This window comes from Acidithiobacillus acidisediminis (genome assembly GCF_023277115.1).
Classification (GTDB): Bacteria; Pseudomonadota; Gammaproteobacteria; order Acidithiobacillales; family Acidithiobacillaceae; genus Igneacidithiobacillus; species Igneacidithiobacillus acidisediminis.
Map to the genome: position 1 here is coordinate 1 of NZ_JALQCS010000001.1, position 456,084 is coordinate 456,084.

The window sequence follows — 456,084 nt, forward strand, 5'->3', positions numbered from 1 at the left end:
TCATGGCAATCAGTTCTGACGCCATTGCCGGCCTGCTGTTTATGATTGTCGCAGTTATCGGCTTCTATCTAGCCGCCGTCCATGTCATCAATCCCGTCATGGGCAAGGCAATTCTGCCAGTAGGCAGTCTGGCCCCGAAAAAGGCGTGAGGTGAGTTGAAATAAGTTGGGGAGGGGGCGAGAACTGCCCCCTTTCTTGTTTGAACGAATGCAGGAGCATGAAAAATGACGATCAAAGACGATGGAATGGAAAAGCAGGATGCATAACGTGCCAACGGAGGGACCATCGACGACGGCATGGAAGCAGCCTCCCTCAAGGAGAAGGCTGGTCTGACCCCTGACGGGATGGAAGCAGAGGAATCAGCCACTGTGCCAGAGAATGATGGCATGGAGGCCACCAAAAAGGGTCCTGGCCTAACTCCTGAAGGTATGGAGAAAGAAGACACCGAGCGCGCCCATGCTGGCACTGTCGACGATGGCATGGAGGGCGAAAAGTAGCTTTTCGCCGCTATTTCTTCTGCTGGTATTTTTTACGACGAAAGAGATCGGTCTTGCGCGAGACCAAGCGGTCAAGAAACAACAGACCGTCGAGATGATCCATCTCGTGCTGCACGGCTCGCGCCTCATAGCCCTCACACTCGTAGACCCGATCCCGACCCTCGGCATCCTGGGCCTGTACCTGTATTCGTTCGGCGCGAATGACGTTACCGGTAAAATCTGGCACCGACATACAGCCCTCGCGCCCGACCGCCATGCCCTCCCAGGCGATGAGTTCTGGATTGATCAGAACCATCAGTCCGTGGCAATCCTCTCCCAACTTGGGGCGTACATCGACGATGACGATGCGCTGCAGGCGATCGACCTGGGGCGCCGCGATTCCTACTCCGCCGGGGCCGGAGTACATAGTTTCAGTTAGATCCGCAACGAAGCGGCGTAGCTCTGCGTCGAACTCCTGCACCGGCAGCGATGGACGTGCCAGACGCGGGTCCGGATACGTGAGGATCTCAAGCAGGGCCATCAGAGCAACGCCGTATCGATGGCATGAACACTAATCTCGACCCCCTGTTCCGCCTTCAACGGCTCGAGGATCTCCCGTACTTGCTCCAGCCCCGCGGGGGCCGAACCCTGAATGATCATGACATAAATCGGACGCTCTGGGTTGCCCGATTTTTCGCTTTCGAGGTCAATGATATTGAAACCAATCTTGGCCAGCGACTCTGTCACACTGGCAACGATACCGGGATGGTCGGCACCGTAAACCGTCACCCGCACATTCGCCACATCCTCCTGTGCCGCGACACTGGAGATTGGATCGAGATGAACGCGCAGCGCAAGACGCCGCACGGCCGGATCGAGAGCCGACTCCACCGCGCCAAAGTCGCGGCTGTAGTCGATGACTTGCATAATGGTGAAATATCCCCCAAGCCGCATCATCGAGGCGTCACCGATGGCACAATCGGCGGCATACAATGCCTGGGTGACGGCCGCAACGATACCCGGACGATCCTCGCCGATAACGGTTAGCAGGGCTTGACTCATGACTCTCCTCCCAGTCCCAGGAGCCGCGCCTGGGTCAAATAGCGAAAACAATATTCCAGCAGTTCGAGATGATGCCGCGCCTGAGCAAAATTGTCGCCCCACGCCGTCACTCCATGCAGGTGAATCAGGGCGCCGGGTATTCGCGGCGGAGTCTGGGTAAAGCCCGCGTCCATGTCTTCGGCAATTCGTTGCACCTGCACATGATTGGCAAAGACAGGCAAATCGACTGCCGGCTCGGCCTCCGCCACTCCCAGACCCTTCAGCATCTCCACTGGCGGCAAGCGTAACTGCCCATTACGGGCAAAATGCCCACAGAGATTGGCCTCGACGGAGTGGACATGAAACACCACCTGAGCCGCAGGAAAATGGCGGTAGATCACTTGGTGGATGCTGGTTTCTGCAGAAGGACGTCGTCCCTCAGTGCCTGCCCTCACCGTACCCTGCAGATCCACCGCGACGAAATCTTCCTGTTGCAGCGCATCCTTGGGACGACCACTCGCCGTAATCCAAAAACTGTCTTCATCGCGCCGCGCCGAGAGGTTACCGGCGGTACCCAACATCCAGCCGCGCCCATAAAAATCGCTGGCAGCCTGCGCCAACGCCGCACGCAGCGCATCGTCGTTCATTGTCGATCCTCTTGCAGGGCGTGCAGGATGTCGTAGAAGTCCTGAAAGGGCGTAAAGGGCCGCCCCTCTGCACGCAAGTACTCGACCAAACGATCCCGCGCAAAGACGCGCGGACAGTCACGCGCGAGGCGCAGGTCGGTGGTGGAGTCCCCGATACAGATGGCCGCGTCAGGATGATATTGCGCATAGATGGCGCGCTTGACCACCAGTTCCTGGGCATCCTCCCAAGGCGAATAGACGCGCAGGAACGGCCCGGAGAGATCCACCTCCAAACCATGGATGGCGCGAATCTGCCCCCGCAGGGGAGCGAGAACCAGTTCAACCATCCGGGTGAAACCACCCGTCACTACCAGAAGAGACCAACCGAGCCCCGGCAGGGCCTGCAGAAATTCCTCGAAACCGGCGCGCAGATGACTATTATCGACGACAAAGCGTTCCAATTCCGGCCAGCGCGGGCTGGGAATCGTTGCGAGGATCTCACTCAAACCTTGGTGCAAGGAGATTTGTAGCGCCAGAATCTGCGGTAGGATGCGCGATGTCGCCGCGGGTGCGAAGTGCCGCAGGAGATCATGAAAGATCTCTTCCTCCAGGATGGTGCCGTCGAAATCACAAAAGATGAGTTGCTCAGCCATGCGTGCTGCCCCACTTCGCCACGGCACTGCGCAGGGGACCGGCAGGAAGCGATTCCAGAGCGAAACTCTCCCCTTCCTGCCAGCGCTGCCATGCCTCCTGAAAGGCGAATACCCCCGCCGCTGCCCCGTCAGGATGATCCATGATCCCGGTACCGGCATTGAGGATGACCTCGTTGCCGTAGTCAGCAAGAATCTGCGGCAGAATACCCGGGTGCACTCCAGCAGAGGGCACGGGTGCCACAGCGCGGGCGCGCAGCGCATCGCGAATGGCGTATTCCTCGCTGACGGGAAAGGGCAGACTGCCATAGTGTGCCGGGTAGAGCACGGCATCCGCGCCCGCATGGGTCATCAGGGTACCCAGCGTCAGCGCGTACGCGAGGCCGTGATCTGGCGCCGCCGAAAAGGCTCCGGCCAGGGCCGGGTGGGCAAAGATCGGCACCTCGATCTCTGGATCACTGGCCAAGGCCTCGAGGACGGGGTAGCCATAGGCGAGTACGTTGAGGAGCAAAGCGTTGGCGCCCTCCGTGACCAGCCGTCGCGCCAGATCCTGAACTTCACGAGCGTTACCGGAGAGGTTTACCGCATAGAGCAGATCCCGCCCCTGGCGGTCACGACGCGCCTCGACAATCGGTGCGCAGGCGCGCCAACGCTCCAGGGTGGGTGCCGATCCAAGGTTGGGCAGGATCTCATCATCCTTGATGATGTCCAAACCGGCCATGGCGACTTCTGCAAGAATTGCGGCATGATCTTCCGCCGTCAGCCCTAGTGCGGGCTTGAAGATGGCCATGAAGAGCGGACGATCGCTAACACCGAGGCGCGCCCGCATCCCCGCCAGCCCGAAGCGCGGCTGTACCCCATAATCCTTCGGTAAGCGCAGACCCACAACCTTGGCCGCCCCCCCCAGGGAATACTTGCCAAAGATCATGGTCAGCAGGCTACCGATACCCCCGTCCACATTGGCGCGAGGAAAAGCTACCGTCGCCAGCGCGCTGCCATCTTCGGCCTGCCGGATCCGCAACACCTCGCCGAGATGCGCGCGCAAGCTCTCCTCGCGATGGCGAAAGCGCTCATCCCAGGAACCCGCCGTTTGTCCGATAGCGAGGATCTGCGCCTGCCTTTCCGCATCCACCCCCGCCGGAAATCGATAATCCACCTCGATCGCAGTCATGGTCGGGGAAATTCCTCCATGGCGCGGTCCTGATACACCGGCACCCAGCCACCCCGGGCACTGAAATAGCGTACCGCCTTGATCCGCTGTTTTTCATTCAAACGGAACCAGTGCTCGACCCCGGCGGGGATATCGATGTAATCCCCCGCATCCACCGTCACCTCGAGCTGCCGCCCATCGGGCAAGACAAAGCCAAAGACGCCCTCGCCATCGACGATGTAGCGGACTTCTTCATCCTCATGGATATGAATGCGGCAAAATTTGGCATCCAGTTCGGCCAGGCTGGGGTGCTGCGGATGGAGAACAACCAGATCGCGTTCCTGGTAGCCACGTTCCTCCCGTAGCTCCTGAAACACATCATCCAGGGCCTCGAGCAGGGACGCCTGCGCATCGGCATCGAGTTCGGCAGATGCGAGCCAGGGCGCCGCCGCCGGGGCAATGGGATACTGGCGCAGGCGCACCCCCAGGGGCGCCAGTGCGGCCATCAAGGCCGGCGCATCCTGACTCTCTCCGCCATGATTTCCCCAGGTCCACGTCTTCATGGCCACTCCCTCCAGATCAAGGACGCCATTCGTCCACACTGCCCCTGGCGACGATAGGAGAAGAACAGCTGCTCGTCGCCAAAGGTGCAATGCTCGCCGCCCCAAACCTGTTTCACCCCGAGGCGTGCCAAACGCCGCCGCGCCAAGAGCGGCAAGTCGGCATAGAAGCGGTCACCTGGCCCCGGCCGAAAGCCTTCCTCATCCCCCGGATCGGCAGCCAGGAAGGCTGCCCGCAGTTCCGCTCCAACCTGGTACTGGGTCGGCCCAATCGCCGGCCCCAAGTATACCAGAATTTCCTCTGGCGCCATGTCCATGGCCGCAATTCCCGCCTCAATAACGCCCCCGACCAGTCCGCGCCAACCGGCATGCAAAGCGCCGATGGCGCGGCCATCCTGACTGGCCAGCAAGATCGGCAGACAGTCGGCCGTGAGAATCGCCAAGACCCCACCCGAGTGGCTCACCGCCCCATCGCCCCGGCGCTCCGACTCCGGGATCTCCGCCGTGCGCTGCACGATGTCACACCCGTGCACCTGCTGCAGCCAATAGGGCTCCTCAGGTAAGTGCAAGGTGCTCTGCAGCAGAGAACGGTTGCGGGCGACCACGACGGGATCATCCCCCACGTGGGTCGCCAGATTGAAACCGCTGTAGGGCCCGCTGCCATAACCGCCCTTTCGCGTCGTGACTGCCGCCCGTAAACCGGCGGGCAGCGGCCAGTCGGGGACGAGAAAGAAAGGGCCGCTGCTAGGCACGCGGAGCACGCCGCAGCAAGGCGAGCAAGGCCTCGAAGTCCTCGGGCAAGGGACTTTCCCAGGCACAATGTTCCCCATCACCTGGGTGCTCCAGTTCAAGACGCCAGGCGTGCAGGGCCTGACGCCGAAATTCGTTCCAGGTAGCCAGGGCCGCCGGATCCAGACCGGGAGGGACGATGCGGCGACCACCATAGACCGGATCACCGACCAAGGGATGACCGAGGTGCCGCATATGCACGCGGATTTGGTGCGTGCGACCGCTGGCCAAACGCAGCCGCAACAGGGTATGCCGGGAAAAACGCTCGAGCAGGCGGTAGTCGGTACGTGCCCAGCGGCCATCGTCGCGTACCGTCATGCGCAAGCGATCCTGAGGGTGGCGACCAATGGGCACCTCAACACGTCCGCCCCCGGTCATCGCCCCCTGAACCAGAGCAATGTACTCCCGGTGCACACTCCGCTCGGCCAGCTGCTCAATGAGATCCTGACGGGCATGTTCGCTCTTGGCGACCACCAGAAGGCCGCTGGTGTCTTTATCCAGGCGATGGACGATCCCTGCGCGTGGCAAGTGCGCATTAGCGGGACAGTGCGCAAGTACCGCATTGGCCAAGGTGCCCTGAGGGTGACCCGCGCCCGGGTGGGTAAGCATGCCGGCGGGCTTATCGACGACCAGAATCTCCGCATCTTCGTGTACGATGCGCAGTGGTATCGGTTCGGCCAGCCAGTGTTCCGGCTCTCGTGGCGGAACCAGCACCCGTACCGATTCCCCGCCCCGGACGCGCAGGCTGGGGCGGGCATGTTGTCCGTCGATCTCGATCTCACCGGCCTGCAACAATTCCTGGATGCGGCTACGGCTGAGCTGCGGCAACAGCTCGGCCAGGAGGCTGTCGAGACGTTCACCGCCCCTCTCCTCTGGCAAAAGTAGCGCAATTTCCGTAGTATCCCCGCTCATGGCTCGCCACTATAGATCATTGCTCGGCATGCGCAAACGCTCCCTCATCGTAATCACGGTTCTCGCACTGAGCGCAGCGGGTTGCGCCTCGGACAATCACAAGCACAACCTGATGGACTCCCATGAGGCCGCCGCGACCATGTATCAGACCGCCAAGAAGGCGCAGGACCGCGGCGATTACAGTAGCGCAGTACGCGACTACCAGGATCTTGAGGCGATGTATCCCTATGGTCCCTATGCCGAGCAGGCGCAACTGAATACCGCCTATAGCTTTTACAAGCAGGGAGATTCCAAGGCAGCAGCAGCAGCGGCAGAGCGCTTCATCAAGCTTCATCCGGTGAATCCTTACGTAGACTATGCCTGGTACCTGAAAGGCATCGCCCAATATCAGGCCATCGAAGGGGCAAACTGGAATCCGGTGCCATTGCACGAGGCCTTTGATACCTTCGAGACCCTGGTCAAGCGTTGGCCCAAGAGCGCCTATGCGGCGGATGCTCGCCTACGCATGGAAAAGATCATCGACCTCCTGGGGAAGCGCAATCTCGATATTTGTAAATTTTACTATGCGCGGGACGCCTATGTGGCCTCTGCTAACCGCTGTGCGCGGGTAGTGACCAAATACCAGCTCAGTCCGGCACGGGAAGAGGCGCTTTATTATTTATATCTTTCCTACAAACACCTGAATCTGAGCAATCTAGCGCAGAATACGGCAAAAATTCTGCGCTTCAATTATCCGCAGGGGAAATACACCCGAAAACTCGGCTGAGGCAGCATTCAGACTGCCTCGTCGCCTTCTTCTCCCGTACGGATCCGGATGATCCGTGCGACGTCACTGACAAAGACCTTGCCATCCCCAATCTTGCCCGTGCGCGCTGCCGAGACGATGGCATCCACGGCCCGATCCACCAAGGCATCGGGCAGGACGACCTCGATCTTGAGCTTGGGTAGGAAGTCCACCACATACTCTGCGCCGCGATAGAGCTCGGTGTGGCCCTTCTGCCGCCCAAAACCCTTGACCTCGGTCACGGTCATGCCGGCGATCCCCATCTCCTGCAGGGCATCACGGACATCGTCGAGCTTGAAGGGTTTGACGATCGCTTCGATCTTCTTCATGACTGTTGCTCCTTGACTGAACATTGTGGGGCCCAGGCGGGAAACCCATTGCTGATAGGGTAACGGCGGTCCTTGCCAAAAGCCAGGGGGCTGATGCGAACCCCGGGGGCAGCTTGGCGGCGCTTGTACTCCGACCGTTCGATCAGGCGCAAACTGCGCTCCACGGTAGCGGTAGGAAAGCCGCGGGCGACTATCTGGGCCACCCCTTCCCCTTGCTCGACAAAGGCGCTGATGATGGCATCGAGGATCGCGTAAGGAGGTAGACTATCCTGATCAACCTGGTCCGGGGCCAATTCCGCCGAGGGAGGGCGTTCCAGGACCCGCTGCGGGATTACTGGTGCCTGCTGGTTGCGATATTGGGCAAGTTCATAGACCAGGGTTTTGGGACAATCCTTGATCAAGGCGAAGCCACCAGCCATATCGCCATACAGCGTAGCATAACCCACGGCCATCTCACTTTTATTGCCGGTGCTCAGCAAGAGATGGCCGAATTTATTGGAGTAGGCCATGAGCAGGCCGGCGCGAATGCGTGCCTGGAGATTCTCTTCCGTCACATCGGCGGAGCGATCGCCAAAGAGCGGTGCCAGGGTCTGGAGATAGCTCTGGAAAAGCCCATCGATGGCAATGACGTCATAGCCAACACCCAACTGCTTCGCCTCCGCCTCAGCATCCTCGATACTCATGGCGGCGGTATAACGCGAGGGCAGGATCAGAGCATGGACCTGCTCTGGACCGAGGGCATCGGCCGCAATCGCCAGGGTCAAGGCGCTGTCGATACCTCCGGAGAGCCCAAGAACCACACCAGAAAAACCATTCTTGCCGACATAATCGCGCAATCCCAGCACCAGCGCTGCATAGACCTCTTCCACCCCGTTGCAACTGGGGGCGAGCGCAGGGGCCCGGAGCTGCAAATCATTCTCCTCTTGCCGATTCAGGTCGATCAGGAGCATTTCTTCGGCAAAGGCGCCAGCTCGAGCGATGAGTTGACCATGCGCATCTACCGCGCAGGAGCGCCCATCAAAGACCAGTTCATCCTGCCCACCCACCAGATTGAGGTAGAAGATCGGGGTCTCAGCCTCCCGCGCCCGCTGTGCCAGGATGGCCTCACGTTCTGCCTGCTTCCCGCGATGGAAGGGCGAGGCATTCACCACCAGTACCGCATCGGCGCTTCCGGGGCTGGCCAGGAGCGGCAGCTCGCGGCACCACAGATCCTCACAAATGCGCAGCGCCAGATGCAGTCCACCGAGGGATATGCAGAGATCATCCCGCCCTGGCTGAAAATAGCGTTTCTCGTCGAAGACCTGATAGTTGGGCAAACAGCGCTTGGCGTAGCTCTCGGCAGCGGCGCCATCGCGCAACAGGCTCAGCACATTGTAGAGGCCCGCGGCGCGTCGCTGAGGGTGCCCGACCAATATAGGGAGGGGGGCGTGGGCCGCCAATTCGGCCAGGGCCTGGTCGCAGCAATCGAGAAAATCCTGGCGCAGCAAGAGGTCTTCGGGAGGATAGCCGCACAGGGCGAGTTCTGGTGTGACCAGGAGATCCGCACCGGCTGCTGCTGCGGATCGGGCCTCATCCAAGATTCGGGCGGCATTGCCGGCCACATCCCCCACCCGAAAATTGCACTGCGCGAGCGCAACGCGCACCTTCTCAGGCCCCCAACACCCGAGCCGCTACCGCCCCGAGATCCGCGGGAGAGGAGACACAATGTACCCCGGCGGCACGCAAGATCTCGTATTTAGCCGCCGCTGTCCCAGCGCCGCCATCGATGATCGCGCCCGCGTGCCCCATCCGTTTCCCCTTGGGCGCCGTCGAACCGGCAATGAAGGCGACGACGGGCTTGCGCATCTCCAGCCGAATGTATTCCGCCGCCTCCTCTTCCAGACGCCCGCCGATCTCCCCCACCATGATGACCAGTTCGGTTTGCGGGTCCGCTTCAAACAAACGCAAAACCGACACGAAATCCATGCCGATGAGGGGATCGCCGCCGATGCCCACACAGCTGCTCTGGCCGAGTCCCAGTCGGGTGGTTTGTTCCACCGCCTCGTAGGTGAGGGTTCCGGAACGGGAAACGATCCCCACCCGCCCAGACAGATGGATCTTGCCCGGCATGATGCCGATCTTGGCCTGCCCGGGGGTAATGACCCCCGGACAGTTGGGCCCAATCAGCCGCGTATGCGGGCGACTGGCCAGATATTGCTTGACCAGCAACATATCGTAGACCGGAATACCCTCGGTGATACAAACGATTAGCTCGATGCCTGCCGCTGCCGCCTCGATGATGGCATCGGCCGCGAAGGGCGAAGGCACATAGATTACACTCGCCTCGGCGCCAGTGGCGGCGACAGCCTGCGCGACAGTGTCGAAGACCGGCAGACCGAGGTGTTTGCTGCCCCCCTTGCCCGGAGTTACACCACCCACCATGCGCGTGCCGTAGGCCATCGCCTGCTCAGAGTGAAACGTACCCTGCTTACCGGTAAAGCCTTGGCAGATGACGCGGGTTTCCTGCTGGAGAAGAATGCTCATGAACGGATTCCGAAGTACAGAACGAGGGCGATAATGATCAATTCCCCCAGAAAAAGATAGAAAAGCATGGGTCGGCGCCGGGGCAATCCCCCTTGCTCGATGAGGGTACGTAACTGGCCGACTTCCCGTTGCAGGGCACGCAACTGTTCTGCCTGGGCGAGATCCTTGAGGCGCTCTTCCAGGACCTGATCAACAATGACCGCCGTGCCGGCGAGATTCTCTGCCGTTTTTCGGTCCGCGCCACGCTTGACATAGGTTTCGGCGAGACGTGAGATCAGTGGACCGGAATGGCGCAACAGCGGCCAAAGCTTCTGCAACCAGACGACGTTGACGTCCACGTCAAGCCTGGGCAGCCTCTACCGCCTTACAGGCGGCATCCGTGAGCCCCGTAGCGGTAATCATGCGTAGACCACTGTCGCGCAGCATCGCCATCCCTTCCTCCTTGTTGGTGCCTTCCAGACGCACCACCACCGGCAGATGGATGCCAACCTCATTCGCGGCCTGAATGATGCCCTGGGCCAGGAGATCACAGCGGGTAATGCCGCCAAAGATGTTGACCAGAATCGCCTTCACCCGTTGGTCAGAAAGAATGAGCTTGAAGGCCTGGGTGACCTTGTCCGCCGCGGCCCCACCGCCTACATCGAGGAAGTTGGCTGGTTCACCGCCATGGAGCTTGATCAGATCCATGGTTGCCATAGCCAAACCAGCGCCATTCACCATACAGCCGATATTGCCATCCAGCGAGATATAATTCAGGCCAAATTGCCGCGCCGTGATCTCCCGCGGGTCCTGCTGGGTGGAATCGAAAAGCTCGTCTGACTCGGCATGGCGATACAGGGCGTTGTCATCCATCACCAGCTTGGCATCCAGGGCCAGCAGACGGCCTTCTTCGCTGAGAGCCAGGGGATTGATCTCTACCATCTGGGCATCCAGACGCTGCGCCAGGCGGACCATTCCCTGCATCACCTTGACCAGCTCTTGCACTGCTGCCGCCGGCAACTCCCAAGCAAAACCCAGGTCTCGGGCCTGATAGGGAAGAAAGCCGATGCCAGGCTCGAGGACGATGCGTTGTATCGCTTCCGGGTGCTCCGCCGCAAGGGCTTCGATGTCCATCCCTCCCTGCGCCGAGCCGATGAAGGTAAGCCGTGCCGCCGCCCGATCCACCAGCAGTGCCAGGTAAAACTCCCGCGCGATCTGGCTCGGTTCCTCGATCAGCAAGGCAGCGACGTGTTGCCCCTCGGGACCCGTCTGCGCCGTCACCAAGCGTTTTCCCAGCAGAGACTGTGCGGCGGCCTCGACGGCAGCAATGCTGTTTACCCGCTGTACCCCACCGGCCTTACCCCGCCCCCCTGCATGCACCTGCGCCTTGACGACCCAGTCCCGCCCCCCCAAGGCGCGCGCCTGATTGATGGCTTCCTTGACAGAAAAGGCCGGTATCCCTCGGGGCACTGGCACGCCTTCCTCGGCGAGCAAGCGCTTCGCCTGATATTCATGCAAATTCACCGGGTCATGCCTCGATACGCCGCAACAAAGCGGCGGTAAATTCTGGCGTCGATAGGCCAGCACGTCCCTGCAAACTGGCCAGATCGCCGGTGACCTCGCCCGCAGCAATACAGGCTTCCATGGCTTGGACAACCCGTTGTGCCGGCTCGGACCAGCCCAGATGCACCAACAGCATCACCCCAGAGAGAATCAGCGAGCTGGGGTTGGCTTTGCCTTGGCCGGCAATGTCCGGCGCGGTGCCGTGGGTGGCCTCGAAAATCGCATGGGTGTCGGAGAGATTGGCCCCTGGCGCCATGCCAATCCCCCCCACCTCCGCCGCCAGGGCATCGGAAATATAATCTCCATTCAGATTCAGGGTCGCCACCACATCGTAATCCTGCGGGCGCAAGAGGATCTGCTGCAGGAAGTTATCGGCAATCACATCCTTGATGATCAGCTTGCCGGCCTCTTGCGCCGCCTTTTCTGCCGCCGCGCCAGCGGCCTTGCCCTCAGATTTACTGATTTCGGCCTTCTGGCGCCAGGTAAAGACCCGATCGGCAAACTCCCGTTCTGCCAGGGCATAGCCCCAATCCCGAAAGCCACCCTCGGTAAACTTCATGATGTTCCCCTTGTGTACCAAGGTCACCGAGGAACGACCCTGGAGCAAGGCAAATTCGATGGCACGCCGGATGAGGCGCTCGGATCCTTCCTGAGAAACCGGCTTGATGCCAATCGCTGACGTACCGGGGAAGCGAATCTTTTTCACGCCCATCTCGTTCTGCAGGAAAGCGATGACCTTTTCTGCCTCCGCCGTTCCGGCGCTCCATTCGATGCCAGCGTAGATGTCTTCCGAATTCTCGCGGAAGATCACCATGTCCACATCCTCCGGTCGCTTCATGGGACTGGGCGTACCGGCAAAGTAACGCACCGGCCGTTGGCAGACATACAGGTCGAGATCCTGGCGCAGGGCGACGTTGAGACTGCGGATCCCGCCGCCGACGGGAGTTTCCAGGGGCCCCTTGATGGCTACATGGTAGCGCTGGATCGCGGCCATGGTCTCTTCGGGCAGATAGACTCCCGCACCAAATTTGGCAACCGCCTTTTGTCCGGCATAGAGTTCTTCCCAATGAATGCGCCGTGCCCCGGCAAAGGCCTTGGCAACGGCGGCATCGATGACCTGACGCATCGCCGGCGTGACATCGACACCGATGCCGTCGCCCTCGATGAAGGGGACGATCGGCTCGTTCGGGACGATGATCTGGCCCTGCGCATAGGAAATCGCCGCAGCGCTCATGCCGTTTTCTCCAGTTGCTCACTCGCCCAGGACAAGGCCCCACCCTTACGGATCAACTCCAGGTCGCGCTCGCTGGCCAACTGCGGCTGAACGGCGATCTCCACGCCCTGCGTTACATCGCGCAGCTGCAGCGCCTGCCCCAACGCCAGGCCGCGAATATCGAGGATCAACTCGTCGCCTGCCTGCACCTTTTCGTAATCTGCGGCGTCGACGAAGGTCAGCGGCAGAATACCAAAATTGATCAGGTTAGCCAGATGGATGCGGGCAAAGGACTGCACCAACACGGCTTTCACCCCCAAGTAGCGCGGTGCCAGGGCCGCATGCTCCCGACTGGAGCCCTGACCATAGTTGTGACCCGCGACGATGAAACCACCCCCAGAATTCTTCGCCCGACTGGGGAAGCCCTCATCCACCATATGAAAGACATATTCCGAAATGGCGGGGAGATTGGAGCGCAGCGGCAAGACCTTGGCGCCCGCCGGCATGATATGGTCCGTGGTGATGTCGTCGCCGAGACGAATCAGGACACTGCCGCGGATCTCGGCGGGGGCAGCGCTGTTCACCGGCAGCTTGGCAATATTGGGACCGCGCAAGACCTCTACCTTTTCGGGCTCGGCAGCGGGCGCGAGCACCATCCGGTCATCGACCAGGAACTGCTCGGGCAGTTCTACCTGGATGGGAGCAAGTCCCAGATCGCGAGGATCGGTAATTACCCCGGTCAGGGCGCAAGCAGCGCAGGTTTCGGGGCTGGCCAGGTAAACATTGGCGGTCTTGGTGCCGGAGCGGCCATAGAAATTGCGATTGAAGGATCGCACGGACACCCCTTCACTCGGCGGGGCAAAACCCATGCCGATACAGGGGCCGCACGCCGACTCCAGGATACGCGAACCAGCGCCGATGAACTGCAGCAAGCCGCCATCCTTCGTCACCATTTCCATGACCTGGCGCGAGCCCGGCGAGATCCCGAGGCTGACCCCGTCGGCCACAACCTTGCCCTCCAGCATCTTGGCCACGGTCATGAGATCGGTATAGGAAGAATTGGTGCAGGAACCAATGGCCACCTGTGCCACCGGCGTCCCCGCCACCTCGCGCACGGTCTTGACGTTGTCGGGGCTGTGGGGGCAGGCGATGAGGGGCTCCAAGGTGTCCAGATCGATCTCCAGGACCTCATCATAGGTCGCATCGGCGTCCGCCGCCCATTCCGACCAATCGCTTTCCCGCCCTTGCGCCGCGAGGTAGGCGCGGGTCACCGCATCGCTCGGAAAAACACTGGTGGTCGCGCCCAATTCGGCACCCATGTTGGTAATGGTAGAGCGGGCCGGCACCGACAGACTCGCCACCCCTGGGCCAAAGTATTCGAAGACCTTGCCCACTCCACCCTTGACGGTCTTGCGCCGCAGCACCTCGAGGATAATGTCCTTGGCACTGACGTAGGGCTGCAGGCGCCCAGTCAGCTTGACGCCAATCACCTGGGGCATGTTGAGGTTGAAGGCCAGACCTCCCATGGCCAAGGCAATATCGAGACCGCCGGCACCAATAGCCAACATCCCGGCGCCACCGGATGTCGGCGTGTGGGAATCAGAACCCAGCAGGGTCTTACCCGGTTTGGAGAAGCGCTCCAGATGTACCTGATGACAGATCCCATTGCCGGGGCGGGAAAAATGAATCCCGTATTTCGCCGCGAAGCTCTGCAAGAAGCGATGATCGTCGGCATTCTCAAAGCCCGACTGCAGCATGTTGTGATCCACATAGGAGACCGACAGCTCGGTACGCACCTTGGGCAAACCCAGGGCCTCAAACTGTAGGTAGGCCATGGTCCCGGTGGCGTCCTGGGTCAGGGTCTGATCAATGCGAATGGAGATGGGACTTCCCGCCTGCATCTCCCCGCTAACGAGGTGGGCAGCAATGATCTTCTGGGTGACATTCTGGGCCATGGGACTACTCCTTCGCTAAGCGGCGGACCATAAGAAAGAATAATGACAAAAGCCTCTACCCGCATGCAAGTCAGACCCAAGCTTCGGCATGCTGCAAACGACGCAAGGTTTCCTCGCGCCCCAGGACCGCCAGAGTCTGATCCAGCGGCGGCGAAACCGCGCAGCCAGCAACCGCCACCCGTAACGGCTGGGCAATCTTGCCCAGCTTACCCTCGGCATGTTCCGCCGCCAGGGCCTGCAATACGGCATGCAGATCTGCAGCGGACCAGGACGGCAGAGCCGCCAAGGCTGTCTGCGCCGCCTGTAGCAGGGCAGCACGGCCCAGCAGATGCTTTTCTCGATCCTTTTCTTCCGCCTGCTGCGGCGCGCGGTAGAACAGTACAGCCGCCGCGGCCATCTCGACCAAAGTCTTGGCCCGCTCGCGTAGCAGGGGTACCACTGCCGTCAATGCCGGCCCCGCTCCCAGCTCCCTCTCTTCGATGCCCTGCACAAATAGATAGGGACGGAGATGGTCTGCCAAACTGACGTCGTCCAGCATCTGTAGATGCTGGGCATTCAGCCAGAGGAGCTTTTCCGGATTGAAGGCGGAGGCCGCTTTATGCACGTCCGTGATCCGGAAATGCGCCAGCATCTCTGCCCGCGTGAATACCTCTTGATCGCCATGCGCCCAGCCGAGGCGCAAGAGAAAATTGAGCAGGGCATCGGGGAGAAAACCCTGCTCACGGTATTCGAGCACGCTCACCGCCCCATGCCGTTTCGACAATTTCTGCTTGTCTGGCCCAAGAATCATGGGAACATGGGCATACTGCGGCACAGCAGCACCCAGGGCCTGCAGGATCTGCATCTGCCGCGGGGTGTTGTTGAGGTGATCGTCGCCGCGGATAACCTGGGTGATTCCCATATCCCAATCATCGACAACCACGCAGAAATTATAGGTAGGTGTACCGTCCGAGCGGGCAATGATGAGATCGTCGAGCTCGCGATTCTGGAACCGTACCGTACCATGGATGAGATCTTCCACCACCGTCTCGCCATCATCGGGGCTGCGAAACCGGATAACCGGCTGCACCCCGGGGACCGGCGCCTGCCGCTTGCGGCAACGACCATCGTAACGAGGCTTCTCGCCACGGGCGCGTTGTTCTTCCCGCATGGCGTCCACTTCTTCTCGACTGCAGTAGCAATGATAGGCGGTACCAGCCGCCAGCATCTGCGCCAGGACTTCGCGATAGCGTTCCATACGCTGCATTTGGTAGAAAGGCCCTTCGTCCCAGTCGAGGCCGAGCCACTGCATACCCTCCAGGATCGCTGCCGTTGCCTCGGGCGTGGAGCGCTCAAGATCGGTATCTTCGATGCGGAGAATGAACCGCCCTTGCTGCTGGCGGGCATGCAGCCAGGAATAAAGCGCCGTGCGAACGCCGCCAATATGAAGATAACCAGTGGGGCTGGGGGCAAAGCGAGTTCGCACGGGCATCGCGTCAGAGTCCTTTTCTGCAGGGTTTGGCAGGCATCACGCCCTCATCATAGCAGGGATCACGCCCTGCTCTCTATGCGCACAGGGGAGCGCAGCCTCAGCACTCAAACCATAGGAATTTTTGATAGTGCATAATCTGCATTGACGAGCATCGGCGTTGCCCCTAGTATCGGCTGGACCAGTCTTGGGCTGCGTGCTCCAGCGTTTTGTTTATATTTGCTAAAAACCTGCAGATTTGGTCAGGGTGCATGGTCGGGGCGCCCTCACCAAAGAAGGAGAAGTATGCGAAAATCGGTGATCGCCCTGTCTACGAGCTGTGCCTTGCTTGCAACGCCACTGGCCTGGGCCAATAACAATACCTCCGCGGTACCATCCGCGAAGAATCATCCAGAAACTCTTTCGCAACTGATTGCCAGGCTGCAGCCTGGGACGGCAGCAACACCTGCTCCAGAATCCTCTGGCCAGACCAGCGACGGCTCTGGATTGCTGCAGGAATTTCACCACCTGCAACTTGCTGATGCGGGCTTACAAGAGCAGCAAGAAAGTATTTGGACGAGCCTGATATCCGGCTTTCGCATCAGTGATGTCTCCCGACCGCGGGTAGCGAAGTGGCGTGGCTGGTTTCTGCAACACCAAGGCAAACTCGAAGAAATCCTGCACAATTCTCGTCCCTTCCTCTACTATGTTGCCAATGCGGTTCACGAACGCGGCATGCCCATGGAACTGGCACTGTTGCCGGCCATTGAAAGTGGCTACAACCCGAAGGCCTTCTCTCCCGCTGCGGCTGCCGGCCTGTGGCAGTTCGTCCCCGGAACGGCGAGAAACTTTGGCTTGCAGAATACCCGCTGGGGCGACCCACGCCTGAGCCTTACGGCCTCTACCAACGCCGCCCTCGACTATCTCTCTTATCTCTACAATTATTTTGGTGGCAATTGGCTCCTCGCCATCGCCGCCTACAATGCCGGGCAAGGGACCGTCTCGGCCGCCATCCAACAGAATGTCGCTGCTGGGCAGCCAACGGATTTCTGGGATCTGAATCTTCCCAGCCAGACGGAGAATTATGTCGCTGAACTCCTCGGCTTGGCACAGGTGATCCAAAATGCGCAAGCCTATCATGTCGATCTGCCCAGCATTCCCAACACCGCTCATATTGCCCTGGTGCACACGCCAAAACGCGTGAATCTGCAAGTTGCGGCACACTTGATGGGCGTCTCCGAAACGGAGTTGCAGCGTCTCAATGCCGGCCTGAGCTATGGGGTGGTACCTGCGGGTTACTCCCTGGTGGTTCCCAAGGACAAGGCCAAGGCATTGCGCACGGCACTCCTGCAGATGCCCACCCAAGCCGTCGCAGCGCCGGTTGCGGTAGCCGCGCCGCCGCCCCAGCCGGTACCCGCCGTGCACTACACCGCGGTGCGATCCGGCGAAACCTTGTCCCAGGTTGCCCTGCGTAGTGGGGTTTCGACTCTCGATCTGGAACGGTGGAATCACATTCGCTCGCCGCGTGACCTGCAGGTGGGCCAGCGTCTGGCCATCTATGGCGGAAGGCCTACCACCATCGCCACTGGGTATCATCAGACCATTACCGTCCGTCCCGGCGAAAGCCTATGGCAGCTGGCGCAACGTGCCGGAACCAGCGTGACCGCCCTGGCCCAGGCCAATGGGATCAACACCCAAAGCATCCTCCATCCGGGACAAAAGCTGCGCTTGCCCGGTGCTCACCTGGAGACCGCCGTGTATTCCGCCCCGCAGGGCGGTGGCAGTATCCGGGTGCGACTCGGCGAAACCCTATGGCAGATCGCGCAGCGGGCCGGGGTTAGTGTGACTGCGCTAAGCTCATACAATGGACTACACGGCAACAGTATTCTGCATCCTGGCCAGGTCCTGCGCTTACCCGCGCGCGGGACGGTAGTGGCAGCCTTGAGCGCCCGTCAGGAGCGTCTCGCCACCGGGCCGCGGGCCACGACCTACGTTGTACGACCCGGCGACACCGTCTGGCAGATTGCCCAGCAATTCCACGTTTCGGCCCACGCCGTCGTACAATGGAATCGCTTAGCCTCGGCAACTGATATTCAACCGGGGAAACACCTCACCATTTTCCTGCGTTGACAGGATTTACGGAGCAGCGAAAAACATGGGATTTTTGCAGAAAAAACAGGCCCTGGTCGTCGGCGTTGCTAATGAGCGGTCGATCTGTTGGGGTATCGCCCAGGCCATGGCGCGTGAGGGTGCCGAGGTCTTGCTGACCTATCAGAGCGAGCGCACCCAGAGTCGGGTGGAAGACTTGGCGGCGCAGATTGGCGCCCCTGCTCCTCTGCCCCTCGATCTTCTGGATGAGGGCCAGGTAAACGCCGTTGTCGCCGATCTGCAGCAGCGCTGGGGCGGCCTGGACATTGCCATCCATGGCGCCGCCTTCGCGCCGAAAAGCGAGCTCTCGGGAAACTATGCTGACGTCACCTCGCGGGAGGGCTTTCGTGTTGCCCACGAAGTGTCCTCCTACAGCTTTACTGCCCTGGCGCAGGCGGTGCGACCCTTGATGCAGAATCGCCACGGCGCCCTGCTTTCGCTGAGTTACCTCGGTGCCGAGCGGGCAATGGCCAACTACAACGTCATGGGGCTCGCCAAGGCGAGCCTGGAAGCTGGCGTGCGCTACCTCGCCCATGCCCTGGGCCCGGAAGGCATTCGCGTCAATGCCATCTCGGCGGGCCCGATCCGTACCCTGGCGGCAAGCGGCATCAGTGAATTTCGCAGTATCCTCGATCACTATGCCGAACATGCCCCGCTGCGCCGTAATGTCAGCCAAGAGGAAGTGGGCAATGCGGCCGCCTTCCTCTGTTCTGATCTTGCCTCTGGCATCACTGGTGAGATTACCTACGTCGACGCCGGGTACAACATCGTCGGCTTTTAAGCGCGGCGCTTCTCGACCTCATCCAGCATCGCCTCGAAGGCCTGGGAGAAGGCATCCAGGCCCTCTTGCTGCAGTTGTGGAGCTACCTCGCCGTTGAGATCGATACCAAGGTCCGTCAACGCGGCGAGGGTGGCCTCGGCCTCCACCAAACCTTCGCTCAATCTCGCTGCCAGGCTTCCATGATCCCGCAACTTGGCCAAAGTAGCATCGGGCAGGGTGTTGATGGTTTCTGGACCGATCAACGGCTCCACATAGAGCAGATCGGAATAGGCCGCATTCTTGGTGCTGGTGCTGGCCCACAGCAAGTACTGCGGCCGTCCTCCTGCCGCCTTCAGACGGGAGAAGCTGGCGCCGTGGAAGGTCTCCTGGTAGATGGCGTAGGCCTTTTTCGCCAGCGCGACGGCAGCTTGACCACGCAGAGCCAGAGCCCTCTCGCTGCCAATTTCCTCCAGACGCGCATCGACCAGGGTATCGACGCGGGAGAGAAACAGGCTGGCCACGGCCTTCACCCGCCCCGGATCGCCCCCCCCGTCCATCCAGGCCATGAGGCCCTCCTGATAGGCAGCGAAGACCTCTCGCACATGCTCTAGACCAAACATCAGGGTGACATTGACCGAAATTCCCCGCCCGATCAGGGTGCGCAAGGCGGCAATCCCCGGCGGGGTCGCAGGCACCTTGATCAGCAGGTTGTCCCGCTGCACAATGCCGCGCAGTCGCTCCGCTTCAGCCACCGTTGCCGATTCGTCCAAGGCCAAACGCGGCGATTCCTCCCAGCTCACCCAACCATCGTCACCATGGCTACTATCATGGATTGGGCGCAACAGATCGCAGGCCATTTGCAGATCCACCTTGACCATCTGCTCGTACAGACGTTCCGCCGACTCCGCTGGACGCGCCAAATCCTCCTGATAATAGGGGCTTTCGTGGATCGCCTTCTGAAAGATGCTGGGGTTGGAGGTGACGCCAGAGACCCCATCTTCGGCAATGTAACGGGCCAGGATTCCGTCATGAATCAGGGTACGGGAAAGGTTGTCGAGCCACAGGCTCTGTCCCAGTCGCGTACGCACTTCTCGTAAATCAGCCATCAGCATTTCTCCTCAAGCAATTCCGCCTATCAGTCTAGTGCAGAAATGTGTGGAGGAGCGGATTCTGGATGGCAGCGTATCGCTTCTTGTGCGCCTTGTGCCACCGCCTCCGCCAGGCCCTCCCAGCGCTCACGGCGCGAGAGCGCACGCAGCAGCATGGGCAGGCTCAATCCATAGACCACCCGCACCCACGGGTAATCCCAGTCTCTGGGCAAGGCATTCGCCGGGCTGGCACCGCGAATATCGCAGAGAATCAAGAGCGGATGGTGCGCATGCGCAGCCTTGATCAGGGTCTCCAGTTCGCTCCGCAGCAGTGCCAAATCATCGCCCATTGGCGCCAGGACCAGCAGATCCTCTGGCGGAGTCCCATAGATTTTCTCGACCACCTCGGCCAAGGCCGCACCCAGTCCTGCATGGGTGAGCAGCAACACACGCACCAAACTCAAGAATGCTTCTCCCGAATATCGAGTTCCCGATGTTCTACCAGAATCTCCTGCCCCTCCTGGCGCAGGGACTCCGCCAGCAATTCGACCATGTAGACACTGCGGTGCTTACCACCGGTACAGCCGATGGAAATGGTGACGTAGTTCCGGTGATCGCGGGCAAAGGGTGGCAGCCACTGCCGTAGAAAGGTCTCGAGACTGGCGCGTGCAGCCTGCACCGGTTCCTGCTGATCGAGAAATTCGCACACGGCAGCATCGCGCCCCGTCAGCGCCCGCAACTCTGCCTCGTAGTGCGGATTCGGCAGCGCGCGCAAATCAAAGACAAAATCGGAATCGGCGGGTACGCCATTGCGAAAGGCAAAGGATTGCAAGAGTAGAATCAGGCCTTGGGCCCGCGGCACGCTGGCCCAGGCTTGTACCCGCAAGCGCAGGGCGTGGCTGCGCAGCTGGGAAGTATCGAGAACCCGATCCGCAAGCACCATTAACGGCTTGAGTAGCGCGCGCTCGCGCAATAGCACCTCGCGCAAGGCCGCCCCGGGCGCAGTGTCTGTATCGCTGAGGGGATGCCGGCGACGCGTCTCGCTATAACGCCGCAGCAAGGTTTCTTCATCCGCATCCAGGTACAGCATGCGCGACTGCAGCCCGCATTCCTCCGAAAGTTTGCGCAAGGCCTCCGGCAGGGCGTCGAGGAAAGTGCGGTTGCGTACGTCAATGCTGACAGCCACCCGCAAGGGATTCAGTTGATGATGGCTCAATTCCTGCAACAGGGATTGCAGGAGTGTCGCCGGGAGATTGTCGACACAAAAATAGCCGAGGTCCTCCAGTGCTTGCAGCACCGTCGATTTTCCTGACCCGGACAACCCGGTAATAATGACCACATCGCCAGCGGTGTTCATATTGTCCGGCTCGCCGCGCGCGTCTGCGCATCGAAGAGCGCCAGCATGTCGACACCGGACTCGCGCACGTAATGTCCACGCGCTGCCGCTTCGACCAGAACCGCAAGGTTACGCGCGGCACTGACCGGCAAGCGCAAGCGTGGGAAGGGAACGCCGAGAATTTCCCAATGGTCGACCTGCCCCTGCAGGCGATCGACATCCGCGAGCTCCATTTCCGCCATGTCCCGGATCTCTACGACCAGACGCAAGCGTTTGGAATCGATGACGGACGCCGCACCAAAGAGCTGCCGAATATTGACGATACCCAATCCGCGCACTTCCAGGAAATCCTGCAGGGCCGGAGGGCAGTGCCCCGTCACCACGCCGGGCGCCTCGCGTATGCAAAGAACGCTGTCGTCGGCAATAAGACGGTGATTACGGCTGACCAATTCCAGGGCTAGCTCCGACTTGCCAATCCCTGCCTCGCCCTGAATGAGGATGCCAACGCCGAGTACATCGACCAGAACGCCATGCAAGAGGCAGCGTGGCGCCAATTCCCGCTGCAAATACTGCTGCACCCGCACCAGGATCCGCCGCGCTGGTAGGGCCGAGGCGAGGATGCTGACCCCCTCCGCCAGCAGGACCGCCAACCATGTCGGCGGGGGCTCTACCCCCTCTGCCAACACGAGAACCCGCAACCTCTTGACGGAATAGACTTGCTGCGGATGGCCCAGCAAGTAATCCAACTCTGCCTGACCAAGGATCTGCACCGGATGCGAACGGATAAAGCTGAGGAACCCGACCAGGGCGGCGCCATCGCTGACATGCTGCGGATCTACCCGAAGCCCATTATTTTCGCTTCCGGCATCGCGCACGATCCAGCCGAGTTCGGGCTGCAGATCTGTGGCCAGTTGTGCAACATTCACGCTACGGTCCATGCACCCTCATCCACGCGGGAATTCCAGGTAAGGGCGTTTCAGTGCCCGTCTTCAGCAGCCCCCATTAACAGGGAACGAAACGCCTCGGCCTCCTGCACTTGCAGGAGCTGTTGTCGTACGTCTTCCCGCGCCAAACGCGCCGCGATGCGAGAAAGAATTTCGAGATGTTCCAGGGTTGCGGATTCTGGCACGAGTACTGCCACGAAAATGCGCACCTCCTCCGCATCAGGTGCGGCAAAATCCACGCCATTGCGACTGCGGAGCGCGGCAATCGCGCTGCCCTGAAGTTCCGCCAGGCGTGCATGCGGTACTGCCACAGCAGAGCCAAGCGCCGTAGAGCCTTGCAGCTCACGCGCCTGCAGCACTTGATAAATGCGTGAAGATTCGACACCCGTGCAGTTACTGAGCATGCGTGCCAGGCTGTCCAGCACCGCCGCAGCAGTACTGACCGGGCTGTCGAGAAGAATGGCCTCTGCAGGGAGCGGCAAAGCAGCCATGATCATTCGCTTTCGGTCGCCAGCACGGCAACACCGGGACTGCTGCGGTGTCGCTGCAACTTATCCTTGTATTGGCGTACCTGGCCGTCAATCTTTTCCGCCAGTTGATCGATAGCCGCATACATATCGGCGTCCCGCGCTTCGGCATGAAAATCATGACCTGGGGCACTAACCGTAATTTCTGCTACGTTGGAAAGTTTTTCGTGGGAGAGAAACTTCAGTACCACGCGTCCGTCGATTACCCGATCAAAGTAATGGTCGAGGCGCCCGAGTTTCTCGCGCACATGATTTTTGATGGCCTCGGTGAGGTCCAGGTGTTGCCCACTGATGTGTAGTTGCATGGCAAGCTCCTAGCTTTCGTTGCAGTTATGGGAGTCCGTCACTGCTCTACCGCTCCACATTCAGTGTAGCGCCTTGCCCGACATTACAAAAGCGGGGCGCGAACCGGTCTTACAAACGACGGCGCTGACTGGCCGGGGGAATATTGGCCGCCTCGCGATACTTGGCGACGGTGCGGCGCGCAATCTGAATACCCTGCGCGGCCAGGACCTTGGCGATTTCTGCGTCACTCAAGGGATGCTGATTGTCCTCTGCCTGCACCATTTTCAGAATCACCGCACGAATGGCCGTTGCCGAGGCGGCACCACCTTGGTCAGTGCCAACATGACTGGAAAAGAAATATTTGAATTCAAAAAGCCCTCGCGGAGTCGTCATGTATTTCTGATTGGTCACCCGAGAGATGGTTGATTCATGCATTTCCACGGCCTCGGCGATATCGCGCAATACCATGGGACGCATCGCCTCTGGCCCATTCACGAAAAAGTCCTTCTGCCGCTCGACAATGGCCGTGGCCACCTTGAGTATCGTTTCCTGGCGACTTTGCAGGCTCTTGATAAACCAGCGCGCCTCGTTGAGTTGATCCTGAATATAGCGATGTGCCGCATCCTTCGCCCCGGACATCTCGGCATAGTGGCGATTGATACGCAAGCGCGGCATCGCTTCGGCGTTGAGTTCCACCCGCAAGCGTTTTCCTACCCAGCGAATAATCACGTCGGGAATGACATATTCCGAGCTGCCCGCACCAATCTCCCCACCCGGTTTCGGATTCAGGGTAGCGATCAGCGCAATGGCCGCGCGCAACTCCTCCTCTCTCGCCTCGAAACACTGGGCCAAACGCGCATAATCATGCTTGGCCAACAGCTCCAGTTGCTCGCTCACGATACGTAGGGCGAGAGCGGCAGACGCATCCTCTTCCTCCACCTGTTGCAACTGCAAAGTTAGGCATTCCGCGAGATTACGCGCACCCACTCCGGGCGGATCGAAATCTTGGATTTGTACCAGGACCGCTTCGAGCTCGGCAACAGACCGTCCCGATGTCTCTGCCAACTCTTCCAGGCTGGCATCCAGATAGCCGTTATCATCAATAGCATCGATGATCAGCTCTGCCAGGCTACGCTCGTCGTTGGCGAAGGAGGTCATGTCCGCCTGCCAGCGCAGATAGTCCTGCAGGCTTTGCTCGCGACTGTTGCGCGCCTCGTAGTCCGGCAAATCTTCATCGGCAGCCGTGGCTGCCGGTCCGGCACTACCCAGGTCGAAAACGTCCTCCCATTGGCTGTCTACCGGTAGCTCCTCGGGCAGGTTGGTCTCTGCCGCCAGATCCAGCTGGCGCTCGTCCGACAGCGTCGTCAGACTCTCTGCCGGCTCGCTCGACAACTCTGGGCCCTCTTCCTCGTCGAGGAGAGGATTGCTGTCCAGCATCATCTGCACCTCTTGCTGCAGATCCAGCGTCGATAACTGCAACAGGCGAATGGCCTGCTGCAGTTGCGGCGTCATCGCTAGATGTTGCCCGAGTTTTAGCTCAAGTCCCTGTTTCATAATTTAGAATTTAAACTGCTCTCCTAGATATACGGCGCGCACGGCGGGATCATCGATAAGCTCCTGTGGGCTGCCGGAACTGAGCACCTGCCCATCATGCAGGATATACGCACGCTGACAAATCCCCAAGGTTTCACGCACGTTGTGGTCGGTGATCAACACGCCGATGCCCCGTTCACTCAAGCCTTGGATCAGTTGCTGAATTTCGATCACCGAAATCGGATCAATGCCGGCAAACGGTTCGTCGAGCAAAATGAAGCGTGGGCTCATGGACAGGGTGCGGGCAATCTCCACCCGCCGTCGCTCCCCCCCCGACAGGCTTTGCCCCCGGGTGTTCCGCAAATTTTGCAGGTGCAGTTCCGCAAGAAGCTGTTCCAGCCGCTCCTGCCGTTCCTCTTCCCGAATCGGCAATTGCTCGAGGACGGCAAGGATGTTATCGGCGGCACTGAGCTGGCGGAACACCGAGGGTTCCTGGGGCAAATAGCCCAGACCCAGGCGCGCGCGCTGATGCATGGGCAGGCTGCCAATATCCTGGTCATTGAGAAAAATGCGACCATTATCGGGCCGCACCAGACCGACCATCATATAGAATGTGGTGGTCTTGCCCGCACCGTTCGGGCCCAGCAGACCCACGACCTCACCAGCCTTGACCTCTACCGATACGCCACGCACCACCGTGCGCCGACGAAAGCGTTTGACCAGAGACTCCGCTCGCAGCCGCGCCGTCATGGTTTGCCGCTGCCATCCTTGGCCGGGTAAAAGACCGAGCGCACCCGCTGGCCAGGGGTCGCGGTGACTTCAGTCTGTTGGCTGTGCAGCAGATAAACCACTTGATTGCCAGCAACTTCATTCTTTCCCTGCCAAAGATGCGCGTCCCCCGTCAGGACAATGCGGCCACTGCCCGGTTCATAGCTCAGGCGCTGGCTGTATCCATGCCGCTCTGCACTGGACATGGTGAAGCTGACCGGACTCCCGGTCGCGACCGCTTTTTCGATCTTGCCTGCCTGAGCATGAATCGTGAGTTGTGCCGCATGGATGATCAAATTGCCCTGCTGCAAGACCACATTGCCACTATAAACGGCCTCTTGCACGGGCTTGTTCTGGCCGCGGAGTTGATCGGCAGCAATATGGATGGGGCCTTTCCCCAGCCCGGCGTCGGATGCCGCCGCTGCCCAGGCCGTGAAAGGAACACAAACGACGAGAAGGAATAGCCAGCGATTACGGTACATAGATTCCTCGCACCTGACTCAGTAAGCGAAACTGCTCCGTTTTCACCGATGCCCACAGGCCCACCCCCTGCAGCGTGCTGGGTCCATGGGTCAAAAATACCGGATCCTGACTCTCGATGACGCCGGTTTTCGGGTCATAGCGCAATTTTTCCGTGCGCAAGGTGCTATTGGGCGCCAGAGTCGCCAACACGTCTCCCCAAGCGAGCAATTCCTGATCTCCATTGCGGAGCAACCCATGCTGTGCCTGCAGGGTGAGGTTTCCCTGCGGACGAAAACGTTCCAAAGATAAGCCGCTGAGAACCGTCCGGTTGCCCTGCGGCAGATGGTAGGCACCCTTAGCTCGGGCGAGCAATTCCAGAGCCCCCTGCGCGTCATATTGGCGCAAGACGACGTCACTGGCGGCTTGGTCACCCCGCTGGATACCACCGCGCCAATCCACCGCAATGAAGGGCAGTGCTTGCTTGGGCCAGGTCCACCACAACAACCCAGCTCCGAGCAATGCCAGCAGCAGGAGCAAAGGGAGACGCAGGCTCATACCCTAGCCAGCGCCCGCGCGACGATGGCGTCCCAGTGACCCTGGGCACGCAGGATCTCCTCACTGAGCTCGCGCACTGCACCCATCCCGCCATTGTGCGCCGACACCCAGTGCGCACGGGCAAGGACCTCCGGGTGCGCGTCCGCCGGTGCCGTGGCCAGCCCCACCCGCGCGAGAATACTCAAATCAATGAGATCATCCCCCATGTAGGCAATGGCTTCTTCCGCAATTTGGGTAGCGAAAAGCAGCTCGGTATAGGCAACCATCTTGTCTACACTGCCCTGGTAGACACGCTGGATACCGAGGTCACGCGCGCGGTGGGCGAGCGCCGCAGAATAGCGCGCCGTGATCAGCGCCACTTCAATTCCAGCGTCCTGTAACAGCCGTATTCCGTGCCCGTCACGTACATGGAAGCCCTTGCTCTCGCGCCCCTCGGCATCAAAGAGCAAGCGCCCATCGGTCAACACGCCGTCCACATCGAGAATCAGCAGCCGTATGCGTGCGCCGCGTTCCTGGATTTCGCTCATGCTACCCCCGCGTGCAGAAGATCATGCATCGTGATTGCGCCTTCCAATCGCCCTGCGGCATCGACGATCAACAGCACCGTCACCCGCTCGGCATCCATGCGTGCCACCGCTTCGGCGGCCAGAGCATCGGCGGCGATTTGCAAAGGCTGAGGCCGGTAAAAATCTGCCATGGGACGACCCCAGAGGTCTTGCTGCGTCGTGAAGGCGCGGCGCAAATCCCCATCGGTAAAGATGCCCAGCAGATGATTCTCGGCATCGACCACGGTGGTCATGCCCATACCCTTGCCGCTGATCTCCAGTATGGCCTCGTGCAGCGGCGTGTCCGGCTGCACCTGAGGCAACTGCGCGCCCTTGCGCATGAGGTCTGCAACCCGAAGCAGCAAGCGGCGCCCCAGGGCACCGCCCGGATGCGACAGGGCGAAATCATCGGCGGAGAAGCCGCGTGCATTGAGCAGGGCCATGGCCAGCGCATCCCCCATCGCCAAGGTGGCGGTGGTCGAGGCCGTGGGCGCGAGATTGAGGGGGCAAGCCTCCCGTGCCACGGCACAGTCCAGATGCACCTCGGCACGCTGCGCCAGAGTGGACTGGGCATTGCCAGTCAGGGCAATGAGGGGCACCGCCATGCGCTTGACGACCGGCAGAATGGCAAGCAATTCCGCCGTTTCGCCAGAGTTCGACAGGGCCAGCAAGAGATCGTCCTGGGTCAGCATCCCCAGATCGCCATGGCTCCCCTCAGCCGGGTGCAGAAATAGGGCCGGGCTACCGGTGCTGGCTAGGGTTGCGGCAATCTTTTTGCCGATGATCCCCGATTTTCCCATGCCGCTGACCACAATCCGGCCATGACAGGCCAGCAGCAGGCGGCAGGCCTCGACAAATGCGCCATCGAGGCGCGCCTCGAGGGCCTCCAAGGCCTCGCGCTCCAGACGCAGGGTATCCCGGCCAGTGCGCAGCAGAGCCTCGTGATCCAGCGCCATCTTAGCCATCGTCTCTACTCGCCTCATAAGCGCGATGACATTCGGGATGCGCCGCCATCACCTTGTCCACATCCGCGAAGGACGCTTGTTGCAGAAGCTTCCAGCACTTGAGATTTTCCGCCGCGAGATGGTCAGGATGTTGGCGATACCACTGCGTTGACCCCGATTCTGGACTGCCCGCCAGAATCTCCGGGCGATCCGCCCAGAATAGCAAGACAAACAATGCAATAGCGCCGAGAAAAATGAGTGCATAAATGATTTTCATCGATTCTCACACCCGCAACTCGTATCTCTCACTCGATTTCTTCCCCATACTGAGCGTTCAGAAGCAGCACCAGCCGCTCCTCCCGTCGCTGGAGGTCGGCAAGCAAATTTTCGGCCAGATTATCCCATAAGCTGCGCAACGGCACGAGTGCTGCGCCCGATTCCAGCTGTCCCAGGATTTCCGCGACCTTTTCCAGGCTTTCCCGCAATTGCAGGCCACTGCTCAGGCAGTTCTTGATCTGCTCGCGCGGATGGGGAATCCAGGAACGATCAGCGGCATAGGAACGCAGCTTCTCGCCACACTCCAGCACCCGGCGCCGTAACTTGCTCAGGGCACCGAGATGAGCGCTCTTCAATTCTCCCCACAGGGCCAGATCCATCACCGCCAACCACTGCTGGCGCCACTGCTCTACCTGCTCTACTGGCGCCTGCACCCAAGCCGCCACCTCCGCTTCGTCAAAGGCCATGACCCCTCCCGCATATCTGCCGTGCCGCAGCCAAACGCTCCGGACTCCCCACATCCCACCACAACCCTTGCTGGGGATAGGCGCGTAAGCGTCCTTGCGTCGCCCATTCTCGTAACCAGGGCGCCAATGGCGCCCAACCAGGCTGCTGCTCCTGCAGCCAAGCCCCATGCAGCAGGCCAAGGCCGGAGTAGGTGTAGCGCGGACGCGCAGGGTCGGGCAGCGTCAACCTTCCCTCCGCCATGCCAAAATCTCCCTGGGGGTGGTGTGCAGGATTGGCTACGAGCACCAGTCCGGGTTCCCCCTCAAGCAGGGGCAGCAAGGGATGTTCGGTACAGATATCGCCGTTGAGCAGCAGAAATGGTGCTGTACCCAGACGTTCCCGCAAGGCAATCAAGGCACCACCGGTCTCCAGGCGCTCCGCACCTTCATCCTGATACTCCAGGGTCATTCCCCGCCACTGATGGCCGAGAAAGCGCGGCAAGAGTGCTCCCAGATGCGACAGGTTGATGAAGACACGCTCCACCCCGGCCGCCGACAAGACATCCAAATGGCGCGCTATCAATGGCTTACCACCGACGCTCAGGAGCGGCTTGGGGAGATGATCGCTACGTGGTCGCAGCCGCTCGCCACGGCCAGCCGCGAGAATTACCGCCTGGCGCACGGTGACCAGGCCTGAAACAGGGGTAGATAGGGCCGCCAGTCTGCTTGTCCGGCGAGGAGATCCTCCACATACCCCCAGAAGCGCGGCAGAAAATCGAGATATTCTCCCTTGCCATCACGATAGGCCAGACGACAAAAGATACCGAGGATCTTCAGATTGCGTTGCAAGGCCATAGCCTCGACCTGATCGCGAAAGCTCTCCGCCTCTGGCACGGCAACACCGAGCGCGCCCAAGCCTTGGCGATAGGCCTCGATCCACCCGTTGCGCCGTTCTCGCCCCCAGTCCCAGTAGCGGTCCCAAAGCAAGGAGGCTAGATCGTAGGTCCACGGACCCAGAACGGCATCCTGAAAATCGATCATGACCACGGCACCCGCGGGCCGCAGCAACAGATTGCGGGCATGAAAATCGCGATGGACCCAGACTTGCGGTTGGCTTTGTGCCGCCGCCACGAGCTGCCGAGACAGTTCGCCCAATGGATGCCAGGGGATCGCTGCGGGTGCAAGAGCGAGGTGGCGGCGCAAGTACCAGTCGGGGAAAAGTGCCAGTTCCTGCCCCAGGCGTTCGGCATCATAGGCCGGGAGGGGCGGCCGAAAATGATGTTTCCGAGCCGCCATGGCGAGCCCCTGCAATATGGGAAACACCGCCGTAAAAACAGCATCCGCAGACTCTCCAGCGTCTAGTGCCGCCTTGAGATCGCACGTACCGATGTCTTCCTGCAGCAGCAAGCCATGCCGCAAGGAAACCGCAACAATCTGTGGTACGGGCAGGGCGGCTGCCGTAAAGCGTCGTTGCACACGCAAGAAAGGCAGGAGCTCAGCGGAGTCCGGCACCTGGGCCAGGACTTGGCCGCACGGGGTTCGCCAGTAGCGGCGCGTGCTCGCATCGCCGGGGATGGCGCGGAGCAAGGCGGGCACGATGCCCTGCGCGCGCAGAAAGCGCTCGGCAGAGGGCGAAATCGCTGGCAGGTCGGAAGACGATTGCGACATGCGCGCATTCTGTGCGATTTTACGCACCTATGCCTAGCCCTGGGACGCGCACGATGGCCGTAGGCCGGTTTTGCCCGCGGCGCCGGTCCCTGACCTGCGCAGCCGCGCTGTTCTTTGCCCCGCCGACCTTTGCCCTGGCGCAAGACAGCCCGATCACCCTCTACGCCGACCAAATTCATGGTTTAGGTAGTGGCCAGTGGACGGCGACGGGAAACGTCGAGGTGCTCTACGGTGATCGCCGCCTCTATGCCAATCAAGCCCATTACGACCAGAAAAAGGACGAAATCATCGCCCAAGGGCAGGTCCACCTAGTCAGCCCGGGGATTGTCACCAATGCCCCGGAGGCGAGCCTAAAAATTCACAGTAATCAGGGCATTGTGCTGCATCCACGCTTCCTGCTTCCGCGTCAGGACGGACACGGGCATGCCCGCACGGCGCAGGAGCTGGGCAAAAACCATTATCTTCTGAACGAAGCCTGTTATACGACCTGTCACGGCCGCGTGCCGGCTTGGCAAATCTACAGTGGACAATTAGACCTCAACCAAAACAGCCAGTACATCAGCACTTACAACAGCACCCTGAACATCTTTGGTTTGCCTCTGCTGTGGTTGCCCTACCTGAGCTTTCCCTTGCAACGGCACTCGGGCTTCTTACCGCCGACCATCGGCAGCTCCACCATCAACGGCTTCACCTTAGGGGTTCCCTACTATTTCGATATCGCCAGCAATCTCGACGACACGCTGACCGTGGAGGGCCTGACCAAGCGCGGGGTCTTGCTACAGAACCAGTTCCGCTACCTGGAGCCGAGCTACAGCGGACGCCTGCTCCTCGACCTTCTCCCCCACGACAAGCTCACCGGCAGCAATGTCTGGGCAGTGTCCTGGCAACATCAGCAAGACCTCGGCGATGGCTTTTCGCTGTCGGTGAATTACAACCGCGTCAGTTACCGCAATTTCCTGGCCGATCTGGCTGGAGTCACCGGCTTCAGCGGTGGCTACATTGGCGGCGTGGGCAACGCCCCCTACCTAACCTCCACCGGCGCCGTCACCTATGGCAACCAGCATGTACAAGCCGGAGCCGTGCTGCAGGGGTATCAAGAATTGGTGCTCGGCGGTGCTGCCCCCTATGCCCAGCTACCCTATCTCTATGCCAATGGATACTGGCGCGTGGGCAACCGCGGTTACTTCGATTGGCGCAGCAATTTCAATTACTTTTATGCCAGCGCCGGCCCCATTGGACAACGACTCAATCTCACGCCGACCCTGGGCTGGAAATGGAGCCGCGCCTGGGGCTATCTGGAGCCGCAAGCCCGTCTCTATTTCAGTCACTACCAGATACAGCGCAATGGCCCCTACGCCCGCGTCAGCAATCGCAGCATGCCCGCCCTGAGTTTGCGTGGCGGCCTGAACTTCGTGCGCGATGGGCGCGATGGCAGCAGCATCGTCCTGCACCCGCTCTTCAAATATCTGTTCATCCCCCTGCAGGCGCAGAACCAGATTCCCAACTTTGACAGCAGCCTGCCTTTTCAGAATTTTAACTCCATTTTCACCGACAACTCGCTCTTTGATGGCAGCGATCGCATCAATGCCGCCAATCAGCTGAGTTATGGCCTCGAGGGTGTGGGCTATAATCGCCGCGGCCGACAGATCTGGAGCGCTGCCGCAGGGCAGATTCGCTATTTCAACCACCGGCAAATCAATCTAGCGGGTGACATCGTCGCGCAAAGCGCACGCTCCAATTATTTCTGGCAGGCACAATATGCCCCTCTGGCAGACCTCAATTTCCTTGCCAGCTCGGAAAGCAATGCCGATTGGAAACGCTTCGAGCGCCTGGATTTTCGTGCCCAATGGCTGGCCCACAATGGCACCGTGCTCAATCTGGATTATCGCTACACCCGCAACTTTGTCGATCAGGCCGGGGTCTCGGCAGCACTCCCCATTGGCAAGCAGTGGCGTATCCTGGGGAGCTATCAATATGATGTGCAGGATGACAAGCCCTTGGAGCAGTTGGTCGGGATCGGCTATGATGGCGGGTGCTGGACGGCCCAGCTGATGATGTTCCACCAGATCTTGCTGGGGGGACAGACGAACAACGCCGTCTATCTGGAAATCGTTTTGCGCGGTCTGACCAGCATCGGTAACAATTCCAACGGTTTTCTCGATCAATATGTGCCCGGCGCCAGCATGGAGTTCTGATGTCTCGATTACGCTTTAGCCTTTTTCTCGCCCTGGCAGCCAGTAGCTGCTCTGTCTGGGCAGCAGTCCCCTTCGTCAATCGGGATACCTTGCTGGCAGCGCCACCAGTGACCAGCTCGCAAGTATTTTCCGCACGCTCTACCGTTGCGCCAGAGGCGGTACCGCTGCCACAAAACCTGGATTACCTGGACAAGGTGGTAGCGGTAGTGAACGACCAGATCATCACCTCGCTACAATTGAACGAGCGGGTCGCAGCGATCAAAGCCCAACTCCAACAACAGGATCCTGGCCAACTGCCGCCGGAAGACATTCTGCGCCGGCAGGTGCTGCAGCAGATGATCCTCCAGGATATCGAAGTACAGATGGCCAAACGGATGGACATCCATGTCGACCAGGCCACTCTCGATCAAGCCATCGCCAATATCGCGCACAGCAACAATCTGACCCCCGACCAGTTACGCGAGGCCCTCGCGCAACAAGGGCAGTCCTGGTCCGCCTTCGAACGCAACCTGCGCGAGCGCATTCTCGTCGATCGCCTGCAGCAGCAGGAGGTCGAAGCGCGAGTACATCTTGGCAAGGATGAAATTCAGACCTTCGCTCGGCAACTCAAGCAGACTGCTGGTCTGAGCTTTGAGTTGCAGCAGATTTTTTTGCCCCTACCGGGCGACCCCAGCCCCGAGGCGGTCAGCAACGTGCGCCATGACGCGGAGCAGGTGCATGCGCAACTCGTCGATGGAGCAAGTTTTACGCGCCTCGCGACGGAGGTCAGCGCCGCCCGCGATGCCCTGCAGGGCGGACGGTTGGGCTGGGTGAAGGCGGCGGAACTACCGAGCGCCGTCAGCCAGACCCTGCTCAAGCTCAAACCCGGGGATATCAGCCCCATCATCCCCAGCGCTACCGGCTATCACATTTTCAAGCTCCTCAATGTCAAGCAGCAGGAGCCTTCGGTCACCGAGGTCAAGGCAGCGATGATCGTTCTTCACGCCGGCAAGGGATTGCAAGAGCAGGAGGCGGAATCGCAAGCAAAGGATATCGAATCGAGCCTGCAGTCCGGGGTGCGCTTCAGCGAACTGGCCAAGCGTTACAGCCAGGACAGCAGCACGGCAAGCAAGGGCGGCGAGTTGGGCTGGGTCGCGCCCGGGAGTCTACCCGACGAACTCGAACGTGCGTTGATGAGCCTACCGGTAGGCAATGTGAGTGCACCGGTGCAGGTAGGAAACTCGATCTACATCCTGCAATCCCAGGGACAACGCCAGGCTGCCCTGAGCGATACCCAACTCCAGTCTGTGGCGCGGATGCAGCTGTTTAACCGTACCGTGCGCGAACGGATGGAAGAATGGCAACGACGCATCCGTGATGGTGCCTATGTCGAAATTCTGGAACCCGACCTGCGTATCCGCAATGCATGAATTGAGTCAAAACGTTCCTCGCAGTGAGCAACCTGACCCCGATTCGCTGCTCGGTCATCGCGCCTTGCCGGCGTTCGCCTGGACGCCGACCTGGACGCTCTTTCGCAAGGAAGTTCTGCGCTTTGCCCGGGTCTGGCTGCAGACCATCGCTGCCCCTCTGGTCACCACCCTGCTCTACCTGCTGGTCTTCGGGCACGCCCTCGGCGGTCATATTCACATCTATCCCGGGGTGTCTTACATTGCCTTCATCGTTCCCGGCCTGATGATGATGTCTGTTCTGCAAAACGCCTTTGCCAATAGCTCCTCCAGTCTGATTCAGGCCAAGGTTACGGGCAATATCATCTTTGTTCTGCTCAGTCCGCTGCGGCCCACCGAGATCTTTCTGGCCATGACGGCAGCCTCCATTGTCCGCGGCATTGCCGTCGGACTCGCCATTTTGCTTCTAGCCCTGCTCTTTTTGCATCTCCCGCTGCAACATCCGTTCTGGGTCCTGATCTTTACCATTCTTGGTGCCGGTGGGATGGGGGCGCTGGGGATTGTTGCCGGTCTCTGGGCAGAGAAATTCGATCAGATCGCGGGTTTCCAGAATTTTTTGATCATGCCCCTGACCTTTCTTGCCGGCGTGTTCTACTCCGTGCAATCCCTGCCCGGCATCTGGCGCCAGCTGTCCATGGTCAATCCGTTTTTCTATATCGTTGATGGCTTTCGGTATGGGTTTTTTGGCGACGCCGACCTTTCGGTCTGGGCGTCTCTGGCCGTTGCCCTGGCTTTTTTCCTTGTCAGCGCCGCAGCGGCTTGGCGTTTACTCGCCAGCGGTTACAAATTACGGCCCTAGACTGGGTCACAGTTCCACTCTTTTCAGGTAAGATAGCGTTATGATGCAAGCAGAAACCATTCGTTCCCTGATCGAGGCCGGGCTTCCCGGTGCTCAGGTGCAAGTGTTTGGCGATGACGGGGCGCACTTCGAGGCCGTTGTCGTGGCCACACAATTTGACGGGCAATCCCTGATCAAACGCCACCAGCAGGTCTATGCCTGCTTGGGCGAGCGCATGCAGGAAGAGATTCACGCCCTGCAGTTACGCACCCTGAGCCCCAGTGAGGTCGCTGGCCGTTCTTGATTCTTCTTCCAGCAATTTACGAGGTGTAGCATGGCCGATATCCAGGAAATCATCCAGGATCAAGTACAAAAACATCCCATCACGCTGTATATGAAGGGCAATCCGCGGGCACCGCAGTGTGGCTTTTCCGCCCGTGCCGTACAGCTTCTGCAGCAGGCGGGCGTCAAGGAACTCTTTACCGTCGATGTATTGGCCGACCCACAGATTCGCGATGGCATCAAGAAGTTTTCCAACTGGCCGACCATTCCACAGCTCTACATCAACGGCGAATTTGTCGGCGGCGCCGACATCATGGCCGACCTCTTCCAACAGGGGGAGCTGAAGAATCTGGTCGCCAAGGCACAGGGCTGACGCAAACGCGTGGATAAACTGCTCCTGCGTGGCAATGGCCCCCTGCGTGGTGAGTTACGGATCTCCGGGGCCAAAAATGCCGCCCTGCCCTGTCTGGCGGCCAGCATTCTCGCGCAGGAGCCCGTCATCCTGCGCAACGTTCCCCATTTGCGCGATGTCACCACCACCCTGGAATTACTGAGCTGTCTGGGCGCGCGCGTCCTAATCGACGAACAGCTGGGGGTGGAGATCGATCCGCGCAGTGTACATTCCCTGGTCGCCCCCTACGAACTGGTGAAGACCATGCGCGCCTCCATCCTCGTGCTGGGCCCTTTGCTCGCCCGTCATGGCGCGGCGGAGGTCAGCCTGCCCGGTGGCTGCGCCATTGGTAGCCGGCCCGTGACGGTGCATCTGAATGGTCTGGAGGCCCTGGGGGCAGAAATCCGCCTCGAGGATGGCTTCGTCAAGGCGCGGGCAACGCGCCTGCGCGGCGCCTCCATTGTCATGGAGATGGTGTCCGTCACCGGCACCGAAAATCTGCTCATGGCCGCCACCCTCGCCGAGGGCCACACGCGCATCGAAAATGCGGCGCGGGAACCCGAAGTGGTGGATCTGGCGCGCCTGCTCAATGCCATGGGGGCGAAGATTCGCGGCGCTGGCACATCCGTGATCGAGATCGAGGGGGTGGAAGCCCTACACGGCTGCGAGCATCAAATTCTGCCCGACCGCATCGAAACCGGCACCTATCTGGTGGCTGCAGCCATGACCGGTGGCGATGTCTTCTTGCGGCGCAGCGATCCACGCCTGCTTGACAGCGTGCTGGGGAAGCTGCGCGAGGCCGGTGCAGAAATCCAGGAGGATGGGGATGGTATCCGCTTGCGCATGCAGCGCCGCCCACAGGCAGTGGACGTGCGCACCGCCCCCTACCCCGCCTTTCCCACCGATATGCAGGCGCAGTTCATGGCCCTCGACAGCATCGCGGAGGGGAGTGCCATGATCAGCGAAACCATATTCGAGAATCGCTTCATGCACGTTTCCGAACTACAGCGACTTGGAGCCCGGATCGACGGCGATGGCAAGACCGCCGTGGTACGTGGTGTGCCGCGGCTGCGGGGAGCACCCGTCATGGCCACCGATCTACGCGCCTCCGCCTGCCTGGTCTTGGCGGGCCTAGTGGCGGAAGGCGAAACCCTGATCGATCGGATCTATCATCTCGATCGCGGCTATGAAGTGATCGAAGAGAAACTGGGTGCCCTGGGGGCAGATATCCGACGGATTCGCAGTCAAAGCGGGAAAGCAGCATGAACGACAGTTTGACCATTGCCCTGTCGAAGGGACGAATCCTGGAGGAGAGCATTCCCCTCTTTGCCGCGGCCGGGATTGAACTTGCCGAGGATCCGGAAAAGTCGCGCAAGCTCATTCTGCCCAGCACCGATCCGCGCGTGCGTTTTCTCGTCATCCGTGCTAGCGACGTGCCCACCTATGTGAGCTGGGGGGCTGCGGACCTCGGCATTGCCGGCAAGGACGTACTCCTGGAACAGGAAAATCTTGCGCTCTACGAGCCTCTGGATCTGCGTATTGGCGTCTGTCGCATGTCGGTGGCGGAACCGGCGGCACTTGCGGCAGGCGACCAACCGGAAAGTTGGGAACGGGTGCGTATCGCCACCAAATACCCACACATTACCAAGCGCTTCTTTCAGGCGCGCGGAGTGCAGACCGAAATCATCAAGCTCTACGGCAGCATGGAACTCGCACCCTTGGTCGGGCTGGCAGATCGCATCGTCGACCTGGTATCCACCGGTCGGACCCTGCGCGAAAACGGATTGGTCGAGGTGGAGGAGATCATGCCCATTTCCAGCCGCCTGGTGGTCAACCCGGCAGCCATGAAACGCAAGGGTAGGGCGATCGAAGATCTGATTCGCAAACTGGAGGCGCAGATCGAGCAATGAAACGGCTCAATACGCTAGATCCCAATTTTACCTCCGCCTTTGCGGCATTGCATGGCTGGGAGGCCAGTGCCGATCCACAAATCGAAGAGCGCGTGCGCGAGATCCTGGCGGCAGTGCGCAGCCGCGGCGATGCCGCACTACTGGAAACCACTGCCCGCTTCGATCAGCTGGACTTGCCCGACAGCAACGCCTTGGAAATCCCGCTGGCAGACTGCCGGGCTGCCCTCGCGCAACTCTCCGCGGCGGAGCGCGGCGCACTGGAAGCGGCGGCGCAGCGCATTCGCAGCTACCACGAACGCCAGCGCACCGAGAGCTGGGAGATGCAGGACGCCGCTGGCAATCGCCTCGGGCAGCGCGTCCTGCCCCTGCATCGGGTGGGGATCTATGTCCCCGGCGGCAAGGCTGCCTACCCCAGTTCCGTGCTGATGAATGCCTTGCCGGCCAAGGTAGCGGGTGTAGCGGAAATCATCATGACCGTGCCCACCCCGCGCGGCGAGGTCAACCCTTGGGTCTTGGCGGCGGCGGCCGTGGCGGGGGTGGACCGCGTTTTCCGTATCGGTGGCGCACAGGCCGTTGCCGCACTCGCCTACGGTACCGCTTCGGTACCCGCCGTGGATAAGATCGTCGGCCCCGGCAATATCTATGTCGCCACCGCCAAACGGATGGTCTTCGGCAAGGTGGGCATCGACATGATCGCCGGGCCGAGTGAGATTCTCGTCCTCAGCGATGGTAGCGCCCCAGCAGAGTGGTTGGCTTGGGATCTCCTGTCCCAGGCAGAGCATGACGAAATCGCCCAGAGTATCTTCATCACCTGGGATGCTGCGCATCTGGCGGCTGTAGCCAGTGCCGTCGAACAGGCCCTTGGCGAACTCGACCGCGCCCCCATTGCCCGCGCCAGCTGGGAGAATCGTGGCGCCCTGATCCTCGCCCGTGATGCGGCCGAGGCCTGTGCCCTGGCCAATCGAGTGGCGCCCGAGCACCTGGAGTTGGCCGTGCAGGAGCCACGCGCCCTGCTCCCGCAGATCGAGAATGCTGGGGCGATTTTTCTCGGCATCCATAGCTGCGAGGCCCTCGGCGACTATGTCGCGGGCCCCAATCACGTGCTTCCCACTGGGGGGAGTGCGCGCTTCTCCTCGCCTCTGGGCGTCTATGATTTCATCAAGCGCAGTAGCTTGATCGAGGCCAGCCCTCGCGGCGCGCAGGAATTGGGGCAGTTGGCCAAGACGCTGGCGGAGGCCGAGGGGCTGACCGCGCATGCTCGTTCCGCAGCGGCGCGCACCCAGGGCAAAGTATGAGCGGCAAGAGCCTGCCGCAAGATCTTCTGCGTCCGGCGGTCCTATCCAGTCACGCCTACGCGGTTGCCGATAGCAGCGGCCTGATCAAGCTCGATGCCATGGAAAATCCCTATGGCCTGCCGGAGAGCCTGCGTGGCGCTTGGTTGGAATGTCTGCACGACGCCGAGCTGAATCGCTATCCCTATGCGCGGCCAGAGGAACTGATGCGCGCCCTGGCGCTGCACGGCGGCATTCCGGCGGACATGGAACTGATGCTGGGCAACGGTTCGGATGAGCTGATCCAGATCCTGATTTCCGCCGTTGCCGGGGCGGGGCGACCCATCCTGGGTGTCGATCCGACCTTCGTGATGTACCGCATCATCGCCGAACAGCAAGGCTTGGCCTATCACGCCGTCCCCCTGGATGGAGATTTTCAGCTGGATCTCCCGGCCTTCCTGACCGCAATGGAGCAGCATCATCCGGCCATTGTCTTCCTCGATTGGCCCAACAATCCCAGTGGCCAGATGCATCCGGTAGCCAGTCTGGAGGCCATTTGTGCGGCAGCGCCGGGGCTGGTGGTGGTCGACGAGGCCTACCATGCGTTCAGTGAGGCGAGTTTTGCCGACCAACTGGGTCGTTGGCCCAATCTGCTCCTCCTGCGCACCCTGTCCAAAGAAGGACTGGCGGGCCTGCGTCTGGGTTTTCTGGCCGGTCCCCCAGCCTGGATCCAGGAGCTGGACAAACTGCGCCTGCCCTACAATATCAATATCCTGACCCAGAAAAGTGCCAGCTTCGCGCTGCAACATGCCGAGGTCTTGGCGCTCCAAGCGAATGAGATTCGCACTCAACGCGAATTCGTCTATGAGCGCCTGCGCGATATGGGCCTTCAGGTACTGCCCAGCCGTGCCAATTTTCTCCTGTTTGCCGTACCCGGTCGCGCTGCCGCCATCCATACTGGCCTGAAAAACGCAGGAATCTTGCTCAAAGCCTTTACAGGGCATCCTCGCCTCGGCGACTATCTGCGGGTCAGTATCGGTACACCAGCCGAAAATCGTGCTTTTCTCTCTGCCCTGGAAGGGTTGCTATGAGTCGCCTTGCGGAAGTCCGCCGTGACACCCTCGAAACGCAAATTGCCGTGCGCCTGGAGCTGGATGGCTCGGGCCAGGCGCAATTGCAGACCGGCCTGCCCTTTCTCGAGCACATGCTGCACCAGATTGCCCGTCACGGCCTCTTCGACTTGGAGATCGAGGCGCATGGCGACCTGGAGATCGATGCCCATCACACCGTGGAAGACATTGGCATTACTCTGGGTCAAGCCTTTGCCCGCGCCGTGGGCGACAAGGCGGGGCTGACCCGCTATGGCCATGCCTATGTGCCTTTGGATGAGGCTCTGTCACGGGTCGTCGTCGATCTATCCGGGCGGCCAGGACTGGTGTACGCGGTCAACTTTCCGCGCGCCCAGATTGGGACCTTCGATGTCGATCTCTTGCACGAGTTCTTCCAAGGCTTTGTCAACCATGCCCAGGTCACCCTGCATCTCGATGCCCTGCGCGGCGACAATGCCCATCATATCGCCGAAACGCTGTTCAAGGCCTGTGGCCGCGCCCTGCGAATGGCCGTCAGTCAGGATCCCCGGGCAGGGAACAGCATTCCCAGTACCAAGGGGACGCTGAACCGATGAGCCGGAGCACCAGCGTTGGGATTGTCGACTACGGCATGGGGAATCTCTACTCGGTGGCCAAGGCCGTGGAACACTTGGGTGGCAAGGCGGTAGTCAGTGCCAAGCCTGCGGAACTGGCAGCCTGCGACCGCCTGATTTTTCCCGGCGTCGGCGCCTTCGGTGACTGCATGGCGGCCCTGGAACAACGTGAGCTGGACGAGTTTCTGCGCATTGCCGCACAAAACCGTCCCTTTCTCGGCATCTGCCTGGGTATGCAGGCCTTGATGGAGTCGAGTCAGGAGCATGGAGAGCATGCCGGTCTCGGTATCCTGCCAGGGCAAGTCCTGTCCTTTCCCGAGGAGACGCTGCAATCGGCATCAGGGCAACGCCTGAAGGTCCCACACATGGGCTGGAACCAGCTGCACCAACTCATTCCCCACCCTCTTTTTGCTGGAGTTCCCCAGGATGCGCATTTTTATTTTGTGCATTCCTTTTACGTCGAACCGGCACACCCTGATCTTCTGGCGGCCTTCAGTGATTATGGCATCCCGTTCTGTGCCGCCATTGCCGCCGACAACCTCTTTGCCCTGCAATGCCATCCAGAAAAGAGTGGCAAGGCCGGTCTGCAGCTCCTGGGTAATTTTTTGCACTGGTCTGGAGATTGCGCGGGCGGGTGTGAGATCGCTTAGGAGTGGAGAGAAAGACATGTTGTTGATTCCGGCCATTGACCTCAAAGGGGGTTCCTGCGTGCGTTTGCGCCAGGGGCGCATGGATGAGGACACGGTATTTTCCGAAGACCCCTTAGCCACCGCCCAGCGCTGGGTGGAGGCGGGGGCACGGCGTCTGCACATTGTCGATTTGGACGGCGCGGTGACTGGCGAGCCGGTCCATGCGCAGATCATCGGTGCCATTTCCCGCGCCTTTCCGCAGCTGGAAATCGAGGTCGGCGGCGGTATCCGCAGTGAAGAACAGATCGAAAGTTATCTTCTTGCCGGCGTACGCTATGCCATTATCGGCACCCAGGCAGTGAAGGCCCCGGGCTTCGTCGCCGAGGCAGCGGTCAGCTTTCCCGGACACATCATCGTCGGGATCGATGCCCGGGATGGCAAGGTGGCAACGGAGGGTTGGTCGAAGCTCTCCCGTCATGACCCCATCGATCTGGCCAAACATTTTGCCGACGATGGCGTCGAGGCCATCATCTACACCGACATCAGCCGTGACGGCATGATGAGTGGCCCCAACATCGAAGCCACCGTCGAACTGGCGCGCAGTATTCCGGTACCGGTTATCGCCTCGGGGGGTATCGCCAACATCGAGCAGCTTTTGGCCTTGCAGACCTATGAGGAGGAGGGAATCCTCGGCGCCATCACGGGCCGCGCCATCTACGAGGGCAGTCTCGACTTTGCCAGCGCACAGCGACAGTTGGATGAGCGCCATGCTCAGTAAACGCATCATTCCCTGTCTCGACATCGATCAAGGTCGGGTCGTCAAAGGGGTACAATTCCTTTCCCTGCGCGATGCGGGGGATCCTGTCGAAACCGCCGCCCGCTACAATGCGGAAGGGGCAGACGAAATCACCTTTCTCGACATCTCCGCCAGCCACGAGGGGCGCCAGACCATGGCCGATGTCGTGGCCGCAGTGGCGGCGGAAGTCTTCATTCCTCTCACCGTGGGCGGCGGGGTACGTAGCGTCGAAGACGTGCGCACCTTGTTATTGGCAGGCGCCGACAAGGTCAGCATCAACAGCGCCGCCGTTGCCCATCCGCAGTTGGTGCAGCAAGCTGCACAGCGCTTCGGCAATTCCTGCATTGTGGTCGCCATCGACGCCCGGCGTAGCGGCGAGCATTGGGAAGTCTTCACCCACGGCGGGCGCCGGTCTACGGGCCTGGATGCCGTCAGCTGGGCACAACGCATGGCAGAACTCGGTGCCGGAGAAATTTTGCTGACCAGTATGGACCGCGATGGTACCGGTGCGGGATTTGATCTCGAGCTTACCCGCGCCGTAGCCGACGCCGTAGCCGTGCCCGTCATCGCTTCCGGCGGGGTAGGCAAGCTCGACGACTTTGCCGCGGGGATCTTGCAGGGTCACGCCGATGCGGTTTTGGCTGCCAGCGTCTTTCACTTTGGGCAATTTCGTATTCCTGAGGTAAAGAGCGTCCTCGCCCGGCAAGGGATTCCCATGCGCATGGATGTCTGACGCATCCATGAACGCAAGAATGGCGTAAAGGAAGATATGGACGAGCAATACGCAGAGCTGGTCAGCGCGGTACGCTGGAACGAACACGGTTTGGCACCGGCCATTGCCCAGGACGTGCGCAGTGGACAGGTATTGATGCTGGCCTGGATGAATGCCGAGGCATTGCGCGCAAGCCTTGCGGAAGGGCGCGGTGTGTACTGGTCTCGCTCGCGTCAGGCGCTGTGGCGCAAAGGGGAAAGCTCCGGCCATGTGCAGTCTCTGCACAGCGTGCATCTCGACTGTGATGGCGACACCATCCTCCTGCGCGTCGTGCAAGAGGGTGCCGCCTGCCACACCGGGGCCGCTACCTGTTTTTTTCGCCAGGCCGAACGAGACGCCTGGCAGGATCGTTTTCCCCCCGGCGGCAGTGTCCTGGATGAGCTGCAGGCCACGATTCGTCAGCGACGTCAGGCCGACCCGGCACAGTCCTATGTTGCCAAACTGCTCCATGGCGGCCGTGACCGGGTGCTAAAAAAGGTCGGTGAAGAGGCAGCAGAGTTCTTGCTCGCCTGCAAGAATCCTGAGCCGCAGCCAGTCATTGCAGAGGCTGCAGACTTACTGTTCCACCTCTTGGTCGCGCTGGAGGAACGAGATTTGCATATTGATCAAGTGCTGGGCGAGTTGCAACGTCGTGAAGGAGTCTCGGGTCTGGTCGAAAAGGCATCCCGGCAGTCAGCTTGACGCTGTTCCCGGTCTTGACTATGGTCAAAAGTACAGTAGCGCATCGTCCCATTTGGGAAGGAGATCGTCATGGGCGCTTTTAGTATCTGGCATCTGATTATCATTTTGTTGATTGTGGTGGCCCTCTTTGGCACAGCGAAGCTGCGCAACGTGGGCTCTGATCTGGGTTCGGCAATCAAGGGCTTTCGCTCCGCAGTGAAGGAAGAAGAAGAAAAAAAAGAAAAGGAGGCCGCTCTGGGACATACTATTGAGGCTGAGGTCAGTCCGAAAAAAGAACAGGAAAGTGTGCACCATAGCTAAGCCATGTTTGACTTCAGCTTTGGGGAGCTTGCCCTGCTCGCGATCATCGCCCTCCTGGTAGTGGGCCCAGAAAAACTGCCGGAACTGGCGCGCACCGCCGGCAAGTGGGTGGGCTATTTTCGTCGCACGGTGAACAACGTCCGCTCGGAAGTGGAGCAGCAGTTATTGCTCGATGAGATGCGCAAGGAAGCGGAAAAGCTCAAGGGCTATGCCGATGAACCGCTGCAAGAGGTGGAAAAGTTCAAGGCCAGCATCGAAGAACCGCTCTTGCCTGCGGAAGAATCTGCTCCTGCAGCGGAGGCTGGACCTGCCTCTGCAGAGGAGGCTACGGTGAGCCTTCCTCCGGGGGTGAGTGGTCCCTCACGCCCCCAGGGTCAGACCTTGCACTGACGCTGTTGCGCCAGTGTTCCGGTGCCTCATAGTCCCTCGTTCCAGATCATGATAGCCCCGGGAAATTAATGGCAAGTGCAGACAAACTGAGCGAGTCCGCTGAGAATACCTTTATCGGTCACCTATTAGAGTTGCGGCGGAGAGTTCTGTTTTCCGTCATCGCGCTGTTTATCGGTTTTCTCATTTCCTATCCCTTCGCGCAACAAATCTATGGCATTCTCGCCCAGCCCCTCATTGCAGTATTACCCAAGGGCAGCCACCTGATCTACACCAGCCTGCCCGAGGTTTTTCTTACCTATGTGCAGCTGTCCCTCATCTCCGGATTTGTGCTCGCCCTACCGGTCATTCTCTACCAGTTTTGGGCCTTCATTGCACCAGGCCTCTACGTCCATGAGCGCAAGATCTTTTTCCCGATTCTCTTTACGTCCCTTGCCCTTTTCGTTGCAGGCATCGTCTTTGCCTATTTCGTCGTCTTTCCCAATGCGTTTCGCTTCTTCGCCAGTTTTTCCGGCGCGGACATCAGCGCCATGCCCAAGGTCAGCAATTATCTCGCGCTGATCGTCAAATTTTCCCTCGCGTTTGGCTTGGCCTTTCAGATCCCCATTCTCGTGGTGGTACTGGTGCAAATTGGCGTCCTGCAACTGGATACCCTGCGGCGGGGTCGACGTTATGCCTTCCTGGTCTGTGCCATTGCCTCTGCCATCCTCAGCCCCCCCGATGTCATGTCGATGGTGCTGCTGATGATCCCCATGTATATGCTGTTCGAAATGGGGCTCTTGTTTTCGGCCTACTTCGAGCGCAGGCGTGCTGCTGCGGCCAGCGCCAACGAAGAGCCTGATGCCGAGCAGCTCATGAAAGACGCAGAGGATAGCTTCCGCGACGAGGACAAATGACGGAAGATTTTGCGCCTGCTGTGCTATGCTGGAAACGCAGGTAAAAAGGAGGTAGCAGGTGGCCAAGACGATAACTGCAGACCCGGACCACGTCGAAGCGATTGTTAGCGCACGGCATCCCGATCCTTTTGCCTGGCTCGGCCAGCATCCCGATGATGAAGGTGGCTGGGTGCAGCGGGTCTTCCTTCCTGACGCCGACAGCGTCGAATTGCTACCCAAGAGAGGCAAGGCGCGGCCGATGCAGCGCTTGCATGAAGCGGGTGTCTTCGCTTCCCAATCGACCACTCAACTCGCCCAGCCCTACCGACTGCGCTGGCAAAACAGCGCCGGACAATGGCAGGAACGCTATGATCCGTATACCTTCCCGCCGCAGTTGGGAGAGCTCGATATCCACCTCTTCGGCGAAGGGCGCTGGCTGGATGCCTACCAGAGCCTCGGTGCCCATCCGCGCCACTGCGACGGCGTCGACGGGACCTTCTTTGCGGTCTGGGCGCCCAACGCCGCGCGCGTCAGTGTCGTGGGCGATTTCAACGCCTGGGATGGCCGCATCCATCCCCTGCGGCCACGCGGACAAAGTGGTCTCTGGGAGATTTTTCTACCCGGCGTCATGGCAGGCGCAGTCTATAAATTTGAAATCCGCCATCGCGATTCCGGCAGCGTCTTCGTCAAGACCGACCCCTATGCGCACAGCTTTGAGCTGCGTCCTGGCACCGCGGCGCGGGTAGTGCAGCAAACTCATGCATGGGGCGATGACGCCTGGATGACAGAGCGTAGTCAATGGGATTGGCAATCTTCCCCCATGAGTGTGTATGAGGTTCATCTCGGCTCGTGGCAACGGCGTGCTGACGGTAGCTTCTGCAGCTATGCCGAGCTTGCCGAGGGTCTGGTCGCCTATTGCCGGGAAATGGGCTTTACCCATCTCGAACTGCTGCCGGTGATGGAGCATCCCCTGGACGAATCCTGGGGCTATCAGGTGAGTGGCTATTTCGCGCCAACGAGTCGTTTTGGCGATCCTGATGGTTTCCGCGCCTTTGTGGATCATTGTCATCGGGAGGGAATTGGCGTTCTTCTGGATTGGGTGCCCGGGCATTTTCCCCGTGACAGTTGGGGGCTCGCTCGCTTTGACGGTACCGCCCTGTACGAGCATGCCGATCCGCGCGAGGGGGAGCATAAGGATTGGGGCACCTATATCTTCAATTTTGGCCGCAACGAGGTGCGCAACTTCCTCCTCAGCAATGCCTGCTACTGGGCCGAGGAATTCCATATCGACGGTTTTCGCGTCGATGCCGTCGCCTCGCTACTGTACCGCGACTATTCCCGCCGGGAAGGCGAGTGGATTCCCAATCGCCATGGTGGGCGGGAAAATCTCGAAGCCATTGATTTTCTGCGCGAGCTGCATGTGGCCCTGCACGAGCGTTATCCCGGCATCCTCAGCATTGCTGAGGAATCCACCGCTTGGCCCATGGTGTCTCGCCCCACCTATCTCGGCGGTCTTGGCTTTTCCATGAAATGGAATATGGGCTGGATGCACGATACCCTGAGCTATCTGCAGCTCGACCCCGTCCATCGGCGCTATCATCACGACGCCCTCACCTTCAGCCAACTCTATGCGTATACGGAGAACTTTGTGCTGCCCCTGTCGCACGACGAGGTGGTACACGGCAAGGGTTCTCTCCTCGACAAGATGTCTGGCGATACTTGGCAACGTTTTGCCAACTTGCGCCTGCTGTTTGGCTATCAATTTGCCCATCCGGGGAAAAAACTCAATTTCATGGGCAATGAATTTGGCCAGGGCCGGGAATGGAACAGTGGCGCCGCCCTCGACTGGCACTTGCTGGAGATCGACTGGCACCGCGGCGTGCAACAGATGTTCCGCGATCTGAACCGACTCCACCTCAAGGTACCGGCACTACATGCGCAGGACTTCCGGGCCGAGGGCTTTCAGTGGATCGACTGCCACGATGCCGGGCAATCCGTGCTGAGCTTCCTGCGCTGGGACCCAGCGGGCAATTTTGTCATCGTGCTATGTAACTTTACCCCCGTCCCGCGTCAGGATTACCGCATTGGCGTACCGCGCGCCGGAACCTATCGGGAAATCTTCAACAGCGACGCAGCGGCCTATGGTGGCAGCAATGTCGGCAATCCACCCAAGTCGAGCGACGACCTTCCCTGGTCTGGTCTACCGGCCAGTCTTGCCCTGACCCTGCCCCCCCTGGCTACCCTGTATTTGACTTGGGAGGGCTGAAGGGATGCTGCTGCTCTACCTGATCATCGCCGTCGTCGCGGGTCTGGCAGAGCTGTTTACCGGCACCTTTTATCTCGCCGCCGTGGCCCTGGCGGCCTTGATCACCCTCCTGGCCGGTTTCTTTCTCCCGCATCTCACCCTGCACTGGGTCTTTCTTGCCAGCGGTGTTCTGCTCATCCTCGGCAGCACTTGGCTACGCCATCGTCTCGCGCGCAAGGCGAGCGGGGTGGATGATCTGGACCTGGGCCAAGCCGTGGAGATCCTCCGGGGTCCTGATGCCCATGGGCGCTATCGCGTTAGCTATCGCGGCAGCGAGTGGCCCGCGGTACTCGAGGAGGAGGAAAGCGCCTGCCCCGGCGCTGCCGCCGTCATTGTCGCCCACGAGGGGAATCTCCTGCACATCGCCCTGCTTCCGCCGTCCGCAAAGGAGTCCTTATGCCCACCACCCTCATCAGCATCGTCGTCGTCCTGATTGTGGTCTTCTTTGTGCTGCGCGCGACCATTCGTGTCGTGCCACAGCAGCGTGCCTGGGTGATCGAACGTCTGGGTCGCTATCACCTCACCCTGCAACCGGGGCTGAATCTGATCGTGCCGTTCATCGACCGCATTGCCTACCGCTTCGATATGCGCGAGTTGCCGATGGAGGTGCCGGCGCAGATCTGTATCTCTCTCGACAATACCACCATGACCGTCGACGGGGTGCTCTATGTGCAGATTACCGATGCGGTGAAGGCCGCCTATGGCTCGAGCAACCCCTTTACCGCCGTAGTGCAGTTGGCGCAAACCAGTATGCGCTCGGAGATTGGCAAGCTGCACTTGGATGCCGCCCTGTCGTCGCGGCAGTTGCTCAATGCGGCGGTGGCCGAGGCTGTGGATGAGGCGGCATTGAACTGGGGAGTGAAGGTACTGCGCTACGAGATCAAGGATATTGCCCCACCGGCAGAGATCATTCGCGCCATGGAGCTACAGATCACCGCCGACCGGGAAAAACGGGCCACCATCGCCAAGTCCGAAGGACAACGGCAGCAACAAATCAATACCTCCGAAGGGCAGCGGCAGCAGGAAATCAATGTGGCGGATGGGCGCAAACAGGCCGAGATCCTCCGCGCCGAGGGCGAGGCCCAGGCGATTGCTCTGGTCGCCGAAGCCACCGCCAAGGCCATTGCCACCATTGGTGCCGCGGCGCGTGAACCCGGCGGACTCGAGGCCTTGCAGATGCAGTTAGCCAAGGATTACATCGAAAAGTGGGGCAACCTCGCCAAGGCCAGCACCAGCCTGGTCATTCCCGCCGATCTCGGCAATGTCGGAGCCCTGGTGTCTACCGCCCTGGCCATCGTGCAGAAGAACACCAGTGCGGTCAGTCCCGCAGGTGGAGTCGGGAAGGCCTGAGCCCTGCACAGCCTCAGGCGGATCACGACGGGCTTGGACTGCCCCAGGCAGGGGCGTCCAGCCAGACATCGGCACCAGCGCCAAGCCGTGCGGCAGGGAGATCCTCTCCGGCACGCCAGAGCTGGACAGCGGGAGCTTTGCCCGCGCCGGTAATCACAAAAAACAGTGCGCGGGTGCGTTGCAAACGGGCGGCGCTAAGGGACACCCGATCGGCGGGTGGCTTGGGGCTATGATGCACCGGCAGGGCATCGGCAACATCCGCGGCAAAGCCGATCTCCTGCCCTGGAAACAGGCTGGCACAATGGCCATCTTCGCCCATCCCCAGCAGGACCAAATCAAACCGCTGCGCCGGCAAGACTGGAGCATAGGCGGCCGCAGCGGCCTCCGCCCCCAACTCCGCCGGAATCACATGCTGCTGCCGCGATGGAATGGGAACCTGCCCAAGCCCGGAATCCCGCAGCATACGCGAATTACGTTCCGGGTCTTCTACCGGCAAACAGCGCTCATCGCCATAGTAGAGATGCCAGCGCTCCCAGGTCGCGCCGCAGTCTGGTAGCAGATCGTAGACCGCTTTGGGGGTGTGTCCACCCGCCAAGACCAGGTGGAAATCGCCGCGCGCGGCAATGGCCTCGGCAGCAAGTCGGGAAATGGCTGCCGCCAAACGCTGGGCGATGAGGTCGGCGTTGGGGTAAAGATGCCAGATAGCAGGCTTCACGCGACGGCCGTCCCCAATAAATGGCCGATCAATGTCGTCGCCCCGAGAGACAGCGCACCCCAAATCAAAACGCGCGCCGCACCACGCCAGACTGGTGCCCCACCAGCCCAGGCAGCGAGCGCGCCAAGACTGGCCAGCAGCAGCAGGGTTAAAACCACCAGCACGGGCAACAAGATACCCGCCGGTGCCAACAGCACCGCCAATACCGGAAACACCGCCCCCAGCGAAAAAGCAAGCGCAGACGCCGCCGCTGCCTGCACCGGGCGTGCGGTAGCCACTTCTGTCAACCCCAATTCATCGCGCGCATGAGCAGCCAAGGCGTCATGCTCCATGAGCTGCGTCGCAACCTGGCGCGCCAAGGGCTCATCCAAACCCCGATGCATGTAGATGCGCGTCAGCTCCAGCAACTCCAGATCGGGGTTTTTATGAATCTCCCGCGCCTCAATGGCAAGATCGGCAGCCTGCGTATCGGCCTGGGAACTGACGGAGACATACTCGCCCGCGGCCATGGAAAAAGCACCTGCCACCCACGCGGCAATTCCCGCCAAGAGCAAGGTATGCGTCGCGGCCTGCCCCGCTGCAACCCCAGTGAGCAGGGCCGCGGTCGAGAGCAGGCCATCGTTGGCGCCCAGCACACTCGCCCGGAGCCAACCAATCTGGGCGTGATGATGGTGTTCGTGATGGTGCACCGGCTGCACCGCGGCATGCGTGCTCATACGATTCCTTTTCCCCCTCTGGAAGACATCGCGCTGCATCAGCCCTTGGGTCAGGGTGACGGCAGTGATAGCCTAAGCATACCAAAACTCCGAGGTAAACGAATGACCGGTTTGGCTGATTTTGTCGGCAACACCCCTCTCTGTGAGCTACGGCGGCTGAGCCCGAATCCGCGCGTGCGCATCTTCGGCAAGCTAGAGGGCAACAATCCTGCCGGTTCGGTGAAGGATCGCCCGGCCCTGAACATGATCCGCCGCGCCTTGGAGCGGGGGGAGATTCGACCGGGGGATCGCCTGGTCGAGGCCACCAGCGGGAATACGGGCATTGCGCTGGCCATGGCGGCATCCGTCGAGGGCCTAAAAATTACCTTAATCATGCCCGAAAACATGAGCATTGAAAGGTGCCAGGTGATGCGCGCCTTTGGTGCGAACATTGAGCTCACCCCCGCCGCTGCCAGCATGGAAGGCGCAATCGACCGCGCCCGCGCCATGGTCGCGGCGGGTGAAGCCATCATGCTCGATCAGTTTTCCAACCCGGACAACCCCGCGGCACATACCCTGACGACCGGCCCAGAAATCTGGCGCGATAGCCGCGGACAGATTACCCACTTCATTTCCGCGATGGGGACGACAGGAACCATCATGGGGACCGGACGTTACCTGCGTCAGGTTCAGCCGCAGATCCAGATCGTTGGCGTGCAACCCGCCGCTGGCGCGAAGATCCCCGGTATTCGCCGCTGGCCGACGGAATATCTGCCCAAGATCTTCGACGCGCGGATGGTGGATCAGACGGTGGACATCGAACAGGAAGAGGCCGAGGAAATGACGCGCCGTTTGGCGCGGGAGGAAGGAATTCTCGCCGGAATTTCCTCCGGCGGTGCGGTGGCTGCCGCGCTCCGGTTAGCGCAGAGACTGGAGCAAGGGTTTCTGGTGGCCATCATCTGCGACCGGGGTGATCGCTATCTTTCCACCGGGGTCTTCCCCGCCTGAAAATGATGGCCTCAGCGCCTGCCACGGAGCTGGTGATCCAGGCGGCCAGCGTCACCGGGCCGCAACTCCGGGTGCAGCATCTCGAGCTTCGCCTGCGCGGTAAGAGCCCCCAAGATCTGCACTGGCACTTGCATAGTGGGGTGCTGCACGGAACGGCTGCGGCCTTGCATTGGCAAGCGCTGCAGGCGCGGGGAAAGTTGCAGGCAGAGCAGCACCGCGACGCCCTCGCGCTGGATATCGCAGTGCAGGGCAGTGGTCTGGGGAACCTGCAGCTCACCGGGCGAGGCGAGATCGGCGCCAGCGACGGGCAGCTGCGCTGGCACGCGGCAGGCAAAGAGCTGGGCTCCTGGCAAGGGTGGTGGCAGCGCACGGGCAGCAGCGGCTGGTCTGCGCAGGCCCAGGGGCGAGGCAGCGCCACCGCGCTGATGCAGCAACTCCTGCCCGCAACCTGGCATCCACAGGGCACTTTTCGCGTCTTGCTCGACGCCCAGGGCCAAGGCTGGCGAGATCTGGACGCGGCACAGCTGCACGCTCAGTTCGACAAACTGCAGTTCAGCAGTCCCAGCGGCTTGCAGGCCGCGGAGAACGGCGGCCTGCTACTCACCCTGCACTTGGAGCGCTCCGCCCAGATCTGGCACGGGGACAGCGAATTGCGCTGGCAGCATGGCGCCGTACTCTGGAGTCCGTGGTATTGGGCTGCACCAGCAGGCGGGGTAACCCTTAGCGGGCATGGGCAGTATCGCCAGCAAAACTGGCAGATACAGGCGGCGAAGATGCGCTGGCCGGGCATGGGCTGGGCCCGGCTTTCCGCACAGTGGCGCGGCGCCCGCCAGGGTCCCGACATTCACCTGCAGCAAGCCGATCTGACCCTGGGGCCCGTATGGAAGACCTGGCTGCGTCCGCTACTGCCCAGCAGTGGCCTCGCCCATCGACTGGAGGCGCAAGGACAATTGCAGCTTTCCGGGCGTTATGCCGGTGGGCTCACCGCCATCCGCTGGTACTTGCGAGACGGTGGCCTCCATGACCCCAATGGGCAGTTTGCGTTGCGTGACATCACGAGCCAAGGCGCCTGGCAACGGCAAGGCGGCGAATCACGCGCCACGCTGCAATGGCTCTATGGACGATTCTATGACATCCCCTTCGGACCGCTGGAAGCGCAGTTTCTCCTGCGTGCACACGGTGCCGAACTCGAGCGGCCGGCGCTGGTTTCTGTCCTTGGTGGTCGGCTGCGCATCGAGCACCTGCGGGCGAATTGGCAGAGCGGCTCGCCGCGCTTTGTGCTGGGCGGTGGTGTCGATCACATTCAGCTCGGATCTCTCACCCACACCTTTGGCTGGCCGCATTTTGGCGGCACCCTCGACGCGGAAATCCCGCAGCTCCGCTATCATCAAGGCGATCTGGAAACCAACAGCATACTGCATGCGCGGGCCTTTGGCGGCAGCATGGCCATCGACGGCCTGTCGCTACGTGGTCTGTTCACCCCGAGCCCCCTTCTGCACACCAGCATTCGCTTGCACAACCTGCAGCTCAAGCCGCTGACGGACGTGTTTCCCGTGGGTTATATCAGCGGTGTGCTGGATGGCAGTGTGCGCGACCTGACCCTGCTCAACTGGCAACCGGTGGCCTTTACTGCCCGTGTAGAGACCCATCGTGAGCCCACCGTTTCGCAAGAAATCAGTGCCGCCGCCATCGAAAAGCTCACCAAATTGGGGGGCGGCGGCGTCAGCAGTTTTTTTCAAAATTTCTTCTTGCAGTTTTTTCGCAAGTTTTCTTATGCCAAACTGGGTCTCGGTGTGAAATTGCAGGATGGAGTTGCCACCTTGTCTGGCGTAGCAGAGGCAGAGGACGGGGGATTTTATCTCCTCCAGGGGCAGGGGCTGCCCCGGGTGAACATCATCGGCTACAATCGCCAGAGCAATTGGCAGGAGCTACTGAGCCGGCTGCGTGCCGTGATGGAAGGAAAAGCGCAGGTTGCCACAGGAGACTAACGCGTGAAAGCTATCCGCATTCGATATGGGCTTCGTGCCCTGACCGTCCTCGCACTCTCGCTGATGCTTGCGGCTTGTGTGACCGTCAACATTTATTTCCCGGCAGCTGCAGCGCAAAGGTTGGCGGATCAAGTCGTCGATCAGGTCTATCACGCCGCACAACAAGGGAAAGTAGAGATCCACAGTGCGCCGCAGGCGCCGGGGGTAGCACCGGCTGCCTCCGCCGCGCCCAGTGCTTGGCGGCGAGAACAGCAGATCCAGCCCGGCCAGGTGCTCGGTTACCTGAGCACTGTCGTTTTTCGCTCCGTCAGTGGCACGGCGCAGGCGGCGGCAAACCTCGATGCCTCCAGCCCGGCGGTGCAAGCCGCCAAGGCCAATGTCGAGGCGCAGGCGGGGCAGCTCAGTTCCTACTTTGCCGATGGCGCCATCGGCTACACCAACAATGGGCTAGTTGCTCTGCGCGACGCCAGTGCCGTGCCCTTGGCCGAACGTGCTCGGCTCCCCGGTTTGGTCAACAGTTACAACAGCGCCCTGCAAAATCTGTATGCGCAAATTGCCGATGCCAACGGACATCCTCAATGGGCGGCGCAAATCCAGCAGAGTTTTGCCCGTGCCTGGATCGCCAAGGCGCCAGATGGCTACTGGGTGCAAGGGCCAAACGGACAGTGGCAGCGTAAGTAACCGCGCGCATTTCTCTCCCGCATGACTCGTCCCAAGCCCGTTCGCGGCACAGCGCCCATTACTCTCGACATCAACTCTCTGGATGGCGATGGTGTCGGCGTCGGACGGCACGAGGGAAAAGTTACCTTCGTTGCTGGCGCGCTTCCTGGAGAGCGGATAGAGGCGCAGGTCTATGAGGGCACACCGCGTTATGATCGCGCACGTCTCCTGCAAGTGCAGCGTGCCTCCACCCAGCGAGTCACTCCCCACTGCCCGCATGCGGGTGTCTGTGGGGGCTGCAGCCTGCAGCACCAGGAGCCCTCGGCACAGCTAGCGGTCAAGCAGCGCCATCTGGAAGAGCAGCTCTGGCAACTGGGCAAGGTGCGCCCAGAGCGCATCCTGCCACCCATTGCCGGGCCCAGTTATGCCTACCGGCGCAAGGCGCGACTTTCGGTGCGCGTGCCCGCCACGCGCGGGGTACTGGTGGGCTTCCGCGAATACCACTCCAGCTACGTCGCCGAGATGGAAAGTTGCGCCGTCCTCGATCCGCGCGTCGGGGAGCGCATTCTCGATCTGCGCGCCCTCATCGCCCGCCTGCAAAATCCTCGCTGTATCCCTCAGATCGAAGTGGCCTGCAGTGATGACGTCGCAGCGTTGGTCGTGCGCCATCTCGAAGCCCTAGCGCCGCAGGATGAAGAATTGCTGGCCCGGTTCGGACACACCCATGACCTGCAGATCTGGCTCCAAAGTGCTGGCCCCGATTCCCTGCGCTGCATTACCGAAGCCGACCCCGCGCCGCTGCACTATGCTCTACCGGAATATGGACTGCGCCTCGCCTTTAGCCCACTGGTCTTCACCCAGGTCAACGCCAGTATCAATCCCGTCCTAATTCGCCGCGCCCTCGCACTGCTGGACCCGCAGCCCGGCGAGCATGTCGCAGACCTCTTTTGTGGCCTGGGGAATTTTACTCTGCCCATCGCTCGCCTGGGCGCCAAAGTACTGGGTGTGGAGGGAGAGCGTCGTTTGACCACTCTGGCCACCGCGAATGCGGCGGCCAATGGTCTGGCGGCGCGCACGGAATTTCGTTGTGCCGACCTTACCCAGGAAAGCCTCGCTGAGGTATTAGCAGGACATCCGGTGCAGAAACTACTGATCGATCCGCCGCGCAGTGGGGCCATCGAGATCCTCAAGGGGATCGGCCCTGCCATCCGCCGCCTCGTCTATGTCTCCTGTAATCCCGATACCCTTGCCCGCGATGCGGGGTTCCTGGTCCAGCAGCTCGGTTTTCGCCTGCGCAGCGCCGGCATCGTCAATATGTTTCCCCACACCGCTCATGTGGAATCCGTTGCCCTCTTTGAGCGCTAAGGCGCCAGAGCATTGGCTCTGGGTGCAACCGGGCCGACAGCAATTGCTGGAAATGCACGCTGACGTGAGCGTGGCGCAGTACACGGTTTCCACTGGCCGCGCCGGGCTGGGAGAAGAACGAGGCAGTGGCAAGACCCCGCGCGGCTGGCACTATGTGCGCGCATGCGTTGGTGCCGGACTACCGGCAGACGCGGTGTTGCGGGGCCGCCGCTGGAGCGGGGAACATTGGCAACCCAACGCGCAGACAACGGATCCCATCCTGGCGCGCATCCTCTGGCTTTCTGGGCTGGAGCCGGGACGCAATCGCGGCGGTAGCGTCGACACCTTTCGTCGCTACATCTACCTGCATGGCACCGCCGACGTAGAGCGCCTGGGCGAAGCCGTTTCCGCTGGTTGTGTGCGCCTTGCCCCAGACGCCATCATCCAGCTTTTTCCTCGTTCTCCTGCGGGCACGCCCGTACTCATCGCCGATACCTACAAGCCCCTTCCCGAGCTGAAGAGGAGACCCTGAGTGGCACGCTTTCGCTTTCCCCATTTCCGACGCGCGGTCAACGTCTTCAATCCCCATCTCTTCGAGAACCTCTCGCTGGCGGCATTTCTTGCCTGGGTTGGGCTGGGTTCCGATGCCTTGTCCTCTTCGGCTTATGGTCCTCCGGAAATCTACTATGCCCTGAAAGGACATGAATATTTATCGGTCTTTTTAGCCATTGGCATTCCTCTCTCCGTATTCATCATCGCGGCGGGGTACAAGCAGGTCATCGCGCTCTTTCCCGAGGGGGGCGGGGGCTACCATACGGCAACCACGCTCCTTGGCCCCCTGGCAGGTTTAGTCAGCGGCGCGGCATTGATTGTCGATTACGTGCTCACAGCCGCCATCTCTGTAGCTTCTGGTACCGAGGCGGTGCTCAGCATCTTGCCAGCAAGCTGGTATCAAGAGCGCATCCTGCTCGATTTGATCATCCTGCTCTTCCTCATCTTTCTCAATTTGCGTGGCATGAAGGAGTCCATCAAGATTCTGTTGCCGATATTTGTGGGCTTCCTGATCACCAATGGGATCATTCTTGCCTGGGGTCTGCTCAACCATGCCGCAGACTTCCCCCACATTGCCCTGGCAACCATCCACGGCGCGCAACACGACAGCATGGAGTACGGCTGGATCTTCATTATCGCCCTGCTGCTGCGCGCCTTCAGTCTAGGCGGCGGTACTTATACCGGTTTGGAGGCGGTGGCCAACGGCGTACACATCATGCGCGAACCGCGTATCCAGACCGGGCAACGCACCATGACCCTGCTGGCGACGTCGCTGTCATTGGTGGCTGGCAGTCTGATTTTCCTCTACTTGCTCTACCACGCCGAGGCCCACGCTGGCGAGACCTTGAATGCCGCGTTGTTCCATAGCATTACCGCAAACTGGCAGGGCTGGGGGATCGATTGGGGAAATTGGGCAACCCTGCTGGCCCTGATTACCGAGGGTCTTCTGCTCTACATCGCTGCCAACACTGGTATCATCACGGCGCCAATCGTCATGGCCAATATGGCCGTCGACCGCTGGCTGCCGGAGCAGTTTTCTTACCTTTCCGACCAATTCGTGTCGCGGAACGGCATTTTGCTCGTGGGCTTCTCGGCCATTGCCATTCTCTTGGCTACCGATGGCCATGTGCGCATCCTGGTAGTGCTCTACAGTATCAACGTATTCATCACCTTTACCCTGACCATGGCGGGTCTGACCCGACACTGGTTCAGCCAACGGCACAGCGGTAAACCTTGGCGTGGGCGGCTGGTGATCAGCGTGCTCGGCCTCTTGGTGACGGGGTTCATTCTGATCATCACCGTTTTCGAGAAATTTGATGCCGGTGGGTGGTTTACCTTGCTCATTACCAGCATCGTGATCCTGCTCGGCTATTTCATCTATCGCCATTATCGCTCCGTGAGCAAACGCACCCGTGAGTTAGATGAAACCATGCTGGACGTGGTTCCGGAAAATCTCGAACCGGGTCCCGCCTTACCCCTGGACCCACGCGCCAGTACCGCCGTGTTTTTCGTGAACCGTTTCGATGGTGTCGGCCTGCATACCCTGCTGACCGCCCATCGCATGGTCAAAGGTTTTGTCAAGAACTACGTGTTTCTCCTTGCCGGCATTGTGGGGCAAGGCGAGTTCAAGGGCATGGAGGCGGTCGAGCAACTCAAGGTCTATACCGAAGCCGAGGCCAATCAATATGTGGCGTATTGTCGCGCCCAAGGCATGGCAGCGACCTGGTTTGCTACCTATGGCACCGATCGCATTCAAGCCATGGAAGACTTGGCCAGTGCCGCGATTCGCTACTTTCCCAACAGCATCTTCTTCGCCGGACGCGTCATCGATTCTGACCAGAACAGTACCCTGTGGAGCATCCTGCACGACGAGGTATCCTTCATCATTCAGGATCGATTGCAGAAAGATGGCTTCAGCATGATGATCGTGCCGGTGCACGTGCGCGGCATGCCCAACAAATTGCCCTCCATCTCCTTGCCGATCGATATGCCGGCGGATCTGGAGCTGGTACAACCGGAGAAGAAAGGCGACGAAAATGCCAAACCCGCGTAAGGGGCCCCTGGGCCCACTAATGATCGACATTCCTGGCCCCACGCTACAGGCCGAAGACCGGGAACGCCTGCAACACCCTGTCGTAGGAGGAATCATCCTGTTCGCGCGTAACTGCATCGATGCGCAACAGGTGCAGGAGCTCTGTCACGAAATCCATAACCTACGTCAGCCCAGTTTGATCATTGCCATTGATCAAGAGGGCGGTCGAGTGCAGCGCCTACGCGCGGGGGTCACAAACTTCCCCCCCCAGGCCGCCCTGGGGTGGCTGACCGATAGCGCGGGCCTGGATCAGGCACGCAACCTGGCCGAGATCTGGGGGGAGCTGTTGGGCTATGAGCTGCGCCAGTTGGGCATCGACCTCGATTTTACCCCATGTATTGACCTCGATGGCGGCGTCTCTTCGGTCATCGGCGATCGCGCCTTGCACCAAGAGGCCTATGTCGTCGGCGAACTGGCGAGCCACCTCTGGCAGGGGTTGGATCGCCAGGGTCTGACTGGGGTCGCCAAGCATTTTCCGGGGCACGGTAATGTGGCTGCCGATTCGCATCATGAGCTGCCCGTCGATCCCCGTCCGCGCGTCCAGATCGAGGAAGACCTCCGCCCCTTTCATCGACTCGTCGCGGCGGGGATCCCCGCCGTCATGCCCGCACACGTGTGTTATGCCGCGCTCGACCCAGCGCCAGCGGGCTATTCTCCCTACTGGCTACAGCAGGTCTTGCGCGGAGAGCTGGGCTTTAGCGGCGTCATTGTCAGTGACGACCTCAGCATGGTTGGGGCACTGGGCGTTGGCGGAATCAGCCAACGGGTTGATGCCGCCCTTGCCGCTGGCGCTGAGCTGCTCCTGGTTTGCAATGACGAGGCAGCTGCCAATCAGGCCATGGAGCATTGCCTGCACCTGGGCATCCCCGACTTCCATTTGGAACGGTTACAGGGCCAGGCGAGTCAGCTCTCAGCGCGACGTTTGCGCGAATATCGCGAACAGATCGACGGGCTCCGAGAGCAGTTTTCCAACCCCTTGTAATTCCTCTGTCAGCGCGTAGAATACGCGTTCCCCCTTTGTGGTGGTCACCTCCTTGTTCGGGCGATCGGCGTCCGGACTCTCTGATCCGTAAGGAGTCAAGCATTGCGGCATTACGAAATTGTGTTTCTGGTCCACCCTGACCAGAGTGAATTGGTACCCCAGATGATCGAGCGCTATCGCGGCATGATCGAAGGCGATGGCGGGCAGATTCATCGCTTGGAAGATTGGGGTCGCCGGCAACTCGCGTACCCAATCAAAAAGGCCCACAAGGCCCACTACGTCCTCATGAACGTGGAATGTACGGGTGCTGCCCTGGCAGAACTAGAAGATGCGTTCCGTTTCAGCGATGCGGTCCTGCGCCATCTGACCCTGGCGCGCGACGAAGCGGTCACCGACGCCTCACCACTGGCACGGGACGAAAATGATCGTCACGACCGCAGCGAGACGCACGCGGAAGCAGAAACGGAAAGCGTAGAGTAAGGAGAGACAGCATGGCATTTCATAGAGATAGAGACGGAGATGGGGACCGCGATCGTCGGGGCGGTGGTGGTGGAGGATTTTCTCGGCGGCGCAAGAGCTGCCGCTTCAAGGCCGAAGGCGTCAAGGAAATCGACTACAAGGATCTCAAGACCCTGCAGGCCTTCATTGGCGAGACCGGCAAGATCGTGCCCAGTCGGATTACCGGCACCAGCACCCTGTATCAGCGGCAATTGGCAACGGCCATCAAGCGCGCGCGCTTCCTGGCATTGCTTCCCTATGTGATCCGCTGAGCCGTTGGCTGTAAGGACAAACACCATGAAAGTCATTTTATTGGAACGTATCAACAAACTGGGGCGCCTTGGCGATGTCGTCGAAGTACGCCCGGGCTACGGACGCAATTTCCTGGTTCCTCAGGGTAAGGCCGTGGTTGCGACAGCAGAAAACCTAGCCGACTTTGCCGAGCGCAAGGCCAGTCTCGAGGCCATCGAGTCCGAGCGCCTGCAAGCGGCGCGGAAACGGGCCGAGGCCTTGGCAGATCTGATTCTCCGTATCGCCTTGCAGGCCGGTGAGGATGGCCGCCTTTTTGGCTCCGTCGGCCACCACGACGTTGCCCGTCTGCTCGAAGAGCAAGGGCACCAAGTCAGCCATGGCGAGGTACGGATGCAGGAAGGTCCGATCAAGCGCACGGGTGAGTATCCAGTGCGTTTGCACCTGCACCCCGAGGTCGAACTCGATATTCAGGTCATCGTCGAGCGGGCCTGATCGCGCACGTCCAGGGGCATAAGGATGGCCAGCCATCTGGACAGCGAAGTCAAAGCGACCCCCTACTCCCGCGAGGCCGAGCAATCGGTCCTCGGGGGTTTATTGATCGATCCAGAAACCTGGGAAGCGGTCAGCGAGATCCTGAAGGTCAGTGACTTTTACGAACGTCGTCACCAAACCATTTTTGCTGCTGCTGCCGAAATCTGTAACGCCGGCACGGAACTGGATGCCATCACCCTGGGTGAGCATCTGGAGGCCCGCGATCTGATCGAGGAAGTCGGTGGTCTGACTTACCTCATCGAACTCGCCAATCTTACCCCGAGTGCAGGAAATGTCCTTGCCTACGCGCGTATCGTGCGTGAGCGTTCGGTTTTGCGCTCGTTGCTACGCACTGGGCGGGAAATTGCCGAACTGGCGTATCGTCCAGATGGGCGGGACTCCCGAATACTGTTGGATGAGGCAGAGCGAAAGATCTTTGAACTCGCCCAGGGCGAGGATCGGGGCGGCGCCCATTTTCAGCAAATCAAAGAGGTGCTGCCCGGGGTCATCGACCGCATTGAGCAAATCGCCAAGGAACGCAAGCAGATTACCGGCCTGCCGACGGGCTTTGTGGATCTCGACGAGAAGACTTCCGGCCTGCATCCCGGACAACTGGTAATCGTTGCCGGACGCCCCAGTATGGGGAAGACCGCCTTTGCCATGAATATCGCGGAACACGTCGCCTGTGTCGAGAAGCATTCCGTGGCGGTATTCAGCATGGAGATGCCCACGGAAGAGATCGTGCTGCGCGCCCTGTCTTCCCGCGGACGAGTAGATCAACATCGGCTGCGGAACGGCAGCCTCAACCGGGACGATTGGCCCCGCATCGCCCAAGCGGTCGGTGAACTGAATGTCGCCCCGCTCTTTGCCGACGACTCGGCGGCGCTATCGCCAGCAGAGCTGCGCTCCCGGGCGCGACGCCTCAAACGCGAGCACGATATCGCCCTGATTGTCGTGGACTATCTCCAGCTCATGCAGGTCCCGGGGCGCGGCGACAACCGGGTTGCGGAAATCTCGGAAATCAGCCGCTCCCTCAAGGCGCTGGCCAAGGAACTGAGTTTGCCTATCATCGCCCTCTCACAGCTCAATCGCAGTCTGGAAAACCGCACGGAAAAGCGGCCGCAGATGTCGGACCTACGGGAATCCGGGGCCATCGAACAGGACGCCGACCTGATCCTGTTTCTCTATCGTGACGAGGTCTATCACAAGGACAAGGAAGAGGTAAAAGGCATGGCCGAGGTCATCATCGGCAAGCAACGCAACGGACCCATCGGCACCGTGCGGATGAGCTTTTTTGGGGAATACACCCGCTTCGAAAACTACGCCCCGCTGGATGGCGAGCCCTGATTCCGCCCCTTTCCTGCTTCTTTGCTATACTGAACGAATTAAGCAAGAAAAAGTGAGGCGTCGATGAGTACAGTGCTCATGGGGAGCACCGATGTCGATCCGCATTCCGAACATGGTTACCTTTGCTGTCCCGACTGCGGTCTGCTGCAGAAATTACCCAGAATCGGTATCCGCGGGCTGAATACCTACTGCGTGCGTTGCGGTGCAACCTTGGAGCGCACCCGCGGACGTAGCATCAATGCGGCGCTGGCGATGTCTCTCAGTGCCCTAGCTTTGTTGATCCCGATGAATCTGTTCCCGTTTCTGTCGGTGAATATCTTTGGCGTGCACCACACCAGCATCGTGTACTCCGGTATTGCCGGTATTGCCGCCCAAGGCTGGCCCCTGGTAGCGGCGATCCTTGCCCTGGAGCTCATCGTCCTGCCGTTTTTCCGTTTTGGTTTTCTCGCTACCGTCCTGGTCGGCGTCTATCACGGGCACCATCATCCCCATTTTGGCCGACTGTTTCGCTGGTCGGAACGCCTCGATCAATGGTCCATGCCGGATGTCTTTCTGATCGGTTGCATCATCGGTTATGGACGCGTCGCTCCCTTCCTACCCATCAGCATTGGCATCGGCGGCTATTGCGTCCTTGCCGTTTCCTTCCTGACACTACTGACCCGCGCTAGTCTCGATCGCCGCGAAATCTGGCGCCGTGTCGGGCCCTGCTGTCAGCACATCGACGCGGGCGTGGAATATGTTGGTTGTCCGTTCTGTGGCCTACCTCACCCGCAAGAGAAGGCGAACGGCCAACTTTGTCAGCGCTGTGGCGAGCGCATCTGGCGCTATCGACCCAATACCACCATGCGGGTTCTGGCACTGACCCTAGCGGGTTTTTTTTGCTATCCCTTTGCCTACCTCTACCCCATGGAAAGCAACTATCAACTGGGCAGCCTGCAGGGTTACACCATCATGACCGGTGTGCATAAGCTCATCCAGGCGAATTTTTATGTCTTTGCCGCCATTATCTTCTTTGCCAGTGTGCTGACGCCCTTCCTCAAACTCTTTGGTCTGAGTTGGTTCCTGATTTCCATACACGGCCACTCGCGGCGCTGGCTGCGTGGCAAAACGATCCTTTTCCGCGTCATCCGCCAAATTGGTCGCTGGTCCCACATCGATGTCTTCACCGTAGCAGTGTTTCTTCCCTTGATGCACCTATCGGGCCTGCTGGCGGTCTATGTGGGAAAGGCATTACCCTTCTTCCTTGCGGTCGTTATCCTTACCATGATCGCCACGGAAATTTTTGATCCCCGCCTGCTCTGGCAGCAAGTGGACCAACAGGAGCAAGATGAGCTCACCCTCACCCACACCGCAAGCGCAGAATCGTAAGCCGCGCTGGCCAGGATTGATCTGGGCGGTGCCCGTTGCGGCGCTGGCCATCGTCGGTTGGCTGGCGTTACGCAGTTATCTCGACCAGGGGCCAACGGTAACGGTGGAGTTCCCGACTACCGGTGGAATCAAGGCCGACCATACCGTGGTGAAATATCGCGGTGTCACCGTCGGTCAGGTTACCGGTACTCGCCTCGCCAAATCGCTGCAGAAGATGAGCATTACCCTACGCTTCGATCCCTATATGGCCGGCCACTTGGGCAAGGGAACACGCTACTGGATTGCCGGGAAAGAGGTCAATTTCAGTGATCTAAGCTCTCTCAAGTCGATTATTTCCGGTCCCTATATCGGTATTGACCCTCATCCCGGCGTTACCGTACATAAAGTGCTTGGGCTCAGCGAAGAGCCGGTACTGAAGAGCGAACCGAAAGGCTTGACGCTGATTTTGCACAGCAACAGCTTTGACGCCGTGCAACGGGCCGCGCCCATCTTTTACCGCGGCATGCAGATTGGCGAGGTGCGCGGTAAGGCGCAGGCGCCAAACGGCGACAGCTTCCGCATTTATGCCTTCATCTCGCAAAAATATCTGCATTTGATCAATGCCCGCAGCCGCTTCTGGAACGCCGGCAACATTCGCTTTCATCTTTTGGGCAAGGACTCCGGCCTGCATCTCCCCCCGGACAACGCCATTTTCTCGGGAGCGATCTCGGTAACTACACCGGAATCCGGTGCACCGGCAACAGAAGATATGGATTTTCCGCTGTATCCGAGTGCCGAGGCAGCGCGCTGGGCACCGAGCAAAGATGCGGTCCACTACACCGTGACCATGCCCGGTGGCAGTCAAGGCCTGGATGCAGGTGCCGCGGTATTGCTCGAGGGGAGCCGGGTGGGCAGCGTAACCCAGGTGCATATGGGCTACGATCCGCGCCACCATGTACTCGAGACCTTGGTTGATCTGGTTGTCGAGCCACAGAGCATCCCCCTCAGCGAAGGTTCCTGGAACCATCCACGCCAACAGATGGATGCGATGTTCCGTGCCCTGATTGCCCGAGGGCTGCGTGCCGAATTGAATCAGAATCCGCCGCTGGTCGGCAGCCCGGAAATCTCTCTCGTGATGCTGCACCGACCCAGTCCGGCGCAGCTGGGGGCCGGAAACCCTGCTCGCATTCCTTTTGTGGCCGGGGGGAGTCTGGCTGGCACCCTGGATCAGGTGAATGGGATTTTGCGCGAAATCCATGCCCTACCTCTGCCAGAGATCGCCAAAAACCTGCAGGTCACGACCCATCGCATTGCCGCCTTGAGCCAATCCAAAAAGACCCAGGAGACCCTGCAACACCTTGCCGCTGCTACCCGGCACCTGGATGCGATTCTTGCCGCGGGGCAAAAGCAGTTGCCCGGTACCTTGCAGCACCTGCATGCCGCAAGTGAAGAAGCGCAACACGCCCTGCAGTCCATCCATGGACTTTTGGCTGCAAATGGCAGCGCCGGCAACGCACCGGAGTCAACGACGCTGCCCCGCACCCTCTATGAGCTGAGCCGAGCTGCCGCCTCCCTGCGCTCCCTCAGCGATTACCTGGACAGCCACCCCAATGCCTTATTGATCGGGAAATGAACATGGCCTGGATTCGTACTGTCTTTCTTTGTAGCGCCGTCCTTCTGCTCAGTGCCTGCGCCGGTGCGCCCACCGAGTATTTGCGCCTGAGTGCAGAAGGCCCACCCTTGGCAACGCAAGGATTGTCCACGAGTCGCGAAATCCTGCTCGTGGATCACGTGCAAATGCCTGCCAGCATCGACCGCCTCTATCTCACGCGTGGGCAAGGTGAGCAGGGCATGCAGGTTTCGGGACATGTGCGCTGGATTGCACCCCTGGGGGGAATGGCGCAACGGATTCTGGCGGAGGATCTGCGCCGGCAACTGCCGCAGACGACGGTCTTGCTTACGGGGGCGCCATTGCCGCAGCGGGCGCGGTCGTTGCAACTGCGGGTGGAGGTGCAGGAATTTCTGCCCCTGAGTAGTGGCGCAGTGGTATTGGACGCTGATTACTTTCTGCTCGATGCGCAACAGCAACTGCGTTACGCCGGGCATTTTCATTACCGTGCCAAGGCTGACGCCAACCCACACAGCGAAGCCCAGACCATGAGTGCGGGTATTGCTGCTCTGGCGCACGATATCGCGCAACATCTGGCGGCGGCATACCGCGTACCAGTTCACTAGAGCCGATGGCGAGTCCATTACGCGCGGGGTTGGCGCAGGAAGCCCAGTCTCTGGATACGAGGATTGCGATTCCAGATCCTTATTTACGCCCGTTACAGCGAAGTGATGCCGGGGCAGTACGACAGATCTGTTGCGAAACTGGCTTTTTGGGACAGGACATCGAGCCAATCTGCACCGATCGTGAATTGTTTGCAGCCTTGATGGTCGATCCCTATCTCGACTATGCCCTGGACTGGGGCATCGTGGCCGAACACGAAGGCCAAGTTGTGGCCTATCTCCTCGGCGCGCCACCGGATTTTGACGCTTCCGTATTCCGGGTAGCGGCGCAAGCCACCCTGAAAATGCTTGGGCGCGCCGCGGCAGGTAGCTATCGCGACCAACCGCAAACCTTGCACTTTTTGCAATGGCTCTTGTTCCGTAGCTATCGCGAACGGCCCTTGCGACCGGCGAGTGCGGCCCATATGCATTTCAATGTGCGTGACAAGGAGCGTGGCCATTTCCTGGGGCTGCACCTGTGGCAGCAATTCGAGACACTATTGCGGCAACGAGGTGTACCACACTATTACGGCGAGCTCTTTTCCTGGCCTGCACATCGCCCAGAAAGACCCTACCGACGCTATGGCCTGCAGGTCTACGACCGAGTACCGACCAGCCTCTTCGACCATGCCTGCGATTGCGAGGTCGAAAACATCTGCGTCTACAAACGGCTGAACTGAGGTGGAACTGAATCTCCGCTTCTGGCTCGTCTTGTTTCTCGCGCTGGGAATCTCGTTCGTACCGATCCTCTATTTCATGAATGGCCAAGCCATTCATCTGATCAGCCAGATCACCCCGCTTCTGCTTCTGGCCTTGACTGGTCTCATGCTATCGAGCTGGTTTTTTGAAGGCCAACGCCTGCGCCTGGTCTGTGCCGGGGTCGGATTGCGCATTCCTTTGCGTAGCGCCCTGCCTCTGGCCATGGCGGCGGAGTTTGCCGGTGCCGCGACGCCCGCGGCCTCGGGAATGGGTGCCGCCTATCTGGTCTTTTTGTATCGCCGTGGCCTCAATGCCGGCACCGCTGCGGCGGTCCTCTTGGCCATCGCCATCACCGACCTGATCTTCATGATCTCCATTTTCCTGTTCTCTCTGATCTATCTCCTGCTCTTCGAGAATCGCCTGCCCGACGTGCGAATCATCTTATGGTTCGCCCTGATTACCCTGGTCACAGCTGGACTGCTCTTCGCCATTTGGCATTTCGAGCGGCGCCGCATCGTGCGCGTCATTGACCAGCGCTGCTTGCGTTTTTCTCTGTATCAGCGCTACCGACAACGTATTGTCCTATTTTTCTCCCGCTTTCTCAGGAGCCTAGAACTCTTGCGGGAGCTCAGCTGGCGCCAGCGGGGCATCATCTTTCTCAGTGCGGCAGGCTACTGGACCCCGCGTTACCTCGTGCTCTGGGCCTTGATGCGATACGTGGGTGGCCAAGTCAGTGTGCCGTATATCATCGTCAGCCAAACCCTGCTCAATCTCACCTCGCAATTGAGTTTTCTACCCGGTGGTGCGGGTAGTGTCGGAGCGGCTTATGGCCTGCTGTTCGGGAGCACACTGTCGCAGGCAGACATCGCCTTCAGCCTCCTCGGTTGGCGGCTCTTTACGTACTATTGGTATCTCTTTGTCGGCATGCCGTGGTTCTTCTATGAATGGGGCTGGGGCAAGAATCATCCCGGCAAACGGCAATCCTGATCCCCCTGCGTTGGCCAAGACGGCCCCCGTCGCCCTTGCTATCATTGCTGCCATGAGTCGCCCCAATCAAGTCGAAATCTCCCGCTCTGCGCTCGCGCACAATCTGGCTGTGGCGCGGCAGCATGCGCCCCATGCCCGTGTCATGGGTGCGATCAAGGCCAATGCCTATGGTCATGGCGCCCCTTTGGTGGCAAGTATCCTTGCCGAAGCCGGCATCGACGCCTTCGCAGTCGCCAGCATCGACGAGGCGGAGGAACTCTACCCCCTGCAACTCCAGCCCCGCTGTACGGTTTTGGCGGGGCCATTTTCGGCAGCGGAGATCCCCCTTGCCGCCGCCCATGGCCACCGCTTGGTGCTACAGAATTTTGCCCAGTTGCATTGGTTGCGCGAAAGTCGCTGGCAGCAACCCCTGGAGATTTTCCTCAAGTTCGACAGCGGGATGCATCGCCTCGGCTTTGCCCTTACAGACTTGGCTCAGGTCTTCACCCTGATGCAGGACAAGCTGGGCGGACCGGTACGGGTGCTCGGTCTGCTCAGCCACCTGGCGCGCGCCGATACTCCGGATGATCCCTACAATACGCAACAGATCAATGCCTTCCACAGCGCCTGTACAGAATTCGGCGCACACACCCTGGGCGAACACTCCTTGCCCAACTCAGCGGCTATTCTTGCCCTGCCCCAGGCCCATACGCCCTGGATTCGCCCTGGCCTGCTCCTCTATGGTCTTGCCCCCCTACAAGGGCGTCGCGCCCTGGACCTGGGCCTGCAGCCGGTGCTGCGCTGGCAGACACGGATCATTGCCGTGCGCGAGCTGGAGGCCGGAGACTGGCTCGGTTACGGCGCCAGTTGGCAAGCCCAGCGCCGTTGTCGCGTCGGGGTGATTGCCTGCGGCTATGGGGACGGCCTCGATCGCCGCCTGGGCCTGCTAGAGGCGCCGGTCTTGGTGCGGGGACAGCCAAGTCACTTGCTCGCACGGGTGAGCATGGACCTCGCCTTCGTCGCCCTCGACGGGATTCCGGCCGAGCTGGGGGATGCAGTGCAAATCCTGGGTGGACACGACCTGCCGCTGGAGGATTGCGCCCAGGCCCTCGACACGATTTCCTATGAAGTCGGCACTCGCATCGCGCGGCGGGTAGCGCGGATCGTTGTGCCATGAGCCGCGAGCGCAGTCTGTATGTCTGCCAAGCCTGTGGCGCGGCGAGCCCCAAATGGATGGGGCGCTGCGCTGAATGTGGAGCGTGGAACAGCTTGGTGGAGGAGCGTGTAGCGGCGCCAACCCCGGGCAAAGGCGCACGGGGCAGCAGCGCCTACGCCGTCGCGAGTCCACCGCAGCGATTGGCCGCCGTGCCTATTGCCGAGATTCGTCGACAGAGTAGTGGCCTGCAGGAACTCGATCGGGTGCTCGGGGGGGGCGTGGTGCCCGGCGCTGCTATTCTCCTTGGTGGTGAACCCGGCATTGGCAAGTCCACCCTGCTCCTGCAAGCCGCCGCCGGGATGGCGGCCAACGATCCTGTTCTCTACGTAACCGGCGAGGAGTCTGCCGCGCAATTGGCCCTACGCGCCCAGCGTCTGAAGATTGGCGATCCCGCCATCGAGGTGCTGGCGGAGAATCATCTGGAGAGCATCGAGGCACAGGTGGCCAAACAAACCCCTCGGGTATTACTCATCGATTCCATCCAGACCCTGTTCACGGAAAACCTGCAATCGGCGCCGGGCTCCGTCGCTCAAGTACGGGAGTGTGCGGCACGTCTGGTGCGGCTGGCCAAGGCGCAGGCGATCAGTTTGTGGATGGTGGGCCATGTCACTAAGGAGGGCGCCATCGCCGGCCCGCGGGTCCTGGAACATATGGTCGATACGGTGCTCTATTTTGAGGGTGAGGCCGGCAGCCCCTATCGCATCGTGCGCGCCATCAAAAATCGCTTTGGCGCAGCCAACGAGCTGGGCGTTTTCGAGATGCAGGAAAAAGGTCTGGAGGAAATCCGCAATCCCTCCCGCCTCTTCCTCAGTCAGCATCAAAAACCGGTCGCGGGCAGCGTCGTCTTACCCACCCAGGAGGGCAGTCGCAGCCTGCTCGTCGAAGTCCAAGCACTGGTAACGCCCAGTCCCTTGGCCAACCCGCGGCGCGTCGCCCTGGGTCTCGATCCCAATCGTCTCTCCCTGCTCCTCGCGATCCTGCACCGTCACGGCGGCAGCTTCCTCTTTGATCAGGATGTCTTCGTAAATATTGCCGGTGGCGTCCGGGTGTTGGAGCCCGCCGCGGACCTAGCCGTCGCCTTGGCGGTGCTCAGTGCCTTTCGCAACGAGCCGGTGGAAGAGGGACTGGTGGCCTTCGGCGAGTTGGGACTCGCAGGAGAATTGCGCCCTGTAGCCCATGCCGAAAGCCGCCTGCGGGAGAGTGAAAAACTGGGTTTTCGCAGCGCCATCCTACCCGCCGGCAAGGATTTAACCGGCAGAATCCACCTGCGCCCAGCGCATTCCTTGGCCGAGGCGCTGCAATCCGCATTCGGCCATTAGGCCGGCACCATCTGCACGCTACGCCCCGCATCGCGATGAAAGGCATCGAGCAGTGCCACCGAAAAACGTCGATGGCAATCCTCCAGGGCAGCCCAATCGGAACTGTGGATCTTTTCATTTTCCCTGCCGAGGGCGGCAATCAGGGTATGATATTCCCGGTGCAGCAGCATCAAAATATCATCGTGCTGCACGCCCAACTGTTTCAGACGATGATGCTCTGGGCACTTATGCGCTTCCGCCATGCCGGAAAAATTGATGATTTCCGGGTTTTGCGTGAATGCCTTTTCCAGGATCTCGAAATGCGTAATGTGTTGTGCGAAACAACCCAGATAACTCCCTGGAGTATTTTCTTCTCCCTGTAAACATTGGCCAAGAAAATCGTATAAACTTTCGACTGGCATGGGACGAGCAATTGCATAGCCCTGGAAATAACGTACCCCCATAACCGTGAGGGCATCACGAATAGCCGGACTTTCCACGCCCTCGGCTACCAATTCCACATTCAGGCCGCGGGTGAGATCCAGGATCGACTGTACAAAACGCAGATCCTGCGGGCGCTCCTCCAGACAACGCACAAAGCCTTGATCCAGCTTCGCTTTGTCCACCGGAAACTCCTTCAGACGGAGGAGCGAGGAATAGCCACTGCCGATATCATCGAGGGCAATACGTAGCCCCGTTGCCTTCAGATCCAGCAGATGATCCATAGCGATCTGATGATCGACAAAGTCGTGACTTTCGAGTATTTCGAGGGTAATACGTGCTGGATCGACACACGATTCCGCAACAACTCGCTGTATGCCGCGCACGCAAGAGGTTCCCAGGATCTGCGGATCGATGTTGATGGATATCCAATATTGTTGGCCCATACGATCGAAAGCCTGCAGATCGGCAATGCCACGTTGCAACATTCGCTCGGTCAATTGAAACAGATCCCGGTCCGTCAATTGCGGCAAAAACTCAGCCGGGCCCCACACCTTGCCTGCATCATCCACCAAACGCGCCAGGGCCTCCAGACCGACGATGCGTTGCTGCCTTTGATCCCAGATTGGCTGATACCAGCTCTGCAGCGCGCCGCTACGAAAAAGTTGGCGCAAGGGATACGGGGCCTGAGCGCTGTCTTCCCCATTGCAAAAGGCCCAAGGGTGATTGCGGCTATCCTTTCGGCGCTTCGCTTCAAACATCGCCTGATCCGCCTCGCGCAACAACAAATCCAGATTGCTGTTGACAGAAAGAGGATAAATACTCACCCCCATACTCACCTGCAGCGCAATCTGCTCCCCCGACTCCAAAAGCAGTGGCTTTTCGATAGCTAGGTTGATTTTGTGCAGTACGCTCTCTAGCTGAATAACATCGCGCAGCCCTTCCAGCAACAAGATGAATTCATCACCGCCAATACGCGCAATGCTATCGGTATGCCGTAGGGAGTCCTGCAGACGTTGGGCAACCCGTTGCAATATCGCGTCGCCAAGATCATGGCCGACACGATCATTGATGCATTTGAAATCATCCAGATCCAGAACAACTACAGCGAGAAGACGCTCATTCCGGTCCGCCCGCGCCCGCGCCCGGGGGAGTTCTTCTTCCAAGGCCCGCCGGTTCAGCAGATCTGTCAGCGGGTCATGCAGGGCCAGCCTCTCCAGACGCGCCTCGCGCGCTTTCTGATGCGTCAAATCATGGAAATACCCAATATAATTCGTTACCTTGCCCAAGTTGTCGCGCACCGCACGAATATGCAGAAACTCTGGGAACAATTCTCCATCTTTGCGGCGATTCCAGATTTCACCCTGCCACTCGCCATCGCGGCGAAGTTTTTCCCACATCACATCGTAAAAACCCGCATCCTGGATTCCCGAGTGCAGGATTTGCGGGGTCAGTCCCACTATTTCGTTTTCCTCATAGCCCGTCAGCCGGGTGAAGGCACGATTGACACGCACGATGCGCTGTTCTGCATCGGTGATCATGATGCCCTCCTGCGCCTCGAAGACCTGGGCAGACAGGCGCAACATTTCCCGATATGCATGGGCCTCGCTCACATCGCGCTGCACACTGACAAACTGGCTGATACGGCCTTGATGATCGCGCACGGGACTGATGGACAAATGATTCCAGAACGGCGTCCCGTCTTTGCGGTAATTCAGCACTTCGCCGTCAAAGGTCTCGCCGGCCTCCAGATGACGCCGTATACTGGCGATCACCCCCGCCGAGCTCTGCGGCCCCTGCAAGATGCGACAATTCTCCCCAATCAGCTCAGCAAGGCTGTAACCCGTCATCTCTGCAAAGGCGTTATTGAAAAAGAGGATTTTCTGCGCAGCGTCCGTCAGTAGCACCCCCTCATTGATGGAGCGCAGGGCGGCAGCAAAACTACGGTCGCGGCCCTCTACCTGGCTCTGAAAGAGAAACTGCGGGAGCGCAGCCGCAATCCCTTCGAGAAGGGCGACTTGCTCTTCCGTCGGCGCCGCGTCCCGAAAGCTGGTCAGGGCGAAACTCCCCACCACTTGGCCCAAAGGATCGCGAATCGGTGCCGACCAACAGGAGCGAATCTGCAAGGTCTTTGCGAGCTCTCGCAGGTGCCGCCAGCGCTCGTCATCGCTCGCGTTGCACACCAAGATGGTCTGCCCCGTCAGCACGACGCTGGCGCAAGAACCATTGCCCTCGGCTACGGGCAGCCCGTCAAACTGCTCGCGAATCTCAGCCGGGAAGCTGGGGGCGGCATAGAGACGCAATGTCTTTTCCGGGCCAAGGAGCATGACAGAAGCTAGGGCGCCTGGCACCACACGCTCGGCGATCCGGCACAATGATTCTACCAGAGCGCGCGCGGATTCCTCCGCCTCCGGAACTGTAACAGTACACGTGATACCGTGCATTTAGCTTGACCCCACTCCCCGCCACCCGTCCTATTTGCAAGGACTTGCATCATCTTCCAGCATTCTGCCAAGAGTCCCTCTCCACTTCCCTAAGTAGGAAAGCGGACAAGACTGCCTAGGATGCGGAGACTACCTCTAAATTTTTCTCATCGCAAGCTTACAAGATACTTTGCTATTAGCAGCGCTGCCGAATGGATGGCGCGCCCTCTCCTAAAAGAAGGTCAGACCCTCACTCGATCTCAATATTTTATTAGGTTAATATTCCCCCCTAACATTACCCCCTATCCTAGGGTGACTTGCATGCGCAGCAAGAAAAAACTCGCCGTCATTATTCTTATCCTGCTGTTGGCAGGCGCAGTGGCCGCTTGGTTTTTTCTGCGCAGCAAGCCCGCGACGAACACCCTGACGCTCTATGGCAACATCGACATCCGGCAGGTGCAATTGGCCTTCCATGATGCCGGCCGCATCCAGACCTTACTGGTGCAGGAAGGCGACGCGGTACACCCGGGCCAGTTGCTCGCCATCCTCGACCCGGCTCGTTTTCAGGATGCCCTGCTCCGCGCCCAGGCGACCCGGGCGGCCCAGCAAGAGACCCTGAACAAACTGCTGGCCGGTACTCGTCCGGAGGAAATCGCCCAGGCCCGTGCCCGACTCCAGGCAGCCCAAGCCGTAGTTGCCAATGCTCGTATCACCGCCCAACGCCAGACGGCCCTCGCCGCCCAGCGCTATGTTTCCCAGCAGAGCGCCGACAACGCCAGTCGGGCCTTGAAGAGTGCACTAGCGGAACTCCAGGTTGCCCAGGAGGGCTTGGCCCTAGCCCTGCGCGGGCCGCGACAGGAGGACATTGCCGCGGCCCGGCAAAAGCTGCGTGCGGATGGCGCTGCTCTGGCCCTGGCCCAACGCGAACTGGACGACACCAAGCTCTACGCCCCTGCCAGCGGCGTCATTCAGGACCGCATCCTGGAGCCCGGCGACATGACCAGTGCGGCCACGCCCGCCTTTTCCCTGGCCCTGGACAATCCCGTCTGGGTGCGGGCCTACCTTCCCGAACCGGAGCTGGGCAAGGTCCGCTTGGGGATGAGTGCCCGGATTTACAACGATTCCTTTCCGCACCAGAGCTTCGCCGGTTGGGTCGGATTCATTTCGCCCACCGCCGAATTCACCCCCAAGGCAGTGGAAACCACCGAGCTGCGCACCCAACTGGTCTATCGCGTGCGGATCTATGCCTGCAATCCACAGCATCAACTGCGCCTGGGCATGCCCGTGACCGTCCAGATTCCCCTCCAGGACAATGCGCCCAAGGAACGCGGCGCAGCTGTCTGCCAGTAGTCCGAGATGAACACCCCGGCCTTGGCCTTTCGGGAAGTACGCAAGGGCTTCCGCCGCGGCAAGGCGACGGTCTGGGCCTTGGATGGGGTCAGCCTGGAGATTCCTGCCGGCAGCATTATCGCCCTCCTCGGCCCCGATGGCGCCGGCAAGAGCACTCTGATGCGCCTGGCGGCGGGCCTGCTGCTGCCGGACCGCGGGGACATCCAGTTCCCCCAGGCAGCAGCAACCGGTGGGGAGGCGGGGACGGGCGTCAGCTATATGCCCCAGCGCTTTGGTCTCTATGAAGAACTGACGGTACAGGAAAACTTGGATCTCTATGCGGATCTGCAAGGACTGCCCAAGGCCCAACAGGGGCCGCGTCAGGAAGACCTGCTGCGCTTGGCGGCCCTGGGACCCTTTCGTCAACGCCGGGCGGGTGATCTCTCGGGAGGGATGAAACAGAAACTGGGGGTAATCTGCGCGCTCTTGCGCGTCCCCCGCCTGATGTTACTCGATGAGCCGACGGTGGGTGTCGATCCCATTGCCCGCCGGGAACTCTGGGAGATCATCAGCGGCCTGCGTGTCCAAGGCATGACGGTACTCCTCAGCACGGCCTATTTCGCAGAGGCCGAACAGTGTGACGAGATCATTATCCTGGATCGCGGCAAATTGCTGGTGCAGTGCCCTCCCTCGGCCCTGCGCCAGCGGGCCGAGGGGCGCTATTTTTTGGTACGGGAGGAAGGTACCCCGCGGCGTTCCTTGCATGAACGCCTGCAGCAGCGCACTGGCGTCCTGGACGCACGGGTCATCGCCGAGGGCATCCGCGTCCTCTGTGCAAAGCCTGTTCCTCTTCCCGCGGGGCAAGAGCAGTGGCAAGCCGTGCCAGCGCAGGTGGAAGATGCCTTTGTCGAGCTCCTTGGCCAGGAGGATCCGACCCTGATTGCCAAGGTTTCCTCCACCAAGCCCGTTTCCCCGGCATCAACCGACAAAGAGGTGATGGTAGAAGCGCAGGACCTGCATAAATTCTACGGTCACTTCGAGGCGGTGAAAGGGAGTACCTTTTCCGTCCAGCGCGGCGAGATCTTTGGCCTGCTGGGGGCCAATGGCGCTGGCAAGACCACCACTTTTCGCATGCTCTGCGGTCTGTTGCCAGCATCCTCCGGCAGTCTGCGCATTGCCGGCGTCGACATGCGCCGAGCAACGGCGGCGGCGCGCGCCCGAATCGGCTACGTAGCACAGAAATTCGCCTTGTATGATGATCTGAGCACCCTGCAGAACCTGCAGTTTTTTGCCAGCGCCTATGGTCTGCGCGGTGCCCGCCGGCGTACCCGTCTGGACTGGGCCCTGCAGACCTTCGCACTGCACGACTATACCGGCGACAATGTCAGTGCCCTGCCCCTGGGGATCAAGCAGCGCCTGGCCTTGTCCTGCGCCCTGCTGCACGAACCGGCAATACTTTTTCTGGACGAGCCGACCTCGGGGGTCGACCCCCTGACGCGCCGTGCCTTCTGGCAGCAGATCCATCAATTCGCCGAGTCCGGCGTCACCATTCTCATCACCACCCATTTCATGGACGAGGCCGAATACTGCGATCGTCTGGTCCTCATGTCCCAGGGCGAGGTGCTGGCCCAAGGCAGTCCGGCGGAGATCCGCCAACGCTGCATCAGCGCCACGCAGCCCGAGCCGAGTATGGAAGACGCTTTTATCCAGCTGATCGAAGAGCATGAACAGGCCCTGCGGAGGTCCGCATGAATCGGCAGCGTCTTTTTGCTCTGGTGCGCAAGGAATTTCTGCAGATCCTGCGTGATCCTTCGGCCATCGCCATCGCCTTCGTCCTGCCGGTGTTCTTGCTCTTCCTGTTTGGCTATGGCGTGTCGTTGAACGCAAAACACGTACCCATCGCGGTCCTGGTCGGCCAGACTGACCCCCAGACGAGTGCCTTTGTTGCGGGCCTGCAGGAATCCCCTTATTTCGCTCCCATCCCCCTGCCCGATATGCACCTTGCCGTTCAGGCAATGATGCAGCGGCGCGTCGATGGCATCGTCTGGTCACGGGGAGATTTCGGCCGGATGCTGGCGCAGGGGCAGTCGGCGCCCATTGGCGTCTATGTCAATGGCGAGGATGCCAACAACGCTCGGATCCTCGAGGGCTACCTACAAGGCGTCTGGCAGACCTGGTTGCAGCAGCAGGCCATCAGCCAAGGCCATCCACTGCTGATTCCGGTGCTGGCCCAGACCCGCATCTGGTTCAATCCCGCCGCCCGGAGCCGCGATTATCTGGTGCCAGGTCTGATTGCCGTCATCATGACCCTGATTGGTGCCCTACTCACGGCCCTGGTAGTGGCGCGGGAATGGGAACGGGGCACCATGGAGGCGCTGATGGCCAGCCCCGTGCGCATGGGGGAGGTCCTGTTGGGCAAGCTCATCCCCTATTTCGTCCTCGGCATGGGAGGCATGCTGCTCTCCGTTGCCCTGGCGGTCTGGCTCTTTGCGGTGCCCCTGCGTGGCAGTTTCTGGCTCCTGCTGGGCTGCTCCAGCCTCTTTCTTCTCGCGTCCCTGGGGATGGGCCTGCTGATTTCCAGCGCTGCCCGCAATCAATTTGTCGCCGGGCAGATCGCCATTATCGTCACCTTCCTACCGGCGTTCATTCTCTCGGGCTTCATCTTCGATATCGACTCCATGCCCACGCCCATCCAAGTCATTACCCACCTGGTGGCGGCCCGCTACTTTGTCAGTATCCTGCAAACCCTCTTTCTGGCGGGCAACATCTGGCCGGTTATCCTCTGGAACAGTCTCGCCTTGCTGCTCATGGCGCTGGCCTTCCTGGGCCTGACCCTGCGTCGCTCCCACAAGAGGCTCGACTAGAGTGTGGGTGCGTATCTGGGGGCTGATCATCAAGGAGCTGCTGGTCTTGCTGCGGGACAAGCGCAGTCGCTTCGTCCTCATCGTGCCCCCCGTGGCGCAGCTGCTGATCTTTGGCTATGCCGCCAGCTTCGATCTCAATCACATCCCCTATGCGGTCTACAATCAGGATACGGGCATTGCGTCCCGCGAATTGCTGGCGCGCTTTGCCGGCGCTCCCGCCTTCTCCCTGGTGACACAGGTCCAACGTGAGGCACAGATTGCGCCGCTCCTCAACAGCAAGCAGGCCCTCCTGGTCTTGCGGATAGGCCCCAACTTCACGGCCGACCTTCTTTCCCGGCGACCAGCGTCTGTCCAGGTCCTGGTCGATGGTCGCAATTCCAATACCGCCGCCCTTGCCCTCACCGACGCCAACAGCATCCTCCTGGCCTTCAATGAACACTGGGCCAAGGCCCATGGCTGGGGCCAGCCTCCCGCCCATCTGGTATTTCGCGCCTGGTTCAATCCCAACTTGCTGTCGCGTTGGTTCATCGTGCCCGGCATCGTCGCCTTGCTCACCCTGGTCGTCACCCTCCTGGTCACCGGTCTTTCCGTGGCCCGCGAGCGAGAGCAAGGCACTTTTGATCAGCTACTGGTGACCCCGCTCACACCCCTGGAAATCCTACTCGGCAAGTCCTTGCCTGGACTGTTCATCGGCTTCCTCGAAGGGCTGTTCATCGTCTTCGTCGCAGTCTTCTGGTTTCATATCCCCCTGCGCGGCGAGCTCCCCGCCCTGGCCCTGGGGCTGCTGCTCTTTTTGTTGGCGGCCATCGGCATCGGCCTGACCATCTCGTCTCTGGCCAGCACCCAACAGCAGGGCTTGCTCGGCGTATTCCTCTTTCTCGTGCCCGCGGTAATTCTTTCGGGCTTTGCCACCCCCATCGCCAATATGCCACCCCTGATCCAGGACCTGACCCTGCTCAACCCCATGCGCTATTTTCTCGTGATCGTGCGCGGCGTCTTTCTAGAGGGCGATGGTTTCTCCACTCTCTATTCCCAATACTGGCCCCTCGCCCTCATTGCCATCCTCTCTTTGGGCTTGGCCAGCTGGCTGTTTCGGCATCGCCTCGGCTGAGCTGCCACTTTATGGAGTGAAACTGCCCCATTCGCGCGCCTGATCTGCTCTCCACCGGCGCTGCTGATCGTTCAGCCGCTGCGCTAATTTCTAACGAATGGGAACCAGAATGCGCGCAAATTCTTCTGCCGGAATCGGCCGGGAGTACAGGTAGCCCTGCTGCCGGTCGATGCCGATGGACGCCAAGGCCTCTGCCGTTTCCTGTGTCTCCACCCCTTCCGCGACGAGATGCACGCCCAGACCCCGCGCAAGAGACGCCATTCCTTGCACCAGTTTCAGATTCTTCTCTTCTTGCAGAAGTGGCTGAATCAGGGATTTATCTAACTTGATTCCCTCACAACCCAACTCATTCAGATTCTGCAGTGCCGCATAGCCGCTACCGAAGTCATCAAAAGCAAACTGTACCCCGGTCTTGCGGCACGCCTGCAATAACTGGGCTACGCGGGGGAGTTGAACAAAATCTACCCGTTCCACAATCTCCAGTTGGAGATGTTGAGGCATCACTGCGGAATAGCGCGCAAGGAGCGAACGCAGTAGGTGCAAGAGCTCTTCCCCCTCTAATTGCACTGCCGCTAGATTGATATGGACATCAATCTGGAGACCGCGGGCGTGCCAATCCGCAGCCTGGGCAATGGCGGTCTCCAGAATCCAAGCACCCACCTGCCGCATGATCGGCAGACTCTCCAGCAATTCCAGAAACTCCCCCGGGGCGACAATCCCTTTGCAGGGTGCCAACCCTTTCTCGGGATCCTGCCAGCGAAGCAGGGCCTCCGCCCCGATGATGCGATTCTGCGCGAAGGAGACAATCGGTTGCCAGTAGAGAACAAACTCCCGTCGTTGCCAGGCCAGGAAGAGGCGGTCGCGCAAAGAGTCTACTATGGCCGGATTGTTCGTATCGGCTGCCACCAGCGAAAAGCGATCTCCACCTGCCTGTTTGGCCTGATACATGGCCTTGTCAGCCTGGTGCAAGAGTTCCTCCGGCCCTTCCGACAGAAAGGGATAGAGAACGATCCCCGCGCTTGCCGAGAGGGATAATCCCCGGCCCTGTGGGGTGGAAAAGCTCCGCCGCGCCGCATCAAGGAGCCGCTGTGCGACACGGTAGGCTTCGCTGACATGAGCAAGATCCTCGGCAAGCACCACAAACTCATCACCGGCGTAGCGGATCAAGCAGTCCTCCATCCGTAGTGCGGCACGCAGATCTTGTGCGACCGCTTGCAATACCTGATCTCCTGTCGCGTGTCCCAATTGATCATTGACCGGTTTGAATCCATCCAAATCCAGAAAGATCAGGGCAAACAGGTGTTGATATCGCATGGCTCGAGCCATGGCATGGTGAATCCGTTCGATGACTACGCGTCGATTCGGGAGTCCCGTGAGCGAGTCTCGCGTTGCATGCTCTGTCATCTCGGCCTCGAGTTGTTCTCGATAGAGGTTGGCCGCCAAGAGATCGGCGAGCAAACGCAGATGCTCCCAGTCCCACTGGGGGATCCGTTCCGGAGGCTTGGTCTGGAACCAGGACAGGACCAAGACACCGCGTACGTTCTCTGATCCGACGCGCAAGGGCAGCGCAAGACTGGCGCGCAGCCCCGCTTCTACGAATGCGGGCAGGGCCTGTGTACTGGCGGCATAGTCGGACAGATAGACCGGTGCACCCGACTGCAGCGCCGCCCCAGCGCTTCCCTGATCATCCGGAAAGTCTTCCGCAAGCAAGGACTGATAGCGCGACGAAAGTCCGTGAAAGAACCGGTAGCGTAGCCGATCTGATCCAGACGGCACGATCAATCCGGCACCATCCGCTCCGGCAATTTGGCAAGCCAGATCGGCGGCGCGCCGGAAGAAGATTTCCAGATCCGTCTGCTGCAGAAGATCACGCATCGATAATATGGAGGCATGTAACCGTTCTTCTGCAAGGGTCTGGGCAATCACAAAGTGGCAGGCCTCCAGGAGATCCCAAAAGGGTGCTGGTGGCAGAGAGGATGCGTCCGCGAGATCCCAAAAGACCCGGCGCAAGCTCGTGAACAGCCGTAAGAGATCACGATCTGGGAGCAACTGCGCCGATTGCTGCGCGAGCCTTTGTGCTATTGACCGTTGCTGTTGCCAAAAGGCTTCGTCATAGGGGCCACTGAGTAGGGCATGTAACCAGTCTGATGTGAGCTCTTTGCCGATCAGATCGCAGAGGAAGGAGAGACGGGACGTACATTGCGTTTTCCAGCACTGCAAGAGTTCCGGTATTCGCGGGATCCAGTGGATGCTCCAGGAGGCAAGGGCAGCTTCCTCTTCGGCCTCCGGGAGGAAAATCCCTCGCTCAGATAAAGCCCCCACCGCCGCATTCATTACATTTCCCGCGGCGGAATATCTACAACCCCGGTCTTGGTAGTCCTGGAAGGATCTGCTTCTGTCGAGCGACTATCGGGCTGTGCATTTTCCGCAATCATCTGGAGATAGGCCTCCAGCAGCAGGGTATCCAGAATCTGTTCCGGCGGTATTCGCCAACGCTTCGACAGCTCAGCCAGACAATGCTGACGCCAACGCCGATCCCTTGCTTCGTCGAGGGGAAAGATCCTGCGCCGGGTCATAGCACCTGCCCAGAAAAACGATCTCGGGCAGAGTTAACTACCGACCGGATCTGCTCGCCCTTCTTACACAAATACAGATGCTCGGCCTTGCGCTTCTGACTCCCCGTGAGCTCGAAATGAATCCCATAGAGGTAGGGATAGAGCGGGTGCGTGATTCGCTCCTGTCGGGCAATGGTTGCTATGGTTTCACAGGTGCCGCACTCCGGGATCTCGAACTCCACGAGGACCATTTCCCCCGACGCCAAAATATCCTTGCCCAGCAACAGAGAGGCGCCCCCAGGACTGAAGTCATGGAGCTTTCCATGAATCGTCCGACCATCCTTCTTGCGCATCAGGATATTGCCTTCGATCTGCACGCGCCGTTGTTGGCGTGCCTGTCGTGCCAGGACTCGCGTCGGGATCTCAAAATACTCTAAGCCTTGAGCGCTATGCTTCCAGTCGGCAAAGAAGCCGAGAATCTGGGGTCGTGCCAAGCAAAAGAACAAGGGCTTGCGCAATGGAGGCGCCTCTCCCAGCATAGGATTTATCGGCTCCAGGAGGAATTCGTGCCCCTCCCAACCGCGGAAGTGACAGAGCGTGCCGCTATCGCCAGACTCCGGAGTATAGAAAATCGCACTTTGCCCTTCGGCCAGTCCCAGGTCTTCCGGACTCGGACGCAGTAGCTCCTCATATCCTGACAAGAAAACCAGGGGCAGGAAGTCGACCAGCGCCAAGCCTCCCCGCTGCGGGAGCAGCAAGGCCAATTCAGTATCGTCTTCACTCAGCGACATCACTTTTTCCGGGCTCATCCCTTCCTGCGTGATCTAGCAAGGGTCGAACCTGTTTAAGCCAACATTGTAAGACATACGATACATTGTATCATAAATAAGTAACAATCGCCCTACCGCACGTTACGTTATATTAGATACACGAGGGCTTGGTCTAAAGCACAACACAAAGACCCATGTAAAAAAACCAGTAAGAACAAGGCTTACTGGAGTTTAGTTTACATCTATGGAGCACCTACATCCTAGAACGGTATGTCATCATCATCGAATTGCTCCACGGGTGCACGCGCGGCACTCTTCGGCGCAGTGGGTGCAGCGCCGTACTGATCGGACTGGCCGTCATCAAAGTTCGCCGTGCCACCACCGCGTCCGCCCACCAATTGCAGGCGATCGCCGACGATCTCGGTGGTGTACCGCTCTTGCCCCTCTTTATCGGTCCATTTGCGCGTCTGCAGCCGACCCTCCACATAGGCCATACTGCCTTTCTTGAGGTATTCGCCAGCGATCTCTGCGGTCCGCCCAAACAATACCACGCGATGCCATTCGGTGCGCTCTTGCCGATTGCCATCCCGGTCCTTGAAGGTTTCGGAAGTCGCCAGATTCAGGTTGGCAATTGCCGCACCGCTGGGCTGGTAGCGCATCTCCGGATCGCGCCCCAAATGCCCGAGTAAGATCACTTTGTTCACTCCCGCCATGTTTTCTCTCCTGACAAGCAAGGACTCCAGCCCCATTACCGCCTATACTACCCCATTCTGATCGACAATGAAGCAAACGGCATGGATCATATCGAGATTCGCGGCGCCCGCACTCACAACCTCAAAAATATCAACCTACGCCTACCCCGCGACCAGTTGATCGTCATCACCGGCCTCTCCGGTTCCGGAAAGTCTTCCCTCGCCTTTGATACCCTCTATGCCGAAGGACAGCGCCGCTATGTCGAGAGTCTCTCGGCATACGCCCGGCAGTTTCTATCGCTGATGGGCAAACCCGATGTCGATGCCATCGAGGGACTGTCTCCGGCAATTGCCATCGAACAGAAATCGACCTCCCACAATCCCCGCTCCACAGTCGGCACGGTTACCGAAATTCACGATTATCTGCGTCTTCTCTACGCGCGCGTGGGCACCCCCTGGTGCTGCGGAGAGCCCATCCAGAGCCAGAGCATTGCGCAAATATTGGAGCAGATTCTCAGTTGGGAAACGGGTACACGCCTGCTCATCCTGGCGCCGGTACTACGTGATCGCAAGGGCAGCCATGAAGAGGTTTTCCAGGGACTGCGGGCGCGTGGGCTGGTACGCGCGCGGGTCGACGGACAAATCTATGACCTGGAAGAGGTACCCACGCTGGACCCGAAACGGAAACATCGCATCGAGGCAGTGGTGGATCGTGTCGTCCTGCGGGAAGATCTGCGTGGGCGACTGGCGGAGTCCCTGGAAAGCGCCATGGCCATGGGGGAAGAGGAAGCGATTGTCGTGCGCCTGGACGAGGCCAACGAAGGAAGAGACCATTTTTTTTCGGCACGTCACGCCTGTCATCAATGCGGTCGCTCCTTTCCCGCCCTGGAACCACGGCTCTTTTCTTTCAATAATCCCGCCGGTGCCTGTCCGCGCTGTGACGGTCTGGGCGAAATCAACATCTTCGATCCCCGCCTGCTGATTCCCAATCCTGCCCTGAGCATTGCCGATGGGGCGATTGCACCCTGGCGCCAACGTCAGAATGACATCATCCTGGATCTTCTTGCTGCCCTCGCGGAGCGCCTGGGTTTTTCTCTCTCCGGCCCTTGGGAAGATCTGCCCGCAGATACCCAGCAGATCCTACTGCATGGCTATCCCGAGCCACTCCCGCTGCGAACACGGAAGGGAAAAAACGAAAGCCAACGCTACCCTGGCATCATCCCCAGTCTGGAGAGGCGGTTACGGGAGACCCAGTCGCAACTGTTACGTGAGGAAATTCTGCGCTATATGGGGCGCCTGCCCTGCCCCGATTGTGGCGGTAGCCGCCTACGTCTGGAGGCGCGCATGGTACGCGTCGGAGAACTCGCCCTCCCGGAGCTTTCTGCTCTGTCTATCGAAGCCGCAGCAGACTACATCGGCAACCTACAGTTGGCGGGAAAGGACGCCGTCATCGCCGAGCGCATTCTGCGCGAGATACGCGACCGGCTGCAGTTTCTCATGGATGTGGGTCTGGATTATCTGACCCTCGACCGTTCGGCGGAAACCCTCTCTGGCGGCGAGGCGCAGCGCATTCGCTTGGCGTCTCAGATTGGGGCGGGACTCGTGGGCGTGATGTATGTCCTCGATGAACCCTCCATTGGCCTGCATCAACGCGACAATGACCGACTTCTACAAACCCTGAAGCGCCTGCGCGACCTGGGTAACACCGTCATTGTGGTCGAGCATGATGAGGATGCGATTCGCGCTGCGGACTATGTCGTGGATATGGGACCAGCTGCCGGGGTGCATGGTGGCGAGGTCGTTGCGCATGGACATCCGGCCTTGATTGCCCGTAGCGCCGAGTCGCTGACCGGACAGTATCTGCGCGGCGACCTCTGTATCGCCACGCCGGAGCGGCGCCGTCCGCACCATCCCGATCGCCTGCTCCGACTAAGCGGCGCATGCGGGAACAATCTGCAAGGAGTGCAGCTCGAGATTCCGTTAGGGCTGTTCACGGTGATTACTGGAGTGAGTGGTTCGGGAAAGTCGACCTTGATCAATGATACCCTCTATCCCGCTTGTTCCCGCCGTCTGATGGGCAGTCACCTGACTCCAGCACCCTTCGAGCAGATCCTGGGTCTGGAGCATCTGGACAAAGTCATCGCCATTGACCAGAGCCCAATCGGGCGTACCCCGCGCAGCAATCCCGCCACATATAGCGGCTTGTTCACGGCGGTGCGAGAACTATTTGCCGGCACCACGGAAGCGCGCAGCCGAGGCTACGGTCCCGGCCGTTTCAGCTTCAACGTCAAGGGAGGACGCTGTGAGTCGTGCGAGGGAGAGGGGGTATTGCGGGTAGAAATGCACTTTCTCCCCGATGTGTATGTCGAGTGTGATGTCTGCCAGGGACGCCGTTACAAGCGCGAAACCCTGGAGATCCTCTACAAGGGCAAATCCATTCACGACGTCCTGCAAATGACTGTGGAAGAAGCCGCGGAGTTCTTCACCGCTGTGCCGAGCATCAGCCGTAAGCTCTCCACGCTACTCGACGTTGGCTTGGGCTATGTACGCCTGGGTCAGTCCGCGACCACGCTTTCCGGCGGCGAAGCACAACGGGTAAAACTCGCCCGTGAATTGTCCCGTCGCGATACCGGCCGCACCCTGTACATCCTGGATGAACCCACCACGGGCCTACACTTCCACGACATCGCCCTACTGCTGTCCGTCCTGCAAAAACTGGTGGACGCCGGCAATACCGTGATCGTCATCGAGCACAATCTTGATGTCATCAAGACGGCCGACTGGCTGGTCGATCTCGGGCCGGAGGGCGGCAGCAAGGGGGGGCAAATCATTGCACAGGGCACCCCAGAAACGGTGATGACGCAGAAATCCTCCCATACCGGCTATTATCTCGCGCGCCATGTTCTGGCAGAGGCTAAAAACAAGAAGGGCTGAGAGCATGCACTCTCAGCCCCGGAACAGTACGAACGGCGAATCAGGAAACGCCTTGATTGGCTCCGCGATCCACGAGTTCCACAATGGCCAGTGGGGCATTGTCGCCCGCCCGAAAGCCATACTTGACGATGCGTAGGTAGCCGCCCGGACGAGCCTTATAGTGCGGCCCCAGGTCATCGAACAATTTTACGACCGCAGCGCGATCACGCAGACGAGAGAAGGCAAGACGCCGCCCCGCGACCGTGGGCTCCTTCGCGAGCGTGATCATGGGCTCGGCAAAACGCCGCAACTCCTTGGCCTTGGGCAGGGTAGTAACAATCCGCTCGTGGGCGAAAAGAGAAACCATCATATTGGCGAACATCGCCCGCCGATGGCTACTATTACGATTTAGCTTTTTTCCACTATTGCCATGACGCATGACGCCATACTCCCCAGAAAGATGTGAACTTAGTCCGCTTCCACAGCACTCTTGCTGCCCAGCGGTGGCAGGTTTTCCGGCGGCCAGTTCTGCAGCCGCATCCCGAGGGAAAGCCCTTTCCCTGCCAGTATTTCTTTGATTTCATTAAGAGACTTGCGTCCCAGATTTGGTGCCTTCAGCAGCTCCTGCTCCGACTTCTGTACCAGATCGCCGATGTAGAAAATGTCTTCCGCCTTGAGGCAATTGGCCGAGCGAACCGTAAGCTCGAGATCGTCGACGGTACGCTCCAGCAGCGGCATCAGATCCTCGACCACCGCAACACTGCGGGTCTCCTCGGCTACCGGGGATTCCGCACCGACGAACACATCCAGTTGCCGCCGCAAGATTCTTGCGGCCTCCTGTACAGCCAACAAAGGCTCGATGGTGCCGTTGGTTTCCACATCCAGCACCAAGCGGTCCAGATCGGTACGCTGCTCAACCCGCGCACTCTCTACCTGAAAACTTACCCGCCGCACCGGGCTGAAGCTCGCGTCCAGGGCCAGTACGCCGATGCGCTTTTCGTGATCCCGCGGCCGCGTTGCCGCTGCTTGGTAGCCACGTCCGAAGTCCAGACGCAGATGCATGACCATCTCCACGTCGCGGGTCAGGGTAGCAATTACCTGCGCCGGATTCGCGACTTCGACGCCATGCTCTGCCACGATATCTGCCCCGGTCACCGGTCCGGGCCCGCGCTTGCGCACGGTAATCGTCTGCGCCTCATGGCGATGACTACGTATGGCGAGCTGCTTGAGGTTGAGAAGAATGTCAACGACATCCTCCTGCACCCCTTCCAGACTAGAGTACTCGTGCAAGACGCCTTCAATTTCAACCTCGGTAACCGCGACCCCTTTCAGAGACGACAAGAGAATCCGCCGCAACGCATTACCCAGGGTGTGCCCAAAACCGCGCTCGAGAGGGCCCAAGCTGATTCGTGCAGAATGCTCAGCGGTCTTCTCGATTTCATAACTCTGCGGACACAACAGCTCGCCAACTTCAGCCATAAATAATCCTCGTTGCTCCGGTTTACTTGGAGTAGAGTTCCACCACCATCTGTTCGTTCAGATCCTGCGGCATCTCATCGCGCACCGGGACGGCCTTCACAGTGGCCGTCAGTGCCTTGCTATCGACGCTCAGCCACTCCGGAAACCCACGCCCCTCGGCTGCCTCGACAGCACCCAAAATCCGCGCATGCGCTTTCGCGCCTTCCGCAACTGCAAGAACATCGCCAGCACGCACCTGATAGGACGGAATATCTACCCGCCGCCCGTTCACGGTAACATGACCATGGCGTACGACCTGCCGTGCTTCGGCACGAGAGGCACCGAAGCCCAATCGATAGGCGACATTGTCCAGCCGCAGCTCGAGCAAGCGCAGCAACAGTTCACCGGTCACGCCCTTTTTCTGCGATGCCGTGGCAAAATAGCGCCGAAACTGCCCCTCAAGAACGCCGTAGACCCGCCGTACTTTTTGCTTTTCCCGCAGCTGCGTACCGTACTCGCTAACCCGCCCACGTCGTTGCCCATGCTGGCCTGGCGCGTAAGCGCGCACGACCACCGGGCACTTATCGGAGAAACATTTTTCGCCCTTGAGAAAGAGCTTCCCACCCTCGCGCCGACACTGACGGCAACTCGGCCCGGTATATTTAGCCACTTTTGTACCTCCGGAGTATTAAACGCGCCGCTTCTTGGGCGGACGGCAGCCATTATGGGGGATAGGCGTCACATCACGGATACTGGTGATGCGAAAGCCAACGGAGTGCAGCGCGCGTACCGTACTCTCACGCCCCGGCCCTGGCCCACTCACCTCGACGTCCAGATTTTTGAGCCCATATTCCTGCGCCCGCCGGCCGGCATTTTCCGCCGCAACCTGTGCTGCAAACGGGGTGCTTTTGCGCGAGCCGCGGAAGCCGGATCCACCCGCACTGGCCCAAGCCAGCGCATTACCCTGACGATCACTAATGGTGATGATGGTATTGTTAAATGAGGCGTAGATGTGCGCGACGCCGTCAACGACATTCTTTTTGACTTTCTTGCGCACGCGAACGTTAGTTTGTGTCTTTGCCATAAGTTTGATCCTTCAACCTCAGCGAGCGATGGGCTTGGCTGGGCCCTTGCGGGTACGGGCGTTGGTCTTTGTACGCTGACCATGAACGGGAAGGCCGCGGCGATGACGAATACCGCGATAACAACCGAGATCCATGAGCCGCTTGATGCTCATGGTCACCTCACGGCGCAGATCGCCTTCAACAATATACTTGCCGACCTCAGTACGGATACGTTCCAGCTCGCCCTCGCTGATGTCTTTTACCCGGATGCCGGACTCCACCTCTGCTGCGGCCAGAATGTCCCGCGCGCGGGTCGATCCAATTCCATAGATATAGGTCAACGCGACACCGATCTGCTTATTATTCGGAATATTGACACCAGCAATGCGGGCCATTCCCTACTCCTTCCCATTCATCATGACAAAACCTGACACCCTTCTCACCCCTGCCGTTGCTTGTGCCGAGGTTCGACACAAATTACCCGCACAACCCCGTTGCGACGAATGATCTTGCAATTACGACACAACTTTTTTACCGATGCCCGGACCTTCATGGACCGCCTCCTTACTTGGCGCGATAGGTGATGCGGCCCTTACTAAGATCGTAAGGCGTCATCTCCACGGTTACCTTGTCTCCGGGCAAGATACGAATGTAGTGCATACGCATTTTGCCCGAGATATGTGCATTGACCACGAATCCATTCTCCAAGCGCACCTTGAAGGTAGCACTCGGCAGGTTCTCTATGACTTCTCCCTGCATTTCGAGAGTGTCTTCCTTGGCCATCCCTTACTCCAAAAAACAGCGAATTCTGTCCGTAACCGCAGCGGTGCTGCCGTTACCATCAACTTCCGCATAGCCCGGCTGCTGCCGATAGAACGCCACCAATGGTGCCGTTTCCTTTTCGTACACTGCCAGGCGATAGCGTATCACCTCAGGCCGATCATCGTCCCGCTGAAACAATTCTCCACCACAACGATCACAACGCCCTTCGTGTTTTGGCGGCTGGAAACGAACGTGGTAGATCGCGCCACAGTCTCGACACACTCGGCGCCCGGATAAGCGCTCAACGATCTCTTCACTATCCAGGATAATGTGGATCACATGCGCGATGCCTAACCCGCCAGACGCTTCCAGCAGCGCTTTCAAACCTTCCGCCTGGACGACCGTCCGAGGAAATCCGTCAAACACAACGCCGCGCGCAGCATCCTCTGCACGCAAGCGCTCCGCCACCACGCCAAGAACCAATTCATCATTCACCAGCGCGCCGGATTCCATTACGGCCTTAGCGCGCTTACCCAGTTCGGTACCGGCAGCAACGGAGGCGCGGAGCATATCACCAGTCGAAACGTGAGGCAAGCCTAACTCAGCGGCAATGACTTTTGCTTGCGTGCCTTTCCCGACACCGGGCGCGCCGAGCAGAATGATATGTCCCGTACCGGCCATCTCTACCGTTTGCCTTGCTGACCGCTCTTACGCAGCAAGCCCTCATAGCGGTGCGTGAGCAAATGGCTCTGAATTTGCGCCATGAGATCCATCATCACCACGACCACGATCAATAGGCTGGTCCCACCAAAGTAGAAGGGAACGTTATATTCGGTGATCAGGAACTCCGGCAGCAAACAGACCAGGGTCAGGTATATCGCCCCCCACAGTGTCAAACGGCTGAGTACCCGATCCATATATTTCGCGGTCTGTTCGCCAGGGCGCAAGCCAGGCACGAAGGCCCCCGATTTCTTCAGGTTATCTGCCGTCTCCCGCGGGTTGAAGACCATGGCCGTATAAAAGAACGCAAAGAACACAATGGCCGTGGTAAACACCACGTCGTACAGCGTGGTTCCGGGGCTCAAGGCCTGCCCAAAGCGAGCGAGCCACTCCATGCCCGGGACATGGGAAAACCAGCCAGCGAGAGTGGCTGGCAACAGCAGAATACTCATCGCAAAGATGGGGGGAATCACACCGGACATATTGACCTTCAGGGGCATATGGGTGCTCTGCCCACCATAGATCTTGCGTCCGACCTGCCGTTTTGCATATTGAATCGGGATGCGCCTCTGGGCGCTCTCCATGAATACGACAAATGCCAAAACGATCAGCGCCAAGGCAAAAATCGCCAAAGCGAAGAGTGGCTGAAACTGCCCAGTGCGCACCAACTCCAGCATCGTGGCCAAGGCCTGCGGTAAGCCTGCGACGATGCCGGCGAAAATAATCATTGAGATCCCGTTGCCGATCCCACGCTCGGTAATCTGCTCACCCAGCCACATCAAAAAAACCGTACCTGCTGACAAGGTGATGGTGGTGGTGAACAAGAATAACGGACCTGGATCGATGACCACCGGAATACTGCCGCCATGCATCTTCTCAATGGCCACAGCAATCCCCAAGCCTTGCAGCAGGGATAGCCCAACCGTGGCATAGCGAGTGTATTCGGTAATCTTCCGCCGACCCGCCTCTCCCTCCTTCTTGAGCTCCTCGAGCTGCGGCACGACCGACCCGGCGAGCTGAAAAATGATGGACGCGCTGATATAAGGCATGATCCCGAGGGCAAAGACCGTCAGACGGGACAGCGCCCCTCCGGAAAACATGTTAAACATGCCGAGAATGGTGCCCTGCTCCTGATGGAAAAAGGAGGCCATGGCGGCAGGATCAATTCCCGGCACCGGAATATGGGCGCCAATCCGAAAAACCAGCAATGCGCCGAGAAGAAAGAGTATCCGCTTGCGCAGCTCGGCGATATTGCCGGCACCTTGTGCCGCATTCCCCAGAGCGCCGAGACTGCTTGCCATGTTATTCCTCTACTTGCCCACCGGCGGCCTCGATGGCACGCCGCGCGCCAGCGCTGACCCGCAGGCCCTTTATCGTAAGTGCGGCTTCGACTTTGCCCGTGCAGATCACCTTGACGGCATCACAATCGCCCCGCACGAAGCGACGCAGCCGCAATGCCTCGAGATCGACGACGCCACTGATCGCGGCATTGTGGAGCATATCGAGGGTGACCTCGACTACCGTCGCGGCCCCAGCATTACGAAACCCACGCTTGGGGATGCGCCGCTGCAGCGGCATCTGTCCGCCTTCGAAACCCACCTTGTGATAGCCGCCAGAGCGAGCGTGCTGCCCCTTGTGGCCACGACCAGCGGTCTTGCCCAACCCACTACCGATACCGCGCCCGACGCGCACACGATCCTTTTTTGCACCAGGCGCTGGAGCGATCGTATTCAATTTCATGACAATTCTTCCCAACGCAAAAGATATGGAATCTTACGAATCATACCACGCACTTCCGGCGAATCGACCAGCTCAACACTGTGACCCGTTCGCCGCAGTCCGAGACCACGGACCGTGGCGCGATGTTTTTCGGTGATCCCAATGAGACTGCGGACCAAGGTCACCCGTAGCGTCTTACTCATCGCCAGTACTCCCTTGCCCACGAATTTCTTTCAGGGTCTTTCCCCGTTTCATGGCAATCGACTGCGGCGTTGCCAGCTTGGAGAAGGCATCAAAGGTCGCGCGCACCACATTGATGGGATTATTCGACCCGAGAGACTTGGCGACGACATTGCGCAACCCAACCGCCTCACAGACCGCGCGCATGGCGCCGCCCGCGATGACTCCACTACCCTCTGGAGCCGGGCGCAGGATGACGCGCGCCGCACCGTGGCGTCCCTCTACTGGGAAAGGAATCGTGCCGCGCATGAGGGGTACCTGGGTCAGATAGCGCCGTGCCTGATCGGTGGCCTTCTGAATACCGGCGGGTACTTCCTTCGCCTTGCCTCGTCCGAAACCAACTTTACCATCGCCGTCGCCGACCACCATCAGAGCGGCGAAGCCGAATTGACGCCCACCCTTGACGACTTTAGACACGCGATTGATGTGAATAAGCTTTTCCAACATCCCATCACTGGGTTGCTGGCTGTCGCGATTCTCTCTTGCCATGCTGATGCTCCGTCAGAAGGACAGGCCGCTTTCGCGGGCTGCCTCGGCGAGGGCCTTGACCCGGCCATGAAAACGATACCCGCTGCGGTCAAAGGCAACCTCAGTGATACCGAGACCCTTCGCCTTCTCGGCTACCCGCTTGCCAATCAGTGCAGCACTTTCGGCATTACCACCATTTTTGACGCTGCTGCGCAGATCCTTCTCCGCCGAGGAGGCCTGGGTGAGTACGCGCCCCTGGCTGTCGTCGATAATCTGGGCGTAGATATGCTTTCCAGAACGAAATACCGCAAGGCGCAGTTTGCCTTGTGCGGCGATCCGCGCGCGGGTTTTGCGAGCCCGCCGGAGACGACTGATGTTCTTGTCCATTCCTGATTCCCTCACTTCTTCTTGGCTTCTTTGCGCCGAACCTGCTCACCGGAGTAGCGAACACCTTTCCCCTTGTAGGGTTCTGGCGGACGATACGCGCGGATATCGGCAGCAACCTGGCCGACAAGTTGTTTATCCGCACCCCGGATGATAATTTCCGTCTGCGTCGGCGTCTCGATGGTGATCGATGCCGGCACCGGATACTCGACCGGATGCGAGAACCCCAGACTCAGCCCCAGGGTCGTACCCTTGGCCTGGGCGCGATATCCAACGCCAATGATTTCCAGCTTGCGTTCAAAGCCCTGGGATACGCCAAGCACCATATTCGAGAGCAGAGCACGGGTTGTTCCAGCGTGGTGAACGACCTCTGGTTGCCAAGTCAGGTTGGCACTATCCCCGTCGACGTGAATTTCGACACCGCTTTGCAGCGGCATGGTAAGCTGACCCTTTGGCCCTTTGACAATGACCTGACCGGCATCGATCCGTACTTCGACGCCCTTCGGTAGGCTCACTGGTTGTTTCGCTACGCGTGACATAGACCCTCCTTACGCAACCACGCAGAGCACTTCACCGCCGATACCCTCGGCCCGTGCTGCGCGATCGGTCATGATGCCCCGAGACGTGGATACTATGGCGATCCCGTACCCGTCGCGTACCCGCGGCAGTTCCTGCGCGCCGCGATAGATGCGAACGCCCGGCCGGCTGATCCGCCGGATCTCGCTGATCACGCCTTCACCGGCATAATACTTCAACGTAATACGCAAGCTCGGATGACCCGCCAGCGTATCGTCGGCGACCTCGGCAATGTACCCTTCTTCCAGCAGCACCCGCGCAATCGCTCGCTTCAGTTTGGAGGCTGGCACCTGGACAAAGTTCTTCCCTACTGCCTGCGCATTACGAATGCGGGTCAGCATATCTGCGATAGGATCTGTAATACTCATCTTGCCCTCACCAACTGCTCTTCACGACGCCGGGGATATTGCCAGCCGACGCATGCTTGCGTAGGCAAAGACGGCAGAGTCCAAACTTGCGATAGTAACCATGCGCACGCCCACAAAGCTGGCAGCGGTGGTATGCGCGAACCCGAAACTTAGGCGTCCGAGCCGCCTTGGCGATCATTGATTTCTTGGCCATAGCGAATCTCCTCAGGCGCGGAACGGCATTTTGAAGGCCTTCAGCAAGCCCAACGCCTCAGCGTCATTCTTGGCGCTGGTGGTAAAGGTAACGTCAAGACCGCGCAGTCGGTCGATCTTGTCGTATTCGATTTCTGGAAAGATGATCTGTTCCTTGACACCCATGGAATAGTTCCCGCGCCCGTCAAAAGACTTCGGTGACAGGCCACGAAAATCGCGAATGCGCGGGATCGCCACGCTCACCAGACGATCCAGAAATTCGTACATCCGCTCACCACGCAGGGTCACCATGCACCCGATCGGATAGCCATCTCGAATCTTGAACGCCGCAACCGATTTGCGCGCCTTGGTCACCACCGGCTTCTGACCCGCGATCCGCGTCATGTCGCCTACCGCCGCCTCGAGCACCTTCTTGTCTCCAACGGCCTCACCCACACCCATGTTGAGGGTGATCTTCTGTAGGCGCGGTACCTCCATGATGCTCTTGTAGCCAAACTCCTGCATCAGGCGCGGAACGATCTGCTCCTGATACGTTTTATGCAATCGTGCTTCATTCATTCCCTGTTACCCTCAGTGCTTGGCCAGATGTTCGCCGTTGCCCTTGAACACGCGAACCTTGCTGCCATCTTCGAGGAAGGTATAACCGACGCGATCCGCCTTGCCCGTCGTGGGGTTGTAGACCGCGAGGTTCGACAGATGAATCGGCGCTTCTTTCTCGACGATTCCGCCGCCATTACCCATACGATCAGGCCGCTGGTGCCGCTTGATCATGTTGACTTTCTCTACGATGGCGCGATTTTCCTCAGGAAGGACGCGCAGAACCTTACCCCGCTTACCCTTATCCTTCCCGGCGAGTACTACCACCTCATCGTCCTTGCGAATCTTGCTCATACGCAACTCCTACAACACTTCTGGGGCGAGCGAGATGATCTTCATAAAATTGGCGCCACGCAGCTCGCGAGTAACCGGGCCAAAGATGCGAGTGCCGATGGGCTGCAACTGATTGTTCAGTAGCACCGCGGCATTATTATCAAAGCGAATGACGGAACCGTCCTCGCGCCGCACACCCTTGCGCGTGCGTACAATCAGCGCATTGTACACGTCGCCTTTCTTCACCTTACCCCGGGGGGCAGCATCCTTGATGCTAACCTTGATGACGTCACCAATGTCGGCATAGCGGCGATGCGAACCACCGAGCACCTTGATACACATTACCTCCCGCGCGCCACTGTTATCCGCAACGGCGAGTCGACTTTGCATCTGAATCATGGGGTGACTCCTTCCGCGATCGCGTGAGTGACGACGGAAACCAAGCGCCAGGTCTTGGTTCTGGATAGGGGGCGACATTCTTCGATGCGCACCGTATCGCCAATTTGGCACTGATTTTCCTGGTCATGGGCGTGGAATTTCTTGGAACGCCGAATGTATTTCTTGTAGAGCGGATGCTGGATGCGCCGCTCCACCAGCACCACGATGGTCTTATCCATCCGGTTGCTAACGACGGTCCCGACCAGACTACGGGGATTCTGTTCCGTGCTCATTGGCTCACCTTCGCCTTCTTCGTAATCTCGGTGCGTACCCGCGCGATGTCGCGCCGAACGCCACGTAGCCGTGCGGTCTTTGCCAACTGCCCAGTGCCATGCTGCATACGCAGTTTGAATTGCTCTTCCAGCAACTCCAGAAGTCGTGCCTGGCAATCGCTCGCCGATAACGTACTCAAATCTTGTCCCTTCATCCCATCACCCGCCGTTCCACTACGATGGTCTGCACCGGCAACTTGGCGGCGCCAAGACGCAGTGCCTCGCGGGCAACTTCTTCGGTCACCCCTTCCATCTCATACAACACCTTACCGGGCTGGATCAGCGCTACCCAGTATTCCGGGTTTCCCTTTCCCTTACCCATACGAACTTCTGCTGGCTTCTTGCTGATCGGCTTGTCGGGGAAGACCCGCACCCAGATGCGGCCGCCACGACGCACGTGACGATTGATGGCACGACGAGCGGCCTCGATCTGGCGCGCCGTAACCCGTCCGCGGGTCGTCGCCTTCAGTCCATAGTCGCCGAAGCTCACCTTGTTACCCCGCGTAGCGAGGCCGCGGTTGCGCCCCTTATGCTGCTTGCGAAACTTGGTCCGTTTAGGTTGCAACATCACCGCTCTCCTTACTTCTGCCCGGCGCCAGCGCTAGCGGCGCTGCTCCACTCCAGAATCTCACCTTTGAAGATCCAGACCTTGACACCGATGATGCCGTAGGTGGTCTTCGCTTCTGCAAAGCCATAATCAATATCCGCGCGCAAGGTGTGAAGCGGCACACGACCCTCACGGTACCACTCGGTCCGAGCGATTTCCGCACCACCCAGGCGACCGGCGCAATTGATCCGCATGCCCTGTGCACCGAAGCGCATGGCATTGGTTACCGCACGCTTCATCGCGCGCCGGAACATGACGCGACGCTCCAACTGTTGCGCCACATTTTCGGCAACAAGCTGCGCATCCAGCTCTGGCTTGCGAATCTCTTCGACATTCACGTGCACCGGAATGCCCATGCGCTTCTGCACTTCAGCGCGCAGATTTTCGATGTCCTCGCCTTTCTTGCCGATCACGACACCCGGACGCGCCGTGTGCAACGTGATCCGCGCACTGCGCGCCGGCCGCTCCACCGTAATTTCGGAAATCGCAGCGCCACTCAGTCGTTTGCGAATGAAGTCACGAATACGAATATCTTCTAGCAGCTTGTCCCGGAAATCTGCCTTGCCGTACCAGCGGGAATTCCAATTCTTAATGATTCCCAGACGCAGTCCGATTGGATTGGTTTTTTGTCCCATGCTTTCCTCGTTTACTGTTCGGCGACGACGATGGTGATATGGCTGGTGCGTTTCAAGATCCGCGTTCCGCGCCCCTTGGCACGCGCTGCGAAGCGCTTCAGCACCGCACCCCCGTCGATCATGATCGACTCCACAACCAACGCGTCTACGTCTGCGCCCTCATTGTTCTCTGCATTCGCGATCGCCGATTCCAAACATTTGCGAATGGGCAGAGCCGCTTTCTTCTGCGTAAAACGAAGAATATCCAACGCCTTGTCCACCGGCTTTCCACGCACCAAATCTGCGACCAGCCGGGCCTTCTGCGGGGACATCTGCAAACCTTTCAATACCGCCGTCGATCTCATCTCACAATCCTCAACGTTTGGCTTTCTTATCAGCGACATGGCCCTTAAAGGTCCGTGTCAGCGCAAACTCGCCGAGCTTGTGGCCAACCATATTTTCGTTGACGACCACCGGAATATGTTGCTTGCCATTGTGGACGGCAAAAGTTAGCCCAATGAAATCGGGAGTAATAGTAGAACGACGCGACCAGGTCTTGATGGGCTTGCGGCTGTTGCTTGCCTGCGCCTCTTGAACCTTCTTGTCGAGATGCTGGTCCACGAAGGGACCTTTCTTGATGGAACGTGGCACGACGAATTCCTCTTCCCTGATCAAGACTTCCGGCGGCGAACAATCATGCCGCTGGTGCGTTTGTTACGGCGGGTACGGTAGCCCTTGGTCGGCTGTCCCCAGGGCGATACCGGATGACGCCCCCCGGAAGTCCGCCCTTCACCACCACCATGGGGATGGTCCACTGGGTTCATGGCGACACCCCGAACAGTAGGCCGTACACCGCGCCAACGCGTCGCACCGGCCTTACCCAACTGCCGCGAGCCGTGCTCATCGTTACCGACAACTCCGAGCGTGGCGCGGCAGGATACATGAATTTTGCGCACCTCGCCAGAGCGCAGTCGCACCTGGGCGTAGTCGCCTTCACGGGCCATCAGTTGTGCCGAAGCACCGGCAGAACGCGCAATCTGGCCGCCTTTTCCGGGGCGAAGCTCGATGTTGTGAATCACGCTACCCACCGGGATCTTACGCAATGGCATACAATTGCCCGGCTTTACCGGTGTATCATCCCCAGACAACAAGGAGTCCCCCGCCTGCACGCCCTTAGGCGCCAGGATGTAGCGCCGCTCTCCATCTGCATAGCAGAGCAGCGCGAGGTGCGCGCTACGATTGGGGTCATACTCGATGCGTTCGACCTTGGCTGGGATATCAATTTTGTTGCGACGGAAATCCACCACCCGATAATGCTGGCGATGACCACCGCCGGCGTGGCGCCGGGTGACCCGTCCGTGATGGTTCCGACCACCAGTATGCGACTGACTTCCGGTCAGCGCCTTGACTGGGGCGCCTTTGTGCAATTCTGGAGTGGTGACCTGGATGACGAAGCGCCGCCCTGCCGAGGTTGGTTTTGTGCGTACGAGAGCCATATATTTCCCCTATTCCTCTCAGCCGATGCCAAGGTCGATGCTGTTGCCTTCGGCGAGGCGCACATACGCCTTTTTCCAGGCCGAACGACGCCCCTGGTGCCGCCCCATGCGCTTTGGCTTACCGTCATAATTCAACGTCTGCACCGAGAGGACATTGACTTGAAACAGCTTTTCGACGGCGGATTTGATCTCGGCCTTGGTGGCATCACGAGCAACGCGGAAAGCATACTGATTAGCAGCCTGGGTTTGCATGGTGCTTTTCTCGCTCACCACTGGGGCCAACAGGACGAGGTACTGGCGTTCACTATTCATCCGTACACCTCAGCAAATTTATTCGCCGCAGCGGCATCCATCAGGACTCGGCCGTAGCGCAACAAGTCCGCTGGGCCAACGTCTTGCCACTCCGCCACTCCGACGTGGGGAAAGTTGCGCAAGGACAGGAAGAAATTCACCGGTGCCTCTGCCAGCACGACGAGCACGTCATCTCCACCTGCTGCCTGGAGCCACGTCCGCCCGTGCTCAGCCTTGGGTTCGGCAAAATCTTCTGCGACGATGATCTGCAAGCGATCGTGGCGCAACAACTCGGCGAGAGCGCTGCGCATTGCGCCTGCCCACATCTTTTTGTTCACTTTCTGCTTGTAGCTCTGCGTGCTACCCGGAAATGCCCGACCGCCGCCGCGCCAGATCGGACTGCGAATGCTGCCCGCGCGAGCGCGACCGCCGCCCTTTTGCTTCCACGGCTTACGGCCACCACCACGAACCGCGGCGCGATTCTTTTGCACTGCCGTTCCACTGCGCAGACCAGCCAATTGGGCAACGACGACCTGGTGCAACAACGCCTCGTTGTAGGGAGCAGCGAAGACAGCGTCTGCCAGCTCGACCTTCTCGCCCTTTCCGCTGCTCACATGAATACTGTTGACTTCCATTTAACTACTCCCTTTTAGCCGCGCACCGCGGGACGCAGCAAGACATCGCCGTCATTAGCGCCGGGAACACTGCCCTTTACCATGACCAGACGACGCTCCGCATCCACTCGCACCACTTCAAGGTTGAGGGTGGTCACCTGCTCATTTCCGAGCTGACCCGCCATCTTCTTACCCTTGAAAACCCGTCCCGGAGTTTGGCGACAACCTATGGAGCCCGGCGCCCGGTGGGACAAAGAGTTACCATGGCTGGCGCGGTTACTGCGAAAATTGTGGCGCTTGATGGCACCAGAAAAACCCTTGCCCTTGCTGATTCCGGTTACGTCGATGAGCTGACCGATAGTGAACATATCCAAGGGCAACTGCTCGCCTACTTGATAAGAACCGGACTCATTCAGACGAAATTCCCGCAGAAAGCGGCGCGGTTCCACGGCAGCCTTTCGAAAATGCCCGGCCATTGCCGAACTCAGCCGCTGCGGGCGTACCGAACCCACCCCAACCTGAACCGCCTCGTAGCCATCTGTATCCGCGCTCTTCACTTGGGTAATGGTATTTTCCGCGAGGTGAATGACGGTGACGGGAACTACCTTACCGCCCGCCTCCGCGATCCGCGTCATGCCCACTTTGCGACCTATCATACCGATCGTCATTTTTCTCTCCTTACAGCTTGATCTCTACATCAACACCCGCCGCAAGGTCGAGCTTGATGAGCGCGTCAACGGTTTTATCGTTGGGGTCCAGGATATCCAGCAAACGCTTGTGGGTGCGCTGCTCGAACTGGTCGCGGGCATTCTTATCCACATGCGGTGAGCGTAAGACCGTGAAACGCTCGATTTTGGTCGGGAGCGGAATCGGTCCGCAGACGCGAGCACCCGTGCGCCGCGCCGTCTCGACAATCTCTGCTGCAGAGATGTCCAGCATGCGATAGTCGTAGGACTTCAAGCGAATACGTATCTTGGAACCTTCCATCACTCCACCACCTTCGACACGACGCCGGCGCCGACGGTACGTCCGCCTTCGCGCACCGCAAAACGTAGGCCATCTTCCATGGCAATCGGTGCAATCAGGGTGACCTTGAACTGCACATTATCACCCGGCATCACCATCTCTACCCCTTCCGGCAACTCCACCGCTCCCGTCACGTCCGTGGTACGGAAGTAAAACTGCGGCCGGTAGCCATTGAAAAACGGTGTATGACGGCCGCCCTCTTCCTTCGAGAGGACGTACACCTCCGCCTCAAACTTGGTGTGCGGCTTGATCGTGCCCGGCTTCGCCAGCACCTGCCCGCGCTCCACATCGTCCTTCTTCGTGCCACGCAGCAAGACGCCGACGTTGTCTCCCGCTTCTCCCTGATCCAGGATCTTGCGGAACATCTCTACACCCGTCACCGTGGTCTTGCTCGTCGGGCGAATGCCAACAATCTCGACCTCCTCGCCGACCTTGACCATGCCGCGCTCAATACGTCCCGTCACCACCGTGCCACGACCGGAAATACTGAATACGTCTTCAATCGGCATCAGGAAGGTCTTGTCTACCGGGCGCTCCGGCATGGGGATGTAGCTGTCCATCGCTTCGGCCAGCTTGAAAATCGCCGGCTCGCCGATGTCGCTCTGATCCCCTTCCAGGGCCTTCAGCGCAGAGCCAATCACGACCGGAATGTCGTCACCGGGGAACTCGTACTTGGACAGCAGCTCGCGCACTTCCATCTCGACCAGCTCGAGCAACTCGGCGTCGTCGACCATGTCGGCCTTGTTCAAAAACACGACAATGAAGGGTACGCCTACCTGCCGCGCCAGCAGAATGTGCTCCCGCGTCTGCGGCATCGGACCGTCCGCCGCCGAACACACGAGAATCGCGCCATCCATCTGTGCCGCTCCGGTGATCATGTTCTTCACATAGTCGGCATGCCCCGGGCAATCCACGTGCGCATAATGCCGGTTCGCCGTCTCATACTCTACGTGCGAGGTCGCAATCGTAATGCCGCGCGCACGCTCTTCCGGCGCGTTGTCAATCTGATCGTAGGCCCGTATCTCGCCGCCAAACTTCGCCGACAATACCTTCGTCAGCGCCGCCGTCAACGTGGTCTTCCCATGATCCACGTGACCAATCGTTCCCACGTTTACGTGCGGCTTCGTCCGCTCAAACTTTCCCTTGGACATGAAACACTTCTCCCGTTACGACCTAGCGCTGACTTTTCTTGACGATAGCCTCGGCGACGTGCCCAGGCACTTCCATATACTTCTCAAACTGCATACTGTAGGTGGCTCTGCCCTGCGAGAGAGAACGCACCGTCGTGGCATAGCCAAACATCTCGGCCAATGGAACCTCCGCCTTGATGACCTTGGCCCCTGCCTCGTCGTCCATACCCTGCATGACGCCGCGGCGACTGTTGATATCACCAATGATGTCGCCCATATATTCTTCCGGGGTAACGACCTCGACGGCGAAAATCGGCTCCAGCAGCACCGGATTCGCTTTCGCGGCGCCCGCCTTGAAACCCATCGAACCGGCAATCTTGAACGCCGCCTCAGAGGAGTCGACGTCGTGATAGGAACCATCGAAGATGGTGACTTTGACATCAACCACCGGGAAGCCGGCGACTATACCACCTTCCAAAGCCTCTTGCACGCCCTTTTCCGTCGGCCCGATGTACTCTTTGGGTACAACACCACCAACGACGGCATTCTCAAACTGGAAACCGGAGCCCGGCTCCAGCGGCTCCAAGCGCAGCCAGACGTGTCCATACTGACCGCGCCCACCGGACTGCCGCACAAACTTACCCTCAGATTCGACAGACTTCCGGATCGTTTCGCGATAGGCCACCTGCGGTGCACCCACCGTCGCTTCGACGTTGAACTCCCGCTTCATCCGATCGACGATAATCTCCAGATGCAACTCACCCATACCGGAAATGATGGTCTGCCCTGACTCCTGGTCGGTGCGCACCCGAAAAGAGGGATCTTCCTGGGCCAACTTGCCCAAAGCGATACCCATTTTTTCCTGGTCGCTCTTGGTCTTGGGTTCTACGGCAACGTGAATGACCGGTTCCGGAAACTCCATCTGTTCCAGAATGATGGTCTTGTCCATATCGCAAAGGGTGTCGCCGGTATAAGCCGTCTTCAAACCTACCGCCGCGGCGATGTCCCCTGCCAGAACCTCTTTGATTTCTTGCCGCTCATTGGCGTGCATCTGCAAGATACGTCCAATACGCTCGCGCTGACCACGACCGGGGTTGTAGACCGTTGAACCAGCATTCAATACGCCAGAGTAGACGCGGAAAAAGGTGAGCTGACCGACAAAAGGATCCGTCATGATCTTGAATGCCAGGGCAGAAAACGGCTCACTGTCACTAGCAGCACGGCTCATTTCGGCACCGGTATCGGGATCCGAGCCCTTCACCGGCGGAATGTCCACCGGTGAGGGCATATAATCCAAAACAGCGTCCAGCATTGCCTGCACGCCCTTATTCTTGAACGCGCTGCCACACAATACCGGGACCAATTCACTGCCAATCGTGGCCTTGCGGAGAGCGACCTTCAGTTCCTCGACGGAGATCTCCTCTCCTTCCAGGTACTTCATCATCAGCTCTTCATCGGTGTCACAGATCGCCTCGACCATCGTATGGTGGGCAGCCTGCGCCGCTTCCTGGAGCTCTGCCGGAATTTCTTCCTCGACAAAGGTCGTACCTTGCGTCGCGTCATCCCAGTTGATCGCCTTCATCTTCATCAGGTCGATCACCCCACGGAAACGCTCCTCCTCGCCGATTGGCAACTGAATCGCTATGGCATTGCCCTTGAGCTTGCTGCGAATCTGCTCTACCACGCGCTGAAAGTTGGCGCCTTGACGATCCATCTTGTTGACGAAGGCCATGCGCGGCACGCCGTACTTATTTGCTTGGCGCCACACGGTTTCGGACTGCGGTTGCACGCCACCTACGGCACAAAAAACCGCTACCGCACCATCCAACACCCGCAGCGAACGTTCCACCTCGATCGTGAAATCGACGTGCCCGGGGGTATCGATGATGTTGATGCGGTGCTCGGCACGCTTGGCATCCATACCCTTCCAGAAGCAAGTCGTAGCCGCAGAGGTGATGGTGATCCCGCGCTCCTGTTCCTGCGCCATCCAGTCCATGACCGCAGTACCCTCGTGTACCTCACCAATCTTGTGGGAGACACCCGTGTAAAACAGGATACGCTCGGTGGTAGTGGTTTTGCCGGCATCGATGTGGGCCATGATGCCAATGTTGCGATATCGCTCAATAGGGGTTGTGCGCGCCACGAATTCGTCCTTGCAGTTGCCGTGCGAAAAGAGTTACCAGCGAAAATGCGAGAAGGCCTTATTGGCCTCGGCCATACGATGCGTTTCCTCACGCTTGCGCACTGCATTGCCACGGTTTTCCGCCGCCTCAAGAATCTCGGCCGCCAGACGGTTGCCCATGGATTTCTCATTACGCTTGCGCGCCGAATCACGCAGCCAGCGCATGGCCAACGCCATCCGTCGGTCGGAGCGAATTTCGACCGGCACCTGATAGGTGGCACCGCCGACGCGGCGACTTTTTACCTCGACCACCGGGCGGACATTGTCCAGCGCCTTGCGGAAGATCTCCATGGCATCAGCCTTGCTCTTTTCTGCCACGATATCCAGGGCACCATAGACAATTTTTTCTGCGACGCTCTTTTTCCCGTCCCGCATCAGCACATTGGCAAATTTGGCTAGCACCTCTTCCTTGTACTTGGGATCTGGCAGAACTATCCGTTTGGGCACTTCTCTACGTCTTGGCATCGATGCAACTCCTTAGAATCGGTAACCCTTACTTGGGCCGCTTGGCGCCGTACTTCGAACGCCGCTGCTTGCGATTCTTGACGCCAGCGGTATCGAGCGTGCCGCGAATGATGTGATAACGCACACCGGGAAGATCTTTCACACGACCGCCGCGAATCAGGACGACCGAGTGTTCCTGCAGGTTATGCCCTTCGCCAGGAATGTAACTGCTGACTTCGTAGCCATTCGTCAACCGCACACGAGCGACCTTACGCAACGCAGAGTTTGGCTTCTTTGGCGTCGTGGTATACACGCGGGTACAGACCCCCCGCTTCTGCGGATTCGCCTCAAGGGCCGGTACCTTGCTTTTGGCAACCGGTGCCTTGCGCGGCTTACGGACCAACTGGTTCAGTGTGGGCATAACTTCTCCAAAAACGAAGGGCGGCACGCCAGCTGCCGCCAATGAGAGCGCGCATTTTATGGATGCGCGCCAGAACTGTCAAGAAAGATCAGAGGGCTGCGTTGGCCTCACTCTGCACTAACGCTCTCCGCTTCCGCCGTTACCTCGACGTCGGTCAGGCTTTCACCACGATTACGCCGCCGCCGATGCTCGTGATAGGCAAGCCCGGTTCCCGCTGGCACCAAACGTCCAACAATGACGTTTTCCTTGAGCCCGCGCAGATCATCGACCCGGCCGGAGACGGCTGCCTCCGTCAAGACCCGCGTCGTCTCCTGGAAACTGGCGGCAGAAATGAAGGACTCGGTAGACAGACTCGCCTTCGTGATCCCGAGCAGCATGGGAGTGAAACGTGCAGGCTCTTTACCAGCGGCTTCGAGCACGGCATTTTCCTCTTCCACCCGGGCCCGGTCGACCTGGTCCCCCGTGATGAAGCTACTGTCACCAGCATGGTTGATTTCGACCTTGCGCAACATCTGCCGCAGGATGACTTCGATATGCTTGTCGTTGATGCGCACGCCTTGCAAACGATAGACGTCCTGCACTTCGTCAACGATGTAGTTGGCCAAGGCCTGCACCCCAAGGACGCGCAGAATGTCATGAGGCACTGGCTGCCCTTCCACCAGAGGTTCACCGGGGCTAACCCGCTCCCCTTCGTACACGGTCACGTGCCGGCCCTTGGGAATCAGATACTCGTGCGTCTCCCCATTTTCGTCGGTGACCAATAGACGCTGCTTACCCTTGGTGTCTTTGCCAAAGCCGACAATGCCGTGATGTTCCGCTATGATGGCATAGTCCTTCGGACGCCGCGCCTCGAACAGTTCGGCAACACGGGGTAGACCACCAGTAATGTCGCGGGTCTTACTGGTACCCACGGGCAGACGCGCGAGGGTATCGCCAGGCTGCACCTGCGCCCCGTCCTGTACCGCGATAATTGCCCGCGGGGGAAGGTAATAGCGCGCCGGGAGGTCGGTACCCGGCAACTTGAGGTCCTTACCCTTGGCGTCCTGCAACAGAACGACGGGACGCAGGTCGCGGCCGCTGGCGGGACGCTGCTTCGGATCAATGACCGCCTGAGTGCTGAGACCCGTGATTTCATCACTCTGGGAGATAACGCTCTGCCCTTCAATCGCGTCCTGCAGGGAGACCGAACCGGCGATTTCACTGACGATGGGTCGGGTGTGCGGATCCCACTCGGCAATCCGCTTGCCTGGATTCACCGCCTCGCCATCCTGCACCAATATCGTCGCGCCGTAGGGCACCTTGTAACGCTCCTTCTCGCGCCCCTGCTCGTCGGTAACCGCGATTTCGCCGTTACGCCCAACCACCACGTGACGTCCACTCGGATGTTCGACCGAGCGAAGATTGCTATGGAAACGGATCAGGCCCCCTTGCTTGATGTCAATGCTGCTCTGCGCCGCTGCTCGGCTAGCCGCACCACCAATATGGAAGGTACGCATGGTGAGCTGGGTTCCCGGCTCGCCAATAGACTGGGCGGCAATTACACCGACTGCCTCGCCCGCGTTGACCAGGTGGCCCCGGGCCAGATCACGACCATAGCAAAGGGCACAGACCCCATGGCGCGACTTACAGGTCAGAGGGGAGCGGACTTTGAGCGCATCGACACCGAGGTCATCCAACTGACCGAGCAACTGCTCGGTGAGCAGGGTGTTCCGTGCAATGGCCACCTCACCCGTATTCGGATGCAAAATATCTTCCGCGGTTACCCGGCCCAGCACACGCTCGCGCAGCGGTTCGACGACCTCGCCACCCTCGACCAGCGCCATCATGGGCAGTCCGTCTTCCGTGCCGCAGTCGTGTTCGACGACCACCAGATCCTGGGTGACGTCGACCAGACGTCGGGTCAGATACCCGGAATTCGCCGTTTTCAACGCCGTATCGGCAAGGCCCTTACGCGCACCGTGGGTGGAGATAAAGTACTGGAGAACATTCAGCCCCTCGCGGAAATTCGCGGTAATGGGCGTTTCGATGATGGAGCCATCGGGCTTGGCCATCAGTCCGCGCATACCGGCAAGCTGACGCAACTGGGCGGCGGAGCCACGGGCCCCGGAGTCGGCCATCATATAAATCGAGTTGAAGGAGACTTGCTCGGTTTCCTTGCCGTCCGCGAGGGTGACCTTCTCCTTGCTCACGCGGTCCATCATCGCCTTGGCAACCTCATCCGTTGCCCGCGACCAGATATCGACGACCTTGTTGTAGCGTTCGCCCTCGGTGACCAAGCCGGAGGTGTACTGATCCTGAATGGTCTTCACCTCATCTTCCGACCGCGCCAGGATGGTATCCTTTTCTGGTGGCGTCACCATGTCGCCGGCGCCAAAGGAAATGCCAGCCCGGGTCGCCATGCGATAGCCGGTATACATCAACTGGTCGGCAAACACGACCGTGTCCTTCACTCCCAAGGTGCGGTAACAGGTGTTAATCAGCTCGGCAATGGCCTTCTTCTTGAGCACGCGATCGATCACCGAGAAGGGGAGCCCCTCGGGCAGAATATCGCTCAAAAGCGCGCGCCCCACGGTAGTCTCCACGCGTTCACCGCGGAAGCGCATGGTGACGCGGGCGTGCAGGCCGACCTCTCCGTTGTCATAGGCGCGGCGCGCCTCGGCGCTATCCGCGAAACGCATACCCTGGCCCTTCGCATCCAGCCGCTCCTGCGTCATGTAGTACAGGCCCAGCACGATGTCCTGGGAGGGGACGATAATCGGCTCACCGTTCGCTGGACTGAGGATGTTGTTGGTAGACATCATCAGGGTGCGCGCCTCGAGCTGTGCCTCCAGGGAAAGAGGCACATGCACCGCCATCTGATCACCGTCGAAGTCGGCGTTGTACGCTGCGCAAACCAGCGGGTGCAGCTGGATGGCCTTGCCCTCGATCAGCACCGGCTCAAAGGCCTGAATACCCAAACGGTGCAAGGTCGGGGCACGGTTGAGCATCACGGGGTGCTCGCGAATGACCTCTTCGAGGATATCCCAGACCTCGGGCTTTTCCGATTCCACCAGACGCTTGGCTGCCTTGATCGTGGTCGCCAGCCCGCGCTCCTCTAACTTGTTGAAGATGTAGGGTTTGAACAGCTCCAGGGCCATTTTTTTCGGCAGCCCGCACTGATGCAGACGCAATTCTGGTCCGACGACAATCACCGAGCGACCGGAATAATCGACGCGCTTGCCGAGAAGATTTTGCCGGAAACGACCCTGTTTCCCCTTGATCATATCCGCAAGAGACTTGAGCGGACGTTTGTTCGGCCCGGCGATGGCGCGTCCACGGCGACCATTGTCGAGCAGGGCATCCACCGCTTCCTGCAACATGCGCTTTTCGTTGCGCACGATGATGTCCGGCGCCTTGAGCTCCAACAAACGCTTGAGGCGATTGTTGCGATTGATGACGCGGCGATAGAGATCGTTCAAATCGGAGGTCGCAAAGCGTCCCCCATCCAGCGGCACCAGAGGACGCAGATCGGGTGGCAGAACGGGCAGGACTTCCAGAATCATCCACTCCGGACGATTCCCGGAGCTCACGAATGACTCGAGAATTTTCAGGCGCTTCGCCAGCTTTTTTGTCTTGGTATCAGAGTTGCTGGCCAGAAGCTCCTCGCGAATCTGCTCGATTTCGCTTTCCAGGGGAATACCCTTGAGCAACTCACGGATACCCTCGGCGCCCATCATGGCCTGGAACTGATCGCCATAGGCCTCCAGGGCATCGAGATACTGGTCTTCGCTGAGAATCTGGCCGCGCTGCAGGTCCGCGACCCCGAGGTCGACATCGGTGACGACATAGGCCTCGAAGTACAGAACCCGCTCAATGTCGCGCAGCGGCATATCCAGAATCATACCCATCCGGCTGGGCAGAGATTTGAGGAACCAGATATGCGCCACCGGGCTGGCCAGTTCGATATGTCCCATCCGCTCGCGTCGCACCCGCGCCTGGGTCACCTCGACGCCACACTTCTCACAGACTACGCCGCGGTGCTTGAGCCGCTTGTACTTACCGCAAAGGCACTCGTAGTCCTTGATTGGACCAAAGATCTTGGCGCAGAACAGCCCTTCGCGCTCGGGTTTGAAGGTGCGATAGTTGATGGTTTCGGGTTTTTTGACTTCGCCGAAGGACCATGAGCGGATCTTGTCCGGTGAGGCAATGCCGATGCGAATGGCATCGAACTCTTCCTGCCGATCATTCTGCTTGAAAAGCTTGAGGAGATTATTCAAGTGACTCTTCCTTATCCGAAGCCTGCGGATATCTTAGACGGACTGTTCCAGCTCGATGTCGATGGACAGGGAGCGCAGCTCCTTCAACAGCACGTTGAAGGATTCCGGCATCCCCGCATCCATGCGGAAATCGCCTTTGACGATGGACTCATACATTTTACTGCGGCCGGAGACGTCGTCGGACTTGACCGTCAGCATCTCCTGCAAGGTGTAAGCGGCGCCATATGCTTCCAACGCCCAGACCTCCATCTCGCCAAAACGCTGACCGCCAAACTGGGCCTTACCACCGAGGGGCTGCTGCGTGACCAGACTGTACGGTCCGGTGGAGCGCGCGTGCATCTTGTCGTCCACCAAATGGTGCAGCTTCAACATATAGAGGTAACCCACGGTCACCGGACGATCGAAGGCCTCACCACTGCGCCCGTCGTAGAGGGTGACCTGCCCGCTCCGCGGCAGACCCGCGAGTTCCAGCATGTCGCGAATATCCTCCTCAGCGGCACCATCGAAGACTGGGGTTGCCATCGGCACGCCATTGCGCAGGTTGTGCGCCAAGGCGAGGACTTCCTCGTCATTGAGACTATCAATATCTTCCTTCTTGCCAGAGCGATTGTAGATCTCTGTCAGGAAGGCGCGCAGTTCCGCCATCGCTCTTTGCTGATCGAGCATTTCGCCGATACGCTTGCCAAGACCCTTGGCCGCCCAGCCCAAATGCGTCTCCAGGATCTGTCCGACGTTCATACGCGAGGGCACGCCGAGGGGATTGAGAACGATGTCGACGGGCGTTCCATCGGCGAGGTAGGGCATGTCCTCGACCGGGACGATCTTGGACACCACACCCTTATTTCCATGCCGACCGGCCATCTTGTCACCTGGCTGCAACTGACGCTTGACCGCCACGTGCACCTTGACCATCTTCAGCACACCAGGGCTAAGGTCGTCCCCTTGCGTCAATTTACGGCGCTTTTCTTCTAGCACCGCATCAAGGCGTTCCCGCTGTTGCTCGAGCTGGGCGCGGATCTGTTCCAGGGCCTCATTGCTCTCTTCACTGCGCAGACGGATATCGAACCAACGATCCCGCGCCAAGTCCTTTAGGTAGGTCTTGGTAATTTTCGCACCCGCCGCGAGTCCGGCCGGACCGCCTTCTGCGACCTTGCCCAACAGCAGGCGCTCGATCCGTTGGTAGGTGTCCGACTCGAAGATGCGGTACTCGTCCTGGACGTCCTTGCGGATCTTTTTGAGCTGCTCCTCCTCGATGGCCTTGGCGCGGGCATCCTTGTCAATGCCATCGCGGGTAAAGACCTGTACATCGATCACGGTGCCGTACATGCCCGCCGGCATGCGCAGCGAGTTATCTTTTACGTCCGACGCTTTCTCACCAAAGATGGCGCGCAGCAGTTTTTCTTCCGGCGTCAGCTGCGTCTCCCCCTTGGGGGTCACCTTGCCGACCAGAATGTCGCCGGGCGCGAGCTCGGCACCAATCACCACAATCCCCGATTCATCGAGGTGGCGCAGGGCCCCTTCCGACACGTTGGGAATATCGCGCGTGATTTCTTCCGGCCCCAGCTTGGTGTCCCGGGCATAGACCGGGAATTCCTCGATGTGAATCGTGGTATAGCGATCTTCTGCTGCCACGCGCTCGGAAATCAGGATGGAGTCCTCAAAGTTGTACCCATTCCACGGGGTAAATGCCACCAGAATGTTCTGCCCCAAGGCCAACTCGCCCAACTCCGTGCTCGGGCCATCGGCGAGAACATCACCACGGGCCACCTCATCACCCACCGTAACGATCGGCTTCTGGTTGAGCGTGGTATTCTGGTTGGAACGCGAATACTTGACCAGGTTGTAGATATCCACGCCGGGTTCACCTGGCTGGGTCTCCTCGTCATTGACCCGTACGACGATACGCGCGCCGTCGACACTATCCACTACGCCACCGCGGCGTGCGGTGATGGCCGCACCGGAGTCGATGGCCACCACACGCTCCATCCCGGTACCGACCAGGGGCGCGTCGGAACGCACCGTGGGCACCGCCTGGCGCTGCATGTTCGAGCCCATGAGGGCGCGGTTGGCATCGTCATGCTCAAGAAAAGGAATCATGCTGGCCGCCACGGACACGATCTGGCGCGGCGAGATATCCATCAATTGCACTTGATCCGGAGCCACCAGGAGCGTCTCACCCTTGTGGCGACAGGAAACCAGATCGTCCAACAGATGATTGTCAGGACTCAGAGGCGAGTTGGCCTGAGCGATCACATAGTGACCTTCATCGATGGCCGAGAGATAAATGACCTCATCCGTTGCCTGGCCGTTGATAACCTTGCGGTACGGCGTTTCGAGGAACCCATAGCTGTTGGTACGGGCAAAACAGGCGAGACTGTTGATGAGACCGATATTGGGACCTTCGGGTGTCTCAATCGGGCAGATACGGCCGTAATGGGTGGGGTGCACGTCACGCACCTCGAAACCAGCTCGCTCACGGGTCAGGCCGCCCGGCCCAAGCGCCGAGACACGCCGCTTGTGGGTCACCTCGGAGAGCGGGTTGGTCTGATCCATGAACTGGGAGAGCTGGCTGGAACCGAAGAATTCGTTGACGACCGCAGCAATCGGCTTGGCGTTGATGAGATCCTGCGGCGTCAGGCCCTCGCTCTCCGCCAAGGCAAGACGGTCCTTTACCGCCCGTTCGACGCGCACCAAGCCCAAGCGGAACTGATTTTCCATCAGCTCGCCCACAGAACGCACGCGCCGGTTACCCAAGTGATCGATATCGTCGATTTCGCCAATGCCATTGCGCAGGTCTACCAGAACCTTCATCACGGCAATGATATCTTCGTTGCTCAGGACACCGGGACCGGTAATCTCTTCGCGACCGACACGACGATTGAACTTCATCCGCCCGACCTGGGAGAGATCATAGCGATCGGCACTGAAAAACAGCCCCTGGAACAAGGTCTGTGCAGAATCCTTGGAGGGTGGCTCGCCCGGGCGCATCAAGCGATAGATCTCGATTTGCGCCTCGTGGGCATCGCGTGCCGTATCGATCCGCAGGGTCTCGGAGATGTAGGGTCCCCGATCCACTTCGTTGATGAACAACGTCTCAATTTGCAACGGCGCCATCTGCCGCAGTTTTTTCAGTGCCTCGTCGTCAATGAGGTCATTGGCCTGGAGCACCAACTCGCCGGTTGCCGTATCGAGCATATCCCGGGCAAGAACCTTCCCGAGCAGGAAGGCCTCCGGCACCTCCACTTCGATACTCTCGCCAAGTTCCTGCAGCTGGCGCACATGCCGCGCGGTAACGCGCTTGCCCTTGGCCACCAGGATCTCACCGCTCTGTGGGTGGGTAATATCGAAAACGGCGATATCTCCCTGCACCCGCGCCGGACGAAGCTGATAGAAGATCTGCGCCCCTTCGATACGGAACACTTCCGTATCAAAGAACATGCCGAGCACGTCCTCAGTACTATATCCCAACGCGCGCAACAAGGTCGTCGCTGGGAGCTTACGCCGACGGTCGATCCGCGCGTAGAGGTGATCCTTCGGATCAAACTCGAAATCCAGCCACGAACCCCGATACGGAATGATGCGCGCATTGAACAGGAGCTTGCCTGAGGAATGCGTCTTGCCTGCGTCATGCGCAAAAAATACCCCCGGAGAGCGGTGCAGCTGCGAGACGATCACCCGCTCGGTGCCATTGATGATGAACGAGCCGTGCTCCGTCATCAGGGGCAATTCCCCCATGTAGACGTCCTGCTCCTTCACATCCTTGATCCGCTTGGCCCCCGTGCTGTCATCCTTCTCGGAGAGGGCAAGGCGGAGACGAACACGAAGCCCAGCGCAATACGTCGCACCGCGCTGATGGCATTCCATCACGTCGAAGACCGGGCGCTCCAGACGATAGCTCACGTAGTCCAGACGCGCATTACCGGAATAGCTCTCCATCGGGAAGAGCGAGCGGAATACCGCCTCGAGGCCCGTATCGCTGCGCGCCGGCGCTGGTGTATCGGCTTGGAGAAACTCGCGATAGGAATCCATCTGGGTTGCCAAGAGATAAGGCACCGGAAGGATACTTTGGCTGTTACCAAAGTCTTTACGAATCCGCTTCTTTTCCGTAAAAGAGTAGGCCATGAGTGCTCCGCGCGACGATCGCTAGAATACGAACCAGAAAGACGGCATGCCGCCAATAATGAGGGGCTGACGGCCAAAGGCCGCCAGCCTATTTGTGCTCAGGAAAGAAATCTTATTTGATTTCTGCCTCGGCACCAGCTTCCACCAACTGCTTCTTGATATCCTCGGCCTCGGCCTTGGCAACACCCTCTTTGACGGGCTTCGGAGCGCCATCCACCAAATCCTTGGCTTCTTTCAGACCAAGCCCGGTAATGGCACGCACTACCTTGATGGTATTGACCTTGTTGGCACCAGCACTGGTGAGGATAACATCGAACTCTGTCTGCTCCTCTGCCGCAACAGCACCATCCGCGGCGCCACCGGCAGCGCCAGCAGGAGCGGCAACGGCAACGGCTGCCGCAGATACACCAAACTTCTCTTCCATGTCCTTGATCAGCTCGGAGAGCTCGAGGACGGTCATGCCAGCGATGGCATCCAGGATTTCTGCTTTCGATAAAGCCATGATCTTGTTACTCCTAAAGAATATTACGAATTAAGCTGCCTGATCGCGCACCGCCGCGAGGGTACGGACAAAACGTCCGGGAACCTCATTGAGGGTACGCACAAAGGTGGAAATGGGTGCCTGCATGGTGCCCATGAGCTTGGCCAGCAATTCCTCCCGCGAGGGCATCTTGCTGAGCTGCTGGATGGCTGTTGCATCCATCAACTTGGCTCCCAAGGCACCACCAGTGATGACGAGCTTGTCATTGCCTTTGGCGAAATCCGTTAGGACTTTGGCCACTGCCACCGGGTCCTCGCTTGCAGCGAAAACCAATGGGCCGGTCAACAACGATTCCATCACCGCAAAGTCAGTACCCGCCAGCGCACGCTTGAGCAGGGTATTTTTCACCACCTGCACATGCACCGACTGCTTGCGTGCCGCGACCCGCAGCGCCGTCATCTGAGCCACGCTCAGACCCCGGTACTCTGCTACGGCCATGGCCTGGGCACCAACCAACTTGGCTTGCAGGGCAGCAACCACCTGTTCTTTATCAGCGAGTTTCAGACTCACGTATTGCTACCTCCAGTTGGACAGAGGCGGCCAGAAAATCCTGGCGCGCCGTCGCCTACGCAGGGTGTAGGTTTTAAGGCCGAGGCCCCCTACGGTCTTTGAACGCCGGCTTGCGCCGACACACCCCACCGTGATGGTGGAATTCCTTATAGTCCGGCCGGATCCACGGCAACGCCGGGACCCATGGTCGGATTGACACTGATTTTACGAATGTACACGCCCTTGCTGGTCGCGGGCTTCGCCTTTTTCACGCTATCGAGGAGGGCGAGAAAATTCGCCTGCAAATCTTCGACAGAGAACGACGCCTTGCCAATGCTGCTGTGCACAATGCCGCCCTTGTCGGCGCGGTACCGCACCTGACCACCCTTGGCATTCTGTACTGCCGTGCGCACATCAGCGGTCACGGTGCCCACTTTTGGGTTGGGCATCAAGCCACGCGGCCCAAGGACCGGCCCCAAGGCACCAACGACCCGCATGGCGTCCGGTGTGGCAATGACGACATCAAAATCCATCTGCCCCGCCTTGACCTGCTCGGCTAGGTCTTCCATCCCCACCAATTCGGCGCCAGCATCCTTCGCCTCGTTCGCCTTCTCGCCCGTAGCGAAAACGGCTACGCGCATGGTTTTTCCCGTGCCCTTGGGCAACACGACGGCTCCGCGTACCACCTGATCCGACTTGCGAGGATCGATGCCCAGGCCGATGGCAACGTCTACGGACTCCGGAAACTTCGCTGTTGCGGTTTGCTTCACCAGAGCCAGAGCCTCTTCCAGCACGTAGCGCTGATTACGATCGATCAAGGCACGGGCAGCAACAACACGCTTCGATTTCTGTGCCATGTTTTAGCCCTCCACCGTCAGGCCCATACTGCGGGCCGTACCACGAATACTACGCTTGGCTGACTCGAGATCTTCGGTATTCAAGTCTGGTAGCTTGGTCTTGGCGATCTCTTCCACCTGCGCTTCGGTTACCTTACCCACCTTGTTGGTGTTCGGGCGCCCACTGCCCGACTGCAAGCCGGCTGCCTTCAGCAGCAGCACCGGCGCCGGCGGCGTTTTGACGATGAAACTGAAGCTTTTATCCGCATATACCGTAATCACCACCGGCAGCGGCAGGCCTGGCTCGATACCCTGGGTTTGCGCGTTGAATGCCTTGCAGAACTCCATGATATTCAAGCCCCGCTGACCCAGTGCCGGGCCGATAGGGGGACTGGGATTGGCCTGGGTGGCCTTAACCTGGAGCTTGATGTAGCCCGTAATTTTCTTTGCCATTACGACTCCTCGAGGTGCAAACGCCCGCAGGCTCCCTCACGCAGTGAATCAGATCTTTTCGACCTGACCGAAATCCAGTTCCACCGGGGTGGAACGTCCAAAAATGGTGACGGAGACGCGCAATTTGCTTTTTTCGAAGTTTACTTCTTCGACAACGCCGTTGAAGTCCTTGAAAGGGCCTTCGATCACCCGCACCTGCTCTCCCGCCTCGAAGGTAAACTTGGGGCGTGGCTTCTCCACGCCTTCCTTGATGCGCTCCAGGATTGCATCGGCCTCGGCCTCGGTGAGAGGGTGCGGTTTGCCCACGCTCCCCCCCACAAAACCCGTTACCCGCGGAGTATTTTTGACCAAGTGCCAGGTCTGGTCGTTCATTTCCATCTGCACCAGCACATAGCCGGGGTAGAACATACGCTGCGATGTGGCTCGCTGGCCATTGCGCATCTCCACGACTTCCTCTACCGGAACCAAGATCTCACCAAACTGATCGGCAAGCCCTTCGCGCCGGGCGCGCTCTCGGATCTCCCCCTGCACCCGCTTTTCAAAACTGGAAAATGCATGCACCACATACCAACGCATTGCCATGACTAGGCGCCTCCCAACGCAAAACGGACGACCGCCAGCAAGGCCAGATCCACCAACCACAAAAACAAGGCAATAACGATGATCAACCCAAGGATCACCGCAGTGCTGCGCAACAACTCTGGGCGACTCGGCCAGACCACCTTGCGCAGTTCGACGTAGGACTCACGAAAAAACTGTACCAGCGCTGGCGCGCCCTCGCTCCAGGCAAAGAACAGAAGTGCCAGCAGGAGACCAAGGATCAACGCAATGCTGGGTACGTACGCGCCGAAACGAAGCGGTACCAGAAAATAGGCGAGCACCCCCAAGGCGGCGAATGAGGCCGCTACATAGAGTTTCACTTTCTCTGACATGAATGCCGCTTCCTAAAAATGGCAGGGCAGGAGGGGCTCGAACCCCCAACCTGCGGTTTTGGAGACCGCTGCTCTACCAGTTGAGCTACTGCCCTGCAGAAACATAGGGCGGCCGATCCTGGCCGCCGTCACCAGTGGCCACCCGCAGGCAGCCAAAGCTTCCCAACTTACTCGACGATCTTCGACACGACGCCGGCGCCGACGGTACGTCCGCCTTCGCGCACCGCAAAACGTAGGCCATCTTCCATGGCAATCGGCGCAATCAGAGTGACCTTGAACTGCACATTGTCACCCGGCATCACCATCTCTACCCCTTCCGGCAACTCTACCGCTCCCGTCACGTCCGTGGTACGGAAGTAAAACTGTGGCCGGTAGCCGTTGAAAAACGGTGTGTGACGACCGCCCTCTTCCTTCGAGAGGACGTACACCTCTGCCTCGAACTTGGTGTGCGGCTTGATCGTGCCCGGCTTCGCCAGCACCTGACCGCGCTCCACATCGTCCTTCTTCGTGCCACGCAGCAATACGCCGACGTTGTCTCCCGCTTCCCCCTGATCCAGGATCTTGCGGAACATCTCTACACCCGTCACCGTGGTCTTGCTCGTCGGGCGAATGCCAACAATCTCGACCTCCTCGCCGACCTTGACCATGCCGCGCTCAATACGTCCCGTCACCACCGTGCCACGACCGGAAATACTGAATACGTCTTCAATCGGCATCAGGAAGGTCTTGTCTACCGGGCGCTCCGGCATGGGGATGTAGCTGTCCATCGCTTCGGCCAGCTTGAAAATCGCCGGCTCGCCGATGTCGCTCTGATCCCCTTCCAGGGCCTTCAGCGCAGAGCCAATCACGACCGGAATGTCGTCACCGGGGAACTCGTACTTGGACAGCAGCTCGCGCACTTCCATCTCGACCAGCTCGAGCAACTCGGCGTCGTCGACCATGTCGGCCTTGTTCAAAAACACGACAATGAAGGGTACGCCTACCTGCCGCGCCAGCAGAATGTGCTCCCGCGTCTGCGGCATCGGACCGTCCGCCGCCGAACACACGAGAATCGCGCCATCCATCTGTGCCGCTCCGGTGATCATGTTCTTCACATAGTCGGCATGCCCCGGGCAATCCACGTGCGCATAATGCCGGTTCGCCGTCTCATACTCTACGTGCGAGGTCGCAATCGTAATGCCGCGCGCACGCTCTTCCGGCGCGTTGTCAATCTGATCGTAGGCCCGTATCTCGCCGCCAAACTTCGCCGACAATACCTTCGTCAGCGCCGCCGTCAACGTGGTCTTCCCATGATCCACGTGACCAATCGTTCCCACGTTTACGTGCGGCTTCGTCCGCTCAAACTTTCCCTTGGACATTCAGAAGACCCTCTTCAATCAAAAGCGACCCTAAACAAAATGGAGCCCACAACCGGATTCGAACCGGTGACCTCTTCCTTACCAAGGAAGTGCTCTACCGACTGAGCTATGTGGGCCGAACTTGGAGCGGGTGATGGGAATCGAACCCACACCATCAGCTTGGAAGGCTGAGGTTCTACCATTGAACTACACCCGCACGACCGAAGTCGGCAATCTGGTGGAGGGGGGAGGATTCGAACCTCCGAAGGCAGAGCCGTCAGATTTACAGTCTGATCCCTTTGACCGCTCGGGAACCCCTCCAGCGGTAGCGGCGAATTATCCCTGCGTCGCCCGGGGCTGTCAAGGCTTCTGCTCGGCTAAAAGATCAACGATAAAGGTAATTTTCTCAACCCTCCGTGCCTCCACCGGGAGGAACCGAGATAGGGGGCAAAAACCTTGACAGCGTTGTCGAATTACAACATTCTTGCCGTTGTTGTAAAAATACCGCTGCCCTGATTACGCTGCGGCTCTAAATTTGGTATTGAGGAGGGTATTGCAATGTCGAACAATCTGCGTCTAACGCTGGCCGTGTCTTTGGCAGCGTTTGTCAGTTCCGGGGTGGCACTGGCCAGCACCAACCCCTATGAAGGCTACGCCGTCACTGCCCAGGGTGCTCCCATAGTCACCGCCAAGGGCCAATGCGTGCGTGGCGGACGTCCAGAGTCGGATGGCCCTGCCCCAGCGTACTGCGTACCGCCGAAGCCGGTAGCAGTCGCGCCAGCCCCTGCACCAGCGCCAGCTCCGGCACCCATCGCCCCAGTGGAGCAGACCGTATTGGTGAGTAAGCCCATCACCATCACCGGCATCAACTTCAAGTTCAATTCCTACAAGCTTCTGGACCATGATATCCGCGTTCTGGACGAGGTCGCAGATTTTGCCAACAAACATCCGGATGCCGTTCTCGATGTCAATGGCTACTGCAGTAAGGTTGGCACCTATGCCTATAACCTGAAGTTGTCGCAGCAGCGTGCCAATAGTGTGGCGCAATATCTTGAGCAGCACGGCGTCAGCCGCAGCCGGATGGTACTCAAGGGCCATTCCTACAATGATCCAGTGGCCAGCAACGCCACCGCGCAGGGGCGTTTCTTGAACCAGCGTGTGGAGATCAACAGTAGTATCAAGGTGGAAAAAACGATTACCAAATAACGTTCGCTTTTTCCGTCTCCGGGCCCCAATGGGGCCCTTTTTTGGTCCTATTCCGCACTAGCCATGCTAGAATCCGGCCATGCGCCAATCCTACCTCCGTTCCCTGCGTATTTTCGAGATCACTCGTGTTCTGGTCCGCTATCGGCTGGACGAACTACTCTACTATCTTCCTCTTCTCAAACCCTATCAGGCGCTGCTCAAGCTGAACCCCGCGCGCTGGGTCATGCCAAAACCGGAGGGAAGCTTTGGTGCTCGTCTGCGTCTAGCCCTGGAAAGCCTCGGTCCGACCTTTATCAAGCTCGGTCAAATGCTCTCGACCCGACGCGATCTGTTGCCGGAAGAAATCACTCGGGAATTGGCCAAGCTGCAGGATGCCGTGCCGCCATTTCCATCGGAACAAGCCTGGCAGATCATTGCAGCGTCATTAAAGAAGCCGGCGACGGAGCTCTTCGCGGAGCTGGAGGCGGAACCCGCAGCGGCTGCCTCGATCGCCCAAGTACATTTCGGTCGGCTACTGGATGGCCGCGAAGTTGCCATCAAGATCCGGCGGCCGGGCCTGCGCCGTATCATTGATCAGGATCTCGGCATCCTTGCGTGGCTGGCCGATCTGGCAGAGCGTTACTCTCAGGAAGGGCGGCGCCTGCGCGTGCGTGCAGTGGTGTCCGAGTATGCGAAGACCCTGCGTGGTGAACTGGATTTTTTACAGGAGGCGGCCAACGCCAGCCAGTTGCGGCGAAATTTTGCGGCGGAACCGGAGCTGCTCTATATCCCGGAAATCTTCTGGGACTATTGCAGCGAGGAGGTGCTGGTGATGGAGCGCATCCGCGGCATTCAGATTGGTCAACTTGATGCCCTGCGCGCTGCCGGGATCAATTTCGATCAGCTGTCGCGCCGTGCTGCAGAAATCTTTTTTCGCCAGGTTTTTCGCGATTCGTTCTTTCATGCCGACATGCACCCGGGCAATATCTTCATCGACCCGAGCAATGGTCGCTTCATTGCCGTTGATTTTGGCATCATGGGTAGCCTGGACGAAGCCAGTCAACACTATCTGGCGGAAAACATGGTTGCCTTCTTCAACCGCGACTATCGGCGAGTGGCCGAGGCGCACATTGAAGCCGGTTGGGTGCCCCCAGAAACCAATGTGCAGGATTTCGAGACCGCCATTCGCGCCATCGCCGAGCCCGTTTTCCAAAAGCCGTTACACGAAATCTCGGTAGCCCAACTGTTATTGCGGCTTTTCCAGACCACGCGACGCTTTCAAATGCAAACCCAGCCACAGCTGCTACTCTTGCAAAAGACCCTGGTCAATGTCGAGGGGATTGCGCGGGAGTTCAATCCCACATTGAATATCTGGGAGGTGGCAACCCCACTGCTCCGTACTTGGCTGAATCGACAACGCGGGCCGCAGGCGTGGTGGAGCCAAATTCAACGCCATGCGCCGCAGTGGGGCCTGGTACTACCCGAACTGCCGGAACTGGTGCACAGTCTGCTCCAGCAAGCGCAACGGGGGGAACTCGAAGTACCGGTACGGAATGAGGAATTGGAAGGTATACGGCGCGAACTGCGGCACGGTCTGCGACGTTTGGCCTGGCTAACCAGCTCCGTCATCGTACTCATGGGACTGGCGCTGATCGCGGCCGTGGAGGGAGATCTGAGCGCGATGATTCTGGATATTCCCGTGTGGCTGTGGTTGTTGTTTCTGCCGCCGTTGGGCTGGGCAGTCAGTCGCTGGTTTCAGGCAGTATTCATTCGCTCCCACCCGTAATCAGGAGAAGCTGAGACATGTGGATGATTTTTTCTTTGCTGATCGCCGCCCTGGCCGTAGTCTTTGCGGTGCAAAATAATACCCCCAGCACCGTGCGTTTCTTCGCTTGGGAATTTCAGCAGTCGGCAGGAGTGATTGTGCTGATCGCTTTTGTTGCTGGGGTCATTGCCAGTGCGATTTTCTACTTCCCCACCCACTTGCGTAACCGTTGGCGCATTCGTAAGCACGGCAGGCATATCAGTGATCTAGAGGCGAAGCTTGCCAATGAACAAGGCCGCCGACAGACGCTGGAACAGGAACTGGCCAAGGGTACAGAGATCAGGAAAGAGGAAGCGCCGGACAGCCCTTCCTCGGGACAGGAACCCTGATTCAGGGCGTGACGGCGGTTTTGTCCGCTACGGCGTGGAGGTTTTTCTGCTGCCACTTCTCGAGCACGCCGAGATTGGTCTTTGCCTGCGCAACACCCCGTTCCGCCGCCATTTTCCACCAGTAGGCCGCTTTCTGGAAATCCTGCTTTACCCCGATGCCTTGGTAATAGAGATTGCCCAAATTATATTGGGCCGAGGCAACATTCTGATCCGCCGCCCGCTGCCACCAGTAGGCCGCTTGGGCGTAGTCCTGCTTCAATCCTTGGCCAAAATAATACTGCATGCCCAGATTGTATTCCGCCTTACCATAGCCATGCGCCGCAGCCTTCTCAAACCATTGCGCTGCCAAGGCATAATCTTGCGGCACGCCATCTCCCAGGGCACAACGCGTACCAATACTATTTTCCAGCTTGGCAGTAGTCAGCACGGCTGGTGACGTAGTGGCCGAGTCCTCGAGGGACGACTGACTGAGGGTGCCTGCCCACGCGGATACTGACACTGCTGCACTGAAGCCCAAAAATACCGGAGCCGCAACGATAAATTTCGTCCAATTTCCCATAATTGCCTCGACAGAAAACCCTGATAGTCAGAAGGTTACAATAAAAACCTCATGCATGGCTATAGGTGAAATCGACAAGCCCTACGTATCGGCGGGATTTTGCTCCGCCATCCGCCAACGCCGCGCGAGTTGATCCAATACCCCATTGATAAAGCGGTGCCCCTGCTCCGCGCCGAAGGCTTTGTCGAGTTCGATCGCCTCATTGATGATCACGCGATAGGGCGTCTCCGGCAGCGAATGTAATTCGAAGGCGGCCAGGCGCAGGATCGCACGCTCCACTTCGTTGACCTCGCTCTCCCAGAGCCGTTCCTGCAGGGCCGCGGCGATGGCGGGATCCAGCGCCTCAATTTGCCCACAGAGCGCCGTCCAGACTCGGTCGAAAAACGCGGTATCGGCGTTCGCCAGCCGCTCCGGCTCAGCGTGGAATTGCGCCGCCAGTTCGGCACAGGGGGTCGGGTTCATTTGCCATTGATACAATGCTTGTACCAAAGCAATACGAGCCAAACGCCGCCGGCTGGGAGTACGTGCTGGCTCCATCACAGACGTTTGAGGAGTTGGACCATCTCCATTGCCGTCAGGGCTGCATCAAAGCCCTTGTTGCCGGCTTTGGTGCCCGCCCGTTCGATGGCTTGCTCGATACTGTCCGTGGTGAGGATGCCGAAAATGACGGGCACGCCGGTATCCAGACCGACTTGCGCGATACCTTTCGCCGCCTCACCAGCAACGTAGTCGAAGTGTGGCGTACCTCCACGGATCACTGCGCCGAGACAGAGCACAGCCGAGAACTTGCCCGAACGTGCGATCTTTTGTGCGAGAAGGGGAATTTCGTAGGCGCCAGGGCTGTAGATCACCTGGATTTGCTCTTCCGTCGCGCCGTGGCGTTTCAGACCGTCGATGGCCCCTTGCTCCAGCTGCTGGGTAATAAAACTATTGAACCGCGATACCAGTAGGGCATAACGCTCGCCAGCACCAACCTGGAGGGTACCTTCAATATGCTCGATCATGGGTGTTTTCCTGTTTCGAGAAAGGGAAGTTGACCGACGATTTCGAGCCCGAAACCGCCAATACCACGATACTGAAACTGACTGTCACTGAGCACCACCGCTTGATGCACGCCGAGATCCGTAAGGATCTGCGCACCGATACCGAAGGTCCGCAAGATGCGGTGGGAGTCGCCGCTTTGACCCGGCCCCTTGGGACGCGCTGGTAACTCGGCAATTTGCGCGCGCAAGGTTTCCGCGTCCTCTGCGTGCTGCAGGTACACCAAGACGCCTGCCTCTTCCTGTGCCAAACGCGCCAGCGCCTGGGAAACGGGGCCTTGCGCACCGAGAAAGAGATCCGTGAGGGCTTTTCCCACCTGCACCCGCACCAGGACCGGCTCTTCGCGGGCCGCAGGATTTCCCTTGACGAGGGCAAAGTGGGTCTCTCCCGAGATCCAGTCCCGATACAGATGCAAGGTAAATTCGCCCCACGGGGTCTGCCAAGGACCACTCCCTTCGTGCCGCACAATACGCTCGCGCTCGAGCCGATAGCGAATGAGATCGGCAATCGTCCCCAACTTCAGCGCATGGCGCGCCGCATAGGGCAAGAGGTCTGGGAGACGCGCCATCTCGCCGTTTTCGTTGAGGATCTCACAGATGACGCCGGCCGGCTTGCAGCCCGCCAGGCGCGCCAAATCCACTGCCGCCTCCGTATGGCCGGCACGTACCAATACCCCACCCGGCTGCGCTGCCAACGGAAAGATGTGGCCGGGCATGACGATGTCCTGGGGGCCGGCATCGTCGGCAATGGCCGCTTGGATCGTCGTGGCTCGGTCGGCAGCGGAGATGCCGGTGCTCACTCCCCGTGCCGCCTCGATCGAGACGGTGAAGGCGGTACCCAGTTGCGCGGTATTGTGGCGGACCATCTGCGGCAGTTGCAGCTGCTCACAGCGTTCTTGCGTCAAGGGTAAGCAGACGAGGCCACGCGCCTCGCGCACCATGAAATTGATGGCATCGGGTGTGGCGTGCTCTGCTGCCAAAATCAAATCGCCCTCGTTTTCGCGATCCTCGTCATCCATCAAGATGACCATCCGGCCGGCGCGAATCTCTGCCAAGATTTCTTCTGTGGAGCTGATCCTGCGTTCTTCCGTCATCAACGGTATCCTTTCGCTGCCAAGCTTGCAGCATCGAGACGCGATTCTACCTTGCTTCGCCCCCCGTCGACCATGAGGCGCTCGAGGTAGCGCGCCAGAAGGTCCACTTCCAGGTTCAGGCGTTGCCCGGGCTTCCAGTAGCGTGCGGTGGTCTGGGCCAGACTGTGGGGGATCAGATTGAGATCGAAGCCATCTTCCTGCAACGCATTGACGGTGAGGCTGATGCCATCCACACAGATACTGCCCTTGCCGGCGATATAACGCCGCAACTCCGCTGGCACCTGCACTCGATAGACTTGGGAGCGGCCCGCCGGACGCGCCTGCAGCAGCGTTCCCACACCATCGACATGGCCAGCAACCAGATGCCCTCCCAAGCGATCCGCCAGGCGCAGGGCCTTTTCCAGATTGACTGGAGCGCCAGGACTCAGGTCACCGAGAATGCTGCGCTGGAGGGTTTCCAAAGAGACATCGACAGCGAAACGTTCTTTTTCCAGCGCCACTGCCGTCAGGCACACCCCGGAAACGGCAATGCTGTCGCCCAACTGCAGATCCGCCAAATCGAGGGCGCCAGCGGCAATCCAAAAGCGCTGATCGCCGCCTACATGCTCCCGCTTCTGCAGCGTGCCCACCGCCTGGATGATCCCAGTAAACATCAGATTGCCTCCCGACAGAGATAGCGCAACTTTACGTCCGCGCCCAGTGCGAGATTTTCCAGCAAGCGCCAGCGCGGAACCTCGCTGAGTCGCGCAACCGGGCCAAGCTCGGCAAAGGGACGGGCATCCCGCCCCAGAAGTAATGGGGCATAATACAGCAGATATTCGTCCACCAGATCAGCGGCCAAGAGACTACTGGCCAAACGCCCTCCCGCCTCCACCAGAACCTCATTGATTTCTTCTTGCACCAGAAGCTGCAGCAAAGCCGGGAAATCGACGCCGATTCCAGAATCTGCCGCAGGAAGAGCGAACAAGCGCGCGCCAGCAGCCAAAAGTTGATTTGCGTTGGCGCTATCATCCAGATCCTGGCGATGCACGACCCAAGTAACGCCTGGGCTGCGCAAGACCGCTGCCGTGGGAGGGGTGCGCAATCGACCATCAAGAATGATTTTGACTGGATAGCGCAGGAGCTTCTCCTCCATGCGTGGCGCAAGGCGGGGGTCATCGGCCAGCACCGTCCCCACCCCAACCAGGATCGCACTGGCCTGCGCCCGTTCCCGCTGCACATCGGCCCGCGCCGTTTCGCCGGTCAACCATTGACTCTCGCCGTTGGCCAATGCCACCTTGCCATCCAGACTGCTGGCCTGTTTGATTCGTATCCATGGGCGCTGGGCGCGCATCCGTTGGAAGAAACCGCGGTTCAGCCAAATGGCCTGCTCCTCCAGGCAGGACTGCACCACGCTGATACCAGCGGCACGCAGACGCGCGATCCCTGCACCACGCACCAGGGGATTGGGATCGACGGTGGCGACCACCACGCGCGAGATACCAGCGGCAATCACCGCGTCATTGCAGGGCGGCGTGCGACCCTGATGACTGCAGGGCTCAAGGGTTACATACAAAGTCGCCCCCCGTGCTCGCGCCCCTGCCTCCTGCAAGGCAAAGACTTCAGCATGGGCGCCGCCCGCCTGATGGTGTGCCCCTCGCCCGATCACCTCGCCGTCACGCACGACCAATGCGCCGACCCGGGGATTCGGATGCGTGCTGAATAGCCCCTGCTGCGCCAGCGCAAGGGCCGCGCGCATAAAATCGCGATCGCTTTGATCCGTGTCACTCATCATCAACGCGTTCGTCTTTTCGTTCTGGATCCAGCAGGGCCTGGATTTCGCTATTGAAGGCATGCAGATCATCGAAACGGCGATACACCGAGGCAAAGCGCACATAGGCAACCGGATCTAGATCGCGCAGGGCCGCCATCACCAAATCACCAATATGGCGTGCTGGAATTTCTCGCTCTGCCTGACTACGAATCTGTTTCTCGATCTCGCGCAGGGCGAGATCGATCTTCGCCATCGGTACTGGGCGCTTGCTCAGTGCCCGTTGCAAACCCGCCAGGAGCTTCTCTTGCCGATAGGGTTCCCGCCGACCATCCGCCTTGACCACCATGGGAAAGGCCAAGTCCGCCCGCTCGAAGGTGGTAAAGCGCTGGCCGCAGGCAGGGCACTCCCGTCGTCGACGCACGGATTCGCCATCATCGGCGATACGCGAGTCGACGACGCGGGTATCCTCATGCGCGCAAAAAGGGCAGTGCACCTTTAGCCATAGACCGGAAAACGCCGGCAGAGATCCACGATACGGCTCTGAACATTGTTCACCGCCGCCGCATCCGCATGGGCGTCCAGAACATCGGCGATGGCTGTGCCGAGGATCTCCATCTCTGGCTCGGCAAAGCCGCGAGTGGTAGCCGCAGGGGTACCAATACGAATGCCACTGGTGACCGCCGGCGGGCGGACATCGAAGGGCACCGCATTTTTGTTTACCGTGATGTTGGCATTGCCCAGGGCTTCCTCCGCCTCCTTTCCCGTCACCTTCTCGCCCAGATCAAGGAGAAAGAGATGATTATCGGTGCCACCAGAAACGGCCTGATACCCTCGCCCCCCCAGAACCGACGCCAGTCTTTGCGCATTGCGAATCACCTGCGCCTGGTAGCTCTTGAACTCCGGCTGCAGGGCTTCCTGAAATGCCACCGCCTTGCCCGCAATGACGTGCATCAATGGCCCGCCCTGAATACCGGGGAAAATGAGGGAATTGACCTTCTTCGCGTATTCTTCCCGGCAGAGAATCAAGCCACCGCGTGGGCCACGCAGGGTTTTGTGGGTGGTGGTGGTGACAAAATCGGCGTGCGGTACCGGACTGGGATGCAGCCCTGCCGCCACGAGCCCGGCAATATGCGCCATGTCCACCAGCAAATAAGCGTCGATGCTGCGTGCGATCTCGCCGATCCGCGCAAAATCAATGATCCGCGAATAGGCGCTGGCCCCCGCCACAATCATTTTGGGACGCTCCTGCTCCGCCTGCGCCGCCATGGCGTCGTAATCGATGCGCCCATCTTCGCGCCGCACACCGTAGGCCACGACATCGAAGACCTTACCCGACAGATTCACCTTGGCGCCATGCGTCAGATGTCCACCATGGGCCAGACTCATACCCATGATCTTGTCGCCCGGCTTGAGCACGGAGAAATAGACTGCCTGATTGGCCTGGGAGCCGGAATGCGGCTGTACATTCGCATGTTCGGCACCAAACAATTCCTTGGCACGATCAATGGCGAGCTGTTCGACGATGTCGACATACTCACAGCCACCATAGTAGCGCTTACCGGGGTAACCCTCCGCATATTTATTGGTAAGCACAGAACCTTGTGCCGCCATCACCATGGGGCTGGTGTAGTTTTCCGAAGCAATCAATTCAACATGGTCTTCTTGCCGAACCCGCTCCTTTTCCATGGCTTGCGCCAGGGCAGGGTCGAAATCGGCAAGGCGCTGGGAGGAAGAGAACATGGGGACTCCTGAGTCTAGAATTTTTCCTGGCCGAACAGTAGCAAGTCGCTGCCGTCAGGCTCAAGCGCAAAATCTGCAGTCTTCGCATGAAGGAGATTCAACTGGTTCGCACCTTCTGCGGCTGCACCTGCAACACCGGTAACTGCAGCGCCTTGCTTTCCCGCTTGCGCCGTGGCCGCTGTTTGTTGGCAAAAATGTCTTCGTAGGCCACATAAACGATCGGCGGCCCCAAGACCCAGACGAAGAGTGCAAGCCAGACCTGCGCAGGCAAAGGCAGAATCACACTGGCGATGAGGAGAATTGCCCAGAGGGCAATCAACGGATCGCGCAACTCCTGGCGAAACAGCAATGCCAAGGTGGTCTCCACTTCGGCTTCGATCCAGCCATGCCCTTTATGTAACGCCAAGGCCACGCCAAAAAATGCCGGGGAGAACCAAAAGTACGGCGTCATAGCGAGATCTGTGAGGCGCTCACTGAAACCCATCCACCAGCCCCAGAAGCCCGGTTCCTGCCCAATCTGCCAATTCCCCTGCACCCCACTGAGAAGGGCACCGAGCAGCACCGTTTCGCGCCCAAACTCAAAAAGCAATCCAAAGAGGGTAAGGATCATACCCCACAAAATTGCCACCCCCAAGGCATGACGCAGCTGCTCCCAGGAGTAGTCCTGACCATCACAGCGACCGGCGAGATAGAGCCCACCCAAGAGCCCCAGCGGGGCCAGACCATACATCAGCCAGAATGGCAACGGTAGAGCGGTGAGGGCCAAGGGCAGAAGCAGAAAGCGCGCCCAACGCCCCGGATGATCGCGCACGATCTCGGCGCCACCTCGCACCCAGCTTTCCATACGCTGCAGCCATTGCTTGGCCAAACCATAGCCCTCCATCGCCGTTCTCTTTTGACATTCTAGTGAAGGCAAGCTACAAACTCAAAGAAATATGGGATCTTGAGAATGACGCCGTGCAAGAAATGCCAGCCTTTCGTGAGCAGGTGCGACGCGCCCACGCCCAACTCATTCACCAAGTCGTATCTGCCTGTCACAATGCAGATCTCCGCCCGGCGCTGCAAGAAAGCCTGCGCGTCGCTCGGGCCAATGGTTGGGGTAGCCTGGCCGAACGGCTGGAACGGCTATTGGCGGGCGAGCGCGACGAAGCGATCTTGCTCGGCCTGGATGATGAGGATCGTATCGTCGTGGAAACCGTGCTGCAGGGCTTGCAGGACCCTGGCTCGTTGCCCAACCCTCAAAGCCGCCCGGACCCGAGCCTTGCTGCGCCCGGCATCGCGGGTGTTGTCGTTGCTGCCCAGAGAGGCGATACCCAGGCACTGCAATGGCTCGGGCAAATGGCCAGCCAGATGCAGCGCGCCGGAGGCGAAATGGCGCGACTGGGTGCTTGCCTTGCCCCGCTGTCGCAAGGCAAGACCGACGTCGAGCGCCTGAGCAAAGGACTGGGGGCAAGCACCCGCAGTCTGCTGCTGCAAATCGTCGAGGAAATACACAAGCTGCAGGCACAGTGACAGGCTTGAGCATCACCATCATCCTCCCTACCATGAGCGGAAATTTTGCAGCAGGAGAGTAGTATATGGCGACTGGCCCGCAGGTTGTGGAAGTAAACCTCGGCAATTTTGCTGAGGCAGTCGAAAAGGAATCGTTTCAGCGCCCGGTCCTGGTGGATTTCTGGGCACCCTGGTGTGGGCCCTGTCGCGCCCTCGGCCCGGTGTTGGAGCGCCTTGCCGAGGAAATGCAAGGAGCCTTCTTGCTGGCCAAAATCAACTCCGATGAAAATCCAGAGCTATCGCGCCAGTATTCCGTGCGTGGCATTCCCGCAGTCAAGGCCTTCCGCGATGGGCGGGTGGTGGATGAATTCACCGGCGCTCTGCCGGAATCTGCCCTGCGCCAGTTTCTCGACAAGATTTTGCCCAAGGCCGGCGATGAGCAGCGCAGGGCCGGCATGGAGGCATTGGCGCGGGGTGATACCGCCGCAGCAGAACAGGCCTTTCGCGCGGCGCTTGCGCAGGATGCACGGAATGACGAAGCACGCCTCGAACTTGCGCGCCTGTTGATGGGTCGCGGCGACCATAGCGCGGCGGAGACAGAGATCGCGGCCTTGAGTCCAGCCTTCCAGGCCAGCGAGGGTGTCGAAGCCCTGCGGGCTCTGGTGGAGTTTTCGACGGCGCTACGCGATGCGCCTCCGAGCGAGGAAATTGCCCGGCGGATGCGCGAGAGCAGCGGCGACGAGCAGGCGGAAGCCATGTACCAGCATGCCTTGCGTGAGCTGCTGCAGGGTCGGGAACAAGCCGCTTTGGAGCAACTCATCGAAATGGTGCAGCAGCATCGAAAATATGGTGACGATCTGGCACGCAAGACCCTGCTGAAAATATTCCTGCTCCTTGGCAAGGAGCATCCGTTGGTCAACGAATATCGCAGCAAACTAGCGCGGGCGCTATATTGAGCCTGTTTCCCTGACGGATCCGCTTTCGTCGCCCAGCCTCGCAAAGGCACATAAGGAGTATGACTTGATGGCAAGCCCCCTTCCTACCCTCCGTTTTTCCCAGCGTCGCGCGGTCATGACGGCGGCTGCCGTAGCCTACCTCCTTTCTGGCTGCGCACAAGGACAAGTGGCTGCGCCAGCGCCGATTGCCAGCGCCGCGCCAGTGGCCGCTGTCCCCCAAAGCACGCCATTGAAACCTTTGGTTGCCCTGCCGGATTTCACCCCGCTGATCGAGCGCTATGGGCCAACAGTGGTCAATATCAGCACCACCTCGGAGCAGGATATCCCCGGCGCCAGTAATCCCTTCCCGCCCGACTCGCCCTTCTATCGCTTCTTCCAACATTTTGGCGCTCCCAATGCACAAGGGAAAAGGCCACCGCAGGAAAAAGTCGAGTCTCTCGGTTCGGGCTTTATCATCAGCGGTGATGGCTACATCGTCACTGCGGCCCATGTCGTTCGCCATGCCAAACACATTATCGTGACTCTGGCGGATCATCACGCCTATCCGGCCAAGCTCATTGGCCTATCGGTACGCTACGACACCGCTCTCCTCAAGATCCAGGCTACTGGTCTGCCGACGGCGCCTATCGGCGATTCCAGTAATCTGAAGGTGGGACAATGGGTTCTGGCAGTAGGCACCCCCTTCGGTTTTTCCAATTCCGTCACCCAAGGGGTAGTCAGCGCTCTCGACCGTCCCCTGCCCGATGACGAATATATTCCCTTCATCCAAAGTGATGTGCCCATCAACCCCGGCAATTCGGGTGGCCCACTCTTCAACATGTTTGGGCAGGTGGTCGGCATCAACGACCAGATCTACACCAATAGCGGCGGCTATATGGGCTTGTCGTTCTCGATTCCCATCAACACGGTGATGTCGGTGGTGGACGATCTCAAGGCGCATCGCGCCATCCAGTTTGGCTATCTCGGGGTCGAAGTACAAAGTGTGACGCCAGATATGGCCGAGGCCCTGCACCTGAATGAGCCGGTGGGCGCCTTGGTGGCCTCTATCGAACCAGATAGCCCCGCTGCTCGCGCCGGGCTGCACGCTGGCGATGTCATCGTCACCTTCGCCGGCAAACCTGTCTATAGTGTTGGGCAACTTCCTTTACTGGTCGGCACGAAAAAACCGGGAACCCAAGTAGAAATCGGGATCCTGCGCAACGGCAAGGCGGTCAACCTGCCCATTACCGTTGGCGCCTTGCCAAGCCCAGAGAAAGCTGCGGAGATGGAGAGCAATCAAAGCGCAAAGACTTCCGTTCTCCAGATTCATCGCCTGGGGGTTTCGGCACGGCCCGCCCCTGCCAAGCTGATGCAAGAACTGGGGATCACGCGCGGAGTGGAGGTAGTCGACGTGCATCAGGGTGCAGCGGCAGAGGCCGGCATTCAACCGGGCATGATCATCGAACAGTTTGATCAAAAGCCCGTGCAGAACCCACAGCAGTTGCAAGCCTTGGTCAACGCCCTACCGGCCGACAGACCCATACCGGTCCTCATTCGCCAGGGCAAATCGAGCATCTTTATTGTCCTACGCTTACCGAAAAAAGGTGATTGACCGTTCAGCCGCGCGGGTGGTGCGCGGCATGTAACGCCTGCAAGCGCGCCTGGGCGATGTGGGTGTAGATCTCGGTGGTACTGAGCCGAGCATGCCCGAGCATCAGTTGCACACTGCGCAGATCGGCACCATGGTCAAGCAAGTGGGTGGCGAAGGCATGGCGCAAACTATGGGGAGAAAGCGAGCAGTGGATACTGGCGAGCTCAGCGTAGCGGCGAATGATCTGCCAAAAGCGCTGCCGAGTCATGGGTTCGGCCCGCTGGCTCAAGAATACCGCCGTCTGCGCCTGATTACGCAGGAGTAGAGGGCGCGCTTGACTCAGGTAGGCGCGGAGTAAGTCCTGCGCCCGTGCGCCCATCGGCACCAAGCGCTCTTTTCGGCCTTTGCCAAAGGTCTTCACCACGCCAGCCGAGACATCGACCTGGAACAATTCCAAACTCACCAACTCGGATACCCGTAACCCGGTGGCGTAGAGTAGCTCCAGCATGGTTGCGTCGCGCAGGCCCATAGGCTGCGATTGGTCGGGTATGGCAAGCAAGGCCTCAACTTCAGCTTCGGAGGGCACCTCCGGTAGGTGGCGCCCCAGACGGGGAGATTGCAGATCTCGGCTGGGATCCTGAGCAATCCATCCTTCGCGCAAGGCATGAGCATAAAAGCTACGCAGGCTGGAGAGTTGTCGCCGTAGACTGCGCAGTGCCGCACCAGCAGCAAGGCGCGCTGCAAGGAAGTTTGCCAGATCCGCATTACTCGCCTCGCACAGGCTTCGACTGCGCTCCTGCAGATATCCTCGCAGAGCCTCCAGATCTTGACCGTAGGCGCGCAAGGTCAGCGCCGTCAGGTTGCGCTCCAACCATAACGCATCAAGAAACTGCGCTATATCTGCGTCTGGGCTGGACGACCGCGCTTCAGTCAAGCGCATGGAAAACGCCTTCATGGCGGAGGAGGAATGCCTTATAGGCGAGCTCGGGACCCCTTCGTTTGCCCGCGTAGCCGCCGAGACCCTGTTTTGCGACGATGCGATGGCACGGGATGAGAATGGCAATAGGATTTTTGCGGCAGGCCTGGCCAACGGCTCGTGGCGCACTGTGCAAAGTATCGGCAAGCTCACCATAGCTGCGCACAATCCCTACAGGAATCTCTTGCAGGGCACGCCAGACACGCTGCTGAAAAGGAGTTCCCACTGCCTGCAGGGGGAGTTGCAAAAGCAAGCGCTCATACACGGCAAAATCCCCTGCGGCATAGGCTCCAAGGGCTTGCGCGACAGCGTGTTGCGCCGGGAGGAAGGGCAGATCCATTGCCACGTCTGGCGCAGGGCTTAGTCCAGTGAGCACGACACCGTGAAATTCAAGCACCAGCGTGCCCAAGCCAGCGACGGCGTAGAGCCAGCGACGGCTCACTCCGGATACAAGCGGAGGAAAACCAGGGGGTGAATCCATAACAGAGGTCCAGAGAGTTCTTGAGTCGCAACCTGCGTTTCTTGCCAATGCGCCCAAAACGAGACTGCGGGATCGGGATGCATATCAAGCTGCTGTTCCGCGCGCCGCTGATACCAGGCACGCAAAGCCTCCTCTCCCAAGGCTTGAACCTGCAGCACCCGTTGCCAATCTTCCCGGTACGTCTGCGCCACATGCGCTTCGGACAAGGCATGCCGGAAGGCGGCGAGCTCGGTGTATCCCGGCCAATTTTGCTGCGCTTCCCAGCCGGCGAAGCGAAATAGATCGGCAGCGGCGCTGAACAAGATGCGGCGACAGCGACGCAAACTCCGGTGCGGCATTTGTAGCACCGCAGCCAGCCACAGATAGAGTTGCCCCAAAGCCTCCAGCTGAGCACCTGCCGGATATTCCAGAATCATCAAACCCAAGGCCAGAAACAGCTGCCGCAGGGCGGCTATGGGTTGATCTCCCATCCCTCGCAGATGCTCCATATAAGCGCTGAGGTCCCGTTCCCGCAAGCTCTGCAGCAATGCCTTCCCACTATCCGTGCGGCGCTCCGCACGCGCCTCGGGGACAACGACTGCACAGGCCTCGGGGAGATGCCAGTGCTGTTCCAATGCAGCAAGGGTGAAGGGCACGAAATCCGTGCTGGACACGGTGGCGCCCAATTGCCCCCAGACGTGCAAGAGGGTACTGCGCAAGCCATGGGCATAGCCATCCTCCGCCACGCGCAGGCGCAAACGATCAATGATCAGGTGCCGGGCCTTGACATCGTCCGCCATGCTGCGTAGTCGCGGCAGAAGGCGCTGTATGTCCTTTTTTTCCACGGCCTCGGCAAGAATGTCGAGTTCCATGTCGATGGGTAATGGGTTGTCCGGGACGACGTGCAACCAGTTTTCGGGGATGCTCTGCTCTGCCTGCTCGGCCGCCGTCGGCAACTGCTTTGCTGCCACCCTTCCCGGCAGGGCATTGGCCGCCAACACGAAACTGAGTTGGGCGAGCCAGCGACGACAAGATTGATCGCTCACCTGCCCCTGGGATAAGGGCAGGCCTTCCTGCAGCAAAAGGGATTGAAGGGCCCGACGCGAAGATGCGTCAGCCCAGATGCGGTCCTGTTCCGCCGCCGCAGCCATCCGCCACTGCGTAAGCAAGGCGGTAGACTGCACTGCGCTCATCAACCGAGCTTTTCGCGAATACGGGCTGCCTTGCCAGAGAGTTCGCGCAGGTAGTAGAGCTTGGCGCGCCGTACGTCACCGCGACGCTTCACTTCCACCTTGGAGACCAGCGGAGAATGCACGGGAAATACCCGTTCCACGCCCTCACCACTGGAGATTTTGCGCACCGTGAAGGAAGAATGAACCCCCCGGTTGCGGCGCGCGATGCATAGGCCCTCAAAGACCTGAATACGCTCCCGCTCGCCTTCCTTCACACGCACGTGTACGGCGACGGTATCGCCCGCGATAAAATCGGGGATTTCGCTTTGGGCCTGTTCCTGATTGATTTCGTCGATGATGTTCACAGCACTTCTCCTTCACACCCTGCCACTTTCGTCCAAGCCCTCTGCTTCTTGCAGACAGCGTATATCCTCTGCCGACAGCTGGCGCTGCCCCCACAGATCCGGGCGCCGCGCCCGCGTGCGCAACAAAGACTGCCCATGCCGCCAGCGCGCGATGCGTGCGTGATCGCCAGACAACAACACCGACGGTACAGCAACCCCCGCCCAGGACTCTGGCCGGGTGTAATGGGGGCAATCCAACAACTCCGCGGCGGCGAAACTGTCTTCCTGTGCTGATGCCTCGTGCCCCAAAAAACCGGGCAACAAACGCGCCGTTGCCTCGATCAGGACCAGCGCTGGCAACTCCCCCCCGGCAAGCACGTAGTCCCCCAGCGACCACTCCTCGTCGACCTGCGCCATGACCCGCTCATCGATACCCTCGTAGCGGCCAGCCAAGAGAATCATCCCCCGGCGCGCACTGAAGCGCTGGCAATCTTCCTGGCGCAGAGGACGCCCCTGCGGCGACAGGTAGGCAACTGGCGCCGCGACGTTCTCTTTCCGCGCCGCCGCAATGGCGGCCAAGAGTGGCGGTGCCATCATCAGCATTCCCGGACCACCCCCAAAGGGTCGATCATCCACCCGCTGATGCGGCAACGTGCTGAAATCGCGCGGATTCCACACCCGCAGATCCAACAGACCACGCTGCCGTCCCCGTGCCAGGACCCCAGCCTGGAAATAACTCTCGATCAGCTCCGGAAAAATACTGATGACATCGAAACGCATCACCAGTCCTTTTCCCAGTCCAGTTCGATCCGGCGCCTTTCACTATCGACCTGAACCTCGGCAGTCCAGGGAATCAGGCGTTCTGCGCCTTCCACATCCTGTACCACGAGGACATCGTTGGCACCGGTTTCCAGCAAATCCTTCACTTCCCCGAGCAACACTGCAGCGCGGTTGAACACCTGCATGCCGATCAGATCGCGCCAGTAATACTCACCCTGCGGCAGAGGCGGCAGAGCCGACGCTGGAACGGCAATCTCTTGCCCGATCAGTGCCCGGGCGCCCTCACGATCATCCACCCCCTGCAACTGCGCGATGACAGCACCAGCCTGCAGGCCACCGGACAGGACGGAATAGGGTCGGTGCGCAGATCCCACATACCAAAGCGGATGCGCAAGGATCCCATCACGTTCTTCCGTGTAAGAAAAGACTTTGACCGCACCACGGATACCATACAGGCCAGAAATGCGGCCCAATGGTACCCACGCCTCCGTCTCAGCCGGCGCTGACACCCGCTTTGCTCACGCCTTCTGCCTTGAGGAAGCGCGCCACGGTATCGGACGGCTGGGCCCCCTGCGCCAGCCAGTATGCTGCGCGTTCCTTGTCGATGCGCAGCTCCGAAGGATTGCTGACAGGATTGTAGAAACCAAGACGCTCAATAAAACGTCCGTCACGCCGCGCCCGACTATCGGCCACCACAATGTGGTAGAAGGGCCGCTTCTTGGCGCCACCCCGAGCCATCCGAATCACCACCATATCCGATCCTCACGAAAGTACTCTGCCGCAACCGGCGCGGCGGGAAAGGCGCGAATCATAACCAAAAATTCTGCTCATTGAAAGGGCAGACCACCTTTCATCAGATTGCGCGGATTCATCCCCAGCAAGCGTCCAAGTCCCTTGCCGCCCTTGCCCATCTTTTTGAACATTTTCTGCATCATCTCAAATTGCTTGAGCAACTTGTTGACCTCAGCCACAGTGGTGCCGGAGCCTGCGGCGATGCGCCGACGACGCGACGCCTTGATAATTTCCGGGTGATGCCGTTCGTCCATGGTCATGGAGTTGATGATCGCCTCCAGGCGGCGCATGGGTTTCTTGTCCTGCAGCGCGCCCTGGGCCTCGCTGGATAATTCGCCCATTCCCGGCAGCTTGTCGAGGATGCTGCCCAAGCCCCCCATGCGCTCGACCTGCCGCAGCTGCTCACGAAAATCCTCGAGATCAAAGCCCTTACCCTTGCGGAGTTTGTCGGTCATGCGCTGCGCTTGTTCCAGGTCGACATCCTGCTGCACCTGCTCGACCAAACTGACGATATCGCCCATGCCGAGAATCCGCGACGCCATCCGTTCGGGGTGAAAGGCCTCGAGGCCCTTGCGCACTTTTTCCCCGACCCCCAGGAACTTGATGGGCTTGCCGGTGATGGCGCGAATCGATAGGGCAGCACCACCGCGCGCGTCACCATCAGCCTTGGTCAAAATCACCCCCGTCAGCGGCAGGGCGCTATCAAACGCCTTGGCAGTATTGACGGCGTCCTGGCCCGTCATGGCATCGACCACAAACAGCAGCTCCGTTGGCTGTACCGTCGCTGTCAGGGCCTTGGCTTCCGCCATCATCTCTTCGTCGACGTGTAAGCGGCCGGCGGTGTCGACGATCAACACGTCGACCACCTGCTTGCGCGCAGCGTCCAGGGCATCCCGCGCGATTTGTACCGGCGCCTGACTTGGATGACTGGGGAATACTTCGACTTCAATGTCGCGTCCGAGGCTGGCCAGCTGTTCCATGGCGGCAGGCCGGTAGACGTCAGTACTGACGAGGAGGACACGCTTCTTCTCCCGCTCCTTGAGCCAGAGCGCGAGCTTGGCGCTAGTCGTGGTTTTTCCCGACCCCTGCAATCCCGCCATCAGAATGACCACCGGGGGTCGAGCCTGGAGATCCAGCCGATCATTGTGGGTGCCCATCAGATGGGTGAGCTCGTCGTTCACAATCTTGATGAAGACCTGACCGGGACTGAGGCTGCGCAGCACTTCTTCGCCCAACGCTTTCTGGCGGACTTGCGCAATGAAGTCCTTGACCACGGGCAGGGCAACGTCCGCCTCCAGCAATGCCATGCGTACATCGCGCAGGGCGTCGCGAATATTGTCCTCGCTGAGCCGCGCCTGACCACGCAAGGCCTTGAAACTCTGATTGAGACGTTGACTAAGGGATTCGAACATGGGCACCTCGGTAAAGCGGTGCTTCATTTTGCGCGCTCAGTCCAGAGGGTGCAACGGAAGGGGAAAAGAGATGCATCTTGCACAGACCAACGCCTCCCCGTAGCATCATGAAGATAACGCATAAGGGGAATCAACATGGCGAGTCGCCTGGGGTCCTGGTTTTATTCGCTAACGCAATTCATCATTACCATTCTGACCCTGGCACTGTTGTTCGTTGGCGCCATTGAGGTCTTTCATCTGTTGGAATACGGGGATTTCGTCGACCCCATCACATGGCTCTGGCATGGTTTTCGCGTCTATGTCCTCAAACACCCCTTCCTGAATTGGCTCTAGCACTGAGTCTGGCCTTCCTTCTCTTGGAGAGCGGGGGCAGGCATGGCAGAATGCGAGGCAAGAATCACTCACGGGCAAGGCTTTCATGGCGGTCGTTCAGCGTCACCACGATGTCCTCATTCAGCGTTTGAGTCGTCACAGTGCCAACTATCGGGATCCTTTGGAAGAAATCCCCTGGGATACCCTGGATCCAGAGCAGGCTTGGTTGCCGGATGCATTGCTCTCTTTGTATGGTCTCCCAGAATTTGAGGCGCTGACGGCAGAAGAACGAATCCGTTTGTCGCAGGTCGAATTCGTCTCCTTCTGTGAGCTCGGGCTCTGGCTGGAGGCGCTCTTCATCCAACGTCTGGGAAGCCACTCCCTGCAGCATCTGTACGGCGACGTTCACAGCTACCATTATCAGCTGCATGAGTTGCGCGAAGAGGTAGGACACAGTCTCATGTTCCTGGAGTTGCAGCAGCGCGCCCAGCTGCCGCTCATGACCCCCCCGGCGCAACGACCCCGGCTAGCCAGCTGGTTTGCGCGTCTCGCACCAGAAGGGTCGGCGGCTTTCTGGGCAACGATTCTGATTGGTGAGAATGTTCCCGACCAGATGAACCGTTCCATTTTGAGCGAGAAAAGTCTGCCCGCGGCGGTCCTGGGTATTACCCAGCTACACCGCCGCGAGGAGGCGCGGCACATGGCCTTTGCACGGATCACCGTACAGCGTCGCAGCCGCGGCTTGAGCCGCCTGCAACGACGCCTGCTCAGCCCTTTGCTGCGGGAAGTGATGCGGCAATTTCTGCACACTACCTTTTTCCCCGTCCCAGCAGTCTATGCCGCGGCAGGCCTGGATTCCGCGCAGCGCCTGGCCCGTAGGGCCCGCCAGAATCCGCATCGCATGCAATTGATGCACGCCTGTGCAGAACCCAGCCGCGAGTTTCTGAGAAGCCAAGGATTTATCGTATGAGTGAACGCTCCAGCAAAATGCTCTTTCCCCTCGGCACCATCCTGCTCTCTCCGGATGCGCAGAGCATTTTTGCAGCCGGAGAGATCGATCCCCAGGAATTGCTCCGCCGCCACGTCACCGGCGACTGGGAGGACAGTATGGACGACGATCTGCGCCGCGCGAGTCTGCTCGCCATCGACAACGGGGGCATCATCGTCAGCACCTGGCAGATCGGTGGCTATACTTTATGGGTACGCACGGATGCATCGCGCAGTTCTACCGTGATGGATATTCCCTTGGATCACTGAGGTCTTGAGCATGGACATCATCACCGTCGCTACCCAGGCTTTCCCCGACCAACGGCCGGGCACCTCCGGTTTGCGCAAAAAGGTTACGGTGTTCCAGCAAGCGCATTACCTGGAAAATTTTGTGCAGGCCATATTCGACGCGATTCCTGACCGTAGTGGCAAAACACTGGTCCTTGGCGGCGACGGGCGCTATTACAATCGCGAGGCGATCCAGACGATCATCAAAATGGCTGTCGCCAATGATTGGGGAGAGCTGATCATTGGCTGCCAAGGGCTTTTCTCCACCCCCGCCGTGTCCCACGCGATCCGCCACTATCATGCTCGCGGCGGCATCATTCTGAGCGCCTCCCACAATCCTGCCGGGCCGGACCACGATTTTGGCATCAAATTCAATGGCGAAAACGGCGGGCCAGCAAGCGAAACCCTGACCGAGCAGATCTGGGCCGGCAGCAAGACCATCAGTGCCTACCGAATCGCGCAGATAGAAGATATCGACATCGACCGCAAACAGGAACTGCAGCTCGGCACCACTCGCGTGCGGATCATCGATCCGGTTTCCGACTACGCGGATCTCATGGAGCGGATCTTTGACTTCCCGGCCTTGACACAGCTGCTGCAAGGTTCCTTCCGCATGCGCTTCGATGCCTTGCATGCCATCACCGGACCCTACGCGCGGGAAATCTTTGAGCGCCGGCTTGGCGCGCCGGAGGGAACCGTGCAAAATGCCATTCCCCTCCCGGATTTCGGCGGTGGCCATCCCGACCCCAATCTGGTCTACGCCAAGCCTCTCGCTGATCTGATGTTTTCGGATCAGGCACCGGACTTTGGCGCCGCTTCCGATGGCGATGGCGATCGCAACATGATCCTGGGCCGCAATACCTTCGTGACGCCCAGCGATTCCCTCGCTGTTCTTACCGCCCAAGCAGCTTGTATCCCCGCCTACAGCACTGGCTTGCATGGGGTGGCACGTTCCATGCCGACCAGTCAGGCTGCTGACGTGGTGGCGGAAGCCTTGGGAATCGAACACTTCGAAACCCCCACCGGGTGGAAATTCTTTGGCAACCTCCTCGATGCGGGGCGCATCACCTTCTGCGGCGAAGAGAGTTTTGGTACGGGATCCGACCATGTGCGCGAAAAGGATGGGCTCTGGGCAGTTCTCGCCTGGCTCTCGGTACTCGCCCACAGCGGAAAGTCCGTGCAAGAAATTCTCACCGCACATTGGCAGCGTTTTGGTCGCCATTACTACACGCGGCATGATTATGAGGAATTGCCCAGCGCGGTCGCCGAGGAGATGCTGGGTGGTCTGCGAGCGCAGCTGCCTGTCCTGCCAGGCCAACTGCTGGCGGGCCGCGAGGTGCAAACGGCCGATGACTTTTCCTATACCGACCCCATTGATGGCAGCATCAGTACGCAGCAGGGATTACGCATTCTGTTCAGCGATGGAGCCCGCCTGATCTTTCGCCTGTCCGGTACCGGTACCGCTGGTGCAACGCTGCGGATCTATCACGAGGCCTTTGAACGCGACCCGGCGCTGTTGCAACGCGATCCACAGCGTTACCTCGCTGCGCTCATCCAACTAGGCAAAGACTTGACGCGATTGGAACCCCTTTCTGGCCGCAAGGCCCCCACCGTGATCACCTAACGGAGGTAACGCATGGATTACGATACAGACAATGGTTTGAGTTATGGTGCCCTGGGCGCGGCCCTCGCGGCTGGCGCCCTGGCAGGGGCAGTTGCCGCTCTGTTATTCGCACCACAAAGTGGCGAGCGCACCCGCGAGCAACTGCGCCATCAGGCGAATCGCGCCTGGGATCGCGTCGCCGCGTCGCGCGAGCGCATCAATGAACGGGTCGAGGAGTTACTCGACACGATTGCCATCTACAGCGAAGAGTTGGTAGAAAAAGGCAAGGATATCAGCGAGAAGGAACGTCAACGCCTGAACGATGGCATCGCGCTCGCGCGCCACGAGCTGGATCGTTTGCGTCGCAAGCTCTCGCGCCTCGATTGACCATTGCCACTCCGCGCAGCTATTCTACCGGCTTCGGGGAGTGGCGCAGCCTGGTAGCGCGCCTGCTTTGGGAGCAGGATGTCGCAGGTTCGAATCCTGTCTCCCCGACCAAATCCCCTGAGAACGAAAGGAGCTGATCCATGCGCCGCCTTCTCATGCCGTTTCTGTGGCTTGGCAAGGTATTGCATTGGCTCCGGGTGAGCGTCCTCAACCTGCTCACCTTGGCGATTCTCGTCATCATCATTGTTGGGCTGATTGCGCATTTTTCGCCGCGGCACGTTGCTGTGCCCAAGGGTGCAGTCCTTTGGGTCGAGCCCCAAGGCAGCCTGGTATACAGCCAGAGCAAGTCCTGGGAAAGCCAGCTCCTACAAAAAATCCAACCATCACAAGAACATATTCTGTTACGCCACCTGGTTGCCAGCATCGACCATGCGGCAACCGATCCGCGGATTCACGTCATGGCGTTGGACCTGCGTGGCTTCGGCGGCGGCAGCCTCACCCAGTTGCTCACGGTTGCCCACGCACTGCAGCGCTTTCGCGCCCAGGGCAAAACCATCTATGCCTATGCGCCAGACTACTCCACCGGCAACTATCTGCTTGCCGCCCAGGCCAATGAGGTCTTTCTGCCCGAACTAGGGATGGCATTGGTCACCCCCTTTTCCGATCATCAGCTCTATTTCAAAGGGCTCCTGGACAAACTTGGGGTTACCGTCTCGGCCTTTCGCCAAGGCAAATACAAGTCTGCAGTAGAGCCCCTGACGCGCAACGACATGTCCCCAGCGGCAGAGGAGGAGAACCGCGCATGGCTGGCAACCTGGTGGCAGGCCTATGTCCAGGCCGTGGATCAGGGGCGAGGGCTATCGGCGCCGGTCCTGCAAAATTATGCCGTTCAGCTTCCCCAGCTCTTGCAGAAAGCCCAGGGCAATGCCGCACAACTCGCCCTGCAGACCAAGCTGATCAACCAGATTGGCGATGCCGAGGACTTTCGCGATACCGTTGCCAAGGCCGTTGGGGAAAAGCCCGAAAAATTGCGGCGGATTGGCTGGCAGCGTTATTTTGCGAGTTTTGCAGCGCAACGCCCAGAAGCTGGGCCGGAAATAGCCGTAGTCCCCATCGACGGCATGCTGGTGCCGGGGGATATGGAGGAGCAAGGGGTGGTGGCGGCAGAACCGACCGTGCGCCAGCTGGACCACTTGCGCCATGAGAAGGACGTCAAAGCGGTCATCCTGCAGGTCAACAGCCCCGGCGGGGATGTGAATGCCGCCAATGTCATTCGCCGCGCCATTCTGCGACTCCGCGCGGCGGGCAAGCCGGTGGTAGTCAGTATGGGGACCCTTGGCGCCTCGGGGGCGTACTGGCTCTCTACCGCGGCTGAACGCATCTATGCCGAACCGACGACGATTGCTGCCGACATCGGTGTCTTCGTGCTGTTTCCGGATTACTCGGGTTTGTTGCACAAGTTGGGGGTAGGCTACTCCGGTGTCGGCAGTGTAGCGCACAGCCCCAGCTTGTCACCCTATGCGCCACTGGGAAAACCCGAGCAGCAGGCCATGCAGGCCGTGGTCAATCACATTTACGCCCATTTCGTGGGACTGGTGGCCAAAGCTCGTCACCTGCCCTTTGCCCAAGCAGAAAAGGACGCCCAGGGACGTGCCTGGAGCGGGGTAGACGCGTACCACCTGGGCTTGGTGGACGGCCTGGGGGGGATGGCAGAAGCGGAAAAGGCCGCGGCGCAGCTCGCCCACCTCAAAAGCGGGCACTACCATCTCGATTATCTGCCGCGCCCGGAAGGCAGATCCTCCTTGGCAGAACTGCGCTCCTGGGCCTTGGCGAGCCTGGGCCCCTCTTTGCCCGGGGGGATGGGCAAGGAAGCCCTGAACGATGCAGATTTGCTCCTGTATTTTTCTCGTCCTTATGGGATCTTTGCCTACCTTCCCATCGACCCGCAGCTATCCTAGAAAACCTTCAGCCCGCGAAGCGGTAACCATCGGCATCCTTACCCCGGATCCGTCGCCAGAGTACCTGTCCGCTCAGACGATTGGCGACCACGATAAAGACCTTGCGATACTGACCTGGGGGACAGTTCAACGCCTGCACGGCGTGCCAGGAGCGATCCGTCTGGGCAAAAAGAAAACTTTGATTCCCCAGGACTTGTGAGGCGCCCACCGCGCGCAGGTCAGCGTAATCCGGCGCCGAGTGGCGCGGCCAACGACCTGCATCATCCGCCAGGACCAGGGTCTGCCCACCCCAGGACTCCTCCCAATCCGCCGGCGTATTGCAGTAAAAGATGTGAGAGCCGATCTTGCGCCGGGCATCGGTATGGGGCGATACCGAGGCGCCGGCAGGGGCATAGTGCCAATGCATGGTGAGAATCACGGGGCTGCGCGGGCGCAACCCCAGCATCTTGCGCCAGAAATCCAGGTAGGCGGGTGAATGCAGCTCGGCAATGAACTGCCGCCAGAGGGGCGAAAGTTGGGGATCAAGGCCAGGGCGATACTGCAAGGCCAAACGATCGTGATTTTTTTGCCCGTGGGCGCGGGTCTTGCCGATGTGGTTTTCAAAGAGCTCCAAAGCCGGCAGTTGTGCACAGAGCTGGGGGAAAAGTTCCGGTCGGATGAAATTGCTGATCCGCAACCATGGGTAGGGCTCCGTCCGCTGAAAATCCCTCGCCCCCGCCAGGCACTGCTGAACCACCATATCCTCTATGACTTCCATCATCCCCTGTCTCACCATGCTTGCTGTTTACAGTACAATATACATTATCCCCGTTGTGATGATGGGCCGTAAACCGGTACCCTGCGTCGATGCATATTGCTCCTTTACGCTTTGGCGCACTGGAGGTCCCCTTGTGGATTCCGGTGACCCTCTTTGCTGCCGTTATGCAGACCTGGCGGACAGGTCTACAGGCACGCCTCAAGGGCACCTTGAGTGTCGATGCCGCAAGTTTTGTTCGCTATCTCTATGCCCTGCCCCTGGAATTTTTCGCGCTGCTGGTCTTGCTACTCCATTTTGGCAGCGAAGCTTTTTGTCGTACCCAACTCGAATTCCTGCTCTACTGCCTAGCGGGTGGCATTGCGCAGATCCTCGGCACGCTCTTTCTAGTCCGGTCCTTCCACAGCCGTGGCCTGGTAGCCGGTACCGCCTATGCCAAGACGGAAGCGGCGCAGCTGCTGGTCCTGACTACGCTCTTTCTCGGCGCCGAATTACATGCCGTGGCAATCCTCGGCATCATCTTCGCGTTTGTAGGGGTTCTGCTTCTTTCGGGGCAGGGTTTCGCGTTGCTCGGTCGCGATTTCTGGCGCGGCCTGGGGCAGCCGGCAGCGCGCAACGGCTTGGCAGCCGCCCTGTCTTTCGCCCTGGCCGCCATCGCACTGCGAGCGGCCAGCGAGCATGGCAATCCGCAATTACCCATATTGGCCTTGGGGCTGTGGATCCTGGTGGTCACCAACACCTTGCAGACATTTTTACAAGGCTCCTGGTTGCTGCTGCGCAAGCCAGTGGAGCTGCGGGCAAGTCTTCACCATTGGCGCATTGCCTGGCCGATCGGTGTAATTTCGGCCCTCGGTTCCTGGGCCTGGTTCAGCGGCTTTGCCTTGACCCAAGTGGCGTTGGTGCGCGGCCTGGGGCAAATCGATACGCTGCTGGTTTTCTTCTTCGGCCACAAGATCCTGAAAGAACGCTTGGGACGTAGGGAAATCCTGGCCACCTTGCTCATCGTGCTGGGCGCACTGTGTATTGTGGCGCCGGATATTCATTGGCACGGCTGAGTCTCAGCTCTCCCGCGCCTTGCGCCCACGCAACAAGGCCCAAATCAGCAGAAGCAGACTGATAGCGAGGTAGGGCTCGTTGCCATAGCGGGCGAACGGGGTCTCCCCAGCCATGGGCTGAATGCGGGCATTGAGGGCGGCGTAGCTGAACTGCGGGAGTTGCGCCAGCACCTGCCCTGTCGGCAGGATGACCGAGGTAATCCCGGTATTGGTGGCGCGAATATCGGGCTTTTGTTCCTGCAGGGATTGCATCTGCGCCATCTGCAAGGTCTGGGCCGAGGCTGTACTGTGGCCATACCAAGCATAATCGCTACTATTCACCAGAAATGTGGCCCCCTGTACTACGCCCTTGCGCACATCGCGGGAGAAAGACTCCTCATAGCAAATGGTCATTCCCGCCTCTTGCCCATCTACAGGCAGCACCGATGCTCCCTGCCCCGGCGTGAAACTGCCGAGGCCGGGCAAGAAGTGATGGACCAAGGGACCCAGGATATGAGGAAAGGGGATATATTCGCCAAAGGGGACGAGGTGCTCTTTGCGATACCAGCGAATCGGCTTCTGGCCATCGATTTCCATGGTGGCATTGTAATAGCGACCCTGAGCATCTTCCGGAATGCCAATCATCAGGGTGCTGTGATGCTTGGCCGACCACTCCTGTAATTGCTGAATGAGCAACGGAATTTCCGTCTGAAAAATGGGGAACGCCGTCTCCGGCAACACCACAAGCTCAGTGCCTGCAGGGCTAGCGACAATCAGGCGCACATAGCGATCGAGAATGTCATTGATGCGAGAGGCGTTCCATTTTTGGGAGATCGGGATATTCCCCTGCAGCAAGCGCACCTGCAGCGGTGCGCCTGCAGGGTGGGTAAACCGGACCGTGGCGGCAAACAGGCTCACGGCAAAGATCAGCAGGATCGCTGAAGCACCCATGGACCAGACTGCCGCCTCGCGCCGACGGCTGAGGATCCACGCGCCAATACCCGCCACGCCTGCGGTGGCCAAACCAACGCCGTACTGACCGAGCCAGGGGGCGATGCCAGACAGGAAGTCTCCGGTCTGGGTGTAGCCGACCGCCAACCACGGAAACCCCGTCGCGATCCGGGCGCGGAGAAACTCGGCAAAGACCCAGAACAGGGGCATCAACCACCACCGGCTCCGCGATCTGAAGCGCCGGGCGATGCCCATCGCCAGGGCAGGATACAGCGCGCAATACGCCGCCAGGAGCGCCACCGCAGCGCCGGCCAGGGGCCAGCCCATGTGCGCAAAATTGTGTAGGGTGATGGACAGCCAGTACACCCCGGAACTGAAGGCGCCAAAACCAAAGAGAAAGCCCAACCCCGCGGCGCGACGCGGGGAGGCGCTGTACTGCACCAGAAAAAACAGGAGCCCCAATAACACAAAGGCGAGCCAGGCCTGATCAAACGGAGCAAAAGCCAAGGGCCAAAGCCCCCCCAAAAATAGGGCAAGGAGAAGTTGCCAAAGTCGGCGTGAGGAAGAAGAAGGCATGCCGGTTAGAGGCTCGAATCGGCTTCGCGTTCCACCGGCATGACCCCGGACGCCGGAGTGGGTGCGGCCAGACGGAAGGTCTGCACACGCCGTCGGTCGGCACGCAACACCTCCAGATGCAGGCCCTGAACGGTCAGTTTTTCCCCCATCCGCGGAACATGGCCCAGTTCACGACTGACCCAACCCCCCAAGGTGTCCGCATCCCCATCATCTAGCTGCACCTGAAATGCCGCATTAAAATCTTCCAGCGGAATCAGCGCATTGACCAGATAGTCCCCATCTTCCCGGGGAACGATCATCACGTCTTCATCGATGTCATATTCATCCTCGATCTCGCCGACAATGATCTCCAACACGTCTTCAATGGTAACCAATCCCGCAACCCCACCATACTCGTCCACCACCAAGGCCATATGATGCCGGCCCGTACGGAATTCATAGAGCAACTGATTGAGATGCTTACTGTCCGGGATATAGGTGGCGGGACGCAGCAGGTCGGTCAGATTCGGTGCGGCACTACCCTGTTGACAGGCACGCAGCAGATCCTTGGCGAGCAGAATGCCACGGACATCATCGCGATCGTCATCCACCACAGGGAAGCGGGAATGTCCCAGCTCCACGACCCGCGCGATGATCTCCGGCATCGGACTGTCCATCTCGATGACTTCCATCTGCGCCCGGGGGATCATCACGTCGCGCACGGTCAGTTCGCCGATACGGAAGATGCCGTCGATCATCTGTGCCGCTTCAGCGTCGATGATCTCCCGCTCACTCGCCTCGCGAATCAGTTCCAGCAGACCTTCCTGATCCTCGACATTACCCCGCAGAGACTGGGTAAAACGCTCCCACCAACTGCGGGAGCGCTCGGTACTTCGGTCTTCACTCATTGCTCTGGATTCGATACGGGTCGGCCACACCCAATTGGGCCAAGAAACGGATTTCCAAGGATTCCATCTGCTCCGCGTCCTGCTTTTCTTCATGGTCGTAACCAAGCAGGTGCAGGGTGCTATGAATGACCAGATGTCGATAATGATCGCGCAGGGGCTTACCCTGCTCCTTTGCCTCGCGCGCAATGACTGCTGGACAGAGCAATATTTCCCCCAGCGGACGGCGGCGACCGGGCCAGACTTGCTCCGGCGCCGGAAAGGAGAGGCAGTTGGTGGGCTGCGCCCGCTGGCGAAACTGGCCGTTGATCGCGGCAATTTCTGCGTCACTCAGGCAGTGCAGGGAGATCTCCAGGGTCTGGCCGTCGTCCACCGTATCCGTCAAAGCGAGGGCGATGGCGGCACGCAGGAGACGCCGTGCCGGGATCCCCGCTAGCTCGGCAACGCTCAATTCCGGGCTACACTGCATCTGCAAAACGAAACTCGGGCGGCTCATGGCTCGGCGTTGCGACGATCATAAGCCTGGACGATGCGCGCCACCAGCGGGTGGCGGACTACATCGGCACTCTGAAAAAAACTCATGGACACCCCTTCGACATCATTGAGGATATCAATGGCCTGGACCAGCCCGGAGGGCTGGCCACGCGGCAGATCCACCTGCGTAACATCGCCGGTAATCACCACCTTGGCACCAAAACCCATCCGCGTCAGGAACATCTTCATTTGCTCCGGCGTTGTATTCTGCGCCTCGTCCAGGATGATGAACGATTCGTTGAGGGTACGGCCACGCATATAGGCCAAAGGTGCCACCTCGATGATCTGTCGCTCCATCAATTTCGCCACCTTCTCGAAACCGAGCATTTCATACAACGCATCATAGAGAGGGCGTAAATAGGGATCGACCTTGTCCGCGAGACTCCCCGGGAGAAAGCCCAGACGTTCGCCCGCCTCCACGGCCGGACGCACCAGGACCAGGCGCTGCACCTGCTGCTTATCGAGCTGCTCGACGGCAGCAGCGACAGCGAGATAGGTCTTGCCGGTGCCTGCCGGACCGACACCAAAACTCAGATCATGCTCGCGAATGGCTTGTAGATATCGTCGCTGCCTGGGGCCGCGCCCATGAATCCAGCCCTTGCGGGTCAGGATCCCGGCGATCTGCGCCGAATCAGCGTCATTCTCCGCCTCGACGGACACCGATTGTATGCACTGATGAACCCACTGCCGGGTCAGCGCCCGGCCTTGCCGGACCTGCCTATAGAGCTGCTGCAAGACATCCGCGGCGGCCTGCACGGCCGCCGTTTCACCACTGAGGTGATAACGTTCGCCGCGCTGAGAAATCACCACACCTAGGCGGCGCTCGATCTGCTTCAGATGCGCATCGAGCTCGCCGCCCAGTTCCGCCAGCTGCGGCGCACTGGCATTTTCTGCGATGAACTCGGCATGTTCTGTCTGCGCGAGGGCGGAGGGGGGCTCCATCCGGTCTACTCAGGAAACGGCGCGCATGGGGATCAGGCGCCCGCGCAGACTGTTGGGCAGGGCCTCTGTGATCTCCACCGCCAGCATCTGTCCGGCCAGACCCGCCGGCCCGGGGAAATTCACCGAGCGATTGCAGCCCGTCTTGCCCGTCCATTCGGCCGCATTGCGCCGGGAAGGCCCCGTGACCAAGATCTCTTGCACCGACCCCACCAGGGCCCGACTGTAGTCTTGCGCCAGCTGGTTGACCCGCCCTTGCAGGATGGCCAGACGCTCCTCCTTGACGGGCTCGGGTACGCTGTCCTTCAACTTCAGGGCCGGCGTATTGGGACGCGGGCTGTATTTGAAGGAGAAGGACTGATCAAAGCGCACCTGCTCGATAAGGTCCATGGTGGCCTGGAAATCGGCATCGGTCTCGCCGGGAAAGCCGACGATGAAATCCGAGGAAAAATGGATCTCTGGCCGTGCCTCCCGCAGGGCCGCTACCTTGTCCAGGTACTCGGCGATGCTGTGCTTGCGATGCATGCGCCGCAGGATACGATCCGATCCACTTTGGACCGGCAGATGCAGGTGCGGCGCTAACACCGGCAGATCGCGATGGGTGGCAATCAGGCGCTCATCCAGGTTGTTGGGGTGGGAGGTGGTATAGCGCAGACGCCGCAGCCCTGGTAAGGCAGCCAAACGTCGCAGGAGTTCCGCGAAATCCGCATCACCGATGAGCCCCGAAGGCGCCCGATAGGCGTTGACGTTCTGGCCCAACAGGGTGATTTCCGCCACCCCCTGCTCGAGCAACTGCCGCACCTCGCGCACGATCTCCGGCAGTGGCCGGCTGTATTCCCGCCCACGGGTGTGGGGCACCACACAGAAGGTGCAGAACTTGTCACAACCTTCCTGTACCGTCACGAAAGCCGTTGCCCCCTCCCGCCCCGGGCGTTCGGGCAGGCGATCAAACTTTTCCAATTCTGGAAAACTCAGGTCGACCTGGGGCTGCTGCTCCGCCAGTCGGGCGTCGAGCAGGTCGGGCAAGCGGTGCAAGGTCTGGGGTCCAAACACGATGTCCACGAAAGGTGCGCGGCGGCGCAGCTTTTCCCTCTCTTGGCTCGCCACACAGCCGCCCACGGCAATGAGGGGCTGGGGCTCACGCTCTTTCAGGGGGCGCCAGAAACCCAACTGGGTGTAGACCTTGTCTTCCGCCTTTTCGCGGATGGAGCAGGTGTTGAGGATGAGGAGATCCGCCGCTTCCGGGGTATCCACCAGTTCGAGGCCGTGGCTGCGCGCCAGCAGATCTGCCATGCGCTCCGAGTCGTACTCGTTCATTTGGCAGCCAAAGGTTTTGATGTAGAGGTGCTGCAAGTTCGCTTCCAAGACTCCCTTTCAAAACGCCATGATACGAGGGGGACGGGGGGCTGGCAAGGCAAATGCACCTTTTGGCGCAGCGAATATTTCAAGGACAGGCCAAGAATGCCCGCCACTCACTCTCAGGTACCGCAAAAGGTGCGAAACGGCCCCAAATTTGCCGGCATGGGCGCGCTGTAGGAACGCCACTCTGGACGCGCCACGTAGGGTGCGGCCAAGACCGCGAGCAATGCTTCCAGGGGTTGGCGATCTTGCTCCTCCACCGCCGCCACAAGGGCAATTTCGACCTGATGATTGCGGGGGATGTAGATGGGATTGATGGCGTCCATGGCGGCACCCACGGCTGCCAGCGGCCGCACAGTTCCCACCCGCGCCAACCAGCGTTCGCGCCAAGGCGCCCAGCTTTCCGGAACGGGTGGAATCCCCAGGCGGTCCTGCTCCGCCGCAGGCAAACCCTGTAACTCGGCACTCAGACTGCGGAAGGCCAAGGTAAAATCCGCCTGCTCGGCATCCAACAGTTGCAAGAGGTCCTCGAACAGGGGATCATCGCCCTCGCCCACCTCTGTAATCCCCAGTTTTTGCGCAAAAATCTCGCGCCAGGCCTCTTGGTAGAGGGCCGGGAAGCGCTGCAAGACCGTCGTGAGCTGGGCAATGGCCTGATCCACATCATCGTTCACCAAGGGCACCAGGCACTCGCCCAGCCGCACCAGATTCCACTGGCCGATGCGCGGCTGTTCACCGTAGGCATAGCGACCATTCTGATCAATGGAACTGAACACGGTCCCCGCATCGTAGGCGTCCATGAAGGCACAGGGGCCAAAGTCGATACTCTCCCCGGCAATGCTCATGTTGTCCGTATTCATGACGCCGTGAATGAAGCCCACCCCCATCCATCGGGCAATGAGCCGGGCCTGACGCTGCATCACCGCCTCGAGAAAGGCGAGATAGCGCTCCCCGCCAGAAAGTGCCAAGAGATCCGGGTAGTGCCGCGCGATAGCGTAGTCGGCCAAGCGCCGGAGTAGCTCATCCTGCTCGCGCACGGCGACGAACTGAAAGGTACCCACCCGCAAGTGACTCGCCGCCACCCGCGCCAAGATCGCGCCGGGCAAGGGCCGCTCTCGCTGTACCGCCTCGCCGGTCGCCAGCACGGCCAGGGCACGGGTGCTGGGGATCCCCAGCGCGTAAAAGGCCTCTCCGATCAGGTACTCACGCAGCATGGGGCCGAGGGCGGCCTTACCATCACCACCACGAGAGAAGGGGGTACGGCCCGAACCTTTGAGATGCAGATCCCAGAGCTGACCTCGGGGATCACGAATTTCACCCAGCAGCAATGCTCGTCCATCGCCGAGCTGGGGGTTGAAGACGCCAAACTGATGTCCAGCATAGCCTTGCGCTACCGGTCGACTGCCAGAGGCCAGACGCTGCCCGGAAAGCAGGGCCGCCCCCTCCTTGCGCAACGCCTCTGGCGACAGACCCAGACGCGTAGCCAGCCCTTCGTTGAGGAGCAGAAGTCGCGGATTGGGAATGACAGCGGCCTGCCACTCGACGTAAAGACCTTCGAGTTCCTTGGCAAAATTGCTTTCCAGATGCAGTTCCGTGTCCATAGCAGGTTCTCCTATCGCACGCCCACAATGACAGAATGCGCAGTGCGCAAGCAAGGCGTGCCGGTGCTATGCTTGCGCCATGCAGAATGGAATGCCCGCCTCTCGCTTACGCCGCAATCGGCGCTGGGCGATCGCCCTCCTCCTGTTGGCCTTTGCGCTCTTTGTTGGCTCGGCGCTGCAGCAGGGTCAAGGCGTTTATGCCTGGACCCTGGCTGCCAGCGAGGCGGCGATGGTAGGTGCCCTGGCCGACTGGTTTGCGGTGGTCGCGCTATTCCGCCACCCGCTTGGCCTACCCTTTCCTCACACTGCCATTCTCCCCCGGCGCCGCGATCAACTGGCGCAACGCCTGGCCGAATTCATCCGCACACACTTTCTCCAGGAAGACGCCATTCTGCGCCTGCTCGGACGCTACTCTATGGCGACAGGCTTGAGCAACTGGCTCCAGCGTCCCAAAAATCGCGACCTGCTCGCGGAACAAGGGCAGCAGCTCCTCTATCGAACGCTGCAACTGGCGCAACTCGAACCCTTCCGGCAGAGCTTGGCGACGAGCCTGGCGGCGCAACTGCGACGTCTGGACCTTTCGCATTGGACAGCACAAGTACTACAGCTCTTGACCGAAGACGGGCGGCACCAAGCCTTACTTAGCGACGCCATCGCGCAGCTCGATGGGTGGCTCAGCCAAGATTCGGTCCAGGAGGAACTCGCGCAGCAAATCGAAAGACTGTTGCAACGCGCCTACCCCAAGCTCTTCTCTTGGCTGGGAGCGGTCATCGATCCCGCTAGCCTCAGCCAAAATCTGGCGCGTAATTTCGTGCGGGCAGCGCAGGAAACCCTGCATGACATTCACCAAGATCCGGAACACCCCAAGCGCCTGGCTTTCGATCAATGGCTGCGCCGCAATCTGCAGCGCCTGCAGCAGGATCCAGCGCTGCAGCAACGTATTCGGGGCTGGCAGGAAGGGCTGCTGGAGCACCCCGCAGCGCGAGACTACGTCTACCGCGTAGTAGCGGATCTACATCGCTGGTTGCTGCGCGACCTGCAGGCGCCGCACTCCCGCAGTCGGCGCCTCTTGCGCCAAGGCGCGGGGTGGTTCGGCGGCCTGCTCGCGACCCAGCCAGAACTGCGTCAGGCCATCGATGGCTACGTAGAGGACAGCGTGCGTCGCCTCTTTCCGACCCTGCAAGACAGCTTCACCCAGCATATCGAGGATACCATCCGTGCCTGGCCCATGGCGGATATGATCCGCGTCCTGGAAGAAGGCATTGGCAGTGATTTACAGTACATTCGCATTAACGGCACCGCCGTTGGCTTTTTCCTTGGATTAGTCATCCATGGCTTGTTTTTGCTGCTGGGATGGCTCTGACTGGCTTGTTCTGGCCCTGGCACCAAAGTGCATCGTGCCAAATGGAGCAGGAAAATGTCGCCGATGTACGTAACCACTGGTTCATGGAGGACTAAGGCACGGAACACTTTTTGCAAGGCGATTCACTCCAAAGGTCATTACCCAAATGAGGAGTTCATCATGAAGCCGTTGCTCATCAGCACCCTCGCTTGCGCCGCCCTCCTGTGCAGCAGCGTCGCCTTTGCCGCCAACGCCAACGAGGCGCAGCAGGCCATCAGCGCCGCGAAAACGGCAATGGCGAAAGCCGAGAGCATTCATTACCAGTGGTTAGCCACCCCCAAATTGCTCAAGGAAGCGGAAGCCGCAGAGAAGAGTGGGAAATATGATGAGGCAGTCAGCAAAGCCCAGCATGCGGAGGAGTTGGCCAAGCTATCCTACGCCCAAGGCGAAGCACAGGCGAAGAAATACGGGGTAAGCCTGGGCCAGAACGGGATTACGCTGAACTAAGGGGAAGCAGACGAAGCTCCACCCCTGCATTGCGCAGTAACTCCGCGGCGGCAGCCTGCTTGCGCGCCGCCGCAGCTGTAGCCGTGAAATGCAAGCTCAGCGGTGCCCGCGCTGTGCTGATGGAATCGGGCTCCCGCTGCAGCAACAAGCGGTAGAGCTGGCGAGCAACACCGTCATTGCCGTCGTATACCGCCATTCCGCCAGACCACGCAGATATTTCCTCGCGCAACCAGCAATAGTGCGTACAACCCAAGACCAACGCTTGGGCTGCTCCCAGCGCCGGCTCGATGTGTTCGCACCAGTATGCTTGCGCACGCACGCGCCAGTCCGGCGCCTGCTCCTCAATGATTTCCATCCAGCCGGGGCAGGCCAGGGCTCGCACGCGCCCCCCACCATCCCGGTCCCGCAATAGTTGTGCGAGCTTGCTACCGCGCACGGTAAGCTCCGTCGCCAACAACAGAATTTCCCCTTCGCTCTCCTGCAGCGCCACCTTGATTGCTGGCTCGATGCCGATCACCGGCATTCGCGCCTGTTGGCGCAAGGGCAAAACAGCAGCACTGGTGGCGGTATTACAGGCAATCACCAGGGCATCGACGCCCAGTTCGAGAAAATGCGCGTAGGCGGCCCGGGTATACTGACAGACCTCCTCCGCCGTGCGATCGCCGTAGGGCGCATGCGCGGTGTCGGCAAAGAAAAAATACTCTGCTGTGGGCAGATAGCGCGTACAGGCGAGCCAGGTGGTCAACCCCCCCAGGCCGGAATCAAAGACACCAACGCGCATCAATCGAACAAGACTTCTCGTGCCAGGAGGGCCGCGCCGCGCATACCCGCTTCGTCACCCGCATTTCCGGGAGCGATTTCGACCGTATCGCGTAACGCTGGAATCATGCTGTCGCGCAGAGACGTCTCCAGTGCCGCTCCAAAGCAGTTCCAGGCACCACTCAAGCCACCACCGATTCGGATTTGCCGACAGTCGAGCACTTTGACCACGTGTGCCAAGGCCTGCCCCAGATGCTCGGCCAAGGTTTGAAACGCACGCTGCGCCCCAGGGACCCCATCCTGCGCGAGCTGGGCAATGATTTTGGGATCAGCATTCATCCCCGTGTATTCCAGGTAGCTGGAGATCAGTCCCTGGGCGGAGGCATATTGCTCCAGGCAGCCTTGATTGCCGCAACCGCAACGACGTCCGCCGGGCACCACCGTCAGATGGCCGATCTCCATGGCGGCCCCGCCTTCCCCACGCCAAGGCCGCCCAGATTGGATCCAGCCGCCGCCAACCCCAGTTCCCAAGCCCACATAGATCAAGGATTGGGCTGCATGATTCTGCTGCCGCAATGCCCAAAATTCCCCAAAGGCCGCAGCATTCGCATCATTCTCCAATAACACGGGCAGCTGCAGGGTATCGGCCAGTGCGGATTCGAGAGCAAATTTCTCTAAGTGCGGGATGTTGGGAGATTGTCGCAACACACCCTCTGCAGTAACGAAACCGGGAAAAGCGACACCCACAGACGCAATTTCTGGGCACTGCTCCCGCAAACGATGGTAACCACCCGCGAGAGCCTCCAATACCAATTTTTGCGCCGCTTCTGCGGTACCTGCCTGGGCACAGCGCTCGCGCAGATTCATTTCGGTGCGATAACTGGCTACACACTCCACGTCAGCAAAGACCCCAAAGCGCAGGTTGGTACCACCGACATCCACACCAAGGTGTAAAGTAGTCATGAGCGTATCACCTGGACCGTTACCGATTCTGCAAAGCTCTTGCCGGCCCACTCCCAGATCCATTCCAAGACCCATGCTTGCATGATCTTTTCAAAGCCCGCCTCCGATTGGGACACGGTGCGCTGTGGCCAAGCCTGCCATTGCACCGGGGTGGAGAAATGAATTTCTACCCGGCCGCCAAGCACGGCATCGTCCAGGCAAAATCGTTGTGCCAGCCCCGACAACTCTGCCGCAAAACCGCCCACGACGCGATCATCAACGGATAAGCAGCCAGCAGGCCCGTCACAGCTCGGCATCGCCAGATACAGACGGGTGCGCAATTCAGGAGCCACCTCATCCCCGGCCCGGGTGCCAGCATACCGAACGGAAAGCTGGCCGCGCTGCAGGGCAAAAGCTTTGTCGATTTGCCCGCTGCCAAGCTGTCCGCGGAACTGGGGGTTTTTCGCTGTTCCGGTTACGGCCTGATAGCCGATCGCCTTGCCATCTACCGTATCGATGAAACTCTGACAAGGCAGCTCATCGAAAACCAGATCCTCACTGTGGATGGCTGTCTTGAAACTGATTCGATCATGTGCGGAGGCAATGCCCCCCTCGTGCTCCGCCGCCTCCGCGCTTTCCCCCTGGCGAATCTTGTCGTAGTAGGCCTCATCACGGCGCGCCAGGGTGTCGCCAAAGTCATGGGCGCTGGGATAGTGATTCCACTCCTGGATACTGGCGTAGGGGAGATGTAGGATGATCTGCGTCTCCGCATCGTGATAGAAGCACTCCTCTCGGCCGTCGAGATCGACGTCCTCCCAACACAGCGGCGGCCGCTTGCGCAACTGATCCAGCCCTGCTTCCAAACGGGTAAGGTGATGGTGGATCGCACGCCGCAGGTGGGGCAAATAAATCCCACCAAAAAGTCCGTGCCAGTAGGCATCATTGGCCTGCGCCGCATGCAGGTCAGCGCGCAAAGTGTCGGACTGCAGCCGTTTGGGTAGGGCATGAAAGCGCGCCGACAACTGCAGCATCCGCTTGTGCATCCAGTTAGATTCCGGATAGCGATGCAAGAACCCCTTCCAGATCCCCCCGCGGATCAACGCTTTGCGCGTATCCAGGCGGCCAGCGTCGCGTTCCTGCTGAAGAAACTGATCATAAACCCGCGCCACGTTGGGACTCAGGGTCCATTCATTCATTTCGCTGTAGGACACGGTCGGTAGGTAGATCATGCCGCGCGGACGCTGTGCCTGCCGATAGGCCTGGAAATGAAGCGGCTGGATTTGCTCGGCAGCAAGGACCGCCTCGATGAACTGGGCTAACCAGCCGCGCTCGTAGACCCAGTCGTAGGTTTCTGGCCAGAGGCCAAATTTTTCGATGTCGTCGAAGTAAATGGCCGCACTGCCTGGTTGCCGCGCAGCTTGCTCCTGGAGAAAAGCGATGGCATCCGTCACCTGGGAAAAGGGCAGGCGATAGCGCAGCGCTTCGGAAATGGGGAAGACATCAATCGCCTGACCATTCTCCTCGGTGCGGTAGAACCCGCCCAGTTCCTGGCTTTCCAGTCCCGCACAAAGGAAATGGTAATCATCGACCACCACATAGCGAATTTCTGCATCGACCAGAGCGGGTACGACCGCAGGATCCCAGACTCGTTCCGTTAGCCAGGCGCCAACGGGGCGTTGGCCAAAATATGCCTGCAGACGCGCACTCATCGACTGCAACTGCTCGAGGCGATCGATTTGCGGAATGGCTGCCAAGACCGGCTCCTTGTCTCCCGCACCAACCAATTCCACCTGGCCCCGCGCCACCATATTGCGCAGAAGTTCGAAGGTTGCCGGATGAAATTCGGCAATGTGGGCCAGCAACCAGCCGCTGCTGTGGAAGGCAAAAACGAATTCAGGGTAACGCTCCAGCACCTCCAGAAATGGGTGATAGCAGCGCAGTACGGCGTCATCGACTACCGCAGGAAAGTTTCCAATCGGCTGGTGGGCGTGAACCCCAAAGAGGAAAGGCAGGGCATCGGACATCTGTCAGCTTCCTTCTGCTTGACCACGGCGCATGGTACCACCAGACTCGGCACTGCCACCGCCAGCGCTGATGGGATGATCGAGTTCGGCCGGCGCGGGTCGCTGCAACAGCGCATAAAGCTGGCGCAAATGATCGCGATACAAGTGATCGAAATCCCGCACGGCCTCGCCTGGATTGTAGTCACCGAACCACCAGAACCAGTCCGACCCTTCACAGCGGGCAAGCTGCTGACGGATTTGCTCCTGATGCTGCGCGTCGAAGCTGGCGATTTCCTGATCGACTGCCGTCTTGGCATGACAGAGCAGATCCCAGGCACGGTTCTTGGCCGGATCACCGATCCAGGTGCTGAAATTGCCATAGACCCAACTGCCGGAGGCAAGGACCGGCAGGGCTTGTGCCGCGTCCCCATGCTCCCGCACATAGTCTGCAAAGGTACAGAGCTGAAGGTGGGGGTGATTGCTCAGGGCACGATAGAGCTCCCCCAGAAAGTAAAAGCCATTGTAGGGATAATATTCCCAGGCATTTTCACCATCGAGAATAACGCTCACGATCGGTGCCTGCTGCCCCTCCGTCGCTCGCCAGATCCCCTCCAGGCGCTGGACGAAATCCGTCGCTGCATCATGTCCAGACCAGGTCTTGTAATCAAAGCCAATGCGATCGGAAAGGGCATCATCACGAAAAAACAAATGCGGCCCTTGCCCCTGCAAGCGATAAGCACGATAGAGATAGTCAGCTCGCCCTTGCGCCGCGCTGGAGTCGGGATAGGAATGGGCCAGGCTGCGACCCAACACTCCCTCTCCTGAGGCCGTCCACTGCAACCCTTCCGCGCCAAGCAAAGCGACAAAATCGGCAGAAATACCCCCTTCTGCAGGCCAAATCCCCTGCGGGGCGCCGCCAAAATGCTCGGCATGACTGGTCAACGCATCCTGCAACTGTGCTTTAACCCGCTCCGCCCCGCCTGGATACTGCGCGCAATCGGGTAACGGCGCAGCGGGCAGACCATCTCGCGCCGCATGGAAGTCCAACAACAGGGGGGCGATGGGATGTTGATAGGGGGTACTGGAGATTTCGATCTGCCCCGTCTGGGCTAGCGCGCGATAGCGTGGCAAAAGACCGGTAATCGTCTCTCCCAAACACTGCAGGAGGGCACTACGGTCGGCAAAGTCGAAGCCACTGCCCTTGGCCATGAGCCGCTGTATGAGCGAGCTGCGCCGACGCAAGGTCTCCCCCGTCCAGGCCAAGTGGTACCAGACCACAAGATCGGCAAGATATTGTACGGACAGATAATCGCCCATCTCCGCAGCATCCTGGCGAATGAATTGCCAGAGATCATACAGTCGCCGATACGCGGGAAAGGGATTGAGCATGTGCTCGGGATCCAAGCGAAAACACTGTTCGAGCAGTGCATGGCGCAGCGTGACGTCGAGGGTTTTCAGGTTCGGCGTGGCCAAGGCCAGCAGCAACGGATCGCGGAACTCCTGGCGCTGAAATTGGGCACTGTAATCGTCCAGTTGCTCCACAAGAACTGGAACAAAATTGAACACCGCCCGCGCCAGAGGGTTGTCCTCCAGATGCGCAAGCATATCCACGTAATCCTTACAGGCATGCAAATAGGTCCAGGGGAAGCGATACACGCCCTGGGCATCACGATAGTCAGGTTGATGCATGTGCCAGCAGAACACCACGTGCAACGATCGCGCCGGTGTCATGAGGCTATCTCACGAAGTGGAGTTGCTGACCGAGAGACTCCGGGGTAATCAGGGTCACCCCATTGGGCGTCCGATGGAAGCGCCGCGCATCCTCTTCCGGATCTTCTCCCACGACGAGGCCAGCGGGAATGATCGCACCCTTGTCGACGACCACCTTGCGCAGTCGCGTGCCTTCTCCCAAACGCACATTCGGCAGGATGACGGAATCCTCAACCAAGGTATGGCCATCATTGACCCGCACGTTGGAGAACAGCAGGGAGCGACGCACGGTAGCACCACTGATAATGCAACCGCCGGAGACGATGCTGTCGAGGGCCATGCCGCGCCGACCATCGTCATCAAAGACGAATTTGGCCGGCGGCAGTTGCTCCTGATAGGTCCAGATCGGCCAGCGGCTATCGTAGAGATCGAGATCCGGGGTCACATGGACGAGATCGATGTTCGCCGCCCAATAGGCATCTATGGTGCCCACATCGCGCCAGTAACAGCGATGGCTGTCGGAACCCCCCAGCCCGCTGGTCACACAACTGTGGCGGAAGCGATGCGCCATGACGCGATAGCGGGAGACCATATAAGGAATCAGGTCCTTGCCAAAATCATGCTCGGAGTGGCGATCATCGGCGTCACGGATGAGCTGTTCATAGAGAAAATCCGTATTAAAGACGTAAATGCCCATGCTCGCCAGCGCCTTCTCCGGGTGCCCCGGCAAGGGGCTGGGATCGGCGGGCTTTTCCGCAAAGCCGACGATCCGATCCTCATGGTTTACGGTCATCACACCAAAGGCGCGGGCCTCATGCAGCGGTACCTCAATGCAGGCGACACTCATATCCGCCTGGCTCTGCACATGTTCGGCAAGCATCTGGCCGTAATCCATGCGGTAAATATGGTCGCCCGCCAAGACAATGACATAGCGCGGCCGATGGGCGCGCAAGATATCGATGTTCTGAAAGATGGCGTCGGCGGTACCTTTGTACCAACCGGTGTTCATCCGCTGCTGCGCGGGGAGGATTTCGATAAATTCACTGAATTCACCGCGCAAGAAACCCCACCCCAACTGTAAGTGGCGAATCAAGCTGTGCGCCTTGTACTGGGTAAGGACACCGACGCGGCGGATACCCGAATTGATGCAGTTGGAGAGACAGAAATCGATGATGCGGAACTTGCCACCAAAAGGGACCGCTGGCTTGGCCCGCCAATCCGTCAAGGGCCCGAGGCGACTGCCACGTCCGCCCGCCAAGACCAGAGCCAAGGTATTTTTGGTGAGGTTGCTGACAAAACGCGGCGAATTGGCAACGCTAGCACTGACGGCTTCGGGCATAGAGGCAACTCCGGAGGCTGATGGCTCAAATGACTTCTCGAGTACAAGTACAGTATAGCGGTTCTGCCGAGGCTTCCTTCTTCCTGCTACTCTATAGAGGAAAGTACTCCATACGGGGTGAACGGGGCAAGCGGTCTGGAGCAGAAGGAAAAGGAAAGGCGCAACATGACAAACCATCGCAGTCCAGTGGGATTCTGGCAATTTACCCGCGAGTTTTTCCGCGATCCGCGCGGTATCGGTGCGCTATTTCCCAGCTCGCCCTTTCTTGCCCAGCGCATGGCTGGGTTGGTTCCAGCAGGCCCAGGGGCGGTGATTGAACTCGGTCCCGGCCTCGGGCCCGTCACCCGTGCCCTTCTGGAAGGCGGCATCAGCGCGGCAGACCTCGTTCTCGTTGAACGTTCGGCCAACATGGTCAGCCATTTGCAGCAGCAATTCCCCAAGGTAGAAGTCATCCACGGTGACGCTGCAGAACTGTCGACCCTGGTTGCGGGCCGCCTGCCTGCCCGCGCGATTGTCTCCAGCCTGCCACTGCGCACTATCCCGCCCCAGATCGTACAGCGTATATTGGCGGAATTTCCCAAATGTGCCCGCCCGGGGACCGCGTTCATCCAATTCACCTATCATCCCCTCAGCTCCTGTTCGGGCTTGAGCGCCCGCTTCGCACACAATCGGGCCAGCTACGTCTGGCGCAACCTGCCGCCGGCGCGGGTCGATCGCTTCCTCTTTGGCGATTGACCACCCAAACAAAAGCCCGGATCATGGCGGTTCATGAGAATTTCCCGTCGCCGCCGTTTCCATGCGAGCCGAACCCTTTGGCCGTGGCTCCGTCTTCCCGCCTCCCTCACTGCCGCATTGCGGCGCGCGTATGGCGCACCCCAGTGGCCGCGGGCCCACGTATTGGCTTGTGGACGTGGGCGCCCACGACGGGAAGAACGACAGGCCTTGGGGCTGGCGCGGGGCGCGTGGGTATTTTGGCGGGAGGTGGAGTTACATGGGACTGACCCGCAAAAGCCTGCAGTATGGGCACGTTCCAGCTTTCCCTTGCGCGCCATCAGTCAGGGTTTGCAGCCGCTGACACGACATGGCAGTCGACCCATCGGGAATACGCTGTTTCGCCACCGGCGCTTGCGACGCAGCCCAATTCAGATAAAGGTCAGCCCCGTCTTTGGTGGCAATCGCCGCTACCGCCGGAGCTCGGTCCTGCAACGGGGGGCACGGCGCATCTGGGTAGAAGAACATCTTTTACCCGACCTTCCGCGCTGGCGCGGACGCGGACGATGAGCTATCCTTGGCAGGAGGGCCTCTCTGCCTACGCTGCGTTGATGCGTATCGATCGCCCCATCGGCACCCTGCTCTTATTGTGGCCAACCTATTGGGGACTCTGGCTCGCCGCACAGGGAACACCGTCTCTCCAGCTGTTTCTGATTTTCACTCTAGGCACCTGGCTGATGCGCTCGGCGGGCTGCGTGATCAACGATTATTTCGATCGCGACTTCGACCGCCAGGTGGCCCGCACCCGCAATCGCCCCCTGGCCAGTGGGCGCATCCGTGCCCGCGAAGCGCTGCTGTTCTTCGTCATTCTCTGCCTGCTGGCGGCGGCATTGCTCCCCTTCCTCAATCGCCTGGTGTTCTATCTGGCCCTAGTGGCGGTCGTCATCAGCGCCAGCTATCCACTCTTCAAACGCTTTACCCATTTGCCGCAGGCCTTTCTCGGCCTCGCTTTTTCCTTCGGTATTCCCATGGCTTTTGCCGCCGTACAGGACCGCATCCCCGCTATGGCGTGGTGGCTGATGTTGGCCAATGCCTGTTGGGTGATTGCCTACGATACCGCCTATGCCATGGCCGACCGACCCGACGATCTGCGTGCCGGTATCCGCTCCACCGCCATTCTTTTCGGGCGCTTCGACTGGCTCGCCATTGCCGTGTTGGAAATCGTCATGCTGGCCATTTTGCTCGGCATTGGTCTGAGCTTGCGCTTGGGGTGGCCCTACTGGTTCAGCCTCCTTGGCGCAGGGGCGCTGTTCCTCTATCAACAGACGCTATTGGACGGTGACCGAGACAAGGCCTTTCGCGCCTTTCTGCACAATAATTGGGTGGGTCTCTGGATTTTCTGGGGCCTGGTGGCATCCCTGGGACATGCTTGAACGAAGAATCGTCAGATACTTATACACAGTCCAAACATTCCCCAGCGACTGCAGGCACAAATCAAGAGCTTAGAGATGATTTTGAAAAATATCATTATAAACAATGAATTAACGATGCCTATTTTGTAGGCATGAGGAAAAAGCGTAGATGACTCAGGGTCTTTGCCCCATTGAACCCATTTCACTCACAGACTTATCCACAGAAATTGTGGGCAACTGATGACGGATGATACAAACTGTATCGAAGTCGTGACGCTAACGCCCCTCGCGCAGCGTTTCAGCTATCGCTGCAGGACCCCGCTCCCCGAGCCGGGATGCCGTGTCCACGTACCTTTCGGGCGGGGCGAGCGCATCGCCATCGTCACCGGCAGCAGTCCCTGCCCTGAAGGTGTCCAGATCAAGGATGTCCGCACCGTCCTGGACCAGCAGCCACTGCTTCCCAAGGCCCTGCAAGCACTGCTCGAGTTCGGCAGCAACTACTACCATTATCCCCTGGGCGGCGCCTGGGCCACCGCCTTGCCGGCACGCCTCTGCCAAGGAGAACCCCTACCCACCCCGAAGCCAGAGCTGTGGAAACTGCGCAGCGATGCCACCCTCCCGCAGAGCGGTTGGGGACTGCGGCAAAGCGAACTGCTGCAACGCCTGCGGCGTGGCAATCTGCGCATGACAGAGCTTGGCAGTGGCGACCGACAGCGTATCCGCCAATTTCTCGCCGCGGGGTGGATAGAGGCAGCACGGGAATCGCCGCGCCTCCATGAAACTCCCCTGACTCTGCGTCCGGAACAACAGCAGGCGGTGGCGGCCATTCGCGCGGCGTGCGGTTTTCAACCCTTCTTGCTCGATGGCGTCACCAGTAGCGGGAAAACGGAAGTCTACCTCCAGTCCATGGAACCCCTGCTATTGGCCGGGAAACAGGTGCTGCTCCTGGTGCCGGAGATTGCCTTGATCGGCCAGACCTATGAACGGTGCGTCCAGCGCTTCGGCGCGACGGCGGTGGCTGTCTACCATTCCGGACAGGGTGATGCCGAGCGCCTGCGGGTCTGGGAGCGAGCGCGCAGCGGCAGCCTCTCCATCCTCCTCGGTACCCGCTCCGCCCTGTTTGTGCCGCTTGCTCGCCCTGGCCTGCTGATCGTCGATGAGGAACATGACCCCTCCTACAAACAGCAAAGTGGCTGGCTCTACTCTGCCCGCGATCTGGGCCTACGGCGCGCCCAACTAGAGGAGCTGCCCATCGTTCTAGCCTCCGCCACGCCGGCGCTGGAAAGCCTCTACAATCGCCAGTGCGGACGCTATGCGGATCTGCGCCTGCGTGAACGCGCGAGCGCCCAGAACATTCCGCAGATCGAGATCCTGCCCCTGCGCAAAAAACGTCTTCTGGGAGGGCTGGATCCATCCCTATTGAGCGCCTGCGCCGAAACCCTCGCCAGCGGCCAACAAGCCTTGTTTTTTCTCAATCGACGCGGCTATGCGCCTGCCCTGCTCTGCCACGATTGTGGCCATGTACCGCACTGCCGCCGGTGTAGCGCCCCCCTAACCTGGCACCGTCGCCAGGCGCGCCTGCGCTGCCATCATTGCGGGTGGGAAGCTCCAGTACCCCAGCGCTGTCCGAGCTGTGGCGGTGACGGGATGAATGGTATCGGGATGGGTACCGAAGGGCTGGAACAATTTCTCCAGGAGCGCTTTCCCAATATCCCGATCCTGCGCGTTGACCGCGATGAGGTCCACACCCCACGTCAGCTCGCCGAACGCCTGCAGGCAATCCGCTCCACCCGTCCCGCCATCCTGCTCGGCACGCAGATGCTGAGCAAGGGGCATCATTTCCCCGACGTTACCCTAGTGGGGATTGTCGATGTCGACCAGGGCCTTTACAGCGCCGATTTTCGCGCTGGCGAGCGCCTGGCGCAGACGGTGATTCAGGTTGCCGGTCGATCCGGGCGTGGAGACGCTCCCGGACGGGTGCTGCTACAGAGCCACCTGCCCGAGCATCCCCTCTTGCTTGCCCTGCAGAGTGGCGATTACGGCACGGCCGCGGCCCAGTTACTGCGCGAGCGGCAGCAGGCCGGTCTGCCCCCGCTACGGGCGCTGGCCCTGCTCCAGGCCGAAGCCCAACGGGTGGAACCAGTCTATGCCTTCCTGCACGCAGCCCAGGAGTACTTCCAAGGGTCGTTGGACTGTAGTGGTCCGGTTCCAGCACTTCTCGAGCGCCGCGCGGGTTTTCATCGCGCCTATCTCTGGCTGGAATCGACTAGTCGCCCCCTGCTGCAACAGGTTCTCGGCGCCAGCATGCCGCAAATCCCATCCCTGCCCGGCGCGCGGCGCGTGCGCTGGAGCCTGGATGTCGACCCACAGAACTTCTAGTTGTCAGGTTCAGCCATTCTACTGTTTGTATCCAGTGCAAGCTCAGGCTACTCTAAAGAAAACATCAGGGAATGGGAAAGGCATGACGGCAGAATCATCGGAACTAGTACATTCCAGCCACCTTGATCGTGTAGCTCTGTATCTTGGTCCCGATCAGATCATCGCCCCGGCCCGACAGTTGCTTAGCGCCAGTGAATGGCAAGTGCTGCAATTTCGCCATATCGATGAAATTTCTGCGGCGCTGCGCAAACAGCAGCCCGCCGTAGGAATCCTGGTGTTTCAGGAGCCGGACACCAGCAAGTGGCAGAAGCAGGTATTACGGATCATTGCCCAAAATGACAGTGTCCGATGGCTGGCCCTGGTGGACAAGGAACTGCTTAGCCAACTCACCGTTCGCCAACTCATTGGTAGTGCGTTCTACGATTATCATACCACCCCCGTTGACCCTGAGCGCCTGCTGGTGATGTTGGGACATGCGGCAGGAATGGCCGAGATCTCTCGTGAGGCCCTGTTTACCAAAGATCCCGAGGCCGAATCCCCGCTTGCGGAAGAACAGATGGTGGGCGCCAGCAAGCAGATGCAAAAGGTCTATCAAGACATCCGCAAGGTCGCCGCAACCGATGCCCCGGTATTGATCACCGGCGAGAGCGGCACCGGCAAGGAGCTCTGTGCCCGCGCCATTCATGAGCGCTCCTTTCGCAAGGACGGCCCCTTCATCGCCGTCAATTGCGGTGCGTTACCCAGCAATTTGATTCAGTCCGAACTATTTGGCCACGAAAAAGGTGCCTTCACCGGTGCCACAGAAAGAAAAATCGGTCGCGTCGAGGCGGCCAACGGCGGAACCCTGTTCCTGGACGAAATTGGCGACTTACCCCTGGAATTGCAGGTCAATCTGCTCCGCTTCCTCCAGGAACAGACCATCCACCGCGTCGGCGGCAAGGAAGAAATTCGCGTGGACGTGCGCGTCCTGGCGGCTACCCACGTCAATCTGGAAGAGGCCATCAAAAGTGGGCAATTCCGGCAAGATCTCTTCTATCGTCTGAATGTCTTGCAAATCCACATGCCCCCCCTGCGGGCACGACAAGGAGATATCCCGTTGCTGGCCAATTACGTTTTTCATCGTTTCGCCGATGAGCGCGGGCAGCGCGTCAAGGGTTTCAGTGAAGATGCTCTGCAAATCATGAACGGCTATACCTGGCCAGGAAACATTCGCGAACTGATCAACCGCGTTCGCCGCGCCATGGTGATGTGCGACAAGATCCTCATTACTGCCGACGATCTCGGTCTGGAACGACGGCAGAATCAGCGTGCCCAGATCAGCCTACTGGAGGCCCGCGATGCGGCGGAGCGCGACGCTATCAAGGCCGCCATCGCCCAGAGTCTCGGCAGCATCACCCGTGCCGCAGAGCTGCTGCAGATTTCACGGGTTTCCTTATACCGATTGATGGACAAGCACGGCATCATTCCCCCAGGGCAGAAGGATCATTGACGAATCAATCCCGTGTTACATCCATAAACGATCGATCGATCAAGCAGTTACGCGTAGCATCTCCGCGCTGTTACAAACCCGGTACAAATACCCGATTCTTCTTTTTATTTCCATAATAACAATGAGTTGCATACCTTTCCGGAGAACCGGCGGCCTTCACCTGCCCCCCAATATGTAACAAGCACAATACAATCAAACGCAGCGTACAACTGCGAGATTTATCATTACTTACCTGTTTTTTATTGATAATTATATCCTGGCACGACGATTGCTTACTGGTAGGCAACACAACAGTTCGAGGATGTTGACCATGATCAGGAAAGCAGATTGCGCCAGAACCAGCAAAGCACGGTCCACGCTCCTCGCGGGTGCACTGCTCGCCCTGCTCAGCGGACCAGCATTTGCCAATGGCGCACCCAATCTTGGTCAGCCCGTGCAGGCGAAGGCGCTCGCCCAGGTCTGTGGCAAAGGAGAGCCCATCAATCTCCCGAAAATGCATTCTAGTTCCCCGGGCGTAGTGCTCTGGGATGAACTCCCTGGCAAGGGTGGGAAAGGGAACGATATTCAGATCGGTTCCCTCAACCTGCAAAACAACACCATGACGAGCGCGCGCTGAGGGGCAATGACCATGTCACGCATCCTGCTTACCGGAATATTTGGGATTGGCGCCCTGTTGGTACTGGAAACGGCTGTCGCCCTGCCCCTTCCCAACAGCGCACAAAGCATCATTTCCGATAATGCGATGGGCAATGTTCGCGGCACGATTCAGAACAATCTGGCCGCCGGCAACAACAATCTTCAGGCCAATATCGCCAACATCATCATGAACCCGAATGGTCAGGGCGTTGCAACCCCGTCGGCCCCCGTCGAGCAGCAGGCCAATGGCAAGCAGGCCAAGAATTTCGCCACGCAACAGGCAAAGATCCTCGGCAACGCCTTCCAGGGCGCGACGGGCCTGATCTCCATCAACCAGGCGGCCGGCGCCAGTAACGTCGAGGCCAATCGTATCGAGATTGTCATAGGCGCGGCCAAGCCGGTATCCAATCAGATACTTGCCCAGAGTTTACCCAGTGTCCAGAGAGGCACGAACAGCAGTACCCAAGGAGGAAGCAACAGTCAGGTCGCGGTCGCAGCCACTGCCTTCCACAACGCCGGCGGCATTGCCCAGGTCAATCAGACTTCCGGCTCCGGCAATGCCTCGGCAAACAGTTTCGCTCTCGGGGTGGCTCCCGGAGTGATGCAGTAACGTGTAGGTTCCGTAACACTTTTTTCCGTGTCACTAAAGGAGAATACCATGAATACCATCCGTAAAGTAAGCCCCATCGCCCTTGCCATCGCTGCGCTCTGTGCAGCTCCTCTGGCCTTCGCTAGCGCTGGCGTCAGCAACAGTCAGACCAGCGGGATGAACCATCAGGTCTCCTCATTGAACGCCACCGGGAATGCAGTTCTGAGTGGCAATGCCGGCGCAAATGCCGGTGGCAACATTGGCTTCAATATCGCCACCGGCTCCCAGAACCAACAGGCCAATGCCGGCAGCTTGGCTTCGAACACCAATATTGATGATAACGCGTCCTCCAATGCCAGCGTGAATGCCGGCCAAGCCGAGGTGCTGGACTACGCCTGGCAGGTCATGAATGGCGCCAATGCTGTAGATTTCATTGGTAATGCCCTGCAGGGCGCCTACGGTAATATCGGCGTGAACATGACCTCGGGCATCTTCAATCAGCAAGGCAACAACATGGCGGCTTCCCATGCCCAATATTCGGACTACGCCAACGCGTATATCGGTGCCAACCAGACTAGCTTCATGAACATGAGCTATAGCAGCGAGAACTATGGTGACGATGTTCGTGCCAGCAATGAGACAGGCCTGTACGGCAACGTCCTGCAGAGTGCCTCCGGTAACATTGGCGTCAACGAAGCAGCGGGTATCAGCAACCAGCAGAGCAACAGCTTGGCCATCGCCATGGCGGCTAACAAGGATAGCGAAGGCTATCCCATTGGCGCCACAGCCAATATCAACGCGACCCAGACGATGGCTTGGGATAGCGGCAACGTTCCTAGCGAAGACATGATGTATTTCGAGTCCTATGTGAACAATACTACCGGCCTGGGTACCAATGCTCTGGAAGGTGCAAATGGTAACATTGGCGCTAATATGGCCTCTGGCAACAGCAACCAGCAGAGCAACAATACTGCGCTGAGCGCCGGCAAGAACACCTATGCCCACCAGACGAGCACGGACTACGCGGATGCTACCGCGGGCGCGACGCAGTTTTCGGCGGGCAATGACACGATCGACACCAACGTTCAGGATAGCGCCACCGTCGATGGCAACGCTGGCGCAAACGCCTCTGGCAACATCGGCATCAATGTCGTGGCAGGTGCCCAGAACCAGCAGGAAAATGGCTTGGCCATTGCGAGCATGGCTTCACCCCAGGCCATGGCCAATGCCTCTGCCCCGGTAGAGCAGGTTGCCTACTACAATGGTGGCTCGGCCTCTTGCTCCATGTATAACAGCAACGTCAGTGGCAGCGCCCTTGCGGGAGCTTCGGGCAACATCGGTCTGAATGTGGCTAGTGGCAACGGGAACCAACAGGTCAATACCCTGGCCATCGCCAGCGCCAAGTAATCCACTTGGCTTTTGCCACCCCCCTTCTGGGGTGGCAACCTTCTGAATTCTTGACCCGGAGGCCTTATGCGTACGCCATCGATCTTGCGCAACTGGATGATCATCGGCAGCTTGGCGTCCGGGCTTTTTTGCAGTCCAGCTTCCTTTGCCGCACCCTTTGGGAACATCATTCCCGGAGCAGGTGTAGTGCACGTCCCCGTACGCAGCATGGTGGGCATGCATTTCATCCATGTCGTGCGTCAACATACGGACTTTTCCTGCGGCGCAGCCTCCCTGGCAACCATCCTGAAATATGGCTTCAATCGGGACGTGACAGAAGAATCTGTCATGAAAGGGCTGTTTACCGTCAGCAATCCGGCAGAGGTGGAAAAGGTCGGTTTTTCCATGCTCAACCTGAAAAACTATGTAGACAAAATTGGCCTGCAGGCACAAGGGTACGTTGTCACACCAGCCGAGCTGGAAAAGATCCATATCCCGGTAATCGTCCTGCTTGATCTAAAAGGATACAAACACTTCGTTGTGCTGGAGAAAACCACCGCCAACAAAGTCTATTTGGCCGATCCAGCGTTGGGAAATCGCATCATGGCGAAGGATATTTTTTTGAAAGATTGGAACAAGATTGTCTTTGCCGTATTTGGTAAAGGCTTCGATCCACATTCTGTGTTGTTGACTCCTCCGGAAGCCCCAAGCGCTTTACGCCTGCTCCATGGCGTTCTGCCCAAGGCCCCGCTGGATTCTGCACATTTTGGTTATGATAACGTAAACTATTTTTGACGGAGAATGGCCATGAAGATCAAGCATACCCTTCATTCGATCATCATCGGAACACTATTAGGATACACCGGCATTGCTGGGCAAGCGATCGCCGCTCCCTTGGGTCTCACTGCTCCGGTTGTACCAGATTCGGTCCTGGCAAAATTGGTCGGCAAGGGAGTGATTGGTGGTCGCATTGTCTATTTTGGCGTACAGATGCAGACCAATTGGACGGCACCAGGAGACAATGGCACGTTACAGGGAAATCTGAATATTGCCCTCAACAGTAGCAATAATGTCTTCGTGCCGACCATCACCTATTCGGTACAACATGATCGACTTCCGTCGACCAACGGCAATACTGGAGCAACTTTTGATGGCGCGGGTCTGGCAAACATCAAGGGGGTTTCCCAGGGAATTCAGATTGCCGGGCAAGGCAATGGGGTACAAAACGGGATGTCCTTGAATGTGGTGAAAGGTACGCCCAGCAGTTCCGGCGCCGGCAGTACCCCTACCCTGACGCCAGGAACAACCCAGCAGGGCGACATCACCATGACCGTACAGCCTGGACAATTATCCATGCTCATCAGCAATGGTGCGAATACCGTCCAACAGGGCATTGGCGCCAATGGTGCCTATCAGCTTGCCCAGATTGCCAGTAACGGGAATGTGATCAGCAATGAAATGCACATGACCCTTGGTATGGAACCCGGTAGCGTTCATAACATTTCCCAGCAACAGCTCCAGTCCGTACTGCAGAATGTTATGCCCCCGAACATGCCGTAACGCTTTTTCAGTGTACAGAATAAAAACATCAAAGGAATGGCCATGAAACCTACTACTAAAACTCATATCAGCCTCGGCCATGGCCAAGAAATGAGAGCCATACCATTAGCTTCTGGTGTGGCGACGTCTTTGCATCCCGGGGCTGCTGAGAAAGGCACAAGGGGCCCGCGTCATGGGCTATACTGGTTCCGGTATATCCCAGTATTTGCCAAATTTCTCCTGGCACAGACCGGCGCCATCCTGTGGGTGCTGTTCAGTTTTTGGATTGCCCTGCCGTGGATCCACAATTTGGACACTGTCATTGGCCCTATTCTTACTGTTTTGATTATCTTGGGTGTAGCGATACTTCCCGGCTATATTTCCGGCTTCGTTCTGTTCAGTACCCTGCTGGATCGCCGGCCAAAAATCGTCGAGATTACCGATTATCCTGCGGTGTCGGTCCTGATTGCCGCATACAATGAAGAATCCGCCATCACCGATACGTTGAAGTCCGTTTTTGGGCAACACTACCCCGGGGACTTGGAAGTCATCGTCATTGACGATGGTTCGAAGGACACAACAGTAGCGAAGGTAGAGGGCTTTGCAGATCCGGCGTTGCGACTCATTCGCCAACCCGTGAATGGTGGCAAGGCAAGCGCTTTGAATGCTGGGCTGCAGCAGGCCACCCATGACCTGATCATCACCATCGATGCCGACACCTATCTCTACCACAATGCCATTAAATTCATTGTCGGCCGTTATCTGAGCGACCCCAGCAATACGGCTGCGGTGGCCGGAGCCCTTGCTGTGCGCAATTCGCGGAAAAACTGGATCACGCGCTTGCAGGAATGGGATTATTTTCACGGAATTGCCATTGTCAAGCGGGTACAAAGCCTGTATCAGGGAACCCTGGTTGCCCACGGTGCCTTTTCTCTGTACGAGAAATCCGTTTTACTGGAACTCGGTGGCTGGGCGCCGGTCGTGGGAGAGGATATCGTACTTTCCTGGGGCATGCTGACAAAAGGCTATCGCATTGGCTACGCCGAAAACGCCGTGGTATTCACCAATGTGCCCGAGAGCTATCGCCAGTTGTTTCGCCAGAGAAGACGTTGGGCGCGGGGCATGTTCGAGGCGCTTCGTGTCCACCCTCGTATCCTGTTTCAGGCGCGCTTGACCCTGCAATTTGTGTTCATCAATCTTCTTTTTCCGTTTATCGACCTGAGCTACATGCTGTTTTTTGTACCCGGCATCATCGCTGCGTTCTTTGGTTTCCTATTGATCGCGGGGCCGATCACCCTCTTGCTCATCCCTCTGGCCGCCTTGAATAATATGGTGATTTATTCGGTGCAACGACGCATGTTCAAGGCAAGAGGGTTACGTATCCGCCGGAATTTGCGCGGCATGTTCCTTTACGTCTTTTTTTCCCAACTTCTCATGAGTCCTGCATCCATTGCCGGTTACGCATCTGAGGTCTTGCGCCTGAGCAAAAGCTGGGGCACCAAATGAAGAGCGGATCGCTGGCCCTGGCAGGGGGGCTCTGCGCGCTCGCCGTCAGTCAGCTCGCCCTCGCCGAGCACGACACTACGCCGGCGCGCGACATCCGCGCGGGACGTCTCGCGTTGCAGCAGAATCACCCGCAGGCTGCCCTAAATGCATTCAACTCTGCCCTGGAGGGGATCCAGATGGCGCCCGAACGATATTCCTCCGATCTTCTCGCTGCCCTCTCCGGAAAAGGCTATGCAGCGCTTTGGCTCGGAAACGATCATCAGGCCTATAGCGCTTACGCGCGCGCCCTTCCCTTGGCGCGAAAACCCAAAGATCGCAAGGTGGTCAGCACGGGCCTAGCCCGCGCCTTGATTGCCAATGGCAGGCCCATCGCGGCCTACAACCAGGTAAAGCCGTACCTGCAGGATGCACCCGCGGCGCTACAGAGCGCCATTGCCGCCAATCTCCTGAACTGGAACAATACCGCGGCACAAGATCTGGCGTCGGCGGCACCCACAGGGGTGTATGAAGGGCCCGACTGGCAGGCGCGTCTGTTTCGAATTACGCGCAATTATGTCGATTTTGCATTGCGTCCCAAGCTGCGCCTGGGATTTCACTACAGCAGCGACAGTGACAGCAACATCAATCAGGTCTACTCAGCGGACGCCCTATGGCCTGGACAATGGCTCAGCGCCGCCAAGCTCAATCCCACCTTCTGGCAGGCTGGCTTGCAGCAGACGCAGGTTTCCGACCCCACCGGCCAGGTAGGCCTCAGCGCCATTCGCGCGGGCTGGACGGCCGTACCAAACCGCAATTGGCAATACACGGTGCTGGGCGGACTGGGGACCAGTCGCAACTGGACCTACGCCACTGTTCACGCGCTTGCCCTCTATCAACCCAGTGACAGCTGGGGTCTGGACGCCAGCGCCGATCGCGAACCGATTCGCACCTATGCTGCGGTGCAAAATCACATCCTCGTCAACACCTTGAGTTTTGGTGGATTTGGGCGCTTGCGGGACATCGGCACCCTCAGCGCCACGTATTTTCACCAATCCTTTTCCGATAACAACCAACGGAACGGGTTGGTGATTCGCGCAACCCCGGAGTTTCTGAGTCTCGGTCGCTGGCCAATCAGCCTGGGGGTTCAGGGATACTATCGGCAGTATCACAGCAGTACCGTACCGTACAGCGGCTATTTCAATCCGCGGAACTATCGTGAGGCATTAGGCTACCTCATCTATGTGCAAAAGTTCTCGCCCTATTGGACGCTGCGCTTTTACTCCGGCTTCGGCTCCCAAACCATCGATGGCGCTACCTCTGGTGTCCAGGATTATTTTGGTACGTTAACCGGCCTGATCGCACCCTACTGCGCGATTTCCCTGACTGGCGGCTACAGCACGATTGCCAATGCTTACGGTGGTGGACCTGGGTACCATCGCAGTTATTTTGGTGGGGAGATTTCCATTCCCTTCTGATACTCGTGATGCGGACTGCGCTCCCGCGCAGCCGCAACCTGCCAATTCGCGTTAGAGGTTATAAGGAATGGTCGCCGTCAGTTGGAAATTCGGCGCGCTGGAAGTCAACCCAATCCCAAGATTCATGATGAGCGAACTCGTCGGAGTAAAGGCATAGGTCAGCCCCAGATTCGCCACCCCTACGTTTGCCCCGCTGCCAACGATAGGCGTCCACGCCCCGCCTTCCGTACGGATACTGGTTTGCTGCTGCAGTCGGTCGGCAAAGGAGGTGCTTACGCTCAGACGATCGTTGAGGGCATACGCGACGCCCATACTGAACTGAAAGGCGTTGCCCAAGCGAACCTGTCCCGGCTGGACAACCCCCTCCGTAGTACTGATGTCCGGGAAATTGTGCTGCAAGTTATAGTAGTAGTTGGCGCTACCGAAAAATATCGCCGGATCGGACGTGGACACAAAGGAAATCCCAGGGGTAATGGTCCAGACTCCATTACCCGTCGGTAGTTTGGTGGGCACCTGGAGATTGGTATTGTTGGGGTCCGGCTGATAGACCTTGATCCCATACGGGTTGATGCCTGAGGGCGTGGTCAGCAGGAGACTTGCCGTCAGGGTTGGCCAGTTTTTATCTTCCTGCAGCAGGTTGTAATAGGCACCAAAACTGATGTCTCCCAGGCGTGGGCCGCCGGAGGTCACGGTGGCCTCGCCATACTGGTTGCTAGCATAGTTTACCCCGCCAATCTCGTAGGTACTTTGCCGATAGACCATGGGGACATTCAGCACGAGCTGCAAGCGCCGCCCTAAGGGCACATAGGCGGATTCCGTAAAGGTGAAGATGCTCGACTTGACCTTGCTGACGTTGATATTACCGAGAAAGATAGCGCCCAGGGCGAGAAAGCCATTCAAGTTGATGGTGTTCTGGTCCGAGTAGGCGTAAGACATACTCGATTGCAGCGTAATATGGTCATAAAAAAAATCGGTATTCTGTTGCAGGATCGCCTTCTTGCTGGCCGATTCCGGAGGCGCCTTGAGGTTCTGTTGCGCCGTATCCTGCGCCATGGCGAAACTTGAACTGCCCAGGAGGGAGAACAACAAGGTTGTTGCCAGGACCGACTGTATGCGCCGTTTCATTTTTTCACTCCGTCATGTATCTTTCCGCGTGCGAGCGTAGCACAAGACAAGCCTAAGCTCCTACACCCTCGCCTTTGCATTTCTTCCGGAAAGCCCTATACTTAGGTCAGCCAGTTCGGCTGTTTTTTTTGATTTGGGGTGTAACATGGCGGTTGGTACGGTAAAGTGGTTCAACGACAGCAAGGGGTTTGGTTTCATTACGCCGGAAGATGGCAAGGAAGATGTGTTCGTGCATCACTCCGCCATTGAGGGCAGCGGCTTCAAGACCCTGGCAGAAGGCGAGCGCGTCAATTTTGAAGTGACTCGTGGTCCCAAGGGTCTGCAGGCCGAAAAGGTCCGTCGGGCGTAATTCGTCCGCGCAGGGTGGCGCAAGCCACCCTCCCCCTTGCGGGGAAGACACTAACCGGCCCGAAGTTTTGAGCCGGTATTTTTATGTCCGTCGTTCGCGCTTGCGCGTACTCTGCCGCATCGGGCGCTGCTCTTCACCGGTTGCCGCTTTCCGTTTCACTGTGGGCCGAGCGGGTCTTGCCTGCTGACCCGATTCCCCCGACGATAGCGGGCGAAGTTGCAGAGGACGGCCACAGACCCAGGTCTTTTTCAGATGCTCCAAAACGGAGCTGTGCAAATCGGCGGGCAACTCTACCATACTGTAATCACTTGCGATCTGCACCTTACGAATCAAACGGCTAGGCAGACCAGACTCATTGGCGATCGCGCCCACGATGTTTTTCACCTGCGCGCCATGCTCCTCACCAACGTCCAGGCGGTACATTCGCATCGCTGCAGGGGTATCTGCCGCCGGGGAATAGCCCGCCGGCGCTCGATCCCGTTTTTTCCCCTCACTGTCGCTACGCCGCTCACGCCGTTGTCGCGCCATGGGGCTCGCAGCGGCGCTATCCAGTGCTGACGAGGGTCGCGTTTCCGGCGCCGGCAATAAGGGTTTGTCCTTCTGAACCAGAAAAGCCAGGGCAGCGGCGATCTCGCCCAGCCCGATGTCATGCTCTTCCTGATACTCCGCAATCAAAGACTCAAAGGGTGCCAGATCTTCGCCTTCGATGACTGCCAGCAGCTGTTCCTTGAACTGAGCAACGCGGCGATCCGCCACATCGGCCAGACTCGGCAAATGCATGGGCTCGATGCTCTGCCCGGTGGCACGCTCGATGGCCTTGAGCAGGTAGCGTTCGCGCGGCGCCACAAAGAGGATCGCCTCCCCCTTGCGCCCCGCTCGTCCGGTGCGCCCAATGCGATGCACATAGGCCTCAGTGTCGTTGGGAATATCATAATTGATGACATGGGTTATCCGCTCAACGTCGAGACCACGGGCGGCAACATCGGTGGCAATGACAATATCGAGAGTACCCGATTTCAGGCGCTCAACGGTCTGTTCGCGCAACGCCTGACTCATGTCACCGTTGAGGGCACCGCAGGCATATCCGCGCGCCTCCAAACGCTCTGCCAGCTCAACCGTAGCCGTCTTGGTGCGCACAAAAATGATCCAGGCGTTGCTGTCCTCAACCTCCAGAATACGGGTCAGGGCATCGAGCTTGTGCGTGCCGCTTACCTGCCAATAGCGCTGGCGAATCGCGGAAACCGTCTTGGTAGCACTCTTGATTTTGATTTCCACCGGCTCGCGCAAATAGGTGCGCGCAATGCGGTGGATGGCTTCGGGCATGGTCGCGGAAAACAGGGCCACCTGCCGTTTCTCGGGCGTATGCTGCAGGATGTCTTCCACGGCATCGATGAAACCCATGCGCAACATCTCGTCGGCCTCGTCGAGGACCACCGCCTGGAGGCGATCGAGCTGCAGGGTACGGCGCCGCAAATGGTCCTGGATCCGTCCTGGGGTCCCCACCACCACCTGCACGCCACGCGCCAACTGCTTCAGTTGCAGACCCATCGACTGCCCGCCGTAGATAGGCAAGACATGAAAGCCCGGCAGGAATTTGGCATAACTCTGCATGGCCTCGGCCACCTGAATCGCGAGTTCGCGCGTCGGTGCCAGGACCAAAATCTGCGGAAAGCGCTGACTGCAATCCACCCGGCTCAGCAATGGCAGCGCAAAGGCGGCGGTCTTGCCCGTACCCGTTTGGGCGAGACCAATCACGTCCTGGCCCGCCAGCAAGGGGGGGATACTCTGGGCCTGGATGGGCGATGGCTGCTCGTAGCCAATCTCCGCTACCGCCCGCTGTAGCGGCTCAGCGAGCGCAAAATCGCCAAAACGCAGTACCTGTTCCTGTCCCATTCCTATCCCCTCCGCGAGCGAGTGCGCACTATACGCTAATTCTCGCGCCCATGCATGACTCAATCGTCCTGCAACAGCAACTGCAAAGCCGCAGCAATACCAGCATCCGCCCCCGGTCCGTAGGGCGTGACGCCGGGCGTGAAACGGTCACAAAAGGCATAGGCAAAGGCCACATCCTGCAGACCCAGGCTGCCAAACAGGCGGTTCTCCCAGGACTGATCGTCAGCGTGGGGGACCAGGCTCGGCCAGGATGCTGCGCTGACGGGTTCAAGAATGGGTCCAAAAAATATGACGCCAGGCTTGTTGCGCAGGCGCAGGGCGCAAGAGCCTGCCGTGCGGCCAGACATGGGCAGAAAGTCGATGGTGCGGGTCAGCCGCAATTTGCTGTCCAGGGCCACATCGAGATCCATGCCAAGGGCTTTGCCTTCGATGGGTTGTGCCACCAGGCGCAGCCCTTTCTCCCGCCACTGCGCCAGGTCCTGGGCGCCGAAGCGACTCGGCAGAAAGAGGATGATTGGTGGTGCCAGCTCCGCCAGTTGCTGCCAAGTGTCCTCATCATAACGGGGGGCATTGATCAGAATGCCGCCCGCATCCTTGTCAGCAATGTAGAAGACGGCTGGCGTCGCATCACCGCCTTCTACATAGTGAATGCTGCGGTCAAAGAAATGACAAAGCTCCTGCATATTACCCCCGTGCGTTAGCGTTTCACCTTGGCGTAAAAATCGGATGCGCGCAAGGACTAGGCGCTTGCCCATCGGGCCATTATCCTAGCACTTTCTCTTCCCCGAGATCCCGACCATGGATATCGTCCAGCTTCTTCTCGCCCTCGTACTGATCCTTGTCGCGGCCGAGCTATTCACCAATTCTCTGGAGCATCTGGGCGATCGGCTGGGGCTATCGGAAGGTGTCACCGGTTCGATATTTGCCGCGGTGGGAACCGCCCTGCCCGAAACCATGGTTCCTTTGGTCGCCGTCTTTGCATCAAGCAGCCTGGCGAGCCCGAAGGTCGGAGAGGAGGTTGGCGTTGGCGCAATACTGGGGGCGCCGATGATGCTCTCCACCCTCACCCTGTTTCTGATGTCGATATTTGCCGCGGCGCAGCGCGGCTGGCGGGGCACATTGCTGCCTGAACGAACGGGACTGCGTCGCGACCTGTCCTGGTTCCTTGCCGCCTTTTCGCTGGCCACGCTCGCCTTGTTCATTCCCCATCAGGAAGCCGTCATTCGCAGCTCCATCGCTGTTCTCCTGGTGCTGTTCTATTTTTTCTACCTTCTGCTCACCATTCGCGCCTCTGCGGCACTCGTCGCCGACGGCCACGCCACGGAGGCGGAGGCAGCGCTCTACCTTTCTCGCCTAGGCCTGCCGACCATGCTGCTCACCATTTTCCTACAACTCGGCCTGGGTCTGGCGGGCATCATTTTTGGCGCCGAGCTGTTTGTGCATGGTGTAGAACATCTTTCCGCCTGGTTAGGGGTTTCTGCCCTGATTCTGTCGCTGCTGATCGTGCCCGTGGCAACGGAGCTGCCAGAGAAAATCAATAGCATCCTCTGGATCCGGCGCAAGAAAGACACCCTGGCCTTTGGCAACATCACCGGCGCCCTGGTCTTTCAGGGCTCCCTCCTGCCCGCCATCGGCGTTTCCCTGACCCCTTGGACCCCCAGCCCACCGGTCCTGCTCGGTGCCGTTTTGACCCTGATCGCGGGCAGCTACACGTTACTGCTGGTCTGGCGCGGCGTGCAGTTGCGTCCAATTTATTTTTTGCTCAATGGCCTCCTCTACGCCACCTACTTTGCCGTTCTCAGCTAGGCCCAAGGGGCACGAGCTGCTACCATTCCCTTGCTGCCTCAGTAGCTCAGTGGATAGAGCAACCGCCTCCTAAGCGGTAGGTCGACCGTTCGATTCGGTTCTGGGGCACCATCTCCACCTCAGAGTGCCGCGCCTGAGCGTCCCCACATAGCTTGTACTATCCTATAGTCGTATCCAAATATAGCTTTGCGGGTCTCAGCGTCAGCTCATATCGCGGGGAGGTGAATGGTGTTGCAAGAACACAACGCAAAAGATTGGGAGCAGATGGATCCTGCTGCCATTTTTCAGGCCCTGGAGAGTAGCGAGCAGGGGCTGAGCGCTGCGGAAGTGCAGCGGCGCCTGCAACACTATGGCAGCAATGCCCTACAGGAAAAGGAAACCCCCCTGTGGCGTCGCCTCCTCTCCTATTTCTGGGGACCGATCCCGTGGATGATCGAGGCGGCCGCCGTGCTCTCCGCCATCAATGGCGATTGGAAGAGCTTTTTCGTCATCTTCGCCATGCTGCTAGTCAATGGCGGCATTGGCTTTTGGGAGGAAAAAGGCGCCGCCGATGCCCTAAAGGCACTGAAAAATCAATTGGCCTTGAAGGCCCGTGCCCTACGCGACGGGCAGTGGCAGGAGATCGACGCTACGACCTTAGTGCCTGGCGACGTGATCCGCATACGCCTGGGCGACGTGCTCCCTGCGGACGTGAAGCTCTTCTCTGGGGACTATCTCTCTGTCGACCAGTCGGCGCTCACGGGCGAGTCTCTGCCGGTCAATAAGAAGGTCGGGGCCGTGGCCTACTCCGGTACCATCGCCAAGCAAGGGGAGATGCTGGCGCTGGTCTACGCCACCGGCAGTCAGACCTTTTTTGGTCACACGGCAAGCCTGGTGCAGAAGGCAGCGCCCGTCTCCCATTTCCAGAAGGCGGTCCTCGGTATTGGCAATTTTCTGATCGTCCTCGCCCTGGTGCTGTCGACCATACTGATCATCGTCGAACTCGTACGCGGCCTGTCTTTCCTTCAGTTGCTTGCCTTTGTCCTGGTGGTGGTGGTGGCCTCTATTCCCGTCGCCATGCCTGCGGTACTCTCGGTCACCATGGCCTTGGGTGCCCTGGCCCTGTCGCGGATGAAGGCGATCGTCTCGCGCCTGACCTCCATCGAGGAAATGGCGGGGGTGGATATTCTCTGCTCCGACAAAACCGGCACCCTCACCCAGAACAAGATCACCCTGGGCGATAGCGTGCGTTTTCACGCCCAGGACGACCAGGAATTGATCGTCGCAGCGGCCCTCGCCTCGCGCGAGGAGGACGCCGACGCCATTGATCTCGCCGTACTGGCGGGGCTACAGGATCGCGCGCAGCAGTTGCAAGGCTTACAGCAGAGCAAATTCATCCCCTTCGATCCTGTCTCCAAACGCACCGAGGGACAAATCCAGGCCAGCGATGGCAAACATTTTCGGACCTCCAAGGGTGCTCCCCAGGTCCTCATGGACATGGCCAAGCTCAGCGGGGATGAGCGCGCCAAGGCAGAAAAGACGGTGGAGGATTTTGCCGCCAAGGGCTTCCGTACCTTGGGGGTGGCGCGTTCCGATGACGACGGGGCGAGCTGGCAGTTTCTCGGCATCCTCTCCCTCTTCGATCCACCGCGGGTGGACTCCAAGGACACCATCATCGAGGCCCAGAATCACGGCATCGAAGTGAAGATGGTTACCGGCGATCATCAGGCCATCGCCAGTGAAATCGCCGGACAACTGAATCTGGGCACCCACATCCTGACCGTCGACGAGCGCTTGTCCAAATATGCCGAAACAGGCCAGCTCGCTGACGGGTTGGGCGCGGAAATCGAACGGTCCGATGGCTTCGCCCAGGTCTTTCCCGAACATAAGTACGCCATCGTCAAAATCCTGCAAGAGCGGGGCCATATCGTTGCCATGACCGGCGATGGGGTCAATGACGCCCCGGCCCTCAAGCAGGCAGATGTGGGTATCGCCGTTTCCGGTGCCACCGACGCGGCCCGAGCGGCGGCGGCGCTGATCCTGACGGCACCGGGCCTGAATGTGATCGTCCAGGCGGTAGAGGAAGCGCGACGGATCTTCGAGCGGATGATGAGTTACACCGTCTACCGCATTGCCATGACCCTCGACATCCTGTTCTTTGTCGTGCTCACCATGCTGAGCTTCAATTCCTATCCGTTGACGGCGATCATGGTGGTGCTGCTGTCCCTGCTCGATGACATTCCCATCATGAGCATCGCCTGGGATCGCACGGCGGTGCAGAAAAGCCCAGTACACTGGGAGATGGGACGGGTCCTGAGCCTGGCCTCGATGATGGGCCTGCTGGCCTTGGGCGGAACATTGGCGCTGTATCTGATTAGCCGCTTTGCCTTCGATTTGCCCTTGGCACAATTGCAGACGGTAATGTTTTTGCAACTCATCGCCGGCGGGCACCTCATGCTCTTTCTGACCCGTACTCGAGGGCCATTTTGGAAGCCTCCCTATCCCGCACCCATTCTGCTGATGGCGATTTTGGGAACGCAAATCGTCGGCATCGCCATTGTCGCCTTCGGCTGGCTGATGCCGGCGATTTCCTGGACCATCATCGGCTTGGTCTGGGCCTACAATATCCTGTGGATGCTGGGCGCTGATCTGGCCAAACTGGCCATCCATCGCTTGATGGACCGGCAGGCCCAACACCAACTGCGTTTCCTCAACACCCTCAACCAGTCCTTGCATCCCGCCATGAACGTCCTGGAGGCCGACGGAGCCGCCATGCGGCGCGAACTCCAAAGCCTGCTGCACCGCAAACAGGAGAACCCTCATGAGTGAATTGACTACGGATGTGCTGATCGTTGGCGGTGGCCCCGCTGGCATGATGTGTGGCATCACGGCGGCGCAATTTTCGCCCCACAAGCAGGTGCTGGTAGTACGACCCGAGAGTGATGCCGTAATCCCTTGTGGCATCCCTTATATCTTTGGGACCCTGGGCGGTACGGACGAGGACATGGCCGGGCGGGCCCCCCTCCTGGCGGCTGGGGGAAAGTTACAGATCGGTCGGGTCCAGGACGTCGATCGACAAGCACGCGTCGCTACCCTGGAAACTGGCGATCGCATTCATTGGGAACGCTTGGTCCTTGCCACCGGCGCCGACAACTTCATTCCCCCCATTCCCGGACTGGATCTGGAAGGCGTCTTCAGCATCCACAAGGACTACAGCTATCTGGACGAGCTCTTCACCACCCTGATCCCCAAGGTGCAAACCCTGGCCATCATCGGCGGAGGGTTTATTGGGGTCGAATTTGCCGATGAGATCCGCAAACGGGGTATTACGGTGCATATCATCGAGATGCTGCCGCATTTGATGCAAGCGGCCTTTGATCTCTATGCCTGCGAGGCCGTGGAGAAGCAACTGAAAAAGCACGGAGTACAGATCCACACCGGCTGCAAGGTGGAGGACGTCGTCGCCGACAGCAGCGGCAAACGGGCGGCTGCGGTGCAGATTGCCGGACAGACAGCTCTACCCGTCGACGCGGTCCTTGTCGCCATCGGCACCCGCCCGCGCACCCAACTGGCGCAAGCCATGGGCCTGACTCTGAGTCGTTCGGATGGGGTGTGGGTAGACGCCTTTCAGCGTAGCCGCGAAGACCCGGCCATCTTCGCCGTCGGCGACTGTGCCCACAAGCAGGATTTTTTCACCCGCAAGGCCAACCATGCCCTGATTGCCTCCCAGGCGGCGGCCGAGGGCCGGATTGCCGGAATGAACCTCTATGGTTTGCGTGAGTTGCGTTTCAATGCCGGCTCGGTGAGTGTCTATGCCAGCGAGATCGATGGGCTGGCCTTTGGCGTTGCCGGCATGACCGAACACCAAGCAGAGCAGGAAGGTTTCCCGATCCTGGTCGGCGAGGCGCGCCTGCCGGACCATCATCCTGCCGCTATGCCCAATACCACCGAAATCTACTGCCGCGTCATCTTTGCCCGGGATTCCCTGCAACTGCTGGGCGGGCAAATTCTGGGTGGGCCCACAACGGGAGAGTTGATCAACACCATTGGCCTGGCAGTGCAGATGCGTGCCACTGCGCCAGACCTGGCGAGCATGCAATTTGGCAGTCAGCCCCGTCTGACGCCCTCGCTACATCCCCTCGTCGCCGCTACGGGGGACGCCCTGCACCAGCATTATCAGAGCCTGCATCCCTGCGTGGAGGCTCCGGCCTTGGCGTGAAGGGGAGCGGCCTGGCGCAACAAGTCCAGGCCGTGCAGCAATTGCCGCCTGGGGGTCCCATAATTCAGACGGACAAAACCGGAACCACCGCTGCCGAAGGAAGGACCCCAATTCAACCCTAGGCCAGCGTCCAAAATTCGAGCTTCCAGTTCTGCATCGGTCAGGCCCCAAGTGTGCAAATCCAGCCAGGCCAGGTAGCCAAAATCCGGAATGCGAAATCCCAGATCCGGCAGATGATCTTTCAGGTACGACTGTAGAAACTGGGCATTGCTGGCCAGGTAGTTCTGCAGCGCCTGCAGCCACACGGCTCCCTCCTGCCAAGCAGCGGTCATGGCCGCCTTGGCAAAGGTGTGGGTCCCCAAATTGCCGCTACGCCGCAGCTCTGTAACCAAGGTCTGCTTGCGGGCAGCGCCACGCAGCCACACGACGCCCCCCCCCAGACCGGCGATATTGAAACTCTTGCTGGCCGCAGCCAATACCACGGCCTCGCTATCCAGTTGCCCCAGGGGGGTATGGGGATGATTGGGCTGCGCGAGGTCCGCATGAATTTCATCACTGACAATTTGTACGCCATGCTGGGCGCAGAGAGAGATCAACTGTTGCAACTCGTCCCGCGTCCACACGCGTCCGACGGGATTGTGAGGTGAACAAAGGAACAACATGCGCGCATGCGGCAACTGGGTCTCCAGCGCCGCAAAATCCATCGAGTAGCGTCCAGTCGCATCTAGTCGCAATGGCACCGAGATCAGATTCCGTCCTTGTGCCTCGACCGCCGCAAAAAATGGTGGATAGATGGGCGGCATGATGATGACCCCATCGTCCGGCCGAGAAAACGCCCGTACTGCGGCGTAGAGTACAGGAACGACCCCCTGCACGAGAATGACCTCCTCCGGATGGACCTCCCAGGAATAGCGCCCACGCCACCAGCCGCACGCCGCCTCCTGTACCATTTCATCATGATCCGGGTAACCCAGGACGGGCTCACCCAAGCGCCGCTCCAGTGCCCGCATAACGCAAGGCGCGGCGGGGAAGTCCATGTCGGCCACCCACATAGGGAACACTGCCTTACCAAATTTGTGTTCTGCCCCCGCCCATTTCACGCTATCCGTATGCCGACGATCGACAAGGGCATCGAAATCGAACACCGCATCCAGCATGGTTTTTCCCCGGCAATGGATTCAAGACGTCGCGTTTGCGGACCAACTGGGATGAACATTCCCGTGGACCCCAAAGCGATAGGCGTGAGCGTACCATCCCAAGGCAAAGAGGGCGAGATTTTGGTTGTAATAATGTATGGGCGGATGGCCATACAGGCCAGTATCCGGATCTTTCTCTAGTTCCAGACGATGCAGCTGTATGGAAAGAGATTTTTGCATTTGAAAGCGTGCCAAAAAAGGAATGAGAGCAGCCGAAAAACCGCTCGGTCCGATACCCTCCGACTCCCCGGTCATGACATTTACTTTTAACGGCGGGAGATCATTGGACTGCATATACAGCGCCATGCCCCACAACGCATCGAGCACCGTTTTTGCTCCGGGCGTCTGCGGATTTGTCATCCCCGCCCAGAGATAGACGCGGATGGCATTATAACTTCCATACACCCCCTGCGGCGCAGAAAAAAATCCTCGACTGGGATCGTAGGCAACCCAACCGGGTGAGAAGCCATGCGGAGCGGTTTTTTGTAGGATGCTCGGCAGATTCTTGAGCATCGTCGCCCACGGACCATCGGGCAGGCTTTGCGCCAAGGCGGCCAGCAAGAATGGCGGTAGGTAACTCGGATTAATGATCAATGTCGAGCCAAAATGAAAATATTTTTCCCCTGGAATCAACATTGGTCCGACACCTTCCATGGGCAGGATCTCTTTCTGCGCAATGCGCTGTGCCAAGGCCTGCCCTAACTGCGTGTAAGTCGGTTTATTCCATAAACGACCTGCCTCGACGAGGTCATAGGCAATCCAGAGATCTGAATCGGCCGCATGATTGTGGCTCAATATTCCCCATTTCCCGTCTTTATCCTTGCCCCAGCGCCAAGCTGGTAAATTCTTTGCCAAATCACCATCGGCAAGATTACTCTGCGTCCACGCCAGTATCTTTGCAAAAACCTTTGGTTCATTCGCAACCAAAGCAAAGAACAACGCATAGGATTGACCCTCCGATGTGGTGATACCACCTTCGTACCAATCAATAACTCGTCCCTGCTGGTCCACGAAACCTCGCTGGTAGTCCGCCCAGAACTGGCGCCAATCATTCACGGTATTGGCCTGGGCGCAAGGTACGAACCATAGCAGGGCAAGTCCGAAACAGATCAGCGATCGCCACACGGAATACCCTCTGCGGGCCCGGTACATCGATAGCATTATGGATTCAAGCGCCACATATTCCCCAGAAGAGCAGCCGGCGACAGCGTTCTCTGCATCTGACCAGAAAACACGTAACGAATTCCCACTCCGATGTTTGTTTGTGCAAACGCCGGGTTAGCCTGATAGGCGGCACTGCCATCAAAATACCAGTGCTGCCCGAGTTTCTGCGTAAGTTCCAAATCGACGCTGCCGGAAATATTGCTATTCTCTGCTGCGGCAAATTCGGCGATGGGCTGATTTATCTCGCCCGTCGAGAGGATATTGGGCAGCTGAGACACGGGGATCACTGATGCCGCCGCAGTACGCGCCCACTGGTAGCCGACCGATGCCGCGAGAGACAACGATCCCCCTTGCCACCAGTGGCTAACTACCGCAGCAAGTTGTGGCTGCAACAACCATTGCGGGCTGTAGTAATCGCCATATCCCGGACTGCCAAAATTTTCATTGCGTGCATACCCTTCAGCGTACAACGCCGGGCCCAGCGCCGACCACCAACCGTCATTCACAAAGATCGGCTTCATCGCCGACAGATAACTGGTCCAGCCATAGTTGTTGCGAATGTTACGCCCCGTAATCGCGTTGAGATGAAGCGTGGCAAGATAATTCCACGACATCGTCTTGGGACCGGCAAGGTAGCCTGCGAACCCCAACTGATTGCGCATGGCCGCGCCCCACTGATAAGGCAAGACCAGTGCATTTTTTCCTGGCTGGTCTAGCGTCAACAATCCCTTGGTACCGTTATAGGAAATCCAACTCTGCCGTACCGCATCGCGTAGCGCCTCCACCGTCCAATAGGAACCCTTGGTACTGGTGTTACGGCGATACTGCAAGAGGGCCTGTGGTGAACCGCCACCGAGGCTGCTCGGCGACGTCCAGCCCAACGCCGCACGCCATTCCTGCCCCGGCAATCGGTCATCTACACCAAGCAAAATACTGGGAGCCCGCCAGGTGGAAAGACCATTGGATGGCGCAAACTGGAGAGTTTGCGTTGACCCCAGAAAGGTCGTCGACTGCACGGAACCAATATTGGAATTCAGCAAATCACTATGCAATTGCGCAAAGGCAGACCAATGCCAGTTCAACCCCCACTGCGCCCAGATACCGGGCGCAAGCGCTTGCAGACGACTGCTACCTGCACCCAGCCCCCCACGTTGTAGCCAGCTCGTTCCCAGCAAGAGAAAACTGGCTCGCGTCGGTGGCAAGATTACCCGTCCTTTTGCACTCAAACCCCACGGAATTTCGTCGATGTGGTCCACATTGGCGGCCATGGTCTGCATGGGCAAGAATGTCGATAGGGCCCCAGGGACCTGTTGCGCCAACTGATATGCCGTAGCGAGGGAATGGCTATTATAGTCCGTGAGGGCCACCCCAGACGCATTGCTGGAACTCGGATCGTGGCGATACAAGACGTGAAAAATTTTCCCCGCATGGGAATATTCGTGCAAGTGGATCAGAGACCATGCCGCAATGCTTTGCATGCCCGCCGACAGAGGCTGCTTTTCCTGAATAGCGTGGAGATAATGCAGCGTCTGCCGATACTTTCCTTGCCGATAGGCGGCCAGTGCGCGCTGCTGAAAATACCAGACAAACACCGATCGTCCAGCAGCTGAATCCGGCGAAAGATGGGCCAGGGCCTGTCCTGCCTGCTCCGTGGAGCCCGTAGCAACGGCCAAGGTCGCGGCCGTCTGCCAATCCTTCTGTTTTCCCGACCACTGGGCGGCGAGAAACCACCAGTGCAACGCCGCATGGCTACGGTCCAGCGCGCCGAGGATGCTGGCGATCAGCCGCGCGTTGCTGGCATGCTCGCCCCGCTCAATGGTCGCAAGATGCGGCTGGAGCAGCAGCCAAGCGCGCTGATTCTGTCCCTTCCCATGCAAGCGCGCAGCAACACCCAGTAGGTAATCAAGATGCCATTGCTCCAATTGCGGCGCTGCATCCGGATATTTTTCCCTAGCGGTCTGATAGAGGAGGTTCACCACATTTTCCGGGAGTACATCGCTCGCGTTACCGAGTAGGGCTTGCGCATGGGCGACATTACTTGCTCGCCTGTATCTGCTGCAGATAATAGCGACTCGCTTCCAAATCATTTCCCGTCAGTGCCTGGGCATGGGCGAGCAATAGGGCATTTTCCGGAAATGTCGCCGACGAAAAGGCGCCTGGATAGCGGCGCTGCAACGAAATGATCGCGCGCCAATCGTTCTGCTTGGCCAAAATCGGGGCTTGGGCAGCAGCCTGATCCAAGTGCAAAATTTTCAGCATTGCCAAAGGTGGATGATAAGCAGGATTATGGAGTTCTGCCTCTTTGATTTTGGCCTGCATTTCTTGCGCGGTTGCGCCATTTTCCAGGGCTTCCCACAGTCTGCGATCCATCACCACCGACTGCATACTGGCCTCAACTGCATGCTCTTGCGCTGCCTCCGGTCCGTTGGCATAGCGGGCAATGAAATCCTGCAGAGCTCGTCTTGCCTGCCCTACGCTACCATGATTTATTTGCTTCCAGGTCTTTACTTCAGCAAGTACAAAGGTCATCTCCTCGTCTGGATGCCAGCCATGAAACTTCTTTTGCGTGGATTGTATTTCAGCCATTGCCGCCGCAATATTTTTTTGATTGATTTCCTCCCAGATATGTTTTACCGCAGCATCCAACTCCGGTGAGTTCGCCCCTTTCTCGCCGCTCACTTGTTCCACGATATTGCTCGATTCCTGGCGATTCACTACCGTTGCGACGGCCGGCCGGCTTGTCATGCCAATCAGGAGCACGAGAAGCAGTGCGATGGCATTGCCGTTACCAAGATCCGTGGGGAGATAGCGTCGGTCATGTTGATTGTTCATGCGTTTCCTCCATGCGCCAGCGGCGACGTTTTTTTTGTATAATCACCCAGCCAGAGGCGGTTCCGCCAGCAACCAGCAAGAGGGCAATCAATATCCACCAGTATGGCCGGATAGAAAACAGATAAATCCAGTACCAGGGGCTGTTTCGCCTACCATAGATTTGCTGCCTACCAAACAGGGTCGATTGATATCGGCCTTGCTGATCGATCCAAGCAAAATCTCCACGGAGACCATCCCAGTTTTTCTCCTTTACGAGCTGGTAGCTTGCAGTCTCGAAATCCGCTGCATCGCCCGCGGTGAAGATCAATTTCCACCAATGATCACTCGCTCCATTGCGGCTTTCCATCAGAAAGGCCGCGGGCTGCAGCCCCTGTTCGCCACTCCACGGCGATTTGTCCGAACCGGCGAGTTGCCAGCGCAAGCCATTGGCAAGAAGCTGAACCGGGGCGCCCGCCAATGCAGACTGGGAGAGATGGGATTGGGTAGCGAAGATGATCTCGTTGGTGCCCGCATGAACGCCATCAATTTGTGCGATGGCATCGGGCAGATTGCTTCTGGCAGCCTGGGCGAGCCGCGCAAAAAGAGTCAGGCCGGCGCTCTCCTCCTGTGGCGATGGGTCTAAATAAATCAGACTCAACTTCTCCCCACCTGTCCGCACCAGTGGAAAACCGGTACGGGCGAAGAGGCGGAGATCTGGAAGCATGGCATAGTCGTGGGTAGGCGGAATACGCAGTGTCGATCCCGCCAACAAACTGGCCGTGGCTCCAGTAATCTCCAGGTTGATGTGGTTCATTCCTGCCGCCAAGGTGGAAAAGGGCACCCGGGTTTCGTAGTGGGCCGCACCAAGACCCAGGTGCCACTGGGAGATCCATTGCCCATTGGCCAAAATCGTGATCAGGGGGCGGCGCGTTGTTTTTTTGTCTGGTGTCACATCCAGATTCAATTTCATGACCATTTGTGCCTGGCGATCCGCAAATTGCCCACCTGGCATCCAAAAAGAAAAGTGAATCATCTTGCCAGCCAATATCTCGCCATCCACATCCTGCGAATGGGCGCTGCGAATCGGCACTTCCATGCCGGGCTGTAAGGCGGGAGGATTTTGAACCCGATCAAAATGTGCTTGTGTCGGAGCCAAACTCTTGGGTACCTGCCATACATTGCCAACGGGCACAGCCTCTCGGTTACTCGCGAAGGTGCGCGCCGCCTGCAAGACGTCTGCAGGCGTAGGCCCGGTAATCACGAGATCCACCCCTCCGTCGCCAGCAGCGGAGCGTTGCAGCAGCATTACTGGGCCATTGAACTGCCCTAGTTTGCCATAGCTACCGGACAGTTCTTCTTCGGTTCCGATCACCACCGTCATGGGGGCATGGGAATTTTGCAGCGCGGTCTTTCCTGCGCCAGAAGCAGTCGTCTGTTGCACATGCACAAGGACTGGCGCCTGCGCTCGCAAGGCAATTCCGGCAACCACCTGTTGCGCTGCAGTCAAGATTTGCGGCGTCGGAGCGCCATCCAGCTCTAGAGGTAACGTCCATGCACCACTCTGGCTGGCATCACGAAGCATATCGTCGAAATCTGCAAAATCGACCTTCTGCCAAGGGAGATGATGCGCTTGGTAGCCGAGCGACGAGCGGTAGAGATCAAGCTGAGTCCAAGCGTTGGACTTCGCGGCATCAGGATGGGCAAGCTTCAGTTGGATTTCCACCTCATGCCCACCGGCCGCGATGGCGTGATTGGCGAGACGAATAACCGCCTGTCCTTCCGGATACTTTGGGCTTTCCTGTACCGCACCCACATCGCGGCCATCCAAAGATACCACCAGTTCCGTGCCCGGCGCCGTTCCAGGACTCACGAAGTAGAATAAATGGAGTAAAGCCTGATCGGCTTCTTGCTGTTTGGGGACTGTCCACGGAATTTCCAGGCGCGGGCTTTGCGCAGAAATCTGCGCATACTGCGATCCCTGAATCAGTTCCGCGAGCGAATGCCGCACCGGCGTATCCGCATGTACAACGCCGGGCAACAGCAAAGAAAAACAAAAGATCAGGCCTAGCCAACGCCAGAGAAAACCAGCATTGCGTCCAGCGCTTTCGCAATCTGTCATCGGGATCTTCCAACCGAACGTGGCATGCGGCGCATCATTGCCGTTGATCTGCCGAGAAGATGCATCCCGCTCGCGACCTTGGCCCGCCCCTGCGTGGCCCACAGAAATTTACCCCAATAACCCAGACCTGCCGCCGTTTTGCTGCAGAAATAACTGTAGGAATAGATGAAGCCAACGCGCTTTTTGCGGTGCGCGGAATACCTCGCGACCTGTTCACTATCCGCGTACAAAAGAGCAACGACCTCCTGCTTTTGTGCCACATCGGCATACTGAAACGCTAGTCCTACATTTCCATCCCAGCTGGGCACCAGGACGACGGGCAACGAACTGGTGGAACAAGCGCGAGGGCCTTCCATAATCAGTCGCACCGACAAGATGCTCGCCGATATTTGTTCTACGCTGGCGGGCCAATGCGCATGCCGAAAGCCCACCCCACCCACAGACAAATCACTCACCGGCAGACGAATCACGGTCCCCGATTTGAGCGTGATTTCACCAAGCACGCGCGCATCAGCATCCCCGGTCACAGCGCGATAACTTCCACGCACTTGGCGCCGCTCCAACATGACTACTATGGTGGCGGTAATGATCAGAAAATTCAGCAGCTCCCAAATCATCGTAAACACTAGCTGTGGACGCTCTCCGGGCGAACTGATCCAACGCCATGCACCAACGACCAGCGAGGTAAATATGATCATAAAAAACAGTGCCTGTACGCGAATGGCAGACGATACGAAATCTTGATCCAACTGCTCACCCTTGGGGGTGACCTTAAAGGCAATACTGTTTAGATAGATTCATATGATTATCTGCGGTGTGCAAGGGATCCCCAGAGGGTCTCCTCGATCTCGGATGGGGTACCGGCTCATTTTTCTTCGTACGCCTCTGGGGTTGCGCTTTCCCCGACTGGTGACGGCTTTGCCGGTGGCAATTTCCTGCAAGAGGCTCTGGAGCCATCTGGACCTAGCCTGAGGGGGGAATGGCGCCGACAGCAGGGAGACGTCGGTGCAACACGCGAACGGCGTGAAGGAAGGATAAATCCTGGGCAGCCTGCTGTGTTTGCGCCGCCGCTTCGGTCATCAGATGGCGGATGGCGGCATGGACCAACAGCAAGGCATAGAACTCCTGTTCGACGAGTTCGGGGCGTTTACTGCGCAGGACGACACGGCGATCAGCCAAATGGGTCTTGAGTTCATCGAAGCTGGTTTCGATGGTCCAGCGCTGCTGATACAGGGCGGCCAATTCTGCGGCCGGAGCCTCTTGCGGATCCAGGATGGTGGTCAGGAGTCGATAAGTCGCTTCGGCGTTGGGGATGCCTTCCAGCTGGTATTCAATGACCCGTACACGTACCCCCTGCCGCTGCTTTTTTCGATCCGCGTCATTGGGATAGAGGGTGCTGAGATAGGACCCGTCGGACAGGGGCTGCTCAATGGGGAGTTTCAGGATGCTACTGAGACGAAAGAGCAACTGCGCTCCCGTTGCGCTAGCCTGCTGCCAGAAGTCGTAGCCGTAGAAGCCTCGATCTGCCATGACCAGCATGCTGGCATCGGCATGGGCGATCACGGGCAAAGCCAGTTCCCGCTCACTCTGACCATAGGATCCCGGCTGAGCGTAACACAGGGTATGGGTGCCACATTCGGCCAGCGCTACGAAACGTAATCGGGGAAAGGCGGTGGCGCCGCGGGATGAGGGCGGATATCCATAATGCGCAGCGTTGGGCGCTTCATCGGGCATCTCCAGAGACGAGCCATCCAGCGCCATGAGTCGTTTCCCTCGATACCATACCCCTGCCATCCCCGCCGGACCATGGGGATGAACCTGCTCCTGATACAAAGACCGCAACGGCCCGGCACCGACCCGGCTGCGTGCCTGGGAAATGGCGCCCTTGCTGACCGTGCCCGCCGCCAATCCCTCATCTCCGAGCACCGGGCGCAGCCCTTCCAACACGAGTTGCAACACCTCCTCGTAGGCCACCTGGGCATACAAAACCATGGCCAGGACGAAGTAGACCAACACCTCATGAGGCAAGCCTCTGCGACGCTGACTCTCCACATCATGGTGCGCCAAACTCTCCCGGACCTTGGGCAAAGGACAACGCAAGGCCAGATATCCCACCGTCAGGTAATCCGCCAGCCGCGCCCCGCTGGATAAACGTGCTTTGGTACGGGCCATCGCCATGTCTCCGCAGAAAAACATGGGTGGCATTTTGACAGAAAACTAGCTATCTAAACAGTATTGACCTTAAAGGGACGTTTTCCCGGACGCAGCAGTGTACTAAACAACATTATCGATGCCATTGGTGTCTGCACCATCTCATAGACGTCTGACGTTAAAGGCCAGCGGATTTTCCCATAAATGAAATCGGAATAAATCCACGTCGCCAAGAAGTAGGGCGCACCATAGATCAGATATTGCCCAATGGTTGCGTTATATACCATGATCCCAAACAACAGAAACATGGACGGCGCGAGCATATTGATCATGCGCGCATAGGGGAACAACCAATAGGAAAAACTGGTAATGTAGGTGATCTTTTGCGCGAAACTCAGTCCACGCACGAAAAGAGGATTTTTCATCTGCAGAATCTGGATAGCCCCTTGTGCCCAGCGCACACGTTGGCCGATAAAGCTGGTTACCGTCTCCGGCTGCAGCCCGAGAACCTGGGAGCGGTTCAAGAAGACGCTATGGTAACCCCGTGCGTGCAACATCATCGCGGTCTCGACATCTTCCGTGAGGGTATCGGTTTGAATGCCACCAATCTTCATCAACATGGAGCGGCGGATGATGGCGGCTGAGCCTACAAAAAAACTGGCATCCCATCCATCCAGACCCAACTGTATATATTGTTGAAACAAATCCGTTTCTGGGGGGGAATCTTGGTGAATATCGAGATTCTTCTCAATCGGATCGGGGTTAATGAAACTGTGGGGGGTCTGCACCACGGCGCACAGCGGGTCAACAACAAAAAAGCCTACAGTATTCTCGAGAAAGTCGCGCGTGGGAACATGGTCTGCGTCAAGCACCACCATCAAATCCCCTGGCAAGGATGGTAGGGCGGCGTTGATATTCCCGGCCTTGGCATGGTTATTGTGGACGCGAGTGTGATAGGTCACCTCAAGGCGCTCACAAAGTGCCTGCAGCTCGGTTCGTCGAGCCTGAGCGGCCAGACTGGTCTTTGGATTCTGGCAGCGATCATCCGTGCCGCCATCATCAAGCAGATGGACCCGCAATTTCTCCGCCGGATATGCTACATTCAAGGCACCCAGCAAAGTGATTTCCAAGACATCCACAGACTCATTGTAAGTCGGTACGACGATGTCCACTGCCGGTCAAGCAGAAATGTCCTGGGGCAGCGGAATTGGCTGCCGAGTGCGCGGAGAAAAATTGACAAAAAATCCTAATACTGCATAGATCGCCGCATAAACCTCAGCCGCGAACAATAACGACCCAAATATCGTACTGATTACGCCATAGCCACCAATGGTAAACTCGGCCCGCCACACCAGATAGCGAAAAATCAAATACAAGGCAATAAATATGTTCAGAACCCGCAGCGCATCAACGATCTCCGAGGAGAGACTTAGACGCTTAACGGTGAAGAGCCCCAGCATCATGATGGCGAGCAATGACAGACTCATATAGATCTGCGCCTGATTCTGTATGGGCAACACCGCCAGCATCAGTAGGAGAAGGATAACGATAGCAAAAAAAATTCCGGTGAAGAGGTTGGACCATGACCGGGATGCTTTCCTCATTCGATGATGCATCTTGTCTAGCGACATGAGCTACCCCGCCTTGCGCAATTGCTGCCAATGTTTCTGGTACCACTCCAACGTCCTCTCCAAGCCCTGATCCAAAGCAGTCCCGGGTGTCCAGCCGAGCCGTTCTCGCGCCTTATCGACGTTGAGATACTTGATCGCTGGCCGCTCTCTGTGCGCCCCTGAAAAACTGGGAGTCCGCTCTTCTTTGTCATACAGAATGGAGATTTTTTTGACCACCTCGGCGATGGATGCAGGCGCACCGCTGCCAAAATTAAACGGCTCAGCGCGACACGCGGGCAAGGCCTCTGCAGCACGCATATAGGCCTCGGCCATATCGCCAACATAAAGGAAATCCAGCCGCGAACTGCCATCGTCGCGCGCACCAAAATCATAGGGCATAGCGTTCAGCAGGTTGCGTATCGCGCGCGGTACCAGTCGACTGAAGTTGATATCTCCTGGACCATAGGTGTTCATGAAACGACAGACCACAACCGATAGACCGTAGGCTTCGCCATAACTCCGCGTCACGGCATCTGCCGCAACCTTGGATGATGCATAGATATTGCTAGCGGTACGCGGCGGATCGTCTTCCAGCAACGCACGATCCGTTGTGGTGGCACCATAATAGGCGCCGCTGGACGCCACCACCATACGTTGGACGAATGCACTCTGGCGCATGGCTTCCAGGAGTACAAAGGTACCCATGGCATTCACCTGCAGCGTATCCATGGGCAAGACATTACTGATAGGGACAATGGGTTGTGCTGCCAGATGAAAGATGGTGTCGATCTCGAAGCGCTCGAGTAACAAGCGCACCAAGCCACTATCAGTAATGTCACCAAAGATCATCTGCACCCGGGATTCGAGTCCCTGTAGGCGAAAGTAAGAGAGATCGTGAACCAGCCTATCGAGGACGTATACCTGCGCACCCGACGCGAGCAGTTTTTCACAGAGATGGGCGCCACCAAAGCCCGCACCACCGGTCACCAGGCACTTCTTATCCTGCCAGACGTTGCTCATTTTTTGTCTCCACACTGCTGGCCAGAAAATAATCCCGGTAGAAATTGATGGTTTCCTTCAGTGTTTCCACAAAATTGTCAGCGGGATGAAAGCCGGTGTCATTCATCAGCTTTTCACCATTCAGGTGTTGTTTGGTGATGGCATGCACGGTAGAGGCATTCGCACTGACGCGGACGGCGATGCCGTTGGCAAGGATGCGAGCAGCGCGCTCCTGGTCATAGCCACCTTCCACCTCTGCGCAAGCCTCTACAATCGTGCGCAACATGGTGGGGGTACTCAAATACGTACCGCCAGCCAAGTTGTACACTTCACCACGACACACATTGCAGTGCGCCAGCAAGAGGATGGCCTGCACCAGATCCTCCACATACAGATAATCGCGATGGTGCTCAATTGCATCGAAGTACAGTTCAGGGGCTACCGGCTCCGGCCCGCCATAGATGCTCTGCATCGCCTTGGGTAGCAAACGATACGCACTATTGAAGTCATAGGGGCCATAGATGTTGCACATACGCAGCGTTACCGTGGGTAGACCGAATGCCTCGTGATAAGTGCGCGAAAACACGTCCGCGGCAAGTTTCGCCGAATCATATACGCCAATTCCCCGTAACGGTGTGGTATGTTCAAAATACGAGTCACCATCCATCTCGCCATAAACCTTGTCGGTCGACGATAGGAAGATCATGTTGGGCTTATGCTGGGTCATTCGGCAGGCTTCCAGGATATTGATCCAGCCCATCGTGTTCGCCATGATCGTATCGTACGGTGCAGTCAACGCCTTCTCGATCACCGAGGCGTAGGCAGCAAAATGAAAGATATAATGAAAACGCCCCGCCTCGATGACCTCCTGCATGGCCTGCTTGTCCGTAACGTCGGCTTCCACAACCTGTACTTGGTCACGCATACCCTGCTGTCCGCAATTGATCATCGACGGGCGGCTGGGAGAAGTATCGATGTCCAGCACTGTTACCTCTGCACCGCAGTCCAGCAAGCGGCGGGCCATATGCCCGCCCACGAAGCCAAACCCCCCGGTGATCAACACCCGTTTGGCATGGAAATACTCCAAAATCTGACGCGCCTTCGCGGCATTGTATTGATTGATGTCTTGCAGCATGTTGCCCCCCAAGGGTTAATGTTCTGTTACCCAATTTCTAATGCACTTTCAAATTGCGAAAAAGCAAAAGAGACCCTCGCTGCGAACAGCAGGATGCGTGCCAGAGGACAATTCTTTGAAATATATTGTATATTAGATTATAACTATATTTTGTATTGTATCACGCGCGTTACACAACCGCCGCTCATTTCCATCGATTGCTTATGGAACAAGCACCTACTTATTGCTACGGAGATGTTACGATGCGCTAATTTGGGGGGAAGAATGCACTACCGCTGCGCCCCTTCCGACGGTCAAACCCATTGTCCCCAAAAACTGCCGGAGACCGTCGGAGAAGCTGACTTGCGCCGCCCCCAAGCGAGAGTTCATGACGCGCACATCGGCCTGGGAATGCCGGATATCACCGGGCAGCGCTGGGACCCAGGAAAAATCACCAGAGCCATGCAACGCACACATTGTCGTCGCCAGCTGGCGAATGCTCGTAGCGATTCCCGAACCAATGTTTATCACTCCGTTATCGCCAGCGAACAAGGCGGCAACATTGACCCGGGCCACATCAAACACATGGATAAAATCCCGTTCCTGCAGCCCGTCCCCGCGGATAGTCAGGGGTTCGCGCAAACGCAACTGCTCAACGAAGCGAGAGATGACGCCGCTATAGGGCGATCTGGGGTCCTGGCGTGGCCCATAAACATTGAAATAGCGCAGGCCCATATGCGACAGGTCATACATCTGCTCATACAAGCGCGCGTAGAGTTCATTACTGTATTTTTCCAGGCCGTAGGGAGAAATCGGCGCCACTGGGTCGCTTTCCCGTAGAGGAAGGATTTGCGGATCCCCATACACGGCTGCCGAGGAGGCATACACCACACGCACCCCCCGCTTCCGCGCCAACTCCAGAACAACCACAAAATTCTGAATGTTTTCTGCGCAGGAACGCACCGGGTTTTCAATACTTTTCTGCACGGACACCTGCGCCGCGAAATGGAGGATGCCATCGACATCATCCATCACCGGCTCCCAGAGGAGAGGATTCGCGATATCGCCGGTTACAACCTCCAGACCGGGATGGGATGCTGGCAGATTTTCTCGGCAACCCGTCGAAAAATTGTCCAGCACTCGCACCCGATATCCTTCTTGTAATAGCAGATCAACTGTGTGAGATCCGATAAACCCCGCACCGCCTATCACTAAAATACGCTCTTTTATCATTCTTCCCTCTAATGAATACGAATAAATGTCAAATAATCGATTCGCCGGAAATCCCGGGACAGAAGAAATATGCCAAGGGTATCAACCAGAAACAGGGCCAAAGAAAATCCCATCCCATAGAAGAAAGGACCCGCCCAGAGCGTGAGATAGGTAAAAGCAAAATTCCCCAAAACGAAAAGCATGCTTAACAGCACGGCGCGTGCACGCAAGTCCAGATAAAAATAAACATTCAACAGACTCATAAGCAGGAGTTGCAAGCTCACTCCGATCACGTCGAACTGAAAGATGCGTGCATAACTCTCGGAATAGCCCAACACATGTAATAATTTTGAAGTAAAGGCGAAGGCGAGCAGCACCGTTACGCCTTGTACTTTGGCAATATCCCAGAGACCTGCCCGCGTAGCCAAGATCATCCCGCTCTTGGCGGCGTGCAATTCCTGCAGTGTTCCACCATCCACGATCGCCCGATTATAGGCATCGTAAGCTTCGACAAAATCTGTCTCCAGGCGGAAAAGAAAAACCGCCAGCCCTGGAACGATCAGGAGATAGCTGAGAAAGATGGGTACATCATAAATTGGCGAGGCATGCAGTGGTCCAATGACCTGGGCGCCGGTAGCCGGATTGAACCAAAACAGAAATTTGTCCATCCAGACCCCAGCGTTGAAGGTCAAGCCCACCAGGGATAGTGACCAGAACAGCCGACTTGCGCGACTATTTGGCCATTGTAAGTAGCCAGGGAACTCACGAATTACGGTAACGCCCAAACCGAGAAGAAGAACCCATTGCCCCAGGGCAAACGCAGCGAGATACCCGGTCAATCCCCAGTGGCGACCACAAAACATCCCCAGCAAAACGATTGTTGCATACGCCAGGAAATACCAACTCACCAGCGTCTTATAGTCTTTCAGGCTGGTGCCCATGATCGTCAGCACCCAGACGCCACAGAGCTCGACAAAGCTGACGCCCATCAATATCTGGTAGTGAATCGGGGTATCTTGGAACAATAAAAATAAGACCAAACCGGCAAATACGGCACCTGGTACAATGGTCGTCACCAGCATCGTCACCAATACCGTCACCACGGACCGGGCCTGACGGGCGAAGAGCATATCGGCGATATAGCGGGTAAACAGTAATTGCGGGGGTCCCGTGAAAATAAGCGATACCGCGATGAGATAGGTTACCGAGACCTGAAATTGAATGATCGGCAGAGCGGCAGAGCGATCGCTCAGGGCCAGAAACCCAAGCAACAGAATCCCAAAAATCGACAGCAACCAGGGGCCGGAGGAGACAATGCCGGCGTAGCCGTAGGCCTCGATCAGCGCCAGATACGTGCGCCGGCGCAGGATACGGCGTAGTTCAAACCCAATACCAGCCATGCTCAGCTCTCCCGCAGCGCCGCGCGCTCAAATAGTTGCCGGTAGGCGGAAAACATCTGTTCCTCGCGGTATTCGCCCTCGACTCGTAGTACCGCCTGCGTGCTACAGGCCTGCCACATCTCCGGATTGTCGAGCAATTCGCCGATGGCCAGGGCCAATGCCTCCGGTTCCGCAATGGGCACCACTCTTCCCGCCGCACGGGGTTGGTCAGGATCTGCGCCAAGGATCAGTTCTCGGCAGGAGCCCACGTCCGTGCTGACTACGGGTACCCCTGCGGCAAAGCTCTCCAACACCGAGAGGGGTAGCCCTTCACTGATCGAGCTCAACACCGTCAGGCGAATCTCTGACAATATTTCTGCCACACTACGAAATCCCAGGAACTCTACCTGTTTTTCTAACTGCAGATGGCGCAGCAATATCGAGCACTCGGCGAAATATTCCTCATCCTCCTCCGTCGGGCCAACAATCCAAAAACGGGTGTTTCGGCCCTGATTCCGCGCCACTGCGGCACTGCGGATAAAGGTCTTGATATCTTTGATTGGCACCACCCGGCCAATCAATGCCACGACATCCTGACGCTGCTCATAGGTTCTGCGGCAGGCGACAAAATTTTCCACGGCGATGCCATTGGGAATGGTTTGTAGCTTTGCCGGGCTGGCACCATCGGCTACCTGCAGTGGAATAACGCCAGCATACAGGTTCACAATGGCATATGCTTGGTCGTAACTGATCTTTCCCAATAGGGCAAAAAAATTGATCCAGAGTTGTCGCAGATAATGGATATGTCCCGCACGTTGCAGAAACTCTTCATCTTCCTGAATCCAACGGGCCAACATCAAATCAATGCGCCGCTCCTTGGTATAGATACCATGTTCGGAGATGATCAGTGGACACTCCTGCAGTTGGCTGAGCAAGGCACCAAGGTAGCCGGCATAGCCCGTAGATGGGCATTGTATGATTTTCGCCTGCGGGGCTTTTTCCAGTGCCTGCTGTATCGCCCAGAGGGGGGCGTGCATGCCACGAATGGTCCAGAAATAATCCACAAAAGGCGGCTGATCGGCAATTTCGGCATAGCGTGACAGAAAGCATTGCCAAATCCTCTCTGCATAGAGAAAGTCTAACTGACTAACGGAGAAATTGTTCGCATAGGCATTCAGATCCAATTTTTCTGGCCCGCCAGCGATGCATTTTTTCATTTGTTCATGCGCAGCGGAAACCGTTTCCAGGTTGGAGACGCGATGTCTTGACAACAGCCGATCACGTGGAAAATCCTGGCTATCATGGAGAAAATATTCAGCAAAATAATCGACATTTTCAGGTAGTTCATAAGGTTTTGCCGTATAGTCATCACGCGCACTGCCCAGAAAAATTACGCCAAAACGCTTATCGGAGAAACCTTGAATCATCCGCCTGACCCACGAGGAGACTCCACCGCGGACGTAAGGGAAGGTACCCTCCAGGACCAGCAGAATATCTACGGGTTGGGCGGTCTTTTGCGTCATGCAGCAGACCCCGACCAATAACGATAGGATGGACCATAGCGCGAGGAGAGCGCCAGCTCGGGATGCTGCGCGTACAGTTTCCGCAGACCATCGAGATCGCGCTGCAGATACAGTGCAGCAGCATAATGGGGAGCGAGTACGGCGGGGGCAACGCGATCGCGCTCCGCTTGCTGCAGAAACGTCATGGCCAGATCGGCCTGTCCGGCTTCCAGTGCCGCCAATCCCGCCAACATGGCGGGCAACGCTGCCGCTTTGTCTTCTGCAAGTTCCGCTCCTGGCGGCGTTACCTCGCGCCGCGTTTCCGGTTCGGCAAGCTCACGGGAAACCGCATGTTCGATGTTCCAGCGCAACCACGCCAAATAATCTCGTAAGCGCCGCTGCATACGGGGATTAGAACAATCCTTGATGTCTTCTTGTAGCTGCAAGAGCAGCTCCGTGTTTTCTTGTTCACGCTGATCCAGCGCTGCGTAGGCGAGCAAACGAACTTCCTCCGCCTTATCGCGTAGTGCACTGCGCAGTAGACGGGTCGGCTCCGCAAAACGCGCACTGACGATTTGTGACAGGGCTTCCACCCGCTGGCTGGAGTTTCTAGCGCCGCGCAAGCGCCCAGCTATGGCACCAGGAGTTACACTAGAGGCACGCAGACGAAAGTCTCGCGCCGGCAGGGGCACGATAATCGGCTCTGCAGATGCTGCATGAATGCGCCCGCTCACCGAACGCAGGGCCGTCGCGTAAGCCAATGCCAGAATGGCGCCGAAAAAAGGTAAAAACACAGAGAGCAAAAAAAACAGGATCCATGCCGCAGACCCGTTGCGGCCGGGCTGTTCCCGCGGGACGATCAGGCTGGCCGCTAACGACGCTACCAGGGACACCACCACCCAGAGAAGGATCAGGAAGGTCATGCCTCCTGACCCTCTGCCAAAAGATCTTGCACCTGGACCACCGCATCCCGTTGGTCCACTCTGACGGAATCCCGCCGCTGCAGAATCTGCTCCCAGTCCTCTGGGCAACATTGCCGAATCTGCGCGTCAATACGCTGTAAATAACCATCAACTGCACTGGGCCCCGCAAATGGCAGAAGGACCAACAAAATCGTATGCTGTTCCGAGCGATGCACCCAAAGGACATCGAGTCCACGGCGCAGAGCCTCGATCTTGTTCACAACCAGTTCCGTTACTGCGGTCTCGGCCAATACATAGCGAATACAGAAACCTACTTGCGAGACGACCCTCGCAAGCCGCTGCAGCTGCAAAAGATCCGTGGCGAACTCCGGTGGACAATCTGGCCAGCGCCGCAGAAGGTTTTGCGAAAATTGAGTAGCGCCGGCGTAATTACACAAATATTGAAATAACACTTCAATGATCTGCAGATTTTCCTGACTGATGGCATAAAATGACATATCCTCAACGCCAAGATAATGGCGAATTTCGGTATTATTTTTGTGCACATGGACGCTCAGGTACTGATGAATTTCTCCCAGATCCAAACCGGCAATGTTTTGACTCTGAGCATCCGTTTGGGCGCGGCGCCACACCGGATCCGTTACATCCAGGGGAGACACATTACCAAAAGACGCGATCAACTTGAGACCGGCAGCAGGATCCTGCGTCGAGTACCAGGCCGCAATCTGCACTCCCGCAAGCTGATTGAGAAAGTACAAGGTACGAGAAACAATTTCCGGATTCAGCTCGCCCCGGCTCGCTACCAAGCCTTGGCGCAATTCCTCCACAGCACTGCGAATCGAGATGGGTTGATACAGCAGACTTTGTTCCAAACGGTCCAGGGAGACGCGTGTTACGTAGAGGTCATCCGCGAGTTGGCGCAAACGCGTTGCGGTAATTTCTTCCTCAAGAGCACGCCCCAGCTCCCGCCGCGACCAATAAGAGCTGAACTCCGCGGCGATCAGGATAACCAGTACGGTACCGGCCGCGATCGCCAATCCCTGTGCAACGGGGTAGGGATGCCAGAGAAATGTGGTCGCCAAGATCAATGCCGAACCCAAGGCGGGAAGAAACGCGTAGCGTAGGGCAATCAACAAGGGAATCAGCAATAACCAAGGGAAATCCTCCGTCAGCAGGAGGGGATCCCTGGGATCGAGGAGGCTGCTCAGCAGCAGGGCAAGTGCCGGAAACAGAATTGCCTCCAGCCAGCCCTCGCCTCGCCGTTGAGGCACCGTAAAGAATCCCATCTGGATCAGGAGAATGCGCGACCGAGAAGCCGTTGAATCAGACGTTGTGCGACACCGCCGGTGCCACCCCGCCCCAGACTCCCGCCGTGCGCACTCCCCACCCCGCTCCAGATCACCTTACCGCTCGCCACGTCCACGACCCAGAGCGTCATCGCAACTTCCGGCTCGGCATTGATGCCGGCACGGTAGTCCCATTCATCGACGCTGCCGGCAACGGCATAGCGCGCTCCCTCGTCCCGTGCAGTGCGCAGGGCGCTGGCATATTCCTGCTTCCAATCGCCCCCAAGCAAGGCCTCTGTGCGGGTGCTGATCGGCAGTTCACCCCGCACTTGCCGGCCTTCACTTTGCAAGACTCCTGCCGCCATCGCCGCGGCACGCGCGTTGGCCATCGGGGTCTCGGTATTGTTCACAAAGGGCAGGACGGCCCAGGCAGCGTCGCGATTGGCAGCGACCGGCTTGGCACTTTGGATGTTCATGCCGGCACAACCAGACAGTAAGAGGGCAAGCCCCGCAAAAAACAGGATGTTGCGCCAGTTCATATCATTTCCTCCTGAAGCACTCAAAAATAATAGCGATAACCAATCCGAACAATCCGTTGGTTGAGGGCGAGGCCGTTTCCTCCCTGCCCCTGGGCAAAACCAATCCGCAGCCGATCGGGTCCGAATACTGCCGTGCTCAACCCCGCATCCAGTTGATATTGCGGTCCAAAACGGGTGTTTTCATAGACGCTTAGGGAGAGATACGGGCTCCAGTTGCTCGCCAGGGCATCTTGCCAGGCTCCCCATTGTAGGCGCAGCCCGAGATCCCCATAGCTCCCTGGCAACACCGTATTGATGCTGCGGGCATCGGGTTGCAGCGCATCTGCAATCACCCCCTGTAACTGATCAACGCGAGTCAGATGATGATAATCGGCGAAAGGCCCTAGCTGTAGCTCCCACGGACCGAGAGGGTGGCGCCAGAGCAAGGAGATCTCTCCATAGCCGTCGCTTCCCAGCGCTTTGCCGTCCTGCCCCTGATATTGCCGCCAACCCGCGCCGATATTGCCTAGCCAGGACCCCAATCGTTGCGCCCACTGGAAATCTGCGCGATCGACCATCCCCGCCACAGCCAGGGCCGGGCTTTGCAGGCTCCGATCATGATAGGCGAAAGTGGCGGCAAGCTCGCCACTATCTGACGCCTGCCAAACGAGAGTGGCATTGGCACTGAGATTATCCCGCGTTCTGCGATAGCTCCCCACCAAGGCCTCTATCTGCCAGCGCGGATCCTGCCAACGCACACCCACAAGACTGCGGCTGCTCCAGGCGGGCGTGTGCAACAACTGTGAACTCGCATTCGCGGACTGCCGCAACGCATCGCCATCAAAAACCAGACTCCAGCGATCATCCCACGCAATCCGTCCGCGCAAACGAGGGCCATACAAGCTCAAGCCATTAAAGCTTTGCCAATGCCCAGCCAAATCGACATAGCTGGCCGACTCCCGAACCGCCTGCAGATACTGCCGTCGCAGTTGGCGATCATAGGGATTGTGCTGCATCGCCGCCAAAGCATCCTGGCGCGCTTGCCGGTACCGCCCGAGGTCCATTTCTGCCTGCATCCGATCACGCACGGGCAGACCCTGCGGGTGGCGGAGGATACGAGCCAGCGTAGCAGAATCATGCGCGTGCAGGGCAAGGCTCAAACGCGCCCAGCGCGGCGTCGGCTTTGGATTGTCGGCAATCAGCACTTGCGCTAAGCCCCAATACCCTCGGGACAAGGCCCAGGAAATTGCGGGCAGATAATCTCCGCGGCGTGCCGCCGCAAGTAAGACGGAGCGCGTGGTATTGCCATCAAGCGGCGCTGAAGCGAGGGAATCGGCCAAGGTATGCAGAGGATCGTCACGCAGAACACCTTGCGTACCTTCCCCCCACGCAATGACAGTGTAAAAAGAGAGGCCTGCAACTATGAACAGCGAAAGGTTTTTTGCTTTCATGGCCGGGCATCACCCTGCTGCAGGGCCAGAAAACTTTGTTGTGCCGCCTGCCGACGAAGCGTCCAGGCCAAGCCCGGCTGACCAACGCTATCCCAAAGAGATGCCGCGTTGAGCAACCGTCTCTCCGGCTGTCCATCCGCATGGGGGGGCATGGTTGCTGCCAAGTGCAGGGCTTCACGATGGCGCCCCAGACGCTCCAGGGCGTTCAGCACCACATCGCGCATACCTGGAGATGGTCGGGCGATGTTATCCACCAAGAGGGCCCGCAGGGTTCGCACCTGACCACTATCGATGAGCATCCACAAGAGATTATTTGCCGCTACACTATCCTCTGGATTGCGGTGCAGCGCCTGCGCATAGGCAAAGCCAGCGAGGGCATAATGGCTCCGCGCATTGGCCCACTGCCCCATGGCCAGCCAGTAGGCGGGATAGTTTTTTACCCCATCGGGATCCTTTTTCTCGACAGCATGCAAGAGATCGCCCAGGGTATCCCAATGTTTGGCCTCTGCCGCGTAGTACAGACCCTCAAAATAGAATAGCGGCAGACGATAGCGTTGCCAGCCACGAAGCGCGACCGCGAGAGCGGCTTCGGGATTTTCCTTCCCACTCAGGACGACCAGGCGCTGTAAATCATATTGGCTGGCGGCACCAAGCAGATACAGGGTCTTTTCGGCCTGGAAGGCAACGGCATTGTCGTGCAGCTCCCAGGCCAGTACGGCGTAAAGCCGCCAAAACGGAACATCCTCCAGGGTTGCTTGCTGCCGAACCCGCTCCAACGCAGCAAAGGCCAAGCGATAGTTCCCCTGCATGGACAGGAGATGCGCCTCATCGATAGCCACGGACGGATTCGAGCCATACAGGGCAGCACTGCGCTGTAGGGCATGCAGACTGGTCTCGATATCCCCCATCTGGTAACTGAGATAGGCCTTTTGGGTGAGCAAATAGTGACGCCGCCCAAAATGCTGGAGCGCAAAGTCCAGAGCCTGGAGCGCGCGCCCCGGTTCGCCAAGCTCGCCGTAGGCGAAGATCAGCGCCTTCCACTGTTCATCGCTAAGTGGCTGTGCATGCGCCAAGGGTGCGAGCATGGCAATGACCACATCCGGCCTGGACAGGGTGAGCGCCAAAGATACTGCTTTCTTTTGTGCGCTCGCATCTCCATGTTCTGCCAGCCAGTGCAGTTGCCGCAGCACTTCCTCGCGCTGCCCCAGCCATCCTGCAACTTCGATCAGTCGTTGCCGCCATACCAGATCATCAGGTCGCTGTTGCACCGCGGTGTACGCCAGTCGGTAGGCCTCTGCCAAATCATGGCTCTGCAGAAAAACACGGTAAGCGAGTTCATACACCTTGGTCGAGTATCTGCCAGGGTAAGGTTCTACCTGCAAGGGCGGACTGTACCAGGACGGTGATACCCCTCCTTGATCCAGATAACTCATCCCCTTGCCACTTTTTTGGCTAGCCATGAGATCGGCAGCAAAGGTGTTTGCATCCTCTTTTTCCGCCAGATATTTTTGGCGCCACTGCGCATCATCAGACGCCAGACTGCCCGGCGCCTTCCACCACTCGTTGGGCAACCCGCTAGCGCGGGCAGATAGTGTCGACGAGATGAGCAGGAGCCCAAGGAATATCCAGCCGGCCCGTGCCCTCATGGTGTCTGCTCCGCCGGCGCAGCGCGCAGTAGCTCCCGATGCAACCACCGCGCGGCAAGCTGCGGATGATCATTCGCCAAGGCCAGCTTGGACATCACCAGCACGACCTGCGAGTCCTGCCACAGGGCGGGTAACTTCTGTAAGGTTGCCTGTCCAGAGCGTAGTGCGACACGCGCGCCTGCGCCCCCCTCTAGCCAAACAATGCCACGCAGAAAAAAAGTCTTCTGTTGCGCTTCCTCTGCGCTTTCCTCGGCCAGTTGCAGGAGGATCTGCCCACCCTGTGCCGCCTTGTCGCCCGCCGCATACGCGCGCGCGGCAGCCAGGAGATCTGATGCTCGCTGCGACGGTTGCCTTTTTGCCGCTTCTGACCAGGCCTCGGCGCTCAGTTCATAGGCACCCAAGGCAAAGGCATCTTGTGCGAAACCACGCCACTGCTGCGCCGACCAAGAGCCCAAAGCGAACAATGCTGCTAGCTGCGGGCGCAAGGCCAACATTGCCGTCCGGCGCGCCGATGAATGGGGGGGAAAGGCTAGTGTTCGGGTTTTGGCGATCTGCCACTGCAGCAGGCACGCCCGACGATACAAGGGCCCTTGCGGATCCCCCAAGATTGGCGCAATTTGCCGTTCTGCCGCCGCATACTGACCACTACGTAACATCAGCTCGGCACTCTCCAGTTGTGCCCGGGCATCCGCAGAAGACTCCTGAAAGGCAATGCGCCCGTGCCAGCCATACTGCCAAGCGACACCCGCCAACACCGCCAACACAATCAGCACAAAAAGCAGCAGGCTAGCCGGACGCAAGAGCCGCGTCTGGCCACCAGCAGCGTCACGCTCCGGGACAGCGGACATCGACGCGAAGATGCTCTGCACTACTCTGCACCTGCGAGGAGGCAGACACTGGCCTTCCGTTTAGCTGCAGTTGGCAACCTTGGATGTTGGCCAAGTGCATCTGGACCGGCACAAAACCATCCAACTGCGCGGTGAAACCGTCGGCATTCTCCTGAAAAGCGCTAATTGGTGCATTTGCGCTGACGATATAGGGTTTTTGCGGAATTTTGGGCTGCAAAGCCAAATATACGGAGTTTTTTCCGTCCATGTGTACATAATAGGCACCGTTCGGCGTATCGTTGTATCCAGCAATGCCAGAACTGGCTGCCAGGTCTGGATAACCCAATTTTTTTGGCATCCGCAATTCCCGCAAACTCGTCGCACCGCCAATCCAGAAACCGTCGCCTTGCCGTGCCACATGAACGGTAAAGAAGTTATTGGCAATGTGGCCATAGTCTGCCACGTAAATTGGCGTAATCGATTGTTTCAACACCCAATCATAGACCTTTTCCAAGGCGGAGAGGGAGGCCTGCTTGGTCGCCGAATACCAGTGCGTATAGATGTCGATGGGCTTCAAACGATGTGGCTTGTCGGTCATCTCGAAGGTCTGAATGACATTGACGAAGCCCCAGAATGGCCCATGCCACTGATTGGTAAAATAATCTTCGTTCGCGTCCGGGGCGAAGACCTGCAGCCACTTGCCGCGGAAAATACCAATCGGGGGTACCGCGGTGATACTGGAATCTTTCTTGCTGATATAGCTGTCACCACCGTTGATATTCATCAGGCCTGCACTGTAGGCCAGCCCGACCACCTCTGCATCGGGATCGCAATCCCCCGACCATTGGTCGATCACGACTTTTTTGTCTGCGGGAGCCAAGTGCTTGTCGATCCATTCGGCGGCACCTACGGCCTCCATATAGGGGCTGAATTTGTATCCGGGAACTGGGAGATTGATCCCTGGAAAATCCTTCCCCGCCTCTATCGCGGGCCAATTGAAGGGATGCGACCACATGTGCGAGCCAATCTCGACATAGGGCAAGCGAAAAATTTCCCGCGCCACCTTGGTGCCCAAGGGGGCGAGTGCCGGATACAGGCCCCGATCCCCCTGTAACAAATCTCCAACGATGACGGAGCCGGTAAACGGTAAGCGATATTTTTCCAGGATCCGGTGCATGTAGACTTCACCGGCAATATGGTAGGGCGGGAATTGCGCCCGGCTGACGAAACCATCGCCGTCGGTATGGGCCATGAACAGGCGACGTCCGCTCTCGGTCGTGGTATCGGGCACCGGCATCGACGGCAGGCGCAGGGCCTCCCGGTACAACGCAAAAGGGTCCACCAGCCAGCGCGTGTCTTTGTTCGGCAAGGTCGTGAGCACATAGGGAGACAAAACATAGCCGCCCCAAGGGGTAATGGCCGCTGCCGCTTCCTGCGCACCTGCAGCTCCTCGCACCTGTAACCAGACTTTGCTTCCCGACGGGGCATCAGTCGTCAGGAAATCGCGCGTACTCGCCTGAATAGGCATCTCATAATTCATTTCCTTGCTGGCATTCTCGATTTGGGCAGAAGCCTCCGTTGCCGAGCGTGGCCGAGACATGTCTAACGCCTGATACAGGCCGGCATCGAGATCATCCTGAAAATCGCCCAGCAATAGGATGGGGATTCCCGCCTTTTTGGCCTCGCGCAACCAGTGCGAGAGGCCGGCGACATCATCGATGGGGTCCCCGTCACTCCAGAAGACAACGCCGGCATATTCCCCTGCATGCACCGCTTTGGGAAGGCCCTCCGAGAGGCGACGAAACTCCGGAATATAGCCCAGGTACTCGAGGGGCATCGCGCCATTGGCAAACGCCGTGCTGTATTCCTCTGGTCCCGCACTGTTGTACAGGATCAACACATGCCGCGGCATGGGCTCGCGCGCGCCGGCGCCCACCGCAGTGAGTTCGGCATTGGTCACATAAGGGATGAAGCCCAGCGCGCGAATCTTCTGCGCGTCTTCCCACCAGCCCTGACGATTGAGTTGTGTTGGCATATAGTCAATGACCATGGCGGGCAGACCATAGGACTGGGCTTGGTGCAACTGGGCGATCAGCGCCTGACGATTTGCCTCCGACACCTGTCGATAGCTGTGGGTAGCCTGATCCCACTCGCGAAACAACGATTCCGCCAGCACTGCCACCAGGTCCTGGTGAATCTTGGGCAGCACAGAAAATCCGCGATTGGCGATAAGTTCGGCCTGCGGGTGTGCTGCCTTGATGGCGGCAATGAGGTCCACCAGACCACACTCCTGCGCTTGGCGCGCGGCCCCTTGGGTCACCGCCTCGTAGGAGTCCAGGGTATCCAGAAAGAAGCCGTGGTAGCCTTCCGCCCAGATGGGATCGATGACCTTGTGGAGCAGATAATCACGACACTGCGGCTGCGCCAGATCGATGATCTTTCCGCCCCAGGCCGAATTGCGTCCGAGCACACAGGAAGCCGGGAGATCCGCGTACGCACTATTGCCGGGCGTGCTTTCCCCGATACTGACATAGGAAAAGACCTTCTGTTGCGGAGCAAAATCCCTCGGCAAACGCTGCGCACCGGGGTTAACGACGACCCAATCAAAATCTTGGAAACCAGAAGGCGCGGCACCATCGCCATAGTAAAAACCGACACTGGGCGACAAGGCAGCCTGTGCTGATGCTCCACAAGCAAAAATAAGCAGCAGAGCTGCGGCTACAAGCGCATGCACGGCCTGCCAAAAATAGTTCAAGCGCATTCCTTTCCCTTTGTATTAGCGAAAACTAGCACAAGCGACAATTCTCTCGCAACCATTTTGATCCGCCTATAAAAAAGCCGAGGACTAGGCCTCGGCTCGAATGCGCAAAGCAGGCACGCAGCGGTTTCAGCGCTCCGACAACATGCGCTCGATGCGGGGTCCGAGGATCAATTCCATGGCGTATCCCATCTTGACGCCAGGCACGACGATACTGTTTTTCCGCGACATGAAACTTCCAGGAATCATTTGCAGCAGATAGGGAAAGTTCTCCTCCCGATGATCGCTGAAGCGGATCACCACCATACTTTCGTCTGGAGTCGGAATATCCCGCGCAATAAAGGGATTGGAGGTATCCACCATCGGTACGCGCTGGAAGTTGATGTGGGTGCGACTGAACTGTGGCGTGATGTGGTGGATGTAATCGGGCATCCGTCGCAGGATGGTATCGACGATTGCCTCTGCCGAATAGCCGCGCTGGGCATTGTCACGATGGATCTTCTGGATCCACTCCAAATTGACCACCGGTACCACACCCACCAGCAAATCTACGTAATTGGCAACGTCATGCTCTTCCGTCTTTACGCCACCATGCAGACCCTCGTAAAAGAGCAGGTCGGTGCCCGACGGAATCTCCTGCCACGGGGTGAACGTGCCGGGCGCACTGCCACGCAGTTCGGCCTCGGCCTCATCATGCACGTAATAGCGCATCTTGCCGGTACCGGTCTCACCGTATTGACGAAATAAGGCCTCCAAGGCGCCAAAATCATTCCCTTCCGGGCCAAAGTGGCTGATGGTCTTCCCTTCTGCTGCAGCCTTGGCAATAGCTTCCCGCATCTCCACCCGGTTGTAGCGATGAAAGCTATCCCCCTCAATCACTACCGGGTTGACGTCCAGGCGGTGAAAGACATCGTGAAAGGCGTGCTTAACAGTAGTGGTGCCGGCACCGGATGACCCGGTCACCGCAATGACGGGATGCTTCTTGGACATGGAAGTAACTCCTTAAAGGACAAAAAAAGATCAGGCGCCGCCGCAGCCCACCGAATTTAGTGGGGAGTGTATATCAGCGCGCCGGAATCGCTCAAATACCCAAGCCCTGCGCAATGGCAAGGGTGGCATCCGCCTGATTCAGGGTATAGAAATGCAAACCGGGCGCCCCTTCCCGGAGTAAGAGCTTGCATTGCCGCGTAAGAAACTCGGCAGCCAATGCCTGTTGTGAGCGCGGATCATCCGCATAGGCCTCGAACTGCATGCGCAGATAGCGTGGAATCTCCGCTCCACACTGCGCAGAAAAACGCGCAATTTGCTCATAATTATGGATGGGCATGACACCGACCACGATCGGCACCGTGATCCCCCGCCGCGCCAAGGCATCACGCAGCTGCAGGTATGCATCAGGATTATAGAAATATTGAGTGATGAGGGTATCGACGCCAGCCTCGACCTTGGCCACCAGATAGTCGAGGTCACGACGCGCATCCTGCGCCTGCGGATGGACTTCGGGGTAGGCCGAGGCCACGATCTCAAAGCCGCCGAAGTCGCGAATAAAGGCGACCAGGTCGCTGGCATGGCGAAAAAAGCCGGGGTTTTCCATGCCAGCGGGGAGATCACCGCGCAGCGCCACGATACGGCGCACGCCCCAGTCGCGATAGCGCTGCAGCAGCTCGCGAATCCCCGCCTCGGTGGAACCAATGCAGGTGAGGTGAGGAACCGCCTCATATCCCACTTGCTGCTGTATCAGGCGCACCGTGGCCAGGGTACGCTCCTGCGTCGAGCCCCCGGCTCCATAGGTAACCGAGGCGTAGGCAGGGCGGAGGGCAGCCAGAGCAGCCATCGCTTCCTGCAGACGCTCCTCCCCGGCGGGATTCTTCGGTGGAAAAAATTCCACCGAGATCTCAGGCGTGTTCATCAGTAGCGATAGGCGTCGTTCTTGAACGGACCATCAACCGCCACGCCCAAGTACTCCGCTTGCTCCGTGGTCAGCTGGGTGATTACCCCGGCGAACCCTTCCACCATATAACGCGCTACCTCTTCATCCAATTGCTTGGGCAGTACGTCAACACGAATGGCCTGAGCCTTATCCGCCGCCGGCAGCTTAGCGAACTGCTCTCGGTACAGGTGGATCTGCGCCAGGACCTGATTGGCAAAGGAGCCATCCATGATACGGCTGGGGTGACCCGTCGCATTGCCCAGATTCACCAGACGCCCCTCGGAGAGCAGGATCAGATAGTCATTACTGGCCGGATCGATCTTGCCACCGGCACGCGTGTCTCGGTACACCTTGTGCACCTGCGCTTTCACCTCTTCCCAGGCCCAGTTCGCACGCAGGTAAGCGGTATCGATTTCGTTATCGAAATGGCCGATATTGCATACCACTGCCCCCGGCTTCAGAGCTGCGAGCATGCGGCTGTTACAGACATTGTAATTGCCCGTGGCCGTTACCAGCAGATCCGTCTGCGCCAGCAGATCGCGGTGGATACAGGCCTCTGTGCCATCGTCGATGCCGTTGATGTAGGGCGAGACCACTTCATAACCGTCCATGCACGCCTGCATCGCGCAGATCGGGTCGATCTCGGTAACCCGCACGATCATGCCTTCCTGGCGTAGGGAGGCAGCCGAACCCTTGCCCACATCCCCGTAACCCAGGACCAAGGCCCGTTTGCCCGACAGCAAATGATCCGTAGCCCGTTTGATGGCATCATTGAGGGAGTGGCGGCAACCGTACTTGTTGTCGTTCTTGCTCTTGGTCACCGAGTCGTTGACGTTGATGGCCGGGATCTTGAGGCTGCCGTCCTTGAGCATTTCCCAGAGACGATGCACGCCGGTGGTGGTCTCCTCCGACACGCCATGGATATCGCTCAGCAACTGCGGATACTTTTCGTGCAAGAGGCCGGTGAGATCTCCGCCATCATCCAGGATCATGTTGGGTTTCCAGCCTCCCGGCCCGGAGATGGTCTGTTCCACACACCACCAATACTCCTCTTCCGTCTCGCCCTTCCAAGCAAAGACCGGAATGCCCGCCGCCGCAATCGCCGCGGCTGCCTGGTCCTGGGTCGAGAAGATATTGCAAGACGACCAACGCACCTGCGCCCCCAGGGCAATCAGGGTCTCGATGAGCACGGCGGTCTGGATGGTCATGTGGATACAGCCGGCGATACGCGCACCCTGGAGTGGTTGCTCGGCGCGATATTTTTCCCGGATGCGCATCAAGGCCGGCATCTCGGTTTCGGCAATCCGAATTTCCTGTCGGCCCCAATTGGCTAGGGACAGGTCGGCAACTTTGTAATCAGCTTGATCTTGCAACACGGCATTCATCGGGGTTCGACTCCTGTGAAAGTCGAGCGCGGTTGAAGCGACAACCCAGGCCCGAGCCTGACCGCCAGACCGCGACGGCTGCAGCGCCCCTCGGGCTGGGTCAAAGACTCAATTCAAGCCAGCGGCGGCACGCAGGGCAGCAGCGCGATCGGTACGTTCCCAGGTAAACTCGGGCTCTTCCCGACCAAAATGGCCATAGGCTGCGGTCTTGCCATAGATGGGCCGCAACAGATCGAGCATCTGGATGATGCCCTTGGGGCGCAGATCAAACTGCTCGCGCACGATCGCGGCAATTCGATCATCGGCGATGGTGCCTGTGCCGAAGGTATCGACCATCAGACTCACCGGCTGCGAGACCCCAATGGCGTAGGCCACCTGCACCTCGCAGCGTTTAGCCAGACCTGCGGCCACAATGTTTTTGGCGACATAGCGTCCCGCGTAGGAAGAAGAGCGATCAACCTTGGAAGGATCCTTGCCCGAGAAAGCGCCGCCACCATGACTGCCTTGACCGCCGTAGGTATCGACGATGATCTTGCGCCCGGTCAGACCGCAATCGCCCACCGGCCCCCCAATCACGAAACGGCCCGTCGGATTGATGAAATAATTCGTCCCCTTGTGCAACATTTCCGGCGGCAGGACTGGCTTGATGATTTCTTCCCGCACGGCCTCCACGAGATCGGCATGACGCACGTCCGGGCTATGCTGCGTCGACAGCACCACGGCATCGATTGCCACCGGGCGGCCATCCTCGTAGCGCACCGTAACCTGACTCTTGGCGTCGGGGCGCAACCAGGGCAAACGTCCATCTTTCCGCACCAGGGCCTGCCGTTCGGTCAGGCGATGGGCAAAGTAGATCGGTGTGGGCATCAACACGTCGGTTTCATCGCAGGCGAAGCCAAACATCAGCCCCTGATCCCCCGCGCCCTGATCGAGATCCAACCCCTTCCCTTCATCCACCCCCTGGGCAATATCCGGCGACTGCTTGTCGAGGGTCTGGACCACGGCACAGGATGCCCAGTCAAAACCCATTTCCGAGGAGTCATAGCCGATCCGACGTACCGTCTGCCGCGCCACGTCGGCATAGTCGACCTGCGCCGTGGTGGTGATTTCGCCGGCGAGCACGATCAGGCCCGTGGTGATCAAGGTCTCCGCCGCTACGCGGCCATGTGGGTCCTGCGCCAGAATCGCGTCGAGTATGGCATCAGAGATCTGGTCTGCGACCTTGTCCGGATGGCCTTCGGAAACAGATTCAGAGGTGAACAAATGGGTATGGGACATGCGGAGGGCTCCTCGGCTGCATGAGCGATAGGATCGCGAAAATCCCAATCAATATAGCAGAGGGAAAAGCACTACGAAAATGAAAGGCGCTCATTGCGAGCGCAAAAAGCCTTCAAGAACCAGATCGCGTCGGCGCAATGATGGGAAAGACATGCTGCTTTTCACTGCCGCCCCAATAATAGGAAATGCCGCCGGTGACCTGCACATTGTTCAGGGCACCCCCCTGCGGCCGCGGGGTATCGAGGAGGAGCTGATCCTGCACGCCCAAACGCAGACCAAAATGCGCGCCGATCTGCTGCTCGTAGCCCAGCCCGAAAATCGCCATGGGTGAGGTACCCCGCCCCAACTGTGCATTCAGGACATCACTGGAGGCGCCAAGCCCCAACGAAAGGTACGGCGAGGAGGAGCCAGAAAAGGCGTAGTAATTACCGATGAGCGAGCCACTGTATTGATTCGCACTGGTCTTGCCCTGATCCTGCAAATGCGCGAAGGCGGAAGCGATCTGTGCCTCGATGCCCAGGTGCTGACCCAGCCGCTGCCCGAGCCGCAAACCCACGGAGCCACCCCCAGCCAGAGAACTATCCGGCCCAAAGAAGGTATTGCCGCCAAAAAGGTTGACGTAGGGCTGCTCGCTGGCCGCAACTGCCTGCATGGGGATGCCAAGCAACCCAGCGATCAGCAGCAACGGTAAGATCCCACGCCCCATCACGATTCGCACCACCTAGCGACTCTGTCGTACAATGGCTACATTGTAGACCAGATTCGTGCAAATTACCACTCTTAACCGTTGCAAAAAATCAACAGGAGCATCCATGCCAACCATCATCTGCGGTTCCCTCGCCTTTGACACCATCATGGTGTTTCAGGACCGTTTCAAGGAGCATATTCTCCCCGACCGCGTACATATGTTGAATGTCTCTTTCACGGTCCCGGAGATGCGCCGCGACTTCGGCGGCTGCGCAGGGAACATTGCCTATAATCTGAAATTACTGGATGGCAACCCCCTGATTGTAGGCACCGTGGGGCAGGACTTTGCACCCTATGCCCAGCACCTACAGGATCTGGGGATCGCCCAGACGCACATCGCCACCCTGGCAGATCAGTACACCGCGCAAGCCTTCATCACTACCGACCTCGACGACAATCAGATTACCGCTTTTCACCCCGGCGCGATGATGCGGGCGGGTGAAAATCGCCTGGCGGGGCACATTCCTGCCGACAGTCGCTGGGCCATCGTCGCCCCGGATGGTCTCGACGCCATGCGGCATCACCTCGCCGACCTGCATGCTGCCGGGGTACAGACTATTTTCGATCCCGGACAGGCCCTGCCCCTCTTCGATGGCGAGACCCTGCGCCAGATGATCGACGCGGCCGACTACCTGAGCGTCAATGATTACGAGTGCGGGATGGTACAATCGCGTACCGGTTGGGACCTGGCGGCTTTACGCCAAAAGCTCAAGGCCCTGATTGTCACGCAGGGGGAACAAGGCTCGCGCATCTACCTGGGCGAGGAAGAAGTGGTCATCCCTGCCGCCAAACCCGTCGCCGTAATCGATCCAACCGGCTGTGGTGACGCCTACCGGGCCGGTCTGCTCTATGGTCTCGAACGCGGTCTGCCCTGGGCAACGAGTGGTCGTATCGCCGCTCTGCTGGGGGCCTATAAGATCGAGGTCGCGGGCACCCAGAATCATCGCTTCACTCCAGCCGAGTTTGCCCAGCGCTACCGCGACAATTTTGGCGCGCCGCTCGCCCTGTAAGCTTAGGAAATGATGGGCTTATCTTCTGCCTCCCAGACCACCATGCCACCGGCAAGGCTGTAGACCTGGGTAAAGCCCATCTGTAACAGGGTGAGCGCGGCAAAGGCCGAGCGCGTGCCACTGTCACAGTAGAGCAGCACGCGCCGCTCCTGCGCTCGCGAGAGCTCCGGGTGCGCCTTGCCGTACGCACGGTCTGCCAGGGCCTCGAGATGGCCCCGCGGCACGTGATGGGCGCCGGGCAGGCGCGCCTTGTGAAAATCCTCGGCTTCGCGTACGTCCACGATCAACACCTCCTCGCCGGCGTCGAGCCAGCCCTCGACCGTGTCGCAGTCCACCTCCGCAATCTCTGCCCGCGCCTCCCGAATGAAGTCTGCCAGGGTCTTTGCCATCCGCTTCTCCCGAACCAATCCGTGCAGGCCATAGCTTGGCGATCGGCCGCAAAAAAGCAAGCCGGATAGGCCTTCTCAAGCCCATAAAAAGGTTCTATGATCAAAGAGCGTCTTCTCCGCAGAGGAATCCGCCATGAACCGGAAACGCAGCAAAAACAGTGAATGTATCCTGCCCGACCTGGCCATGGACGGCGAGGGTCTGTGCCGGGACACGCAGCACTATCTCTTCCGCACTTTGGGGGTGCCAAGCGCTGCACCCCAGTCAGAGAGCGTTTCCGGCAGCGTCTATACTGCTCTCGGTATGGCCCTGCGCGACCGTTTGGTGGAGCGTTGGAACCGAACCGAAGAAAAACGCTTGGCTACCCAAGGGAAACGCGCGTTCTATCTCTCCCTGGAGTTTTTACTCGGACGCAGCCTGCACAACACCCTGCTCAATCTCGAGCTGGAAGAGGTCGCGCAGAGTGCCCTGAGCGAGCAGGGCTGGGAACTGGCGGAGCTCGCCGAGAAGGAGGCCGACGCCGGTCTCGGCAATGGCGGCCTCGGCCGCCTTGCCGCCTGCTTTCTCGATAGCTGCGCCAGTCTCGCCCTACCGGTGACGGGCTATGGCATCCGCTACGCCTATGGCATGTTTCGTCAGGAAATTCGTGCCGGCGAGCAAGTCGAAGAGCCCGATCACTGGCTCAAAAATGGTTATCCCTGGGAATTGAAACGCCCACATCGTGTGCGTCATATCCCCTACGGCGGGCATACGGAGAGCTATGTCGACACCGCCGGAAGACAGCGCTTCCGCTGGGTGGGTACCCACGACGTCCTCGCTGTGCCCTACGACATTCCCATCCCCGGTTACGCCAACGGCGTCGTCAACACCCTTCGCCTCTGGCGCGCCGCAGCCACCGATGTCTTCGACCTGGGGGAATTCAATGCGGGCGCCTATCCCGAGGCCGTAGCGGCGAAAAATGCCGCCGAACACATCAGTATGGTCCTCTATCCCAACGACAGTAGCGAGAACGGCAAGGAATTGCGCCTACGCCAGCAATATTTCCTCGCCTCCGCCAGTCTGCAGGACGTGTTGGCGGACTGGGTAGATCTGCATGGCGAGGATTTTTCCGATTTTGCCGCGCAACACGTCTTTCAGCTCAACGACACTCATCCGAGCATCTCCGTTGCCGAACTGATGCGCCTATTGCTCGACGAGCATGGTCTGGACTGGGATGCCGCCTGGGCGATCACCAGCAACACCATGGCCTATACTAACCACACGCTGTTGCCCGAAGCACTGGAGCGCTGGCCGCTGCGCCTTTTTCGTCAGTTGCTGCCGCGCGTCCTGGAGATCATTTACGAGATCAACGCCCGCTTCCTGCGCGAAGTGGCGCGCAAGAACCCGGGCGATAGTGCCCTGCTGAGCCGCGTATCGGTGATCGAAGAAGGCCCGGAACCCATGGTACGCATGGCCAATCTGGCCGTGGTCGGCAGCTTTTCCGTCAATGGCGTCGCCGCCTTGCATACCGAGCTCCTGCGCCGAGAACTGTTTCACGACTTTTCGCAACTCTGGCCTCAGCGCTTCAACAACAAGACCAATGGCGTTACCCCAAGGCGCTGGCTACAGTCTGCCAATCCTGAACTATGCAAGCTGATCAGCAGCAAGATCGGCACAGCCTGGCAGCAAGATCTGGCAGCACTGCAGGATCTGGCCCCCTTTGCCGACGACAGCCGCTTCCGCAAAAGCTGGGGCAAGATCCGCGCGGACAACAAGGAACGGCTGCTCGCGCTGATCGCCCGCCAGACCGGGGTGCAGATGATCCCAGGAGCCCTCCTCGACACCCAGGTCAAACGCATCCACGAATACAAGCGCCAATTGCTCAACGCCCTGCATGTGGTGCATCTCTACGATCGGATCAAGCGCGGGGATATTGCCGATTTCACCCCGCGCAACGTCCTCTTCGCCGGCAAGGCCGCGCCGGGATACTTCATGGCCAAGCGCATCATCCGCTTCATCAACGAAATTGCGCGTACCATCAATGGCGATCCCGACACCCAGGGGCTCCTACGCGTGGTTTTCCTCCCCGACTATCGCGTCTCTCTCATGGAAAAGATCTGTACCGGCACCGACCTGTCCGAACAGATCTCCACCGCGGGCAAGGAGGCCTCGGGTACCGGCAACATGAAATTCATGATGAACGGCGCCCTGACCATTGGCACTCTTGATGGCGCCAACATCGAAATCCGCGAAGCCGTCGGCGCCGAGCACTTTTTCCTGTTTGGCCTGAATGCCGAAGAGGTGGCACATTTACGCGCCCAGTATCAGCCGCAGCATTTCGTCGACGCCGATATGGACCTGGAGCGGGTCCTGCATCTGTTGCGCAGTGGCTATTTCAACCCTTACGACTTCGGTCTCTTCGATTGCCTCCTCGATGCCGTGCTGTCCCCCTACGACCCGTGGATGGTGCTCGCCGACTTCAGCAGCTACAAGCAAAAGCAGCAGGAGGTCGCGGAACTCTGGCGGGATCAGCAGGAGTGGCTGCGCTTCAGTATTCGCAATACCGCGGCCAGTGGCGTCTTTTCCAGTGACCGCACCATCCGTGAGTACAATGACGAGATCTGGCATTTGACTCCGCTGGTAGCGGCGGGCAGCAGTCTTGGCTAGAATCGGCGCTTGACCAAGCAAGCCTGGTAAAGGAGTTCTGTGAGCACAGCATCCGCCCGCCCCGTGGTACTACTCATTCTCGACGGCTGGGGATATCGGGAAGCGGCGGATGACAACGCCATCAGCTTGGCGCACACGCCGCACTGGGACAGCTGGTGGAAGAGCCATCCCCATACCCTCCTGCAGGCCTCGGAGGCCTCGGTCGGCTTGCCGCGTGGTCAGATGGGCAACAGTGAGGTCGGGCATATCAACATCGGTGCCGGACGGGTGGTTTATCAGGAATTTGAACGGATCAACCGGGCCATTGCTGACGGCAGCTTTTATGGGAACGCGGCCCTGGTGGAAGCCGTGGATGCGGCACAGGGGCGGGGCAAGGCCGTGCACATCCTCGGCCTGCTCTCTCCCGGTGGGGTGCATTCGCACGAAGATCATCTGATCGCCGCTTTGCATATGGCGCGGGAGCGTGGTGCGGAACGGGTCTATGTGCATGCTTTTCTCGATGGCCGCGATACCGCACCACGCTCGGCGGCAGCCTCCCTGGCCAAGATCGAGGCGGCGCTGACCGAAGAGGGGGGACGCCTGGCCACCGTCATCGGGCGCTACTATGCCATGGATCGAGACCACCGCTGGGACCGGGTGCAGCAGGCCTATGACTTAATCACCCAGGGCTGCGGCAGCGAGTACCCCAGTGCGGAGGCCGCACTGGAAGCCGCTTATGCTAGCGTCGAGAGCGATGAGTTCATCCCCCCCTGCCGCATTGGGTCGCCGGTTCGCGTCGAGGATGGGGACAGCATCCTCTTTCTGAATTTCCGCTCTGATCGCGCCCGACAGATCACCCGCGCCTTCGTTGAGCCGGACTTCAGCGGGTTTCCGCGCAGCGTCATACCCAAACTCGCCGCCTTCGTCACCCTGACGGAATACAGCGAGCAATTTCCGGTCAGCGTGGCCTATCCGCCCACCCGCCTACGCAACACCTTCGGCGAATGGGTTTCCCGCTTCGGTCTGCGCCAGCTGCGGATTGCAGAAACAGAAAAATATGCCCATGTCACCTTCTTCTTCAATGGCGGGGAAGAGCAGGTATTCGAGGGCGAGGATCGCATCCTCGTCCCCTCACCGGCGGTTGCCACCTATGACCTGCAACCGGAGATGAGTGTGCGGGATCTTACCGAGCAATTGGTGAGTGCCATTCAGGCCGGACGTTACGATGTCATCATCTGCAACATCGCCAATCCCGACATGGTTGGCCATAGCGGCAAACTCGCTGCCGCCAAGGCCGCGGTTGAGGCGGTGGATCAAGCCCTCGGTCGCATCGTGCCGGCCGTGCGGGCACAGGGTGGCGAAGTGCTGATCACGGCCGACCACGGCAATGTCGAGCAAATGCTCGACCCCGAGACGGGTCAGGCGCACACTGCACATACCTGCAATCCCGTTCCTCTGCTGTATATTGGCCGTTCGGGTCGTCTGCAGGAAAGTGGCGCCCTGGAAGACCTGGCCCCGACGCTGTTGCAGCTCCTGGGCCTGCCCAAGGCTCCTGAGATGGGCGGAAAAAGTCTGCTCGAGAACGCGTGAAATACCTCTCTCCTTCCACTATCCTGCTGACCGGTACATGCTGTTTCCTGGGCGCAATGTCCGCCCAGGCGAGCAATTTACCGCAAAAGATTCACGAGAGTAAGGCACGCCTGGAGTCTATCCATCAGAGCGTGGCGAACCTGCAGGCGCAATTGCAGAAAAAGCAGAAATCACAATCTGAGCTACGCGCGGAAATCCATCAACTCGACGTCAAGATCCAGGCCACCCAAGCTCAGCTCACCAAGATTCAAGGTCAACGGCAGAAAACACGGCAAGAAATTCAGACCCTGCAGACACAAATCAACCAGCTGCAACAAGACTTGTTGCAGCAGAAGGAAATTCTCGCAGATCAGTTACGTGCGGCTTATATGCTCGGTGGGGAGACACCGTTGGCGGTATGGCTGCAAACCGAGAAGCCGGCAGAAATTGGCCGACTCAGCGTGTACTATCAGGCCTTGGCCAAGGCGCGCCTGGACCTGATCAGCAAGACCCAGGTCACGAGCAACAAAATCAGCCAGACGCAGGGGCAGAAAAAACAGCAGGAAGCCCAGCTCACCCACTTGGCAACCCTGACCCAAGCCCAGGAGAAGACCCTGCAGGGGCAACGTGCCCAGCATGCCAAGCTGGAGGAACAACTGGTGCAGCGCATTGCCGCCGACCAGGCAAAGATTGCCAACCTGGAGGCCAACGCCAATATTCTCAATGGCTTGGTCAATCGTTTATCGACGGAGTATGCCCAGCAAGTCGCTGCCGAAAAGGCGGCGGCTGCGCGCCGCGCGGCAGAGGCACGCAAACGGGCCGCAGAACGCTTGGCCGCCGAGCGGGCGGCAGCGGCTCGGGCGGCGGCGGAGCGGCGTGCTGCCGCCCGAGCCGCTGCGCAGCAGCGGGCCGAACTTGCGGCCAAAGCCGCCGCCGAGCAAAGACGTGCGGAGCAACTACAAAAGGAAATTCACCAGGAGGCGGTACCCCCACCGACTCCCGTTCAAGCACCCCAGATTGCCGAGCTGAAACCGACGGCCCCCAGCACGCCACCAGCCAGCAGCACCGTGGGGCAGGGGAGTTTCCCGCGGCCGGTCAGCGCGCCGATCCAACACCTCTTCGGAACACCTCGTATGGATGGTGGTCCGAACTGGCAAGGGATCACCTTTGCCGCCGCACCGGGCACGCCAGTGCATGCCATCGCCCCGGGGATGGTGCTCTATGCAGGACCACTACGCGGCTATGGCGAGATCGTCATCGTTCAGCAGGCAGATCTGGTTCTTGCCATCTATGGGCATCTCGCCAAACCTGCTGTGCAGGTCGGACAAAAGTTACAGACCGGAAGCCTGGTGGGCAGCGTGGGTAGCGGCGGCGAAATGAATGCAGACGGTCTGTATCTCGAAATCCGCAGCCACGGACACCCCGTCAACCCCTTGCATTTCCTTCGTTGAGCATCCATCTCGTGGAGCCCGCATGACCAGCCGCATCCTACAAATTTGCCTGCCCCTTGTCGCCATCACGGTCTTCAGCCTTGCGAGCCCAGCGGCCCATGCCGACAGTGCATCAGCAATTCCGCTCAAGGAAATCCAGACCTTCAGTCAGGTTTTCGCCCTAATCAAATCCGATTACGTCGATCCCAGCTCCGATAACACCCTGATGCAGGGGGCGATTGCGGGCATGGTGCACGCCCTCGATCCGCACTCTGCCTATCTCACGCCCAAAGAATGGAAGCAGATGCAGGTGTTTACGGATGGGCGTTTTGGTGGCGTGGGCATCGAGATCACCCCCGATCACGGACTGTTGCGGGTGGTGACCCCCATCGACGGCACCCCAGCGGCACAGGCGGGAATTCATGCTGGCGATCTGATCATTAAGATCAATGGCGAGGCCGTCGAGGGTCTGGGGCTGGAAAAGGCCATCGACAAGATGCGCGGCAAGCCGGGAAGCACGGTCCGGCTGACGCTGTTACGCCCGCATAATAGCGTCCCGCTGCAACTGACCCTCACCCGCGCCATCATCAAGGTGCAGAGTGTGCGTTATCAGATGATCGCCCCGGACTATGGCTATCTACGCGTCAGTCAGTTTCAGGACAATACCGGCAATGCAGTGCAGGCCGCCGTCAAACAGCTGGAGAGCGACGCTAACGGCAAACTGAAGGGCTTGATTCTCGATCTGCGCAACAATCCCGGCGGTGTACTCCAGGCGGGGGTGGAGACGGCAGACACCTTTCTGACCCATGGCTTGATCGTCTATACCAAGGGGCGGGCAGCGGAGAGCGAGATGCGTTTCCGCGCCCACGGACCCGATCTCCTCCACGGCGCCCCCCTGGTAGTCCTCATCAACGGCGGCACGGCCTCGGCGGCCGAGATCGTCACCGGCGCACTGAAGGACGACGAGCGCGCCTTGGTCGTAGGCAGCCGCAGCTTTGGCAAGGGATCCGTTCAATCCGTCATTCCCCTCGACAATGGCGGCGCCCTGAAGTTGACCACAGCGTTGTATTACACGCCTGCGGGGTGTTCCATCCAGGGGCAAGGGATCGTACCTAACGTCGCCATCGTGCCGCACAGCAGCGAGGAACAGCAAATCGATTCGGCCCTGCTGAAGGAGGCCGAGTTGCCAGGAGTCCTCAAGGCTGCGGATCCCTGTCAGAAAATTCAGCCACAGTACCGTATCCTGGAGCCCGCAGCGCCGGTCAGCAATGGCAAGGGCGGCACGCCCACAGAGGGACCCAACCTCGCCACCGACTTCGTGTTGCGCAAGGCGCTGGAAATCCTCGAGGGAAACCCAGTGGAGATCAACAAGAATGGGAAGACCGTAAAGACGACCATCCCGTTTCCGGTCTATAGGGATAAAAATGCGGCGGGCACGGTCAAAGCCGCGTAGGAATGGATGCAGGTACCGAACATGTCCGCAGCGCCCAGTGTAGTGATCCCCATCGCCGACGGTTGTGAAGAGATGGAGGCGGTGATTTGCGCCGACATCCTGCGCCGCGCCGGTGCCGATGTTTGCCTGGCCGGCATGGATGGCGCCGGGGTGGTGGTCGCTTCGCGCGGCGTGCGCTTGCTGCCCGATCAGGCCTGGGCGGAGCGCGCGCGGCAGCCCATGGATGTACTGCTCTTGCCCGGCGGAGCGGGTGGCGTAGAGCGCTTGCGCCAGTCCGACAGTCTGCGCGCCCTGCTGCGCGAACGCAGCGCGTCTGGACACCACGTGGCTGCCATCTGTGCCGCTCCCGCCTTGCTCGGCGAACTTGGGATCCTGCGTGGTAAACAGGTCACCAGCTATCCCGGCAGTCTCGCCCTGGATAGCCAGGAATACCAGTATCGCGAGGATCCCGTCGTCGTCGACGGGCAGCTCACCACTTCCCGGGGCCCCGGTACCGCCATCGATTTTGCGCTCCAGCTCGTCACCCAGCTTTTTGGTACGGAACGCCGGATGCAGGTGGAAGGAGCCTTGCAAAGACCGCCAGTTTACCTGTGATCTATCCCCATGGATAATGCTTCGTCTTAATCAAACTGAAGGAAAACTCATGAAACTTCGCGCAGTTGTTCTTGCCGGCATCGTCGGCGCTTTTTCCCTGCCAGTGTTTGCGGCACCTGCAGCTACGGTCAATGGTCATGCCATCGACAATAGTCAGGTCGAGGCAATCATGGACATGAGCCCCGATTTGGCGAAAGAGCCCAATGCCCGGGAACAGGTCGTCCAGAATCTGATCAACATGGAAGTGTTGTCGCAGTATGCCGACCAGCACGGTCTGGCGCAGTCAGCTGATGTCAAAGAGCGTCTGAGTTTGGCCAAGCGGCAGATTCTGGCCGATGCCGCCATTGAATCCTACGTGAAGTCCCATCCCGTGTCCCAGACCGACGTGCAGACCGCCTACAACAAGTTTGTCGCCGCAATGGGCAAAAAGGAATATGAAGTCCGCCATATTCTGGTCAAGAGTAAGGCCGAGGCCGACAAGATCCTCGCCGATCTCAAGTCTGGCCAGAAGTTCTCCAAACTGGCAGAGAAATACTCCATCGACAAGGGCAGTGCTGCCCATGGCGGGGAACTGGGCTGGATTGTGCCCGGTATGGTCGTACCACCCTTTGCGCAGGCCATCGAGACCGCCCCGATCGACAAGCCTGTAGGACCGGTACAGACGCAGTTTGGCTATCACATCATCGAAGTGCAGGCGACCCGTCCCGTGACACCGCCTTCCCTGAGCTCCATGCAGAGCCGGATCAAGGCACAGCTGCAGCAGCAGGAAGCGGCCAAGTTTGTCTCTGACCTGCGCAGCAAGGCCTCCATCAATATCACCAAGTAATTTGGCGCTTCTGGATGCCAGGGCCGAGGGGCTTGCTCCTCGGCCCTTTTCCTTGCCTAGTCCGCAGACTGGCGCCACAATGAAGGAAGAGAGTTTTGCAGGAGCCAGGGTGTGACGGCACGAAAACATTCCCAAGAACCGGTACTAGAGCGGCGCACGCAAGTGCGGGAACCGCATCTCTATCGCGTCTGCCTGTTGAATGATGATTTCACCCCCATGGACTACGTAGTTCGCATCCTCGAGGAATATTTTTACAAGAGTCATGAGGAGGCGGTTCAGATCATGATGGAGGTGCACCATCAGGGGAAGGGAGTATGTGGGGTCTACCCCTTTGATCTTGCGGAAACCAAAGTCACCCTGGTTACCGCCGATGCACGGCAGCACCAGCACCCCCTGCGCTGCACGATGGAAAAGGAGTGAGCGATGATAGACAAATCCTTGGAACAATCCATCAATCAGGCATTTCAAACGGCACGGGAATATGGGCACGAGTACGCATCGGTCGAACATCTCTTACTCGCTCTGCTAGATAACCCTGCCAGCATCGAGGTTCTGGATGCCTGCGGTGCCGATCGCAAGCGCCTGAGTCGGGAGCTCAAAAACTTTCTCAGCAAAAAGATTCCCTCCCTGGGCGACGCGGGCACGGTCAACAGTCAGCCGTCGATCGGCTTCCAACGTGTCATTCAGCGCGCGCTCTACCATGTGCAATCGGCGGGCAAGGATGCGGTCACCGGGGCCAATGTCCTGGTTGCCCTCTTCGCCGAACGCGAGTCCCATGCGGTCTATTACCTGCAAAAGGAACACGTCTCGCGTATGGATGTGGTCACCTACCTCGCCCACGGGCAGCAGCGTGATGAAGGCAGTGAGGAAAGCGAGGAGCCAGAAAGCACACCGGAGCGGAAACCAGGCAAGGATCCCCTGGCGGCGTATACCCGCAACCTCAATGCCCTGGCCCGAGCCGGACGCATCGATCCGCTGATCGGACGCAGCCACGAACTGGAACGCGCCCTGCAAATTCTGGCGCGGCGACGGAAAAACAACCCCCTCTTCGTTGGCGAGGCGGGGGTGGGGAAAACCGTCATCGTCGAGGGCCTGGCGCGTGCCATCGTCCATGGCAAGGTCCCGGAAATTCTCGAAGACACCATCATTTACGCCCTCGACATGGGTGCCCTCATTGCGGGATCACGCTATCGCGGCGATTTTGAGGAGCGTCTCAAGGCCGTGCTCAAGGCCCTGCAGCGGCAGCCCAAGTCCATTCTCTTCATCGACGAAATCCACACCATCGTCGGGGCCGGGGCGGTATCTGGCGGCGCCATGGATGCCTCCAACCTGCTTAAGCCAGCGCTGGCGGCGGGGGAACTGAAATGTATTGGAGCCACGACCTATCAGGAGTACCGGCAGCATTTTGAGAAGGATCGTGCCCTGAGCCGACGCTTTCAGAAAATTGACGTGCCCGAACCGAGCCCCGACGAGGCCATTGAAGTCCTACGCGGCCTCAAGCGTCATTTTGAGAACCATCATCATCTGCGCTACACCGACGCTGCCCTGCGCGCCGCCGTGGAGCTCTCCATCAAGCACATCCACGATCGGCACTTGCCGGACAAGGCCATCGACGTGATTGACGAAGTCGGCGCCGCCCAAGCCCTACTCCCGCCCTCGCGGCGGAAGAAAAGTATCGGCGTTCACGACATCGAGGACATGGTCGCCAAGATCGCCCGCATTCCGGGCAAATCGGTTTCCCTCGATGATCGTAGCGCGCTGAAAAATCTGGAGCGCGATCTGGGTTTGGTCATCTTTGGTCAGGACCGGGCCATTCAGGAGCTCAGCGCCGCGATCAAGCTTTCGCGGGCCGGCTTGCGCCATGCCGAAAAGCCTATCGGTGCCTTCCTCTTTTCCGGCCCTACCGGTGTCGGCAAGACGGAACTCACCCGCCAGCTTGCCCAGCTTCTGGGCATCCCCTTGCTACGCTTCGATATGAGCGAATACATGGAGCGCCACAGCGTTGCGCGCCTGATCGGTGCCCCGCCGGGCTATGTCGGCTATGATCAGTCCGGCTTGCTCAGTGATGCCATCCTCAAGCATCCGCACGCGGTTCTGCTCCTCGATGAAATCGAAAAGGCCCATCCAGACATCTTCAATGTCCTGCTGCAGGTCATGGACCACGGCAAGCTCACCGACGCCAGCGGTCGACAGGTCGATTTCCGCCAGGTGATCCTGGTCATGACCACCAATGCCGGGGCCGAAGAGCAGGGCAAGGCGGCCATCGGCTTTGTGCAACAAGGCGGCGAAAGTGGCAAGGAGATGGAAAGTATTCGCCGCGTCTTCGCCCCGGAATTTCGCAACCGGCTCGATGCCATCGTCCCCTTCTCGCCCCTGGCGCGGGAAGACATTCTGCATGTGGTGGACAAGTTCCTCATGGAGCTCGATGAGCAACTCCTGCAGAAGGGCTATAGCCTGGAGGTCAGCAGCGAATTGCGGCAGTGGCTGGCGAAGAAGGGGTATGATCCCCTGATGGGCGCACGTCCCATGGCGCGCCTGATTCAGGAAGAACTGAAAAAGCCCCTCGCCGAGCATATCCTCTTCAGCGACCTGCCCAAGGGAACCCAGATCCGTGCCGATCTGGAGGCCGACAAAGTCGTTCTGCGGCTACCCGAGATCGCTCCGGCTTAACGGTTGCGGCGCCAGTACGGCGCCAGCAGGCGTGCCTCCGGCACCTCCTGCAGAATCGCAGCGGGAATCTCGACGGTGAGCCCCGGGCGGGCCCGAATACTCACCCAAAGAAGGTTCATACGCAGGTTGAGATCGGCGAAGACCACCCAGCTTTGGTATCGCTGCAAGACCCCGCCGACCAAACGCAGGGTTTGTAGTTGCCGTTCTGGACCCTGACGCCGTAAGCCCGGAAAGAGCATGCGGAAGTCCGCCAGGAGATTGCCATATTCATCACGGCTGGGAACGCGCTGCCAGAGCGGCCCCTCTGCCTCCAATCGGCCCCAAGGAAGGGCGACCGGCAGTTGTGCTGCCGAGACCAGCGAAGTCCCGGCAGAAGAGCGTCCGTCAGCCCGGGAAACGGGCAACGTCCTTCTGGATGATTTCCCGCGCGGCGTCGACACCCGCCCAGTCCTTGAGTTTCACCCATTTACCCGGCTCGAGATCTTTGTAGTGCTCGAAGAAATGGCGCACCTGATCGAGCAGGGATTGCGGCAGATCGTGAACGTCCTGAATGGACTCATAGCCTGGCGCAATCTTGGCATGGGGCACCGCAATGATCTTCATGTCCAATCCTTTCTCATCTTCCATGGTCAAGACCCCCACGGGACGGGCGCGCAGCACCGAGCCAGGCGCTACGGGCTGGGGAGAGACCACCAGCACATCCGTCGGGTCGCCATCGTCGGAGAGGGTGTTGGGGATAAAGCCATAATTCAGGGGATACTGCATCGAGGTAAAGAGAAAACGATCGACGAAGATCGCCTCGGAAGCCTTCTCTACCTCGTATTTGATGTTCGATCCCTGGGGGATTTCGATGACCACATGGATATCGTCGGGGACCGCCTTGCCAGCAGGGATTTCTTTCAGTTTCATATACGACACTCCTCGTAGGTAGAAAATACGGCCCGCACCCGGACCAGATCGGCGGGGGTATCAACGCCAATCGGCGCGGCCATGTCGCCACAGCATACCCGAATTCGCTCACCGCGTTCGAGAATGCGCAACTGCTCCAGGGATTCGATCGTCTCGAGCGCCGAACGTGGCCAGCGCGCGTAGTCGCGCAGAAATCCGGCGCGGTAGGCATAAAGCCCGAGGTGCCGCCAATGCTGCCCCGCCGGGAGCGCAGCGTCGGCGTCGGCCAGGGGATAGCCATCACGATCCCAGGGAATGGGCGCGCGAGAAAAATACAGCGCATCCCCTGCGGCATTCAGCACCACTTTCACGGCGTGGGGATCAATGAATTCTTCCCAGCGCGTCATGGGTACCGCCGCTGTCGCCACGGACAGCTGCGGATCGGCGGCCAAGGCCGCTGCCACCGCATGGATCAATGACGCCGGCATGAGCGGCTCATCGCCTTGCAGATTCACGATGATCTCATCCGCTGGCAACCCCAGAATCTCTGCTGCCTCTGCAAGGCGCTCACTACCGCAACTATGGCGTGGATTGGTCTGTACCACTTCGCCACCGTGCGCCTCCACGGCAGCCAGGATCTGTGCATCATCGGCGGCAACCACTACGCGACGGGCACCACTGCCCAGGGCGCAACGCCGCACCCATTCGATCATCGGTAGACCAGCGATGGGGAGGAGCACCTTTCCCGGGAGGCGGGTGGACTGCAGGCGGGCGGGGATGAGAACGGTAAAATTCACGGTGACTCGCCGTCGATGGGCTCCGCCTCTTCCACAAGCAGCACAGGAATGCCCTCCCGCACCAGGAAACGCAGTTTGCACCGAGTACAACAAAGGGCACTTTGTGCCGCACAAGGAACCAGGGGCCCCTTGCATTCCGGACAAGCCAGCAGGTCGAGCAAACGGCGATCGATTTTCACGGTGCCTTCCTCCATTGCGCCAGTCGTCGGTCGAGCCAGTCGGAGAAAGCCGGCTCCCAGTGGATACCGATCTCCAGCACCCAGATCTCTGGCAGATCAGAAAGTCCTGCACATTTTACGGCATCCTTGCTGGTCATGACGAGGGGCGCGGGGAGATGCGCCAGATCCCGCTGACGGAAGACATGATGATCGGGGAAGGCATGCAAGATCACCGCTGCCCCAAGGCTTTCCAGGGTACGCTGCAAGCGCTCCGGGCGGGCAATACCGGTAACCGCATGCACCCGCCGTTGCTGCAGCGCCGTCAGGGGCAGCTCCTGCAGCGGGTCGAACAAGCTGTGCAAACGCGTAACCTGCTGGGCATAGCGAAACAGCGGCCGAGAAACCCCGATCAGCTCCGGGCTAGCCGCCGCCGCAGGATCGCAGAGCAAGGCATCAGCAGCCTGCAGGGCAGATTTGCCCTCGCGCAAGGGACCAGCCGGCAGGCAGCAACCATTGCCAAACGGGCGCTCGCCTTGCAGAAGCAGGAGCGAAATGCTCGGCCGCAGGGCGAGGTGCTGAAAGCCATCATCGAGAACGACGATGTCATGGCCCGCAGCGGCGGCTGCAACAATCCCGGTGTGGCGCCTACGGCTCAGGTAGACCGGCGCCACCGCGCGCAAGAGCAGGGGCTCATCCCCGGCGTGGGCGGGAAGGTCATCGCTGCAGACCGCATAGGGTTCCTGCGGTGGTCGTGCGCCATAGCCACGGCTGATGGCGGCAGGATTCCAACCGTTCACTTGCAAATGGTGCAGCAAGGCGATGCTGACGGGGGTCTTGGCACTACCCCCCACGTTCAGATTCCCAACCACGATACTGGGCAGGACCCCAGGACTGGGCCGTGCCCGCCACCGACGCCAGCCCGCAGCGGCGCAGTACAGTGCGCCCAAGGGTCGCAAGAGGGCAGAACAGGCTCCACCGCTATACCATTGACGCTCCAGTTGCTGTCGCCAGTTCACCAGTCGAATACGCGCTGCAGAAATTCTGCCAAGCGCTCCCCAGCCAGGCGGCGCTGTTGCCAAAAGAAGCGCCGGTAGGCATCGGCCTCCTCGCGCGCGGCAATGGGGTCGGCCAGTATCCTTTGCCAATGCTGCAGGACTTCTTGCGGCGTTGCCCACTCTACCGGCAGGGTTGCCGGCGTATCTGGCAAATCCCAGGATTGGCCAGGATAGCGACTCAGTGGGCGCCCCCCAGCAAAGATCTGCCATATCTGGGTGGTGCTCGCGGCGCGCAGGTGCACGGCATCACACGCAGCGGCCAGGGCGGGATACCAGCGCGCCTCGTCCACCTGCAGGACGGTCCCTACCGGCTGCAGGTCGCGCTGCCAGCGCGACAGTCGCGGCAGGCTCGCGGGTGCCCCGGCCCCTTCGAGGAAGAGCAGGCCACGTACCCGCAGCGGGGACGCCTGCCAGGCCGCCAGCCACTCCGACCAATCGCCGGCTTGCAAGCCCGTCACCCAAAAAAGAGCGTCGCCCTGGCTACCAAGAATGAGGTTACGGAAGTTGGGATCGACCTGGGCTACCGTGACCAACGTCAAAAAATCCACCGGCTCCTGCAAGACGGGCCGATCACAAAGCGCCTGCCAGCTCCGGTATTGCGCTTGGCTACGCGGAAGCACAGCCTCCCAGGGGGTATTCTCGGCGCCCTTGCTGGGCGCTGCAGCGACAGCCAGGGCAGGAATCTTGCGCTCCCGCAAAAGGCCTGCGAGGGCGGGGCTGGGGTTGCGACCCAAACCCAAATACCGCAAAGGCCGCAATCGCTCCAAGGTGGTGGAAAGAGCGCGGGGATGGGCACAGGGGCCAAAACCGTAACCCAATCTTTCGATGCCCGCCGTGGCTTCGGGAAAAAGTGCCGGGTCCTCCTGCTCAAAGGTCAGGATCATGCGCAGATCACGGCGTTTCTCGCTGATGGCACGGCAGAGTTCCACCCCCAGGCGCAGATCGTCGCTACGTTCAGCCCCCTGCAGCCATAACACTGGCCCGCGATCGCCGGGCAATTTCAGCCCTCCGAGACGGGCATTTGCCTGGGCCAAGCGCCCGGCGCGAGCGTCCTGCCAACTCGCCCAGCGGGCGCGCCAGGCATTACTGCCGTAGTAACTCATGGATCCTGATCCTCATGCCCCTTCGCCCCTATCAACTGGTCGGCACGCCGCCGCTGTGCCCGCATCGCCGCCTGCAGTTCACCTTGCATTCGTTGCAGGTCTGCTGGCGCGGTATCGGCTGGTACGTGCAGCGGCTCCCCCCACAGCACCACGGCGCGACTCCCCGGCCAGGGAAAGAGAAAATGATCCCAACTGGAAAACTCCTGCCCCCAAGCCGCAGAGAAGGTCACGGGGACGACCGGAAGCCCGGTCCAGCGAGCGAGTTCCAGCACGCCCGCCTGCAGTTCCTCGCGTGGGCCACGCGGGCCGTCGGGGGTGATGGCCAGATCGTAGCCGGCGCGTGCTGCCCGCACCATACCTTTTGCCCCTTTGAGGGCACCCCGGCGACTGGAGCCGCGCACCGCCTCATAGCCCCAGTGGGACATCACCTGGGCAATCAACTCTCCGTCCCGGTGTTCGCTAATCAGAATCTTTACCCGCTGCCCGCCGATGCGCCGGTAGGCCTCGGGAATCAAGGCCAAACGCCCATGCCAGAAGGCGAGAATGATGGGTTGCCCCGCAGCATGCAGGGCGCGGATCGGCTCTGCCCCCTCCTCGCGCCAACGCAAGCTCCAGACAATCATCCGCAGCAGAACGGCGGCCAGCCATGCCGCGCGGGCTTGCCAGCGCCCCTGCAAACGCACCCGTCAGTGTCCCGCCTGACTCAAGGTAGCAAAACTGATCCGCGTCAGCCCGGCCTGCTGGGCCGCGTCGAGGACATCGATCACATACTGCTGGGTGGCGTCTTTGTCGGCACGCAGCACGATGACTCGTTCTGGATCCTGCGCTGCCAGCGCCTTCAGACGTTCCAGCAGGGCGCTCATAGGCAGCCCATGGCCATCGATGGCCACCCGCCCACTCGCGCTGAGATCGATGGTAATCGGCGTTTTTGGCTCACCCTTGGCGGCCTGCTGCGCCTTGGGTAACTGCATGGAGATATGACTATGTTGCACAAAACTCGTCGTCACCATAAAAAAGAGCAGCAATACCAGAACGATATCCACCATGGAGATGACGTTGATCTCGGGCTCTTCCATGCCCCCGCGTGCGCGAAAATTCATGATTGCTTGGCCCCCGCCAGCAGATTCACCAGCTTCAAGACATCCTTCTCCGTCGCCAGCACCAGGGCCTCTACCCGGCCGCGGAAATAGCGATAGAAGAGCAGGCTGGGAATGGCCACGATCAGACCCGCGGCGGTGGTGATCAGGGCCTCGGCAATTCCTCCCGCCAAGGCCTTGGGATCGCCCATGCCCACAGCGCCGATGGCCGCAAAGGCGTGCATGATGCCGAAGACCGTACCAAGCAGTCCCAGCAACGGCGCCACGCCGGCGATACTGCCGAGAAAGTTCAGGTAGCGATCGAGATACGCCATCTCGTGCCGCCCCGCATCCTCCACCAGTTCCTTGATGGCGTCGCGTGGCTGGCCAATCTGCTGCAAGGCAACGAGCAGAATACGCGCCACCGGGGTATCATTTTCGTAGAGCCGCTTCACTGCCTGAGGCAGCTTGCCGCCTTCCACCAGGTCCGCAACCTGCTCGACTAAGCCCGCGGGCACGATCCGCGCCCGCCGCAGCACCCAGAAGCGATTCCCAATGATGGCCAGAGCAATAATGGCCGCAAGAATAAGGATGGGCAGCACAAAGCCACCCAAGCTGAACAACTCTACCAGATCACGCACACAAGACTCCCGCCAGGAACCCTAACGGGAACCGACTATAGCATAAGCACACAATTTGCAGAGGGGCGTTCTGTTAGCCCAGGTTACGCGACACCTCCGGTGGCACGGGCGCAAAGCGAAACTGCGCTGCCGGACGAAAATCCTTGACCACATCGCCCGAGTACACCTGACCCTGCCCCATGGGAAGCATCTTCACCGACGCCCCCGGACGGAGACCCGCCTTGTTCAGATTTACCCAGAAAAGATCTAGGCTGGAAGTGGAATTGAAGTAATATTTCAAATCCTTCTGATCGGCCACTACGCGCCAGCGGGTCGTAGAAATATTGGGATGCCCAGGCGTCGAGATCCCCATGGGGACGGAGACGTTGTTGAGCACGCTGAAGACCTGCGCCACCCCCTGCTGATTATTGGCCGTTTTGGGAATGGCGTGGATATAGAAATCGGCTCGGGCAAAGCGATCGGGTGCCTGGTTGGTTCCGGGAAGAAAACGGGTACCACCAATCTGCGACCAGTACTGGGCCACCGCCAGCTGCTGTGGATATTCTGGGTCGTTGGTCATCACCTGATACTGACGACCCGCATGCACCACCAGTTTGCCATCGATATATTCCAGAATGGCGCTGTTGCCACTGGCGTCAGACAAAGAGAGGTGCAAGGTCGTGAAGCGATCGGTGCCAGGAATGGGTGCGGAGATCAGACAAACGGGATGGGTCTTGAGCGACGCCACGGCGGCGTCGACCGTCGCAAAATTATCGAGAAAATATTGCGCCCAGGCACTGATGGCCAAACGCTTGGCATCGGCGGGACACTGATCCGGATACTTGCTGCTGTTAAGCCAGAGCAGGTTGGCATTGAGGCCTTTCTGATTCATGCCATCGCTGACGGCGGCATGGAGGGAGGTGACGACCACGCTCCCGTAGCGCGCCGTCCACTCCGCAGAATTCTTGCCCGCTGCCCCGTTTTCCTTGCGACCAGCCGGGAAAAGCCATAGGCGCGAGTGCATGGGATCTTTCCAGTCCATGGTGCGGCCCGTGATATTGAGGCCGTCCTCGCCGTGGTAGACCACTCGGGTACACGCCTGAGCGGCCATACTGAAAGCGCCCAGGGACAAGGCCAGTACGACACGGTTCAACCAGGTTGCGGGCATAAAGATCTCCTTTTCGTGAAACCCCTCATTGGGGCTTGGGTTGCAAGGGAGGGTGCGCGGGAACCGACCATGGGTTGTCAGCGGTGACCAGTTCCGGCTCAGGAGTATTGGCCATGAAATGAGGAGACATGATCTGCACACCGTTTTCATTAAAGACATCGAGCACCTCGGCGTGCAGGCGGGATAGGGTTTGGGCATGGCCGCCCGCGATGGCAATATCGAAGCACGCAACAAGCAGATATTCCACATAAAAGTCCGATAGTTGACGCTGCAGCACATAGGGCGGGGGATCATTCACCAAACCTGGACAACGCTGCCCAGCGGTCAACAGGAGGGATTGCACCTGACGCCACGGGGTGCTGTAGCCAATCGACACAGCAACTTGCAGGGTATGATGCTTGCCCACACCCTCGCGGGAAAAATTACGGATTGGTTGACTGAAGACCACCGCATTGGGAATGCTCACCTCTTCGCCGGTGCCGGTCGCGATACGGGTAGCAAAGACGCCGATCTTGACGACCGTGCCACGGGTCCCACCCACCGCCACATACTCCCCCGCCTGCAAGGCATGAGAATACAGCATCGAAAATCCGGCCAAGGCCTGCCCCACCACACTCTGCCCACCCAGGGAAATCATTAATCCAGCCAGAACGGAAACGCCCTGAAAGGTGGCGCTGCTTGAGCCCGGCAAGTAGGGGTAGGCCAAGGCCAGGGCAAAGAGCCAGACCAAGAGATTGCTGATTTGACGGGTGGGCGCGGCGAGGTCGGCGGAGATCCATCCGACGCGAATGCGCCCGGTCTCGACACGCCGCAAAAAGGCCGAATTGGCCTGTACCAGGCCCCGCGCCAGCACAAAGATCAGGATAGCAACAAAAAGATTGGGTAGGGCAGCCAGTACGCCCGCTAACAAGTGCTGTAACCAGTGCCCCAGCCACAGAGACAGGCGCACCCCGATGTCATGGCTGAAATCGAACTGACGCAGGACAAAGGTAACGACCAAGGCCAGTACAAAGAGATAACTGGCCCAAAAGATCAGGCGTAGTACACTGGCCAAAAGGAAATGCAACTGTCCTAGGTACTGCCGGACGGAAGTCTCCCCCTGACGCAACAGTACACCCGCCAGTCTTGCCTGAAGCCACGACTGCAGCACGCGTAATATCCAGAGCACGCCCACGCCGACGATAAGCACCAGCACGGACCAAAGTATCGAAAAGCCCACGGATTCCAGTGCAGCCATGTAACTTCCTCTGTTATTCCGTTTTGCGGATTATTCATTCGCTACCAGCGCAAAGCAACAACAACTCCTCCAGCGCCAGCCATTCAGGAAAGATCCCAATACGGCGTCGGTCGAGCGGGGGCGAAAGAATCCGTCGCACCGGGATTGGATTGCCCCTCGCCCAAGATATGAATCTGCGCAACCGGGAAGGCGCGATGCATCGCCAAGCGTTGCCACAGATCCCAGCTGTATGGGACGAAAACAACGCGCGGCGGCACTCCTTTCCAGCGTGTCAGAAGCCCGCGCTCTGTGCGTTCGTCCATGTCGCCGGCCACCAGGACGTGCCCGGCATCCAGGCGCAAGACACAGGGTTGCTGGGGGGCGAACTGCAGGGTCTGCCCCCCAGGGATCGCCTGCCCAGCACAGGCCTGTGTTGCACGCTCCAATTCCGGCAGGCGATTACCGGCCGGAAGCAAGATCTCCTCGGCCTGGGGCAAGGGGCGCGGCAAGGAGAGATCCCCTAGCACCCAAGTCGTCAGGCGCTTCTGTCCCGCCTGCTGCAGTTGTGCGGCCAGCAGGGGCGCCAGGGCGCGCTGATCCGGGCGCCGCCACAGGTTGGCGGTATACAGGCCCGTTGCCCGCCCCGCCTGCCAGAAGATCGCCATTCCCTTCCCTACCGGTAAGGCGTGGATGCGCAGCCCTTCTGGAGCCGGCCCGGGCGCCAGGAGGGGTAGAAAGCCGAGATAGGCGAGAGAACGACCGGGCCAGGCACGGGGCAGAAGCAATAAGGAAAAAAGCAGTGCCGCCGCGACGGCCGCGGCGAGACGCCCCGGCGCCACACTCAGCAGGGCTCCGGGCCAGTGTCGCAGCCAGTCGAGTACGGCGGTCACGCCCCGCATTTCCAGGGCAACAAGACGAAATAGCACCCGGTAGGCGAATTCCCAGTCGAAGAGCGCGCCGGCGGCTCCGAGCAGCGCCAGGGGCACGGCAAGCAGCTCGATGAAGGGGATGACGAGCAGATTTGCCAGGGGAGAAATCAGGGAGATACTACCGAAGAGGTAGGCCAGCAGCGGCAATAGCAGAATGGAAACGCGCCACTGCGCCGCCAGGGCCTGGCGCCAGTGCCCCTCCTCCATCCCCAGGCTGATGAGTACAGCGACGGCCAGTATCGACAACCAGTAGCCCAAGTTGATGACCTGCCCAGGATCGAGGAGGGCCATCATCGCCGCACTGAAAACAAGACCGGACCAGACCGCATGGCGGCGACCAAGCAGGGCGGCCATGCTCGCCGCAGTGATCATCCACGCTGCCCGCTCGCCAGGGCTTTGCATCCCCGCCAGATAGGCATAGATCCAGGCCACCGGAATCGCAGCCACTAGCGCCGCCTGCTGCGCCGGCCAGCGGCGGACCAAAGCCGGGATGCGGCGCCAGAGGGCACGCCAGAACCAGAGGAAGAACCCCGTCACCACCGCCACATGGGAGCCGGAGATCACCAAGAGATGGGCGGTACCTGTATCGCGATAGATCTGCCAGAGTTCCGGCGGCAACTGATTGCCAATCCCCACCGTCAGGGCCTGCACATAGCCGGCTTCAAGGCGCGGCAAGGCGGCATTGCTGGCCTGCACCACGCGCGCCCGCCACTGGGCGAGGAGGTCCAACGGATACCAAGAGGAGAGGGGCAAGGGGGTGGCGGAAAGAATCTTGCCAGCGCCGAGCAGCCCCTGCCAGAAACGCTCCCGTGGCAGGTCGACAAAGGCACTATGACGCAGGGTATGCAAGGACTCGGAGCGGATCTCGAAGCGCCAGCGCTGACCGGTAACCGGCACTTCCGGCAACGCCCCATGCAATTCGAGCAGGGGTGGGGAATGCCGCGTTGCTACGTCACCCTGGAGGGATTCCGGCGCCAGATGCAGACGCCACTGCCCACGCTGCTCCTGGGGAATCCCCTGGACGCGGCCGCTGACGGTGTAGCTGTGTCCGGCCGGCAAGACTCGGTCCAGGAGCTGTCCGGCCTGCAGATCGGCAAGCAGAAAGGCCAGCGCGGCACAGGCCGGCAATAGTGCTTGGTGCCAGCGCCAGGCCAGGGCGGTAAAAAGCAGCACCAGGGAAAGAGCGGGAAGCCAGGACGGCAAGGCGGAAAAAAACTGAAAGAAGACCACTCCGCTTTCCAGGGCCAAGGCCACGGCCAGGAGGCTGGGCCAGGATTTGGTCCAGTGCGCGAGACTCGCTAGACTAGGGCCTCTTCGTCCCGACAGGATTCCCATTGCGCCTGCCCGCATTCCTTCGCCTCCCCCGCCGTGAGGAAATCCTCAAAAAACGTCCTCTCGGACGTTTCACCCACTATCTGGCACGCAGTGCCTACTGGCATCTGCATCGCCGGAATGTCGCCAAAGGTGCGGCCATCGGGGTCTTTATTGGCTCCCTCCCCTATTTTGGGCATGTGGCCACCATTCTGGTGCTCTGTCTCTGGCGCCGGGCCTATATCCCCCTCGCCGTAATCATGCCCTTCATTGTGACCGGCCCGTTCACGATCGTGCCGTTTTTTTATGCATCCTATCAGTTTGGCTACTGGTTATTGCAACGGGCGCACCTGGCACCCGCCATTACCATCCACTATGCCGACATCCATCGCTTGGTGCATGGCAATATCAGCCTGGTATCCATGGGCGACCGCCTCTGGCACGCCTACTGGGTCACCTGGATCGGCAGCATCATTCTCGGGGCGGCAATGGCCGCCGTCGTCTACGCCGGCATCATGCTGGGCTGGCGGGTGTGGGTCCATTGGCGCCTGCATCGTCGCGAACAGAACCGCGCTTAGTTCTCAGCCGTTTCTGTCAGGACACCATCGCGCAGGTGCAAAACCCGCGCCATGCGCTCCGCCAAGGCGGGCTCGTGGGTGACCACCACCATGGCTGTTCCCAGTTCGGCGTTCAGGTCGAGCATCAGGGCATGTACCGCCTCGGCAGCACTACGGTCAAGATTGCCCGTCGGCTCATCGGCCAAGAGTAGCGCCGGGCGCGTCACCAAGGCGCGTGCCAGGGCCACGCGCTGGCGCTCCCCGCCGGAGAGCATCCCCGGCTTGTGTTGATAGCGCTGCCCCAGGCCCACTCGGTCGAGCAGCTCCTTGGCCCAAGGCTCGCTGGTCGCACGCTTCTCCCGACGGATGCGCAGGGGCAGGAGCACATTTTCCAGGGCGGTAAATTCCGGCAGCAGACGATGCAGCTGGTAAACAAAGCCAATGTGTTGATTGCGCAAGCGGCTCCGCGCGGCTTCCGAGAGACGGTACAGGTCCTGCCCCAGGACCTCCACGCTGCCGGCGCTGGGGCGCTCCAGCCCCCCCATCAGGTGCATCAGGGTGCTCTTGCCCTGCCCCGAAGCACCGACGATGCCGAGGCGCTCCCCGCGGCGCAGCTCCAGATGGATATCGCGCAGCACATCCAGGCGTCCACTGCCAAAGCTGTAGCTGTGGCGCAGACCCTGCACCCGCAAGACGAGATCACTCATAGCGCAGGGCCTCCGCTGGATCGACACGGGATGCGCGCCAGGACGGATACAGGGTCGCGATCCAGCTCATCAGCAGCGAGGCGATCGCCACATGCAGCACGTCCGCCCACTCCAGACGGGAAGGCAACTGGCTAATGGAATACACCTCGGGGGACAGAAACTGCACATGAAAGAGCTGCTCGATGAAGGGCACGATGGTCGGCACATTGAGGGCCAGCAAGACCCCACCGAGCACCCCCAAAGCCGTACCAAAGAGGCCGATGATGATGCCCTGCACCATGAAAATCAGCATGATGCTGCGCGGTCGCGCCCCCAAGGTGCGCAGGATGGCGATATCCGGCTCCTTGTCCGTGACCACCATCACCAGGGTGGCGACGATATTGAAGGCCGCCACGGCAATGATCAGCGACAGAATCACGAACATTACTAGCTTCTCCATGGCCAGGGCCTTGAAGAAATTTTCGTGGGTCTGGGTCCAGTCCTGCACGTAAAAGGCCGGACCCAGGATCTTCTGCAGGTGGGCGGCAAAGACCGGGGCGTTGAAGGGATCGGTGATCTGCATGCGCAGGCCGGTCACACCACTCCCCAGGTTGTAGAGCGCCTGGGCGTCCGGCAGGCTGATATAGGCCATGCCGCTGTCGTAAGCATAGATCCCCACGGAAAAGAGCCCGACCACGGTAAACTGACGCAGAGTGGGCGTGACCCCCAGGGGCGTAACGCCGCCTTGCGGGGAGATCAGGGTAATCTTGCTGCCCACCGTGGCCCCCAGTTGCTTGGCCAAGGCGCGGCCCAGCACAATGCCCCATGGGTGCTGCTGCAGGGCATCAAGGCTGCCCACCTTCATGTCCTGCGCCAGACGATTCACTCGCCCTTCAAGCTGCGGATCGATCCCCTCGACCAGGGCACCGCTTACCAAGCCATCATGGGACAGCATGGCCTGCGCCTGCACATAGGGCGCTACCCCGGTTACCCCCCGCACCGCCGAGAGGTTCTTCTCCGCCTCGTGCCAATTCAAGACTGGCACGCCATTGCCCTGCACGATCACGTCGGAGGTGACCGCCAGAATCCGGCTGCGCAAGGTGTGATCAAAGCCATTCATCACCGCCATGACGGTGATCAGGGCTGCAACACCAATCACCATCCCCAAGATGGCGGTACCGGTAATGAAGGAAATGAAATGATTGCGCCGCTTGGCGCGGGTGTAGCGCAGGCCCACCCAGAGTTCGAAAGGCGTCATCCCTGTTCCGGTCGCAGATGGGGGAAGAGGATCACCTCACGGATGCTCGGCTGATCCGCCAGCAGCATCACCAGCCGATCGATGCCCATGCCCACCCCCGCGGTCGGCGGCATGCCATACTCCAGGGCGCGGATGTAGTCGTGATCATAGAACATCGCCTCGTCATCCCCCGACTCCTTGGCCAGGACCTGGGCCTCAAAACGGGCCGCCTGATCCTCGGGGTCATTCAGCTCGGAGAAGCCATTGGCGAGTTCGCGCCCAGCAATGAAGAGCTCGAAGCGGTCGGTGACTTCCGGGTCGGCATCATTGGCCCGCGCCAGAGGACTGACCTCGGTGGGGTATTCGATGATGAAGGTCGGCTGCAGCAACTGCGTCTCGACGGTTTTCTCGAAAATCTCAATGAGGCGCTTGCCCCAACCCCAACCCGCCTGCACCGGCAGGCCCAGGTCCCGCAGCTTGTGCCCGAGGACTTCCGGATCGCGCAGATTGGCGCCACGCAAGTCGGGATTGTAGCTGCGCACCGCCTCCGCCACGGTCAGGCGGGCAAACGGCTGCCCCAGGTCGATGGCTGCGCCTTGATAAGAGATCGCCGTCTGCCCCAGGGTCGCCTGCGCCGCTGCACGGATGAGCCCTTCGGTGCGATCCATGGCAATGTGGTAATCGGCATAGGCCTCGTACCACTCGAGCATGGTGAACTCGGGATTGTGGCGGGTCGAGATGCCCTCGTTGCGGAAATTCCGGTTGATCTCAAACACCCGCTCGACCCCGCCCACCACCAGGCGTTTGAGATAGAGCTCGGGGGCGATGCGCAGATACAAGGTCATATCCAGGGCATGGTGATGGGTCACGAACGGCTTGGCAGTAGCGCCGCCAGGAATCGGCTGCATCATCGGCGTTTCGACCTCGACGAAGCGCGCCGCGCTCAGCCCCTGACGCAAGGCCACCACGGTTGCGGAACGGATCTGAAAGGTGCGCCGCGCTTCTTCGGTTACGATCAAATCCACATAGCGCTGGCGAAAGCGGGTCTCCGGGTCCGTCAAACCATGCCACTTCTCGGGCAAGGGACGCAGGGCCTTGGCCAGCAGTTGCAGGGCATGCACGCGCAGGCTCAACTCCCCGGCCTTGGTACGAAAGAGGGTGCCCTCCACGCCAATCAGGTCCCCCAGATCGAGTTCCTTGAACTGTGCATAGGTCCCTTCCCCGACCTCCTCGCGGCTCAAGAAGAGCTGCAGCCGACCACTGCCATCCTGCAGGTCGGCAAAGCTCGCCTTGCCCATCACCCGCCGGGTCATGAGCCGTCCCCCCACACGAACTGCAATGGGCTCACGCTCCAGGGCGGCGGCATCCATATCGGCGCAGCGGCGCTGCAGATCACCCGCCTCGGCATCGCGGCGGAAGGCATTGGGATAGGCCCGCCCCGCCTCGCGCCAGCGCTGCAGCTTCTCCCAACGCACCTGCATTTGATCGTTGCGTTCTTCCATTCTGCCCTCGCCTCAGAGGCCGGCCTTCAAGGCCGCCTCGATGAAGATATCCAGACTGCCATCCAGCACCTTTTGCGTATCGCCCACTTCGACACTGGTGCGCAGGTCTTTGATCCGCGACTGGTCGAGCACGTAGGAGCGGATCTGATGCCCCCAACCAATGTCGCTCTTGCTGTCTTCCAGAGCCTGCTTCTCCGCCTCCCGCTTCTGCAGTTCCATCTCGTAGAGCTTGGAGCGCAGCATGCGCATCGCCTCGGCACGGTTCTTGTGCTGCGAGCGATCGGTCTGACAGGCCACCACAATCCCCGACGGGACGTGGGTAATGCGCACCGCCGAGTCGGTCTTGTTGATGTGCTGGCCGCCCGCACCGCTGGCCCGGTAGGTATCCACCTTGAGGTCGGCGGGGTTGATCTCGATCTCGAAGCTGTCGTCGATCTCGGGGTAGATAAAGACGCTGGCGAAACTGGTATGGCGCCGGTTGCCCGAATCGAAGGGCGACTTGCGCACCAGACGATGCACCCCAGTCTCCGTCCGCAGCCAGCCAAAGGCATGATCGCCCTTGACATGGATACTGGCCGACTTGATGCCCGCCACTTCGCCCTCGGAGACCTCCACCAGCTCGGCGGCAAAACCGTGTGCCTCCGCCCAGCGCAGATACATGCGCAGGATCATCTCCGCCCAATCCTGGGCCTCGGTACCCCCGGCTCCCGCCTGGATGTCGACAAAGCAGTTGGCGGCATCGTGGGGGCCAGAGAACATGCGCTGAAATTCCAGCTTTTCCACCGCCGCCAGGGCCTGATCGAGATCGCCATCGACCGCCGCCAGGAGCTCCGTATCGTTCTCGCTCAAGGCCAGATCCAGCATCTCGCCGCTGTCCTGCAAACCCGTCAGCAGCCGATCCATGGGCTGCACGATGGCCTCCAGGCTGGCCCGCTCCCGTCCCAACTCCTGTGCCTTCTCCGGCTGGTTCCAGATGCCGGGGTCTTCCAGCTCCCGCCCTACTTCCTCTAAGCGACCGCGCTTTTCCTCAAGGTCAAAGATACCCCCTCAGGCCGTCCAACCGGGCCTGGAGATCGTCGCGCAGGGCGCGCATCTCATTCACTTCTCGCATCGTGGATCCTTACAACTGCGCCAAAGCGGCATAGTATGCGCAAAGTCCCGCGCTGGGGCTAGGGATACGCGGCAAGAGTTCAGGACCGCTCCTGACGAAAAACATCTCTTGCCAGGCCATGGGCCGCCTGATCCAAGCGGGAATCGTTGGTCCACAATGCATCACAGCAATGAATCTGCGCGATGGCCAAGTGTAGAGCATCCGGCGGCTTTAGTCCGAAACGTCCCCGTATGGTTGCGGCCAACAAAAAAGTTTTCTCGGATATAGGCAATTGCTGGAACTGGCCAAAGCCCTCTTCGTAGTACTGCTGCAACTGCAAATTTCCGCTTCGTATTGGCCCAACAAGACACTCAAACTTTACCAGGGGAGATATGGCAAAGTGGCTTTTCGGATGGGCAAGCAGCGCCTCCTGCACGCGCGGACCAAACACTGGATGACTCTCGAACAGATAAATGAGCACACAACTATCGAGGTAAATCAATCCCATTCTTCGCGTCCGCGAAGAATATCGGCGTCGATTTCCTCCGGACTTCGGCGCGCGTGTGCGGGTAAAGGATGACGCCTCAGCCAGACCAGGATGTCTTGTGGCGCAGCTGCGGTTGGCGGCGATCTCAAGGGTTCCAACCGAGCCACCGGCACCCCACGATTGCTAATCACCACTTCTTCCCCCGCCTGAGCGCGTTTCACCAGCTCTGAAAGGCGGTTTTTCGCGTCGAGAATGTTTGCCTGCATGACAATTCCTCCCCATGACTCTTCAAAAGATTATAGCCCTATCTGGCTATCTTAGCCAGATAGGGGCGTTACTTGCGCAAAAATCTTCCAGCAAGAAGGGTTTTCCCTTGCCGTCTTTCCAGCGAGTGCCTATGCTGACCCAGCATTGCAGGGCCTTGCGAACGTCGCCGAGCACAGTAACTTGCGATCTCCGCAGCGCATCCTTACCATAAAGTAAGGATTTTTATTTTGGTTAGGATCGCATGCTCAGCACCCTCAGCAGCAAAGGACAAATCACCCTCCCCAAGGCGCTCCGGGAACAACTGCACCTGCGTCCAGGGGACAAAATCGAGTTTTTGCTGACTGAGGGCGGCCGTATCGAGATCCTGCCGATCACCCTGCCCATCGCCCGACTGAAGGGCATGGCGCCAAAACCACAACAAGCACTTTCCCTGGAGGAGATGGACGCGGCCATCCGGGAACGGGCCGGAAAGCCATGATTGGGCTGGATACCAATGTGCTGGTCCGCTACATCGTGCGCATTCTGTTGATCGTGGGCGGTCATTCTGCTGATCGTGGGCACCCCCCGAAGAGCGAACTTTCTGGCCGGTGCTATTGTATGCCTGGGTGCCCACGATGGGTCAACTTTGGGTGGTCGTGGTGCCCAGGGATGTACGTTACCGTTACCGTGTAAATGGTGTAATGGTCACGACGATTCGGTTGGCTGGTTTTCGTGACGGTCACGGTGACGGCGTAAAGACTCTCCCTTGAGCTCCAGCCGGTGTGCGCTTTGCAGGAGACGGTCGAGGACGGCATCGGCGACGGTGGGCTCGCCGAGATATTCGTGCCAGTGGGACACCGGCAGCTGACTGGTGATCAAGGTGGCGCGCTGGCCGACGCGATCATCGATGATTTCCAGCAGGTCACGGGCATCCTCTCCACCCATGGGGGCGAGGCCCCAATCGTCGAGCAGTAAGAGGTCGACCTTGGCCAGGGTGTTCAGATAGCGGCCGAAGCTCCCGTCACCGTGACGGATACGCAGATCTTCCAGCAGGCGTGGCAAGCGCAGATAGCGCACACTCAAGCCCTGCCGACAGGCTTGATGACCGAAGGCACAAGCAAGCCAGGTCTTGCCGGTTCCGGTGGCCCCGGTGAGGAGGAGGTTCTGCCCCTGGCGTATCCAGGTATTCTGGATCAGGGCGGCGATGCGCGATCGATCCAGTCCCCGAGAACTGCGGTAGTCGATATCCTCGGCGCAGGCATCGTGCTTGAGGTGGGCGAGTTTCAGCAACCGCGTCAGGCGGCGTTGATCCCGGGCACAGAGTTCGCGGTCGAGGAGCAGGCCGAGGCGCTCTTCGAAGGAGAGCTCCTGGTATTGCGGCAGCCGGGTTTGCTCGTCGAGGGCATCGGCCATGGCATCGAGGTGTAACTGCCGCAGGGTGTTCAGGGTCGGTGGTAAGAACATGAGAAACTCCTGGATATTCAATGGTAGTACTGGGAACCGCGGAGGTTGTTGTGCGCGGGCAGAGCCGTGCTTTTGGCCGTCGACTCCGGGACGTGATCCATGCCCTTTTGGAGAATCGACCGGACACTGCGGGTGGTCGGGGCACCAAGGTGCAAGGCCCGACGACAGGCCGCTTCCAGACGGGGCTTGTCATAGCGACGGGCGAGGTGGAGCAAGCCCAAACAGGAGCGATAGCCCTGCTCGGGGTGCGGCTTACTCTCCAGCTGCCAGCGCACGACGTCGCGGGTTGCCGGGCCAATGGACAGTGCCCAACGCAGCAGACGCCCCGGGCTCCATTCCCGGTGGCGCTGATGGGCCTTGGGCAGGTGCTCCGTGCAGGTACTGAAGCGGCCCGGCTGCAACCCACGCAGATGACTGGCCACCCGTTGTTGCTGGTGGAAGATCTCTACCGTTTCGGCACTTATCCGCAGGTCCACCCGTTGCCCGATCAGCCGGTAGGGGACCGAGTAATAGTGCCCCTCGCAAGCGACGTGATAGTCGATACTGACCTTGGCCGTCTTCCATGTGGCAAAGACATAGGGTTGTACGGGCAAGGGCTGCAGTGCCGGCCGGTCCAGCGCCTCGAAGAGGCTCCTGCGACTGCCAGGCAGACGCTTGAAGGGGCGCTGGTTCAGGTCTTCGAGCAGACGATGAATCTCGCGGTTGAGCTCCCGCAGAGAGAAGAACTGGAAGTGCCGCAGGCGCGCGAGAATCCAACGCTCCACCACTTGCACCCCCACCTCGACCTTGGCCTTGTCTTTGGGCTTGTAGGGCCGAGTGGGGAGCACGACCGAGCCATAGTGGGTCGCGAGATCCTGATAGCTGCGGTTGATCTGCGGCTCGTAGCGAGACGCCTTGGTCACGGCCGCCTTGAGGTTGTCGGGGACGAGCAGAACCGGTGCCCCGCCCAGGTAGTTCAGGGCACGAACGTGGGCGCCCAGGAAGTCCCCCAGGCTCTGGCTCCAGGTCGCCTCGCAGTAGGTATAGCTGGAAGCCCCCAGCACCGCCACAAAGATCTGTGCCTGCCGGATCTCCCCGGTACTCGGATCGATGACCGGCACGGTAGGGCCAGCATAGTCCACGAAGAGCTTTTCCCCGGCAACATGGGTCTGGCGCATGCTGAGTTTGAGGCGCCCTCGCCAGCGCCGGTACAGGGTGCAGAACTGCGCGTATTGATACACCCGTTGCCCGGCATGTGCCCCGACGTATTCCTCCCAGAGCAGCTGCAGGGTCATGCCCTTGCGCCGCAGTTCCGTGTGCATCTGGGCAAAATCCGGCAAGACCTTGCTTGATGCCACTGCGGGTTTCCGCTCGGGAAAGAGCCGTCCTTCCAGAGCCGCCTCGCCCTGATCCGCAGGCAGCGGCCAGGACACCGCAGCCTGTTCCGCCCGCTGCAGATATTTGCCGACAGCCCCTTTGGAGAGCCCGCAGGCACGGGCAATTTGCCGCTGGCTCAGGCCAGCCGCGTGTAAACGAAGTACCTCCATGATTGCTTTCATCGTCATCCTCGGTGTCGGCATCCTCAACCTCCCGTAAAAAGAGTGCAGGATGCTCGCTAAGCCAATGAATGACCAAAAAGTTCTGAAATCGCCAAGGGAAAAACACGACACCATTCTGGCATCGTGGGCACCCATTCTGAAAACACCGCAAAACTGCCCACGATCAAAACAGAATCAGTGCCCACGATCGATCAGAATGACCGCCCACCATCGTTCAGAATCGCTGCCCACGATGGTCCAGAATACGCAACATCGTCCAGGATGACGCGATCCAGGGCACCCAGGCGGCGCGCTTCATTGAAAGTCAATGCAGCGTGGAGCAGCCCGGCTGGATCGACAGCATTACTCTTTGTGAACTGGTCTGGGTCTTGGAAAGTGCCTACGGCTACTCTCGAGGCGTTGTTGCCGACATTTTGCGTCAGGTCCTGAGCACGGCAGAGTTGTCTGTAGAATCTACTGACCAAGCCTGGGCGGCGCTTCGCGCTTACGACTCCGGAGGGGCCGATTTTGCCGATTACCTGATGGGCATCCGCAACCGCGCCCAAAATTGCGACAGCACCTGGACCTTCGATAAACGCGCTGCGCGCTCCCCCTGGCATCGCTTGATACCCAGTTGATTTGTCCCATGCGCCCACGTCGTTTTTTTGGAGTAATGCAAACCGAGATTGAAACCTGAGTCCACGCCGGACTGGATTGTCTACGCCCAGTCTATATATTGGTCTATATTGGATGGCAGGAGCAAAGCATGAACATCGAAATTGGATCTTACGAGGCAAAGACAAAGCTGCCGGAGTTGTTGCGAAGCATCAAGACCGGCAATCGCTACACCATCATCCTGCGGGGCGAGGCTGTCGCCGATCTTGTTCCGGCACAAGGAAACAAGCAATCGGATGCCGTGGCGGCTGTAGAGGACATGCTGTCCTATATGCAGGCTCACAAAGCGGGGGCGGGTATCGACCTGAAAGCGATGATCAACGAGGGGCGTGCGTGAATTTTATTCTGGATGCGTCCGTCGCGTTGCTATGGTTGGCACCGCAAAGCAATCCCGCTGGCATCGATTATGCGGTATCCACGCTGAACGCCCTCAGACAATCTCAAGCTGTCGTGCCATCTCTGCTTGCCTTGGAGATTGCCAACGTGATTACCAGCTCGAATCCAAAGCGCTTGTGACCGAAGCCGACTCACAGCGCTACATCGCGGTGCTAGAACGCCTCAACATTTCTGTTGACCCAGCGACAGCGTCACACGCCTTGGGCGACACATTGAATCTCGCTCGCCGCTACAAGCTGTCGGCCAAGGTAATGACTACCGGCTGATCGTGGCCGTGCGGTGCTAGAACGCCTCAACATTTCTGTTGACCCAGCGACAGCGTCACACGCCTTGGGCGACACATTGAATCTCGCTCGCCGCTACAAGCTGTCGGCCAAGGTAATGACTACCGGCTGATCGTGGCCGTTGCGTACAAGTTGCAGATTGTCTACGTGAAGTTTGTCGGTACCCACATAGAATACGACGCAGTGGACGCGAAAACCGTTGAAATGGCCTGATTGGCCACGGAGGAAAGTATGGACATCCGCCCTATCCACACCGAAGCAAACTACAAGGCCACTCTCAAAGAGATCTCCGTCCTGATGGACTCCGATCCTGATTTGGGCACGCCCGATGGTGATCGTCTGGACATCCTGGTCACGTTGGTGCAGGCCTACGAGGCCAGACATGTCCCCATCGCTAAGCCTGATCCGGTGGAGGCCATTAAATTTCGAATGGATCAAAGCGGCCTGTCCGTCAAAGATCTTGAGCCGATTATCGGCAAGAGCAACCGCGTTTACGAAGTGCTGAATCGCAAGCGTCCGCTAACGTTGTCGATGATCCGTAGGCTGCACCAGAGCCTGGGCATCCCAGCCGATGTACTGATTGCAGAGACTTTGGCTAGGGAATCTCTGCACAACTCAATCTGATATAATCTGAGCCATAGCAGCAAGGGACCGGAGGCAATACACATGGCAGGGCAGATGACGTTTGCGGAAAACGCAGGGTTGGAGCGTCGGCACAAGGAGACCAAACGAGAGCGTTTCCTCCGGGAAATGGACCAAGTGGTTCCTTGGCAACGGCTGGTTGCCCTCATTGAGCCCTGTTATCCCAAGGCCGGACCCTGTGGGGGACGCAAACCCATGCCCCTGGAACAGATGCTGCGCATCCATTTCTTGCAGCAATGGTATGCCTACTCCGACCCTGGCATGGAAGAAGCCCTGCACGAAATTCCCTTGCTGCGCTCCTTTGCCGGCATCGACACTGGCCGTGACCTGATCCCCGACGAGTCCACTATTCTGCGTTTTCGTCGCCTGCTGGAAAAGCACGGCTTGGCGCAAAAGATTTTTGCCGAGGTCCAAGAACTGCTGGAGGCCGCGCACCTCATTCTCCAAGAAGGCAAGATGGTGGATGCCACCCTCATTCATGCCCCCAGCTCCACTAAAAACCGTGACCACAAACGGGACCCGGAGATGCATCAAACCAAGAAAGGGAATCAGTGGTATTTCGGCATGAAGGCCCATGTGGCGACGGACACCCAAGGCCTGGTCCAGAGCGTTGAGGTCACGGCCGCCAATGTCCCGGACCATCAAGTGTTGGAAGACCTACTCACCGGCGACGAGCCAGTCGTTCTGGGGGATCGAGGCTACGACTATCCCCAGGTTCACGAATGTCTGAAAGGGCACGGCATTCAGGATGCCGTCGCCCGGCGGCGTTATCCGGGTCAGCAAAAGGGGCTACAAGCCCTGCAGCGCTTCAATCGTAGCGTGGCACGCCTTCGCGCACGGGGGGAACATGCCTTTCGCGTCTTGAAGTGCCAGTTTGGCTTCCGCAAGACCCGCTATCGAGGACTGACCAAGAATGGCGCTCAACTGACCACACTGTTTGCTCTGGTCAACCTCTACATGAAGCGACGAGAGCTATGCTGGCTAAAGGCGTAATCCGTCCAAAGAGGGAAAAATGGGCCAGTGCAGAGGCCGCAGGGTGCCCTTTTGCCCCTCTGGGGCCGAAAATGACGATGTTCGTCGCCGAAAGTCGATCTGTGTGTCAAAAGCCATGCAAAACCCGACGATTTTTAGGGCCAGTTCAGAGGTTCCATAGGTGATCAATCCCCTGGCTCGCAGAGAAAGCTGTACCATAAAACCACGTCCGACGTGGAAATCTGGTACAGCCCCATGATGGGCGCAAATTAGGCACAAATGGGCACAAGTTGCGCCGAATTTCCGATAAGCCAAGCTATAGGAATGTTTTGGTGAAAAACAACTCCTAATGCTTGAGGGGGCGGCAGGTTCCACCAAAACCGGAGTGAGGCAGGCGAACAAAGGCCAGCAGACGGCTAATCCAAGCGCTGGATATACCTGGCGCGCTCAAAAATGAAATGCAACACCTGTGGTCCAAAGGGGCCGGAGGTGGAAGATGGGCAGCAAGTACCAGCAGTTGAGCATGGATGAGAGAAATCGATTGCAGAGAGGATTGAACCAAGGGATGAGCCTGCGGGCCGTGGCGAGAGAGTTACAGCGCCCCCCAAGCACCTTGAGTCGGGAGTATCGCAGAGGCTGGGTGGGCAACAGCTATGACGCCGTAGCGGGGCGGGAGACGGTGTGGGCAAGGAGGCGGCGGGGAACGCGCAAGCTGGTGGCCGGCAATGCCTTGACCGAACGGGTCACCGCCACCATCCTGGAGCGGAAGTGGTCGCCGGAACAGGTGGCCGGGAGGCTGCGTGTGGAACACCCCGAGGACAAGTCCCAACAGGTCAGTCACGAAACGATCTACCAGTATATCTATGCCCACCCCGCAGGAGAGCTGAAGGCGGCACTCATCGATGCGCTGCGCCAAGGGCACCAGAAGCGCCGCCCCCGCAGTCGAGGCAAGGACCGCCGCGGTGGCATACGGAACATGCGTTCCATCCGCGAGCGGCCCGCAGAGGCCGAGGGTCGGGAGGTACCAGGCCATTGGGAAGGGGATCTCATCAAGGGGGCTTTCAACGGCAGTGCCATCGGCACACTGGTCGATCGGAGCAGCCGTTTCGTGATCCTGGCACGGGTCGATGACGCCACAGCGGAATCGATTCTGGAGGGCTTTACCAGGCGGCTACGCACTCTGCCCAAAGCGTTTCGACAGACCCTGACCTACGACCAGGGGCGAGAGATGGCCCGGCATCAGGAACTGGAGCAACGGGTGAGTATTCGGGTGTTTTTCGCTGATCCCCACAGTCCATGGCAACGCCCCACGAACGAAAATACCAATGGCCTGCTGCGGCAATATTTCCCCAAAGGGACGGATTTATCGGGATATTCGCAGCGGCACTTGACGCGGGTAGCGGAAGAGCTAAATAATCGCCCAAGGAAATCTTTGGGATTCCGAACGCCAGCCGAAGTAATGGCACAACAAATCAGGCACTTAAACAACAGTGTTGCACTTCAAAATTGAAACCGCCAGGATTTTCCTGATAGCGCTTCCTGGACTGCATCTACCCCAACCGTTCCTTGCCAACGCTTGGCTTGCACAACGATGCGTCGCTCATTTCTGGTTAGAATCAAATCTCCACCAAAATCACCAGTGGCGGGTGTCTGCTTTACCAAATAGCCCATGGCGGTGAAAAGTCCATCGAGATAGTCCTCAAATTCTGTTCCGCTCATGGCGTCGATCACGGGCATTCGTGCGTCGCCCCATCTCTTTGCCCAAATTTCAGCCTCTGCCCTAAGGAACCTCTGAACTGGCCCTAAAAATCGTCGGGTTTTGCATGGCTTTTGACACACAGATCGACTTTCGGCGACGAACATCGTCATTTTCGGCCCCAGAGGGGCAAAAGGGCACCCTGCGGCCTCTGCACTGGCCCATTTTTCCCTCTTTGGACGGATTACGCCTTTAGCCAGCATAGCTCTCGTCGCTTCATGTAGAGGTTGACCAGAGCAAACAGTGTGGTCAGTTGAGCGCCATTCTTGGTCAGTCCTCGATAGCGGGTCTTGCGGAAGCCAAACTGGCACTTCAAGACGCGAAAGGCATGTTCCCCCCGTGCGCGAAGGCGTGCCACGCTACGATTGAAGCGCTGCAGGGCTTGTAGCCCCTTTTGCTGACCCGGATAACGCCGCCGGGCGACGGCATCCTGAATGCCGTGCCCTTTCAGACATTCGTGAACCTGGGGATAGTCGTAGCCTCGATCCCCCAGAACGACTGGCTCGTCGCCGGTGAGTAGGTCTTCCAACACTTGATGGTCCGGGACATTGGCGGCCGTGACCTCAACGCTCTGGACCAGGCCTTGGGTGTCCGTCGCCACATGGGCCTTCATGCCGAAATACCACTGATTCCCTTTCTTGGTTTGATGCATCTCCGGGTCCCGTTTGTGGTCACGGTTTTTAGTGGAGCTGGGGGCATGAATGAGGGTGGCATCCACCATCTTGCCTTCTTGGAGAATGAGGTGCGCGGCCTCCAGCAGTTCTTGGACCTCGGCAAAAATCTTTTGCGCCAAGCCGTGCTTTTCCAGCAGGCGACGAAAACGCAGAATAGTGGACTCGTCGGGGATCAGGTCACGGCCAGTGTCGATGCCGGCAAAGGAGCGCAGCAAGGGAATTTCGTGCAGGGCTTCTTCCATGCCAGGGTCGGAGTAGGCATACCATTGCTGCAAGAAATGGATGCGCAGCATCTGTTCCAGGGGCATGGGTTTGCGTCCCCCACAGGGTCCGGCCTTGGGATAACAGGGCTCAATGAGGGCAACCAGCCGTTGCCAAGGAACCACTTGGTCCATTTCCCGGAGGAAACGCTCTCGTTTGGTCTCCTTGTGCCGACGCTCCAACCCTGCGTTTTCCGCAAACGTCATCTGCCCTGCCATGTGTATTGCCTCCGGTCCCTTGCTGCTATGGCTCAGATTATATCAGATTGAGTTGTGCAGAGATTCCCTAATGCAATCAGCTTTTTCAATGCGCGCGTTCAAAAACTGTATCGTTTGGTCAATGGGGTTATTCTTCTGCTGTTTTGGTGGTTCACAAACCATAACCTGTAACTTCTTTTTTCGACGGTTCTGGTAGTATCGAATGCAGAAGTAGGATACAACCCCGAAAACGATAATTATCCATAAGCTATTCATGATTTAGCCTGCTTCTGGCGCCATTCTTCTAAAGTGATCTTGCGCTCTGATATTTGCTGCATAAGTGTCACAGAAAGATCTGCGAGAGCATCCCCGCCATCCGCATCGGCCTCCTCAACCCTTTTCATCAGCATAAAATAATCGTCAGCATGGAGAGCCTCAAGTTCTCTGCTAATCTCATCAATGCGACGACGCATCTGTGCGAGCTTTCTGATGACCTTTATCATCCTAGATCCAACATCTTCACCCTTGATACTTTCAGGGTCCTCTCCGAATTCGGTAATTATGGTCTGGATGGTTGCCAAGTCACACTGCTCATAGGCTAGGTTTAACCTGGTCATAAAGGTGTGGCGTCGTTCCTTTTCTGTTTGGTCGGTAGCAAGGTCTGGGTGCATCATCTTTGCCCCCGTGCGAAACGCCTGCTTAACCTCTCGTGTCGGTTCTTTGGGAGGACCGGATAGCTGGGCGCGCTCAAAAATGAAATGCAACACCTGTGGTCCAAAGGGGCCGGAGGTGGAAGATGGGCAGCAAGTACCAGCAGTTGAGCATGGATGAGAGAAATCGATTGCAGAGAGGATTGAACCAAGGGATGAGCCTGCGGGCCGTGGCGAGAGAGTTACAGCGCCCCCCAAGCACCTTGAGTCGGGAGTATCGCAGAGGCTGGGTGGGCAACAGCTATGACGCCGTAGCGGGGCGGGAGACGGTGTGGGCAAGGAGGCGGCGGGGAACGCGCAAGCTGGTGGCCGGCAATGCCTTGACCGAACGGGTCACCGCCACCATCCTGGAGCGGAAGTGGTCGCCGGAACAGGTGGCCGGGAGGCTGCGTGTGGAACACCCCGAGGACAAGTCCCAACAGGTCAGTCACGAAACGATCTACCAGTATATCTATGCCCACCCCGCAGGAGAGCTGAAGGCGGCACTCATCGATGCGCTGCGCCAAGGGCACCAGAAGCGCCGCCCCCGCAGTCGAGGCAAGGACCGCCGCGGTGGCATACGGAACATGCGTTCCATCCGCGAGCGGCCCGCAGAGGCCGAGGGTCGGGAGGTACCAGGCCATTGGGAAGGGGATCTCATCAAGGGGGCTTTCAACGGCAGTGCCATCGGCACACTGGTCGATCGGAGCAGCCGTTTCGTGATCCTGGCACGGGTCGATGACGCCACAGCGGAATCGATTCTGGAGGGCTTTACCAGGCGGCTACGCACTCTGCCCAAAGCGTTTCGACAGACCCTGACCTACGACCAGGGGCGAGAGATGGCCCGGCATCAGGAACTGGAGCAACGGGTGAGTATTCGGGTGTTTTTCGCTGATCCCCACAGTCCATGGCAACGCCCCACGAACGAAAATACCAATGGCCTGCTGCGGCAATATTTCCCCAAAGGGACGGATTTATCGGGATATTCGCAGCGGCACTTGACGCGGGTAGCGGAAGAGCTAAATAATCGCCCAAGGAAATCTTTGGGATTCCGAACGCCAGCCGAAGTAATGGCACAACAAATCAGGCACTTAAACAACAGTGTTGCACTTCAAAATTGAAACCGCCCCTTGCTTGTCCTCGCTCATTAGCTTTCCTCACACTCACTATAGCTACAAATAATTCGCAAGTCCTATAGCGTAAGTACCCTTCCCGCGCTCACTGAGAGGCACGGCCGTAGACATCGTCAAAACGCACGATATCGTCTTCTCCCAAATACTCTCCGCTTTGCACTTCGATCATCACCAAATCCACGACGCCAGGGTTGATCAAGCGATGCGCGTTTCCCGCCGGGATGTAGGTTGACTCATTGGTCAGTACCAGCCGTTCTTCCTCGCCATTGACAATTTTCGCGGTGCCGGAAACCACAATCCAATGCTCACTCCGGTGGTGATGCATCTGCAGAGATAGGGCGGCTCCGGGTTTGACGAGAATCCGTTTGATCTTGAAGCGCGGCCCTTCCTCCAGGACGGTATACGTACCCCAGGGGCGATAAACCGTTCGGTGCAGATCAAAACTCTCATGCCCACGACGCTTCAGCTCTGTAACAATCTTTTTGACCTCCTGGTCGCGATCTTTGTGAGCGACCAAGAGTGCGTCTGGGGTATCCACCACAACCAGGTCATCGACTCCCAGCAAAGCGGTCAGCCGTACTTGGCCATGGACAATGCAATTTTTGCTGTCCTGGACGACACTCTCACCCAGCACGCGATTCCCTGCGTCATCCAGATCCATCAACTGCCCAAACGCGCTCCAAGAGCCAATGTCGCTCCAGGTGAAGGCAGCAGGAACCATCGCCACATTCTCTGCGCGCTCCATGACGGCATAGTCGATGGAAATATCCTCAAGAGTCGCAAAGTCTGCCGCCATCTCACAAAAGTCACTCGACCGGCGCCCCTTTTCCCATGCCTCGCGCACGCCATTCAACAAAGCTGGCTGCCACCGCTCCATCGCCTGCAAAAACACATCGGCACGCATGCAAAACATGCCACTGTTCCAAAAATGCCGACCGTCGACCAAAAAGGCCTTTGCGGTGGAGGCATCTGGCTTTTCAACAAAACGACGCACCGCAAAGCCCACCTCCGCACTAGCCAAAACCAACGCCTCGCCGGCCTCGATATAACCGTAGCCCGTCTCTGGGCGACTCGGCTGGACGCCAAATGTCACTAGGTACCCTTCACTGGCGAGTGTCGCAGCATTTGCAACGGCTGCCGCAAATGCTTCTTGATCCTGAATCAGGTGGTCTGCCGGCAACACCAAGAGCAATGATTCTTCACCATTGTTCGCCGCCGCTTCAAACGCAGCAGCAGTAATGGCTGGAGCGGTATTTCGGCCTTCCGGCTCGAGCAGAAAATTGGCATTTACCAGGCCATTTTTCGCGTACTGCGCATAGATATCCCGTGTCTGAAAATAATATTCACGATTGGTTACCGTTAGCCACCGCTCGACTCCTGGCAGCATCAAGGCGCGCTGCAGAGTCTTGCCAAGCAGCGTCTCTCCGTCTGGCAGCGTCAAGAATGGCTTTGGATAACTCCGGCGCGATAGCGGCCAGAGACGAGTTCCAGCTCCACCAGCAACAATCACCGGCAATACACTTTTCATACAGTCCTTCCTTCGTCATCCATCAGACGTACTTCGCGCTTTATGCCCAATTTGCCGCAACAGGTCCAGGGCCGGGGCAAAATCCGGCTGATCCTTCAGGCTTGCCTGCAGGCTGTGGATGGCCGCCGGGGCATCGTGGGCTAGTTGCCACTGGTCGCGGGCAATGACCCATTCCAGCACCGCTCGCGGCTCGGGGAAGAGTGGTCGCGCCAGACCGGCTTCTAAAAAGGCGATGCCGCCTTGGACATCGCCACGAGCGAAAAAGGCGTTGCTGGCGATCTCACTGCGCAGATTGATGCTTTCGGGCTCGATAGCCAGCCCCTTGCGCCAAGCCAGCAAGGCCTTGTCCCGCGCCTGGGTGGGCGACAGGCCCAGAATCGCAGCATTCTGGCTGTAGACATTGCCGATGGCGTTATAGACCCCCGCCTGCCGGGTGATACCTACCAGCGATTGGCGATATTGCTGCAAGGCCGCCTCCAGCAGCACCCGCTTCTGCGCCTCGGGCATTGCCCGGTCCGTCACCGCCAGGTTCTGGTAAGCATTGCCCATATAGACCCAGGGCTGGGTGGCCAGAGGCCGCGCCACTTCCAAAAAGCGCGCGGCACGCATCAAAAACACCGCCCGCGTGTTGGCATTGGGCAGGAAGGTATTGAGCCAGCCATTGGCGCTGAACAGTCCGTAGACCGCCGCATCCAGGGCCAGAAACCAGATTACCGCGGCAATCACCAAGACCAGCGCCAGGCGTGGGATGCTCGCATGGATGATACCCATGCGCGGCAGCAGCGGCGCCGTCTCCTCACCCGAACCATACAGATGCCAGGCCATGGCCAGGAAGAGCCCACCCAGGATGCTCAGGGGCAGGTTGTAAAAAATGAAATTGCCCAAAGCATGGCCGGTGATGGCAAAGACCCCCAGGACTAGGCCAATGGCCCAGTAGCGGCGCGCTTCCGTAATGACCAGGCTCCGGCCCGCACGAAAGATCAACTTGTAGAGGGCGTACATCAGCGCCCCAGCAAAGGCCAGCAAAAACCCCAGGTTGATCACGCCACCCTCGGCCAGATATTCGATGTAGTCGTTATGGGCGTAGGTTCCCGCCGAGGCCAGTTCTCCCGGCAAACGGTAGGCAGGATAGTAGAGGAAATAGCTGCCCAGGCCGGTGCCCAGGTAGGGATGGGCGAGGAAGATGTGCCAGGTGGCAATCCACATCAGGCCGCGGGAGACGGTACTTGCCTGGGACGCAATGAAACCTGGCGCTAAATGCCCAATCATGTCGTAATGATGCAGATAGCCAAAGAGGGCATAACTGGCCAAGACCATACCCCAAACCAAGGCCATGCGAGGCCAGTATTTTGGCGTCTTGCGCAACGCAACCATGGCGATCGCCATGGTAAAGACCCACGCTAGGGCACCCCCGCGACTGTAGGTTGCCCAAAAGGCAAAGGTGAGGAACAGCAGGGTCAGGAGTAGGAACAGGGCGTAAGCATCAACACCCTTGCCCTGCCGTTGCCCGTCTCGGTGGAAGTAACGGAACAGAACAGGGAAGTAGAGCAGGTTCATCCAGGCAGCGAAGCTGTTGGTGTCCATGAGGGGGCCCTTGACCCGCAACACAAACTCGGCTTCCCCGCGATCCATCGCTGAAAAATATTGGCTTAAAGCTAGGAAACTCAAGACCCAAGCGAGTAGCAATACCCCATGCCACAACCAAGGCATGATGCGTTCTCGCTCCGTTGGCAACATGCAGGCGTAGCCCAAAAACGCCAATGGGAGCGAGCCCAAGGTCCAAAAATAGAACCAACTACTGTAGGGCTCAGTGCTCCAGAACAAGGTCAGCCAGAACCAGACAAACCAGACGAGCATGAAGAGGGGCACGAATCCCTTTGGCCAGGGCAAACCCGCCCCCAAGCGCGGCCATAGCGCCGCACCGACCCAGAGCAGCAAGAATGCCGAACTCAAGACCAGCAAGGGGATGACCTGCCCGTTATAGTACCAACTGCTCAGGTAGGCGAGCAGCGGAAGTGCGATAAGAATGGGGGAGCGCAGCAAGAAATTCATGGGACCCTGATCGGTTTAAGAAACGGCACGTCACGCAAGATAGACGGGACCAAGCGATTTTGCCAACAACTCGGTCAGGCGGGTATCAGGCCAGCCGGTCCCTTATCATTGGTCCTTCCAATATCCACGATGCATACTGAGCTTCTGCTTGATGGACAGTGGCAACCGTTGTGAATGCTGTCCGATCTTGTAGCCAATAAGTTTTGCCGCCGTACGAACGACCGCCGACGGCAACAGCCACGGAGCACGACGCGCAAGATAAGCAAACTCTGAACGCACAAAGCGGGCCCCCTCACCTTCAGGCTTGCCGAATTCTTCCAAGATCCAATGCTGGTCTTGGTGCAGAACGCCAATATCGAAATATCGCTTGAACTCTTGCCGGATGGTGTAGGCATGGGAGTGATAGACTTGGGCATCTGCCTGATAAGCAACGAGCCATCCAGCCTGTAGCATGCGTGCTGCGACTACCATGTCTTCCCCCAGGATAAGCTTCTTGGGGAATCCACCAACTTGCATAAGCGCTGCCCTGCGGTAGGCTGAGAAAGAATTAGAGATAAATGCTGCTTTTATACCATATCTAGATTTATCATCAAAGCTACGAACATGAGATTGATCTGGGTAATTGAAAAGTCGCACATGTGCTTCCACAGCTCCAGCCCCAGGTCTTGGCAGCTGGCGCCCGTATACTGCTCCTACGTGAGGGTCATCAAACGCTGCCACTAGCCGAGAAACAGCCTTTTGATCTGCGAGCACTGCATCCTGAGTTAGGTAAACAAAAATATCGAAGTCCTGGCATATTTCAACAACCATCTGTCGGGTGCCGCCATGATCAAATTCACCTTGAACTATAGATATAATTTCATAAGAATAGCTCTTCGCAATATCTAAAGACCCATCGGACGAGCCGGAATCAACGATACACACATGTTCTTGCCGAGGCTCCTGTTGCGATAATGCGAACAAACAGTTCACAAATAGCTGGCCCCCATTCCACACAGGCATGACAATCAACAGCTTAATTTTTTCCAAAATTAACTCCATCCATACAACTAATAACTCGCGACGGAACGAGGATTAATAAAACAATCTATTAATTGAGTAATAAGCTTTTATCGCAACCCACATGACAAACGGCATCTTCATCCCAGCCGCACGGGCTTGGCGGTAGACCGATACAATATTTTCAATCGTCAGACCCAGATTAAAGATTTTTCCACCCACATGCCTAAGTCCATATTTTTGATGTCCTATTGTGTTACTTTGGTGCTGCCGATACCTGATCGTGGGCAGATCAACAAACGCGACGCTTCCACCTGCTTGCAGAGTCTTCAAACCAATCCACCAATCATGCATTATAGCTTCTTCCGGCATGCAATGCCCCAACTCCGCAGCCTTTTTATTGATCAGCATAGTGCATCCAGTAATGTTATTAACAAAAAAAAGTAAATTTTTATCTTTACTGTTTTTTCTTAGCCTCTGCGACCAAAACATAGACGGTGAGATTATATCAAGATTCTGATCAACCACCTCAAGATCAGTGTGAACAATTATTGGCACGTCAACATAAGCCTTCTCTGCTGCCATCATTGCATCAAGACTCACCTCTATTTTCTTATCCATCCATACGTCATCCTGATCACAAAACATAACATATTGAGACCGAGAGATTTGAAGCAGGTGTTGGAAGTTTCTCTTTGCGCTACCAAAACTTATTCCATCATTGATTATGAAAATTTTTTCTGGATTATTCCTCCTAAACTCTTCAACAATCACCATAGTAGCATCCGACGAACTGTCATCATGAACCATAAGACGCCAGCCCGTATATGTCTGCGCTAAAATTGACTGTATCAGCTCTCGCACATACCGCTCACCATTATATGTTGCCAAAAGAATATCTATCGAGCACACCTTATATGACCTTAAAAGAGCCAAACCGAAAACGAAACAATGATAATATTAGAATAATCTCGGTTATGATCGTTATGTTTATCATCATGTTCCAAAAAAATGAAAGCGCTATTGATGAAAGAATGATTGCATTTATTGCTTGATACAAAGGCTTCCGTCTAGCAATGGATTTAAAATTAACATACCCAGAAGTAACACCGATAATAAAATAATATAACGCCACCCCAACCCAACCAAAATCGAGATATGGTATAGCTGCCGCAGTTGCCATATTATTCAAAGGTGATGAGAATATCGCGTCGACAGGATTATAAAGGCTGTCAAATGTACTAATATGGAATATTTCTACCATAATTGGCGGGAGAGAACTAGATAATGTCATAGCTCCAAGATACAGGTGGTGAAAATTTTGAATTATCACAATCATATTCGACAAAGGCAAAGATAGATATGAAAAAAACCAAAGAAAGAGGGTGGGGACGAATTGGTACGATCTCTTAATTTCCATCACACTTAGAAAGACTTCACTTCCAGATCTTACATCTCCCCATAACCCAAATAAAATAATAATAATAATTATAAATGACGACACTTTAAGAATAAGTTTCCGGTTAAACTTCAGCCTGTGCCTGTAGATGTATAGAAAAAAGAACTGCAATATTCCTTGAATCAGGAACCCTCTGCTAACAAACAATACGAGCGTCATTACAGACATGATTACTACGGATATGAACAATATTCTCTTTTTTATGTGAAACACAGAGATCATTATTATACCCATTGCAGATGCGAATAGTGGATATTTAAAGAACCCATAATTTAAGTAATTATATTTGCTCTGCAACCCCATCGCTGCCGTTAAAAATGGCGGAAGCCCAAATCTAACTATATTTAATGCAGCAACTAAAATCATTATAACCGTTAACACCCACAAAACAGAGATAGCTTTCTTATATTCGAAATCTTTTTGGATAAAGTCAACTCTTTTAATTACGCCATCCTTGAACACTAGAAATCCAGATATAAGGACTCCTACTGAAAACGGAACTATCGACATAATAAATAAACTTATGACTATGACGAAAGAATTAAACGTATATATTTGTAGACGAGAGTATGGAATTAGGTAGACCAACAACTGACTAACCAATGATACCAAAAGCACAACTATTGGAAGTAAGGCCAACGTACGTATATTCACTATTTAATCAATCCGATAAATATTAGGAAAATTATTTGCTACCATATCCACATGATCTGCCTAATAAACGATTACAGGTTCCGCAACATTTCAAGTGGTTAGCCCTAAATCCGGACAACCTAGACTCAGGCAGCTCCTCTCGATAACCTGGCGGTTTCAATTTTGAAGTGCAACACTGTTGTTTAAGTGCCTGATTTGTTGTGCCATTACTTCGGCTGGCGTTCGGAATCCCAAAGATTTCCTTGGGCGATTATTTAGCTCTTCCGCTACCCGCGTCAAGTGCCGCTGCGAATATCCCGATAAATCCGTCCCTTTGGGGAAATATTGCCGCAGCAGGCCATTGGTATTTTCGTTCGTGGGGCGTTGCCATGGACTGTGGGGATCAGCGAAAAACACCCGAATACTCACCCGTTGCTCCAGTTCCTGATGCCGGGCCATCTCTCGCCCCTGGTCGTAGGTCAGGGTCTGTCGAAACGCTTTGGGCAGAGTGCGTAGCCGCCTGGTAAAGCCCTCCAGAATCGATTCCGCTGTGGCGTCATCGACCCGTGCCAGGATCACGAAACGGCTGCTCCGATCGACCAGTGTGCCGATGGCACTGCCGTTGAAAGCCCCCTTGATGAGATCCCCTTCCCAATGGCCTGGTACCTCCCGACCCTCGGCCTCTGCGGGCCGCTCGCGGATGGAACGCATGTTCCGTATGCCACCGCGGCGGTCCTTGCCTCGACTGCGGGGGCGGCGCTTCTGGTGCCCTTGGCGCAGCGCATCGATGAGTGCCGCCTTCAGCTCTCCTGCGGGGTGGGCATAGATATACTGGTAGATCGTTTCGTGACTGACCTGTTGGGACTTGTCCTCGGGGTGTTCCACACGCAGCCTCCCGGCCACCTGTTCCGGCGACCACTTCCGCTCCAGGATGGTGGCGGTGACCCGTTCGGTCAAGGCATTGCCGGCCACCAGCTTGCGCGTTCCCCGCCGCCTCCTTGCCCACACCGTCTCCCGCCCCGCTACGGCGTCATAGCTGTTGCCCACCCAGCCTCTGCGATACTCCCGACTCAAGGTGCTTGGGGGGCGCTGTAACTCTCTCGCCACGGCCCGCAGGCTCATCCCTTGGTTCAATCCTCTCTGCAATCGATTTCTCTCATCCATGCTCAACTGCTGGTACTTGCTGCCCATCTTCCACCTCCGGCCCCTTTGGACCACAGGTGTTGCATTTCATTTTTGAGCGCGCCCCTTCTTGTCGGTGCGTTAACCCGCGCGCCTTAGACTTGGCGACCTGCAGCTGACTATAGGATCCCTCCAGGATGCCGCCGGTGATGTGCCTGTCGAACCAGCACAGATTAGCGCCCCTAGTGACCCATGAGGGCGAGGAAACCCTTATCCAGAGGACGGTAATCGCCGGCCTTGGCTGCTTCCTTCCATTCGTTAAGCTCGGTGGCCCCTCATAATGATTCTGTATGGCTAAAGTTTTCGTGACACTTGAGGCAAAGCAAACAATAGTCTGGGCATCCGTGCCAGGTGTAGCAAAAGGCAGGGGCTTGGCCAGAAGATCCGCAAAATGCGTGGTGTAGTCATGACCGCGATGACTACTGGTTTCATCCATGCCCACGGAATACACGTCGGAGAGGGCTGGCAGGGTAGAGCGTGTCATTTTCACGTAATAATCGATGACTCGCCAGAAGTGCTGGCATATCTCCCCGAACAACTGAGCCATAGTCTTGATTGGCATCTCTCCCACCATAACCATCACTAGGGCGTCATAGAGCAAGTTGAAGCATGACCCTTCCCGTGCCCATGGAAGGAAAACCAAGTGACCTCCTTGCTCCGGGCACTTCACGCGTGGCACCCGGGCATGGAGATAGGCCGCATGCTGAAAGACATCAAGTGACGCCTCACCTTATCCTGCACGTCCTGGACAGGGCAGCTCTGCGAACATACCGGGCAGGGAAAGCGGCTGCGTCTCGAAGAATCTGCAAAGAGATCTAGATGCTCGTCCTCAACCGAGAAACGTACATCCTCCACCGCCCACGGGGAATCAACGCCCATCGCAGCCGTGAAGATCTGTTTCCCTTGCCTCATCTTTGTTGCCTCTCCCAAGATGCCATCGTTAACATTGTTGTGTACCCGCACCGTTATAATCTTTCGAGAAGCTTACTTTTAAACGTTTGCAGAAGTCGTGCTGGCTTATCATTATCGAATTCTCCAACCCACCCATCAATGACCGCATTAATATAAAAGCGTATTCTTATTAGTTTATGGTCGTCATAGATTAGAATCCCGACCACTCTTTTAAAATGAAACAACCCGACGCAGGATAACAAAGTGGCCACCCCGCATTTGGAGTTCCTCTGAAGCCATGTGTAGTTTCTCACCCCATAGTAAGAGATCCATAGGCCAGAAATAGAATGCCTATTGCTTTTTCTACCAAATAAGGAAGCGCTTTGATAACGAGTTCCCCTGCCATCTTTGTGCACAATAATACTCTCTGGCACCATACATATATTACCAATTTGTCTAAGCCTTGTACAGTATTCTACGTCATCATAATGTATGAATAATTCCCTTTTTGGATATCCAATTTCTGCTATCGCTATCGAGCTAACCAATATCCCAACAAAAGATGCATGGTCTATAAAGATCGGGCCTACCAAATCCCTATCTGATATTGGCCTAATTATCGCACTGCTACGACAAAAATTAAACCAGCCCCGATGGCCATACTGCGGCCTTCCATCCTCACCAACCTTCAAGTTAGCAAAGGCGACCACCCCATCAAACTGCCCAAAATGATTACTAACCTTAGTCAAGGCATCAGTGTTTGGCTCGGCATCATCATCCATCAACCACAACCAATCGTATCCTGCTTCGTAGCCGCGCTTTACACCCTCATAAAACCCACCGGCACCGCCCGTATTCTCCGACAAGCGTACATAATCGATTTTGTTATTGGGAAGATAGCCCCGCTCTGTAAGAAACTCTGGTGTCCCGTCAGTGCTGGCGTTGTCAATCACGATAATTTTATCAACAGTCCTTGTCTGGCCAAGGAGCGCATCCAAACATTCACAAAGGAGTACCTTTCGATTGAATGTCACGACTACCGCTACGACGGTATCAGCCACGTTGGATTTCCTCCAGTAAAGTCCTAGCAGATTTCAGCGCTGCAGCTACCACCTGATCCATATTGTAGTATCGATACTGCGCCAAGCGCCCGACGAAACTCACGTTGCGTTCTTGCTCGGCGAGCGATTTATATTTTTGGTAAAGTGCCTCGTTTTCAGGTCGAGGAACCGGGTAATAAGGATCGCCCTCATCTTGGGGGTATTCGCGAACAATGGATGTACCTGTATGTACCTGCCCGGTGAGATGCTTAAACTCGGTTATGCGGGTGTAGGCATGATCGTTGGGGTAGTTAACGGTACCGACTTCTTGATAATGCTCTGATTGTGCAAGATGTTGATGTTCGAATCGTAAAGATCGGTACGGCAGTTTGCCATATCGATAGTGGAAGAAGGCGTCAATGGGCCCGGTATAGATGGTGTGTACAAACTCCTTTGCATTTTTGATCTGTGCGTAGTCCGTGCCGACCTGCACATGGATATTCGGATGATCGAGCATCCGCTCGAACATCGCGGTATAGCCCTCTCGGGGCATGGCCTGGAAGGTATCCGTGAAGTACCGATCGTCATCATTGCAACGGGTAGGTATGCGTGATGCGACACCGGCGCTCAACTCGCTTAAATCGAGACCCCATTGTTTTCGGGTGTAACCTCGGAAAAACTTCTCACACAGGTCACTACCTACACTGTTTAGAACCACATCCTCACTGCTCTGTATCGTATCTCGCGGAACACGTACGCGTTCTAGATAGTGTTGCACCCCGGCTTCATCCAGATCAAGGCCATACAGGCCATTGATGGTACGTCGATTGATGGGGATGGGATATAAGTTTTCCTCGACTTGAGCGAGAACGCGGTGCTCGTACGGGCGCCATTCGGTGAATTGGGAAAGCCACGCAAACACTTTTTCGGAGTTTGTGTGGAAGATATGCGGTCCATAAGGATGGATCAGCACTCCCGCATCGTCATACCTATCGAAGGCGTTTCCACCGATATGGGGACGTTTATCAATTAGGAGAATCGAATACCCGGCCTCCGCCATTTCCCGCGCGCACACGCTACCCGCAAAACCTGAGCCCACTATCAGCAAGGTCTGATTCATGCAGCCTCCGGACGAAATCGATGCAAATGAATACCTTTCCGTTCCAGCACTATAGCCATGGTAGCGGTCACGAATATTTCTGTAAAAAGCATAGACATTGCCGCTCCATTTCCTTGAAATATCGATGCCAATGGAATGACCAGAATCATATTGAGTGCCGCAGATGCCAACAAAATGCGACTGAATATTTTATTCATTTCAAAAGTGAGCATGGTTTGTATGCCATACACATTACTTAACGCAATGATGAAGGGTAATAAAGCCAACCAACGCAAGATCGATACCGCTGCGACGTACTGTGCCCCCAGAATGACTTGCACTAGCCAAGGGGCACCGAACAGTACTACCAGCGAGACCAGCAACGATCCTGCCGCCAGATATCGCAATATATTCCGTATGAACCGCAAGGCTTGCTCCTGCGATTGGGTACGCAAGGCACTGATGTGCGGATAGATGGCCTGACTCACCGGGGTGAGCAATCCTTGTGCTGCCTGAACGATTTTGTTGGCGGCACTGAAATATCCAACCGCGACTGGGCCAGCGATAAGCCCTAATACGAAGGTGTTGCTACTGGTGTAGACGTTGATAGCAGCAGTGGACAGAAACACGTGCCAGCCCGCGACCAACTGTTGCCGCAGCAAGCCAATACTCGGTACCTGGATTTTTATGCGCTGCACTCTTTTCAAGGTCCACCACGCAGGTAGTGCAGCCAACAGCACCGGCGCAGACTGGATCGCTGCCGCCAACACATAATCATTGGGTCGGCGGATATATACAAAGATCGCGGACGTTGTCACCAAGCGCGCGCCAACGTTCATCCAGGTGATATCGCGCATGCGCTCCAGCCCCTGAAACAGCCAAGTGGGGAACAAAGTTGCTCCCAGTACACTCAGATATACCACCAAATAGAGTGGCCAATGCTGATGAAAGGTGGGAACAAGCCACAGCAATGCCATCAGGGCGCCGAAGCCAAGGACCGCCAGGAGCAGTTTGATGGTCAGCACCGAGCTTACAATCGCCCCAAGCTTGTCCGCATTACCCCTATGCACCGCAATGTCACGTGTCGCACTGAGATTAAATCCATAGTCCGTCGCAACAATAAAATACTGCATAAACGCCTGAGAAAAGGCGATCAACCCGAATTTTTCCGGACCCAACACCCGTACCAAATAAGGCAGCGTCACTAGCGGCAGGATATAATTTGCTCCCTGCAAAGTAAAAAGCGAGGCCATGTTACCCAGCAAGCGGCGGCGGTCGCTCATCGCCCTTCCCCCTGCTGCAGGGGCGACACGTCCTCCATACCCTCCACCTCCCGCCGCAACACCTTGATCTCGTCTTGGAGGGCATCATATTCCTCCATCTTTCGTTGCAAGAAGCGGACGGTAACGCGGGCCTTCTCTTGCACGCCCTCGGGGGTAAGCAGGTAGGCGTAGCTGCCTTTGTTCGGGCTACGGCGGAAGTTGCCAGCCTTGATCAGACCTTTTTCTACCAGGGCATTGAGGCAATAGTTGGCCTTACCCAGGCTGATGCCCACCGCGGCAGCCAGTTCCCGCTGGGTGCAGTCGGGGTGCTCCGTAAGGTACTTGAGCAGGCGGTAGCGAGTGCTGTCGTCGAGCATGGCCTTGTTCATCAGTTGAACTTGATGCGCACGATAGTGCCCGGCCATAGGCATGTCAAGCCTCTGCCTCCGCCGAGCATTCTAAAAGTGCTCCAAAACTGATTGAGATATACGGAATAGTATGGTTTACTGTTATGCTCTTGGTCGCAACAATGGCTACTAGGCAAAACTCGGATGAATGCTTCTACCCAAGACGAAGTTTCTCTATATGATCTTTTCGCCACACTTCGCCGCCAAAAGTGGGTCATTCTCGGATTTGTCCTGCTCTTCATCCTGGTAGCAATAGCATATGCGTTACTTAGGCCCAGAGAATATGCGTGCGAAGCCTGTGTAAGCATGGGGATTATCGGACGCACGACGACGGGAGACCTGGGCGGTTTCAATTTTGAAGTGCAACACTGTTGTTTAAGTGCCTGATTTGTTGTGCCATTACTTCGGCTGGCGTTCGGAATCCCAAAGATTTCCTTGGGCGATTATTTAGCTCTTCCGCTACCCGCGTCAAGTGCCGCTGCGAATATCCCGATAAATCCGTCCCTTTGGGGAAATATTGCCGCAGCAGGCCATTGGTATTTTCGTTCGTGGGGCGTTGCCATGGACTGTGGGGATCAGCGAAAAACACCCGAATACTCACCCGTTGCTCCAGTTCCTGATGCCGGGCCATCTCTCGCCCCTGGTCGTAGGTCAGGGTCTGTCGAAACGCTTTGGGCAGAGTGCGTAGCCGCCTGGTAAAGCCCTCCAGAATCGATTCCGCTGTGGCGTCATCGACCCGTGCCAGGATCACGAAACGGCTGCTCCGATCGACCAGTGTGCCGATGGCACTGCCGTTGAAAGCCCCCTTGATGAGATCCCCTTCCCAATGGCCTGGTACCTCCCGACCCTCGGCCTCTGCGGGCCGCTCGCGGATGGAACGCATGTTCCGTATGCCACCGCGGCGGTCCTTGCCTCGACTGCGGGGGCGGCGCTTCTGGTGCCCTTGGCGCAGCGCATCGATGAGTGCCGCCTTCAGCTCTCCTGCGGGGTGGGCATAGATATACTGGTAGATCGTTTCGTGACTGACCTGTTGGGACTTGTCCTCGGGGTGTTCCACACGCAGCCTCCCGGCCACCTGTTCCGGCGACCACTTCCGCTCCAGGATGGTGGCGGTGACCCGTTCGGTCAAGGCATTGCCGGCCACCAGCTTGCGCGTTCCCCGCCGCCTCCTTGCCCACACCGTCTCCCGCCCCGCTACGGCGTCATAGCTGTTGCCCACCCAGCCTCTGCGATACTCCCGACTCAAGGTGCTTGGGGGGCGCTGTAACTCTCTCGCCACGGCCCGCAGGCTCATCCCTTGGTTCAATCCTCTCTGCAATCGATTTCTCTCATCCATGCTCAACTGCTGGTACTTGCTGCCCATCTTCCACCTCCGGCCCCTTTGGACCACAGGTGTTGCATTTCATTTTTGAGCGCGCCCTGCTTTATGTAGATCAACCACAAAATGCGGTTGCGCAGATAGAAACCGCGTATCTCCCTACTCTTATTTACCAACTGAACTCCAAGGCCACCCCGTCTCACAAGATTGGCAAACAATTCTTTACGGTATCCTCACCAGACAAATCGACATTGGTTTGCATTACAGCTCACGCGCCCAAGAAGCGGGCCAGCATGGTAACCAATATTGAATCTTCCGCATTAGGGTTACTGGTCAGCGACAATGCTAAATTAACCGCCGTTTCGCGCGCCTCAGACGAGGCCAACATCGCTAACATGCAGGCTAACGCACAACAAATCAAGACTTCTCTACAGAATACATTGGATCAGGAAAAAGCAGCCCAAAGCGAGTTTGGCCTTCTTAAGAAGACTGACGCCCTTCTACAGCGGCAAATTGAAAAAATCCAGAACAATCTTTCAATGGTTCTGCCGCTGACTGCGAGATCGTCCACAAAGATTCAAAGCAACGCTACCGCCTTGACCACAATCATTCAGAGCAATCAGGTAAGTCAGGAGCAGCGGCATTTATTCGCACTGCAAATGCAAAGAGCAGTGTCTCTGCCGAAAGAGCAGATCTCTCTGCAAAATCAGATCAAAGCTTTGCAACGAAAGCAAGTAGATTTGGTATCACAGCAGGCGACCACTTCTGCGCAGATACAGGCTGCCAAGTCGGCGCTGTCTGCAATACAGGCCACCCATGTGGTTCGTCCGCCCTCACCATCGACATTCCCCGTCGGACCGAGCAACGCGGTAATCGTCGCGCTGGGCGCTTTCCTGGGACTCCTGCTTGGAATATTCGCTGCCTTCTTGCGCAGCGCCATGAAAGCTGCCTGAAGCACCAACGTCTAAGTATTGGCTATGAGTGCTGAGGAAGCCCACGAAGCAGAGCCACGAAGACCCCTAGCATCAGGCCACCGATGAATGCCAGCACCAGAATGACGGCCCGCTTAGGTGATACCGGTATGGGGTTGTAGCGTGCAGACAAGGTAACAACTGTGGGATTGGTTTGCGTAGCAGAAAGCTTTTCCTGAAGCGCACCGATTTGTGCCAACATCCCGGAGAGTGCGCTCAATCTTTGCGACTGGGAAATGGCAGCAAGCGGCACATCCGCGCCTTTGCCCAAGGGCGAAGGGGTTTCAATCTGATGACGGATGCTTCTGTAGTCTTTCTGCACTTCTTCCAACTGAGTTTTCTGTACTTTTACCGCATCCCCATATTGCTTTTGCTGAGTTGAAAGCAACTGCTGAACTATCTTATCCAAAAATTCTTGCGCCTGTTGGGGTGTTTTCCCGCGCGATTCCAAAGTCAGCACGCGGCTGTTGTCCTTATCCGCCACAACAGACTCCAGACGAGGCAATTGCTTCTTCGCCAGCACGGTATTGATTGGAAGATATTGATTATATAGTTGGCTGGCCAGCAGCGGACCGCTCTCCAAAGGCTGACCGCCCACTTCACCGATCTGCACCATCGCGCTGCTCTGATACTGGGAAGGGGTCAAAGCAAGATAGACCAATGCGAGGAGGACAGCCAAGATGGTGATGGCCAGGATGCTGACTTTCCGCTTCCAGAGCCGCTGCCAAAGATCTCTCAGGCTGATCTCGTCATCCGGCGGGGGCGGGTTGGGGTAGGCTAACTGAATGGTGATGGGATTTTGATTTTCCATAGCGGAAACCCTAGCAGAGTTTTCACCCCACTTGTAGCATGATTATGTATCGAAAAGTTTCAGTTCTGAGGTAAGCTTAGCGCATCATGCGGATGAAAACGTCAAAACAGCGTGGGGTATGGCAACGCTGGGTGCCTTACTCCCTAATGTTAGGGGATGCCGTCGCCTTTTTTGCGGCCTTTTACTGGAGCCGTCTCGCGCACGCCTTTTACTACGGCGAGAATCCGGTCTGGGTCCTGGGGCACTGGTGGGGCAGTGCGGCCGAGATCAACCTGCTGCTGTTCTTTTTGCTGGCAACCATCGGGATTCTGGTGTTCTTGGTGAAGGGCCACTATGCGCGGCGCAAGGTCTTCTGGGACGAAGTCGGGGAGATCTTTGCCGCCTTCACCCTGCTGCTTGCGCTGAATTCGGCCATCGCTTTTGGCGGACACTGGATGCTGTCGCGGCTCTGGCTCTTTACCACGTGGCTTCTCGCTCTGCTTTTCGTGCCTCTCATTCGCCTGTTGTTGCGCTGGGCCCTCTTGCGTCTGGGGCTATGGAGGCGTCACGTGGCGATCATTGGGAGCGGGCAGAACGCTCTGGAGGCCATGCGCGCCTTGGAGAGTGATCCCATGCTGGGAATGCAGGTGCGCTGGCTGCTCCTGCCGGAAGATTCTGAAGTAGAGCCTGACCTGTCTTTGCCCGAAGGGGTTTCGATGCAGCAGCTGGGGTCCAATGCCCTCGCCACGCTGGCGACCTTGGGCAATCCGCAGACCGTACTGGCGCTGGAGCAACGCCAGTGGGAAAGTCATGAGCCGCTGCTGCGCACCCTGGGCCTGCATTACCCCCATCTGACTATCGCCCCGCCCTTGCGCGGATTGCCCCTCTTTGGCCTGGAGGTCATGCACTTTTTCAGCCATGAAGTGCTGATGCTGCGGGTGCGCGATAACCTGGGTCGGCCTTGGCCAAGATTAATGAAGCGCTGTTTCGATGTATTGGCAGGTACTGTCTTGGTCATTTTGCTGTTGCCCGCCTGGATATGGATATCTTGGCAGATTTGGCGTAGCGATAGAGGACCCGTGTTCTATGCCCAGGAACGAATTGGGCGAAATGGCCAGGCTTTTCGATGCCTGAAATTCCGCAGTATGGTCATGGATGCTGACCAACGACTGGCAAGCTATCTTGCGGCACATCCCGAGCTGCAGGAGGAGTATGACCGCACTTTCAAGCTGAAAGATGATCCGCGGGTAACTTCCATCGGCAAATTTCTGCGTAAAACCAGTCTGGACGAGCTGCCGCAGTTGTTTAATGTCTTACGGGGTGAGATGAGTCTTGTGGGGCCTCGACCGGTCGTCCGCAAGGAACTGGATAAGTATTACGGCGACGCGGCAGCACTCTACAAGATGGTACGTCCGGGAATCACTGGCTTGTGGCAGGTCAGCGGCCGCTCCGATACGACTTATTCCGAGCGGGTGTATCTGGACTCCTGGTACGTCAAAAACTGGGCCCTCTGGTACGACATCGTCATCCTGCTGCGCACCGTCAAGGTGGTGTTCCGCCGCGAGGGGGCGTACTAAGCCGTGAAAGTCCGGCTGGCGGCTGGCCTGCTTTGTTGCCTCCACTCGGGCACCCGTCCTGACAACTGTCCGAAAATAGGCTGAACGCCTTCTGGACAAAGGGAGAGATTCGGACAGGAGTTTTTCATCATTCCAAGCATCCAGAACTGGATTATTCCTGGTCTGCGGCATGACGTCGCTCTGCAATCATTTCTTCAGCCAATTGTCGATCCTTTACGCCTTCCGGTGCCATCGTACGCAGTAGGCCGCGGCCCTTGCGGGCGATCTCTGCGGCGCTGGTCAGCCGTATTTCCTCCTCCTGGATGGTAAGGATCACCGTGCTTCCCCGCTGAATCCCTAGTTGCTGGCGTAGGTCGGCAGGCAATACCAAACGCCCACGTTGGTCTACCGCAACGGTGTATTGGTGATTATCCATGTACCCTCAACCCACAATAGCTATTATTCCCACTGTAATGCATTACCCATAACTCGAAAAGGATCAAGGCCAATCAGCACGTCTTTTGTGACGGAATCCATGATGATGGCGGCGCGGTCCTCGCCATCGCTATGACCGCTCGATAATCCCGCGCTGGGCCAAGTCCGCCAGCAGGGCATCAGCAGCGTCAGTCAGCACGGTGAGATGGGTATGGGCCGTGTTCAGCGCATTGCTCAGTACCGAAGGGTCCTCGATGTATTCATGCATCATCTGGTTCCGTAGCCGCCGCAGACCAAGCCAGAGATCGGCGGAGGGGATAAGCCCCAGGCGTTCGGCACGATCCAGATTGTCCGCCACCGTTGCGGGGGTTTCTCCCACTGCACTACGCCAAGCCGGGAGCAGTTTGTCACCCACCGTGTCCTGCAGGCGCCCAAAGCGGCTAACGAACGCATCTACGCGCTCGGCCAGATCTGGGGCCGAGTCCAGACGCTTTACTTCTTCGAGGCCGAAACCGTTGGCGAAGAGGCGCTGGTCCGTTTCGCGCAACTGCCGGACTTCCCGGACCACAACACGAGCGAGAAACTGCAGGCGCTCCTGCAAGTCTTTGGGGAGACTCATAGGGGGATGCCGTTTTTTTGGGCGATGTCGTGGATGGGCAAGCGGCGCAGATTGGGGGCGAGGAACAATACATCAACCTTGCGACCCTCCATGCTCCGCTCGAGGCGAGCGGCAAGCTGAGCAGCCAGCCAGGCCGGCTCGCCGATGGCCTGAGCGCTTTCTATCAGTAGGTCCACATCCCCACCTTTTTTGCTGTCATCGACTCGCGAGCCAAAAAGCGATACCTGAACTTCTGGACCAAAGATTTCGGCTACAGTCTGGCGGATGATGCTAACTTGCTCCGCGCTGAGGCGCATCAATCCACCCACAGCCCGGCCAGGTCTAGGGTGATGGCGGCGAAGGGATCGATGTTGGCGACGTCATCGCCTCCCCAGGTACCGAGGAGTAGCCAGTGGTCATCCTGATTGGCATAAGCTTCCAGGGTGCGGATGTCGGGGTCGATGAGCCAGCAGTGGGCGACACCGGCCGCGGCATAACGGGGTAGTTTGAGGACACGGTCAGTACGGGCGGTGGCCGGGGAGAGCACTTCGCAGACCCAGTCGGGGGCCGTCTCGAACCACGCGGTTTTGGGGAGTGCGGGCATCCGCTCGCGGCGCCAGCCGGCGAGGTCCGGCACCAGAATATCTGCGCCCAGGTGGAGTTCTGGTTCATCCAGAATCCACCAACCGCCGGGACCACCGGTACCGCGGTCAAAGGGATTGCCAAGGTCCACACCCAAACCCGAGGCGGCCCGTGCATGAGTCGGTGCCGGGCGGGGATGGGTATACAGCTGACCGGCGATGATCTCGCCCACAACGTTGTCGGGGAGGGCAAACAGATCTTCGTAGCGGGCGAAACGCTGAGCGGCCGTCACTTGGCACCTCTGGGTAGCGATCTATGGGAAAGTATACTCATACAGCACGAGCCCGCTCTATCCCATCTGTTTGGGCGGCACGGGTAACTGCTCCCAATCCACGACCAAGCCGGGAAGAACGGTTACGGTAGCCGTGCCTTTCAACTCGCGAATGTCGGGCATGGTGTAGGCGCCATGTTCCAGCCGATAGATGGTGACGATGCCGTCCGTAGGATGCACCAGCCAATACTCCCGTACCCCTGCGCACTCGTAGACCCGGCGCTTCTGGATCTGATCATGACTGGCCGTGCTGGGCGAAAGCACTTCCAGCACCCAGTCGGGCGCGCCACGGCAACCGTGCTCGTCGAGCTTCTGCGGATCACAGACCACACAGAGATCGGGCTGAACGACGGTGTCGATCTCCGCATCCGCCTCGTTTTCCTTAGGCAGACGAACGTCGAAGGGGGCAATAAAGGGCCGGCAGCTCTGGTCGCGCAGGGCGTTGGCTACTTGGCGTGCCAACTCCAGCAAGATCATTTGGTGTTTTGGACTGGGCGCCGGTGCCATGGCATACGCGAAGCCATCAATGAGCTCGTAGCGGACGTCTTCCGGCCACTGGCAGTATTCGCCGTAGCTGTGACGCCCATCGTCCCGTTTCGGTAGGCCCATCGGTTTTCTCCCTGCAGCTATCGCAGAAATCCGCTCCTTATCCTAGCAACCGAACGTAGGCGGAGAAAGCGCCCTACCAGCGCTTGCCCTTCTGTTGTTCCCAGGCCCAGGCATGGGCCAGGATGGTGTCGAGGTCTGCATATTCCGGCTGCCAGCCCAGACGCTCCCGCGCCTGCGCGCTGTCGGCAACGAGGGTGGCCGGGTCGCCGGCACGCCGCGCCTCTTGGCGCACGGGGATCTTCCGGCCCGTTACTCGGCCCGCCCCGTCGATGACCTCCTGTACCGAAAAGCCCAGCCCATTGCCCAAATTCAGCGCCAGACTCTCGCCGTCCGCCAGCAGATGCTGCAGGGCCAGCAGATGGGCTTGGCAGAGATCCCAAACGTGGATGTAATCGCGGATGCAGGTGCCATCACGGGTGGGATAGTCCGTACCGAAGACGGCAATGTGACTGCGCCGGCCACTCGCCGCCTGAAGGATGAGGGGAATCAGGTGGCTTTCGGGGTCGTGGCGCTCCCCCAATTCTCCCTCGGGGTCAGCGCCCGCGGCATTGAAGTACCGCAGGGCAACGCTGCGCAGTCCAAAGCTGTGTCCGTAGTCGGCGAGAATCTCCTCCACCATGCGCTTGCTGCGCCCGTAGGGGTTGATGGGGCGCTGGGGGTGCGCTTCCGTAATGGTGGCGCTCTCGGGCTCGCCAAAGATGGCCGCCGTTGACGAAAAGATGAAGCGCTGCACCTGATGCCGGCCCATGGTATCGAGCAGATTCAGGGTATTGGCAACGTTGTTCCGATAGTAGCGATCTGGTGCCTGCACCGATTCGCCCACCTGACTCAGGGCGGCAAAATGCAGGACCGCGGCAAATTCGTGCGCCGTAAACAGGGCCTCCAAGGCAACGGGGTCGGCCAAGCCACCCACGACCAGAGTGCCGTAGCGGGCGGCGTCGGCAAAGCCGGTACAGAGGTTGTCCAGCACAACCACCCCATAGCCGGCCTGGGCCAACATCTTGCCCATATGCGAGCCGATATAGCCCGCACCGCCCACGACCAACAGCGTTTCCTGTGCCATTTTCTGTCCTCAACCATCGCCGTTACGGTATGCAAGACCGCTTCGGCGAACATCTTCAGCATCTACTGATTCTAACCGGGACCCGTCGCTCAGCGATAGTTGTCACCGAACAACCAACGCTGCCACCCCGCTCACCGCCTGCAATCATCAAAAATTGTTCTATGTTTCTGAATAGTGATTGCCGCAAAACGGAAGAGCTATGTTTCTGAAGGACTGGGACCAAAGTTGGCGCACTCTGGCAGAACAGGAGTTGGAGTTGCTACGGCACGCCACTACCGAGGCCGGGGCGTTCGGTCAATCTCGACCTCAGCTATCAGTTCTGATTCCGGCCGGGTGAGGCGCCGTATCCGTGTCTGTCGCCGGAGTCGATTCCGTGAGGACATGCTCGGAGACTAATACCGTTGCCACATCCCGAGGATAGGTAAAGGCGGCAAAGATCATGGCGATCCCCGCCAAGAGCAGCAAGACCAGTAAAATCAAAAAGGCGTGTCCCAAGGCCCGCGCGCCATCCAAGGAATGGCCCAGCAGTTGATCGACCAACAAGCCAATCATCAGCGGTGCGAGGCCGACCAGCGTGTAGCGAACCAAGTTCCGCACACTCTCTGCCCGCCCCCAGAGGCGGGAATGCATGATATCCAGGCGCGCCGCATCCAGGGTCGGATTGGTCGCACCAAGAAACAGCGCAGCCCAAAAAAAAACACGGGGCGGCGACCCACACGCTGGTCAACAAGAACGCAGGCAAAAAGGCCAGAACCGTCAGAAAGAACGCGCCGGCCGCGACCCAGACACGTGCGGCGACGATATGCCGGTGCAACAGCCGATCCGCAAGCCAGCCACTAACAAGTACCCCCAACACACCGCCACTGCCGAGGGCCATGAACAGCACGCTCGCCGTATCGGAGGGCAGATCAAAACGCTGCATGAGATACAAATCGGCAAAGACCAGCAAGCCCGTAAAATAAAAATAGCTGGCGGAAGAGCCCAAAACCAAAATGATATTGGTGCGGATGGTGACAATGTAGCGGGCGGCCCGCCACCAGGACCAGCCGGTGGGATCTTCGTGCAGGACGCGATGGGAAAAGGGCTGGATATCTAGGCTGTGAATCAGCTCCGCCACCTTACGATGCCCCGGCGTCGGGCGAGTCGGTGTCGCCGAGGCCGAACCCTGCGCCAGCTTGCCCATCCCACTGCGCTGGGGTTCCCGTAGATAATGACGAATCACCCAAACACCCAGCGCGCCGAGTAACGCCAGGCTCCAAAAAGCAAAGCGCCAGCCGAGGAGATTACCGACAAGACTCGCCACCAGCATGCCCAGGCCGGCGCCCACCAACTCGCCCCCAACAATCAGGCCAAAGATGCGACCTCGCTGGGAAGGGGGGAAATAGTCACCGGTCAACGAAGCGACGACGGCACCCACGGAGATGCCGCTCGCCCCGACAAAAACCTGGGCTAGCAAGAGCTCCAGGTAACCCGAAATCAGCCCGCTGGCGGCCATCCCACCAGCCCAAACCGCGGCAAAGATTGCCAGCAGATGCACGCGATTGCGGCGATCGACCCACACCCCGGCGATCAAGGTCAGCACCGCCCCCGACAAGGATGCCACCGTGCCCACCAGACCGAAGCGGGTATCACTGATGCGCAGCGTACCCTCCAAAGCATGGGCCAAGGCCCCGAGGGCAGCCAGATTGGCCGACGCGATGCCAAGCACTGCCGCTAGGATAAAAATGACCCGTGCCCGGTCGGGTAGACATTGCAACAGGCGATACTCCAGCTGTTCGTATTCGGTACAGAGCCAGTGTTCCAGGTTTACGAGGTTTTCCGGTGCTTTCACAGTGAGAGATTTCCGTATTCGGCTTTCTTTGAGTATAAACAAGCCGAGGCCCTGCGGCTTGACCTTAAGGTTTGGTACAAGGTTTATGATAGCGGTATGAGCACGACTGAAACCACATCCGGGCGCTCCGCCAAGATGGCCAACACCCCTAGCACCCAACGATTGCGAGTGGGGGTGACCGGCATGACCTGCGCCTCCTGCAGCAGCCGCGTCGAGCGGGCCCTGAACAAGGTGCCGGGCGTGCGAGCCAGCGTCAACCTGGCGACGGAACAAGCCGAAATCGAGTTTGCGGGTTCGCAAGACGACACTCAAGCATTGGTCAATACCATCACCCGGGTGGGCTACGGGGTGGTAACGGCAGAGGCGATCCTGGCGGTGCAGGGCATGACCTGCGCCTCCTGCAGTAGTCGCGTCGAGCGCGTTCTGCGCCGCCTGTCCGGCGTTCTGGAGGCGAGCGTCAACTTAGCCACGGAGCGCGCCCAAGTACGCTATCTCCCGGCCACCTTGGACATCTCGACGATGATCGCGGCCATACAGACGGCGGGCTATGGCGCCAGAAATCTTGCGGTCACGGACGAATCCAGCGAAGAGCAACGGAAGCGAGCCGCGCTGCGGGGCATGCGGCGTGACGTATTTCTGGCTATCGCCCTGGCCATCGCCGTCTTGGTCCTGGCCATGGGTAGCGCCTTCTCACCAGCGTTTGCCAGTTGGCTGCGCGTCTTTGCCCCGCTGCCGAAATTTTGGGAGGGCGTGCAGTTTGCCTTGGCCAGCGTGGTGCTGTTCTGGCCTGGGCGCCGATTCTTCCGCCCGGGTTGGGCGGCGTATCGGCATCTCTCGCCGGACATGAATTCCCTGGTCGCCACAGGTACCGGTGCGGCGTGGTTGTACAGCAGCCTGGTGCTGTTCATTCCCACGATCTTTCCCGAAAGCGCTCGTCACCTCTACTTTGATTCTGTGGCCGTCGTCATCGCTGCGGTATTGTTGGGAAAATATCTGGAGGAGGTCGCCAAAGGACGCAGCTCTGCGGCCATCCGCGGCCTCTTACAGTTGCAGGCCAAGACGGCGCGCCGCATCGATGCCCTGGGTCAGGAACAAGAGGTTGCCATTGCCCAGCTGCAGTCGGGCGACCAGCTCCTGATTCGTCCGGGCGAACGCCTTCCCGCGGATGGAAAGATCCTCGAGGGCAGCGCCCATGTCGACGAATCCATGCTTAGCGGCGAGCCTCTACCCCAGCGCCGTAGTGCAGGGGACGAGGTGATAGGCGGTACCCTGTGCCAGGATGGCCGATTGCTCGTGGAGGTCAGCGCCGTGGGCAAGGATGCCGTACTGGCGCAGATCATCTCTTTGGTGGAGGCGGCGCAAACCGGCAAACTGCCGATTCAGGGACTGGCGGATCGCGTTATCCGCGTGTTTTCCCCTCTGGTCCTGGCCATTGCCCTGCTCTGTTTTCTGTTCTGGTCCCTGTATTCCGGCGATCTCAGCCTTGCCCTGGCCACCGCCGTGGCGGTGCTGGTGGTGGCTTGCCCTTGTGCCATGGGCCTCGCCACCCCTGCCGCGATCATGGTCGGTACCGGCCGCGCGGCAGAGCTGGGGGTACTGTTCCGCAAGGGATCGGCGCTGGAGATGCTGTCCCGCGTGGATACCGTCCTCTTCGACAAGACCGGTACCGTCACCCGCGGCCATCCGGAATTGCTCGCCCAGGGCGGCAGCGCCGACACTTTGGCCTTGGCGGCAGCAGTGGAGCAGGGTTCCGAGCATCCCCTCGCCCGCGCTATTGTCGCAGCCGCAGCAGCCCCACTACACCCCCTTGAGGACTTTCGAGCAATACCCGGCCAAGGCGTGGAGGGACGGGTGGCCGGCGACTGGATTCGGGTGGGTACCCGCGAATTTCTTTCTGGCGAGGGCATTGCCGTGCCGGAGGATGCCGAACTGCAGGCGCAAGAAGCGGCTGGCGCCAGCGTGGTCCATGTGGGCCGCGCCGATCAGTATCTCGGCTGGCTCGCCATTGCCGATGCCGTGCGTCCGGAGGCGGCTGCGGTGACGAAGGCCTTGCGGCAGATGGGGCTGCGCCTGGCTCTGATCACAGGAGACAGCGTAGCGAGCGCGCAGCGCGTGGCAGCAGAACTGGGCATCGACACCGTCCATGCCCGGGTACTGCCCCAGGACAAGGCGAGAATTGTACAAGAGGCTCAGGCGCAAGGGCGGCGAGTGGTCTTTGTCGGCGACGGGATCAACGACGCCCCAGCCCTCGCCCAAGCCGAGGTAGGCATCGCCCTGGCGAGTGGCACGGACATCGCCCTGGAGGCCGCTGACGTCACCCTGACCCACGGCGACTTACGCAGCCTGATCACAGCCATACAAGCCGCGCGGCAGACCCTGGGACGGATTCGCGGAAATCTCTTCTGGGCCTTCTTTTACAACATCCTGCTCATCCCCTTTGCCGCAGGCGCCTTCTTGCCCTGGGGCTGGCAACTCAACCCCATGCTGGCGGGGGTAGCCATGGGTTGTTCCTCCCTCTTTGTCCTGGGCAACAGTCTGCGGCTGCGCCGGCTGCGTCCCTTTTCTTCGGCTGGGGCCATCGCACCCAGCTTCCAGCAACGTCCACAGGAGTCCTGAGATGTCGGAAATACAGCTTGAAATTACTGGAATGACCTGCGGGCACTGCGTGCGCGCCGTGACCCAGGCACTGGAGCAAGTCCCTGGCGTCGAAAAGGTCGAGGTGCAACGCGAGCCCAAAGGCGAGGCGCGGGTTTGGGGCAATGCCGAGCGCAGTGCCCTGCTGGCCGCTATTGAGGAAGAGGGCTATCAGGCCCGTTGATGGCCTCAGTCCACCGGCTCGGCGTGGCGGATCTGTAATTGCAGGCGGCTTTCGCCGCGCCAGTCGTTGCGCTCCAGAGCACAGGCAAAGCGGATGTGTTGGCCGATCTGGAGGGGACTATTGCCATCCTCACTGGCAAAAAACCAGATGGCATCCTGATCAGCACCCTGCAGGCGCAGGGTCAATTTCAAATGGCGGCCGTCACCCACCGGGCGCAGCGCGGTGACTTCCGCCTCGCCCGCAAAGAGCGGCGCCTCCCATTGGCGACCAAAGGGTTCCAGCGCCCGCAGTTCGTCCAGCAGTTTCAGGTCCGGCGCCGCAGGCAGAGCGCCATCGGTCCAGATTTTCGGGGCCAAGGTCTGCCCGGCAAAATGCCCTGCCGCCAGGGCCTGCCAGGTGGCGGCAAAGCGCTCCAAGCCGCCACGGCGCAAAGTTACCCCGCCCGCCCCGGCGTGCCCGCCCCAGGCGAGGAAATCCTCGGGATGCTGGGCGGCGATCTCCGCCAAGGCATTGCGGACGTGAAATCCGTCGAGGGTGCGCAAGGAGGCGCTGAGCAAATCGGGATCGTCCTTGGGGGAAAAAAATGCCACCGGGCGACCCGTCGCCTCGACAATCTTGGCCGCGCAGATCCCCTGCACTCCGGCGTGGCCCTCGGGATCGAAGATGCACAGGGCGGCATGGCCAGCCCGTAGCTGGGCCCGCACTTGCGCCTGCGCCTCCTGCAGCATCTGTCCCTGTACCGCCTTGCGCGCCTCGTTGTCCTCTTGGAGCACACTGGCCAGAGGCTCTGCCTCGGGCAAGCTCTCGCTCAAAAAGAGGCGGACGCTATCTTCCGCCGAATCCAGACGACCGCGGGCGTTGATCAGCGGCGCGAAGCGAAAGGCCAAGGTCGCCGCATCGATGCTGCCCCCCGCCCGGCTGAGGGCCGCGAGCGCCGTCCACACCGGACGACGCTGTGGGCGATTCATCAGGCGCAACCCGCGCGCCACCACGGCCCGATTGTTGGGTGAGCGTGCAAGATCGACGCAATCCGCCACCGTACCCAGGGCAACCAGATCGAGCAGACTCCCGAGTTTGGCTGCCGCCGATGGCAGCATCCCTGCCGCGATCAGGCCTTGCCGCACCGCGCAACAATAGAGCCAAGCCACGTGCACCCCGGCGATATAGGGATCGGGAAAGTGGCTATCGCGGCGCACCGGATTCACGCAGGCCACCGCTGCTGACGGCGGTCCCTCCTCGGGTACACCATGATGATCGGTGACGATCACCGTAAAGCCCGCTGCCTGCAGGCGGGCGATGCGGGTATGGTCGGTACTGCCCTGATCGGCGGTAATCACCAAGGCCGGACGGGGCGCTTCGGCCAGGATGCGCTCCGTGAGATTTTCCGAAACGCCGTAGCCATCGCGCAGGCGGTGCCCAATATAGCTGTGGATGCGTTCTTCCGGCACAGCGAAGTGATCGCGAAAGGCAATCTTCAGGACGGCATGGGCAGAGGCACCGTCGGCATCGAAGTCGGAGATGATCAGCACTGGATGGCCCTGGCGTATGGCAGCAAGGGTGGCTTGCACCGCCACATCGATATCTGGCAGAGCCTCTGGCGGCGTCAGATCGCCCACACCGCTTTGCAGGAGCGTTGCTAAGGCTGGCGCGCTCTCGTCGTGCAGACGCCCAGCAATGATGCGCGCCTGTAAATCACTGTAACCAAGGTTCTTGGCCGCTTGCAGCACTGCCGGCGCCAATGGACGTTGCACGATCTGTGGTCGTTCCTTCATCGCTCCTCGCGCGCCCCTCCGGGCAGGCGGGGGCGACGCCAGAAACGCCAGCGATCTTGCGATCGCCACCGCAGATGCTCTGCCTGTTCCCGCTCGGCAAAGCGCCCCGTCCAGATTTCGAGTGTGGTGACGGGGCGAATCTGCTGCCACAGTTCGGCGAAGGCCGTCGGAGTCTCGGGCAAAAACCACGGCTGCGGCCACAACCACAGGAGATCGTCGGGCATTGCCCCCTGCCCATCCCAGAGGCGCATCCCAGCCCACTGGGCGACGGCATGGAGAAGCTCATCCGCACCATAGAGCGCCTGCCAGAGCGGAATGGGGCGATCCACCGGCAGGCTTCCCTCCCCCCAAGCCCAGAAATGACAGCAGGGCTCCTCGGCTGCCGCCTCGCGGGCGCGATTACTAGGCTGGACGGCCAGAAACATCTGGAGGGCGTTCAGAAAACGTTGAAACTCTGCTGCATCCTGCCCCTGCCAAGGCCGCAGGGGAGGTTCCCGACCCCAAAGTTCGTTGGGATCGCTGCTGTGAAGATCGGGTGCGACATCCCGCAGGACATACCAACGCCTTGCACCACACGCCAATTGCCAGGGACTATCGGAAAATTCGGCGGTGGCGGCCGCAAAGAGCGCTGCGGATTCTGCCTCACCAGGCAGTACGGCAGGCGCCAGAGCCAGACGCCCGGCCTGTCCACCAAAGCTTACTGGCTCCAGCGCCATGACCCAGCGCCCTGCCACCTCGACGCCCTCCGCCACCGCGAGAAAGGCCGCAGCCGCAAGTGGCTCGGGCAGCCCGAGCAAGCGTGCGGCCAGGTGCAATGTCGAAGGGGCAGCGACGCTTTCTCCCTCGCCCTGTCCCCACAGAGCTGGCAACACTCTGCCATAGCGTTCCTCCGGCAGAGCCTGCAGGCCGCGCAACCACAGCCCCAAACGGGCCATCAGCGCTCCAGAATGGCGCGCTGCACCGCCTCCAGATTGGCGTCGACAGTCACCACCGAACCGCCCTGGGCAATAGCGGTGTCGGGATCCTTCAAACCGTGACCGGTGAGGGTACAGACCACCGTCGCGCCGGCCTCGATCTTGCCCGCCCGGGCGGCGGCGACCACCCCGGCCACCGAAGTGGCCGACGCCGGCTCACAGAAAACCCCCTCGTGCTGGGCCAACCAACGCTGGGCCTCCAGAATCTCGGCATCGCTGTGGCCTGCGAACCAGCCACCACTCTCCTTTTCGACCTGGTGCGCCTGCTCCCAGGACATGGGGCGACCAATCCGAATGGCCGTGGCGATGGTCTCGGGCTCGCGGACGAAGTCGCCGACAATGAACGGAGCACTTCCCGCCGCCTGAAAACCCAACATCTTGGGGCGCTTGCCCGCCTTGCCGTGGCCATAAGGGCACTGACCCGCGCAGAACTTGCAGGCGCCCGTCAGCACATCCTGGGTGTCGCAGCGCGGGTCCGTGGCCTCACAGTAGCCCATCCAGTGAGCGGTGATGTTGCCGGCATTGCCCACGGGCAGGGCATGGTAGTCCGGCGCCTCGCCCAGGGCTTCGATGATCTCGAAGGCGGCGGTCTTTTGCCCCTGCAAGCGATAGGGATTGACGGAGTTGACCAGGGTGATGGGCGCACTGGCGGCGACGTCCTGGACGATCTGCATGCCGGCATCGAAGTTGCCACGAATCTGCAGCACCAGGGCCCCATGCATCATCGCCTGGGAGAGCTTGCCCAGGGCGATCTTGCCCTCGGGAATGACCACGAAGGCGCGCATCCCCGCCCGCGCCGCATAGGCTGCCGCGGCCGCCGAGGTATTGCCCGTAGAGGCGCAGATGATCATCTCACTGCCCTCCTCCTTGGCCTTGGTCACCGCCATGGTCATGCCACGGTCCTTGAAGGAACCGGTGGGATTCAGGCCCTCAAACTTCACGAACATGCGGATATCGATACCCAGTTGCCGCGGCAGGTTGACGCATTCGATCAACGGGGTGTTGCCCTCTCCCAAGGAAACAGCGGGTGTTTCCGGGTCCAGGGGCAGAAAAGCGCGATAGCGGTCGATGATGCCGGTGTAACGGGTCATGGATGGTCCTTCATGCCAGACAGATGATTTCAGCCCTCCGCCAGAGCCTCGACGCGCAGGCGCAGGACGGGTGCGGTGACGACGGCCAAGGCCTCGACGCGGGTGATGGCGCGTTCCAGATCGCCCTCGCGGCACCGATGCAGGAGCAGCACGATGGGTACCGAGGCGGCTCCGGGCCGCTCCCGCTGCACCAGAGCCTCGATGGAGATCTGGTACTCGGCGAGGATGGTCGCCACCTGGGCCAGCACCCCAGCGCGATTCTCGGCCTGGATGCGCAGGTAGTAGGCACTCTCCACCGCCGCCATGGGCAGCAGGGGCAGCGGGCTCAGGGCTGCGGGCTGGAAGGCCAGATGCGGCACGCGATTGCTGGGGTCGGCGGTCATGGTGCGCGCCACGTCCACCAGGTCGGCCACCACCGCACTGGCGGTGGGGTCGCCACCTGCACCCCGACCATAATACAGGCTCTGGCCAGCGGCATCGCTGTCCGCCAGCACCGCATTGAAGGGGCCTTCGACGTGGGCGAGCAGATGATCCTGGGGAATGAGGGTAGGGTGCACCCGGAGTTCGACCCCATCCTCCCGCCGCCGGGCGATGCCCAGCAGCTTGATGCGGTAGCCCAGCTCCGCCGCATAGACGACATCCTCCCGCTGCAGGGAGCGAATGCCCTCCACATGGCAGTGGGCAAAGTCCACCGGGATGCCGAAGGCGATGGAGGCCATCAGAGTGATCTTGTGCGCCGCATCGCCGCCATCCACGTCCAGGGCCGGATCGGCCTCGGCGTAGCCCAGCTCCTGGGCCTTGCTCAGGGCTTCGGCAAAGCTCCAACCCTCGCGGAACATTTGGGTGAGGATGTAGTTGCTGGTGCCGTTGATAATCCCCGCCAACCAGTGGATGCGGTTGCCCGCCAAGCCTTCGCGGATGGCCTTGATGATGGGGATGGCGCCAGCCACCGCCGCCTCGAAGGCAACCATGACCCCCTTGGCCTGGGCGGCGGCAAAGATCTCATTGCCGTGTTCCGCCAGCAGGGCCTTGTTGGCGGTGACCACATGCTTGCCGGCATGGATGGCCGCCAGAATAAGCTCCCGCGCCAGCCCGGTGCCGCCCATGACCTCCACCAGCACATCGACATCGGCATCGCGCACCACGGCCCACGGATCTGCACTGACCCGGCCAGCAAAATCGAGCGCTTTCAATCGTTCCGGACTGCGCACTGCGGCATGTACTACGCGCAGTTCCCGCCCCACACGCCGGCTGATCTCTTCGGCATTGCGGCCCAACACCCGCACCGTACCCTGGCCCACGGTGCCCATGCCGAGGATACCGACGCGCACCGGGCTCACGTCCACACTCACGACCAGCCCTCCCGGAACATCTGCTTGATACCGCGAGTGGCTTGCCGGGTGCGATGTTCATTCTCTACCAGACCAAAACGGACATACTCGTCCCCCAGTTCGCCAAAACCGATGCCGGGGCTGACCGCCACCTTGGCGCGATCCAGCATCATCTTGGAAAACTCCAAGGAGCCCATACCGCGCAACGCCTCTGGGATCCGCGCCCAGACGAACATGGTGGCCTTGGGCACCTGGACCTCCCAACCTGCCGCCTGCAGGCCTTCGCAGAGCACGTCGCGACGCTGTTCGTACATTTTGCGGATGTCTTCGACGCAATCCTGGGGACCCTCCAGGGCCGTGATGGAGGCAACCTGGATGGGCGTAAAGGTGCCATAGTCGAGATAACTCTTGATCCGCGCCAGGGCGCCGATGAGTTTGGGGTTGCCCGCGGCAAAGCCCACCCGCCAGCCTGGCATATTGTAACTCTTGGACAGGGTAAAGAATTCGACGCCCACGTCCTTGGCCCCGGGCACCTGCAGAAAACTCGGTGCCTGATAACCGTCAAAGACGATATCGGCGTAGGCCAGATCGTGCACCACCCAGATCCGATGCTCCTTGGCGAACTCCACGATGCGGGCGAAGAAATCCAGGTCCACCACCTCCGCTGTCGGGTTGTGAGGGAAATTGATCACCAACATCTTGGGCTTGGGCCAGGCCGCCTTGACCGCCTTTTCCAGCTCGGCGAAGAAATCCAGGCCCGGCAGCATGGGCACATGGCGCACGTCGGCGCCGGCTATGACAAAGCCGTAGGGATGGATGGGATAAGTGGGACTCGGCACCAGGACCGTATCTCCCGGCCCCATGGTCGCCAGGGCCAGATGCGCCAGCCCCTCCTTGGAGCCGATGGTAACGATGGCCTCGGACTCAGGATCGATGGAGACGCCAAAGCGACGCTCATACCAGCCGGAAATGGCCTTGCGCAAGCGGGGAATGCCGCGGGAGACGCTGTAGCGGTGGGTATCCCCGCGCTGGGCGGTCTCACAGAGCTTGTCGACGATGAATTGCGGGGTCGGCTGATCCGGGTTGCCCATGCCAAAGTCAATGATGTCCTCGCCCCGCTTACGGGCCTGCAACTTGAGATCCGTGACGATGTTGAAGACATAGGGCGGGAGGCGACGAATCCGCTCGAAATCGCTATTCATGGCTATGAGAACCTTGGCCTTGAGGCTTGCACCGAAATCGAAGAACAATAGAGAGGCAAAGAGGTGCTGTCAATCGAGGAGAAGGGAATGAAATTACATCGACAAATCGGCGAACTGCGGCATGCGCTGCAATCCTACGACGCGGCCGGCTTTGTCATTGATGGCCGTCATTATAGCGGTGGTGTCCTTTTGAGTCGCACATTGCTGCATCACCCTTGGGGTCCAGCGCAGGCGGCCTTGCTGTGCGTGGAAGACTTTCAGTTGCTAGCCCCTGAGATGCCAGAAGTCCTGTTGTTGGGAACCGGCCAAAAACAACACCTCGACGTTGCACTGTTGCGCGAATTACGCCGGGCTGGCTTTGCCGTGGAGGTAATGGACAGCGCCGCAGCCTGCCGCACCTACGGTGTTTTACTGGCGGAAGATCGGCAGGTAGCCGCTGCACTGCTGCCCTTGAGCGCGTAAGTCACACAAAAAGATTGTATGGGTCGAGCCCTTCAGCCTCGATACGCCGACGCAGCAGCAGCAAACTTTCCACCTGGATCTGCCGCACCCGTTCCCGCGTCAGCCCCAAACGCCCGCCCACATCTTCCAGGGTAGCACCATCGTTGCCATCCAGGCCAAAACGCCAGAACAGGACCAGACGTTGTTTTTCTTCCAGGGCCGCAATCCAGCCATGCAGGCGCTGGGTAAGATCCAGCTCGGAGAAACGATCTTCTGGGCCAGCCACCTCGGGGGCGTGGACCACCTCCGCCAGACTACGGTCGTCATCGCGCCCAGCGCCCGAGTCCAGGCTGGTTACCCGACCATCCAGGTCCAGACACTGACGTATCTGCTCTACCGAGCGGTCAAGAGCAGTAGCCACCTCTTCCGGGCTGGGATCGCGCTGCAGCTTTTGCTCCAAACAGCGCGCCGTACGCAGGATGGAGGAAATTTCTTTCATAACATGGATGGGCAGGCGAATGGTACGAGTCTGATTCATCAGGGCGCGCTCGATATTCTGCCGGATCCACCAGGTCGCATAGGTAGAGAAGCGAAAGCCCTTTTCCGGATCGAACTTTTCGACCGCATGAATGAGTCCGAGGTTACCCTCTTCAATCAGATCCAGCAGTGGCAAACCGCGATTGATGTAGCGCCGCGCCAGGCGCACCACCAGACGCAGATTGCACTCGATCATGCGCCGCCGCGCCTTAGCATCGCCCTGCTGCACCAGCCGCCCCAGGGTGACCTCCTCTTCGGCGCTGAGCAGGGGGTTGTGACCAATTTCCTGCAGATAGCACTGGGTCGCGTCCCAGTCTGGACCATGCTCAGTGAAGACCGAATCCGTTGCGTCGTTGTTGCCGGAACTCTCTTCCTCCACTTCCAACTCCGACTCCAGATCCAGGGCTTCGCTGCTCATCGTCACACTCCTATTTGATCCTTCTGATTGACCGTCCCGGGGAGTAGAGGGACAAAGCGGCATTCCCCGAGATCTTCCTCTTCTGCGTCCTGCCCATTCCAGCGGTAACATTTCAGGCGCTGTTCCTCAGCGCGGCCAGCCTGCGGCATAAGCAGGCAGCCACCAGCAAGCAATTGATGGAACAGGGGTGGCAAGGCACAGGGTACGGCAGCGGTGAAAATAATGGCATCGAACGGGGCGTTCTCCTCCCAGCCCCGGCTGCCATCTCCCAAGCGCAGACGCAGCCTTGGAACCTCCAAGTGGCGCAAAAGTTCCTGGGTCGCCAGATACAGCCCCTCTACCCGCTCGATACTGAAGACCTCCATTCCCAGAGCGGCCAGCAACGCGGTCTGATAACCCGAGCCAGTACCGATTTCCAGCACGCGCCGCGGCGATCCCGCAGCGAGGACGGCGGAAAGCATGCGCGCAACGATGAGCGGCTGCGAAATGGTTTGCCCCCAACCAATCGGCAGGGAGACCGGTTCATAGGCACGGCTGGCAAGCGCTTCCGCCACGAAGAGATGCCGGGGCACCTGCGCCATCACCGCCAAGACCCGCTCGTCCGTGATACCGGCGCTGCGCAAGCCAGCCACCATCCGCTCGCGCGTGCGCGGTGAGATCATCCCGACTTCCGGGTTCAGGAAGCGCAGCAACGCAGCCACTGCGACAGATCTTCCATGAAGGTGTAGCGGGTCATGTCCAGGTCCAGGGGGGTAATGGAGACACAACCACGCCGTATGGCGTCGAAATCGGTGCCAGGCCCAGCATCCGCCTCCCGCCCGGACGGACCAATCCAATAAACAGGCTCTCCGCGCGGGTCGGCGGCGGGCATAAGCATTTCACTCTTGTGCCGACGCCCCAGGCGAGTCACTTCGAAACCCTGGATTTGCTGGTAAGGCAAATCCGGAACATTGACATTGAGAATGGTATCCGCGGGCAAGGGATTGTTCAGGAGACCGCGCAGGAGGTCAGCCGCAACCTGGGCAGCACTGACAAAGTGTTCGGGATCGCGGCCAGCGAGAGAAATCGCCATGGCCGGCATACCCAAATGGCGCCCTTCCATGGCGGCGGCAACCGTACCGGAATAGAGTACATCGTCGCCCATATTGGCGCCCCGATTGATCCCAGACACCACCATTTCCGGCGGCTCCGGCAGAATTCCCGTGGCCGCCAGATGCACACAGTCCGTGGGCGTTCCACCCACCAGATAATGGAAACCATTCAGGCCTTTGCGCACGCGCAACGGTCGATCGAGGGTCAGAGAATTACTGGCACCGCTGCGATCCTGTTCCGGCGCCACGACTTCGATGGTACCCAGGGGCTGTAAGGCCTCGGCCAAGGCAGCAAGACCGGGAGCCAGATAGCCATCATCATTACTGAGAAGGATTCGAGGCATAAACCATCCGTTGCTGGGTCCGACACGGCGGCACCTTACCGGAGCGTCGCTGCGCCATGATACGCTGGCGGCAGCCGGATGGTCTAGCTTTAGCCTCTTCCAATGACAGATGAGCCTGAAGGGAGAGCGTGATTCCAAGGTGACATGAGCCTGAGCGGTCTGAGTTTGGGATCATCGGAGGATGATCGTGACACTCAAGACCCAGGGACTACAGACCCTCGACCAGATCCGCGCCTTTGTGGAAGGCGCTCAAGGCCTCGATTTTGCCGCTCCAGCCCGAGAGGAGGCATATGATTGGATTACTGGCGAGTTGCGCCGCTTCCAGTACGCGCACTTGGGCAAAGTTGCCCGAGGATGGGTGCATCGCTACTTGGAGAAGGTGACGGGCTTGTCTCGCGCGCAGGTGACCCGTCTGATCTCGCAATTTCGCGCTGGCGGGCAGATCCGGGACCGGCGTGGTCTGCCCAGCAAGCCCTTTCCGCGTCGCTATACCACCGCCGACGTGCAGGCGCTGGCAGCGTTAGATGCCTTGCATGATAGCTTGTCGGGTCCGGCCACCCGCAAGCTCTGCGAGCGCGCTTATCGGGTATTCCATGACGCCCGCTATGAGCGTCTGGCGACGATTTCCAACGGCCATCTCTACAATCTCCGCCACTCTCCGGGCTATCAACGCCAGCGTGGCAGCATGGACAAGACACGACCCGTCCAGGTGGCCATCGGCCAACGGCGCAAACCCCACCCTGACGGGAGGCCCGGCTTTCTGCGCGTGGATTCTGTCCATCAGGGTGATCTGGATGGCATCAAGGGGCTGTACCATATCAACCTCGTCGACGAAGTGACACAGTTTCAGTTCGTGGGCTCCGTCGAACGCATCAGCGAGCGTTTCCTGCTGCCCGTTCTGGAGGCCCTGATCGACGCCTTTCCCTTTGTCGTACACGGCGTTCACTCCGACAATGGCTCGGAATACATCAACCAACGCGTCGCCAGATTGCTGGAGAAACTGCGCGTCGAGCAGTTCACCAAATCCCGCGCCCGGCGCAGTAACGACAATGCGTTGGTGGAGTCCAAGAACGGGTCGGTGGTCCGCAAACATTTGGGCTACGCCCACATCCCGGGGCGCTTTGCCCGACAGGTCAACGCCTTCGCTCAGGAGCTGCTCTCCCCGTACCTGAACTTCCATCGGCCGTGCTTCTTTCCGATAGAGGAGATCGACGCCAGAGGCCGACTACGGAAACGTTATCCCTACGCACAGATGATGACCCCGTACGACAAGCTCAAGTCTTTGGATCAGGCCAGCCAGTACCTCAAGCCAGGCGTCACCTTCGCAGCACTGGATGCCATCGCCTACGCCAAGAGCGATAATGACGCCGCTCTTTGCCTCCAAAAGGCGCGGGCAAAGCTCTTTCGTTCCATCAACAATGCCCAACACTCAGCCGCCTGACAGGCTCATTCCTGCCCCTCCTTCAGGCTCATCTCTGGATTGGAAAGAACTGCTTTACTGAGCGTTTGAACCGTTACTGGGCGACGCTTGCTGCAGCTGCCGTTCCAGCAACAGAACGCGCAGTTGCGCATCGTGGACCGCCTGCTTCAGGCTGTTGATCCGCTCTAAATAGCGGGCGTAGTTGCGCTCGTTGCCATAGCGCACCGCTTTCCCTTTCTCATAAGCCTGCATGGCCTGGAGAAGCTGTAAGCGGGCCGCCGCTAGTTCCGTCTGCAAGGCCTGATGCTCCTGCGTGGGACCCGTCGGGGCTTGCTTTTCCCTCATTGCAGGGGGGGTCACCGGCGCCGTCTCTGCCGGCGCAGCACTTTGCGCCGGGCTGACGGGGAGACCATCCAGCGTTTCCACATGGCGCGCGTTGGCGGGCGGGTTACTGCCGTAACTTGCGACACCATCGGGGGACACCCAGCGATAGATCGTGGCTTCAGCCTGGACCGACAGGGCCATCAGGCAAAGGGCCGCGCAAAGCCCTATGGCACCAGTCAAACACTTGGATTGCTGCATAGTCAGACTCCAGTACCCACGAGAGAAATATGGCAATTAGAGGAAAAATGCTCCTTCGGCAAGACAAAAAGCCCCGCCAAAGCGGGGCTTGTCTGCGACACAACAAGCGAGCTCAGAGACTGTAATACATCTGATATTCGATTGGGTGGGTGGTGACGCGCAGGGCCTGAACTTCGGCCCACTTCACTTCCAGGTAGCCTGCCAGCCAGTCGGGGGTGAAGACCCCGCCCTTCATCAAGAACTCATGATCGGCCTCTAGGGCACGCAGCGCCTCTTCCAAGGAAGCGGCCACGCCGGGGATCTGCTCCTGCTCTTCCGCCGGTAGGTCATAGAGGTTCTTGTCCATGGCATCGCCGGGGTGGATCTTGTTCTGGATGCCATCCAGGCCCGCCATCATCATCGCCGCAAAGGCCAGATAGGGGTTGGCGGTGGAGTCGGGGAACCGTACCTCAATGCGCCGCGCCTTGGGATTGCTCACATAGGGGATGCGGATGGAGGCAGAGCGGTTCTTGGCCGAGTAGGCGAGCAGCACCGGGGCCTCGAAGTGGGGTACCAGGCGCTTGTAGCTGTTGGTGCTGGGGTTGGTCAGGGCGTTGATGGCCTTGGCGTGCTTGATGATGCCGCCGATGTAGTACAGGGCCAGCTCGGACAAGCCACCATAGGCGTCACCGGTAAAGAGGTTCTTGCCGTCCTTGGCCAAGGACTGGTGCACGTGCATGCCGCTGCCGTTGTCACCAACAATGGGCTTGGGCATGAAGGTGGCGGTCTGCCCATAGGCGGCCGCGACGTTGTGGATCACGTACTTGAGAATCTGTACCTCATCGGCCTTGCGGGTGAGGGTGTTGAAGCTGACACCGATCTCATGCTGGCCAGCGGTGGCGACTTCGTGATGGTGCACCTCGACGGTCAGACCCATCTCTTCCAGGGCCAGGCACATGGCCGAACGCAGGTCTTGGGCGGAGTCGACAGGGGGTACGGGGAAGTAGCCGCCCTTGACGCCGGGACGATGGCCCATATTGCCGGACTCGTATTCCTTGCCCGAGTTCCAGGCGGCCTCTTCGGCATCCACCTTGTAGCCGCAGCCACTCATGTCGATGTGCCAGGTGACGGAATCGAAGACGAAGAATTCATTCTCGGGGCCAAAGTAGGCGGTATCGGCAATGCCGGTGCTCTTCAGATAGGCCTCGGCACGCTTGGCCACGGAGCGGGGGTCGCGCTCATAGCCCTGGCCGGTGGCGGGCTCGATGACGTCGCAACGGATGTTGAGGGTGACCTCGTCGGTAAAGGGGTCCAGCACCGCGCTCTCCGCCTCGGGCATGAGGATCATGTCCGACTCGTTGATGCCCTTCCAGCCGGTAATGGAGGAGCCATCGAACATCTTGCCTTCGACAAAGGTCTTCTCTTCGATGGTGTGGGACGGCACCGAGACATGCTGCTCCTTGCCCTTGGTGTCCGTAAAACGGAAATCAATAAACTTTACGTCTTTGTCTTCAATCAACTTCAACACGTCTTGCGGGCTGTAACCCATGAGCCTCTCCTCCAATGCAGCCATTGCCAAAACCCAATGCCCCAAAACAGGGCTCCCTCGTCGCAGTGTACGGCGGAATCCTTGCCGCGCCTAGGGTGCTCTTTCCCTGCAGCGGAGTGCTATGCTCAGCACAGGAGAAGGAGGGAATTACGATGTCATCAACGGAAGAAATCCTGGCCCGGGCCGCCGCTCGGGCGGTCGGCAAAAGGCATGCGGGGGATTTGACCCCGGAAGAGGCACACGCGTTGTTGCGGGAGCACCCCAAGGCCAAGCTGGTGGATGTGCGCTCCCATCCCGAGCTGGAGTTTTCCGGCTTTATTGAGGGCTGTTGCCATGTTCCTTGGCAACTCTATCCCGGCATGGTGCCCAACCCGAACTTTGACGCGCAGATTCAGGCCGTAGCGCAACCCGATGATCTATTGCTCTTGCTCTGCCGCACGGGCGGACGCTCTACGGCTGCCGCCGAGCATCTGCGTACGCTGGGCTATCAGCACGCCTACAACATCCTGGGCGGCTTTGACGGCAAGGGCGACGAGAAGGGACAACGCGGCACCGTGGAGGGCTGGAAGGCTAGTGGCCTGCCTTGGCGCCATCCCTGATCTTTCGTTAAACCTGGCAGGCGGGACAGAACAGCGCTGATTTCCCGCCGATCGAAAGCGGCTCCAGGGCGCCACCGCAGGAAGGACAGTGCCCATCCTCGCGGTGGCGGGTGAGAAAGCCCTTGGGCAGCAACGGGGTCTTAGCCTGAGAACGCAGCACCCGCTGCAGAACCATTGGGATCTGTTCCAGAAGCCGTTCACGTTCTTCATCGCTCAGACTCGGCACCAGACGGTCGGGACGCAGACGGGCCTGGAACAGGATCTCATCGGCCCAGATGGGACCGATACCGGGTACAAAACTGTCATCCAGCAGTACATTGCGCAGGGCGCTGCGGCGGCGACTCAGGGCTTCCCGCAAGTGACCAAGTCCCTCGGCTGGGACCAGCAGAGGATCAGGCCCCAACTTGGTCAGAAAATCCACATCACTGGTTTCATCCAAAAGCCGCAGGCGACTCCCGAGTTGGGCTCCCTGGAGACGCAGGCGCAGCTGCGCATTGATGGCAAGCTCCAGGCCAGCGCGATTCTCGCCACCCGCCTCGGGGGAGGTGCCGCGCTCCAACTCCATCGTCAGCTCGCCACCCAGTTGCAAGGCGAGGATCTCCCGGCGATCCAACTCACAGAAGATCTGCGTGCCATAGCGGTGGATATCGGAGATTTCCTTGCCCTGCAGCGCATCTTCAGCGAGCCCGCCAGCTTCCGCGAGCAACTCACCCTTGGCATTCTGCAGGCGTAGCGATCCCAATTTCTTGCGCAACACGTTGCGCTGCATTTTCTGTTTGAACAGCTCAATTTCGGGCAATTCTGCCATTTTCTCTACTCTCTTCTCATCATTTCGGGCCTAGTCTACCGCGCCCGTCCGCCATGCGGAAACTTGGCAGCCTTCAGGCAGGGGAATAGACTGAAAATCCTGATCACGCTAGGAGTCAAACTGTATGAGCGTACCGACCGAGATCCAGATTCAGGTCGAAACCCGCTACATTCCTGAACAATCCAGTCCGGAGCAGGACCACTACGTCTTTGCCTATCAGATTCGCATCGAGAATCATGGCCCGCAGCGGGCGCAACTCCGCAATCGCCATTGGATCATCACCGATGCCGAAGGGCGGATTCAAGAGGTACGCGGCCCCGGGGTCGTCGGTGAGCAACCCACTCTCGCGCCCGGTGAGCGCTTTCAGTACACCAGCGGCACGGTCCTTCCTACGCCCGTCGGCAGTATGCACGGTAGCTATGAGTGGGTGAGCGAAAACGGCGAAGACTTCGAAACCCCCATTCCGCCTTTCCGTCTCGCCGTGGCTACTGTTTTCCATTGAGCTACCGCAGCCTGCAGCGCGCCTACCAGATTTGGGCACCGATCTATGATCGGGCCGTTGTCGGCTTCTCGGCAGCCCCACGAGCCGCCAATATTGCCCAGATTCCTGCCGCAGCGCGGAAGATTTTGATCATTGGCGCCGGCACCGGCCTGGATTTCCCCTATCTACCTACAGACACTATGAATGTGGCCCTGGACTTCAGTGCCGCCATGCTCTCCCGCGCCGTTCCCCGCGCGGCAGGGCAGGTCCAACTGGTACAAGCCGATGCCGAACACCTCCCCTTTCTGGATGGAGGCTTCGACGTTATTCTGATGCATTTGATTCTGGCGGTGGTTCCCCATCCGTCCCGCGCCCTGGCCGAAGCGAGCCGGGTCTTGCGCCCAGGCGGCACCTTGCTGATCTTTGACAAGTTTCTTCGGCCTGGTCAGCGCGCACCGCTGCGCCGCCTGCTCGCCCCCCTCTCCGCCAGCCTGGCGACCCGCACCGATGTGGTCTTTGAGGATTTGCTGACCCAACGCCCGGAACTAGACCTGGTGGAAGACCAACCAGCCGCACTGGGCGGCTGGTTCCGTCGGCTACGTCTGGAGAAACGCGTCTGAGCTGAAGCGGGTGGCCTCAGCCGCCGCTGCGCGCTGCCTTCTTCCGCTCATTCTCCGTGAGGAAGCGCTTGCGAATGCGGATCGACTGGGGCGTCGCCTCCACCAATTCGTCATCGGCAATAAACTCCACCGCCGCCTCCAGCGTCATTTTAATGGGCGGGGTGAGCATGATGTTTTCGTCGGACCCCGACGCGCGCATGTTGGTGAGTTTCTTTTCCTTCAGCGGATTGACCACCAGGTCGTTGTCGCGGCTGTGGATGCCAATGACCATGCCTTCATAGACCTTGTCGCCAGGACTGACAAACATGCGCCCGCGGTCCTGCAGATTGAAGAGCGCGAAGCCCACGGCCTCACCCTCTTCGGCCGAGATCAACACCCCATTGTTGCGCGCCGGGATAGCACCCTTGACAGGTCCATAGCCATCAAAAATATGGCTGATGACGCCGGTGCCGGAGGTGGCAGTCAAAAACTCTGTATGAAAACCAATCAGGCCACGGGCGGGAATTTTATATTCCAGGCGCACCCGGCCCCGCCCATCGGGCTGCATATCCTGCAAATCGCCACGTCGGATACCCAGCCGTTCCATGATGGTACCCTGATGAGTCTCTTCCACATCCACCGTCAGGGCTTCGTAGGGCTCTTCCCATACCCCATCCACCTGCCGCTGAATCACGCGTGGACGGGAGACCGCCAGTTCATAACCTTCGCGGCGCATGTTTTCGATGAGTACCGTCAGATGCAATTCCCCGCGACCCGATACCATGAAGACATCGGCGTTGTCCGTATCTTCGACGCGCAATGCCACGTTGGTGAGCAATTCTTTATAGAGACGATCGCGCAGTTGGCGGCTGGTCACGAACTTTCCCTCGCGCCCAGCAAAGGGGCTGGTATTCACCTGGAAGGTCATGTTCAGGGTCGGTTCATCGATGGGCTTCCAGGGCAGGGCCTCGGGGGCCTCGGGGGCGGCAATGGTGGCGCCGATGGAGGGTTCCTCCATGCCGGTCACGGCAATGATGTCGCCGACGCTGGCCTCTTCCCAGGGCACCCGCTTGAGGCCGTCAAAGCCCAACACCTGCAGGATGCGCGCCTTGACCGGCTTGGCTTCCTGCCCCTGCAGCATGACCACGTCCTGGCCCGGGCGAATCCTGCCACGCCGCACCCGACCGATGGCGATCCGCCCCACATAGCTGGAGTAATCCAGGTCGGCAATCTGCATCTGCAGTGGCGCCTCGGGGTCGCCCTCAGGGGCTGCCACCTTGTCCAGAATCAACTCAAAGAGGGGACGCATGTCCCCTTCGCGCACACTGGGATCTTCGCCTGCGTAGCCTTGCAGGCCCGAGGCATAGATCACCGGAAAGTCCAGCTGCTCTTCCGTAGCGCCCAACTTGTCAAAAAGATCCAGGGTGGCGCTGATCACATAGTCGGGCCGCGCTCCAGGACGGTCGATCTTGTTGATCACCACAATGGGGTGCAAACCCAGCTCCAGGGCCTTGCGGGTGACGAAACGGGTCTGGGGCATGGGCCCTTCCACCGCATCGACCAAGAGCAGCACGCCATCCACCATGCCCAACACCCGCTCCACCTCGGCTCCAAAGTCGGCGTGGCCAGGGGTATCGACAATGTTGATGTGGGTCTCGCCCCACTGCACCGCTGTATTCTTGGCCATGATAGTGATGCCACGCTCTTTTTCCAGGGCGTTGCTGTCCATCACCCGCTCCTCCACCTGCTGGTGGGCCGCAAAGGCGCCGGACTGCTTGAGCAATTGATCCACCAGGGTGGTCTTACCGTGATCGACGTGGGCGATGATGGCGATGTTACGAAGTTGACGTGACACAAAATTCCCCAAAAAAACCAGAAGAGAGCCGACTACCGAGGCAGCGGGCTCTCTTATAGCGACAAGACTCCCAAAAAGCAAACCGCCCCGCCACAAAGAACCCGTGACGGGGCGAAAAGTGGGGCAAGCGCCCCGCGGCACACTAAGCGAACTTAGAAGCCAGCCTGGAACTGCAAAGCCAGGGTGTTGTAGATGTAGCCGTTGGTCGGAATAGTCCCATAGTCCCCCGCTTTGTAGGCTGTACGGAATGCCGCACCTTGGGTCGGGATGACATAGTTGAGCTGCACCCGCGCCGCATAGGGATTGTTCGGATTGAACGAATAGTTCACACCGATCGTGGTGTTATTCAAATACATCTTGCTGCCGTTGTAATTCCAATCAAAGCGCTCGAAACGCACCGCTGGCTCGATATCCAACCAGTCGGGCGTCAAGGTCATCTGATGGAGATTGGCCGCCAGAGCAACATACCAATCATTGGCATTCAAGCCACCGATACCCTGATAGCTGGTGACATGGCTGTATTCCGCCATGTATTTCAAGCCCATCAGACCGCCATCTGCGCCCACGTTCCAAGAAGTAATGGAATTAGCAAACCCAGGGCCGGCGAGAAGAGTATCTGCGCGAGCACCAGACAGCTCGACGTTCAACAGTGGGTTGAGCTTATAGCCCACCATGCCCGCAAAGAGATACTTACCGGTGCCATTAGACAACACTCCGCCGACGGTATTCTGACCACTACTAGCATCGGCTGGGAGGCTCGGAGCACCAAATACCTTTGAATTAGTACTGACTGGATGAATGTTCGGGCCGCCGAAAGGAACGCCAACGTTCGCATATCCGGTGGGATTTCCGTTACCAAACAGGGTGAAGGCATTGTTCCCATCCAGAGAGTGGTTATCAAAAATGCCCAAGCTGTAGTAGATACCGGTATTCAGCACATCACTACTGTGGAACATCGCGCCAGCGCTACGATCCGCGCCCAAGGATTGGTTCATAGAACGCTGAATGAACCACAAATCGTTACCGCTGTATTGCGTGCGCTCCAGCCCAACCGGCACACGGAACTTACCGACCTTGAGCTGCACTTCGGGAATAAAGCCGAAATTGATCCAGGCATCCTGCACCCCTGACTCCCCGTTTACGCCAGGGAACAGCGCGCTTGCACCAGCCAAGGAACCACCACTCATCCAGGCACCATCCCACTTGTACTGGAAGTTGTAGGTTACGCCGGGGGTGGCTTCACCCTTGACACCCAAACGGATCCGGTGGGCACCAAAAATCAGGCCCTCGGGGCCACCCGTTCCAAACTGCTGGCTGCCGGTGATCTGGGCATAGCCGTACAGGACAGGACCGTTATCCTTGGCCGAACTATCTGCCGCAAAGGCAGCACCGGGCACGAGCACAGCAGCTGCAACTGCAAAAGCTACAAGATTCTTCTTCATGACAAAGCTCCTCCTCATGAGCCGTTGTTAAAGTACAACGAGAGATTTATAGCACCGCCTTTGCGCCTTTGCAACACCCTGCCAAGAACTTTTTGCAACGACCAGCCAGGTAGTTTCGACGTCGCTGTTCTTAGCAAGCCTTTACGAGCCTTTGCACGAACGGCCTCACGGTTTGACATCCAAACGCTTGCACCGTATGGGCTGGCACATTTGAGTCCCCGAAGAGACTTTTTTCAGTTGTTTGCCGGTGGAGTCATGTGCGCCGCCATGTTGGCGCGCAGGAGGGTGATGGCACGGCGATACTGGCACAGCTCGCGATCGACCTCGAGCACCTGATCGAGGAGTTCTGCCGGGGAGGCAGCCGGCAAACGGCGCAAGAGGCGGTGCCAACGGTCATTGACGCGCTCCTGACCAGCCAGCAAGGCATCAAGAATACAAAGGGAATCGAAGGAGTCTGTGGGGCAGTTGGCGTCACAGAGCTGATGGAGAAGAGCGGTGCTGTTCATGGCTACCTGCTTTGCGGCATTCTGGGATTATGGGCGTTCGACCAGCGAACGCGGAAAAAGTTGCGCAAAAAAACCGGGGCAGTGCCCCGGTTCTCTTTCTCCCAGACTCAGTGGGCGGCGTAGACACTCTTTTTGGTGAAGCGTCCGCGGAAGACCCAGATCTGGTACCAGTTGTACATGATCATGACCGGCACGAACCCGGTCATGAACAAGGTGAACACCGCGAGAGAATTGGCCGGATTGGCAGCATTATGGATGGTCCAGGTGCCAGGCACGATGTAGGGGTACATGGTCGCCCACATCGCCGCCCAGAGCAGCGCCACGACACCCTCGCCCCAGAGCAGGGCAATAAAATTATGCCCGGTAGAGTGGTTGCTCATGGACTTGAAGGCGAAGAACAGAACCACCACCATCCAGATCGCCCAAATCCACCAATTGGGGCCAGTCCACTTGGCCGCGGCCCAGGGGAAAATGGCATAAGACCAGACCAGGGTAACGACGATGGCCGCCAGGGCAAGCAAGGAAAACAGGGTGGTCCAACCCTTGGCGCGCTCGTGGATGACATCGCCGGGCACAAAACGGGCACAGAGATACAGGCCGCCGGCCAATCCCGCCGCAATGACCGCGCCAAAGCCGGTCCAGATGCTGAACCAACTCAGCCAGACAAAGGCACCGCCGGAGAAGTGCAGGACCGGGGTGCTGTAGTCTCGGCCCGCAATGTGGGACATGGCGAGACCGCTCTGCATAGGGAAGCCCTGTAGGCTAGCACCCAGGGCCACGCCCGCGAAGAAGGGCGCCAGCAGGCTGCCAATGGCGAAAAACCAGCCCCAGAGGCGCCGGCTGCTGCGCGCATGAATGTGGAATTCAAAGGCCACGGCGCGCATGATGATGGCCCATAGGGCAATCATCAGGGGAATCATCAGATAGTTGAAGGCCGAGCCATAGACCAGAGGAAAGGCGCCGAAGAGGACGCCCCCAGCAACGACCAACCAGGTTTCGTTGCCATCCCAAAAACCGGCCATCGACGCCATGATGGCGCCGCGCTCGTCTTCATCCTTGGAAAACAAAGCAAAGATCCCGGCGCCGAGGTCAGCGCCATCCAACGCAATGTAAAAAAGAAACATCAGCCCCAACAACATCCACCACCAGGTGGAAAGGGCTGAGGTAATCCGCACGATATCGTGGGCAAAATCCATGGTGACCTCCTTCACAATCAACAACAGGGGCGGCACCGAGCCGCCCCGTCTACTCTCAGCGTTCTGCTTTCAAGACCGGCTTGGCAAAGCTAGCCTGGGCGTGACCACCACCAGCGTGGGCGTCATCCGCACTGCTAGAGTCGTGATGAAACAGGTGCTCGGAAGGCGCAATACCATCTACCCCCTTGGCAATCACGCGAGCGAAGAAGTACCAAGCCCCCGCCCAAACCAAGAGTTCGAAGACAATGTAGCCAGCAAACCAGACCAATTCCTGTGCCACGCTCATGTGGCTGACGCCCTCGTAGGTACGCATCAACCCGTACACTACCCATGGCTGACGCCCGATCTCGCGTACCCACCAGCCCGTCCAGATGGCCAGGTAGGGGAGGAAGCCCGCGAAAATCACCGCGCGGAGAAACCACTTATTCTGGCGCAGGGAGACGCCGTCCAACTTACCGCGCAGCCGCAGCCAATTGCCCCAGAGTGCTACGAAGAAGAGGAAGAAACCAATCGCCACCATCGCGCGGAAGGCATAGAAGGGCACCCAGACGTCTGGGCGATCCTGCGGAGCAAACTGGTCCATACCCTTCACCGTTCCATCCCAGGTATGGGTCTCGAGCAAGCTCAGCACGTGGGGAATAGCGATCTGGAATACGTTGCCATCATTGTTGGCATTCGGAAATGCGATCAGGTTCCAGTTGGTGTTCGGCTTCCCGTCCGGCAGGTAGGTGTGGTAATGACCTTCCATCGCCGCCAGAGAAGTCGGCTGAGTATCAGCAACATCCTTGCCCGCACTATCGCCGATGAAGATCTGCAATGGCGTGACAATGAGCAGGGCCAGCAAGGTCGGTTTCAGGAGCTTGGCGAAGAGATCCGCATGGCGGTTCTTCAAAATGAACCAGGCACTGACACTGGCGAACACAAAGAGCGAGAGCTCAATGGTCGCTACCCACATGTGCGGAAATCCCCAAACGAAATTGTCATTGATAATCGCATGCCACCAGTTCTCCACCTGGAACAGGCCATCCTTGAGCACGACGCCATTGGGCGTTTGCATCCAGGAGTTCGCGACCAGAATCCACATGGCCGACAAACTGGAGGAAATGCCAACGTTCAAAGTAGCAAAAAGATGCATGCCTTTGCTGATCTTGCCCCAGCCAAAGACCATCAGACCAATGAAACCGGCCTCGTACATGAAGGCGGTAATGGTCTCGAAGCCGAGAATATTGCCAAAGAAGGGCCCGACGGCCTGGGAGAACGGCCCATAGAGAATACCGAAGGCCATTTCCATGGTGACGCCGGTGGCAACACCAGCACCAAAATTGATGATGAAGATCTTTTCGAAGAAACGATTGAGCTTGTACCAGCGCTCATCCCCGCTGCGCAACCACGCAACTTCGAGAAAGAACAGTAACCAGGACATACCGATGGTCAGCGGCGTCCAGAGAATGTGCATGGTGGTAATCCATGCAAAATCGAGCCGACTGAGCAAAACCGGCAAACTATTTTCGATGATCATGACTGATTCCTCGATTCCGTTAGGGTATTGATCGAACTACTGCACGTTAGGAGCAAAGCACGTGCCATCAAGTAGCGGGTCAGGAGAGCAAGAAATATAAGGAGTTGGTGATATGGTCTGGAGAACCCTGTGCAAATGCACCAGATTGACCGGTTGTTTTACACCACACCCGGTGAAATAACCCAATATAAACATATACGTAGATATTTTTATTGGCTTTTCATTCTGTCGCTTGCGGACGTCGCGTGCTTCTCCTACGCTTTTCTTGAGACTCTATGAACGTAACTCTCAGCCCCAGGAGAATAGACATGAGCGCAGCACAATTGCAGGACTCCCCAGCGTGGCAACGATTGCAACAACTGCGTGCCGATTGGGGCAAAACCAGCATCGCCGAACTCTTCGCCGCGAGCCCCGAGCGCGGCACGCGGATGGTGGCTGAAGGCTGTGGCATTTATCTCGACTACTCGAAAAACTGGCTGCGCGAAGATACCCTCGCCGCACTCCTCGCCCTTGCGCAAGAGCGCGGCTTGGAAGCGCGCCGTGCCGCCATGTTTGCTGGTGAACACATCAATGGCACGGAAGACCGCGCCGTTCTGCATGTCGCCCTGCGCGCACCGGCCAGTGCGCAGATCCATGACCAGGGAAGTAATGTGGTTCCCGAGGTACAGGCCGTCTTGGACCGCATGGCGGCCTTTTGTGAGCAGGTCCACCAAGGCGACTGGTTGGGGGCAACGAGCCAGCGCCTGCGGCAGATCGTCAACATTGGCATTGGTGGCTCTTACCTGGGCCCAGAAATGGCCTATCAGGCCTTGCGTCGGCAACGCCTGCCCGGGATCCGTGAATATTTTGTCGCCAATGTCGATGGCGCCGCTCTGGAGGCGGTACTGGCGGAGCTCGATCCCGCGCAGACGCTGTTTATCATCGCTTCGAAAACCTTCACCACCCTGGAAACCATGACCAACGCCCATGCGGCACGACGCTGGTTGGTCGCGGCCTTGGGCGAGGCTGCAGTAGAGCGACATTTCGTGGCGGTATCCACCAACCACGAGGCCGTTGCCGCCTTTGGCATGAATCCGGAGCACAGCTTTGGCTTTTGGGATTGGGTGGGGGGGCGCTATTCCATGGATTCGGCCATCGGTCTGGCGACGATGCTGGCCATCGGCCCAGAGGCCTTCCGGGAAATGTTGCGCGGTTTTCATGCCATGGACGAGCATTTCCTGCATACCCCGTTGGCGCAGAACCTGCCCGTTCTGCTGGGCATGATTGCGATCTGGTACAACAATTTCTGGGGGGCGCAGAGCCAGGCGATTCTGCCCTACGCCCACGATCTTGCGCGCTTCCCCGCCTATCTGCAGCAATTGCAGATGGAAAGCAACGGCAAACGGGTCGATCTCCATGGAACAACGCTGACGGTGGACAGCGGGCCGATCATCTGGGGCGAGCCGGGCACCGATGGCCAACATTCCTTTTATCAGCTGCTACACCAAGGTACGCGCCTGGTACCCAGCGATTTCATTGGTTTTGTCCAGCCGTTGAGTGATTTCGGCGCGCAGCATGACCTGCTCATGGCCAATCTCTTCGCCCAGAGCGAGGCCCTGGCATTTGGTCGCTCGGCGGAAGAGCTGCGCGCTCTCGGCGTCGCCGAGACGCAGATTCCCCATCGCGTCTCCCCTGGCAATCGACCGAGCAACCTGCTGCTCGTCGATGCCCTGACACCGTTTTCCCTCGGCGCCCTGGTCGCACTCTATGAGCACAGCGTCTTCACCCAAGGGGTGATCTGGGGTATCGACTCTTTCGACCAGTGGGGGGTGGAGCTGGGCAAGGTCCTCGCGCAGCGGGTAGAAACCGACCTGCAGGGGAAGACGAAGAACACCCATGACCGCTCTACACAGAACCTGATCGAGCGGTATCGGTCGCAACGCAGCTAGGCAGCGGGAACTTTTCCCGGCGGCAGTTTTTCCAAGGGAAAATCTTTCTCACTGAGACCTGCCGCCCCTATGAAAAAATCTGCTGCTTTTTTTGCCTTCTTCCTGGTCTCGGGTAGTGCCTACGCGGTGGTACCGACGCCTACCCTGCCAGCGCCACCTCCCATGCCCGCGCCCCAGATTGGCGGCGTCAAGGCGGCGGTATTGCTCGACGTCAATACCGATCAGATCCTCCTTGATCAGAATGGGAACACGAGTTTCGATCCCTCGGGCTTGGTGAAGCTCATGACGGCCTATCTCCTCTATCAAGCCGAGGCACAAAAGATGGTACAGCCGGGCGAGCGAATTTCCGTCTCGGTCGATGCTTGGCACGCCCCCGGTTCGCGCATGTTCATTCAACCAGGCTTGCCGGTGACAGTGGACCAGCTTACCCATGGCTTGTTGATCGATGGGGGAAATGACGCTGCCATCGCCATTGCGCAGGCGGTAGCGGGCAGTGTCGGCGGCTTTGTCGATCTGATGAACCGCGAGGCGGCCGGGATGGGACTGCGGCAGACCCATTTCGTCAATCCCGACGGGATGCCGACACCGGGGCAGCGCAGCACTGCAGTGGACATGGCGCGTCTGGCGCGGGCTCTGCTGGTGAAATTTCCCCAGGTGGCGAAGATCGCTGGCCAGGCAAGCTATCAGTACAACCACATTACCCAGTACAACTACAATCCCCTGGCCGGCCAAAAGGACATCACTGGCCTGGGGGTGGGCCTGGCATCTGCCGACAACTGGGATCTGGCGGTCAGTGCCAGCAAGGATGGACGCGGCTTGGTGGCGGTGATTTTGGGCGCCAGCTCGCGCGCCGTCGCCGGTACCGACGCCTCGGCCATGCTCCACTATGGCTTTCACGGCTGGCAAGAGCGCCAGGTCTACCCCGCCGGCGCCATCGTCGCACAGCTCAAGCGCGTGGACTGGTCGCCGGAAACGCTTTCGGTGATCACGCCCAAGACGATTCAGGTGGTCGTTCCCAAGCCCAGTCAAGGCAAGGTAGAGAGCCGCTTCGTTGCTGATCCTACATTGCAGGCGCCGCTGAAGGCCAATACTCAAGTTGGTACTCTCGATCTTCTCTGGAATGGTAAGGTGCTGAAGAGCGAACCGGTGCTGGCGAAAAACGCCGTTGCCAAGGCCGGTTGGTTCAGTCGCCTCTGGCATCGGGTGCGGGGGTCGCTGTGATTTTTCCGTGCCACTCTGCACCGCTACACGCGGTTTGAGCCATGGGTAGGAGCGCCTTTTTTCGCCACCGGAGCTGGCGGTTCTGGTTCGTGTTGATTGTCCTCTTTGTGTTGCTGGATGCCACCGTCGGCGCCGGCTTCTGGACCTACCGCATCTGGCAAAAGTTGCCACCAGTACGCGAGTTACAGCATTGGCACCCGGCCGAACCACTGCGCATCTACGCAAACAATGGGCAGTTGCTGCAGGTCATTGGCCCGCAATTACGCTATGCCCTGCCCTTGGACCAAGTCCCTAAGCATTTGCAGGATGCCTTCATCGCGGCAGAAAACTCCAAGTTTTACAGTCACAACCCGCTCTATTACCCGGTCAGTTTTCCCGGCATTTTTCGCGCCGCCTGGGTGGATCTGATTCATTGGGGACCGGTGCAAGGAGCGAGCACCATTACCGAGCAGGTGGCGCGGAATTTCTATCTGACGCCGAAAAAGACCATTACGCGCAAGGTGGCGGAAATCCTTCTGGCCTACAAATTGGCGCATCACTTGGATCGGGCGCAGATTCTCGATCTCTACGTGAATAAGATCTATTTGGGTGAGGGGGCCTATGGGGTACAGGCGGCGGCCGAGACCTACTATGGCAAGACGGTTTCGCAACTCAGCTTGGGGGAGATGGCGACCCTGGCTGGCCTGCCCGCCGCGCCCTCGGCCTTCAACCCCATCGCCTCGCCTGCCTCGGCAAAGACCCGCCGGGATTATGTTCTACGGCGTATGGCTAAACTCGGCTTCATCAGCGAAGCTGCCGCCCAGCGTGCCATCGCCAAACCCATCGAGGCGCGCTATCACGCCCCGGCCAGCAACCTGGCGCCCTACGCCACCGACTGGATCCGCACCTGGCTGGAAAAACACTTCGGGCCAGACTTTACCTATCGCAGCGGTTTACGGGTGTATACGAGCATCGATCCGCGCGATCAACAGGCGGCCAGCAAGGACATGGCCATTGGCCTGGAGAACTATGGCATGGGCCTGGACAGCATGGACCCCAAGGCCTGGCGCGGCCCGATCGCCCAGCTTCACGGACAGATGCTGTACACGGCCCTGCGCGGCCAGCGCCCCCCCATGTTGCCGGACTATGATCCCGCCAATCTCCGTTGGGCCGTTGTAAAGAACGTGAATGCCCGCGAAGCGCAGATCGAGATCGAAGGGCAGCAGGCAGCCACGCTGAGCCTGCGACAAGTGGGCTGGGCGCGCCTACGGCCCAATGGCGAGCGCCCAACGGCGGTGGATCAGGTGCTGGTGCCGGGGGATCTCATCTGGGTCCGGCATTACGTTGCAACCACCACCGAAGGCACGGGAAATCCGGTCTGGGGTACCAGGGTTTGGCATGACGTTCCCCACGGCGGCTGGCAATTGGCACAGATTCCGCACGTGCAAGGCGCGCTGGTTTCGTTAAACAGCCACAGTGGCGCAATCCTCGCCCTGGTAGGAGGCTTCAGCTATGACCTCAGCCACTTCGACCGCGCTCTGTACTCTTACCGACAACCGGGTTCTGGCTTCAAGCCCTTCGTCTACGCGTCGGCGATCGATGCCCCCGCCTTGCTGGCCAGTGGACACAAGGGTTACTACACCCCAGTATCCTTGATTGCGGATACGCCCCTCGTCATTCACCTGGCGGATGGGCAGATCTACGCACCCACCAATTACAGCCGCACCTTCTCCAAGGTCCCATTCCCCATCTGGGAAGACCTCGCCGACTCCCATAATGTGCCCAGCGTGCGCCTGCTCATGGATGTCGGCATTCCCTACGCGAAAACCTACGTGCAGCGCTTTGGCTTCCCTGCCAAGCAGATCCCGGCTACGCCCTCCATGGTCCTGGGAGCTGGGGATTTCACACCGCTGCAGATGGCCAAGGCCTACGCCACCTTCTCTAGCGGCGGTTTCCTGCCCCATCCCTACCTCATCCGCAAGGTGGTCACCGCCGATGGCACCCAGGTCGCACTGCTGCATTGCCCCCTGGCCTATCAGCCACCAGCAACGCAGACGGTAATCCCGCCTGGGGTTGCCTATCTGATGACGCGGATGATGGAACGGGTGATTCGCGTCGGAACCGGGGTGGCAGCGCAGATCCTGCACCGTCATGACCTAGCGGGCAAGACAGGGACCACCAATGCGGAAGAGAATGCCTGGTTCAATGGTTTCAATCCGCAGATCACGACATCCGTATGGGTAGGCTATGACGATAACCATACGATGGGGACCTGGGCGGCGGGGGCGCGAGAGGCCTTGCCCATTTGGATCCGCTACATGGGAACGGCGCTACAGGGCATGCCCGACAACGGCTTTTTCATACCTCCAGACGTGGTCACCGCACAATACAATCCCCGCACTGGCACCTTGGCGGATCCTGGAGCCCATGCCGGCCCCAGTAAAGGGGGATACTTTCTGGCTGGCTATTTGCCGCCCAAACCAAAGGCGCAAGAGCAGCGCGAAGAGCAAAGTTTCGTGCACGCACTGATGAGGATGTTCTAGGAGTGGAAATGAGTGAAGAGAGCAGCAGTGGTGGAGCGACTTGGATTTGGGCCCTGGTGATTCTAATCTTGGCGGTCCTGGCCTACTTCTTTTTGCACGCTTGGCTGGTCAACGGAGTAGATCGCCCCGACCCCCATTCCTTGACCGTGATTCCAGGGCAACCAGCCCAAGCCACGCTGAAATTACCCCAGCTGAAAACTCTGGATGGGCAGGCAGCGCCCTATTCCTGACTCAGTCCATGAACAAGGAGCTGACGGAGTCTTCTTCGGCAATGCGACGGATGGTTTCGGCAAAGAGTTCGGCTACGGAGAGCACGCGGATCTTGGCGCAAGCCTTGGCCTCGCTGCTCAGGGGGATGGTATCTGTGACCACCAACTCATCCAGCGAAGAAGCGCTGATGCGTTCGATGGCCTTCCCGGAAAGCACGGGGTGGGTACAATAGGCACAGACCCGTAGGGCGCCCCGCGCCTTGAGGGCATGTGCCGCCTCGCACAGGGTATTGGCGGTATCGACCATATCGTCGACCAGCACACAGCTGCGCCCCTCCACCTCGCCGATGATATTCATCACCACTGATTCATTGGGACGCGGGCGACGCTTGTCGATGATGGCCAAATCCACTTCCAGACGCTTGGCAATGGCGCGCGCGCGCACCACACCGCCAACATCGGGAGAGACCACCATGAGTTTTTCCGGATTCTGGCGCCAGATGTCGCCGAGAAGGATCGGTGAGGCGTAGATATTGTCGACGGGGACATCAAAGAAGCCCTGAATTTGGTCGGCATGCAGATCCATGGTCAGCACCCGGTGCGCCCCGGCGGTGGTCACCAGGTCCGCGACCAGCTTGGCGGTAATGGCGGTGCGGGCACGGGATTTGCGATCCTGGCGTGCATAACCAAAGTAGGGCATGACGGCGGTGATGCGGTTGGCCGAGGCACGTTTCAAGGCATCGATCATGGTCAGGAGTTCCATGAGATGATCGTTGGTCGGTGCGCAGGTCGGTTGCAGCACGAACACATCGTGACCGCGAACATTTTCCAGGACCTCGACGAAGACCTCACCGTCGCTAAAGCGACTGACCTCGACACGACCTAAAGGAATCTGGAGAAATTTGACGACTTGTGCCGCCAAGGCGGGATTGGCATTCCCGCTGAACACCATCAGGCTACCGTGAGACATGAAAGGATCGGTCCCTCTGTACTGCCGGCAAAAATAAAATGGCTGGGGCGCCAGGATTCGAACCTGGGAATGCCGGAATCAAAATCCGGTGCCTTACCGCTTGGCTACGCCCCAGCAGGGATTTCCGGGAGGAGCTCGAGGAGCGGGTGCTGATTACACCCTCGCACTGCCCAGCCGCGCCATGCCGACGGTAGCTGGGCAAGAAGGGCTGCACCGTCCAACCCCTCCGCAAGCTCGGCAAAGCAACAAGCACCGCTACCCGTCAAGCGTGCGTTTCTCAAGCCCTGCGCGCTCAGCCAATCGATGCATTCTGCAATGACCGGATAACGACGCCGAACCAGGGGCTCCAGGGTATTCTCCTGCTCCCCCCCCAAAAACGCCGATATTGTGCTGGGCAGGTGTTGGCGTGTCAATTCGGGGTCCCGAAAAATCTCTGCGGTAGGAACGGAGACGCCTGGATGCACGAGCAAATAGCGCAGTTCCGGGACGGGCGGCATCGCCTGCAAACGTTCACCGATACCCTCTGCCCAGGCGCTGCGTCCGAATAGGAAGATGGGGACATCAGCACCGAGAGAGCTGCCGAGTTCGATCAGTTCGGCACGGGTGAGGCCGCAATTCCAGAGTTGATTGAGCACCAGCAACGTCGTGGCGGCATCGGAAGAGCCGCCACCGACCCCACCCCCCTCGGGAAGGCGCTTACGCAGGGTGATTTCCACGCCTTCGCGCCGGCCGCAGCGCTCCGCGAGCAGGCGCGCAGCGCGCAGGGTGAGTTCCTTCTCCGGCGGAATGTCGCCGGGTCCACCGGAGGAACGGAAGATCCCTGACGGTAGCGAGGAAAAGTGCAAATCATCGCCGAGGTCGAGAAACTGAAATACGCTCTGCAGCAGGTGATAGCCGTCCGCCCGGCGTCCCACCACCCGCAACATCAAGTTCAGCTTGGCCGGAGCCGGATACCAGGCGTCGCTCATCCTCGCCCCAGACGCCAATCGCTGACGGCGATGCGCATTTGCACCCCGTCTGGGCCCGTGGCCTGCAGCAAGGCCGGCATGCGCAAGCCCCCCACGGCCTCGTAGTGCAGATATTGCAAGTGCCAGGCGCCCCAGTCTGCCGTGCGCGGCAAGCCCTCCGCATCATAGGCACCAACTTGGCCACGCGCAGGAATCCCCAACAGCCAATCCGGCAGTTCGTGGACCGGCAACGAAACCCCCAGGACCCTTTGCAAGAGTTCGCCCATATTCGCGGCGACCAGCCGCTTGCCGTTGGCCTCCACGAGGGAGGCCTGCTGCTCATTCTCCTGCAGCTCAGCCACGGTATTGCCCAATGGCCCCAGGATCATCAGGTGCGCACCCTGCGGCTCCTGCCGCCAGATAAAGCCAAAACTCTGGCTGCCCTGAGGGCTGCGCAGGGAGGCCTGCCCATTGGCGGTCCAACGCTGCAGCGATGTCAGCACCTGCGCCCGCTGTTCCGCGGGCAGCAGCAGGTGTGCGGCCGGGGGTGCAGGCGGGAGCTGGGCACAGGCGCTCAAGAAAAGGAGGGCAGGGAATATCAGGCCCTTCCAGGTGGGCCGTGCCAGGCGATTCATGGATGCAGCAAATCCTCTTGTAAACGGCGACTGGTGGGATGGCGCTTCAAACCCTGCTGCCATAGGGTTCGCGCCTCCTTCTTCTGGCCCATTTTCCATAAAACGCGACCCAGATGGCTCAATACCTCTGGCTCCTCTCCCAAGCCGGCGTGTGCCTGCTGCAGGTATTTGAGGGCCTGCGCTTGGTCGCCCTGCAAATGATACAGCCATCCCACGCTATCCTGGATGTTGGGATCCTCCGGAGCGAGCTGGATGGCTTTGTGCAGGTAATGGGCAGCAGTGGCGAGCTCGTCCCTCCGTTGCAGCAGGCTGTAGCCGAGAAAGTTGTAGGCTTGAGCATCCTCCGGGCGCAAATCGATGACGATCTTCATAGCCTTTTCCATGCCCGCATAATCCCCCTGCTGCTCTGCCACCGTACCACGGGCATACCACAGGTCTGCATCGCGGGGGTGTTGTTCCAAGGCCTGATCCAGCACCTGCACGGCCGATGCCACCTGTCCTTGCTCCTGCAACAACTCAGCCCGCAACAAGGGAATTTGCACATTATCAGGATGCCGGGCCTGCAATTTTTCCACCTGCAGCAGGGCCTTCTTCTTCTGCCCCTGTGCATAATAGATCTGCACCATACGCAGCTGCGCCTCGTCCGCCAGGGGTGTACCACTGAGCTTGTCGTAAGCTGCCAGCGCTGGCGCCCAGTCCTTTTGCTCCTCGGCAAGCCGCCCCTGGTAATAAGATAACAACGGGCTGTGCGGCAGGAGCTCGCGCAGATGCTCGAGTGCTTGCTGGCTACCCGTCCAGTCCTTTTCGGCTATTCCCAGGAGCAGAAGCTGCTCCCAGATTTGCGGCTGCTCGGGCCGCAGCAGACTGAGCTGCTGCAGCACCCGGTACGCTTGCGTCTGACCCCCAAGGCTCAGATAGAGCTTGGCAAGATAGACGCGCGCGGCTTCCGCATTGGGATGGGCAGCACAAAACCCTTGTATAGACCGCAGGGCGGCCAGGGCATTTCCCTGCTGATGCAGGGTCTCCGCATGGAGAATGGCTGCCTCGTCCCAGTCGGGACGCAACTCTAGCGCGCGGGCAAAGGCGCTTTCTGCTTTTTCCGGTTGCTTTTCCAGCAGGGCAATACGGCCAAGGGTCATCTGTGCCGCCGCCGATTGCGGGTGCTGTTGCAGAACGCTGTGGATCAAGCGCTCCGCGTCTCCCAGACGACCATGCTGGGCCAGGAGTTCCGCCAACTCGCTACTGACGCGCTCATCGTCCGGAAAGCGGGCCAGCGTCGCTTGCAGCAGGTCAATGGCGGCGGAATCCTGGCCATCGGCCAACAGTAAACCCGCCTCAAAACGGGCTGACTCGCTGTCTTCCGGGGCCAATTCATGCCAGTGCTTGGCCCAGTGCAGGGCCTGCGGCAAATCGCCCAGCTGCGCTGCCGCCTTGGTTGCCGCCGCCAATACCGCCGCCGTAGGCAGTTGGTCGACGCTGTGCTTCCAGGCCGCCAGGGCATCCTGTCGATCCCCTTGCTGGGTGGCCATCTCCGCGCTGAGGAGATAGAACAGGCCTTCGCCAGTCAGGGTCACGCTGGCCGGGGCAAGGGGTGCCGCAAGGAGCAAGGCTAACGCTGTCCACCGCCACCACACTCTGCTGCCCATGCCTGTCCCTGTGCGACACAATGCGCTGACAATAGCGCCAGCACCTGCGGCTTGCAATCCGGCCAAGCCTTGCGGACAATGCGCCGGTAGAGAGTAATGCCCCATATTTACGGACGATACAGCCATTTTTTGCTACGGGTTAAGTCATTACAGTGCGCCCATCGAGGTGCGCGAGAAGGTCGCATTTGCGCCCGATCAGTTGGCCGCGGCACATCGTGATCTCCTGGCGCAACATCTGGCCAAAGAAGCCCTCATCCTTTCTACCTGCAATCGTACCGAAATCTACACCTACGGCGGTGCCGGACCGCAAGAGCCGCGACTGCGGCAATGGCTGGCCCAATTTCATGGTATCGATGCCGAGCTGCTCACCGGTAACAGCTTCTCCTTCCAAGACGCCGCTGCGGTACAGCACCTGTTCCGGGTAGTGTGTGGACTGGATTCGATGATCATCGGCGAGCCACAGATCCTCGGACAAGTGAAGGACGCCTATCAAATAGCCGCCGATATCGATAGCACCGGGCCGGTACTCAATCGCTTGCTGCATTGGGCCTTTCGCGTTGCCAAACAGGTCCGCACGGAAACCGCCATTGGTTCGGCACCCGTCAGCGTCGCCTATGCGGCCGTCAGCCTGGCACGCCAGCTCCTTGGTTCGCTGCAAGACAAGCGGGTGCTGCTCATCGGTGCCGGAGAAACCATCGAACTGGTCGCCACCCATCTGCGCGAGCATGAGCTCGACGGCTTTCATGTCGTCAATCGCAGTCCGGATCGGGCCCGCCTGCTGGCGGGTCGGCTCGGTGGTCAAGCCCATCCCTTGGAAGATGCCGCAGCCCTCCTTCCCCACGTCGATCTGGTCTTGAGTTGTACCGCCAGCCCACAGATCCTCTTGCGCTCCGCCGACCTGCAGCAGGGTCTTCCTCGCACGCGGGGCAGCCTGCTGCTGCTCGATCTCGCCGTGCCTCGCGACATCGATCCGGCGATTGCCGATCTGGACGACTGCTACCTGTATACCATCGATGACCTGAACGATATCGCCCAGGCCGGTGTACAGGCGCGACGGGAGGCGGCGAAGGAGGCGGAACAGATCATTGCGCAGGAGGCCGAGGGCTTCCAACATTGGCGCGACAGCCTGGAGGTGGTGCCGGCCATCCGCCGCCTGCGCGAGCATGTGGAACAGGCGCGTCTGATGGAGTTGCAGCGCTTTCGCCACTATCTGCAGCAAGGCCAGGACCCGGGTGCCGTGCTCGACGCCTTCTCCAAGGCCCTGATGAACAAGGTCTTGCACGATCCCATCTCCACCCTGCGCCAGCCCTGCCAGGAAGCCACGAGCGAGGCCTTGGTCGCCTCACTGGATATCCTCTTCCATCTCAGCGACGCCGAAGGATGAGTCTCAGCCCCCGTCTGGAGGGCCAACTCGAGCAGTTGAGCCTGCGCGCCGAAGAGCTGGAACACCGCCTAGCAAGCCCGGAGATCCTTCAGGATCCGCAACAATACCAAGCCTTGTCGCGGGAATTGGGCGAGATCCAGCCTCTGCGTGACCTCCTCGCTCGCCAACAACGCCGACAGCGGGACTATGATGATGCGGCGCGCATCCTGCGCGAAGAAGCGGATGCGGACTTGCGCGCCCTGGCGGGCGAGGAGCTGACGGCCGCGGAAGCGGAAATTGCCGAGCTGGAGGCGGAATTGCGCCTGCGTCTCCTGCCCAAGGATCCGCAGGATGAACGCAATGTCTTTCTCGAGGTACGGGCAGGTACCGGCGGAGAGGAGGCGGCCCTTTTTGCTGGTGATCTGGCACGCATGTACAGCCGCTATGCCGAGAGCAAGCGCTTTGGCGTAACCATCCTCTCCGCCTCCGAATCGGAGCGCGGCGGCTACCGCGAAGTGGTCCTGGAAATTGCCGGACGTGGAGCCTATTCCCGCTTCAAATTTGAATCGGGTGGGCACCGCGTACAGCGCGTGCCGGAAACCGAGGCGCAGGGCCGCATCCACACCTCGGCCTGTACCGTTGCGGTCCTGCCTGAAGTGGACGAGATCGAGGGCATACAGATTCAGAGCAGTGATCTGCGCATCGACACCTTCCGCGCCAGTGGCGCCGGCGGACAGCACGTCAACAAGACCGATTCGGCAGTACGGATCACCCATCTTCCATCGGGGCTGGTGGTCGCCTGCCAGGAAGATCGCTCGCAGCACAAAAACCGCGCCAAGGCCATGGCCCTGTTGCAAGCACGCTTGATGGAGATGGAGCAGGAAAAGCAGCAGAGCGCCACGGCTGCGGCGCGACGCTCTCTGGTAGGCTCGGGTGATCGCTCCGAGCGTATTCGCACCTACAATTTTCCCCAGGGTAGAGTGACCGATCACCGCATCAACCTCACGCTCTACCGTCTGGAGGCCGTCATGGCTGGCGATCTCGACCCACTCTACGAGGCGCTCTTGCGCGAACACCAGGCGGACCTTTTACAAAGTCTCGGTGATGAGCCCTGAGACACCCACGGCGGCGGACTCCCTGCGCCAATGGCAACAATGGCTGATCCATCAGCTGGCAACGCAAAGCGATGATGCCTCCCAAGAGGCGCGCTGGATTCTTGCCGACCTGCTGGGCAATGGGCAGACGCTCTGGCGCGACCCGCAGATGGCCCTGGGAGAGGAGCGACGTGCGCGCCTGCTGGCGCTGCTCGCCCGGCGCCTCGACGGTACGCCGCTGGCCTACTGTTTGGGGCACTGGTCCTTCATGGATCTCGATCTGCGGGTCGATCCCCGGGCACTGATTCCCCGCCCGGATACCGAAACGCTGGTGCGTTGGGCCCTGGAGCAGTTGCCAAAGAGTGGAGCGGTACTCGATCTGGGCACGGGTTCCGGTGCAATCGTCCTTGCCCTGGCGCAGGCGCGGCCCGAACTCGACTATTGGGCGGTGGACAACAGTACGGAAGCCTTGACCCTGGCCCGGCAGAATGCCGAAGCGCTGAGACAACAGATCCACTGGTGCCAGGGCGACTGGTGTGCCGCACTCCCGGCAACACAGCAGTTTGCATTGATTGTGAGCAATCCACCCTATCTGGCGGCCGACGATCCGCATCTTCCCGATCTGCACGCAGAGCCACGCGCTGCCCTGGTGGCCGGGGAAAGCGGCCTCGAGGCCTATCAGGCCATCCTCTCCGGTCTGGCGCCGCACCTGCGCCCCGGCACCCGCCTCGGCTTCGAACATGGCGTCGCGCAAGGCCCAGCCGTGCGTGCGCTGATGGCCGCCCATGGCTGGCAGGACCTTGCCGTGCTTTGGGATCTCGCCGGCCGGGAACGCGCGAGCACCAGCATCTGGAGGGGAGAAGATGCCTGAATTGCCCGAGGTGGAGGTCACGCGCCTCGGCATTGCGCCCCACCTCATCGATCGGCGCATCAGCACCGTGATCGTGCGCGAGCCACGCCTGCGTCGGCCGGTTAATGCCGATCTGCCGTCGCGACTGCAAGGACAGACCATCCACCGCCTCTGGCGGCGTGGAAAATATCTCCTCGCCGATCTCGACACCGGACAGCTCCTTCTCCATCTCGGGATGTCTGGCCACCTGCGCGTTCTCCCAGCCACGATTCCAGCCCAACGCCATGATCACATTGATCTGGTCCTGGATAACGATCAGTGCTTGCGCTTTCATGATCCGCGCCGCTTTGGCCTGCTGCTCTGGGGGCCAGACTGGTCCACCGACCCGCTCCTGCAGCACCTAGGACCCGAGCCTCTGGGTGATGTTTTTGACGGAGACTACCTTTACACCCGCAGTCGAGGCCATCACCAGGCCATCAAGACCTTTCTGATGGATGCCCACAATGTAGTGGGGGTGGGCAACATCTACGCCAACGAATCCCTGTTCCGCGCCGGCATCGATCCGCGCCGCGCCGCTGGACGCATCTCCCGCGCGCGTTACCAACACCTGGCCGAGGCCGTTGTGGAGATCCTGCAAGCAGCGATTGCAGAAGGAGGAACGACTCTGCGCGACTTTACCCGTCCTGATGGCGAAAAGGGATATTTTCGACTATCTCTTGCCGTGTATGGGCGAGAGGAAGAACCCTGCGTACGTTGTGGGGAGCCATTGCGCGGTCTGCGCATTGGTGGACGGTCCTCCTTTTTTTGTGGGTATTGTCAGCGTTAGCAGCAGCAAACGGGAGAGCCATGACGAACGCAGGTAACGATTCACCGATTCTGCAGAGCTTGCAATCCTTCCAACTCTGGCGTGAACAGGTCGCCCAATCCCTGCACCGCCTCGCCGAACTGACCGGGGACTTCGGTCTGATCCCCGGCGGCAGCATCCTTCAATTGGAAAATCTCGCCTTTGCCATTGAACAGGACCATCTGCGTCTGGCCGTAGTGGGGGAATTTTCCCGCGGCAAAACGGAACTAATCAACGCCCTCCTCTTCGCTGATCAGGGTCAACGCTTTTTGCCCTCCAGCACCGGGCAAACCACTATGTGTCCAGTCGAAATCCGCGGCGCGCCGCAAGGCCGCCCCGGACTGCAGCTTTTGCCCATTGCCAGCCGCAGCATGGATATCAGTATTGAAAAGCTGAAGCGCGCGGGCAGCGCATGGGTGCGCATGGACTGCGCAGACGAGGCCAAACGCGGACAACGCTTCAAGGTGTTGACCGAAACGATTTGTGTCGCCATTGAAGAAGCTCGGCGTCTGGGCCTCTGTCCTCCCCTCAACCGGGTCGCGAAAAGTCGCGAAAATACCGTCTGCCCCTCCTGCGGTCTCGGCAAGGTGCTGATCCCCCGCTGGCGTCACGCCATGCTGTTTCTTCCTCACCCCATTCTTGATGCCGGCCTTACCGTACTGGACACTCCCGGTTTGAACGCCATCGGTGCGGAACCCGAGCTGACCTTCAGCATGCTCAACGATGCCGATGCGCTGCTCTTTCTGCTGAGTGTCGACACTGGGGTGACGCAGAGCGATCTGGTCATCTGGGAACAGTATCTCAAGCGCAATCGCAATCAACACCAACTCGTGCTGCTCAACAAGATCGATATGCTTTGGGACGAACTGCGCGACCCCTTCGAGATCGAGGAAGAAATCGAAGCGCAGGCGCAACGTACCGCCGAACGGCTGGGCATCGCGCGTGCACAGGTCATCCCCATCAGTGGGCAGAAGGCCTTGTTGGGGCGTATCCGCGGCAACGAAGAACTGCTGCAGCGCAGTGGCATTCTGGAGTTGGAAAAGGCCATCGCCGACCTGATCATCCCGGGGCGTCGCAAATCGTTGGAAGAGAAAGGCCAGCAACTGGCCAAACGCATCCTGACGGAGCAACAGGTGCTGCTCTCCGAGCAAGATCAGCGACTCGTCACGCAAATGCAAAGTCTGCACGATCTGAAAGAGCGAACGGGGGAAAAGGTTCCCAAGCTGGTTCGCCAGCACCAGCAGCGCCTGGCGCAATTCGAGCACGATCGCGCTGCCTTTGAGGGGCGCAAGCTCGCCTTCCAGCATTCGGTGCAGGAACATCTTCTGGCTCCCCTGTCCACCACTACGTTTGATCTCATCATCAGCAACGCCAAGGGGGAAATGCTCTCGGCCTGGACGACCGCCGGCATCGTCGAGCGCTTTCACGTCTTTTTTGCCGAGGCGACCCGGCAGTTCGATACTGCGCTTGCCGGCGCGGAAACCGTCAATGCCGAAATTGCGCGCGAATATGCCGCGCTACAGCAACGCTATTCCTTGCCCGCATTGGCCACCCTTCCCTACGCCATTCTGCCCCGGCGCGCAGAACTGCTGGCCATGGCGGAGAGCTATGAACGCTTTGGCATGATGCTGGAAATTGCCGTGAATACCCAAAGTAGCGTCGTGCGCAAGGCCTTTCTCACCGTGGCGGCAAAAGTGCGCGACTACATGCTCGAGACGCGCCGCGATGCGCAGAATTGGGTAGACGAGGTGATGGCTGTCATGAACCAATACCTCGAGAGTTATCATCAGAAATCTGCCGAGGAGCTGGAAGCACTGGAGCGTATCTCTCAGGCCATGGACAGCATTGATAGCCGTAGCGAGCGCCTGCAAGCACAGCGCACGGCTACACAGGAGCAGCTGAGCACGTTAGAAAAGATCCATTCCCAGATGCAGGATGCCCTCGGCGCGACTTTCCCGTGACGCCAAGACAATCAGCCACCAGGCAGGCGGCCTAACGTCCCTCCCGGTACAAGCGTCACACTTGACCGGTCAGAAGGAAAAATTTTTCCTGCAAGGCGTCGGGAGATTCGGGGTTGGCCGGGTCGAGTTCGATGCAGTCGACTGGACAGACCTCCTGGCACTGCGGCGTATCGTAGTGGCCCACACACTGGGTACACAGGCCCGGTTCAATGACATAGATCTGCGGACCCATATGGATCGCCCCGTTGGGACATTCGGGCTCGCAGACATCACAGTTGATACAGTTGTCGAGAATATGTAGAGACATGAAAGCAATCCGAAGGAAAGTTGGACAAATTCTACTCCCCTCCGATATCAAGGGGCAAAACGCCGCTGCAAGGCTTGCGCCACCGCCGGCTGAACAAAAGCACTGACATCCCCGCCCAGGCGACTGATTTCCCGAACCAAACTGGATGATAAAAAGGTATTGGCATCGGAGGTCATGAGAAAGAGGGTCTCCACATGACTATCCATACGCCGCTGGATGGAGGCGAGCTGAAATTCGTGCTCAAAATCCGAAACCGCGCGCAAACCGCGCAAAATCACACGCACGCCCTCCTCTTGAAGGAGGTGCAGCAGCAAGCCGGCAAAGGGCCGCACCCGTACTCCGGGAATCCCGCCCAAACAGGACTCTGCCAGGGCTACTCGTTCGGCCAGCGGAAAAATGGTCTGCTTGGGCGTTTCTGCGGCAACGGCAACGACCACTTCGTCGAAGAGCTCCACTGCGCGCCGGACCAGATCTTCATGTCCCAGGGTAATCGGGTCAAAGGTACCCGGATAGACGATGCGGCGCGGGGTGCTACCTGGATTCATGAGACTCTCCTCTGCTGCCGTAACAAAACGTAGTGACTATCCCCGCAGACGCCTTGGCGATGGACTTGCCAATGCGCAGGCAGGCTACTGGCTGGCCACAACTCCTGGGCACTGGCCTCGAGATAGAGCCATCCGCCCGGACGAACCGGGCTCTGCTCACCCAGTAGCAGGGGGTGCAGACGCTCCGGCCAGCCCTGCGCAAACGGGGGGTCGGCAAAGAGCACATCGTAGGATGCCTGCTGTCGCGACAAAAATGCTACGGCATCGTGGGCCAGCAGGTGCCGATGCGGATCCAAGCCACAGGCAACCAGGTTCTGCGCCAGAATGCGCCGATGGAGAGGAGATTTTTCGACGAAATCTACCCGTGCCGCGGCGCGGGACCAGGCTTCGAGGCCGAGGGCCCCGCTGCCAGCAAAAAGATCGAGCACTTCCGCGCCCGCAATCTCTGCCGCCAGCCAGTTGAAAAGGCGCTCCCGCACCACTCCGGGCGTCGGGCGGACACCGCTGCCGCGAGGGGTTTGCAACTTTCTGCCGCGCAATCTTCCGGCAATGATGGCAACCGTCATGGGATTTCCCGGTGATTGTTCGGCCGCGCCCTTCGCGAGATAATGCAGCTTGGTAGCGAAAAATGAGGTTGGTCCGAAGATCATGGTTTTTGGCTGGTTGAAGCGTAACAAAAGCGCCCCAGAAGAGGAAATCCCCCCCGCGCCGGCGCCTCCAGAGCCTACCCAGCCCTCAGCACCCACTGCGCCAGCAACAGAACCGGGCGACGCCCAGCAAACAGATGGCGAATCTTTGCTGCCTGAGGCAGAGCCTGGTCTCGGCATCCCTGCGTCGATGAGAGACCAAGGCGTCGAGCCCGTCGCCGTAGCGGAGGATGGGCGTCCGGCGGAAACCCCTTCAGAGTCGCCAGAAACTGCAAAACAGGGCTTTTTCACCCGACTCAAATCCGGTCTGAGTCGCTCCCGGGAGCAGCTCAGTGAAGGTGTGGCGCGCTTGGTCCTGGGCAAAAAGGAGATCGACGACGAACTCCTGGAGGACCTCGAGGCCATCCTGCTGCAATCGGACGTTGGTGTGCCGGCCACCCGCAGCATCATGGATGCCGTCACTCAGAAGGTCCGCCGCAAGGAACTTACCAATCCTGCCGCTTTGCAGCAGGCCATTCGCCAGTCCTTGCTCGAGCTTTTGCAGCCGCGCTGCGAAAGCTGGGCACCCAGCAAGGGTCAAACGCAAGTGCTGATGATGGTAGGCATCAATGGTGCTGGCAAGACGACCACCATTGGTAAGCTGGCAGCGCGTTGGAAGGGGGCCGGTTTTCAGGTGCTGCTTGGCGCCGGTGATACCTTTCGTGCCGCCGCGGTCGAACAGCTGCAGGGTTGGGGCGAACGGGTCCAGGTGCTAGTGATCGCCCAGGGTAGCGGCGCCGATAGCGCCTCGGTGATTTTCGACGCCTACGCAGCAGCGCGCTCTCGTGGTGCCGACCTACTCATTGCCGATACTGCAGGCCGCCTGCACACCCAAGGCCATCTGATGGAAGAGTTGAAGAAGGTAAAGCGGGTGCTGGGCAAACAGGATCCCGCGGCACCGCAGCAAATCTGGCTGGTGCTCGACGCCGGTACCGGCCAGAATGCGCTGCAGCAGGCACAGCAGTTCCATGCTGCTGTGGGCCTTACCGGCATCTGCATCACCAAGCTTGACGGCACCGCGAAAGGCGGTGTCGTCGCGGCCATTGCCCAGGCCCTGCCGATTCCCATTCGTTTCATTGGGGTGGGCGAGGGCGTGGACGATCTTCGCCCCTTTGATGCGGAAGCCTTTGTTGACGCATTGTTTACGCGGGAGTCCGCATGATCGAGTTCATCAATGTTACCAAGCATTATCCGGGACGACGGCATGTCCTACGCGAGCTAAATCTGCAGCTCGAAAAAGGGGAGATGGTCCTGCTCACCGGCCCTTCCGGGGCGGGGAAAAGCACCCTGCTCAAGCTGCTCACCCGCCTGGAAGCGGTCAGTCACGGAACCCTGCGCGTGGCCGGCGTCGATCTGGCGACGTTGCGCCGGCGCCATATTCCCGCCTATCGCCGGCGCGTGGGGGTCGTGTTCCAGGACCATAAACTGCTCATGGATCGCACGGTCTATGCCAATGTTGCCCTCACCTTGCAGGTTGCGGGGATGTCGGCGCGGCAGCTCGATCATCGCGTGCGCGCGGCCCTCGACAAGGTGGGGCTGGGAGAGCACTGGCGGGAATTTCCAGAAACTCTTTCTGGGGGAGAACAGCAGCGGGTGGGCATCGCCCGGGCCATTGTCCATACGCCAGAGATCCTGCTTGCCGATGAACCCACCGGCAACCTCGACCCCACCCTGAGTAACGAGATCCTCGACATGTTCCGCGATTTTTATCGCCACGGCACCACGGTGCTGGTCGCCACCCACGACCAGGGGCAGGTGGAGCGCATGTGTTTGCGCACCCTGCACCTCCATCATGGCCAAGTGCAGGAGAAAGCATGAGCCTACACGTTCGTCTGCAGGCTCTCGGCAACGCGCGCGATACCCTCCTGCGCCAGCCCATTGCCTCTCTGCTCACCATTATTGCCCTCGCCGTGGTATTCGCCCTACCCGTCGGGCTTTTCACCGCGCTCGGCAACCTACAGCAGCTCCTCGCCAGCTGGCATAATCAAGCCCAGATTTCTTTATACTTACATGATGATGCAACGCCACAGGCCATCGCCCAGCTGCGCAGCCAGCTGCGCCAGAGCCCTGGCGTGGTCGATGTACGCTTCGTGGGCAAAAATCAGGCCTTGGACGACTTTCAGCATTACGCCGGAATGACGGCGGCCATTCATACCTTGGGGGAAAATCCCCTGCCGGCCTCGTTGATCGTGGAGCTGAACCCTCTGGCGCAGAGTCCCGCCGATCTGGAGTCGCAGGTACAACGCTGGAGCCATGAGCCCATCGTCCGCAGCGCCCAATCGGATCTGAAGTGGGTTGCGCGACTCCAGGCGATCGTCGCCCTGGGGACCCGCGCCGTTTATCTCCTCGCCGTCCTCCTGGCCCTAGGCGCTGTGCTGGTAATGGGGAACACCATCCGCCTGCACATCGAACAGCGCCGCGACGAGATCGAAATCAGCTCCCTGGTCGGGGCCACCAAGGGTTTCATTCGCCGCCCCTTCCTGTATCAGGGGCTGATCCAGGGGGTCCTCGCCGGCTTTCTGGCGTGGTTGATCGTGGCCATTGCCTTTGCTGTCCTGCAGGGCCCGGTCAGTCACCTAGCCAGCCTCTATGGCACCAACTTTCCCCTGCGCGGGTTGACGCCCGGAGAAGGCTTTCTCCTGGTGCTCATCAGTGCCGCGCTGGGCTGGTTGGGTTCGCTGGTGGCCGTAGGCCGCCATCTCGATAATACGGTCTCTTGAAATGTCGCCATGGTGTCCCCATGTGTTGAAAGGTTGTCCGCAGCAAACCTTTGCGTCAGACGCTGGTCTAAACTGAGGACGGGAACGGAGGCAGGCAATGAATGAATTGGCGGTGATGAACAGGGATCTGACAAGTGTTGACGGGATGGCAGCGTACCTGCGTTTCGTCAATGCGCAGCCCCTCTTGAGCGCCGACGAAGAGCGGGACTACGCGCAGCGCCTGCGCGAGAGTGAAGACCTGGAAGCGGCCAAGGCGCTGGTGTTGAGTCACCTGCGTTTCGTGGTGCGCGTCGCGCGCGCCTACCGCGGTTATGGGCTACCCGAGGCCGATCTGATTCAGGAAGGCAACATTGGGCTGATGAAAGCGGTGAAGCGCTACGACCCCGACCATGGGGTACGTCTGGTGTCCTTTGCCGTGCATTGGATCAAGGCTGAAATGCACGAGTTCATCCTTCGCAACTGGCGCATCGTCAAGGTCGCTACCACCAAGGCACAGCGGAAACTGTTCTTCAATCTGCGTTCCAGTCGCAGCGAAACCGGTTGGATGAATCAGGCGGAGAGTGCGGCCATCGCCGAAGAATTGGGGGTGGCGCAGAGCGAAGTTCTGGAGATGGAAGGGCGGATGGCGGGCCACGACTACTCCCTCGATCAAAGCAGTGAGGATGACGAAGGGCACGCGCGCAGTTTCGAACTGGAAGACCCTGCCCTCTCCTCGGTCGATCAGGCCATTGATCGGGATTGGGATCGCGCACGCGAGCAGGGGCTGCACGGCGCCTTATTGTCTCTGTCCCCCCGCGATCGCTATATCATCGAAAACCGTTGGCTCAGTGAAGATCCGAAGACCCTGCAAGCCTTGGGAGATGAGCTCGGGGTCTCGGCAGAGCGCATTCGACAACTGGAAAAAAGCAGCATGAGCAAGTTGCGGCAGCGTCTGCTGGACCATGCTGCGGCCTGATGACACCTGCTGCTCTGTCCCTGGTTTTTCATATCGACGAACTCGGCCATTGGCCAGTGTTACTGGGCAATTTACGCAATGCCCTACGGTGTACGCCCCCACCGAGTCTGCGGGTCATCGTCAATGGTCCTGCACCCATCGCACTGTGGGCCAATAGTCTTTGGCGCCGCGAAGCCTGCGCGCTGATCGCGCAAGGGGTGGAGTTTTTCTTTTGTCAAAATAGTTTGGTGGCCTACGAACTCGATGCCGCAGGCCGCCCGGAAGGGAGTCATCTGGCACCTGCTGGCGTCCTCGCCCTCGCCGAGGCACAGCAACAGGGTTTTTCCTACATCAAGCCCTGATTTTCTCCCTTCCCCTCATCATCAGGAAGAGCAACGGGAGGGATCTTTTGCCAATTCAAGCATTGTGGATGAGTGCGGTCATTCTGTTCGTGGGGGTGCTGCTGTGGTTTTTGCAGCGCGCGTATTTTCGCCGCTATCCCCACAAGGGATCCCTGCCTTTTTATTTGCTCCGAGTCATTGTGCAGGCCAGCATCGTCGTGGGTGGAATTCTTGCCCTGGGAGTGGAGTGGGGCATGCCAAAAAGCGGGATCCGCTTGATCGGTCATTATTTTCTTGATGGATTCACCATCAGTGCCGTTCACGTCAATCCAGCGCATATCGTTGTCGCAATCCTCATTCTGCTGCTGCTTCTGCGCCTGGTAGAATTTTTTACCCAGCGGTTGGATCGGTTTCTCGGCATGTTCTCTCTGGATAGCGGGGCGCGGTATTCCCTCGTTACCCTGAGCAAATATGTGGCCATCATCCTGAGTCTGGCGATCGGCCTCAGTCTCGCCGGCGTGCCCCTAGGGAAATTCGCCCTGATCGCCAGTGCCCTGTCGGTGGGTGTCGGTTTTGGCCTGCAAACCATGGTCAACAACTTCGTCTCCGGCATCATCCTGATCTTCGAGCGCCCCATCAAGGTGGGCGACTGGATCGCCGTGAGTAACACCGAGGGCTACGTCAAGCGCATCAGCATTCGCTACACCCTGATCCTGACCTTTGATCGGACCGAGGTCTTTGTTCCCAACTCCGAGATCATCTCCGGTCAGGTGACCAACTGGATGTACAGCAACAATGTCTTGCGTCTGATGCTGCCCTTTACGGTGGAGCATGAGGCCAATCTGCAGCAGGTCAAGGACGTGATGGTGCAGGTAGCGCGGCAGCACCCGGACGTCATGCAGGATGACCCCAGCATCATCCCTCCCTCGGCCCTGATTCTGGACGTGAATACCAATGGTGTAGTGGTCTATCTGCGTGTCTATATTGGTGACTGTAATCTTGCCTTCAACGTCCAGACCGATCTCCGTGCCGGGGTCATGGAGGCCCTACTCAGCAACGGAATTCCGGTGGCCCGCCAGCAACAGGATGTGCGCATTCTCAACAGTCACTTCGAACCCCTGCGCCTGGCTGCGGACGCAGAGGCCAAGGCCTAGAGAATATAGCGCGAAAGATCCTCATCGGCGGCCAGGTCGTTCAGCCGGCCGTCGACATATTCGGCGTCGATGCAGAGCGGCTGGCTATCGTGATCCGGGGCCTGGAAGGCGATCTCTTCCAACAGACGCTCCATCACGGTATGCAAACGACGGGCGCCAATATTTTCTACCCGCTCATTGACCTGCTGCGCAATCTCCGCAATGCGCCGGATGCCAGAATCGGCAAACTGCAGGGTGACACCATCGGCGGCCAGCAGGGCGCTATACTGGCGGATCAAGGCATTTTCCGGCTCGCGCAGGATGCGCTCCAGATCGTCGGCCTGCAGGGCCTGTAACTCGACACGAATCGGCAGTCGGCCCTGTAATTCGGGAATCAAATCGGCGGGTTTGCTGAGGTGAAAGGCACCAGAGGCAATGAAGAGAATGTGATCGGTCTTGACCACCCCGTAGCGGGTGCTGACGCTCGCCCCTTCGATCAGGGGTAGCAGATCCCGCTGAACCCCTTCGCGGGACACTTCGGCCTGGCTCTGCCCCCCAGCGCGGGAAGTCACCTTGTCGATTTCATCGATGAAAACGATGCCATCCTCCTGTATCCGCTCCAGGGCTAGACTACGCACCTCCTCTTCGTTAACCAGTTTGGCCGCCTCTTCCTCCGCCAGCAGCTTGCGCGCCTCGGCAATCGGGATCTTGCGCTTGGCGGTCTTCTGCGGCGCCATATTGCTGAAAAGATCCCGCAACTGGGCGCTCATCTCCTCCATGCCCGGCGGCGTCATGATTTCGACATTGGCTTTCGGTGCCGCCAACTCGACCTCCACCTCCTGCTGATCAAGGCGCCCCTCGCGCAGCATCTTGCGGAATTTCTGCCGCGTGCCTTCATCCTGACGCGGCACCGTGCTATCGCGAGGACCGGGAACCAGGATGTCGAGCAGGCGATCCTCCGCCAGTTCCTCGGCACGCAGACTGTTTGCGCCCTGCCGCTCGGCGCGCAGCATATTGACGGCAATCTCCGCGAGATCGCGAATGATCGACTCCACATCCTTCCCCACATAGCCAACTTCCGTGAACTTAGTGGCTTCCACTTTGAGAAAGGGCGCGCTGGCCAGCTGCGCAAGACGGCGGGCAATCTCGGTCTTGCCTACCCCGGTCGGGCCGATCATCAGAATGTTTTTGGGGGTAATCTCCTTGCGCAAGGGTCCCTCTACCTGGGCACGTCGCCAGCGATTGCGCAAAGCGACGGCTACGGCGCGCTTGGCTTCGGCCTGTCCAATGATGTACTTGTCGAGTTCCTGGACGATCTCGCGCGGGGTCATTTCACTCATTTTCATGCCAGTTCTTCCACGGTCCGCTGCTGATTGGTGTAGATACAGATTTCTCCGGCAATCGCCAGGGCTTGTTCGGCAACGGCGCGGGCCGGCAGTTCGCTATGATCGAGCAAGGCACGCGCCGCAGCGAGGGCATAAGGACCGCCAGAACCAATGGCGATAATGCCGTATTCCGGCTCCAAGACATCGCCCTGACCGGTAATGATGAGACTCTGGCTGCGATCGGCGACCGCCAACATGGCCTCCAGACGGCGCAAAACGCGGTCGGTGCGCCATTCCTTTGCCAATTCCACCGCGGCCTTGGCCAGTTGTCCGGGATGTGCCTTCAGTTTGGCCTCAAAACGCTCCAGCAGGGTAAAGGCATCGGCCGTAGCACCGGCAAAACCGGTCAGGACATCGGGCTCGATGCGCCGGACCTTGCGTGCGTTCCCCTTCATTACGGTGTTGCCGAAGGTGACCTGCCCATCGCCGGCCATGACCACATTGCTGCCACGGCGCACCGAAAGAATGGTGGTGCCATGGAGGGTCACTGCTTCACTCATGCGATTGCTCCTTCTGTTTTGCGTGCGGGTGGGCGTCATCGTAGACCTGCGCGAGGTGCTGATAGTCGAGGTGGGTATAGATGGCGGTGGTGTCAATCTGCGCATGGCCCAGGAACTCCTGCACCGCACGCAGATCGCCGGAGGATTGCAGTAGGTGGCTGGCGGCGCTATGCCGCAAGCTATGCGGGTGCAAGTGCTGTCCCAGGCGCTCGCGCCCAGCCTTATCGACCAGATATTGTACGCCACGCACCCCCAGGGGACGCCCCTGGCGGTTGAGGAACAGGGCCGTCTCTTGGCTTTCTGGTCGTCTCGCCAAATAGCGCTCCAGGGCTTGGCGCGCGATTCTCCCAACCGGGACGATGCGTTCCCGCTGGCCTTTTCCCAGTACGCGCAGGAGTCCGGCCTGCAGGTTCAGGTCGCTACGCCGCAGTTGCACGAGCTCTGAAACCCGCAGCGCACTGGAATAGAGCAACTCGAGGATGGCCTGATCGCGGATCTGCAGGAACTCGTCGTTGGCCTTCCCGCGCTGGTCGAGAAGTTCCTGCGCCGCATCCACCCCAAGCCAATCGGGAAAGTGCTGCTCGCCCTTGGGCATTGGCAGTCCGCGACTGGGGTCTTCCACTTGCGGATCTTGCAGCCGCAACCAGCGATAGAAACTGCGCAGCGCCGAGAAACGGCGCCGCAGACTGGGTACGGAAACCCCACGCTGCCGCTCGCGGATCAAGAAAAGACGCAGCGCTGGGGCGCGGATTTGCGCCAGGGAATGCAGCTGTTCACTGGCGAAAAATCGTTGCCAAAGCGCCAGATCTTCACGATAAGCGCTGACGGAATGGGCCGCCAATCGCGCTGGCGCAGCGCGCAGAAACGCCTTGATCTGGAGATCGATTTCACTCGGCATGGGCGGCAGGAGGGGCCATGCTGCAGCGCTCCAGCGCTGCCGAAGCCAGCAGGGAAATCTGTTCCAGTATGTCGGTGCCCATGTCCGCACTGTAGCGCTCGGGATCAACACTGGCGAGCAGAACGAGGCCGCGACAGGCACGGGCCTCCAGGCGAATACTCGCAAAGGAAGCGAGCGGTTCTTCTGGCGTTGGGAAAAAATGCGCCATCTCGGCCTCACTGAGCAGCAGGCCCGCCTGCGCGCGTGCCATCCCGCCGAGACGCTGCCAGGAATCTTCGTCGATCGCCAGGGCATCAGGCAGCGTGGTATCTGGAGCGACCAGCAGGGCGAGAGATTCCACCGCAAAATCGTCGCGCAAGCTCCGGCGCAGGGCTTGCAGACAAGCGTCGCGATCCTGCGCGGTCAAAAGTTCAACGGCAAAGCGACTGAGGTGATGAGCGAGTTCCGTATGCCGGCGCGCCTGGCTCAGCAGATGATCGACACAGCGCTGCAGTTGCTCGCGCTCCTCGCGCAAACGCTGAATCTGCCGCTCCAGCAAGGAACTGGCAGAACCGACACCCAGGTGCGGCAGGGTAAGTTCTTGCAGCAATTCCGGGGCCTGTACGAGAAAGTCCGGGTGGGCCAGCAGATAGGCGCGGCATTGCGCCGCTGCGTCCTCCGTCATGCCTCAGTCATCCTCCCAATGGGTATCCGTGTATTGCTCCGACCCGGCATGGATTTCCAGTCGGGCGATAAGCTGCGCCAACTGTTCCAATTCTTCGGGCGCAAGTTTGTCGAGAAACCCGATTTGCTGCGCAGGCACTTGCAGAGTGCGGGCAATGGCATCCAACAACTCTTGACTCATAGACTTTCTCCTTGCGGGATCCAGGTACCATCAAAGACCACCTGCGCCGGACCGATCATGCGTAGCGTCGCGCCCGGCCCAGACCAGTGGATTTCCAGTGTACCGCCAGGAAGCGTCACTTGCACCGCCTCCGCCAATTGGCCCCACAGTCGCCCCGCCACTACGGCAGCGCAGGCATTGCTGCCACAGGCCAAGGTCTCGCCAGCACCGCGCTCCCAGGTCCGCAGGTGCAGGTGTTCGCGGTCTGCAATCTCGAGAAAACCGACATTACAGCGTTCCGGGAAAGCGGGGTGGATCTCCAGCTCCGGTCCCCAATCCGCCACCGGGGCGCGGGCACAGTCCGCCACCGCCAAGAGGAGGTGCGGGTTCCCCATGCTCACCGCGGCAATTTCCAGATCCTGCCCACGGAAGGGCAAGGCGTAGCGAATGGCCGGTGCTGCTGCATGAAAAGGGATGGCGACGGGGTCGAGGATGGGCACGCCCATGTCCACCTCTACCAAGCCATCCGGACGGATCTGCAGCAGCATCTGCCCGGATCGCGTCTCTACCCGCAGCGGATTTTTGCGGCTCAGCCCACTGCGCTGCACAAACACGGCAAAACAACGGGCACCATTACCACACTGATTTACTTCGCTCCCATCGGCATTGAAGATTCGGTAGCGAAAATCGCAGTCGGGGCTGATAGCCGGCTCCACCAGAAGGATCTGATCACAGCCAATGCCAAAGTGACGATCGGCAATCTGTCGGCAGTCTTCGGCACGTAAAGAAAAGGACTGGCGTATACCATCCAGGACCACAAAGTCGTTGCCAAGGCCCTGCATCTTGGTAAACACCCAAGATTGCGCGAGTTGGTTTTTCTGCGAACTTTTCATGCTGCCAGTGTAGCAGGTTGCCGCCAGCAGCAAAGCCTGCGAGATCCTGCAGGACGGATATTTTCTTGACGCTGGGCGACAGAGCCTCTAGCGTTAAACCAACTGGTATGAATGTTTGGAGGTTACATGAAGATTGGATTTTTGGGACTGGGGCGTATGGGCAGCGGTATGGCGCGACGCCTTGCTAATGCTGAGGATTCACTGACCGTCTATAACCGGAATTCCGAGGCGGCAAAAGCATTGCTGAGTTCCGGCGTCACTGCCGTCGCTCGTCCAGGGGCCATGGGCGATCGTGACCTCGTTTTCACCATGCTGGCGGATGACCAAGCAGTGCGCGAGGTCGTATTGGCGCCCGGCGCTCTCTTGGACAGCCTACCGCAGGGTGCAACCCATGTATCCTGCAGCACCATCAGCGTCGCCCTGGCCAAGGAACTGGCCGAGCGCCATGGCGCGAATGGCCAGAATTTCCTCTCCCTGCCCGTCTTTGGTCGCCCCGATGCCGCCGCCGCAGGCAAGCTCTTTCTTGTCGCTGCGGGCCAGGAAGACCTTGTCGAGCAACTCCGGCCGATTTTTCTGCGCCTGGGCCAGGATGTCTGGTGGGTCGGAGAGCAGCCCGAGCTGGCCAACCTGGTAAAACTGAGTGGCAATTTCCTGATCGCGGCTACCATAGAATCCTTGGGAGAGGCGATGGCACTGGTGGAGAAGGGCGGTGTCGATCGCCACGCCTATCTCGACTTTCTGACACGTTCCCTGTTCACTGCGCCCATTCATCGCAACTATGGCAAGCTGATTGCCGACCGTGCCATTCGTCCAGCCGGATTTGCCGCCCCCCTCGGACAAAAGGATCTGCGCCTGGTGGGGGAGGCAGCAGAAAAATTGGCTGTGCCGATGCCATTTTCCAGCATCCTGCGTGATCGCTTCCTGGGCTTGGCAGCCCGTGGTGAAGCCGATGTGGATTGGGCGGCATTGGGGGTAGAAGCAGCACGTTCCGCTGGCCTTACCACCGACGGCGACTGAGGCGAGCTTTGTGAGGAGGACCAGAGCAGTCGAAATCGGCTGCCTGGCTTTGCAGGGAGCGTGGAAAAATGGCTTCTGACTGCGGGCCTTGCGCGCGATGCTCCGAGGCTCCAACTTGGGGCACCAGAGCGAGGAAAATTTGGCTGGGGGACGTGGATTCGAACCACGGTTAGCGGAGTCAGAGTCCGCTGTCCTACCGCTAGACGATCCCCCAACGAGCTGCGTAGGGTAGCGAGTAACGGGTCAACATGTCAAACTGTGACGCCCGTCGCAGGAGAGAACAATGAGTGTCATGTTGATTCTGGCTGCTCTGGTTATTCTGGCGGCGGCGAGCCAATGGTTGGCATGGCGCTGGAAGCTCCCAGCAATACTTTTATTGCTCATAATCGGGATCCTGATCGGTCCGGTCTTGGGTCTTCTGGAACCCGACAAGCTTTTCGGTCCCCTCCTGTTTCCAGCCATTTCATTGGCCGTTGCGGTGATTCTATTTGAGGGCTCCCTGAGCCTCGACATCCGCGAGCTTGGGAATTTGGGTCGAGTGGTCCGCCGTATGGTGAGTATCGGCGCTCTCAGCAATTGGTTGATTCTGGCTGTCGCCACCCGCTGGATAACGGGCTTCCCATGGTCGATGGCAATTCTTTTTGGCGCCGTCATTGTTGTTTCTGGACCCACGGTTATCGGGCCGGTCCTGCGTGCTGCTCGACCCAACGACAAGATCCGTAATGTGCTGCTCTGGGAAAGCATCCTGATCGATCCCATTGGCGCTCTCCTCGCGGTACTGGTCTTTGCTGGAGTGATCGCGCATCAAGGCAATACCGGCCTATGGACTGCCGTCACGCTCTTTTTCAGCATGCTTATCCTAGGCTTGGGGCTGGGTTGCGGCGCGGGATATGGCTTGGGCAGACTGCTACGGAATCGCGCCATACCCGACTACCTGCATGGCATTGTCGCCCTGGGTGCGGTCTTTATCGTCTTCGCCATCGCCAATTCCCTGGTGCACGAATCCGGCCTGCTTGCCGTGACCGTGATGGGTATCTGGCTTGCCAACATGCGCGACGTACCACGCGAACACATCCTGAATTTCAAGGAGAGTCTATCCATTCTGCTCATTTCTCTCCTCTTTTTGCTACTCGCTGCTAGGTTGCAGTTACGTGCTTTGGCAGAGGTGCTTTTTTGGGGATTTTTGCTTTATCTGGTCATCCAATTCGTTGCCCAGCCCCTCAAATTGCTCCTGGCCTATGATCGCCGGGAACTCCTAACTTGGCGGGAGCGCGCCCTCAGTGCCTGGATCGCGCCAAGAGGTATCGTTGCTGCTGCCGGCGCACCGGTCTACGCCGCCCAATTGGAGGCTATGCGCTACCCCGGCGCAGAATACTTCGTGCCGCTGACATTTGCGGTGATCATCCTCACCGTACTCAGCGCAAGCTTTACGACGCGACCTTTGGCACGGGTATTACGGGTGGCCGAGGGTGCGCCACGAGGGGTGCTGATTATTGGCGCCAATCCCTTTGCCATGGCGATCGCACAAAATCTCCGCCAGTGGCAGTTTCGACCCGTGCTGATTGATGACGATTTTCATCAAATTCGCGAGGCACGCATGCAAGGTTTAGAAACCTTCTTCGGCTCGCCGGTATCCGAAGCTGCTGATCGAGAGCTCAGCCTGGTAGGAGTCGGTTATTTTCTCGCCCTATCCACGGATAACGCCCGCAATCTTGTCGCCAGTCTGCGCTACACCCCAGAATTTGGCCATCGAGCTGTTTTCACGCTATCCGACGGCAGCCATCAGGAGAAAAGTGCGCGCCGGCGCATGGCCCGCCGCCACCGGCAACAATATTTATTCGCCCCTAAAGCCACGGCGGAAGAGCTGCTGCAACGCCTCAGCAGCGGTTGGTCGCTAAAGATTACCAAGCTCAGTGAGCAGTTTGGCTGGGAGGAATACCGCCAGCAATTTGCCCTGACAGGTTTTCTGCCCCTCTTTCTCTTACGCGGCGACTACCTCTTTCCGTTCCTGGCTGGCTTACCGGAAAATGCTCTCACTCCCCAAGCTGGGGACCAAATTATGTCCTTAGTCGCAGCACAGGAAAGAAAGGAAGAACAAGATCAGCAGTAAATCGGAAACCCAAGGATCGATGGGTTTCCTGAGTAGTTGATCAGCTCTGCCAATAGTCGCGAAATCTTCTTGCCGAGACGCTCGGCGAAAAGACCCTACAAGCTGGACAGAATCACGGTGCGCCCACGCCTCTCTTATTGAGAGTCCGCATATACACCCGTATCTCCTGATCCGATACCGCACTGTATACGCCCCAGTAAAAAATCACGAGGCTGACTGCCGCGATCAGCGCCATTCCCTCATAGAAACTGATCAATCCCATGCCCCCCAGCGATTTGGGACTGATCCACGAGGTGCCCCAAATCACGAGAAAATATGGAATGATCCACCACATGTGTTGCCAGCCCATCTCGCTGATGGGTTCCTTCCGGAACCAGCCCCACAGCGCGTAGAGCCCCAGCAAGACAAATAAGGTGCCGAAGATGAAGTTCAGGGTATGTAAACCCGACCAATATACGATCCAGGTCCCCACGACGAAGGATATGGGCGCGATGATCTTTGCTCCGGGCAGGGTAAACGGACGTTCCATCTGCGGCATGGCCTTGCGCAACTGTAACAGAACGACGGGACCGATCACGTAAGAGAGAACCGTCATCGATGCGATGTAGCCAACCATCTTCTGCCAAGAGGGAAAGGGTAGGAAAAATATCGCGCCGACGACATAGAGGAGCAGTAGACTGGTCCAGGGGACGCCTTGGCCATTAATCTTGCCCAGGACCTTCGGGAAGGCACCACTTTCCGCAGTGGCCAGGGTGACGCGTGCCGATGTTGCAGTGTAAATCAATGCCGTACCCGCAGGAGAGACAAACGCATCGGCGTAAAGCAGCAAAGCCAACCACGTGATACCTATGGTCGAAGCCAAGGCCGCAAACGGACCATTGATGCCGGAAAAATGTAAATGTTCCCAGCCACCATGCGCCAGATCTGCAGTAGGAACGGCGCCGATAAAGGCCACTTGCACCAGAATGTAGATACCGCCTGCAATCAAGACCGAGACGATGGTCGCCAGGGGCAAGTCACGCTTGGGATTCTTGCTCTCCCCTGCAAGATCGATGGCATGACGGAAACCCAGCAGGGAAAATATCACGCCCCCCGTTGCCACAGCCACGAACATCTCCTGTATGTTACCTGCTGTATTCTTGGGAATGCTATGAAAATTCCCGGAGTGCCAACCAAATACAATAAACAGAATACCCGTCAATGCAGGAATACCAATTTTCCACCAAGTTGCGCCGTTGTTGATTCTGAAGATCCAGCGAACCGACAGGAAATTCAGACCCACAAAGAAGGCCAGAGCAATGAGCGCATATATGTATCCCTGCGCACTCAGCAATGCGCTGTGCGGCTGGAGAAAATGAGGAAAATAGTTATTGGCATACGTCAACAATGCCGTCACTTCGATCGGCGCGATGGTTGCGTACGACAAAAACAATATCCAGGTCCACATATTCCCAACAATGGGGCCATTACCCACATTGGCCAAATGAACGACTGCACCTGCCTTGGGAATCAAGGGGGCAAGCTCGGCGAAAACAACTGCCAGAAGCAAAATGGCGACCATGCCAATTATCCAGGACCCGATTGCGAAAGGACCCGCCATCTTCGCGGTGAATAAAGGCCCGAACAGCCACCCAGATCCGATAGATGCCCCGACACAGGCAAGGATCAGCCCCTGCAACGTACCGTCTCGACGCAATCCGGGCCGACGATTTTCAAATTCGACTGTACCCATTAATATCCCTTCCAATTTTTATAAATTTCTTCCTGACCATCGCACGTAGTAAACAGTCTGTCAACCCGACAACAATATCACGTAGTTATCATCAGCAGAAAGAATACACAGAAGAGATTATATACGGCCCTGGGTATCACCACCGTCCGGATCTTAATCTAGAGACTCTCCAGCATGTTCCGGGTCTCGCGCTGCCAATCCGCAATTATCCGCAGAGAGAGGTTGACCACAAAGCCACAGAGAATCAGAATAGCGTTGGCTGTCTGCATATCCAGGTACGCCCCGGACCCCTTTTGAAAGATCAGGGCAGCATTTTTGGTGCCGTTGGCCAGCAACTCTAGGGTGAATAGGGAAGAAGAGAAAATAATTACACTCGTAAGACAGACATTGATCGCCAGATTCCAAGTGTTATGAACGATCCGCCGAGCAACAAGAACTGCATCCGAGAAGTAAATAATCGACATTAGAGATATCTCGAGGGACAATTCTGATATATTTCCAGCATATATGCTGATTGTGACAAAGAAGACATAGATGAGAACCGGGATACTCAGAATGCTGATTTCCGAAAACGCGGTGATCACAATATGCAGCAGTTTCCGATAAGACATAATAAACCCGTAATGGTAGCGGCCATGCCCGCAGGGAGGTTCACGAAAGGTCATGCGCCAAACTTTGCGCCGTCTTCTTGGCGTTATAGGATAAAGCCTCGTTTCCAGCTTTTGCTGCATTCTTGCATGACATGCTTTTGGGGCGGGCAGCGCTATCTGCGCACCATTTACTCTCCTTATGCATTTGCCCTTGATGATGCAAGTACCAATTTACGGTGTGCCCACCGGCGGGGCCGTCATCAATGCCGGAGCATCCGGATAATGCTAGCCCAGCCAGCACGCTAACCAGTCCAGCGACTAGTCCACTGTTCATTCGTGATCTCCTTCGGCTACCCGGATATGACATTTTGAGATGATGTAAAACGCCCGACCGTCGAGGCGGGCCGTCGGGATTTCTCCAGCTACGTCACTTGACCAGTTTTTTTCGCCACTGTCCTTGTTCCATCATGGGTGCGAATATCTGGTAGTAGGGGCCTTTATCGAGGTGCGCCAAAACGCCCTCATTATGGATCTGTCGACATTCGTAATCGAGCATGGCATGCGCAATGCCCATGTGTGCAGCTTCTGGGGACTCCCATTCCATATGCACCAAATATTGAGTTGGCGTCTGCCCCGGAATGGGTGGAGTCTCTGGGATCGCACTACCGCGGTTGGTATTGTAGGCCGGAGGATTGGCTCCAAGGGTCGCCTTGAGCATACCCTGGGGGTCGAGCTGGAAGGAACCAATGGCAGAAACCCCGAATTGCTTCAGGATCATCCAGCCAATCATTCCTGGCACATTGTCCTTGAACCAGCGCAGCGTCTTTTCCGCGCCTTCTTCAAATTGCTGTTCATGGCCATCCATGACCCAATGATCGCCGATGGCAATGGCCCGCTTCGCCGCTAATGCCACTTTTGGCACAGCCTCTTGCTTGGCAAAGGCTCCACCGAGAGCCGCCGGCACGTCCGTCATGGCGACGATGGGTGGCAAATCTGAGCGAATGATTTCGTAGTATGGCTCCCATGGGCCTTCGATGACCATGTCCAGGCAGTCGCCGCAGAGTTCGTAGATCTCCTTGAAATTATCGTGATGCATTTCTTCGTGGGATTTTACATCTTTCCACACCGTGTATTGAAACATCCCAATGGGATTCAAAGTTTCGTGCATATCAATAGCGCCACCGCCATAACGTCCCGCCATGGGATGAATGCCGGTTTGCAACAACTGCTCAAAACCCAAAAACCCGGAGTGAGATGCTGTGGTGATACACACTTTTGGTCCAACCTTCATCATCGTCTGATAACTTTCCGGTCGGTTTGCGACCTTGGACTGGTTGATCGCAACGATGGGATTATTGCTCATATATTCACCTCCTGAATGACAGAAATAAATTCTCCTCTTTGATGTTGATCCTTTCTGTGCGAAGCCTGATATTTACAGGACCTCACCGCGGGTGCCCGTGAACAGAGCGGAGTGGGCGAGCCCAATCCGGTCACGTTTTAGCCGCCAAAGTCTAAGCCGATTTTATATGGCACATCACTAATCCTAGAGTCATTACCATCAGCCGATCTTCTGTATCTCAGCATTTGCACGTTTGGCGAAACTTGGATCGGTTTCTGCCTTGTGGATGAGGCTGTTGTACTCATCTGGCGTCAGGTGGTGCTCACTGAGGATTGCCATTGCCTGTTTCCCGTATGACCGCACCTTTTCCTGCTTCTGTTCCTTGCTGAGGCTTTTATTTGCCGCAATAGCTTGAACATGTTGATTGATGGGCTGTATTTCCTTTACGGAAGCAGCAAAGTTCTTCATTTCCTGCGCATTGACATGCCCGACTGAAGAGGGCGCTGGTGGTTCCTGCATTGTAACCGGTCTCTCAGCGGCGTTCTTCCCCCCTCCATTGGCATGAGGCAGGATGGCTTATTGCCTGGTCGGGATTGAGGTGGGCGGTGGAATCAGCGGTGTTGCTGGAAGCGGTGCAGATCGGAGCGCAGGGGTGCCTGGGCAAAGTGCTCTTTCCACAGACGAGGGGTGAGTTGGGCCACGTCCTTGGCCGGATGCTGACCGACCCGCTGCAGGACGTCTACGAGATAATCGTAGGGATCGATCCCCTGCAGGCGGCAGGTACTGAGCAGACTCTGGATGATACCGAGATGCTCTGCACCAAGTTCAGTCCAGCAGAAGAGCCAGTTTTTTCTCCCCAAGGGAATGGGTCGGATCTGGCACTCGATGTGGTTGGTGTCGATGGGCACGTCAGGTTCTTCCAGAAAGACCTGCAGCGGCCCCTTGCGACTGTGGACGTAGGCGAGGGCCTTGGTGAAGGGATTGCTGGGTAGCAAGGCCGTATCCGTCAGCTGCTGTTCGACCCAAGTGAAGAACTGGGCGACCCGGGGGCGGCTATGGGTATAGCGATAGTGCCGCTTGTCCGCACCGCTCAATCCTTGGCTGCGAATCTCATCTTCGACGCGATAGAACGCCCGGATCTGCTCCAGGGCCTCGGCCACCCTTTCCGGGGCGTGGGCCTCGGCACGCACGAACTCCCGTCGGCTGTGGGCCCAGCACTGGGCATGGATCAGCCCCGCGTTTTCTTTCTGGAAGCGGGCATAAGCGGCATAGCCATCGCTCAGGAGCACCGTACCCGGCGCCAAGGGGCCCAAGAGCTCCCGGATGTGGATGGTGCCCCGGCTTTCGGCATAGGGAAAGCAGATCTCCTGGGCATCGCCAAAGACCGGCCAGAAGTACCCTTGGTGCATCTTGCCCTTTTCCCGGCGTCCCGCCTTGATGGGGGTCTCGTCCATAGTCAGCACGCGAGACTGGCGAATGCTCTCAAACTGGGCCGTATAGATGGGGGACAGGAGCAGAATGGACCGTTGCACGAGATCGGTGAGCCAAGAGCGACTGACCCGCAGGCCTTGGGCCACCATCCGCTGATGCTGCCGATAGAGCGGCAAGTGGTACAGGAACTTATCCGTCAGGATTCCCGCCAGCAGGCTGACATCGGCCCGGCTGCCGTCCAGAACCCCCATGGGAGCCGGGGCGGTGTGCAGGGTCTCCGATTCCCGGAGCTTGACCACCGGCCGCTCGTATTTGAGGACGACATAGCTGCCTGGCCGCTGGGCCAGGCGGTAGCTGACCTTGGTATCGATGATCTCGCAGGCGTCGGGATCGAGGCCTGCGATCTCGGGAGCCGGGAGGGTGATGGTTTCGGTAGGTACCCGGCTCTCATCGAAGAAGGGCAGGCTTTCGGCCCGATCTTCCGGCCGTTTGGGCGCGGCGCGAGTATGGGCGGCGACGATACGAAGAGGCGCAGGTGCGACTTCCGCCGGAGAAAACTCCTGACCGAGACTCAGCTGCTCGACCGGAGGCGGAGGGACGCGCCGTTCGCTCTTCTGGCCGAAGAACTGCTGGCGGAACCAATCGAGCTGGCTTTGGAGCCCTTGGATTTGGGCTTCAAATTTCTTGTGGATGGTGGCATTGATCTCGACCTGCAGCTGCCAGGCAGCGAGGGCTTCGGGGTAGTTTCTGGGGGTGGGAGATTCTGCCAAATCCATAGCAGAATCATAACACTAACTGCTTAATATCGCAAGCATTTCAGCGGGTTTCAGGAGAATTTTTCTCCGTTTTGGTGCCGATAACGGCGCCTTTTTTGGACGCCATCGATGCCCTCCAACAGGAGTTTGAGACCGGTCCAGTCGATCTCCGCTTTGGGGGGATGCCGCCACGACCAAAAGCCACCCCGCTCCAGGCGCTTGGCCCAGAGACAGTATCCCGTTCGATCCCAATACAGCACCTTCATCTGGGTCGCCCTGCGATTCACGAAGACGAAGCAATGCCCGGACAGGGGATCCTGGGCGAAGGTCGGATGCACCAAGGCCGAGAGCCCGTCGAAGGACTTACGCATGTCCACCGGCACCCGGCAAAGAAAGACCCGGATGCGTCCTTCCGGAAAGAACATCCCTCAGCCTCGCCGAATCGAGAGGACGCAGCCACCCCCCAGGTCGAGGCGAATCTCCAGGGGCAGCGCCCGCGCTGCAGATGGTGGCACAGCACCCAGGCCCAATTCCACGAAGGCAGGAGCCATCGCCTCCCCATCATCCCCGGGAGCTACCACGCCACCGCTCTCCAGGCGCAGGCGACGCCGCCAATAATAAAACTGCGGCAGGGACAGTCCGTGTTCTGCGCAGAACTGTCGGGCAGAAAGGCCACAAGCCTCGTATTCCTGCATCCGTTGCTGCCAGACCTCCGTCCGGGCCTGAACCTTGCCGCTATCTTCTGGGGTGTTTTCCATGACGCCAATCCTTTACAAGAACGATGGCGCCATGCTGGGCAATGCCTGCTCAGAAGGGAAGAACGCCGGTCAGAGATCGCTTACCCTGCATTGAGGGCTGCGTGGGTTGGCCTTGTCCGGACTGCATGCCGGGAGAGGGAGACATAGCAGCAAATGCCATGCTACTCCCCAAAACAAATGCTACCGGTGCAACGCTGGCTGCGAGAACTCTGATTTTCATATTTCCAGATCTCCTAATATATCATATGGAAGTTTAGGTATATCATGACGTTTTTACTTACGTCAAAAACGTTTTGTGAATTTCTGTTTATCAGAGAAATGAAAGATCAGCTATTGGACGCAATATCGCTATGTTTTTCACATTGCTCAGGAAAGCGAAATTTCTGAAACAGCTCTGGTCCATCTCCCAAAAACCAGAGGAGCAGTTGATTTTCCCAATCGGCGATCCGCGCGGGCTGGATATCCACCCACGCTCCACTGTTGGGATCTCGCTGCTGACAGGGTACATCTGCGCGGATACGGACGCCTTGTTCCGCAACGTCGAAATAAAAAGCCGCACAACTGAGACACATCTTGTCTGTCTCGCTCAGCTGATCATACCGTTCCTGGGTCAGTCCGGTTGGATTGTAGATGGGAATACGGGAATGAATCTCGGGTAGTGGATCCTCCCAGGGAGGCGGGGCCGGGATCCTTCGTCCCTCGCAATCTACGGACTCGCCTGTGGCGGATAATGGATGCAGAAGATTGGCGGGCACATCCGGTAGCCCACTCTGTGCTGTGGTTTCCTCTTTGTCCAACCACCGGGATGACACCGGAGGAGTCGTTTGGGTTTCTGCACTCTCCGGGACGGACGGGTAGAGTTTGGGTGCGGCGATAGGCGTCAGATCGTAGTGGCCGCCTTCCAGTCTCTGTCGGGCGATCTCCACCACGAGTTCGATTCCAGCCTTCTTCCCCGCCTCAATCTTATCCGCCAGGCCTTCCACCAACATCGCCTGTTCATTGGTAATCGTTATTCTGAGCTCTTTCATCAGAAGATTCTCCCTGTTCATCGACTTGCTAACTAATATATTTTTTGACTCGCGCGGCGAAGCGTGGATCAATTTGCGTTTTGCGTATCAAGGACGCATAGCGCACCGGAGTCAGGTGGTTATGGAGAACCACACCCTTGATCTGGCCTTCGTATTGGGCGAGTTTATATCTCTTCTCCTGGTTGTTTAATTTGGGGTTTTTTGCCAATTCATGGGCCTTGATGTCTATGGGCTGTATCTCTTTGATCACAGAGACAAAGCGCACCAACTCTTGGTGGGATACCGGCTGTTTGGCCTCTCGTTGAATCATCGCGAGAGACCGACTGTAGGCTGGCGTTGCCGCGAGAGCGACAGCGGTGCTTACCGTAATCATCGCGACCATCAAAACGGTCTGCTTGAATATCGCCTTCATATGCCCTCCTTCATCACGCTCCGGATCGTTGGCAATGAATCGGCACTTGCTGCAGTCGGGAAACGCTGTCGCAAACAAGTGCCATTCCCATCAGCACCTCCTGGATGCAAAAAGTGAAGTATGTGGTGAACTCCCGCAGCGAACCGGCCAATATCTGCAACAGTTCGCCATGGCACTGACTAGTCCGGCCCGGCTTGGGAGGCTCCAGCCTGCCCGCCGGATTGACTACCGGACCCACCAGGCTGCGGCATACTTGGCTGACTACCAGGCTGGGAGGTACTGGACGGGCTCGATTGAGACATGCCTGGCGATTGTCCTACGTTGTGCCCTCCAGAGCAGCCTGCCAACGCCGCCGCAATCACCAACAGGGACGCCAGATGCACCATCCCTCGGTTTCGTTTGGTCATCCTATTCATGTGCTTTCCTTACAGACAGATTTACAGAGCGGCCCCGAATCCACTCTCCCACCCCACGGGCGAGGGTGATCCAGGGCCATCGCTCCGTGTTTACATTCCCGAAGCGCTTTTGTGCTTCTTGTGCATCGTCCCACCCGACTGCTGCTGCGCGCCGGGCTGACCACCTTGATGCTGCATCCCAGGTTGACCACCCTGTTGCGCGGCCGGCGGGGCATAGGCCGCAAAGGCATACCCCATGCTCATCACACTCACCACCAATCCCGTGGCAATACCCAAAGTTGCTTTTTTGCTAATACCTGCTTTCATTTACCCTCCAAATGAGAAGACGGTGAAAATCAAATACTGCAGATACACGCTAACAATAACTTCCGAGATAACGCAAGTCTTATTCTTGTATTTTTTATTACATTCTGTTTTTATACTAGGAGTAGATAATATACATTCATTAGCATAATGAAACAAAATACCTCTCTATTCTCCTCATTAGCAATGTGAAGGAATTACCATCAAAATCAGATTTCTGATTCTACATAAGGGAAAGATATCAAGCGGCTGCAACTCTCTTCCAGTGCTTTGCCATGGAGCGAATATCAATTGATAAGTCACCTATTATCAGAATGATATAAACCCCTTACCATTCGGAGACACCTGGAATGCGCAGCAGGAATAAGCTATCTGAGCGCTCCTGCGGAACCGTTTTGCGTCTACAACGCCATACCTATTGGTGATATCAATCTGGCACAGCGCATATATGGAGTTGCTCGAGGCAGTTGTCCTGCCGGAGTTGGGATCGCCAACCTGAGGGCAGGAGCGTTAAATGATCACTCGGTATCACCTCGTGATAGGAGAACAGCAATGGCCACATCGCTCAAGATTAGTGATGCGCTGAAAGGCCGCGTTCAACACCTTGCCAGTCAGCGCAGCCGCTCTCCCTGCTGGATCATCCCCGAAGCTATGCAGCAAAAATGTCGAGCGCGAGAAAGTCTGCGAGGGCTTCCAGCGGGAAAACTTGGCTTTCCAAACGACCTATCGGCAGACGGGGCAGCAGAAGGCTTGGAACGATGCCCATAATAAATAAAGGTCCCGGGATTTCTCCTGAGACCTTATTTTAATTGGTGGCGCTTCAGGGACTCGAACCCCGGACACGCGGATTATGATTCCGCTGCTCTAACCGACTGAGCTAAAGCGCCATGGGAGCGACATTTAAGCCTCTAAGCATAAGCCTGTCAATAGGATCTCCACCCCATGTTAGCCCCAAGCAGTAATATCCCCCTTTGCGTTGTGGGGGCGGCATGGGCGAGGAGTACATCACGATGAGCTATCGAGAGATGGATCGACTGGAGTTGCTGCAAGCTCTGATGGGTAAGCAGCTCCGGCAACGGGAGGTCGCCGAGCGGCTGAGTCTGAGCGTGCGCCAGGTCAAACGCGTTGTCGCACGGTATCGGGCCGAAGGTCTGTGGCTGGCGAAGCGGCGCAAGGCGGCCCGTATCCATCAACGACGGCCCCAACGCCCTTATCTCGGTGAACTGGTACAGATCGACGGCTCGCCCCACGACTGGTTCGAGGAGCGTGGTTCCCGCTGTACCCTCATCATCTTCATAGACGATGCTACTAGCCGCCTGATGGCTTTGCATTTCGTACCAGCCGAGACTACCCAAGCGTATATGGAGACCCTGCAAGCGTACCTGAAAGCGCATGGTCGCCCGGTAGCCCTGTACTCCGACAAGCACAGCATCTTTCGCGTCAATCACCCCGATCAGGAAGGGGTACCCACCCAGTTCACTCGCGCTCTGCAGACCTTGGATATCCAAGCCATCCACGCCAACAGCCCGCAAGCCAAGGGGCGGGTCGAACGGAGCCACCGGAAACCCGCGCCCGACCATCCCTGGCGACGATACCCGCGGTCAAAGCCTGCTCCCGTATCCACCCTCTGAACTCCCTCCAAGGGGACATTCCTGCTTTGGGTTGATACGCGCTGCGGCGTAGCACTCCCAAATGTTTTGGTGAGTCCACAGCCCAAGTGTGAAGAGTTTCCAAACGCAGATAGAACATGGTAGACGCCTAAAGTAGCGGGAGTAAGGCGCGTGTTACCATAGAATTGTTCGGGAGCCAAGTGTGTCCTCTGCGCCTCTTCATTTGCGCATCCCTTACATTTATCTGAATGAGAGGAGACATAGAAGGGAATATAAATAAATGGGCCAGGAGTCTGGCCCAGGAGGCTCGGAATAGTCAGAGATTACGGCTTTACATAGTTGAAACCATGGCTCTCTAACTGCATGATCCGCACGATTCCAGCAGGAACCACAACAGCTGATGGAACTAATATGGGCAGGTGGCCAATTTTCTTTTTCATCTCTTCCATCGTATTGTGACACGCATCAAACTCAACACCCTCAGCATTCATCGCAGCAATCTTTTGGGCTACAGGGCTATTTTTCAATTCCATCTTAAGGCCAGGACCAAACGCTACAACGACTATTTGAACTTTCTCCTGCCCAAAATAATTCAATATATTTTGGGCCGTATTCAGCGTTAGATTCCATCTGCCCGGACTATCCTGACTCACTTGCATTACCAACTTCCGTTGAGCAAACGGATGAGCGTGAAGGAATGCTGGTTGATTAAAGTGAAAATCATGAAGCATAGAGACATTTGCAAACGCCGTGCCCACGCTAAATATTCCCATTCCTAGAATAAACAATACTAAGAACGTGCTACGTAGATATTTTGTCATTCTGCTACTCCTATATTGATTAGAAAGAAATCATAGCCTGCATAGCAAACTCATTATCTACCGCCTTACTCACGATAGCTCCTGGACTGTTTGGCGCCACGTTGGGAGCCTCTATAGTCCTGAAGTAATAGCCTGCCATAATCTTGGTAATAGGCGTGATATGATACTGTAGTGCAAGCGCCCAGGTTTTGAATATTCTCTCACCACCTACCGCTGCAAGATTTGGAAGACGGTCGTAATAATCATATCGGAGATTCATCTCGATATTCTTGGTTAAAAACAAGCCACCTTCCACATAATATCCTGCGGCAGTGTTGCTGAGGTTTGGGTATAGTTGTGCCTGAGTTAGCGCTGGCGCTAGGCCCAATTGTTGGCTGAATGCCGCAGGCGCATCTATCCAGCCATTGCCCCGCATATACTCAAACTTGAGCTGGCGGCCCCATGGGTGCATATAGCCTTGCAGATATTGGAAACCAACTCCTTCCCGCTGCATCGTATAGCTGTGATGCATCAGGGTTGGCTGGGCGTTCTGATACCACACCCAAGCGGTAACATCACTTCGGAACGGTCCATGTCCAGAGAAGATATACGATCCCTGTAGGCGAGCAGCATAGAGTGGATGGCTAGATTGGTTTCCCGCTGACACACTTCCATACATTCCGACCATGGCACCATACGCTATTTGCCAATGGCCCCAGTTCTTCCAATCAAAAAGTTGCACGCCAGGATAGCGAAACGCATTTACACCCAAAGTTTGCGTACTACTTATCAGTGCTGAGCCGTCAGGCCCAGCCGGATAGGGTTGTCCTGGATTGGAGACGTAAAGCGGTTGCAACATGAGCTGGTTGATCACCGTCGGGAAAACCACATAGTTGTAACTCATATAGCCGTTCATGGCGTCTTCCGCGCTGGGGGCCCGGATTATTCCCACCTCGAGCCGAGCCCCAGGAATATAACTGAGGACGACGTGTCCGTCCTGTAGCTGCGGCTGGTATTGCCCTCGGATCATCGTGGCAGCATTATTGCCAAATTCTCCAGCAAAGAAGTATGAAACATGAGGATTTACCCATCCACGGATCATCAGCCTTGCCCGTTGAATAGTCCCTGTACTACTCTGGTCAAAGTTGGGGCCTACCAGATTTGTATGCGGTATCGCGTTAATGTAACGATGCAACTGGGGATTGTAGATGGATGCCTCTGTTCCTGCCATTGAGAATATTGATGGCTCAATAAATCCAGAAAATAACGAGACATTTTTTGGATTGAGGTCCTGCAGCTTAAACCAGTTAGCGGCGTCTACGCATTGGCTCATGCACACCAATACCGTAGCTGAGAGTCCACCGGCTACCAACTTTTTTATACTCATACTTTCGTTTCCCCTCGCCTGTCTTGTGTTAACATTGTAATCCGGCTACTATGCAACTTACGTACCATAGTAGAATAGGGAAACCGCTCCATGCTTTTGTCCCTTCTGGGACAGAAATATCCGTCCAATTGGACCAAACCTCGCTTTTTATTGTTGACTCAGTTTGTTAGAAAATAGGGAGATACTTATGAAGATTGTCAAGACATTTCTATCATCAGCAGCATTTCTGGCATTTGGTTGTGGTGCAGCCTTAGCTTCGGATTCCTCCTTTTATACTGAAACCATCCCTGCGCCAATGGCTACCGCTCAAAAGGAAGTCGTCAATGCTCTTTCTCGAGGACATTTTAAAGTCGTCATGAATTTAGACATCCTCAAACGAATTGAAGCTAAGCAGAAGGTGCTGCATATCCCAAACTTGAATCAAGGAGGCTATGCTGATGCCAGAGCAATAGTCTTCTGCAACCCTTTTTTGTTTAGTTCCCTACTGAACAGTGATTGGAAGGCATCTTCCGTTTGCCCTCTGAACCTTACCTTACTCAGCAAGGGAAGCAGCACTACCGTGATATTCCCTAAAAGGACGGCTTACACGCACTCGACTAAGGCGTCCTCGGTTGGGATGAAAATGGATAAGATGGTAATTGCCAGCCTGAAAGCGATCCCCGAAAGTCGCCCTTAACCCTGGAGGGCGACCAGAAAGCTCTTGGGATGTTTCGGGATCGCGGAACTAAAGCCTCTTCATCCCGGGCTTTCAATGCCTCCAATTCCGCCCCCAGGCGCTGCACTCGCTGTGTCAGCGCCGACTCTGCCGCTGATAGCCTGCGGGATCTCCAAGATACCGGGGGATAAAGCAACGATCCGATCTGGGTAAACCCGTCCCAGCGGCCCCGTAGCTATTGCTGGGCAAGGTACAGCAGTACGCTGTGCTGGAGATCCTCCGGCCAGTCTTAGGTATCCGCAACTTCCAGCAAGCGGGCCGTCAGAAGGGCACCCAGGTGCTCATCTGCAAAGTACAGGTGTAACTCCCGCAGATAACAGCCCTCGCTAACCTGATAGTCGTCAATACAACTGGCGGTGAGGGCACCACGAATTCGCTCAGCGCAGAAGCAAGGATGACTGGGGTAAGATGCCAATGCCATAGGTGCCCAAGTCCTGCACGATCAGCGGCAGGGCGATACCGGTCATGAAGATGACCAGCCCTCAAAGAACTTGCCGGCTACCGCCAGGGTCCAGATGCGCCCCTGCATTGCCGTCATCGGCGCACGCTGCAGGCGCGTGCCATCCAGCCAGACCGGCGCTTCATCGATATAATCTTGTATACTTTTCCCGTTGCCGGGATGGACCTGATTTTCCAGCATTCTCGTTTCCTCCCAATTCTGCCTTTTGATCTGGGTCTGTCGGAATGTTTCGCGCCCAAAATGCATTCCAGGCATCTTGCGCTTGCAGCGTAGCGCGCCAATGTGACCGTAATATGACAGTTTGCAGCGCCTGGCCGGACCATCGCACTGCATCAGATTCTGACAATTCAAGTTTTCCCTGGGACGTGCCGTAGTGCTCCGTAGACGACCTTATTACCAGGGCCTAATATGCAGGACTCCATCAGCAGCAATCTTCTTGCAACCGCCAGCAGCCTGCTGGCCCGCCAGGTATCCCTTGGCATCCAAATGGAGCATGCAGGTCTAGGCGCGGAGCAATGACGAAACCGGTCGCTTGATAGCCGGAATGCGCGACATGGTAAAGAATCTGACCCAGATCATCAGCGAAAGAACAATTCCAGCAAATCATTCTAAATAGTCCTCTGCCGGATGTGGGCAGTCTCGACAGGATCTGGTTACTCAATGTACTGATTTATTTTGACCTCGAGACCAAGGTGCAGATTTGTCAGCAGATTATGCAAAAGCTACGACCGGGGGGTATTTTCTCGTGGGGCACTCGGAAAGTTTACAGGGCTTGGTGCCTGGCCTGGAACTGGTACAAGTAGCAATCTATCGCAAATGATGACGGTCCCGCGGGAAATCTTTCTGCAACCGGGAGACTGGCATTTTCGCGGTCCCGATCTGGTGCTTTGCACACTGCTCGGCTCCTGTATCGCCATTATCCTTTGGCATCCCCAGCGCCGAATTGGCGGAATGTGTCGCTTTCTCCTACCGCATCGCGCTGCCGCCCAGAAAACAACACTCGAGGGTCGCTATGGCGAAGAGGCTGTCGCCGCCATGCATCAGGCCGGAGCGCGAACCTTGGCCCAGGATGAAGAAAGCTGCATTGTCTTTGGCATGCCTAAGGAAGCGATCCGCCTCGGAGCAGTGAATGAAGTACTCCCGCTCGCCAATATTCCGTCTCGCCTCGCCCAGCTTTCGGGACAGAGTCATGGCTCCTGACCAGCAGAATCCGCTCCCTGATGTCGATCCGCTGCACAAACGGAGTGTTTTACGTTACTTGGCCTGGGGCGTTCTGTTCCTCTTCCTGATCGGCGCGACTCTGCTCATCAGCACGCAGTGGCAGCGACAGTTGACGGAGCGAGTCAGCCAACGGCAGAACCTGGCAGCACAGGAGAGTCTGCAACGCATGAGTTATCTGCTCAGCATCATGCTGCAGATCCATGGCCGCAACCTGATTCCCTTTGTCGTTGCGGGCAAGGAGAATTGGCCAGCACAGTTGCCGGCGTACAGCGAAATTCATCCCTATGTGCAACAACTGCATTGCTCCAGCTTTCAGGCTCCCCAGCCTTTTTCGCTCTCTGGATGTCGCCCTGGCAAAGGCCTGCCCAGTCTGAGTTGCCGCCTCGGGATTCCCAAGGCCCGCGCCGATGGCGACTTACATATTCCGCTGCAGCTCCAGGACAAGGCCATGGGCCATTCCTGTTCTGCCATTCTGCGTTTCGACGGCCTGAGTAGCCGGCAAGGCATCCTCCTTTCCCTCTATGCCGGAGCAAAAGCGCTGGCAACTTGGCAAAATGGCTACTGGGGGCCAGCGGCGCCAGCACCGCAAGGTTGGCTCGTCAGTAGCCAGAAAGTGCAGGGAACCCCCCTGCAAATGCGGGTCTACTGGCAACACCAGCTGGATGCAGATGCCGAAGAGGTGCTTTGGCGCCAACGTTTGGGCACCGGCATCCTGCTGCTCTTAGAAACCATTCTTGCGGGTGTATCCCTGCTCTGGCTGATTCGCCATGACATGGACCGACGTTTTCGCTGGGTGCAGGAACAACTGCGCGCCCAGATGATTAGGGACACCGTACCGAAAGAACTGTTTCAGTCTCTGGTTGCACTCAGCGTGCATGTCTTGCGGGCGCATGGGGCCTATATTGCCGAACCCGATCCGCTGCGAAAATCCCTGCGCATTACGGCCAGTTGCGATGTGCGCCAGGAAGTCCGCGATAGCTTGCAGCAACTGCCCCTGAGCCTGGATGAAAGCCTCGCGCCCTGGGGTCAACTCTTTCCCACCCTGGCCTTCCATCGCCGGGCGCGGACCGACCGCCACAGCCCCCATGTCTCCGGAGCTTGGGCGCAGGTCTGCGGCGAATATCCGGCCCTGCGCGGCCTCCGAGAGGTCATTGTCTGGCCGGTATTGGCATCCAGCGATCAAGACCCCGTAGCGGTATTCAGCCTCGAGATTCGCCGTTGGCAAAGACGACTCTTCCATCGTCCGTTGATTGAGCGCTGGGATCAGATTCTGCACGATCTGCAACTGCACCTGCAGGCCCAGCAAAGACAAACGGAAAAACAGCAACTGCTGCACTTCGATGTCCTGACCGGCCTGGCCACGCGCAGGCATTTTCTCACCCTTGCCGAAGAACAATTGCAACGCAACGAACCCTGCTGGCTCGGGATTCTCGATCTCGATTATTTCAACGAAATGAATACCATCTATGGCGACCAGCAGACGGATCAATGCCTGGCCGCAATCGGCGCGCAGATCCAATCGACATTACCCAAGGAGGCCCTGCTGGGGCGCATTGGTGGCGATGAGTTCGCCATCTTGCTCTGCGAAACGAAGGGCGCACCGGCTACGGCCAGTCCACAGATCGCTGCCGCGATCAATGCGGCTGGCAGGAAGATGCTCGGCAGCAATCTCGGTTGCTCCCTGGGTTGGGCACATTTTCCCAGTGACGACAATGAGATTGGCAAACTATTCCACCATGCCAGCGAGGCCTTGGCGCAAGCCAAGATCAACGGCCGCAACGGCTGGCAACTCTATGCTGGTGCAGTGTGTGAGCGGGCACAACGGCGCCTGCATGTGCATCATCATTTCGCGGCGGCGCTGCAGAATGGCGAAATCCGCTTTTACCTGCAAGGGAAGGGAGATCTGGAAAGCCGGCAAATCACCGGCGTGGAATTGCTGGCGCGCTGGATCGATCAGGACCGGCACAAGCTCAGCCCGGGCAAGTTCATGCCCTATGTGGAAGAAAACCCGCGCCTCATTCGTCTGTTGGGGCGCCACGCCCTCCGCGAGGCCCAACGCCTGCGAGACAAGACCCTAGACCTTGGATTAGGACATTGGTCGATCTCGGTGAATATTGGTGCGCGACACTTTCTTGCCCCCGAATTTCTAAATGACCTACAGGAAGTCTGCCCCGACGGTCGCGGACTGGTATTGGAGCTGACGGAAACGGCGCAGGCGCTGGGTCGAGGCTCGGCGCGTCCCATCATGGAGCGCTGTCACGAGCTTGGATACCAGCTCTCCATGGATGACTTTGGTACCGGCTATTCCTCCTTGCTTTCCGTGGCCCGCCTGCCCTTCGACGAACTGAAGCTCGACCAAAGCTTCATTCGCCAGTTCCGCTCCGACATCGGTAGTTTCAGCATCGCTGGCGCGGCACGCCTTCTCAGTCAGTTGACTCATATTCGTTTACTCGCAGAAGGCATCGAAACACCAGGAGAACTGCGCTTGTGGCAACAATTAGGCGGGCGCTACATCCAGGGCTACATTCTAGCTCCCCCACTTCCAGAAAATGCGTTCTTCACTTGGCATGACCAGCTGATGCCCGCGCTTCTGCACACTAAGGCGCCGGTTCCACTACAAGATTTGGATTGGCTCTGGGAATTGATGCAGAACCATCAGGAAAGCAAGCGCCGCCGCAGCAAGTAGGCGGCGAGGAGGTACCCCAGCACGGCATAGGCCGAGAGCACCAGGACATGCAGCAGCACCTGCCCCGGCGTTTGGCCAGTGAGCAGTGGCCGCAACAGGGCCACGGCATGGGTCAGGGGCAAGATGGCGGCAATCTCCTGGGCGAAGGCGGGTAGGGTATGTAGGGGATAAAAGACGCCACAGAAGAGGAACATCGGCGTAACCGCCAGGGTAAAGTAATACATAAAAAAATCGTAACTGCGCGACAGGGCGGTAAAGAGCAAGGCGATGGCGCCAAAGCTGAACCCCGTCAAGAGGATGACCGGCAAGGCCAAGAGTACCTGCCAACGCCAGTCGATGGCGCTGAACAGGCTTGCCACCAGAATGATCGCCAAGGCACTGATGGCCCCCTTGACCGCGCACCAGAGGAGTTCCCCGGCGACGATATCGCCGATCTGCAGGGGTGTCGCCAAGATCGACAGGTAGGTATTCTGCACCGCCATGCGTGTGTAGGCGGAATAGAGCCCCTCAAAGGTGGCTGTATTCATCGCCGAGCTAGCGACAATACCCGAGGCAATGAAAGTGATATAGGGCATGCCCTGCATCTGGCCGACAAAGTGGCCAAGTCCATAGCCCAGGGCGAGCAGATAGAGCAGCGGATCGACAAAGTTCCCCAACAGGCTGGGCAAGAGCAGCTTGCGCCACACCAAGAGATTGCGGCGTAGCAAAGCAAACGCACCCCAACCCGGCAGGAGCCAATCCATCAGCCCTCCGCTTCTCGCAGTTCCCGCCCGGTGAGGCGAAGAAAGACATCCTCCAGCGTGGCAGGACGCTGGAGCAACTGATAATTCGGATCTGCAGCAAAATGCGCCCGCACGGGATCGAGATCGGGGTCGTAGAGCAAGAGCGTGTCACCCGCACGTTCCGCGGCGGCCACCCGTCCCTGGTGCCAGTTTTCTGGATCAGGGCGGGCACCATCCCGCCGGCGCAGCTCCAGAACCTCCCCGGGGATATGGGTTTGGATCAACTGCGCCGGGGAGTCCTCGGCGCAAATTCGGCCCTGTTCCAGAATGCCCACGCGATCGGCCAGGCGTTCCGCCTCGTCGAGGTAATGGGTGGTCAGCAACAGGGTAACCCCGGTGCGCTGCAATTCCCGCAGACGCTGCCAGAGCAGATGCCGCGCCTGCGGATCGAGGCCGGTGGTCGGTTCGTCCAGCAGGAGCAGCTGCGGCTGGTGGATCAGGGCACGCGCCACGGAGAGGCGTCGGCGCATCCCGCCCGAGAGGGCCTGGATGGGCCGGCGGGCAAAGTCCTCCAAGGCCATGAAGGCCAACAGATCCTTGCTCCGGCGCCGAATCTCTGCCGCTGGCAGACGAAAATAGCGCCCATAGATCCAGAGATTTTCCTCGACACTGAAATCCGGGTCGAGTTGATCGCTTTGCGGCACCACCCCAATGCGCCCATGCCCGGCGGCAGGCCAATCCGTCAGTGCGCGGCCATCGAGGCGGATGCTGCCGGCATCGATCGGGGTCAGGCGCTGGATACAGCGCACCGAGGTACTCTTGCCCGCGCCATTGGGACCAAGCAAGGCATAGCACTCACCCACACCAACGGCAAAGCTCAGGCCACGCAGGACCGGCTGGCCGTGATATCCTTTGACGACCTCGTCGAGTTCAAGCCGGAGAGAAGGCACGGCAGGGCTGAGCGTCGCGATTCTCGTCGCCCAACTGCGTCCGATAGGCGTCCAGCAGGGCATCTTGCAGCAAATTCAATTTGCCGTGAAAAAAATGGTCTGCCGGAAGTTCGATCCGTTCCGGTTGCCGCTCCAGGCCCTGTAGCCAAGCGCGCACCTCCTGTGCGGGGACCAGTTCGTCCTTCTCCCCCTGGACGACGGTCCAGGGACAGCTCGGCATGGGTGGAGAAGAAAAATCAAAGAGATTCACCGGCGGTGCCACCGTCAGCAAGCGCTCGACGCGACGGTCTCGGCTCGCCACCTGATAGGCGACGTAGGCGCCAAAGGAAAAGCCGGCAAGCCAGATGGGAAAACCGGGGCGCCGCCCCGCTACCCAGTCGAGAACCGCCAGACAGTCGTCCACCTCACCCCGTCCAGCATCATAGTGCCCGGCACTCTTGCCCACCCCGCGGAAATTGAAGCGCAGGGAGGGAATGCCGAGCAAATTGCAGGTGCGACTGAGATAGTGCACCACTTTGTTATTGAGGGTGCCACCGTAGAGTGGGTGCGGATGCAGAATCACCGCGACGATCCCGCGCGTCTCCCTTTCCGGGCAGGCGGTCAGGCCTTCCAGCATCCCCTCTGGGCCGGGGATCTCTACCGCTTCTCCGACACATTCGAGGGCCAGCTCCTGACCATCATAGAGATGACTGCGGTCGATCGGCAGCATCAGATGCGCAGCCGCTCCACCGGCTTGCCGTCACGCAGGTGCGACTCGACGATTTCTTTTACGTCTTCGGCATCGATGTAGGTGTACCAGACCGCATCGGGATAGACGACGGCTACCGGTCCTTCGCTGCAGCGGCCGAGACAACCGGCGCGATTGATCCGCACCTGTCCTTCCCCATGGATGCCCAGGGCCTTGGCGTGTTTTTTGGCCACATGAAAGACTTCTTCCGCCAATCCTGCATTGTTGCAGGCCTGCTCTCCGTTTTCTCGACGATTGAGACAGAGGAAGAGATGGCGTTGGTAAAAACTCATGTTTGACCCTCCGCAGACATGGCGCCATCATACCCTGAAAAGGCGCTTCAGGTCAGATAGCCATGGATTTTCTCGATCACGCAATTCTTTCCGTCGACAATGCCCTGCGCACCCTGAGTGGGCAGAGCCGCGGCAGTGGGCGTCCCAATCCCGCGGCAGAGGAGCCAGATTCGCTATTGCGCCCCTGGGCGCGACGCCGCGCTGGCCGCATGATGCGTGTCAACCATGCCGGCGAGGTCATGGCCCAGGCCCTCTACACCGGACAGGAAGCGGGCAGCAAGGATGCAGAGCTACGCGCCGCATTGCGGCGTGCCCGCAGCGAGGAGGAAGATCATCTACGCTGGTGCGAAGAGCGTCTACAGGAACTGCATAGCCGTCCCAGCCTGCTCGGCCCCTTCTGGTATGCCACTGCTTGGGGCATGGGCTTCGCGGCCGCGCGTCGTGGGCGAGGCAGCAATCTGGGCTTGGTGGTCGCGGTCGAGAACCTGGTCGAGGAACATCTCAAAGAGCATCTGCAAGACCTGCCCCTAGAGGACGAGCGCAGCCGGCGCATTCTCGAAAAAATGGAGAGCGATGAAGTGGGACATGCCGAAAAGGCCGAGGAGCTGGGCGCAGAACCCTTGCCACTACCACTGCGGCTGGCCATGCAAGGACTTTCGAAAGTGATGACTCGGGGTGCCCTGTGGATCTAGACGCTGGTCTTGACGCGCAAAACGTTGCCACCCGGAAGGTGAATGCGGTATTTGCCGGCCCGCACTGCGGCCGCCATGCTGCCAATGGTCTGCTGACTCAATAAGTCGATCACTTCGGCCTTGAGGGGCTTCCAAGCGTAGTGTACCGGGCAAGCGGTGGCGTCCTCGCACTTCTTCAGGCCGAGCACGCAACCTTGCCCCAAGGGTTTCCGCTCAACGATCTCCACCACATCCAGGATATTTTTGTCTTCCGCCCCCGGCGCCAGCACAAAGCCACCACCGCGCCCCTTGCGGGATTCGAGGATGCCGCTTTTGCTCAGATCCTGCAGGATTTTTGCCAGGTACTGGCGCGGCGGCACGCGCGGATCATCGGGATCCTTGAGATATTCCCAGATCTCGCCGCTGAGCACGAGCTGGCCGGGCGGCTGCGTCGCCAGATAGATCAGGGCCTGCAGGGCATATTCGCTGGTCTTGCTGAGAAGCATTCAGTCCACCGTCGTAATGGTATAGTCGTGGGTGATTTGCGCCGTTTTGCCGAGCATGATGCTCACCGAGCAATATTTTTCAGCAGAGAGCTGGATGGCATGCGCGACCCGACGCGGATCGAGGTTTTTGCCTTCCAGAAAAAATTGCAGATGAATTTCGGTAAAAACTTTCGGATCCTCCGCTGCCCGCTCCGCCTGGATCTCTACCCGACAGGAGCGAACATCCTGCCGCGATTTCTGCAGGATCATCACCACATCGATGCTGGAACACCCCCCCAGCCCCATGAGGATCATCTCCATGGGTCGTGCACCCAGATTATGGCCACCGATATCCGGCGCGGCATCCATCACGAGGGCATGTCCACTATCAGCGTGGGCGAGAAAGGCCATCCCTCCGGGCCCGGTCCATTCTACCTTCGCTTGCATTGTATTCTCCATCGCCTAGCGCAGCGTATGGACTGATTACACACCTGCCCAACGCAATATGCAATCACGCAGCAAAAAGCTCTTGCAAAGCAAGACCCGGGCGCGGCGCGCGCATCAAACCCTCCCCCACCAAAAAAGCATGGATCCCTGCCGTGCGCAGGGTCTGCACATCGGCGGGCCGACGGATGCCACTTTCACTGATCATTAGGCGCTCGGCTGGCACCTGCGGCAAGAGCTCAATGCTGCGCTGGATATCGGTATCAAAACGGCGCAGATCGCGGTTGTTGATCCCAATCAGCGGGGTGCGCAGGCGCAGGGCGCGCTCTAGTTCCGCGGCGTCGTGGGATTCGACTAGGACGCTCATGCCGAGCTCCAGGGCACAGGCCTCCAGTTCAGCCATCTGGGCATCGCTAAGGGCGGCGACGATCAGCAAGATGGCATCGGCGCCAATGGCGCGTGCCTCCCAGACTTGATAGGGATCGAGAATGAAATCCTTGCGCAACACCGGGAGCGAGCAGGCGGCTCGTGCCGCCGTCAGGTAGCTGTCACTGCCCTGAAAAAAGGCCTCATCGGTCAGCACGGACAGGCAAACCGCGCCGTGGGTGCTGTAGTCGCGGGCGATCTCGACCGGGTTGAAATCGGCGCGAATCACCCCCGCCGAGGGTGAGGCCTTTTTGATTTCCGCGATGACGGCCGCCTGGCCAACGGCCACCCGCTCCTGCAGGGCTTGGGCAAAATCGCGCACGGGGGCAGCAAAACGTGCCGCCGATTGCAGTTCACTGAAGGCCAGCCGCTTTTGACGTTCCACCAGTTCACGCCGTTTTTCGGCCAGAATCTTTTGCAGGATGTCTTCCATCTCAGACCTCTTGGGCGCAGCGCAACAAGGATTCCCACTTGGCCCAGACAGCACCGCTTTCCATCACTTCGCGCGCCAGCAGGACACCATCAGCAAGTTCAGCAACCACATCCGCAGCGAAGAGGGCGGCACCGGCGTTGAGGAGCACAATATCCCGGCGCGGGCCCGGTTCATTCTGCAAAACCCGCAGGAAGACTGCGGCCGCCTCGGTGACATCCGCAATCTGCAGGGTCGCCAAAGGCGCAGACTGGAGACCAAAATCTTCTGGTCGTAGGCGATACCGATGGACCTCGCCCCCGCGCAGCTCAGCCACCTCGGTCGGACCAGAGAGACTGATCTCATCCAAGCCATCATGACCATGGACCACCAGGACATGACGCCCTCCCAGTTCCCGCGCCGCCTCGGCCAGGGGGGTCAACCAAGTCTCACTGTAGACGCCGAGTACCTGATGTGGTGCCCCCGCAGGGTTACTCAATGGCCCCATCAGGTTGAACAGAGAGCGAATCCCGAGCTCCTTGCGCGGACCGACGGCATGGCGCATGGCGCCATGATGCGCCGGGGCAAAAAGAAAACCGATACCGACCCGATCGATACAGGCCGCCACTTGTTCCGGCCGCAAATCGAGTTTCAGACCCAGCGCTTCCAGAACATCGGCGCTGCCACTACGACCTGAAACGGCGCGGTTGCCATGCTTCGCCACCCGCGCGCCCGCTGCTGCCGCCACCAGGGCCGCCGCGGTGGAGATATTGAAAGTACCGCAGGCATCACCGCCCGTGCCACAGGTATCCACCAGTCGATCGACGTCTACCTCCACCCGGGTCATGAAAGCGCGCAAGGCGCGCGTGGCACCTACCAGTTCCTCCACCCGCTGCCCCTTCATGCGCAGGCCCATGAGCAGGGCACCCAATTGCGCTGGGGTCCACTCCCCGCGCATGACGGCGGAGAAAATCGCCTCGCTCTCGCGCGCCGAAAGGTCCTGTCCGGCAATAATCCCCTCGAGAATTTCGCGAATGGCTTTCAACGGTCTGCTCCTCGGAGAAAATTGCCCAAAATGTCCTTGCCATGTTCGCTCAGGATGGATTCGGGATGAAATTGCACCCCCTCCACCGCCAGCTCTCGGTGACGCAGGCCCATGATCTCGCCGTCGGCCGTCCACGCCGTGACCTCCAGACAATCGGGCAGGGTAGCGCGGGCCACGATCAAGGAGTGATAACGGGTTGCGGTGAACGGATCGGGCAGGCCCGCAAAAACCCCCTGACCCCGATGATGAATGGGCGAGGTCTTGCCATGCATCACCTCGCGCGCCCGTACCACTTGACCACCAAAGGCCTGACCGATGGCCTGGTGGCCCAGGCAGACACCAAGGATAGGGATCTTACCGGCAAAGTGGCGGATGACATCGAGGGAGATTCCCGCCTCGTTGGGGGTACACGGCCCGGGCGAGATGCAGATGCGCTCCGGCGCCAAGGCCTCGATCTCGGCAAGATTCAGGGCATCATTGCGCTCTACCCGCAGCTCGGCACCCAGTTCGCCGAAATATTGCACCAGGTTATAGGTAAAGCTGTCGTAGTTGTCGATCATCAGCAGCATTGGCTTATCTCCCCTCGGGGTCGAGGCCATTTTCGGCCATATCAACGGCACGGAACATGGCGCGACGCTTGTTCAGGGTCTCCTCCCATTCTGCCGCTGGCTGGGAATCGGCGACAATGCCACCGCCAGCCTGGATGTGCAGCTGCCCGTCCTGCACAACGGCGGTACGAATGGCGATGCAGGTATCCATATTGCCATTCCAGCCCCAGTACCCTACTGCCCCGGCATAGACCCCCCGGGCAACGGGTTCCAATTCGCGAATGATTTCCATGGCGCGGATCTTGGGCGCACCCGATACCGTTCCTGCTGGAAAGGTCGCGCGCAGGGCATCCATGGCATCAAGCCCAGGGCGCAGGCGTCCCGTTACCTGGGAAACGATATGCATGACATGGGAGTAGCGTTCGATAGCAAAGGAGTCGGTGAGACAAACGCTACCCGTGGCAGCGATCCGCCCGACATCATTGCGCGCCAGATCGATGAGCATGAGGTGCTCAGCCCGCTCCTTGGGATCCGCAAGCAACTCCTCCTCCAGAGCCAAGTCCTCCGCCGGCGTTTTGCCGCGTGGGCGCGTCCCGGCAATGGGGCGCACGGTGACTTCCTCTTCCTCGACGCGCACCAGAATCTCCGGCGAGGAGCCCACCAACTGGGTGCGGCCCAGATCCACATAGAACAAATACGGGGAGGGATTGATGCGGCGCAAGGCCCGATAGAGATCCAGGGGCGGCGCGGCAAAAGGAATCGACAGGCGCTGCGAGGGCACCACCTGCATCACGTCACCCGCGGCAATGTATTCGCGAATTCTTTCCACCGCCGCCATATAGCTTGCGCGGCTGAAACTTGCCTGGAACTCCTCCTCCTGGACCGCCGCCCCGCGCGGGGCCACGCTGTCCCGCGCGGGCAGGGGGCCCCGCAGTCGCTCTTCTAATTCCGTCAAGCGCTCGCGCCCCGCCGCATAGGCGTCAGGGCGCCGAGGGTCGATCTGCAGCAACAGACGCAGGGTACCCCGCAGGTTGTCGAAGAGTAGGATCTCATCGGCAACGAGCAACTGGATTTCGGGCAGATCCAAAGGATCCGGCAAGGGCGGGGTGCGCGCCAAACGCGGCTCGATATAGCGGACAATATCGTAACCGAAATAGCCCACCAAGCCGCCGCTGAAGCGATCCGCCAATCCATCTACGGGCGCCGCCTGAAAGCGCTGCCGGAATTCGCTCACCCAGGCGAGGGGATCGCTGGTTTCGCAGGCCTCCTGGAGCACGCCGTCGACAAAACGCTGGATGCGCTGGCCACGGATTTCAATCCGTTCGCGAGCGGGTAGGCCGATGATGGAGTAGCGGCCCCACTTTTCCCCGCCCTGGACGGACTCGAAGAGATAGGCATAAGGCCCATCCACCACCTTCAAAAAGGCGGAAAGCGGGGTATCGAGATCGGCGGGGATCTCGCGAATCAGGGGAATACGATTGTAGCCCTCACGGGCAAGGGACTGAAAACGCTCAGCACTCAGCACGGGTCACCTCGAAAATTGGCAATAGCAATCATGAACGCACTGCAATCAGCAGCTACGCCATCGCCAAGTTTTCGCTTTCCACCCGAACTGCTTCATCTATCGCGTCATTCCCGTAGGAGATCCTCTTTACTGTAACAAGGGTAAGAGTTCGCGCAGTGTATCGATAACCGCATCCGCTGCCAAGTCGGCGAGGGGCATGTCGCCACGATATCCGTAACTGACACAGACCACCGGCATTCCGGCGGCCCGTGCAGCCTGGGTATCATTGATCGAGTCGCCCACTAGAACCCCTTCTTCCGGGCTCAGCTCGAAGTGCTTGGCGGCATGGGTCAAGGGTAGAGGATCGGGTTTTTTGCGCGGTAAACTGTCACCGGAAAGCACCAGCGCAAAATAGTCGCGCAGCCCCAGACGCTCCAAGAGCGGTTCGGTAAACTGTCCCGCCTTGTTGGTGATACAGACCAGCTTGCGGCCCTGCGCGCGCAGCTCTTCCAAGGCCGTCTTCACCCCTGGATAGACCACGCTCTGCTCGGTCAGATGCGCGCCATAGTAGGCGGAAAAGATGGGCATCGCGGCATCCAGCTCTGCCTCCGATGGCTCAGCCTCGATAGCGAGAGCACGGCGCATCAGTTCGCGCACCCCGTTACCGATAAAACCACGAATGACGGGCATGGGCGCTGGCTGTCGCCCTATGCTTTGCAGCACATGATTGGCCGCGCCAGCAAGATCCGGAGCGGTGTCGATCAGCGTACCATCAAGATCGATGAGCACCATACGGGCGGAAAAGCGAGATTCTTGCACCGTCTTCTTCTCCCGATTCAGCCGGCCAAGGCAGCGCGGAAGGCGGCTATGGTGGCGTGGTAGTCCGAAGTGTTGTAGATGGCGCTGCCAGCCACAAACACGTCCGCACCCGCGTCCGCCACCTGGCGCACATTGTTGACCTTGATTCCACCGTCGACTTCGAGTTCGATGGCCTTGCCCGTGGCATCGATGCGTTTCCGGATGGCCTCGATCTTGCGCAAGCTGTAATCAATGAAACTTTGCCCACCGAAACCTGGATTGACACTCATCACCAGCACTAGATCAATATTTTCCAGGACATAATCCAGCACCTCGAGGGGGGTTGCCGGGTTCAGCGAGACGCCGGCCTTGCAGCCGAGACTGTGAATGAGCTGAATGGTGCGATCGAGGTGAATGGTGCCCTCGGGGTGTACGGTGATGATGTTCGCTCCCGCCTTGGCAAATTCCGGGATGATGGCATCTACGGGCGAAATCATCAGATGGACATCGAGGGGTTTCTGGGTATGCGGCTTGATCGCAGCAGCTACCAGGGGCCCGATGGTAAGGTTGGGGACGAAGTGATTGTCCATCACGTCGACATGAATGTAGTCCGCACCAGCCTCATCGACAGCACGCACTTCTTCACCCAGACGAGCAAAGTCGGCAGACAGAATAGAGGGAGAAATCTTGTATTGCGTCATGGAATAAGCTCCTGTACAGACGATTGGAGCGCCCGCAGGCGCCCCAATTCACGTATTATCCGTCCGTGCTAGCGGACACCGAACTCAAACGCCCTTCACCCGCGGGTCGAGGTCGCCTGCCTTGTACTTCTTGACCATGGTATCCATCGGAATGGCCTTGATCTTGCTGGCCTGCCCTGCGGAACCAAAGGCCTCGTAGCGCGCCTTGCAGATATCGCGCATGGCATCAAGGGATGCGGTCAGGAACTTCCGTGGATCGAAGTTCTTCGGGTTCTTGTACAGGCTCTGCCGGACGGCACCGGTTGCGGCAAGACGCAGATCGGTATCGATATTGACCTTGCGCACCCCGTACTTGATGCCTTCCTGAATTTCTTCCACCGGCACACCATAGGTTTCACCGATGTCGCCGCCAAACTCGTGGATGATCTTCAGCCAGTCCTGCGGCACCGAGCTGGAACCGTGCATGACCAGATGGGTATCGGGGATCCGCTCGTGGATTTCCTTGACGCGGTCGATGCGCAGAATCTTGCCGGTTGGCGGCTGGGTGAACTTGTACGCACCATGACTGGTGCCAATGGCAATGGCCAGGGCATCAAGCTTGGTCGACTTGACAAACTGGGCGGCCTCCTCGGGGTCGGTCAGGAGCTGGTCGTGGCTCAGGCAGCCTTCCGCACCCACGCCATCCTCCTCGCCAGCCATGCCGGTTTCCAGCGAGCCCAGACAGCCCAACTCACCCTCGACGGTTACGCCAACGGCGTGTGCCATTTCCACCACCTTGGCGGTAACGGCGACGTTGTAGTCGTAGCTAGCCGGAGTCTTGGCGTCTTCCAGCAGGGATCCATCCATCATCACGCTGGTGAAACCAGAGCGGATGGCCTGGATACAGACTGCGGGGCTCGCGCCATGGTCTTGGTGCAGGACAACGGGAATGTCTGGGTACTCCTCAACAGCAGCGAGGATGAGGTGGCGCAGAAAGGGCTCACCGGCATATTTCCTTGCGCCCGCAGAGGCCTGCAGAATCACCGGCGCGTCAACGGCGGCAGCCGCCTCCATGATCGCGCGCACCTGCTCCAGATTGTTGACGTTGAAGGCGGGAATGCCATACCCGTGCTCGGCGGCGTGATCGAGCAATTGCCGCATGGATACCATTGCCATAGCTGTTTACCTCGTTGACAGGAAAAAATGTCTCTTTACACCTGACCGGCGGCGCCCACGCGCACCAGTTTCAGGGTGTTGGTTCCCCCCGGCGCACCAATGGGCTCGCCGATGGTGATCAAAATCAAGTCGCCGTCCCGGACCACGCCCCGGCGTCGCAACTCGTCTTCTGCCGCACGCATGACCTGCAACGGGTCGTCATGTCGGCTCTGCGGAAAGTTTACGGGATGAACACCACGATACAAGGTCACCTTGCGTCGCGTGTAGACCTGAGGGGTGAGGGCGTAGATCGGCACCCGGGAGTCAGCGCGGGAAAGCCAGAGGGCGGTCGAACCACTCTCGGTGAAGGCCGCAATAGCCGCAATGGGGGCGCGCTGTGTCGCGAGGATCGCGGCAGCGGCAATCGTCTCGTCCACGCGCTCCAGCGCCCGATCAAAAATCGGCTCATCGACATCACAAGGCATCTGCCGTTCGACTTCCAGACAGGTACGGGCCATGGCCGCCACGGCTTCGACGGGATATTGACCGGAGGCAGTCTCGGCAGAGAGCATGACGGCATCCGTACCATCCAGCACCGCGTTGGCGACGTCGGAGACCTCGGCACGCGTCGGGATAGGCTGATGAATCATCGATTCCATCATCTGTGTTGCTGTGATGGTGATGCGGTGATAACGATGCGCCATGGCGATGATGCGTTTCTGTACTGGGGGCACGGCGGCATCGCCAATCTCCACCCCCAGGTCCCCGCGCGCCACCATTACCGCCTCGGAGGCCTGCAAGATTTCCTCGATCGCTTCCACGGCTTCTGCACGCTCGATCTTCGCTACCAGAGCGCCGTGCCCACCGGCCTCGCGAAAGAGTCGCCGCGCCTCGTCCATGTCGGCACCACTACGCGGGAACGATACGGCTAGGTAATCGGCCTCCAGTTGCGCCGCAGTAATGATGTCCTGGCGATCCTTATCAGTCAGGGCCGGGGCGGTGAGCCCCCCACCAGCACGGTTGATCCCCTTGTTGTTGGAGAGTTCCCCCCCCTGCACCACGCGGGTATGAATCTCGTTCCCCTGTACCTGGTCGACCCAGAGCACGATCATCCCATCGTTGAGTAGCAGGGTGGCACCGCGCTCTACATCCTTCACCAGTTGCGGGTAGGTAACCCCAACCCGGGTCTGATCACCCAGCTCACAGTGGATATCGAGGATGAAAGGGTCGCCTTCACGCAGCTGGATCTTTCCTTCGGCAAACTTGCCGATGCGGATCTTCGGCCCTTGCAGATCGGCCAAGATCCCGATCGCCCGGCTATGGGCTCGCGCACGCTCGCGCACCAGCTCCGCCGCGCGCAGGTGCTGCTCTGCCGTGCCGTGGGAAAAATTGAGACGCACCACATCCAAGCCCGCCTCAATGAGCCGATCGATAATCTCGGCAGAGCTACTGGCGGGCCCTAAGGTCGCAACGATCTTGGTGCGGCGAATCATGGATCTACCCCCGGGCTCGGGCCGCAAGAATTTCAAACGCGGGCAATGTCTTCCCCTCCAGAACCTCGAGGAAGGCGCCACCCCCAGTGGAGATGTAGCCGACCCGATCGGCAATGCCATACTTGGCAATGGCCGCGAGAGTGTCGCCGCCGCCAGCGATGGAGAACCCAGCACTACTGGCGATCGCTTCGGCGATGGCCTTGGTACCGTGGGCAAAGGCATCGAACTCGAAGACTCCGACCGGGCCATTCCAGACAATGGTGCCCGCCGCCCGCAACTTGTCCGCCAATTCGGCGGCTGTCTTCGGGCCGATGTCGAGGATCATGTCGTCGTCACTCACTTCGCTCGCCGATTTCACGGTAGCCTTGGCATCGGCGGCAAAGCGGTCCGCAACGACCACATCGACGGGGATCGGTACCTCGGCGCCGCGCGCCTTCATTTTTTCGATCACCTTCTTCGCCTCATCAACCAGATCCGCCTCTGCGAGGCTCTTGCCAATGGGCATACCACAAGCGAGCAGGAAGGTATTGGCAATGCCACCGCCGACGATCAATCCGTCCACCTTGTCCGCCAGACTCTGCAGAATGGTGAGCTTGGTCGACACCTTGGAACCGGCAACAATGGCAATCAAGGGACGTTTGGGATTGGCCAGCGCGCGGTTGATGGCGTCGATCTCCGCCGCCAACAGTGGGCCCGCACAGGCGATGGGCGCGTACTGGGCGATGCCGTAGGTACTCGCTTCCGCACGATGCGCGGTGCCGAAGGCGTCATGCACAAAAATGTCACAGAGCTTGGCATATTTCCGCGCCAAGGTCTCGTCGTTTTTCTTCTCCCCCTTGTTCAGGCGGCAATTTTCCAGCATGACGACTTCGCCAGGATGCAGTTCAAAGCCTCCATCGACCCAGTTCTGCTGCAAGCGCACAGGTTTGCCCAGCAGCTCGCCCATGCGCTTGGCCACTGGGGCGAGGGAGTCCTGCGGACGGTACTCTCCCTCCGTCGGCCGTCCAAGGTGGGAGGTGATCATCACCGCCGCACCGGCATCGAGAGCCATCTGCACTGCTGGGGCAGAGGCCCGTACCCGGGTGTCCTCGGTGATTTCCCCCGCATCATTGAGAGGAACATTCAGATCGGCGCGGATGAAGACGCGCTTGCCGCGCGCCTCCCCCCGCTGGCAGATATCAGCAAAGGTCAGGATCTGCATCTCGCTTTCCCCGTTCAGTGACTGGCGACGTGCTTGACGAAGCGCAGCATGTTGCAGGTATAGCCATATTCATTATCGTACCAGGACACCACCTTGACGAAGGTCGGGTCAAGCTGGATGCCGGCCTTGGCATCAAATACCGATGGTGCGGAAAAACCGCGGAAATCTGTCGAAACCACGGCCTCCTCGGTATAGCCAAGCACCCCTTTGAGGGAACCTTCGCTGGCCGCCTTCATCGCCTGGCAAATCTCTTCATAGCTCGTTTCCTTGTTCAACTCAGCGGTGAGGTCTACCACCGAGACGTCGGAGGTGGGCACCCGGAAAGACATTCCGGTGAGCTTCTTGTTCAACTCTGGGATCACCTTGCCCACCGCCTTGGCAGCGCCAGTGGAGGAAGGGATGATATTTTCCAGGATACCGCGACCACCACGCCAATCCTTGTGGGAGGGGCCGTCCACGGTCTTTTGCGTCGCAGTTGCCGCATGCACCGTGCTCATCAAGCCGCGCTTGATCCCAAAACTATCATGCAAGACCTTCGCCACCGGCGCCAGGCAGTTGGTGGTGCAGGATGCCGCCGAGACGATTTGCTCGCCGGCATATTTGGCGTGATTGACGCCATAGACGAACATCGGCGTGTCGTCCTTCGAGGGGGCGGACTGCACCACCTTCTTGGCGCCCGCGTCGACGTGTTTTTGGCAGGTCTCGGTGGTCAGGAAAAAGCCGGTGGACTCGATCACGATATCCACGCCGACATCACCCCAGCGGAGATTGGCCGGGTCCTTCTCCGCCGTGAGGCGAATGGTCTTGCCGTTGACCACCAGACTGTTGCCCTCCACCTGCACCGTGCCGGGGAAACGGCCGTGCACTGAGTCATACTGCAGCATGTAGGCGAGGTAGGCAGGTTCGAGCAAGTCGTTGATGGCAACAACCTCCAGACCCTGAAATTCAGTCTCTTTGGCAATGGCGCGAAAGGCCATGCGTCCAATGCGGCCAAAGCCGTTGATACCCACGCGAATGGTCATGACATACTCCTCAGATCTTTTGAATAGAAAGCTTTACAGGGCCTGGAAACGTGCCACCACGTTATCTGCCGTGAACCCGAATTTCTCAAAGAGCACAGCCGCCGGAGCCGAGGCACCAAAATGATCGACGCCAAGCACGCCCCCCTGCAGGCCCACATATTTGTACCAGAGGCCGGTAGTACCGGCCTCAATGGCCAAACGCTTGGCAACCTTCTGGGGCAAGACGCTCTCCCGGTATTCTGCATCCTGGGCATCAAAGAGTTCCAGACAGGGCAGGGATACCACCCGAACCTGCACCCCCTGCTCCGCAAGCTTGGCCTGGGCGGCAAGGGCGAGCTCCACTTCGGAACCCGTGGCCAAGAGGATACCCTGGGCCGGACCTTGCGCATCTTTCACCACATAACCACCACGGCGGATACCAGCCACGGTGGCATCACTGTGCGGTAACGACGGCAGATTTTGCCGGCTCAGGGCCAGCAGGCTGGGTGATTTCTCCTGCTTCACCGCCGACTCCCAGGCGATGGCGGTCTCGACCGCATCGGCCGGACGCCAGACGTGCAGGTTGGGAATCAAGCGCAGACTATTCACCTGTTCGATCGGTTGATGGGTGGGGCCATCTTCGCCCAAGCCAATGGAATCGTGGGTCATGACATAGACCACGCGCAGGCCCATGAGGGCCGACATGCGAATGGCATTCCGGCTGTAATCGGAGAAAATCAGGAAGGTGCCACCGAAGGGCAGGAAACCGCCGTAGAGGGTGACGCCATTCATGATCGCCGACATGCCAAACTCGCGCACCCCATAATGGATGTAATTGCCATCGACCTTGGCCTTGCCAATATCTTCGGCTTCTTTCCAGCGGGTGTTGTTGGAGGGGCTCAGATCCGCCGATCCGCCAATGAACTCTGGCAGCGCAGCCGCAATCCCTTGGATCGTCTTCCCTGAGGCGACACGGGTAGCGATCTTGGGTGACTCGGTGCGGAAATCCGCAATGACTTTGGCGATAGCCGCATCAAAGGCGGGACTTGGAACGCCACGCAAGCGGCGCTCAAACTCCGCCGCATCGCTCGGGAAAGCGGACTTGTAAGCAGCAAATTTTTCTTGCCAAGCAGCTTCCGCCGCCTTGCCCTTGGCGCGCGCATCCCAGCCTTGGTAGATCTCCTGCGGCACAAAAAACGCCTCATTGGACGGCCAGCCCAAGTGTTTGCGCGTGGCCGCAACCTCGTCTGCACCCAACGCTGCTCCGTGTACATCGTGGGTTCCTGCCTTGTTGGGCGAACCCTCTCCAATCACCGTCTTGCAACAGATCAGTGTCGGCTTGCTGGCCTGTGCACGCGCCTCCACGATGGCCGTCTTCACGGCCTGGGGATCGTGGCCATTCACGTTGCGGATCACATGCCAACCATAGGCCTCGAAACGTGCGGGAGTATCGTCTGCAAACCAGTTGTCGACATGGCCATCGATAGAAATGTTATTGTCGTCGTAGAAACACACCAGCTTGTTTAGGCCCCACACTCCCGCCAAGGAGCAGGCCTCGTGGGAAACGCCTTCCATGAGGCAGCCGTCGCCAAGAAACACGTAGGTGTAGTTATCAACGATTTCGTGTCCGGCGCGATTGAATTGCTTGGCCAATAAACGCTCAGCCAGCGCCATGCCCACACCATTCGCCAACCCTTGCCCGAGCGGGCCGGTCGTGGTTTCGACGCCGGGGGTATCTCGATATTCAGGATGCCCCGGGGTCTTGCTGTGCCACTGGCGGAAGGACTTGAGGTCGTCAAGAGAAAGGTCGTAGCCCGTCAGATGGAGCAGCGCATACTGCAACATCGACCCATGACCGTTGGACAGCAGAAAGCGGTCGCGCCCTGGCCAATGCGGATTGGCGGGATTGTGGACGAGGAAGTCGTTCCACAACACTTCCGCGATGTCTGCCATGCCCATCGGCATCCCTGGATGGCCAGAATTGGCCTTTTCGACAGCGTCCATACTCAGGACACGAATGGCATTGGCGAGGTCCGTGCGATTCACAGTCATGCAAAGCTCCTTAAGAGGGCGACCCGAATACGGCCGGTCGCTGGTTCCAAGATAAAAATCAGTCGTCGGCCCGCTGGTGGGTGCGCACCCGGCGCAAAATACCATCGTGACCAGAAATGACGAGGCTCTCACTCTCGACAAAGAAATGGGATCGGGAGACGCCGTCCAGGATATCGCCGCTGGTCAGACCCGTCGCGACAAAGAGGACATCGTCACTGGCGACCAGCTCGTCACGCCCAAGCCAACGGCCCACCTGCAGGCCCGCCTCGGCGATCGCTTCCGCCTCACCCGGCTTCTGCGGTGCAAGGGCGCCGAACATGTCGGCACCCATGGCGCGGGCGGCGCAAGCCGTGATCACGCCCTCCGGCGTGCCACCAATGCCCATCATCGCATCGACCTTGGTACCCAGCGCTGCCATGATGCCGCCACTGACATCGCCGTCGGTCTGCAGGCGGACGGTTGCGCCAGCTGCCTGGATCTCCCGGATCATGGCCTCGTGACGGGGTTTTTTGAGCAGAAAGATGCGCAGCTCCTTGACGTCTTTCCCAAGAGCCTTGGCCAAGGCCTGCAACTTATCTTTCATGGGCGCCGCGGGATCGATCTTGCCGCGCGCCGGCGCCGGGACCACCAGCTTGTCCATGTAGAACGCCGGTCCTGGACGGAACATGCTGCCCTTGGGGGCAGCGGCCAGCACGCAAATAGATCCTGGCATCCCCTGGGCGAGAAAGGTCGTGCCCTCTACGGGGTCGACAGCAATATCCACTTCCGGTCCGCTGCCCGAGCCCACCGCTTCGCCATTGTAGAGCATCGGCGCCTCGTCCTTTTCCCCCTCACCGATTACCACTGTGCCGCGCATGGGCACCTGTGCAATCGCGGCGCGCATGGCGTCCACCGCCGCACCATCCCCGAGCTCCTTCTCTCCCCGGCCAATCCAGCTGCTGGCAGCACGGGCTGCAGATTCGGTAACGGGAAGTAGGCTAAGAGCCAGATTACGGATGGTGGCCATGGGGGAAAATTCCTTCAGGTGGTAATTGAAATGGGTTCAAGCATAAATCAAGCGCTGCTCTTTGGAAACTCAGCGCTGAGATAATCGCGCCAGGCCACGTGCAATTGCGGGTCGAGGGTGGCGAGGACAGAATGTTTTTGCAGGTCGCGGGGATCCAGGGCGGCTCCGTCCAAAGTGCTCATCTGGCCACCTGCCTCCTGCAGAATCAGGCTTCCGGCCGCGCGATCCCAAAGTTGCTGCGCACCGTGCAAGTAAAAATGATACCGCCCTGCCGCAAGCCAACTCCATTCCAACACGCAGCTCCCGAAATTTCGTTGGCTGTGGAAGGGTTGCTGCGTCACCAGGCGGAGCGCCAGTGCGTGGGTCAAGCGCTTGTAATCGACCACCCCCACAGCCGCTCGCAATTCCGGTGCTTCGCGCCTGTGCAGGCGCTGACCATTGAGAAAGGCACCGTCACCACGAATGGCCGTATACAGGTCCTTGCGCATCGGATCATAAATCCAAGCTTGCCGGGTTCCAGCGCTATCCAGCAGGGCCAGACTGATACCGAAGACCGGCACGCCGGCGGCGAAATTGCTCGTGCCATCCAAAGGATCCAGACACCAAAGCCGCTCCCTCGTTGCGAGAAGGGTTTGCTGTTCGCTGGCAGACATCTCCTCCCCCAGAAGAGGGATATCGGGGTAGCGTTGTGCCAAGCGCTCTTGCAAAAATTGCTGGCTGTCGAGGTCAGCGCTGGTGACGATGCTACCGTCTGGCTTGCGCGCACTCGAAACCCGTTGATAACCAGGCAAGAGGATTTTCGCCGAGCAAGCTTGCAACTGCTCTGCAACCCAAGGATCATCGATGCGGTCTTGCGCAATCATGGCGCTAGGATAAAGCAGACACGCTCTGCGGTCACTCTGCTGCACTTTTGCCCGGCGTCGCGTTCATGCTCCAATAGGCGCATGCCCCGTATCCATCTGTTCACCGAAACCCTGGCCGAGGCCGGGGAGTTTCTCCTGCCCGAGGCGGCCAGCCATCACCTGTTACGGGTGCTACGTGCCCGCCGCGGGCAGGAACTGACCCTATTCAGCGGCGACGGCCGGGAACAAGGCGCCAAGGTAGCGAGTGCGGAAGGTCAGCGCGCCCTCCTCGAAGTACAAGAAGCCTATCTTCGAGATACCGCAAGTCCTCTCCACATTACGCTAGCGGCCCCCGTATTGCGCGGCGAACGCTGGGACTGGTTACTGCAGAAAGCTGCGGAGCTGGGCGTTCAGAAGCTGCAACCCCTGCATAGCCGTTTCTGTCAGGTGCCCTTGTCCGAGGCGCGCAATGAGAAACGACTACGGCGCTGGCGGGAAATTCTCGTTGCTGCAGCCGAACAGAGCCAAGCCACTCGCATCGTCCAGTTGGCTGAACCGTTACCCCTGGCCGAATACTTGCCACAGGCCCACAGCGAACTACGCTTGGTTTTTGACGCCGCCGCAAGGGAAGGACTTCGCTCCCTGTCGCCATTGGCAGCAGCGAGTGTGGAGTTACTGACCGGCCCGGAGGGGGGGCTCGCTGCAGAGGAGCTCGAGGCAGCCCAGGCAGCGGGCTTTCAGTTGCTTCGCTGTGGACCGCGAATTCTACGCGCCGAAACTGCGCCCATAGCGGCGTTAGCCATTCTCCAGGCGCAATGGGGGGACATTGGTTGACAGCAGGGCATTGGCGCCGGACCATGAGGAAAATTGCTTGGAGCCCAATCCGATGGAAATCCTGTTAGCGAACCCGCGCGGCTTTTGTGCTGGTGTCAATCGTGCCATCCAGATTGTCGAACGTGCCCTGGAGTTGTTTGGCGCGCCGATCTATGTTCGTCATGAGGTGGTGCATAACCGGCATGTGGTGGACGACCTGCGCAATCGTGGCGCGATTTTTGTCGAAGAACTGGACGAGATCCCCGACGGCGCAACGGTGATCTTCAGTGCCCATGGCGTTCCCCTGGCGGTACGACAAGCCGCCGAGGCTCGCGGTCTGAGCGTTTTCGATGCCACCTGCCCCTTGGTGACCAAAGTCCATATGGAGGTCAAGAAGTACAGTCGGGAGGGGATGGAAATGGTGCTCATCGGACACGCCGGCCATCCCGAGGTAGAGGGCACCATGGGCCAAGTCGAAAGTGGGATGATGTATTTGGTGTCTAACGTCGAGGATGTGGCGCGCCTGCGCCCACGCGATCCAGAGCGCCTTGCCTACATTACCCAGACCACCTTGAGTATGGATGACACCGCTGAGGTCATTCAGGCCTTGCGTGCGCGTTTTCCCGCGATTCAAGGGCCGAAGAAGGACGACATTTGTTATGCCACGCAGAATCGTCAGGACGCGGTGAAGAAGCTCGTGCCCGATGTAGAAATCCTGCTAGTCGTCGGTGCGCCCAACAGTTCCAATTCCAGCCGTCTCGCCGAGCTGGGCCTGCGCCTGGGTACGGTGACGCACCTGATTGAGGATGCATCGCAAATGCGCAAGGAGTGGTTCAGTGGCAATCCGCGCATCGGTATCAGCGCGGGGGCCTCGGCACCGGAGAGCCTGGTCCAGGAGATCATCGTCACGCTGGAATCCTGGGGCGCGCAAAAGCCGCAGGAATTGCCGGGCGTGGAGGAGAAGGTGATCTTCAGTCTGCCCTTGGCCCTCAGTCAGGCAAAGCCAGTCGAGAATCCGCGCTAAGCCTCTTCGTCACCTTCGCGTACGGCTGATCCGCGCACCAACAAATCCACGGGTTCCAAAGCGGGGATCTCGCGCTCACTAGGGGTAGCACCCAGTTCAGGAAATCTCCGCGCCGAAACCATAACCCGGGTTTCCAGCGACGCCGTCGCCTGATTGTAGGACTGCACCGCACTCTGCAGCTGCTTGCCGAGCTTCGACCAATGCCCGCTCAAGGTAAGCAAGCGATCATGCAGCTCACGCCCCAATGAGCTGATGGCCTGCGCATTACTGGCCACCGCCTCCTGGCGCCAGCCATAAGCGGCAGCCCGCAGCAGGGCGATCAAGGTGGTGGGTGTGGCGACAATGACCTTTTGCTCCATTCCATACTCAATCAGACTCGGATCACTCTGCAAGGCGGCACTAAAAAAGTCCTCTCCCGGCAGGAACAGGACAACGAACTCCGGACTGCCAGGCAGCTGTTCCCAGTACGATTTCTTGCCCAACTGCTGCAGGTGCGTGCGCAGTTCCGCCGCATGCTTTAGCAAATAGCGCTGGCGCTCCGCATCATCTGACGCCTCCACTGCATGCAAATAGGCATTCAGCGGCGCCTTGGCGTCAACGATAATCTGCTTATCTCCCGGCAAGCGTACGAGGAGATCGGGACGTTGCACTCCATCGTCGCTGTGCAGCGAGGCTTGTTCCACAAAATCACAGTGCGCCAGCATCCCCGCCATTTCGACCACACGACGCAGTTGCATCTCCCCCCAGCGACCACGGGCGGCCGGTTGACGCAGGGCCTTGACCAGGGCCGCAGTTTCTTCGTGCAGGCGAGGTAGATGATCCTGCACCAACCCCCGCAACTGCTCTGTCAGGGCGCTGTAGGCGCTATTGCGCACCTGCTCCAGACCATCCAGACGCTCGTTCATTTTGCCGAGGGACTCACGGATCGGGGTGACGAGCTGCCCAAAGCTGTTTTGCCGACCCTCCCAATCCTGGCGCGCCTGCTCCTGGAAGCGAGCCAGATTTTCTTGGGCCAAGCGCAGAAAATCCTCATTATTGCGCCGCAGGGCGTCGCTCGATAGGGCAGCGAAGGCCTGACTCAGCCGCTCCTGCGCCTCGCTCAATACCTGCTGCCGTTCCTCGCCACGTTCACGCTCTTGCCGCAAACGCTCTTGCAATTCAGCGAATTGCACGCGTGTATGCTGTAATTCATTCCCTAGGGATTGGGCTTCTTCCCGTCCTTGCCGCAGTGATCCCTCTAACTGCCGGCATGAAGCCTGCTGTTGCGCGAGATTTTGTTCGGCAGCTGCAAGACGCGACTGCCAAGTCTGGCGCTCTGCACGCCACCAGAGCCAAAGTACAAAAGCCCCCAGCAGAACTCCGACAACAAACGCAAGGGCAATCCAAGCTGGGGGCAGCATTACGCTGTGATGATCTCAGGACGTCAACTGCGAGGTGCAGTTGGGGCAGCGGGTAGCCGACAGCGGGATGGACGTGGCACAAAAAGGACAGTCCTTGCTGCTAACCGGCACCGCGGGCTTGGGGTACAGGCGGTTGATGCTGTGAACCAGCAGGAAAATTACGAAGGCAATGATCAGGAAACTGATGATGGACATGATGAACAGACCGTAATTCCAGGTCACGGCCCCCGCTTTCTCGGCTGCCGCAAGGGTCAGGTACGGACCAGGCGTCTTACCCTCATGAAGCACCAGAAAAAGATTACTGAAATCCACCTTTCCCAGCACCAGCCCAATGGGCGGCATGACGATGTTCTTTACTAGTGATGTGACGATCGCCGAAAAGGCACTGCCAACGACGAAGGCAACCGCCAGATCGATGACGTTGCCGCGTTGTAAAAATGTTTTGAAGTCCTTGAAAAATTGCTTCATATTCCCTCCCTTTAGGTGTTATCGACTGCGACTCCAGTCTAGCAAAGCTACTGCACAACACTCCAGAGGTCAGCTTTTCTGCACCTTACGGCAAAGAAGGTGCTTGTGCGCTACAGAATTGATTAACCCTTGCCTTTTGCACCTGCATCGGTGACTGATTGGCTTCTTGCAAACAATTCTGCACGCTGCCACGACAAAGTTGCGCCCAGGCTTGGGTCTGCTGAAAGAAATTCCCCGCAGCCTGCGCAGGCGCGGCATAGGGATGGCCGACAAAAAGACGTTGCAGGGCCGAATAATAGTCACTCTTGGCGCCCGCCCAACGCGACACGGCACCCCAGCATGTGCCCTGCTGATCCGCCGCGCTATGCACACAGCCAATGGCATCGCGACGCACCAGATCCAGAGATCTCTGCCAGTCTTGGCAAAAGCGCCCCTCAGCAGCGCGCCGTTGGGCAGTAACGGCAGCAAGGCGTTCCTCCGCGAGCTGCGCCGCGCGCTCCGCCTGCACGGATCGAGCCGCAGCCACCGCGCTGGAACTTGGCGCTGGTGCCGGCATTTGGGCGCAGGCAGCGAGGGAAAAAAGGGTCAAAACGAGCGGTATTTGTAATTTGCGCATGAAAGTTCCTCATCCTTTCGTCAGCGCCGCCTTTATATCATAATTTTTGTGAACTTGCGTCCGAGCGCGCGGCGCGTGTTAGCCCCAAGCAGTAATGTCCCCTTTGTCCAATTCTAGAATGTCCCCTTTTGCGTTGCGGGGGCGGCATGGGCGAGGAGTACAACACGATGAGCTATCGAGAGATGGATCGACTGGAGTTGCTGCAGGCTCTGATGGGTAAGCAGCTCCGGCAACGGGAGGTCGCCGAGCGGCTGAGTCTGAGCGTGCGCCAGGTCAAACGCCTTGTCGCACGGTATCGGGCCGAAGGGGCCGCCGGGCTGGTGTCCCGGCAGCGCGGCAAGCGGCCCAACAACCGGATTTTGGACTCGGTCCGTGAATCCGCCATCCAGTTGGTGCAGACGCACTACGCAGACTTTGGGCCAACGCTGGCTCGGGAGAAATTGGAAGAACGACATGGCTATCAGCTCTCTACGGAGACGTTGCGCCAGTGGATGATGGCCGAAGGTCTGTGGGTGGCGAAGCGGCGCAAGGCGGCCCGTATCCACCAACGACGGCCCCGACGCCCTTATCTCGGTGAACTGGTACAGATCGACGGCTCGCCCCACGACTGGTTCGAGGAGCGTGGCCCCCGCTGTACCCTCATCGTCTTCATAGACGATGCTACTAGCCGCCTGATGGCTTTGCATTTCGTACCAGCCGAGACTACCCAAGCGTATATGGAGACGCTGCGAGCGTACCTGAAAGCGCATGGTCGCCCGGTAGCCCTGTACTCCGACAAGCACAGCATCTTTCGCGTCAATCACCCCGATCAGGAGGGAGTACCCACCCAGTTCACTCGCGCCCTGCAGACCTTGGATATCCAAGCCATCCACGCCAACAGCCCGCAAGCAAAGGGGCGGGTCGAACGGGCCAATCAGACTCTACAAGATCGCCTGGTCAAGGAGCTACGCCTGCAGGGCATCTCCGATCTGGAGGCTGCCAACGCCTTCCTGCCGGAGTTCCTGGCCGATTACAACCGGCGCTTTGCTGTCTCCCCGCAACATCCCCAGGATGCGCATCGTCCCGTACTGCACAACCCAGAAGAATTGTCCCTGATCTTCTGCCTGCAGCACACCCGCAAGCTCTCCAAAAACCTGAGTTTTCGCTTCCAGAACCGCGAATACCAACTCACGAATTACAGCAGTGGCTACCGCCTACGCGGTGCCAGTGTAACCGTCTGCCAAGCCTTCGACAGCAGCATTACCTTGCTGTATCAGGGACAGCCCCTAACCTACCGGATCCTCGCCGAGGGTGAGCCCCCCATCCCCTTGGACGATGAGAAAAGCCTGCACTTACGTATTGAGCAAGCTGTGAAGGAGCAGGCCCAACGGAGCCACTGGAAACCCGCGCCCGACCATCCCTGGCGACGATACCCTCAGTCTAAGCCCGCTCACACATCCACCCCCTGAACTCCCTCCAAGGGGACATTCCTGTCTTGCTCAAAAGGGGACATTCCTGCTTTGGGTTGACACCGAGCGCGCGGCGCGAGACCGGCGCCACGCAAGACCGCCCTGGAAACGCTCCTTCATCCCCTCAAAGAATATGTAAAAGGCCGGGGTCACATACAGGGTCAGAAACTGTGACACCACGATACCGCCGGCCACCGCCACCCCCAGGGGCACCCGGGATTCCGCTCCGGCGCCAATGCCAATGGCAATGGGCAGAATCCCCAGTACGGCCGCCAGGTTGGTCATCATGATCGGGCGAAAGCGGGTCACGCAGGCATCCACCATGGCATCGACGGCCGAGGCCCCCTCGCGACGGCGATGGATGGCAAAGTCCACCATGATGATCCCGTTCTTTTTCACCAGACCGACCAGCATGATGATGCCAACAAAACTGAAGAGGTCGAGTTCCTGACCAAAGATCCAGAGTGCCAGGAGGGCGCCGAAGCCAGCCAGAGGCAGAGCGGTGAGAATGGTCAGGGGGTGAATGAAATCCTCGTACAGAATCGCCAGGATGGCATAGATCAAGGCGATGGTGGCCAGGAGGAGGAGCGGCAAGGAGCTGTTGGATTGCTGAAAGGCCTGGGCCGACCCGCCAAAACTCCCCTGGACGTCAGCGGGCAAGACCTGGGCAGCCACCTTCTGCACGGCCTGGGTGGCTTGGCCCATGGAGGTTCCTTGGGCCAGGTTGAAGGACACCGTCACACTGGGGATACCGTCATAGTGGCTGATACTCAGGGGGCCGACCCCATAGCCAAAACTGGCCACTGCCGATAGGGGCACCAAGCCCGCGCTGCCGGGCAGGGTGATGGCCCCCAGGGCGCCAATGTTCTGTTGAAAGCGCCGCGCCAGATCGAGGATCACCTCATATTGGTTGGTCGAGGCGTAGATGGTCCCCACCTGGGTACCGCCAAAGGCAAAGTTCAAGGCCTGCTCGATGCTCTGGGGGGTAACTCCCAGAGCCTGGGCACGATTGTGCAAGACATGCACATCGATCTGCGGGTTGGCTACCTGCAAGTCACTGTTGACCGCTTGCAGCCCGGGCACCTTGCGCAAGGCCGCCACCAGCTTGGGTACCGCGGCGTCCAGGGCGTCCTGATCCTCACTTTGCAGGGTGTACTGATAGTTGGATTGGGAGGAAATAGGCCCCATCTGAATGGCCGGCGGGAGCAGGAAACTGGCCTCTACACCGGGAAAGCGTTGCACCGTCTGTCGCAGCTGGGCAATGATCTTGTCGCCGCTGGCCCGATCCCCCTGGGGCTTGAGCCGGATGATGAGGCGCCCGGTATTGGCCGAGCCGAAGGCCCCTGCCCCCTGCCCAGCGCTGGACATGACCGCATCGACGCCGGGATTTTTTTGCACCGCCGCGGCCACCCGCTCTTGCAGACTTTTCAACTGAGCAAAGGAGATACCCTGGGGATACTGCAAGTTGCCCATGACCATGCCGCTGTCTTCGCTGGGAATGAAGCCCTTAGGCAGGATCACGAAGAGTCCGATCATGGCGAGAAAACTCAGACCCGCGATCAGATAGATCCAACCCCGATGCTCCAGGCTTTTGCGCAGACTGCGTCCGTACCAACTACGCAGCCCGGCAAACCAGCGTTCAAAGCCCGAAGGTGTCTGGTGCTTGACGCGCAGATAGCGCGCACAGAGCATGGGGGTCAGGGTCAAGGACACTAGGCCCGAGAGCAGGATGACCACGGCAATGGTGACGCCAAACTCCCGAAAGAGGCGACCGATAATGCCACCCATGACCAAGAAAGGCAGAAAGACCACCGCCAGGGACAGGGTCATGGACATCACCGTAAACCCAATCTCCGAACTGCCGGCATAGGCCGCCTGTTCGGGCTCCTCCCCCTGCTCCTCGTGACGCGCGATGTTCTCCAGCATCACCACCGCATCATCCACCACAAAACCGACGGAGAGGGTCAAGGCGAGCAGGGTGAGGGTGTTGAGGGTATAGCCTAGATAGGAGAGGACCCCAAAGGTACCGAGGATGGAGGTCGGGATGGCCAGGGCGCCAATCAGGGTCGGGCTGCCCCGGCGCAGGAAGAGCCACAGAACCCCCGCCACCAGCACCGAGGCGAGGAGCAGGGTGTACTCCACTTCCTGCACCGCAGCCCGGATGTAGTCGGCCTTGTCATAGATGATCTTGAGCTTGGCGCCCCCCGGTAGCCCGGCGGTAAAGCTCGGCAAGCGTTGCTGAATCGCTTCGGAAATCGCCACCGTATCGGCATTGGGCTGACGCACCACCGCCAGGATCAGAGCCCGATGCTGGCCCAGCCAGCTGGCGATCTGATCGTTGTCGACACCATTGTCTACCTGCGCCACGTCCGCCAGGGGCACCACCGTGCCCCCGCTCTGAGGCACCGGCATGTCGCGAAAGGCTGCGGCATCGTGGAGCTGACCGTGCACGTTCACCGCATAATTGCGCGCCGTCCCGAGCAGGGTGCCCTGGGGGAGATTGACGTTGTGACTGCTCACCGCCTGATCCAGGGCCTGCAAGGAGAGGCCATGGGCCTGCAGGGCAAAGGGATTGGCATGGATGCGCACGGCATAGTTCTGCTCGCCAAAGACCTGCACCTGGGCCACGCCCGGGATACCCGAGATGGCCGGCACCACCTTGTCGACGGCGTAGGCATTGAGCTTGTAGATGGGCATGTCCGGCGCCGAGAGGGCGATGAATTCGATGGGCGCCGCCGACGGATTCATCTGCTTGACGAAGGGCAGGCTGGGCATCCCCGGGGGCAAGAGGTGCTGGGCCTGGGTGACGGCGTTCTCCACGTTCTGGGTGGCCACGTCGATATTCTGGCTGAGATCGAATTGCAGGATGATACGGGTCGAGCCCAGGCTGCTGGTGGAACTCATGGACGACAGGCCGGGGATGCTGGAGAACTGCTTTTCCAGGGGGGTGGCTACACTGCTGGCCATGGTCTGGGGGCTCGCCCCCGGCAGGCTGGCGGAGACCAAGACCGTAGGAAAATCGACACTGGGCAGCATCGCCACCGGTAGGTTCTGAAAGGCGAAGATCCCGTAGATGACCAAAGTCAGGCTGAGAATGATGGTCATCACCCGTCGGCGGATGAACAGCGCCGAGAGATTCATGCGCCGCCTCGATGGTGATTGCCCCCGCCAACGTCAGATCCCGCTGGCGCCTTTTGGCCGGGAAGCAGGACGTGAACCCCAGCATAGACCCGGGCGGGTACCGGATTGATCACCTGGGCGTTGGCCGACAAGCCCGAGATGACGGCGGTCTGCCCATCTTCCCAGAGTACCTGCACCGGCGTCGCTTCCACCACCCCCTTAGGGGCCTGATAGACAAAGTTGCCATTGCTGCCTTGCTGTACCGCCGCTACGGGCAGGGTCAGGGCCTGGGCGACCTGCTGCACCGGCAACTGCACCTCGACAAACTCTCCGGGCCAGAGCCCGCTGCTGGCATTCTGGGCCTCGGCCTGGACACTCACGGTGGCCGTGGTACTGCTGACGCTATTGTCGATGATGTGCAGGGTGGCGGTATCCAGGGTCGTGCCTTTTTTCTCATCCTGGATCAACAGCTTCCATGCCTTCGCCTGCGCGGTGCGGGCTGCCCCCAGCAGACTTTGGGGAATCTGAAAATTGATGCCGATGGGGCTAATCTGGTTGATGGTGGCCAGCTGGGTCTGGTTGGCGACCACCAGGTTGCCGGGCTTGACCAGGGCCATGCTGATCCGGCCGCTGATGGGCGCGGTAATCCGCGTATAGCCCAAAGTAATCTGGGCCTGCTGCACCGCCGCGGCGTCGGCTGCTACCTGGGCTTGGCTGGCCTGGGCCTGGGAAACGGCCTGCTCATAACTCTGGCGGGTAATGAAGTCCTTTTCCACCAGCGGTTTGTCCTGCGCCACCAGGGTGCGATTATAGCGGGCGGTGGCTTGGGCCGCAGCCAGATTCGCCCGCGCCTGGGCCAGAGTAGCGGCCGCTTGGGCCGGATTGATGGTGAACAGGGTCTGTCCCTGCTGCACCACGCCACCCTGGGTAAACGACAGGGAGGCCAGTTGGCCGGAGGTCTGGGGCACGATGGAGACCGTCTGCAACGGCGTCACGGTACCCAGAAAGCTCTGATAATGGATCATGTCCTGGGCCTTGGGCTGGACGAGGGTAACCCGTAGGAGCGGGGGGCCACTCCGCTCGGCCTTCTGACACGCCGCCAGTCCCCAAGGCAGACACAGGATCAGGGCAATGCGGCCCCAGCGATAGGATTTCACGGTTGCGATGCTCCCACAGGGATGCCCACGGCTTGGCTCAATTGCGCCAAGGCCACGTAGCTGTTGACGAGGTTGGCGATCAGACTGTAGCGGGACTGCGCCAGGGTAGACTCTGCTTGCAGCACATCCTGGATGGTCGCCTGCCCCACCTTGTACTGGGCAATAACCACCTCCATGGCCTTACGGGCATTGGCCAGGCTGCTACGCGCACCCGGGTAGGCCGCCAGATCCCCTTGAAAGCCATGGTAGTCCTGCCAGATGCTGACGAGGGTGCTGTTGCGGGTGGCGGCGAGGGTATCTGTCTCTTGCCGCGCCGTAGCCTCGGCCTCGCGCACCTGGTAGTGGTTATCGAAGCCGGTGAAGAGGGGCACCGTCAGGCTCAAGCCCACGCTCCAGGTATCGCCGGGCTGGAATCCCCCTTGAATCTGATAGCCGTAGGAGCCCGTCACCCCCAGGCTGGGCAGCCCCTGGGCGCGGGCCGAGCGGACGTTGGCCTGGGCCACGGCCACTTGGGCGCGGGCTTCCTGGAGGGCGGGATTCGCCGTTTCTGCTGCGTGCATCAGGGTTTCCACGCCCTGTTGTACCTGGCTCGGCGGCGCACTGTCGGTGGTCAAGGGGGCAATGTGGATGACGCTGTTGGTGGGCAGACCCAGGCTGCTGGCCAAACTTCCCTCGCCACTGCGCACTGTCTGCGCCTGTGCGGCGTAGGTGGACTGGGCCGTGGCCAGGGAGGCGCGCGCCTGGTAGAGAGCGCCAATGGTGGCTTGCCCCGCCTGATGCAGCACCTCGGCGGCCTCCAGGGCCTTCTGGTTCTCGGCCACCGTCTTGGCATCGGCAACGAGCAGAGCCTGATTCCCCAGGAGCTGATAATAGGCCTGAGTCACGGTAAAGATAACTGCCTGCAGGGTCTGGTTCTGGGTATAGCCCGCCACCCACTCCTGGGCCTGGGCGGCATCGGTCTTCGCCGCGCGCAGGCCAAAGTCCCACAGGGTGTAGCTCAGGCTCAGGCTAGGCATGACGCTGTTGCGCGCCGGCACACTGAAACCCGCCGTCGACACCGCCTGACGGCGGGAGGCGCTGGTGCTGAAGGTCAGGCTGGGTAGCCAGGCGCTATCGGCCACCCCCAGGGCCGCGGCCTGGGCCCGCAGGGCCTCCCAGGAGGCCGCGGTTTGCGGATTATGGGCCAAGGCCCAGGTCGTCAGTTCCGGAAGGGTCCAGGTTTTGGCAGCCATTGCTGCCGGCCAGGCTTGGGACGAGGGCAAGGCAGGGAGGCGCTCGGGGACGCCTTTCCAGGACTGACCCGCTTGCCCAGGCAGGCCGCTATCGGTGAAAAAGGGGTCGTCGAAGGCGGCGCCGATCCCGGCCTGCGCCACACCATTGACCAGCAACAGGCCGTAGAGGAGCCATCGACAGTGCATCGTTTTGTCATCGCTATATCCTGGGACGCCACTATTGTCCTTGATCTTCTCGTCCTGCGCAGCAACTTTTTGCCCGGCAAATTATGTACGTCTGTGACGATCTACGTTGATTTTTGTAAGAATTTTTCACTAGATTGATCGGCCGGGCAACCGTATTCTGCCTATCGAGCGATAGCGCTCGGCCGTTATGTACTGTCAAGGAGATGTCGTTATGCGGAAAACAATGCTTTCTCTGCTCACTTGGTCCGCCCTGGCCCTGGCTCCCGTGGCCAGCATGGCGGCAGACATGCCAGCCCCGGTGATGCACGGACCCATGCATCCGCATTGGGGTCCGCGCGCTGCAATGATGAAGAATGCCCCCGTTCCCATGCTCATGCCGATCGTCTGGCGCCATGCAGTGGAACTGAAGTTGACACCGCAGCAGGAAACCCAATTGGAGACCTGGCGGAAAGAGCAAATGGGACAATGGAAAGGACAGATGGAAAGCATGCGTGCCCACAATCAGGCCCTGCAGAGTGCCCTGCTGCATGGGGAGACGGGTAGCGCCCTGAAGCCCTTAGAGGACGCAGTCCTTGCCGATCATCAGGCCATGTTGCAGCGCGGCATTGCCCAGGTCGGCTTCGTACATAAACTGCTCAACGCGGAACAGTGGCAGAAAGTGACGGCAATTTATGCGAAGATGGAAAATGGCCCGCAGCGAGGAGGATGGCACAAACCGTGAGTAATACTGCCCGCATCTTGTTGGTGGATGATGACGCCAAGTTGCGCGCGATATTGATGCGCTACCTGGAGTCTCGGGGCTATACCGTGCATGGCGCCGCTTCGGCGGCGCAGATGGATCGGCTCCTGGAGCGGGAGCGCTATGACCTCCTGCTCCTCGATGTCATGATGCCGGGGGAGGACGGCTTCCAGATTTGCGATCGTCTGCGCAAACAGGAATCCTTGCTGCCGATCATCATGCTCACTGCGCGCGGCGACCTGGACGATCGCGTGCAGGGCTTGTCCATGGGCGCCGATGATTATGTCGCCAAACCCTTCGAGCCCGAAGAACTGCTGGCGCGCATTGGCGCCGTCCTCCGGCGCAGTCAGGACAGCGGCACCGTTGAGCCCAGCCCAGGCGCCATCGACTTCGGCCCCTTCCATCTCGCCCTCGACTATCGCCGCCTGTACCGCGGCGACCAGGAAATCGACATCACCGAAACCGAGTTCGCGCTGCTGCGGGCCCTCGCCGAGCATCCCTGGCAAACCCTGTCGCGGGACAAGCTCCTGGGCATGATCCACGGGCACAGTGAGGACATCCCTGGCCCGCGCGGAATCGACGTCTTCGTTTCGCGCCTGCGCCGCCTGATCGAGGATGACTCGAGCAAACCGCGCTACCTGCAAACGGTCTGGGGGCGCGGCTACGTCTTCGTTCCCGACGCCGGGAGTCCGGAACCACGCCAGTGAATTTACGAAAACTCTGGTCCGATACCCTCTTCGGGCGGATCTTCCTGCTCATCGGCGCCTTGTTGCTGATGAGCCAGTTCGTGGTCTATTGGTACTTTACTATCTACCTGGGAAATCCCCAGGCGCGCCATCTCGCGCAAAGCTGGGCACAGATTCTTACCCTGAGCAGCGCCCTCGACGTCGGCGAGGCTGAATGGCTGGCGCCACGCCTGGCGCGGATCGGCATTGCGTTCTACCCGGTCGACGAGATGACCGGCCATGCGCCACGGCAACCCATCATGCGCAATGCGCAGCGGCTATTGCACGACATGGGCTGGCCACACGCTCAGGCGCGGGTAGATGATCAGCAGCATTTGTTATGGATTGATCCCGACCCGCACAGCCATGTGGTGGTGGCCATGCCCATCCCCAAGCCTCCACCGGGGCCTTCACCGCAGTGGTTCAAACTGAGTGCCATCCTCCTGCTCTCCCTGCTCGGGGCCTATCTGATCGTGCATCAGATTACCGGTCCCTTGCGGCGCCTGGTGCAGAGCCTGAATGCCAATCGGGGCCGCGAGGGGCCAGTCGTCTTGCCGGTTGAGGGACCCGAAGACATCAAGCATTTGGCGGGGGAGCTGAACACCGCCCTGCGGGAGCGCTACGAGCTGACAGAAGAACGAGAAATGGTATTGCTTGGTGTGTCGCACGACCTGCGCACCCCGCTCACGCGCATGCGGATGCTGGCCGAATTTCTGCCTGCGGAAGCGGCAGAGATCCAACAAGATCTGGTCGACAATCTCTGGGAAATGGACGAAACGCTGCACCAGTTCCTCGACTATGCCCGCAGTGGCCGCGAGGAGCTGGCGGAAGAAATCGATTTGTTGGCCTTTCTCCGCCAGTTCGCGGAGCAGCAGGGGGCCGATGTCACCTGGCATGAACCGGCGCAGGGATCCGCGCCGGAGACGCTCTACCTATCCGTTACCCCGGTGGCACTGCGTCGCGTTCTGCAAAACCTGGTGGAGAATGCCCGTCGCCACGGTAAGGCACCGATCGAACTGCGCGTCGTGCAGGAGAAGGACCGGGTGACCATCGAGGTCCGCGATCATGGTGAGGGGATCGCGACAGAAAAACTGGCCCTCCTGGGCAGGCCATTTGCGTTGGCCGGTCGCGGTGGGGGCACCGGCCTGGGCATTGCGATCGTGCAACGCATACTGCAGCGCCTGGGCGGCTCCATCGCCTTCAGTAATGCCAGCGATGGTGGGTTACTCGTGCGTCTTTCCCTGCCCCTGCGCCAGGCTTGAGGCAGCGGCCGCCTGCTGCGGACAGAGTTTGCGCAACTCGCGCAGTTCCAAGGGATCCAGCTTTTGCCAGGCAATGTTGCCACAGCGGCCCTGAATGGCGCCCTCCAGCGTCCCGGTTTGGGAAATCCCCGGTGCTACGACGAAATTCGGCACCGACACGGCGCTCCCCGTTGGCGTGACGGACTGTAACGCAGAACTCGCCGATTTTGCTGCGGGCTGAACCCCCGGACCCGTAGGATGCAGCCAGAGAAAGAAAAATCCGACCAACACGATCAACGACAAAATGACAATGACCACCGCCATCCAGGATGCCTTGCTGTTCGTGTCCGTGCTCATCTGCGCCCCTCCTTACTTCCTCTCAGGATAGTTTTTCCAGACTCACAATGCCAAGTGCCAACCATTTGGTGCCGGTGCTGAACTGAATTTGCACTCGCCCCTGACGCCCGCCGCCCTCGTAATCCAGGACGGTACCTTCGCCAAATACCGGATGGCGGATCCGCCCACCCAGGGGATAGGGACAGTCACTACGGCTGGCAACCGCGGGTATGGCCGCGGCCAGCGGTCGAGAAATCCGGGCGCGGGGACGGAGTTCCTCGACTTCCTCAGGCGGGAGATCACGCAGGAAGCGAGAGGCCAAGGTCAGACGCTCACTACCATGCAAACGGCGGCTCTCGGCGTGGCAGAGGACGAGCTGTTGCATGGCGCGGGTCATGCCCACATAGCAAAGTCGGCGCTCCTCGGCGAGGCCGGCGGGATCCTCAAGGCTGCGCTGATGGGGAAAGAGGCCCTCCTCCATCCCAACCAGAAACACCAAGGCAAACTCCAAGCCCTTGGCACTATGCAGACTCATCAACTGGACCGCGTCCTCCCAGGCCTCTGCGCCTCCTTCCCCTGCCTCCAATGCCGCGTGGGTGAGAAACTCACTGAGTAGATCACCGGGGACCGGGCTGAGTGCCCGCAATCCATCGGAACTGTCCTGCAGGGCAAAACTACGGGCGGCATTGATCAACTCCTCCAGATTCTCCAGGCGTCCTTCGCCACGGTCGCCGTCGCGTGCGTGCCAGTCGCGCAGGGGCACCCGTTCCAGAACCCGCAGTACCTGCTCATCCAGGGCCTTGTCGGCACAGACCGCCGCCAACTGGTCAATCAAGGTGAGAAAGTCGTTGAGCTTACCCTGCCTCAGCTCGCCCGCAGCCTGCCACAAGGATATTCCGCGTTCACGAGCGAGACCGCGCAGCCGCTCGAGGGTAACGGCGCCAATGCCGCGCGCAGGTACATTCACCACCCGTTCGAAGGCGGCATCGTCATGGCGCTGCAGAACCAGACGCAGATACGCGAGAACATCCTTGATCTCGGCCCGCTCGAAGAAACGCAGGCCACCATAGACCCGATACGGCATTCCGGCACGCAAAAGATGCTCTTCAAAGGGCCGCGACTGGGCATTGGAACGATAAAGGATCGCACAATCCTCGCGCTTTCCCCCCGCCGCCACCCATTGCTCGATGCGACCTACAACAAAACGTGCCTCATCCTCTTCGTTGAAGGCGCGATAGAGTTGCAGCGGATTCCCTTCTTCGCGTGCGGTCCATAAGGTCTTCCCCAGTCGATCGCTATTCTGCGCGATGATCGCATTGGCGGCGGCCAGGATGGGCGCCGTAGAGCGGTAATTCTGCTCCAGACGAATCAAGCGTGCCCCAGGAAAATCCTGCTGAAAGCGAAAGAGATTTTCCACTTCCGCACCGCGCCAGGCGTAGATGGACTGATCATCATCACCGACCACAAACAGGTTTTTGTGCTCTGCGGCCAAACGCCGCAACCACTGATACTGCACCGCATTGGTGTCCTGAAACTCATCAACCAGAACCTGCTGAAAACGTTCCTGATACTGGGCAAGCAGATCACGATCCTCCCAAAGACGCAGGGCATACAGGAGCAGATCAGCAAAATCGAGGGCACCAGCCCGCTCGCGCAGCAGCTCGTAGCGTTGGTAAATCTCCAGCAGCGCAGCCGGCACCGAACGCTCTCCGGCCAGCTCCTGCGGCCCGAGTCCGCCATCCTTCCAGCGGCTGATACGCGCGGCAATCTGTCGTGATGGCCATTGCTTTTCGTCCAGTTGCAATTCGCGCACGGCACGGCGCACCAAGCGCTGGCTATCATCGGCGTCGAGCACGGCAAACTGCGCCGGCAAACCGAGCGCTTCGTGGTGCATACGCAACAGACGGTGCGCAATGCCGTGGAAGGTTCCCATCCACAGTCCCCGCAGATCCATGTCGAGCATGACGGCCAAGCGCTCGCGCATGGCGCGTGCGGCTTTGTTGGTAAAGGTAACCGCAAGGATCTGTGCCGGGTGGAGGCCTTCTTCGAGCAGATAGGCAATACGGCTGGTAAGCACCCGCGTCTTGCCGGAGCCGGCACCCGCCAGGACCAGCGCCGGCCCGGGCGCTAGCAATACCGCTTCCCGTTGCCGCTCGTTTAGCTCCATGCTTGCCTCATCCCGCTGGTGACTTGAAAAAACGCTGCTGCGCCCCCACTGTCGCATCAGGTTCATCAGATGCCAGAGGGCATGATACGGGGGGTTCCCTTGGAATACAAAGACTACTACCAGATCCTGGGGGTGGCGCGCGACGCCGATGCCGACGCGATCAAATCCGCCTATCGAAAAATGGCACGCAAGTACCATCCCGACGTGAGCAAAGAGGCCAACGCCGAGGAGCATTTCAAGGAGGTTCAGGAGGCCTACGAGGTGCTCAAAGACCCGGAAAAGCGGCGTGCCTATGACCAACTTGGCAGCAATTGGCGCGCTGGGCAGGACTTTCGGCCACCCCCAGGCTGGGAAAATTTCGCCGGAGGCTTTGCCGGCGCGGCCGGCGGCGGGCCGGATATCGGCGGCTTCAGTGATTTTTTTGAGGAGCTCTTTGCCCAGCGTGGGCGACGAAGCCCGCATGGCGGTGCGGCATTTCGGATGCGCGGCGAAGACAGCGAGGCGGAAATCCAGGTCCCTCTGGAAGATGTTTTCCGGGGTGCCAAGCGGGAGATTTCTTTGGAAGTTCCAGTGCGTGGCGCTGATGGACGGGTGCATCGCGAACGCCGCCAACTGAGCATCAAGATCCCGGCCGGCATCACCGAGGGGCAGCGGCTGCGCATTGCGGGGCAGGGTCAGCCGGGTGCTGGTGGCGGGCCCAATGGCGATCTCTATCTACGTATTCGCTATGCGCCCCATCCGGATTTTCATGCCGAGGGCAAGAATCTCTTCCACGAGCTCCCTATCAGCCCCTGGGAGGCGGTGCTGGGTGCCTCCGTTGCGGTGCCCACCCTCGATGGTCAATTACGCGTGAAGATTCCGGCGGGGAGCAGCAGCGGCCAGAAACTACGTTTGGGTGGAAAAGGCCTGCCCGGCCCAAAGGGCGGGGCAGCAGGGGACCTCTATGCGGTCCTGCAGGTCGTTACGCCGAAACAGATCAGCGAAACAGAACGGGCCCTGTGGGAAAAATTGGCGGCCGAGAGCCACTTTCAGCCGCGCGACGGGTGACCAAGTTCAGGGGCGGGAAAAGCAAACCACTTGGTTTCGCCCTTGTCTCTTGGCCTCAAACAGGGCGTGGTCGGCGGCCTGCAGCAAGTCGTCACTGGACTGCATCTGCGCATCGCGGCTCGCCACCCCAATACTTACCGAGATCACGTGTTCCAAGCCAGTCCAAGTCTCTGCTGCAGCCAGACGGGCACAGATTCGCTGCGCTAACACCTCCACCCCCTGCAAATCGGTTTCTGGACAAAGGATCGAAAACTCGTCTCCACCAATGCGGCAGGGAACATCCTGATGCCGGGCGAAATCGCGCAATACGCTGGCAACCCTGCGCAAGACCTCATCGCCGCCAGCGTGCCCCAGGGAATCATTGATACTTTTGAAGTTATCCAGATCCAGGAGCATCAGCGCCAGATTTTTCTCCTGCCGCTGGGCGAGGGTCCATTCCTGCCGTAAGCGTTCGTCGGCATAGCGACGGTTGCGCAGGCTGGTCAGCGGATCCGTCAGCGCCGCCTGACGCAGATCCCGATTGATCTCTGCCAGGGAACCCGTAAAACGACGCATCCGTTGCTGGCGCTGCGCATATTTTTGCCGTGCCTCGCGGCGGCGGTAGGCGCGCTGCAGGTGTTTCTGAAGGGCCTCGCATCGCAATGGTGTGCACTCATAGGCATCGACCCCAAGCCGAAACAACAACGCTTCACTCTGGGCGTCCAGTGCTTCGCCATAAAGAAGCAGGTAAGGCCCAAACACCGCATCCAACCCGGCCAGAAGATCCTTGATCTGTTCCGCATGCTGGGGGTGATAGGCAACAAGGAGCAGATCCAATCCATTGGGCACCGATACCGCTGGCATCTCAAGAAACGACAGCAAATTGAGGCACTCTGGCGGCAGATCTGCCTGTTCGCCCAGGCAAAGCACAGACAGTTTGGAAACATCGTCAGACGATACCTCTCGCTCCACCGCCAGCGACTTCCAGTCCAAGGGTTCAGAGAGCAGCGGAGCGGCCTCCTGCAGCAGATCCTGCCAATGCTCCCAATTCACCATGAGGCGCGATAACTGCTCTTGCAGCAGCAGGTCATCCACGCCCAGAGCCTGGGACTCTACCACCAGCCGCTGCACGTCCTCTACTCGCTCGGGGTTATCCAGCAGGCACATTCCCGCCATGCCCTGGCCTAGGCGCAGCAGGCGCGCCAGGTACAGAGGCCGGCTGGCATCAGGAAATGTGCTCAGCGCCTGCGGATGCGATTGATGGAAGACCGCCTCGACGAAGACGACCGGCAATCCCCATTCTTCTACCAGCAAGGAAGACAGTTCATCCTGATCGATCCCATACTGCTGACGTTCCGCCTGCAATCGCACTTCAATGTCGTTGCATCCCTCAAGCGGTGCGGCCAACTCGACATAGCTCTCCGTGAAGAGGCTCACCAAGGCCAGCTCACCCACTTTTGCCAGCAATGCGACGACAAAAATTTCATCTGCATTTACCTGCCCAAGGTGCTCGGCCAGGGCTTGGGTCGCGAGCGCAGCCAGCAGCGCGCGTGTCCAAAAGTGGGGATAATCAAAGCCGGCAACGCGGGGCGTGGTCGATTGCAGAAGGGCCAAAGCCAGAATCAAGCGTTTGATTTGTGCCTGGCCCAAAACCAGGATCGCATCGGCAACCGCCACGATGGGTCGCGAGCGCGTACGAATGGAGACATTCGCGAGCTGCAACAAGCGCGCGTTGGTCGCAGGATCGGACTGCAGCACCCGGACCAATTCACGACTGTCCACTTCCTCCTGCTCCAACAGGCGCAATGCTTCCAGGTACACGCCTTTCGGCGACGGAAGTTTACCGCCCTGTCGATATTGCGACAGCCAGTCTGCGTTCCTGGTCGTCATTTCGTTCCCCGGCAAACCTTGGCAATTTTTCAGTAGGATATACTAGCCTAATTTTTACAAAATGCCGTACCCGATAAATCCATTTGCGCGTGACTTTCGCTGTGTCCTTCCGCGATTGGGGCTGGCACGGCCCGTTCTGCCGCGAGAAAAACGGGTGCCACCCCAAGAGGGTGTAAGGGGACGCTGCTACGCAAACGACCATCCTTGATACCTCCCCAAGAGAGACCGAGATTTTGACATGCCGCTTGCGCCTCCTGCACAAAGCGGTGCAACATCTGCGCCTGGGCCTGCCGCTGCGCCGCCGCAATGGCAGCACTAGAGGCTTGAGAGTGCAAGGAGCGCAACTGCAGCCGCGATTGGAGCGTCGCCAATACTGGCAAGAGAACTTTCGGGTCGGCACGCAAGGATAGATTTCCCTGCATCTGCCAGTCCTTGTCCCCCTGCTGACCACTACTGTAGCCCACTAATTGCCAGTGAATATCCGTAAAAGCAGCCAATTGCCCCTCGGCCCAGCGTAGATCGGCATTCACCGCGCTTGCTGCTTGGTCTGCCCGACTCTTGACGGCGGTCGCACTCAGCTCGGCGACAAGCTCACTATTGGCAACAGAATAGTTCTGCGTAAGCTGTAATTCTACCTGCGGCTGGGTATTTGCGGTCTGCGCCCAAGCCGCGGGAGCCACCATAAAGGTGACGGCGGCCAAGCCATTGCATAGGGTTTTCACCATTGTTGTTCTCCTCATAAAAGTTAGGGCGTCACGCAGGTAAGGAAGTGTGCCCGGGGACGTATCCTAACCGCCCGCTTTTACATTCTCCAACTTGCAGATAGTTTACTCCAGACTTAGTCGATTTAGGTGAGCTCAAGGTTGTCGTCTCCTTCCTAGCATTATGACCAGATTCGCCCGCCCCTGCGACTGCAAGTGATGGCTTGGGGCAAACACACCCATTCACAATGATAGTCGGTAGCATTACAATCAAAAGGGTAGTAGGACTCTGATACCTCGGACCGAACGTGTTATTCGGCAATGCGGGACGCTATGCGGCAATAGTCATCAGGAATCTCTTATGAATGCAAAACATCCCGGGAAGTGGATTTTTGGGAAAGCAACTTATTCAGCGGATAATGTGCCCATTTTTTCTGGAAATTGTTACTGCGAAGACTGCCAATGTTCATCTGGATTCGAATTTTTGGGAAAAGTTTTTTAATGGAGGTCATTTTGGCAAAGAGATTCTTCGGATTTGTCGTAATTTCAGGCGTTCTCAGTCTCTGTTGCGGGTGTACGTCACAGCAACTCTATACGACTGGACAGTCCTACCAACGCAATCAATGCCTGCAAACTCCCAATCAAGGAGATCGGGACGACTGTTTGAGCAGACCAAATACAGCATACGAACAATACAAGCGTGAAACTGGTTCGGATAATAAATGATGACAGTATGATTCTGAAGAACCTTTCGTCTAAGAAACAGCCCCCGGAACTATCAGGCAATTGGGGATGGCCAAATGCTCATCCTCAATATATGCACTAAGCACCGGCCGGTCTTGCCCAAGTCGGGAGCAAACTTTATTGCCTGCGAACACCAATGACAGTACAACCACCAGCTATTCCACGGTCACCGCTTTGGCCAAATTGCGCGGGCGATCGACGTCGGTGCCTTTGACGAGCGCGGCGTGGTAGGCCAGTAGTTGCACGGGAATGGCGTGGAGGACTGGCGAAAGCAGGCCGACATGCCGCGGCAGGCGAATGACATGCACCCCGTCGCCTGGCTCGTAGTGACTGTCGAGGTCGGTAAAGACGTAAAGTTGACCACCGCGCGCGTACACCTCCTGCATGTTCGCCGCCAATTTCTCCAACAGCTGATCATTAGGGGCGATGACCACCACCGGCATCTGCCGATCGACCAGGGCCAGGGGGCCATGCTTCAGCTCCCCGGCGGGATAAGCCTCGGCGTGGATGTAGGAAATCTCCTTGAGCTTCAAGGCACCTTCCAGGGCAATGGGATAATGCAGGCCGCGCCCGAGAAATAGCGCATGCTCCTTGTCGGCAAACTGACTGGCCCACAGTTGAATCTGTGGCTCGAGATTCAAGGCTTGCTGGATGCTCCCCGGCAGTTGGCGCAAGGCCTCGCGGTGTTGCTGCAGCGCATTCGCGTCCACTCGCCCGCGCAAAACCCCCAGACTCAGGGCCAGCAGATACAGCGCCACCAGTTGGGTGGTAAAGGCCTTGGTCGAGGCGACACCAATCTCTGGCCCGGCGCGGGTCAGAAAACGGAGCGCAGAAGCGCGGGGAATGGCACTTTCGGCGACATTACAGATGGATAGGGTCTGGACATGCCCGCGCGCCTGGGCATGGCGCAGCGCCTCGTAGGTATCGAGGGTTTCGCCAGACTGAGAGAGCGTCACGATGAGCTGGCGCGGATCCGCAATGCTTTCGCGGTAGCGATACTCATGGCCCAGCTCCGCCTGCGCGGGAACGCCCGCGATGGATTCGAGCCACTGCCTACCTACCAAGCTCGCGTAGTGACTGGTGCCCGACGCCAGAAACAAGACCTTGTCGATTTGCCGGATGCGCTCTGTCGCTCCCGCACCCCAGAGCTCTTCGATCGAGAACTCCATCCCCAAGGCGCCCTCCAGGGTATCGGCAACAGCGCGCGGCTGTTCGTAGATCTCCTTTTGCATGAAATGACGGTACGGGCCAAGATCGATGGCCGCTGAACTGAGCTGACTCCAATGCTCCTCACGCTGCAGCGGGACAGCATCAACATCTTGCAGCACAACCTGGTCCTGCTGTAGTCGGGCAAAATCCCCATCTTCCAGGTAGACCACGCGGCGCGTCACCGGAAGCAGTGCCGCGACATCCGAGGCGAAGTACCGTCCGTTTTCCCCCAGACCCAGCAACAAGGGGCATCCCTTGCGGTGGAGGATCAGCTCCTTGGGATCCTGGACGCTCAGAACCGCAAAGGCATAGGCGCCCTGAAGCTCGCGGCTAGCCGCTTGTACTGCGCTGAGCAAGGTCGGCAGTTGCTGCCGATACCAGTGGATCAGATGGACAATGACTTCGGTATCCGTCTCGGACTGGAAGGCATAACCCAAGGCCTGCAGACGACCGCGCAGATTCTGATAATTTTCGATAATGCCATTGTGAACCACGGCAATCTCGTCGTGCGAGATCAATGGATGCGCATTCTGCTCCGCGATGCCACCGTGCGTAGCCCAGCGCGTGTGGCCAATTCCCACCTGGCTGCGGAACCCTTCCTGACCGTGCACGGCCGCCAGCTCTGCCACCCGACCGACACTCCGACGGCGCTGCAGTTTGCCCGCAGCATCCAAAAAGGCCAGTCCCGCCGAGTCATAGCCGCGATATTCCAGCCGCCGCAGCCCCTCCAGAATGACCGGGACAATGTCTGCTGTCGTGATACCACCAACAATTCCGCACATGATACGCCCACCCTCTGTTCGTTTACGACGGTGTACAGGTTTTTTTCGGCCCCTGCCAGTGCGGGATCGATTTTTGCGGACTACGGCTCAGCGTCAAGCCTCCCGCTGGAACATCCCGCGTGATGGTGCTGCCCGCGCCGATCGTTGCGCCAGAGCCAATCGCGACCGGTGCAACCAACTGCGTATCGGACCCCACGAAAACCTGATCACCAATCAAGGTACGGTGCTTGTGTACTCCGTCATAGTTACAGGTGATCACCCCGGCGCCGATATTTACCCCCCGACCAATCTCGGCGTCGCCCAGATAACTCAAATGATTGGCCTTGCTGCCCTCCCCCAAAATAGTCTTTTTGGTTTCGACAAAATTTCCTACATGGGCATGCGCACCAATCAGCGATCCGGGCCGGATACGGGCGAAAGGACCGATACGTGCAGCGGCCCCAATCGACGCCTCCTCAAGCAAGGAGTACGGCAGAATTTCGACGTCTGCCGCAATTTCGCAGTCGCGCAGGATTGCCCCGGCACCAATGCGCACCCGATCCCCCAGGCACACCTTGCCCTCGATAATGACATTGGGCTCGATCCAGCAATCTGCACCAAACTGCAAGGTTCCGCGTAGATCCAGACGTTCGGGGTCCGCGCAACGCAGGCCGGCGCGCATCAGTTCCTGCACTTGCTGGCGTTGATAATAGCGTTCTGCGGCCGCAAGCTGCGCCGGGTCATTCACCCCCAGGGCCTCCTCCGGGTCGGGAAGGCGATGACCGTGGACCGGCACCCCTTCCGCCCGGGCGAGGGCGACGACATCGGTCAAATAGTATTCGCCTTGCGCGTTACTGGGTTGTAGGCGCTCAAGCCAGGAGCGCAAGGGCGCCGCAGGCAGCAACAGTATTCCCAGATTGACTTCCGCCACGGCGCGTTCCGCACTGCTACAATCGCGCTCCTCGCGAATGCCGAGCACTTCCGCCTGTGCCCCCCGCAAAATGCGACCGTAGCCGCAAGGGTCCGGCAAGAGCCCGGTGCATAGCCCCAGAGCATTCGCCGGCGTGCTGTGAATGAATTGCTGCAGGGTATCCGCCCGTAGCAATGGGACATCCCCATAGAGGACCAGGACTCGCTCCGCATGCTGCAATCCAGGCAACGCTTGACGCACAGCATCACCAGTACCCCGTTGCTCCTCTTGTTCGTGCCAGAGGAGATCCCCGTCTTGGGCAAAGGCTGAACGTACTGCTGTTGCAGCATACCCCACGACGATGTGGATTTGGCGTCGCTCGGGTAGTTGTCTGGCGCTCGCCAGCACGTGCGCCAGCAATGGTCGTCCGGCGAGGGGCTGCAAGACTTTGGGCAGCGGCGAGCGCATCCGAGTACCTTTCCCGGCAGCCAAAATGACGACATCGATAGTCATGCGGATCTCCATAGAAAAAGGCCCCAGCACGCCGACGCGCTGGAGCCGCAGATGATGGAATGCAGGACCGAGATCCTAGCGCAAAATCCCTTGCTCACGCAGGCGTTGCAGGGTCTTGAGGCGAGCCATTTGCTCCAAGAGTTCGGCTTGGGCCGCCGCATAATCCAATTCATCTGCCTGGTTGGCAAGGCGCGCCTCGGCGGCTTCCTTCGCCGCCTTGGCCTTGGCTTCGTCGATATCCGCCGCCCGCTCGGCAGAATCTGCCAGGACCGTTACCACGTCGGGTTGAATCTCAAGAATCCCACCATTCACGAAGAGATACTCGGTCTCCGTACCGTGTTTGATCCGGAGTTCGCCTGGTCGCAAACCGGTCAGCAAGGGGGCATGGCGCGGCAGTATGCCGAGCTCACCCATTTGCCCCGGTGCCACCACCATCTCTGCCGTACCCTCAAAGATACTGCCCTCGGCGCTGACTACACGGACATCTATCGTCATGGCCATGGTGCTCAGCCTTGCTGCAGCTTCTGTGCCTTGGTCAGGGCTTCGTCAATGGTGCCGACCATGTAGAAGGCCTGCTCTGGCAGGTGATCATACTCACCGCTGACAATGGCCTTGAAGCCGCGAATCGTCTCTTTGAGTGAGACATAGGTACCCGGGCTACCCGTAAAGACCTCGGCAACAAAGAAGGGCTGCGACAGGAAGCGCTGGATCTTGCGTGCCCGGCCTACCAAGACTTTATCTTCGGCAGAGAGCTCATCCATGCCGAGAATGGCGATGATGTCCTGCAACTCCTTGTAGCGCTGCAAGGTCTTTTGGCAAGAACGCGCCACGTCATAATGCTCCTGGCCGACAATCTGCGGGTCGAGCTGGCGGCTGAAGGAGTCCAGGGGGTCGAGGGCGGGGTAAATCCCCAGTTCCGCGATCTGACGCGACAGCACGACGGTGGCGTCCAAGTGGGCAAAGGTGGTTGCTGGCGACGGATCGGTGAGATCGTCGGCAGGCACATACACCGCCTGGACGGAAGTGATCGAGCCAACCTTGGTCGAGGTGATCCGCTCCTGCAGCTTACCCATTTCCTCTGCCAGAGTCGGCTGATAACCCACTGCCGAGGGCATGCGCCCGAGCAGAGCCGACACTTCCGTACCGGCCAAGGTGTAGCGGAAGATGTTATCGATAAACATCAGGATGTCGCGGCCTTCATCGCGGAAGTGCTCCGCCATGGTCAATCCCGTAAGACCGACGCGCAAACGGTTGCCGGGCGGCTCATTCATCTGACCATAGACCAGAGCGACCTTGTCGATCACGTTGGAGTCGGTCATTTCGTGATAGAAGTCGTTGCCCTCACGAGTCCGCTCGCCGACACCGGCAAAGACCGAGTAACCCGTGTGCTCGATGGCGATGTTGCGGATCAATTCCATCATCAAGACAGTCTTGCCCACGCCGGCGCCACCGAACAGACCCACCTTGCCGCCTTTGGCGAAGGGGCAGACGAGATCAATGACCTTGACGCCCGTTTCCAGCACTTCGGTACTGGCCGCCAGTTCATCGAATGCCGGGGCGGGACGGTGGATCGCCTTGCGCTCTTGGCTCTGCACCGGACCTTTGCCATCAACGGGATCGCCGAGGACATCCATGATCCGACCCAGGGTTTCGTGGCCCACCGGGACGCTGATAGGCGCACCCGTGCGGCGCACGGACAGTCCGCGCTTCAAGCCTTCGCTAGAGCCCATGGCGATGCCACGCGCCACGCCGTCGCCCAGCTGGGTCTGCACTTCGATGGTGAGATTGCGATCTTCGACAACGATCGCCTCCATGATCTCGGGCACCTGCCCGCGGGGAAAGGCCACGTCGATGACTGGGCCGATGATCTGAACGATCTGGCCGACCATCTGCTCTGCCGTTTGTGCTTCGCTCATGCTCTGCTTCCTCAATAATCCAAAAATTTACACTGCCGCGGCGCCCGCACTGATCTCCGCAATTTCTTGCGTGATCGCGGCCTGACGCGCCTTGTTGTAGGCCAGTTGCAACTCGCCCACCAGTCGCTTGGCGTTATCCGAGGCATTCTTCATGGCTACCATACGCGCGCTCTGCTCGCAGGCCAAATGCTCGATCACCGCCTGATAGATGATGGATTCCACGTAGCGCTGAAGCAGATGGTCCAGGACCGGACGCGCTTCGGGCTCGTAGATATAATCCCAACGCTCGCCGGCGATGACGGTCTTTTCCTCGGGCTTCTTCACCGGCAACACCTGTTCCAGCGTGGCCCGCTGCAACATGGTATTGATGAAACGCGACGAAATCAGATAGAGGGCGTCGATCTCGCCATTGCGATAGGCTTCGGTCATGACGCGAATGGGACCGACCATATCCGGCAAGTTGGGGCGATCACCCAGGCCCGTCAGTTCGGCGCTCAGATGGGCACCATGCCGCCGCAGGAAGCCCACCCCCTTGTTCCCGATCGCCGCCACCTGCACCTCTACACCCTGTTGCTGCAATTCATGCATCTGCTGCACAACAATTCGCAGCACGTTGACATTCAGCGCGCCGCAGAGTCCCCGGTCGGAACTGACCAGCAAGAAACCCACCCGTTTGATGGGGCGCTCCTGCAAGAACGCATGCTCGTACTCTGGATACGCCTGTGCTACGTGCGCAAGTACCTCACGGATCTTGTCCGCGTAGGGACGCGAGGCCGCCATCCGCTCCTGAGCTCGACGCATCTTGCTGGCCGCGACCATTTCCATGGCCTTGGTGATCTTGCGCGTGTTTTTCACGCTCTTGATCTTGGCGTTGATTTCCTTCGCCTTTGCCATTTCCGGTCCTCAGTAACTTGCGGTGGACTTGAACTGCTTCAGTGCTGCCTCAAGCTCTGCCTTGATCTCATCCGTCAATGCCTTTTTCTCTTCCAAGGCATCAACTGTCGCCTGATGGTTGGAGTGCATGTAGGCGAGCAGGGCCTTCTCAAAGGGACGCACCTTGGCAACCTCGACATCGTCCAATGCCCCACTGCTCGCGGCAAAGAGAGATATCGCCTGTTCGGCCACAGACATCGGTGAATATTGATCCTGCTTAAGCAACTCGGTAACGCGCTTGCCGCGTTCGATCTGCTTACGGGTGATCTCGTCGAGGTCAGAGGCAAACTGCGCAAAGGCTGCCAGCTCGCGGTACTGCGCAAGGTCAAGACGAATGCCACCACCCAGCTTCTTGATCACCTTCGTCTGCGCCGCACCACCTACGCGCGACACCGACAGGCCGGCGTTGATGGCCGGTCGAATACCAGAATTGAAGAGATCAGACTCCAGGTAGATCTGGCCATCGGTAATGGAGATCACATTGGTCGGCACGAAGGCGGACACGTCGCCCGCCTGCGTCTCGATGATCGGCAGCGCCGTCAGTGAGCCGGTCTTGCCCTGTACCGCCCCATTGGTCTTGCTCGCGACAAAGTCCGCGTTGACCCGCGCGGCCCGCTCCAACAAACGGGAGTGCAGGTAGAACACATCGCCAGGATAGGCCTCGCGACCTGGAGGACGACGCAACAACAGGGAGATTTGCCGATACGCCCAGGCCTGCTTGCTGAGATCATCATAGATGATCAGTGCGTCCATGCCGCGATCCCGGAAATACTCTCCCATCGTGCAACCGGCATACGGCGCAAGATACTGCATAGCGGCAGAATCCGATGCGTTGGCCGAGACCACGGTGGTGTATTCCATCGCCCCATATTCTTCGAGCTTGCGGACCACACTCGCGACGGTCGACGCCTTCTGGCCGACGGCAACATAGATGCAGTAGACGTTTTGGCCCTTCTGGTTCAGGATGGCGTCAACGGCCACTGCGGTCTTGCCCGTCTGGCGATCGCCAATGATCAATTCCCGCTGACCGCGACCAATGGGAACCATCGCATCAATGGCCTTGACACCAGTCTGCATCGGCTCGTCGACACTCTGGCGATCAATCACCCCAGGGGCAATCTTCTCGAGCACGTCGTAGGCTTCTGCTTCGATTGGGCCCTTACCATCAAGTGCCTGACCGAGGGAATTCACCACCCGACCCAGCAGACTTTTGCCGATGGGAACCTGCATCACCTTGCCAGTGCATTTGACAACGTCGCCCTCTTCCAGGCCAGAGAACTCGCCCAGGACCACCGCGCCGACGTTATCGCGCTCCAAGTTCAACGCCAAGCCGTACTTGCCCCCCGGCAATTCCAGCATTTCTCCATACATCACGTCTTCCAGGCCATGGATACGGAGGATACCGTCGCTCAGGCTGGTGATCGTTCCCTGCGAGCGGGTTTCTACCCGCCCCTCGAAACCCGCTATCCGCGCGCGGATCAGGTCACTGATTTCCGAAGGATTCAGTTGTTGCATGCCATTCCCTCAATTCAATTGCGAAGATTTTGCGCCAGCTGTTCCAGCTGACCGCGCACGGAAGCATCAATGGACTCGTCACCCGCTCGGATCACCACTCCACCCAGCAGATCTGGATCCAGGGATTCCCGCAGCGTTACCTGCATCCCAGGGTGGCGACGCTCCATCGCGCTGGTTACGGCCGCCTTTTGCCCAGCATCCAGGGCGTAGGCGCTGATGACCAGCACGTCGAGTTCGCCCTTGGCGCGTCGCAGGGCAGCGCGAAACAGGTCGGCGATCTCGGTCGCGAGAGGCCAGCGTTCGTTGTCGATCAGAAGCTGTACGAATCGGCGCCAGCCCTCTGCGTCTACACTGACCGGGATTCCCGCGAGGAAGGCAACCTTGTCTGCATCGGCGCGCTCCGGATCAGACAGGAATGCACGCGCATCCTTGTCCTGCACCCAAGAGGCAAGCGCCTGCAAGGCATCATCCCAAGCGTTGGTGGCAGCCCCCACCGCCGCCATCTCGAACAGGGCTTCGGCATAGGGGCGCGCCAAGGTGTTGAAATCGGACATCGCCGCCTCCGTCAGAGCTGAGCAACCAGACGATCAACAATATCGCGATGGTTGTCGGCGTTGATTTCCCGGTGCAGGATTTGCTGCGATCCGTCAATGACCAAACGCACCACTTCACCACGCAGCTGCTCACGCGCCCGATTCTCTTCCACGTCGATCTCGGCCCGCGCCGCAGCGATGATGCGATCTGCCTCCTCGCGCGCCTTCACCTGTGCTTCTTCGCGCATTTCAATGCCGCGGCGCTCGGCCATGGCAATGATTTCTCCCGCCTTCTCCTTCGCCTCGCGCAGGATCTCAGCGGCGCGCTTCTGCGCCAGATCAAGTTCTTGCTGACCGCGCTCGGCGGCCGCCAAACCATCGGCGATCTTGGTCGACCGGTCTTCCATCACCCGGCGCAACGGACCGTAAAGATACTTGTAGAGCAAGATCACCAGGATCACAAAAGTGATCAGCTGGATGATCAGCGTCCCATTGATACTTACTGGATTCATGATGTCCTCTCTCGCACGCGGGCCAACTCAAGCGGCCAGCGGCATTAGCCGACGAAGGGATTGGCGAAGAGGAACCAGAAACCGAAAGCCAAAATGATGAAGGGGAAGGACTCCATCAAGCCAGCAAAGATAAAGGTATTCACCAAGAGCTGGGGGCGCATTTCCGGCTGCCGGGTAATACCTTCAATCGTCTTGGAGGTGATCAAACCCCAACCGATGGCCGAACCGAGGCCCGCGGCGCCAAAGATGATGCCCACGGCGATGGCAGTCGCTGCAACGATAATGGTATGTGCGTCCATGTGTAGACTCCTCGAAGTTAAGACAAAGAAAATTTAGTGGTCTTGCATATTGGCCATGCCCAGGTACACCACCGTCAAGACGGTAAAGATGAAGGCCTGCAGCATGATGATCAGAGATTCAAAAAGGGACCAGACCTCACCCAAGACCAGCGTCCCCCACCAGGGCAAGAGGGCTAGGAGGAGGAACACCAACTCGCCGGCAAACATGTTGCCGAAAAGTCGCAGGGCAAGACTGAGGGGCTTGGTGATCTCCTCAATCGCCGTCATGATGATGTTCACGGGCACCAAGTACTTACCGAAAGGATGGGTGAGATACGTCTTGAAGTAGGCAAAACCCTTTACACGCAAACTGGTAAAGATGGTCAAGGCAAAGACTGTGATCGCCACGGCGAAAGTAGTGTTGAGGTTCACCGTGGGCGTGATCCGAAAATGCTCTATCCCGAACCAACCCGTCACGACGCCTGGCAGATAAGCCGGAATGACATCCATACTGTTCATCAGCAGGATCCAGAGGAATACGGTCAAGGCAACGGGCGCAATCAGGGGATCACGCACGGGGAAGCTATCGGTAACCAGCTTATCAATGAATTCTACCGTCCCTTCGAGCCAGGACTGCATACCCGCCGGTGCACCAGCCCGCAGGCGGCTCCCAACGACCATGGCGGTAATCACCAGAATGGCGGCCATGATCCAGCCCACAAGGATGGTATCGAGGTCAAAGGTCCAGAAGCCCTGGCCAACCGTCCAGTTGGTCAGGTGGTGGGCGATGTCGCCAGATGCCACGTGTCATCTCCTTTTCCTGCTGCGTTCCCGCAACATGAAGCCTAAGTATACGAAATGGGCGAGCAAAAACCCGATCACCAAGCCGGGAACCGGCAGCTTGAGCCAGGCTACCGCCAGCAACAATGCCACAATGGTGAAGACCCAACGCTGCAGCACCGCCCCACCGAGCCGCTTGCCAGCGGCTGCAGGTGCAACGGGGAGCGCCAAAAGACGGCTTCCCAAAATGAGCATGTTGATGACGCTCAATAAGGCGGCGTAGAGTACGGCCCAAGCCTCCGTGACACTCCAACGCCACGCGCAGAGGGCAGCAATGAGGAGGGCCAGAACCAGTACCCACGCGGCGACGCGGCCTACATAGGCCGAAATCGCCCAGGAGGCCGTAGATGGTGGTCGTTCTTGCACCGGCCTCACCGCAAATTGGCAGCGAGTCTAAACAGGCACTCGGGCGAGGTCAAGAGCACGACGCCGCATCGTCCCCGAGGCCCAGACGTTGCCATAGCGCCTCGGCCTCCGCCGTATTGCGCCAGCGCAAACGCAACTCCCCGCCCTCGCCGCGCGCCGTCAATCGCACCGACAGGCCCAGAACGGACTCTATCTGCTGGCGCAATGCATCCAGGTTGGGGTCTGCCCGGATGGACTTCGCGCTTTTATCCGCCTCCGCTTGCAAGCGCTGGACCAAGCGCTCTGTCTGGCGCACATTCAGCGCTCCGGCGACGATCTCGGCAGCGGCGCGGCGCTGTGCGGCAGGCGACAAGGACAACAAGGCGCGGGCATGACCCGCACTCAGGGCACCGGAAGCCAAATGCGGCGCCAGCGTGGCATCAAGACGGAGCAGACGCAGTTGATTACTAATGGCGGCACGCGAACGCCCCAGGGCCTGCGCCAAAGCCTCATGGCTGAGGCGAAACTCTTCCACCAAGCGCTGCAAGGCAGCCGCTTCTTCCAGGGGGTCGAGATCCTGGCGCTGGATATTTTCGATGACGCCAATCACCAGGGCCTGTTGCTCCGATGCCTCACGGATCAGTGCGGGGATCTCGCGCAGGCCAGCGCGTTGTGCCGCCCGCCAGCGTCGTTCGCCAGCGAGAATTTCATAACGCCCGCCTGGCTCGGCACGGACCAGGATCGGCTGCAGCACGCCCTCCGCCCGAATCGAGTCGGCCAACTCGCTCAAGGCCACATCATCGAAGTGCTTGCGCGCCTGATGCACTCCGGGATGCAACAGGTCCACAGGTAGGTGACGCAGGGTACTGGTTTCGCGGTTACCCGCAAACAGGGCATCCAAGCCCCGTCCCAAGGCGGCGGGTTTCTTACTCACGGGCGTTGCTCACGTTGGAGAAATTCTTGCGCAAGGAGACGATAGGCCTCAGCGCCTGCACACTGCGGATCGTAGTCGATGGCGGCACGCCCAAAACTCGGCGCCTCGGCCAAACGCACATTGCGCGGGACGATAACACGGTACAAGCGCTCGGGAAAATGCTGCTCCAACTCCCGACTGACCTCGGTGGTGAGACGATTACGCGCATCGAACATGGTGCGCAGCAGACCATCTACCTCCAGCCCTGGGTGCAATTGCGCCCGTACTCGCCGCAAGGTGTCGAGAAGTTGGGTGAGGCCCTCCAGGGCAAAATATTCACATTGCATGGGAATCAACACACGATCTGCCGCCACCAGGGCATTGAGGGTCAGCAGACCCAGGGAAGGGGGACAGTCGATGAATACGTAATCCCAGTCCTGGGTTTGCTGCAGAGTGCGCCGCAAGCGAAATTCGCGCCCCTCCTTCCCAGCCAACTCCAACTCCAGCGCTGCCAGATCTGCACTGGCTGCCACCAGAGAGAGCGCTCCCCAGCTTTGCGCTACCGCCGCGAGATCCGCTTCTTCGAGCAACAAATGATAGACGTTGGGCCAACGCCCTTTTTCGCCGCCCAGACCCGTAGTCGCATTACCCTGGGGATCGAGGTCGACCACGAGCACGCGCTTGCCCAAAGCAGCGAGGGCGGCAGCCAGATTCACTGCCGTGGTCGTCTTTCCGACGCCACCTTTCTGGTTGGCTATGGCCACAACCCGCATCGTCTAGCTCTCCGTGCCTCTGCGCTCCAAGGATACCGATTGCGACGTAGCGCGACCAGTAATTTGGCCATCCTCATTCTCGATATCCGCGCAAAGCACAAAGCGTGGGGGTTGATGCGGAATCCTGAGCGGGTGCACACGGAAGCGCTCGGCCCAAATCGGCGCCAACCGTTCCATTTCCGCGGACCAAGCGGGTCCCTTTGCCAGAAGCAGGCTGACCCCCGGACGGAGGCAGCCCTGCAGCAGCGACAAAAAATCTGCCAGCTCGGCAGTGGCACGACTGACCAAGACCATTTCCGGCACGCAAGATAAGGTCTCAGCGCGGGTTGGAAGTACGTCCACGTTCTCCAAACCCAATAGCAGCAAAACATGACGCAAGAAGGCGACGCGCTTGCCCGCCGGCTCAACCAATACAAAGGGCTGTTGCGGGCGGACAATCGCCATTGGGATACCGGGCAAGCCAGCACCACTGCCAATATCATAGACCGGACGCACCGGTGGCAGATAAGGCAGCAATGCCAAACTATCGAGTAGGTGCCGATGCAGGGCGACCTCGGCGTCGTGAATGGCGCTCAGGTTATGCACCTTGTTCCAGCGCAATAATTCCGCCAGGTATTGGAGCAGGCGCAGGCGTGCTTGCTCGTCGAGCTGTGCGTCCAACTGCATTGCCTGCAACCCTTGATCCAGGACTCGGCGCAGTCCCTCGCCATCGCTCGAAGCCAACACCGGCATTCAGCTCGCTGCGGCCCAGTGGTGACGTTTCACGTGAATCAGCAGAAGCGAGACCGCCGCCGGCGTGATGCCAGGGATCCGACTTGCCTCCCCCACCGTGCCCGGCTTTTGCCGCTGCAATCGCTGCCGCACCTCCGTGGAAAGGCCCGCAATCCGACCATAGTCGAGGTCTGCCGGAATCTCCATCGCCTCCCAGCGCAGGTTGCGCTCCACCTCTTCCACTTGGCGCTGCACATAGCCGGCATATTTGCAGTCGATTTCCAACACCGCCGCCAAGCTGGGGGGCAGCGGCTCCGCAACCGCACAATCGGCAAGGAGATCTGCATATCCGATCTCTGGCCGCCGCAACAATTCCCACAGACTGTGGTCGCGCCGTAGCGGCTGCGGCAGACGCCCCATCAACCGCTGTGCCGCTGCCGAATCCGCACTGATGCGGATGGTTTCCAAGCGCTGCCGCTCGGCCTGCAGAGCGGACTGTTTCTCCCGGAAGCACTGCCAACGCCCCTCGTCGACCAAGCCCAACTCGCGTCCGACCGGCGTCAGGCGCTGGTCGGCATTGTCTTCGCGCAGGCGCAGGCGATACTCGGCGCGACTGGTAAACATGCGGTAGGGTTCATCCAATCCACGGGTGACGAGGTCGTCCACCATGACTCCGAGGTAGGCCTCGTGCCGACCTGGACACCAGCCTGCTTCCCCTCGTACCCAGCGTGCAGCATTGATGCCCGCAAGCAGGCCCTGCGCCGCTGCCTCCTCATAGCCCGTGGTCCCGTTGATCTGACCGGCACAGAAAAGTCCGCGCAGAAGCTGGCTCTGCAACTGCGGGGTCAGGGCGCGGGGGTCGAGATAGTCGTACTCGATGGCATAGCCCGGACGCAGCAAAATGGCGTTTTCCAGACCCTGCATACTGCGCACCAAGGCCTCCTGCACCGGGAAGGGAAGACTGGTAGAGATGCCGTTGGGGTAGACCTCGTGCGTACGTAAGCCTTCGGGCTCCAGGAAGATTTGGTGGGCTGCCTTGTCGGCGAAGCGCACGATCTTGTCTTCAATGGACGGGCAGTAGCGTGGTCCTTTCGACTGGATATGTCCGCCGTACATGGCCGAGTGTTGCAGATTGTCCGCGATGATGCGATGCGTCTCGGCATTGGTGTAGGTGATGTAGCAGGGGCGTTGCTCTACCTCAATATGGTCCGTGAGAAAAGAGAAGGGCGGTGCAGGATCGTCGCCGGGCTGCATTTCCAGCACTGAGTAATCGATACTGCGGCCGTCGATCCGTGGCGGCGTCCCGGTCTTCAGCCGCCCAACAGGAAATTGTAGGGCGCGCAGACGCTCGGCGAGGGCGTTGGCCGGGGCATCGCCGGCCCGCCCAGCAGGAACGCTTTGATCGCCAATGTGGATGCGACCGGCGAGGAAGGTTCCCGTCGTCAGGACCACCGCCCGGGCGCGAAACTCCTGCCCATTCTCCAAACGCACTCCAGCCACGGCGTTATCTGCGACCAGTAGATCTCCGACGCTGCCCTGAAAGATTTGCAGCGTCGGCAACTCCTCCAGCAACTCGCGCACCGCGAGTTTGTACAAGGTGCGATCTGCTTGCGCGCGGGTGGCACGCACTGCCGGCCCCTTACGCGCATTGAGGATGCGAAACTGAATCCCGGCACGGTCGATGGCACGCGCCATGATGCCGCCGAGGGCGTCGATTTCCTTGACCAGATGCCCTTTGCCAATGCCACCAATGGCCGGGTTGCAGGACATCTGCCCGATGGTATCGATATTTTGCGTGAGGAGCAGGCAGGAGGCACCACTGCGCGCAGCCGCCGCTGCTGCCTCGATACCGGCATGGCCCGCACCTACCACAATGACAGAAAAAGTGTTTTTCATAGCTCGGGATTATCCTGCGCTCCTCGCCGGGGGGCAAGGCATCGTAAAAGCGCTGTTTGCTGAAGAAGGACGACGCGCTATGCTAAAAACTGATTTCTTGCCTAATTGCTGCCGCTATGAACCGTGCCTCCTCCGCCGAGAATGACGACCTCACCACTTTATTGCCAGAGCGCTTTGGGCTGGATTTGCAAAGCTTTCTCGCTGGAATTTTTGCCGGGGACTTTGAAGCCGTTAACAATCCCGAGAAACAGATTTTTCTCGCCAATTCTCCCCAGGAGGCGGTAGTTTACGGCGCGGACCCACAAGACGCAGGGAGTCGCTGGGTGTTTCGCGGCTGGCAGGATGACGCGTTGTGTTTTTCTCCCTTGGCACCGGAAACGGATACTCCTGAGAGAGGTTCCGTGTTGATTGTCATGGAAACCGAGCAACATATCATCGGCTTTCTCAGCACCTTCCACGGCGGGCCCCATCAGGTTGCACAACCAGCACAGATACTGCGCCGCCTGGCGCGCAAGAAGAGACGCTTGGCGGTGCGCGGGTCGGTCCTGTTGCGCAGCCGGGCGAATCAGGCCCTGCGAGCCAGAATCCATGACTTCAGCCCGCGTGGCATCAGCTTTGTGCTGGAGAGCTACCAAATTACTGCGGGAGAAAGCCTACTGGCCACTGTCGAGCTGGACGGTTGTGGCAGCTGCGACGTCATTGTCACGGTGCGCAGAAAGGAGCGCTTCGGCAGCACCAGCAGTCTCGTTGCCGCGACCTTCCAGAGCACGACCGAGCAAACCCTCCGCCTGCAGCAACTTTTTCAATGTGCGCTGGGCTAGGCTTCGTGGCGAATGCGTGGCAGGAGCTGGGTGAGATTGCAGGGGCGATGACGCAGATCGAGTTGGGGCAGGATCATCTGGCTCACCCCCAACCGTACCGCCCCAGTGGAGCCAGGTAACAGGAAAAACAAGGTACCAGAACAGATTGCCGCCTCGGCACGCGACTGAATGGTGCTGGTGCCAATCTCCTGATAGGAAAGAAAGCGGAACAGCTCGCCAAAGCCGGGGATAGGCTTCGTGACCAAAGGCGCCATGGCCTCGGGACAGACATCGCGGCCAGTAAGGCCGGTACCACCCGTGCTCACTACCACATCCACTTGCGCCGCATCGATCCAGGCCTGCATCTGTGCCCGCAACGCAAGCAGATCATCCGCAACGATGGCGCGCGCCTCGATTCGGTGTCCTGCCTCGCGCAGCAGCGCCGCGGCCGCATCGCCTGACTTGTCGGTATCTGGAGTACGGGTATCCGACGCCGTCAAGACCGCCACACCTAAAGGTTGAAATTCTACAGCCTCCATCAATCCTCCAGATCCTCGTCGCCGCGGCGTTCGCCGCGCAGCCCAATGCCAAGATTCTTCAACTTTCGGTAGAGGTGGGTGCGCTCCAGCCCAGCGACTTCCGCAGTGCGTGCGATATTCCAGTCATTGCGGGCCAGGTGATATTCGAGAAAGGCGCGCTCGAAGCGCTCCCGCGCGCGTTTGAGGGTGCCGCCAAAATCCTCGGGGGAGGCATTGCCGAGTGGTGCCAAACGTTGATCCAGACCCAAGGCACCCTCGACCTCTTCGGCACTGACTTCTGGACCCTCGCTGAGGATCATCAGGCGCTCCACCAAGTTCTGCAGTTCCCGCACATTGCCGGGCCAGGGATAGTGGCGCAGGACCTCCATGGCCTCGGGCAAGAACTGACGTCGGCTCAGCCCATCGCGACGCCGATGTAGCGTCATGAATTCTTCGACAAGCTCGGGGATGTCGGCGCTGCGTTGCCCCAGGGTAGGCACATGCAAGGGGAGCGCTTGCAGGCGATAGAAAAGGTCCTGGCGGAAATTTCCTTCGGCTACGGCCTTCTGCAGATCTCGCGCGCTACCGGCAATGACCCGCACATCCACCGCCACCGGTGTGGTCCCCCCTACCCGTAGGATGCGTCGCTCTTGCAGGGCAGAAACCAGGCGCGCCTGGCTTTCAAGATTCATGTCCGCAATTTCGTCGATAAAGAGTGTGCCGCCATGCGCCAACTCGAGGCGCCCACGTTGCACCCGCCCCCCTTCTTCGGCGCCAAAGAGTTCGACGGTGACATTGGGCTGGGCGATGACAGCGGCGCGCAGATCAATGAACGGGCCATCTGCTCGGCGGCTTTGGCGATGCAAATACCGTGCTGCGACTTCCTTGCCAGCGCCCGATTCCCCCAGCAACAGGACCCAGGAATCCACCGCCGCCACCCGTTTGAGCTGCTCGCGGAACTGCTGGATTGCCGCACTGTTACCCGTTGGCCGTTCGACCAACCCCGCCTGCGCACGCAACTCGCGATTCTCGCGCTGTAGGCGGAACGCCTCCAAGGCATGACTGACGCTGAGCAGGGTCTTTTCAAGGGACAGGGGCTTTTCGATGAAATCGTAGGCACCCAGCTTGGTTGCCTGCACCGCAGTCTCGATCGTGCCGTGACCCGACATCATCACTACCGGCTGGTCGAGACCTGAAGCTGCAAGACGTTGCAGGAATTGCAGACCGTCCTCGCCCGGCATCCAGATATCCAATAGCAAGAGATCGAAGCTTCCATCCCGCAGCCGCGCCTCGGCCTCTGCTGCGCTAGCCGCCTGCTCGACCCGGTATCCTTCGTCTTCGAGGATATCGGCGACCGTGCTGCGAATGTCTGGTTCGTCGTCGATTACCAGAATACTGAGTCGTCTCGTTTCCATCACTCTTCCTCTGCCACCCCTGCTGGGAGGGGAAAACACATGCACACCCGGGCCCCCTGTGCGCCGTCCCGACTGCCCGCCTCAATCTGCCCACCGTGCTCTTCGACAATACGGCGGACAATGGCCAAGCCGAGACCCGAACCCTTGCTTTTACTGGTAACATAGGGCTCGAAGACGCGCGCGAGGAGTTCCGGCGGAAAACCGGGACCGTCATCCTCTACGATCCATTCTAGCATGCTCGGGTGGCGATCGAGAGCGAATCCTGTGCGAATCCAGATGTGTTTTGCCTCGTTTACTGCCTCGCCAGCAATGGCATCGAGGGCATTGCGGAGCAGGTTATTGAGAATCTGGCGCAGGCGGTGGGCATCGGCACGCAAAGGGGGGAGATCTGGCGCCAAGTCACAGCGGATCTCGACGCCGGTGCCCTGCCCCCGATAGAGTTCAACGATATCGGCAATGAGTGCATTCAGGTCAACGGGGCGCAGGTCCAGCTTTGGCGCCCGTGCGTATTCGGAAAACGCATCGACCAGGACCTTGAGGGCGTCAACCTGCTGGATGATGGTGTGCGTGGCCCGATCCAGGGTTTCGCCTTCACCCCCCAATTTTTCCAGATATTTGCGCCGCAGACGTTCGGCCGAGAGCTGAATGGGGGTCAGGGGATTTTTGATTTCGTGCGCCAGACGCCGCGCGACTTCCCCCCAGGCCGCACTACGCTGTGCGGCAACCAGCGGACTGATGTCATCAAAAACCAGGACAAAGCCTTCGGCGCCACCGAGCTCTGCAAAGCGGGCCCCGTGCAGAATCAAGGTTTGGGCACCCTCATTGCGGTCGATCTGCAACTCACGCTGCATGTCATTGCGTGGCTGTCGGATCCAGTCCTGGGCCTGGGCCCAGAACTCTGCCAGCTGTGGATCGCTCTCTGGATCCGGCAAGCCCGCATCGGTGAGACGCAGAATCTGGCGCGCCGCGGCATTGATTTCCGAGATTGCACCATTATTGGCAAAGATCAGGATGCCGCTGGAGATCTGCGCCAGAATCGTCTCCAGATAATAGCGGCGTTGCTCGGCCTCTTCCTGCGCCTTGGCAGCCTGCTGCTTGGCGCGGGCGAGCTGGCGCGTCATGTTATTGAAAGAATGCAGCAGAACGCCGAGTTCATCGTTGCTGGGAATGATCTGCAGCGGGATGAACTCCCCCCGGGCAACGGCTTGCGTCCCAGCCGCCAGGCGGGCAATGGGAGCGGTCAGGCGGCGCGCCAACAACAGGGCGATCCACAAGGCGGTCAAGGCGGTGAGCAGCAAGGCCACCGCCAGACTCATCTGGAAAGCCGTCTTCATCGGGTCGCGCATCAGGGTCAGCTGGCGGTAGCGATGATCAGCATTCTGCACCGCAGCGGCGGCACGGCTGAACTGCTCCGGCACCACCTGTTCTACATAAAGCAGGCGGTTGCCCTGACCAAACTGGGGATTCATGACCGGGATCAGCACGCGTACGACGAGCTCGCCATGCACCGTCGCCATTTTCACCACCGGATGGTTTTCGTGCAGGGTGAGGAGAAGGTCGCGCGGAAGACGGGGGACGAGGGCGAGATTGTCGCTGCTGGTGGCGATGATCCGATTATTGCTGGAGAAGAGGGTGACACTGCTGAGACGAAATTGATCCCGCATCTGGATCACGGTAAGTACGGCGGCACTATCCGAGGACCCGGTCAAGGCCTGGGCAATGGTTTCGGCCGATAGGAGGGTGCCGCTGCGATATCGTTCAACCCCGGCTTTTGCCACATCCACCGCCTGCTCCAAGGCACTCTCCACCGCCGTACTGAGCCAGGAATTGATGCCCTGATTCAGGTAGTGCCAGGAGAACGCGAAGACCACCGCCGCCGGACTCAGACTCAGGATGGTGATGATGACCACCAGGCGGGTAGCGAGCTGGCTACCGACCTCGCCGCGCCGCAGGCGCAGCAAGAGGCCAGCGATAGCCAACAGGACCAGGATCAGCAGCAGCAGGACGATCGCCGCTGAAGCCAACAGCATGGGCACAAAAAAGGGGCTTAGGGGACCGGCAGCACTGACAAAAAAGGTAAAGCCCAGGAAGGCCAGTACCAATAGAATCAACAAGATCGCCCACCAGCGAGGGAATATCCGCACCGTTTCTTCGCTATCCGTTTGGCGCAAGGCGTGCAACCAACGTCGGCGTGGCGAGGGATGTTGGCGTTCGCTCATGCCGCCTCGCCCGCGGCGGATTTGCGCAGCAGCGCATAGTAGAAACCATCCATTTCCTCTTGCCCAGGCAGGCGTTGCCCACAGCGGGGATCATCCACCCGACAGGCATCTGCCTGTGTGTGCAAAAAGTCTTGCACCAGGAGCTCATTCTCCTCGGGAAGGAGCGAGCAGGTGGCGTACAGCAGGCGTCCACCGGGGGCCAGGGCGGGCCAGACACCGCGCAGCAAACGCGCCTGCTCTTGACAAAGGCGCGGGAGATCCGGCGCATGATGGAGGATATCGGGATGGCGGCGGATGATCCCCGTGGCGCTACAGGGGGCATCGAGCAGGATGGCGTGGAAAGGACGCCCATCCCAGTAGCTGCTGATTTGCGCCGCATCGGCCACGCGCGTCTGCGTGCTCAGCCCCTGCCGTTGCAGCGCCACCTCCAGGCGCTGCAAGCGCGGTGCCGCACTATCCAGTGCCAGCACGTCGTCCGCCCCCAGGCTCAACAAATGGGCCGTCTTGCCCCCCGGTGCCGCACAGGCATCCAGGATCCGTTCCCCGGCTTGCGGCGCAAGAATTTCCGCCGCCAACTGGGCCGCGCCATCCTGTACCGCTACCCAACCGTCCTCCCAGCCCGGGAGCTCACGTACCGGCAGACTCTGTGGCAAGATCAAGGCATCTGGCAGGGTGGCACAGCGCTGACTGGCGTGCCCTTGCTCCTGCAATAGCGCTTGGTACTGGTCACGGCTGATGCGCCGCCGATTGACCCGCAACCACAGGGGCGCCGCTTGCAGATTGGCGCGCACGATAGTGGGCCAATCTGTCGGATATGCGTCTTGCAGGCGCTGCAGCAGCCAGTCTGGGTGCGAGGCGGAAACTGCGTCGGCATCGAGCCCTGGGCGCTCGCGCAGGTAGCGGCGTAGTACAGCGTTGATCAGCCCCTTGGCCCAGGATTTTCCCACTAGCTGACTGGCACTGACCCAGTCGTTGACGATCGCAAAGTCTGGGCGTTGGCCATGCCGCAGCTCGAACAGGGCCAGTTGCAGCAAGGCAAGGATCTGCTCGTCCTGCTTTCCCGGGCGCAGTAGATGTTGCAAGAGCTCTTGCAGTATCCCGCTCTCGCGCAGGGCACCGCTGAGCAGCCATTGCAGGCTGGCTCGTTCGCTGCCGCGCAGGCCGGAACGATCCAGGAGAAAATCCAGGCGCTCCCCGGCCAATACCGCCGGGTAGACGGCCAAGGCAGCGCGGCGCAGGCGTGCGCCCTGCACGCCCTCGGTCAAACGAAGACCTCTCCCTCTTCGGGGCGGTATCCGCGCAGGAAATCTGCTCCCGCCAGCTGTCCTTTCCCGGCCGGCTGCAGGCGCGTCAGAATCAGGCTTCCCTGCCCACAGGCAATCTCCGGCCCCTCTGCTCTGGCAGCGAGCAGCGCACCCGCCGTACCCCGGCCCGTTCCAATCTTTGCCGCCCAGACGCGCAACGGCTGACCGCGAAAGTGGCAATGGGCCACCGGATACGGGTTGAAGGCACGGATCAGACGCTCCAGCGTCTGCGCATCCTGCGACCAATCGATGCGCGCCTCCTCCTTGCGCAGCTTTTTGGCATAGCTGGCTTTTTCGTCATCTTGGGCTTCGGCGTGCAGTTCGCCACACCACAGCCGATCCAGCGCCTCCCCCAAGGCCTCCGCCCCGAGCTCCGCCAGACGATCATGCAGACTCGCGCCGGTATCGTTATCGCCGATCGGCGTTTTCCGCGTCCACAAAACTGGGCCAGTATCCAGGCCTGCCTCCATCTGCATGATGCAAATTCCCGTTTCCGCATCCCCGGCAGCCAGGGCACGGACGATGGGAGCGGCACCCCGCCAGGCCGGGAGCAGGCTGGCATGGACGTTGATCGCACCCAGGCGCGGGGTGTCCAGGATCGCTGCGGGCAAGATCTGACCAAAGGCAACGACGATGAGGAGATCTGGGTTCTGTTGGCGAAGCCAGTGCAAGGTTTCGGGAGCCCGGCTGGAGGCCGGCTGCAGCAGCGGGAGTCCGGCCTGCAGCGCCAAGGTCTTGACCGGACTGGCCTGCAGCCTGCGCCCGCGCCCCGCCGGCCGATCGGGCTGCGTCAGCACACCAACCACATCCTCCTGGCGCGCCAGGAGTCGCGCCAGGATGCGCTCGGCAAACTCCGGCGTACCGGCAAAGACGATGCGTCGGCCATCAGCCATGGTGACGGTTCCGCTTCTCCGCCTTGCGCCGAATCACGCTCTGCTTGAGGCGGGAAAGATGATCGACGAAAAGTACGCCATTCAGATGATCGATTTCGTGCTGCAGACAGACCGCCAGCAGACCATCCGCCTCCAGCTCCAGGATCTTGCCCGCAACATCCTGCGCGCGCACCGTAACCCGCTCAGCGCGTCGCACCGTCTCCAGCACGCCGGGAACAGACAGACAACCCTCCTGCATTTCTTCTTCCCCGGATTTGTGGATGATCTCCGGGTTGATCAGGGTCAGAAGCTCATTGCGCCCATCGGAAACGTCCACCACGATGAGTCGCTGTCCGGCCGCAACCTGGGGCGCTGCCAGCCCAATGCCTGGGGCATCGTACATGGTTTCGGCCATATCATCGGCCAGTTGGCGAATCTCCCGATCGATGCGCGCCACGGGCTGGGCCATGCCTTTGAGGCGGGTATCGGGATATTCGACGATTTTCAAAAGCGCCATCGCATCACCGTTCTCGCAAAAATTGCTATCTTGGACTAATACTATGGGGCGCGGAAGTCCTGAGGAGAAGAGATCATGCGGAAAAGTGTTGCGCCCCTGCTCGTCATCGGTGCCCTACTGGGTCCTCTGGCCCCAGGCGTCGCCTTGGCGCAACCGGCTGCGGAAACCCAGCAGCTGGGCAGTTATGTCGTTCAACCTGGTGATACCCTCTGGGGTATTGCGGCACATTTTCTCAAAAACCCTTGGGAATGGCCGAAAATCTGGCACGCCAATCCACAGATTCGGAACCCGAACCTGATCTACCCGGGGGACCGCATCGTTTTATATCGTCTTCCCAACGGTGAGACGGCGGCAGAAGTCATTCCCTTGCAGCCCAGCCTGCGGGTAACGGCGATTCCCAGCTACCACACCGGGATTATCATGCCCTTCCTGCACAGTCCCGCCATCATCAACAGCAAGAAGGACTATGACCGGCTACCCTATCTGGCAGCGGCATTGCATGAACGTCCAGCCTATACCGCCGGCGACCGGGTCTTTGTCAGTGGCTTGCGGGATGTGCCGGTGGGCACCCGCTACAGCATTGTACGACTGGGCACCGTCTTGCATCGGCTGGCCGATCCCAAACCCCTGGGCTACAGCATGATCAATCTCGGTACGGCAGAATTGCTGCGCTCGGGCAGCGAGGCGGAGATCCGCATCACCTCGGCGCGGCGCGAGATCGAGCTGGGCGATCGTCTGGTTCCCATCAGCTCTAGTCCTACTCCGCATTACTTTCCGAGTACGCCGAAAGAGGCCGTTGCCGCACAGATCGTCGCCAAGATGAATAACGCCGAAGAGCTCACCGTGGGACAGGTAGTGGTGTTAGATCAAGGCGCCAATGCCGAGCTACAACCAGGCAACGTACTGGAGATCGCAGATTCTGCGCGGATGAGCAAAAATGCCGTGACGGGAAAGAATTTTCCCCTGCCCCCGGAAAAAATTGGCACCGTGATGATCTTCCGGGTCTTTCCGCAGGTATCCTATGCCGTGATTACCTCGGCCACCCGTGGCATTCCCCTCGGCGCCAATATCTATTATCCCACCTCCGGACCGGCAAAACTGCGCCAAGAAGCCCAACTCACTCCTTGAAAGACATTGCCTGGCTTGCCCTCCTGCGTTGTCCCGGGCTAGGGGCCAAACGACAGCGGGCGCTGCTGGAGAAATGCGGCAGCGCGGAGGCATGCTTCAGCGCTCGTCATGCGGAACTGCCCAGTGCTAGCCAGGAATGGTTGCGCCGCGATCCCGAGGATTGCCTGACTGCGGCCGATCGTTCGTGGCTGGAAAATCCGGAGCACGATCTATGTACCTGGTGGGATGACGATTATCCACCGTTACTGCGGGAAATCGATGATCCGCCGATGGCGCTGTTCTTGCGCGGCCAGCGGGCACGTCTGCGCGATCCCTTGTTTGCCATGGTGGGCAGCCGCAATCCCAGCCCGCTGGGTAGCGCCACGGCGCGCGCCTTTGCCGAGGAGCTCGGTCACAGCGGTCTGGTCATTGTCAGTGGCCTGGCCGTGGGCATTGATGCCGCGGCCCATCAAGGGGCACTGACCCGCGGCACGCTGGCAGTCCTTGGGACCGGCACCGACTTGGTCTATCCGCGGGAAAATCTGGATCTCGCCCGGACGATCTTAGCCACCGGGCTGATCATCAGCGAACAGGTACCCGGTACCCGCATCCATCGCGGACTCTTTCCGCGCCGGAATCGCCTGATCAGCGGCCTGAGCCTGGGCACTCTGGTGGTCGAGGCGGCCGAAAACAGCGGCTCGCTGATTACCGCACGCCTGGCCATGGAGCAAGGGCGGGAGGTCTTTGCGATCCCGGGATCGATCCACAACCCCCTTGCCCGCGGTCCCCATCGTCTGATTCGTGACGGCGCCAAACTGGTCGAGACGGCGCGGGATATCCTCGAAGAACTGGGACCGCTCTTTGCTGCCACCCAAAGCAGCAGGCGCAGCGCCAGTGCCCCCGCGGATCCACAGGAACGACAGGTATGGACCGCGCTGGGACACGAAACCCTGAGTAGTGAAGAAATCGCCAGTCGCTGCGGATTGACGCTACAGACGCTTTCGTCCATCCTCTTGCACATGGAAATCCAAGGAACTATCGCCTCCTGTCCTGGGGGGCGCTTCTGCCGCCTTCCCAATGCCACCTAGAGGTCTACCATGGAAGACGTCATCGATATCATCAGCTACCTCCTCGATCATCTCGACGACGAGGACGAGAACAGTGAAATCGAGGATCAGCTGCGTGCGGCCGGCTATCCTGAGGAAGGAATTCAGCGCGCCTTGGACTGGATGGACGGGTTTGACGAAGACCATAGTCCGGAGAACAGCCTTGCGGCGGTGCGCAGCTACCAGCCATGGGAAAGCCTGCAACTTTCCCTCGCCACACGCGGGCAGCTCGCAGAATGGGAGCACCTCGGCGTCATCAACAGCAGTATCCGCGAACGTATCATTGATCGTCTCCTCGCCCTCGAGTTGGAAGAGACGGATCTGGAAACCTTGGACTGGGTCGCCTTCCTGGTCATGGTCAACGAAGACGGGCCCGAGGGCTACTGGATGGACCAGCTCCTCAGCCCCGACGGCCAGCGCATTCTCCACTGAGTCATGACGCAACTGTTGATTGTTGAGTCGCCGGCAAAGGCGAAGACCATCCAGAAATATCTGGGGGGAGATTTCACGGTGCTGGCCTCGTACGGCCATGTGCGTGATCTCCTGCCCAAGGAAGGTGCCGTCGATACGGAGCACGACTTTGCCATGCGCTATGCGGAGATCGCGCGCAATGGCAAGCATGTCGATGCCATCGCCAGCGCCTTGCGCAAGGCCGATGGACTCTGGCTCGCCACCGACCCGGATCGCGAGGGCGAGGCCATCTCCTGGCATCTGGTTGAACTACTGCAGCAAAAGAAGTTACTCGAGGGGAAGTCGATACAGAGGGTGGTCTTTCACGAAATTACCCCGCGCGCTGTCAAGGACGCCGTCGCGCACCCGCGCCAAATCGCCATGGATCTGGTCAACGCCCAGCAGGCGCGGCGCGCCCTCGATTACCTGGTCGGTTTCAATCTCTCCCCCTTGTTGTGGCGCAAGGTGCGTCCGGGCTTGTCGGCGGGGCGGGTGCAGAGCGCTGCGCTGCGTATGATCTGCGAGCGTGAGGCCGAGATCCGCGCCTTTGTCGCGCAAGAATACTGGACCCTTAGCGCGCAATTGGAACAGGAAGAAAAGCGCTTTCCCGCCCGCTTGTCGCAGTGGCAACAAAAGAAGCTAGAGCAATTCGATATTACCAATGCGGCATCGGCCGAGGCCATCCGCGCCGAGATCCTTGCCGATCTCGAACGCCATCCGCTGCAGGTCAGCAAGGTCGAGCGCAAACAACGCCAGCGCCAGCCGGCCGCGCCCTTTACGACCTCCACCTTGCAGCAGGAGGCGTCGCGCAAGCTGGGCTTCAACGCCAGTCGCACCATGCGCGTTGCGCAACAGCTCTATGAAGGGATCAGTGTGGGGAACGAGACCGTTGGTCTGATCACCTACATGCGTACCGATGCAGTGAATCTCTCGGAAGAGGCGATTGCCGCCCTGCGCGACTTTGTGCAGCAGCACTTTGGCGCGGAATATCTCCCGCCAGCAGCGCGGCGCTTCAAAACCAAGGCCAAGAACGCACAAGAGGCCCATGAAGCGATCCGCCCCACGGACATTCGTCGTCATCCTGATCAGCTGCAAGGCAGACTGGACAAGGATCAGTGGCGTCTGTACGACCTGATCTGGAAGCGCGCGGTGGCTTGCCAAATGGCTGCTGCCCAGCTGGATCTGGTCGCCGTGGACTTTGCAGCGGAGAGCCACTGGTTATTGCGCGCCAACGGCTCGACGGTAACCTTTCCCGGCTTCCTGGTCGTTTATCAGGAAGGGAAAGACGAACAGGAAGAAGAGGACGAACAGCGTCTCCTGCCCGCCCTGCAAGTGGGGGAGCAGCCGCTCTTCCACAGCCTCGATGCCGAGCAGCATTTCACCGAGCCACCACCGCGCTACAGCGACGCGAGCTTGGTCAAGACCTTGGAGGCACATGGCATTGGCCGCCCCTCCACCTACGCGAGCATCATCCAGACCCTGCAGAATCGCGAGTATGTGGCGATCGAACAGCGCCGATTCCATCCCACCGACCTGGGTGAAGTGGTCAATCAGTTCCTCGTGCAGCATTTCGATCAATACGTCGATTATGGCTTTACCGCGGAGCTGGAAGACCAACTCGACGCGATTTCCCGGGGCGAAAAACAGTGGCAACCGGTATTGAAGGAATTCTGGCAGCCCTTTCACCAGCGTCTGGAGGAAAAGGCCAATGTGAGTCGCTCCGAGGCGACGAGCGAGGCCATCGACGAAAACTGCCCCGACTGCGGCAAGCCTCTGCGCCTCAAGCTGGGACGCTACGGGCGCTTCATTTCTTGCAGTGGCTATCCTGAGTGCAATTATGCCCGGCCCATCGACGGGCCGCGCGAGGCCCCGGAACCGGTCGGGCGAGATTGTCCAGACTGCGGCAAGGCCCTGGTCTATCGCCAGGGGCGCTACGGACGCTTCATATCCTGTAGTGGCTATCCGAGCTGTAAATACTTGGAGAGCTTGACGGCAGCCAAGTCGACGGGGGTCACCTGTCCCGAGTGTGGCAGTGGCGAATTGGTGGAAAAGCGCAGCCGCTATGGGAAGATTTTTTACTCCTGCAACACCTATCCCAAGTGCAAGTATGCGGTTTGGGGAGAGCCTGTTGCTCGCGCCTGTCCCCGCTGTGCCTGGCCTGTGCTCTACCGGAAAAGCACCAAGCGCCGCGGCGAGGAACTGGTCTGCCCGCAGGGGGATTGCGCCTTCCATTTTCCGGAGCAGGCCGAAGCAGCGGAAATCACCGAGCTCCTACAGGACTACCAGGCGCCAGAGCCCAACGACGAAAAGGCGGCGAGCACCGGCAAGCCCAGTGCCCGCCGCAGCAGGAGCGCTACCCCGGCGAAAAAACCCGCAAAGAAGACGGCTTCCGCGCGCGCCACCCGCAAGAAACCCAGCCCAGCCAAGGTTTGATGTATGACCTATGTCGTCACCGAAAACTGTATCGAATGTAAATACACCGACTGCGCCGAGGTATGCCCGGTCGAGTGTTTCCACGAGGGACCGAATTTTCTGGTCATCGACCCCGTGGAATGTATCGATTGCGCCGCCTGTATACCCGAGTGTCCCGCCGACGCGATCTTCGCGGAGGATGAGGTCCCGGCAGATCAAAAGCACTTTACTGCCCTCAACGCCGAGCTGAGCCCACACTGGCCGGTCATTCTGCGCAAGAAGGAAGCCTTGCCCCATGCCGAGGAATTCAAAGGCAAGAAAGACAAGCTTCCTTTACTGCGGCGGGAGCGGCCCTAACGGGTTTCACGTGAAACATGACCGCCAAAGCAAACCCATCGACCCTGCGTTTTAGTGGCGGCGTGTTCACCCTCAGTCTCCTGCACTTGCCGGATCAGGAGATGGGCAGTCCTCGCCAGGCGCTGGCAGCGCAAGGCACAGCCCTGCAATTATTACGGGGCGCAGCCGTCGTCCTAGATCTCGCGGGGACCGATCCCGCACGGGTACCCGCCTATGCGGAGTGGCGCCAGAGCTTGCGCGAATTCGACTGCTTTTTGGTTGGGATACGAAACGCCAGCGATACCCAGGCTGCGGCAGCCGCGGCGCAAGGCTTGCCGCATTTGCGCGGCAATGAAACGAAGGAGGCGCCCCCTCCCAAAACGCCCCAGCCAGCGGGCGCAAGCTCCGGTACCGTACTCATCCAGCCACTGCGTTCCGGTCAACGCCACTATGGCCGTGGCGGCGACTTGGTATGTGTGGGGGCGGTGAATGCCGGGGCCGAGGTCCTGGCCGATGGCCATATTCATATCTACGGGCCCTTGCGCGGACGCGCCCTGGCCGGAGTACAAGGGGATGAGACGGCCAGGATCTTCTGTCAACGCCTGGAGGCCGAACTGATCGCCATCGCCGGGGTATATATGACGTTGGACGATACCCAACCCCTCTGGGGACAAGCCGCACAAGTTTCCCTCGCCGGCGAACACCTGCATATAATCCCTTTAGACAAATAGGAGAGAAACTCGTGGCCCAAACCGTCGTCGTCACCTCCGGCAAGGGAGGGGTGGGCAAGACCACCACCAGCGCCGCCTTTGCGAGCGGGCTCGCACAGCGCGGTCATCGCACCGTCGTCATCGACTTTGACGTCGGCCTGCGCAATTTGGATCTGGTCATGGGCTGTGAGCGGCGCGTGGTCTACGACTTCATCAACGTCATCCAGGGCGAGGCGCGACTGCAACAGGCGTTGATCCGGGACAAGATGCTCGACAACCTCTACATCCTCCCCACCTCGCAGACGCGGGATAAGGACGCCCTCACCGCTGACGGCGTGGCACGGGTCATGGATGAGCTACAAAAGGATTTTGATTACATCGTTTGTGACTCCCCCGCTGGCATCGAGGCCGGCGCCCTGCGTGCCCTGTATCACGCCGACGCGGCGATTGTCGTGACCAATCCGGAAGTCTCCTCGGTACGCGACTCTGATCGCATCCTGGGCATCCTCGCCGCGCGCTCCAAACGCGCCGAGGAGGGCGCGGAACCGATCCGCGAGCACCTACTGCTTACCCGCTACGCCCCGAAACGCGTGCAGGGAGGGGAGATGCTCTCCCTTGATGACATTCAGGAACTGCTGCGCATCCCCCTCCTGGGAGTGATTCCGGAATCGGAGGTCATCCTCCAGGCATCCAACCAAGGCATTCCCGCAATCCATATGCAGGGGACGGACGTGTCCCATGCCTACGATGACGTGGTGGCGCGCTTTCTTGGCGAGGAGCGCCCTTTGCGCTTTGTTCAACCTGAAAAAAGCGGCTTTTTCAAGCGGCTTTTTGGAGGCTGAGATGTCCTTCCTCGACTATTTTCTGGGATCGCGCAAGAAGACCGCCACCGTCGCCAAGGATCGCCTGAAACTGATTCTCGCCCACGAACGCAGCGCCGACGCACCCGATTTTTTACCCGCCTTGCAGGCCGAATTGCTAACGGTGATCAGCAAATACATTCCCGTAGAACAGGACCAGATTTCCGTGCATATGGAACGACGCGGCGACTTTGAGGTCCTGGAACTCAACATCCTCTTTCCCGAACAGCACTGACAGCGTCCCGGAGGGTTCGATGCGCAGACGACACCTGGTTTCACGTGAAACCAAGATGGCCGCGCAGTCGCGTCGCCGGGGCCTACCTCCCGGAACCCTCCTGGATAGCCAAGCGGGGCCTCTAGCCTCTTTGCGCCTGCTCCAGTACGGTGCGGAAAGTTATGCGGAAATCCCCGAACCCAGCATTGCAAAGGCCGCTGCCAGCATAGCAGGACAAGCGGGTGTCACTTGGCTACATCTGCAGGGCGTGCCGCAACTCAGCCAGCTCGAAGAACTCGGCCAACACCTGCAAATCCACCCGCTCACCCTGGAAGACATTCAGAGTGGCTTCCACCAAGCCAAGCTGGAGATCTTCGACAACTACCTCTATCTGCGCTACGAGGTACTCCACAGCCATGGCGAAGAAATTGATGTCCACCCCTTTCATATTCTGTTGCAAGAGGGCCTGGTGATCAGTGTCGCGACGGGCAGATACGACATCACCGAAAGCCTCTTACCGCGGCTGCAGAGCGCGCAATCGCGCCTGCGCCAACGTAGCGCGAGCTATCTCCTCTATGCGTTGCTCGACCTGGTCGTCGACCAGGCCTTCCCGGCCTTGCAGCATTTCACCGAACGAGTGGAGCGCCTCGAGGAGGATCTGCTGCTCCATACCCACAAGGACCAGCTTGCCGCCATTCAGCAGACAAAGCGCGATCTTCTCCTCTTCAATCATGCCCTCTGGCCCATGCAGGAAACGGTCTCGCGCCTGAGCCACAGCATCGGCGAGCACCCGCTGCTTCGCCCGACGCTGCGCCCCTTTCTCAACGATCTCTACGATCACACCATCCAGTTGATGAGCTTGCTCAATAGCGAGCGCGATGTCGTCGGAGGCTTGATGGATATCTATCTGTCCATGGTCAACAACCGCCTGAGCGACATCATGCGGATATTGACCATCATCTCCACCATCTTCATCCCCCTCACCTTCATTACCGGCATCTACGGCATGAATATTGATGGCATTCCCCTGTTACATTATCGATATGGTTACGATATCGTCGTCGGGTTCATGTGGCTGGTCGCCGTGGCGATGCTCTCGTATTTCCGCCGTCGCGGCTGGATTTTTCAAGGCCAAGGAAAAGGCAAATAGCATCCGGCGCAAGTCTTGGATCTAGGAGTTTGCGGCTCGCTGCAGCGCGCGGATGACACCCCCAAAGCGATCTGGACTCATCGATAGGCGCCGAATGCCAGCGGCAACCAGCGTAGGCACCAGCAACGGGTCGCCCGCCGCCTCGCCGCAGACAGATATCGGCCTATCGACCGCCTGCAGCAGGGCACGCACGGCGGCCATTACCGCTGGATGCCGAGCATCCCCCAGATTTTGCAAGCGATCATCACCGCGATCTGCGGCCAGGACGTACTGGGTCAAGTCGTTTGTCCCGACGGATACGAAATCCACCAGCGAGCGAAAGTTTTCCGCGGCCAGGAGCATTGCAGGCACCTCCGCCATGACCCCAACGGGCACCGGCCAAGCGTGCGCAACGCCTGCACTCAATAATTCTGTGCGCACGACGGCCAAATGTTGGCGCAGCGCCTGCACCTCCTCGGGGTTAGTCACCATGGGTAGCAGCAACTGAATGGACAGGCCTTCGCCAGCGCGGAGAATGGCGCGCAGGTGACTGTGGAGAAATTCCTTGCGTGCCAACAGCGCGCGAATGCCCCGCAATCCCAAAGCTGGATTTTCCTCGCTGGGCAACCCGAGAAAGGCCATGAGCTTATCCGCTCCAGCATCCAGCAAGCGCACGACGGCGGTTCGGTCTGCCATGGGCAGCAATATTTCCCGCAGCCGCTGGGCCTGGTCTTCCTCACTCGGTAGCTGCCATTGGTCGAGATACAGAAATTCAGTGCGTAACAGTCCGATCCCGAAGGCTCCGACCCTACGCGCCGCCACGGCCTCTGCGGCCGAGGCCACATTCGCCCAAAGCTCGACCGAGGAACCCTCGCTCCACGCCACCCTTCCCGTAAAGCCAGGCGTCACCGCATCTTCCTGCACCTGCCGGTAACGCGACTGGAACTGCGCCAACGCCTGCGCGTCGGGTGAAATCACCATTTCGCCGCTTCCACCGTCCAACGCCACGAATACCCCCGCTTGCAGAGCGGGATCCGTAGCCTGGATGATGTAGGGAATTCCCCGGGCGCGCAGCAGAATCGCGGCGTGACTGTTTTGCGCACCGTGTCGATCTACCACCCCTAACACCCGCTCCGCGTCCAGGGCCGCTGCGACAGACGGCAGGAGTTCATCCACCAGAAGGATACGGGGCTCCTGCAAGGTAGTGTTGTGCTCCTCCACGCCCAACAACCTGCGCAGCACCCGCGCCCCGAGATCACGCCAATCCGCGGCGCGGGCACGCAGCACGGGGTTTTGCAGACTCGCCATCTCCCGCGCAAGGGCTTCGATCGCCGTTACCCAGGCATGCGCCGGCCCTTGCCCAGTGACCAGTTCGCGCTCAATCAGCGCCAGCAAGCGAGGATCCTCGAGCAGTGCACGTTGCGCCGCCATGATTCCGTGACCAGGTGCTACCTCAGCCACGGCCTCCATCGCTGCGTGAATACGCGCGAGACCGTGCTCGTCAGCGGCTTCCTGTGCTGGGAGGAGATCCCATAGATCCTGCTGCGCGGGCGCGAGGACCCCGCAGGCAAAACCAGGAACGACCCCACGCGGTAGTGTTGCCTCCTGCTCTCCACGATCTTCACCGGGCGGGCTACCCAATATCGCCGCCAGGGCCTGAGTCAGCTCCGCGGCCAGGGATTGGCGGCTATACACGCAAAGTTCTTCGCCCTGGCGCAGCTCCAGCGCCAAGAGGGCGCTGAGGCTATTGGCGGAAGCGAGCGCAGCGCCGACGCCAGCGCGACCAACCCAGACTTTGCCATCGGCGCCACCAGCCACGCGCACGATTTCTGTGGCGGGGCGTAAATGCAAGCCCATCGGGTCGTGCAGACGGTAACACTGCCGCATCATGTCCGGGTCCGCGTGCTGTTCTTCTCCCCCGCTGGTAAGCTCGGCGCCCCCAAGTTGATCCTGCTTGCCACGCAGTGCGCTTTCCGCCTCGCGCAGCACCGCATCGATCTGCGTGCCCGCCTGTGCCGCCAAAGCCGCCGCCACAGCACCTTCCACAAAAGGCGCGGAACACAGCCGAATCCGCCTCCCATCATCGTTGCCGAGCAGGCCCAAGGCCATCTCCGTGCTCAATAGCGCACTGCCGAGGTCCATCAAAACTACAACATCGTAGGTCGCAACGAGACCCTGCAATGCGCTGGCAATGCGGGTCGTATCGGTACCGAGGATCTCACCTTCGTCTCCCGCACCAGCGGCTACCACAACCGGCACCGCATCCGTGGTCATCTGCCAGATCAGCGAGCGGGTCGCCTCCGCCAGCGGACGGCTGTGCGAGACCAATAGCAGCGCAACGCCGCGTGGCTCTGCCATCCTCAGCTTCCCTGCTGGGCCAGACAGGAAAGGATCAGCGCCGCCGACGCAGCACCCGGGTCAACATGCCCGATGGACCGTACCCCCAAATAACTGGCCCGCCCCTTGCGCGCCTGCAAAGGGATGGTTGCCTCCCGCCCCTGCTCTCCAGCACGCGCCGCCGCTGACGCATCCCCCGACGCCGCGAGGGCATCCACGGCAGGGATCAGCGCATCGAGCATGGTCTTATCCCCTGCACTGGCCTTGCCCAAGCGCTGTACTCCAGAAACGCCACTTTGCAGACAGCGGCCAAGCTCTTGGCCGCTGAATTCCTTGCTCGACCCCATCGCCTTGCCAGTCTCCAGGAATAATGTTCCGTACAACGGCCCGGAGGCGCCACCTACGGTACTGATCAGCGCCATGGCCACCGCCTTGAACAGGCTGGCGGGGGGCTCTTCTGCACCAACTGGTAATTCCGCCACTTTACGAAAGCCGCGCGACAGGTTGCTTCCATGGTCTCCGTCGCCAATTTCGGCATCCAGACGATCCAGCATGGCGCGTTCTTCCTCCAGGCGCCGTTGGATGCAGCCCAACCAAGCACGAAATACCTCGTTGTTGTAGCTCATCGCAGCCCCCTTCAGGCACCCCAGCGCAGCGCCGCTGTCACAACGGGGGCATCCCACCATTGTTGCAGATCAGCTTCCAGACGCAGGATGGTAATGGCGACGCCAGCCATATCGAGACTGGTCATGTAGGGTCCGACCAGACGGCGCTGTACCTGCAGCCCGTACTCTCGGGCAACCGCCTCCGCTGCCCGATAGACGATAAATAGCTCCAACAACGGTGTCGCGCCCAAGCCATCGACAAAGATCAGTACCGGATCACCGGGGTGAAAAGGGAGATCGCTGAGGATCGGTTCCATGAGCAAGCGCGTCAGTGCATCGGCCGAGGCCATGGCGATGCGCTCCCGACCTGGCTCGCCATGAATGCCGACGCCAAATTCGATTTCTTTTTCGCCCAGTTGGAACCCTTCCTGTCCGGTGCTCGGATTATGACAAGGACCCAGGGCCAACCCCATCGAGCGTGCCTGAGCATTCACCCGCCGCGCCAGCGCTGCCAAGTCGGTGAGCGGCATGCCCGCCTCGGCCGCAGCACCACAGATCTTTTCGGCCAAGACGGTTGCGCCGACCCCGCGCCGCCCCGCGGTATAGAGGGAGTCCTGGACGGCAACATCGTCGTCCATGAGCACTTGCTCTACCGCCACCCCCTCCGCTTGCAGCAGCTCGGCCGCCATCTGAAAATTGAGCACGTCGCCAGTATAGTTCTTGACCAAGTGCAGCACCCCCGCGCCAGCATGGGCTGCTAGGGAAGCGGCCGCAATCTGGTCGGGGGTGGGGCTGGTGAATACCGCCCCCGGGCAGGCCGCATCGAGCATGCCTCGACCCACAAAACCGGCGTGCATGGGCTCGTGGCCAGAGCCCCCGCCAGAAATCACGGCGACCTTACCGGCAATCGGGGCGCCCTTGCGCAGGACATAGCTCGGTGCCTCGTGTACCTGCAGCAAATCCGCGTGGGCCAGGGCCATGCCGGCCAGGGACTCGGCGACGACGGTATCCGGATCATTGATGAGCGCCTTCATGATTTTGCCTCCTGCTCTTCGATTTGTTTGCGCACCTCATCCAAGGCCTTCTGCAGCTTTTCCAGTTTGAAACCCAAACCCTTTTGCTCCACACGCGGCTGCTTTTCCTGTAACAGTTTCGCGCGCACGCAGAGGGTACGGCTGATCAGCCATTCATAAACGTACACGGCGATCGTGGCACCGATGAGCGGGCCGACAATGGGTACCCACCAATAACCATGGGGGCCGGGAAAGGCATTGGCGCCCCAGCCTTGCAGCCAGCAGAAAAAGCGGGGTCCAAAATCGCGCGCCGGATTGATGGCGTAGCCGGTGCCCACGCCAAAGGACATACCGATGGCCGCTACGGCAAAACCAATCATCAGGGGCGCGAGGTTGGCGCCCGGCCCTACATTCATGTTGTCGATGATGGCCAGGACGAACAGCAGCAGGAAAAAGGTGGCAATCACCTGATCCAGGAGCGCCAGTCCCATCTGGTTACCATAGTAGGCGGCGGGGAAGGTGGCAAAGATACTGAAGGTGGTCATTCCACCCGGGGCCGCGCGGGAGACCACGTGATGCACAAGATTCCATTTGTCGATGGCCAGAAAATAGTCGTAATAAACAATGGCCGCACCCGCAAAGCAGCCCACCACCTGAGCCACCCAGTATGGCAGCACCTTGCGCCAGGGAAAATTGCCGCGCAAGGCGAAGGCCAGGGTTACCGCGGGGTTGATGTGCGCGCCAGAGACGCCTCCCGCCACATAGACCGCCATTGCTACGGCCATCGCCCAGCCCCAGGTAATCAGGAGCCAGCCCCCAGCGCCCTGAAAGATCACCAGGGTCCGCCCCGACTCCGTCAAACCCACCACCGCCACGGCCACACAACCGGCACCAAAGGCCAAGAGAACGAAACAACCGAGAAACTCGGCAATCATCTCCGCCCAAATGGACTGGGCACGCCAGCCCGATTTCACTCCAGCAGCCATTTGTGTCGCCATGTTAGTTTTCCTCCACCCAAGCAAAAGACCGCTGTACTGCCTTCTTCCACGCGTGATACAAGCGCTCGCGCGCGGCGGGCTCCATCTGCGGCTCCCACACATGATCCACGCCCCAGTTAGCGCGCAGATCCTCGACACTCTGCCACAACCCCGTTGCCAAGCCTGCCGCATAGGCAGAACCCAGCGCTGTCGTCTCGACAATGCGTGGCCGCTGTACCGGAACCGCTAACAGATCGGCCTGGAACTGCATCAGTAGCTCGTTCAACACCATGCCGCCGTCACTGCGCAAGGCGCGTAAAGGAATGCCACTATCTACTTGCATGGCCTCCACCACATCCCGCACTTGGTACGCGGTCGACTCCAGCGCGGCACGGGCGATATGTGCCTTGGTCGCAAAGCGCGTCAGACCGGCAATCACGCCACGTGCATCCTCGCGCCAGTAGGGAGCGTAGAGACCGGAAAACGCGGGCACGATATAGACGTCGCCATTATCTGGGACGCTACGCGCCAGCGGCTCGATCTGCTCTGCAAAATCAAAGAAATGCAGATTATCCCGCAACCACTGGACCAGCGCGCCGGCGATGGCGATCGAGCCCTCCAGGGCATAGTGCGTAGGACCGTCGCCGAAGCGATAAGCGACCGTACTCAGGAGGCCTGCCTTGGACTGGACTGCCTCGGTGCCGGTATTCATCAACAGGAAGCAACCGGTGCCATAGGTATTCTTGGCCTCCCCGGGGGCAAAACAGGTCTGTCCCACCAAGGCTGCCTGCTGGTCACCCAGCATGCCGGCGAGTGGGGTACCACGCAGCGGTGCGGTGCGAATTTCACCATAGACCTCGCCGGAGGAGACGATCTTGGGCAAACAGGCGGGGGGAATCTGGAATTCCTCGAGCAGTTCCGGATCCCAACGACAACTGCGCAGATTCATGAGCAAGGTGCGACTGGCGTTGCTGACATCGGTGATGTGCAGGCCACCCTCCTTGCCCCCCGTCAGATGCCAGGCGAGCCAGGTGTTGATATTGCCGAACAGCGCCTCGCCTTGTTCCGCCTTGCGTCGAGCCCCCGGCACATTTTCCAGGATCCAGAGCAGCTTGAGTACCGAAAAATAGGTGGTCAGGGGCAGCCCACTGCGTTCTCGAAACCAGGCCTGCTCCCGCTTTTGCAGGAAGCGGCGGACCAACTGATCGGTGCGGGTGTCCATCCAGACGATGGCAGGGGCCAGCGGCTCGCCGCTGTGGCGATCCCAGAGGATGGTGGTTTCCCGCTGATTGGTGATACCCACGGCGCGCAGATCTTTGCCGCTGAGGTTGGCACGCGCCAAAGCCGCGCCAATCACCTCATTACTGTTATGCAGAATCTCCATGGGGTCATGTTCGACCCATCCCGGCTGTGGGTAGATCTGCCGATGCTCCTTTTGCGCTTGCGTGAGGATCTTGCCTTCGCGGTCGAAAATGATGAAGCGGGTGCTGGTGGTTCCTTGATCAATGGCCCCGACATAGTTGGACATGGGTTGTACTCCTCTCTTCGTTTTTCCTCGTCAGTCGCTGCTGACGATCTTCACCAGAATTTGGCGCAAGCGTTGCTCGGCCCCAGCGGGTATGTGCAGGGCCAGCTTAGATCGGCGCCAGAGGACATCTTCTGGCGACCGTGCCCATTCCTGCTCCACGAGATAGCGCAGCTCCGCCTCGTACAGCCCGCCACCTAGGTCTTCGCCCAAGTCCGCTGGTTGCTGCACACCCGTCAAAAAACGGGCAACGCGAGTACCATAGGCGCGGCCATAGCGATGCAAGAGCGGGGCGGGAAGGCCCGGGTATTGCGCAATCAGTTGCTGGTAAAAAGCGGTAAAATCGGCGCCAGGGAGATCGCCCCCAGGGAGGGGGGCGGTCGCTGTCCAGGACGCACTGACGGCCTTGCCCAAGAGGGGCTCGAGCAGCTGTAGGGCGTGTTCGGCCAGCCGTCGGTAAGTGGTGATCTTGCCGCCAAAGATGGAGAGCACGGGTGCACCCGGTCCCTGTTCGAGATCGAGGACATAGTCCCGCGTGACTGCCGAGGCATTGGCCGCGTGGTCATCATACAGAGGGCGAACACCGGAATAGCTGCGCACGACATCCGCAGGCGTCACCGCCTTGCGTAGATAGCGGGAAGCGCTGGCACACAGATACGCCGTCTCTTCCGGGCTGATCTCCAGCCGTGCTGGATCGCCATCGTAGGGGATATCGGTAGTGCCGATCAGGGAGAAACTCCCCTCATAGGGGATGACGAAAATGATCCGTCCGTCGGGATTTTGCAGGATGAAGGCAAAGTCTTCATCGTAGAGACGGGGCACGATGATGTGGCTTCCCTTTACCTTGCGCACGCTCTTGTGGGTATGGAGATTCAGGGCTTGTCCCAATACGTCTCCTACCCAGGGTCCTGTGGCATTGACCAGGCTACGCGCCCGCAGGGTCTCCCGCTGCCCGTTTGCCGACTCGATTTCGGCATGCCAGAGGCCATCGACCACGACGGCTTTCTTCAGGGACGTATGCAAGCGGATCTCTGCGCCGCGCTCGCGCGCATCCAGGGCATTGAGTACCACCAGGCGACTGTCCTCTACCCAACAGTCCGAGTAACTGAATCCATGCCGGACGCTTTCTTGCAATATCTTGCCTGCCGGATGCTGGGAAAAACGCAGGGCGCGGGAGGCGGGCAAGCTTTGCCGCAGCGCAAGGTGATCATAGAGCCAGAGGCCGGCGCGCAGCTTCCACCCGGCACGACTTTGCGGACCTTGCGGCAAGACAAAGATGAGCGGCCAGATGATGTGCGGCGCGATGTGCAGCAGTCGTTCTCGCTCTTGCAGCGCCTCGCGCACCAAGCGAAATTCGTAGTATTCGAGGTAGCGTAGTCCACCGTGAATCAGCTTGGTACTGGCCGAGGAGGTATGGGAAGCAAGATCGTCCGCCTCGACCAGGGTTACGGAAAGTCCGCGCCCGACAGCATCACGCGCAATGCCAACACCATTGATCCCGCCACCAATCACCAGAATATCTCGTAGTTCGTTCATATCGGTCATTCCTGTGTTTAGTTATTTTTGGGCTACACGGACACAAGACGTGTCATTTTTTTAACATTGTAGTAGAAATTTTTTCCAAGGAGATGGATCATTTTATAAGCATATTTTTCTATAATCGTACAAGATTCGATCTATATTCGAGGCAGACTTGATCTTTTTGCCGAGGGAGTCCGCATCCATGCCGTCCAAACCAACCAGCCTTCTCTGGCCTTCACCAGCGCCGCCGACCAGAGGGCAGCCGGATGTACTCTTTTTGCGTGCCCTGGGCGAGCAGGGCGCGACGCCTTTGCAAATCTTACCCACCGCGCCAGAGGCGAGCAGCTTCGCGGCGGAAATTTTCCATAAAGCCATTCTCGATCAAGACCTATAAAAAACTTCTACTATTCACAAATAATAGGAATCTATGAAGAAAATAAAGCTCATTGATTTTTTCGTTGGGTAAATTTCTTGCGCGGGCTGTTCCCCTGCACTATACGTTTTTAGGTCATTATAAAATTAGCAAAGACGGAGAAGCCATGAATCAGGGCGAATATTCCCTGGATACCGGCGTGTCTCGGCGGCGGTGGGTCCATGTTGGTCGTGGTCGGCAGTTGTAACATTGATCTCGTTCTGCGGCTCGATCGCGCTCCCACAGCTGGGGAGACGCGGATTGCTCGCAGTCTGAGTCTGCATAACGGCGGCAAGGGCGCCAACCAAGCCGTAGCCGCGAGTCGAGCCGGTGCGCAGGTCCGCCTGCTGGGCGGCCTCGGACAGGATCCCTACGGCGGCCGGCTCTATCAGGCTCTCACTACGGAAGGCATTGATCTGAGTGCGCTGTCCTGGAGCCAATTGCCCACCGGTACGGCGTGTATTTTTGTGGAAGACTCTGGCGACAATCGCATCGCCATCTATCCCGGCGCCAACCGTGACATTCCCCTGGCCAACTTGGAAACACAAATCGCCGGTGCCAGCCATGTCTTGGCGCAATTGGAAGTCGACCCGCAACTCGTCACGGCCGCGGCCCGTATCTGTCGGGCGCAGCGGATCACTTTTGTGCTCAATGCCTCCCCAGCGGCAGAAATCTCCCCAGAGCTACTCGCTCTGGCAGATATCTTGCTGGTCAACGCCGAGGAGGCAGCGCAAATCCTCGGCGCGTCCGTGTCGTCCGCCATGGAGGCTGCGGCACGCCTGGCCCAGGGTCGACAGGCTGCGATCATCACCCTGGGCAAGGATGGTGCGGCATGGGCCAACGCTACGGGGCAGGGCTGCCTCCCAGCGCACCCGGTTGCTGTCGAAGACAGCACGGGCTGCGGCGATGCCTTTGCTGGTGTCCTCGTTGCCGCCCTGGCCGCAGGCGCAACCTTGCCTACTGCCATTGCCCGTGCCAATGCCGCGGCGGCGCTGACCGCCACGGCCCTCGGTGCACAGGACGCCATGCCGTCACGCCTAGCCATCGACCAGTTCCTGGCTTCCCAATAATCCCAACTCGGAGGACCTCCCCATGCAAGCCAAAAAGACCGCCACCCTACTCCTTGCCGCCCTGAGCAGCGTCGGTCTGCTCAGCACTGCGACCGCCGCACCCCAGTACACCTTCGGTCTGTTGCTCTCGGCCATGACGCCCTATTTTGCCACCATCAAAAGCGGCGCCGAGGCCGAAGCGAAAAGGCTCGGGGTGCAACTGCTCATCGAAAATGGCAACAACGATTCCGCCACCCAATCCAATCAGGTGGACACCCTGATCGCCCGCAAGGTTAATCTGCTACTGATCAACCCTACCGATGCCAAGGCGCTGGTCCCAGCAGTCGAGAAAGCGAATGCGGCACACATTCCGGTGGTGTTCATTGATCGCAAGGCAGATGGCGGAAATGCCATTGCCTACTTTGCCTCAGACAATACCCAGGCCGGTGCCCAGGCGTGCCAGTTCCTCGCCAACCGCCTCCATGGCAAAGGAAATCTGTTCCTGCTATTGGGGATTTCCGGTGCGTCCGCCACCAATGAGCGTACGGCGGGTTGTGAGTCGGTCCTGCAGCACTACCCCAACATCCACGTCGTCGCCCGGCAGTCCGGTCACTTCAGCCGCCGCGGTGGTCTCACGGTGACGCGCGAGGTATTGATCGCTCATCCCAATCTCAACGCCATCTACGCGGAAAATGGCCAAATGGCCATCGGTGCCGTACGCGCGGCACAGGCTGCGGGGCATCTGAAAGGCCTGAGCATTGCCATGATCGGCAGCGGCAGTGCTGGTGAGACGCAACTGGTCAAAGAGGGAAAGATTTCTCTCAGCGTCGCCCAACAACCCGCCGTCATGGGTGCCCTGGGTGTGGAGGCAGGGTACAACTATGTGAAAAGCGGGACCGTTTTTGTGCCCGTCCCGCTGCATATGGACTATGCCCCCGGTCAGCGCCCGTGAATCTGCAAAACCCGTCAGAACCCGCCGCGCTCCTGCAGCTACGAGGGATCGGCAAACGCTTCGGTGCCGTGCATGCCTTGCGCGGCATCGACCTGGAGGTCCATCCTGGGGAGGTGCTCGCCCTGCTCGGCGACAATGGCGCGGGCAAGTCGACACTGGTAAAGATCATTGCCGGTGCCCAGCCCCCGACGAGTGGGGAGATGATGATGGCGGGCGAAAAGGTGACCCTGTTTGATCCCCGCCATGCCCACGACCTCGGAGTCGAGACGATCTACCAGGATCTGGCGGTCGCGGAAAATCTAGACGTCGCCACCAATATCTTTCTTGGACGGGAGCGCAAGTCACGTCTGTTGGGGACAGTGCCCATCCTCGCCCGGCGAGAGATGCGCCGGGAAGCAGCCTCAGCACTGCGGCATCTAGCCATCGAACTGCCCCTGCGCCAAGCGGTCGGTGAACTTTCCGGTGGGCAACGGCAGGCGGTCGCTATTGCTCGTGCCGCCTATTGGCAGGCACGTCTGGTGATCATGGACGAACCCACTGCAGCGATTGGGGTGGGCGAACACGAGGCGATTCTCCAGCTCATTCAAAATCTGGCCCAGTCGGGGGTGGCCGTGATCCTGGTCACCCATACCATGCCGGACGTCTGGCGTGTCGCCACTCGCATTGTCGTCCTGACCCGCGGCGAGAAGGCCCTGGAAGGGAACACCACAGAGTTGGATGAAGAGCGCGTGGTACGCGCCATGCTGGTGGGGAGGGAAGCGCGTGCCTAACGATCTGCGCCATAATCCCGTCGTGCAGGCCATGGTCGATCAAGGGGTACTGATTGCCTTCCTGTGCTTGCTCGTGTTTCTGGCCTTTGTCGCTCCGCATTTTGTCTCCGCCGCCAACGCCTTCAGCATCCTGATCGACGCCGCCCCCCTGGTACTGCTCGCTCTCTGTGAATTGGTGGTGATGCTCGTCGCCGGCATCGATCTCGCCGTTGGTGCCATTGCCGGATTCACGGGTGCCATCGCCGCCACCCTGATGCTGCAGGGCATGGCCTGGCCTCTCGCCACCCTGCTCGCACTCCTCGCCGCCACCCTCGCCGGTGCCCTACAGGGAGTCGTCATCAATTACCTGCGCGTTACCGATTTCATCAGCACCCTGGCCGGGCTATCGATCTTCTCCAGTCTGACCCTGATCATCACCGACGGCGAACCGATGAATATCAACGCCAATGGTTTCAATGCCCTGGGCGAAGGGCATCTGCTCGGAGTGCCGACACAAATCTGGATTGCCGCCTTTGTCGTGGTGCTGGTAGCACTGTGGCTGGGCCTGACGGCATCGGGAATGCATCTGTACGCCATCGGCGGCAACCGCACCGCTGCCTATCGCGCCGGCATTCGCGTGCGCCGCCTGCGCAGCCTGGCCTACGCCTTCTCGGGGCTCTCGGCAGGAATCGCTGGGGTGATCCTCGCGGCACAACTTGCCACCGCCGATCCCAATGCCGGCCGCGGGCAGGAGCTGCCGGCCATTGCTGCGGTGGTGATTGGCGGAGTTTCCCTCTTCGGCGGTCGCGGATCGGTGTGGGGGGCCGTACTCGGTGCCTTGATCTTGAGCACCATCCTCGATGGCCTGGTTTTATTGAATATATCTCCCTTCTACACCGAATTGGTGGAGGGCATCGTTATTCTTCTGGCGGTCATGATGGGCCACCTGAGAAAAAGGAGCAGCAATTGATCGCTGCACGATAGGGGGGCAATCCCCTGGTAACACGGAGGAGTACACTATGAAAACAACAACACCACGCACAACACCAAAACTACGGCGCCAAGCCGTCCTCGCCAGTGCAACCCTGGCCGCCACCTTGCTGTTGGGTAGTTTCGCCCTACCCGCCTATGCGAGTAGCCACTCCCTCATCCCGAGCAATAAAATCCTGGAGCAGGATCTCGGTGGCACAAAGATCTCGGCCATGCTCGGCCTGATCAACTTCAGTTACCTCAATCACGCCCACAGCATTCAGGACACCCACTCCCTGGCCCTGGGCGGGCATCTGTACTTACACAGTCCTTCCTTTGTTGGTTTGAGCCTGGGGGTGGGTGGTGACTTTGCCACCTGGACGGGCTTTTATCAGCATGAAGACCCAGAGTTGACTGGTCCCTACCCCAGTCACGGCTTGGCGATCCTGCGGTTGGGCTATCTCCAGTATCACTATGGGCCGGTGGTCGTCCGGGGTGGACGGGAGTTCATCAATACCCCCTATGCCAACATGGATTACTACACATTCAACCCGCGTGCCTTTACCGGTGTAGCCGCCGTCTGGGATGTGCTCGGGCATCCGCAGAGTGCCAATTGGGCGGGTAACGGTCCCTTGACCCTGAGTGGATCCCCCGCGACCGTGAGCCTGATGTTTGCGCGCGAATTCAGTTATGCCAGCCGCTATAGCGCCACCTTTACGACCGGCAACCGCTACACCGACGCCCATACCAATGGTTTCTATACCATCGGCCTGCGCTATCAGACGCCGTTTCTCGGCAATCACCTCGCCGTACAGCTCTGGGACTATAACTTCTATGGTTTTGCCAACATGTTCTACGGACAGGCGAATTTTTCTGCGCCCATCGACCAGAATCTAGCAGTTCTTGCCGGATTCCAGATGATCGCCGAGGGTAACTCTGGGTCGGGCACCAATTTTCTCGGGGCACTCAACGCCGAATCTGTGGATGCGCATATCTATGGTGGACGCATTGGCGTGCAATTTGGGCACGAGAAGGACACGGTAGCGCTGGTCGGAAATTACAGTCCGATCAACTACAACTCCTTCCGTCATGGTGGCCTCATTCATCCCTACAATGACCTGAGCGGAACGGAGTACACCACCACCATGCAGACAGGGCTCTCGGATATTGGTCCCGGCTATGCCTATGGAATTGCCAGCAATTTTGGCTTCCTACAGCACAAGCTCCTGGTCAATGCCAGCTTCATCCGTTATGTGGCACGTTATGGCTACGGTGGTAGTGCCTACACTTACAATGGCGCCTATGGCTTTCCCAGCGGCGAGGCGGTGCCGAATCAAAAACTGTGGTCCATGGATGTCGGCTTCTCCTACAACCTCTCGCGCTTGTTAGCGGGCCTGACCGTGGCGGACTACACCGATATTTCCATAGCGCAAAACGAGGCCAATTACCCGCAGTATCGCAATCCCTATTTCAGCAACCGTTTCTATCTGAAATATCACTTCTAGAAGAACAGAGGAGAACACAACCATGAAACATCCAATGAAAAAAGCCCTGGCCCTCGCCATTCTTGGCCTGGCGGCCCTGGCGACCGAGCCGGCTCTGGCCAACAACAGTTCCCTGAGTGTCATCAATTGGTGGACCGCTGGCTCCGAGGCCAAGGCCATGAATGTATTGGTACAGATGATGAAGGCGCAGGGCGTGACCATCAAAAATGATGCCATTGCTGGTGGTGGTGGGGCGCAGGCCCGCACCATCCTGAAGACGCGCCTGATGGAAGGGGAAATTCCGGGTGCGGCCCAGATCAAAGGCGTCGAAATCCAGCAATGGGGCAAGACCGGCCTGCTGGCCAATGTCGATGCCGCCGCCAAGGCCGACGACTGGGACAAGAATATCCCCACCGAAATCGATAATTACATGAAATACAAGGGCAACTATGTAGCAGCACCTATGGATCTGCACCGCCTGAACTGGCTGTGGTACAACCGTGCGGTATTGGCCAAGGCTGGCATCAAGGAAGCACCGCAGACCTGGGACGAACTGGTGGCCGATCTCGCCAAGATCAAGGCGAAGGGGATTATCCCCATGGCCGGCGGTGGCAACGGCTGGATGATTGCCACGGAATTCGATCCCATTGCCCTGGAAACCGGGGGACCGGCTTGGTACCGCGATGTCTTCGTCAAGCTCGATGCCAAGGCCATCGATAGCCCGACCATGGTCAAGGCCCTGGAGCGCCTGCGCCAGATCGAGGCCTATACGCCGAAGAGCCTGGCAGGTCGCACCTGGAACTATGATACGGGCCTCGTCGCCCATGGCCAGGCAGCCTTTCAGATCATGGGCGATTGGGCCAACGGCCAGTTTGAGTTCCTGGGCGTGGAGCCGGGAGGACCGAAGGTAGGCTGTGTGGCCTTCCCCGGTACCGCCAGTGACTTTATCTACAATGTCGACAGCTTCATCTTCTTCCGTCAGCATACCGCTGCCGCGCGGGAGGCGACGATCAAGCTGGCCGAGACGATGACCAGTCCCAAGTTCCAGCTCCTGTTCAACAAATACAAGGGCTCGATTCCGGACTTGATGAACGTGTCCCTGAAGGGATACAACCCGTGCCAGCTGAAGTCCCGGGCGCAGTTCCTCACCGCAAGCAAGGAGCATAACCTGGTACCGAGCTTCTCGCAGGACATGTCCACCTATGGACCACCGACTGGCGCCTTCACCGACTCCTTGGATCATTTCTACACCACCAATGAGAGTCCACAGGCAGCGGCGGCAGCCATGGCGAAACGCGTGGAAGTAGCAAAGAGTCAGGACTAACAGCACGTAGCGTGATGGGAGGGCGCTCCGACTTGGTCGAAGTGCCTTCCCGCGTCACCGAGGAAGGATACGGATGTCACAATCATGGATGCAGCGTATTGGGGGCAGGGACCAGGTCTGGGCCGGACTGATGCTGTCCCCCACGGTTCTGGCAGCAATTTTTTTCATTTACGCCTTCATTCTGTGGACGGTCTGGTTGTCTTTGACCCGCTCGACCATCCTCCCCAGCAATCACTTTGTCGGTCTCGCGAATTACCAGGATCTCTTTGGTAGTGGTCGCTGGTGGCGCTCCTTGATCAATTTGGGCATCTTTGGCGGGCTATATGTGAGTATCTCCATGGCCATTGGTCTGTTTTTGGCCATTCTTCTTGACCAGAGAATTCGCGGCGAACGCCTCTTCCAGGTGGTGTTTCTCTACCCCATGGCGATTTCCGCCGTGGTGACGGGAGTCGCCTGGCGCTGGCTACTGGACCCCAATTTCGGGGTCCAGGCCATTGTTCGTTCCCTCGGCTTCAGCCATTTTCATTTTGCCTGGATTGATGATCCGGATCTCGCCATCTACACCGTGGTCATTGCGGCAGTCTGGCAGAGCTCTGGTTTCATGATGGCGATTTTCTTGGCGGGCTTGCGTGGTATCAGTCCCGATATCATCAAGGCGGCCCGAATTGACGGCGCGAACACCCTGCGCATCTATCTGCGGGTCATTCTTCCCAATTTAGCGCCTACCTTTTTCGTCGCCTTCATCCTCAGTGCCGGCCTCGCGATCAAGGCCTTCGGCCTGATCATCGCCCTTACTGGTGGCGGTCCAGGCTACAGCACCAATGTGCCAACCATTTTCATGTATGTCTTTTCCTTTCAACGTGGGGAGATGGGGGTTGGTGCAGCCAGTGCCCTCATTTTGCTGTTGATCATGATGGTCGTCGTGGTTCCCTTTGTGATTCTGGATGCGCGGAGGAAAATCTGATGCGTCGCTTGGCACTGTATCTTGCCCTAAGTATTGCCGCCCTGTTCTTTCTCTTACCGCTCTACATCATGCTGGTCACTTCCTTCAAAACCATGCCCGAAATCTACAATGACGGCATCCTAGCATTGCCCCATCAGCTCTACCTCTATGCTTGGCATCATGCCTGGAGCGGAGCCACGATCGGTGCCAGTAATCAGGGTATTCATCCGTTCTTTTTCAACTCATTCGAACTGGTGATCCCAGCAGTGATCATCTCCACGGCCATCGGCGCGATCAACGGATATGTCCTCACCCAATGGCGCTTTCGTGGCGCCAATGTGATTTTTTATCTTCTTCTTTTGGGTACGGTATTCCCGTTTCAGATCATTCTGTTGCCCATGGCCTGGGTGCAGGGAAAATTGCATATTGCGGGCACCTTGATCCCCGGTTTGGTATCGGTCCATATCATCTACGGCTTGGCCTTTACTACCCTCTTTTTTCGCAATTACTATGTCAGCATTCCGCGAGATCTGGTGCGCGCAGCGCGCGTGGATGGCGCTGGTTTTTTCCGGATCTTCTGGCGCGTGATGCTGCCCTTGAGTACGCCCATCATCATGGTCACCGCTATTTGGCAATTCACCATGATCTGGAATAACTTCCTCTTTGGTGTCGTCTTTACCGATACCGATCACCAACCCGTCACCGTCGCCATCAACGATCTGGTAGATACCGTGACCAGCGTGCATATGTGGAATGTCGATATGGCTGCGGCCCTCATCGCTGCGATACCCACTCTCTTGGTCTATCTGCTGGCTGGAAAATATTTTGTGCGCGGCCTGACCGGCGGCGCGATCAAAGGATAAGACATGGGCAAACTCATCTTACGCGACATTCACAAGAGCTATGGCAAGGACGAGGTCCTCCATGGCATCAACATCGAAACCGGAGAGAATCAGTTTCTCGTCCTGATCGGTCCCTCGGGCTGCGGCAAGACTACCCTGCTCAACATCATTGCTGGCTTGGAGCAGGAGAGTGGTGGCGACATCCTGCTCAATGACCGGCGTCTCAATGATCAGAGCCCCAAGGACCGCGACATTGCCATGGTCTTTCAGTCCTATGCCCTCTATCCCTCGATGACGGTGCGGAACAACATCCTCTTTGCCTTGGAGAACCGCCGCGTTCCCAAGGCAGAACGCCATCAGATCCTGACGGATGTCGCCCGCATGCTGCAAATTGAACACCTTCTCGATCGCCGCCCACGCCAGCTATCGGGTGGACAGCAGCAACGTGTTGCCATTGGCCGCGCCATTGCGCGGCGCCCCACACTCTTTTTGTTCGACGAACCGCTGTCCAACCTCGACGCCAAATTGCGCGTCGAAATGCGCAGCGAAATCAAGCGTCTACATCAGAAGTTGCAGACCAGCATGGTCTATGTGACGCACGATCAAATCGAGGCCATGACCATGGGTGACCTGATTGCGGTAATGAATGGGGGAGTGATCCAGCAACTGGGCAGCCCGGAAAGTATTTATAACGACCCAGCCAACCGCTTTGTCGCCGGCTTCATGGGCTCACCCTCGATGAACTTTCTGCCGGTGACAGCGCGGGAAGAAGAATCCGGGTTATGCCTACGGATTGCCGGCACGGAAGGGGACGGAAATCGTCTCCCGCTGCCCGCTCGCATGCAGGCGGCGCTGCGCTCCCAGTTGGGACGTCGTATTACCCTCGGGATTCGTCCAGAACAGATCACCGACCCTGGGAGCGCGCGGGAAGGAGAGGCCTTGCATACCCTGGAGCTCAACGCCGAACTCCTCGAGCCTACTGGACCGGATACCTTGGTCTTCACGCGCCTGGACGGTCATGCGCTGGTCGCCCGCGTCCATCCCAGTGCCCGGGTAGCGCTGGGTGCGCCCTGCACGCTGTCCTTTCACATGGAACGCGCGGTCTTTTTCGATCCCGACAACGGCGCGCGTCTGGCGTAGAGCAGCAACAACCGAGTCCTGCCATGCGGCGTGCGGGAACCCCCTTTCTGCTCATCTCCGGGATCGCCGGACTGGGCGGGCTGCTGTTTGGCTATGGTACAGCGATCATTGCCGGAGCGTTGTTCTTTTTGCAGCAATGCTTCGCGCTTGACCACAGTCTTACCGGGCTTTTAGTCGCTACAACCTTGGCTGGGGCGGCCCTGGGAGCCGGTGTTGCCGGTCCGTTGGCCGATGCCCTGGGGCGAAGGCGGGTCATTGCGTCCGCCGCCGTGCTCTTTGCCGCGGGCTCCCTCCTGGCCGCCAGTGCCGATCTGCGTCTTTCCCTCTTTTTCGGCCGCGCCTTGGTGGGATTGGCGATCGGCTTGAGTTCTACCGTCACGCCACTCTATCTATCGGAAATTACGGCTGCCGAACAGCGGGGCGCCATTGTCACCCTCAATCAACTCCTGATTACCGTGGGAATTCTAGTCGCCTATCTGGTCAACCTAGCCTTCGTCGGCACCCCACTCGGTTGGCGCTGGATGTTTGGTCTGGGTGCCCTGCCTGCCCTGGTCTTGCTCGCAGGCCTCGGCATTCTGCCCGAGAGCCCGCGCTGGCTCTTGCGCCAGGGCCGAATGGAGGCCGCTGCCGCGGCACTGGAGCGCCTGCGCCAAGATCCGCAAGCGCGCGCGGAGGAGTGGGCGCAACTGCAGGCAGCGGGCGATTCCCAGCGGGGGGGCTGGCGCGAGCTATTTCGTAGCCGCCTGCGTAAGCCGCTCCTCATTGCCCTCGCCCTGGCTCTGTTCCAACAGATCACGGGTATCAACGTCGTGCTGTATTACGCACCGATCATCTTTCACGCCGCAGGCTTCGCCTCCACCCAAGGCGAAGTACTGGCCACCGTGGGCATCGGAAGTATCAATGTGCTCGCCACCCTGATTGCCGTCCGCCGCCTTGACCGGTGGGGCCGGCGTCCGCTGCTGCTAGGGAGTTTTGCCGGAATGCTACTGAGCCTGCTGATTCTGGCCACGGGGCTCCGTCTAGCCCTACAAGGTCCGTGGCTCTATCTGATCGTTGCCGCCATTGCCGCCTTCGTCATCTCTTTTGCCATGGGCATTGGCCCGATCTTCTGGCTCCTCATTGCCGAAATCTTCCCCAACGTCCTACGCGGCCGTGCAATGGCCCTCGCCACCGTGCTCAACTGGCTCAGCAACATGCTGGTCACCGGCGTCTTTCTCGACCTGGCAGCCCGCCTAGGTGCCGGTGGAACTTTTTATCTCTATGCCTTCGCCAGCTTTCTGGCTTTGCTCTTTACCTGGCGCTGGGTACCAGAAACCAAGGGTCTGCGTTTGGAAGACATCGAACAGCGCCTGATGGCGTCGGGCAAGGCTCCACCCCCGCAACACTAGCCTTGCTCCAGCTCTTCCAGACTTTTCTGCCGAGATTCCAGGCCATAGCGCCAGGTCACGAAGACTGCAAGGAGGGAGATGGCAGCCATGACGACCAATAAACGGGGAATGCCCCAACTTTTTTCGACGATCGGAAACAGCATTGCCGAGAGCAGGGCACCGGCGCGGGAGAGCCCCGTGGCCAAGCCCGCCGCACTGGCACGTAACTCCGTCGGAAAGATTTCCACCGCTAGTGCAAAAACCGTTACCCCGGGGCCGATACCCACGCCAAAGGCATAGACGGCCGAGGCGCCATATACGCCGGGCAGGTAATGCACTGTGGATGCGAGGGCAAATCCCAGCAGACCCGCTGCCATCATGGTAAAACCGGCCATTTGCAGCGGGATTCGCCCCCAGCGGTCGATGCGCTGGAGGATATAGGCAATGCCCAGAGCCGAGACACAGAGAATCGCCGCATTGATCGCGGCGGCTGCGGCGTTACTGGGGGCGAAACCATTGGTACGCAGGACCAAGGGGAAATACAGCCCAATTCCCAGCCCAACCACATCCAGACAAAACCACGGAAAGACACTTAGAAAAAGACGCCGCAGCCAAGAGATTTGCAGCAGCACCCGCCAGGATTGTCTGGGTGCCGCAAACTGCTGCAACGCCGATTCCCGCTCGCCAGCGCTCGCGTCTGGCAGCAATTGCGCAAGCGCCGCGCGGGCAGACGGGATATCGCCGTGACGTACCAACCAACGGGGCGACTCGGGCAAGCCGGCACGCAACCACAGTAGGGCCAAGGCGGGGATGACGGCGCTACCCAGCATCCAGCGCCAGGAGTCGAGACCGGTGAAGAGCAAGGACCAGCCGACCACCGTAGAAAGAAGGGCTCCTGCATACCAGGCCAAGTTCACCCGTGCGAAGCGGTTCCCCCGTTGGGAGGCGGGGCTGTATTCCGCCACAATCGTCGCCACGAGGGGATAATCGAGGCCAATCGCCAAGCCGGTAATGAGGCGTCCGGCAAAGAGCAGCAGCAGGTTGGGGCTAAACGCACTGAGCAAGGCACCCACAATGTACAGGAGCATGTTGGGGATCAGCAGGCGCCGCCGCCCGAAACGATCCGTGAATACCCCACCGAAAAGCCCGCCCAGCAGCGAACCGATCAGCGCCATCCCCATGAGTAAGCCAATTTCGGCAGCATCAAGATGCCAGGCATGGTGCAGAGGAAGGAGGACGACAGCCATGATGCTCAAATCGTAGCCATCCAGGAGCATGCCGAGCATGGCAGCAGCCAGCGCCAGACGAACGCCGTTCCGCGGCTGGGCAACTGCGCCTCGTGGCCAGGGCGTGGGCATTTATGGCTCTTGTGACGGACTCAGGCGCATGGCCCCTGTTGTACCACAAAGGCGTGCGGGATGCTGCCCAGACTGCATCTTGATGGGCGCTGAGCGATCCGACGAAATCCAATAACAGGGGCGGCGTTGGGACATCAAAGTGCGGTTTCCTGGTGCTCAGGAAGCAGCAATCGGTAGCCAATGCCCAATTCGGTGATCAAATAACGTGGCTGATTGGGATCCTCCTCTATTTTTTCCCGCAGTCTCTGGATGTAAATACGCAAATAATGGGTTTGACCCAGATGCTTCGGCCCCCAGACCCCCATCAGCAGCTTTTGATAGGGGATGACCTGACCTGCATGCTGCAGAAACAGACGCATCATCAGAAACTCTTTCATCGTCAAAGCAACCTTACGCCCATCGTCCAGCACCAGGAGGCGGACATCCTCTTCCAGAGTCCAGGAATCCGACGGCAATAGTCCTCCCGGATTTTGCCACAGGCGGCGCAGGTGGGCGTCGAGGCGCGCAAGGAGTTCACCAATGGTGAAGGGTTTGGTCATATAGTCATCAGCGCCCTGCTGCAGGGCACGGACCTTGTCCTCCTCCCGATGTCGCGCAGAGAGCACCACAATCAGGCCCTGAGGTTGTATGCTGCGTAACCAGGAAAGGATGTCGAGGCCGTCACCATCAGGAAGCCCCAGGTCCAGCAAGGTCACAAGCCACGGGCTAAGGCCAGTCTCCTGCCGCTGCCTTGCGAGTTCCTGCACCTGCGCAAGACTACCCGCATGCTCCATGCGGTACCGATGGTCCGATTTTAAGGCGGTCCGTAGAAAGGTGACGATGGACGGGTCATCTTCCACCAACAGTAGATCCTGCAGGGCCATGTTCGTTCTCCTCTTCTGGTGGAGGGGGTGGCGTATCCAGCGGCAGGGTGAAGCAGAATCGCGCACCTGGGTTCATGTTTTGATTGCTGGCATGAATCTGCCCACCATGCATCTCGACAATGCTTTTGGCAATGGTCAAGCCGAGCCCACTACCCCCCTCGCCAAATCTCGGCTTCACCTGACTAAAGCGCGCAAAAATTTGTTCTTCCTTGCCTGGGGGGATCCCCAAGCCTTGATCGATGACGCAAACACGCGCGATTTCTGCGTCCATCCACGCCTGTATGATGATCGGTGTGTGCGCAGGACTATAACGACAGGCGTTATCGAGCAGATTGCTGAGGACCTGTGCGATCAGCCCGGGATCGACATGGAGCAGGGGCAGCCCAGACGCTATCTGGTACTGAAAGTCGCGCGCACGGCAGGATGGTGCCAGTTGGCGCTGTGCCATGCCAATAATTTCGGCTAGTGGAACCCATTCGCGGCGCAGATCCGTGCCCTGGGAAAGCAGACTGGCGACCCGCAGGATGCGCTCCATCGTATCCGCCATCCGCTGCGCATCGTTGCGCAGGTTGCGAATCAAGACCTGCTGATCCTCGAGACTGATGTCTTCGCGAAAATCTTCCAGGGTGCTGAGGGTCCCCAACACAGCGGTCAACGGGGTGCGTAAATCGTGAGAAATTGCGCTGAGCAGGGTGTTTTGCATCTGCTCCATGCGCAATTGCAGCTTCGCCTCCGTACGTAACGTGAGTACCGCGGCTGCCTCCATGGCGGCAGCAATCAGACGAGCAATGGTTTCCAAATAACGCAGCCACTCCCCCGGTATCCGCTGTATCTCGAGATCACCGATCTCCATTACCCCAAGTACCTGGTCGCCATTGCATAAAGGGAGTAGCAATGCCGGGAGGGAAGACAAGGTGTCGGTGCCCATTCCCGCAGGACGCTGATTCTGGAATACCCACACCGCCCCCGATCGGCTTCGCGCCGGATCTCCCTCTTCGCTAGTGTCTACCGGGTGCCGATGGAGAGGAAGTTTTCCGTCGGGTTCCGGTAACCAAAAGCGGATATGGAAGCCCAGACTGCGGTGGATTTGGCTGATCGCTTCACTAAGTACCGCGTTTACATCTTGCTGGGCACTGAGTTCCTGCACCAGGTTATACAGGTTGCGGGCGCGTCGCTCCCGCATTCGTGCCATCAACGCTTGATCGCGGGAGCGGGCCACCAACTGGCTGATCAGGATCGCCACGGTCAGATTGGCCAAAAACAGGAGCAGGGATTCCATGGTGTCTGGCAGATTTTTGCCTTGCCCAAAGAGAAAGAATGCCGCCTGTGCACTCACGATCACGACAATGGCCGGCCAACGTCCGTAGCGTAGGGCAGCGATGACCGACCCCATGAGCGCCAGCAGAAAAAAGGCTGCAGTTCCCAGCCAGGGGCTGAAGAGCATCCCCAATGCCGTGAGCACTACTCCTCCTGCCGCACTGATCAACAGCGGGCGGCTCGCACGCAGGCGCAATTCCCGTCGTGGAACCGCCTTGAGGTAGGCCGGATTGGCGCTGGTGTGATTCTCTGGCGAATGCAGCGGACAAATGACGATGTCGATGGCTGGGGAGTGGCGCAACAGTTGCCGCAGAGGGCTACGGAGCTGCTGCCAGAAATGACGCAAGCCGCTCCAGCTGCCCACCACGATTCGCGTCACTTGGCGCGTGCTGGCATAGGCCAGAATCTCCGTAGCCACATTCGTCCCGGTAATACGAACCGTTTCCGCGCCCATGCGCTCGGCCAGATGAAAATGGCTCCATAGCCATGCCTGGTACTGCGGGCGTTGCCAGAGTCCTCTGGGGGTATCCACATGCACCACCAGCCATGGGCAATGCAGGGCTTGGGACAATCGGTAACCGGCGCGGATCAGTTGTTCACTCTCCGCATCGGCGCCAATGGCTACGAGCACCGTTTCTCGTAGACGCCCACCGTCGCGCGTATCCTCGGGATGCGTGGTGCGAAAGATTTGCAGCTCACTATCCATCCGATCAGCCGCGACCCGCATGGCCAATTGGCGCAAGGCCATGAGATTACTCTTGCGAAAGAAGTGCTGCATGGCGCGCGCGCCCCGCGCACCCAGATAGACCTTGTTTTCTCGCAGGCGTTGGAGAAGATCCTCCTCACTGATATCGATGAGGGTAATTTCCTCCGCATCGGTCACGACCCGATCCGGGACCGTCTCGCGCACCCGCACCCCGGTGATCGCAAAGACCACATCGTTCACGCTCTCCAGGTGCTGCACATTGATCGTCGTGGCGACATCGATACCCGCAGAGAGCAGCTCTTCCAGGTCTTGCCAACGTTTGCTGTGGCGCGCACCGCGGGCATTGCTATGGGCCAGCTCATCCAGCAACAGGAGCTTGGGTCGACGGGCAAGGGCGGCATCCAGATCAAATTCGCGCAGCGTCTGGGAGCCGTCGACGGGCATCAGGGGAAGATGGGGAAGTGCAGAAGCCAGGGCCTCCGTATCGCTGCGTTGATGGGTTTCCACCACACCCACCACAACCTCTCGCCCTTTGCTCTGCTCATCAATCCCAAAGCGCAACATGGCATAGGTTTTGCCCACCCCGGGAGCCGCACCAAAGAAGACCTTGAGTCGCCCACGCTTCTGTCGTTCGGCGGACTTTTCAATGGCTTCCAGGAGCGCTTGCGGGTCGGGTCGTTCGGGATCGGCAGGATTTCCAGCCACGGACATCGCTCAGCAAAAAGTAGAAAACTTATCTTAAGTCGAAAACAAAGGAAGTCAATCCGCATTATTTTTTACGGCTTTTTTATGCATTTTTTATGGGTTTTTTATAGACGGCTGATTTTGACCGCTGATACGCTGATTTTTGTTTACGAAGGAAGAGGTGCCGATATGTTTGTTCTCTATCTTCTCTTGCTTTTGCTGCCCTTTGGCCTGGCCGCTGGGTTTGTCCTCCTACTCGATAAAATGAGGGCTTGGTCATGAGCGTGCTCGTGTGGGTCGGTTTGGGGCTGGCAGTGTTCCTGCTGGTGTATTTGGCGGTATTTCTGATCTATCCGGAGCGCTTCCTATGACCAACGCGATCCTTCTCACCCTGGCAGTATTTGTCGTTACCCTGGGCTTGGCCTGGCCCATCGGCGCCTATATGGCGCGGGTCTATGGGGGCGAGTCCTTTTGGGCCAGCCACTTTCTGGGCGGCCTCGAACGGGGCATCTACTGGGCGGCCGGGGTGTCGCCCAAACAGGATATGAGCTGGAAGCGCTATGCGCTGCTCTGGCTGCTCTTCAACCTCGTGGGCGGACTGTTTCTGTATTTCCTACTGTATTTCCAGAACTTTTTTCCCCTCAATCCACAAGGCTTTCCCAGCCCCGGCGCCGGCCTCAGCTTCAATACCGCGGCGTCCTTCATCACCAATACCAACTGGCAGGCATACTCGGGGGAAACGACCATGAGTTACCTCAGCCAAGTGCTGGGCATAGGGATTCAATACTTCTTCTCGGCGGCCTCTGGCATGGTGTTGGCGGTGGCCTTGACGCGCGGCTTCTCCCGCACCGAAAGCCACGGAATCGGTAATCTCTGGGTCGACCTGACCCGCTCGGTGCTCTATATCCTGCTCCCGCTGGCCATTCTTCTGGGCCTGTTTCTGGTGAGTCAGGGGGCGATCCAGAACTTTTCCGCCTACCTGCAGGTGCATCTCATCGATCCCTTTGTCCAGGGCGGTAAATTGATTACCCAGCAGACCCTGGCCATGGGTCCAGCGGGGTCCCAGACCGCCATCGAGATGCTGGGCAACAACGGTGGCGGCTTTTTCAATGCCAATTGTGGCCAGCCGTTCCAGAGCCCCACGGGGATGACCAACTTTGTGCTCAACGTCGCGGAATTGCTGTTGCCCTTCTCCCTCCTATTTTACTTTGGTCGCGCCATTGCCAGCCGCAAGCTGGGCTGGGCCCTGGTGGCGGTGGCGCTCTTGCTGCTGGTACCGCTGGCTGTATTCAGCGAGCAACAGGACCTAGCCGGCAACCCGGTCTTTACCCAGTTGGGGGTGACGCAGGCGCATACGGCCGCCCTCGCTGGCGGCGGCAATATGGAGGGGGTCGAAGATCGGTTTGGTGTTGCCGGCAGCGCGCTCTTTGGGGCTTCCACCACGGGGACATCCACCGGCGCCTCCAGTTCTTCCTACGACTCCTTCATGCCGTTGTCTGGTGGCGTCAACCTCTTCCTCATGCAGTTAGGTGAAGTGGCGCCGGGTGGTGTCGGTTCCGGGGTGGCGTCTTTGGTGGGATTTTTCATCATCGCCGTCTTCATTGGTAGTTTGATGGTGGGCCGAACGCCGGAGTTTCTGGGCAAAAAGCTGGAAGCCTATGAGATGAAAATGGCGGCCTTGGCAATCTTGATCATGCCAATTCTGATTCTCGTCGGTACGGCGCTCGCCGTCTCCCTGCCGGGTGGTCGGGACGCCATTCTCAATCCGGGCCCCCATGGCTTCTCCGAAATCCTCTATGCCTTGACCAGTCCGGCCAACAATAACGGCAGTTCGTTCGGGGGCCTCAATGCCGATACGGTGTTCTACAACATCTTGACCGGCATCGTGGTCCTGATGAATCGGTATTTGACCTACTTTCCCCTCTTGGCGATTGCCGGGTCCTTGGCGGCGAAGCGGCGGATGGCAGCGGGTGTGGGCACCTTGAACCCGACCACCCCGCTTTTTGTGGTCTTCTCGACCGGGGTGATCTTGCTGGTAGGGGCGCTGAACTTCATCCCTGCCCTCGCCCTGGGACCGGTGGCCGAGGCCTTGTCCTTGCCCGCCCTGCATTTCCATCCTTGAGGAATCGTCATGACACAGCACACGTCGAAATCGGAATCTGTGGATCAGGGCTACTGGGCTGCCATTTTCCGGGAAGCGGTCAAAGAGAGCTTTCGCAAGCTCAAGCCTCAGGCGCAGTGGCGCAACCCGGTCATGTTCGTGGTCTATGTTGGCGCCATTCTGGTGACCTTGATGGGATTGGAAGGGCTCGGAGCGAAGCACGCCGATGCCGGGTTTGACTTGATCGTCGCTCTTTGGCTCTGGCTGACCCTGCTCTTTGCCAACTTTTCCGAGGCCCTGGCCGAGGGCCAGGGCAAGGCCCAGGCCAGCAGCCTGCGTTCAGCGAAGCGGGAGGTCGTTGCCTATAAGATCGAGCGCGCCGACCCCAAGGCCAGCGTCGTGGAGGTGGCCGGACATGAGCTGCAGCGCGATGATCTAGTGCTGGTCCAGGCCAATGAAGTCATCCCGGCGGATGGTGAAGTGGTCCAGGGCGTTGCCTCCGTCGATGAAAGCGCCATCACCGGCGAGAGTGCGGCGGTGATTCGCGAGCAAGGGGGAGACCGCAGTGCCGTGACAGGAGGTACTACGGTCCTCTCCGACTGGCTGATCATCCGCATCACCAGCCGCCCCGGCGACACCTTCCTCGACCGGATGATCGCCTTGGTGGAGGGCGCTGCCCGGCGCAAGACCCCCAACGAGATCGCCCTGGCGGTGCTCTTGGTGGTGCTGACCCTGGTGTTTCTGGTGGTCACCGTGACCCTCTATCCCTTCTCCTTTTATAGCGTCCATTTTGCTGCCCACAGCGGCCGGGTAGTCTCGCCGACGGTCTTGGTCGCCCTTCTGGTATGCCTCATCCCCACCACCATCGGGGCGTTGCTGCCCGCTATCGGTATTGCCGGCATCATGCGCCTGCTCAAGGCCAAGGTGGTGGCCAAATCCGGGCGCGCCATCGAGGCCGCCGGGGACGCCGACGTGCTGTTCCTCGACAAGACCGGCACCATCACCTACGGCAACCGGCAGGCGGCAGAGCTCCTTCCTGCCCCCGGGGTCGATCTGGCAGAGCTCGGTGCTGCGGCACGGCATGCGTCCTTGAGTGATGACACCCCCGAGGGGAAGAGCATCGTCCAACTGGTGGATCGCCTCTCCTTGCCCCTACCAGCGATGTCGGAGGAGGGCACCTGGATTCCCTTCAGTGCCGAGACGCGCATGAGTGGCGTGGATAGTAGCGGTCAACAATTCCGTAAGGGCGCACCTGACGCCATCCGTCGTTGGGTCGAACAGGCCGGCGGCAAGTGGCCCCGGGCGGTGGACGAGGATATCGAAAAGATCGCCCAAACGGGGGCTACACCCTTGGTGGTGGCAGTGAATCAGCAGGTCTTGGGGAGCATCAGTCTCAAGGACATCGTCAAACCCGGCATCCGGGAACGCTTTGCAGAACTGCGCCAGATTGGTATTCGGACGGTGATGATTACCGGAGACAATCCCATCACCGCCGGCGCCATAGCCGCAGAGGCCGGCGTCGATGACTATCTGGCCGAAGCCAAGCCCCAGGACAAACTGGATCGGATCCGTGAGTACCACGATAAGGGCCATCTCGTTGCCATGACCGGCGATGGGACCAATGACGCCCCCGCCCTGGCCCAGGCCGACGTGGCGGTGTGTATGGCCAGTGGCACCCAGGCGGCACGGGAGGCGGCGAACATCGTCGATTTGGAGTCAGACCCCACCAAGCTGCTGGAAATCGTGCGCTTGGGCAAGCAACTGCTGGTCACGCGCGGGGCACTGACCACCTTCAGTATCGCCAACGACGTGGCCAAGTATTTTGCCATCATCCCAGCCGCCTTCGTGAGCACCTACCCGCAATTGGGGGCCTTGAACGTGATGGGCCTGAATAGCCCCAAGGACGCCATCCTCTCGGCGGTGATTTTCAATGCCGTGGTGATCCCGTTCTTGATCCCACTGGCCCTGAAGGGAGTGAAATACCGCGCCATCAGTGCCGATCAGCTGCTCCTGCGCAATGTACTGATTTATGGGCTCGGTGGCCTGATCGCGCCGTTTATCGGCATCAAGCTCATTGACCTGTTGTTGACTGTCCTGTGAGGTACACCATGTGGCAATCCCTGCGGCAAACCGTAATGACCTTCCTCCTCCTCGGCCTCTGTGTGGGCGTCGCTTATCCCACCCTGATGACCGCATTGTCCCAGCTGCTGTTCCCGCAGCAGGCCAACGGCTCGCTGATTCGGGAGCACGGCAAGGTGGTAGGCTCGGCGCTCATCGGCCAGTATTTCACCAGCCCCCAATACTTCTGGGGGCGACCATCGGCTACCGACCCCGTCCCCTATGATGCCGCGAATTCCGGGGCGTCCAATTTGGGTCCGAGCAACCCCGTACTCTTCCGCCATATCGCCCAGCGCGTTGCCTATCTGCGCAAGATGGACCCGGCCGAAGGCCAGCGGCCGGTACCCGTGGATCTGGTGACCTCGTCCTTCAGTGGACTGGACCCGGACATCAGCATTGCCGCTGCCCAATATCAAGTCGCACGCGTCGCCGCAGCTGGCCATCTGCCAATAAAAGAGGTGGCGGATCTCGTGCACCAGTATACGCACTGGCCACTGCTGCCCTTCATCGGCGAGCCAGTGGTGCGGGTCTTGCCCTTGAATCTGGCACTACAGCGGGCTTATCAGCAGCGTCATGGGAAATGATACTTGAAGTTCTACATTTCCTGACCTGGGGCGGGATCGTACTTGCTCTAGTCATAATCTTGGTCGGCATCTTTTTGATGTAGCAGGGACAACGCCTGGGTAGAGGCCATCATTGCCTCTTCCCAGCCACGAGCCGCATATCTGCTAACGGAACTACTACCTTACACTAGGGTGAAATAATGAAACAGAGAACAAGCATCTGGATTTTTACCACCGCAATGGCCAGTGTGCTGGGCATACCCGTGGCACAGGCATCCTTGAATTTGCCCAATCCGATCAACGTGGATGCCGGACCTTTGGGCAAAATCGGCGTGCAGGGCGTAGCCAGCGCCATGGGATTTTGGCAGGACAATCCCCAAGGCACGCCTGGCACTCTCGGGGCAAAGTATGCTGGAGCAACCATTACCAATGGCATGGTAATTGTGCAAAAGAGTAGTGGTCTGGTGCAGTTTTACGCGCAGGCGGGAGCCTATGGTTTTCCGACCCTGGCGGCCTCGCTGGCAGGCGCCAACCCCACTTCCGCGATCAACGATTTTGGCGCATTGCCCGTTGCTTACCTGAAAATTGCGCCAAGCTCCAATTATTCCGTAGAGATCGGCAAGCTCCCGACCTTAATTGGTGCGGAGGGCGGCTTTACCTACCAGAACATTAATGTCGAGCGTGGCTTGCTCTGGGATATGGAGCCCATCGTCAGCCGAGGCATTCAATTTAACGCGAGCGCAGGGCCCGTGAGTGCTTCGCTCTCCTTGAATGATGGCTATTACTCTAATCGTTATAATGTACTAAGCGGCATCGTGACGTACGCCATCAATGGCGCCAATACGGTCAGCTTCTATGCCGATGGCCCCCTTGGTAAGGTACGGACTTCAGCTAATAATGCCGCCTACTCGGCCATTGGTACCGTCAGCCAGATCTACGGCTTGGAATATGAATACAGCTCTGGTCCTTGGATGATTGAGCCCTATTTCCAGTATATGCATACGCCTAAAAGTGTGCAAGCCGGAGTTCCCCATTCGTTTGACAACTATGGCGGATCAATTCTGCTAAATTACAGCTACAACAGTGACTGGTCTATGGGCGCCAGGGTCGAATATCTAGAAGTTGGTGGACCACTGGGATACGGACTTAATCTGCACTCCGTCGCTTCGACACTCACAGATTTACCCGCAGATTCCCACGCCTGGTCGCTAACTATAACACCAACTTACCAGGCCGGGGACTTTTTCGCGCGCGCAGAACTGTCTTATGTAACGGCTTCCACGCCAACGGGTACGGGGTTTGCCGGACGAAGTGGTCTGGCAAAAAATCAGGTGCGCGGCATAGTGGAAACTGGACTTCTGTTTTAACCCACCGTTGCGCGCCAGAAAGCAAGATGTCGATCCTTACAGTGAGAGTGCAGCCCGGCTTCCTTGAAGAAACCTTGGCAGCACTCTCCCCAGTTCCATTTGCCTCCTGGTGGATGACTGAAGTGCGCGTTCTCGATCAGTGCAAAGCCCGTTGGGTACTCCTGCATAGTGCCATAATTGAGGTTACAGAGGCGTTCGAGCTGCAGTTGGAAATCGTTCTTGAGGCGCAGTTTCTCCTTGAAACGCTTTCCATTCTGACCAGTCTGAGTGGTGTCCACGAGATGTACGTTATTGAAGCCGGCATCGCTCGACAAACCCTTCCTGGAGAGATGGCCGAAGAAATAGCGGCCATAAAAATATGCTCACCGATTCCTGTGGGAACGGCCTATGAATAGAACCACACGTTTCCGTCGGGGGTTGTCCCAACTCGACCTGATCGTAATCGGGATTGGCGGGGCAATGGGCACGGGGGTACTGTTTGGTACTGCTGGCATGGCAGCTCTGGCGGGGCCAGGTGTCGTGTTGGCATGGGTACTGGGCGCCGTGATGGGCTTGAATGCGTTATACCCGCACTTGGTGACACCGACCGGTACGCCGACCTTACAGGCCGATTTTGTTCGCTATTCTGGAGCACGGTCATCGCTGCTCTAGCCTTCGTTTTGGAGCGTTCACTCACGCCAGTAGCTCAGCGAGCAGGAGCGGTTCGTATTGCCCTCAGACTGATCCGTACAGATGCATTATTTATGCATTTTTTACGCATTATTTATGGGTTTTTTATGGAAAGTCGATCTCCACGGAGCTAGCCTGATCTTGGTAGGATGAGGAACCCATGGAGACTAATCTCGATGATGTATAACATCAATGCAGAAAATCAGTATGGCTGGCGTGAAATTCGCAAAGAATGCCAACGTCGTGCAAAGCGCTGGGTAGTCAAGGTTGGAACCAGTTCTTTGGTGCAGGTAGATGGCGCGCTCGATCAAAAGAAGATTGCCACTCTCTTGCAACAAATTTTGGCTATGAAGCAAGGGGGGCTGGAGGTCGTTATGGTCCTCTCCGGCGCGGTCGGCGTCGGCGCATCCCGGCTGGAACGGCCCGTTGGCAAGCTCTCCGAGCGGCAACGCCGAGTAGCGGCAAGCGTAGGGCAGAGCTGCATCATTCAGGCCCTATTACAGGCCTTGAGCCGATTTTCGCAGCTGGGTGATGGGAAAGAGCTGGAGCTGAGTCAGATTTTATTGTCCCGCGATGACTTTTCCCATCGGAAACGGTACCGCAATGCGAAAATGTTGCTCCGGGACCTGCTACGCGAAGACACCATACCGGTCGTCAACGAAAATGATGTCATTGGCAGTCGCCTGCACAACCTAGGGAATAATGATCGGGTTGCGGCGCTGATTGCGTCCATGATCGACGCACAACTCTTGGTGTTGCTGACCGATCAGATAGGCCTGTACACCGGCAACCCCCATCAGGATGCGCAGGCACAACTGATCACCGAGGGGATCGCCGAAGACCCTCAATTGCTCAAAATGGCGACCGGCTCTGGGAAGTTTGGAACTGGCGGCATGTTGACGAAACTGCTCGCCGCCCGTATGGCTGCACAATGCGGAACAGACACCATCATTGCGTCGAGTGCGGAGCGAAACATTCTGTTGCGGATCGCTGAGGGCGAGCCAGTCGGTACTTTCCTGTATCAAAAGAAACGGCTGGTAAAGACCCGCTTGGACGAGCGGCTGGATCACCTCGCACAGCGGATGTTTGGCTATCCAAATGCTGCGCAAATCGCTATCGGCGCTGTGTAGCCATCGATTGCCCATATTTTCCAGAATGCTCAAGAAGAGGAGTGTTATGATGGACTTGCGCGCGATCTTGCAAAAAGTGGAAACCGACGGATATCTATGGGCTGTCAGCCATCCTCACGCAACAGCGGGGCAACTTGAGGAGGCATGTTACCAGAAATATTCGGACTGGGAAGCGGATGTATTTCTATATGCCTTTGAGAAGGGGTGGGCGAGAGCCAAACGGCTATCAAAGCGTCTATTTCCTGACTGATAGAGGCACTGGATAATTCCCCAGTGGTACTGATGTTACTCAAGTTCGTAATGGAGCTTAACCATGAGAGACTTTCCAACAGAAGTTAAAGAGGCGGAGCGCACAGGGTTCGCTTGGGCGGAAAAGCATCCGAATGCCAGCTCAGACGAAGCGAATCAGGCCGCTGGCGCATTATATCCGACAGACAAGGATGGGGCGTTATATGTTGCCTTCATCAACGGATATTTTTCCCAGAGAGATGCGTCTCGATTAGGATAGCGCGGATTGTATGGTAGGGCTAATGAGAGAAGCGCGTTTTTGACTCATTTTATGGAGGACACAGCAACAATTTTTAGCAGGAATAGTTGCTGGATGTGGATAGCCCTTTACTCGGACTCCTCTCTGAAGGGGTAATGGCCCAAAGGAGGTCAATGAATTTGAATCCGTGGCGTTCGAAGCTATGGCCCAAGGCCTCTGCACTACCAGCAACAATTCCTGTCTCTGTGCTTTCCTACTTGCGTTGATCAGCAGACAGGCTGGCAAGGGCACGCCAATGCCATGCACTTGCCGCCCAACTGATTTTTGGTCCTGAGGCCGGATGCTGAACGTTCCACAATGTCTGAAACTCGGTTAGCGCGGCAGAGCGACGCCTGGCATCTACGCTTTCCCTATGTGTATGAGCGTAAGGATGTTGAGGAGGGGCGGATCAACTGCTAGAAACAGCGTTTGATCTGATCGTCGCTCCCCAGAGCTTGTGGGCCCTGGCGCCCGCCGAGGCGCTGACCCCCTTATGTCGCGATGTTGCCGAGATAAGTGAGCCGGAGAGTCGCGAACAGGCTTGGGCTCCGTCGCCTTGGAATCACGCTCTCCCTTCAGGCTCATCCTTCATTGGAAGAGGCTCACTCCTGACCATCGCTCTGGGCGAAGTAAGCCTGCCGAGAAGGCCAAACGGCGCATGTTGTACACGATCACCATCATGCCCATGGCAAAGGAAGCCCGGGCCTAACCGATGATACGAATCTGCTTGCCACCCCACTAGGTGATCGCAGCAAAGACGTGCTCAAACCGCGCTCGCACCTTGGCAATGCGCCGATTACGTCGTTCCTTGCAGGCAGAAATGGGTTTTTCCTCTTTAGCATAGCGCTGAATGTGGATGCGACAACCTTGCGCTTGTAACCGCTCTTCCCATTCTGCGCAAACATAGCCCTTATCGGCATAGATCTCAGCCCTGTGGTTCCATTCGTCGAGGGCGGCCTCCAGGTGCTTGGAGTTGAGCAAACGAAGTCTCCATGGGGCATATCATGCCTGATCAGTCCGATCGCGATACCTCTTTTTGTGTTGCGTTTTTTGATACGCGCTCACGATATTTTTGCACTTTACCAATGCGCTTCATATCACGATCATAGCCATGTGGCGATTTTTGAGAGATATCGTCTGAACATATGGAGTCAAAGGCATGACCACAACCGGTTAGCGCCGGGCGTCTTCGAAGCCGACGAAACGAAAAGATGGCCTAGCTTGGATTGGCCTTCAAAACTGATCTCGAATTTATGTAAAACATTTGGGAGATAATAACTTATGAACTTTGCACGATATATAATCTATTTTTTATCGGCTTTTTGTTTTCTATGGCCTTCCGTTGACAATGCGCAGGCCAATCAGAAGCCCTCGGATCTGGGCGGTAATGGGTATTTAGGCCTATTAATTCCCGTGGGCCCTGCTCATTATGGCGTCATCCTTAAAAAGTTTAAAAAGATTAAATCCGTTCACATAGGTCAGTTTGATTATCAAATTGGAAGTATTTATAAGATTCCTGTAGTTATCTGCATCCAGCCGTTTGGCGGAGAGTTTACGCGCGCGCTTACTGCGCAGGTTATGGTCGATCACTTTAATATAAAAGCCCTACTTTATCCTGGGACATCTGGCGCCCACCTTCCGCCAGGACAGATGCGTGTAGGAGATATTGTAATAGGAACAAAACAAGTAAACTTTGGAAATTTTTACATGTCGCCGACAGGTAGCCTCGTCCCAGATGAGTTTTCTGGAAAGTCCAGTCTTCAGGATTATCAATATTTTTTCCTAAACAAAAAGCTGGAAGAATATACCGCTTGTGCGGCACAATACGTTGCTGACAGAGAAAAGTTACCATCGTGGATTAACGGCGAATTCAAAATACAAAAGCCAGAAATATATTATTATGGAATACAGGGAACGTCTTCAATGTGGCTTGCCGATAAATCTTTTATCAAGAAAACAGACGACGTTTTTCATGAGGTAGACGAAGATGGGGATTGGTTTTCAGCTACGGTTGCAAAATTGGCACAAATTCCTTTTATCGAGGTGAGCACTATATCCGACAGCGTATTTGAATTTAGCGGAAACGGCGTTCCTCCTCAAGGTTCGCATCGGAAGACTGCGTCGCAAATAACACAGAATATAAGCGACAAGATAATGCTAAGAGTAATTAAGATCTATGGCACAAATCTACTTAAAAAGAAATATATTTATCCGTCTGGCGATCCGTATCCGAATTATTTTTACCAGACCCCGAAGGATTCTCGTGGGTTGGTTGAAAGTTGTAAGAAATAGTAACGAGTATTCTTTTAGATGACGTAGTACGCACCAAAGTAATCATTTTATAAACTGCGCGCACTATTTTTGTGCGGTAAGTCAGGCTAGGCGATGTAATCAATTTTATGATGCCTAATTAAAACATGACATTTTATTTGTTGTGTAAACGGCACAGTTTAACCTTTGTACCATAGCACCATCAACTATAGAGGAGAAATTTAGATGAACACCAAACAAGGTAATAAAACCTCCGCCGCCCGACGGTTGCAAGCCGCGGTCTCAAAAATGGCACCAGCGATACTTTATGCGGCAGTAGTAGCAGCGATCAGTGTATCAGCTAGTAAATTCGCTTATGCCGGCGAGACCGGCGTTGTCGCCTCTCCCGAAGGTCAAAATCCTTCTAGTGAGGTGACAGAGATCGGCTCCGTGAAAAAAGTCGCCCCTCCGGAAAAAGCGGTGACCTCCGTCAGTAAGAAGACCGTGACCCATGCATCGCCGGCCCAGAATTTTCAGTCTGTACTGAAGCATGTTCCAGGGATGAACGTAATCTCCCAAGGCCCTGGTAATCTGTCTTCGGTGAATAACGAATTTACCTACCAGGGATTTACAAGCAGCCAGATGGCATCTAACTTTGATGGCGTACCCATTATCAATACCTTTCGCGGTGGCGCCGGCGGAGCAGCTGATGATCATGCCTACACGCCACTTACGATAGGTCAGTTTTCGACGGTGAAGGTATTTAGCGGTGCTAATCAACCCTCGCAAAATGGTATAGACTCGCTTGGCGGCACGATTTCTTACGAGCCCGCATTACCCACATCAAAGTATTATCTGGATGTCAATGCCTCTGGCGGAAAATATGGGTATCGGGGCGGCAACTACACGACGGGTATTGCGGTGAATAGCGGGGCATTGCCAGGAACTGATACCGAAATGTTATTCAAATACTCCTATACTCATGCCCCCAGTTTCATGAACAACATCTTCGCCAAAATAAATTCTTATTATGTTGCGCTGCTCCAACCGTATAATAACGGCTTGTCACAATTGAAACTAATCGCCGTTTATAACAACGAGTCAGCGCGTCAGCCATCTTTGGTGCCGCTGGCTCTGATTGCCCAGAACGGTCGCTCCTACCAGCCACCGCTGGATGTGGCGTCCACTAGCACGAATACCCATGCGTTGAATGTGATCTTATCGTGGAAAAGCATGTTAAACGATTATATGCTCGCCAAGACGAAGGTCTTTATTCAGCAACAAGCAGCGAATAGTACCTCTCTAACGAATTCTTCCTATTATAATCCAAGATATTATGGCTACGCGACTTATGAAGGATACCCGGTGGGGACGAATCTTGAGCCCTGGGCGGCGTTTCCCTCCGCAAACAATAGCTATGATCCGGTAGCGTTGTTTGGATCGGGGGTAGCCGGAACGCAGTTCCTCAATTATATCGATAACATTCAAAGTGTAGGCTTTTTGCCATCGATGACGTTCTTTGCACCGCACAACACCATTGAGCTTGGAGCAATGGTTGATTACAGTCAGGATCATAGTGCCGAGTATTGGTACGGCAGTAGCCCGGTTCCGAATATCGACGGATATAATAACGCCTGGAATGAGCATGATGCGCGTAATTATAATTATATCTATCTTCAGGATAATATTAATCTGCTGAACGGTAGCCTCCATATATACCCTGGCGTAAAATATAACATCGTATCTACTGCTTGTAATGAAGTGCCTGGTTATTATTACAAATACGGCGGCCATGTCAATAATACTTACTACTTCTGGGAGCCATCGCTGGGCTTCTCCTATACACCGATTCATAACGTGAATCTGTATTTTAGCGTGGGTAAGACAAACAAGGTGCCTAACATTAGCGCCTTTTATTCTGTTGTGGGCGCATCCCCCACGCCGGCGCCCATCACTGTTCAGCCGGAGAGTGATATAAGCTTCGATGCGGGTGTGCGATACAGGAGCAATGTAGTATCTGGTAATTTGTCCGTATTCAGGCGTAACTTCAGCAATATCTTTAGCCAGTATTATGATCCATCCACAGGCCAAACCTATGAGTACAATAATGGCAACGCCCTGTATCAGGGGGTTACCCTTGGTTTAGATGTACCCATTAATAACCATGTGTCATTTTTCGGGTCATACAACTACACCAGCGCTAAATACAGTAGTCTATCCACTGGTGTGAACGGCACAGCCTATCCGGGAGAATACCGGCCTTACGTCCCGATGTACTCGGCAACGACTGGTCTACGCTACGAGCACGGCGGCCTATACGCGGCGCTGACCGGCCATTTTGTTGGACGTCAATATATGGCGACCAATAAGGGCGAAACGATTGGTAGGACTTTACCGGCATATGACACGCTCGATTTTACAACATCCTATGAGATGCCGATCAAATCGACCTATGTGAAGTCGGTTAAGTTCAGTCTTTACGCCGATAATATTCTTGACAATAACTATCTGGTCTACGCAGAACAGGTTCTGAAACCGTTCACGTACTACCAGGGGCAGGTAGGCGCACCGGTGTTTGTTGGGAGCAATGTGAGCTTTCGCTTCCAATGAGCGCTGAACGTTTGATGGCCTAAAAGCCTGGTTCTGCAGGCGCCACGCATACCCTTTTGAAGCACGTGTGGCGCCCGCATTCGTTCAAGTCTGGACAAAAATATGGGATTAGTCGAGGTTAGCGCGTGCTGCTGATTGACTGGGTGACTTGATATCTCGATATTGCGGCAAGGTGTGTTGGTACGCGTTGAAAATTACCCAGGTGATTAACATCTTTCGTTTCGGCTTTCGGGATGGAGAAATCAGGGTGATGACCACCATGAACATGCTGGGTGGAGTAAGGCGCTTGTATTGCCAGGGCGGGTTATCCCCGTCGGAGATCGAGCGGCGCACGGGACTGACGCGCAAGGCGCTCCGCAAATGGCTCAATACGGAGGAGCGGACGGAGCCGGAGTGCCGCTGGCGGTCGGTCGGCGGCAAGATCGCACCGTATGCCGAGCGACTGGCGGACTTTACTGTTCCATCTGCTGTCGGAGCTATACAAACACACCAGTGTGATTATCACGACAAATCTGACCTTCGGCGAGTAGACCAGCGTGTTCGGTGCGGCACAGATGACTACGGCTCTGCTGGATAGATTGACGCATCCCTGCCACATCGTCGAAACCTGCCACGAGTCGTATCGGTTCCGACACGCAGTGCAACAGCCAAGGCGCGGATCAAGGTTCGAGAGCAAAGCAAGCGGGGGAAAATCATCACGGTGGAGGAATCGTTCTGACGAAACCGACTGGGAAGGGGGCTCTCTGCAACAGCCCTCCCGGCACATCCAGGAAGCAGAAACTGGCAAAACTGAGCTACACTCATTCGTGGCCGCCACGCAAAATGGCGCCTAATGTGCCTGGGTAAAATTCAACGCGCAGGACTGGGTAATTTTAAACGCGCGCCAAAACTTGGGCTCCGTCGCCGTGGCGATCGCACTGACCTTTGGCCTGGGCGGCAGGGACGCCGCCAGCGTAATTGCGCAACATTGGGCCCCAGGCTATCTGGAAACGCGCAAAAGGGATGATGCGTCTGTCCCTAAAGAACAGAAATAAAATATCTGCGCCGATAGCGATGGAAACCTTAGTCGTTCGCTCTGGGTTCACTCATCGAGATCTTGGATTCGGGATCTCCAAGGAAACCTGCTGCAGGATCCGATCCAGCCACTGGGCAGAGAGACGTTCGAGCAGTCGGTTCTGGCTCTGGCGGGCAACGAGGTTGTCGAGATCGACCCAGGCGAGGGGTTGGTCCTGACCAGCACAGGTGAAGACCGCCCGTGTGCGCTTGCCCGTCTCTGGATCCACCTGCCACTGCAGACATTGTGCGCAAACGCCTTTGAGCATGCACTGCATGGGGCTACCAACCGTGGCGACCGCCTCCAGATGTTGCGGGAAGAGGCGGGCGAAATCGCCCTGCAGTGCCGTCTGAAAGCCCTTGAGCAAGCCGGTGGAGCCCATGACCATGAGTCGATCGACCTGCTGCAGGGAGATACCACCCTCAGTGCCCTGCCCCGCAAGCCGACCGGCGCCATACTCGCGCAGGAGCTGCACCATGTCGGCAGCCTCGACACTGAGGTCTTGCGGACGCCGGGCCTGGATCAGCGGACCGCGGGCAGTACACCATAGGATCTGGTCCGCCGCGGCTTCCAGTTCCTCCTGATGATCCAGCTCGCTGGCCTGAGCAAAAGCGGCAACGTAGAGCACCCGGTTACCGGCGGCGCGCAGTGCCGGACCGATGTCGAGCATCACCGCGGCACCCCAGCGCCCGGCAACGACCGCGATGGTCTTGCCTTGGGGAATATCCGTCGGCGCCCCCGTCGGCCCCATCAACAGAACCGCATCGCCCTCCTGTAGGCGCCCGGCAATGCGCGGGGCCGTGCCCCACTGCAAGACCATCAAGCGAATCAGGTCTCCCTCTACCCCAGCGCCGCTCACGGTGAGGACTGGGATCTGCAGGCGGGTGCCCTCGACCACGGGGCTGCCGGTCTCGAAACTCTG

Annotated in this window: 454 protein-coding genes, 9 tRNA genes, 4 pseudogenes and 1 riboswitch (1 of these 468 only partly in view); of the genes and pseudogenes, 171 read left to right on the forward strand and 296 right to left on the reverse strand. The window is 59.0% G+C overall.

Annotated features, from left to right (window positions below):
- Positions 1–296 precede the first annotated feature (296 nt).
- Entirely contained in the window at positions 297–497 is a 201-nt protein-coding gene (locus tag M5D89_RS00005) for a hypothetical protein (protein WP_248883694.1), read from the forward strand.
- 10 nt (positions 498–507) lie between these two features.
- Here M5D89_RS00005 and def (M5D89_RS00010) read toward each other — a convergent pair whose 3' ends face one another.
- From def (M5D89_RS00010) to rluD, 8 genes are read right to left on the reverse strand one after another with little or no spacing between them, the layout of a single operon-like run.
- Entirely contained in the window at positions 508–1,017 is a 510-nt protein-coding gene (gene def / locus M5D89_RS00010; RefSeq protein ID WP_248883695.1) for a peptide deformylase, read from the reverse strand.
- Complete coding sequence (locus M5D89_RS00015; protein WP_248883696.1) at positions 1,017–1,538, reverse strand: glycine cleavage system transcriptional repressor; 522 nt, start codon at positions 1,536–1,538, stop codon at positions 1,017–1,019. The genes def (M5D89_RS00010) and M5D89_RS00015 overlap by 1 nt, the downstream gene beginning before the upstream one ends.
- The gene (gene mtnB, locus M5D89_RS00020; RefSeq protein WP_248883697.1) at positions 1,535–2,164 is read right to left on the reverse strand and encodes a methylthioribulose 1-phosphate dehydratase; all 630 of its coding nucleotides are present in this window, start codon (positions 2,162–2,164) and stop codon (positions 1,535–1,537) included. Before mtnB ends, M5D89_RS00015 begins: the two co-directional genes overlap by 4 nt.
- Positions 2,161–2,796, reverse strand: coding sequence for a haloacid dehalogenase-like hydrolase (locus M5D89_RS00025; RefSeq protein ID WP_248883698.1), 636 nt, complete (start codon positions 2,794–2,796; stop codon positions 2,161–2,163). Before M5D89_RS00025 ends, mtnB begins: the two co-directional genes overlap by 4 nt.
- The gene (locus M5D89_RS00030; RefSeq protein ID WP_248883699.1) at positions 2,789–3,964 is read right to left on the reverse strand and encodes a RuBisCO large subunit C-terminal-like domain-containing protein; all 1,176 of its coding nucleotides are present in this window, start codon (positions 3,962–3,964) and stop codon (positions 2,789–2,791) included. Before M5D89_RS00030 ends, M5D89_RS00025 begins: the two co-directional genes overlap by 8 nt.
- Positions 3,961–4,506 (reverse strand): cupin domain-containing protein, encoded by a 546-nt coding sequence (locus M5D89_RS00035; RefSeq protein WP_248883700.1) that lies wholly within the window; start codon positions 4,504–4,506, stop codon positions 3,961–3,963. Before M5D89_RS00035 ends, M5D89_RS00030 begins: the two co-directional genes overlap by 4 nt.
- Positions 4,503–5,255, reverse strand: coding sequence for a peptidoglycan editing factor PgeF (gene pgeF / locus M5D89_RS00040; protein WP_248883701.1), 753 nt, complete (start codon positions 5,253–5,255; stop codon positions 4,503–4,505). Before pgeF ends, M5D89_RS00035 begins: the two co-directional genes overlap by 4 nt.
- Positions 5,248–6,204, reverse strand: coding sequence for a 23S rRNA pseudouridine(1911/1915/1917) synthase RluD (gene rluD, locus M5D89_RS00045; protein WP_248883702.1), 957 nt, complete (start codon positions 6,202–6,204; stop codon positions 5,248–5,250). The genes pgeF and rluD overlap by 8 nt, the downstream gene beginning before the upstream one ends.
- A 28-nt stretch (positions 6,205–6,232) precedes the next feature.
- Here rluD and M5D89_RS00050 point away from each other — a divergent pair, with 28 nt between their 5' ends.
- The gene (locus M5D89_RS00050; protein ID WP_248886411.1) at positions 6,233–6,970 is read left to right on the forward strand and encodes an outer membrane protein assembly factor BamD; all 738 of its coding nucleotides are present in this window, start codon (positions 6,233–6,235) and stop codon (positions 6,968–6,970) included.
- 8 nt (positions 6,971–6,978) lie between these two features.
- Here M5D89_RS00050 and M5D89_RS00055 read toward each other — a convergent pair whose 3' ends face one another.
- From M5D89_RS00055 to gltX, 8 genes are all read right to left on the reverse strand, one after another.
- On the reverse strand, positions 6,979–7,317 hold the full coding sequence (locus M5D89_RS00055) for a P-II family nitrogen regulator (protein WP_248883703.1): 339 nt from the start codon (positions 7,315–7,317) through the stop codon (positions 6,979–6,981).
- Entirely contained in the window at positions 7,314–8,960 is a 1,647-nt protein-coding gene (locus tag M5D89_RS00060) for an NAD+ synthase (RefSeq protein WP_248883704.1), read from the reverse strand. The genes M5D89_RS00055 and M5D89_RS00060 overlap by 4 nt, the downstream gene beginning before the upstream one ends.
- Before the next feature lie 4 nt (positions 8,961–8,964).
- The gene (sucD, locus tag M5D89_RS00065) at positions 8,965–9,840 is read right to left on the reverse strand and encodes a succinate--CoA ligase subunit alpha (protein WP_248883705.1); all 876 of its coding nucleotides are present in this window, start codon (positions 9,838–9,840) and stop codon (positions 8,965–8,967) included.
- A complete protein-coding gene (locus M5D89_RS00070; RefSeq protein WP_248883706.1) occupies positions 9,837–10,178 on the reverse strand; it encodes a hypothetical protein in 342 nt (113 codons plus the stop codon). The genes sucD and M5D89_RS00070 overlap by 4 nt, the downstream gene beginning before the upstream one ends.
- 1 nt (position 10,179) lies before the next feature.
- Entirely contained in the window at positions 10,180–11,343 is a 1,164-nt protein-coding gene (gene sucC, locus M5D89_RS00075; protein WP_248883707.1) for an ADP-forming succinate--CoA ligase subunit beta, read from the reverse strand.
- Between the two features lie 4 nt (positions 11,344–11,347).
- Complete coding sequence (gene icd / locus M5D89_RS00080; protein ID WP_248883708.1) at positions 11,348–12,616, reverse strand: NADP-dependent isocitrate dehydrogenase; 1,269 nt, start codon at positions 12,614–12,616, stop codon at positions 11,348–11,350.
- A complete protein-coding gene (locus M5D89_RS00085) occupies positions 12,613–14,550 on the reverse strand; it encodes an aconitate hydratase (RefSeq protein ID WP_248883709.1) in 1,938 nt (645 codons plus the stop codon). Before M5D89_RS00085 ends, icd begins: the two co-directional genes overlap by 4 nt.
- A 70-nt stretch (positions 14,551–14,620) precedes the next feature.
- Entirely contained in the window at positions 14,621–16,021 is a 1,401-nt protein-coding gene (gene gltX, locus M5D89_RS00090) for a glutamate--tRNA ligase (RefSeq protein ID WP_248883710.1), read from the reverse strand.
- Positions 16,022–16,303: 282 nt separating this feature from the next.
- Between gltX and M5D89_RS00095 the strand changes: the two genes are divergently transcribed.
- On the forward strand, positions 16,304–18,127 hold the full coding sequence (locus tag M5D89_RS00095) for a LysM peptidoglycan-binding domain-containing protein (protein ID WP_248883711.1): 1,824 nt from the start codon (positions 16,304–16,306) through the stop codon (positions 18,125–18,127).
- A gap of 25 nt (positions 18,128–18,152) precedes the next feature.
- Complete coding sequence (locus M5D89_RS00100) at positions 18,153–18,926, forward strand: enoyl-ACP reductase FabI (protein WP_248883712.1); 774 nt, start codon at positions 18,153–18,155, stop codon at positions 18,924–18,926.
- On the opposite strand, the gene tal is transcribed toward M5D89_RS00100, so the two are convergent.
- The 16 genes from tal to M5D89_RS00180 form a co-directional block, all read right to left on the reverse strand.
- Positions 18,923–20,011: a transaldolase gene (tal, locus tag M5D89_RS00105; RefSeq protein ID WP_248883713.1), complete on the reverse strand. Its 1,089-nt coding sequence runs from the start codon at positions 20,009–20,011 to the stop codon at positions 18,923–18,925. The genes M5D89_RS00100 and tal overlap by 4 nt on opposite strands.
- Before the next feature lie 29 nt (positions 20,012–20,040).
- Entirely contained in the window at positions 20,041–20,448 is a 408-nt protein-coding gene (locus M5D89_RS00110) for a PTS sugar transporter subunit IIA (RefSeq protein ID WP_248886412.1), read from the reverse strand.
- A gap of 5 nt (positions 20,449–20,453) precedes the next feature.
- Positions 20,454–21,350, reverse strand: a complete 897-nt coding sequence (gene rapZ, locus M5D89_RS00115; RefSeq protein WP_248883714.1) for an RNase adapter RapZ — start codon at positions 21,348–21,350, stop codon at positions 20,454–20,456.
- The gene (gene hprK, locus M5D89_RS00120) at positions 21,347–22,267 is read right to left on the reverse strand and encodes an HPr(Ser) kinase/phosphatase (RefSeq protein WP_248883715.1); all 921 of its coding nucleotides are present in this window, start codon (positions 22,265–22,267) and stop codon (positions 21,347–21,349) included. Before hprK ends, rapZ begins: the two co-directional genes overlap by 4 nt.
- Positions 22,268–22,305: 38 nt before the next feature.
- Positions 22,306–22,764 (reverse strand): PTS sugar transporter subunit IIA, encoded by a 459-nt coding sequence (locus tag M5D89_RS00125; RefSeq protein ID WP_248883716.1) that lies wholly within the window; start codon positions 22,762–22,764, stop codon positions 22,306–22,308.
- Between the two features lie 2 nt (positions 22,765–22,766).
- Complete coding sequence (gene hpf / locus M5D89_RS00130) at positions 22,767–23,105, reverse strand: ribosome hibernation-promoting factor, HPF/YfiA family (protein ID WP_248883717.1); 339 nt, start codon at positions 23,103–23,105, stop codon at positions 22,767–22,769.
- A gap of 109 nt (positions 23,106–23,214) precedes the next feature.
- On the reverse strand, positions 23,215–24,639 hold the full coding sequence (locus tag M5D89_RS00135) for an RNA polymerase factor sigma-54 (RefSeq protein WP_248883718.1): 1,425 nt from the start codon (positions 24,637–24,639) through the stop codon (positions 23,215–23,217).
- A 3-nt stretch (positions 24,640–24,642) separates the two neighbouring features.
- Entirely contained in the window at positions 24,643–25,368 is a 726-nt protein-coding gene (gene lptB, locus M5D89_RS00140) for an LPS export ABC transporter ATP-binding protein (protein ID WP_248883719.1), read from the reverse strand.
- Entirely contained in the window at positions 25,365–25,868 is a 504-nt protein-coding gene (lptA, locus tag M5D89_RS00145; protein ID WP_248883720.1) for a lipopolysaccharide transport periplasmic protein LptA, read from the reverse strand. The genes lptB and lptA overlap by 4 nt, the downstream gene beginning before the upstream one ends.
- Complete coding sequence (gene lptC / locus M5D89_RS00150; protein ID WP_248883721.1) at positions 25,858–26,403, reverse strand: LPS export ABC transporter periplasmic protein LptC; 546 nt, start codon at positions 26,401–26,403, stop codon at positions 25,858–25,860. Before lptC ends, lptA begins: the two co-directional genes overlap by 11 nt.
- Positions 26,400–26,930 (reverse strand): KdsC family phosphatase, encoded by a 531-nt coding sequence (locus M5D89_RS00155; RefSeq protein ID WP_248883722.1) that lies wholly within the window; start codon positions 26,928–26,930, stop codon positions 26,400–26,402. The genes lptC and M5D89_RS00155 overlap by 4 nt, the downstream gene beginning before the upstream one ends.
- Complete coding sequence (locus M5D89_RS00160) at positions 26,927–27,913, reverse strand: KpsF/GutQ family sugar-phosphate isomerase (protein WP_248883723.1); 987 nt, start codon at positions 27,911–27,913, stop codon at positions 26,927–26,929. Before M5D89_RS00160 ends, M5D89_RS00155 begins: the two co-directional genes overlap by 4 nt.
- Complete coding sequence (locus tag M5D89_RS00165) at positions 27,906–28,169, reverse strand: hypothetical protein (protein WP_248883724.1); 264 nt, start codon at positions 28,167–28,169, stop codon at positions 27,906–27,908. The genes M5D89_RS00160 and M5D89_RS00165 overlap by 8 nt, the downstream gene beginning before the upstream one ends.
- 28 nt (positions 28,170–28,197) lie before the next feature.
- Entirely contained in the window at positions 28,198–28,635 is a 438-nt protein-coding gene (locus M5D89_RS00170) for a hypothetical protein (RefSeq protein WP_248883725.1), read from the reverse strand.
- Complete coding sequence (locus M5D89_RS00175) at positions 28,625–29,296, reverse strand: nucleotidyltransferase family protein (RefSeq protein WP_248883726.1); 672 nt, start codon at positions 29,294–29,296, stop codon at positions 28,625–28,627. The genes M5D89_RS00170 and M5D89_RS00175 overlap by 11 nt, the downstream gene beginning before the upstream one ends.
- On the reverse strand, positions 29,281–30,282 hold the full coding sequence (locus M5D89_RS00180; protein ID WP_248883727.1) for an aminoglycoside phosphotransferase family protein: 1,002 nt from the start codon (positions 30,280–30,282) through the stop codon (positions 29,281–29,283). Before M5D89_RS00180 ends, M5D89_RS00175 begins: the two co-directional genes overlap by 16 nt.
- A 53-nt stretch (positions 30,283–30,335) precedes the next feature.
- Here M5D89_RS00180 and M5D89_RS00185 point away from each other — a divergent pair, with 53 nt between their 5' ends.
- From M5D89_RS00185 to M5D89_RS00280, 20 genes are all read left to right on the forward strand, one after another.
- The gene (locus tag M5D89_RS00185) at positions 30,336–32,477 is read left to right on the forward strand and encodes an LPS-assembly protein LptD (protein WP_248883728.1); all 2,142 of its coding nucleotides are present in this window, start codon (positions 30,336–30,338) and stop codon (positions 32,475–32,477) included.
- A complete protein-coding gene (locus M5D89_RS00190) occupies positions 32,477–33,886 on the forward strand; it encodes a peptidylprolyl isomerase (RefSeq protein WP_248883729.1) in 1,410 nt (469 codons plus the stop codon). The genes M5D89_RS00185 and M5D89_RS00190 overlap by 1 nt, the downstream gene beginning before the upstream one ends.
- Positions 33,879–34,721, forward strand: a complete 843-nt coding sequence (locus tag M5D89_RS00195) for an ABC transporter permease (RefSeq protein WP_248883730.1) — start codon at positions 33,879–33,881, stop codon at positions 34,719–34,721. The genes M5D89_RS00190 and M5D89_RS00195 overlap by 8 nt, the downstream gene beginning before the upstream one ends.
- A 40-nt stretch (positions 34,722–34,761) precedes the next feature.
- Positions 34,762–35,004 (forward strand): BolA family protein, encoded by a 243-nt coding sequence (locus M5D89_RS00200; RefSeq protein ID WP_248883731.1) that lies wholly within the window; start codon positions 34,762–34,764, stop codon positions 35,002–35,004.
- A gap of 30 nt (positions 35,005–35,034) precedes the next feature.
- Positions 35,035–35,355: a Grx4 family monothiol glutaredoxin gene (gene grxD / locus M5D89_RS00205; protein WP_248883732.1), complete on the forward strand. Its 321-nt coding sequence runs from the start codon at positions 35,035–35,037 to the stop codon at positions 35,353–35,355.
- Between the two features lie 9 nt (positions 35,356–35,364).
- Positions 35,365–36,639 (forward strand): UDP-N-acetylglucosamine 1-carboxyvinyltransferase, encoded by a 1,275-nt coding sequence (gene murA, locus M5D89_RS00210; RefSeq protein ID WP_248883733.1) that lies wholly within the window; start codon positions 35,365–35,367, stop codon positions 36,637–36,639.
- Positions 36,636–37,283, forward strand: coding sequence for an ATP phosphoribosyltransferase (gene hisG, locus M5D89_RS00215; protein WP_248883734.1), 648 nt, complete (start codon positions 36,636–36,638; stop codon positions 37,281–37,283). Before murA ends, hisG begins: the two co-directional genes overlap by 4 nt.
- The gene (gene hisD, locus M5D89_RS00220) at positions 37,280–38,578 is read left to right on the forward strand and encodes a histidinol dehydrogenase (RefSeq protein ID WP_248883735.1); all 1,299 of its coding nucleotides are present in this window, start codon (positions 37,280–37,282) and stop codon (positions 38,576–38,578) included. The genes hisG and hisD overlap by 4 nt, the downstream gene beginning before the upstream one ends.
- A complete protein-coding gene (hisC, locus tag M5D89_RS00225) occupies positions 38,575–39,645 on the forward strand; it encodes a histidinol-phosphate transaminase (RefSeq protein WP_248883736.1) in 1,071 nt (356 codons plus the stop codon). The genes hisD and hisC overlap by 4 nt, the downstream gene beginning before the upstream one ends.
- Positions 39,642–40,238 carry an imidazoleglycerol-phosphate dehydratase HisB gene (gene hisB / locus M5D89_RS00230; RefSeq protein WP_248883737.1) on the forward strand — a complete coding sequence of 199 codons (597 nt, stop codon included), beginning with the start codon at positions 39,642–39,644 and terminating at the stop codon, positions 40,236–40,238. The genes hisC and hisB overlap by 4 nt, the downstream gene beginning before the upstream one ends.
- The gene (gene hisH, locus M5D89_RS00235; protein ID WP_248883738.1) at positions 40,235–40,906 is read left to right on the forward strand and encodes an imidazole glycerol phosphate synthase subunit HisH; all 672 of its coding nucleotides are present in this window, start codon (positions 40,235–40,237) and stop codon (positions 40,904–40,906) included. The genes hisB and hisH overlap by 4 nt, the downstream gene beginning before the upstream one ends.
- A 16-nt stretch (positions 40,907–40,922) precedes the next feature.
- Complete coding sequence (gene hisA, locus M5D89_RS00240; RefSeq protein ID WP_248883739.1) at positions 40,923–41,663, forward strand: 1-(5-phosphoribosyl)-5-[(5-phosphoribosylamino)methylideneamino]imidazole-4-carboxamide isomerase; 741 nt, start codon at positions 40,923–40,925, stop codon at positions 41,661–41,663.
- Complete coding sequence (gene hisF, locus M5D89_RS00245) at positions 41,653–42,414, forward strand: imidazole glycerol phosphate synthase subunit HisF (protein WP_248883740.1); 762 nt, start codon at positions 41,653–41,655, stop codon at positions 42,412–42,414. Before hisA ends, hisF begins: the two co-directional genes overlap by 11 nt.
- A gap of 36 nt (positions 42,415–42,450) precedes the next feature.
- A complete protein-coding gene (gene hisIE, locus M5D89_RS00250) occupies positions 42,451–43,134 on the forward strand; it encodes a bifunctional phosphoribosyl-AMP cyclohydrolase/phosphoribosyl-ATP diphosphatase HisIE (protein WP_248883741.1) in 684 nt (227 codons plus the stop codon).
- Positions 43,135–43,203: 69 nt separating this feature from the next.
- Complete coding sequence (tatA, locus tag M5D89_RS00255; RefSeq protein ID WP_248883742.1) at positions 43,204–43,434, forward strand: Sec-independent protein translocase subunit TatA; 231 nt, start codon at positions 43,204–43,206, stop codon at positions 43,432–43,434.
- A gap of 3 nt (positions 43,435–43,437) precedes the next feature.
- Positions 43,438–43,824, forward strand: coding sequence for a Sec-independent protein translocase protein TatB (tatB, locus tag M5D89_RS00260; RefSeq protein WP_248883743.1), 387 nt, complete (start codon positions 43,438–43,440; stop codon positions 43,822–43,824).
- A gap of 68 nt (positions 43,825–43,892) precedes the next feature.
- Positions 43,893–44,717, forward strand: coding sequence for a twin-arginine translocase subunit TatC (gene tatC / locus M5D89_RS00265; RefSeq protein ID WP_248883744.1), 825 nt, complete (start codon positions 43,893–43,895; stop codon positions 44,715–44,717).
- A gap of 58 nt (positions 44,718–44,775) precedes the next feature.
- On the forward strand, positions 44,776–46,962 hold the full coding sequence (glgB, locus tag M5D89_RS00270) for a 1,4-alpha-glucan branching protein GlgB (RefSeq protein WP_248883745.1): 2,187 nt from the start codon (positions 44,776–44,778) through the stop codon (positions 46,960–46,962).
- A gap of 4 nt (positions 46,963–46,966) precedes the next feature.
- A complete protein-coding gene (locus M5D89_RS00275; protein WP_248883746.1) occupies positions 46,967–47,434 on the forward strand; it encodes an NfeD family protein in 468 nt (155 codons plus the stop codon).
- Entirely contained in the window at positions 47,398–48,351 is a 954-nt protein-coding gene (locus tag M5D89_RS00280) for an SPFH domain-containing protein (protein WP_248883747.1), read from the forward strand. The genes M5D89_RS00275 and M5D89_RS00280 overlap by 37 nt, the downstream gene beginning before the upstream one ends.
- Positions 48,352–48,373: 22 nt before the next feature.
- On the opposite strand, the gene pgl is transcribed toward M5D89_RS00280, so the two are convergent.
- Positions 48,374–49,066, reverse strand: a complete 693-nt coding sequence (gene pgl, locus M5D89_RS00285; RefSeq protein WP_248883748.1) for a 6-phosphogluconolactonase — start codon at positions 49,064–49,066, stop codon at positions 48,374–48,376.
- The gene (locus M5D89_RS00290) at positions 49,063–49,782 is read right to left on the reverse strand and encodes a VIT1/CCC1 transporter family protein (protein WP_248883749.1); all 720 of its coding nucleotides are present in this window, start codon (positions 49,780–49,782) and stop codon (positions 49,063–49,065) included. Before M5D89_RS00290 ends, pgl begins: the two co-directional genes overlap by 4 nt.
- Between M5D89_RS00290 and cysM the strand changes: the two genes are divergently transcribed.
- The 18 genes from cysM (at position 49,771) to radA (ending at position 68,833) form a co-directional block, all read left to right on the forward strand.
- Complete coding sequence (gene cysM, locus M5D89_RS00295; protein WP_248883750.1) at positions 49,771–50,769, forward strand: cysteine synthase CysM; 999 nt, start codon at positions 49,771–49,773, stop codon at positions 50,767–50,769. The genes M5D89_RS00290 and cysM overlap by 12 nt on opposite strands.
- Before the next feature lie 2 nt (positions 50,770–50,771).
- On the forward strand, positions 50,772–52,757 hold the full coding sequence (locus M5D89_RS00300) for a hypothetical protein (RefSeq protein ID WP_248883751.1): 1,986 nt from the start codon (positions 50,772–50,774) through the stop codon (positions 52,755–52,757).
- Between the two features lie 3 nt (positions 52,758–52,760).
- Positions 52,761–53,438, forward strand: a complete 678-nt coding sequence (locus M5D89_RS00305; RefSeq protein ID WP_248883752.1) for a DUF1318 domain-containing protein — start codon at positions 52,761–52,763, stop codon at positions 53,436–53,438.
- Between the two features lie 21 nt (positions 53,439–53,459).
- On the forward strand, positions 53,460–54,782 hold the full coding sequence (rlmD, locus tag M5D89_RS00310) for a 23S rRNA (uracil(1939)-C(5))-methyltransferase RlmD (protein ID WP_248883753.1): 1,323 nt from the start codon (positions 53,460–53,462) through the stop codon (positions 54,780–54,782).
- Positions 54,772–55,293 carry a L,D-transpeptidase gene (locus M5D89_RS00315; RefSeq protein WP_248883754.1) on the forward strand — a complete coding sequence of 174 codons (522 nt, stop codon included), beginning with the start codon at positions 54,772–54,774 and terminating at the stop codon, positions 55,291–55,293. Before rlmD ends, M5D89_RS00315 begins: the two co-directional genes overlap by 11 nt.
- A complete protein-coding gene (locus tag M5D89_RS00320; protein WP_248883755.1) occupies positions 55,294–57,366 on the forward strand; it encodes an APC family permease in 2,073 nt (690 codons plus the stop codon).
- Complete coding sequence (gene nagZ / locus M5D89_RS00325; protein ID WP_248883756.1) at positions 57,350–58,387, forward strand: beta-N-acetylhexosaminidase; 1,038 nt, start codon at positions 57,350–57,352, stop codon at positions 58,385–58,387. The genes M5D89_RS00320 and nagZ overlap by 17 nt, the downstream gene beginning before the upstream one ends.
- A 102-nt stretch (positions 58,388–58,489) precedes the next feature.
- On the forward strand, positions 58,490–58,867 hold the full coding sequence (gene rpsF / locus M5D89_RS00330; protein WP_248883757.1) for a 30S ribosomal protein S6: 378 nt from the start codon (positions 58,490–58,492) through the stop codon (positions 58,865–58,867).
- A gap of 11 nt (positions 58,868–58,878) precedes the next feature.
- On the forward strand, positions 58,879–59,157 hold the full coding sequence (rpsR, locus tag M5D89_RS00335; protein ID WP_248883758.1) for a 30S ribosomal protein S18: 279 nt from the start codon (positions 58,879–58,881) through the stop codon (positions 59,155–59,157).
- Between the two features lie 25 nt (positions 59,158–59,182).
- Complete coding sequence (gene rplI, locus M5D89_RS00340) at positions 59,183–59,629, forward strand: 50S ribosomal protein L9 (RefSeq protein ID WP_248883759.1); 447 nt, start codon at positions 59,183–59,185, stop codon at positions 59,627–59,629.
- 24 nt (positions 59,630–59,653) lie between these two features.
- Positions 59,654–61,015 (forward strand): replicative DNA helicase, encoded by a 1,362-nt coding sequence (dnaB, locus tag M5D89_RS00345; RefSeq protein ID WP_248883760.1) that lies wholly within the window; start codon positions 59,654–59,656, stop codon positions 61,013–61,015.
- A 63-nt stretch (positions 61,016–61,078) separates the two neighbouring features.
- The gene (locus M5D89_RS00350) at positions 61,079–62,383 is read left to right on the forward strand and encodes a paraquat-inducible protein A (protein WP_248883761.1); all 1,305 of its coding nucleotides are present in this window, start codon (positions 61,079–61,081) and stop codon (positions 62,381–62,383) included.
- Positions 62,343–63,995, forward strand: a complete 1,653-nt coding sequence (locus M5D89_RS00355; RefSeq protein ID WP_248883762.1) for a PqiB family protein — start codon at positions 62,343–62,345, stop codon at positions 63,993–63,995. Before M5D89_RS00350 ends, M5D89_RS00355 begins: the two co-directional genes overlap by 41 nt.
- 2 nt (positions 63,996–63,997) lie before the next feature.
- Complete coding sequence (locus M5D89_RS00360; RefSeq protein WP_248883763.1) at positions 63,998–64,597, forward strand: PqiC family protein; 600 nt, start codon at positions 63,998–64,000, stop codon at positions 64,595–64,597.
- Positions 64,598–64,602: 5 nt separating this feature from the next.
- Complete coding sequence (locus M5D89_RS00365) at positions 64,603–65,313, forward strand: hypothetical protein (RefSeq protein WP_248883764.1); 711 nt, start codon at positions 64,603–64,605, stop codon at positions 65,311–65,313.
- 1 nt (position 65,314) lies between these two features.
- On the forward strand, positions 65,315–66,319 hold the full coding sequence (locus M5D89_RS00370) for a lysylphosphatidylglycerol synthase transmembrane domain-containing protein (RefSeq protein WP_248883765.1): 1,005 nt from the start codon (positions 65,315–65,317) through the stop codon (positions 66,317–66,319).
- 52 nt (positions 66,320–66,371) lie between these two features.
- Positions 66,372–67,475, forward strand: a complete 1,104-nt coding sequence (alr, locus tag M5D89_RS00375; RefSeq protein ID WP_346347723.1) for an alanine racemase — start codon at positions 66,372–66,374, stop codon at positions 67,473–67,475.
- Positions 67,472–68,833: a DNA repair protein RadA gene (gene radA / locus M5D89_RS00380; RefSeq protein WP_248883767.1), complete on the forward strand. Its 1,362-nt coding sequence runs from the start codon at positions 67,472–67,474 to the stop codon at positions 68,831–68,833. Before alr ends, radA begins: the two co-directional genes overlap by 4 nt.
- Here radA and M5D89_RS00385 read toward each other — a convergent pair.
- Positions 68,830–71,697 carry a bifunctional diguanylate cyclase/phosphodiesterase gene (locus tag M5D89_RS00385; RefSeq protein WP_248883768.1) on the reverse strand — a complete coding sequence of 956 codons (2,868 nt, stop codon included), beginning with the start codon at positions 71,695–71,697 and terminating at the stop codon, positions 68,830–68,832. The two genes, radA and M5D89_RS00385, sit on opposite strands and share 4 nt — an antisense overlap.
- Positions 71,698–71,997: 300 nt before the next feature.
- On the opposite strand from M5D89_RS00385, the gene M5D89_RS00390 reads away from it, so the two are divergent.
- The 4 genes from M5D89_RS00390 to M5D89_RS00405 are packed head-to-tail and all read left to right on the forward strand — an operon-like array spanning position 71,998 to position 76,980.
- Positions 71,998–73,026, forward strand: coding sequence for an HlyD family secretion protein (locus tag M5D89_RS00390; protein WP_248883769.1), 1,029 nt, complete (start codon positions 71,998–72,000; stop codon positions 73,024–73,026).
- Between the two features lie 6 nt (positions 73,027–73,032).
- Complete coding sequence (locus M5D89_RS00395; protein ID WP_248883770.1) at positions 73,033–74,757, forward strand: ATP-binding cassette domain-containing protein; 1,725 nt, start codon at positions 73,033–73,035, stop codon at positions 74,755–74,757.
- A complete protein-coding gene (locus tag M5D89_RS00400; RefSeq protein WP_248883771.1) occupies positions 74,754–75,869 on the forward strand; it encodes an ABC transporter permease in 1,116 nt (371 codons plus the stop codon). Before M5D89_RS00395 ends, M5D89_RS00400 begins: the two co-directional genes overlap by 4 nt.
- 7 nt (positions 75,870–75,876) lie before the next feature.
- The gene (locus M5D89_RS00405) at positions 75,877–76,980 is read left to right on the forward strand and encodes an ABC transporter permease (protein WP_248883772.1); all 1,104 of its coding nucleotides are present in this window, start codon (positions 75,877–75,879) and stop codon (positions 76,978–76,980) included.
- Positions 76,981–77,070: 90 nt separating this feature from the next.
- On the opposite strand, the gene M5D89_RS00410 is transcribed toward M5D89_RS00405, so the two are convergent.
- The 4 genes from M5D89_RS00410 to M5D89_RS00425 all read right to left on the reverse strand — a co-directional run bounded on the left by M5D89_RS00410 (position 77,071) and on the right by M5D89_RS00425 (position 81,018).
- Positions 77,071–79,314 carry a putative bifunctional diguanylate cyclase/phosphodiesterase gene (locus M5D89_RS00410; RefSeq protein WP_248883773.1) on the reverse strand — a complete coding sequence of 748 codons (2,244 nt, stop codon included), beginning with the start codon at positions 79,312–79,314 and terminating at the stop codon, positions 77,071–77,073.
- Entirely contained in the window at positions 79,314–79,556 is a 243-nt protein-coding gene (locus M5D89_RS00415; protein WP_248883774.1) for a hypothetical protein, read from the reverse strand. The genes M5D89_RS00410 and M5D89_RS00415 overlap by 1 nt, the downstream gene beginning before the upstream one ends.
- Positions 79,553–80,344, reverse strand: a complete 792-nt coding sequence (locus M5D89_RS00420) for a PilZ domain-containing protein (protein ID WP_248883775.1) — start codon at positions 80,342–80,344, stop codon at positions 79,553–79,555. The genes M5D89_RS00415 and M5D89_RS00420 overlap by 4 nt, the downstream gene beginning before the upstream one ends.
- Positions 80,345–80,565: 221 nt before the next feature.
- Positions 80,566–81,018: a single-stranded DNA-binding protein gene (locus M5D89_RS00425; RefSeq protein ID WP_248883776.1), complete on the reverse strand. Its 453-nt coding sequence runs from the start codon at positions 81,016–81,018 to the stop codon at positions 80,566–80,568.
- A gap of 81 nt (positions 81,019–81,099) precedes the next feature.
- Here M5D89_RS00425 and uvrA point away from each other — a divergent pair, with 81 nt between their 5' ends.
- On the forward strand, positions 81,100–83,931 hold the full coding sequence (gene uvrA / locus M5D89_RS00430) for an excinuclease ABC subunit UvrA (protein ID WP_248883777.1): 2,832 nt from the start codon (positions 81,100–81,102) through the stop codon (positions 83,929–83,931).
- Between the two features lie 40 nt (positions 83,932–83,971).
- On the opposite strand, the gene rplQ is transcribed toward uvrA, so the two are convergent.
- The 47 genes from rplQ to M5D89_RS00665 all read right to left on the reverse strand — a co-directional run bounded on the left by rplQ (position 83,972) and on the right by M5D89_RS00665 (position 115,553).
- Positions 83,972–84,349 carry a 50S ribosomal protein L17 gene (rplQ, locus tag M5D89_RS00435; RefSeq protein WP_248883778.1) on the reverse strand — a complete coding sequence of 126 codons (378 nt, stop codon included), beginning with the start codon at positions 84,347–84,349 and terminating at the stop codon, positions 83,972–83,974.
- A 29-nt stretch (positions 84,350–84,378) separates the two neighbouring features.
- Positions 84,379–85,389 carry a DNA-directed RNA polymerase subunit alpha gene (locus M5D89_RS00440; protein ID WP_248883779.1) on the reverse strand — a complete coding sequence of 337 codons (1,011 nt, stop codon included), beginning with the start codon at positions 85,387–85,389 and terminating at the stop codon, positions 84,379–84,381.
- A gap of 22 nt (positions 85,390–85,411) precedes the next feature.
- A complete protein-coding gene (gene rpsD, locus M5D89_RS00445) occupies positions 85,412–86,038 on the reverse strand; it encodes a 30S ribosomal protein S4 (RefSeq protein WP_248883780.1) in 627 nt (208 codons plus the stop codon).
- Positions 86,039–86,056: 18 nt separating this feature from the next.
- Positions 86,057–86,452, reverse strand: coding sequence for a 30S ribosomal protein S11 (gene rpsK / locus M5D89_RS00450; RefSeq protein WP_248883781.1), 396 nt, complete (start codon positions 86,450–86,452; stop codon positions 86,057–86,059).
- A gap of 18 nt (positions 86,453–86,470) precedes the next feature.
- Positions 86,471–86,827: a 30S ribosomal protein S13 gene (gene rpsM, locus M5D89_RS00455; RefSeq protein WP_248883782.1), complete on the reverse strand. Its 357-nt coding sequence runs from the start codon at positions 86,825–86,827 to the stop codon at positions 86,471–86,473.
- A 44-nt stretch (positions 86,828–86,871) separates the two neighbouring features.
- Positions 86,872–86,985 (reverse strand): 50S ribosomal protein L36, encoded by a 114-nt coding sequence (rpmJ, locus tag M5D89_RS00460; protein ID WP_004870771.1) that lies wholly within the window; start codon positions 86,983–86,985, stop codon positions 86,872–86,874.
- Between the two features lie 11 nt (positions 86,986–86,996).
- Complete coding sequence (gene infA, locus M5D89_RS00465) at positions 86,997–87,215, reverse strand: translation initiation factor IF-1 (RefSeq protein WP_215871573.1); 219 nt, start codon at positions 87,213–87,215, stop codon at positions 86,997–86,999.
- Positions 87,216–87,218: 3 nt separating this feature from the next.
- Positions 87,219–87,875, reverse strand: a complete 657-nt coding sequence (locus M5D89_RS00470; protein ID WP_248883783.1) for an adenylate kinase — start codon at positions 87,873–87,875, stop codon at positions 87,219–87,221.
- 2 nt (positions 87,876–87,877) lie between these two features.
- The gene (gene secY, locus M5D89_RS00475) at positions 87,878–89,215 is read right to left on the reverse strand and encodes a preprotein translocase subunit SecY (RefSeq protein WP_248883784.1); all 1,338 of its coding nucleotides are present in this window, start codon (positions 89,213–89,215) and stop codon (positions 87,878–87,880) included.
- 1 nt (position 89,216) lies between these two features.
- Positions 89,217–89,654 (reverse strand): 50S ribosomal protein L15, encoded by a 438-nt coding sequence (gene rplO / locus M5D89_RS00480; protein WP_248883785.1) that lies wholly within the window; start codon positions 89,652–89,654, stop codon positions 89,217–89,219.
- Positions 89,651–89,836: a 50S ribosomal protein L30 gene (gene rpmD / locus M5D89_RS00485; RefSeq protein ID WP_248883786.1), complete on the reverse strand. Its 186-nt coding sequence runs from the start codon at positions 89,834–89,836 to the stop codon at positions 89,651–89,653. The genes rplO and rpmD overlap by 4 nt, the downstream gene beginning before the upstream one ends.
- Positions 89,829–90,362, reverse strand: a complete 534-nt coding sequence (gene rpsE, locus M5D89_RS00490; protein WP_248883787.1) for a 30S ribosomal protein S5 — start codon at positions 90,360–90,362, stop codon at positions 89,829–89,831. Before rpsE ends, rpmD begins: the two co-directional genes overlap by 8 nt.
- Before the next feature lie 12 nt (positions 90,363–90,374).
- Positions 90,375–90,728, reverse strand: coding sequence for a 50S ribosomal protein L18 (gene rplR / locus M5D89_RS00495; RefSeq protein WP_248883788.1), 354 nt, complete (start codon positions 90,726–90,728; stop codon positions 90,375–90,377).
- An 11-nt stretch (positions 90,729–90,739) separates the two neighbouring features.
- The gene (gene rplF / locus M5D89_RS00500; RefSeq protein WP_248883789.1) at positions 90,740–91,264 is read right to left on the reverse strand and encodes a 50S ribosomal protein L6; all 525 of its coding nucleotides are present in this window, start codon (positions 91,262–91,264) and stop codon (positions 90,740–90,742) included.
- Between the two features lie 9 nt (positions 91,265–91,273).
- On the reverse strand, positions 91,274–91,669 hold the full coding sequence (gene rpsH / locus M5D89_RS00505; RefSeq protein ID WP_248883790.1) for a 30S ribosomal protein S8: 396 nt from the start codon (positions 91,667–91,669) through the stop codon (positions 91,274–91,276).
- 7 nt (positions 91,670–91,676) lie between these two features.
- Positions 91,677–91,862: a type Z 30S ribosomal protein S14 gene (locus tag M5D89_RS00510; protein ID WP_248883791.1), complete on the reverse strand. Its 186-nt coding sequence runs from the start codon at positions 91,860–91,862 to the stop codon at positions 91,677–91,679.
- 11 nt (positions 91,863–91,873) lie between these two features.
- Positions 91,874–92,419 (reverse strand): 50S ribosomal protein L5, encoded by a 546-nt coding sequence (gene rplE / locus M5D89_RS00515; RefSeq protein WP_248883792.1) that lies wholly within the window; start codon positions 92,417–92,419, stop codon positions 91,874–91,876.
- Between the two features lie 12 nt (positions 92,420–92,431).
- On the reverse strand, positions 92,432–92,752 hold the full coding sequence (gene rplX / locus M5D89_RS00520) for a 50S ribosomal protein L24 (protein ID WP_248883793.1): 321 nt from the start codon (positions 92,750–92,752) through the stop codon (positions 92,432–92,434).
- A 9-nt stretch (positions 92,753–92,761) separates the two neighbouring features.
- The gene (gene rplN, locus M5D89_RS00525; protein WP_215871585.1) at positions 92,762–93,130 is read right to left on the reverse strand and encodes a 50S ribosomal protein L14; all 369 of its coding nucleotides are present in this window, start codon (positions 93,128–93,130) and stop codon (positions 92,762–92,764) included.
- Positions 93,127–93,402 (reverse strand): 30S ribosomal protein S17, encoded by a 276-nt coding sequence (rpsQ, locus tag M5D89_RS00530; protein ID WP_248883794.1) that lies wholly within the window; start codon positions 93,400–93,402, stop codon positions 93,127–93,129. The genes rplN and rpsQ overlap by 4 nt, the downstream gene beginning before the upstream one ends.
- Positions 93,399–93,596, reverse strand: a complete 198-nt coding sequence (gene rpmC, locus M5D89_RS00535) for a 50S ribosomal protein L29 (protein WP_248883795.1) — start codon at positions 93,594–93,596, stop codon at positions 93,399–93,401. The genes rpsQ and rpmC overlap by 4 nt, the downstream gene beginning before the upstream one ends.
- Positions 93,593–94,009 carry a 50S ribosomal protein L16 gene (gene rplP, locus M5D89_RS00540; RefSeq protein ID WP_248883796.1) on the reverse strand — a complete coding sequence of 139 codons (417 nt, stop codon included), beginning with the start codon at positions 94,007–94,009 and terminating at the stop codon, positions 93,593–93,595. The genes rpmC and rplP overlap by 4 nt, the downstream gene beginning before the upstream one ends.
- An 11-nt stretch (positions 94,010–94,020) precedes the next feature.
- A complete protein-coding gene (gene rpsC / locus M5D89_RS00545; protein ID WP_248883797.1) occupies positions 94,021–94,683 on the reverse strand; it encodes a 30S ribosomal protein S3 in 663 nt (220 codons plus the stop codon).
- An 11-nt stretch (positions 94,684–94,694) separates the two neighbouring features.
- Entirely contained in the window at positions 94,695–95,027 is a 333-nt protein-coding gene (gene rplV / locus M5D89_RS00550) for a 50S ribosomal protein L22 (protein ID WP_248883798.1), read from the reverse strand.
- Between the two features lie 10 nt (positions 95,028–95,037).
- Positions 95,038–95,313: a 30S ribosomal protein S19 gene (gene rpsS / locus M5D89_RS00555; RefSeq protein WP_215871591.1), complete on the reverse strand. Its 276-nt coding sequence runs from the start codon at positions 95,311–95,313 to the stop codon at positions 95,038–95,040.
- Between the two features lie 20 nt (positions 95,314–95,333).
- Positions 95,334–96,158: a 50S ribosomal protein L2 gene (gene rplB / locus M5D89_RS00560; RefSeq protein WP_248883799.1), complete on the reverse strand. Its 825-nt coding sequence runs from the start codon at positions 96,156–96,158 to the stop codon at positions 95,334–95,336.
- Positions 96,159–96,176: 18 nt separating this feature from the next.
- Positions 96,177–96,470, reverse strand: coding sequence for a 50S ribosomal protein L23 (gene rplW / locus M5D89_RS00565; RefSeq protein ID WP_248883800.1), 294 nt, complete (start codon positions 96,468–96,470; stop codon positions 96,177–96,179).
- On the reverse strand, positions 96,467–97,084 hold the full coding sequence (rplD, locus tag M5D89_RS00570; protein ID WP_248883801.1) for a 50S ribosomal protein L4: 618 nt from the start codon (positions 97,082–97,084) through the stop codon (positions 96,467–96,469). Before rplD ends, rplW begins: the two co-directional genes overlap by 4 nt.
- A gap of 14 nt (positions 97,085–97,098) precedes the next feature.
- Positions 97,099–97,731, reverse strand: a complete 633-nt coding sequence (gene rplC / locus M5D89_RS00575) for a 50S ribosomal protein L3 (RefSeq protein ID WP_248883802.1) — start codon at positions 97,729–97,731, stop codon at positions 97,099–97,101.
- A 10-nt stretch (positions 97,732–97,741) separates the two neighbouring features.
- Positions 97,742–98,050 (reverse strand): 30S ribosomal protein S10, encoded by a 309-nt coding sequence (gene rpsJ / locus M5D89_RS00580; RefSeq protein WP_248883803.1) that lies wholly within the window; start codon positions 98,048–98,050, stop codon positions 97,742–97,744.
- Positions 98,050–99,240: an elongation factor Tu gene (tuf, locus tag M5D89_RS00585; protein ID WP_248883804.1), complete on the reverse strand. Its 1,191-nt coding sequence runs from the start codon at positions 99,238–99,240 to the stop codon at positions 98,050–98,052. The genes rpsJ and tuf (M5D89_RS00585) overlap by 1 nt, the downstream gene beginning before the upstream one ends.
- 22 nt (positions 99,241–99,262) lie before the next feature.
- Complete coding sequence (gene fusA, locus M5D89_RS00590; protein ID WP_248883805.1) at positions 99,263–101,362, reverse strand: elongation factor G; 2,100 nt, start codon at positions 101,360–101,362, stop codon at positions 99,263–99,265.
- A gap of 33 nt (positions 101,363–101,395) precedes the next feature.
- The gene (rpsG, locus tag M5D89_RS00595; protein ID WP_215871764.1) at positions 101,396–101,866 is read right to left on the reverse strand and encodes a 30S ribosomal protein S7; all 471 of its coding nucleotides are present in this window, start codon (positions 101,864–101,866) and stop codon (positions 101,396–101,398) included.
- Between the two features lie 28 nt (positions 101,867–101,894).
- Positions 101,895–102,266, reverse strand: coding sequence for a 30S ribosomal protein S12 (gene rpsL, locus M5D89_RS00600; protein ID WP_215871765.1), 372 nt, complete (start codon positions 102,264–102,266; stop codon positions 101,895–101,897).
- A 107-nt stretch (positions 102,267–102,373) separates the two neighbouring features.
- Positions 102,374–106,522 (reverse strand): DNA-directed RNA polymerase subunit beta', encoded by a 4,149-nt coding sequence (rpoC, locus tag M5D89_RS00605; protein WP_248883806.1) that lies wholly within the window; start codon positions 106,520–106,522, stop codon positions 102,374–102,376.
- Between the two features lie 33 nt (positions 106,523–106,555).
- The gene (gene rpoB, locus M5D89_RS00610; RefSeq protein WP_248883807.1) at positions 106,556–110,644 is read right to left on the reverse strand and encodes a DNA-directed RNA polymerase subunit beta; all 4,089 of its coding nucleotides are present in this window, start codon (positions 110,642–110,644) and stop codon (positions 106,556–106,558) included.
- Positions 110,645–110,756: 112 nt separating this feature from the next.
- Positions 110,757–111,146, reverse strand: coding sequence for a 50S ribosomal protein L7/L12 (gene rplL, locus M5D89_RS00615; protein WP_248883808.1), 390 nt, complete (start codon positions 111,144–111,146; stop codon positions 110,757–110,759).
- A gap of 30 nt (positions 111,147–111,176) precedes the next feature.
- Positions 111,177–111,695 (reverse strand): 50S ribosomal protein L10, encoded by a 519-nt coding sequence (gene rplJ, locus M5D89_RS00620; RefSeq protein ID WP_248883809.1) that lies wholly within the window; start codon positions 111,693–111,695, stop codon positions 111,177–111,179.
- 146 nt (positions 111,696–111,841) lie between these two features.
- A complete protein-coding gene (rplA, locus tag M5D89_RS00625; RefSeq protein WP_248883810.1) occupies positions 111,842–112,531 on the reverse strand; it encodes a 50S ribosomal protein L1 in 690 nt (229 codons plus the stop codon).
- 3 nt (positions 112,532–112,534) lie between these two features.
- A complete protein-coding gene (gene rplK / locus M5D89_RS00630) occupies positions 112,535–112,963 on the reverse strand; it encodes a 50S ribosomal protein L11 (RefSeq protein ID WP_248883811.1) in 429 nt (142 codons plus the stop codon).
- A 48-nt stretch (positions 112,964–113,011) separates the two neighbouring features.
- Positions 113,012–113,545 (reverse strand): transcription termination/antitermination protein NusG, encoded by a 534-nt coding sequence (gene nusG, locus M5D89_RS00635; protein WP_248883812.1) that lies wholly within the window; start codon positions 113,543–113,545, stop codon positions 113,012–113,014.
- Positions 113,546–113,547: 2 nt separating this feature from the next.
- Complete coding sequence (gene secE, locus M5D89_RS00640) at positions 113,548–113,895, reverse strand: preprotein translocase subunit SecE (RefSeq protein ID WP_248883813.1); 348 nt, start codon at positions 113,893–113,895, stop codon at positions 113,548–113,550.
- A gap of 19 nt (positions 113,896–113,914) precedes the next feature.
- Positions 113,915–113,990: transfer RNA gene (locus tag M5D89_RS00645), tRNA-Trp, on the reverse strand.
- Between the two features lie 72 nt (positions 113,991–114,062).
- Complete coding sequence (tuf, locus tag M5D89_RS00650) at positions 114,063–115,253, reverse strand: elongation factor Tu (RefSeq protein ID WP_248883814.1); 1,191 nt, start codon at positions 115,251–115,253, stop codon at positions 114,063–114,065.
- A gap of 40 nt (positions 115,254–115,293) precedes the next feature.
- A tRNA-Thr gene (locus tag M5D89_RS00655) sits at positions 115,294–115,369 on the reverse strand.
- A gap of 6 nt (positions 115,370–115,375) precedes the next feature.
- Positions 115,376–115,449: transfer RNA gene (locus M5D89_RS00660), tRNA-Gly, on the reverse strand.
- A 19-nt stretch (positions 115,450–115,468) separates the two neighbouring features.
- Positions 115,469–115,553: transfer RNA gene (locus tag M5D89_RS00665), tRNA-Tyr, on the reverse strand.
- 237 nt (positions 115,554–115,790) lie between these two features.
- Between M5D89_RS00665 and M5D89_RS00670 the strand changes: the two genes are divergently transcribed.
- From M5D89_RS00670 to M5D89_RS00680, 3 genes are all read left to right on the forward strand, one after another.
- A complete protein-coding gene (locus M5D89_RS00670) occupies positions 115,791–116,438 on the forward strand; it encodes an OmpA family protein (protein ID WP_248883815.1) in 648 nt (215 codons plus the stop codon).
- 79 nt (positions 116,439–116,517) lie between these two features.
- Positions 116,518–118,203: a ubiquinone biosynthesis regulatory protein kinase UbiB gene (ubiB, locus tag M5D89_RS00675; RefSeq protein ID WP_248883816.1), complete on the forward strand. Its 1,686-nt coding sequence runs from the start codon at positions 116,518–116,520 to the stop codon at positions 118,201–118,203.
- Between the two features lie 17 nt (positions 118,204–118,220).
- A complete protein-coding gene (locus M5D89_RS00680) occupies positions 118,221–118,571 on the forward strand; it encodes a LapA family protein (RefSeq protein WP_248883817.1) in 351 nt (116 codons plus the stop codon).
- Position 118,572: 1 nt separating this feature from the next.
- Here M5D89_RS00680 and M5D89_RS00685 read toward each other — a convergent pair whose 3' ends face one another.
- The 9 genes from M5D89_RS00685 to M5D89_RS00725 form a co-directional block, all read right to left on the reverse strand.
- Positions 118,573–119,130 carry a tetratricopeptide repeat protein gene (locus M5D89_RS00685; RefSeq protein WP_248883818.1) on the reverse strand — a complete coding sequence of 186 codons (558 nt, stop codon included), beginning with the start codon at positions 119,128–119,130 and terminating at the stop codon, positions 118,573–118,575.
- A gap of 81 nt (positions 119,131–119,211) precedes the next feature.
- Positions 119,212–119,634 (reverse strand): transcription antitermination factor NusB, encoded by a 423-nt coding sequence (gene nusB, locus M5D89_RS00690; RefSeq protein ID WP_248883819.1) that lies wholly within the window; start codon positions 119,632–119,634, stop codon positions 119,212–119,214.
- A 32-nt stretch (positions 119,635–119,666) separates the two neighbouring features.
- Positions 119,667–120,134: a 6,7-dimethyl-8-ribityllumazine synthase gene (gene ribH, locus M5D89_RS00695; protein ID WP_248883820.1), complete on the reverse strand. Its 468-nt coding sequence runs from the start codon at positions 120,132–120,134 to the stop codon at positions 119,667–119,669.
- Complete coding sequence (ribB, locus tag M5D89_RS00700) at positions 120,131–121,264, reverse strand: 3,4-dihydroxy-2-butanone-4-phosphate synthase (RefSeq protein WP_248883821.1); 1,134 nt, start codon at positions 121,262–121,264, stop codon at positions 120,131–120,133. Before ribB ends, ribH begins: the two co-directional genes overlap by 4 nt.
- Positions 121,264–121,917 (reverse strand): riboflavin synthase, encoded by a 654-nt coding sequence (locus tag M5D89_RS00705; RefSeq protein WP_248883822.1) that lies wholly within the window; start codon positions 121,915–121,917, stop codon positions 121,264–121,266. Before M5D89_RS00705 ends, ribB begins: the two co-directional genes overlap by 1 nt.
- Positions 121,917–123,038 (reverse strand): bifunctional diaminohydroxyphosphoribosylaminopyrimidine deaminase/5-amino-6-(5-phosphoribosylamino)uracil reductase RibD, encoded by a 1,122-nt coding sequence (ribD, locus tag M5D89_RS00710; RefSeq protein WP_248883823.1) that lies wholly within the window; start codon positions 123,036–123,038, stop codon positions 121,917–121,919. The genes M5D89_RS00705 and ribD overlap by 1 nt, the downstream gene beginning before the upstream one ends.
- Positions 123,028–123,510 (reverse strand): transcriptional regulator NrdR, encoded by a 483-nt coding sequence (nrdR, locus tag M5D89_RS00715; protein ID WP_248883824.1) that lies wholly within the window; start codon positions 123,508–123,510, stop codon positions 123,028–123,030. Before nrdR ends, ribD begins: the two co-directional genes overlap by 11 nt.
- A gap of 2 nt (positions 123,511–123,512) precedes the next feature.
- Positions 123,513–124,757 (reverse strand): serine hydroxymethyltransferase, encoded by a 1,245-nt coding sequence (glyA, locus tag M5D89_RS00720; protein WP_248883825.1) that lies wholly within the window; start codon positions 124,755–124,757, stop codon positions 123,513–123,515.
- Between the two features lie 97 nt (positions 124,758–124,854).
- Positions 124,855–125,625: a hypothetical protein gene (locus M5D89_RS00725; protein WP_248883826.1), complete on the reverse strand. Its 771-nt coding sequence runs from the start codon at positions 125,623–125,625 to the stop codon at positions 124,855–124,857.
- A gap of 98 nt (positions 125,626–125,723) precedes the next feature.
- Here M5D89_RS00725 and M5D89_RS00730 point away from each other — a divergent pair, with 98 nt between their 5' ends.
- The 3 genes from M5D89_RS00730 (at position 125,724) to M5D89_RS00740 (ending at position 128,795) form a co-directional block, all read left to right on the forward strand.
- Positions 125,724–126,269: a hypothetical protein gene (locus M5D89_RS00730; RefSeq protein ID WP_248886413.1), complete on the forward strand. Its 546-nt coding sequence runs from the start codon at positions 125,724–125,726 to the stop codon at positions 126,267–126,269.
- A 65-nt stretch (positions 126,270–126,334) separates the two neighbouring features.
- On the forward strand, positions 126,335–127,204 hold the full coding sequence (gene trxA / locus M5D89_RS00735; protein WP_248883827.1) for a thioredoxin: 870 nt from the start codon (positions 126,335–126,337) through the stop codon (positions 127,202–127,204).
- Positions 127,205–127,271: 67 nt separating this feature from the next.
- Positions 127,272–128,795 (forward strand): Do family serine endopeptidase, encoded by a 1,524-nt coding sequence (locus M5D89_RS00740; protein WP_248883828.1) that lies wholly within the window; start codon positions 127,272–127,274, stop codon positions 128,793–128,795.
- Positions 128,796–128,799: 4 nt separating this feature from the next.
- Here the strand turns inward: M5D89_RS00740 and xerD are convergent, their stop codons facing one another.
- From xerD to ffh, 8 genes are all read right to left on the reverse strand, one after another.
- The gene (gene xerD / locus M5D89_RS00745; RefSeq protein WP_248883829.1) at positions 128,800–129,714 is read right to left on the reverse strand and encodes a site-specific tyrosine recombinase XerD; all 915 of its coding nucleotides are present in this window, start codon (positions 129,712–129,714) and stop codon (positions 128,800–128,802) included.
- Entirely contained in the window at positions 129,701–130,192 is a 492-nt protein-coding gene (locus M5D89_RS00750) for a methylated-DNA--[protein]-cysteine S-methyltransferase (protein WP_248883830.1), read from the reverse strand. Before M5D89_RS00750 ends, xerD begins: the two co-directional genes overlap by 14 nt.
- Entirely contained in the window at positions 130,189–131,403 is a 1,215-nt protein-coding gene (locus M5D89_RS00755) for a hypothetical protein (protein WP_248883831.1), read from the reverse strand. The genes M5D89_RS00750 and M5D89_RS00755 overlap by 4 nt, the downstream gene beginning before the upstream one ends.
- Complete coding sequence (gene rplS, locus M5D89_RS00760) at positions 131,403–131,747, reverse strand: 50S ribosomal protein L19 (protein WP_248883832.1); 345 nt, start codon at positions 131,745–131,747, stop codon at positions 131,403–131,405. Before rplS ends, M5D89_RS00755 begins: the two co-directional genes overlap by 1 nt.
- A 12-nt stretch (positions 131,748–131,759) precedes the next feature.
- Positions 131,760–132,506, reverse strand: a complete 747-nt coding sequence (gene trmD / locus M5D89_RS00765) for a tRNA (guanosine(37)-N1)-methyltransferase TrmD (protein WP_248886414.1) — start codon at positions 132,504–132,506, stop codon at positions 131,760–131,762.
- A complete protein-coding gene (gene rimM, locus M5D89_RS00770; protein WP_248883833.1) occupies positions 132,506–132,979 on the reverse strand; it encodes a ribosome maturation factor RimM in 474 nt (157 codons plus the stop codon). Before rimM ends, trmD begins: the two co-directional genes overlap by 1 nt.
- Positions 132,980–132,998: 19 nt before the next feature.
- Complete coding sequence (rpsP, locus tag M5D89_RS00775; protein WP_248883834.1) at positions 132,999–133,259, reverse strand: 30S ribosomal protein S16; 261 nt, start codon at positions 133,257–133,259, stop codon at positions 132,999–133,001.
- Between the two features lie 74 nt (positions 133,260–133,333).
- Positions 133,334–134,710 carry a signal recognition particle protein gene (gene ffh, locus M5D89_RS00780; protein ID WP_248883835.1) on the reverse strand — a complete coding sequence of 459 codons (1,377 nt, stop codon included), beginning with the start codon at positions 134,708–134,710 and terminating at the stop codon, positions 133,334–133,336.
- 135 nt (positions 134,711–134,845) lie between these two features.
- Here ffh and M5D89_RS00785 point away from each other — a divergent pair, with 135 nt between their 5' ends.
- The 7 genes from M5D89_RS00785 (at position 134,846) to sppA (ending at position 140,245) form a co-directional block, all read left to right on the forward strand.
- On the forward strand, positions 134,846–135,043 hold the full coding sequence (locus tag M5D89_RS00785) for a hypothetical protein (RefSeq protein WP_248883836.1): 198 nt from the start codon (positions 134,846–134,848) through the stop codon (positions 135,041–135,043).
- A gap of 85 nt (positions 135,044–135,128) precedes the next feature.
- Positions 135,129–135,992: a diiron oxygenase gene (locus M5D89_RS00790; protein ID WP_248883837.1), complete on the forward strand. Its 864-nt coding sequence runs from the start codon at positions 135,129–135,131 to the stop codon at positions 135,990–135,992.
- The gene (locus M5D89_RS00795) at positions 135,989–136,279 is read left to right on the forward strand and encodes a hypothetical protein (RefSeq protein ID WP_248883838.1); all 291 of its coding nucleotides are present in this window, start codon (positions 135,989–135,991) and stop codon (positions 136,277–136,279) included. Before M5D89_RS00790 ends, M5D89_RS00795 begins: the two co-directional genes overlap by 4 nt.
- 10 nt (positions 136,280–136,289) lie before the next feature.
- Positions 136,290–137,921, forward strand: coding sequence for an alpha-D-glucose phosphate-specific phosphoglucomutase (locus tag M5D89_RS00800; RefSeq protein ID WP_248883839.1), 1,632 nt, complete (start codon positions 136,290–136,292; stop codon positions 137,919–137,921).
- A 12-nt stretch (positions 137,922–137,933) separates the two neighbouring features.
- A complete protein-coding gene (locus M5D89_RS00805; RefSeq protein ID WP_248883840.1) occupies positions 137,934–138,287 on the forward strand; it encodes a YtxH domain-containing protein in 354 nt (117 codons plus the stop codon).
- A 34-nt stretch (positions 138,288–138,321) separates the two neighbouring features.
- Positions 138,322–138,398 (forward strand) — tRNA-Pro (locus M5D89_RS00810).
- A 29-nt stretch (positions 138,399–138,427) separates the two neighbouring features.
- Entirely contained in the window at positions 138,428–140,245 is a 1,818-nt protein-coding gene (gene sppA, locus M5D89_RS00815) for a signal peptide peptidase SppA (RefSeq protein WP_248883841.1), read from the forward strand.
- Positions 140,246–140,252: 7 nt separating this feature from the next.
- Here sppA and M5D89_RS00820 read toward each other — a convergent pair whose 3' ends face one another.
- Positions 140,253–141,005, reverse strand: a complete 753-nt coding sequence (locus M5D89_RS00820) for a 2OG-Fe(II) oxygenase (RefSeq protein WP_248883842.1) — start codon at positions 141,003–141,005, stop codon at positions 140,253–140,255.
- A 128-nt stretch (positions 141,006–141,133) separates the two neighbouring features.
- Between M5D89_RS00820 and M5D89_RS00825 the strand changes: the two genes are divergently transcribed.
- The gene (locus M5D89_RS00825; protein ID WP_248883843.1) at positions 141,134–142,054 is read left to right on the forward strand and encodes an EamA family transporter; all 921 of its coding nucleotides are present in this window, start codon (positions 141,134–141,136) and stop codon (positions 142,052–142,054) included.
- Positions 142,055–142,057: 3 nt separating this feature from the next.
- On the opposite strand, the gene lnt is transcribed toward M5D89_RS00825, so the two are convergent.
- The 6 genes from lnt to M5D89_RS00855 form a co-directional block, all read right to left on the reverse strand.
- The gene (gene lnt, locus M5D89_RS00830) at positions 142,058–143,560 is read right to left on the reverse strand and encodes an apolipoprotein N-acyltransferase (RefSeq protein ID WP_248883844.1); all 1,503 of its coding nucleotides are present in this window, start codon (positions 143,558–143,560) and stop codon (positions 142,058–142,060) included.
- Between the two features lie 5 nt (positions 143,561–143,565).
- Positions 143,566–144,447 (reverse strand): CorC family transporter, encoded by an 882-nt coding sequence (locus tag M5D89_RS00835; RefSeq protein WP_248883845.1) that lies wholly within the window; start codon positions 144,445–144,447, stop codon positions 143,566–143,568.
- Positions 144,440–144,940 (reverse strand): rRNA maturation RNase YbeY, encoded by a 501-nt coding sequence (gene ybeY / locus M5D89_RS00840; RefSeq protein WP_248883846.1) that lies wholly within the window; start codon positions 144,938–144,940, stop codon positions 144,440–144,442. The genes M5D89_RS00835 and ybeY overlap by 8 nt, the downstream gene beginning before the upstream one ends.
- On the reverse strand, positions 144,937–145,920 hold the full coding sequence (locus M5D89_RS00845) for a PhoH family protein (protein ID WP_248883847.1): 984 nt from the start codon (positions 145,918–145,920) through the stop codon (positions 144,937–144,939). The genes ybeY and M5D89_RS00845 overlap by 4 nt, the downstream gene beginning before the upstream one ends.
- A gap of 9 nt (positions 145,921–145,929) precedes the next feature.
- Positions 145,930–147,270, reverse strand: a complete 1,341-nt coding sequence (gene miaB / locus M5D89_RS00850) for a tRNA (N6-isopentenyl adenosine(37)-C2)-methylthiotransferase MiaB (protein ID WP_248883848.1) — start codon at positions 147,268–147,270, stop codon at positions 145,930–145,932.
- Between the two features lie 125 nt (positions 147,271–147,395).
- Complete coding sequence (locus tag M5D89_RS00855) at positions 147,396–148,877, reverse strand: protein adenylyltransferase SelO (protein ID WP_248883849.1); 1,482 nt, start codon at positions 148,875–148,877, stop codon at positions 147,396–147,398.
- Positions 148,878–148,968: 91 nt separating this feature from the next.
- Here M5D89_RS00855 and M5D89_RS00860 point away from each other — a divergent pair, with 91 nt between their 5' ends.
- Positions 148,969–150,240 carry a DUF445 domain-containing protein gene (locus tag M5D89_RS00860; RefSeq protein ID WP_248883850.1) on the forward strand — a complete coding sequence of 424 codons (1,272 nt, stop codon included), beginning with the start codon at positions 148,969–148,971 and terminating at the stop codon, positions 150,238–150,240.
- Positions 150,241–150,399: 159 nt separating this feature from the next.
- Positions 150,400–150,726: a hypothetical protein gene (locus M5D89_RS00865; RefSeq protein WP_248883851.1), complete on the forward strand. Its 327-nt coding sequence runs from the start codon at positions 150,400–150,402 to the stop codon at positions 150,724–150,726.
- Here M5D89_RS00865 and murI read toward each other — a convergent pair.
- Genes murI through glgC form a run of 5 tightly spaced genes read right to left on the reverse strand, consistent with a single transcriptional unit; the run spans position 150,713 to position 157,479 of the window.
- A complete protein-coding gene (gene murI, locus M5D89_RS00870; RefSeq protein WP_248883852.1) occupies positions 150,713–151,507 on the reverse strand; it encodes a glutamate racemase in 795 nt (264 codons plus the stop codon). The genes M5D89_RS00865 and murI overlap by 14 nt on opposite strands.
- Positions 151,507–152,448 (reverse strand): ROK family protein, encoded by a 942-nt coding sequence (locus tag M5D89_RS00875; protein ID WP_248883853.1) that lies wholly within the window; start codon positions 152,446–152,448, stop codon positions 151,507–151,509. The genes murI and M5D89_RS00875 overlap by 1 nt, the downstream gene beginning before the upstream one ends.
- Entirely contained in the window at positions 152,445–154,451 is a 2,007-nt protein-coding gene (locus M5D89_RS00880; protein ID WP_248883854.1) for an alpha-amylase/4-alpha-glucanotransferase domain-containing protein, read from the reverse strand. The genes M5D89_RS00875 and M5D89_RS00880 overlap by 4 nt, the downstream gene beginning before the upstream one ends.
- A 3-nt stretch (positions 154,452–154,454) precedes the next feature.
- Complete coding sequence (locus M5D89_RS00885; protein WP_248883855.1) at positions 154,455–156,161, reverse strand: glycoside hydrolase family 57 protein; 1,707 nt, start codon at positions 156,159–156,161, stop codon at positions 154,455–154,457.
- A gap of 4 nt (positions 156,162–156,165) precedes the next feature.
- Positions 156,166–157,479, reverse strand: a complete 1,314-nt coding sequence (gene glgC / locus M5D89_RS00890) for a glucose-1-phosphate adenylyltransferase (RefSeq protein WP_248883856.1) — start codon at positions 157,477–157,479, stop codon at positions 156,166–156,168.
- A gap of 165 nt (positions 157,480–157,644) precedes the next feature.
- On the opposite strand from glgC, the gene M5D89_RS00895 reads away from it, so the two are divergent.
- The 12 genes from M5D89_RS00895 to M5D89_RS00950 all read left to right on the forward strand — a co-directional run bounded on the left by M5D89_RS00895 (position 157,645) and on the right by M5D89_RS00950 (position 170,580).
- On the forward strand, positions 157,645–158,214 hold the full coding sequence (locus M5D89_RS00895; RefSeq protein ID WP_248883857.1) for a class I SAM-dependent methyltransferase: 570 nt from the start codon (positions 157,645–157,647) through the stop codon (positions 158,212–158,214).
- A gap of 33 nt (positions 158,215–158,247) precedes the next feature.
- On the forward strand, positions 158,248–158,760 hold the full coding sequence (locus M5D89_RS00900; RefSeq protein WP_248883858.1) for a chorismate--pyruvate lyase family protein: 513 nt from the start codon (positions 158,248–158,250) through the stop codon (positions 158,758–158,760).
- Positions 158,757–159,623: a 4-hydroxybenzoate octaprenyltransferase gene (ubiA, locus tag M5D89_RS00905; protein ID WP_248883859.1), complete on the forward strand. Its 867-nt coding sequence runs from the start codon at positions 158,757–158,759 to the stop codon at positions 159,621–159,623. The genes M5D89_RS00900 and ubiA overlap by 4 nt, the downstream gene beginning before the upstream one ends.
- Before the next feature lie 219 nt (positions 159,624–159,842).
- Positions 159,843–161,981 (forward strand): primosomal protein N', encoded by a 2,139-nt coding sequence (locus M5D89_RS00910; protein WP_248883860.1) that lies wholly within the window; start codon positions 159,843–159,845, stop codon positions 161,979–161,981.
- Between the two features lie 82 nt (positions 161,982–162,063).
- Entirely contained in the window at positions 162,064–163,470 is a 1,407-nt protein-coding gene (locus M5D89_RS00915) for a sigma-54 dependent transcriptional regulator (RefSeq protein ID WP_248883861.1), read from the forward strand.
- A 310-nt stretch (positions 163,471–163,780) separates the two neighbouring features.
- A complete protein-coding gene (locus M5D89_RS00920) occupies positions 163,781–164,086 on the forward strand; it encodes a hypothetical protein (RefSeq protein ID WP_248883862.1) in 306 nt (101 codons plus the stop codon).
- Between the two features lie 12 nt (positions 164,087–164,098).
- The gene (locus M5D89_RS00925) at positions 164,099–164,716 is read left to right on the forward strand and encodes a hypothetical protein (RefSeq protein ID WP_248883863.1); all 618 of its coding nucleotides are present in this window, start codon (positions 164,099–164,101) and stop codon (positions 164,714–164,716) included.
- A gap of 48 nt (positions 164,717–164,764) precedes the next feature.
- A complete protein-coding gene (locus tag M5D89_RS00930) occupies positions 164,765–166,102 on the forward strand; it encodes a hypothetical protein (RefSeq protein WP_248883864.1) in 1,338 nt (445 codons plus the stop codon).
- Positions 166,103–166,318: 216 nt separating this feature from the next.
- Complete coding sequence (locus M5D89_RS00935) at positions 166,319–166,876, forward strand: C39 family peptidase (protein WP_248883865.1); 558 nt, start codon at positions 166,319–166,321, stop codon at positions 166,874–166,876.
- Positions 166,877–166,888: 12 nt separating this feature from the next.
- Positions 166,889–167,641, forward strand: a complete 753-nt coding sequence (locus tag M5D89_RS00940) for a hypothetical protein (protein WP_248883866.1) — start codon at positions 166,889–166,891, stop codon at positions 167,639–167,641.
- A gap of 42 nt (positions 167,642–167,683) precedes the next feature.
- Positions 167,684–169,126, forward strand: coding sequence for a glycosyltransferase family 2 protein (locus M5D89_RS00945; RefSeq protein WP_248883867.1), 1,443 nt, complete (start codon positions 167,684–167,686; stop codon positions 169,124–169,126).
- The gene (locus M5D89_RS00950) at positions 169,123–170,580 is read left to right on the forward strand and encodes a tetratricopeptide repeat protein (RefSeq protein WP_248883868.1); all 1,458 of its coding nucleotides are present in this window, start codon (positions 169,123–169,125) and stop codon (positions 170,578–170,580) included. Before M5D89_RS00945 ends, M5D89_RS00950 begins: the two co-directional genes overlap by 4 nt.
- 51 nt (positions 170,581–170,631) lie before the next feature.
- On the opposite strand, the gene M5D89_RS00955 is transcribed toward M5D89_RS00950, so the two are convergent.
- Positions 170,632–171,705 (reverse strand): transporter, encoded by a 1,074-nt coding sequence (locus M5D89_RS00955; protein ID WP_248883869.1) that lies wholly within the window; start codon positions 171,703–171,705, stop codon positions 170,632–170,634.
- 145 nt (positions 171,706–171,850) lie between these two features.
- Between M5D89_RS00955 and M5D89_RS00960 the strand changes: the two genes are divergently transcribed.
- Positions 171,851–172,054, forward strand: a complete 204-nt coding sequence (locus M5D89_RS00960; protein ID WP_163098445.1) for a cold-shock protein — start codon at positions 171,851–171,853, stop codon at positions 172,052–172,054.
- Positions 172,055–172,135: 81 nt separating this feature from the next.
- Here the strand turns inward: M5D89_RS00960 and M5D89_RS00965 are convergent, their stop codons facing one another.
- The gene (locus tag M5D89_RS00965; protein WP_248883870.1) at positions 172,136–173,947 is read right to left on the reverse strand and encodes a DEAD/DEAH box helicase; all 1,812 of its coding nucleotides are present in this window, start codon (positions 173,945–173,947) and stop codon (positions 172,136–172,138) included.
- A gap of 59 nt (positions 173,948–174,006) precedes the next feature.
- Positions 174,007–174,702 carry a hypothetical protein gene (locus M5D89_RS00970; protein ID WP_248883871.1) on the reverse strand — a complete coding sequence of 232 codons (696 nt, stop codon included), beginning with the start codon at positions 174,700–174,702 and terminating at the stop codon, positions 174,007–174,009.
- Between the two features lie 43 nt (positions 174,703–174,745).
- Between M5D89_RS00970 and M5D89_RS00975 the strand changes: the two genes are divergently transcribed.
- The 4 genes from M5D89_RS00975 to M5D89_RS00990 all read left to right on the forward strand — a co-directional run bounded on the left by M5D89_RS00975 (position 174,746) and on the right by M5D89_RS00990 (position 179,951).
- Complete coding sequence (locus M5D89_RS00975) at positions 174,746–175,753, forward strand: sodium:calcium antiporter (RefSeq protein ID WP_248883872.1); 1,008 nt, start codon at positions 174,746–174,748, stop codon at positions 175,751–175,753.
- Between the two features lie 35 nt (positions 175,754–175,788).
- A tRNA-Arg gene (locus M5D89_RS00980) sits at positions 175,789–175,864 on the forward strand.
- A gap of 114 nt (positions 175,865–175,978) precedes the next feature.
- Positions 175,979–178,561, forward strand: a complete 2,583-nt coding sequence (locus M5D89_RS00985; protein WP_248883873.1) for a plasma-membrane proton-efflux P-type ATPase — start codon at positions 175,979–175,981, stop codon at positions 178,559–178,561.
- Positions 178,554–179,951: an NAD(P)/FAD-dependent oxidoreductase gene (locus M5D89_RS00990; protein WP_248883874.1), complete on the forward strand. Its 1,398-nt coding sequence runs from the start codon at positions 178,554–178,556 to the stop codon at positions 179,949–179,951. The genes M5D89_RS00985 and M5D89_RS00990 overlap by 8 nt, the downstream gene beginning before the upstream one ends.
- On the opposite strand, the gene M5D89_RS00995 is transcribed toward M5D89_RS00990, so the two are convergent.
- The 26 genes from M5D89_RS00995 to M5D89_RS01120 form a co-directional block, all read right to left on the reverse strand.
- Positions 179,909–181,108 (reverse strand): MalY/PatB family protein, encoded by a 1,200-nt coding sequence (locus tag M5D89_RS00995; protein ID WP_248883875.1) that lies wholly within the window; start codon positions 181,106–181,108, stop codon positions 179,909–179,911. The two genes, M5D89_RS00990 and M5D89_RS00995, sit on opposite strands and share 43 nt — an antisense overlap.
- A 21-nt stretch (positions 181,109–181,129) precedes the next feature.
- Positions 181,130–182,308 (reverse strand): cellulose synthase complex periplasmic endoglucanase BcsZ, encoded by a 1,179-nt coding sequence (gene bcsZ / locus M5D89_RS01000; RefSeq protein WP_346347694.1) that lies wholly within the window; start codon positions 182,306–182,308, stop codon positions 181,130–181,132.
- Positions 182,308–184,287 (reverse strand): cellulose synthase subunit BcsC-related outer membrane protein, encoded by a 1,980-nt coding sequence (locus M5D89_RS14315; protein WP_248883877.1) that lies wholly within the window; start codon positions 184,285–184,287, stop codon positions 182,308–182,310. The genes bcsZ and M5D89_RS14315 overlap by 1 nt, the downstream gene beginning before the upstream one ends.
- A gap of 58 nt (positions 184,288–184,345) precedes the next feature.
- Positions 184,346–185,143 (reverse strand): hypothetical protein, encoded by a 798-nt coding sequence (locus M5D89_RS01010; RefSeq protein WP_248883878.1) that lies wholly within the window; start codon positions 185,141–185,143, stop codon positions 184,346–184,348.
- Positions 185,127–187,241: a cellulose biosynthesis cyclic di-GMP-binding regulatory protein BcsB gene (locus M5D89_RS01015; protein ID WP_248883879.1), complete on the reverse strand. Its 2,115-nt coding sequence runs from the start codon at positions 187,239–187,241 to the stop codon at positions 185,127–185,129. The genes M5D89_RS01010 and M5D89_RS01015 overlap by 17 nt, the downstream gene beginning before the upstream one ends.
- Positions 187,238–187,939 carry a hypothetical protein gene (locus M5D89_RS01020; RefSeq protein WP_248883880.1) on the reverse strand — a complete coding sequence of 234 codons (702 nt, stop codon included), beginning with the start codon at positions 187,937–187,939 and terminating at the stop codon, positions 187,238–187,240. The genes M5D89_RS01015 and M5D89_RS01020 overlap by 4 nt, the downstream gene beginning before the upstream one ends.
- A gap of 265 nt (positions 187,940–188,204) precedes the next feature.
- Positions 188,205–189,413 carry an IS4 family transposase gene (locus M5D89_RS01025; RefSeq protein ID WP_248883881.1) on the reverse strand — a complete coding sequence of 403 codons (1,209 nt, stop codon included), beginning with the start codon at positions 189,411–189,413 and terminating at the stop codon, positions 188,205–188,207.
- Positions 189,414–189,466: 53 nt separating this feature from the next.
- Positions 189,467–190,564, reverse strand: coding sequence for a glycosyltransferase family 2 protein (locus M5D89_RS01030; RefSeq protein WP_248883882.1), 1,098 nt, complete (start codon positions 190,562–190,564; stop codon positions 189,467–189,469).
- Between the two features lie 6 nt (positions 190,565–190,570).
- Entirely contained in the window at positions 190,571–190,879 is a 309-nt protein-coding gene (locus M5D89_RS01035) for a hypothetical protein (protein WP_248883883.1), read from the reverse strand.
- Between the two features lie 147 nt (positions 190,880–191,026).
- Positions 191,027–192,022 (reverse strand): NAD-dependent epimerase/dehydratase family protein, encoded by a 996-nt coding sequence (locus M5D89_RS01040; protein ID WP_248883884.1) that lies wholly within the window; start codon positions 192,020–192,022, stop codon positions 191,027–191,029.
- The gene (locus tag M5D89_RS01045; RefSeq protein ID WP_248883885.1) at positions 192,000–193,136 is read right to left on the reverse strand and encodes an NAD-dependent epimerase/dehydratase family protein; all 1,137 of its coding nucleotides are present in this window, start codon (positions 193,134–193,136) and stop codon (positions 192,000–192,002) included. The genes M5D89_RS01040 and M5D89_RS01045 overlap by 23 nt, the downstream gene beginning before the upstream one ends.
- A gap of 237 nt (positions 193,137–193,373) precedes the next feature.
- A complete protein-coding gene (locus M5D89_RS01050) occupies positions 193,374–194,348 on the reverse strand; it encodes an NAD-dependent epimerase/dehydratase family protein (protein WP_248883886.1) in 975 nt (324 codons plus the stop codon).
- An 8-nt stretch (positions 194,349–194,356) separates the two neighbouring features.
- Positions 194,357–195,727 (reverse strand): exopolysaccharide Pel transporter PelG, encoded by a 1,371-nt coding sequence (gene pelG, locus M5D89_RS01055; protein ID WP_248883887.1) that lies wholly within the window; start codon positions 195,725–195,727, stop codon positions 194,357–194,359.
- Between the two features lie 2 nt (positions 195,728–195,729).
- Complete coding sequence (pelF, locus tag M5D89_RS01060) at positions 195,730–197,229, reverse strand: GT4 family glycosyltransferase PelF (RefSeq protein WP_248883888.1); 1,500 nt, start codon at positions 197,227–197,229, stop codon at positions 195,730–195,732.
- Positions 197,226–198,131: a hypothetical protein gene (locus tag M5D89_RS01065; protein WP_248883889.1), complete on the reverse strand. Its 906-nt coding sequence runs from the start codon at positions 198,129–198,131 to the stop codon at positions 197,226–197,228. The genes pelF and M5D89_RS01065 overlap by 4 nt, the downstream gene beginning before the upstream one ends.
- A complete protein-coding gene (locus M5D89_RS01070) occupies positions 198,128–199,402 on the reverse strand; it encodes a PelD GGDEF domain-containing protein (protein WP_248883890.1) in 1,275 nt (424 codons plus the stop codon). Before M5D89_RS01070 ends, M5D89_RS01065 begins: the two co-directional genes overlap by 4 nt.
- Before the next feature lie 20 nt (positions 199,403–199,422).
- Positions 199,423–199,956: a hypothetical protein gene (locus M5D89_RS01075; protein WP_248883891.1), complete on the reverse strand. Its 534-nt coding sequence runs from the start codon at positions 199,954–199,956 to the stop codon at positions 199,423–199,425.
- Positions 199,957–199,976: 20 nt separating this feature from the next.
- Entirely contained in the window at positions 199,977–201,386 is a 1,410-nt protein-coding gene (locus tag M5D89_RS01080) for a hypothetical protein (RefSeq protein ID WP_248883892.1), read from the reverse strand.
- Positions 201,383–203,032: a tetratricopeptide repeat protein gene (locus M5D89_RS01085; RefSeq protein ID WP_248883893.1), complete on the reverse strand. Its 1,650-nt coding sequence runs from the start codon at positions 203,030–203,032 to the stop codon at positions 201,383–201,385. Before M5D89_RS01085 ends, M5D89_RS01080 begins: the two co-directional genes overlap by 4 nt.
- A complete protein-coding gene (locus M5D89_RS01090; RefSeq protein ID WP_248883894.1) occupies positions 203,029–203,880 on the reverse strand; it encodes a hypothetical protein in 852 nt (283 codons plus the stop codon). The genes M5D89_RS01085 and M5D89_RS01090 overlap by 4 nt, the downstream gene beginning before the upstream one ends.
- Complete coding sequence (locus M5D89_RS01095) at positions 203,858–206,620, reverse strand: bifunctional glycoside hydrolase/polysaccharide deacetylase family protein (RefSeq protein WP_248883895.1); 2,763 nt, start codon at positions 206,618–206,620, stop codon at positions 203,858–203,860. Before M5D89_RS01095 ends, M5D89_RS01090 begins: the two co-directional genes overlap by 23 nt.
- A 126-nt stretch (positions 206,621–206,746) precedes the next feature.
- Complete coding sequence (locus tag M5D89_RS01100) at positions 206,747–207,607, reverse strand: phosphoribulokinase (RefSeq protein WP_248883896.1); 861 nt, start codon at positions 207,605–207,607, stop codon at positions 206,747–206,749.
- A 91-nt stretch (positions 207,608–207,698) separates the two neighbouring features.
- Entirely contained in the window at positions 207,699–208,526 is an 828-nt protein-coding gene (gene metF / locus M5D89_RS01105) for a methylenetetrahydrofolate reductase [NAD(P)H] (RefSeq protein WP_283102935.1), read from the reverse strand.
- A complete protein-coding gene (gene ahcY / locus M5D89_RS01110; RefSeq protein ID WP_248883898.1) occupies positions 208,526–209,932 on the reverse strand; it encodes an adenosylhomocysteinase in 1,407 nt (468 codons plus the stop codon). The genes metF and ahcY overlap by 1 nt, the downstream gene beginning before the upstream one ends.
- Before the next feature lie 17 nt (positions 209,933–209,949).
- Positions 209,950–210,030: riboswitch (S-adenosyl-L-homocysteine riboswitch) on the reverse strand.
- 10 nt (positions 210,031–210,040) lie between these two features.
- Complete coding sequence (gene metK / locus M5D89_RS01115; RefSeq protein WP_248883899.1) at positions 210,041–211,210, reverse strand: methionine adenosyltransferase; 1,170 nt, start codon at positions 211,208–211,210, stop codon at positions 210,041–210,043.
- A 112-nt stretch (positions 211,211–211,322) separates the two neighbouring features.
- The gene (locus M5D89_RS01120; protein ID WP_248883900.1) at positions 211,323–211,931 is read right to left on the reverse strand and encodes an outer membrane beta-barrel protein; all 609 of its coding nucleotides are present in this window, start codon (positions 211,929–211,931) and stop codon (positions 211,323–211,325) included.
- Positions 211,932–212,022: 91 nt separating this feature from the next.
- On the opposite strand from M5D89_RS01120, the gene M5D89_RS01125 reads away from it, so the two are divergent.
- A complete protein-coding gene (locus M5D89_RS01125; protein WP_248883901.1) occupies positions 212,023–212,967 on the forward strand; it encodes a carbohydrate kinase family protein in 945 nt (314 codons plus the stop codon).
- A gap of 2 nt (positions 212,968–212,969) precedes the next feature.
- Here the strand turns inward: M5D89_RS01125 and M5D89_RS01130 are convergent, their stop codons facing one another.
- Positions 212,970–213,356, reverse strand: a complete 387-nt coding sequence (locus M5D89_RS01130) for a rhodanese-like domain-containing protein (protein WP_248883902.1) — start codon at positions 213,354–213,356, stop codon at positions 212,970–212,972.
- A gap of 133 nt (positions 213,357–213,489) precedes the next feature.
- Between M5D89_RS01130 and M5D89_RS01135 the strand changes: the two genes are divergently transcribed.
- From M5D89_RS01135 to clpA, 8 genes are all read left to right on the forward strand, one after another.
- Positions 213,490–216,000, forward strand: a complete 2,511-nt coding sequence (locus M5D89_RS01135; protein ID WP_248883903.1) for a glycogen/starch/alpha-glucan phosphorylase — start codon at positions 213,490–213,492, stop codon at positions 215,998–216,000.
- 39 nt (positions 216,001–216,039) lie between these two features.
- On the forward strand, positions 216,040–217,569 hold the full coding sequence (gpmI, locus tag M5D89_RS01140) for a 2,3-bisphosphoglycerate-independent phosphoglycerate mutase (RefSeq protein ID WP_248883904.1): 1,530 nt from the start codon (positions 216,040–216,042) through the stop codon (positions 217,567–217,569).
- The gene (locus M5D89_RS01145; RefSeq protein ID WP_248883905.1) at positions 217,566–218,999 is read left to right on the forward strand and encodes a murein hydrolase activator EnvC family protein; all 1,434 of its coding nucleotides are present in this window, start codon (positions 217,566–217,568) and stop codon (positions 218,997–218,999) included. Before gpmI ends, M5D89_RS01145 begins: the two co-directional genes overlap by 4 nt.
- Positions 219,000–219,021: 22 nt before the next feature.
- Positions 219,022–220,431 (forward strand): S41 family peptidase, encoded by a 1,410-nt coding sequence (locus M5D89_RS01150; protein ID WP_248883906.1) that lies wholly within the window; start codon positions 219,022–219,024, stop codon positions 220,429–220,431.
- A gap of 21 nt (positions 220,432–220,452) precedes the next feature.
- Positions 220,453–221,025 carry a DJ-1 family glyoxalase III gene (locus M5D89_RS01155; protein ID WP_248883907.1) on the forward strand — a complete coding sequence of 191 codons (573 nt, stop codon included), beginning with the start codon at positions 220,453–220,455 and terminating at the stop codon, positions 221,023–221,025.
- A gap of 49 nt (positions 221,026–221,074) precedes the next feature.
- A complete protein-coding gene (locus M5D89_RS01160; RefSeq protein WP_248883908.1) occupies positions 221,075–221,851 on the forward strand; it encodes a peptidylprolyl isomerase in 777 nt (258 codons plus the stop codon).
- A gap of 111 nt (positions 221,852–221,962) precedes the next feature.
- Entirely contained in the window at positions 221,963–222,271 is a 309-nt protein-coding gene (gene clpS / locus M5D89_RS01165) for an ATP-dependent Clp protease adapter ClpS (RefSeq protein ID WP_248883909.1), read from the forward strand.
- A 3-nt stretch (positions 222,272–222,274) separates the two neighbouring features.
- A complete protein-coding gene (gene clpA, locus M5D89_RS01170; protein WP_248883910.1) occupies positions 222,275–224,521 on the forward strand; it encodes an ATP-dependent Clp protease ATP-binding subunit ClpA in 2,247 nt (748 codons plus the stop codon).
- Here clpA and M5D89_RS01175 read toward each other — a convergent pair.
- From M5D89_RS01175 to M5D89_RS01230, 12 genes are all read right to left on the reverse strand, one after another.
- Entirely contained in the window at positions 224,518–224,925 is a 408-nt protein-coding gene (locus M5D89_RS01175) for a hypothetical protein (protein WP_248883911.1), read from the reverse strand. The two genes, clpA and M5D89_RS01175, sit on opposite strands and share 4 nt — an antisense overlap.
- Positions 224,906–225,430, reverse strand: a complete 525-nt coding sequence (gene ppa, locus M5D89_RS01180) for an inorganic diphosphatase (protein WP_248883912.1) — start codon at positions 225,428–225,430, stop codon at positions 224,906–224,908. Before ppa ends, M5D89_RS01175 begins: the two co-directional genes overlap by 20 nt.
- Entirely contained in the window at positions 225,427–226,206 is a 780-nt protein-coding gene (gene kdsB / locus M5D89_RS01185; protein ID WP_248883913.1) for a 3-deoxy-manno-octulosonate cytidylyltransferase, read from the reverse strand. The genes ppa and kdsB overlap by 4 nt, the downstream gene beginning before the upstream one ends.
- Positions 226,203–226,385: a Trm112 family protein gene (locus tag M5D89_RS01190; RefSeq protein ID WP_248883914.1), complete on the reverse strand. Its 183-nt coding sequence runs from the start codon at positions 226,383–226,385 to the stop codon at positions 226,203–226,205. The genes kdsB and M5D89_RS01190 overlap by 4 nt, the downstream gene beginning before the upstream one ends.
- Positions 226,382–227,380 carry a tetraacyldisaccharide 4'-kinase gene (gene lpxK / locus M5D89_RS01195; RefSeq protein WP_248883915.1) on the reverse strand — a complete coding sequence of 333 codons (999 nt, stop codon included), beginning with the start codon at positions 227,378–227,380 and terminating at the stop codon, positions 226,382–226,384. Before lpxK ends, M5D89_RS01190 begins: the two co-directional genes overlap by 4 nt.
- Positions 227,377–228,522: a hypothetical protein gene (locus M5D89_RS01200; RefSeq protein WP_248883916.1), complete on the reverse strand. Its 1,146-nt coding sequence runs from the start codon at positions 228,520–228,522 to the stop codon at positions 227,377–227,379. The genes lpxK and M5D89_RS01200 overlap by 4 nt, the downstream gene beginning before the upstream one ends.
- Positions 228,519–229,205 carry a lysophospholipid acyltransferase family protein gene (locus M5D89_RS01205; RefSeq protein ID WP_248883917.1) on the reverse strand — a complete coding sequence of 229 codons (687 nt, stop codon included), beginning with the start codon at positions 229,203–229,205 and terminating at the stop codon, positions 228,519–228,521. The genes M5D89_RS01200 and M5D89_RS01205 overlap by 4 nt, the downstream gene beginning before the upstream one ends.
- A 3-nt stretch (positions 229,206–229,208) precedes the next feature.
- Positions 229,209–229,622, reverse strand: coding sequence for an ExbD/TolR family protein (locus tag M5D89_RS01210; RefSeq protein WP_248883918.1), 414 nt, complete (start codon positions 229,620–229,622; stop codon positions 229,209–229,211).
- Positions 229,619–230,239, reverse strand: a complete 621-nt coding sequence (locus M5D89_RS01215) for a MotA/TolQ/ExbB proton channel family protein (RefSeq protein ID WP_248883919.1) — start codon at positions 230,237–230,239, stop codon at positions 229,619–229,621. Before M5D89_RS01215 ends, M5D89_RS01210 begins: the two co-directional genes overlap by 4 nt.
- A 73-nt stretch (positions 230,240–230,312) precedes the next feature.
- Positions 230,313–231,386: a linear amide C-N hydrolase gene (locus M5D89_RS01220; RefSeq protein WP_248883920.1), complete on the reverse strand. Its 1,074-nt coding sequence runs from the start codon at positions 231,384–231,386 to the stop codon at positions 230,313–230,315.
- Positions 231,387–231,411: 25 nt separating this feature from the next.
- Entirely contained in the window at positions 231,412–232,623 is a 1,212-nt protein-coding gene (locus M5D89_RS01225) for a mechanosensitive ion channel family protein (protein ID WP_248883921.1), read from the reverse strand.
- Between the two features lie 83 nt (positions 232,624–232,706).
- On the reverse strand, positions 232,707–234,881 hold the full coding sequence (locus M5D89_RS01230; protein ID WP_248883922.1) for a ComEC/Rec2 family competence protein: 2,175 nt from the start codon (positions 234,879–234,881) through the stop codon (positions 232,707–232,709).
- On the opposite strand from M5D89_RS01230, the gene M5D89_RS01235 reads away from it, so the two are divergent.
- Positions 234,866–235,420, forward strand: coding sequence for a DUF2062 domain-containing protein (locus tag M5D89_RS01235; RefSeq protein ID WP_248883923.1), 555 nt, complete (start codon positions 234,866–234,868; stop codon positions 235,418–235,420). The two genes, M5D89_RS01230 and M5D89_RS01235, sit on opposite strands and share 16 nt — an antisense overlap.
- Here M5D89_RS01235 and M5D89_RS01240 read toward each other — a convergent pair.
- From M5D89_RS01240 to M5D89_RS01265, 6 genes are all read right to left on the reverse strand, one after another.
- A complete protein-coding gene (locus M5D89_RS01240; RefSeq protein WP_248883924.1) occupies positions 235,417–236,106 on the reverse strand; it encodes an ABC transporter ATP-binding protein in 690 nt (229 codons plus the stop codon). The two genes, M5D89_RS01235 and M5D89_RS01240, sit on opposite strands and share 4 nt — an antisense overlap.
- The gene (locus tag M5D89_RS01245) at positions 236,099–237,343 is read right to left on the reverse strand and encodes a lipoprotein-releasing ABC transporter permease subunit (protein ID WP_248883925.1); all 1,245 of its coding nucleotides are present in this window, start codon (positions 237,341–237,343) and stop codon (positions 236,099–236,101) included. The genes M5D89_RS01240 and M5D89_RS01245 overlap by 8 nt, the downstream gene beginning before the upstream one ends.
- Positions 237,340–238,824, reverse strand: coding sequence for a lysine--tRNA ligase (gene lysS, locus M5D89_RS01250; protein ID WP_248883926.1), 1,485 nt, complete (start codon positions 238,822–238,824; stop codon positions 237,340–237,342). The genes M5D89_RS01245 and lysS overlap by 4 nt, the downstream gene beginning before the upstream one ends.
- Before the next feature lie 12 nt (positions 238,825–238,836).
- A protein-coding gene (gene prfB, locus M5D89_RS01255; protein WP_248883927.1) for a peptide chain release factor 2 occupies positions 238,837–239,935 on the reverse strand; the annotation gives its coding sequence in 2 pieces (ribosomal slippage) (positions 238,837–239,859 and positions 239,861–239,935; 1,098 coding nt in all).
- Positions 239,936–240,014: 79 nt separating this feature from the next.
- Positions 240,015–240,422 carry a type II toxin-antitoxin system VapC family toxin gene (locus tag M5D89_RS01260; RefSeq protein WP_248883928.1) on the reverse strand — a complete coding sequence of 136 codons (408 nt, stop codon included), beginning with the start codon at positions 240,420–240,422 and terminating at the stop codon, positions 240,015–240,017.
- Positions 240,413–240,667: a type II toxin-antitoxin system Phd/YefM family antitoxin gene (locus M5D89_RS01265; RefSeq protein ID WP_248883929.1), complete on the reverse strand. Its 255-nt coding sequence runs from the start codon at positions 240,665–240,667 to the stop codon at positions 240,413–240,415. The genes M5D89_RS01260 and M5D89_RS01265 overlap by 10 nt, the downstream gene beginning before the upstream one ends.
- A gap of 242 nt (positions 240,668–240,909) precedes the next feature.
- Between M5D89_RS01265 and M5D89_RS01270 the strand changes: the two genes are divergently transcribed.
- Positions 240,910–241,146, forward strand: coding sequence for an AbrB/MazE/SpoVT family DNA-binding domain-containing protein (locus tag M5D89_RS01270; protein WP_248883930.1), 237 nt, complete (start codon positions 240,910–240,912; stop codon positions 241,144–241,146).
- A gap of 206 nt (positions 241,147–241,352) precedes the next feature.
- Here the strand turns inward: M5D89_RS01270 and istB are convergent, their stop codons facing one another.
- A complete protein-coding gene (istB, locus tag M5D89_RS01275; RefSeq protein ID WP_248883931.1) occupies positions 241,353–242,111 on the reverse strand; it encodes an IS21-like element helper ATPase IstB in 759 nt (252 codons plus the stop codon).
- A 17-nt stretch (positions 242,112–242,128) separates the two neighbouring features.
- Positions 242,129–243,649 carry an IS21 family transposase gene (gene istA, locus M5D89_RS01280; RefSeq protein WP_248886415.1) on the reverse strand — a complete coding sequence of 507 codons (1,521 nt, stop codon included), beginning with the start codon at positions 243,647–243,649 and terminating at the stop codon, positions 242,129–242,131.
- Between the two features lie 314 nt (positions 243,650–243,963).
- Between istA and M5D89_RS01285 the strand changes: the two genes are divergently transcribed.
- The 7 genes from M5D89_RS01285 to M5D89_RS01315 all read left to right on the forward strand — a co-directional run bounded on the left by M5D89_RS01285 (position 243,964) and on the right by M5D89_RS01315 (position 248,107).
- The gene (locus M5D89_RS01285) at positions 243,964–244,266 is read left to right on the forward strand and encodes a type II toxin-antitoxin system VapC family toxin (protein ID WP_248883932.1); all 303 of its coding nucleotides are present in this window, start codon (positions 243,964–243,966) and stop codon (positions 244,264–244,266) included.
- A 128-nt stretch (positions 244,267–244,394) separates the two neighbouring features.
- The gene (locus M5D89_RS01290; RefSeq protein WP_248883933.1) at positions 244,395–244,640 is read left to right on the forward strand and encodes a type II toxin-antitoxin system Phd/YefM family antitoxin; all 246 of its coding nucleotides are present in this window, start codon (positions 244,395–244,397) and stop codon (positions 244,638–244,640) included.
- The gene (locus tag M5D89_RS01295; RefSeq protein ID WP_248883934.1) at positions 244,637–244,819 is read left to right on the forward strand and encodes a PIN domain-containing protein; all 183 of its coding nucleotides are present in this window, start codon (positions 244,637–244,639) and stop codon (positions 244,817–244,819) included. Before M5D89_RS01290 ends, M5D89_RS01295 begins: the two co-directional genes overlap by 4 nt.
- A gap of 278 nt (positions 244,820–245,097) precedes the next feature.
- Positions 245,098–245,196, forward strand: a complete 99-nt coding sequence (locus tag M5D89_RS01300) for a type II toxin-antitoxin system HigB family toxin (protein WP_248883935.1) — start codon at positions 245,098–245,100, stop codon at positions 245,194–245,196.
- Between the two features lie 18 nt (positions 245,197–245,214).
- Positions 245,215–245,607 (forward strand): helix-turn-helix domain-containing protein, encoded by a 393-nt coding sequence (locus M5D89_RS01305; protein ID WP_248883936.1) that lies wholly within the window; start codon positions 245,215–245,217, stop codon positions 245,605–245,607.
- A gap of 54 nt (positions 245,608–245,661) precedes the next feature.
- Entirely contained in the window at positions 245,662–246,618 is a 957-nt protein-coding gene (locus M5D89_RS01310; RefSeq protein ID WP_248886416.1) for an IS5 family transposase, read from the forward strand.
- A gap of 475 nt (positions 246,619–247,093) precedes the next feature.
- Entirely contained in the window at positions 247,094–248,107 is a 1,014-nt protein-coding gene (locus tag M5D89_RS01315; protein WP_248883937.1) for an IS30 family transposase, read from the forward strand.
- Here the strand turns inward: M5D89_RS01315 and M5D89_RS01320 are convergent.
- The 3 genes from M5D89_RS01320 to M5D89_RS01330 form a co-directional block, all read right to left on the reverse strand.
- Entirely contained in the window at positions 248,098–248,334 is a 237-nt protein-coding gene (locus tag M5D89_RS01320; RefSeq protein ID WP_248883938.1) for a restriction endonuclease, read from the reverse strand. The two genes, M5D89_RS01315 and M5D89_RS01320, sit on opposite strands and share 10 nt — an antisense overlap.
- A gap of 203 nt (positions 248,335–248,537) precedes the next feature.
- Positions 248,538–249,494 carry an IS5 family transposase gene (locus M5D89_RS01325; protein ID WP_248886416.1) on the reverse strand — a complete coding sequence of 319 codons (957 nt, stop codon included), beginning with the start codon at positions 249,492–249,494 and terminating at the stop codon, positions 248,538–248,540.
- Positions 249,495–249,757: 263 nt separating this feature from the next.
- Complete coding sequence (locus M5D89_RS01330; protein WP_248883939.1) at positions 249,758–250,252, reverse strand: J domain-containing protein; 495 nt, start codon at positions 250,250–250,252, stop codon at positions 249,758–249,760.
- Between the two features lie 29 nt (positions 250,253–250,281).
- On the opposite strand from M5D89_RS01330, the gene M5D89_RS01335 reads away from it, so the two are divergent.
- A complete protein-coding gene (locus M5D89_RS01335; protein WP_248883937.1) occupies positions 250,282–251,295 on the forward strand; it encodes an IS30 family transposase in 1,014 nt (337 codons plus the stop codon).
- A gap of 97 nt (positions 251,296–251,392) precedes the next feature.
- Here M5D89_RS01335 and M5D89_RS01340 read toward each other — a convergent pair whose 3' ends face one another.
- The 11 genes and pseudogenes from M5D89_RS01340 to M5D89_RS01385 form a co-directional block, all read right to left on the reverse strand.
- On the reverse strand, positions 251,393–252,835 hold the full coding sequence (locus tag M5D89_RS01340; protein WP_248883940.1) for a mannose-1-phosphate guanylyltransferase/mannose-6-phosphate isomerase: 1,443 nt from the start codon (positions 252,833–252,835) through the stop codon (positions 251,393–251,395).
- Positions 252,836–252,850: 15 nt separating this feature from the next.
- Positions 252,851–254,887, reverse strand: coding sequence for an O-antigen ligase family protein (locus tag M5D89_RS01345; RefSeq protein WP_248883941.1), 2,037 nt, complete (start codon positions 254,885–254,887; stop codon positions 252,851–252,853).
- A gap of 105 nt (positions 254,888–254,992) precedes the next feature.
- The gene (locus M5D89_RS01350; RefSeq protein ID WP_248883942.1) at positions 254,993–255,916 is read right to left on the reverse strand and encodes a glycosyltransferase family 2 protein; all 924 of its coding nucleotides are present in this window, start codon (positions 255,914–255,916) and stop codon (positions 254,993–254,995) included.
- Between the two features lie 45 nt (positions 255,917–255,961).
- Positions 255,962–256,798, reverse strand: coding sequence for a glycosyltransferase family 2 protein (locus M5D89_RS01355; protein WP_346347695.1), 837 nt, complete (start codon positions 256,796–256,798; stop codon positions 255,962–255,964).
- Between the two features lies 1 nt (position 256,799).
- The gene (locus M5D89_RS14370) at positions 256,800–257,999 is read right to left on the reverse strand and encodes an O-antigen polymerase (protein WP_431307141.1); all 1,200 of its coding nucleotides are present in this window, start codon (positions 257,997–257,999) and stop codon (positions 256,800–256,802) included.
- A gap of 156 nt (positions 258,000–258,155) precedes the next feature.
- Positions 258,156–259,169, reverse strand: coding sequence for an IS30 family transposase (locus M5D89_RS01360; protein ID WP_248883937.1), 1,014 nt, complete (start codon positions 259,167–259,169; stop codon positions 258,156–258,158).
- Between the two features lie 298 nt (positions 259,170–259,467).
- Positions 259,468–260,072: pseudogene (locus tag M5D89_RS01365) on the reverse strand (transposase); the annotation flags it as partial.
- 53 nt (positions 260,073–260,125) lie between these two features.
- A complete protein-coding gene (locus tag M5D89_RS01370; protein WP_248883944.1) occupies positions 260,126–261,112 on the reverse strand; it encodes a glycosyltransferase family 2 protein in 987 nt (328 codons plus the stop codon).
- Complete coding sequence (gene glf / locus M5D89_RS01375) at positions 261,105–262,211, reverse strand: UDP-galactopyranose mutase (RefSeq protein WP_248883945.1); 1,107 nt, start codon at positions 262,209–262,211, stop codon at positions 261,105–261,107. Before glf ends, M5D89_RS01370 begins: the two co-directional genes overlap by 8 nt.
- Positions 262,208–263,473, reverse strand: coding sequence for a flippase (locus M5D89_RS01380; protein ID WP_248883946.1), 1,266 nt, complete (start codon positions 263,471–263,473; stop codon positions 262,208–262,210). Before M5D89_RS01380 ends, glf begins: the two co-directional genes overlap by 4 nt.
- Complete coding sequence (locus M5D89_RS01385) at positions 263,470–263,883, reverse strand: MarR family EPS-associated transcriptional regulator (protein WP_248883947.1); 414 nt, start codon at positions 263,881–263,883, stop codon at positions 263,470–263,472. The genes M5D89_RS01380 and M5D89_RS01385 overlap by 4 nt, the downstream gene beginning before the upstream one ends.
- Positions 263,884–264,003: 120 nt before the next feature.
- Between M5D89_RS01385 and M5D89_RS14375 the strand changes: the two genes are divergently transcribed.
- Positions 264,004–264,246 carry a Wzz/FepE/Etk N-terminal domain-containing protein gene (locus M5D89_RS14375; RefSeq protein WP_431307142.1) on the forward strand — a complete coding sequence of 81 codons (243 nt, stop codon included), beginning with the start codon at positions 264,004–264,006 and terminating at the stop codon, positions 264,244–264,246.
- On the opposite strand, the gene M5D89_RS01390 is transcribed toward M5D89_RS14375, so the two are convergent.
- Positions 264,209–265,222, reverse strand: a complete 1,014-nt coding sequence (locus tag M5D89_RS01390) for an IS30 family transposase (protein WP_248883937.1) — start codon at positions 265,220–265,222, stop codon at positions 264,209–264,211. The genes M5D89_RS14375 and M5D89_RS01390 overlap by 38 nt on opposite strands.
- 29 nt (positions 265,223–265,251) lie before the next feature.
- Between M5D89_RS01390 and M5D89_RS01395 the strand changes: the two genes are divergently transcribed.
- The gene (locus tag M5D89_RS01395) at positions 265,252–266,130 is read left to right on the forward strand and encodes a hypothetical protein (protein ID WP_248883948.1); all 879 of its coding nucleotides are present in this window, start codon (positions 265,252–265,254) and stop codon (positions 266,128–266,130) included.
- 22 nt (positions 266,131–266,152) lie between these two features.
- Here the strand turns inward: M5D89_RS01395 and M5D89_RS01400 are convergent, their stop codons facing one another.
- The gene (locus M5D89_RS01400; protein ID WP_248883949.1) at positions 266,153–266,959 is read right to left on the reverse strand and encodes a Wzz/FepE/Etk N-terminal domain-containing protein; all 807 of its coding nucleotides are present in this window, start codon (positions 266,957–266,959) and stop codon (positions 266,153–266,155) included.
- A gap of 92 nt (positions 266,960–267,051) precedes the next feature.
- Between M5D89_RS01400 and wbaP the strand changes: the two genes are divergently transcribed.
- Positions 267,052–268,515 carry an undecaprenyl-phosphate galactose phosphotransferase WbaP gene (wbaP, locus tag M5D89_RS01405; RefSeq protein ID WP_248883950.1) on the forward strand — a complete coding sequence of 488 codons (1,464 nt, stop codon included), beginning with the start codon at positions 267,052–267,054 and terminating at the stop codon, positions 268,513–268,515.
- Between the two features lie 151 nt (positions 268,516–268,666).
- On the opposite strand, the gene M5D89_RS01410 is transcribed toward wbaP, so the two are convergent.
- The 7 genes from M5D89_RS01410 to M5D89_RS01440 form a co-directional block, all read right to left on the reverse strand.
- On the reverse strand, positions 268,667–268,930 hold the full coding sequence (locus M5D89_RS01410; RefSeq protein WP_248883951.1) for an AbrB/MazE/SpoVT family DNA-binding domain-containing protein: 264 nt from the start codon (positions 268,928–268,930) through the stop codon (positions 268,667–268,669).
- A gap of 129 nt (positions 268,931–269,059) precedes the next feature.
- Positions 269,060–269,548, reverse strand: a complete 489-nt coding sequence (locus M5D89_RS01415) for a hypothetical protein (protein ID WP_248883952.1) — start codon at positions 269,546–269,548, stop codon at positions 269,060–269,062.
- Entirely contained in the window at positions 269,545–269,844 is a 300-nt protein-coding gene (locus M5D89_RS01420; protein ID WP_248883953.1) for a nucleotidyltransferase domain-containing protein, read from the reverse strand. The genes M5D89_RS01415 and M5D89_RS01420 overlap by 4 nt, the downstream gene beginning before the upstream one ends.
- Positions 269,844–270,401 carry a Uma2 family endonuclease gene (locus tag M5D89_RS01425; protein WP_248883954.1) on the reverse strand — a complete coding sequence of 186 codons (558 nt, stop codon included), beginning with the start codon at positions 270,399–270,401 and terminating at the stop codon, positions 269,844–269,846. Before M5D89_RS01425 ends, M5D89_RS01420 begins: the two co-directional genes overlap by 1 nt.
- A gap of 57 nt (positions 270,402–270,458) precedes the next feature.
- Positions 270,459–271,049 (reverse strand): Uma2 family endonuclease, encoded by a 591-nt coding sequence (locus tag M5D89_RS01430; RefSeq protein WP_248883955.1) that lies wholly within the window; start codon positions 271,047–271,049, stop codon positions 270,459–270,461.
- A gap of 73 nt (positions 271,050–271,122) precedes the next feature.
- Complete coding sequence (gene galE, locus M5D89_RS01435; protein WP_248883956.1) at positions 271,123–272,112, reverse strand: UDP-glucose 4-epimerase GalE; 990 nt, start codon at positions 272,110–272,112, stop codon at positions 271,123–271,125.
- A gap of 313 nt (positions 272,113–272,425) precedes the next feature.
- The gene (locus M5D89_RS01440) at positions 272,426–273,943 is read right to left on the reverse strand and encodes an MFS transporter (RefSeq protein ID WP_248883957.1); all 1,518 of its coding nucleotides are present in this window, start codon (positions 273,941–273,943) and stop codon (positions 272,426–272,428) included.
- Positions 273,944–274,039: 96 nt separating this feature from the next.
- On the opposite strand from M5D89_RS01440, the gene M5D89_RS01445 reads away from it, so the two are divergent.
- Positions 274,040–276,559, forward strand: a complete 2,520-nt coding sequence (locus M5D89_RS01445) for a heavy metal translocating P-type ATPase (RefSeq protein WP_248883958.1) — start codon at positions 274,040–274,042, stop codon at positions 276,557–276,559.
- Position 276,560: 1 nt separating this feature from the next.
- Positions 276,561–276,761, forward strand: a complete 201-nt coding sequence (locus M5D89_RS01450; protein ID WP_248883959.1) for a CopZ family metallochaperone — start codon at positions 276,561–276,563, stop codon at positions 276,759–276,761.
- Positions 276,762–276,766: 5 nt separating this feature from the next.
- Here the strand turns inward: M5D89_RS01450 and M5D89_RS01455 are convergent, their stop codons facing one another.
- Genes M5D89_RS01455 through alaC form a run of 5 tightly spaced genes read right to left on the reverse strand, consistent with a single transcriptional unit; the run spans position 276,767 to position 283,131 of the window.
- A complete protein-coding gene (locus M5D89_RS01455; RefSeq protein WP_248883960.1) occupies positions 276,767–278,533 on the reverse strand; it encodes a single-stranded-DNA-specific exonuclease RecJ in 1,767 nt (588 codons plus the stop codon).
- On the reverse strand, positions 278,530–279,468 hold the full coding sequence (locus M5D89_RS01460; RefSeq protein ID WP_248883961.1) for a hypothetical protein: 939 nt from the start codon (positions 279,466–279,468) through the stop codon (positions 278,530–278,532). Before M5D89_RS01460 ends, M5D89_RS01455 begins: the two co-directional genes overlap by 4 nt.
- Positions 279,468–280,598: a threonine synthase gene (gene thrC / locus M5D89_RS01465; RefSeq protein WP_248883962.1), complete on the reverse strand. Its 1,131-nt coding sequence runs from the start codon at positions 280,596–280,598 to the stop codon at positions 279,468–279,470. The genes M5D89_RS01460 and thrC overlap by 1 nt, the downstream gene beginning before the upstream one ends.
- Positions 280,599–280,627: 29 nt before the next feature.
- Positions 280,628–281,950 carry a homoserine dehydrogenase gene (locus M5D89_RS01470; RefSeq protein ID WP_248883963.1) on the reverse strand — a complete coding sequence of 441 codons (1,323 nt, stop codon included), beginning with the start codon at positions 281,948–281,950 and terminating at the stop codon, positions 280,628–280,630.
- Positions 281,947–283,131 (reverse strand): alanine transaminase, encoded by a 1,185-nt coding sequence (alaC, locus tag M5D89_RS01475; protein ID WP_248883964.1) that lies wholly within the window; start codon positions 283,129–283,131, stop codon positions 281,947–281,949. The genes M5D89_RS01470 and alaC overlap by 4 nt, the downstream gene beginning before the upstream one ends.
- Before the next feature lie 87 nt (positions 283,132–283,218).
- Between alaC and M5D89_RS01480 the strand changes: the two genes are divergently transcribed.
- Positions 283,219–283,593 carry an Mth938-like domain-containing protein gene (locus M5D89_RS01480; protein ID WP_248883965.1) on the forward strand — a complete coding sequence of 125 codons (375 nt, stop codon included), beginning with the start codon at positions 283,219–283,221 and terminating at the stop codon, positions 283,591–283,593.
- Between the two features lies 1 nt (position 283,594).
- On the opposite strand, the gene rpoS is transcribed toward M5D89_RS01480, so the two are convergent.
- From rpoS to surE, 3 genes are read right to left on the reverse strand one after another with little or no spacing between them, the layout of a single operon-like run.
- Entirely contained in the window at positions 283,595–284,527 is a 933-nt protein-coding gene (gene rpoS / locus M5D89_RS01485) for an RNA polymerase sigma factor RpoS (protein WP_248883966.1), read from the reverse strand.
- Between the two features lie 2 nt (positions 284,528–284,529).
- Positions 284,530–285,228: a protein-L-isoaspartate(D-aspartate) O-methyltransferase gene (locus M5D89_RS01490; RefSeq protein WP_248883967.1), complete on the reverse strand. Its 699-nt coding sequence runs from the start codon at positions 285,226–285,228 to the stop codon at positions 284,530–284,532.
- Positions 285,204–285,962 (reverse strand): 5'/3'-nucleotidase SurE, encoded by a 759-nt coding sequence (gene surE, locus M5D89_RS01495; protein ID WP_248883968.1) that lies wholly within the window; start codon positions 285,960–285,962, stop codon positions 285,204–285,206. Before surE ends, M5D89_RS01490 begins: the two co-directional genes overlap by 25 nt.
- A gap of 187 nt (positions 285,963–286,149) precedes the next feature.
- On the opposite strand from surE, the gene M5D89_RS01500 reads away from it, so the two are divergent.
- A complete protein-coding gene (locus M5D89_RS01500; protein WP_248883969.1) occupies positions 286,150–287,403 on the forward strand; it encodes a hypothetical protein in 1,254 nt (417 codons plus the stop codon).
- Between the two features lie 54 nt (positions 287,404–287,457).
- Here M5D89_RS01500 and M5D89_RS01505 read toward each other — a convergent pair whose 3' ends face one another.
- Positions 287,458–287,964: a DUF4124 domain-containing protein gene (locus tag M5D89_RS01505; RefSeq protein ID WP_248883970.1), complete on the reverse strand. Its 507-nt coding sequence runs from the start codon at positions 287,962–287,964 to the stop codon at positions 287,458–287,460.
- A gap of 112 nt (positions 287,965–288,076) precedes the next feature.
- On the reverse strand, positions 288,077–289,492 hold the full coding sequence (glnA, locus tag M5D89_RS01510) for a glutamate--ammonia ligase (RefSeq protein ID WP_248883971.1): 1,416 nt from the start codon (positions 289,490–289,492) through the stop codon (positions 288,077–288,079).
- A 152-nt stretch (positions 289,493–289,644) separates the two neighbouring features.
- Between glnA and M5D89_RS01515 the strand changes: the two genes are divergently transcribed.
- Positions 289,645–290,091: a rhodanese-like domain-containing protein gene (locus M5D89_RS01515; RefSeq protein ID WP_248883972.1), complete on the forward strand. Its 447-nt coding sequence runs from the start codon at positions 289,645–289,647 to the stop codon at positions 290,089–290,091.
- A gap of 7 nt (positions 290,092–290,098) precedes the next feature.
- Here the strand turns inward: M5D89_RS01515 and M5D89_RS01520 are convergent, their stop codons facing one another.
- Positions 290,099–290,899, reverse strand: a complete 801-nt coding sequence (locus M5D89_RS01520; protein ID WP_248883973.1) for a DNA-formamidopyrimidine glycosylase family protein — start codon at positions 290,897–290,899, stop codon at positions 290,099–290,101.
- Positions 290,900–291,023: 124 nt separating this feature from the next.
- Here M5D89_RS01520 and apaG point away from each other — a divergent pair, with 124 nt between their 5' ends.
- Together apaG and M5D89_RS01530 are read left to right on the forward strand one after the other, a co-directional pair.
- Entirely contained in the window at positions 291,024–291,401 is a 378-nt protein-coding gene (gene apaG / locus M5D89_RS01525) for a Co2+/Mg2+ efflux protein ApaG (RefSeq protein ID WP_248883974.1), read from the forward strand.
- A complete protein-coding gene (locus M5D89_RS01530) occupies positions 291,398–292,000 on the forward strand; it encodes a class I SAM-dependent methyltransferase (RefSeq protein WP_248883975.1) in 603 nt (200 codons plus the stop codon). Before apaG ends, M5D89_RS01530 begins: the two co-directional genes overlap by 4 nt.
- A gap of 16 nt (positions 292,001–292,016) precedes the next feature.
- On the opposite strand, the gene typA is transcribed toward M5D89_RS01530, so the two are convergent.
- The 5 genes from typA to M5D89_RS01555 form a co-directional block, all read right to left on the reverse strand.
- Positions 292,017–293,834, reverse strand: a complete 1,818-nt coding sequence (gene typA, locus M5D89_RS01535) for a translational GTPase TypA (protein WP_248883976.1) — start codon at positions 293,832–293,834, stop codon at positions 292,017–292,019.
- Positions 293,835–293,986: 152 nt separating this feature from the next.
- On the reverse strand, positions 293,987–295,276 hold the full coding sequence (locus M5D89_RS01540; protein WP_248883977.1) for a porin: 1,290 nt from the start codon (positions 295,274–295,276) through the stop codon (positions 293,987–293,989).
- Positions 295,277–295,509: 233 nt separating this feature from the next.
- Positions 295,510–295,782, reverse strand: coding sequence for a hypothetical protein (locus M5D89_RS01545; protein WP_248883978.1), 273 nt, complete (start codon positions 295,780–295,782; stop codon positions 295,510–295,512).
- Positions 295,783–295,889: 107 nt separating this feature from the next.
- Entirely contained in the window at positions 295,890–296,978 is a 1,089-nt protein-coding gene (gene cydB / locus M5D89_RS01550; protein ID WP_248883979.1) for a cytochrome d ubiquinol oxidase subunit II, read from the reverse strand.
- A gap of 55 nt (positions 296,979–297,033) precedes the next feature.
- The gene (locus tag M5D89_RS01555) at positions 297,034–298,497 is read right to left on the reverse strand and encodes a cytochrome ubiquinol oxidase subunit I (protein WP_248883980.1); all 1,464 of its coding nucleotides are present in this window, start codon (positions 298,495–298,497) and stop codon (positions 297,034–297,036) included.
- 308 nt (positions 298,498–298,805) lie between these two features.
- Between M5D89_RS01555 and pgi the strand changes: the two genes are divergently transcribed.
- The 4 genes from pgi to M5D89_RS01575 all read left to right on the forward strand — a co-directional run bounded on the left by pgi (position 298,806) and on the right by M5D89_RS01575 (position 304,398).
- A complete protein-coding gene (gene pgi / locus M5D89_RS01560; protein WP_248883981.1) occupies positions 298,806–300,425 on the forward strand; it encodes a glucose-6-phosphate isomerase in 1,620 nt (539 codons plus the stop codon).
- A 69-nt stretch (positions 300,426–300,494) separates the two neighbouring features.
- Entirely contained in the window at positions 300,495–301,646 is a 1,152-nt protein-coding gene (locus tag M5D89_RS01565; protein WP_248883982.1) for a D-alanyl-D-alanine carboxypeptidase family protein, read from the forward strand.
- Positions 301,647–301,687: 41 nt separating this feature from the next.
- On the forward strand, positions 301,688–304,168 hold the full coding sequence (locus M5D89_RS01570) for a penicillin-binding protein 1A (RefSeq protein ID WP_248883983.1): 2,481 nt from the start codon (positions 301,688–301,690) through the stop codon (positions 304,166–304,168).
- Between the two features lie 8 nt (positions 304,169–304,176).
- Positions 304,177–304,398: a hypothetical protein gene (locus M5D89_RS01575; protein WP_248883984.1), complete on the forward strand. Its 222-nt coding sequence runs from the start codon at positions 304,177–304,179 to the stop codon at positions 304,396–304,398.
- Position 304,399: 1 nt separating this feature from the next.
- Here M5D89_RS01575 and M5D89_RS01580 read toward each other — a convergent pair whose 3' ends face one another.
- The 5 genes from M5D89_RS01580 to M5D89_RS01600 all read right to left on the reverse strand — a co-directional run bounded on the left by M5D89_RS01580 (position 304,400) and on the right by M5D89_RS01600 (position 308,701).
- On the reverse strand, positions 304,400–305,347 hold the full coding sequence (locus tag M5D89_RS01580) for a ribose-phosphate pyrophosphokinase (RefSeq protein ID WP_248883985.1): 948 nt from the start codon (positions 305,345–305,347) through the stop codon (positions 304,400–304,402).
- 39 nt (positions 305,348–305,386) lie between these two features.
- Positions 305,387–305,461 (reverse strand) — tRNA-Gln (locus M5D89_RS01585).
- On the reverse strand, positions 305,452–306,315 hold the full coding sequence (gene ispE / locus M5D89_RS01590) for a 4-(cytidine 5'-diphospho)-2-C-methyl-D-erythritol kinase (RefSeq protein ID WP_248883986.1): 864 nt from the start codon (positions 306,313–306,315) through the stop codon (positions 305,452–305,454). The genes M5D89_RS01585 and ispE overlap by 10 nt, the downstream gene beginning before the upstream one ends.
- A complete protein-coding gene (gene lolB / locus M5D89_RS01595) occupies positions 306,312–306,929 on the reverse strand; it encodes a lipoprotein insertase outer membrane protein LolB (protein ID WP_248883987.1) in 618 nt (205 codons plus the stop codon). Before lolB ends, ispE begins: the two co-directional genes overlap by 4 nt.
- Positions 306,926–308,701 carry a tetratricopeptide repeat protein gene (locus M5D89_RS01600; protein WP_248883988.1) on the reverse strand — a complete coding sequence of 592 codons (1,776 nt, stop codon included), beginning with the start codon at positions 308,699–308,701 and terminating at the stop codon, positions 306,926–306,928. The genes lolB and M5D89_RS01600 overlap by 4 nt, the downstream gene beginning before the upstream one ends.
- Between M5D89_RS01600 and hemA the strand changes: the two genes are divergently transcribed.
- Genes hemA through M5D89_RS01625 form a run of 5 tightly spaced genes read left to right on the forward strand, consistent with a single transcriptional unit; the run spans position 308,700 to position 314,687 of the window.
- Positions 308,700–309,959, forward strand: coding sequence for a glutamyl-tRNA reductase (gene hemA / locus M5D89_RS01605; RefSeq protein WP_346347725.1), 1,260 nt, complete (start codon positions 308,700–308,702; stop codon positions 309,957–309,959). The genes M5D89_RS01600 and hemA overlap by 2 nt on opposite strands.
- A complete protein-coding gene (gene prfA, locus M5D89_RS01610) occupies positions 309,956–311,053 on the forward strand; it encodes a peptide chain release factor 1 (RefSeq protein ID WP_248883990.1) in 1,098 nt (365 codons plus the stop codon). The genes hemA and prfA overlap by 4 nt, the downstream gene beginning before the upstream one ends.
- Complete coding sequence (gene prmC / locus M5D89_RS01615) at positions 311,043–311,903, forward strand: peptide chain release factor N(5)-glutamine methyltransferase (RefSeq protein WP_248883991.1); 861 nt, start codon at positions 311,043–311,045, stop codon at positions 311,901–311,903. The genes prfA and prmC overlap by 11 nt, the downstream gene beginning before the upstream one ends.
- Entirely contained in the window at positions 311,896–312,708 is an 813-nt protein-coding gene (mutM, locus tag M5D89_RS01620) for a bifunctional DNA-formamidopyrimidine glycosylase/DNA-(apurinic or apyrimidinic site) lyase (protein ID WP_248883992.1), read from the forward strand. The genes prmC and mutM overlap by 8 nt, the downstream gene beginning before the upstream one ends.
- 20 nt (positions 312,709–312,728) lie before the next feature.
- Positions 312,729–314,687 carry a dynamin family protein gene (locus M5D89_RS01625; RefSeq protein ID WP_248883993.1) on the forward strand — a complete coding sequence of 653 codons (1,959 nt, stop codon included), beginning with the start codon at positions 312,729–312,731 and terminating at the stop codon, positions 314,685–314,687.
- Between the two features lie 55 nt (positions 314,688–314,742).
- Here the strand turns inward: M5D89_RS01625 and M5D89_RS01630 are convergent, their stop codons facing one another.
- Genes M5D89_RS01630 through rsmD form a run of 3 tightly spaced genes read right to left on the reverse strand, consistent with a single transcriptional unit; the run spans position 314,743 to position 316,105 of the window.
- Entirely contained in the window at positions 314,743–314,994 is a 252-nt protein-coding gene (locus M5D89_RS01630; protein WP_248883994.1) for a YfhL family 4Fe-4S dicluster ferredoxin, read from the reverse strand.
- Between the two features lie 47 nt (positions 314,995–315,041).
- Positions 315,042–315,539 (reverse strand): pantetheine-phosphate adenylyltransferase, encoded by a 498-nt coding sequence (coaD, locus tag M5D89_RS01635; RefSeq protein ID WP_248883995.1) that lies wholly within the window; start codon positions 315,537–315,539, stop codon positions 315,042–315,044.
- On the reverse strand, positions 315,536–316,105 hold the full coding sequence (rsmD, locus tag M5D89_RS01640; RefSeq protein ID WP_248883996.1) for a 16S rRNA (guanine(966)-N(2))-methyltransferase RsmD: 570 nt from the start codon (positions 316,103–316,105) through the stop codon (positions 315,536–315,538). Before rsmD ends, coaD begins: the two co-directional genes overlap by 4 nt.
- A gap of 49 nt (positions 316,106–316,154) precedes the next feature.
- Between rsmD and ftsY the strand changes: the two genes are divergently transcribed.
- The 6 genes from ftsY to M5D89_RS01670 all read left to right on the forward strand — a co-directional run bounded on the left by ftsY (position 316,155) and on the right by M5D89_RS01670 (position 321,374).
- Entirely contained in the window at positions 316,155–317,387 is a 1,233-nt protein-coding gene (gene ftsY / locus M5D89_RS01645) for a signal recognition particle-docking protein FtsY (protein WP_248883997.1), read from the forward strand.
- Complete coding sequence (gene ftsE / locus M5D89_RS01650; protein ID WP_248883998.1) at positions 317,384–318,043, forward strand: cell division ATP-binding protein FtsE; 660 nt, start codon at positions 317,384–317,386, stop codon at positions 318,041–318,043. The genes ftsY and ftsE overlap by 4 nt, the downstream gene beginning before the upstream one ends.
- Positions 318,040–318,945, forward strand: a complete 906-nt coding sequence (ftsX, locus tag M5D89_RS01655; protein WP_248883999.1) for a permease-like cell division protein FtsX — start codon at positions 318,040–318,042, stop codon at positions 318,943–318,945. Before ftsE ends, ftsX begins: the two co-directional genes overlap by 4 nt.
- 97 nt (positions 318,946–319,042) lie before the next feature.
- Positions 319,043–319,900, forward strand: coding sequence for an RNA polymerase sigma factor RpoH (gene rpoH, locus M5D89_RS01660; protein WP_248884000.1), 858 nt, complete (start codon positions 319,043–319,045; stop codon positions 319,898–319,900).
- Positions 319,900–320,241: a DsrE family protein gene (locus tag M5D89_RS01665; RefSeq protein WP_248884001.1), complete on the forward strand. Its 342-nt coding sequence runs from the start codon at positions 319,900–319,902 to the stop codon at positions 320,239–320,241. The genes rpoH and M5D89_RS01665 overlap by 1 nt, the downstream gene beginning before the upstream one ends.
- Before the next feature lie 47 nt (positions 320,242–320,288).
- The gene (locus tag M5D89_RS01670; RefSeq protein ID WP_248884002.1) at positions 320,289–321,374 is read left to right on the forward strand and encodes a mechanosensitive ion channel family protein; all 1,086 of its coding nucleotides are present in this window, start codon (positions 320,289–320,291) and stop codon (positions 321,372–321,374) included.
- On the opposite strand, the gene hslU is transcribed toward M5D89_RS01670, so the two are convergent.
- From hslU to dapF, 6 genes are read right to left on the reverse strand one after another with little or no spacing between them, the layout of a single operon-like run.
- On the reverse strand, positions 321,371–322,699 hold the full coding sequence (hslU, locus tag M5D89_RS01675; RefSeq protein WP_283102938.1) for an ATP-dependent protease ATPase subunit HslU: 1,329 nt from the start codon (positions 322,697–322,699) through the stop codon (positions 321,371–321,373). The genes M5D89_RS01670 and hslU overlap by 4 nt on opposite strands.
- Positions 322,696–323,238 (reverse strand): ATP-dependent protease subunit HslV, encoded by a 543-nt coding sequence (gene hslV, locus M5D89_RS01680; RefSeq protein ID WP_248884003.1) that lies wholly within the window; start codon positions 323,236–323,238, stop codon positions 322,696–322,698. Before hslV ends, hslU begins: the two co-directional genes overlap by 4 nt.
- Complete coding sequence (locus tag M5D89_RS01685) at positions 323,231–324,136, reverse strand: tyrosine recombinase XerC (RefSeq protein WP_248884004.1); 906 nt, start codon at positions 324,134–324,136, stop codon at positions 323,231–323,233. The genes hslV and M5D89_RS01685 overlap by 8 nt, the downstream gene beginning before the upstream one ends.
- Positions 324,126–324,800: a DUF484 family protein gene (locus tag M5D89_RS01690; RefSeq protein WP_248884005.1), complete on the reverse strand. Its 675-nt coding sequence runs from the start codon at positions 324,798–324,800 to the stop codon at positions 324,126–324,128. The genes M5D89_RS01685 and M5D89_RS01690 overlap by 11 nt, the downstream gene beginning before the upstream one ends.
- 3 nt (positions 324,801–324,803) lie before the next feature.
- A complete protein-coding gene (locus tag M5D89_RS01695; RefSeq protein WP_248884006.1) occupies positions 324,804–324,980 on the reverse strand; it encodes a hypothetical protein in 177 nt (58 codons plus the stop codon).
- Entirely contained in the window at positions 324,977–325,885 is a 909-nt protein-coding gene (dapF, locus tag M5D89_RS01700) for a diaminopimelate epimerase (protein ID WP_346347696.1), read from the reverse strand. Before dapF ends, M5D89_RS01695 begins: the two co-directional genes overlap by 4 nt.
- A 93-nt stretch (positions 325,886–325,978) precedes the next feature.
- Between dapF and M5D89_RS01705 the strand changes: the two genes are divergently transcribed.
- The gene (locus tag M5D89_RS01705) at positions 325,979–326,869 is read left to right on the forward strand and encodes an NAD(P)-dependent oxidoreductase (RefSeq protein WP_248884007.1); all 891 of its coding nucleotides are present in this window, start codon (positions 325,979–325,981) and stop codon (positions 326,867–326,869) included.
- Between the two features lie 140 nt (positions 326,870–327,009).
- Here the strand turns inward: M5D89_RS01705 and M5D89_RS01710 are convergent.
- Positions 327,010–327,083 (reverse strand) — tRNA-Gln (locus M5D89_RS01710).
- A 69-nt stretch (positions 327,084–327,152) separates the two neighbouring features.
- Here M5D89_RS01710 and M5D89_RS01715 point away from each other — a divergent pair.
- On the forward strand, positions 327,153–328,979 hold the full coding sequence (locus M5D89_RS01715) for a cation:proton antiporter (protein WP_248884008.1): 1,827 nt from the start codon (positions 327,153–327,155) through the stop codon (positions 328,977–328,979).
- Between the two features lie 112 nt (positions 328,980–329,091).
- Here M5D89_RS01715 and M5D89_RS01720 read toward each other — a convergent pair whose 3' ends face one another.
- The 12 genes from M5D89_RS01720 to M5D89_RS01770 form a co-directional block, all read right to left on the reverse strand.
- Positions 329,092–330,711: an APC family permease gene (locus M5D89_RS01720; protein ID WP_248884009.1), complete on the reverse strand. Its 1,620-nt coding sequence runs from the start codon at positions 330,709–330,711 to the stop codon at positions 329,092–329,094.
- Between the two features lie 158 nt (positions 330,712–330,869).
- Entirely contained in the window at positions 330,870–331,442 is a 573-nt protein-coding gene (locus tag M5D89_RS01725) for a hypothetical protein (protein WP_248884010.1), read from the reverse strand.
- Complete coding sequence (locus tag M5D89_RS14380; RefSeq protein ID WP_431307143.1) at positions 331,363–331,668, reverse strand: EexN family lipoprotein; 306 nt, start codon at positions 331,666–331,668, stop codon at positions 331,363–331,365. Before M5D89_RS14380 ends, M5D89_RS01725 begins: the two co-directional genes overlap by 80 nt.
- Before the next feature lie 60 nt (positions 331,669–331,728).
- The gene (locus M5D89_RS01730; RefSeq protein ID WP_248884011.1) at positions 331,729–332,664 is read right to left on the reverse strand and encodes a sulfur oxygenase reductase family protein; all 936 of its coding nucleotides are present in this window, start codon (positions 332,662–332,664) and stop codon (positions 331,729–331,731) included.
- Between the two features lie 198 nt (positions 332,665–332,862).
- On the reverse strand, positions 332,863–333,162 hold the full coding sequence (locus tag M5D89_RS01735) for a DUF4168 domain-containing protein (RefSeq protein WP_248884012.1): 300 nt from the start codon (positions 333,160–333,162) through the stop codon (positions 332,863–332,865).
- 92 nt (positions 333,163–333,254) lie between these two features.
- Positions 333,255–334,850, reverse strand: a complete 1,596-nt coding sequence (tnpC, locus tag M5D89_RS01740; RefSeq protein WP_248884013.1) for an IS66 family transposase — start codon at positions 334,848–334,850, stop codon at positions 333,255–333,257.
- 50 nt (positions 334,851–334,900) lie between these two features.
- Positions 334,901–335,254 (reverse strand): IS66 family insertion sequence element accessory protein TnpB, encoded by a 354-nt coding sequence (gene tnpB / locus M5D89_RS01745; RefSeq protein WP_248884014.1) that lies wholly within the window; start codon positions 335,252–335,254, stop codon positions 334,901–334,903.
- A gap of 3 nt (positions 335,255–335,257) precedes the next feature.
- The gene (gene tnpA, locus M5D89_RS01750) at positions 335,258–335,587 is read right to left on the reverse strand and encodes an IS66 family insertion sequence element accessory protein TnpA (RefSeq protein WP_248884015.1); all 330 of its coding nucleotides are present in this window, start codon (positions 335,585–335,587) and stop codon (positions 335,258–335,260) included.
- Between the two features lie 326 nt (positions 335,588–335,913).
- Positions 335,914–336,615, reverse strand: a complete 702-nt coding sequence (locus M5D89_RS01755) for a hypothetical protein (protein ID WP_248884016.1) — start codon at positions 336,613–336,615, stop codon at positions 335,914–335,916.
- A gap of 28 nt (positions 336,616–336,643) precedes the next feature.
- Complete coding sequence (locus tag M5D89_RS01760; protein WP_248884017.1) at positions 336,644–337,027, reverse strand: DUF4168 domain-containing protein; 384 nt, start codon at positions 337,025–337,027, stop codon at positions 336,644–336,646.
- A 506-nt stretch (positions 337,028–337,533) separates the two neighbouring features.
- Positions 337,534–337,749 (reverse strand): hypothetical protein, encoded by a 216-nt coding sequence (locus M5D89_RS01765; RefSeq protein ID WP_248884018.1) that lies wholly within the window; start codon positions 337,747–337,749, stop codon positions 337,534–337,536.
- Positions 337,750–338,556: 807 nt separating this feature from the next.
- Positions 338,557–338,633 (reverse strand) — tRNA-Met (locus tag M5D89_RS01770).
- Positions 338,634–338,735: 102 nt separating this feature from the next.
- Between M5D89_RS01770 and M5D89_RS01775 the strand changes: the two are divergent.
- Positions 338,736–339,308: pseudogene (locus M5D89_RS01775) on the forward strand (helix-turn-helix domain-containing protein); the annotation flags it as partial.
- Between the two features lie 371 nt (positions 339,309–339,679).
- Here the strand turns inward: M5D89_RS01775 and M5D89_RS01780 are convergent.
- Together M5D89_RS01780 and M5D89_RS01785 are read right to left on the reverse strand one after the other, a co-directional pair.
- Positions 339,680–340,177, reverse strand: a complete 498-nt coding sequence (locus M5D89_RS01780) for a DsrE family protein (protein WP_248884020.1) — start codon at positions 340,175–340,177, stop codon at positions 339,680–339,682.
- A 19-nt stretch (positions 340,178–340,196) separates the two neighbouring features.
- Complete coding sequence (locus tag M5D89_RS01785) at positions 340,197–341,489, reverse strand: porin (RefSeq protein WP_431307166.1); 1,293 nt, start codon at positions 341,487–341,489, stop codon at positions 340,197–340,199.
- 241 nt (positions 341,490–341,730) lie between these two features.
- Between M5D89_RS01785 and M5D89_RS01790 the strand changes: the two genes are divergently transcribed.
- Positions 341,731–342,219, forward strand: coding sequence for a DUF302 domain-containing protein (locus M5D89_RS01790; protein WP_248884022.1), 489 nt, complete (start codon positions 341,731–341,733; stop codon positions 342,217–342,219).
- Between the two features lie 268 nt (positions 342,220–342,487).
- Here the strand turns inward: M5D89_RS01790 and M5D89_RS01795 are convergent, their stop codons facing one another.
- A complete protein-coding gene (locus M5D89_RS01795; RefSeq protein WP_248884023.1) occupies positions 342,488–342,679 on the reverse strand; it encodes a hypothetical protein in 192 nt (63 codons plus the stop codon).
- A gap of 42 nt (positions 342,680–342,721) precedes the next feature.
- On the reverse strand, positions 342,722–342,898 hold the full coding sequence (locus M5D89_RS01800; protein ID WP_248884024.1) for a hypothetical protein: 177 nt from the start codon (positions 342,896–342,898) through the stop codon (positions 342,722–342,724).
- Positions 342,899–343,323: 425 nt separating this feature from the next.
- On the opposite strand from M5D89_RS01800, the gene M5D89_RS14385 reads away from it, so the two are divergent.
- Genes M5D89_RS14385 through M5D89_RS01810 form a run of 3 tightly spaced genes read left to right on the forward strand, consistent with a single transcriptional unit; the run spans position 343,324 to position 346,625 of the window.
- Positions 343,324–343,521: a CheR family methyltransferase gene (locus M5D89_RS14385; protein ID WP_431307167.1), complete on the forward strand. Its 198-nt coding sequence runs from the start codon at positions 343,324–343,326 to the stop codon at positions 343,519–343,521.
- Positions 343,522–343,534: 13 nt separating this feature from the next.
- Positions 343,535–343,918: a chemotaxis protein CheB gene (locus M5D89_RS01805; RefSeq protein ID WP_248884025.1), complete on the forward strand. Its 384-nt coding sequence runs from the start codon at positions 343,535–343,537 to the stop codon at positions 343,916–343,918.
- Positions 343,908–346,625 (forward strand): putative bifunctional diguanylate cyclase/phosphodiesterase, encoded by a 2,718-nt coding sequence (locus tag M5D89_RS01810; protein WP_248884026.1) that lies wholly within the window; start codon positions 343,908–343,910, stop codon positions 346,623–346,625. Before M5D89_RS01805 ends, M5D89_RS01810 begins: the two co-directional genes overlap by 11 nt.
- Here the strand turns inward: M5D89_RS01810 and M5D89_RS01815 are convergent.
- From M5D89_RS01815 to M5D89_RS01830, 4 genes are read right to left on the reverse strand one after another with little or no spacing between them, the layout of a single operon-like run.
- Positions 346,595–347,368 carry an ABC transporter permease gene (locus tag M5D89_RS01815; RefSeq protein ID WP_248884027.1) on the reverse strand — a complete coding sequence of 258 codons (774 nt, stop codon included), beginning with the start codon at positions 347,366–347,368 and terminating at the stop codon, positions 346,595–346,597. The genes M5D89_RS01810 and M5D89_RS01815 overlap by 31 nt on opposite strands.
- Positions 347,368–348,297, reverse strand: coding sequence for an ATP-binding cassette domain-containing protein (locus tag M5D89_RS01820; protein WP_248884028.1), 930 nt, complete (start codon positions 348,295–348,297; stop codon positions 347,368–347,370). Before M5D89_RS01820 ends, M5D89_RS01815 begins: the two co-directional genes overlap by 1 nt.
- Positions 348,278–349,006 carry an alpha/beta hydrolase gene (locus M5D89_RS01825; protein ID WP_248884029.1) on the reverse strand — a complete coding sequence of 243 codons (729 nt, stop codon included), beginning with the start codon at positions 349,004–349,006 and terminating at the stop codon, positions 348,278–348,280. Before M5D89_RS01825 ends, M5D89_RS01820 begins: the two co-directional genes overlap by 20 nt.
- Positions 349,006–349,317, reverse strand: coding sequence for a (2Fe-2S) ferredoxin domain-containing protein (locus M5D89_RS01830; protein ID WP_248884030.1), 312 nt, complete (start codon positions 349,315–349,317; stop codon positions 349,006–349,008). The genes M5D89_RS01825 and M5D89_RS01830 overlap by 1 nt, the downstream gene beginning before the upstream one ends.
- Positions 349,318–349,379: 62 nt before the next feature.
- Here M5D89_RS01830 and coq7 point away from each other — a divergent pair, with 62 nt between their 5' ends.
- Positions 349,380–350,009, forward strand: coding sequence for a 2-polyprenyl-3-methyl-6-methoxy-1,4-benzoquinone monooxygenase (coq7, locus tag M5D89_RS01835; RefSeq protein WP_248884031.1), 630 nt, complete (start codon positions 349,380–349,382; stop codon positions 350,007–350,009).
- Here coq7 and M5D89_RS01840 read toward each other — a convergent pair.
- The 15 genes from M5D89_RS01840 to M5D89_RS01910 form a co-directional block, all read right to left on the reverse strand.
- Entirely contained in the window at positions 350,006–350,494 is a 489-nt protein-coding gene (locus tag M5D89_RS01840) for an RrF2 family transcriptional regulator (RefSeq protein ID WP_248884032.1), read from the reverse strand. The genes coq7 and M5D89_RS01840 overlap by 4 nt on opposite strands.
- The gene (locus tag M5D89_RS01845; protein ID WP_248884033.1) at positions 350,495–350,920 is read right to left on the reverse strand and encodes an OsmC family protein; all 426 of its coding nucleotides are present in this window, start codon (positions 350,918–350,920) and stop codon (positions 350,495–350,497) included.
- 64 nt (positions 350,921–350,984) lie between these two features.
- Positions 350,985–351,776, reverse strand: coding sequence for an indole-3-glycerol phosphate synthase TrpC (gene trpC, locus M5D89_RS01850; protein ID WP_248884034.1), 792 nt, complete (start codon positions 351,774–351,776; stop codon positions 350,985–350,987).
- A 1-nt stretch (position 351,777) separates the two neighbouring features.
- On the reverse strand, positions 351,778–352,788 hold the full coding sequence (gene trpD, locus M5D89_RS01855) for an anthranilate phosphoribosyltransferase (protein ID WP_248886419.1): 1,011 nt from the start codon (positions 352,786–352,788) through the stop codon (positions 351,778–351,780).
- 5 nt (positions 352,789–352,793) lie between these two features.
- Positions 352,794–353,366 carry an anthranilate synthase component II gene (locus M5D89_RS01860; protein WP_248884035.1) on the reverse strand — a complete coding sequence of 191 codons (573 nt, stop codon included), beginning with the start codon at positions 353,364–353,366 and terminating at the stop codon, positions 352,794–352,796.
- Positions 353,367–353,370: 4 nt separating this feature from the next.
- Positions 353,371–354,870: an anthranilate synthase component I gene (gene trpE / locus M5D89_RS01865; protein WP_248884036.1), complete on the reverse strand. Its 1,500-nt coding sequence runs from the start codon at positions 354,868–354,870 to the stop codon at positions 353,371–353,373.
- A 126-nt stretch (positions 354,871–354,996) separates the two neighbouring features.
- Positions 354,997–355,668, reverse strand: coding sequence for a phosphoglycolate phosphatase (locus M5D89_RS01870; protein ID WP_248884037.1), 672 nt, complete (start codon positions 355,666–355,668; stop codon positions 354,997–354,999).
- 17 nt (positions 355,669–355,685) lie between these two features.
- A complete protein-coding gene (gene rpe, locus M5D89_RS01875; RefSeq protein WP_248884038.1) occupies positions 355,686–356,348 on the reverse strand; it encodes a ribulose-phosphate 3-epimerase in 663 nt (220 codons plus the stop codon).
- 84 nt (positions 356,349–356,432) lie between these two features.
- A complete protein-coding gene (gene fba / locus M5D89_RS01880) occupies positions 356,433–357,503 on the reverse strand; it encodes a class II fructose-bisphosphate aldolase (protein ID WP_215871387.1) in 1,071 nt (356 codons plus the stop codon).
- Positions 357,504–357,538: 35 nt separating this feature from the next.
- Positions 357,539–358,975 (reverse strand): pyruvate kinase, encoded by a 1,437-nt coding sequence (gene pyk, locus M5D89_RS01885; RefSeq protein WP_248884039.1) that lies wholly within the window; start codon positions 358,973–358,975, stop codon positions 357,539–357,541.
- Positions 358,976–358,979: 4 nt separating this feature from the next.
- A complete protein-coding gene (locus M5D89_RS01890) occupies positions 358,980–360,176 on the reverse strand; it encodes a phosphoglycerate kinase (RefSeq protein WP_248884040.1) in 1,197 nt (398 codons plus the stop codon).
- A 14-nt stretch (positions 360,177–360,190) separates the two neighbouring features.
- On the reverse strand, positions 360,191–361,198 hold the full coding sequence (gene gap / locus M5D89_RS01895; protein WP_248884041.1) for a type I glyceraldehyde-3-phosphate dehydrogenase: 1,008 nt from the start codon (positions 361,196–361,198) through the stop codon (positions 360,191–360,193).
- A 33-nt stretch (positions 361,199–361,231) separates the two neighbouring features.
- Entirely contained in the window at positions 361,232–363,229 is a 1,998-nt protein-coding gene (tkt, locus tag M5D89_RS01900; protein ID WP_248884042.1) for a transketolase, read from the reverse strand.
- A gap of 58 nt (positions 363,230–363,287) precedes the next feature.
- Positions 363,288–364,235: a class II fructose-bisphosphatase gene (glpX, locus tag M5D89_RS01905; RefSeq protein ID WP_248884043.1), complete on the reverse strand. Its 948-nt coding sequence runs from the start codon at positions 364,233–364,235 to the stop codon at positions 363,288–363,290.
- A 47-nt stretch (positions 364,236–364,282) separates the two neighbouring features.
- Positions 364,283–365,098: an inositol monophosphatase family protein gene (locus M5D89_RS01910; RefSeq protein WP_248884044.1), complete on the reverse strand. Its 816-nt coding sequence runs from the start codon at positions 365,096–365,098 to the stop codon at positions 364,283–364,285.
- A gap of 81 nt (positions 365,099–365,179) precedes the next feature.
- Between M5D89_RS01910 and M5D89_RS01915 the strand changes: the two genes are divergently transcribed.
- Together M5D89_RS01915 and ispH are read left to right on the forward strand one after the other, a co-directional pair.
- Positions 365,180–365,911, forward strand: coding sequence for a 16S rRNA (uracil(1498)-N(3))-methyltransferase (locus M5D89_RS01915; RefSeq protein WP_248884045.1), 732 nt, complete (start codon positions 365,180–365,182; stop codon positions 365,909–365,911).
- 52 nt (positions 365,912–365,963) lie between these two features.
- Positions 365,964–366,914 carry a 4-hydroxy-3-methylbut-2-enyl diphosphate reductase gene (gene ispH, locus M5D89_RS01920; protein ID WP_248884046.1) on the forward strand — a complete coding sequence of 317 codons (951 nt, stop codon included), beginning with the start codon at positions 365,964–365,966 and terminating at the stop codon, positions 366,912–366,914.
- Here the strand turns inward: ispH and M5D89_RS01925 are convergent.
- The 3 genes from M5D89_RS01925 to M5D89_RS01935 form a co-directional block, all read right to left on the reverse strand.
- Entirely contained in the window at positions 366,911–368,314 is a 1,404-nt protein-coding gene (locus M5D89_RS01925) for a DNA recombination protein RmuC (RefSeq protein ID WP_248884047.1), read from the reverse strand. The genes ispH and M5D89_RS01925 overlap by 4 nt on opposite strands.
- Before the next feature lie 15 nt (positions 368,315–368,329).
- Positions 368,330–368,782 (reverse strand): large conductance mechanosensitive channel protein MscL, encoded by a 453-nt coding sequence (gene mscL, locus M5D89_RS01930; RefSeq protein ID WP_248884048.1) that lies wholly within the window; start codon positions 368,780–368,782, stop codon positions 368,330–368,332.
- Between the two features lie 85 nt (positions 368,783–368,867).
- Positions 368,868–369,398, reverse strand: a complete 531-nt coding sequence (locus tag M5D89_RS01935; protein WP_248884049.1) for a hypothetical protein — start codon at positions 369,396–369,398, stop codon at positions 368,868–368,870.
- Positions 369,399–369,544: 146 nt separating this feature from the next.
- Here M5D89_RS01935 and M5D89_RS01940 point away from each other — a divergent pair, with 146 nt between their 5' ends.
- Complete coding sequence (locus M5D89_RS01940; protein WP_346347697.1) at positions 369,545–370,846, forward strand: ISNCY family transposase; 1,302 nt, start codon at positions 369,545–369,547, stop codon at positions 370,844–370,846.
- Between the two features lie 30 nt (positions 370,847–370,876).
- Here M5D89_RS01940 and M5D89_RS01945 read toward each other — a convergent pair whose 3' ends face one another.
- From M5D89_RS01945 to M5D89_RS01955, 3 genes are read right to left on the reverse strand one after another with little or no spacing between them, the layout of a single operon-like run.
- Positions 370,877–373,987, reverse strand: a complete 3,111-nt coding sequence (locus M5D89_RS01945; RefSeq protein ID WP_248884051.1) for an efflux RND transporter permease subunit — start codon at positions 373,985–373,987, stop codon at positions 370,877–370,879.
- Entirely contained in the window at positions 373,984–375,123 is a 1,140-nt protein-coding gene (locus tag M5D89_RS01950; RefSeq protein ID WP_248884052.1) for an efflux RND transporter periplasmic adaptor subunit, read from the reverse strand. The genes M5D89_RS01945 and M5D89_RS01950 overlap by 4 nt, the downstream gene beginning before the upstream one ends.
- The gene (locus M5D89_RS01955; RefSeq protein ID WP_248884053.1) at positions 375,120–376,541 is read right to left on the reverse strand and encodes a TolC family protein; all 1,422 of its coding nucleotides are present in this window, start codon (positions 376,539–376,541) and stop codon (positions 375,120–375,122) included. The genes M5D89_RS01950 and M5D89_RS01955 overlap by 4 nt, the downstream gene beginning before the upstream one ends.
- 211 nt (positions 376,542–376,752) lie before the next feature.
- Between M5D89_RS01955 and M5D89_RS01960 the strand changes: the two genes are divergently transcribed.
- The 3 genes from M5D89_RS01960 to M5D89_RS01970 are packed head-to-tail and all read left to right on the forward strand — an operon-like array spanning position 376,753 to position 379,267.
- Positions 376,753–377,262, forward strand: a complete 510-nt coding sequence (locus tag M5D89_RS01960; protein ID WP_248884054.1) for a Spy/CpxP family protein refolding chaperone — start codon at positions 376,753–376,755, stop codon at positions 377,260–377,262.
- The gene (locus M5D89_RS01965; RefSeq protein ID WP_248884055.1) at positions 377,259–377,987 is read left to right on the forward strand and encodes a response regulator; all 729 of its coding nucleotides are present in this window, start codon (positions 377,259–377,261) and stop codon (positions 377,985–377,987) included. The genes M5D89_RS01960 and M5D89_RS01965 overlap by 4 nt, the downstream gene beginning before the upstream one ends.
- Complete coding sequence (locus tag M5D89_RS01970; protein WP_248884056.1) at positions 377,984–379,267, forward strand: ATP-binding protein; 1,284 nt, start codon at positions 377,984–377,986, stop codon at positions 379,265–379,267. The genes M5D89_RS01965 and M5D89_RS01970 overlap by 4 nt, the downstream gene beginning before the upstream one ends.
- On the opposite strand, the gene M5D89_RS01975 is transcribed toward M5D89_RS01970, so the two are convergent.
- Together M5D89_RS01975 and M5D89_RS01980 are read right to left on the reverse strand one after the other, a co-directional pair.
- Positions 379,229–379,603: a hypothetical protein gene (locus tag M5D89_RS01975; RefSeq protein ID WP_248884057.1), complete on the reverse strand. Its 375-nt coding sequence runs from the start codon at positions 379,601–379,603 to the stop codon at positions 379,229–379,231. The genes M5D89_RS01970 and M5D89_RS01975 overlap by 39 nt on opposite strands.
- Before the next feature lie 22 nt (positions 379,604–379,625).
- Complete coding sequence (locus M5D89_RS01980) at positions 379,626–381,749, reverse strand: UvrD-helicase domain-containing protein (protein WP_248884058.1); 2,124 nt, start codon at positions 381,747–381,749, stop codon at positions 379,626–379,628.
- Between the two features lie 99 nt (positions 381,750–381,848).
- Here M5D89_RS01980 and M5D89_RS01985 point away from each other — a divergent pair, with 99 nt between their 5' ends.
- Complete coding sequence (locus M5D89_RS01985) at positions 381,849–382,796, forward strand: DnaJ C-terminal domain-containing protein (RefSeq protein WP_248884059.1); 948 nt, start codon at positions 381,849–381,851, stop codon at positions 382,794–382,796.
- 6 nt (positions 382,797–382,802) lie between these two features.
- On the opposite strand, the gene M5D89_RS01990 is transcribed toward M5D89_RS01985, so the two are convergent.
- The 17 genes from M5D89_RS01990 to mnmG all read right to left on the reverse strand — a co-directional run bounded on the left by M5D89_RS01990 (position 382,803) and on the right by mnmG (position 400,668).
- The gene (locus tag M5D89_RS01990; RefSeq protein WP_248884060.1) at positions 382,803–384,665 is read right to left on the reverse strand and encodes a sensor domain-containing diguanylate cyclase; all 1,863 of its coding nucleotides are present in this window, start codon (positions 384,663–384,665) and stop codon (positions 382,803–382,805) included.
- 47 nt (positions 384,666–384,712) lie between these two features.
- On the reverse strand, positions 384,713–385,390 hold the full coding sequence (locus M5D89_RS01995) for an SIMPL domain-containing protein (RefSeq protein WP_248884061.1): 678 nt from the start codon (positions 385,388–385,390) through the stop codon (positions 384,713–384,715).
- Between the two features lie 875 nt (positions 385,391–386,265).
- Positions 386,266–388,101 (reverse strand): glutamine--fructose-6-phosphate transaminase (isomerizing), encoded by a 1,836-nt coding sequence (gene glmS / locus M5D89_RS02000; protein WP_248884062.1) that lies wholly within the window; start codon positions 388,099–388,101, stop codon positions 386,266–386,268.
- 22 nt (positions 388,102–388,123) lie between these two features.
- On the reverse strand, positions 388,124–389,503 hold the full coding sequence (gene glmU / locus M5D89_RS02005; protein ID WP_248884063.1) for a bifunctional UDP-N-acetylglucosamine diphosphorylase/glucosamine-1-phosphate N-acetyltransferase GlmU: 1,380 nt from the start codon (positions 389,501–389,503) through the stop codon (positions 388,124–388,126).
- A gap of 75 nt (positions 389,504–389,578) precedes the next feature.
- Complete coding sequence (locus tag M5D89_RS02010) at positions 389,579–390,004, reverse strand: F0F1 ATP synthase subunit epsilon (RefSeq protein WP_248884064.1); 426 nt, start codon at positions 390,002–390,004, stop codon at positions 389,579–389,581.
- 5 nt (positions 390,005–390,009) lie between these two features.
- The gene (gene atpD / locus M5D89_RS02015) at positions 390,010–391,419 is read right to left on the reverse strand and encodes a F0F1 ATP synthase subunit beta (RefSeq protein ID WP_248884065.1); all 1,410 of its coding nucleotides are present in this window, start codon (positions 391,417–391,419) and stop codon (positions 390,010–390,012) included.
- A 27-nt stretch (positions 391,420–391,446) separates the two neighbouring features.
- The gene (gene atpG / locus M5D89_RS02020) at positions 391,447–392,313 is read right to left on the reverse strand and encodes a F0F1 ATP synthase subunit gamma (RefSeq protein ID WP_248884066.1); all 867 of its coding nucleotides are present in this window, start codon (positions 392,311–392,313) and stop codon (positions 391,447–391,449) included.
- Positions 392,314–392,322: 9 nt separating this feature from the next.
- Positions 392,323–393,867: a F0F1 ATP synthase subunit alpha gene (gene atpA, locus M5D89_RS02025; protein ID WP_248884067.1), complete on the reverse strand. Its 1,545-nt coding sequence runs from the start codon at positions 393,865–393,867 to the stop codon at positions 392,323–392,325.
- Positions 393,868–393,881: 14 nt separating this feature from the next.
- Positions 393,882–394,421: a F0F1 ATP synthase subunit delta gene (locus M5D89_RS02030; protein ID WP_248884068.1), complete on the reverse strand. Its 540-nt coding sequence runs from the start codon at positions 394,419–394,421 to the stop codon at positions 393,882–393,884.
- An 11-nt stretch (positions 394,422–394,432) separates the two neighbouring features.
- On the reverse strand, positions 394,433–394,912 hold the full coding sequence (locus tag M5D89_RS02035; RefSeq protein ID WP_248884069.1) for a F0F1 ATP synthase subunit B: 480 nt from the start codon (positions 394,910–394,912) through the stop codon (positions 394,433–394,435).
- A 44-nt stretch (positions 394,913–394,956) separates the two neighbouring features.
- Complete coding sequence (gene atpE, locus M5D89_RS02040) at positions 394,957–395,211, reverse strand: F0F1 ATP synthase subunit C (RefSeq protein WP_215872117.1); 255 nt, start codon at positions 395,209–395,211, stop codon at positions 394,957–394,959.
- Positions 395,212–395,244: 33 nt separating this feature from the next.
- Entirely contained in the window at positions 395,245–395,994 is a 750-nt protein-coding gene (gene atpB, locus M5D89_RS02045; RefSeq protein WP_248884070.1) for a F0F1 ATP synthase subunit A, read from the reverse strand.
- Positions 395,995–395,997: 3 nt separating this feature from the next.
- Positions 395,998–396,396, reverse strand: coding sequence for an ATP synthase subunit I (locus M5D89_RS02050; RefSeq protein WP_248884071.1), 399 nt, complete (start codon positions 396,394–396,396; stop codon positions 395,998–396,000).
- A gap of 49 nt (positions 396,397–396,445) precedes the next feature.
- Positions 396,446–397,309, reverse strand: a complete 864-nt coding sequence (locus tag M5D89_RS02055) for a ParB/RepB/Spo0J family partition protein (protein WP_248884072.1) — start codon at positions 397,307–397,309, stop codon at positions 396,446–396,448.
- Entirely contained in the window at positions 397,306–398,061 is a 756-nt protein-coding gene (locus M5D89_RS02060; protein WP_248884073.1) for a ParA family protein, read from the reverse strand. Before M5D89_RS02060 ends, M5D89_RS02055 begins: the two co-directional genes overlap by 4 nt.
- Before the next feature lie 3 nt (positions 398,062–398,064).
- Positions 398,065–398,793 (reverse strand): 16S rRNA (guanine(527)-N(7))-methyltransferase RsmG, encoded by a 729-nt coding sequence (rsmG, locus tag M5D89_RS02065; RefSeq protein ID WP_248884074.1) that lies wholly within the window; start codon positions 398,791–398,793, stop codon positions 398,065–398,067.
- Positions 398,794–400,668 (reverse strand): tRNA uridine-5-carboxymethylaminomethyl(34) synthesis enzyme MnmG, encoded by a 1,875-nt coding sequence (gene mnmG / locus M5D89_RS02070; protein ID WP_248884075.1) that lies wholly within the window; start codon positions 400,666–400,668, stop codon positions 398,794–398,796.
- A 116-nt stretch (positions 400,669–400,784) separates the two neighbouring features.
- Here mnmG and M5D89_RS02075 point away from each other — a divergent pair, with 116 nt between their 5' ends.
- Positions 400,785–401,489 (forward strand): PilZ domain-containing protein, encoded by a 705-nt coding sequence (locus tag M5D89_RS02075; RefSeq protein ID WP_248884076.1) that lies wholly within the window; start codon positions 400,785–400,787, stop codon positions 401,487–401,489.
- Here M5D89_RS02075 and moaB read toward each other — a convergent pair.
- The 6 genes from moaB to def (M5D89_RS02105) are packed head-to-tail and all read right to left on the reverse strand — an operon-like array spanning position 401,486 to position 408,313.
- The gene (gene moaB / locus M5D89_RS02080; RefSeq protein ID WP_248884077.1) at positions 401,486–402,007 is read right to left on the reverse strand and encodes a molybdenum cofactor biosynthesis protein B; all 522 of its coding nucleotides are present in this window, start codon (positions 402,005–402,007) and stop codon (positions 401,486–401,488) included. The two genes, M5D89_RS02075 and moaB, sit on opposite strands and share 4 nt — an antisense overlap.
- Complete coding sequence (locus M5D89_RS02085; protein ID WP_248884078.1) at positions 402,007–403,401, reverse strand: sigma-54-dependent transcriptional regulator; 1,395 nt, start codon at positions 403,399–403,401, stop codon at positions 402,007–402,009. The genes moaB and M5D89_RS02085 overlap by 1 nt, the downstream gene beginning before the upstream one ends.
- Entirely contained in the window at positions 403,401–405,620 is a 2,220-nt protein-coding gene (locus M5D89_RS02090) for a sensor histidine kinase (protein ID WP_248884079.1), read from the reverse strand. Before M5D89_RS02090 ends, M5D89_RS02085 begins: the two co-directional genes overlap by 1 nt.
- Complete coding sequence (gene rsmB, locus M5D89_RS02095) at positions 405,617–406,885, reverse strand: 16S rRNA (cytosine(967)-C(5))-methyltransferase RsmB (RefSeq protein WP_248884080.1); 1,269 nt, start codon at positions 406,883–406,885, stop codon at positions 405,617–405,619. Before rsmB ends, M5D89_RS02090 begins: the two co-directional genes overlap by 4 nt.
- The gene (gene fmt, locus M5D89_RS02100) at positions 406,882–407,817 is read right to left on the reverse strand and encodes a methionyl-tRNA formyltransferase (RefSeq protein WP_248884081.1); all 936 of its coding nucleotides are present in this window, start codon (positions 407,815–407,817) and stop codon (positions 406,882–406,884) included. Before fmt ends, rsmB begins: the two co-directional genes overlap by 4 nt.
- Positions 407,810–408,313, reverse strand: coding sequence for a peptide deformylase (def, locus tag M5D89_RS02105; protein ID WP_248884082.1), 504 nt, complete (start codon positions 408,311–408,313; stop codon positions 407,810–407,812). Before def (M5D89_RS02105) ends, fmt begins: the two co-directional genes overlap by 8 nt.
- 75 nt (positions 408,314–408,388) lie before the next feature.
- Between def (M5D89_RS02105) and M5D89_RS02110 the strand changes: the two genes are divergently transcribed.
- From M5D89_RS02110 to corA, 9 genes are read left to right on the forward strand one after another with little or no spacing between them, the layout of a single operon-like run.
- Complete coding sequence (locus M5D89_RS02110) at positions 408,389–409,441, forward strand: LysM peptidoglycan-binding domain-containing protein (protein ID WP_248884083.1); 1,053 nt, start codon at positions 408,389–408,391, stop codon at positions 409,439–409,441.
- Positions 409,438–410,508: a DNA-processing protein DprA gene (gene dprA / locus M5D89_RS02115; RefSeq protein WP_248884084.1), complete on the forward strand. Its 1,071-nt coding sequence runs from the start codon at positions 409,438–409,440 to the stop codon at positions 410,506–410,508. The genes M5D89_RS02110 and dprA overlap by 4 nt, the downstream gene beginning before the upstream one ends.
- A gap of 9 nt (positions 410,509–410,517) precedes the next feature.
- Positions 410,518–410,958, forward strand: coding sequence for a Smg family protein (locus M5D89_RS02120; protein WP_248884085.1), 441 nt, complete (start codon positions 410,518–410,520; stop codon positions 410,956–410,958).
- A gap of 3 nt (positions 410,959–410,961) precedes the next feature.
- Complete coding sequence (gene topA / locus M5D89_RS02125) at positions 410,962–413,409, forward strand: type I DNA topoisomerase (protein WP_248884086.1); 2,448 nt, start codon at positions 410,962–410,964, stop codon at positions 413,407–413,409.
- A gap of 3 nt (positions 413,410–413,412) precedes the next feature.
- On the forward strand, positions 413,413–413,745 hold the full coding sequence (gene fdxA, locus M5D89_RS02130; protein ID WP_248884087.1) for a ferredoxin FdxA: 333 nt from the start codon (positions 413,413–413,415) through the stop codon (positions 413,743–413,745).
- A 17-nt stretch (positions 413,746–413,762) separates the two neighbouring features.
- On the forward strand, positions 413,763–414,455 hold the full coding sequence (gene minC / locus M5D89_RS02135) for a septum site-determining protein MinC (protein ID WP_248884088.1): 693 nt from the start codon (positions 413,763–413,765) through the stop codon (positions 414,453–414,455).
- Positions 414,456–414,466: 11 nt separating this feature from the next.
- Positions 414,467–415,276 (forward strand): septum site-determining protein MinD, encoded by an 810-nt coding sequence (gene minD / locus M5D89_RS02140; protein ID WP_248884089.1) that lies wholly within the window; start codon positions 414,467–414,469, stop codon positions 415,274–415,276.
- Between the two features lies 1 nt (position 415,277).
- Positions 415,278–415,529, forward strand: a complete 252-nt coding sequence (gene minE / locus M5D89_RS02145) for a cell division topological specificity factor MinE (RefSeq protein WP_248884090.1) — start codon at positions 415,278–415,280, stop codon at positions 415,527–415,529.
- A 19-nt stretch (positions 415,530–415,548) separates the two neighbouring features.
- Positions 415,549–416,658 carry a magnesium/cobalt transporter CorA gene (corA, locus tag M5D89_RS02150; protein WP_248884091.1) on the forward strand — a complete coding sequence of 370 codons (1,110 nt, stop codon included), beginning with the start codon at positions 415,549–415,551 and terminating at the stop codon, positions 416,656–416,658.
- Between the two features lie 21 nt (positions 416,659–416,679).
- Here corA and dhaM read toward each other — a convergent pair whose 3' ends face one another.
- From dhaM to glpD, 6 genes are read right to left on the reverse strand one after another with little or no spacing between them, the layout of a single operon-like run.
- Positions 416,680–418,995 carry a dihydroxyacetone kinase phosphoryl donor subunit DhaM gene (gene dhaM, locus M5D89_RS02155; RefSeq protein ID WP_248884092.1) on the reverse strand — a complete coding sequence of 772 codons (2,316 nt, stop codon included), beginning with the start codon at positions 418,993–418,995 and terminating at the stop codon, positions 416,680–416,682.
- A 2-nt stretch (positions 418,996–418,997) separates the two neighbouring features.
- Positions 418,998–419,600 (reverse strand): dihydroxyacetone kinase subunit DhaL, encoded by a 603-nt coding sequence (gene dhaL, locus M5D89_RS02160; protein ID WP_248884093.1) that lies wholly within the window; start codon positions 419,598–419,600, stop codon positions 418,998–419,000.
- Positions 419,601–419,611: 11 nt separating this feature from the next.
- The gene (gene dhaK / locus M5D89_RS02165; RefSeq protein ID WP_248884094.1) at positions 419,612–420,613 is read right to left on the reverse strand and encodes a dihydroxyacetone kinase subunit DhaK; all 1,002 of its coding nucleotides are present in this window, start codon (positions 420,611–420,613) and stop codon (positions 419,612–419,614) included.
- Complete coding sequence (locus M5D89_RS02170; protein ID WP_248884095.1) at positions 420,610–421,590, reverse strand: MIP/aquaporin family protein; 981 nt, start codon at positions 421,588–421,590, stop codon at positions 420,610–420,612. Before M5D89_RS02170 ends, dhaK begins: the two co-directional genes overlap by 4 nt.
- 1 nt (position 421,591) lies before the next feature.
- The gene (gene glpK, locus M5D89_RS02175) at positions 421,592–423,097 is read right to left on the reverse strand and encodes a glycerol kinase GlpK (protein ID WP_248884096.1); all 1,506 of its coding nucleotides are present in this window, start codon (positions 423,095–423,097) and stop codon (positions 421,592–421,594) included.
- A 30-nt stretch (positions 423,098–423,127) separates the two neighbouring features.
- Positions 423,128–424,630, reverse strand: a complete 1,503-nt coding sequence (gene glpD / locus M5D89_RS02180) for a glycerol-3-phosphate dehydrogenase (protein ID WP_248884097.1) — start codon at positions 424,628–424,630, stop codon at positions 423,128–423,130.
- Positions 424,631–424,817: 187 nt separating this feature from the next.
- On the opposite strand from glpD, the gene M5D89_RS02185 reads away from it, so the two are divergent.
- The 11 genes from M5D89_RS02185 (at position 424,818) to M5D89_RS02235 (ending at position 435,867) form a co-directional block, all read left to right on the forward strand.
- Positions 424,818–425,009: a hypothetical protein gene (locus M5D89_RS02185; RefSeq protein ID WP_248884098.1), complete on the forward strand. Its 192-nt coding sequence runs from the start codon at positions 424,818–424,820 to the stop codon at positions 425,007–425,009.
- A 200-nt stretch (positions 425,010–425,209) separates the two neighbouring features.
- Entirely contained in the window at positions 425,210–426,097 is an 888-nt protein-coding gene (locus tag M5D89_RS02190; protein ID WP_248884099.1) for a ribokinase, read from the forward strand.
- Between the two features lie 22 nt (positions 426,098–426,119).
- The gene (locus tag M5D89_RS02195; RefSeq protein ID WP_248884100.1) at positions 426,120–427,028 is read left to right on the forward strand and encodes a substrate-binding domain-containing protein; all 909 of its coding nucleotides are present in this window, start codon (positions 426,120–426,122) and stop codon (positions 427,026–427,028) included.
- The gene (locus M5D89_RS02200) at positions 427,025–427,798 is read left to right on the forward strand and encodes an ATP-binding cassette domain-containing protein (RefSeq protein ID WP_248884101.1); all 774 of its coding nucleotides are present in this window, start codon (positions 427,025–427,027) and stop codon (positions 427,796–427,798) included. The genes M5D89_RS02195 and M5D89_RS02200 overlap by 4 nt, the downstream gene beginning before the upstream one ends.
- A complete protein-coding gene (locus M5D89_RS02205; RefSeq protein ID WP_248884102.1) occupies positions 427,791–428,747 on the forward strand; it encodes an ABC transporter permease in 957 nt (318 codons plus the stop codon). Before M5D89_RS02200 ends, M5D89_RS02205 begins: the two co-directional genes overlap by 8 nt.
- 49 nt (positions 428,748–428,796) lie before the next feature.
- Entirely contained in the window at positions 428,797–430,251 is a 1,455-nt protein-coding gene (locus M5D89_RS02210; RefSeq protein WP_248884103.1) for a hypothetical protein, read from the forward strand.
- 22 nt (positions 430,252–430,273) lie between these two features.
- The gene (locus M5D89_RS02215; protein ID WP_248884104.1) at positions 430,274–431,554 is read left to right on the forward strand and encodes an ABC transporter substrate-binding protein; all 1,281 of its coding nucleotides are present in this window, start codon (positions 430,274–430,276) and stop codon (positions 431,552–431,554) included.
- Between the two features lie 73 nt (positions 431,555–431,627).
- Positions 431,628–432,518: a carbohydrate ABC transporter permease gene (locus M5D89_RS02220; protein ID WP_248884105.1), complete on the forward strand. Its 891-nt coding sequence runs from the start codon at positions 431,628–431,630 to the stop codon at positions 432,516–432,518.
- Positions 432,518–433,360: a carbohydrate ABC transporter permease gene (locus M5D89_RS02225; protein ID WP_248884106.1), complete on the forward strand. Its 843-nt coding sequence runs from the start codon at positions 432,518–432,520 to the stop codon at positions 433,358–433,360. The genes M5D89_RS02220 and M5D89_RS02225 overlap by 1 nt, the downstream gene beginning before the upstream one ends.
- Before the next feature lie 3 nt (positions 433,361–433,363).
- On the forward strand, positions 433,364–434,479 hold the full coding sequence (locus M5D89_RS02230; protein ID WP_248884107.1) for an ABC transporter ATP-binding protein: 1,116 nt from the start codon (positions 433,364–433,366) through the stop codon (positions 434,477–434,479).
- Between the two features lie 23 nt (positions 434,480–434,502).
- Entirely contained in the window at positions 434,503–435,867 is a 1,365-nt protein-coding gene (locus M5D89_RS02235) for a sugar porter family MFS transporter (RefSeq protein ID WP_248884108.1), read from the forward strand.
- On the opposite strand, the gene M5D89_RS02240 is transcribed toward M5D89_RS02235, so the two are convergent.
- From M5D89_RS02240 to M5D89_RS02250, 3 genes are all read right to left on the reverse strand, one after another.
- Positions 435,864–437,204, reverse strand: a complete 1,341-nt coding sequence (locus M5D89_RS02240) for an MFS transporter (RefSeq protein ID WP_248884109.1) — start codon at positions 437,202–437,204, stop codon at positions 435,864–435,866. The genes M5D89_RS02235 and M5D89_RS02240 overlap by 4 nt on opposite strands.
- A gap of 134 nt (positions 437,205–437,338) precedes the next feature.
- Positions 437,339–438,067: a response regulator gene (locus M5D89_RS02245; RefSeq protein ID WP_248884110.1), complete on the reverse strand. Its 729-nt coding sequence runs from the start codon at positions 438,065–438,067 to the stop codon at positions 437,339–437,341.
- On the reverse strand, positions 438,033–440,795 hold the full coding sequence (locus M5D89_RS02250; protein WP_248884111.1) for an ATP-binding protein: 2,763 nt from the start codon (positions 440,793–440,795) through the stop codon (positions 438,033–438,035). Before M5D89_RS02250 ends, M5D89_RS02245 begins: the two co-directional genes overlap by 35 nt.
- Positions 440,796–441,052: 257 nt before the next feature.
- Between M5D89_RS02250 and M5D89_RS02255 the strand changes: the two genes are divergently transcribed.
- From M5D89_RS02255 to proB, 8 genes are all read left to right on the forward strand, one after another.
- Complete coding sequence (locus tag M5D89_RS02255; RefSeq protein WP_248884112.1) at positions 441,053–441,145, forward strand: K(+)-transporting ATPase subunit F; 93 nt, start codon at positions 441,053–441,055, stop codon at positions 441,143–441,145.
- Positions 441,142–442,896 (forward strand): potassium-transporting ATPase subunit KdpA, encoded by a 1,755-nt coding sequence (gene kdpA, locus M5D89_RS02260; protein ID WP_248884113.1) that lies wholly within the window; start codon positions 441,142–441,144, stop codon positions 442,894–442,896. Before M5D89_RS02255 ends, kdpA begins: the two co-directional genes overlap by 4 nt.
- Before the next feature lie 9 nt (positions 442,897–442,905).
- On the forward strand, positions 442,906–444,975 hold the full coding sequence (gene kdpB / locus M5D89_RS02265; protein ID WP_248884114.1) for a potassium-transporting ATPase subunit KdpB: 2,070 nt from the start codon (positions 442,906–442,908) through the stop codon (positions 444,973–444,975).
- A gap of 8 nt (positions 444,976–444,983) precedes the next feature.
- Positions 444,984–445,577: a potassium-transporting ATPase subunit KdpC gene (gene kdpC, locus M5D89_RS02270; protein WP_248884115.1), complete on the forward strand. Its 594-nt coding sequence runs from the start codon at positions 444,984–444,986 to the stop codon at positions 445,575–445,577.
- 218 nt (positions 445,578–445,795) lie between these two features.
- Entirely contained in the window at positions 445,796–446,923 is a 1,128-nt protein-coding gene (locus M5D89_RS02275; RefSeq protein WP_248884116.1) for an outer membrane beta-barrel protein, read from the forward strand.
- A 26-nt stretch (positions 446,924–446,949) separates the two neighbouring features.
- The gene (locus M5D89_RS02280) at positions 446,950–447,318 is read left to right on the forward strand and encodes a hypothetical protein (RefSeq protein WP_248884117.1); all 369 of its coding nucleotides are present in this window, start codon (positions 446,950–446,952) and stop codon (positions 447,316–447,318) included.
- Complete coding sequence (locus M5D89_RS02285) at positions 447,311–447,574, forward strand: hypothetical protein (protein ID WP_248884118.1); 264 nt, start codon at positions 447,311–447,313, stop codon at positions 447,572–447,574. Before M5D89_RS02280 ends, M5D89_RS02285 begins: the two co-directional genes overlap by 8 nt.
- Before the next feature lie 194 nt (positions 447,575–447,768).
- On the forward strand, positions 447,769–448,722 hold the full coding sequence (gene proB / locus M5D89_RS02290) for a glutamate 5-kinase (protein WP_248884119.1): 954 nt from the start codon (positions 447,769–447,771) through the stop codon (positions 448,720–448,722).
- Between the two features lie 1,114 nt (positions 448,723–449,836).
- Here proB and M5D89_RS14390 read toward each other — a convergent pair.
- Positions 449,837–450,223, reverse strand: a pseudogene (locus M5D89_RS14390) (transposase); the annotation flags it as partial.
- A gap of 306 nt (positions 450,224–450,529) precedes the next feature.
- On the opposite strand from M5D89_RS14390, the gene M5D89_RS02300 reads away from it, so the two are divergent.
- The 3 genes and pseudogenes from M5D89_RS02300 to M5D89_RS02310 all read left to right on the forward strand — a co-directional run.
- Positions 450,530–451,540, forward strand: coding sequence for a phosphorylase family protein (locus tag M5D89_RS02300; RefSeq protein ID WP_248884121.1), 1,011 nt, complete (start codon positions 450,530–450,532; stop codon positions 451,538–451,540).
- 204 nt (positions 451,541–451,744) lie between these two features.
- The gene (locus M5D89_RS02305; protein ID WP_248884122.1) at positions 451,745–454,108 is read left to right on the forward strand and encodes a TonB-dependent receptor; all 2,364 of its coding nucleotides are present in this window, start codon (positions 451,745–451,747) and stop codon (positions 454,106–454,108) included.
- Between the two features lie 452 nt (positions 454,109–454,560).
- Positions 454,561–454,773, forward strand: a pseudogene (locus M5D89_RS02310) (ATP-binding protein); the annotation flags it as partial.
- 420 nt (positions 454,774–455,193) lie between these two features.
- On the opposite strand, the gene M5D89_RS02315 reads toward M5D89_RS02310, so the two are convergent.
- A protein-coding gene (locus M5D89_RS02315; protein WP_248884123.1) for an FAD-dependent oxidoreductase crosses the window boundary here: on the reverse strand, positions 455,194–456,084 show its final stretch. 2,622 nt of this gene lie beyond the right edge of the window; the window shows 891 of its 3,513 coding nt (coding positions 2,623–3,513); its start codon lies beyond the right edge, outside the window; it ends in the stop codon at positions 455,194–455,196.

What these genes read in the sequence shown, in the direction of transcription:
- M5D89_RS00005 (WP_248883694.1), top strand. Translation starts at nt 297, where the DNA reads ATGGAAGCAGCCTCCCTCAAGGAGAAGGCTGGTCTGACCCCTGACGGG.
- def (WP_248883695.1), bottom strand. Translation starts at nt 1,017, where the DNA reads ATGGCCCTGCTTGAGATCCTCACGTATCCGGACCCGCGTCTGGCACGT.
- M5D89_RS00015 (WP_248883696.1), bottom strand. Translation starts at nt 1,538, where the DNA reads ATGAGTCAAGCCCTGCTAACCGTTATCGGCGAGGATCGTCCGGGTATC.
- mtnB (WP_248883697.1), bottom strand. Translation starts at nt 2,164, where the DNA reads ATGAACGACGATGCGCTGCGTGCGGCGTTGGCGCAGGCTGCCAGCGAT.
- M5D89_RS00025 (WP_248883698.1), bottom strand. Translation starts at nt 2,796, where the DNA reads ATGGCTGAGCAACTCATCTTTTGTGATTTCGACGGCACCATCCTGGAG.
- M5D89_RS00030 (WP_248883699.1), bottom strand. Translation starts at nt 3,964, where the DNA reads ATGACTGCGATCGAGGTGGATTATCGATTTCCGGCGGGGGTGGATGCG.
- M5D89_RS00035 (WP_248883700.1), bottom strand. Translation starts at nt 4,506, where the DNA reads ATGAAGACGTGGACCTGGGGAAATCATGGCGGAGAGAGTCAGGATGCG.
- rluD (WP_248883702.1), bottom strand. Translation starts at nt 6,204, where the DNA reads ATGAGCGGGGATACTACGGAAATTGCGCTACTTTTGCCAGAGGAGAGG.
- M5D89_RS00050 (WP_248886411.1), top strand. Translation starts at nt 6,233, where the DNA reads ATGCGCAAACGCTCCCTCATCGTAATCACGGTTCTCGCACTGAGCGCA.
- M5D89_RS00055 (WP_248883703.1), bottom strand. Translation starts at nt 7,317, where the DNA reads ATGAAGAAGATCGAAGCGATCGTCAAACCCTTCAAGCTCGACGATGTC.
- sucD (WP_248883705.1), bottom strand. Translation starts at nt 9,840, where the DNA reads ATGAGCATTCTTCTCCAGCAGGAAACCCGCGTCATCTGCCAAGGCTTT.
- icd (WP_248883708.1), bottom strand. Translation starts at nt 12,616, where the DNA reads ATGAGCGCTGCGGCGATTTCCTATGCGCAGGGCCAGATCATCGTCCCG.
- M5D89_RS00085 (WP_248883709.1), bottom strand. Translation starts at nt 14,550, where the DNA reads ATGGCCCAGAATGTCACCCAGAAGATCATTGCTGCCCACCTCGTTAGC.
- gltX (WP_248883710.1), bottom strand. Translation starts at nt 16,021, where the DNA reads ATGCCCGTGCGAACTCGCTTTGCCCCCAGCCCCACTGGTTATCTTCAT.
- M5D89_RS00095 (WP_248883711.1), top strand. Translation starts at nt 16,304, where the DNA reads ATGCGAAAATCGGTGATCGCCCTGTCTACGAGCTGTGCCTTGCTTGCA.
- M5D89_RS00100 (WP_248883712.1), top strand. Translation starts at nt 18,153, where the DNA reads ATGGGATTTTTGCAGAAAAAACAGGCCCTGGTCGTCGGCGTTGCTAAT.
- tal (WP_248883713.1), bottom strand. Translation starts at nt 20,011, where the DNA reads ATGGCTGATTTACGAGAAGTGCGTACGCGACTGGGACAGAGCCTGTGG.
- rapZ (WP_248883714.1), bottom strand. Translation starts at nt 21,350, where the DNA reads ATGAACACCGCTGGCGATGTGGTCATTATTACCGGGTTGTCCGGGTCA.
- hprK (WP_248883715.1), bottom strand. Translation starts at nt 22,267, where the DNA reads ATGGACCGTAGCGTGAATGTTGCACAACTGGCCACAGATCTGCAGCCC.
- M5D89_RS00125 (WP_248883716.1), bottom strand. Translation starts at nt 22,764, where the DNA reads ATGGCTGCTTTGCCGCTCCCTGCAGAGGCCATTCTTCTCGACAGCCCG.
- hpf (WP_248883717.1), bottom strand. Translation starts at nt 23,105, where the DNA reads ATGCAACTACACATCAGTGGGCAACACCTGGACCTCACCGAGGCCATC.
- M5D89_RS00135 (WP_248883718.1), bottom strand. Translation starts at nt 24,639, where the DNA reads ATGAAACAGGGACTTGAGCTAAAACTCGGGCAACATCTAGCGATGACG.
- lptB (WP_248883719.1), bottom strand. Translation starts at nt 25,368, where the DNA reads ATGACGGCGCGGCTGCGAGCGGAGTCTCTGGTCAAACGCTTTCGTCGG.
- lptA (WP_248883720.1), bottom strand. Translation starts at nt 25,868, where the DNA reads ATGTACCGTAATCGCTGGCTATTCCTTCTCGTCGTTTGTGTTCCTTTC.
- lptC (WP_248883721.1), bottom strand. Translation starts at nt 26,403, where the DNA reads ATGAGCCTGCGTCTCCCTTTGCTCCTGCTGCTGGCATTGCTCGGAGCT.
- M5D89_RS00155 (WP_248883722.1), bottom strand. Translation starts at nt 26,930, where the DNA reads ATGAGCGAAATCCAGGAACGCGGCGCACGCATACGGCTGCTGATTCTC.
- M5D89_RS00160 (WP_248883723.1), bottom strand. Translation starts at nt 27,913, where the DNA reads ATGGCTAAGATGGCGCTGGATCACGAGGCTCTGCTGCGCACTGGCCGG.
- M5D89_RS00165 (WP_248883724.1), bottom strand. Translation starts at nt 28,169, where the DNA reads ATGAAAATCATTTATGCACTCATTTTTCTCGGCGCTATTGCATTGTTT.
- M5D89_RS00170 (WP_248883725.1), bottom strand. Translation starts at nt 28,635, where the DNA reads ATGGCCTTTGACGAAGCGGAGGTGGCGGCTTGGGTGCAGGCGCCAGTA.
- M5D89_RS00180 (WP_248883727.1), bottom strand. Translation starts at nt 30,282, where the DNA reads ATGTCGCAATCGTCTTCCGACCTGCCAGCGATTTCGCCCTCTGCCGAG.
- M5D89_RS00185 (WP_248883728.1), top strand. Translation starts at nt 30,336, where the DNA reads ATGGCCGTAGGCCGGTTTTGCCCGCGGCGCCGGTCCCTGACCTGCGCA.
- M5D89_RS00190 (WP_248883729.1), top strand. Translation starts at nt 32,477, where the DNA reads ATGTCTCGATTACGCTTTAGCCTTTTTCTCGCCCTGGCAGCCAGTAGC.
- M5D89_RS00195 (WP_248883730.1), top strand. Translation starts at nt 33,879, where the DNA reads ATGCATGAATTGAGTCAAAACGTTCCTCGCAGTGAGCAACCTGACCCC.
- M5D89_RS00200 (WP_248883731.1), top strand. Translation starts at nt 34,762, where the DNA reads ATGATGCAAGCAGAAACCATTCGTTCCCTGATCGAGGCCGGGCTTCCC.
- grxD (WP_248883732.1), top strand. Translation starts at nt 35,035, where the DNA reads ATGGCCGATATCCAGGAAATCATCCAGGATCAAGTACAAAAACATCCC.
- hisG (WP_248883734.1), top strand. Translation starts at nt 36,636, where the DNA reads ATGAACGACAGTTTGACCATTGCCCTGTCGAAGGGACGAATCCTGGAG.
- hisD (WP_248883735.1), top strand. Translation starts at nt 37,280, where the DNA reads ATGAAACGGCTCAATACGCTAGATCCCAATTTTACCTCCGCCTTTGCG.
- hisC (WP_248883736.1), top strand. Translation starts at nt 38,575, where the DNA reads ATGAGCGGCAAGAGCCTGCCGCAAGATCTTCTGCGTCCGGCGGTCCTA.
- hisB (WP_248883737.1), top strand. Translation starts at nt 39,642, where the DNA reads ATGAGTCGCCTTGCGGAAGTCCGCCGTGACACCCTCGAAACGCAAATT.
- hisH (WP_248883738.1), top strand. Translation starts at nt 40,235, where the DNA reads ATGAGCCGGAGCACCAGCGTTGGGATTGTCGACTACGGCATGGGGAAT.
- hisA (WP_248883739.1), top strand. Translation starts at nt 40,923, where the DNA reads ATGTTGTTGATTCCGGCCATTGACCTCAAAGGGGGTTCCTGCGTGCGT.
- hisF (WP_248883740.1), top strand. Translation starts at nt 41,653, where the DNA reads ATGCTCAGTAAACGCATCATTCCCTGTCTCGACATCGATCAAGGTCGG.
- hisIE (WP_248883741.1), top strand. Translation starts at nt 42,451, where the DNA reads ATGGACGAGCAATACGCAGAGCTGGTCAGCGCGGTACGCTGGAACGAA.
- tatA (WP_248883742.1), top strand. Translation starts at nt 43,204, where the DNA reads ATGGGCGCTTTTAGTATCTGGCATCTGATTATCATTTTGTTGATTGTG.
- tatB (WP_248883743.1), top strand. Translation starts at nt 43,438, where the DNA reads ATGTTTGACTTCAGCTTTGGGGAGCTTGCCCTGCTCGCGATCATCGCC.
- tatC (WP_248883744.1), top strand. Translation starts at nt 43,893, where the DNA reads ATGGCAAGTGCAGACAAACTGAGCGAGTCCGCTGAGAATACCTTTATC.
- M5D89_RS00275 (WP_248883746.1), top strand. Translation starts at nt 46,967, where the DNA reads ATGCTGCTGCTCTACCTGATCATCGCCGTCGTCGCGGGTCTGGCAGAG.
- M5D89_RS00280 (WP_248883747.1), top strand. Translation starts at nt 47,398, where the DNA reads ATGCCCACCACCCTCATCAGCATCGTCGTCGTCCTGATTGTGGTCTTC.
- cysM (WP_248883750.1), top strand. Translation starts at nt 49,771, where the DNA reads ATGCGTGCTCATACGATTCCTTTTCCCCCTCTGGAAGACATCGCGCTG.
- M5D89_RS00290 (WP_248883749.1), bottom strand. Translation starts at nt 49,782, where the DNA reads ATGAGCACGCATGCCGCGGTGCAGCCGGTGCACCATCACGAACACCAT.
- M5D89_RS00300 (WP_248883751.1), top strand. Translation starts at nt 50,772, where the DNA reads ATGATGGCCTCAGCGCCTGCCACGGAGCTGGTGATCCAGGCGGCCAGC.
- rlmD (WP_248883753.1), top strand. Translation starts at nt 53,460, where the DNA reads ATGACTCGTCCCAAGCCCGTTCGCGGCACAGCGCCCATTACTCTCGAC.
- nagZ (WP_248883756.1), top strand. Translation starts at nt 57,350, where the DNA reads ATGCCAAACCCGCGTAAGGGGCCCCTGGGCCCACTAATGATCGACATT.
- rpsR (WP_248883758.1), top strand. Translation starts at nt 58,879, where the DNA reads ATGGCATTTCATAGAGATAGAGACGGAGATGGGGACCGCGATCGTCGG.
- rplI (WP_248883759.1), top strand. Translation starts at nt 59,183, where the DNA reads ATGAAAGTCATTTTATTGGAACGTATCAACAAACTGGGGCGCCTTGGC.
- dnaB (WP_248883760.1), top strand. Translation starts at nt 59,654, where the DNA reads ATGGCCAGCCATCTGGACAGCGAAGTCAAAGCGACCCCCTACTCCCGC.
- M5D89_RS00350 (WP_248883761.1), top strand. Translation starts at nt 61,079, where the DNA reads ATGAGTACAGTGCTCATGGGGAGCACCGATGTCGATCCGCATTCCGAA.
- M5D89_RS00355 (WP_248883762.1), top strand. Translation starts at nt 62,343, where the DNA reads ATGAGCTCACCCTCACCCACACCGCAAGCGCAGAATCGTAAGCCGCGC.
- M5D89_RS00360 (WP_248883763.1), top strand. Translation starts at nt 63,998, where the DNA reads ATGGCCTGGATTCGTACTGTCTTTCTTTGTAGCGCCGTCCTTCTGCTC.
- M5D89_RS00365 (WP_248883764.1), top strand. Translation starts at nt 64,603, where the DNA reads ATGGCGAGTCCATTACGCGCGGGGTTGGCGCAGGAAGCCCAGTCTCTG.
- alr (WP_346347723.1), top strand. Translation starts at nt 66,372, where the DNA reads ATGAGTCGCCCCAATCAAGTCGAAATCTCCCGCTCTGCGCTCGCGCAC.
- radA (WP_248883767.1), top strand. Translation starts at nt 67,472, where the DNA reads ATGAGCCGCGAGCGCAGTCTGTATGTCTGCCAAGCCTGTGGCGCGGCG.
- M5D89_RS00385 (WP_248883768.1), bottom strand. Translation starts at nt 71,697, where the DNA reads ATGCACGGTATCACGTGTACTGTTACAGTTCCGGAGGCGGAGGAATCC.
- M5D89_RS00390 (WP_248883769.1), top strand. Translation starts at nt 71,998, where the DNA reads ATGCGCAGCAAGAAAAAACTCGCCGTCATTATTCTTATCCTGCTGTTG.
- M5D89_RS00395 (WP_248883770.1), top strand. Translation starts at nt 73,033, where the DNA reads ATGAACACCCCGGCCTTGGCCTTTCGGGAAGTACGCAAGGGCTTCCGC.
- M5D89_RS00400 (WP_248883771.1), top strand. Translation starts at nt 74,754, where the DNA reads ATGAATCGGCAGCGTCTTTTTGCTCTGGTGCGCAAGGAATTTCTGCAG.
- M5D89_RS00410 (WP_248883773.1), bottom strand. Translation starts at nt 79,314, where the DNA reads ATGAATGCGGCGGTGGGGGCTTTATCTGAGCGAGGGATTTTCCTCCCG.
- M5D89_RS00415 (WP_248883774.1), bottom strand. Translation starts at nt 79,556, where the DNA reads ATGACCCGGCGCAGGATCTTTCCCCTCGACGAAGCAAGGGATCGGCGT.
- M5D89_RS00420 (WP_248883775.1), bottom strand. Translation starts at nt 80,344, where the DNA reads ATGAGCCCGGAAAAAGTGATGTCGCTGAGTGAAGACGATACTGAATTG.
- M5D89_RS00425 (WP_248883776.1), bottom strand. Translation starts at nt 81,018, where the DNA reads ATGGCGGGAGTGAACAAAGTGATCTTACTCGGGCATTTGGGGCGCGAT.
- uvrA (WP_248883777.1), top strand. Translation starts at nt 81,100, where the DNA reads ATGGATCATATCGAGATTCGCGGCGCCCGCACTCACAACCTCAAAAAT.
- rplQ (WP_248883778.1), bottom strand. Translation starts at nt 84,349, where the DNA reads ATGCGTCATGGCAATAGTGGAAAAAAGCTAAATCGTAATAGTAGCCAT.
- M5D89_RS00440 (WP_248883779.1), bottom strand. Translation starts at nt 85,389, where the DNA reads ATGGCTGAAGTTGGCGAGCTGTTGTGTCCGCAGAGTTATGAAATCGAG.
- rpsK (WP_248883781.1), bottom strand. Translation starts at nt 86,452, where the DNA reads ATGGCAAAGACACAAACTAACGTTCGCGTGCGCAAGAAAGTCAAAAAG.
- rpsM (WP_248883782.1), bottom strand. Translation starts at nt 86,827, where the DNA reads ATGGCCCGCATTGCTGGTGTCAATATTCCGAATAATAAGCAGATCGGT.
- rpmJ (WP_004870771.1), bottom strand. Translation starts at nt 86,985, where the DNA reads ATGAAGGTCCGGGCATCGGTAAAAAAGTTGTGTCGTAATTGCAAGATC.
- infA (WP_215871573.1), bottom strand. Translation starts at nt 87,215, where the DNA reads ATGGCCAAGGAAGACACTCTCGAAATGCAGGGAGAAGTCATAGAGAAC.
- M5D89_RS00470 (WP_248883783.1), bottom strand. Translation starts at nt 87,875, where the DNA reads ATGGCCGGTACGGGACATATCATTCTGCTCGGCGCGCCCGGTGTCGGG.
- secY (WP_248883784.1), bottom strand. Translation starts at nt 89,215, where the DNA reads ATGGCAAGCAGTCTCGGCGCTCTGGGGAATGCGGCACAAGGTGCCGGC.
- rplO (WP_248883785.1), bottom strand. Translation starts at nt 89,654, where the DNA reads ATGAAATTGAATACGATCGCTCCAGCGCCTGGTGCAAAAAAGGATCGT.
- rpmD (WP_248883786.1), bottom strand. Translation starts at nt 89,836, where the DNA reads ATGAGTAAGACGCTACGGGTGACCTTGGTCCGCAGTCTCATTGGGATC.
- rpsE (WP_248883787.1), bottom strand. Translation starts at nt 90,362, where the DNA reads ATGGCAAGAGAGAATCGCGACAGCCAGCAACCCAGTGATGGGATGTTG.
- rplR (WP_248883788.1), bottom strand. Translation starts at nt 90,728, where the DNA reads ATGGACAAGAACATCAGTCGTCTCCGGCGGGCTCGCAAAACCCGCGCG.
- rplF (WP_248883789.1), bottom strand. Translation starts at nt 91,264, where the DNA reads ATGTCACGCGTAGCGAAACAACCAGTGAGCCTACCGAAGGGCGTCGAA.
- rpsH (WP_248883790.1), bottom strand. Translation starts at nt 91,669, where the DNA reads ATGAGTATTACAGATCCTATCGCAGATATGCTGACCCGCATTCGTAAT.
- M5D89_RS00510 (WP_248883791.1), bottom strand. Translation starts at nt 91,862, where the DNA reads ATGGCCAAGAAATCAATGATCGCCAAGGCGGCTCGGACGCCTAAGTTT.
- rplE (WP_248883792.1), bottom strand. Translation starts at nt 92,419, where the DNA reads ATGAATGAAGCACGATTGCATAAAACGTATCAGGAGCAGATCGTTCCG.
- rplX (WP_248883793.1), bottom strand. Translation starts at nt 92,752, where the DNA reads ATGAGCAAGATTCGCAAGGACGATGAGGTGGTAGTACTCGCCGGGAAG.
- rplN (WP_215871585.1), bottom strand. Translation starts at nt 93,130, where the DNA reads ATGATTCAGATGCAAAGTCGACTCGCCGTTGCGGATAACAGTGGCGCG.
- rpsQ (WP_248883794.1), bottom strand. Translation starts at nt 93,402, where the DNA reads ATGAGCACGGAACAGAATCCCCGTAGTCTGGTCGGGACCGTCGTTAGC.
- rpmC (WP_248883795.1), bottom strand. Translation starts at nt 93,596, where the DNA reads ATGAAGGGACAAGATTTGAGTACGTTATCGGCGAGCGATTGCCAGGCA.
- rplP (WP_248883796.1), bottom strand. Translation starts at nt 94,009, where the DNA reads ATGTTGCAACCTAAACGGACCAAGTTTCGCAAGCAGCATAAGGGGCGC.
- rpsC (WP_248883797.1), bottom strand. Translation starts at nt 94,683, where the DNA reads ATGGGACAAAAAACCAATCCAATCGGACTGCGTCTGGGAATCATTAAG.
- rplV (WP_248883798.1), bottom strand. Translation starts at nt 95,027, where the DNA reads ATGAGATCGACGGCGGTATTGAAAGGTTTGCAGATGTCCCCGCAGAAG.
- rplB (WP_248883799.1), bottom strand. Translation starts at nt 96,158, where the DNA reads ATGGCTCTCGTACGCACAAAACCAACCTCGGCAGGGCGGCGCTTCGTC.
- rplW (WP_248883800.1), bottom strand. Translation starts at nt 96,470, where the DNA reads ATGAATAGTGAACGCCAGTACCTCGTCCTGTTGGCCCCAGTGGTGAGC.
- rplD (WP_248883801.1), bottom strand. Translation starts at nt 97,084, where the DNA reads ATGGAAGTCAACAGTATTCATGTGAGCAGCGGAAAGGGCGAGAAGGTC.
- rplC (WP_248883802.1), bottom strand. Translation starts at nt 97,731, where the DNA reads ATGACGATCGGTATGATAGGTCGCAAAGTGGGCATGACGCGGATCGCG.
- rpsJ (WP_248883803.1), bottom strand. Translation starts at nt 98,050, where the DNA reads ATGGAAGGTTCCAAGATACGTATTCGCTTGAAGTCCTACGACTATCGC.
- tuf (WP_248883804.1), bottom strand. Translation starts at nt 99,240, where the DNA reads ATGTCCAAGGGAAAGTTTGAGCGGACGAAGCCGCACGTAAACGTGGGA.
- rpsG (WP_215871764.1), bottom strand. Translation starts at nt 101,866, where the DNA reads ATGCCAAGACGTAGAGAAGTGCCCAAACGGATAGTTCTGCCAGATCCC.
- rpsL (WP_215871765.1), bottom strand. Translation starts at nt 102,266, where the DNA reads ATGCCCACACTGAACCAGTTGGTCCGTAAGCCGCGCAAGGCACCGGTT.
- rpoB (WP_248883807.1), bottom strand. Translation starts at nt 110,644, where the DNA reads ATGGCCTACTCTTTTACGGAAAAGAAGCGGATTCGTAAAGACTTTGGT.
- rplL (WP_248883808.1), bottom strand. Translation starts at nt 111,146, where the DNA reads ATGGCTTTATCGAAAGCAGAAATCCTGGATGCCATCGCTGGCATGACC.
- rplA (WP_248883810.1), bottom strand. Translation starts at nt 112,531, where the DNA reads ATGGCACAGAAATCGAAGCGTGTTGTTGCTGCCCGTGCCTTGATCGAT.
- rplK (WP_248883811.1), bottom strand. Translation starts at nt 112,963, where the DNA reads ATGGCAAAGAAAATTACGGGCTACATCAAGCTCCAGGTTAAGGCCACC.
- nusG (WP_248883812.1), bottom strand. Translation starts at nt 113,545, where the DNA reads ATGGCAATGCGTTGGTATGTGGTGCATGCATTTTCCAGTTTTGAAAAG.
- secE (WP_248883813.1), bottom strand. Translation starts at nt 113,895, where the DNA reads ATGTCAGAGAAAGTGAAACTCTATGTAGCGGCCTCATTCGCCGCCTTG.
- tuf (WP_248883814.1), bottom strand. Translation starts at nt 115,253, where the DNA reads ATGTCCAAGGGAAAGTTTGAGCGGACGAAGCCGCACGTAAACGTGGGA.
- M5D89_RS00670 (WP_248883815.1), top strand. Translation starts at nt 115,791, where the DNA reads ATGTCGAACAATCTGCGTCTAACGCTGGCCGTGTCTTTGGCAGCGTTT.
- ubiB (WP_248883816.1), top strand. Translation starts at nt 116,518, where the DNA reads ATGCGCCAATCCTACCTCCGTTCCCTGCGTATTTTCGAGATCACTCGT.
- M5D89_RS00680 (WP_248883817.1), top strand. Translation starts at nt 118,221, where the DNA reads ATGTGGATGATTTTTTCTTTGCTGATCGCCGCCCTGGCCGTAGTCTTT.
- M5D89_RS00685 (WP_248883818.1), bottom strand. Translation starts at nt 119,130, where the DNA reads ATGGGAAATTGGACGAAATTTATCGTTGCGGCTCCGGTATTTTTGGGC.
- ribH (WP_248883820.1), bottom strand. Translation starts at nt 120,134, where the DNA reads ATGATCGAGCATATTGAAGGTACCCTCCAGGTTGGTGCTGGCGAGCGT.
- ribB (WP_248883821.1), bottom strand. Translation starts at nt 121,264, where the DNA reads ATGACGGAAGAACGCAGGATCAGCTCCACAGAAGAAATCTTGGCAGAG.
- M5D89_RS00705 (WP_248883822.1), bottom strand. Translation starts at nt 121,917, where the DNA reads ATGTTTACTGGGATCATCCAGGCGGTGGGCACGCTGCAGAAGCGGGAG.
- ribD (WP_248883823.1), bottom strand. Translation starts at nt 123,038, where the DNA reads ATGATGAGTGACACGGATCAAAGCGATCGCGATTTTATGCGCGCGGCC.
- glyA (WP_248883825.1), bottom strand. Translation starts at nt 124,757, where the DNA reads ATGTTCTCTTCCTCCCAGCGCCTTGCCGATTTCGACCCTGCCCTGGCG.
- M5D89_RS00730 (WP_248886413.1), top strand. Translation starts at nt 125,724, where the DNA reads ATGCCAGCCTTTCGTGAGCAGGTGCGACGCGCCCACGCCCAACTCATT.
- trxA (WP_248883827.1), top strand. Translation starts at nt 126,335, where the DNA reads ATGGCGACTGGCCCGCAGGTTGTGGAAGTAAACCTCGGCAATTTTGCT.
- M5D89_RS00740 (WP_248883828.1), top strand. Translation starts at nt 127,272, where the DNA reads ATGGCAAGCCCCCTTCCTACCCTCCGTTTTTCCCAGCGTCGCGCGGTC.
- xerD (WP_248883829.1), bottom strand. Translation starts at nt 129,714, where the DNA reads ATGCGCTTGACTGAAGCGCGGTCGTCCAGCCCAGACGCAGATATAGCG.
- M5D89_RS00755 (WP_248883831.1), bottom strand. Translation starts at nt 131,403, where the DNA reads ATGAGCGCAGTGCAGTCTACCGCCTTGCTTACGCAGTGGCGGATGGCT.
- trmD (WP_248886414.1), bottom strand. Translation starts at nt 132,506, where the DNA reads ATGCGTTTCGATGTCATCAGTATTTTTCCGGAGCTGATCGAGAGTTAT.
- rpsP (WP_248883834.1), bottom strand. Translation starts at nt 133,259, where the DNA reads ATGGTGGTGATTCGGATGGCTCGGGGTGGCGCCAAGAAGCGGCCCTTC.
- ffh (WP_248883835.1), bottom strand. Translation starts at nt 134,710, where the DNA reads ATGTTCGAATCCCTTAGTCAACGTCTCAATCAGAGTTTCAAGGCCTTG.
- M5D89_RS00785 (WP_248883836.1), top strand. Translation starts at nt 134,846, where the DNA reads ATGGCGAGTCGCCTGGGGTCCTGGTTTTATTCGCTAACGCAATTCATC.
- M5D89_RS00790 (WP_248883837.1), top strand. Translation starts at nt 135,129, where the DNA reads ATGGCGGTCGTTCAGCGTCACCACGATGTCCTCATTCAGCGTTTGAGT.
- M5D89_RS00795 (WP_248883838.1), top strand. Translation starts at nt 135,989, where the DNA reads ATGAGTGAACGCTCCAGCAAAATGCTCTTTCCCCTCGGCACCATCCTG.
- M5D89_RS00800 (WP_248883839.1), top strand. Translation starts at nt 136,290, where the DNA reads ATGGACATCATCACCGTCGCTACCCAGGCTTTCCCCGACCAACGGCCG.
- M5D89_RS00805 (WP_248883840.1), top strand. Translation starts at nt 137,934, where the DNA reads ATGGATTACGATACAGACAATGGTTTGAGTTATGGTGCCCTGGGCGCG.
- sppA (WP_248883841.1), top strand. Translation starts at nt 138,428, where the DNA reads ATGCGCCGCCTTCTCATGCCGTTTCTGTGGCTTGGCAAGGTATTGCAT.
- M5D89_RS00820 (WP_248883842.1), bottom strand. Translation starts at nt 141,005, where the DNA reads ATGATGGAAGTCATAGAGGATATGGTGGTTCAGCAGTGCCTGGCGGGG.
- lnt (WP_248883844.1), bottom strand. Translation starts at nt 143,560, where the DNA reads ATGCCTTCTTCTTCCTCACGCCGACTTTGGCAACTTCTCCTTGCCCTA.
- M5D89_RS00835 (WP_248883845.1), bottom strand. Translation starts at nt 144,447, where the DNA reads ATGAGTGAAGACCGAAGTACCGAGCGCTCCCGCAGTTGGTGGGAGCGT.
- ybeY (WP_248883846.1), bottom strand. Translation starts at nt 144,940, where the DNA reads ATGAGCCGCCCGAGTTTCGTTTTGCAGATGCAGTGTAGCCCGGAATTG.
- M5D89_RS00845 (WP_248883847.1), bottom strand. Translation starts at nt 145,920, where the DNA reads ATGGAGCCCCCCTCCGCCCTCGCGCAGACAGAACATGCCGAGTTCATC.
- M5D89_RS00855 (WP_248883849.1), bottom strand. Translation starts at nt 148,877, where the DNA reads ATGGACACGGAACTGCATCTGGAAAGCAATTTTGCCAAGGAACTCGAA.
- M5D89_RS00860 (WP_248883850.1), top strand. Translation starts at nt 148,969, where the DNA reads ATGCCCGCCTCTCGCTTACGCCGCAATCGGCGCTGGGCGATCGCCCTC.
- M5D89_RS00865 (WP_248883851.1), top strand. Translation starts at nt 150,400, where the DNA reads ATGAAGCCGTTGCTCATCAGCACCCTCGCTTGCGCCGCCCTCCTGTGC.
- murI (WP_248883852.1), bottom strand. Translation starts at nt 151,507, where the DNA reads ATGCGCGTTGGTGTCTTTGATTCCGGCCTGGGGGGGTTGACCACCTGG.
- M5D89_RS00875 (WP_248883853.1), bottom strand. Translation starts at nt 152,448, where the DNA reads ATGACTACTTTACACCTTGGTGTGGATGTCGGTGGTACCAACCTGCGC.
- M5D89_RS00880 (WP_248883854.1), bottom strand. Translation starts at nt 154,451, where the DNA reads ATGTCCGATGCCCTGCCTTTCCTCTTTGGGGTTCACGCCCACCAGCCG.
- M5D89_RS00885 (WP_248883855.1), bottom strand. Translation starts at nt 156,161, where the DNA reads ATGACACCGGCGCGATCGTTGCACGTGGTGTTCTGCTGGCACATGCAT.
- glgC (WP_248883856.1), bottom strand. Translation starts at nt 157,479, where the DNA reads ATGCCCGAAGCCGTCAGTGCTAGCGTTGCCAATTCGCCGCGTTTTGTC.
- M5D89_RS00895 (WP_248883857.1), top strand. Translation starts at nt 157,645, where the DNA reads ATGACAAACCATCGCAGTCCAGTGGGATTCTGGCAATTTACCCGCGAG.
- M5D89_RS00900 (WP_248883858.1), top strand. Translation starts at nt 158,248, where the DNA reads ATGAGAATTTCCCGTCGCCGCCGTTTCCATGCGAGCCGAACCCTTTGG.
- ubiA (WP_248883859.1), top strand. Translation starts at nt 158,757, where the DNA reads ATGAGCTATCCTTGGCAGGAGGGCCTCTCTGCCTACGCTGCGTTGATG.
- M5D89_RS00910 (WP_248883860.1), top strand. Translation starts at nt 159,843, where the DNA reads ATGACGGATGATACAAACTGTATCGAAGTCGTGACGCTAACGCCCCTC.
- M5D89_RS00915 (WP_248883861.1), top strand. Translation starts at nt 162,064, where the DNA reads ATGACGGCAGAATCATCGGAACTAGTACATTCCAGCCACCTTGATCGT.
- M5D89_RS00920 (WP_248883862.1), top strand. Translation starts at nt 163,781, where the DNA reads ATGATCAGGAAAGCAGATTGCGCCAGAACCAGCAAAGCACGGTCCACG.
- M5D89_RS00925 (WP_248883863.1), top strand. Translation starts at nt 164,099, where the DNA reads ATGTCACGCATCCTGCTTACCGGAATATTTGGGATTGGCGCCCTGTTG.
- M5D89_RS00930 (WP_248883864.1), top strand. Translation starts at nt 164,765, where the DNA reads ATGAATACCATCCGTAAAGTAAGCCCCATCGCCCTTGCCATCGCTGCG.
- M5D89_RS00935 (WP_248883865.1), top strand. Translation starts at nt 166,319, where the DNA reads ATGCATTTCATCCATGTCGTGCGTCAACATACGGACTTTTCCTGCGGC.
- M5D89_RS00940 (WP_248883866.1), top strand. Translation starts at nt 166,889, where the DNA reads ATGAAGATCAAGCATACCCTTCATTCGATCATCATCGGAACACTATTA.
- M5D89_RS00945 (WP_248883867.1), top strand. Translation starts at nt 167,684, where the DNA reads ATGAAACCTACTACTAAAACTCATATCAGCCTCGGCCATGGCCAAGAA.
- M5D89_RS00950 (WP_248883868.1), top strand. Translation starts at nt 169,123, where the DNA reads ATGAAGAGCGGATCGCTGGCCCTGGCAGGGGGGCTCTGCGCGCTCGCC.
- M5D89_RS00955 (WP_248883869.1), bottom strand. Translation starts at nt 171,705, where the DNA reads ATGAAACGGCGCATACAGTCGGTCCTGGCAACAACCTTGTTGTTCTCC.
- M5D89_RS00960 (WP_163098445.1), top strand. Translation starts at nt 171,851, where the DNA reads ATGGCGGTTGGTACGGTAAAGTGGTTCAACGACAGCAAGGGGTTTGGT.
- M5D89_RS00965 (WP_248883870.1), bottom strand. Translation starts at nt 173,947, where the DNA reads ATGGGACAGGAACAGGTACTGCGTTTTGGCGATTTTGCGCTCGCTGAG.
- M5D89_RS00970 (WP_248883871.1), bottom strand. Translation starts at nt 174,702, where the DNA reads ATGGGCAAGCGCCTAGTCCTTGCGCGCATCCGATTTTTACGCCAAGGT.
- M5D89_RS00975 (WP_248883872.1), top strand. Translation starts at nt 174,746, where the DNA reads ATGGATATCGTCCAGCTTCTTCTCGCCCTCGTACTGATCCTTGTCGCG.
- M5D89_RS00985 (WP_248883873.1), top strand. Translation starts at nt 175,979, where the DNA reads ATGGTGTTGCAAGAACACAACGCAAAAGATTGGGAGCAGATGGATCCT.
- M5D89_RS00990 (WP_248883874.1), top strand. Translation starts at nt 178,554, where the DNA reads ATGAGTGAATTGACTACGGATGTGCTGATCGTTGGCGGTGGCCCCGCT.
- M5D89_RS00995 (WP_248883875.1), bottom strand. Translation starts at nt 181,108, where the DNA reads ATGCTGGATGCGGTGTTCGATTTCGATGCCCTTGTCGATCGTCGGCAT.
- bcsZ (WP_346347694.1), bottom strand. Translation starts at nt 182,308, where the DNA reads ATGCTATCGATGTACCGGGCCCGCAGAGGGTATTCCGTGTGGCGATCG.
- M5D89_RS01010 (WP_248883878.1), bottom strand. Translation starts at nt 185,143, where the DNA reads ATGAACAATCAACATGACCGACGCTATCTCCCCACGGATCTTGGTAAC.
- M5D89_RS01015 (WP_248883879.1), bottom strand. Translation starts at nt 187,241, where the DNA reads ATGACAGATTGCGAAAGCGCTGGACGCAATGCTGGTTTTCTCTGGCGT.
- M5D89_RS01020 (WP_248883880.1), bottom strand. Translation starts at nt 187,939, where the DNA reads ATGATCATATTTACCTCGCTGGTCGTTGGTGCATGGCGTTGGATCAGT.
- M5D89_RS01025 (WP_248883881.1), bottom strand. Translation starts at nt 189,413, where the DNA reads ATGGCCCGTACCAAAGCACGTTTATCCAGCGGGGCGCGGCTGGCGGAT.
- M5D89_RS01035 (WP_248883883.1), bottom strand. Translation starts at nt 190,879, where the DNA reads ATGAGTCTGTCATTGCTCGCCATCATGATGCTGGGGCTCTTCACCGTT.
- M5D89_RS01040 (WP_248883884.1), bottom strand. Translation starts at nt 192,022, where the DNA reads ATGAGCAACGTCTGGCAGGATAAGAAGTGCCTGGTGACCGGTGGTGCG.
- M5D89_RS01045 (WP_248883885.1), bottom strand. Translation starts at nt 193,136, where the DNA reads ATGCTGCAAGACATCAATCAATACAATGCCGCGAAGGCGCGTCAGATT.
- M5D89_RS01050 (WP_248883886.1), bottom strand. Translation starts at nt 194,348, where the DNA reads ATGATAAAAGAGCGTATTTTAGTGATAGGCGGTGCGGGGTTTATCGGA.
- pelG (WP_248883887.1), bottom strand. Translation starts at nt 195,727, where the DNA reads ATGGCTGGTATTGGGTTTGAACTACGCCGTATCCTGCGCCGGCGCACG.
- pelF (WP_248883888.1), bottom strand. Translation starts at nt 197,229, where the DNA reads ATGACGCAAAAGACCGCCCAACCCGTAGATATTCTGCTGGTCCTGGAG.
- M5D89_RS01065 (WP_248883889.1), bottom strand. Translation starts at nt 198,131, where the DNA reads ATGACCTTCCTGATCCTTCTCTGGGTGGTGGTGTCCCTGGTAGCGTCG.
- M5D89_RS01075 (WP_248883891.1), bottom strand. Translation starts at nt 199,956, where the DNA reads ATGAACTGGCGCAACATCCTGTTTTTTGCGGGGCTTGCCCTCTTACTG.
- M5D89_RS01080 (WP_248883892.1), bottom strand. Translation starts at nt 201,386, where the DNA reads ATGAAAGCAAAAAACCTTTCGCTGTTCATAGTTGCAGGCCTCTCTTTT.
- M5D89_RS01085 (WP_248883893.1), bottom strand. Translation starts at nt 203,032, where the DNA reads ATGAGGGCACGGGCCGGCTGGATATTCCTTGGGCTCCTGCTCATCTCG.
- M5D89_RS01090 (WP_248883894.1), bottom strand. Translation starts at nt 203,880, where the DNA reads ATGTCCGCTGTCCCGGAGCGTGACGCTGCTGGTGGCCAGACGCGGCTC.
- M5D89_RS01095 (WP_248883895.1), bottom strand. Translation starts at nt 206,620, where the DNA reads ATGCGCTTGAACTATTTTTGGCAGGCCGTGCATGCGCTTGTAGCCGCA.
- M5D89_RS01100 (WP_248883896.1), bottom strand. Translation starts at nt 207,607, where the DNA reads ATGTCCAAGAAGCATCCCGTCATTGCGGTGACCGGGTCATCCGGTGCC.
- metF (WP_283102935.1), bottom strand. Translation starts at nt 208,526, where the DNA reads ATGAACACGCCTGAGATCTCGGTGGAATTTTTTCCACCGAAGAATCCC.
- ahcY (WP_248883898.1), bottom strand. Translation starts at nt 209,932, where the DNA reads ATGAATGCCGTGTTGCAAGATCAAGCTGATTACAAAGTTGCCGACCTG.
- metK (WP_248883899.1), bottom strand. Translation starts at nt 211,210, where the DNA reads ATGTCCCATACCCATTTGTTCACCTCTGAATCTGTTTCCGAAGGCCAT.
- M5D89_RS01125 (WP_248883901.1), top strand. Translation starts at nt 212,023, where the DNA reads ATGCCAACCATCATCTGCGGTTCCCTCGCCTTTGACACCATCATGGTG.
- M5D89_RS01130 (WP_248883902.1), bottom strand. Translation starts at nt 213,356, where the DNA reads ATGGCAAAGACCCTGGCAGACTTCATTCGGGAGGCGCGGGCAGAGATT.
- M5D89_RS01135 (WP_248883903.1), top strand. Translation starts at nt 213,490, where the DNA reads ATGAACCGGAAACGCAGCAAAAACAGTGAATGTATCCTGCCCGACCTG.
- M5D89_RS01150 (WP_248883906.1), top strand. Translation starts at nt 219,022, where the DNA reads ATGACCAGCCGCATCCTACAAATTTGCCTGCCCCTTGTCGCCATCACG.
- M5D89_RS01155 (WP_248883907.1), top strand. Translation starts at nt 220,453, where the DNA reads ATGTCCGCAGCGCCCAGTGTAGTGATCCCCATCGCCGACGGTTGTGAA.
- M5D89_RS01160 (WP_248883908.1), top strand. Translation starts at nt 221,075, where the DNA reads ATGAAACTTCGCGCAGTTGTTCTTGCCGGCATCGTCGGCGCTTTTTCC.
- clpA (WP_248883910.1), top strand. Translation starts at nt 222,275, where the DNA reads ATGATAGACAAATCCTTGGAACAATCCATCAATCAGGCATTTCAAACG.
- ppa (WP_248883912.1), bottom strand. Translation starts at nt 225,430, where the DNA reads ATGAAACTGAAAGAAATCCCTGCTGGCAAGGCGGTCCCCGACGATATC.
- M5D89_RS01200 (WP_248883916.1), bottom strand. Translation starts at nt 228,522, where the DNA reads ATGAGTTACTACGGCAGTAATGCCTGGCGCGCCCGCTGGGCGAGTTGG.
- M5D89_RS01210 (WP_248883918.1), bottom strand. Translation starts at nt 229,622, where the DNA reads ATGAATTTTCGCGCACGCGGGGGCATGGAAGAGCCCGAGATCAACGTC.
- M5D89_RS01220 (WP_248883920.1), bottom strand. Translation starts at nt 231,386, where the DNA reads ATGCCCGCAACCTGGTTGAACCGTGTCGTACTGGCCTTGTCCCTGGGC.
- M5D89_RS01225 (WP_248883921.1), bottom strand. Translation starts at nt 232,623, where the DNA reads ATGGCTGCACTGGAATCCGTGGGCTTTTCGATACTTTGGTCCGTGCTG.
- M5D89_RS01230 (WP_248883922.1), bottom strand. Translation starts at nt 234,881, where the DNA reads ATGCGGGCAGGCGCAATGGGAATCCTGTCGGGACGAAGAGGCCCTAGT.
- M5D89_RS01240 (WP_248883924.1), bottom strand. Translation starts at nt 236,106, where the DNA reads ATGAGTGATCTCGTCTTGCGGGTGCAGGGTCTGCGCCACAGCTACAGC.
- M5D89_RS01245 (WP_248883925.1), bottom strand. Translation starts at nt 237,343, where the DNA reads ATGACGCCTTTCGAACTCTGGGTGGGCCTGCGCTACACCCGCGCCAAG.
- lysS (WP_248883926.1), bottom strand. Translation starts at nt 238,824, where the DNA reads ATGGAAGAACGCAACGATCAAATGCAGGTGCGTTGGGAGAAGCTGCAG.
- M5D89_RS01260 (WP_248883928.1), bottom strand. Translation starts at nt 240,422, where the DNA reads ATGGGATTGATTTACCTCGATAGTTGTGTGCTCATTTATCTGTTCGAG.
- M5D89_RS01265 (WP_248883929.1), bottom strand. Translation starts at nt 240,667, where the DNA reads ATGCAGGCAAACATTCTCGACGCGAAAAACCGCCTTTCAGAGCTGGTG.
- M5D89_RS01270 (WP_248883930.1), top strand. Translation starts at nt 240,910, where the DNA reads ATGCTCAGCACCCTCAGCAGCAAAGGACAAATCACCCTCCCCAAGGCG.
- istB (WP_248883931.1), bottom strand. Translation starts at nt 242,111, where the DNA reads ATGTTCTTACCACCGACCCTGAACACCCTGCGGCAGTTACACCTCGAT.
- istA (WP_248886415.1), bottom strand. Translation starts at nt 243,649, where the DNA reads ATGAAAGCAATCATGGAGGTACTTCGTTTACACGCGGCTGGCCTGAGC.
- M5D89_RS01290 (WP_248883933.1), top strand. Translation starts at nt 244,395, where the DNA reads ATGAACATCGAAATTGGATCTTACGAGGCAAAGACAAAGCTGCCGGAG.
- M5D89_RS01305 (WP_248883936.1), top strand. Translation starts at nt 245,215, where the DNA reads ATGGACATCCGCCCTATCCACACCGAAGCAAACTACAAGGCCACTCTC.
- M5D89_RS01310 (WP_248886416.1), top strand. Translation starts at nt 245,662, where the DNA reads ATGACGTTTGCGGAAAACGCAGGGTTGGAGCGTCGGCACAAGGAGACC.
- M5D89_RS01315 (WP_248883937.1), top strand. Translation starts at nt 247,094, where the DNA reads ATGGGCAGCAAGTACCAGCAGTTGAGCATGGATGAGAGAAATCGATTG.
- M5D89_RS01320 (WP_248883938.1), bottom strand. Translation starts at nt 248,334, where the DNA reads ATGCCCGTGATCGACGCCATGAGCGGAACAGAATTTGAGGACTATCTC.
- M5D89_RS01325 (WP_248886416.1), bottom strand. Translation starts at nt 249,494, where the DNA reads ATGACGTTTGCGGAAAACGCAGGGTTGGAGCGTCGGCACAAGGAGACC.
- M5D89_RS01335 (WP_248883937.1), top strand. Translation starts at nt 250,282, where the DNA reads ATGGGCAGCAAGTACCAGCAGTTGAGCATGGATGAGAGAAATCGATTG.
- M5D89_RS01340 (WP_248883940.1), bottom strand. Translation starts at nt 252,835, where the DNA reads ATGAAAAGTGTATTGCCGGTGATTGTTGCTGGTGGAGCTGGAACTCGT.
- M5D89_RS01345 (WP_248883941.1), bottom strand. Translation starts at nt 254,887, where the DNA reads ATGAATTTCTTGCTGCGCTCCCCCATTCTTATCGCACTTCCGCTGCTC.
- M5D89_RS01360 (WP_248883937.1), bottom strand. Translation starts at nt 259,169, where the DNA reads ATGGGCAGCAAGTACCAGCAGTTGAGCATGGATGAGAGAAATCGATTG.
- glf (WP_248883945.1), bottom strand. Translation starts at nt 262,211, where the DNA reads ATGAATCAGACCTTGCTGATAGTGGGCTCAGGTTTTGCGGGTAGCGTG.
- M5D89_RS01380 (WP_248883946.1), bottom strand. Translation starts at nt 263,473, where the DNA reads ATGAGCGACCGCCGCCGCTTGCTGGGTAACATGGCCTCGCTTTTTACT.
- M5D89_RS01385 (WP_248883947.1), bottom strand. Translation starts at nt 263,883, where the DNA reads ATGCCTATGGCCGGGCACTATCGTGCGCATCAAGTTCAACTGATGAAC.
- M5D89_RS14375 (WP_431307142.1), top strand. Translation starts at nt 264,004, where the DNA reads ATGAATGCTTCTACCCAAGACGAAGTTTCTCTATATGATCTTTTCGCC.
- M5D89_RS01390 (WP_248883937.1), bottom strand. Translation starts at nt 265,222, where the DNA reads ATGGGCAGCAAGTACCAGCAGTTGAGCATGGATGAGAGAAATCGATTG.
- M5D89_RS01400 (WP_248883949.1), bottom strand. Translation starts at nt 266,959, where the DNA reads ATGGAAAATCAAAATCCCATCACCATTCAGTTAGCCTACCCCAACCCG.
- wbaP (WP_248883950.1), top strand. Translation starts at nt 267,052, where the DNA reads ATGAAAACGTCAAAACAGCGTGGGGTATGGCAACGCTGGGTGCCTTAC.
- M5D89_RS01410 (WP_248883951.1), bottom strand. Translation starts at nt 268,930, where the DNA reads ATGGATAATCACCAATACACCGTTGCGGTAGACCAACGTGGGCGTTTG.
- M5D89_RS01415 (WP_248883952.1), bottom strand. Translation starts at nt 269,548, where the DNA reads ATGAGTCTCCCCAAAGACTTGCAGGAGCGCCTGCAGTTTCTCGCTCGT.
- M5D89_RS01420 (WP_248883953.1), bottom strand. Translation starts at nt 269,844, where the DNA reads ATGCGCCTCAGCGCGGAGCAAGTTAGCATCATCCGCCAGACTGTAGCC.
- M5D89_RS01430 (WP_248883955.1), bottom strand. Translation starts at nt 271,049, where the DNA reads ATGGGCCTACCGAAACGGGACGATGGGCGTCACAGCTACGGCGAATAC.
- galE (WP_248883956.1), bottom strand. Translation starts at nt 272,112, where the DNA reads ATGGCACAGGAAACGCTGTTGGTCGTGGGCGGTGCGGGCTATATCGGC.
- M5D89_RS01445 (WP_248883958.1), top strand. Translation starts at nt 274,040, where the DNA reads ATGAGCACGACTGAAACCACATCCGGGCGCTCCGCCAAGATGGCCAAC.
- M5D89_RS01450 (WP_248883959.1), top strand. Translation starts at nt 276,561, where the DNA reads ATGTCGGAAATACAGCTTGAAATTACTGGAATGACCTGCGGGCACTGC.
- M5D89_RS01455 (WP_248883960.1), bottom strand. Translation starts at nt 278,533, where the DNA reads ATGAAGGAACGACCACAGATCGTGCAACGTCCATTGGCGCCGGCAGTG.
- M5D89_RS01460 (WP_248883961.1), bottom strand. Translation starts at nt 279,468, where the DNA reads ATGGCCCGTTTGGGGCTGTGGTTGCGCGGCCTGCAGGCTCTGCCGGAG.
- thrC (WP_248883962.1), bottom strand. Translation starts at nt 280,598, where the DNA reads ATGACCCGTTACACCGGCATCATCGACCGCTATCGCGCTTTTCTGCCC.
- alaC (WP_248883964.1), bottom strand. Translation starts at nt 283,131, where the DNA reads ATGAATAGCGATTTCGAGCGGATTCGTCGCCTCCCGCCCTATGTCTTC.
- M5D89_RS01480 (WP_248883965.1), top strand. Translation starts at nt 283,219, where the DNA reads ATGAAATTACATCGACAAATCGGCGAACTGCGGCATGCGCTGCAATCC.
- rpoS (WP_248883966.1), bottom strand. Translation starts at nt 284,527, where the DNA reads ATGAGCAGCGAAGCCCTGGATCTGGAGTCGGAGTTGGAAGTGGAGGAA.
- surE (WP_248883968.1), bottom strand. Translation starts at nt 285,962, where the DNA reads ATGCCTCGAATCCTTCTCAGTAATGATGATGGCTATCTGGCTCCCGGT.
- M5D89_RS01505 (WP_248883970.1), bottom strand. Translation starts at nt 287,964, where the DNA reads ATGCAGCAATCCAAGTGTTTGACTGGTGCCATAGGGCTTTGCGCGGCC.
- glnA (WP_248883971.1), bottom strand. Translation starts at nt 289,492, where the DNA reads ATGGGTTACAGCCCGCAAGACGTGTTGAAGTTGATTGAAGACAAAGAC.
- M5D89_RS01515 (WP_248883972.1), top strand. Translation starts at nt 289,645, where the DNA reads ATGTCATCAACGGAAGAAATCCTGGCCCGGGCCGCCGCTCGGGCGGTC.
- M5D89_RS01520 (WP_248883973.1), bottom strand. Translation starts at nt 290,899, where the DNA reads ATGGCAGAATTGCCCGAAATTGAGCTGTTCAAACAGAAAATGCAGCGC.
- apaG (WP_248883974.1), top strand. Translation starts at nt 291,024, where the DNA reads ATGAGCGTACCGACCGAGATCCAGATTCAGGTCGAAACCCGCTACATT.
- M5D89_RS01540 (WP_248883977.1), bottom strand. Translation starts at nt 295,276, where the DNA reads ATGAAGAAGAATCTTGTAGCTTTTGCAGTTGCAGCTGCTGTGCTCGTG.
- M5D89_RS01545 (WP_248883978.1), bottom strand. Translation starts at nt 295,782, where the DNA reads ATGAACAGCACCGCTCTTCTCCATCAGCTCTGTGACGCCAACTGCCCC.
- cydB (WP_248883979.1), bottom strand. Translation starts at nt 296,978, where the DNA reads ATGGATTTTGCCCACGATATCGTGCGGATTACCTCAGCCCTTTCCACC.
- M5D89_RS01555 (WP_248883980.1), bottom strand. Translation starts at nt 298,497, where the DNA reads ATGATCATCGAAAATAGTTTGCCGGTTTTGCTCAGTCGGCTCGATTTT.
- pgi (WP_248883981.1), top strand. Translation starts at nt 298,806, where the DNA reads ATGAGCGCAGCACAATTGCAGGACTCCCCAGCGTGGCAACGATTGCAA.
- M5D89_RS01565 (WP_248883982.1), top strand. Translation starts at nt 300,495, where the DNA reads ATGAAAAAATCTGCTGCTTTTTTTGCCTTCTTCCTGGTCTCGGGTAGT.
- M5D89_RS01570 (WP_248883983.1), top strand. Translation starts at nt 301,688, where the DNA reads ATGGGTAGGAGCGCCTTTTTTCGCCACCGGAGCTGGCGGTTCTGGTTC.
- M5D89_RS01575 (WP_248883984.1), top strand. Translation starts at nt 304,177, where the DNA reads ATGAGTGAAGAGAGCAGCAGTGGTGGAGCGACTTGGATTTGGGCCCTG.
- M5D89_RS01580 (WP_248883985.1), bottom strand. Translation starts at nt 305,347, where the DNA reads ATGTCTCACGGTAGCCTGATGGTGTTCAGCGGGAATGCCAATCCCGCC.
- ispE (WP_248883986.1), bottom strand. Translation starts at nt 306,315, where the DNA reads ATGAGCGACGCCTGGTATCCGGCTCCGGCCAAGCTGAACTTGATGTTG.
- lolB (WP_248883987.1), bottom strand. Translation starts at nt 306,929, where the DNA reads ATGAATCGCCTGGCACGGCCCACCTGGAAGGGCCTGATATTCCCTGCC.
- M5D89_RS01600 (WP_248883988.1), bottom strand. Translation starts at nt 308,701, where the DNA reads ATGGCTGTATCGTCCGTAAATATGGGGCATTACTCTCTACCGGCGCAT.
- prfA (WP_248883990.1), top strand. Translation starts at nt 309,956, where the DNA reads ATGAGTCTCAGCCCCCGTCTGGAGGGCCAACTCGAGCAGTTGAGCCTG.
- prmC (WP_248883991.1), top strand. Translation starts at nt 311,043, where the DNA reads ATGAGCCCTGAGACACCCACGGCGGCGGACTCCCTGCGCCAATGGCAA.
- mutM (WP_248883992.1), top strand. Translation starts at nt 311,896, where the DNA reads ATGCCTGAATTGCCCGAGGTGGAGGTCACGCGCCTCGGCATTGCGCCC.
- M5D89_RS01625 (WP_248883993.1), top strand. Translation starts at nt 312,729, where the DNA reads ATGACGAACGCAGGTAACGATTCACCGATTCTGCAGAGCTTGCAATCC.
- M5D89_RS01630 (WP_248883994.1), bottom strand. Translation starts at nt 314,994, where the DNA reads ATGTCTCTACATATTCTCGACAACTGTATCAACTGTGATGTCTGCGAG.
- coaD (WP_248883995.1), bottom strand. Translation starts at nt 315,539, where the DNA reads ATGAATCCAGGTAGCACCCCGCGCCGCATCGTCTATCCGGGTACCTTT.
- rsmD (WP_248883996.1), bottom strand. Translation starts at nt 316,105, where the DNA reads ATGACGGTTGCCATCATTGCCGGAAGATTGCGCGGCAGAAAGTTGCAA.
- ftsE (WP_248883998.1), top strand. Translation starts at nt 317,384, where the DNA reads ATGATCGAGTTCATCAATGTTACCAAGCATTATCCGGGACGACGGCAT.
- ftsX (WP_248883999.1), top strand. Translation starts at nt 318,040, where the DNA reads ATGAGCCTACACGTTCGTCTGCAGGCTCTCGGCAACGCGCGCGATACC.
- rpoH (WP_248884000.1), top strand. Translation starts at nt 319,043, where the DNA reads ATGAATGAATTGGCGGTGATGAACAGGGATCTGACAAGTGTTGACGGG.
- M5D89_RS01665 (WP_248884001.1), top strand. Translation starts at nt 319,900, where the DNA reads ATGACACCTGCTGCTCTGTCCCTGGTTTTTCATATCGACGAACTCGGC.
- hslU (WP_283102938.1), bottom strand. Translation starts at nt 322,699, where the DNA reads ATGAAAATGAGTGAAATGACCCCGCGCGAGATCGTCCAGGAACTCGAC.
- hslV (WP_248884003.1), bottom strand. Translation starts at nt 323,238, where the DNA reads ATGAGTGAAGCAGTGACCCTCCATGGCACCACCATTCTTTCGGTGCGC.
- M5D89_RS01685 (WP_248884004.1), bottom strand. Translation starts at nt 324,136, where the DNA reads ATGCCGAGTGAAATCGATCTCCAGATCAAGGCGTTTCTGCGCGCTGCG.
- M5D89_RS01690 (WP_248884005.1), bottom strand. Translation starts at nt 324,800, where the DNA reads ATGACGGAGGACGCAGCGGCGCAATGCCGCGCCTATCTGCTGGCCCAC.
- M5D89_RS01695 (WP_248884006.1), bottom strand. Translation starts at nt 324,980, where the DNA reads ATGAGTCAAGAGTTGTTGGATGCCATTGCCCGCACTCTGCAAGTGCCT.
- M5D89_RS01705 (WP_248884007.1), top strand. Translation starts at nt 325,979, where the DNA reads ATGAAGATTGGATTTTTGGGACTGGGGCGTATGGGCAGCGGTATGGCG.
- M5D89_RS01715 (WP_248884008.1), top strand. Translation starts at nt 327,153, where the DNA reads ATGAGTGTCATGTTGATTCTGGCTGCTCTGGTTATTCTGGCGGCGGCG.
- M5D89_RS01720 (WP_248884009.1), bottom strand. Translation starts at nt 330,711, where the DNA reads ATGGGTACAGTCGAATTTGAAAATCGTCGGCCCGGATTGCGTCGAGAC.
- M5D89_RS01725 (WP_248884010.1), bottom strand. Translation starts at nt 331,442, where the DNA reads ATGCAGCAAAAGCTGGAAACGAGGCTTTATCCTATAACGCCAAGAAGA.
- M5D89_RS14380 (WP_431307143.1), bottom strand. Translation starts at nt 331,668, where the DNA reads ATGTCATATCCGGGTAGCCGAAGGAGATCACGAATGAACAGTGGACTA.
- M5D89_RS01730 (WP_248884011.1), bottom strand. Translation starts at nt 332,664, where the DNA reads ATGAGCAATAATCCCATCGTTGCGATCAACCAGTCCAAGGTCGCAAAC.
- M5D89_RS01735 (WP_248884012.1), bottom strand. Translation starts at nt 333,162, where the DNA reads ATGCAGGAACCACCAGCGCCCTCTTCAGTCGGGCATGTCAATGCGCAG.
- tnpC (WP_248884013.1), bottom strand. Translation starts at nt 334,850, where the DNA reads ATGGATTTGGCAGAATCTCCCACCCCCAGAAACTACCCCGAAGCCCTC.
- tnpB (WP_248884014.1), bottom strand. Translation starts at nt 335,254, where the DNA reads ATGTTCTTTCCGGAAGGACGCATCCGGGTCTTTCTTTGCCGGGTGCCG.
- tnpA (WP_248884015.1), bottom strand. Translation starts at nt 335,587, where the DNA reads ATGGAAAACACCCCAGAAGATAGCGGCAAGGTTCAGGCCCGGACGGAG.
- M5D89_RS01755 (WP_248884016.1), bottom strand. Translation starts at nt 336,615, where the DNA reads ATGAAAGAGCTCAGAATAACGATTACCAATGAACAGGCGATGTTGGTG.
- M5D89_RS01760 (WP_248884017.1), bottom strand. Translation starts at nt 337,027, where the DNA reads ATGAAGGCGATATTCAAGCAGACCGTTTTGATGGTCGCGATGATTACG.
- M5D89_RS01765 (WP_248884018.1), bottom strand. Translation starts at nt 337,749, where the DNA reads ATGAAAGCAGGTATTAGCAAAAAAGCAACTTTGGGTATTGCCACGGGA.
- M5D89_RS01780 (WP_248884020.1), bottom strand. Translation starts at nt 340,177, where the DNA reads ATGACAAAATATCTACGTAGCACGTTCTTAGTATTGTTTATTCTAGGA.
- M5D89_RS01785 (WP_431307166.1), bottom strand. Translation starts at nt 341,489, where the DNA reads ATGAGCCAATGCGTAGACGCCGCTAACTGGTTTAAGCTGCAGGACCTC.
- M5D89_RS01790 (WP_248884022.1), top strand. Translation starts at nt 341,731, where the DNA reads ATGAAGATTGTCAAGACATTTCTATCATCAGCAGCATTTCTGGCATTT.
- M5D89_RS01795 (WP_248884023.1), bottom strand. Translation starts at nt 342,679, where the DNA reads ATGGCATTGGCATCTTACCCCAGTCATCCTTGCTTCTGCGCTGAGCGA.
- M5D89_RS01800 (WP_248884024.1), bottom strand. Translation starts at nt 342,898, where the DNA reads ATGCTGGAAAATCAGGTCCATCCCGGCAACGGGAAAAGTATACAAGAT.
- M5D89_RS01805 (WP_248884025.1), top strand. Translation starts at nt 343,535, where the DNA reads ATGATGACGGTCCCGCGGGAAATCTTTCTGCAACCGGGAGACTGGCAT.
- M5D89_RS01810 (WP_248884026.1), top strand. Translation starts at nt 343,908, where the DNA reads ATGGCTCCTGACCAGCAGAATCCGCTCCCTGATGTCGATCCGCTGCAC.
- M5D89_RS01815 (WP_248884027.1), bottom strand. Translation starts at nt 347,368, where the DNA reads ATGGATTGGCTCCTGCCGGGTTGGGGTGCGTTTGCTTTGCTACGCCGC.
- M5D89_RS01825 (WP_248884029.1), bottom strand. Translation starts at nt 349,006, where the DNA reads ATGCTGCCGATCGACCGCAGTCATCTCTATGATGGTCAGGAGCTGGCC.
- M5D89_RS01830 (WP_248884030.1), bottom strand. Translation starts at nt 349,317, where the DNA reads ATGAGTTTTTACCAACGCCATCTCTTCCTCTGTCTCAATCGTCGAGAA.
- coq7 (WP_248884031.1), top strand. Translation starts at nt 349,380, where the DNA reads ATGGATTTTCTCGATCACGCAATTCTTTCCGTCGACAATGCCCTGCGC.
- M5D89_RS01840 (WP_248884032.1), bottom strand. Translation starts at nt 350,494, where the DNA reads ATGCTTCTCAGCAAGACCAGCGAATATGCCCTGCAGGCCCTGATCTAT.
- M5D89_RS01845 (WP_248884033.1), bottom strand. Translation starts at nt 350,920, where the DNA reads ATGCAAGCGAAGGTAGAATGGACCGGGCCCGGAGGGATGGCCTTTCTC.
- trpC (WP_248884034.1), bottom strand. Translation starts at nt 351,776, where the DNA reads ATGGAAGACATCCTGCAAAAGATTCTGGCCGAAAAACGGCGTGAACTG.
- M5D89_RS01860 (WP_248884035.1), bottom strand. Translation starts at nt 353,366, where the DNA reads ATGCTGCTGATGATCGACAACTACGACAGCTTTACCTATAACCTGGTG.
- rpe (WP_248884038.1), bottom strand. Translation starts at nt 356,348, where the DNA reads ATGACGCAATACAAGATTTCTCCCTCTATTCTGTCTGCCGACTTTGCT.
- fba (WP_215871387.1), bottom strand. Translation starts at nt 357,503, where the DNA reads ATGGCAATGGTATCCATGCGGCAATTGCTCGATCACGCCGCCGAGCAC.
- pyk (WP_248884039.1), bottom strand. Translation starts at nt 358,975, where the DNA reads ATGATTCGCCGCACCAAGATCGTTGCGACCTTAGGGCCCGCCAGTAGC.
- M5D89_RS01890 (WP_248884040.1), bottom strand. Translation starts at nt 360,176, where the DNA reads ATGCAGATCCTGACCTTTGCTGATATCTGCCAGCGGGGGGAGGCGCGC.
- gap (WP_248884041.1), bottom strand. Translation starts at nt 361,198, where the DNA reads ATGACCATTCGCGTGGGTATCAACGGCTTTGGCCGCATTGGACGCATG.
- tkt (WP_248884042.1), bottom strand. Translation starts at nt 363,229, where the DNA reads ATGACTGTGAATCGCACGGACCTCGCCAATGCCATTCGTGTCCTGAGT.
- glpX (WP_248884043.1), bottom strand. Translation starts at nt 364,235, where the DNA reads ATGGCCACCATCCGTAATCTGGCTCTTAGCCTACTTCCCGTTACCGAA.
- M5D89_RS01910 (WP_248884044.1), bottom strand. Translation starts at nt 365,098, where the DNA reads ATGATTGCGCAAGACCGCATCGATGATCCTTGGGTTGCAGAGCAGTTG.
- M5D89_RS01915 (WP_248884045.1), top strand. Translation starts at nt 365,180, where the DNA reads ATGCCCCGTATCCATCTGTTCACCGAAACCCTGGCCGAGGCCGGGGAG.
- ispH (WP_248884046.1), top strand. Translation starts at nt 365,964, where the DNA reads ATGGAAATCCTGTTAGCGAACCCGCGCGGCTTTTGTGCTGGTGTCAAT.
- M5D89_RS01925 (WP_248884047.1), bottom strand. Translation starts at nt 368,314, where the DNA reads ATGCTGCCCCCAGCTTGGATTGCCCTTGCGTTTGTTGTCGGAGTTCTG.
- mscL (WP_248884048.1), bottom strand. Translation starts at nt 368,782, where the DNA reads ATGAAGCAATTTTTCAAGGACTTCAAAACATTTTTACAACGCGGCAAC.
- M5D89_RS01935 (WP_248884049.1), bottom strand. Translation starts at nt 369,398, where the DNA reads ATGCGCAAATTACAAATACCGCTCGTTTTGACCCTTTTTTCCCTCGCT.
- M5D89_RS01940 (WP_346347697.1), top strand. Translation starts at nt 369,545, where the DNA reads ATGGGCGAGGAGTACAACACGATGAGCTATCGAGAGATGGATCGACTG.
- M5D89_RS01945 (WP_248884051.1), bottom strand. Translation starts at nt 373,987, where the DNA reads ATGAATCTCTCGGCGCTGTTCATCCGCCGACGGGTGATGACCATCATT.
- M5D89_RS01955 (WP_248884053.1), bottom strand. Translation starts at nt 376,541, where the DNA reads ATGCACTGTCGATGGCTCCTCTACGGCCTGTTGCTGGTCAATGGTGTG.
- M5D89_RS01960 (WP_248884054.1), top strand. Translation starts at nt 376,753, where the DNA reads ATGCGGAAAACAATGCTTTCTCTGCTCACTTGGTCCGCCCTGGCCCTG.
- M5D89_RS01975 (WP_248884057.1), bottom strand. Translation starts at nt 379,603, where the DNA reads ATGAGCACGGACACGAACAGCAAGGCATCCTGGATGGCGGTGGTCATT.
- M5D89_RS01980 (WP_248884058.1), bottom strand. Translation starts at nt 381,749, where the DNA reads ATGGAGCTAAACGAGCGGCAACGGGAAGCGGTATTGCTAGCGCCCGGG.
- M5D89_RS01990 (WP_248884060.1), bottom strand. Translation starts at nt 384,665, where the DNA reads ATGACGACCAGGAACGCAGACTGGCTGTCGCAATATCGACAGGGCGGT.
- M5D89_RS01995 (WP_248884061.1), bottom strand. Translation starts at nt 385,390, where the DNA reads ATGGTGAAAACCCTATGCAATGGCTTGGCCGCCGTCACCTTTATGGTG.
- glmS (WP_248884062.1), bottom strand. Translation starts at nt 388,101, where the DNA reads ATGTGCGGAATTGTTGGTGGTATCACGACAGCAGACATTGTCCCGGTC.
- glmU (WP_248884063.1), bottom strand. Translation starts at nt 389,503, where the DNA reads ATGACTATCGATGTCGTCATTTTGGCTGCCGGGAAAGGTACTCGGATG.
- M5D89_RS02010 (WP_248884064.1), bottom strand. Translation starts at nt 390,004, where the DNA reads ATGGCCATGACGATAGATGTCCGTGTAGTCAGCGCCGAGGGCAGTATC.
- atpD (WP_248884065.1), bottom strand. Translation starts at nt 391,419, where the DNA reads ATGAGCGAAGCACAAACGGCAGAGCAGATGGTCGGCCAGATCGTTCAG.
- atpG (WP_248884066.1), bottom strand. Translation starts at nt 392,313, where the DNA reads ATGGCAAAGGCGAAGGAAATCAACGCCAAGATCAAGAGCGTGAAAAAC.
- atpA (WP_248884067.1), bottom strand. Translation starts at nt 393,867, where the DNA reads ATGCAACAACTGAATCCTTCGGAAATCAGTGACCTGATCCGCGCGCGG.
- M5D89_RS02030 (WP_248884068.1), bottom strand. Translation starts at nt 394,421, where the DNA reads ATGTCCGATTTCAACACCTTGGCGCGCCCCTATGCCGAAGCCCTGTTC.
- M5D89_RS02035 (WP_248884069.1), bottom strand. Translation starts at nt 394,912, where the DNA reads ATGAATCCAGTAAGTATCAATGGGACGCTGATCATCCAGCTGATCACT.
- atpE (WP_215872117.1), bottom strand. Translation starts at nt 395,211, where the DNA reads ATGGACGCACATACCATTATCGTTGCAGCGACTGCCATCGCCGTGGGC.
- M5D89_RS02060 (WP_248884073.1), bottom strand. Translation starts at nt 398,061, where the DNA reads ATGCGGGTTGTGGCCATAGCCAACCAGAAAGGTGGCGTCGGAAAGACG.
- rsmG (WP_248884074.1), bottom strand. Translation starts at nt 398,793, where the DNA reads ATGCCGGTGTTGGCTTCGAGCGATGGCGAGGGACTGCGCCGAGTCCTG.
- mnmG (WP_248884075.1), bottom strand. Translation starts at nt 400,668, where the DNA reads ATGAAAAACACTTTTTCTGTCATTGTGGTAGGTGCGGGCCATGCCGGT.
- M5D89_RS02075 (WP_248884076.1), top strand. Translation starts at nt 400,785, where the DNA reads ATGAACCGTGCCTCCTCCGCCGAGAATGACGACCTCACCACTTTATTG.
- moaB (WP_248884077.1), bottom strand. Translation starts at nt 402,007, where the DNA reads ATGGAGGCTGTAGAATTTCAACCTTTAGGTGTGGCGGTCTTGACGGCG.
- M5D89_RS02085 (WP_248884078.1), bottom strand. Translation starts at nt 403,401, where the DNA reads ATGGAAACGAGACGACTCAGTATTCTGGTAATCGACGACGAACCAGAC.
- M5D89_RS02090 (WP_248884079.1), bottom strand. Translation starts at nt 405,620, where the DNA reads ATGAGCGAACGCCAACATCCCTCGCCACGCCGACGTTGGTTGCACGCC.
- fmt (WP_248884081.1), bottom strand. Translation starts at nt 407,817, where the DNA reads ATGGCTGATGGCCGACGCATCGTCTTTGCCGGTACGCCGGAGTTTGCC.
- def (WP_248884082.1), bottom strand. Translation starts at nt 408,313, where the DNA reads ATGGCGCTTTTGAAAATCGTCGAATATCCCGATACCCGCCTCAAAGGC.
- M5D89_RS02110 (WP_248884083.1), top strand. Translation starts at nt 408,389, where the DNA reads ATGCGGAAAAGTGTTGCGCCCCTGCTCGTCATCGGTGCCCTACTGGGT.
- M5D89_RS02120 (WP_248884085.1), top strand. Translation starts at nt 410,518, where the DNA reads ATGGAAGACGTCATCGATATCATCAGCTACCTCCTCGATCATCTCGAC.
- topA (WP_248884086.1), top strand. Translation starts at nt 410,962, where the DNA reads ATGACGCAACTGTTGATTGTTGAGTCGCCGGCAAAGGCGAAGACCATC.
- fdxA (WP_248884087.1), top strand. Translation starts at nt 413,413, where the DNA reads ATGACCTATGTCGTCACCGAAAACTGTATCGAATGTAAATACACCGAC.
- minC (WP_248884088.1), top strand. Translation starts at nt 413,763, where the DNA reads ATGACCGCCAAAGCAAACCCATCGACCCTGCGTTTTAGTGGCGGCGTG.
- minE (WP_248884090.1), top strand. Translation starts at nt 415,278, where the DNA reads ATGTCCTTCCTCGACTATTTTCTGGGATCGCGCAAGAAGACCGCCACC.
- corA (WP_248884091.1), top strand. Translation starts at nt 415,549, where the DNA reads ATGCGCAGACGACACCTGGTTTCACGTGAAACCAAGATGGCCGCGCAG.
- dhaM (WP_248884092.1), bottom strand. Translation starts at nt 418,995, where the DNA reads ATGGCAGAGCCACGCGGCGTTGCGCTGCTATTGGTCTCGCACAGCCGT.
- dhaL (WP_248884093.1), bottom strand. Translation starts at nt 419,600, where the DNA reads ATGAGCTACAACAACGAGGTATTTCGTGCTTGGTTGGGCTGCATCCAA.
- dhaK (WP_248884094.1), bottom strand. Translation starts at nt 420,613, where the DNA reads ATGAAGGCGCTCATCAATGATCCGGATACCGTCGTCGCCGAGTCCCTG.
- M5D89_RS02170 (WP_248884095.1), bottom strand. Translation starts at nt 421,590, where the DNA reads ATGGCGACACAAATGGCTGCTGGAGTGAAATCGGGCTGGCGTGCCCAG.
- glpK (WP_248884096.1), bottom strand. Translation starts at nt 423,097, where the DNA reads ATGTCCAACTATGTCGGGGCCATTGATCAAGGAACCACCAGCACCCGC.
- glpD (WP_248884097.1), bottom strand. Translation starts at nt 424,630, where the DNA reads ATGAACGAACTACGAGATATTCTGGTGATTGGTGGCGGGATCAATGGT.
- M5D89_RS02185 (WP_248884098.1), top strand. Translation starts at nt 424,818, where the DNA reads ATGCCGTCCAAACCAACCAGCCTTCTCTGGCCTTCACCAGCGCCGCCG.
- M5D89_RS02190 (WP_248884099.1), top strand. Translation starts at nt 425,210, where the DNA reads ATGTTGGTCGTGGTCGGCAGTTGTAACATTGATCTCGTTCTGCGGCTC.
- M5D89_RS02195 (WP_248884100.1), top strand. Translation starts at nt 426,120, where the DNA reads ATGCAAGCCAAAAAGACCGCCACCCTACTCCTTGCCGCCCTGAGCAGC.
- M5D89_RS02210 (WP_248884103.1), top strand. Translation starts at nt 428,797, where the DNA reads ATGAAAACAACAACACCACGCACAACACCAAAACTACGGCGCCAAGCC.
- M5D89_RS02215 (WP_248884104.1), top strand. Translation starts at nt 430,274, where the DNA reads ATGAAACATCCAATGAAAAAAGCCCTGGCCCTCGCCATTCTTGGCCTG.
- M5D89_RS02220 (WP_248884105.1), top strand. Translation starts at nt 431,628, where the DNA reads ATGTCACAATCATGGATGCAGCGTATTGGGGGCAGGGACCAGGTCTGG.
- M5D89_RS02225 (WP_248884106.1), top strand. Translation starts at nt 432,518, where the DNA reads ATGCGTCGCTTGGCACTGTATCTTGCCCTAAGTATTGCCGCCCTGTTC.
- M5D89_RS02230 (WP_248884107.1), top strand. Translation starts at nt 433,364, where the DNA reads ATGGGCAAACTCATCTTACGCGACATTCACAAGAGCTATGGCAAGGAC.
- M5D89_RS02235 (WP_248884108.1), top strand. Translation starts at nt 434,503, where the DNA reads ATGCGGCGTGCGGGAACCCCCTTTCTGCTCATCTCCGGGATCGCCGGA.
- M5D89_RS02240 (WP_248884109.1), bottom strand. Translation starts at nt 437,204, where the DNA reads ATGCCCACGCCCTGGCCACGAGGCGCAGTTGCCCAGCCGCGGAACGGC.
- M5D89_RS02245 (WP_248884110.1), bottom strand. Translation starts at nt 438,067, where the DNA reads ATGGCCCTGCAGGATCTACTGTTGGTGGAAGATGACCCGTCCATCGTC.
- M5D89_RS02255 (WP_248884112.1), top strand. Translation starts at nt 441,053, where the DNA reads ATGAGCGTGCTCGTGTGGGTCGGTTTGGGGCTGGCAGTGTTCCTGCTG.
- kdpA (WP_248884113.1), top strand. Translation starts at nt 441,142, where the DNA reads ATGACCAACGCGATCCTTCTCACCCTGGCAGTATTTGTCGTTACCCTG.
- kdpB (WP_248884114.1), top strand. Translation starts at nt 442,906, where the DNA reads ATGACACAGCACACGTCGAAATCGGAATCTGTGGATCAGGGCTACTGG.
- kdpC (WP_248884115.1), top strand. Translation starts at nt 444,984, where the DNA reads ATGTGGCAATCCCTGCGGCAAACCGTAATGACCTTCCTCCTCCTCGGC.
- M5D89_RS02275 (WP_248884116.1), top strand. Translation starts at nt 445,796, where the DNA reads ATGGCCAGTGTGCTGGGCATACCCGTGGCACAGGCATCCTTGAATTTG.
- M5D89_RS02280 (WP_248884117.1), top strand. Translation starts at nt 446,950, where the DNA reads ATGTCGATCCTTACAGTGAGAGTGCAGCCCGGCTTCCTTGAAGAAACC.
- M5D89_RS02285 (WP_248884118.1), top strand. Translation starts at nt 447,311, where the DNA reads ATGAATAGAACCACACGTTTCCGTCGGGGGTTGTCCCAACTCGACCTG.
- proB (WP_248884119.1), top strand. Translation starts at nt 447,769, where the DNA reads ATGATGTATAACATCAATGCAGAAAATCAGTATGGCTGGCGTGAAATT.
- M5D89_RS02300 (WP_248884121.1), top strand. Translation starts at nt 450,530, where the DNA reads ATGAACTTTGCACGATATATAATCTATTTTTTATCGGCTTTTTGTTTT.
- M5D89_RS02305 (WP_248884122.1), top strand. Translation starts at nt 451,745, where the DNA reads ATGAACACCAAACAAGGTAATAAAACCTCCGCCGCCCGACGGTTGCAA.